Genomic DNA, 461,373 nt, shown 5'->3' with positions numbered 1-461,373 from the left:
GAGAAGAAAAAAAAGGCTATCTTTCAGTTAACGGGTACGGAATAATATATCTCCCTGGGCCACGTTATAGTAATTCATCGGCTCCGTTTTGCCAACTTTCTCACAACTGTAGTAAACACTCAAGTGCGTATGAAGTCTCTTACTCGTCTAACAGATCCGGTTTACGTAAAGCCTGACCATGAAACAAGATTCGACCGGCTTTTCAAAAGCTGGATACGGGATGAGCGGGATCTTCCGTTCGTATACCTGACCGTAAAAATCACGCTGGTCCTAATACCACTGGCCATCATTCTCTATATCCCCGGTATGAATAACTGGATATGGTGGACGGCCGCCATTGCCTACCAGTTTTTCAACAACGTTACTTTCAAAGGTCCATTCGGACTAATGCTGCATTGTACCAGCCACCGGGTGTTCTTTATAAAAAAATACCAGTTCTGGAATAATTACCTGCCATGGGTAATTGGCCCATTGTTCGGCCAAACCCCGGAAGCCTATTATTCCCACCATATAGGCATGCACCACCCGGAAAATAATATGCCCGACGACGATAGCTGTACAATGATGTACCAGCGCGACTCTCTCCGGGGCTTCCTTTTATACCTGTTTAACTTTATTACACAAGGCGTATGGGATACCGCCCGTTACCACCTGCGCAGAAAAAGAACGAAGCTTATGGTAAAGCTGGTCAGAGGAGAATTCTTATTCATTGCCGCCTGCGTGGGCCTGTCGTTCATTAATTTCCCGGCCACCTTTGTGGTATTTATATTACCCTTCGTCATTTCCCGCATCATTATGATGGTGGGCAACTGGGCACAGCATGCCTTTATAGACGCCACAGATCCGGAAAATTCTTACAAAAACAGTATTACCTGCATCAATACCAAGTATAACCATAAATGCTGGAATGATGGCTATCATATCAGCCATCACATCAAGCCCAGCATGCACTGGACAGAACATCCGGTATATTTTACCAAAACACTGGACGAGTATATCAGCAACGATGCCATCGTATTTGAACACATTCACTTTCTCCATGTATGGGCCTACCTGATGGGAAAACGCTACGACCTGCTGGCAAAACATTTTGTCAACATCGGCGAACGCTTCCAGACAGACGCGGAAATTATCTCCTTCTTAAAACAACGTACCCGTAAAATAACCACTTTACCGGAACAGGTAGCCGTGGTTGCTGCCTGATAATATAATATAGCTATAGGTAGATGAATAACGATTTGTTCATCTGCCTATACGCTCATTTCCCTTCCTTTTTTCTTACAATTTCCTTGCATAACTACATTTTAATGAAATAAATACGCAAAAAATCGTAAGGAAACTGTCAGATCCATTCTGTCAATCCTCACAAATCCTCTACCACACTATATTTCAACGCAAATTCATAAAAGTTATATTATATTATCTTAATGAATATGCTTATTCATAACAATAAGTAACTAAATTTGCGCTCTAACTTTTTTTATTAAAGTAAAAAATATGCGTACTGTTACACTGAAAAGGGTTGTGGTTACCGGCTTGGGAGCATTAACACCTATCGGGAATGATGTAAATACTTTTTGGAACAATATGAAGGCTGGCGTTAGTGGCGCTGGTCCCATTACCAAATTCGACACCACAGAGTTTAAAACAAAATTCGCCTGTGAAGTGAAAGGATTTGATGTGGAAAAATATATGGAAAAAAAGGAAGCCCGCAAAATGGATTGTTTCACGCAGTATGCGATGGCTGCTGCTCAGGAAGCTGTACTGGATGCTGGTCTTGACAAAGAAGGAATTGACAAAACCAAAATAGGTGTCATCTGGGCTTCCGGCAATGGCGGAATGCTCACGTTCGAAGAACAGATCGTTGAATTTACGCAGGGTGGCTTTATTCCTAAGTTCAACCCTTTCTTTATACCTAAATTAATATGTGACATTGCAGCAGGTCAGATAGCCATGAAGTACGGCTTTATGGGTATTAACTTCTGTACCGTGTCTGCCTGCGCTTCTTCTACCAGCGCACTGGTGGATGCTTTCAACTACATCCGTTTAGGTAAAGCCAATGTAATTGTAACCGGCGGTTCTGAAGCTCCTGTTACCCGTGCCGGTATTGCTGGCTTCAATGCCCTCAAAGCACTGTCTACCCGCAATGAAGATGCAGAACATGCTTCCCGTCCGTTTGATACCGAGCGTGATGGTTTCGTAATGGGCGAAGGCGCTGGTGCCATCATCCTGGAAGAATATGAACACGCCATCGCCAGAGGTGCTACCATCTACGGTGAAATGATCGGCGGCGCTATGACCTGCGATGCTTACCACCTCACTGCTACCCATCCTGAAGGTTTGGGCGCACGCTTAGGTATGGAACAAGCCCTGGAAGATGCAGGTATCACTACTGCTGATGTAGATTACGTAAACTCCCACACTACTTCCACTCCAGTAGGAGACCTCAGCGAGCTGAAAGCTATCGTGGCTGCTTTTGGTGATCATGCACCAAAACTCAATATCAGTGCTACCAAATCCATGACAGGTCACCTGTTGGGAGCTGCCGGCGCTATTGAAGCCATTGCATGTATCAAGGCTACCCAGGAAGATATCGTTCCGCCTACCATCAACACTACCGTGCTGGGCGAAGGTATCCCTACCAATCTGAACCTGACACTGGGTACTGCACAAAAACGCGAAGTAAACGTTGCTATGAGCAATACCTTCGGTTTTGGTGGTCACAATGCCATCGTAGTATTCAAAAAATATATTGGTTAAGCATAAAGCTTAAAGCAGAAAGCAAAAAGCTATTAGCGCGAATGATAGAAGCGATTGATTATTAAATCTTCGCTAATATCATTCGCGCTAATAGCTTTTTGCTTTCTGCTTTAAGCTTTATGCTTTCACAATAATGGTGTAGCTTAGTAGTTTAATATTATGGCAAAGAAAAAAGAGAATGTACCCGCTACTTCCGTTGCGCAAGCCCCGGCAGATGAACAAATAGCCATCTTTGGCGCCCGGGAGCATAACCTGAAAAACCTGGACCTGGAGTTGCCCAAAAATAAACTGGTTGTCATCACTGGCATCAGTGGCAGCGGTAAATCATCACTCGCATTTGATACCGTTTATGCTGAAGGACAACGCCGCTACATGGAGAGCTTTTCCGCTTATGCCCGCCAGTTTATCGGTGACATGGAAAGACCCGATGTGGATAAAATCACCGGCCTTTCTCCCGTTATTTCTATAGAACAAAAAACCACTAATAAGAACCCTCGTTCTACCGTTGGTACTATTACGGAGATATACGACTTCCTGCGCTTGCTATATGCACGCGCCGGCACCGCTTACTCCTATAACACCAATAAACCGATGACACGCTTCTCGGAAGAGGAAATCCTGGCGCACCTTTTCAAACATTACAATAATAAAAAGCTGGCCATCCTCGCCCCATTGGTGCGCGGACGCAAAGGCCACTACCGGGAACTGTTTGAACAGGTACGCAAACAAGGCTACCTCAAAGTGCGCGTGGACGGAGAAATACAGGACCTGAAAGAAAGAATGCAGGTGGATCGTTACAAAATCCACGACATCGAACTGGTGATAGACCGCATACAGGTACAGGAAAACGCCCGTACCCGCATCAGCCAGAGTGTGCAAAAAGCGCTCACCATGGGCAAAGGACTGCTGTTTATCATGGACCATGATACCAATAAGGTGAGCCAGTACAGTAAACAACTGATGTGTGAAGATACCGGCCTTTCCTACGAAGAGCCCAGTCCCAACACCTTCTCCTTTAACTCTCCCTATGGTGCCTGTCCCCGCTGTAAAGGTCTTGGTAGCATTTACCAGATCAATATGGACGAAATCATTCCGGATTACAGCATATCCATCACCGATGGCGGTCTCAAACCACTGGGTGAAGCCCGCGATACCTTTACCTTCAAACAGGTACAGCAACTCGCGAAGAAATATAAGTTCTCCTTAACCGGCCCTATTTCCGCCATCCCGCAAAAAGCCCTCAACGTATTGTTGTTCGGCGATGAAAACGGGAAGCTGGAAGTAGACATGAACTACGACGAAGGCAGCGGCAACACTGAATACGCCACCGAATACGAAGGTGTTGTAAACATGGTCCGTCGCTATTTCAATGACACCTCTTCCGATCACGTGCGTAGCTGGGCCGAAGGCTTTATGCAACTCAGCACCTGCCCGGAATGTAATGGCGCCCGTCTCAAAAAAGAAAGCCTGTTCTTTAAGATCGATGAGAAAAATATCTCCGAACTGGGAAACATGGACCTGGATAAGCTCCTGGCCTGGTTTGGTAATATCGAAGACCGTCTTGAGAAAAAACAAAATGCCATCGCTAAAGATATCCTCAAAGAAATCCGCGAGCGACTCGGCTTCCTGCTCAATGTAGGCCTGAACTACCTGACACTGAACCGCCCTACCCGCACCCTGAGTGGTGGCGAATCACAGCGTATCCGACTGGCCACCCAGATCGGATCACAACTGATGGGGATCACCTATATCCTCGATGAACCGAGTATAGGCCTGCACCAGCGCGATAATATGCAACTGATTGATGCCCTCCGTAACCTGAAAGACATGGGGAATACCGTGATTGTGGTAGAACATGATAAAGACATCATGCTCCACGCCGATCACCTGGTAGATATTGGTCCCGGTGCCGGCAAACACGGCGGACAAATCATTGCACAAGGCACACCCGCTGCCATACTCAAACTCAATACGCCTACCGCCGGCTACCTCAATGGTAAAACAGCTGCAGAAATACCTGCCCGCCGCAAAGGCAACGGAAACTTCCTGGAGCTGAAAGGCGCGTCCGGCAACAACCTGAAGAATGTAAACCTGAAACTGCCCCTCGGCACTTTCATCTGCGTGACCGGCGTTTCCGGCAGTGGTAAATCTACCCTGATCAACGAAACCCTGTATCCCATTCTCTCTAAACATGCGTACGACTCCAAAACAGTACCCATGCCCTACAAAAGCATCAAGGGACTGGAGTTTATAGATAAGGTGATTGAAATTGATCAATCGCCTATTGGTCGTACCCCACGTAGCAACCCTGCCACCTATTGTGGCTTCTTCACCGATATCAGGACCTTATTCGCCTCCGTACCGGAAGCCAAGATCAGGGGATACAATGCAGGCCGTTTTTCATTCAACGTGAAAACCGGTCGCTGTGATGTTTGTGAAGGCGGTGGTATGCGCGTCATAGAAATGAACTTCCTCCCCGATGTATATGTACATTGCGAGAAGTGTAATGGTCGCCGTTACAACCGCGAAACACTGGAGATACGCTATAAGGGCAAGTCCATCTCCGATGTACTGGATATGACGGTAGATGAAGCCGTGGAATTTTTCCAGCCGGTACCCTGGATTTACCGCAAAATAAAAACCCTGCAGGATGTAGGACTGGGCTATATTACACTCGGACAATCCGCAGTAACCCTCTCCGGAGGAGAAGCCCAACGAGTGAAACTGGCTACCGAACTTTCCAAGAAAGATACCGGCAAGACCATTTATATCCTCGATGAACCTACTACAGGGCTGCATTTCCAGGATATACAACTGCTCCAGAAAGTATTAAATAAACTGGTAGATCGTGGCAACACCGTACTGGTCATAGAACACAACCTGGACGTCATCAAAATGGCGGATTATATTGTAGACCTGGGGCCGGAAGGCGGCGGTGGCGGCGGTACCATTTTATGTACCGGTACACCGGAACAGGTAAGCACCTGTAAGGACAGCCATACCGCCCGATTCCTCAAAAAGGAGCTGGGAATTTAATATCTTGCCAACTTGTAAGCAATCAATGAAAAGGATTTACCAGATATTACTCACAGGTTTCATTTTCGCCGGCATCATTGCCTGCGAAAATGAAACCAAAGTATGCGATCAAACATTGCGCAATGATCTGCATATCCACTTTAAGCGCGATAGCGCCAATGGCGCATTTATCAGGGATACCGTTATGCCTAAGGTAACGGCATATGCCCTGACAAAGGATTCGCTTTACAGGAAACAACCGGCGTCTGATATATTCTTTCCTCTTTCTCCTGTATCAGATAGCAGCAAGTTTTACCTGAAGGTAGATTCTACTGCAGTAGCGGATACCCTCACTTTCAAGTATTCGCGTGTAAAACATTTCATCTCTCCGGGTTGTGGATTTGGTACCTACTTCAACCTGGATACCGTTCTTACAACCAAACATACCATCGGGTATATTCAGATTAATAATAAGTCCGTAACCAGCAGCAATGACACGCATCTTCTATTATATTTCCTTGTCAGTCAGTAGTATTCTCTTTACTGTTGCTGCTGTTGCTCAAAATAAGCCGGCAGCCGTTAAAACGGATACCCTGCACAAAAGCATAAAAGCAGATACCACCCATAAAATGGTGGTGGACTCTGCACATAAAGTAATTACTCCCATTAAAGACAGCTCCTGGTACATTCCGGGTGGTTTACGTATAGGCGTGGATTTGAGCCGTATCGTTTCTGCCATCTACTATCCATACCGTAAAGAAGTAACCATCGTTGCAGATGCCCGCATCAACAGTAATTTATATGCTGCCGTTGAATTAGGATACACCAACACTCCTTATAAAGACAGCAACTACACTTACAAAGGCAATGGTATGTTTATAACAGCAGGAGTAGACTATAACTTCCTGAAAAGACAATATCCAACAGAGAAAAATATGTTCTATGGCGGGATCCGTTACGGATTCTCTCACTTCTCCTACGAAGTGCCTACCTACAAAATGAAAAGCTCCTATTGGGGCGATCAGCTGACCGGCAGCGTTCCTAAAACAAATGTAAACGCACACTGGGTGGAGCTGGTAGTAGGGATGAAAGCAGAAGTACTGAAGAACTTCTTCATGGGCTGGAATATCCGCGAACGTATTCTCATCAACAATGTAAAAACAACCGACTTCACCCCACTCGTGATTCCTGGCTTTGGAAATGGTTCCAAGCGATCCGTATTTGATGTGCAATACACCGTTTCTTACGTGATTCCTTTCTATCGCCTGAAAGAACATGCTCCCCGGGTGGAGGTTAAACAGAAAAAAATACCGAAAAGATAAGCTGAAAGCATAAAGCGGAAAGCATAAAGCTATTATAGCGAATGATTAAAGCGAATATCCGCTCTCATCATTCGCTATAATAGCTTTATGCTTTCCGCTTTATGCTTTCAGCTCCTCAACATCTCAATATGCGGAATCCCATCTTCCAGGTAAGTATCACTGGTTTGCTCAAAGCCCAGGGATGTATAAAACCGCTGTAAATATTGCTGCGCACCTATTTTTATAGGCACCTTGCCATAATGCTCCTGCAACGCCAGTATAGAACGCTCCATCAGCTCCCGGCCTGCACCTTTGCCACGTGCCAGCGGGGAAGTCACCACACGACCAATAGAAGCCTCTGTGTACTTGATACCCGGCGCAAAAAGACGGGTATAAGCCAGCAACTGTCCCTGCTCATCTGTTCCCATGAAATGCAGCGCTTTCTGATCAGTATTATCCAAATCCTGGTAAGCGCAATTTTGCTCTATAATAAATACTTCGCTTCTCAAACGCAAAATGGCATAGAGCTCTGCTACGGTTAGTTCCTCAAAGGTTTTTATCTTCCAAATCATACCCTCAATTTGCATATAAATTTACTGGATGCTTTCAATAATACTATTATTTTTATGCCGACAGACGAATATTTAGCCCAATCGTGCAAACCATGACAGACAAGCAAACGCCGTTCCTCTCCATGGAACATATCACCGTAAGGTACCTCGACAAAACATTATTCGATACCCTTAGCTGGCAGATCAACAAAGGAGAGCAATGGGCCATTACCGGCCCCAGTGGCGCTGGTAAAACCGCCCTGCTAAATACGATACTTGGTAAATTCAATATCATTAATGGTAGCATTCATTACCATTTTTATGACGATTATTGCAGCCACCACACCATCACGGATCCCTGGTTCAACTACCGCAACCTGATCAGCATGGTAGGGCACCACCATACTTTCCGGAACCTTTCCAATACTACCACCGACTTCTATTATCAGCAACGCTTCAATAGCATGGATGCCGATAATTCACCTACAGTGATGGAATACCTGGAAATCAATACCGTGCCCTCGTTGGTAAAGGCGTTGCGCATTGAGCCCCTGCTCGAAAAGCGGCTCATTAAATTATCCAACGGCGAAACCCGACGCGTAATGATCGCCCGCGCGCTCCTGCAACAACCACAACTGCTGATGCTGGATAATCCTTACATCGGCCTGGATGTGCAAGCCCGCAAAGATTTCAGCCACATGATCAATGAAATTATTGCCGCCGGTACCACCGTTTTGCTGGCAACTACCCCCACTGAAATCCCCGATCATATTACCCATGTACTCACGCTGGATAATGGCACTATTACCGGGAAATATACCCGCGAAGCATTTCTTGAGTTGCCGTTACCGGCGCCGGTAACCGCCTCCTTGCCAGCCATGGCAACAGACAAGATCGCCGCCCTGGTACAAAACAGTACCGGCAATACCTTTGAAACGATTGTCCGCATGGAAGATATCCATATTAAATATGGCGAAAATACTATCCTCCATGGCATCAACTGGACCGTAAAACCCAACGACAAATGGGCGCTACTGGGGCCCAATGGTGCCGGTAAATCTACCTTACTGAGCCTGATCAACGGCGATAACCCACAGGCCTATGCCAATAAGCTATGGCTGTTCGATCGCAAACGGGGCAGCGGGGAAAGCATCTGGGATATTAAAAAGAAGATTGGCTTTGTATCGCCGGAACTGCATCAATACTTTACTTCCCGCGATAACTGCCTCAAAGTAGTATGCTCCGGGTTTTCTGATGTGATAGGTAGCACCAGGCCCGCTACACCGGAACAATTGCAAATTGCCAACGACTGGATGAGTGTACTCGATATATCCGAACATGCCAACGCACCTTTTAAACTGGTGTCTGAAAGCGCCCAGCGTCTTACCTTGCTGGCACGCGCCCTGGTGAAAAATCCTCCACTGTTAATCTTTGATGAACCTTGCCAGGGATTGGATGCACAACAAAAAATACACTTCAAACAAGTTATAGAACAACTGTGCGCTCACATGCCCGTTACGCTGATCTTTGTTACGCACTACGAAGAAGAGCTGCCTGATTGTGTAGATAAGTTTATCCGCCTGCAAAAAGGCGAAATGGTTTAACAGTTACTAGCTTCCAGCCTTTAGCTTTTAGCAAAATGCAGCGAAGATCATCATATGTTGGTCTTCGCTGCATTTTGCTAAAAGCTAACCGCTAATGGCCAAAAGCTGCCCCAACGCCCCATGTCAATAAATTTCCCGACATTCGCACCTAATAGTTAATCACCCTAACATCCTTACTGATGCACCCATTAAAACGGCTAACTGTTGTAGCAGCCTTATTTCTTTTCATGGCCTCCCTGTTGATTGTCAGTGGTTGCCGTACCACCCGAAAAGAAATGAATCCGGAATTTGCCCGGTATATTGAAGCATACACCGCTGGTATCATTTCCAAACAAAGTGCTATCCGGATTCACCTGACCGGACAAACAAATGTTACACACACTCAGAACGAAACCCTGGACAAAGAAGTATTTGAGTTCTCTCCCGCTATCAAGGGTAAATCGTACTGGATTGATGCAACCACTATTGAATTCCGACCAGACGAAAACCTGCAACCTGGCAAAACCTACCAGGCCAACTTTAAGCTGGGGAAAATCATCGATGTTCCTAAGGAACTGAAGTCTTTTGATTTTGAATTCAAGATTATCAAGCCCTCTTTTTCCATTGAGAATTTTGGGCTGAAAGCCAGCAGCAACAATACCCTGGACCGCATGACCTGCACCGGCGCCATATATACTGCCGACGTAGAAGATCCGCAGGCCATTGAAAAAGTACTTACTGCCCAATATGGCGGTAAAAGCCTGCCCGTCACCTGGCAACACAACGCTACCGAACGCACGTCCCGCTTCACGATTGCCAATATAGCCCGCGCTAATATTGGCCGCAACCTGGAACTCAACTGGAATGGCACCCCGCTGAAAGTAGACAATAACGGCAAAACCACCATCGAAGTGCCTGCCGTCGGCGACTTCAAAGTATTAGATGTAAAAGCCATGGCAGATCCGGAACAACACCTGCTGGTACAGTTCTCCGATCCGGTAAGCATGGCTCAAACCCTGGAAGGACTCATTGGCATCAGCGGCCAAAGCGATCTGCGCTACACTATTGATGGTAGCGAAGTAAGTGTGTATACACCCACCAGGATGGAAGGAAACTATAATGTACTGATCAACGAAGCTGTTATAAACATCACAGATAAACGCCTGGGTAAATCTTTCAGCGCCAACGTGAACTTTGAAAATACACTTCCTTCTGTCAGCATTCCCGGCAAAGGCGTGATCCTGCCGGAAAGCAATAAACTGGTGATGCCGTTTGAAGCCGTGAACCTCAACGCGGTAGACGTGACCATCATCAAAATTTATGAAAACAATGTACCACAATACCTGCAACGCAATAACCTCGACGGCAGTGAAGAATTACGTCGTGTAGGCAAGCCCGTAGTCGAGAAAACTATTCGCCTCGATGTAGATAAATCGGTGAACCTTCATAAGAAAAACCGTTTCTTCCTCGACCTCGACAAAATGCTCCGTACGGAACCAGGTGCTATTTACCGCATCACCATTGGCTTCCGGAAAGCGTATGCCCTGGTCGGCTGCGCTGCAGACATCACCGGCGACAAATCTTCATCCGGTTATGAAGATGAAGTGGATGAAAGTGAATATTACGGCAACGATAAAATTGATGAAGATGATTCCTTCTGGCAACGGTACGACAACTACTATGTTTATGGCTATAACTGGGACCGCCGTAACGACGTTTGCTCTAACTCTTACTATAGCAAAGACAAATGGGCTTCCCGTAATATCATTGCTTCCAATATTGGCCTGATTGCCAAAAGAGGAAACGATAACAGCATGATAGTAGCGGTAACAGATATACGCGATACCAAACCCATGATAGGCGTGGAACTGGAACTGCTCGACTATCAGAACCAGGTGATCTATAAAACCAAAAGTGATGGAGAAGGCATGGCTTCCTTTGACCTGAAGCGCAAACCTTACCTGCTCATCGCCAAAAAAGAAAATGAAAGGGGCTACCTCAAACTGGACGACGGAAGCTCCCTGCCATTAAGCCGCTTCGACGTAAAAGGAGAAGAAGTACAAAACGGTATCAAAGGCTTCCTCTATGGAGAACGTGGCGTATGGCGCCCCGGCGACTCTGTTTATCTCACCTTTATACTGGAAGACAAAGGAGCCAAACTCCCTGCCGATCACCCGGTAACCATGGAGTTATACAATCCTAAAGGACAACTATATAAACGCATTAATCAACATGAAGGACTCAATGGCTTCTACAGCTTTGCTACTGCCACGCAACCGGATGATCCTACCGGTAGCTGGGTGGCAAAAGTAAAAGTAGGCGGCGCCACCTTCCAGAAAAATGTGCGCATAGAAACCGTGAAGCCTAACCGTCTTAAAATAAAAATGGATTTTGGCAATAACGTTTCCCTGTCAAAAGGCGGCTCTACCGGTACCCTCTCTGCTATGTGGCTGTTTGGCGCTACCGCCCAACACCTCAAAGCCAAGGTAGATGTATCATTGGTACAAAGCACTACCAGCTTCAAAAACTTTACGGACTTCTCATTTGATGATCCGGTAACACATTTTGATGCAGAAAATAAAACCATTTTCGAAGGACCACTCAATGAAAATGGTACCGCACCGGTGAATGCCGAGCTCCAACTGGGTAAGATAGCACCAGGGCAACTCAAAGCCAATTTCGAAGTAAAAGTATTTGAACCTGGCGGCGATTTCAGTATCGACCACTTCTCCATGCCTTATAATCCATTTACTTCCTATGCCGGCCTACGCATACCGAAAGGTGACCGTACCACCGGTATGCTACTCACCGATCAGGCGCATACCGTTGACCTGGTAGATGTAGACGGCAACGGTAACCTGACCAGGGGCAGCAAAGAAGTTCAGGTAGAACTCTATAAAGTAAAATGGAGATGGTGGTGGGATGAAGGTTCCGACGATGACTACTCCAACTTTACACAAGACAGCTACAACCAGCTGTTGAGCAAAGAAACCGTGACCCTGCAGGACGGTAAAGGCAAATGGAATTTGCGGATAAACTCTCCGGACTGGGGTAGATACCTGGTAAGAGTGAAAGACCTGCAAAGCGGCCATACCGCTGGTAAATCAGTGTATATCGACTGGCCGGGATGGGCAGAAAGAATGCAGAAAGAAAATCCTGCAGAAGCCTCCATGCTGGTATTCACATCAGATAAACAACAATACAAAACCGGCGATGACATTACCCTCACTATCCCGAGCAGTGAAGGCGGACGCGGACTGGTAAGCATCGAATCCGGCAGCAAAGTACTGAAGACTTACTGGATCACCACCAAACAAGGACAGACCACCTTCAAATTCAAGGCGGAGAAAAACATGACGCCTAATATATACGTGAACGTTAGTTTGCTGCAAAAACATGCGCAAACCCTCAACGACTTACCAATCCGTATGTATGGGACCATTCCTGTTTCCGTAGAAGATCCTGGTACTATTCTTAAACCGGTGATCACTATGGCCGATAAGCTGAAGCCGGAAACTGAAGCCAGCATTGCCGTGAGCGAAAGCAACGGTAAACCGATGACGTATACCATCGCCATCGTGGATGAAGGTTTGTTGGATCTTACCCGCTTTAAAACTCCGGATCCGCATAGCTCCTTCTATGCAAGAGAAGCGTTGGGTGTAAAAACATGGGATCTTTATGATTTCGTGATTGGCGCCTGGGGTGCTGATATGGATCGTATCCTCAGCATTGGTGGTGACGAAGGACTGGATAAAAACGCCGGTAGCGCTAAGGCCAATCGCTTTAAGCCCGTGGTAAAATACATGGGACCTTTCTACCTGAAATCAGGACAAAAACAAACCCATAAATTCAAACTGCCTCCTTATATCGGTTCTATAAAAGCCATGGTAGTAGCGGGCCAGGATGGCGCTTACGGCTTTGCGGAAAAAGCAGTAGCCGTGAAGAAACCACTGATGCTGCTAACCACCGCACCGCGTGTACTTGGACCATCAGAAACCATCCAGGTACCGGTAACCGTATTTGGTCTGGAACCCAATATCCGCAGCGCTAACGTAACGATCAGCACCAGCCCGCTGCTGGAAATAGTAGGAGAACGAACTAAAACCGTGACCTTCTCTCAACCGGGAGAACAACTGGTATACTTCGATGTAAAAGTAAGACCACAAACAGGCGTTGCTAAAATAAAGGTAGTGGCCACCAGTGGCGCTGAAAAAGCAGAAGAAGACATAGAACTCAATGTGCGCAACCCGAACCCGGTAATTACCAACATCATTGAAAATACACTGGAGGCTAATAGAAGCTGGGAATCCGCTTACAGCCCCGTGGGCATGGCAGGTACCAACAGCGGTACGCTGGAAGTATCTACCATTCCATCATTGAACCTGGGCAAACGCTTACGCTTCCTCATTGAATATCCGCATGGATGTATAGAGCAAACTACTTCCGGTGTATTCCCGCAATTGGTGCTGAATCAACTGATGGATGTGAAACAGAGCCAACTGGCAGAAATTGACCGCAATGTAAAAGCTGGTATCAATCGCCTCAAGAGCTTCCAGACTTCCGACGGTGGCTTCAGCTACTGGCCGGGCGGCGGTAACTCCGATGAGTGGGGTACCAACTATGGCGGGCATTTCCTCATAGAAGCACAGGCACAGGGTTATACACTGCCACCGGGATTACTGGATCAGTGGAAGAAATTCCAGCGTAATAAAGCAGGAACCTGGGCACCAAACACCCTCAACTTCTATGGCGGCGATCTTACCCAGGCCTATCGCCTGTACCTGCTGGCATTGGCCAAATCGCCGGAATTAGGCGCTATGAACCGGTTGAAAGAATTCAAGTATTTGTCGGTCCCCGCCAAATGGCGACTGGCAGCGGCTTATAAACTTTCCGGTCAACCGGAAGTAGCGAATTCACTGGTGCAAAACCTGGCTACTGAAGTGAAACCATACACGCAGTTAGGCGGTACCTTTGGTTCCGATCTGCGCGATAAGGCCATGATACTGGAAACTATTACCATCCTCGGACAACGCAATCGCGCCAACGAACTGGTGAAACAAATTGCCGCGCAGTTATCACAAAACGACCAGTGGTACAGTACACAAACTACTGCGTATGCTTTGATTGCCATCGCCAAATACTGTGGCAACAATAAAGGTGGCAGCAAAATGAACTTTAGCTATACACTGAATGGCGTTAAAGGCAACGTAAATGGCCAATCGTTTGTTACGCAGATTCCTGTTAGCTTTAACAGTAATGCAGGCAACGTCAGCATCCAGAACAACGGACAAAACGTGTTGTATGTGCGCCTCATCCTGCAAGGACAACCCGATGCAGGCCAGGAACCGGTAGCTACCAATAATCCGGAAATATTAGGTATGCAGGTGAATTACAGCACCCGCGATGGTAAACCGCTCGATCCAGCCACCCTCAAACAGGGCAGCGACTTCATGGCCACCGTTACCATTACTAATCCGGGTAAACGCGGCTACTATGAGCAAATGGCATTGTCGCAGATCTTCCCGTCAGGCTGGGAAATACTCAATACCCGCTTAATGGAAAACGACAGCGCCTTCCATTCTTCGCCATCTACGTATATGGATATCCGTGATGACAGGGTATATACTTACTTCAACATTGAAGAAAACAAAAAACGTACGTACAATGTATTGCTGAATGCGGCCTACCTAGGTAGATACTACCTGCCGGCTACTGCCTGCGAAGCGATGTATGATAATACCATACATGCCTTCCTGCCAGGTAAGTGGGTGGAAGTAGTGAAATAGCTTTTAGCCATTAGCCATTAGCTTTTAGCAAAAATGCAGCGGAGATAAACATTAATCTCCGCTGCATTTTTGCTAAAAGCTAAAAGCTAATGGCTAAAAGCTAAAAAGCCTCTCCAAAATATTTAACAGTTCTTACCAATTGTGACACATAACTCATTTCATTATCATACCAGCTAACTGCTTTCACAATTTGCTGATCGCCGGCCGTTAACACTTTTGTTTGCGTGGCATCAAAGAGCGATCCGTAGTGCATGCCAATTACATCGCTGCTCACTATTTCATCGGTGTTGTAACCAAAGCTTTCGTTAGCAGCTGCTTTCATGGCGGCATTGATTTCGTCTACCGTTACTTTACGTCGTAGCGTTACCGTTAGTTCCGTTAATGATCCGGCGATAACGGGAACACGTTGTGAGGTACCATCCAGTTTACCTTTTAACTTCGGCAGTACCAGTCCTATGGCTTTGGCGGCGCCGGTGCTGGTAGGAATAATATTCTGTGCGGCAGCTCTGGCGCGTCTCAGATCGCCTTTGCCATGAGGGGCATCATGGGTATTCTGATCGTTCGTATAGGCGTGTATGGTAGTCATCAATCCATTCACGATGCCGAATGAATCATCTAATACCTGTGCCATGGGCGCCAGGCAGTTGGTGGTACACGATGCACAGCTGATAATGGTTTCAGAGCCATCCAGTATATCATGATTCACATTGTATACAATGGTTTTGATGTCGCCGGTGGCTGGTGCAGAAATGACTACTTTTTTGGCGCCGGCGGTAATATGTGCAGCCGCCGTGTTTTTATCAGTGAAGAAACCGGTACTTTCCAGCACCACATCTACGGAATGTAATCCCCAGGGGATCTCCGCAGGATTCTTTTTGGCATATACTTTTATCTCTTTACCGTTTACCAGGATAGCGTCTTCAGTGGCAGTAACGGCTGCATCAAAGCGTCCCTGGGCAGTATCGTATTTCAGCAGGTGAGCCAACACGGCCGGGCTGGTTAAATCGTTGATGGCTACTATTGTTGTGCCTTGCTGATTAAATACTTCGCGGAAAAACAATCTTCCAATTCTTCCAAATCCATTGATAGCAATTTTCTTGTCAGACATAGATAAATATTTTAGGTGGTTATAATTTTTTCAAAAAGTCACGTATTAAGGCAGCTACTTCTTCATGATATTCTTCCAGCACAAAATGGCTGCCATCCAGCAAATGCACAGCGGCGTCGGGTACATCACGCTGATAAGCCACGGCACCGGGCCAGGCAAAGATCTGATCATTTTTTCCCCATACCACTAATACAGGTGGCTGCTGTGTACGCAGGTATTGCTGCCATTCGGGATACTTAGGAAAATTGGTGCTGTAATCCAGGAACAGCGCAATTTGCACTTCTGCTACGCCGGGTCTGTTCATGTAGAAATGCGCCAACTGGTAACTATCAGGGCTTACGCGTTCAGGCTGTGCTGCGCCTGAAAGGTGTTCTCCCTTTATGCTTTCCAACGATAATTTCTCAACGATGGCTGCGATTAAAGCATCTCCCTGCAATGAGCCCATCCGCTGTACATCCGGGCCAAGTCCATCTTCATAAACATTGGCATTTTGTACCACCAATGCCTTTACCAGGTCTGGTCTTTTAGTAATAATGCGGAAGCCAACAGGGCCGCCATAATCCTGTAAATACCAGGTAAATTTTTTCAGACCCAGGGTATCAATAAACTGTTCCATGATCCTCGCCAGGTTGTCGAAGGTATAGTCGAAAGTAGTGAGCGGCGGGATGCTACTACCACCAAAGCCCGGGTAATCCGGTGCAATGACGTGGTATTTATCTGCCAGATCATTTATCAAATCCCGGTACATATGTGAACTGGAGGGGAAACCGTGTAACAAGAGTATCGTTGGGGCATCGGGTGATCCCGCTTCGCGGTAAAATATGTTAACTTGATTTACGGTAACGGTCTTATATAATACGTGGGTAGTTTTCATGTGATCTTATTTTGTACCATTCAGTACAATTATGATAAAAAAAAGAGTGATGGCAAGTTTAATAGGAAGTAGGCTATGTCGGATTATTTGGTTTGTGTAGCATGTGGAATAATTTAATGAGATAAAGATATATATATTTTACCAAATGGTACAAATATTTTTAAAAAAATTTAAAAACTATTAACCATATTGATTTTCAATAAATTAGTTCTGATTCTCCAGTAATTTAGCCCGTTTCCTGTATTCCAACGGACTCTCCCCGCTATGCTTCCTGAACTGTCGCCCTAAATGACTTTCATCCGTAAAGCCCAGCTCGCCGGCAATCTGGCTGATGGTTAAATTGCTGAATGCCAGCCGCTGTTGTACCATCTTCACTTTATACTGCGTGATATAATGCTGCAAACTTTCACCGGTAAGCTTGCGGAAATATTCTCCCACATAATTGGCAGAGAGATTAAAATGCGTAGCAAGGTAATCTACTCTCAACTTATCTGCATCGCTGATATGTTGCCGGATATGGATCAGCATACGATTAATCAATGGCTCAGCTTCACATTCAGCCGAACCTGCCATAGGAGCTGTACTGTCTGTTACATTACGTGACAGAATATTCAGCAACAACGTCACCAGGTGCTGCAGGTTCTCTTCATGATAAGCCGCTTTGTTTTCATATTCCTGTACCACCAGGTTCATCAACGTAATAATCTGCTGGCAGTCACCAGGATCTTTTACCAACAGTTGCTGAAAACGATTATGATGAGAGAAGATATGTTCCAGCTGTTTTAACCATTGTACAATCCTTTCCCGATCCTGCGCATTTTTATATTGCCCCAGGAATACCTCGGAAAAACGAATAGAACAAAAGCGGGTAGGAGTAGTGGCATTAAATCCCCGGCAATCCAGTGGCGTAAACAAAAAGATACTTCCTTTTTCATATGGAAAATCGTTCCAGTTGGTTCTGCGCACGCCTGTTCCCTCCATGATCTGAACAATTTCGAAGAAATGATAAATCAATGCCCTCTCCTTCCAGCACTCCAGGTCTGACACGTATAATTCAAATGGCTGATGTAATACTTTATGCTCCATAGCTGACTGTCTTTATAGGATAACCCAGTTTTCTAACCTCTAAAGTTACAAAAGAAACCCTTCTTTATCACTGTTCCGCCGTAACTGCGGCCGGTAATTTTGTATTCATAAAACAATCCATCATGCACACACATCAAAAATTATTATCGCCACTGGTTACACCTTCCATTACATTTAAAAACCGGGTGGTGATGGCCCCAATGAGCAGACGACGTGCTGAACAGGCCATTCCCAGCGCCTCTGCGCCACTTTATTATGGCCAGAGAGCCAGCGCCGGTTTAATCATTGCTGAAAACAGCGCAGTGGCTCCTAACGGTGTCGGCTATCTGAATGCACCCGGCATTTATAATGCCCCTCAAAAAGCAGCCTGGAAAAAAGTAGTAGATGAGGTACATGCAAGAGATGGGAAAATCTTTGTGCAGTTAGTACATACCGGTCGTATTGGCCATGCACTCAACCACGAAGGCCACCTCCCATTAGTAGGCGCTTCTTCGCTGAAAGCGGCCGACATCATACGTACGCCCAACAATGAGCACCATCCTATGCCGGAACCGGAAGTACTGACTACGGAAGGCGCCGCCGCACTGGTAGATGCGCACATACAGGCATCCATCGCCGCCATGGATCTTGGCTTCGACGGGGTGGAAATACATGGCGCCCACGGATTTTTACCTGCGCAGTTCCTACACCCCGCCACCAACCAACGAACCGACCGCTATGGTGGCAGCATCGCTAACCGCAGCCGCTTCCTGCTGGACATCATGGAAGGCGTTACTGCCGCCATTGGTAAGGAACATACCGGCGTTCGCCTGTCGCCCTTCGTTGGCATCAACGATCTACCCACCTACCCGGAAGAAACCGCCACGCACCTGTATCTCACAACAGCATTACAACAACTGGGCATCTTTTATATCCACTTATCCGGTATGCCGGTAAACGGTGTTTCTACCATATCTGCCGACTACCTGCGGGAAGTACGCCAGCGCTTTAAACAACTGCTGATAGTAGCAGGCGGCTACACTGCTGATTCCGGCGAAGCATTGCTGCAAGCCGGCCTGGCAGATATGATTGCTTATGGCAAACCATTCATTGCCAACCCTGACCTGGTAGAAAAATTCCGGCACCACACACCTTTGGCCGTAGCCGATCCTGGCATTTTTTATGAAGGCGGAGATACCGGGTATATTGATTTTCCCATTATACATCCGCAGCCGGAAATAAATACAGTGGCGATCAATAGTTGATACGCGTTAATGTGCAGAAGATTCCTGCAACGCTGCTACAGCCTTCTGCAGCGTTTTCCGGGTAGAAGCAGACCGGGAGAGAGAGATGGCCTTATGGTAGTAGTCAATGGCTTTGTTTACGTCGGTATCCGCCCATAAATAAGCCAACAGGGCATAGTAGTAATCATGTTCCATCAACTGCAACTTCTCTGTTTCCCTGATACCTGCCTGCTGACCATGTACTTTGGCGAAAGCAAAAGCGCGGTTTAGCGCGGTAACAGGGGTGTAGGCTACCTGTATCAGTTGATTATAGAGTTGTAAAATATACTCCCATTTGTGTTGGTCCGCAGGAGTGGTATGCCAATAGGCGATACCCGCTTCCAGGTGATATTGCGAAATAGCCTCTCCTGAGCAGGCATTCACTAGGTAGTAATTGCCTTTTTCAATCAATGGCCTGCTCCATAAGCTGCTATCCTGCTGCTCATACAGGATAGCTTCTCCCATATCATTTTCACGGGCATCCAGCCGGGAGCTTTGATAACACATCAACGCCAGCAGCGCATTGGCGGCAGTAGTTCCTGCCAGGGTACTTTCAGTTAAAATAAGCGTGAGCCGCATCGCTTCTGAACAAAGGTCTTTACGGATGGCGTGATTATGAGAGGTAGAAAAATAACCTTCGTTAAACAAGAGATACAACGTTTTTAAAACGGTATCCAGTCGCGCTGCTATAGTTTCTTTATCCAGAACTTTAATCTCAAAATGATCTTCCCGCAACTGCTTCCTGGCTCTCAATAATCTTTTTTTAATCGTTTCTTTTTTAGTGAGAAAGGCAGCCGCTATTTCTTCCACACTAAATCCACAGAGGATTTGCAGGGCCAAACATATTTGCGCTTCTTTGGAATTGGCAGGATTGCAAACCGCAAAGATCATTGCCAGCTGACTGTCTGTAATGGTTTGCGGAGAAAAATCAAAGTCGGGGTCCATGGCGGCCTCACTTTTATCCATCGCTGGTTTCACCCGTGTTTCAAAAACTGCCAGGTGTTTGAGATAGTCTTTGGTTTTATTTTTCGCCACCGCATACAACCAGGCGGCCGGATTCTCCGGAATACCCTTTACACCCCAGGTTTCTGCTGCCCGTAAAAAAGTTTCGCTGGCAATATCTTCCGCGATGGCGATATGCTGCAAGCCAAAATGACGGCATAATACAGCCGTCATTTTAGTGTATTCCAAACGGAATAAATGAGGTAAAAGATCGGAATGTGTGGCGGCCTGTTCTGCCATGGATCACTATTTTTTTCCAGGTATTGCTAATACCTCCCTGATTTCTATATTTCCGCCCATTTTAATCATGGGGTTCTCCTGCGCAATAGCTACCGCATCTTCAATGCTGGCTGCTTTCAGCAGCATGTAGCCCGTGATAAATTCCTCTATTTCCGTGTAAGGACCATCTGTTACCAGGTTGTTGGGCTTCACCGTTTTGGCGCCGGTAACAGACAGCCGGTTGCCTTTGTCTACCAACAGATTGCGGGCAGCCACGCCAGCCATCCAGTTCATCCTTTCCTGTAATTGTGCAGGCGATGGATGGTCGTGCGCATCCTTACTGTTTCTGAAAATTAATACGAATTCTTTCATGATCATCAGTTTTGTTGATTCATCCTTATAACGACTCAAATAGCCGCATGGGGACAAATAACTTTTCTCAACCGGGCATCACTTATAAAGTTAGCCCTATCTTTGGACACATAAAATTATTACCCGGATTCCCCGATGAAGCTAGATCGTCTTAAACAATGGTGCCTTAAAAGGAAATGGTGGCTTGGTGCTGCAGGTGTATTACTCATCGCCTACTATTTTTGTTTGCCCAAACAACTCTTTACCACGGCCACTTCTTATGTGATAGAAGACAGCAACGGCGATCTGCTGAATGCCAGCATCGCACCAGACGGACAATGGCGCTTTCCTTACAATGCCCATGTACCGGAAAAGTTTGAGAAATGTATTGTAGCCTATGAAGATAAACGCTTTTATTACCATTGGGGGCTGGATCCACTGGCTATTGCACGGGCGGTGAATCAAAACATCCGTGGCAAAAAAGTAGTGAGCGGCGGCAGTACACTCACCATGCAGGTAATACGGCTATCCCGCAATCAGCCCCGTAATATCTGGCAAAAAGTAGTAGAAGCCGTACTGGCTACACGACTGGAATTTGCCGCATCTAAAAAGAAGATCATCGCCTTATACGCTGCCAATGCCCCCTTCGGCGGCAACGTAGTAGGCCTGGAAGCTGCCGCCTGGCGGTATTACGGCCGTAAAGCAGATTTGTTATCCTGGGGAGAAATGGCTGCACTGGCTGTTTTACCGAACAGCCCTGCGCTCGTACACCCCGGGCGCAACAGGGTAACGTTATTGAATAAACGTAATCAATTACTCACCAAACTATACCGGCAACATACCATCGATAGCATTACCTGTCAGCTGGCTAAGCTGGAGCCCTTACCTGATCAGCCTTTGCCGCTTCCACAGGAAGCACCGCATCTGCTCGATCTTTTCCGCAAAGAATACCTGCAGCAAAAGTCAGATGCACCAACCCGCATTAAAACCACTGTACTGGCCGATCTCCAACGCAACACCACTGCTATTGCGGAACGGTATCACAACGCCTACAAAGCAAATGGCATCAACAATGCCGCTGTATTAGTATTGGATGTAGAAACCGGTAACACCCTTTCCTATGTAGGTAACATCTATAATCCTTCCGACCCGGAGCTGGAAAGCCATGTAGATATTATCCAGGCAAGAAGGAGTCCGGGCAGCACGCTTAAACCCGTGTTATACGCCGCCATGCTCAACGATGGCCTTATATTGCCCAATACACTCATTCCGGATATCCCCACACAAATTGCCGGCTATTCGCCGCAAAACTTCGACCTTGGCTATGATGGTGCAGTACCCGCTTCCCGTGCACTTGCACGGTCGCTGAACATACCTGCTGTGCGTATGTTGCAACAATACCGTTATGAACGGTTCCATGCTTTATTACAAAAACTGGGCATCACCACGCTCAACAAACCGGCAGATCACTATGGTTTATCGCTGATACTCGGCGGAGGAGAAACCACCCTCTGGGAAATGTGCGGCATGTATGCCAGCATGGCCCGTACCCTGCTGCACATGGAACAATATAAAGGGAAATACAACATGGATGATATCCATCCACCTAACTACCGGCAGGATATTCAACGCCCCTCTAAATATGGATTAAGCAGAGATGGACTTCTCGACGCCGGCTCCATCTGGTATGCCTTCCAGGCCATGACAGAAGTGATGCGCCCCGGAGAAGAACTCCTCTGGCAGCAATTCTCGTCCTCTCAGCGCGTAGCCTGGAAAACCGGCACCAGCTTCGGCTTCCGCGATGGATGGGCCATTGGCGTAACACCACAATATGTAGTAGGCGTATGGGTGGGCAATGCCGACGGAGAAGGACGTCCCGGGCTGATTGGCGTATCTACCGCTGCGCCCATCCTGTTTGATGTATTCCGCCTGTTACGCACCAGCGGCTGGTTTAACACGCCTTATGCACAATTGCGTAAGATAGAAGTATGCCGCAAAAGCGGCTTCCGCGCCAGCGACCTATGCGATGAAAAGGATTCTATCTATGTACCTGTTGCAGGTATGCGGGCCGGCATCTGCCCATATCACCAGCTCATTCATCTCGACAGAACCGGGCAGTGGCGCGTAACAGAAAGTTGCGAATCGCCGCAATTTATGCAGCATAAATCGTGGTTTGTATTACCACCATCACAGGAATTTTATTATCGCAGTAAAAATTATTACCAGCAGCTACCACCTTACAAACCGGAATGCCTCGCCTCTCTTGGGCAGGATAAAGCGCCAATGGAGCTGATTTACCCACGGCCCGATGCACGCATATTTGTACCCATAGAAATTGACGGGAAACCGGGTCAGACGATCTTTACGGCGACTCATCGCAATACCGCAGCTAAAATATTCTGGCACCTGGATAATAACTTTATTGGTAGTACCACAGAGTTTCACCAGATGGCATTACATCCTGCAGCAGGGAAGCATACGATTACGTTGGTAGATGAGAATGGGGAAAGAGTAGAGCAGCGGTTTGAGATTTTGGCGAAGGAGAGGGAGTAATGATTAGCTTTTAGCCATTAGCTTTCAGCTTTTAGTAAAATGCAGCGAAGACTATATAATGTTCTTCGCTGCATTTTACTAAAAGCTGGAAGCTAATGGCTAAAAGCTAGTAATTATATTTCTCTTTCCACAAATTCTTCAAATACTTCCTCAGTTCCTCTTCCCGTGGGTTATTCCCGGGTTCATAAAATTTCATGCCCTTAATCGCATCCGGCAAAAACTCCTGTACCACAAAATTATTTTCATAACTATGTGCATAAGCATAGCCTTCACCATATCCCATATTCTTCATCATTTTCGTAGGGGCGTTCCTGATATGCATCGGCACTGGCAAATCGCCGGTTTGTGCCACTACCGATTGCGCCGCACTAATAGACGCTACTGCCGCATTACTTTTAGCAGAAGCCGCCAGGTAGGTAACACACTGCGATAAAATAATTCTCGACTCCGGGAAACCGATGAGGTTTACGGCCTGGAAACAGCTGGTAGCCAGCAATAGCGCATTCGGATTGGCATTACCAATATCTTCCGACGCCAGGATCACTAACCGGCGGGCGATGAATTTTACATCTTCTCCGCCATCAATCATCCTGGCGAGATAATATAATGCAGCGTTAGGATCACTGCCACGAATAGATTTAATAAATGCGGAAATGATATCATAGTGTTGTTCTCCGCTTTTATCGTAAATGGCTACACGCTGTTGCGCAATATCCATTACTTTCCGATCGGTTATCACGATGGGATCTTCTTGTAAGGTGGTAACTACCAGTTCAAAGAGGTTCAGCAATTTGCGGGCGTCTCCCCCGGAAATATTAAACAGGGCGCTGGTTTCTTTTAATTCAATGTGCTTGCTGCGCAGCCATTCATCGCGCTCCATGGCTTGCTGCAGCAGAGTCATTAACTGTTCTTGTCCCAACGGCTTCAGCACATATACCTGGCTGCGGGAAAGTACCGCCGCATTCACTTCAAAAGAAGGATTCTCCGTGGTGGCGCCAATAAGGGTGATAATTCCTTTTTCCACGGCGCCTAACAATGCATCCTGCTGGGCTTTATTGAAACGGTGAATTTCATCGATGAACAGTACTGCATGCCGCTGTTTTTTCGCCATTTCAATTACTTCCCTGACTTCTTTCACACCGGCAGAAATGGCGCTCAGGGTGTAAAATGGCACCTGCAGCGTGTGGGCAATAATATTGGCGATGGTAGTTTTACCAACGCCGGGAGGCCCCCACAGGATCATGGAGGGAATCATCCCTTGTGTAATGGCTTTCCTTAAAATACTATCCTTGCCGGTAAGGTGTTCCTGCCCCACCAGTTCATCTAATGTTACTGGCCGTAACCGCTCTGCTAATGGCTGCATACTACACTGTTTGTTTAATGGTTAACTGCCTGGGTTAATAAGCGGAATTTTTTTGTTATCGTCGGGATGATTAATCTGCTTCATTTTATAGGCCATAATATCCTTAATGGACCTGGCGCGGGTGATGGCCAGACCTGCCTTTTCGCCCTTAAACAACTCGTTCACGGTAGCTTCAAACAAGGCCACCCAACGGTCGAAGTGAGCGGATTCCAACGGGATCAGTTTATTGATCCTGAAATGAGGCGCCATGGTATGGCCGCGGTAATTGTTACCATCCAGCAGCAGGCTTTCCCAGAAATCATACATGGTAGGCAGATGCTTACCCCAGTCTACTTTGGCAATGTCGTTAAAAATATATCCAATGCGGTCGTCCGCTTTTACTTTATCATAAAAGGTATCAACCAGCAATATGATGTCTTGTCTGTTGGTTATTTCCTTCTTTTCCATAACCGTTGTTTTTATTATTCTCCCAGGTGATCATCGTGTTGTTGCCGTTCCTGCCATTTACGCAGTATACCGAACGACAACACCGCATTGATGATCAGGATAAGACCTGGTATCAGGCAAAACACACCGGCCACCTGTATGGCCATTGGTGTGATGGCCTTTTGTTCTTCCGGTGTTGGCAACATTGCCCGTACATCGTTGATAATATTACCGGGTAAGCTGATCAATGTTATTCCAACAACGATCATCAGGGAAGAAAAGAGCACTTCAATAACTCCCATAATGCGAATACCTCCAGGGGTATTCTCCTTCAGTGGTACTTCCGGTAGTAACATGCTACGCTGCAGATATAAGGATAAAACGCTATGAATAAAGCAAGCACCCCAAAATAAAAGGCTCATTAAAAACATAGTACTGATACCCTGGAACAAAATAACAGAAAGGCCTGTGAACACAAAAAAACCAGAAATCATCAACGATAGCGACGTAGTGATCCTGTACAATTTAAACCTGAAATCCATCTATCTCCTAATTTTCGTAATACAAACCTACCTAATTATTTAGAGATTATCTGATTTGATCCTGCCAGCCACGACTGTAACGATTGCCGTTTATAAAAAACCTTTATAGCAACTTCCGCCCTTTTCCATAACTTTAAATACTAAACCTGTTTTATATATGAAGAAAACCAATGCGGTAAAACTACCGTTGCTGGCTGCCATGGTTACTTTTGCAGCCTGCAATTCCGGCAGCTCCTCACACCAGGGAGAAACAGCAGACACGGTAAAGGTGCCGGCATTCAACCTTGCCGACCTCGACACCACCCACAAAGCCTGCGATGATTTCGACAATTATGCAAATGGCAACTGGAAGAAAAACAACCCTATTCCATCCACAGAAAGTCGCTGGGGAGCATTCAACATCCTCGATAAAGAAAACAAAGAAGTTCGCCTGAAAGGTATTATTGCGGATATTACCAGCAAAAAAGACCTAAAAAAAGGTACCGAAGAGCAACAAATCGCAGATTACTACACCTCTTTCCTGGATACCGCTACTATCGAACAACGCGGCATCACACCATTACAACCTTATCTCGATAAAATTAATGCCATCAAAACCCTGGCTGACTGGGCCAGTGTAACCGGTGAGCTGCAAAAAATCGGCGTATCCAGCTTCACTGGATTTGGTGCAGATGCAGATGCGAAAAATAGTAAAATGAACATCCTGTACCAGGGACAAGGTGGCTTGAGCCTCGGTGAAAAAAGCTACTACGAAAGACAGGATTCCGCTACCAAAAATGTACGCGATGAATTTGTTGCACACGTAGACAAAATGTTTAAGCTGGCCGGCTTTACGGAAGCTACTCCTGGTAAAACCATCCTGGAATTCGAAACCAAACTGGCTAACATGCAGCTCTCTAATGTAGAACTGCGCGACCCGGTTAAAACCTACAACAGAGCAGCATTCGCTGAACTGAAAAAACTGGCGCCGGATTTCGACTGGGATAATTTTGCCGCTAAACAGGATATCAAAGCAGATACGATTGTACTGCAAAACAAAGAATACCTGACCAAAGCAGGCAACCAACTGAGAATTACACCCATTGAAACACTGAAAACGTATACCAAATGGCAATTGCTGACCCAGTTTGCCGGGTATTTACCTGCTGCTATTGATGCAGAAAATTTCCATTTCTATGGTACGGTAATGACAGGCAAAAAAGCACAGAAAACCCGTGCGGAACGCGCTATCCGCTCTACCGACGGCAAAATGGGCATGCCACTGGGTAAACTGTTTGCCAAGAAATATTTCCCAGAAAGCAGCAAACAGAAAGTATCTGAAATGATTGAAAACGTGCGCAAAGTTTATGGCGAAAGAATCGATAAACTCACCTGGATGGGCGATTCTACCAAAGTGATGGCACGTAAAAAATTAGCTTCCTTTACTTACAAGATCGGGTATCCTGATAAATGGAAAGATTATTCTTCTATCAATATCGACAAAGGCAAACTGCTGGAGAACGTAATAGCAGCCAGCTTATATGAGCACAAAGAAAATATTGATAAAATAGGTAAGCCGGTAGATAAAAGCGAGTGGGGTATGACACCTCAAACTGTGAATGCTTACTACAACCCGTTAAACAACGAAGTAGTATTCCCTGCTGGTATCCTCCAGCCTCCTTTCTACAATCCTAATGCAGACGATGCTATCAACTATGGCGGTATCATCGCGGTAATTGGCCACGAATTTACCCATGGCTTCGATGATCAGGGCTCTCAGTTTGATGCAGAAGGCAACCTGAAAAACTGGTGGACTGCTGCAGACCGCGCTAATTTCGATAAGCTCACTAAAAGTTATATTGACTACTTCAGCTCCCTGGAAGCCTTACCTGGCTTCAAAGTAAATGGTGCACTGACCATTGGCGAAAACGTAGCCGACCTTGGTGGTTTAACCCTGGCTTATCATGCACTGGTGAAATCTTTCGAAGGTAAAGGAGAACCTAAGCCTATTGATGGATTTACCTGGCAGCAACGCTTCTTCCTGGGCTGGGCACAGGTATGGCATGGTAATATTACAGATGCAGCTCTCCGCAACCAGATTCAAACAGATCCACACTCTCCGGCAAGATTCCGCATCAACGGACCATTACCCCACCTGGCTGAATTCCAGGCTGCATGGGGCTGTGGAGCCGATAGCAAAATGGTATTGCCAGCAGATAAACGCGTAGTGATCTGGTAATAACGTTTTCTCACGATATCATTACGGATTTGTAAGAAGAGCTTCTTCCTGCAAATCCGTAATTTTTTTTATCAATACCTTCGTAAAAAAAATAGCATGAAATATATATTCGTAATTGGTAGCGCATTATTCCTGTTTGCCTGTGCACAACAAAATAAACCCGCTGAAAATACTACCATGCCGGCTACGCCCGCCGCTGCTACAGAAAAACTGACCGCAGATGCCAATGGTAAATTACCGGATCCGGTATGCGAAATGCCTTATGATACCAGCTATAAAGAGTGGACAGTATATAAAGGAGATACCCTTCATTTCTGTTCTCCTACCTGCAAAGGGGTATTTGAAAAAGCGCCGGAAAAATATATGGCCAAACTGGGCAAATAAATGCATGCCTAAAAAAACCGTCCGGGTAAAAACCCGGACGGTATTGGGTTCAGTTTATGAATCTATTGATAAAAAATACTGGAATTATTAACAGAGGTGAAAGTTACCGGGTGAAGAAGAGCCATGCGCATGGTATTGTGTTTCCGCTGCAGGTGATAATGGGTTCCGTGTAGTAAAAATAGCCACCATATATTACCTCATGGTTAAGGAAATATTACCGGGATGTTAATTGATAAAACATTGGCGGAGGGGCTAACAATAATAAGGTTTCGGAGAACAGGATATCGGTACAGGGCTGAAAAGCAAGCCGGAAGTATATATCTCCCGAAAAACAGGAAAAAAAATTACCACATATTTTGAGAAGGCGATTGCCGGTTATTATTCATCAGCATATCCAGGGAAATGTCCAGCTGATAATTACGCTCTTCTTTTTTATCAGGAGTAGCGCAGGCCAACTGAAACAAATGCTGACTCTTGTTCATAAAAGGCTTATTATCTTTGTTACATAACTCCAGCGAAAAATTAAACCTTTCTTCTACTTCTTCCTCAAACTCACGCAGGCTCAGTGTTTCATCGATAGGAAATTCTACCAGCACTTCTTCTTCAAAACCCGCTTCTTTCAAGGTATCAAAAGTATTAGCCAGAGAGTTACGCACATATACTGCCACATTGCAAAAGAGCAAACGCTGTATTTGCATTTGCAATAGGGAGATCGTCATTAAAGGATGCAACTTCAATACTTTCATCTAGCTTTTTTTCTGCTTTTTAAATGCTCACTATAGACACACTTAATTATTTCTCTGGCAAACTTAGTAGTCTACTTTTAATTTAATATTAAGCGGTTGTTATGATTTTGTGAAAATAATATTTGAATATAAATATATAATAAATATATAAATATAAAGACAATTACCGGTGTATGGTACCGTTATTACGGAAAAATGCCGCATTGCCACTGCAAAGTAACAGGCGCTGGAAGTAATCCGACAGCATCAGGATCCGGGGAAAGTAATAATGCGGGTAGGATCCCAGTCGTTAGCGGTATCCTCCTCATCTTCTGCCAGTACAATTTTGGATTTGGTAACCGGGTGTTGGTACAGGGTCCATTGTTGGTTGGTATATTCAAGAGAAGTGAGACTTTCTACCCAGTCTCCGGAATTCAGATAGGTCACGGTTTTATCGCCTACCTGCATGTCTTTAATCAGGGGTTGGTGAATATGCCCGCAGCAAACTACATCAAAGCCTTTATCTACGGCTATTTCAGCTACTGTTTGTTCAAAATCGGAAATAAATTTAACGGCAGATTTTACGCCCTGTTTCACTTTTTTGGAAAACGACATCTTTTCCCGGCCCATACTTTCCAGGGCATGATTAACTAACCGATTCAGGATAATCAGCAGGTCGTACCCCTTCCCTCCCAGTTTAGCCAGCCATTTGGAGTTTTTCATGGTCACATCGTACACATCGCCATGAAAGAACCAGTGCTTTTTTCCATTTACTTCCAATACCAGCTTGTTATCAATGGTAAAGTTGCCCAACTCGAAGCCGGCATACTTGCGGAGGGCTTCATCGTGGTTACCGGTCAGATAGTATACGTCGGTACCTTTTCCGATCATCTTCAGGATTTTCCGGATTACTTTGGTATGGGCTTTAGGGAAATAGCGTTTGCTGAACTGCCAGATATCGATAATATCCCCATTCAGTACCAGTATGCGCGGATCAATGCTATCAAGGTACTGGATCAGTTCTTTAGCGTGACAACCGTATATCCCAAGGTGTACATCTGAGATTACGGCTATATCTAATGGGCGTTTGTCTGACATCTATAGGTGGTATGTGCAGGTTGTAGGCAGCCTGTTTATGAGTATAATTTTCAATACAAAGGAAAAATCACTATATTACTTTTATATTAATCCAGTGTTAAGGAATTATTAATTCGCGTTTTTTGCTGGTAGGAACAGGTCGAGAAAGCTATTTTTGCGGCAAATTATAAACTCAAACGTATGGGAGGCTTCAATTCTTTTGTAAAACTATTCATGCCGAAAGACCGGGTATTTTATTCTTTGTTTGAAGATGTGGCTTCCAATCTGGTAGAAATGGCAACCGTGCTCAATGAGCTGGTAGCGACTACTGATCTGGCTGTGAGAAAAGATAAAGTGCATCTGATAGAACGCCTGGAGCACAAAAATGACGATTACACCCACCGCATATTTGTAGAACTCGGACAAAACTTCATCACCCCATTTGACCGGGAAGATATCCACTACCTGGCTGCTACGCTGGACGATGTAGCTGACTACATCCACGGTTCCGCCAAAAGAATGGACCTGTACAAAGTACATTACATCAATGAAAGCGTTCGCAAGCTGGCCGAATTAATCCACCTTGGCGTGCTGGAACTGGCAAAAGCCATCCCCGAATTGCGCAATATGCAGAATATGCGCATCATTACTGATGCCTGCGTAAAAATCAACAGCCTGGAAAACCATGCTGATGATATTTATGATATGGCCATCGCCGATTTGTTCGACACAGAACAAAATGCGGCAGAACTGATTAAAATGCGTGAAATCTACCAGGCCCTGGAAATCGCTACTGACAAGTGCGAGGACTGCGCCAATGTAATAGAAACCATTATTATCAAGTACTCCTGATAAGGGAAATACAGTTCTGAACGCATAATTCTCCCTAAGTCATGACATTATTAGTAATAATTATCATACTGGCATTCATATTTGACTATATCAATGGTTTTCATGATGCCGCCAATTCTATCGCCACAATTGTGTCGACCAAGGTGCTGACACCTTTCCAGGCAGTACTTTGGGCCGCAGTATTCAACTTTGCGGCTTTTTTTATTGCCAAATACATTATTGGTGAGTTCAAGGTAGCCAACTCCGTAGCCAACTCTGTGTTTGAACAATTTATTACACTGAAAGTAATTTTTAGTGGCCTCGTGGCTGCTATTACCTGGAACCTGTTCACCTGGTGGCTGGGTATTCCTTCCAGTTCGTCGCATACACTGATTGGTGGCTTCATTGGCGCCGCAGTTACAGCTTCTGGTGGCAGCATCGACGTGATCAACTTCCACAAAGTATTGCCTACCGTATATTTCATTGTACTGGCACCGCTGATAGGTATGTTTGTGGCGTTTGTCATTACACTCATCATCGTTAATGTTTGCCGCAAAGCCAATCCCTATCGGGCAGAAAGCTGGTTCAAGCGCCTGCAGCTGGCATCTTCCGCTGCATTGAGCCTTGGACATGGTAGTAACGATGCCCAGAAAGTAATGGGTATCATCTCTGCTGCCATGGTATCTGCCGGGTATATCCAGAATATTAAGGCCATGCCAGACTGGGTACCATTGGCCTGCTTTACCTGTATCGCCCTAGGTACCATGAGTGGTGGCTGGAAAATTGTTAAAACCATGGGTACCCGTATCACCAAAGTAACCCCACTGGAAGGGGTAGCTGCGGAAACATCCGGTGCCATTACGCTTTTCATCACTGAACATATGGGAATCCCTGCCAGTACCACACACGTGATCACCGGCGCTATTATGGGGGTAGGTGCTACTAAAAGATTATCCGCTGTTCGTTGGGGGGTGACCGTTTCCCTCCTCTGGGCATGGGTATTAACCATCCCGATCAGTGGATTGCTGGCCGCTTTCACTTATTTTATCGTGAATCTGTTTATATAATAAGCATACGGCATAAAGCTAAAAGCAAAAAGCTATTAAAGCGAATGACCAGAGCGGATGAGTAATTTATACCCGCCCTGGTCATTCGCTTTAATAGCTTTTTGCTTTTAGCTTTATGCTTTATGCTTTTACAAAAAAAGCCGCTATTTTTGTGCGGCCATATTGGAGTAACCATCAAAAATTGATCTTGCAAATGAAAGGAATTATCCTGGCCGGTGGATCCGGCACCCGATTACACCCCATTACTTATGCTATCAGCAAACAAATAATGCCGGTGTATGATAAACCAATGATCTATTACCCACTGTCTACATTGATGCTGGCGGGAATAAAGGATATTCTGATCATTTCCACACCACATGACCTTCCCGCTTTTCAACGCCTTTTTGGTAACGGAGCACAATTCGGTCTGAATCTCAGCTACGCAGAACAACCTAATCCTAACGGACTGGCACAGGCATTTGTTATCGGAGAAGAATTTATTGGCAAGGATAGCGTGGCCCTGGTACTGGGCGACAACATCTTCTACGGCGCAGGTCTGGGAACCCAACTCTCCCACAATGCTAACCCGGAAGGCGGTATCGTATATGCTTACCAGGTATCTGATCCCGAAAGATATGGTGTGGTAGAATTCGGAGATGATATGAAAGTACTATCTATCGAAGAAAAACCGCAGCAGCCAAAATCCAACTATGCGGTACCTGGTCTCTATTTCTACGATAACTCGGTAGTGGAAATTGCAAAAAATCTGCAACCCAGTCCCCGCGGCGAATATGAAATTACAGACGTCAATAAAGAATATTTAAAGCGCGGGAAATTAAAAGTTTCTATCTTACCCCGCGGTACAGCGTGGCTCGATACCGGTACCTTTGATTCACTGATGCAGGCATCACACTTTGTACAAGTGATTGAACAACGGCAAGGAATAAAAATCGCCTGCATCGAGGAAATTGCCTACCGTAAAGGATTTATTAATGCCGACCAGCTGAAAGAACTGGCCAAACCGTTGATCAAAAGTGGCTATGGAACTTATCTCCAATCGCTGCTCATTCAAAAAATACTTTAAAATAACTAATAAAGTAAATCTGAAATATCATGAAGGTTCTTGTTACGGGTGGATGTGGCTATATTGGCTCACATACTATAGTAGATCTGATCAATAATGGATTTGATGTAGTGTCTGTTGACAGTAACATCAGGAGCACCACCCAATTATTAGATGGTATAGAAAAAATTACCGGGAAAAAGGTACGCAATTACAAAGTAGATCTTTGTAACCTGGAAGATACCAATGCCGTATTTCATGAAAACAGGGATATCATAGGTGTTATCCACTTTGCGGCACTGAAAGCAGTGGGAGAATCTGTTTCAGAACCCCTGATGTATTTTCAGAATAACCTGACTTCCCTTATCAACGTACTGAAATGTGTAAAGGAGTATAATATCCCCAACCTGGTATTCTCCTCCTCCTGCTCCGTATACGGCAATACCAAAGAATTACCCGTGGTGGAAACAACACCTATCGGAGAAGCACAATCACCTTATGCACGTACCAAACAGATGGGGGAACAAATCATTGAAGATTATAGCCGGGTAAACGATACACAGTCTATCCTTCTGCGCTACTTCAACCCGGTTGGTGCTCACCCTTCTGCTCTCATCGGCGAACTGCCACTGGGCAAACCAGATAACCTGGTGCCCGTGATTACGCAAACGGCTATCGGAAAAATTCCTAAACTGACCGTTTTTGGCACTGATTACGACACCCGTGATGGCTCCTGTGTACGCGACTATATTCACGTTATGGATATCGCCAATGCACATACGAAAGCCTTACAATACCTGTTGGAACACCGTAATGAAAGCAACTGCGAGATCTTCAACCTGGGTACCGGCAACGGCGTTACAGTATTGGAAGCCATTAAAGCATTTGAGAAAATATCCGGCATTAAGCTGAACTATACCACCGGCCCACGCCGCGAAGGTGATGTGATTTCTATTTATGCCAATAATACCAAAGCCAAAGAAAAACTCCAGTGGTTACCTGAAATTGGTATAGAAGATAGTATGCGTACTGCCTGGCAGTGGGAGGTAAGTCTCCGTAATAAAGTGCTGAGTAACTAGGATCCTCTCTTTTTAATGTTTACTTTTATACTTCAATTTTAAAAAGACCATAATGGTAAAAGATATTCAACCGCTAAATGAAAAAGAAACCCGTGGAGGGTTTGGTGAAGGAATATTGGAGGTAGGTCGCAAGAACCCCAATGTAGTGGCACTAACAGCCGACCTGCTCGGCTCCATGAAACTGAACGCATTCATTAAGGAATTCCCGGACCGTTTTGTACAGGTAGGTATTGCTGAAGCAAATATGATCGGCATTGCTGCCGGTTTAACCATTGGTGGTAAAATCCCATATACCACTACATTCGCCAACTTCTCTACCGGTAGGGTATACGACCAGATCCGTCAGTCAGTAGCGTATTCCAATAAAAACGTAAAAATATGTGCTTCCCACGCAGGTCTTACCCTGGGTGAAGATGGTGCTACCCACCAGATCCTGGAAGATATTGGCATGATGAAAATGTTGCCTGGCATGACTGTAATCGTACCTTGCGATTTCAATCAAACCAAAGCAGCTACCATCGCTATTGCAGATTATGAAGGCCCGGTATATCTCCGTTTCGGTCGCCCGAAATGGCCTAATTTCACACCGGAAGATCAAAAGTTTGAAATAGGTAAAGCACAAATCCTGCACGAAGGAACAGATATTACCCTCTTTGCCTGCGGCCACCTCGTATGGATCGCCGTAGAAGCAGGTAAAATACTGGAAGAGAAAGGCTATAGCGTGGAAATTATCAACATCCACACCATTAAGCCACTGGATGAAGCCGCCGTAATTGCCTCCCTCACAAAAACAGGTTGCGCAGTAACTGCCGAAGAACACAACGTACTCGGTGGCCTGGGCGACAGCATTGCCCAGGTAGCTTCCCGTCACATTCCCGTTCCTATTGAATATGTAGGTACTAACGATACTTTCGGCGAAAGCGGTAAACCATTAGACCTGCTGAAAAAATATGGCCTGGATGCAGACCATATCGTAGCGGCAGCCGAAAAGGCAATGGCCAGAAAGCAAAAAGCATAAAGCGGAAAGCATAAAGCTATTAAAGCGAATGACCAGAGCGGGTATTTGAAATTACTCATTCGCTCTGGTCATTCGCTTTAATAGCTTTATGCTTTCCGCTTTATGCTTTCTGCTCCTTCCATTAAACTTTAGAACCATCCCTCCGTCTTATGAACAGGTTTTTATTTAAATTCATCTAATTAAAACCTGTCAAGAACCATTTAACCTATGGCCGTTTCACAGGACGATAAAACATTATTGGCATTATACCGCGCAGCTGATACCAAAGAGAAAGGGTTTACCCTTATTATCGAAAAGTATCAGGAAAGACTCTACTGGCACATCCGCAGAATGGTCATGGATCATGACGATGCCAACGATGTGCTGCAGAATGTATTCATTAAAGTGTGGAAAAACCTGGAAAATTTCCGGGAGGATGCGCAATTGTATACCTGGCTATATAAGATAGCCACCAATGAAAGTCTTACTTTCCTGGAACAACAAAAACGTAAAACATCCATTTCCCTATCTGAAGTGGAAACCGGTTTAAGCAATAAGCTCAGGGCAGATCCCCAGTTTGACGCCAATAAGCTGGAATGGAAACTCCAACGAGCCATCCTTAGTTTACCCGATAAACAAAGGATTGTCTTTAACCTCCGCTACTATGATGAAATGCCCTATGAGGAAATGAGCAAAGTGCTGGAAACCTCTGAAGGTGCCTTAAAAGCCTCTTACCATCATGCGGTAAAAAAGATAGAAGAATTCATCCGTAAAGGATCTGATATTTAACCTACAAATATATATTTTAAGCGATTTTTAAAGAATCTTAGGAAAAGATTAAAATCGCATTAAACTATTAAATCCCTTCACTGTCTAAAAAACAGTATATGAACAAGCAGACCGACATAGCGAGTGAATTAATGCAAATAGCGCCAGATGCCAACTGGCCTGCTGACGTACCTTTTACGGTACCGGCCGGCTACTTTGATCAACTGCCAGCTGCTATCCTGCTGCAAATTCAGCTGGAGACCCTACGTGACACCCCTCTTGTTCAACAAAGCCCAACCATTCCTTCCGGCTATTTTAACGAATTGCCATCAGCCATTATGCAACGAATCAAGGCGGAAGAAGCACCTGGCGTTCAATCAGAACTGGAAGTACTTTCTCCTTTCCTCGCTGCAATGCCCAGACAGTTTCCCTTGACCGTGCCCGAAGGTTATTTTGAATCCCTTCAAGTCAACCACCAACTGCCAGCCGCACCAATGCGGGTAGCACACCGGAACAAGGTAAGTACCTGGATAAAATGGACAGTAGCCGCGTGCCTCACTACCCTAATAGGCAGCAGCGCCATCCTCTTTATTACCAGTAACCATACCGACAGGGGAAGGATAGTAGAGAAAAAACTGGAAGCCTTCGACGACCAGGATATTGTTGAATACCTGCAAACCCACACTGATCCTTTTGATAATGATGCTATTTTTGCATCCTCCGTTTCTGTGGAAGCGGCCCCTGTGCAAAATCAGCTAGATGAAGCTGTCCCAGTGGAAGCCATTGAGAAATACCTGCAACAAACAGATTTATCAAAGGAAGTGTTACCTGAAAAGAAATGATGAAACGTTTTAGCTTTATATGGATTGTAATGTTTGTCCTGCTCTATCCTTACGGTGTGAGTAGTGCACAACAGCTCCCATCCGAGGACCCCGCCGAAAAAATTAAAGCCATACAGATAGAATATCTGTCTAAAAAATTAGACCTCACACCGGAAGAAGCACAAAAATTCTTACCCGTATATCATAATTATACACATGAAGTAGAACAACTCATCGCTGAACGTCATCAGAAAAAAGATCTCGATAAGTTGTCTACCGATAACGCCGACGATGCCGCCCGTAGAAATATGGACAAGGAATTGAGTTACGAAAAAAGAATGCTGGACATTCGATCCCGCTATAGTACAGAGTTTCAGCGGGTATTACCTGGAAGAAAGGCAGGCATGGTGTTTAAAACAGAAAGAGAATTCCGGAATATCATGATCAATCATGTGAATAGACAACGAATGAACAGGATGGGGCAAGGTGGCGCCCCCCGGAGAAGACCATTTTAGCTTTTAGCAGTTAGCTATTAGTACTCGCTAATGACTAACAGCTAACTGCTAAAAGCTAACTGCTACTTATAGTGCGCCCTTACTTCACTTACTAACCCTTTTTCATTTAATACCATCATCTCCGCACTCAGCAAATTATTTACACTCTTATAGTACAGCACTACTGAATTTACCCCTTCCAGTATATGATACAACTCGAAATGTAATTCAGGATATGCTACCAATGCTCTACTGAAATAGGCCCGCAGATTCTCCTTTCCCCGGATACATCCATTAGGATCGTTATTGATCTTCTTAATAAAAGGAGAATAAAAAACGATGTGCTCATCATAATGAGATAATACAGCTTCGAGATCGTGTGCATTCCACGCCCGCACCCAGGCTTCACCAAAGTTGGTCAGATTTTCCATGACTTTTTTTCTGCAATGTAGCGTATTACCACATGCAGCTATTTGCTGAAAAGATCACTTTCCATTTTACGCCATTGCAAGGGCGTTAATTTGAAACACCGCCTGAACTGCCGGTAAAAGTGGGGAATATCTTCAAATCCAACGCTGTAGGCAATCTCAGGGATAGATTGCCCGGTGGTTCTCAAGAGGAAACCTGCCATTTGTAATCGCTTCGTCCATATCCATTCCATCGGACTGCAATGATAAAGATGGCGGAAACGACGCTTCAAGGTAGCCGTACTCATATGTCCCATGACCGCCATTTCCTCCAACAGCCGCACTTCCGGCAAATGAATACTCAGCTTTTCCATCACGTCCGGCAAAGGATACTTCACCGCCCTGGCCAGCATAGCGCTAACACCGGCATCCTTATTAATCAAATGAAGTGTATGGGAAATTATTTCATGATAATCCGGCCCTGTATATCCCTCCGCAAAATGAGGTAACAACCATTGGGCAAAATTCTGCCATTGGCCATCAGCCCGCAAGGTGGTGAGCGCCTTGGAACAGGCCGCCGGCTGCCGCCCCCTGGACTTCAACTCTGACAGGATCATTTCATCCCGTATCACCAGGTTAATGCTCCTATACTGCTGTTGTGGCCGCAGTATCTCCGAACAAAGCAGCGTTCCTGCCGGAATCAGCAAGGCATCTCCTGCACGCAGGAAATGTACCTGTTTGCCATCATACATTCTTTTTTCTCCCTGTAATACCAGGTTTAGTATGGTATGCGGTACATATAACTCATGTGCGGCCTGTTCACGGTAAAGGCTATACGAAGCCCAGTGATGGCCTTCCTGTTGCCATGTTTTAATGGCATACTGCCCCGTAAGCGTCAGATTATCAAACAGGGTATACATGGTGGTTAGTTAGTGAACTTGGTAAAAGGTTCTTTGGTATCGTGGTAGAAAAGGAATGTCCATCCTTCCTGTTTGCCACGCTCCAGGAACTCCTGCCGTAACTCCATACTGCGCTTGCCATCATAGTCATATTTGGCAGCAAAACGACTTTTCATCTGGGATATCTGCGGTGCCACATCTCCTCCAAAAAATACCTTATCTTCTCCATCATCTACCAAAAACACCTGGTGGTAAGGACAGTGGCCTCCTGTTACTTCATAATGAATATAGTCATCAATAGCACCATTGCCGCTGGTAAACACTACGTTATCACGCTGCTGCAATAAAATAATATCTTCGGCGAGATATGATTTACCGGAATGCTCCAGTGCATACAACATCTCCTCATTATTTACATAATACGTAGCTCCGGGAAACGTAAGCGTACGCTCCTTTGTAATAGGATCCTCCGCAGATACACCGCCGGAGTGATCTTTATGTAAATGACTCATCAACACCTTGGTAATCTCCATAGGATTAATTCCATGATCAATCAAATGCTGATGGATCTGCAATACTCCATCCGGATTGCGGAAACCCAAACCAGTGTCAAATAAAATATAATCGCGGTCTGTAATCACCAGGAATGGTTGTATTTCAACCAGCAGGGAACCGTGCGGGCGATCCTGCATGCTATCTGTTTCCCGGTTGAAAGGAAGAAACTTCTTGGTCCCGTCTACGGTAAATGACCCTTCGGATAATGGAATAATTCTCGCCATAATGCAAAGATAGCGGAAAGCAGAAAGCGGAAAGCAAAAAGCTATTGAGGCGATTGATTAAAGCGGATATTATACTCGCTTAGATCAATCGCCTCAATAGCTTTTTGCTTTCCGCTTTCCGCTTTCCGCTATCTCAACACCATCTGCCGGTCGGCATCCAGGCGAAGCAGGATAAATATCATCATTGTGAAGGTCATGAGAGAGGATCCTCCATAACTCACCAGTGGCAATGGAATCCCAATAACAGGCGCCAAACCAATGGTCATCGCAATATTAATGGCAAGGTGGAAAAAGATGATACTGGCCACCCCATAGGCATAGACTCGCGTAAAGGTCGATCGCTGTCGCTCAGCCACAAAAATGATCCGGAAGAGCAGCGCCACATAAATCGCCAGGAAAATCACGCTGCCGAAGAACCCAAAGTCTTCTCCTATGGTACAAAAGATAAAGTCAGTACTTTGTTCAGGTACGAAGTCGTAACGGGTTTGTGTCCCTTTAAGATACCCCTTTCCCCAGAAACCGCCGGATCCAATGGCAATCATACTCTGCCGGGTATTGTAAGTGGCCTTCGGGTCATTTTCCTTGCCCAGCATTACTTCAATACGACGCACCTGGTAATCTTTCAATACTTTGGTAAACACAAACGGCACCACAAACATGACGAAGAGTCCGCAGAAAGCATATACGCCTAAAATCAGCACTAGTCTCGCTCGCTTTCGTTTTATTTCGCGCCGGCTGAAATAGATGACCAGCGCTGTGATGACCGTAAATATGCCAAATAGTATATTTCGTTCTACCAGCAATGCCGATAATACCAACACAATACCGGAAAAAGCAATCACCAGTAATACGCCAGGTAAGCCTTCGCGATACATCACCAGGAAGAAAGAGAAATATACCAGTGCCAACCCTGTTTCATCCTGTAAGATGATAATACCTGCCGGGATGAGAGCGATGGCAGCAGCAATTAACCGCGATCGCAGCTTGTTAAAATCAGTTTCCTGTGATGACAAATATTTGGCTAAAGCAAGATTCGTACATAGCTTGGTGAGTTCCGCCGGCTGAAACTGGAATCCCCCAATCACCAGCCAGGAATGCGACCCCTTTACATCTTTACCGATGCCCAGCACCAACAGCAACAGCAGCAACCCTCCCGCATACGCCAGGTTTGCCGTGGCCGTAAAAAACTTACTGTCGGTAAGCCAGATAATCGCCGCCAGGACCAACGATATTCCCAACCATATTAACTGGCGTGAATAGTTCTTTCCGGGATGCAGAATATCCTGCCATATATTATCGTCCCCCCGGTATTCCGCAGCAAAAATGGACATAATGCCGATGATCACCAATGCGAGGTACAGGCCAACTATTGGCCAGTCTATCCCTTGTGTCAGTTTGGCTTGCGAGCGGTTCATTATAAATTTTTCGGTTTATTCGATGATTGGGTTAAGGTTTTTTCTTTTTGATGACAGCATTACTATTCAATGAGTCCAGGTGTGATTTGGCCAGCATCGCCGCATCTATCGTTACTGTTTCCATTACACTCTTCAGCAACGGCTGACGCTTGGTAGAAATACTATCTTTCAGGTATTTCTCCATCATCAAACTGGCAATAGGCGCCGCATACTTGGCACCGAAACCGGAGTTTTCCACTACCACGGCAATGGCTATACGCGCATGCTCTGCTGGTGCAAAGGCCACGAACATCGCATGGTTCTTCAGTTTGGTTCTCACCCCATTTACAATACCATAGTTTTCTGCAGTACCGGTTTTACCACCAATGGTAATCCCTTCAATCTGCGCAATACGGCCGGTACCGCTTTCCACCACGTCTGTCATACCATGGATTACCGCACTATACGCCGTATCGGAGATCTGGGCTCCCTGGTGCTTTTGTTTGTATTTATCCAGCAAATGAGTATTATCATTATCAATACTGGCCACGAAGTGCGGAATATAGTAGGAGCCCCTGTTAGCCACAATACACATGGCGTTGGCCATCTGGAGCGGTGTTAACAGCAGCTCACCTTGTCCGATACCCAGGAACACGGAAGTACAGGAGTTCCAGCTCCCTTTGTAACGGGCATCGTAATATTTTTTGTCGGGTACCAGTCCACGTCCTTCACTGGGGATATCCACACCTGTTTTATGTCCGAAGCCAAAGTTGTTCATATAATCGGCCCACTTCTGCATACCACCCACTTTGATGCCGCCAAATTTGCCGGCATCCACACTCAGGCGATATACATGCGAGAAGTACGAGTTACAGGAGTGGGAGAGTGCCAGTCGCAGGTTGGCAGCGTGCCCGGCATCATGGTGCTCACACTTGATAGGGCGCGAACAGCCATAATAGGCACCTCCGCAAGGATAACCAAAACTCGGCGTAATTACTCCTTCATCCAGTCCTACCAGTGCGATCATCGGTTTAAACGTAGAGCCTGGCGGGTAAGTTGCCTGGATAGCACGGTTAAAGAGCGGTTTAGTGGTATCAGTATAAAGCTTGCTGAAGTTGGCGCTTCTGTAAGGTCCTGTAAGCAGGTTAGGGTCAAAGCTTGGACCACTCACCATGGCCAGGATACCGCCTGTTTGCGGATCTATGGCCACAATACTACCTGATTTACCCTTCATGAGCTTTTCTCCGAGTACCTGTAATTCAATGTCCAGCGACAGGCGCAGGTTTTTACCTGCAATTGCGGCGCTATCGAATTCCCCGTTTTCATAAGAGCCCTGGGGCCTGTTAAGGTTATCTTTGATCAGGTATTGAATACCGCGTTGCCCCATCAACACGGACTCATAGGTTTTCTCCAGTCCTGTAAAGCCCAGGTAATCGCCGGAGTTATAAGAGCCGTAGTTGGCGGTATCTTTCAACATCGCCGGAGAAATTTCAGCGATATATCCAAGGATGTTGGCAGCTGCTGCGTAAGGATAGGAGCGGATTTGCCGGGGTACCAGTTCAAAGCCGGGTGAAAACAGGTACATACTCTCCTGCAGTTGACCGAATACTTCAGGTGCCAGCAGGGGAGCAAAAACGGATTGTCTTACCCGGCCATTTTTGATGATGGCAGTAAGAATACGTTTTCTGAATTCTTCCTTATCTATATTTAAGATATTACAGAGATAGGCGGTGTCAATATTTTTTACGCTGGCAGGAGTGACCACAAGGTCATATAGCACATCATTACCGAGGATGCTACGGTTCTGCCGGTCATAGATAATCCCTCTGCTGGGATATATTACCTTACGCAGTACAGCGTTGGCATCCGCCAGCTTGGCGTACTTCTTCTCCACAATTTGCAGAAAGAATAACCGGGTGATGATCAGAACTACCATCCCCAGTATAATCATCTGTATTACTCTCTTCCTGGGCTGATTAAATACTGACAAGGACGGACATATTTTAGTTCAAAAATAAATCGGGCTGCTGCTTTGAGCTGAAAGCATAAAGCTAAAAGCACAAAGTTATTGTGTTTTATTGTTAGCAGATAGCTTTAGACTAATACTCAATGATCTTCTTTCTATTCTCCGCTTATATCTACGCGAAAATAGCTTTTTGCTTTCTGCTTTTTGCTTTCTGCTATCCTGGCTAATGTTACTTCCTCGAAAAGAACAGCAGTTCATACAGTACAATCAGGAAAAGACTGGCTAATGTTGAAAAAACAATCTTCATTAAGAGGTACAATATATTGCCTGCTCCGAACACTTCCAGAGAAAAAAACAAGGCGTGATGCAACAACACCAGGATGGCGGCGTAGATAAGAAATTGAGACACGCCCATGCTGGTCATGGACGGTGTTTTCTGGGTGGTTTCAAATCCGCCCTGTGGCGATAGGATATTTATAATAAACGGGCGTAGATAAGCAATGAATACGCAGGCTGCAGCATGCATACCGGGTGTATTCATAAACATATCCAGGGAAAGCCCCATCAACAGTCCCATGAGCATAAGCATGGGGCGTGGCAGGTTAAAGGGCAGTGCCAGAATAAAAAGCATGTAAAGATATGGACTCACCAGCTGGTGCAGCAATATTTCATTGAGCACAAACACCTGTATCAACAGCAGGAGTATGAAGCGGATTATATTTCTTAACAGTATACTCATTTAATCAACTTATACGTTGAGTCTTCCAATCGTTGTTGTTCGTCTTTCAGCAGGTTTTCTATCACGTACACATATTGCAGGTTAAAGAAATTGGTAGCCAATTTCAAACGGATAGTAAACGAGGTGCTGGCTTTATCGCCTATGGCAATGCTTTCTACATAACCGATAGGAATATTTTCGGGAAACAGGGCAGAGAAGCCACTGGTCACTACGGTATCGCCTTTATGGATTTTTGCACTTTTCGGTACATCTTTCAACAGGGCATAGCCGGCATCTTCACCGTCCCAGTGTACAGAACCCATTTCTTTTCCTTGTCCCAGGCGGGCGCTGATGGATACAGAGTTGGATTTAGACAGCATGGATAGTACCACGGCGTAGTTATCGCTTACACTTCTTACCACACCCACCACGCCACTGCTGCTGATGACACCCATATTAGGCCGGATTCCCTGCAGGCTGCCGCGGTGAATAGTAATGTAGTTAACAGGCTTATTAATAGAGTTGTTGATCACTTTGGCGGAGAAGTACTCGTAGCGGCGGATTTGTGTACCGATTACCTTGTGTGCAGTGTCATCGCTATATTGACGCACGGTATCCACTTTTATTCCGTTGGTGGTAATCATGCTGTCGTAACTGGATCTGAGGGCATTATGCAGTCGCATGTTTTCGTTCACCAGGCTATCGTTGGTCGATTTCAGGTGAAAGTAATACTGCACATTATTATACTTGTCATATAATTTGCCACTGATGTCGTTGGCGGAGCTGAGGTAGGCAGTGCGCTGAAAATTGTTATGCTGGAACACCAGTACCAGACAAATCACTTCCAGCAGCACAAATAAGAAGAAGTTAAAGTATCGCCTAAAGAAAATGATTAAATTTCGCACAAGCGCGCACTGGTTTTGAGATTTAGACGTTTACGGATTTTTCAATGGTGTTAACGGCATCTTCCAATCCGTAAACGTCAAAATAGTTTTATTGCATCAGGAACGGATACTTACCAACATGCTTTAACGCAATACCAGTACCTCTTACCACGGCGCGTAACGGATCGTCTGCTACATGCACCGGCAGTTTGATTTTTTGGGTAAGACGTTTATCCAGTCCGCGCAGTAAGGCACCGCCGCCGGTCAGGTATAAACCTCTGCGGTAAATATCTGATGCCAGCTCCGGAGGCGTTGTTTCCAGCGCTTTCAGGATGGCTTCTTCGATCTTAAAGATAGATTTATCAAGGGCTTCCGCAATTTCCTGGTAAGATACCATGATTTGCTTGGGGATACCGGTTACCAGATCTCGTCCGTTAACAGGAATATCATCTGGTGGGTTATCCAGTTCTTTCAGGGCAGATCCGATATGTATTTTAATCTGTTCTGCGGTTCTTTCACCGATCAGCAAGCTATGATAGCGGCGCAGTGCTTCCATGATATCGGCGGTGAATTCATCACCCGCGATACGGATACTCTGGTCACAAACAATACCTGCCAGGGCAATCACTGAAATACCGGTGGTACCACCGCCTATGTCAATGATCATGTTTCCTACCGGTTCTTCCACATCGATACCAATACCCAGGGCAGCTGCCATTGGTTCGTGGATCAGATATACCTCTTTGGCGCCTGCCTGCTCTGCAGAGTCACGTACCGCTCTCTTTTCCACTTCCGTAATACTGGAAGGAATGCAGATTACCATACGCCAGCTGGGTGCAAACAGTGGTTTTTTGGGGTAAATCATTTTTATGAGTTCCCTGATCATTCCCTCAGCGGCATTAAAATCCGCTATCACGCCATCTTTCAGGGGACGTATAGTACGAAGATATTCGTGTGTTTTTTCGTGCATCATCATGGCCTTTTTTCCAACAGCCACAATTTTGCCACTAGCCCGTTCTATCGCTACAATGGAAGGCTCGTCCACTACCACCTGGTCATTATGAATTATCAGCGTGTTCGCTGTACCAAGATCAATCGCGATTTCCTGCGTTAAAAAATTAAAAAATCCCATTGTTGATACGGTCAAAAATTAGAATGCAAAAATGAATAATTCCAACGAATATACGATGCAAAAAATGGATATTCTTGCAATAATACAGCTAAATATTAAAAAAAGTTATTTGTTGTGCAAACGGCATAGTAACAGCTCTCTTTATGCTCCGACCAGATGAACGGGATTAACCCGTTTTAATTGTTCCTACTGCCTAAAATTACGCCTTTACAAGTCCCGCTTTTCAAATGTCCTGTACCAGTCCTCCCTACTGTAGCTTAGCAACAGCTTTTAGCTTTTAGTGGTTAGCTATTAGGACACTGGCGGTTAATTACTCGCCTAAATCCCTAATAGCTAACAGCTAATAGCTAAAAGCTACACAAATTCGTACCCTATATCCCGGCGATATCCTTTCCCATCAAATGCAATCTGCTCCGCTGTTTGTACAGAATGAGCCAGTGCCATGGACAGGTTGGCGGCCAGTGAAGTAATGGCCAGTACCCGGCCTCCGTTGGTCAGCACCTCGTTGCCTTCCTGCCGGGTACCGGCATGAAACACAATCTGGTCGCGGCCCGGAGCCGGAATACCTTTAATTACTTTATTCTTTTCATACGCTTCCGGATAACCAGCCGACACCAGCATAACGGTAGCGGCCGCACGCTCATCGGCGTAAATTGTTTGTTCATTCAGTTTTCCAGCTGATACAGCATTGAACAACTCCAGTAAATCATTCTTTAAACGCGGCATCACTACCTCCGTTTCCGGATCCCCCATGCGACAGTTATACTCAATTACAAACGGCTCCCCTCCTACATTAATCAGGCCAAAAAAGACGAAACCATGGTATACAATTCCTTCTTTGGACAAGCCTTCAATAGTAGGCCGGATCACCTTATCTTCCACCTTCTTCATGAAAGCAGCATCCGCAAATGGTACCGGAGATACGGCTCCCATACCACCTGTATTCAGGCCTTTGTCGCCCTCACCAATACGTTTGTAGTCTTTTGCTTCCGGTAATATTTTATAAGAATGCCCGTCAGTAATGGCAAACACTGATAATTCGATTCCTGTGAGGAATTCCTCGATCACCACTGTTTTGCTCGCCTCTCCGAATTTGGCAGACTTAATCATCTGCTGAAACTCTTCTGCTGCCTCTTCATAAGAAGTGGTGATCACTACGCCTTTACCAGCAGCCAGGCCATCAGCCTTCAGTACAATTGGTAAGGAGTGCTGTTGAATATAAGCCAGCCCTTCTTCATAATTCTGGGCATTAAACTCGCGATAGCCGGCAGTAGGGATCTTATGCCGCTCCATGAAAAGTTTCGCATACGCCTTACTACCCTCCAACTGGGCACCTTCCTGTGAAGGTCCCATTACCGGGATATGCTGCAGGGCAGGGTCTTTCTTGAAAAAATCGTAGATCCCGTTTACCAGGGCTTCTTCAGATCCCGGCATCACCAAATCAATAGCGTTGTCCAGGCAAAAGGACTTTATCTTCTCAAATTCACTCACGCCCATGTTTACGTTCTGACCACATTGAGCAGTTCCGGCGTTACCCGGCGCAATAAACAGTTGACCGCAAAGCGGGCTTTGTGACATTTTAAGGGCCAGTGCGTGTTCCCGACCACCACTTCCAAGTAATAGTATGTTCATATGAGTTGCCTAATAAATGCAGATGCGAAAGAAAATGCAAAGAAAGATCAAAAAAGCGCAAAAAATGAGCATTTATACCATTTTTTTACGCGAATAACTGATTTTATTTAACTTGCCATATTTAAAGGTTCTCGAAATCTAAACAACTATTGCTAAAACTAACCAATTTATGATGCAAACTGCTGTTGCACAAGAGTCCCCTATTGCCTCGGAAAAAGGTCACCCTAAAGGGCTCTCAGTATTATTTGCCACGGAGATGTGGGAACGGTTTAATTTTTATGGTATGCGGGCGTTATTAACGCTCTTCCTGGTAAATGCATTGGCTTTCTCTGAAAAACAATCTTCCATTATGTATGGAGGATTCCTCGGTTTATGTTACCTGACCCCAATGCTCGGCGGGTATATCTCCGATAGGTACCTTGGAAACAGGAACTGTATTATATTAGGAGGTTTTACAATGGGTGTGGGTCAATTGCTGATGGTATTAAGCGGCGTGCTGTATGCTACCAACGTTGACACCGCTAAATTAATCGTGTGGCTGGCCCTTTTTGTGATTATCATCGGTAACGGCTTTTTCAAACCCAACATTTCTTCTATGGTGGGTCAGCTGTATCCTAAAAATGATAGCCGCCTCGATTCTGCCTTTACTATCTTTTATATGGGTATCAACATGGGCGCCTTCCTGGGTATGTCCATTTGCCCTATCCTGGGCGACGTGAAAATTGAAGCTACCGGCGTAAGAATTGTAAGCGCCTTCAAATGGGGCTTCCTCGCCGCCAGTATCGCTATGTTCCTGGGTACCATCCTCTTTTACTTCCTGAAAGACAAATACGTAGTAACGCCCAGCGGCCAGGCAATTGGTGGTAAACCAAACTTCTCCAAAACCGCCGGCACTACCGCTACGGGTGAAGCAGACAAAGCTAAATTCACCAGCGGCGCTATTGCCAGCGTAGTGGTTTTACTGTTCGCCCTTTTCGCAGGTATCCACTACTTGTCGCTCTCCGACGACCACGATGTGATCAAAGAATGGGTTTACCCTTTTATCTACGCATCCGGTATCAGCCTCGCAGTATTAATCCTGACCGATAAATCTATTACCAAAGTAGAAAGACAAAGAATTACGGTGATCTATTTCGTAGCCTTCTTTGTGATCTTCTTCTGGGCTTGTTTTGAACAGGCTGGTTCTTCCCTCACCTTCATCGCAGACTATCAGACAGATCGCCGCCTCTTTGGATGGGATATGCCACCAAGCCTCGTACAAAACGCCAACTCTATCTTTATCATCGTATTTGCACTGCCTTTCAGCTGGTTATGGGTGAAACTGCAAAAGCGCAATATGGAACCTATTTCCCCGGTTAAACAGTCATTAGGACTTGCTTTACTGGCCTTTGGTTTCTTAATTATCGCCTGGCAAATGAAGAGCCTGGGTGCCAACGAAAAACTGGGTGTAAGCTGGTTAATCCTGATGTACCTGTTCCATACCCTGGGTGAATTGTGCTTGTCGCCTATTGGGTTATCACTCGTAGCTAAACTGGCGCCTCATCGTTTCTCTTCGCTGCTGATGGGAGTTTGGTTCCTGGCTAATGCCGCTGGTTACGCGCTGGCCGGTACACTCGGTGCTTTGCTGCCGCCTACTATGGACAAATACGAACTGGCTACCAAAAACGGTATTGACCTGAAAGGCATCCTGGATGGTACTATTACCGCTACCGCTCAACAACTGGATAAATTAAAAGACCTTAAACTGGATCCGCATTACCCTACCTTTGCAGGCTTTACTATTCACAACCTCTATGAGTTCTTCATGGTATTTGTGATCCTGCCAGGAGCGGCTGCCGTATTGCTTTTCCTGTCTTCCGGCTTCCTGAAAAAATGGATGAATGGTGTTCGGTAAGCAGAAGGCATAAAGTATAAAGCAAAAAGCTATTGAGGCGAATGATCTGAGCGAGTATAATATCCGCTTTAATCATTCGCCTCAATAGCTTTTTGCTTTCTGCTTTATGCTTTCTGCTATATTCGTGTATTATCCTTAACAACAACTTCTCAACATGTCTGACATTAACTTTAAGCCGTTCGTACCACCGGGCGCACAAATGAAGGAGTTCACCCTCAAATCCATTTTACTGGGTTGTATCTTCGGTATTATATTCGGCGCCGCCACTGTATACCTGGCGCTGAAAGCAGGTTTGACGGTTTCCGCTTCTATCCCTATTGCCGTTATTGCCATTACTTTAGGAAGAAAATTTTTCAACACCACCATCCTTGAAAACAATATCATCCAGACTACCGGCTCTGCGGGTGAGTCTATCGCAGCAGGTGTGGTGTTTACTTTACCTGGCTTCCTGTTCCTGAGCGACGGGGGCGGTGCACAGTTTTTCAACTACTTCACTATCCTGATTCTCGCCATCTTCGGTGGTATCCTGGGTACATTAATGATGATTCCCCTGAGAAAATCACTGATTGTAAAAGAACATAAAACCCTGCCTTACCCGGAAGGTACCGCCTGTGGCGATGTACTTATTGCCGGAGAGAAAGGAGGGGACTTCGCCAAAACAGCTTTCTACGGACTGGGCTTCGCTTTTGCCTACGCTGCTTTTCAAAAGATCTTTCATGTGATTGCGGAAACGCCGGAATACATGACCAAACAGGCCAGCAAATTTTTCCCTTCTGCCAAAATCAGTGCGGATGTTACACCAGAATATATGGGTGTAGGTTATATCATTGGTCCCCGCATTGCGGGCGTACTGGTGGCTGGTGGCGTACTTTCCTGGCTGGCACTCATTCCTTTGCTGGCATCCCTTTTACCGGCAGATGTAATTGCTACCCAACTGGTTAAAATAGGCTACCTCGCTAACCTGCAAACACCCGGCGGACAAGGGAACTGGGATCCAGTCACCCATACCTTCGCAGATTACTCGGCTGCTATATATTATGCCTATGTACGACAGATCGGCGCCGGCGCCGTAGCAGCAGGCGGTTTCATCACGTTACTGAAAACCATCCCTACTATTATCTCTTCTTTCAAAGGCAGCATCGGTGCAGTAAAAGGTAGTGCAGACAGCACCGGCGCCAAAGGAGAGGTACCAAGAACTGAAAAAGACCTTAGCCTGAAAGTGGTGTTATTTGGTAGTATTGCCCTTATCCTGTTGATGGCATTTCTGCCACAACTACCAGGCGATTCTATCGGTAAAAAATTACTGGTAGGCTTACTGGTGGTAGTATTCGGCGCATTCTTCGTTACCGTATCCAGCCGCATTGTAGGCCTGATCGGCTCTTCCAATAATCCTATTTCCGGTATGACCATCGCTACATTGATGGGTACCTGCCTCGTGTTTATTGCTGTAGGCTGGACCGGCAAAGTATATGAACCCATGGCACTCGTAGTAGGTGGTATGATCTGTATTGCTGCTGCCAATGCGGGAGGTACTTCACAGGATCTTAAATCCGGTTATATTGTAGGTGCTACACCCATGTACCAGCAGTTGGCATTGTTTATTGGCGCCATTGTATCTTCTATTGTGATTGGCTTAACCGTGAAGTTTCTGGACAAGCCTACGGCAGATATGATTGCACATGGGGTAAAAGATCATGCGATCGGCACCTCGTACTATCCGGCACCTCAGGGCACGCTCATGGCTACACTGGCAAAAGGTATTCTGTCGTTTAACCTCGACTGGCAATTTGTATTGGTAGGTGTATTCCTGTCTGTTGTGATGGAGCTGTGTGGCGTAAATTCATTGTCTTTTGCCGTAGGTGCATACCTGCCGCTGTCTACTACCTTACCCATCTTTGTAGGTGGCGCTATTCGTGGCGTGGTGGATCACAAACAAAAGAAAGCGAATAAAACAGTTTCTCCGGAAGAAGAAGAACTGGGCAAAGGCAACCTCTTTGCTACAGGACTGGTGGCCGGTGGCGCCGTGGCAGGCGTTATCATTGCCATTCTCGCCGGATTCGATTCTACTTCGGAAATACTGGCCAAATTGAATATGCAGGGATTCCTGAGCAATATATTGGGACAGGGAGGATATTACATAATAGGTTGCGCCTTTTTTGCGTTTATGGGCTGGTATTTATACCGTACCGCACGTAAAGCATAATTAGCCAACTTTTCAAGATACAGGCGATGCCGGTAAGTGGGTGTAACAATCCGTTACCGGCATTCGTTTTTGTATTTAAATGATTAATTTAGTCGCGGAATAATTAAAACTGTTTATAATATAACCTATGCGTATATTAGTCACGGCTCTGCTCAGCGCCATTGTATTGCTGACCGTTTCCTGCTCAAAAGATAAAAAAGATGATAGCCGCCAACGTAAATATGTGTCAATGAAACTGGATAACCGGATTTACCTGGCTGAAACCCCTAAAGGTATTATCTACGTTCCGGATCTGACAGACAGCGATCCCAATAATGACTTTCCCCGTATGGTAATTACCGCACAAACTTATGGAGGTGATCAGCTCTCTTTTACACTGGCTGCACCTACGCTGCCATTTACCCCCGGTACTTATCCGGCTACCAAAAAAGGGAACGGTCTCCTTATCATGCTGAATAGCAGCTACACTACCCTCACCTCCGAAGGTAGCGCCGACTTCTACATCACCATTACCCGCATTGATAATATGATGGTAGAAGGTACTTTTAGCGGTACACTGAAAGAAACCACCGGCGCAGGCGGGCCACGCGGCCTAAGAGATGGTTCTTTCAGAACAACGATTACACAGGTGAGTCAATAAGCAGAAAGCAGAAGGCATAAAGCATAAAGCTATTGAGGCGAATGATTAAAGCGAATGTATTTCACATATCCGCTTTAATCATTCGCCTCAATAGCTTTATGCTTTATGCCTTCTGCTTTCCGCTACACAAAATCCATATGGGAATACTCCTGCCGGAGAATGGCCCTGTCATCAGCACCCAGCCACTTATTTAACAGGGTCGCATATACGCTCTTAAAATCAACTTTATACTGCAAATCCCCTTCTCTCAAATTCATCAAATCTGGTCCATCGTTAATAATACCAGGCTGCTTTAAACCACCACCTACCAGGAACATGTTGTTAGCAGTGCCATGATCGGTACCACCGCTGGCATTCTGACTCACCCTGCGTCCAAATTCTGAGAAAGTCATTACCACTACATCCTGGAAGCGGTTATTTTTTTTGAGATCACCGGTAAATACCGTCAACGCATCACTCAATTGCCCAAAGAGACGCGCCTGCTGGTCTTGTTGATTCACGTGGGTATCAAAGCTGCCATGCGATACGTAATATACTTTTGTATTGATGTCGGACATAATGAGGTTCGCAATAGTTCGCATGTTCCTTCCCAACTCAGTATTGGGATATGCCTCAGTGGATTTATACGTCTTAAACTGCTGTTGAATATAAGCAGCCGAAGAAATGGTTTCTCCCATTGTTTTATACAGGTAATCAACATTACTGTGATGATCATCTGCCGGCTTGCGCTGTCGCATCAAATCCTTGAAATACATATCGTTGCTGGTACCGAAAAGCCGCGCCGGATCTGTTACTGCAAGACCTTTATCACTATGCCCTTTCAAGGCAAGACTCAACGTATCATCTATTTCCAGCGCCTGTGTAGGTCTGTCGCAGCCTTTACACTGCGCATCCAGGTAACGTCCTATCCAGCCATCAGACCAGTATTCGTTGGACTGGCTGGCAGAATGCCAGATATCCATGGAACGAAAATGCGACCGGTCCGGGTTGGGATATCCTACGTTATTAAGAATGCCCAGGCAACCATCATCGTACAACCCTTTCAATCCTTTTAGGGCAGGATGTATACCCAGGTTATCGTCCAGCCGCAACGCCACGTCTTTCTTGATTCCCAATTGCGGACGCATCATATAGTAAATATCATTCCGGTAAGGAATAATCGTATTTAGTCCATCGTTGCCACCGGATAATTGGATCACTACCAATACCTTATTGCCCGGAGGCACCAGGGCGCCGCGTTCCAGCGCTTTCAGAAATTTAGGCATCATCATGGCTGCAGAAGCCAATGACCCTACCTGTAAAAAACGACGCCTGTTGAGAATCAGCATAGCTATTAGCTTTTAGGGATTAGCTTCCAGCTACCCGCTCCGCTTATTAAAGGCTAAAAGCTGATAGCTAAAAGCTAACGGTTAACACAATTGATATTCCGGTGTGCTCATTACATCAATGGTCACGGTTTTAATATAGTTTTCGCGGCTGCTGCTATCAGCATACTTCTCCAGCATGGGCCGGTTAATCTGGTTGGTTTGTTGTAGCAGTATACCCGCAATTTCGTTGGCCAGGTTTTCACGGGGCACATCGTTGAAGCCCTGTATATAAGGGTTCCAGTCGATGGTAGCTTTCACTTTCTTCGAAAATTGATTCTTGAGAAAATCATTGATTTGCAGTGTCATCTTATAATTATTGCCTTCTCCCATTTCCGGTGTCAGTTCTTTCGGCATCACATTAAATGCCTGGGAATATAAAATAACCTGTGGTACCCGCAGCCGGAACATCAGGCTGGAACTATCTATCCAGCTACGCCCGCCAGGCCAGCCGGCTACATTAGGTGGATAAAAAAGCAGTTGTCCCAACACACGTTGAAACAATAACATGGTTTCTTCTTTTTCGAAAGTCATGGGAATGGTGCGACGAATGCCCACCAGCAGCTCTATCGGCGATTTAATACGGTTCCCTACAATGCTGCTGTCATAAAACCAGTCGGCCATAAATATCTCCTGCATCAATGATTTGATCTTATAGCCGGAGTTGTAAAATTTATCCGCCAATGCCTGTATACGGCCCTGGTCGGGTATTTCACTAACAAAATATTGATAAACTTTTGCTGTAATAAACCTGGCTGTCTGCTTTTGCTCCAATAGTATTTTCAGTACATCATCTCCATTAAAATTTCCCTGTTTACCAAGGAATGTTTTGATGCCGTCATCATGTTGCTTTTCGCGGAATACGAAATTGTTATTCTCGTCAAATCCCCATCCGGTGAAGGCCCTGGCGCCTTCCTTCACATCTTTTTCTGAATAATTACCTCTGCCCAACGTGAATAACTCCATTACTTCGCGGGCGAAGTTTTCGTTAGGATGTTGCTTACGGTTCTGCTGATTATTCAGGAACTGCAGCATAGCAGGACTTTTAGACACAGCACTTAACAGCTCTCCGAAATCGCCGAGGGCATTATCCCTGATAACACTCAGCAGTTGTTGATTGTATAATACATTTTCTGTACGGCAGGCAAAATGTCCATGCCAGAAAAGGCTCATTTTTTCCCGCAGCGGATGTTCAGTCCTGATCATGGAGTTTACCCAGGCCACGTTGAGGTCTTTGATACCCTGGGTATTCATCTGTTGCACTTTCTTGCGTTCTTCCGGCGTCATATCTTTACGCTTCTTAGCATCCGGAAAATCATCTGCATCCATTACGTCCACAGAAGCCATTGGCTTCCTGGTGTGTCCGATGAGCACTTTATTCACGAGTCCTTTTCGGCTACGACTATCCCAATCTGTGATAACGGGCAGGGTTTCTCCAAAGCCAGCGCGCCAGGCAAGGTGTTGCAGCTGAATTTTGTGGGCAACTTCGGCCATAAGCATTAATTTATAATAAGACTATTAAATGGAGTATGGGTTTAACGGGTGAGCGCATGTGCACGGAAACCGGCTACTGCGGAATATTTGCGGTGTTAACGTATATGCCTGACTGTTGGAGATGAAAAACCGCTTAGCGAAATTTCCACACTTGATAACTATTCCCTTTTTCAAAAACATTGTCTTCCAGTGGCAGGGTTAAAAAGGCATCCGCTTTTAACAAACTGGCCAGATCGCCGGAACCCTGGTAAGGCTGCGGAATAGCGATCATCCTGCCATCCGACAATGACTGCAGCTTTACCGGTAAATAATATTCCAATGCCGCATCAAAAACCACTTTTTCTGATAACTGTGCATAGGCGGGTGCCGGCAAAGCGGCGCCCATAGCGGCGTTTATCCAGGATTGTACATACCGGTAAAAACACATAAATCCCGATACGGGATTACCGGGTAAGGCAAACACTACCGGACCATTGCTAAAGCGCCCGAACAGGAAAGGCTTTCCGGGCCGCTGTTGTACTTTATGAAATACCTGTTGCATGCCCAATTGTTGCAATACAGTTGGGAGATAATCATATTTACCGGCACTCACTGCTCCGGAGCTGATCCAGATATCTGTTTCTGCCAGCAGTGCCTGCAGTTGGTCTTTCATAGCGGCTTCTTCATCCGGCAGATGTATATAACGGGCTTTAATGCCCATCTGTTCCAGTGAAGCCAGCATACTGTACACGTTAGACATCCTCACCTGGTGCAATGCGGGCGTAGCGTGTACCGGCACCAACTCATTGCCGGTGGCTATGAGTACCACCCTGGGTAGCTTACTTACCTTCACCCTCGTTTTCCCTACAGTGGCCAGCACTCCCGCTTCAGCAGGGCCAATGAGCGTACCCGTGGGAATGAGTACCGCACCGGTAGCGATGTCTGATCCTATTCTATGAATGTTCTGTCCTTTTTTTACCGCTTTATGTACAGTGAACCGCCGGAATCCTTCATGCTCGGAAGCTGTGAGGTGTTCGTAAGGAATGACGGTATCCGTCATATCCGGCAAAATGGCGCCGGTCATCACTTCTATGCAGTTAGCGGTATTGGAAAGCTGCAACTGCGGTGTACCCGCTGCCTGTACATCTTCCACGCCAAAAATATGTTGCCCCCGTGCAAAACTTTCGTAATTCACAGCAATGCCATCCATCGTAATCCGGTCGAATGGCGGGAAAGGCCTGTCGGCCAGTATTGGCTCCCGCAAAATACGGCCGGTAGCGGATTCGAAAGGTACGGTTTCCGTACCCAGGTCCCGCACAGTTTGCATCACGGCGTTAAATGCAGCAGCAACAGTCAACATCATTTTGAATTACTTTTGTAAAAGGTGAATTGCTTTAAATTTATGCTTTTATGTCCAATGAATCAAGTGGTGGTTTTTCCCACCTGAACGAAACCGGTCAACCCGCAATGGTAGATATCAGTGGCAAACTGGATACTTATCGTATAGCCATTGCCGAGAGTCGCGTTTTTTTACCGCAGGTAGTGCGTGATCAATTCCAGGGACACGATATACAAACCCGCAAGGGTGGCGTATTTCAAACCGCCATCATTGCAGGCATCATGGCGGCTAAAAAAACTCCGGAGCTCATCCCGCTTTGTCATACCTTACTGCTGGATGGCTGCGATGTAAACATACAACTGGAAGATAGCGAAGCTGTGATCCGTTGTACCGTAAAAACCACCGGCAAAACAGGTGTGGAAATGGAAGCCCTCACCGGCGCTAGTATAGCCGCACTCACGATTTATGATATGTGCAAGGCTTTGACACAGGAGATGGTAATACGGGAAACCAAACTGATCAGCAAAACAGGCGGCAAACATGACTATACAAGATAATGCTCCCTTAAAAGGACTGGTACTCTGCGGTGGGTTTAGCACCCGCATGCAGGAAGATAAAAGCAGCATTGCCTATCACGGCATGCCGCAATGGCAATATTTGGTCCACCTGCTACAATCATTACTACCTGAAGTATATATTTCCTGCAGAGAAGAACAACGAACGAATTTTAACGCTTATGCTCATCTCATACCCGATAGTGTATCCTATGGCGGTCCTTCTGCCGGGTTACTCAGCGCACATGCGTTACAGCCCAACACTGCCTGGCTGGTAATTGCCTGCGACCTGCCACTGATCAGCCGGCAAAGCCTGGAATTATTGCTACAGTCGAGGGATACCGGTAAGGCGGCCACTACTTTTGTAAGCCCGTTTAACCAGCTACCGGAGCCATTAATAGCCATATGGGAACCTGCCGGGTTAGCACTCCTGGAGCAGAATGTAGCCGCCGGCAAAAACTGTCCGCGCAAAACCATGCTGAACACGGATATTGCCCTGCTGGAAAATCCTTATGCCACCGAGCAATTCAATGCCAATACCCCGGAGGAAAAAGCCACTGTATTTTTAAATTTGGGATTGTAGGGAGACAGGATCCTTTTTATGCAGGAACGTATTTAGTCGAAACATCGCGTCCGGCGCGTATTTCCGCTTATACGCCGATTTCTCCGTCTGCAAAAAACTCTTTTTTCCAGATAGGTACTGTTTCTTTCAAGGTATCTATTACATATTCACAGGCATCAAAGGCAATACCACGATGCGCAGACGCTACGGCTATCACCACTGCAATGTCCCCAGGGTATTTGTCTCCCACCGCATGCAGCATAGCCAGTTTCTGTATAGGCCACTTTTCTTTGACCTGCGCGGCAATTTTTTCCATTTCGGAAATGGCCATTGCTTCATAACATTCATAAAACAGTTTCAGCACCGCTCTTTGCTGTGTGTGATTCCGTACTGTACCGCTAAAGATAACCTGGCCGCCACATTCCGGCGACTGTATAAAATCCAGTGCTTCCTGCACGGTAATCACTTCTTTGATATTAACTAATACTTCCATTTTTTCGCTGCTAAAACTACAAACTATTTTTACCCGTCATCATCGCCTCAACCGCCGCTTACCGGCGGAATCACGGCTATTTCATCCTGGTCGCTGAGGGCCTGCATATCAACGGCATAACTGCGATTGACTGCTATCATCATAGATTTCAACTGTTGCAGGGAAGGGTATACTTCATAGAGCCAGGCCTTCAACGCCCCTACGTTATTGACATGTGCGGGTTTTTCCAATACCGGTACCCCGGCAATATCCTTTGCTGCTCCAAACAATAATATCCCCATAGTCGTTAAATTGTTGGTTAAAACTACAATATAGCCCCGATAAAGTAGTAATTTTAATACCGGGGCTTAAATCATTTTTTATGAAAATACGGTTAAGAGGCAATAGCATCAGGTATCGCCTGGATAAGACAGATGTAGAACTACTGGAAACAACCGGTAAAGTGGAATCTATCACCCACATAGGTGCTGGTACCCTGCATTTTTGTGTTCGCGGAAAAGATATCACGGATCCGGTGATTAAGCTGGAACATGATGGCGTGCACCTGTTATTGCCCAACACCCGTCTTACTGAATGGTATGCCCCGGAGCAGGTAGGATTTGAGCTGATACTGCCCAACACCGACGGATCAGAACTGAAAATACTGGTAGAAAAAGATTTCAAATGCCTCACTGAAAGAGACGAAGACGAAAGTCAGTCGTTCGATAACCCAATGGCTGGCCAAAATTGCTGATAGAAATGCTCACAGATGCCCATCATCGCACTATTGATTACGTCAGGCTATCGGTAACAGACCGGTGCAACCTCCGCTGCACTTACTGTATGCCGGAGAACATGCGTTTTGTGCAGCGGGCATCCCTGTTAACAGACCAGGAGATCATTTCCCTGTTGCAAATACTTGCCGCAGCGGGCATTTCCAAAGTAAGAATTACCGGCGGCGAACCTTTCCTTCGACCAGGTTTGATGACGCTGCTGGAAAAAATAAAGTCCATACCAGGCATCCGGGAAATTGCCATTACTACCAATGGCGTGCTCACGCAACCCTTTATTCCGGCATTGCAGCAACTGGGCATTACCAATATCAACCTGAGCCTGGATACCTTGCAGGCAGCGCGTTTCACACAAATTACCCGGCGCAACCGCTTTACTACGGTCATGGATACACTCCATAGTTTACTGCTGCACCATATGCATGTAAAAATAAATGCCGTGGTAATGGAGAACGTAAATACCGATGAACTAACCGCGTTCACGGCGCTCACCCGCGACAATGCACTGTCTGTCAGGTTTATAGAAGAAATGCCCTTCAATGGCCAGGGACATAGCTTTTCCGGCATCACGTGGAACTATCATAAAATATTGGATACTATCAGTGACGTATATACGCTACAGAAAATTAATGACGCCCCACACGCCACTTCACTCAACTACAGCATCCCCGGGCACAAAGGCACCATTGGCGTGATTCCCGCTTATAGTCGTACGTTTTGCGGCACCTGCAACCGACTTCGTATATCCGCTACCGGTAGTGTAAAAACCTGCCTCTATGGCAACGACGTATTGCATGTAAAGGAGCTGCTGCAGCACGATATCTCACAAGTACTACCCGCGATACAAAATGCCATCCATGGCCGGTTTGCAGATGGATTCGAAGCAGCACGGCATCATACCGAAAAAAATATGGAGAGTATGTCTGTAATAGGAGGTTAACTTATTTAATCAACATTCTCACGCCTGCATATAAAATTAAAATCGCCGTAGCACCCGCCACCCATCTTGGTTTCAATATTTTCGCACTAAGCAGCGCGCCTATTTGTCCGCCGGCAATTACCGCCAGCAGCAAAGGTCCTGTGAATTTCCAGTCAAACACAATCGCATGTTTGGCGGCTTGTCCGGCTAAACCGGCAACAGAGTTCACCAGGATAAAAAAGCTGCTTAACCCGGCAATATTTTTAGCGGTATCATACTTGCCCAAACGCAGTACAGGCGATAAGTAAATACCGCCGCCAATACCTGTCATACCGGATAACAAACCAATGACACCACCAATAATCCCATAGGCCATGCCTTTGTCTTTATCAGCAGGAATAATCGGTTCCTCTTTTTCAAAAAACAACCGGTAACACATCACCAGTGCAGCCAGCGTGAGTGCAATGCCCAGCACCAGGAAGAAAGTGGCCTGCTTCATAGGCAAATAACTACCCAGGAAAGCCAGCGGGACACTCACCAACGACAACTGCCACGCTTTCTTCAGCGGCAGATGTCCGCTTCTGTAAAAATGATACACCCCGCCAATCACTACTGCCACATTACATAGCAGTGCTGTGGATTTCATCAGTTGAAAATCCACGCTCCACAACGCCAGGATAGCCAGGTAGCTGGAACCACCACCAAAGCCGGCTGCCGAATAGGCCAGCGCCACCAGGAAAAAAAGTAAACAGAGTTCTGTGATCACAGTTAATAGGTTTGCATCTGGTCATCAATGGCACAAGCCCAGGCATGGATACCGCCTTCTACATTGTATACCTGGTTGAAGCCCAGGTCTGTTAAACGTTGCGCTACGGCGCGGCTACGCATGCCGTGGTGACAAAGCACCGCAATCGGCGCATCGGCCGGCAAAGCGGCCGTTTGCTGTAATACACGCCCCATCGGGATATGCACGGATTGTGAAATATGACAGATTTCCCATTCATCATCTTCCCGCACATCCAGCAACATAAAGCGGGTATCTTTCTGCAGCCATTCCGCTAATTGCTCTACTGATAAGGACTGTACACTATTCATTTCGCAAACCGTTTGTTGATAATTGTGTTGCAGCGTAGTCAGTTGACGATTGGCCGCTATCGGTGTAATATTAAACACCATTTGGGTATTATGCAAGGTATCTATTGTCAGCAGTTGATTACGCAGCGGCGTACCGATGCCGGTAATCACTTTCACAGTTTCGTTGGCCTGGTAACAGCCAATGAGCCCGGGTAGCACACCCAGCACACCGATGTCATTACAATTCAGCATTTCCCCGCTTTCCGGCGCTTCCGGGAAAATGCAGCGATAGGTAGCGCCCTCCTGGTAGTTAAACACGCTCACCTGTCCTTCGTACTTGTAGATAGCACCATACACCAGCGGTTTGCCGGTAATTACGCAGGCATCATTCACAAGATAGCGGGTACCAAAGTTATCGGAGCAATCCACTATTACATCATAGGCGCGGAACAAGTCCAACGCATTATCCGTTGTGAGCCAGGTATCATGTACAATATGTTTTACTTCGGGATTCAGTTGCTGCAGGCGGGTAGCGGCTGTCTGTACTTTAGATGCACCCTGGTCGGCGGTAGTATACAGTACCTGCCGCTGCAGGTTGGTTACATTCACCGTATCGTGCTCCACTATTCCGATAGTTCCCACACCCATGGCGGTGAGGTATTGCAATACCGGTACGCCGAGGCCACCGGCGCCGATTACGAGTACTTTCGCCTGTTGCAGTAATGCCTGTTTCTGTGGTCCAAATCCTTCCAAACGGGTCTGACGGTCATATCGGTCCATGCTGAATCATTTAGACGTTAAAATTAATCGTATTCGGGGGAAATTACGGTAATGGTTTTATTTGGAGGAACATCGTCACCAGGTCGGCATAGGCCCCATTCTTCAGCAAAATTGCCGCTGGCTGACGTCCGCACTCCTGGAAACCAAAGTTGCGGTACAATTGCATGGCTTTTTCATTCGGTGAAAAAACATGGAGATAAATCATGGCCAGTCCGGGGCGTCCTTCGGCCCAACGTAACATAGCCGTGATCAACCGGCGACCGATGCCCATATTTTGCCAGGGGCGCTCCACAGCAATGCCCATTTCGGCCGTATGAGCTTTCTTATGCAAACCACTGTGATTCACATTAATAGAGCCTATAATGCGACCTTTAACGGTAGCTACCAGCAGTAACTGGTGCGGATTATCAAGATAGGAATGAATGTAATCTTCTTCAGAGCGGATATCCAGCTCCAACGATTCGGAGTGGGTAAAAAGCAGGTTATCCGTTTCCGCCGTCAGGCGCTGAAAGCTGGCTAGCAAAGCGGCGGCATCATTGATTTCGGGAGGACGAATGATGAGTTCATCGCCGTTGGGCAGGAAATGTTTCATAAAACGGGTGCTTTGAGCAAGCATTACTAATAATGAATTACGGATTTGCAAGGAGATAGTAAACGCGTGATCCGCTATTATCTTCACACAAATCCGTAATTCGTAATTTGTAATTCGTAATTCCTTATATCATATGGCTACCATAATAGCTCTGCAGCGCAGTGGGTACCTGTATGCCTTCTGCAGTCTGGTTATTTTCCAGCAGGCAGGCCAGGATGCGCGGCAATGCCAGGGAGCTGCCGTTCAGGGAATGTACCAACTGTGGTTTGCCATTATTTTCTTTGAAACGTATTTTCATGCGGTTCGTCTGGTAGGCTTCGAAGTTGCTCACAGAGCTTACTTCCAGCCATTTCTGCTGCGCCGCGCTGTATACTTCAAAATCGTAGGTGATGGCAGACGTAAAGCTCATATCACCTGCGCATAAACGCAGTATACGATAAGGCAGTTCCAGCTGATTCAGCAGGTTTTCAACATGTGCAATCATTTCATCCAACGCCTCGAAAGACTTATCCGGATGCACCAACTGTACAATTTCTACTTTATCAAACTGGTGTACCCGGTTTAATCCACGTACATCTTTACCATAAGATCCTGCCTCACGGCGGAAACAAGGCGTATAGGCCGTCATCTTGATAGGCAGATCCGTATCCTTTACAATTTCATCACGGTAGATATTTGTTACCGGTACTTCTGCTGTAGGAATGAGGTAGTAGTTATCTTCTGTGGCATGATACATCTGGCCTTCTTTATCCGGCAACTGACCGGTACCATAGGCAGATGCTTCATTTACCAGGTAAGGCGGTGCATACTCGGTATACCCATTAGTAGTGTTGTAATCCAGGAAATATTGGATCAGTGCACGCTGCAAACGGGCACCCTTGTTTTTGAACACCGGGAAACCACTGCCGGTAATTTTATTACCCAGCTCAAAGTCAATCAGGTCGTACTGTTTAGCCAGGTCCCAGTGAGGAACAGCACCATCGTACAAGTCGGGGATTTTACCACCACTGCGCACTTCCTCGTTTTCCTCCGGAGTTTTGCCGGCAGGTACCATCGCAGCCGGCAGGTTCGGGAGTTTTACCAGTGCATCATGCAATGCTTTCTCAGTAGCATTCAGTTCATCATTCACCGGTCCGAGACGTTCTTTCAAAGCGGCTACTGCTGCGCGTTGTGCTTCTCCTTCTTCCTTTTTCCCCTGGCTCATCAGCTTACCTATTTCTTTGGATAAGCTATTTACCTGCGCCTGTGTATCATCGTATTCAAGGGTTAATTTCTTGCGTTTGTCGTCCAGTGCCAGCACTTCTTCTACTACATCGAGGTCTTTAAAGTTTTTAAAGGCCAGACGCTCTAAGACAAACTCTTTATTTTGACGTATAAACGGTACTTGTAACATGTGGTTTTGTTCAAATTTTAGCAAAGATAGAAAAATAGCTTTTAGCTTTTAGCCATTAGCTTTTAGCAAATGCAGCAAATAAATAATGTAATCTCCGCTGTATTTGCTAAAAGCTAAAAGCTAATGCCTGGCAGCTTGTTCAGCTCAGATATTTACCCACTATCGGCATTCTTCTTCCTACACCAAAGGCTTTGGAAGATACCCGGATAATGGGGCAGAATTGATTCCGCTTGTATTCATTGGTATTTACCATTTTTAAGGCCCGCGAAACCAATGCCGAGTCAAAGCCCTTTGCTACTATTTCTTTAGGTCCCTGACGGCGCTCTATGTACTGATAGAGGATTTTATCGAGTATGGCGTAATCCGGTAAGCTGTCGCTGTCTTTCTGATCAGGACGCAACTCTGCGGATGGTGCTTTGTCAATAATATTCACCGGTATAATTTCCTTATGCCGGTTAATATACCGGGCCAGTGAATACACCTGCATCTTGTACACATCTCCTAAAACAGATAACCCTCCGGCCATATCTCCATATAAGGTACCATAACCGGTAGACAGCTCACTTTTATTAGAAGTATTCAGCAGGATATACCCAAATTTATTCGATAATCCCATCAGCAGGTTACCACGGATACGGGATTGCGTATTTTCTTCTGCCACGTTAAATGGTAAACCCTTGAAATACGGTTCCAGTGTGGTCAGGAAGCTTTCGTAAATATTATTGATACGAATGATATCATAAGGGTTGCCCAGGTTCTTTGACAAGGCTACGGCATCATCTACAGAATGTTCCGTAGAGTAGGGCGATGGCATCAGCACAGCCCTAACGTTATCTTTACCCAGTGCATCGCAGGCAATAGCCAGGGTAACTGCGCTGTCGATCCCGCCTGAAGATCCGAGGATCGCCCTGGTAAAACCCATCTTCCCAAAATAATCCCGGATACCCATCACAAGGGCATCATAAATGCGATCAATATTATGGTCAAACAACAATTCAGTTAAAGGAGCCTCTTCTCCGGGCTTCACAGGCGGCAACGGGCTGTTTGTCAGCTCTTCCAGCGTAATAGCACCCATAGCTTCCTCAAAGTAAGGCAACTGCTTTACAATATTGCCTTTCCCATCATAGATAAGGGACCCACCGTCAAATACTATTTCCGTCTGAGAACCAACGGTATTACAGTATAGCATTGGTAACTTATACTTTAATACATTGGCAAGAATGATGGCCTTCCTATCTTCGTCGTGCTCATAATCAAAGGGAGAAGCAGAGAGGTTAATCATCACATCCGGTTCCTGTGCAATCAGCTGATCCATCGGACAGATGCGGTATAGCGGGTTATCACCCAGGTTCCAGATATCTTCACAAATTGTTACTGCCAGCTTTTTGCCTTTGAAAGGAATGATGTTCCATTCGTAGGCGGGCTCAAAGTAGCGATATTCGTCAAATACATCGTAAGTAGGCAACAGTGTTTTGTGAACTACCTGCTTAATCTCTCCTTCATATAAAAACCAGGCAGCATTAAACAGGTCCTTGCCTTCCCGCTGCGGGTTGTGGGCAGGTGCACCTACTAATACGGCGATATCTTTTGTATGTGTTTTAATTACATCAATAGCATGGTGACATTGTGCAATAAAATCTTCAAATTCCAGGAAATCACGTGGAGGGTATCCACAAACACATAATTCGGAAAACACTACCAGATCAGCACCTTGCCCTTTGGCAGCATTAATACCTTCGATGATTTTGGCTGTATTTTTCTCAAAATTGCCGATATGATAATTCTGTTGTGCCAGTATAATTTTCATAAATATTTTTTTAAACAGAAAGCTGAAAGCATTAAGCTAAAAGCTTTTGAAGCGAATACCATAGCTAAAAGCTCATGGCTGGCCGCTAAAAGAACACCCCTAACCTGAGTGCAAAGCTATTCATATTTACCCTTCCGTCGTTCCATTTTGCATTACGGGTCACATCTACAAACCCGTTCTGGTAAGTAATACCAGCCATGCCTTTCAGGTTGTTACCCAGCGGATATTCTATCCCCGCACCCAATAACATTCCTACATTGATCCGGTTCATTTCCGGTAATATATTTACGCGGTCGTAGGTATTGCCCATAGAAACCACGTTAGCCCGGCCACTTACCGGAAAATCAAAGTAGGTACCAAATTCACCCCAGAAGTCAACCCCTTCCTGTTCTGTATTGGATTTCAACTTCAGGGCTACCGGAACCTCAATGTAGGTGAGCTTCATATTATATTCCGCCGGGTTGGCTTTATAATCGTTAAGTCCTTTTCCTGCATCATATTTGAGTTTGCTGCCGGCCAGCAATACCTGGAAGCCCGACGACAGTGCATAGGTGCCTTTTTCATTCAGGTTGAAATCTGCCATCAGCCCGAAATTCAGTCCTGCCTTGGCCGCAGTGCGATTTACACCGGATTCCTGCGGTTTCAGGATCGATACCAGCGGACTTACTGTAAAGCCCAGCTTTACTTTACTCCTGAAAGTACCATAGCCATCCTGTGCCATACCTGCCTTTGCTATACCCATAATAGTCAGCAAAATGATGATCTTCTTCATAGTCTGATGCTAGTTCGTAATTTTTTATAATACAAGGTAAATAATAATTTTACCTTAGATGAGTTTTAAAAGCGATGCAAAGTTACATTAATAAATATACCCTGCTGATAAGTTGCTTCGTGGCCCTGTTAGGCACTGCAGCCTGTAATTCCGGCAAAAAAGCGCCAGACGTAAGTCATATACCCATGACCGTTAGTTGGTCGCGCTTCGATTCCGCGTTATTTACCATTGATACCAACCAGATGCAGCCCGGACTGGCAAAGCTACATGCCGCTTACCCGGTGTTCCTGCCGCTGTATGTAACGGATATCATGAATCTGGGCGCTTATTCCGACAGCAGCGCGGCGGTGCAACAGCAATTACATCTTTTCCTGACCACACCGGATTTCCGTCAGCTGGAAAAAGCGGTAGCTGCTAAATATGGTAACGGCGACAAGCTGAAAGCCGAGCTGGAACAATGTTTCCGGTATACCAAATACTATATTCCATCGTTTCGTACCCCTAAAGTAGTCACCTTCATTTCCGGGATAGCCAATTATGGTGCCATTACAGTAGATTCTATACTAGGTATCGGACTGGATATGTATATGGGAGAAGACTTCCCACCTTACGCAATGATCCCCGACTACCCGGATTATATGATTCATCGCTTTACGCCACAATATGTGGCGGTGAACTGTATGCAGGTGATCCAGCAACAAATGTATCCGCCTGCCCGGAAAAACGGTAACCTCATCGAACAGATCGTGGAAGCTGGTAAACAACAGTATTTCCTGGATAAAGTATTACCGGAAACACCGGATACTATCAAGCTTGGATATACGAAAAGTCAGCTGGACTGGTGCCGCGACAACGAGCAGATGATCTGGCAGTTTTTTGTACAAAATAACCTGGTATACTCCACTGATTGGCAACAGATCACTCATTTTACGGGTGACGGCCCTTCTACGCAGGGGATGCCCGAAGGATCACCTGGTAAAATTGCCAATTTTGTGGGATGGCAGATTGTCAAAAAATACATGGAAGATCACAAGGAAGTTACCTTGCAGCAATTGATGGAAACCAAAGATGTAATGGAATTATTCAAAGCCTCAAAATACAGGCCCAGATAGATTTACAGGCTAAACGAAGACAGGAACTAGTTTAATTTGAATGGAACTACCATCTGGAACTCCGGAATTTTAACTTCCAGTATCTTCTTATCCAGTTGGTTTTCCATTTGATAAGTACCGTACATCTTACCGATCTCCGTGCGAAGATTGGATCCCGAGACGTATTGGTATGTTTCACCGGGGGCCAGCAATGGTTGTACACCCACCACACCTTCGCCCTCCACCTCACGGTGTGTTCCGTTGGAATCGATGATATACCAATGCCGGCGGAGCAGTTTAATAGGGAAAGTGTTATTGTTTTCGATGGTAATACGGTAAGCAAACATGAATTCGCTTCCAATAGGATTAGAATAATCCGGCTGGTAGAATGTTTCCACGCTGATGGTGATGCCCTCTGTTACCTTCTTAACCATAAAATCAACCTTTAACGTAAAAATAAGAAAAATAAAACCAGTGGCTGGAAAAAATATACCAGAACCCCTACTTTAACGATTCTTTAAACTATTTCAATATCGTTGAGTATGTCGGGATCTCCTTCCGAAGCCCTTGCCGCCACTTCCAACTCGTTGTTATAATAGCCGTTACGCAGGTATTGTGCCAGATATTTCCACAAAAAACCATAAAAGCCTAATTGCTGGTACTGCTTCACATGACAAGCTTCGTGTCTCATCCACGAAACATCTGACAAAAAGCGTTCCCGGGACGCTCCATATAGATGGATGGTGCGTCCCAGGACCATGGCTACAGACTGCACCCGCATAGAGCGGGCTGCAATTTTGGCTAACCAGGAATTTTCATGTATACGACATCTTATTTTTTCCAATCTTTCTTCCCGAATAACGTAAATCTACGGGAAATATTGAATCCCCAGCGGAATTGTCCCTGTAGCCAGGAAGTGGTAGTAGCGGGAATAAACTGGTTTTCCAGGATAGCAGTGGAGTTGGTAAAGGTAACACTGAATACGTGGCCACCGGTTTCAATTTCCAGGCCCAGCCCCAGCGGGTTGTAAAAGGTGGTGCCTTTGGATTTAAAGTAGTCTTTGCTTTCAGCGGTCCGGAACGGATAATAATACTCTGCCAGCAAACCCAGTCGCTTGCTGAGCTTCAGGCGGCCTGCAGCTCCCAGCGCAAACATATTATTCATATCCAGGTAGCTCACATGGTTGCGATGTACGTAAGTAGGCATCAGCGTAAGCGATAACCGGTCGGCAAACTTCCGGGATACCAGCGCCTGCGCTACATACATCAAACGGTCTGACCCATCTGAGAAGTGTGCAGCAGACGTAATGTCTGTATTAGATGGCATTCCACTGATGACCATATTACCAAATACCGCCAGTGACACCGGTATATGATTATCTGTTGTTTGTTGCAAAAACCGGTACTTCACCAGCCCTTCATATAATTGCTGTAAGTCCCCGCTGCCTTTGCTTCTGCTGATACCTACCATGAGGTTATCGCTGATGCCATATTCAAAAGCGATGCGGATATCCGTAGAATTATCGGTACCGAAAAACGTTTTGGTGCCACCGAATTCACCACCAGCATCGCCGAAACGGTGTGCCACGCGGAAGTCCAGCTCATGCTTGCGGAGCATTTCGGTAGATTGTCCCTGTACAATGCGGGTAGATTTGTACGTGTCCCGTACTTTGGTATGGGTAACGCCGGTAGAGTCGAAGAGCTTGTCGAGGCTACCCTGAGCGGATGCCTGCCAACTGATGATGCAGCCTAAAAATATGATGGAGATTATTTTCATAGAAAAAACTTATTTACTGTAAGGAGTGTAAATGGCATTCACCGTTACGGCTACTACTTCTGCCACATTTTGTACAACTAAAGATGGAATCTTAATACCGTGATCAGCTACACGTACATTGAAGTTAGAGGTAACGGTAATGGTGCTACCTTTAGTAACCATTGTACCTTTTGCCGTATATGTTTTCTCCACTCCATGAATATTTAGTGTGCCCGTTACCGTAACCGGATAAGTACCGTCTTTATTGAATTCCGGCGATTCATTGATTTTGCCTTTGAATTCCGCAAAGGGATATTTATCACTTTCCATATAGTTTTCATTGAAGTGATCCTGCATCAGCTTTTTTTTGAACTGAAAGCTGCTGATAGGCACTTTAAAGAAAATATCTTTTGTTTTCAGGTTGATGGCAGCCGCCCCTTTATCTGTTTTTGCTTCAATGTCTTCCAGGGGGGAGGAGGAAAAAAAAGATAGCCGTGCATTTTTACAGGTATACACATCCTGGGCAACGGCGCCAGATGCCCACAGCCACGCGCATATAAAAAGCAACCAATGTTTCATGCGATTCTTTTTAAAGTTATTGATCCGGAAGTCCGTGTGCAATCCAGCAGGCTATGGAGTCTTTCATCCCCTGCGATAGTGCCGGGAATCCCATCGACTGTGGCATATCGGCCTGAGGGCCGGTCACACGCAGGTCGAACGTTGAGCGGTGCGTGTTGATATATCCTTTTAGTTTGTCGGCGGTGGAGAAATCGGCCACCACCGGGGAGCTGCCACCCGGATGACAATTCCGGCTGGTGCAATTAGCCTGTACCACGCCTAATACGTAGGAGGTGGTGATTTTAGCGGCATCACAATTAATACCACCGCTTACGGGTGGAGGTGCCTGCTCATTTTTACAAGCAGCAAACACCAGGCAAATCAATAAGAAAGGTGCTATACGTGTCATAGGTTTTTCTATCATTTAACTCGGTATACGGGATAGTATTTAAATTGGTTGCTTTATGCGGCAGATAAAATTCTGCTATATTACATGATTAACCACTTATTTTTGCACTAAATAAGACTTGACCGTGAATATTGAACAACTATACAGCATCTATGAGCAGCACCGCTCGGTACAAACGGATACCCGTAAACTGAAAGCCAACGATATTTTCTTTGCGCTGAAAGGAGGTAACTTCAATGGTAACGAATTTGCAGCCCAAGCCCTTGAAATGGGAGCTGCCTTTGCCGTGGTAGATGAAGCTGCTTATTTCACGGTTCCCGAAAAAATGATGCTGGTAGAAGATGCCCTCACTGCCCTGCAGCAGCTGGCCTTACGGCATCGCCAACAGTTGAATATTCCGTTCCTCGCCATTACCGGTACTAACGGTAAAACCACTACGAAAGAACTGGTTAATGCCGCTTTATCTGCCGGAAAGAAAACTTATGCCACCGTTGGCAATCTCAATAATCATATTGGCGTACCCCTTACTATTTTAAGTATACAGCCGGATGTGGAAATCGCCGTAATTGAAATGGGAGCTAACCACCAGCTGGAAATTGCCGGTTACTGTAAAATAGCATTGCCTACACACGGTATCATTACCAACATTGGGAAAGCCCACCTGGAAGGCTTTGGCAGCGAAGAAGGGGTAAAGAAAGCCAAGGGAGAACTCTACGACTTTTTACGTGCCAATAACGGCACCGTGTTCGTATGTAACGACTACGGCTACCTGGTGGAAATGGCTACGGGTATTCCTCATATCATTACCTATGGCAGCAAAGAAGCCGATTTTGTAGGTGAAGCCATCGCGGACAGTGCTTTCCTGGCCGTGGAAGTAAGAGGCGATAGCCAGGTAGGATTTATACAAACCCAGCTGGTAGGCGCTTATAACTTCCCGAATGTGATGGCAGCAGTAGCCGTAGCCACTCATTTCGGCGTACCGGAAAAAGATATTGCCCCCGCCATTGCCCACTATACCCCGTCCAATAACCGTTCCCAGGTGATACAGCAAGGTACCAATACCATCATCATGGATGCTTACAATGCTAACCCATCGAGCATGAAAGCCGCCATCGAAAACTTTGCCGGCATACAAGCCGATAAAAAAGTGTTGTTGCTGGGCGCTATGATGGAATTAGGAACAGACAGTGTAAAAGAACATACCGATCTCGTTCAGTTACTGGAACGCACACACTGGGACGCCGTGGTATTGGTAGGCGGAGATTTTAAGAAAGTAAATCACCCTTATATCTTCCTGGAAAATTCCACAGAAGCCGGGAAGTGGCTGCAGCAGCAACAATTTCAACATACGCATATATTGATCAAAGGTTCCAGGAGTACGGGTATGGAAAAGGTGCTGGCATAGCCCGGCCTTCCTGTCATGCGACACTAGACACGAATAGTTCAAAAAATTTGTTAACGATTTTATAATTGTATTAATTTTAATACTTAAATCTGTCATTTGAACTTTGCCCAAAATCTGAATCGCATGCACAAAAAAATCTGGTGTTACCTCATTTGTATGCTCTGTTGCGTACTGGTATTGCCTAACGCCCTGTTTGCCCAGGAAACTACCGCCGATATTGCGGGAACAATTGGTAGTAAAGAGGGCCCCGTACCTGGAGCCAGCATTGTGGCCACCCATCTTCCTACCGGCACGAAATACAACACAGTGTCTCGTAAAGATGGTCGTTTTAATTTACCCAACCTCCGTGTGGGTGGTCCCTACACCCTGACCGTTTCTTACATCGGTTTTAAAGATGAAAAACGGGAAAACATCACCTTGTCGCTGGGTCAGGAATACAAAGCAGATGTAACGCTGCAACCCAGTACCAGCACCTTAACAGAAATAGTGGTGACTTCTGTTGCACAAAACAAAGTAATCAACAAAGCCCGTACTGGTAGCCAGGAAGTAATTACCCGTGCACAAATGGACAGGCTGCCTACTGTGAGCCGGTCTATGCAGGACTTCACCAGGCTGACACCTTCTGCCAATGGTTTGAATATTGGAGGTAGAAGTAACCAGTTAAACAACATCACGGTGGATGGTGCCAATTTCAACAACTCTTTCGGCTTACAGGCTACACTGGGCTCCCAGACTTCGTCTCAGCCTATCAGCCTCGAAGCGCTGGAGCAAATCCAGGTGAACGTATCCCCTTATGACGTAAGACAAGGCGGCTTTTCCGGCGCCGGTATCAACAGCGTTACCAAGAGTGGAACCAATACCTTTAAAGGATCTGCCTATACCTACATCCAGACACCTGGTTTGCAGGGCCGGAAAGTAGGTACCGTTACCGTTCCTAAACCGAACTTCAACTACAACATGCGCGGCTTTTCTGTTGGTGGCGCTTTCATTCCCAACAAACTGTTCTTCTTCGTAAGTGCTGAACAGGAAAGAATTAAAGCCCCGGCTACCAGCCTTGTTGCCAACAAACCTGGTGGTGTATCCGGTGGTAACGTGTCTGCCGCAGTTGCAGATACCCTGGATGCCCTGAAACAATTCCTGATCAGTAAATTCGGCTACAACCCGGGCGACTACCAGGACTATACCTATCGTACACAAAGCGACAAGGTTACCTTTAAAGTAGACTGGAACGTAAATGATCGTAACACGTTTACCTTCAAATACAGCTACCTGAAATCACTCAGGGATATTGCCGCCAGCAACAGTGGTGCTCCCGGCCCTTCCAGTGTTGGCCGTCAGCCCAGTGCTACTGGTCTGCCTTTCAGCGGTAGCGGTTACACCATTCATAACGATTTCAACATCTTTATTGCGGAATTAAATACCCGTATCGGTAACCGTGCCTCCAATAAATTCCAGGTAGGATTCTCTGCAATGCGTGATTACAGAGCTGCGCTTTCCCAGGGTAATTTCCCGCTGGTGGATATCATGAACGGACAAGGCGGCAGTTATACTGCCTTCGGTTATGAACCATTTACCTACAATAATAAGCTCAATACCAATGTATACCAGTTGTCCGATATCTATACCATGTATAAGGGCAAACATGAAATTACCATTGGTACTCAAAACTATTATAAAACATTCCTGAACGGTTTTGCGCCTAACTACAATGGTAACTACCGTTTCAATACCCTGCAGGATTTCTATGCGAGCGTTAATAATAACAGCTCTACTGCGATCCGTTATGCTTTATCCTATGCTACCACCAAAGACAAATCCTTCCCATATGCAAAAATCAATATGCTGGAGTTGGGTGCATTTATACAGGATAAATGGAGTGCAAGCAACTACTTCACCCTTACTTACGGTGTTCGTATAGACTTACCAGTTATAGGCAGCACATTTGACAAAAATGACTCCCTGACTACTTTAACCAATTTCAGAGATGGAGTAAGACTGGATGTGGGTCAGGCGCCTAAAACTACGCCGCTGATTTCACCTAGAATTGGATTCAACTGGGATATCACGCATGATGGTAAAACACAGTTACGTGGTGGTGCCGGCTTATTTGCAGGTCCTCCTCCGGCGGTGTGGATCAGCAACCAGGCGGCTAACAATGGAGTACAGTTTGGATCATTTGTGGTAGCCAACAGTGATAACTCTCCTATCAGTAATTTTCCGTTCAATCCTAATCCAGATACTTACAGGGATAATTCCGGGAACCTGTCTAAACAATATAATATAGCCGTTACCGATAGGAACTTTAAATATCCACAGGTAATGAAAGTAACCCTGGCCATTGACCGTCAGTTGCCATGGGGCATCATTGGTACCTTGGAAGCCAACTACTCCAAAGATATCAACGCGGTATACTTCCAGAACGTAAACCTGCCAACAACAGGATTCCAGCTGGATAGCACCCCTGACAACCGTACCCGCTACAGCAGCAGTAAAATATATGGCGCTGGTACCAGCCTCGGCAACCCAAATATCAGCGACGCTATCCTGATGCGTAACACCAACAAAGGCTACTCTTATTTTGCCACTATACAGTTCCAGAGAAACGTGAATAACCTTTACCTGAGCGCTGCCTATACTTATAGCAAATCACGCAGCGTAAATGATGGTGGTACTATTGCACAGAGTAACTGGCGCGATCGTCCGGTACAAGGAGACCCTAACGCCAATGTATTGGGTTATTCCAACTACTATATGCCGCACCGTGTAATAGCAGCAGCTTCTTACCGCTTTACCTGGGCTAAACATTTTGCTACCTCCGTTGGTATGATTTACGAAGCAGCACCTAGCGTAAACGGTTTGTACAGCAATACTTCCTATACTTATAGCGGAGATGTAAACAATGATGGTTCCGGTGGTAACAACGACCTGATCTACATTCCAAGAAACGCCAGTGAAATCAAGCTGGTGCCTGTAGGCTATGGCGATAAAACCTATAATCCTGCCACCAATGCAGATAAACGCACTGCGGCTATTATCTGGAACCAGGTAGACAACTACATCAAACAAGATGCTTACCTGAGCAGCCATCGTGGCGAATATGCAGAGCGTAATGCCGTAGTATTACCTTTCGCTAAAAGAATGGACGTGAATATTACACAGGATATTTTTGTGTATAGCGGTAAAGAAAGAAACAAACACACTATCCGTATCAGCTTTGATATTATCAACTTTGGTAACTTCCTGAACAAGAACTGGGGTATTTCCAAAATGCCTAATTCACCTTCTTTCCTGAAGTACGAAGGGTTGTACAGAGATCCAAGCGGCGCTGCAACACATGCTGCTGCATACTCTTTCCCTTACCTGGATGCTAATAACCAGATTCCGGTTACTAATTCCTGGAAAGATAATACCAACACCATTTCCCGTTGGCAAGGTCAGATCGGTATTAAATACCTGTTCAACTAATAAAAGAGCATACATAAAAAAGAAAAGTCCGGATCATGATCCGGACTTTTCTTTTTTATGCAAATAAACATGACATTTTCCTTTACAACAAGCGAGACATCGGATCAACAAGCAAGAACATTCACGTGACATATCTTCTACCTGACTCCCGAAATAAAAATATACTTCTTACAATTTGTTCGATACCCTGAGCGTTTATAGCATTGACCAATAAGCATAGCATCTGTACTATCCCTCTCTCTTATGAAGCAATAATTGGAATCAAATCACAATTCTGTGTAGAGCTCGCTTTAAAAAAAAGACCTGCAAGCTAAAAAACCCGCAGGTGTTCATAACCTATGCCAACTTTAGAGTAATCGTTAAAACTTAAACTGTTAAAATCTATAAAGCTTAAGTCTTGTAATATTTTGAGTATTGTTCTTTTTTGTATTTGAGTGTTTGTAGATATAACGCTATGGAAAATCTATTTGTTCAGTTTTTTATAAAATTATTTTGGTTTTAACTTTTTTGTGCCCTTTTGGGGGGTGTTTCATAATTACTTACGAATACATAATTCCCTTGGATTGCTAAAATGGAAAAAAAATTAAAAAATTTATTATTATTTAATTTTGATATATATAAGTAAATGCTTACTTGATCTCCTGACAAATTTCTATTAAAACTCCGTTACTATGCTTAGGATGAAGGAAACAGATCAGTTTATTATCTGCCCCCCTTTTTGGTGTTTCCTGTAATAAAACAAATCCTTCTTCCTGTAATCTTTTCATTTCTGCATAGATATCTGCAACCTCGAAAGCGATGTGATGCATTCCTTCTCCCTTTTTATCCAGGAATTTGGCGATGGCACTACCCGGACCAGTAGCTTCCAGCAATTCTATTTTACTTTCTCCCTGCTGAAAAAAAGCCGTAATCACCTGCTCACTGGTCACTTCCTCCTGTTTGTAACAGTTGGTATTTAAAAGTTTTTCAAATAATGGAATGGAATCTGCCAGTGAATTTACCGCAATGCCAATATGTTCTACCCTAAGCATGTTGATGAGTTTAATAATGTACCCGAAATGCCGCATCCGTGAGGCATTTTCGGGACATGCCTCACCCGGTAAAAATAGAACTTATGTTGTAAATTTGTTAGGTCAGCTATTAGATATCGGAAACAAAGACACATATGCTACAATTACCTGTTTACCTTGACAATAATGCTACTACTCCTTGCGACCCAAGAGTGGTGGCCGCCATGTTACCTTATTTCACTGAGGTATATGGAAATGCGGCCAGTCGCAGCCATCCGTTCGGATGGGCAGCCCAGGAAGCAGTAGATTATGCCCGGGAACAGGTAGCCAGGCTGATTGGCGCCGATACCAAAGAAATTATATTTACCTCCGGCGCAACGGAAGCTGTTAACCTTGCCATCAAAGGCGTATCCGAGATGTATGCCACCAAAGGCCGTCATATTATTACTGCCGCTACTGAACATAAAGCGGTACTGGATACCTGCAAACACCTCGAAAAACAGGGCGCACAAATCACCGTGCTACCCGTTGACAAAGAAGGACTGGTTGACCTGGCAGCGCTGGAAGCAGCCATTACGCCGCAAACCATCCTGATCAGCATTATGTATGCGAACAATGAAACCGGCACCATACAGCCTGTACAAGCTATCAGCGCCATCGCCAGGAAACACGGTGTACTGTTCATGTCTGACGCTACACAGGCGGTAGGGAAAATTCCGGTGAACGTAAACACTGATGGCATAGATCTGCTGACACTTAGCGCCCACAAATTATACGGTCCCAAGGGAGTAGGCGCCCTATATGTGCGCAGACGCTCGCCCCGCGTAATGCTTACGGCCCAGATAGATGGAGGCGGACATGAACGTGCCATGCGCTCCGGTACCCTGAACGTACCCGGCATAGTGGGCCTGGGCAAAGCCTGTGAACTCTGTGAAACAGAAATGACCTCTGACAGTGCCCGGATCAGCGTGCTGAGAGATCGACTGGAAAACGCATTACTACAACTGGAGCAGTCATACGTAAATGGCTCCCGCACCCATCGCCTGCCCCATACTACCAACCTTTCTTTTAAATATATAGAAAGTGAAACCCTGATGATGGGGTTCAATAAAAACATCGCCCTCTCTACCGGTTCCGCCTGTACGTCGGCCTCCCTGGAACCCAGCTATGTGCTGAAGGCACTGGGGCTGAGCGACGACCTGGCCCGCGCGTCCCTTCGTTTTGGGCTGGGACGTTTCACCACAGAAGAACAAATCGATTATACCATCCGTACCATTACAGATGCAGTAAATAAGACGAGAAGTGAAAGCCCGGTATGGGAAATGTATAAAGATGGGGTAGACCTTGATACAATAGCCTAAAAGGTAATGGCGTTTAGCTATATTTGTATCTTTACTAATATCCTAATCCTTAGAAACTGTTCATGCTAGCCATCTTTAAGAAAGAGATAAACCAGTTTTTCAGCAGTGTTACAGGCTATGTGGCCATTATCCTGTTTTTGCTGGCAAACGGATTATTACTCTTCGTTTTTCCGGAAACCAGTTTGCTTGATACAGGTTATGCTAACCTGGATCCACTGTTCAACCTGGCCCCCTTCATTTACCTGCTGCTGATACCAGCTATTACCATGCGCTGCTTTGCCGATGAGTTCAAAAGCGGTACCATGGAGCTTCTCAGCACCAAACCTGTTACCGGCTGGCAAATAGTAATGGGGAAGTTCTGGGGGAGTATGGTGATTGTGCTCATTTCACTATTACCTACCATCGTATATTATTTTGCCATTCAACAATTAAGTGTAGATACCCAGCAGCCAGACACCGGTGGCATCATCGGGTCCTATATAGGGCTGTTGCTGTTGGGAGCCTCTTTTACGGCTACCGGCATCTGGTCATCTTCCCTAACCAACAATGCCATGATTGCTTTTCTCATTGCCATTTTTACCTCTTTCATACTGTATAACGGTTTTGACGCCATCAGCAAAGTACCTGCCTTCACCGGCGGCGCCGATTATTACCTGCAGATGGCGGGCATCAAATTTCACTACGCATCTGTGAGCCGTGGTGTGATCGATAGCCGGGACATCATTTATTTCATCAGTATCATCGGCCTGATGCTCTATCTTACTAAATTATCCCTCCAAAGAAAACTCTGGCAAAACGGGTAAAGATCTCCCTTACTAAATGTTATGGCTACACGAAAAAAATACATACAACGTGCAATAGCGGTCGTACTGCTACTCACGGGCATAAATATAGCTGCTGCTTATTTCCATGGCAGGTGGGATCTGACAAAAGAAAAAAGATATACACTCACCAGCCACACGCGGCAAATGCTGCGCCAACTGGATAGCCCGGTAGATATTGAAGTATTCCTGAAAGGCGATTATCCTGCCAGCTTCCGCCAACTGGCACAAGCTACCTCGGAACTACTGGAAGAATTCCGGGAATACGGCAAACAAAATGTCCGGTTTACGTTTGTCAACCCCGGGCAGGGTATGACCGACACCGCCCGCATGAAATTCCTCGGCGAGCTGACAGCCCAGGGTATCATGCCTTTTAACATGCAGGTGCAGCAGGAATCCAACGATGGCTTTGCGCAAAAGCTTATTTTTCCCGGAGCACTGGTGCATTACAAAGGGAAAACCATGGGCGTAAACCTCCTGAAAAACCAGGGCGGGCAAGATCCCATGCAAACCATGAATAACTCCGAAGCCCTGCTGGAATACCAGTTTGCCAATGCCATCAGCAAATTGCAACAAAAAGAAAAACCGCTCATCGGCTATATGATGGGCCATGGGGAATCGTTAGGCGCAGAAGTATACGACGCGCTGAGTACCCTCCAAAGCAATTATGCATTGGATACTCTCACTTTACAGTCGGCCTCCTTTATTTCCCCGGAATTTAACGTGATCCTCTTTGCCAAGCCTGCCGGCGCTTTCAGCGAGGCTGACAAACTAAAAATAGATCAATACGTGATGAACGGTGGTAAAGTGCTGTGGTTTATTGATGAATCCAGCGCTTCCATGGACAGTCTTCATCAACAAAATGCCTTTGTGGCGGTAGACCGTGGACTCAACCTGGAAGACCTCCTGTTCCGCTATGGTGTGCGCATTAACCAGGACCTGGTAATGGATCTGCAAAGTGATGTAGTGCCGCTGGTAGTAGGCAACGTGGGCAACCGGCCACAGATACAGCCCGTACCTTTTCCCTACTTTCCTATGCTCATGCCTACCAAAGCACATCCTATTGTAAAAAACCTGGATATGGTATTGAGCAGGTTCGTTAGTTCTATGGATACTATAAAAAATGACGCCGTCCGTAAAACCGTGCTGCTGACTACTTCCCGTACCAGTCGCGCTACGCGCCTGCCCACAGAGGTTAGCTGGGATGTTGTAAAAACACAACCCAATCCACGCGAATACCGCCAACAATATATCCCAACAGCTATTTTACTGGAAGGACACTTTACCTCTTTGTTTCATAACCGCCAGGATCCGGCAGTAGTAGAAGCGCTGCAACGCGCTTCCGGCAAGCCTTTCCGGGATGCTACAGATACTATCAATAAAATGATTGTGGTGAGTGATGGCGACCTGATTGCCAACGCGGTTTCCCGTAAAGAAGGCCCGCTGCAAATGGGCATCAACGAATTTAATCCGGGCTTTGCCTTTGCCAATAAGGAATTTTTCCTCAACTGCCTGGAATACCTTAGCGGTAACAGTGGTATTATGGAAGCACGTAACAAAGAACTGACGTTGCGCCTGCTTGATAACGGAAAAATCCGCCAGGAAAAAACCAAGTGGCAGGTAATCTGTTTTCTTGTGCCTATTGGGCTGATCCTGTTATTCGCTATGATTTTCCAATTTGTACGCCAACGGAAAGCAACCAGCTACTAGCTTTTAGCTGTTAGCAAAATGCAGCGAAGAACATATTATATTAATCTTCGCTACATTTTGCTAACAGCTAAAAGCTAACTGCTAACTGCTGTTTCACTATCTTTGCTCCTTCATAAAAAAAATCAACTACATGACCTCCATACAATGGACCTATCTCATATTCTTTATTGTGGTAGTCATTGCATTAATTTTTGACCTGGGTTTATTCAGTAAAAAAAACGAAAAAACAACGATCAAAACTGCTTTATGGCAAAGCATTTTCTGGGTAGGATTGTCCATATTATTTTTCGGATTCATGTGGTTTGAAGATGGCCCGGAAACTGCGGTTAGCTTTATGAGTGCCTATCTGATGGAGAAGTCATTATCCATGGATAATATTTTTGTGTTCATCCTCATATTTAGTTTTTTTAAAATAAAAGAAGAAAATTATGCCAGGGTATTGCTGATTGGTATTGTGCTGGCTATTATTTTCAGGGCTATCTTTATTAGTGTGGGCGTTGTATTGATCCGTCAATTTGAATGGATCTTATATATCTTTGGCGCCTTTTTGCTGTACACCGGCTTCAAAATGTTTACGGCTAACAGCGATGATGAATTTAAACCGGAAGAAAATTTTGCTTACCGGTTTATGAATAAATATATGCGGGTAACAACAGAAGAGCCGAAGGGCCGTTTTGTTATTCACAAACATAATAAGACGTATCTCACCACGTTATCCCTGGTAGTGGTAATGCTGGCAGTAACAGATATCATATTTGCACTGGATTCTATTCCGGCGGTATTTGCGATATCCCAACAACCGGTAGTGGTGTATACTTCCAATATATTTGCGGTACTTGGACTCAGGTCCTTGTTCTTTTTACTGAGAGGAGCGGTGGATAAGTTTGATTATTTACCTCAGGGTATTGCTATTGTGCTTATTTTCATAGGACTGAAAATGCTGGCAGAGTATTTTATTCATATACCGGTATATGTATCGTTGATAGTGATCGTACTATGCCTTGGAGGTTCCATCCTCTATTCCCTCTATCATCAGAAGAAAGAATTACCGGAAGCAGAAGAGAAGTAAAAAGCAGCTGTAGACAAAGTTTTTGCGGCCGCTAAGTGATTATTCAAACCTGATAAACGTGTATAACGCAGCAAGCATCAACAAGACTTTGAAAGGGGAATTGTTGCAAGAGACTGGATTTTCTGAAATTGACCATCTTTTATTGGATAGCCGGAAGCTAAGCTTCCCGGAATCATCGCTGTTCATTTCTTTGGTTAGCCCACGGCGCAACGCGCACCAATACATTGAAGAATTGTACCGCAAGGGAGTCAGCAATTTTGTGATCAGTGAACCTGTGCCCTTAGAAAAATATCCTAAGGCCAATTTCATTTTAGTAAAAGATACCCTGCAGGCCTTGCATACATTGGTGGCTTTTCACCGCCACCATTTTAATATTCCTGTAATTGGCATTACCGGCAGCAATGGAAAAACCATTGTGAAAGAATGGCTGTACCAATTACTGGAAAAGGATTACAACATTGTACGCAGTCCTAAAAGTTATAATTCACAAATAGGCGTACCCTTGTCGGTATGGCAAATGAAGCCGGAACACCAGCTCGCCATTTTTGAAGCGGGTATTTCACAACCCGGGGAAATGGTGAACCTGGAAAAGATTATCCGTCCTACCATTGGCATTTTTACCAACATTGGAGAAGCCCACAGTGAAGGCTTTTTAAATATCCGGCAGAAGATCAATGAGAAGCTGGTATTATTTGCTAAAAGTGATATCCTCATTTACTGCAAAGACTACCTTGCGCTCAATGAATGCGTGCTGGCCTTTCACAACCAGGTAGGTAAAAAAGAAAACCAGGAAGGCGGTGGACCGGAATTATTTTCCTGGTCCCGGAAAACAGATGCTGATCTGCGGATTATCAGTGTAGACAAAAATGATAATCATACCCGCATAGACGCCCTGTACAAACAGGAGCCGCTGCATTTCACCATTCCTTTTGTAGATGAAGGTTCCATTGAAAATGCTATCCACTGCGCTGCCCTCATGCTATACCTGGGCAAGGATGAAGCCGTGATACAGCAACGGATGGACCAGTTGAGCAATATTGCCATGCGCCTGGAACTGAAGCAGGGCATCAATAACAGCTCTGTGATCAATGACGCATATAACCTGGACCTGGGCTCTTTAACCATTGCCCTTGACTTCCTGCAACAGCAGCAACAGCATGCCACCCGCACCGTGATCCTCAGTGATATCCTGCAAAGCGGTAAAAGCGACGCTACCCTTTACGAAGAAGTTGCTGACCTGTTACAGAAAAAAGGCATTAATAAATTAATTGCCATCGGGAAAAATATTGGCCGCGAAAAGAAAAGTTTTCAACAGGTAGAAGGACTGAAAACACAGTTCTTTACCACTACCGACGAATACATACAACAATTCAACGCAGACGATTTCCAGAATGAAACCATACTGGTAAAGGGCTCCCGCGTATTCCAGTTTGAGCGTATCGGCAAATTGCTGGAACAGAAAGCCCACCAAACCATCCTGGAAATTAACCTGAGCGCTATTTCACATAATGTAAAGCTGTATCAGTCACTCCTGAAGCCGGATACCAAATTAATGGCCATGGTGAAAGCATTCTCCTATGGTAGCGGTAGTTTCGAAATAGCCAACCTGTTACAGTTCCACGGGGTCGACTACCTTGCGGTGGCCTATGCCGATGAGGGCGTGGAGTTGAGAAGGGCCGGTATCACCATGCCAATTATGGTGATGAACCCGGAACCTGCCAGCTTTGATGCTATTTTGCACTGGAACCTGGAGCCGGAAATTTATTCCATGCAGATATTACTGCAGTTTATGGAAGAAATCACCGCGGCGGGTAAAACTGAATTCCCTGTTCACATCAAGCTGGATACGGGTATGCACCGCCTGGGCTTTGTGAAAAGCGACATTGCGGAACTGGCACAACTGCTGACTGCCAGCCCGTTGATGAAAGTACAATCCATCTTCAGCCACCTGGCTGCCAGCGAGGATCCTGAAAAAGACGCCTTTACACAGCAACAGGGACGCTTATTTTACGATATGAGTCATGAGCTGCAGAAAGCACTGGGCTACACGGTGATCCGTCATATTGCCAATAGCGCGGCCATTACACGCCATCCGGATTTACAACTGGATATGGTGCGGTTGGGTATTGGCATGTATGGCATCGACAGCAGCAATGGTATTCAGGACCAGCTCCGCAATGTGAGCACCCTTAAAACCACGGTAGCACAATTGAAGCACCTCGAGGCCGGCGATTCAGTGGGCTACGGTGCCAAATGGGTAGCGAATGGCCCGGCAGTTACGGCCACCGTGCGTATCGGCTATGCAGATGGCTACCCGAGAAGATTGGGTATGGGTGTAGGTAAAATGCTGGTTCGTGGCAAATTGGCCCCGGTAGCGGGCGTAGTGGCCATGGATATGTTGATGCTGGATGTAAGCCATATCCCGGATGTACAGGAAGGAGATGAAGTCATTGTTTTTGGCCAGGACTTGTCTGTACAGGACTTGTCGGCCTGGGCAGGCACTATTCCATATGAAATATTAACAGGAATTTCACAGCGGGTAAAAAGGGTATATTTCCAGGAATAATGATATTGCAGGCTTCGACTTTGAAATAAACTATTATTTTTGATAAAATTCTAATATCAGTTGAAATATCGTCACGTAGTATTTATCGTTATCCTGATCCTGATCATTGATCAGACCCTGAAGTTTTGGATCAAAACGCATATGTTTATGCAACAGGAGTTTGTGATCTTCCCTAACTGGTTCCGTATCCACTTTATTGAGAATGAAGGAATGGCCTATGGGCTTAAGTTTGGAGGCGACTTCGGTAAAATTTTGCTTACCATGTTCCGCCTGGTAGCGGTAGTAGTAGGATTTGTGTACATGAAGAAGCTGATCAGGGAAAAATACAGTACTGGTTTGCTCATCTGTGGTTCACTGATCCTGGCGGGTGCTGCCGGTAACCTGATAGACAGTATGTTTTATGGCCTGATCTTCAATGATAGCGTAGGTTACGACGTAGCGAAATTCCTTCCTGCAGGCGGCGGCTACGGCAGCTTCTTACACGGTAGGGTAGTAGATATGCTGTATTTCCCGATCTATGAAGGCTACCTGCCTAGCTGGGTACCATTCAAAGGAGGTGATTACTTCGTGTTTTTCCGCCCGGTATTCAACGTAGCGGATGCAGCTATTTCAACAGGTGTGGTAGCTATCCTGCTGTTCCAGAAACGATTTTTCGGCAAGCATATGCAGCCTAAAGAAGTAGAACAGCCTATAGCGAAAGATCATGTAGCCTGATTACATTTTAAAATATTTATAGGGAGAAGCGTTCGCCAGTGGCGGACGCTTTCTTTTTTCGGTCAGGCGATCGGGCTTGTCAGCGCCCCGATATCTGCCCGAAGCCCCAGGGGTAAACGCAGCGGAACCTATCTCCGGAAAAAACAAAAAAAACTACACTCCGCCTATTCCTTCATTACCAACGACTTAAAGCGCCGCCTGCGGCTTGTTTGCCAGGGGTGCTACTGCAATTTTCGAACAAATACGGCCATTTGCTTTGAAATAAAAAATATCCGGACTACATTTGTCTACTAATTCTATAGACTATATGATAATGACTTTTACAAAACAGCCTGGTAATAACCGATGTTGAGGCACGACAACGGTTTTCACGTCCCCTTACAATTTTATCATTCCAGAATCAATAATGTTAACAACACTATGCAAAAGTTCTTACCTATACTGGCCAAATACCTCTTTGCAATATTGGTATTCAGTCCGGTACTAGTCCAGGCTCAACTCAATGGCTCCTATGTAATCCAGGGAACCATTACAGATGACCACGGCAATGCCCTTCCCGGCGCCTCTGTACAAATTAAAGGCACTTCCTTTGGCTCACAAACAGATGCACAAGGCCATTTCGAAGTGACTACCAACGCCAAATTCCCCCTGAAACTGGTATTCCGGCTAATCGGTTATCAACCACAGGAATTTGAAGTAAAAAGCAGTACCAGCAAACTGGCCATACAGTTATTCACCCAATCACTGCTCGTAAATGAAGTAGTGGTATCCGCTTCCCGGCAACAGGAAAAAATACTCCGCTCACCGGTAGCCATTGAAAAACTGGATATCCGCGCCCTGAAAGAAACCCCGTCCTCTACTTTCTATGATGCATTGGGTAATCTTAAAGGCGTGCAAATGACCACTGCCGGTCTTACTTTCAAAGTATTCAATACCCGCGGTTTCAACGTTCCCAACAACTTCCGCTTTATGCAGCTGGTAGATGGTGTGGACAACCAGGCCGCTACCTTAGGTGTACCACTGGGTAACGCTATCGGCCCTACGGAGTTGGATATCTCTACCGTAGAAGTAACGCCCGGCGCCTCTTCCGCACTGTATGGTATGAATGCCATCAACGGGATGTCGAACCTCATCACTAAAAACCCTTTCCAGTACCAGGGTGTAAGTGTATACCAGAAAGTAGCCGTGAACCACGTAGGTGACGACGGCGGTGCCAAATTACTCACTGAAACGGCTGTACGTTATGCACAGGCCTACTCGCCCTGGTTTGCATGGAAAATTAATCTCAGCTATATGCAAGGCACCGACTGGTATGCCGACAGCCACAACGATTTTTCTCCTCAAACCAAAGCGAACCCCGACTTTCCACAGTTAAGCGGCCCTAACAACATTGCCAACGACGCCTGGAATAAATATGGGGATAACTCCAACCTGCAGGTAATTGATAAAGACGGCCGCGCCTACAACGTGCACCGTACCGGCTACTGGGAAAAAGATATTGTGGGTGACTTCACCGTAAAAAATAAAAAAGCCGATATCTCCCTCAACTTCCGCCTGCCGCGTAAACTGGAATTATCGGCCTCCTACCGCTATGGCGAAATGGATGGTTTCTTCCAACGTGGCAACCGTATTGGCTTACGCGGTGTTACCGTACAAAATGCCAAACTGGAACTGACACACCCTGATTTCACCGTAAGATCTTATATCTCCATCGAAAACACGGGTAACTCTTATAACATGAACCCGCTGGCGGATAACCTGGAAAAGTCGTTTAAACCAGATAAAAAATGGCTGTCTGATTATACCACCGGTCTGAATAACGCACTCACCGCAGGTTCTGACCTGGTAGCCGCCCATCAGGCTGCCCGCTCATTTGCCGATGCCGGCAGATGGACACCTGGCACACCTGCATTTGATGCACAGGTAGCTAAAATTAAAAGTATCAACGACTGGGATATTTACCCTACTTCCAAAAACCCGGAAAACACCAGCGGTGGTGCTGCACTCCTGCAAAAAAGCCGTTTCTATCATACAGAAGGTACCTGGAACCTGCGTAAATACATCCATTTCGCAGATGTATTGGTAGGTGCCGATTACCGCACCTACGAAATTATTCCTGATGGCAACAACTTCGTAGATTTCTCCCGCCCTGCAGATAAACGTAATAGTCCGGGTGGAAAACACATCTGGTACGGCAAATACGGCGGCTTTGCACAAATCAGCAAAACATTCTTCAACGATGCGCTGAAACTTACCGGCTCCCTGCGTTACGACAAAAACGAGCAATTCGATGGTAAAGTAAACCCACGTATTGCTGCCGTGTACAGCATCAAAGACAAGCATAACTTCCGCATTTCCTGGCAGAATGGATTCCGTTTCCCTTCCCTGTTTGAAGCTTACTCCTTCGTAAATAACGGCCAGGTAAGACGTGTAGGCGGTCTCGCCTTCATTGAACAAGGACTGGGGTACTTTAAAAACTCCTTCCTCACCAGTTCAGTAGATGCTTTTGGCGTAGCAGTAAATAAAACCATCAACGCAGAACATATCTCTAAAGATGCCGCTGCTGCTAAAAACGCAGGCATATTGAAAGTAGCTAACCTGGATCCTATTGTTCCGGAACAGATCACTTCCTTTGAAGCCGGCTATAAGGCAGTATTACTCGATAACAAATTGTTCATCGACCTGGATGCCTACTATAGCTCCTACAAACATTTCATCGGACAAATAGAAGCGGTAGTTCCTAAAACCGGTAACGTAAACAACCCAGATCAAACTGTGTTAAACCAGATGCTGGATAAGTCGCAGCAAGACCGCTACCGCGTGTGGACCAACAGTAAATCCACGGTTAACAACTACGGCCTGGCACTGGCGGTTACCTATGATATCTACAAAGGATATACCGTGAGCGGTAACGCCAACTACAACAAACTGGCGCAGGACAAAACAAAAGACGACGCCCTGATTCCCGGCTTCAATACACCGGACTGGTTCACCAACGTGAGCGTGGGTAACCGCAACGTGTTCAAGAATGTAGGTTTTAACGTGGTATGGCACTGGCAGAATACTTTCTACTGGCAGAACCTTTTTGGCAACGGCGACGTGCCTTCTTACAATACCGTAGATGCACAAATCACCTATCGTGTACCGAAAATCAATACCTCCTTTAAACTGGGCGCTTCCAATATCCTGAACAGTAAATACTTCCAGTATGTTGGTGGTCCCACTATCGGTGGATTGTACTACTTAACGGTAACGTATGACAATGTGTTTAAGAAAATTAAATAACCATAAAACAGGCGATGCAGACATAATCCGCATCGCCTGTTTTTTTTATGCTAATAGCATATCATTTCACTTCATTTAACAGCACTTCCCCCTTTTCGAAACTTTCTATATTACGTAGTGTTACCTCCGCTATTTGTGTAAGCGCTTCTTTTGTAAAAAAGCCCTGGTGTGCAGTTACCAGTACATTGGGAAAGGTTGTCAGCCTCGACAACACATCATCCTGAATAATACTACCTGAAAAATTCTGGAAAAACAGGTGCTCTTCCTGTTCGTACACATCTATTCCTAATGCGCCGATATGTCCGTTCTTAAGGGCTTCCACCACAGCTTTGGTATCCACTAGTCCTCCACGGCTTGTATTGATTAACACAACACCCCGTTTCATGGAAGCGATAGTGTGTGCATTTACAATATGGCGGGTACTTTCCATCAAAGGACAATGCAGTGATATTACATCTGCCTTTTCAAAAACAGTAGTAAGAGAAGTGTACTCCACACCAGCTTTCACCAGTTCGGGCTGATCATAAATATCATGGGCATATACTTTACACCCGAAGCCCAACATAATACGGCAAAATACAGCACCGATATTCCCCGTTCCTACCACACCAATAGTTTTACCGAATAAATCAAACCCTTCGAGTCCGTTAAGCGTAAAGTTGCCGTCACGTACACGGTTATATGATTTATATATTTTACGGTTCAACCCCAGTAATAATGCTACGGCATGTTCTGCTACCGCATGGGGAGAATAGGCAGGCACCCTTACCACTTTAATACCGGCGGCGGCTGCAGCTTTGAGATCTACATTATTAAATCCGGCGCAACGCAGCGCTATTAACCGGATGCCCTTTTCTTTCAGTAAACGGATAACACCGGCATCAGCCTTATCATTTACAAATATGCAGATAGCTGTTTCTTCTTTTATGAGTGCCGTACTATCTTCATTCAAGGGTGTATCCAGGAAACGGCAACGATGTCTCCGATCTCCGGTAGCCTGGTTAAAATAGCTGACGTCATATGTTTGTGCACTATAAAAAAGGATATCCATGGGATTAGCGGTTAATTGTTAGCTTCCAGTTTTTAGCGCTCAGAAAAAATGCAGCGGAGATAAACATATAACATATTCTCCGCTGCATTTTTCTAAACGCTAAAAGCTAATGGCTATAAGCTATTTTATTTCACCTACCATGTTGGCAGGTACTACCCATTCATCAAATTCAGCGGGAGTTACATAACCCAGTTTCACGGCCATTTCTTTGAGAGTGGTACCTTCTTTATGGGCCTTCTGTGCAATTTCAGCCGCTTTGTAATAACCAATTTTGGTATTCAGTGCAGTGACCAGCATCAGGGAATTTTCCACGTGTTTCTGTATATTGGCTTCGATAGGCTCAATACCTTCCGCACATTTATCGTTGAAACTTACGCAGCCATCACCGATCAGGCGGGCAGAGTGCAGGAAGTTGAAGATCATCACCGGTTTGAACACGTTCAGTTCAAAGTGGCCGTTAGCACCGCCAACGCTGATCGCCACATCGTTACCCATTACCTGCGCAGCAATCATGGTGAGTGCTTCACATTGTGTAGGGTTTACTTTACCTGGCATGATTGAAGATCCCGGCTCATTGTCAGGGATATGAATTTCGCCGATACCTGCGCGTGGACCGGAGCTCAGCATGCGGATATCGTTGGCTATCTTCATTAAACTTACGGCTACTGTTTTCAGTGCACCATGAGCTTCAACGATGGCATCATGTGCTGCCAGTGCTTCAAATTTATTTTCTGCAGTAACAAAAGGAATACCGGTTAACTGTGCGATATTTTTTGCCACATTTTCAGAGTATCCTTTAGGTGTGTTGATACCAGTACCTACAGCAGTACCGCCCAGTGCCAGTTCGCTCAGGTGTGGCAGGGAGTTGTTGATGGCTTTCAGACCATGGTTCAGTTGCGCTACATAGCCACTGATTTCCTGACCGAGGGTGAGCGGGGTAGCATCCATAAAGTGGGTACGACCAATTTTCACCACGTGTTTAAAAGCTTCTGCTTTTTTAGCGAGCGTATCGCGCAGCTTCTGGATACCGGGAATCGTTACTTCCAGCAGCATTTTATAAGCAGCGATGTGCATCGCAGTAGGAAAGGTATCGTTAGAAGATTGGGATTTGTTCACATCGTCGTTAGGGTGAACAAATTTATCCTTGTCGGTGAGTTGACCGCCGTGGAGCACGTGTGCGCGGTAAGCAACCACTTCGTTTACGTTCATGTTGGACTGGGTACCGGAACCGGTTTGCCAAACTACCAGTGGAAACTGGTCATCCAGTTTACCTTCCAGGATTTCATCGCATACCTGACCAATCAGATCACTTTTTTCTTTCGGCAGCACACCAGCTTCCACGTTGGTGATAGCGGCAGCTTTCTTCAGGTAAGCAAAAGCCTTAATGATTTCTTTCGGCATTTTGTTGATATCCTGCGCAATCTTGAAATTTTCAATGGAGCGCTGTGTTTGAGCGCCATAGTAGGCATTTACAGGCACTTTCACCTCGCCCATTGTGTCTTTCTCTATTCTGAATTCCATGACTTAAACTTTTAAGGGTACAAAAGTACGGCTTTACGGATAGGGCAGCAAGCTATTCCCCCTTAAAATTCGGTTGTCTTTTCTGTATGAAGGCAGCCGCGCCTTCTTCCAGGTCTTTGGTAGCGAAGCAGGCGCCGAATTCTTTCAGTTCCAGCTCAAAGCCATCCTGGTCTTTATCCAGTGCAGCATTGGCGCATTTAATCACACGTGCAATGGCCAGTGGGGCTTTTGTTTGTATTTTTCGTAAGATGGATACCGCTTTGGGGAGCAATTCTTCAAATTTCACCACATGGTTTACGAGGCCCCAGGCCTGTGCTTCCACAGCAGTAATCATGTCGCCGGTCATCATCAGCTCCATGGCTTTGCCTTTGCCTATCAACTGGGTAAGGCGCTGTGTGCCACCATATCCCGGAATAAGACCCAGGTTCACTTCCGGCTGACCGAATTTGGCGTTTTCGCTGGCAATACGGAAATGACAGGCCATGGCCAGTTCACAACCGCCGCCAAGAGCAAATCCGTTAACCGCCGCAATAATGGGCTTAGGACAGCTTTCGATGCGTTGAAATATAACATGTCCTCTTTTGGCCAGTTCTTCGCCCTGCTTATCTGATAAAGTTAGAAACTCACTGATATCTGCACCCGCCACAAAAGCTTTTTCTCCGGAGCCGGTAATTACAGCGCCTTTAATTTCCCGGTTGCCATAAATCTCATCTACCACCAGTGCCAGTTCCGCCAGCACCTGCTGGTTGAGCGCATTCATTTTTTCCGGGCGGTTGATCGTAATCGTCAGAATATTATTATCCAGTTGTGTGCTTAACGTCTGATACATGAGCTGTATTTTTAGTTTACCAATATTAAGCAATATTCAATAACCTAACGAATCAGGCCGGCAATACCAGCTTCTAACCACGCTGGTGGAGCATTACACACAAAAAAGCCGGTACTTCCTAAAGTGAGTACCGGCCGGATTATACTAAAGTCGCGCTATCTCAATAATTCACTTCAAACTCTGTCTTCCCGCTTTTCATCTTCATATAATGTCTTTTCTTTTTCACTTTAAAATAGTTGATACCGTTGAAATTATAGCTCAACGTCACAAACATCAGGTTGGCTTCCAGGTTTTTGTAGGGATGTACCACGTTTCCTTTAATGGTGGTTTTGAAGTCCTGGTTAAAGAAATTTTGTGGATAATATTGCACCTTTAGCCCAAATCCGGGATGGACACGGAATCCGGCAAACAGCGAAGGCATTAGCAATGGGGTCCGATCGCTGAACCATTCATTGAATTTGTGCTCTTTTTTTCCGTTTATGAACTGTTTTTCCTTATAATTAATGGCCAGGTCTATTTCACCGCCGGCAAAGAAGAAGAAGCTGCCACCGGAAAGATCCCCGATTTTGAAGCCCAGTGGAATACCGATCGTATATACCCGTTGCTTCAGTTTAAGTGAATCGTATGGTTTGGAAATCAGCCCTATATTCTTGAGATTCAAGCCTGTAAAGAATCCCAGGTGCCGGGTAACATCTTTGTTGAAGTTGGTACCGATATTGAAAAACAGGGTAAAGCGTGGAATATTCCGCAGATGTTCGCCGTTATCCTTCATGTTGGCAAAAGACAACAAGGCGCCTTCACCGCCGCGGGTTACGTATATCCCTTCCCGGTGTTTGGGGTATTTGCCAAAAATAATGGAGAACGAAGTGGTTTTCTCCGTGGAATGGTTTACAGTAGTATCAATGGCAGCAACGCTGGCCGAATCTTTCTTATCCTGTGCAAAAACACTACAACTTATCAGCGACAGTACCAGGAATAGCGGACGTAACGTACATTTCATAATAACGGGTGTTGTGGTTTTTTAGACTTGGTGGACTATTTCACCTAAAGACGACCCAGTTAAAGAAATGTTACGACGATTTGAGAAAAATTTTAAAAATTTCTGTGAGCCGCCACCCAGTGCGTGATATACTCGGAAATATCTTTAGTATTGGTGCCTGGAGGAAACAGTTTACCTACCCCCATTTCCTGGAGGGCCTCCATGTCGGCATCAGGGATAATACCACCGCCGGTTAGCAGTACATCATTCATCCCTTTTTCCTTCATCTGGGCAATTATTTTAGGGAATACAGTCATATGAGCTCCGGAGAGGATACTTACGCCAATAGCGTCCACATCTTCCTGCAGTGCGGCATTTACCACCATTTCGGGCGTTTGACGGAGACCGGTATATATTACTTCCATACCGGCATCCCGCAGCGCGGCCGCAATTACTTTAGCCCCACGATCATGGCCATCAAGGCCCACTTTAGCTACCAACACACGAACAGGACGATTTAACGGGTTGACCATACCAATTATCATATTAAGGAAGTAAATGTACGAAAAAGCCGAAAGCATAAAGCATAAAGCAAAAAGCCATCGAAGCGGTTGACCAGAGCGGATTTTGTCTTAGGACAGGATTAGACCGATTAGATTGATCACACTGACTGTTTTATAAGATTTTGGAAAGATATCGGAAGATATAAGCGAATTTATCTACTTATATCTATCCCAATCCCTAGATCAAAAATAAAAATCAGTGTAATCAGTATAATCCTGTCCTAAGACAAAATCCGCTCTGGTCAACCGCTTCGATGGCTTTTTGCTTTATGCTTTATGCTTTATGCTTTTTCGTACATTTGTCCTCCTAGATAAAAAGCATTATGAGCGAAGAAAGATCCCTCAACTTTATAGAACAAATTGTTGAAGAAGACATAGCGAACGGCGTTAATGATGGTCGTGTACTGACGCGTTTCCCGCCGGAACCGAATGGCTACCTGCATATCGGGCATGCCAAATCCATCGTCCTGAACTTTGGCCTGGCCCAGAAATATAATGGAAAAACCAACCTTCGCTTCGATGATACCAACCCGGTAACAGAAGACACAGAATATGTGGAATCTATTAAAGAAGACATCCGTTGGCTGGGATTTGAATGGGAAAAAGAACTGTATGCCTCCGACTATTTTGAGCAGCTCTACGCTTTTGCCGTAAAACTGATTGAAAAAGGACTGGCTTATGTAGAAGATGCCACTGCAGAGCAAATTGCTGCTGCAAAAGGTACGCCTACCGTGCCTGGCACTCCTACACCCGCCAGAAGCCGCTCTGTAGCGGAAAACCTGGACCTGTTTGCCCGTATGCGTGCGGGTGAGTTCAAAGACGGAGAAAAAACACTCCGTGCCAAAGGCGACCTGGCCGCTCCCAACATGCATATGCGCGACCCGCTGATGTACCGCATTAAACATGCCCATCACCACCGCACCGGCGATAAATGGTGTATTTACCCCATGTATGACTTTGCCCACGGACAAAGTGATAGCATTGAAAATATTACCCATTCCATTTGTACACTGGAATTTATTCCTCACCGTCCGCTGTACGACTGGTTTATCAAAGAACTGGATATATTCCCCAGCCGCCAATACGAATTCGCCCGTTTAAACCTCACTTACACGGTGATGAGTAAACGTAAACTGAAGCAACTGGTGGAAGAAGGACATGTACGCGGCTGGGATGATCCCCGCATGCCTACTATCAGCGGCTTGCGCCGCCGTGGCTATACTGCTGCCAGCATCCGTATGCTCTGCGAACGTGTAGGTGTTCAGAAACGCGATAACATGATCGAACTGGGCCTGCTGGAATTCTGCATCCGTGAAGAGCTGAACAAAACCGCTAACCGCGTAATGGCCGTGCTGGACCCGGTGAAACTGGTGATCACCAACTACCCGGAAGGACAAGTTGAAGAACTGACCGCTGAAAATAACCCGGAAGACGAAAACGGTGGCACCCGTACCCTGCACTTCAGCAATACCCTGTATATTGAGCGGGAAGACTTCATGGAAAATCCTCCTAAGAAATTTTTCCGTTTAGGCCCCGGTAATATGGTGCGCCTGAAAAACGCTTATATCATCAAAGGAGAAAGCTTCGATAAAGATGCTGATGGTAACATCACTACCATCTATGCTAGCTACCTGCCAGAAAGCAAGAGTGGTGGCGATCAAAGCGGCTTAACCGTTAAAGGTACCATTCACTGGGTAAGCGCAGCACATGCCGCTACCGCCGAAGTACGTATCTACGACCGCTTATTCACTGCAGAAAATCCTGCTGCGGAAGAAGGAGATTTCAAATCACTGATTAATCCGGACTCCTTACAAGTAATTGAAAAAGCATTCGTAGAACCTGGTCTGCTACAAGCTAAGCCAGGTGAACGTTTCCAATTCCTGCGTAAAGGATACTTCTCTGTTGATCCGGATAGCACACCGGAGAAAGTAGTATTCAACAGAACCGTGACGTTGAAAGATGCGTGGGCGAAAGAAAGCGCAAAAGGGAAATAAGTCTTTATTGAGATAAGTGAAAGCCGGGCAGTTACTGTCCGGCTTTTTTTATGTGTATAAGAATAGTGTTTAAAAATATTTTTCATGGCGAAAACAACTATTGATTTAGACGACAAACTTATAAAAGAGGCAATGCGCCTTTGCAAAGGGATGACCAAGAAAGAAGTGGTAAATACGGCATTACAAAAACTTATTATGGGCATTAGCCAACAAAAGTTCCTACAGCTACGAGGAAAAATAACATTCTGGGATGACCATTTAGATGAATCAAGCAACAGCTTATGATTCAGCACATTTAATTTTGTAAAAACGAAAGTGATTTTGCTCAAAATTAGATCATGAGTGGGCAGTATTGTTAAGCGTTTGGTGTGTATAATATTTGTAATTTTATTAGTAATAAAAAAACATTCTTTATGGCAAAAGTAAGACCTAATATCCCTCAGGCAACTATTGCGAATTTAGATCCTGAGTTGATCAAAGAAGCAATGAAACTTAATAAGGGGAAAACTTATGAGGAAGTACTCAACAAAGCTTTAAGAGAATATATTGTCGGAGTTAAAAACAGACAACTATTGAACCTCAAAGGAAAAATTCATTGGGATGGTGACTTAAATGAAATGAGAGGAGCATGAACCCACCACTTATCTTTGACACGTCAATTTGGGTTGATTTTATCCACAAAAAGAGTACCCCACAAACAACCCTCTTAAAGTATTATCTTGAACATAAGTGTGAGATTCCGCTTATTCCTGTTATTCTCCAGGAATTTCTACAAGGTATAAGAGAAGATAACCAACATAAAAAGATAGTAGAGGTTCTGCGGTGGCATACCAGATTAGAACTACCACACATGACAGGGGCAATTGGAGCAAGCTCATTATTTCGAAGACTCCGCCAAAAAGGCGTCACCATTCGTAAAAGTAATGATTGTCTAATTGCTTATTATGCTATACGTTTTGACCTGGAACTGGTACACAATGACCGCGATTTTGATTTAATCAGCGCCAATACCAACCTAAAAACCTGGAAACACAACAAAGGCTAAACGATTCTCACCGCCTAGCCTTTATCTATATTAACAACTAACAATTCTACTTAAAAGCGTCCACCCCTTTTGCTATTCTATTGCGAGTTTCCGCCACACCTAATGTAGCCACAATATCAAATACAGGAGGCCCGAATTTACCACCGGTCAGCATGATACGGAAAGGTAATTGTACATCACCCATTTTCAGGTTCTTTTCCGTAGCCAGCGCTTTGAAAGCCACTTCCAGATCCGCAGCAGTAGCGGATGTTAAGGATTCCAGCAGTGAAGACCAGGCAGTGAAGAACGCTTCTTTATCTGCATTCCACTTTGGTTTTACCGCTGCTTCATCATAGCTTTCAGGGCTTTGGAAGAAGAAGAAACCGTGATCCCATATTTCGTTTACAAAGTAGCAACGTTCTTTTACCAAGCCTGCTACGGTAGCTACGTAAGCAGGATCGGCGCTGAGTCCTTTTTCTGCCAGCACAGGCAGGAAGAGGGCAGCAAGGGTTTCATTGTCTTTGTGATGAATATACTGGTGGTTAAACCACTTGGCTTTTTCGTAATCGAATTTGGCGCCTGCTTTATGTACACGCTCCATAGAGAACTTCTGAATCAGCTCTTCCAGGGAGAATATTTCCTGTTCGGTACCGTCGTTCCAGCCCAGCATGGCCAGCATGTTGATGAAAGCTTCCGGCAGAAATCCTCTTTCACGGAAACCTTTGGTGAGTTCGCCGCTTTTAGGATCTGTCCAGTTCATGGCATATACGGGGAAGCCTAAACGATCTCCATCGCGTTTGCTCAGTTTACCATTACCGTCTGGTTTCAGGATCAGTGGCAAGTGCGCCCATTGCGGCATATCTGCTTCCCAGCCCAGGTATTTCCAGAGCAGGAGGTGAACGGGTGCTGATGGCAACCACTCTTCTCCACGGAAGGCGTGCGTGATCTTCATCAGGTAATCGTCTACTACCACGGCGAGGTGGTAGGTAGGCATACCGTCTGCTTTCAGTAATACTTTATCGTCTACCTGTGAGGTGTTGAAGGTTACTTCACCACGTACCATATCGGTAAAGGTGAGCTCTTCATTCGCAGGCATATTAATACGGATCACATGCGGGGTGTTCCTGGTGAGCAGCTCCTGTACTTCTGCATCGGGCAGGGTGAGGGAGTTACGCATTTTTTCCCTTACCACATGATTGTATTGTGGAGAAGGATTTTCCGGAGTTTTCAGCGTCTGGCGCATATTTTCCAGTTCCTCGGGAGTATCAAATGCATAATACGCATGACCGGAAGCTACCAGTTGCTCAGCATACTGGCGGTATAACGGTTTACGCTCGCTCTGGCGATAAGGACCATACGGACCACCCATCGCAGGACTTTCATCCGGCTTCAGGCCACACCAGCTTAAACATTCGCTGATATATTCTTCCGCGCCGGGTACATAGCGGGTTTGATCGGTATCTTCAATACGCAGCACAAAATCGCCTTTGTGCTGTTTGGCAAATAAATAGTTGAACAATACAGTACGTACACCTCCAAGATGTAGGCCACCAGTAGGACTGGGCGCAAAACGCACTCTTACTTTTTTGTGTTCCATAGGCGGCAAAGATAAGGATTTAGTGTTTAGCTATCAGCAGGGAATACCGGGGGAGATGTAGTAAATTAAAATTTTTTAATACTTCTGATGGCTTTCGCACATTGATTATATTGCATTATCAAGCATCATATACGCTATGTTCTATCTTACTAAAACTCCCGGCATCCTGAAAGCCCTGTATAGCAGTTGCGTCTGGAATATGTCGCCTGCAGGCAACAAGGTATATCTTACTTTTGATGATGGTCCTCATCCCAAGGCCACGCCTTTTGTGTTGGAACAACTAGCTAAATATGATGCGAAGGCTACTTTTTTCTGTATTGGTAAAAACGTACTGGAGTATCCGGCTATTTATCAACAGATACTGGAAGCGGGCCATACTACCGGAAATCACACCCACAATCATCTTAATGGATGGAAAACCGGTACCGAAAAATATATAGAAAATGTACTCGAAGCCTCCCAATATATTGCGTCTCCCTTGTTCAGGCCTCCATATGGCAGGATTACTCCTTTCCAGATCCGGCAGATAAAGAATAAAATACCAGGGGCTAAAATCATTATGTGGGATCTGCTGAGCGGTGATTTTGATACTGATCTGAATGGAGAAGCCTGTGTACAGAATGTGGTATTCAAATTACAGCCAGGATCCATTGTGGTATTTCACGACAGCACCAAAGCCTGGGACCGGCTGGAATATGCACTGCCGCGTGTGTTAGAGTATTGCAAAAAGCAAAAATACGAGCTGGCAGCCATCGTATAAAAGAGAAGGGCCGATACGGTTGGTATCGGCCCTTCTCTTTTTATATAAAATGATTAGAGTTTAATTTCTTTGGCTTTATCACCTACCGTAATGGTAGCTACATTATCACATATTCCATCTCCATAATTAATTACACCGGTAACATTATTAAATTCCACTTTCAGTTTACCCTTTGAAATATACTGGCAGTTCCATGCTTTAATCAATGACTCCACCGTAGTAAAAGTAGCAGTAGCGCCGGTAACAGGTCCTTTTTCGTAGCTGAGACTAGCATTTCCATCCACGCTGTACACATCATCAGATGGGTTCAGGAAGGGTTGTGTGAGGTCAAAACCTGCAATTTGCTTAACCGTCTTTTTGTAAGCATAGTTTACTATTACGCTGTCGTTCAGTGTTACTTTACCATTGGTTAATTCGGTAGTATACTGGATACCGGTAGTAGCGCTATAGCTGGCGTTGCTGATCACAAAACGGCCGGCTACGGATTTACCATTGATTTTATAGTTAGATGGTTCAATAACGATAGTAGAGCCCTGCTTGAAGAGCGGACCACTGAAAATCACGTTCAGGATACCACTACGGTAAGTACCGTATCTGCTAAGGCAGGATTCTCCAAAGTTGATCACTACCCGTTTAGGCCAGGTGTTGCCGGTAGCATCCTGCAGCTCTGCAGATGGGCAGGAGGGAGCGGGAACATCGGCGGTAGTAGTACCCGGGGTAGCCTGACGGGCTGTGTACATACCCTGGGAGATGCCCACACTGGCGGCTGTTTCAAACCAATCATTGTACATGGCGTTAGCCGCTGCCTCATGTTGTACGGCACCCATTGTCTTGTTGTCGGATTCGTTGTTGGGGGCAGTGTCAGTGGTTACCTCTTTCTTGCATGCAAAGAAAATAGTGGCGACGGCCACACCGGTGATGGTCCACGCCAGCACACGATTTGTACTGAAATAGCTTTTCATAGTTTAGGTTTTATTAGCAATTAGATTTTTCGGTCTTTACCTTTGCGGTATAAAGATATCTTTTAAATATTAAAGAAATTACAAATTTAACAAATAAATTATTATGCACTGGATAGACACCCATACCCACCTGTATTCAGAAGAATTTGAGGCCGACCGGGAAGAAATGGTAGCGCGTGCTATCGCCGCAGGGGTAACCCAGTTGTTTTTGCCCAATATTGATGAAGACTCCATAGAAGGCATGCTGGCGCTGGAAGCCCGGCATCCGGGACATATTTATGCCATGATGGGGATACATCCCTGTTATGTAAAAGAGGACGTAGACACCCAGTTGAACCTGGTGAAAGCCTGGCTGCAGCAACGCCCCTTCAAAGCGATCGGGGAAATAGGACTGGATTTTTACTGGGACAAATCACTGTTAACCCAGCAATATCAGGCCTTCCAGGAGCAATTACTGTTGGCACGGGAGTACCAGCTACCGGTATCCATCCATAGCCGGGAAGCCACACGGGAATGTATCAACGAAGTAAAAGCACTACAGGATGGCCGCTTGAGTGGCGTATTTCACTGTTTTTCCGGCACACTGGAAGAGGCAAAAGAAATCATTGACCTCGGCTTTTACCTGGGCATCGGGGGGGTAGTCACCTTTAAGAAGTCAGGTTTGGACAAGCTTTTGGAAGAAATAGACCTGGCGCACATCGTGCTGGAAACGGATGCGCCTTACCTGGCGCCGGTACCTTACCGGGGTAAACGCAATGAAAGCGCCTATCTTCCACTAGCCGGAGAAAAGGTGGCAGATATAAAAAATCTAAAAATAGCAGACGTAGCAGCTATAACAAGCAGCAATGCCCGGAAATTATTCAAAACGCTCTAACTGTTTAGGTAATACCTTTGCAGGCAATGGCTAATAGCACAATGAGCAAAATATTGATTATTTACACGGGCGGTACTGTGGGTATGATCTATGATGATAAGACCAAAGCACTACGCCCAATCGGATTTAACGAGATACGGAATAATTTACCGGAACTGTACCGGATGGGGATCGATTTCTATGTGTACGCATTTAATCCACCCATAGATTCATCGGATATGCAGCCGGAGATATGGGTAGAACTGGCCAGTATCATTGAAGACCGTTACGACCGGTACGATGGATTTGTGATTTTACATGGTTCCGACACTATGGCTTTTACTGCGTCCGCACTCAGTTTCATGCTGGAAAATTTGTCGAAACCAGTGATCTTAACCGGTTCCCAGTTGCCCATCGGCAAGATACGTACAGATGCCAAGGAGAACATTATTACAGCCATGGAAATAGCCTGCAGCAGGCATAATGGCACCACGGTATCAATGGTACCAGAGGTATGTATTTATTTCGACTTCTCCCTGTTCAGAGGTAATCGTTCTAAAAAGTACAATGCAGAAAAATTCGAGGCTTTCTATACCATGAATTATCCGCAACTGGCGGAAGCCGGCATTGACATTAAGTTTAAGAACCAGTTCATTTTGCAGCCACCCGTAAAGCCACTGAAGGTGCATAAAGAACTGGAAACAAATATTACGGTGCTGAAGTTATTCCCAGGCATCACCAGAAGGGCCGTGGAAGCAACATTGAGCGTATCTGGTCTGAAAGGAGTGATCATGGAGACCTTCGGTAGTGGCAATACCAGCACACAACCCTGGTTTATTGAAAGCATTAAAAAAGTAATTGACAGTGGCGCCGTAGTAGTGGATATAACACAATGTGACGGTGGTTCTGTAGAGCTGGGAAAATATGAAACCAGTCAGCAACTCATGGAAATGGGCGTTGTAAGCGGCCATGACATGACCTTTGAGGCAGCAGTAACCAAACTGATGTTTGTATTGGGACAGGGGTTATCGCTGGCAGAAACGAAGAAGATGATTGAGACATCGTTGCGTGGCGAGTTAACACCGATTGAAGTTTACTAACCTTTTGATAGCGTTATACAAGCGGGAAGCACTTTAGTTGTGCTTCCCGCTTTTTTTTATCTTGAATATTTAAGGTAAATTTAGTTATCACCAATTTCACATTCCCCGATTTCTATTCACCACAAAATTTGTCTCTCTATGGCGGTTTCATTATCACAAAAATGTATTGCAGAATTTTTTGGCACTTTTGTTTTAGTATTTATGGGTTGTGGCAGTGCGGTGTTAGCCGGCACACATGTGGGATTCCTGGGTATTGCTTTTGCATTTGGGTTATCGGTAGTAGTGATGGCTTATGCTGTAGGTCATATCTCCGGCTGCCATCTTAATCCGGCCATTACCATTTCTCTGGCGGCTACCGGCAAGATATCCGGTAAAGATGCAGGGGCATACATTGTAGCCCAGATCCTGGGTGCTATTGTGGCTTCGGCGCTGCTTTACTTTGTAGCCCAGGGCAAGGCCGATTATTCCCTTGCTGCCAATGGGTTGGGCGCAAATGGGGTAGAACAGGGATCGCCGGATCATTACTCGCTCATAAGCGGCCTGGTAGCTGAAATTATCTTAACCACCATCTTCCTGGTAGTAGTACATGGCAGTACCAGCAAAAACAATGGTAATACGGCTTTTGCCGGGTTAGCCATTGGTTTGTGCCTGACAATGATCCACATTGTAGGTATTCCGGTAACCGGCGTATCCGTAAACCCGGCCCGTAGCATTGGACCCGCTATCTTTGTAGGTGGTGAGGCGCTCAGCAACCTCTGGGTATTTATTGTAGGACCTATTGTGGGTGGGCTTCTTGGGGCAGGAATCTGGAAGCTCTACGATAAACATTAAAAAAGTTTTGAAATATAAACTAAAGGATTATCTTTGCAACCCTGAATTGGAAAAACAACCGTTCCATTAATTCAGAAAAGATAATCACGGAGAAGTGCAGGAGTGGTTGAACTGGCACGCCTGGAAAGTGTGTATAGGTGAAAGCCTATCAAGGGTTCGAATCCCTTCTTCTCCGCAAGCTTTAAAGCTCTGGTAACGCAAGTTATCAGGGCTTTTTTGTTTGGAGGTATGCACCCCGCTCCTTCTTTTGAAAAAAATGATCTTATTTACATTACCCATAACCAACCATATTCTGTTTTTATTCTTAAAAAATTAAAAATAATGAACAAACTATATGGAGAAATTAATATTTCAAACAAGTCTTAGTGCGGCTCTATCCACAATGATAAGCACTCTTATATAAAACTGATCCCTACACTTTCTCTCTTTAGTTATAGAAAAAACGCTTATTCCATTTATGAAAAAAGAAGCCCTTATTAAGGAACCACTATCAAGTGACATATTTGAACGCTACTATAGGCTGATTGAAAATATTAGATTGAAGATCTGGGAAACCCCGTCTCAACATGGCCCAGGTGCTTCAAAGGACCTGTTACTGTTGGAAACGATTGTTCATTCCCTCGATCGGGTAACGCAGGATATAGAGACCAATAGCGAAAATGAAACAAATAGTTCGCATCTGATTGTTAGTGCGACTATCTCCATGTTAAAAAGCACCATACTTGTACTTGCATCCTGGGAAATAGATGACAAAATCATACCTTCTCTAGTATTAAATTTTTTTGTGGCTTTATCGTCATTGATACGCTCCAATGAATTTAGTTATGAGGACTATATCAGACATATAAATAAATTGAGCATTAGAATTATTCGGGTTGACTCAAGGCAATCAGGGCTTGATGCTATTACTTCTGTCCGGCATTTACTGATGGCTGATGTGTCAGACAATGAAAAATTTTATGCAATCAGAGAGCTTATATATAGTTATAATAAGAATAAAGAATCAACAGAAATAGAACAAGCCTTTTCCTCGGAAGGTTATAATGATACAGATTTACCTCATGCACTTCTCTGGGCTTATGCGCAGAAAGCGGAAGAAATGATCAACCGCTTACAAGATGATTATTTTAAGGTGAGCAGTATACTCTTCAATTGCGGCGTAGATGACCCTTCTGACATGATAGAATTAGCGAAAGAGCAAGATTTCTTTGCACTGCTTGAAGCGTTATATGACTTCGATGAAGAACAAGAAACAGCTATTTGGGAAATGGACATAAAAATCAGTAATGAGCAGGACGTTTATGACGCAGCAGAAGTAAGCTATTTGATATGGACAATAGCCAAGGCTCTGTCGACCATCGAAGGCATAGATGTAGAGCTAACTTCCTGGGGGGATGGAAGCAAATGGGCAAAATTGAAAATCAGGATCCGTCAGCTAGCTTCCAAAGTTGATCTACTGCAGATATTGAAGAAAGTAGGACAGATAACAGAAGCAGCCTATCTAAAGAAGCCGGTAGAGGATCTTCAGAATACGGAAGCATCTACCAGAAAAATAGATCAGGAGAGCAAAAAAATTGAAAGGGAAACCCGGAGACTTGAAAGAGAAACAGAAAATATGATGGATTCAGATAAAGCATCCTTCATGCATGATTTAGAAATTCATCAGAAAGTGCTTGATCTAAGAGACAGAGAGTTAAACCTTGAGGAAAAGGCACTCGGCATTGAGGAAAAAGCACTAGATCTCGAAGAAAAAGCACTGAACGTTAAAATGAAACAACTGGATTATATAATGAAGGTATCTGAGTTATTCAAAAGCGGTCTGCAAAATGATTCTGATATCCAGATTAAAATCAACGAACAATTGTTTCTGAAAAGAGAAAATGGCAAATTAAGTATTGGTAATACTGCCTTGCTGGATATCAATCAGCAGATAGAGCCTAAAGTAGACTAACATGCTCGCAAAGCGCCATGCTGAACTTTTTCTATCAACATTAAATGAGAAACTAATGCAAATCCGGACTCACCGGGGCCCCTGGGTAACGCAGATTACCGGGCCTTCTCCTGATAATCACCTTATACAATCAATGATAAATATTGCAGAAAATAATGAACCTCCATATATCCAATTAAATATTTCTACCTTCACAAAAACAATATCATCATCCTTATACCAAAAACATTTTAATGAAACGCGTTTACCTATTTCTATGCCTAGCCGTTGTTGGTATTGCCGCCACAGCTCAAAACCCTTCAATCCAATGGGGCGACGATTTTAGACTGCGCAAAGGCAGTACCGATCTGAAAGTAATATTTGCAGACAACACCGGCGCCTATCTTCAGGAAAGCCACCTGGTCATGAAAAGCTACTATGTAGTGGGTGCCAGCCTTAAGGAATCCGGCACACTCGTAAAAGTAGATAATAATCTAGCAGAGATTTACCGCAATGATTTTAATAAAGAATTGAAGGGTAAAGAATTTGAACAACTCTTTGCGTTCCGGGATAAACTATTTCTATTTGCCTCTGATTACAGAAAAAAAGATAAAGCACTTACCATTTTCGCATCTACAGTGGATAAAAATTCCGGAGAATTAAACGGAGAATGGAAGGAAGTAACCACCTTTCAACTCAATGAAAGAAATGATGATGTTGACTTCAAACTTGATTACAATGTGGATAGTACAAAAATGCTGATTGTAAGCAGTATAGAAGGAAAGGAAAAAAATGAATACCAGATACTGGAGCTGGATGAGCAACTTAAATCTACAACTAAGCCTCTCAGCATCCAGAACGAGTTTGAACGCAAAAAATATCAACTGGAAGATGTACTATATACGAGCAACCGCAATGTAATACTGGTAGGTCGCATCTATGAATATGAAGAAGGTAAAAAGAAAAAAGATAAGTTCCTTGACTTCACCAACTATAATATTCGCATCTACGACGAGAAAGGTAAACAGAAAGCGGAGATCAATACAGGCATCAATGGGAAATGGCTCACCAACACCAAAATAGTACAGGAAAAAAATAAAGACCTGATCCTGGCGGCTTTTTACAGCAATGCAAAAAAGGGTAAAACAATTGATGGATTGTTAGTGCAAAGAATTAATTCATCCGATGGTAAAGTAGTATCAACCAGCGACAAGAAAATTAATAATTCGTTGTTGTCAGGAGATCAGGATAACGACGATAATGATGACGATAAAGATGAAAGTAAAGAAGATAGAAAAAAGAGAGAGGAACTGAAGAAACTGCAAGAAGAAGGAGAAGGTTTTTCAAAGTACATGCAATTCCGGAAAATCTTTTACACTGCCGACAACGGACTTGTTATTATTGCTGAACGATACGACCATTATATAACCAGTACTCAAAGCTATACTGAGGGCCATAATAATATGCCTGGTCAATGGAGAACAACTACCTATTCCGTTTTTCTTTCGGGCGACCTCATGATGTGTAAGATAGATGCCTCGGGCAACATTGGATGGCTACAGATTGTACCAAAAAAGCAACGTGAGGAAATGCCCGGCGCAACCGCATCAAGTATTGTAAGCCCGAGTCTTTCAACAGGTGCGTACTATTTCCAGAATCTGGGCAGGCCCTACTATTCGGGATTTGCGGCGCTTCAGACGAAGGGAAATATTCAAATGCTGTTTAATGATAACCCAAAAAACATTGCAGTCACCCAGGCTGGCCAGAAGGCAAAGTCAATTCATACCTTCACTAAAAGTGATTGCTTCCTGGTAAACATCGACGAACTTTCCGGGAAAGTTACCCGAAAGGTATTTTTTTCCAATACAGAGATTCCCACAGCTATGCCACGATTAGGGGCTATTGTTGGAAATGATATGTATTTGGTAGGAAAAGCAATCAAAGCATTTAGTAAATCAAGAGTTGCAGTAGGAAAAATTACCATAAAGTAGGATATCTGAATAAAAAGCGCGCGCAGGTAATCTCCAGTACCTGCGCGCGTTTTATTTAAGTAAAGTATACAATCTAACTATCCCTTGCCTACGTACATATCAACATAGGAAACATGTACCCAAAAACCATATCTCCCATGAAAAAAATTTTCGGATTCCTGATGCTGATTACTACCTGCTCCGCCTGCATGAAGGAGGACCAACAAATCAGTTCCAATAAAATCATCATCATATACGAAGTGGAATCCAATACAGACATTCCTTTCACCGAAATAAAATATGGTAGCGGGACTGCCGGTGCCAACCAAAGCTGGAGCGTTTCCGGGATAGGCACTTTTCAAAAAACCGATACACTCAAAAAGGGGATAGGTGTGTTTATGGAAGCCCGTCATCCCAGTAGCAACAAATGGAAAATCCGGATAAAAACAACAGATGAATCCCTACTGATCGAAGGTCCTGTGAAGTTCTCCGGTGGTACACCCGGCTATTACTATTCTACCATAGGCGCCACCGTTAATTAGCGTCATACATCAACTGCTGCGCCGCTTTCGTCAAATAAGGATAAAACATGCTGGCAAAAATCCCGCTGTAATAGGCTATTGCCTTACTTCCCTTTAGCTTACCAGTTAATTCATTATTGGAAAGCCAGAAGTCTCCCATAATAAATATCTGCGTGACCAGCGCTTCTAGCACGGAGGCAGGAATATCTTGTTTAAAGATCCCATCTGCCTTAAACTTATCAAAAATGGCCAGGAACTCCTTTTCCCTCCGTTGGGTTAAAGCATGATAATCCTTTCTGATAGCGGGAATCCGCAGGCCTATTTCCACAAAATGTAAAAAGATAAAGCGATACTTATACGTTAATTCCAGCGACCTGCTCACAAATTCTTTCATGATATCCAGGTTAATATCCGAGGCAGCGCCCACCGCTGCCATGATAGCATCAAAACCCACCGCAAGGCGGTTATATAGCGTTTGAATGATTTCGTCCGTATGCTTAAAATGATAATGCAAATTGCCGGCACTGATACCCATTTCAGCGGCAATATGCCTGCTGGTAATAGTGTGTACTCCTTGCTCGTTATATAAGTCCAGCGCCGTTTTCAGGATGCGTTCTTTCGTTTCCATACTCAAAATTAGAACAAATGTTCTAATTTTGAAAATAATTAGTACATTTGTTCTAAATCCAAAGAAATGAACAACGAAACAACTGATCCGACAGGTGATCAAATGTCTCTGTTTCAGCGGCTGAGAAATACCATGTTTCCCATCAAACCAACAGATGGCATGCCGGTAAAAATATTAAAGGAAAGCGGGTTTTATTTATTCGCAGTGATGATTGCGCTGGTTACGCTCACACTAGGCGGAGCCATTATGTTTGTTTTATAACATGAAAAAGCTATTTGATCCGCTGTTTATTACTTACTGCCTGCTATGGATAGTGATTCACCTCTTCCGGCACCTACAGCAACCTATTCCGGTATTGAACAGCTACCTGACAGACTTTATCGCTGTACCGGCTATGGCCCACGTAACGCTAACAATTACGCGCCAATATATTATTCGAAATAACGTATATACCTACCCGTTATCATACCTCCTTTTTATCGCAGGCTATACTGCATTCATTTTTGAATGGCTATTACCACATTATTCTCCGAAGTATACCAGCGATGTGTGGGACGTGGTAGCCTATTTCGGGGGTAGTTTATTCTATTATTATGTTCATGGCAACCGCCTGGCTAAAAGCACGGGAGACATTCTTTGAAAATCACTGTGTTATTGGCATCATTTACTTTTCTTCCAGGGTCATGAAAAGAATAGGAAACGGTTTGCCCATCCCATCTGTAGCGGAACGACCGGCAATGCGAAATCCCATGTGCCGATAAAAACCTACTGCCTGTGGGTTCTGTTCATTTACATCCACCGCATTAATGTTTTCATGTTCAATCACATACTTAATTAAATCATGCCCAATGCCTTTTCCCCTGGCCGCAGGGTTAATGAATAACATTTCTACCTTGCGTTCTGCCACCCCTATAAAGCCCTGTATTTTAGCCGTTTCATCTTTCACACAAAACAGGTTTACTGCCTGCAGGTATTCATGCAGGATGAGGGGTTTATAAAACTGAATATCTGCTTCGGTTAAAAAATCGTGGGTAGCCCTTACGGACGCTTCCCATACAGCCACTACTTCAGGGTAATCCGTAGTTTCGACGGCTGAAACAAGGTATCTCATAAGCTCAAAAAGTTCAATAATCAAATGTAGTGTTTTATCAGTATTACTACTTAGATCTATAATTCAGCACTACTCCTCATATTTCAGTATTGCCGGCAAAATACCTTTGTAAGGTTAAAACTGCCTGTATGAAAAAGATAAAATCCAACATATGCGATGATGTATGCTGTTTGTACTATTATTTATAGTAATAGGCACGCCTGCAGCTAAAAAATTTTTACCGGAATCATTTATCTTAGCCATCATGTATTTTATTAAAATCGCTTGTATCCTTGTACTGGTATTACTGCTGTCACCTCGTTCGCAGGCGCAAAGCAATGCTCCCGATACCTTACTCATACACAAATGGCTCCTCAGCATCCGGGAAAAGTTAGATAATAATGAACCTGATTCGGCCGACTGGTATCTTAAAAAAACCAGTGAAAAATTAAACACGGCGCTCCCCGGGCAAAAACTAAAATACCTGGAATATAAAGGAACCTGGCTCTATTCCCGCTCACAATACCGGGAAGCACTGGAAACTTATCAACAGGCACTCCCGTTAAGCCTGCAATTAAAAAACAATACCACCTCGGCTAATATATACAACAACATGTCTATCCAGTACCGCTGCCTGGGCCAGTTGGAACTTGCGACTGAATACATGATCAAAGCCCTGAAGATATTGGAAACACAGAAAGACTCTGCTGGCCTACGTAGATCCTACAATAACCTTTCTTCCGTTTTCCTGGATTTGCTCGATAAAAAAAACAGCCTCTTTTACGCAGAAAAAAGTTATGCCATTGCCGTTATACTAAAAGACTCCCTACAATTGGCTAAAAGCCTTGTTAACCTCGCTAACGCAGAAGTACTTTATGAACGATACGATACCGCTGCTAAACACCTGCTACAGGTAGCCGCCATCGCCAGCCAACTGAAAAACAATTCTCTGCTACTGCACGCGTACGTCAACCTGGGTGACATCTACAACCGGTCCAGGCAGGACCAAATGGGTTTGAGCTATTATAAAAAAGCCGCGGCCATCCTGCAAGCCAACCCGGATCCTGATTTCGATATATATACCAACTATGGTCTTGCCAATTCCTATAGCAACCTGGGCGATCCCCGTACCGCCAAAAAATATTATGATCTGGCCATAGCCAGCGCCAAAGACCTGATGCCTAAAAATGACCTGAAAGAAGTATATATGCTGGGCGCCTCCATTGAGGAAAAGCTCCACCACCCGGAAGCAGCACTGGCACTATGGAAAAAATACAGCCAACTGAACGACTCCATCGTGAACGGCAGTACGCAAAAAATTATCCACGAAGCAGAAATCAAATACCAAACTTCCCTGAAAGAAAAAGCACTGGTAGAACAACAACTCCAGATCAGCAATAACAAAGTACAACTGCAAAAAAAAGATAGATTTATTTTGCTCGCATCCGTTATCATCATAGCGTTGATCAGCGTATGTCTCATCATCTACCTCATCTACCGGAATAAAAACAAACTCATTGCACTCAACCTGCTGAAAGCACAAATCCATCCGCATTTCCTCTTTAATACGCTCAATAACCTGTATGCGCTCAGTCTTCGGAAATCAGATAAATCTTCTGAAGTAGTACTGGAGCTGTCGCATATCCTGCGATATATTCTTTATGAATGTAATACGCCCACGGTGAACCTGGAAAAGGAAATACAAATGATCCAACGCTACATTTCACTGGAGAAAATACGATACCAGAATCAACTGGAAATCAATATGGACATCGATGGCGACCTTTCTGCGTTCAATGTGGCACCGCTACTTATACTCCCGCTGGTGGAAAACTCCTTCAAGCATGGTATTAGCAAACTTATGGAAGATGGCTGGATCAATATTTCCGCCAAAGCGAAGAACAATGAATTCACGTTTAAAATATCCAATAATAAACTGCCGGACAATGATAGTAAAGCCATTTCTTCGGCATTCGGAAATATTGGGCTGTTGAATATCCGGAAGCGGCTACATTTCCTGTATCCCAACCGGCACCAGTTGAAAATCATCAGCGAAGACGAAGTTTTCATGGTAATTATGAAAATTAAGCTGCAGTAAGCAGCTAAACCTGCTGTTAATCGATAAAACCATACGGTATATCTTCAGTAACTTATACGAGCCTCCGAAGGACTTATCTTTGTAACAGTAGTCTGTCGCACACATGAATAAAAGAGTTTTAATACATATAGCCTTCTGGCTGCTTGTAGTTACTGTTCTTACCATCTTCTATGGTACGGGCTTACCTGACTATGGCATCGGCTTTAACATTATCATGATGCTAATACCGGTACATATCGGGTATTTCTACACCGTAGCCTATGGGATACTCCCCCGGTTTCTTTACCGGGGAAAATACATAAAATTGCTGCTGTCGGTACTCGGCTGTACCCTATTCTTTGCCGCGGCATACCGAATCATTGAAATATGCTTTGCCGACCCTTATCTCTATCACATCCTTATAAAGGAAAACCCGGCCTTTAAATGGAAGAAATTAAACGGTACTTTCTGGCAACAATTCACCAATCCTATCTATATCGTTAACGCCCTGGAGCAAAGTAACTTTGTATTCCTTGTGGCAATATCCCTCAAGTTTATAAAGATGTGGATTGAAAAGCGGCAACTAACGGTACAGGCAGAGCTCAGTGCGCTGAAAAGCCAGATACATCCGCATTTCCTGTTCAATACCCTCAACAACCTATATGCGCTTACGTTACAGCAATCGCCCCAATCGCCTGCTATTGTATTAGGGCTGTCAGACATACTCCGATATATGCTCTATGAATGTAGTACCGATAACGTTTTACTGAGGCGCGATATTGAAATCATGCAACACTATGTGGCACTGGAAAGACTGCGTTATGAAGACCGGCTGGACCTCAATTTCAGCATTGCCGGCGATGTTAACATGCAAAGAATTCCACCTTTGCTAATGCTGCCCCTGATAGAAAACGCGTTTAAACACGGCACCAGTGAAGCTATTGATGAAGTGTGGATTAACATAGACCTTTTCCTTAAAAAGAATAAACTGAAGTTTAAAATATCCAATAGTAAGCCTCCCGAAGAAACAGGCAAACTTAAAAAGTCAGCCGGGCAAATCGGATTGAATAATGTAAAAAAGCGACTGGAACTGCTTTTCCCATCTGCACATCAGTTGCAGGTATTTAATACGGAAGATATGTTTGTCGTAATTCTTGATATAGACCTAAAACAAAACCTGGTACCCCATGAAAATAAAAACCTTGATCGTGGATGACGAACCACATGCGATTGAGATCATTGAAAAGTATGTAGAAAACTTCCCGGAAATAGACCTGGTATCCAAATGCAATAACGCTATCCAGGCTTTCCAGGTACTGCAGCAGCATAAAATTGACCTTATTTTCCTGGACATCAAAATGCCTGGATTGCTGGGCACCGACTTTATCCGGAGCCTGAAAAATCCGCCTAAAATTATTTTCACTACCGCTTACCAGGACTATGCACTGGAAGGGTTTGACCTCAACGCCGTAGATTACCTGTTGAAGCCAATTCCTTTCGATCGCTTCCTCAAGGCCATCGATAAGGTGTTTGCGTTATATAAAGTCAGTAGTCAGAAAATCAGTATTGCAGAGCGCCCCGCCGAACAGGCCAGTGATGTATTTCTATACCTGAGAGTAGAAAGAAAGATGGTGAAAGTAAATGTAAACGACATCTACTGGATAGAAAGTCTGAAGGATTACATCAAAGTAGTGCTTAAAGACAAGGTATTAATCTCTAAACAAAAAATCAGTTTACTGGAAGAATTATTACCGGAAGAGAAATTCATGCGCATACACCGGTCCTTTATAGTAGCTACACACAAAATAGAAAGCTACCATGCCTATTCTGTGGAAGTGTTAGGCATTGAGCTTCCTATTGGCAGAAATTACAAAACAGAATGTCACAAGCGGTTAAAGAGTAACTGATCAAACACAATATTTTCCGAGCAGTGCTTTGTCCACACCTTTTCTGCAGCCAATACCGGAGAGAATATTAAACAATGGCGTCAGCAATTTAAAGATGCCGGGAAGGTACATTCCACTCATGTCAGCAATAACAGCCATACTGATCAGATTATTGGGTATACCTTTTTCATTGGTAAGTCCATCACCCGCAAGGCCATAGAGAATGCGCAGCGAATTCTCAAAACCAACAGATCCTGGTTCAATAATGGCTTTAAAGGTTACATTTTGATCGCTGGCATTAAAAAAACGATGTACTTCTTTTTTCTGTACGGTGTAGCTCATTCCACCTGTCAGATGTTTCATTTGTTTTCGTCCCAGTTGAATACTCAGTACACCATCCAGCACCACAAACTTTTCCGTGAAATCTTTATGAAAGTGCAGCGGGGTACCACCGCCGGGGCTAAGTACCACTTCTATTTCCGTAATACGGCCATTTGATTGACGGCTGGTTTGGATAAATGTTACCTGGTCTTTGATGAGCGGGTTGGTAATAGTTTCTTTCATAACATTGGTATCAAACAATTAAAAAATTCCGGCGCCCAAAAGAGCGCCGGTGTATCATCTGTCAAAAGGTATACTTCACGCCAACTCCACCGTATTCTGCGGTGAAGCCATTATCATAATAACCGCTGGTAAACTGGAATGCTGGTTGCCAGTCGGCGCTAACCGCCAGGGGTATTCCTTTAAATTTGTACTCCGCACCTGCCACAGCAGACACACCGAAATAAGTAGTGGAAGCCTTTCCATAATAGCCGTCCCATTCATCAACGTAGCGATTTTTTATTTTAAAACGTCCCACCATAGGTCCTCCACCTGCGTACCAACGCAGGCCTTCTACCGGGATATCCCCGTGGTACTCGTACAGGAGTGTAAGGTTGATATCATTACCGATGGCATGATAACCTCTGAATTTTAAAATAGCTTCTCCAGCATGATGATCTTTGAAAAAATGTTTTCCGGTTACTGCGAACCCCCACATGGCTTTGAGGCCCACGGCCGTGGAATACAATGCTTTGGTGTTCACTGGCTTTACAGCCTTTACGGGTGCAGGCGACGGTTTACTTTCCGCTGCGGAGGTAGTAGTCGTGGTGGTGGTAGTAGCCGGTGCGGCACTGGCTGTTTCCTTTTTTTCCACTACCGGTGTAGCGGTGGTGGTAGTAGTAGCTGTTTTCTTCTTTGGCGCAGCAGCAGGTTTTGCCGTCGCTTTCATTGCCTTCTTTGGCACTGGTTTACCAGTTGACGTTCTAAGTTGTGCAACAGTTGCCAACGAACAGAAAAGGGATAATCCGCAAATCGTTAAAATTGTTTTCATGTTTACTTGTGCTTACTTTTTAAAATGTGGGGTTATTAAATTTTCGATGATAGTCAAATAGAAAAAAATGTGGCAGGAAGAGGACATACAGCAAACGGATCAGCAAAAATGGGGGGCGTTCCAACCTGAATACATCCTGGTATTTCATCAATAAAAAAATAGCATTAGGCAGTTTCGGCACCCCGCTTTTATTGGTGGCGCCAACATTAGCCAGCCAGGTGATGGTACGCAGAAAATTCTCCGTATTCATGGAGGGTGTTACCTTCCAGCTCACTATTGTTTCCTTAAATCCGGAATTCCATATGCTATGTTTCTCTCCCCTCTTAATATGTATTGTAGCACCTTCCCGGTAGATTTTTACTTCTCCGTTCAGTCGAATCGTCAATTCTCCAGCCAGCACCTGGAAGTGTTCGTCCTGGTATGGATGATAGTGAACAGGGGGTTCTTCAGAAAACGGCATATACCGTGTTTCCATCTCCAGCAAGCCTTTTGTATCTGAGCCTGCCGGTAAAAATTTCACCATCTGCCCTGTTGCTTTATTAGTAATCTGATAATTATCAGAGATAAAAACTTCATTCATTTTCCAGAGGGAATTTTAATACGATTTTTTTAGTGCCCGATGTAATGGACAGCAATATTGCACTATAAAAAAATGTGGTACAAGCAACAGGGATACAAGGAGTACTAATGATTCCGGGTGGACCAAAATCGTGGGCTAACAGCATTGATAATACAATACCTGCAGAATAGGCTAATAAATGTGTAGTTCGTCTACTAAACGGGGACGTATATCCGCACAGGACTGTGTCCTATAGCAAGTTTGGGTGTTATTTCGGAACATTGTATCATCAATTTGTTCATCCCCAAAAAACAGGACAAACTCTCTTTGTGCTGATACTAAAACAACCTGAAAATGAAAACAGCTTTTTTATGTTTAGCGATATTAACGCTGACATCCTGTTCTAAACCGGCGAGAGATCCCGGTGACCCGGGTGGTGATGGCCCTATCACCTGGGGGCCGCAGCCTGCACTACCGGTTGTAAATGGAACAGCTACCTTTAATCTTTCTGCTACCGATGACCACGTAAATGTGATGGGCAACACTATACCCGGAATGCCGGTTTTTCCCACTATAAAAGTTCAACCAAAGAAGTTGCGGGGCTTTGTAGCAGACCTGAGTGGAAAGCCGCTTAAAGGGGCTTATATTGGCATTAGGGCTACCATTGACGGAGGATTCTACTCAGGTGCTTCCGCAGAAACTGATGAAAAAGGTTACTATGAAATTGCATTGCCATCCGGCGCTATTCATTTCTATGCCGCAGGATTTACTATTAACTACAGTAATACCATGACGGCAGTAGGGCTATACGCCGCTGACGGTAAAGCAGATGATTTTGCCTATCAGAATGGTGCGGTGGAAAACTTTGTGTTGTTATCCTATGGTGTTGCCAGCGCTCAACAAGCCCAGCAGATGCCGAGAGATGAAGCCAACTATTTCGGTGGTTCTCTATCACTCAGCTATGCCATATTTGATCCTACTGATATTCTTCATAGCCCCGGAGAATTGCCACAAAACGCAGAAATTGCCGTTACTCTTGTTCCTGATGGAATGATGTTGTACGGAGAAGCCAAAACATTTTCCATCAACAAAAAAGTAGGTAATACCAGTTTTTCAGTGAACAATATTCCTGTTGGCCGTTATAAGATGACTGCCAGGCTGAAAGATGGACGGCAGTTGCGATTGAAGGCCATTGGACCACAGGCTAACCTGTTTCCATTCCTGGGGCTTCAGCCCAGGGAAGTCGCCGGCAATGCAACAGTTTTGTTTACACCACTGTTTCATTCACAACAATCCACTGTACTGGCGCATACCGGTAACTGGCGAAATGTGGAAATTAAATTTGAACTACCGTAATAATGGGAAAGCTATTGCCGGCTTATTACAAACGGGAAAGCCGGTATTGCTTAGCTAATAACCGACATACAACCTACAACTAAACACAGCTAAAAACGGCAGCTTGCATCACCGCAACTGCCGTTATTTATTAGGAACGGGTTAGTAAATAACACGAAAATCCCGTCATTGGCTCACCTGCTGCTTCCAGCCGCTGACGCAGTGCTTCATCCACCATAAAATGGTGACGCTCCAATAATTTAACGGAGCGTTCATTACTTTCAAGAGGCAATGCAATGATACGACTCAATTGTATCACTTCAAATCCAAAACGGATCACTGCGGGCAAGACTTCCTGCATGATGCCTTTTCCAAAAAATTCCGATTGCAGTTCATACCCTATCTCTGCTTCCTCCAGCTCAGGTAGCAGGTTCCATAAACAAATAGTGCCGAATATTTTATCACTGTTGCTTTCCGTGATCACCCAATACAAGGACTTACCGGAACGTAGATTATCCAGAATTTTTTGCAGGAATGCCTGGGCCGCTTCAACAGTAGTAGTGGCGGGGCGATCCAGGTATTGATTAACACGCGGATCAGAGCGTAAACGTGCTATTTCCGGGGCATCAGATAATAGTGGCGGTCTTAACAAAAACCGGGAGGTAGTTAATTCAGTGTACGGGTTAAAATCAAATGTCAGCATATACTAAAAATACAGATTTTAGGAAGATAAAAAAAGACCGGCGACAACTATATTTGCACCACAAAATTTAAATTGTTTGCTTATGGAAAAATTATTAAAAGAAGTAAGAATCCTGAAAATCTATGCCCTTACGTTAACCGTTATTTTCGCCTTATTTCTGTTCATGTCTTTCAGGTCGGATATCACCCGTCAAAAGTTCCAGGAAATTGATGTAGAGCGTATTAATGTAGTAGAAAAAGATGGTACACTGAAAATGGTCATTTCTAATAAAGAACGGCAACACCCTGGTATGTCAGAGGGAAAGGAGCTTGGCAAACGTGAAAGATCCCAGGGCATTATCTTTTTCAATGGTGCCGGAGATGAATGTGGCGGCCTCGTATATGAAGCGGACAAATCTTCTGCGGGCATGGTATACTCTGTAGATCAATACAGAAATGACCAGATCATGCAACTGCAATATTCTCAGGATATCGGCGGTGATAACAAGAGACGTTCTTACGGGTTGAAATTATGGGATCGACCAGACAACTTCACGTTGGCAGATCAGACAAAATTCTTTGATTCCCTTGCGGCGCTTAAAAATGATGCCATCTATGAAAAAGAGGGGCAACGGTTGGCAGACGCCGGTATGTTGGGTACAGAACGCTTATTTGTAGGTAAAACAAGTAAAGGGGATGTTGGTTTATTTATCCGTGACGGGAAAGGAAAAGTAAGAATAAAACTCTACATAGATAAGGATAACAAAACGGTAGTAGAAACGCTCGACGAAAACGGGCAGCCGGTATCCCGTTAAGCGATATCTGCACTAAGACAGCATAACCTGCATAGTGCGCCCTTACGGCGATCTATGCAGGTTATTTTTTTATATCTTATGAAGACTAAACCGGCCAGGGGTTTTGATAAGTAGAGTTGTTCAGCTTCACTTCCCTGGATGACAGTGTTAACTGAATTTGCAGGGGTTGCTCATTGTTGGCATTAAACAGTTCTGAATACGCCACACAATAGGCATCTGTAAATTTCAGCTCTTTCAGCCGGGACATAGAATCGCGCCGGAAAAAAGTAATGCTGCCATTTTTTGTTTGGGTATTGGAGATCATCCAGTCAAATAAACTGGTTTCTCCGGCAGACTCTATCAGCAAATCAATGGAGCCTCCTTTAGGGCGGGCGGCAGGTTTTCCATTATGGTCTGTGTTCTGGGAAAATGAAAACCTGCATTCCAGGACGTTCATTTCTTCCCCATCAATGTTGAGAACGGCTTTAAAAGACATAATTAATTTGGTTAACAAGCCCGTTGCAAGGCGCAACAGGCAGGCAAAAAAATATGGTATACAGAATGAAAATACACATTTCTGTTTACATCCGGAAAAATGAAGGGTTATTTTTTCGCATACTTACGCAACGCCTGACCAGTGTGGTTTTCAGCACCGCTGTGATATAACATTAAACGACTATATAAGGTCAAATGCCTGGGCAAAGCTGGTCAGATCATAGCTGGACTGCGCCCCGATTTTTGCTTTAATATTGCGTCGGTGCGTAACCGCCGTTTTTTCAGAGATGCCGGTACTATCTGCAATTTCCGCAGCGCTGAAACCCAATGCCAGCAAACGCAGGATCTCCTTTTCCCGCCGCGTAAGCGATGCAAAAACATGCTGGTTACGACGCAGAAAATTATTCTCTTCCAACAGGCGGTTTACCTTACTGGTTACGTGATGCAATGGATCAACGGGGGTAGCGCAGGTAATGACATGTGTAGGCATCCCCTGGGCATCCCGCCAGAATACCCGGGTAGAACCCAGGTGCCAGGCCCAATCGCGCGAATTAGCCCTTCTTACCTGCTGAAAAAAGGTAACCGTCATATTAGCCGCTGCCGGTGCGTCCAACATCGCCACAATCTTTGGCACATAGTCGGCCACATCATGCGGATTAAAGAAGTTATCAAAGTATTGAGGGCCCATTTCCCGCAGTTCCTCCAGCGTAACACCTAATTCCCTGCAGCCCCTGGGGGACATATACTCCACATAATTCTTCAACACATTCATCACTATTACTACTACCGGAAGCTCTGTATCGATAGCTTTCAAAGCCGTCAGCTTATCGTCCAGCCCGGATTCAACATTTTTAATTGCAGCATGCTCCATCATGTACCTGATATAAATCGTGTATAGGAATTTCTCTAAGATGTTGGTTGATTACTGTGCTCCTGCAACAAATGTAGTAAAAATAAGAAAGGGTCCCTCATGAAAAAGAGACCCTTTTTTGGGGATAGAAAAAAAGCTTGCCCGATTTACTCAGGTGGATGATTTTATAATAAGGTTAAGTGAGATCAATTCGTTAGGACAAAGGTATATTAAAGTTCAAGGCCAGCAAATACCTAATTGTGAGTATTTTTACAAAAACAAACACTGCTTCGCTGCATGAAATCCATCCCCGCACATTTACCCGAAACCCTTTACCATATTGCATCTATGAGCAATGAAGCGATGTCTTTGTTTTTAAATAGCGCCCAACACCAAATAGTAAAAAAAGGTGACTATCTGCTATCTGAAGGACAACGCTGCCACGCTATCTGGTTTATTGAAACTGGTGCCTGCCGTGCTTTCTACAATAATCCGCCTAAAGAAACCAATACCAGTTTTTACTTCGAAAATACTTTCTTCACCAACCTAAACAGCCTACGGAACAACGTTTCCTCCGATTATAACATCCAGGCAATGGAAGCAGCTGTTTTATGGAGATGGCATAAAGAGGAACTGTCACGCCTCTACGAACTATCGCCCGAAATTGTGGCTTTTGGCCGCCAGTGGCTGGAACACCTGGTAATTGCACAGGAAAAACATACCAGTTGGCTGAAAAAAAATACCCCGGAAGAAAGATACCAGTCTATTCTCACCCATCATCCTGAACTGGTACAACGTGTATCTATTACACACCTTAGCTCCTACCTGGGTATCTCCAGGGAAACCCTCAGCCGCATCCGCCGCCGGATACAATAGGAGGTATTACGGGGTAATGAGAAGGATTGTGACGTTTGACACAAAGGGGCCATTTCCTGCTATCTACCTTTGTATAGTAAAACTAACGGTTATGACTATACAGCAACAAAAAAGCCTTATCAACAACTACATCCGCATCATCTGGAACGAGGGCGACACCTCCCGGCTGCATGAATTCCTGCACCCTGATTTTATCGATCATGGTTTGCCGCCTTCTCTTCCGGCAAATGCCCATGGCCTGCAACAGTGGGTTGCATTAACGCATAGCTCCTTTATACCTGAAACCGTAATAGAAAGCCAGGTAGCGGAAGATCAGCAATGCATCATTAAAATCTCCATGCGCATGAAACATATTGGTATGTGGCGGGGTATACTTCCCACCGGGAAAACTGTTACCGTTAATGGCTACCGCACCTTCCGGTTCCAGGACGACCGGATCATTGAACACTGGGCATTGATAGATGGCGCCGCACTGGAACAAGCCCTGCAAGGCAAAACGCATGTATGTGCGAGATAACTGCTTCGAATACCACGCCCCTCTATACAAAGCGGGGCGTGTTCTTACAAATTATTGTCAGTAACGCGGCTTATTTAACAAAAATGTAATTTTTATTGAACGACGTTGTAGTAGGGTTGATTATATTTTGATAATCACACAAATCACGTAGTATCGTTCCCGTTAGTATACAAAACGCGTTGCTATGAAAAGTAAGTTTCTCTCCCGGGAAGAAAATATAGACGTTTTCTTACAACAGTTGCCGCATAAAAAATCATGACTTACCTGGATGCGGATGTTGATAAAAATATTTCACTGGCTGAAGCGAAGGAGTTCCGGTTAGCTTATACGTCTTCCGGTATGCGAAAGCTCATACAATAAATATACATTATTTTTAATATGTAATATCGCCGCTGTATGCCTTGTTTATGATACAATTATTAAATAGACAAAAAAAACAATACATCCACCGTATCATTTTTGATGAATAAAACAAGCCGGTTTGCTACTGGCTAACTGCTAAAAAAATCGTACCTTTGCGCCTTCATGCAAACTTCGACATTACTTAAGCCCGGGAACTACGTAAACGATGCCGCTTTTGACTGGTTGTATCCTGAGAAGATACAGCAACTATCAAGACGCCACTGGACGCCGATTAGCATAGCTAAAACAGCAGCCCGTTTTCTGGCTAATGAGCCCGGTAAAAAAATACTGGATATTGGAAGTGGAGTAGGGAAATTTTGCCTCGTAGGCGCCAGGTTTTACCCGGAATCTACTTTTTTTGGGGTAGAACAAAGAGAATCATTGTATCAGCAGGCGATGGAAGCCAGGGAGGTAATGCAGTTACGCAATACTCACTTTATCCATGGCAACTTTACGGAGTTAGACTTATCCGCTTACGATGGTTTTTACTTCTACAATTCTTTCTTTGAAAACCTGGTAGACCAGGACCAGATAGATAATACCGTAGAACAATCAACAAGTTTATATAATTATTACAGCCGCTACTTATTCAAGCAATTGGAGAAGTGTGCCAGCGGCACAAGACTGGTAACCTTTCACAGTCTTGAAGATGAGGTACCGCCCTGTTATCAGCTGGTGGATACTTCTATGGATTTAATGCTCAAAATGTGGATCAGAAGATAGGCTTCTTGCTATCGAAAAATTAATACCATGACAACAGACGAACAGGCATTACTGATAATCGCACAACTCAGCGCGGCGAAGGATTACATGCAGGCAGACGAAATACTTGCAGCTGTTGAAAAAGAACACGCATCTCTACCTAAAGATCTCCTCACTTCCCTTCAGGAAAAAATAGAAAATTTATCACCACTGGAGTGCAACAGTTTACAATGGAGCAATTACCGCTATACGCTAATGTGCATCCGTAAACGCACCATGATGGAACCAGCCTGATTTTCAGGCACTGATGGCCAGCTTTTTATCAATGGCAGCTATCAGCGTTTCCGGTGAAAATGATTCCTGTAAATACAGATCCACAAATGCATAACTGATTTCCAGTGAAGGCGTCACCAAATATACGCCAGGCACAGGTACATCTGCATTTACACCAGATACACGGCCCCAGATAGGGTCTGATTCTCTGTATATACCAGCTTTCCTGGCAATACGGTGTTGTGCGTCATGCACTACATCAAACGGAATATTACCGGGATTCACGGTGGTAAAAAGCTTTTTGTCTTCACTGGACACTACCAGCAAACGTGCGCCAGCCGCTTCAATGGCAGCATAACTTTCCTGCAGTTGCGCTATTAAGCGGTCGCCATAACCATTCCAATGCCAGGAATAAAATACCACTACCAAGGGCTGCGCTGTCAACTGATGCAATGATATCAACTGGTCAGCATCCGCCAGTAAAGGACCTTTGTTGATAATGCGGGATTCTTCCAACAAAAACTCAGGGAAATACTGGCCCTTATTTAAAGGATTAATTTTCTCCCGTACTTTGATTGGGCTGGGGAAATTTTCCGGAACCGGGGCTGGCAGGTAATCTGCATATCTGTATAGTGTAGACATAATAAAGCTTTTTTAATGGCTGATAAAATGGCCGGTTATAGGTTTGGTGTTGGTGTTTTTACTATTGTGAAACAAATATAGGGAGAATATTTCAATTACCCTACTATTCCTATAGACTATTAGGTAATTAAAATATAAATAATTGATTTTTAGGGAGATAATATTCCCACTTTTTTTATTTAATTTCAAAAACAGGACCATTACCCGAAAAAAAGTACGCCCTAAAATATCCGGATATATGCTGCTGAAACATCGTCTTTCGTTTAGCCAGATCTTCTCCTACACGTGGAAAGTAGATCTTATGCTGCTGGCATGTTGTACCATTGTATATTTTTTAGATAAATACTGGCTGGCATCACATGTATCTATACCTGTTGCCGTATCTGCAGTATTGGGTACTGCCATCGCCTTCTTCGTGGGTTTTAATAACAACCAGGCCTACGACCGTTGGTGGGAGGCCCGCAAAATATGGGGGGCACTGGTAAACGATTCCCGCTCCTGGGGCAGAGGTCTGCTCTACTATGCCGCCGCTCCCGGCGATCCTGTTACGCAGGCCATTGTACGTCATCTTATTTACCGGCACCTGGCATTCATTTGTGCCCTGAAAGCTAACCTCCGCAAGCGTCCGGATGATTACTACACCCGCTACCTTACCCAGGAAGAAATTACGGAGGTACAAAAACAAAGCAATATTCCCAACGCGCTCCTCAACATGCAAACCCGCGACCTCCAACACCTGCGGGACACCGGCGTAATAGACGGATTCAAATTCATTGAGCTCAACCAGCTCCTCATCCGGCATTGCGATTCCATGGGGCAATCAGAAAGAATAAAAAATACCGTATTCCCTCCCAGCTACTTATACTTCACACAGGTGTTCATCTGGTTTTATGTGATCATGAATACCCTGATGATGACCGAATCCATTGGCGTATGGGCCATTCCCTTCGGATGGATGTTTGGATTTGTATTCCATATCACCCACCTGAATGGAACCACCCTCATGAATCCTTTTGAACTACAGCCCCTGGCCATTCCCCTCGATAATATTTCCCGCACTATAGAAATCAATCTTATAGAGCTCTTAGGCGATGAACCTGTACCTACACCGGTACTACCACGGCTGGACGGGCTTTATATCATGTAAAGCCTGCAACTTTTTGCCTGGGTACAGGATAAGACTGATTATATTTTTGATGATAAATGATGAATCAACCTTGTCTCTTTTAAATTCTAAAAAAAAATCAATAAAATCAGTTTAATCAGTCTACTCCTGTACCCAGACAAAATCCGCTGTAATTCCTTATTTTTACGTTTATGACGTATGACCAATTATGTAATCTATATGCCCAGTCAGTAACACTCAAGATACTTCGGGCACGTAGCGCGCCAATGATGCTGTCATTTTTTCATTACACATTCAAGGAAAAAAACCATACCACCATTTCCAATGTGGAACTGGTAACGCGTTTGTCCGATTATCTCGGCGTAACCGGCTACCGGGCCACTGATGATGAAATAGACGCTGGCAGCCTGCTGGAAAATGACGATGAAAAAGCCAGGAAGTATATTGAACAATGGAGCAATAAAGGCTTCCTCCGCAAATACCCCGATGACGACGGCCAGGATATCCATGAACTGAGCAGCGACATGGAAAAAGTAATGCATTGGGTATCCACCCTGCAAAAGCGGGAATTTGTAGGCACGGAAAGCCGCTTCAAGGATATTTTCTCCAAGCTGAAAGAATTGATTGATCAGAGTAACAAAGATCCTGAGCAACGTATACAGGAACTGGAGAAAAAGAAATACGAAATAGAACAGGAAATAAAAGCCATTACCATCACCGGCAAAGTACAGGTGTTTGATGACACGCAGATAAAAGAAAGATTTTACGACGTAAACCGCATGTCTCGCGAACTCCTCAGCGATTTCAAAGAAGTAGAACAAAACTTCGAACAAATCACACAGGAAATATACCGCAAGCAAAGCGAAAGAGACGTTGCCAAAGGCTCACTGCTGGCTTATACCCTCGATTCCTTCGAAGCCCTGCGCCAAAAAGATCAGGGTAAAAGCTTCTATTCCTTCTGGCAATTCCTCATGGATGAAAACAAGCAGGAAGAAATGCGCGAGCTGATAGAAAAGCTCTACACCCTGCTGGAAGACCGGAACATCGAATATAAAAATGATCGCTTCCTTAAAAAGCTGAAACAATTCCTCCATGCTTCCGGGAAAAAAGTAATCGATGCCAATAAAAAACTGAGCGATAAACTCAGCCGCGTACTCAGTGAAAACAATCTCACCGACCGTAGAAAAGCCCTGGAACTCATCAACGATATCCGTCAACTGGCTTTCCAGGCACTCGATAATCCCCCCGGAGAAGAATTTTTTATTGATATTGAGAGCGATCCCGAAATAGATCTACTCGACCGCTGGGAAATGGCGGAAGAAAAGAAACCTAACCTGGAAGTAGAATTCCCGGATGGCGTAGGCGGCACAGATTTTGACCCCGACGACCTCAATGCATTATTTAACCATTTTAATATAGACCGCGCCCTGCTGGAAGACCGCATCTCTACACAGTTGCAGCAAAAAAAGCAGGTTAGCCTGAAAGAACTGATAGACATCTATGGCGCCGAAAAAGGACTCACAGAACTGATTACCTATTTTTCCATCGCCAGCCAGTCGGCACACCACATTATCCTGGAAACACCAGACCCGGTAATGTTAGGTAGCCGCACCATCAATATGCCCATGGTGCTGTTCACAAATTCACAAAACTAAAAACATGGCCGAGAAAAATATATCTCCCTTTGCACACGTGTTTCTAAAACTCATGCAGGGACCTGTATACGAAGAAGATAAATCATACTGGAAAGACCTGCTGGGATGGCAAACAGAATTAAGTAAATACCTCCAGCAAACAGGCCTCCAACTCGTGATCAATGAAGGCGACGGCTTTGCACGTATCGTACAGCCAGAGGCAGAAGAAACGAATGAGAAACCGCTGCCCCGCCTCATGCGCAAAACCCGGCTTACCTACGAAGCTACCCTGCTTTGTATTGTGCTCCGGGAAGCCCTCGATGAATTCGATTTGCAGGGTAACGGTACCCGTCTTTTTATGACCCAGAAAGAAATCAAAGAAAGACTCGCACTCTTCTTCAAAGAGCGGCACAACAAATCCAAATTGCTGAAAGATCTCAATAAACCTATCAACAGCCTGCTAAATGTAGGCGTGCTGAAAGTAACCCGCGAAGATGCCGCTAATAAAGAACTGCATCAATACGAGGTGAAAAGAATTATCAAAGCACTGGTGAATAATGAGAAACTGGAAGAAATAAAATCAAAACTAAAACTGCATGTCCACCCTGTTCAATAGCGATTCGAAAGAAAGTGGATTCCGGCTGCAATATCTCGAAATATACAACTGGGGTACCTTTCACAATAAAATATACCGGCTCAATACCAATGGTAATACCTCCCTGCTCACAGGTGCCAATGGTAGCGGCAAAACCACCCTCATCGATGCCTTGCTGACACTACTCGTGCCAGCCGGCAAGCGCTTCTATAACCAATCGTCCGGTACAGAACAACGCAAAGACCGTGGCGAAGAATCTTACTTCTGGGGGTACTACGGAAAAACGTTCTCAGAAGATTCTCTTCAGTCGAAAACAGAACAACTCCGGCACAAAGAAAACAATCCTTACTCCGTACTGCTGGCCTACTTCTATAATGCCGCCACCATGCACCAGATTACCCTTGCACAGGTAAGATGGCATTCCGGCGAACTGAAAAGACAATTCATCGTTTCTCCCCATAAACTCAATATCAACGACCACTTCGGCGCAGGTAAATTTGATGTGAAAGGAGACTGGAAAAAAAGATTGCGCCTCGAATTTCCGAAAACAGAAATCACCGACAGCTTTAAAGAATACGCAGCCCTGTTTAGCAACATCTTCGGACTGAGAAGCGAAAAAGCCCTGTCTCTCTTTAACCAAACCGTTGGTATCAAAGTACTCGGCGATCTCAATACCTTCATCCGTAGCCAGATGCTGGAAGAAACAGACGCCGAAGCAGAGTTTATCAAACTCCGCGAAAACTACGACAGCCTGCTAACCAGTCACCGCGCTATTCAGAAAGATGAAACCCAGCTTAAAATGCTGGGCCCTATCATCGAAAATAAAACCGCCTGGCAGGAACTACAGGACCGCAACCGCGAACTGCAGATGCTACAGGATATCCTCCCTGCCTGGTTCAACAAACAGGAAAAAGATATCCTCGAAAGAGACCTGGAAGTATTGCAGAAAGAACAACAGGTGACCGCCAGCACACTCGCCAGCATCAACGAACACCTGCAATCACTGAACCTGCGAAAAGATGAACTGATTGCTCAGAAAGCCAATAACAGCGTAGACGAGCAACTCCGCTCTATAGAAAAATCCATCCACTACGAACAAAAGGCCCTCGAAGCCAAACGTAATAAGATGGAAGAATACAACATGCTCGCCGACCGGCTGGAACTGGCTCCCAACCCCGACGAACAACAATTCCATGAAAATATTACCGGCGCAGAACAACTGAAAGCTGGCCACGATAAACAACTAGAAACCTTACAGGAAGAAATTTTTCACCACAAAGGCAGCCTCAGTGCCGAAAGAGCACAGGCCTCCCGCCTGGAAGAAGAAATTGACTCCTTCCTGAACCGGAAAAATAATATCCCGTATGAACTGATCCGCATCCGCCAACAGTTGGCAGATATGCTGGAGGTACAGGAAGATGACCTGCCTTTTGCCGGTGAACTGATCAAAGTAAAAGAATCAGAACTGCATTGGGAAAATGCCATCGAAAAAGTACTGCACAACTTCGGCCTGCGCCTCCTGGTACCGGAAGAATATATCATGGATATCAACCGGTATATCAACTCCAACAACCTGCAAACCCGCCTCGTATACCACAAAGTAGAAGACGAGAGCTATACCATGCTGCGCATGCCTTCTGAAAAGGAAAGCCTGCTGCAGAAAATAGATATCAAGCCAGGTACCGTATTCAAAGAATGGCTGCAAAACCAGCTACTCGACCAGTTCGACTATACCTGTACCGATGACATGGCGGTATTCAACCGCTCCCGTAAAGCCGTTACTTCCAACGGACTAACGCGGCAGGCTACACGCCACGAAAAAGATGACCGCCCGAATCGCTCCCAGCAAAACAATTATGTACTGGGATGGAATAATAAAAACAAACTTCGCCTCTTAAAAGAAGAACAGGACGAATGCAATAACAATATCGCCACGCTGCAACACAGCATTGAGCAACTGGAAAACAGCCGCAAAGCTGTTGCCTCTATCAATACGCTGCTAAATGCATTCCTGTCGCTCCGTAACTATAGTGAAATCAGCTGGCAATCCCATGCCGGCGTGATCGAATCCTTTGCGCGCGAAAAATCACAACTGCTGCAAACCAGCGATAAATACCAGGTAATCTGTGATCAGCTCGACGACATCACCGCACAACTGCACGCCAAAGAAAAAGAGAAGGAGAGAACCCTGCAGGAGAAAGGACGCCTCGATGATAAAGCTGCTGAAAAACTACGGCACTTCAACCAGTTGAAGGTGAATAAACTCGATGATATCTCCCTCCAATACGTGATGGAATACCTGACAGACCTCTCGCTTACTGAACCAGCAGAAACAGCCGCCGAACTGGCTTCTTACCGCAAACGCGCCGACGATAATATGAAGGCCACCATGCAGGATGCCATGCGTCAATCGGCCGAAAAAGAAGCGGAAATTACCCGTCAGCTATCTGCTTTCGTAATGCCGCCCAAAGCCATTCACGATGCTTATCCCGACTGGCTCGGCGATGTAACCGACCTGCAGCCACACGTAAAATACCTGGATGAATTTACCTCCCTGTATGAACGCATTAAATTCCAACGCCTCATTGAGCACAAAGAACGGTTCCGCAAATACATGGACACCAGCATGCTCAATGCCATCACTAACTACCGGGCATGGATATACGGACAGGAAGATCTTATCCGTGAAGTAATGGATGATCTCAATGAACCACTGCGTAATATTACCTTCAATAAAAATCCGGATACTTACCTGCAGCTGGAATGCCGCCATGTAAAGGATGTAGAGATACGTAACTTCAAAGAAAAGCTCAGCAGTGCCGTGCCTGACTCCTACAAATACCACATGGAAAAAGATGAAGCCTACGGAGATCAGCTGTTCGAAAATATTAAAGTACTCATCGATGAATTACAGCAAAACGAAGCATGGCGCCGCAAGGTAACTGATGTACGTAACTGGCTCGATTTCGGTGCAAAAGAATTTTATATCTCAGATAACAAAGCCTTCAAATATTACGAAGATACAGCCAGTCTTTCCGGTGGTGAAAAAGCGCAATTCACTTACACCATTCTCGGTGCGGCCATTGCTTACCAGTTTGGTATCAATGAAGCCAACAGGCAACACCGCAGCCTGCGCTTTATCACCGTGGATGAGGCCTTCAGCAAACTGGACCCTGAAAAGAGCCACTACCTGATGGAGTATTGCGGACAGCTGAATTTACAGTTGCTGGTAGTAACGCCGCTCGATAAATTGAACATCGCAGAACCGTATATTCATGCATGTCACTTTGTGGCAAATAAAAACAAACGTGATTCCGTAGTGTATAATTTCACAATGGAAGAATACAGAGATAGAAAGAAAGAATTTGAAGCAATGGCAACGATGTAATATACATTTCAGGAAGTATCAGAAGCAACTAGATAGGTTAACTAACATGGTAAACAAACCTCATCAAAAAAACAATTGCTTCTGATACTTCATCTCATAAAAATCTCCCCTTTTTTTTAAAAAAATATTACCGGTAAATAAAAAGAAATATTACCTTGTTTGTGCACAATTTATTTGATGCCCTGTGTTGTAGTAATCCTATTTATTGTTAATCATTTAAAACTTTTTGTTAGCCATTAATTAAAATACCGGATATCCTTAATCTATTTATTTAAAATCCATTTTTAACCTTAACCAAATATTCTATTTTACTATGAAGACAAAACTCCTATTGATGGGAATCATGGGCGGTGCATCCCTTTTTATGTATTCCTGTAAGAAGAACGATGCCCCTAAACAAAATCAAACCAAAGAAATACCCCAGGAAGTACTTACTGCGATTAAGAACCAAGGGTTTAGCACTAATGGCGTGGTGCGATTCAAGGACGGATATGTAGTGGAAGGAGATATTTTTTTAACAGATTCAAGTCTGGCAAAAAAAGCAACCTTCACCACTTTGAAACGTGGAGAAACAGAGCAATACAGAACTACGCAATTGGTAACAAACCTGCCGCGGACTATTAAAGTTTACGTAAGCGGACTTGGTACTGATTATGTAAATGCCACTAATGATGCTATCCAGCGTTACAATGATTTACGCCTGGGCGGGCTGACATTTACACGTGTGACCAACAGTACCGATGCAGATATCACAATATCTGGTTTTTATGACCCGTACACCCCGGTAAACGCCTCATCTGGATTTCCAACTGCTAACGGAAATCCTTATTCAAGTATTTCTGTGAATACCGCACGTTTCTTTCAGTCAAACACTCCGGGATACTGGGCCGCATCAGTTATCCAGCATGAGTTGGGACATTGCATTGGTATGCGACACACTGACTACATGAACAGAGCTTTCAGCTGTGGCTTTGGTGGTGCAGAAAGTGATCCTAACAATGTAGGTGCTATCTACATCCCCAATACATTAACCGGCGTTGAATCAGAATCATGGATGCTGGCTTGTATGCCCGATGGAATTAGCAGATCATTTACAGTTTATGACATTTTTGCCTTAAGCTATTTGTACACGCCGGGACAAGTGCCCACTCCTCAATTATTCCATGAGTGGTACAATGGTGGAAAAAAAGATCATACGCTTTCTGCCAACACCAATATTCAGAACCTGTTTCCTGGATTTAACTATATCGGTGCCTCGCATAGAGTTTATTTAACCAATGTATCCGGTACTGTGCCTTTATACCAGTTCTATAACGGTTCCAGTGGTGATCACCTGCTTTCTACTGACATTAATGCCACTGCAGGTTATAGTGGCTGGCAGTTTGATGGAACAGTGGCCTATGTATACAATACGCAGGTAGCTGGTACTATTCCGATTTATTGCTATTATGATCTGGCGGCAACGGACCGAGTATTTACAACCGATCCTAACTTCCGTAATCAATGGCCGTCTTACGCCTACTATGGTATTGCCTATTATGCATTCCCTAAATAAACGGGTATAATGCAATAGAGGCGGAGCTATTAAATAGCTTCGCCTCTATCACTTTATGCAGGATATACCTAACAGTTAATTTTCTATATGCTCCGTCACCTCCAATTCATAAAATGGCTTCATTCCCATCTGCCTGCGGCCCCAGTTACTCAGCAATTTAATGAACGGCAATAACTCTTTGCCGGTATCTGTTAATTGATATTCTACCCTTGGCGGCACCTCCAGGTATACGTGACGGCTCACCAGGTCATCTTCTTCCAATTCCCTTAATACCTGCGTCAGCATCTTTGCGGTAACACCGGTGATCAACCTACGTAATTCTCCATATCGCTTTAAGCCAGTTCCCAGGTGATAAATAACACGCCCTTTGTGCTTACCACCAATTCGTTGAAAGGCATAATCTACTGCACAAATGGTTTCCGGATCATTATTTTTTTCCGATTTCTTCATTTTTTTAGCATTGATTATCAGCTATAGTACCCAAATGGTAACTACATTACCATTTGGTGCATACTTGTCTGATATGAAGTTAGCGCGCAATTTTGTGTCAGAAAAATTATTCTTATGAAAGCAGTACAGCAAATAGCCTTCGGACTGGAAAGTTTACAAATCACAGAACTCCCTACACCTACTCCCGCACCGCATGAAGTGTTGGTTAAAATAGAGGCCGCTGGCCTCAACTATCTCGATGTAGCATTAGCTACCGGCGTTTATAGCAAAACGCTGCCTTTACCACGTATCCCTACTTCTGATGGCGCCGGCGTAGTAGCGGCTATCGGCGATAAAGTAAGCAAATGGAAAGTAGGCGACCGGGTAACGGTGCAGTATAACCAACTTTGGCAAAATGGGAAAGCCACTCCTGAAACGAATCATATAAGAACAGGCGTGAGTACGCCCGGTATGCTGGCTGAATATGCAGTTGTTCCGGAATATGCATTAGTACGTACCCCTGCTAATCTCAGCAGCGTAGAGGCGGCCACGTTACCCGTTGCCGGCGTTACTGCATGGACCGGCCTCATGGGCTATGCGGGCATTCAACCCGGGCAAACTGTGCTCACGCAAGGTACTGGCGGCGTATCTCTGTTTGCCCTGCAATTGGCGCTGGCAGCTGGCGCAAAGGTAATTGCCACCAGCAGCAGCCCTGAAAAATTAAAAAAACTACAGGCCCTGGGTGCGCATGAAGTCATCGATTATAAGCAATACCCCGACTGGCACGAAGAAGTAAAACGCCTCACCAATGGCGCAGGCGTAAACGCTACATTGGATATTGCCGGTTCCGCCACTATTGTTAATTCTGTAAAGTCTGTTGGTATGAACGGCTTTGTGGGATTGGTAGGATTCATTGCGGGCGCACAGTTACCGCTGGACCTGTTTACAATTGTAGGCAATTATATCCGCTTACAGGGATATTCCGTGGGTAGCCTGGAGAGCTTTCAGCAATTGGTGACCGCCATAGAAGTAAACAATATTCATCCGGTTATCGACAGCGTATTCCCTGTAGATAAGGTACAGGAGGCGTTTCGCCATATGGGTAGCAGTGGTTACTTTGGAAAGATTGTGGTAGAAATGAACTAAACAACTATACATATAAACGTCCTGCGCTACGGCAGGACGTTATATCAAGTAAACCATTACACTAAAATTATTGTTTCAAGATAGTGAAAACAAAGGGATAAAACAGGTTAATTTCCTTGTTTGGGTGATGATAACATTATATTTTTATTAATACATGACAAACATCAGGTTCGCGGATATCTTCACCAGCTACCTTTGTATCAATAATTTTAGATTATGCCATCCGTAGAAATTCTATCCAGGATACAGTTCGCCTTCACCATTGCCTTTCACTATATCTATCCTCCGCTGAGTATAGGGCTTGGACTCTGTCTCGTTATTATGGAAGGGCTGTACCTCAGAACAGGTCTCGCGCTATATAAGGATATCACGAGGTATTGGATCAAAATATTTGCATTAATCTTCGGGATTGGTGTAGCCACGGGTATTGTTATGGAGTTTGAGTTTGGCACCAACTGGGCTACCTATTCTCATTATGTAGGAGATATTTTCGGCAGCGCCCTGGCGGCGGAAGGGATCTTCGCTTTTGCCATGGAGTCTGCATTTCTTGGGGTATTACTATTTGGCTGGAACCGTGTGAACAAAGGCGTTCACTTTTTTTCTACCTGTATGGTGGCATTGGGCTCCATTTTTTCTGCCCTATGGATTGTTATTGCCAACTCCTGGCAGCAAACACCGGCAGGGTTCCGCATTGAGGGCCATGATTTACATGCCCGTGCGGTAGTAACTGATTTCTGGGAAATGGTGTTAAACCCCTCTTCTGTTGATCGCTTCTCTCATGTTATTATAGGTTCCTTTCTCGCCGGCTCCTTCCTGGTGATGAGTGTAGGTGCCTGGTACATATTAAAACAACGCTTTGTAAAGCATGCGCAGGCCATGTTTAAAGTAGGCCTGAGTGTGGCTGTAATCGCCGCTTTAATGCAACTCTTTACCGGACACCGCTCTGCACATTATGTCAGCAAATACCAGCCGGCTAAATTAGCGGCTATGGAAGGCCACTACGACAGCTCCGCAGTGGCACCCATGTACCTGGTTGGATGGGTTGATAATAAAAATGAAAAGACAACAGGGATAAAAATTCCCGGTGGACTTTCTTTCCTGGCACATGGTAGCTTTTCAGCCCCTGTAGAAGGCTTACGGGCTACACCTAAAGAAGACAGGCCCGGCGCCGTCAACTTTGTTTTCCAGATGTATCATATCATGATCTCCATTGGCATGATATTGATTGGGTTGACCTTATTAGCCGTATTTCTTTTATGGAGAAAGAAATTGTTTCACCAACGCTGGCTGATGATCATCTTCGCCTGGGCGGTGGTGTTGCCTCAAATCGCTAACCAGGTGGGCTGGTACGCCGCAGAGGTAGGGCGGCAACCCTGGGTAGTGTATAAGCTGCTGCGTACTTCAGATGCATTATCGCGAAAAGTGACGGGCGACCAGGTGATGTTCTCCCTGATATTATTTACGCTGGTATATCTCTTATTATTCACGCTGTTCATGTACCTGCTGACCCGGAAAATACAGCATGGGCCTGACATTTCAGAGCACGCGGAAACGGAATATGACGGATACTATCACGACAACCTTACTTACCATCCTAAATCATAGCGATATATGGAAACAATACTTGGACTGGATTTGCCTACCTGGTGGTTTTTAGTGATTGGAGGATTGATCACAGGATATGGCGTACTTGATGGTTTTGACCTGGGAGCAGGTGCCCTGCATTTATTTTTTAAGAAAGAAGAAAGCCGGCGCCTGGTGCTGAATGCTATTGGACCTGTATGGGATGGAAATGAAGTATGGCTGGTAATTGCAGGAGGGGCGCTGTTTGCAGGCTTCCCGCTGGTATATGGTGTGGTATTATCTACCTTTTATATCCCTTTCATGTTATTCCTGGTAGCACTGATTTTCCGGGCTATTTCCATAGAATTCAGGAGTAAGGAACCCTGGCTTTGGTGGAGAAAAATGTGGGATATCAGTTACACCGTATCCAGCACTGGTATTACGCTGTTGCTGGGATTGGTATTAGGTAACCTGATACATGGACTTCCTATTAATAAAGAGCACGAGTTTACCGGCAACCTGCTTACCTTCTTTAACCCTTACGCCATCCTGATTGCATTTACCACTTTATCACTGTTCATGTTGCATGGGGCTATTTACCTGGTGATGAAAACGGAAAACCGGCTGTATACAAGGCTGACAGTCATTGTAAACAACTGCAGTAAATTCTTCATCCTGTGCTTTATACTAACGTCAATGGCTACGCTGATTTATGTACCACATATGACGCACCAGTTTAAAACACATCCGGAGTTATTTGTACTGCCTATGCTGGCGGTACTCATTCTCCTGAACATCAAAAGGAATATAGATGCCCGTAAATACTACACCGCTTTTCTTTATTCCAGCATTATTACAGCCTGTTTACTGATCCTGTTTGCAGTTGGATTATATCCCAACATTGTCATCTCTACTACAGACCCAACCTATAGCATCAGCATTTATGCAGCGGCTTCGTCTGTGAAGTCATTAAAAATTATGCTGTTGATTGCGGCTATTGGCACCCCTATGGTCATTGGATATACGGTATTCCTGTTCTGGACATTCAGGGGTAAAGTGAAATTAAACGAAATGAGTTATTAGGGGGAGCGGAAAGCAGAAAGCAAAAAGCTATTGAAGCGGATAAAAAAAGCGGAAAGACCCGCTCTGGTCATCCGCTTCAATAGCTTTTTGCTTTTTGCTTTCTGCTTTATGCTTTCTGCTATAAAAAACAGGTCCCCGCAAGAAATTGCAGGGACTTACCATTTAACCTATATTCTGTACTGTAGCATTGTGTTGATGATCTTCTGATAGTCGTCGTTGTCTTTTTCACTATCCTTTTCTGTTATCAGAAGATTGTTATGTATTTAAGACGCTGTACGTTCAAGAAAGTTTAATCGATTAAAAAAAATTTCTAAAAATAATTTTGGGACCCCGAAATTCGTACCCTGAATTACTGCCTTCATGAATCGCATAGACCGCCTAACAGCCATTCTCATTCAATTACAGGGTAAAAAAATTGTAAAGGCGGCGGAAATCGCCGACCGTTTTAATATTAGCCTGAGAACCGTATACCGGGATGTAAAAGCCTTACAGGAGGCCGGTGTACCTATTGGAGCAGAAGCTGGAACCGGCTATTATATCGTGGAAGGCTACCACCTGCCACCGGTCATGTTCTCTAAAGAAGAGGCTGCCGCCCTGCTAACCGGGGAGAAACTGATGGAGCATTTCAGCGACCACAGCAACAAGAAGCAATTTAGCCTGGCCATGGAAAAGATCCGGTCGGTACTCCGGGGAGCAGAAAAAGACTACCTGGAGTCCCTGGAAGAAAACATCGCTGTATTCCGGTTTCAGCCCCAAAATACCGAGGTAAGCCAGTTCCCTAACCGCTTTCTTTCTGATATTCAACAGGCACTCGGCATGAGCCAGGTGGTCAGCATGGAATATTTGGCCCTGCAGGACAGCAACGGTACCAAAAGGGAAGTGGAACCAATCGGCGTCTTCCACCTTAGCAATAACTGGCACCTGATCGCCTTTTGTCGCCTCAGGCAGGGGTATCGCGACTTCCGCCTGGACCGGATCCGTAAATTAAGTGTACTATCTGCCCATTTTCAGAAAAGTAAACACCCCTCTTTACAGGACTACCTGGAACAACAGCGGCAACAGAATAAAGAAGATACCTTCCTGATCAAAATCAAAGTAGATAACGATGTGATGCGATATATCCGCGATCAGAAATATTACTACGGCCTCATGGAAGAAAAGGTAAACGGCGACAAAACAGAGCTGACCTTCCTGCAGTCTTACCTGGGATACTTTGCCCGTTGGCTCATCATGTTTGGTAAGAGTGTGGAAATCCTTGAACCCCTGGAACTTAAACTACGGATGCAGGAACTGGTAACGGACCTCAAAGAACATTATTTATAATTTTCTGATTACTGCTGACATAAGGTTGTCACTGCCCCCTCGTTGCTTTGTATTGTGATTAAAAACAACACAATATGAAGACGCTGAACAATTGTTATGTATTCCTTTTCGATGGCTATTCAGACTGGGAACCAGCCCTTGCTATGTACGGCCTTGGTAGCTTTACTGCCGTTAATATCGTTACTTTCTCCCTGGATGGTCAGCCCGTTAGATCCGGAGGCAAACTATTGGTACAGCCACAGGCCAGCCTGGCACAGGTAATGACCGCCGATATTGACTTGCTCATCCTGCCGGGAGGCGCTCCTATGGAAGCAGGTGCTAATACGGAAGTATTACCCCTTGTTCGCCTGTTGCTCGAAAAAGAGAAAACTGTTGCTGCTATCTGTGGCGCCACTGCATTATTAGCGCAACATGGCTTCCTGGATAACATACCCCATACCAGCAACCATCCAGCAGTATTGAAACAACTGGCCCCTGCTTACAAAGGCGGCGATTTCTATGAAAACAGCCCCGCCGTAGCAGCTCCTCATATTATTACCGCCAGTGGCACAGCAATGGTACCCTTCACCAAAGCCATTCTGAACCATTTCAACCTGCTGCAAAATGAGCAACTTAAATTCTGGTTTGGCTTCTTTGATGCTGGCAATGATGGAACAGACTTGGGTGAATCGGCCTCTTTTCACTTCTTCTATCGCCGTTATCAAACCAACTATGCAGGTATGCTGGAACTAGTGCGTACAGCTATTAAAGAAGTGTACGAGCAAGCCATAGCAGCCGGACTGGAAATATGCGGCGGCGCGCAATGGCACTACTACGGCTTCGATGGACAACCAGATACCGTATTCACCCTCGATATTGGCTTGCCGGTAACTGCTGTAAAAGCGGTAACAGCGCCATGGCAATGTGAAACCCTGCCTCCATTCAAATGTGTAAGCATGCAGCACCGTGGCTCCTGGGAACTGTTGGCCAATACTTACGGTAAACTGTTTACAGGTATGGAAATGCTGGGTTTACAAATGAATGGCTACACCCGCGAACAGTATCTCCAATACAATTTTGAACATCCGGAACATAATATTACCAACGTGCAGATTGGAATTATATAGTCTGATAATGGGTGCGGGAACGGGCGCCTGCACCCATTATTTGTTAATTCACAATATGCCCAAACCTATTATATGAAAACGTATATCTACCTGGGATGGTTGCTCCTGATCTCATTTGCTTTTGATATACAGCTAACACTCAAACACATGGATAAACTGGATTTAACGAAAGTGTACAAATCATACTATACTGCCGGCAAAGCACCGGAGTTAGTGACCATTTCAAAAGGGTTGTTTTTGACAATTACCGGTAAAGGTGATCCCGATGGTGCTGCTTATGCTGAAGCTGTTGCTGCTTTATACGGCGTGGCTTACGGGATTAAATTTGCCAGCAAACAAAAAGGGCTTGATTTCACTGTCAGCAAGCTGGAAGGCTTCTGGTGGGTAGATGGCCACTATGTAGATCCACTGAAAGTTCCACGGGATGAATGGAACTACGAATTAGCTATCCGCCTGCCGGATGAAATCACCCGGCAACAATTTTCCGAGTCGGTATTGGCTACAGAAAAAAAGAAGCATTCGCCTTACATCAGAATGGTAGATTTTAAGCACATAGAAGAAGGCTTATGTGTACAAATGTTGCATACCGGTCCTTTCAGTGAAGAACCAGCATCACTGAAAAAAATGGACGACTTCATGGAACAACAGGGTTGGAAGATGAATGGGCGGCATCATGAAATCTACTTATCTGATTATCGTAAAACTGCGCCGGAGAAATTAAAAACGATATTAAGGCATCCGGTAAGGAAATAATACGGGGAGATGTAAAAGCAGGTGAGGGGCTGCGCGCCATTGCCAATGAAAGCCGGAAGCTTATTGCTGACGGCTTTTTTTAGTCGCCTAACCCGAGTTGTATAATGGCTTGCTGAGCAGCGATCTGGCTGGCATCTTTTTTATTGAATGCTTTACCGCTACAAATCAGTTCTCCATCTACTACGGCACCCACTGTAAAGATGCGCCGGCCGTTATCCATTTGTTCTTCGAGTAATTCGAATTCCAATGTTTTGCCATTTTTATTGGCCCAGCCGTATAATTTGTTTTTGTGGTTCATTTCCACGGTTTCCAGCAGTTCCATATCAATATATGGCATAATGATACGTTTATGAACGAACTGTTGGGTTTTATTATAACCGCGGTCCAGGTAAACGGCGCCAACAAGAGCTTCGAGGGTATTACCGAATATCTGGCTGATTTTGAGAAAGCTGTTGTACTTATCGTAGATGGTGAGCTTACGCAGTCCCATCTTGATAGCGATATCATTTAACTGCTGCCGGTTTACAATTTTGGAGCGCATCTCTGTTAAGTATCCTTCTGTTTTATAGGGATATTTTTTAAAGAGATAGTCCCCCACGATGGCGCCGAGAATGGCGTCTCCGAGGTATTCCAGCCTTTCGTTGCTTTCCAGGAATTTTTCTTTACTGGAACGATGGCTCAGGGCCACTTCATAAAGAGCAAAGTTACCTGGAGGAAATCCCAGCAGGTTGTGCAACTCCTTATATAAGTGCCGTTTTTTGGAAACTAGTCGATATAAAAAACCTGGCAGTAAATTCACACAATCAAGATCAAGGAACGAATTTTTTGAAAATCACGGAGGCGTTATGTCCTCCAAAACCAAAGGTATTGGATAAGCCTGCACGTACTTCTCTCTTTTGTGCGATATTAAAAGTAAAATTCAGCTTCGGGTCTAACTGCGGGTCGTCAGTAAAGTGGTTGATCGTAGGAGGAACTATGCCATCAAGGATCGACATAATTACGGCTATAGATTCAACGGCGCCGGCAGCCCCGAGTAAGTGCCCGGTCATGGATTTTGTAGAGCTGATGTTCATATTATAAGCATGCTCTCCAAAAACTCCCTGAATGGCTTTTACTTCGGCAATATCTCCCAATGGAGTGGAAGTACCGTGAACGTTGATATAATCGATTTCGTTTGCCTGCATTCCGGCGTCTGCCAAGGCATTCCGCATTACGTTTAGTGCGCCCAGTCCTTCCGGATGGGGAGCGGTAATGTGATATGCGTCTGCGGTAGCGCCACCACCGGCTAACTCTGCATATATCCTGGCTCCTCTTGCCTGTGCATGTTCTAATGACTCCAGTATAAGAGCGCCAGCTCCTTCTCCCATCACAAAACCATCGCGGTCAAGGTCAAAGGGTCTGGAAGCAGTTTTGGGATCATCATTCCTTTCTGACAGGGCCTTCATAGCGTTAAATCCGCCAACACAAGGCTCGTTAATTACATTTTCTGATCCGCCGGTAACTACCATATCGGTTTTACCATAACGGATACTGTACATCGCTTCAATGATAGCATTGGTAGCAGAAGCACAGGCTGATACAACAGAAAAATTCGGCCCCCTGAAACCATGGCGGATAGAAATATACCCTGCCGCGATGTCAAGAATAAGCCTTGGAATTAAGAAAGGACTGAATCGGGGCGTACCATCCCCAGTGTGGAATTCTTTCAGCTCGTTACTGAAATTGATCATACCACCAACACCGGTACCCCATATCACACCAACCCGATCAGCATTGATCTTGTCTTTATTGATATTGGCGTCCAGTATCGCCTGATCTGCGGCAATTACAGCCGTTTGTGTAAAGGGGTCCATTTTACGGGCCTCCTTCTTGTCCAGGTAGTTAGCAGGATCAAAATTTTTCAGTTCACAAGCAAAACGAGTTTTAAACTTGGAAGCATCAAATTGCTTGATAAAATCCGCGCCGGATACACCGTTCGTCAATCCGTGCCAAAAGTCAGCTACGGAATTGCCGAGCGGTGTAAGAGCGCCTAAACCTGTAACGACAACTCGTCTTGGTTGCATTAAAACAATTCTGATTAGTAGGATTATTTTACATGTTCTTCCAGGTAAGCAACTGCCTGGCCAACAGTAGTAATAGTTTCAGCTTGTTCGTCAGGAATGGAGATGTTGAATTCTTTTTCGAATTCCATAATCAGTTCTACCGTATCCAAAGAGTCAGCGCCTAAGTCGTTGGTGAAGCTGGCTTCAGGAGTTACCTCGGCTTCGTCAACGCCCAATTTGTCAATGATGATCTTTTTAACTCTTGATGCAATGTCTGACATAATTTTAAGTGTTTTTGGTTTAAAACTTGACTGCAAAAATATAATTTTTATTGAATTGCCAACAGATAGCCCGAATTTTAAAGGCGCTCCAATAGGACCAATCTCGCCAAACCCACTACAGTAAACATATTCATTGCTTTGTTAATAAAAGAATTTATATAATTTTGATACTGGCAGGTTTATAGATTTGCATATTTTAGCACAAAAGTCGCCTTTTTCGGGACAAATAAGCCAATCTCCCAAATCCAAAATCTATAAATCTTAAAATATCTCCATTCAACCTCCTATATCACCACTTATCTAAAGCCTTAACGCTAATTAACAGTTACCGATAACTTTCGCCCTCCTCAATGCGTAAATTTGTCCGGCTTGTGAGATTATGGCACTACGTCGCCATCTTCCAATTGTTGTATTCGCATATTTTCCTGCTGAAAACCAGCAGTCAAAGACCAGAAAAGCTATAAAAACACTTAGAAAAAGATATGGCCATCACCAAAAAGACCGTTCGCTCAATCGTATTATTGGCCGCTGCCGGTATTGTAATCTTTCTTATTTATAAGAAGACAACCAGCAACAAGTCTGCCGGAGAACCAGCAGCCGCTGCCAAAGGAGCCGGCCCCAAAGCACTCCTTACCGACGCCTGGATCGTAAAATCATCCCGGCTCGACCAATCTATTGAAGCAAGCGGTACCCTCCAAAGCAACGAAGAAGTAGAAGTAAAGCCGGAAATCAATGGCCGTATCATACACCTCTATTTTAAAGAAGGCACTTCCGTTAAAAAAGGTGACCTCCTCGTAAAGCTCTATGATGAAGACCTTAAAGCGCAACTGCAAAAACTTAAGTTACAACAGCAACTGGCCAAAACCACACTGGAACGCCAGGAAAACCTGCTTAAAATAAATGGTATCAGCCAACAAGACGTAGATGTTACCCGCAACCAGGTAAGCGCTTACGCCGCAGATATGGAATATACCCAAACCCAGTTGCAAAAAACAGAACTTCGCGCCCCCTTTAGCGGAAAGCTCGGCTTACGGAACGTTAGCGAAGGCGCTATTGTGTCTTCCGCCACTGTTATCACCACCCTCCAACAAATAGATCCATTGAAAATGGACTTCTCCGTGGCTGAGAAATACCGTAACGCCATCAAAAACGGGGACCAGGTGAATTTTTATGTGTCTGGAGATAATAAGGAATATAAAGGTAGCATCTATGCCATCGATCCGAAAATAGATCTCACCACCCGCACCGTAAAACTCCGGGCCATTGTACCTAATAATAATGGTATACTGTTCCCCGGATCTTTTGCCAAAGTGAAAATCATCTTAAAAGATCTCCCGGACGCCCTGATGATTCCTTCTCAGGCCGTGATTCCCGGTACCCGCGATAAAAAAGTAATTGTAGCAGACAGCGGCAAAGTAAAATTTGTAGTAGTGGAAACAGGTCTGCGTACAGAAAGCAGCGTGCAAATCACCTCGGGATTACAGGCCGGCGATACCGTGATTACCACCGGTATCCTCCAGCTGAAACAAGGCATGCCGCTCAAGTATAATAAGATACAGTAACAGTTTTCTTCTTTAACGACGGAACCCGGAGGTAGCCATCTCCCGGAAAAACCAATACGCTAAAAGAGAAAATCAGAAAATATTTACTATGAGTTTACCTTCATTATCACTCAAACGCCCCGTATTTGCTATCGTGATGAATATCATTATCGTGATATTCGGTCTGGTGGGCTTTACATTTCTGGGGGTAAGAGATTTCCCGGCCATCGATCCGCCTATCGTAAATGTGCGCACCTCCTATGCCGGCGCCAACTCCGATATCATTGAAACACAGATCACCGAACCACTCGAAAAACAAATCAACGGTATCGCCGGGATCAAAAATATTTCTTCCAGCAGTAGCCAGGGAAGCAGCAATATCACCGTGGAATTTGAACTGGGGCAAGACCTGGAAGGCGCTACCAACGACGTACGCGACAAAGTTTCCCAGGCCCTGCGCAGCTTACCACCCGATATCGACGCACCACCCGTAGTTTCCAAGCAGGACGCCAACTCAGACGCCATCATTTCTATGACCGTTCAGAGTAATACCCGCAACCAGCTGGAAGTAACAGAATATGGTACCAACGTACTCCTGGAAAAACTGCAAACCATTCCCGGCGTCAGCGCTATCCAGATATGGGGAGAAAAAAGATATGCCATGCGTATCTGGATGGATCCCGCCAAACTATCTTCCTATAGTCTTACCCCCGGCGACGTACAAGCCGCGCTGGCAAGGGAAAACGTGGAATTACCCTCCGGGAAAATTGCCGGTAATGCTACGGACTTCACCGTACGTACCTTCGGCCGCCTCGTTTCTGAAGATGATTTCAACAACCTCATTATCAAAAATATCAACGGCAGCGAAATCCGTATCCGCGACATCGGCCAGGCCGTACTCGGACCGGAAAATGAAGAAACCGTACTCAAAGAATCCGGTAGCCCCATGATTGCACTGGCCCTGATTCCTCAACCCGGTTCCAACTATGTGGCCATTGCCGACGAATTCTATAAAAGATACAACCAGCTTAAAAAAGATATCCCGGACGATTACTCCGTGAATATCGCCATGGATAATACCAAGTTCATCAAACAATCTATTGATGAAGTGGAAGAAACCCTCATTGTGGCATTAGTACTGGTAATTATTATTGTATACCTGTTCTTCCGCGACTGGCTGATGGCCCTGCGCCCGCTGATAGATATCCCGGTATCCTTAATAGGCGCCTTCTTTATTATGTATGCCTGCGGATTTACCATTAATATCCTCACCCTCCTGGCCATCGTACTCGCTACAGGACTGGTAGTGGATGATGGTATTGTGGTAACAGAAAATATTTATAAGAAGATAGAAGCAGGTATCCCCAGGATGCGGGCTGCCCGGGAAGGATCAGAAGAAATATTTTTCGCGGTTATCGCGACGTCTATCACCCTCGCCTTTGTATTTTTACCTATCATCTTCCTGCAGGGTTTCGTAGGACAACTGTTCCGGGAATTCGGGATCGTGGTAGCCGGTGCGGTAATTATTTCCGCGTTCGTATCCCTCACGTTAACGCCGGTACTGAACGTGAAGCTGGGTCGTAAAACACATACCCACTCCTGGTTCTATACCAAAACAGAACCTTTCTTCCGCTGGATGGAAGATGGCTATAAAAATTCGCTGGAAGCGTTTATGCGTTTCCGTTGGGTAGCGGGATTAATCATCGCCGGATGCCTGGTGTTGATTTATTTCCTCTTCAAAACATTGCAATCGGAGCTGGCGCCGCTAGAAGATCGCAGCACTTTCCGTTTGTCTATCACCACGCCGGAAGGTACTGCCTACGATTACATGGACGCCTATGTAGACAAGCTCACCAAATTCATGGTAGATTCCATACCGGAAAAAAAGATTGTACTCAGCGTTACTTCTCCCGGATTCAGTGGCTCTGGTGCAGTAAACACCGCTTTCGCCAACGTGATGCTCACCGAACCACATGATCGTAAACGTTCGCAGAAAGATATCGTGAATATGGTGAACCGGAATATGAACCGGTTCCCCGAGGGTAAAGTATTTGCCATTGAAGCACAAACTATCCAGGTAGGGCGTCGTAGTGGATTGCCGGTATCATTTGTACTGGAACATATTAACTTCGATACCTTAACCTCTGTGTTACCTAAGTTCATGGAAGAAGTGAGCAGCAGCCCAGTTTTCCAGGGGACTGACGTGGACCTGAAATTTAATAAACCCGAACTGCGTATACATATTAATCGCGATAAAGCCACACAACTGGGCGTATCTGTACAGGATATCTCTCAAACATTACAATTGGCGTTAAGTAACCTGCGCTATGGTTACTTTATCAGAAATGGTAAACAATACCAGGTAATGGGGCAGGTATTCCGCGCTGATCGTGATGACCCGATGGACCTGCAAAACCTGTATGTACGCAACTCCCGTGGCGAAGCCATACAACTGGACAACGTGGTAAGCATTGAAGAAGAAACCAGCCCGCCGATCATTTATCACTTTAACCGTTATAAATCTGCCACCATTTCCGCTGGTCTTGCCCCGGGTAAAACCATTGGTGATGGTTTGAAAGAGATGTACCGGATTTATGATAAGCTACAAAAGGAACAAGTCCTCAACGACTCGTTTAACACCGCGCTCTCCGGCTCTTCACGTGACTATGCCGAAAGTGGCTCCAATACTATGTTTGCGTTGGCATTGGCCCTGGTACTCATTTACCTGGTGCTCGCAGCGCAGTTTGAAAGCTGGGTGGATCCGTTGATCATTATGCTCACCGTACCACTGGCCTTTGCGGGCGCGCTGCTGTCACTCTGGTTATTTAATCAAACCTGGAATATCTTCTCCCAGATTGGGGTAATTATGCTGATAGGGCTGGTAACTAAAAATGGCATCCTGATCGTGGAATTCGCCAACCATCAGCGCGATAGCGGGATGCAAAAGGCAGATGCAGTTATCAACGCATCTTCTATGCGGCTTCGTCCTATCCTGATGACCAGTTTGGCGATGGCATTGGGTGCATTGCCAATTGCGATGTCTCTCGGTGCTGCTGCTACCAGCCGTATTCCGTTGGGGATTGTGATTGTAGGAGGTATTGTGTTCTCCCTGGTATTAACCCTCTACGTAATTCCGGCTATGTATACCTTCCTTTCCCGCAGAGGTAATTTATCTCACGATGACGAGGAAACAGAAGACGATGCTGCAAAAGAAATTACGTCTGCACATGCATGAAGAGAATTGAATGATTAAGTTTAAGTTTTTTATGAAGACATATATCCATAAGCGTTACTTATTATTGACCCTGTTACTGGCCGGGACCAGCGCATTACACGCGCAGCAAAAGGTACTCACCCTGGAACAGGCCATAGACGTGGCGCTTAAAAATAACTATGATATTCGTTTGGCGAGGAATACCGCAGAATTGTCTGCTAACGATTACGCCTATGCGAACTTTGCTTTTATTCCAAGGCTAAATGCTACTGCAGGTACTACCTGGAATAATACAGCCACCAAACAGGAATTTGTAAACGGCACCAAGCGCGATACCAGCGGTATTAAAGGGAATAATGTCAATGGTAGTGTAAACCTTAGCTGGACATTATTTGATGGCCTTAAAATGTTTGCGACACGCAATAAACTGGAATCTATCCGTAATCTCGGAGAGCTGGCCATCAAAGATCAGGTACAAAATTCCATTGCTACCATCATCAGCGGATATTATAATGTAGTGCAGCAGAAACAACAACTGAAGGCCTTATCAGAACAGATGTCTATTTCTGAGGAGCGGGTAAAATTATCTGATGCTAAGTTCACTACCGGCCTGGCACCTAAAACAGATCTGCTGCAATCCAAAGTAGATCTGAACGCGCAAAAAGCACTGTATATCCGTCAGCAAACATTGATAGAGCAAAGTAAAGGCTTGTTGAATCAATTGATGGCTGTACCTGCAGGTGCTATCGGCTATGATGTAATAGATTCTATTCCGCTGGAAAACAGTCTTTCTTTTACAGCCTTGCAGGAAAATATTGCCAATAATAATACAGCGATCAAAGTACAACAACAAAACGTAAACATCTCTGCACTTACTATTAAAGAACGCCGCGCGGATTATTTCCCGGTGATCTCTTTTAATTCCGGGTACAACTATAACCGGAATACCTCCAATGCTGCCTCCAACGCCTTCAGTCCGAAATTTAGCAGAAACGGTGTAATTAACTATGGTTTGACTGCGTCCATTCCTATCTTTAATGGCTTCAATGTAAAAAGACAGGTACAGGATGCACGGATAAATTTTGACTTTCAAAACATCACCCTGGATAATTTAAAATCACAGGTAGATTTGTCGCTCAATAATGCATTCAAAGATTACGAATATTATAAGAAGCAGGTATCATTAGAAGAAGAAACCAATGATCTTGCAAGGGAAAATGCGATGGTTGCATTAGAGCGATTTAAACAAGGGGTATCTACTATTCTTGAAGTAAAAATCGCGCAACAAAGCCTGGAAGATTCTTTCTACCGGCTGATACAGGCACGGTATAATGCCAAACTGGCGGAAACAGAATTAGGAAGGTTAAATGGTGCGCTGGTGAAATAAATAGTCTACCTGATTGACAATAGCCAAAAGCAAAAAGCTATTAAAGGCGAATGACCTGAGCGGTATTTTAAATTACTCATCCGCCCAGGTCATTCGCCTTTAATAGCTTTTCGTTTTTCAGTTTTGTCCTTTCGGCTATAATTATGTACGCCCATGGACGAACATTTGTATTATTATCGAACACATATAAAATAAAAAAATTTAATAGCCGTTATTTATCAGTACAAAATCCTCCGGCATGGTTTTATAAATACCGTTGTTCATAAACATTATCACTATGTTACGCCACATTTTAACTATGTTCGTTTGCCTGTTATTATTGGTGGGAGCGGCGGCCGGCCAGCAATTACGGGTTGTAAACCGCGGAATAGTTGCAGACGCTACTACGATACACCTGGATGAGGCTCCTGGCGCGGGAATAGCCTGGATCACGCAACAGCAATTTGACAATGGTACTATAGAATTTGACGCGAAAGGAAAAAATGTGTTACAGCAAAGCTTTATTGGCATTGCTTTTCATGGCGTAAATGACTCTACTTATGATGCGGTTTACTTTCGTCCTTTTAACTTCCAGGTGCCGGAAGGCAATAGGAGGAAGCATTCCGTCCAATATATTTCATTACCGGCATATGATTGGTCACTCCTGCGTCAGAATTATCCCGGCAAGTACGAAAATGAAATAGATACCAGGGTAGATCCAAATAAATGGTTTCATGTAAAAATTATCGTATCTTATCCGGAGGTATCCGTGTATGTAAATGAACAAATGTGCCTGGCCGTATCACAATTGAGTAAGCAAAAAAGCGGAATGATAGGATATTGGGTAGGTAACGGCTCTTCCGGCGACTGGAAGAATTTAAAGATTAAATAAAGTTTGTTGATTGATACAGTTAGAAGTCGGGCTTTAGGAACGCGGGTTCTTAAAGCCTTTTTTTATGCCCATTTTTTCGTCGTTATTTAAAGCTGAATACTTTCTTCTGGAACTAAGTTTTAGCCAACTCACAGGCTTGATGACAGTTACCCCGCCGGACCAATATAATTTCATCTGGTACACGGCGAGGGCAACTTGTCATCGTTGGGCTAACAAATTGAGAGTGATGTTGGGCTACTTTATCTCCTAAATACTAATATCATTTCAACATAATTAAGTGATGACTATTGCCTTGCCGCGCCAACACAATGTCTATACAGTGCACAACGAAGGCAACTCATCATCGTTGGGTTAACAAACAGAGAATAATATCAGGTTGCTTTATTTCCTAAAGCACTAATAATGCTAACCTATCATTTCTGCACAGTTAAGTGATGATTATTGCCTTGCCGTGCCAACACAATGTCCATACAGTGCACAGCGAAGACAACTCATCATCGTTGGGTTAACAAACAGAGAATGACATCTGGTTGCTTTATTTTCTAAAGCACTAATAATGCTAACCTATCATTTCTGCACAGTTAAGTGATGATTATTGCCTTGCCGTGCCAACACAATGTCCATACAGTACACAGCGAAGGCAACTCATCATCGTTGGGTTAACAAACAGAGAATGATATCGGGCTGCTTTATTCTCTAAAAACACTAATAATGCTAATCTTTCATTTCAACATAATTAAGTGATGACTATTGCCCTGCCGCGCCAACACAATATCCATACAGTGCACAGCACAGGCAACTCATCATCGTTGGGTTAACAAACAGAGAATGATAACGGGGCTGCTTTATTCTCTAAATGCTAATAACGTCAACTTCTCATTTCAACATAATTAAGTGATGACTATTGCCTTGCCGTGCCAACACAATGTCCACACAGTGCACAGCGAAGGCAACTCATCATCGTTGGGTTAACAAACAGAGAATGATAACGGGCTGCTTTATTCTCTAAATGCTAATAACGTCAACTTCTCATTTCAACGTAATTAAGTGATGACTGTTGCCCTGCCGCACCGACACAATTCCATATAATGCACGGCGGAGGCAACGCGTCATCGTTGGGTTAACAAATCTTTTATAAAAACAATCCCAGTGCACTCACGCGACAAACTAAATACATTTCACTCCGATAAGAAAACATTTGATGACAGCCACCTCGCCGGACCGATGTCCACTTCATGCGGTACACGGCAGAGGTAACACGTCATCGTTGGGTTAACACTAGCTACAGGATTATCTGGTACTTGAATATCTAAGCGGTATAAGATCATAATCATAAGTAAATAATTTTATCAGCAATCTTTATAAGAGTATTTTTAGCTTCCCTATCCCTAAATTACCTGAGACAAATATTTGCATACGTGTATTTGCATACATGCCGTCATTCCTGGTTTGATGACAACCGCCTTACTGGCACCCTCACAATAATCTACTATCCACAGTAAGGCGATATATCACCAACGGGCTAACGAAAGAGTATAACAATAAAGACTACACGTAGTAGGTATATACAGATATAGTACTCCCTTGTTCCTGATTTACTCAGCGAACAAACTACCACAATCATGAATGATTTACTCAACTGAACAACAGGTACTATAACAAGTCTATATACAAAGTAATCTGGTAACCAACTATGAAATGTTAACCTGATGACAGCAGCCCTGGCTACTTCTATACACCCATCCTATCACACGCAGCACAGGGCTACATATCATCGTTGGGTTAACGAGGCTAAATAGTTTAGGTTTGATAATTTAAATACCGTGACAGTATTAATAAAGCGTGCTTCTTTATAACTATTTTCATAACAATATATACATAGCATTCACTCAGCCAAACCTACTGGCTTCGCTAAATGCCGGTTTTTCAAATATTCGGCTATCCCTGTTAATTTATTCTGTGCAGGCTCAATCCGGCACTAAAAGATGCTTAATAACTGGTAGTTCAGTATGCCTACATTCCACTTCATAACTTGATTTTGGTCGCATTAACTGCATTTTCAACGACTTGCTCATTTAAAATTGATTGGTTTTTGGGTTACCAAAGCGCCAGAGTATTTATTCCTCCGAAGCTATGTATTATATCAAATCATGTCAGATCATTTACCTGACAATAATTCCAGGGATAATCTATTTTCATCAGGGTTAACAAATGCCCTACAACAACTGCCCTGCCTTTCATGTCGGTAATATCAGCTAAAGACATTACGCTATTTACATCATCAAATAACTTCTGCAGCACGCCCGACTATTTTATGCGGTTCCTGATGCAGCCTTAGCACCAACACTACTTATATTATTTCTTTGATGCCACACTTTCTATCAGCTAAAAACATATGCACTCTTCATCAGTTTCGTTATTCCATAGCTCATTTCCTATGAGCGGTAAAACTATACAAGCTACGTCCAGGTTGCCCTATAGCTTGCCTGATGCACATACATTTACTAGCGGATGGAATACTCGTTGCGATAAAAGACTCGTCTTAAAAGCTTGCAGAATATAGGAGAATAAAAGATTTACTCTCGAATTTTAAGACGAGCGAAATTATATTTTTTTTCAACAAAAAAACAACTTACAAAAAAATATTTTTCATTCTATACTAACTAAAACCTATAAACGCAATACAGCAAAGGATTAAAAAGAATAAAAAAATATTTAAATTTTCAATGAAAGAATATCATTTAAAAAATTTAGGTAGGATTCTTAATTATTTTTTTGGAATTAAAATTATTTACCTAATTTCGATCACATGTTTGTTCCCAACAATCATATCCTCTCCCAAAGAAATCCTTAAGCCTTTAATCACCAAAACATGACCATATTCACTAAAACAACCGTATCTGTAGGAAAACAACAATTTGAACAATTTCAATTCCTGCACTTAAAACAATCCATGACAGCGCATCATGAATTTGAACTGGGCATCGGATATGACTGGATATCCCGGCAAGGCGCAAATCCAATAATGGCGGGAAAAAACCTGCTTGGTAAAGAAATCAATATCTGTATTCAACCGATTGAATCCACCTTACATTACAAGCCGCTTTCATTCAATGGCATCATTACTAATGTAAGTGCCGGAAAAGAGAGAGATGGCATTACTGGCAGCTGTATCCTTCGGGGTAACAGTCCAACTATCCTGCTGGCGGGGAATCCACATACACAATCCTTTGAAGAGCAAACGCTATCAACGATTGTTCACACCGTTTTTAAAAACAGCTATCCCATGCCGGTTACTCCATATATCAATCCTGTTATCATTCATCCACTAAAATATATTGTCCAGTACAAAGAAACCGGGTTCGACTTCCTGCATCGGCTCTCAGAACGCTATGGAGAGCCCTTCTTCTACAACGGGCAGCAAATCATCTTCGGGCAATACACCCCACAACGAACGCCTCTTATACACCAGGAAGACCTCACTGATTTCCGGTTGGAATGCAAAATATTACCCGGTAAGCAACTATTAAATGCTTATGAGTACAGGCTACAACAGTTCCTGGAAGAAGAATCAGGTAAACATAGCTTCGACACTTGCAATACACACTCACAACAGGCCTATGATCTAAGCAACAAATTCTTTTCGCAACCTGGCTATTATAAAATTCCATTTGCCATTTCAGGTAATGCCAGCGCAGAACTGGCAGTACTTGCCAGACAATATCAACAATCACGCTTGTCGCAGATGATTTTCATGAAAGGCCGTAGTTGCAATACCAGTTTACAACCAGGGAACATTATCAACATACGCGAAAAGTGGACCTCCCATGAAGATCATGGAGAGTTTGTGCTGACTACCCTGGAACATCATTGCAATGGAAATGGAAATTACTACAACACCTTCGAAGGCGTCCCTGCAGATGTAGTCACGCCTTCCATGCACCTGCATAATACACCCTATTGCGAAGCGCAGAGCGCGATAGTAACAGATAATTGTGACCCCAAAGGCCTGGGGCGAATCCGGGTAAGATTCCAATGGCAAACCGGCAGCACTCCATGGATCAGGCTACACCAACCGCACGGAGGACCGGACAAAGGCTTTTATTTTATTCCTGAAATAAATGAAGAAGTATGGGTACACTTCGAAGGAGGAAACCCTGAAGCGCCTTATGCCACTGGTTGCGCCAGCAATGGAAACGAACGGACCAATTATGGAGACGATATGAATAATGTAAAGGTAATTAAAACCCGCAGTGGCCATACCATTCGCCTTGACGATACCAGTCAGGAGGAACATATCATTATTTCTGATAAAGGAGGTAATACTATCCTGATGGATACCCATGGTCAAAATATTTCCCTCTCAGCGCCGGAAAATATTAAAATAACTGCACGCAATATCAGCATTTACGCCCTTGAAAACATAGATGTACAAGCGGGTTTTCATATGACACATACCGCCGGGCAGAATATGACGCAAACCGCAGGCGATTGTTTGAGCCAATATACTGTAAATGATTATCGGCTAACCGCCACTAATATCACCAAAACAGCACTGGAAAACATTAATATACAGGCCAGGGAGATAGAGAAAAATGCGGCAGCCATAACGGTAACAAGTACCAAAGAAGATATGTTGCTCCAGGCTGAAAAAACTATCAATATTCAAAGTAGTGAGAAATCTAAAATATTCTAATCCTCAACATCATGCATCACAACCCTACTGGCAACATGCTCATTATCTGTAAAAACTATACTGAAACCAGCAGAAACATCCGCTGGCATAGCAGCGGAGAACTTTGTATTCATTCCGGAAAATCAGTCATAGTGATTGGCAGAAAGAATGGAATACGATTCCGGAGAAAACACCAATAACCTCTTCTGTAAACTAACCATATCCTAATACAAACAACCATTAAAATGGCTGATAAACATTTTGTAGTACAGGGAGCCATCTGTAAATGTAGTTTTGGTAACACCAGCAGCCAGCTACAGGTAGCCGCTGCCACAGAATACATCAACGATTATAGCAGTACCTGCAAAGCCGTTGCCAGCACCAAAGAAACCGGGCTCCCGTTTTTGCCTCCTACATTTGGCATGTGTAAGCTTTCGCACAACACCTGCGTCCCTGCTATTACAAAATGGCTCGGCTACTCCTCCAATATTACACTTTCCAATAACGGGCAAATTCTTACGGAAGACAGCAAAGCAATTTGTGCCATCTCTGGAAGCCCCTGCATCAGTATCAGCCATCATGGTCAAACAACTACTGTATCATCTGCCTCCTTGCAGGAAGCAGTTGATGAAAACACATCCGCCCTTAATCCATTAGTGCCAGTAAAAGTGCCGCTACAGGAACTACCTGAAGTACGTAGTATTACGCTGAAACTGAAAGATCGCACCTTGGCAAATACATATAACAGTTACCCTATAAAAGACAACACTCCTCCGGAAGTCATCGTACGAATGAACGAGTCATTGTCCTTTTATATAAGCCAATATAATAATCCAGGCAAAGCGGATGAATCGCTGGTAAGCTGGAAAGTGTATGATGATCATAGTAATCATACCGCCATTCTTTCCTTTGAAAAGCATGGTCCCTCATTAGATCTTAAACTCGACAAAGCGGGTAAGTATCGCGTTGTGGCTTATGGAGCTGAGCAAACAGGCAATACCGCTTACCTGGATATCACGGCCACCTGCAATCGTCTGAAAGAAGCATTTATTATAACTGGCGGCGTAACAGATAAAACTGAAGGTAAAATACATCCGGTGAAAATAGCGGCAGCTTATATAATAACTCCTCCTACGCAACCGGAGCGACAAAGTGTTTCGTTCCAAATCGCAGATACCTGCAACAATATCATCGCTATTTCTGCTACTGATAGCATCCACTTTACACCTCCCAATACCACGGCAACCTATTTGGTGAGTGCTATGATGTGTAGTGATCACTACACCCAAACAGTAACTCGTCCTTTAGCTCCCGAAAAACAAACTACCATATCAAAAACCAACCATTTGATCAGACCCAGGACATCCCTTCAGTTGCATGTCGATGCAGTTATACCTGGTCCCCTTGAATGTTTGGGTAACACGGCATCCACTCAATGGACGCTGAACGGAAAAAAACTAGGTACCGGTTCATCTATCACAATGGATGGCGATACTTATTTCACTCTCCCAGGCAAATATCTTGTCGAAGCCCGTTTAAGTTACCCAACATCAGGGGCTTGCTCTACCGAAATGGTAAGGCAAGGTTCCTGGAAGCTGGAAGTCAAAAACAATGAAATTCTACACATCAAAGTCGTCAATGGCACTACCAATTGGATCATTGGCAAATTTTATCAAGTCTCTGTCAAAACCCTCATGCCTTATGACGCTTCATTGGATGGTCATATTATGTGGGCCCCATACGGCGCAGGTGGCCCCACACTTCGAAATGCAGTAGCCACGCAGCCCGGACATTTCACGATAACTGCCAGCCTCGGCACATCAAAACAAACACTGGAGATCAATGCATGCTATGCCTCCATCACCCGATGGTGCTTTGCCGATCAGGAAGGGATCTACAAAGCAATCGCCGGATGGCAGGAAAATATTAATATTATTATTAGCGCCCCCATGGCCGCTAATGAAACGGTACGTATACACCTGTTGCAAGCTAATCTTGCCAACAGGATATACCACATCAAAGACCTAGGATTGGTTTCCTTTGATGGAACTGGCGAATTGAAACTGAATATCAGCACCTACAGCCTGAAACCATTACTAACTGCACTGAGTTTTGAATGGGACACTTTCAACTTACTGTTTGCTATCGAACAGGTAGCAAACAGTATCCAGTTTTCTGAGATGAAAACCATCCAATGTGGAAACAAAAAGTACTGGTTTCCCCGAATACAAAACAGTAAACGAAATGAGGAGACAGGAAAATTACTTCGCATAAAAGCAATGAAGGAGGTCACAGGTGTAACATTGTATGATAGTCATAACCACCCCGCCTATAAAGTATACAAATATGGGGAAAAGATAAAAATACATATACAAACAAGTAACCTGGCAAAGGAAAAACTATTACTGCAAATCTGGGAAAATAAGTTCCTGGATGAGGACCAGTGCCGCTATAGTAATAGTCTCACGATAAACGAAGACGAGTTATGCAATATCGTATTAGACACACGTATCCTGAAAACCGGCAACCAGTTGGAAGATAGTTTCTATCGCTGTTTCTATGTAGTGATAAAAACAGCAGGAAACAAATTCCTTTATCCTGCGGAAATAGCGGATGCCAATATGTTAAACCCCAATAGCATTAGCTTTTATCAGCATATTAAGCTATCCGACAGGCTGGATCGTCTGTTGAATCAGTTGAGTCATAAGAATGCCCCGGCTGTACTTGGAGAACCTCTGGCCCAAGATACCTTCGTCAAAGAATGTCCGAGATGTAATGAAGATATCAGGCTGGCACAGCTGAAAAGCATGTTTCCACAAGCCAGCAATACAGACCTGCAGATAGTGGCAGATACTTATAATCGCTATATGGCAGCTATTGGGATGAACACCTGCTGGAATAAAGCGCACTTCTTTGCCCAGGTAGGCGTAGAAAGTGGCCGGTCCCTTCATATCAGGCATGGAGAAAGTTTCAACTGGTACTGGGAGGACCTGTGTAAACACTTTTCTGCATTCAACACCGTTGAAGGAAAAAAGAAAGCCAAAGAGTGGGGCAGAAGTGTAAGAAAGCCAGCCAGCCCCGGTGTAAGTGATGAAAACCAGGAAAACATCGCCAACTATGCATATGGTCCGGATACGGCTACCGGTAAAATGCTGGGCAATACTGGCAAAGGAGATGGATGGCATTTCAGAGGCCGCGGACTCATACAGATTACAGGACGTGATGCTTATGCTTTTGCAAATACCTACACAAGTAAAGAAAAAGCAGATATCATTAATCACCCGGATCTCGTATCTACCGACATGAAAATAGCAGTCCTTTCCGCAATGACATTCTGGAAATGGAAAGGCATACAGCATATGGCAAACCGCCAAAGAGAAATAACAACGAGAATCAGCCAGGCAGTTGGAAAGAGAATTATATCGGGAGGGAAAAGTAACTATGAAGAAAAAAACCGGTTCTTCAAGAACAATACTGCTATTGTATTCCAGGTAAGCTCATGCGAGTTTTCAGAAGCTGCTGCCGGGAATATTAACCGGTATGTTATTCATGCTGACACATTCTTTTATAAATGTGTTGAAGCCAATCCTGACAACAACAAATATCAATACGACGTATATCTATCCAATCGCCTGGTAAAATCATTTCATCTGGAAAAGAATAAGCATGGCCTTCTCCCGTTTCCGGAAACCGGCCCTAACTGGGGGCGATACGGCGACAGAGATCGTGGTGGTGATAATTATATTGCTCCCCACATAGCAGCACCACTATTCGGCTTTTTTTATTCCTTACCCCTAAACGGATTTAAGGAAATGCTATATTACAATGATATTTCCGCAAGTGATAAACGGAATATTGGGCACCGGGGACATATTGATGGTAATGACATTGACATCAGGTACCCCGGTAGTACAAACAGGGGAGGAGAAGTATTGTGGAGCGAAGCTAAGAAAGCGTATAAATCAGAGAAAGAGTTTATAGGTGTTTTGGAAAATATACTTTCCGTTGCCCAAAAATGGAATTTTAAGATTAATTATGCCTTCAAGAAAAAAATAAGACATACAATCGGTAAGTCAATGAATGCTCATCAAAACCATTTTCATATAGGATTAAGAGAAAACAAAACAGCATGAAAGCACCCAATACATCAATTCTTCTCATCATGACATTTGTTTTAACAAGTTGCTATCCAAAAAACAAAAAATATTCAACTGTTATTGAGAAAAAAAATGCTCCAGCACCTGAAATAGTTTATAGCATGAACATAGATACTATTAAGGCACATATAGAATTGCAGTTGCACATTGAAGCAACAGAAGATGGACATCCTCCAACCTACATTTATACAGACAGAGATGTCGACATTGCATTTCCCATCATTTCTCAAGGCCTGAAAGACAATGGATTTATGGAACTAGATGATTCTAGCTTTAGAAATAAAGTAGTTAGCATCTTTGGCGACATCTTCCAATATAAAAACCCGGCAATTAAACTACATACCAATTTTATTACTGTACTTGATACTACTGAAAAAAGTATTGAAGACGAATTTGACTACACAGTCGAAAACATCTTTATTTCTCCGAAACATAAATGCTTAACTTGGGTTCCGCTTTTGGGCGACTTTGTAGAATTCACGGACAGTAATCACTATAAAATTGATCTTCATCCTAATATTATAGCCCGCAACAAATACCTCTTCAACAACAATCAACCTGCTCTTGCCCAGCTCTTACATGAAGATACTTTCTTCCTCAAAATGCTCGTCAAATCATTCGGTTACACTAAAGAACCTAAAATCAACGATCTAGTAATGAAAGATTACCTTGACCTCGACGACGATCGCAGGGGCTCTGTAGGAGAAATCATCTTTGTAAAAAATGCGGCTGGCGTACTCGAAATAAAGGAAGAGCTCCTCCAATGGATTACAGATCATACCAGCATTAATGACAATAAGATGGCAGACGCATTGAGTTCATATGCACTTGCGCTATACGATAAGTCCTATAATACTTTCCTTAAAGTCAACGCCTACTATTTTTCCCGGGACGAAAAAAGAAAAATTGCTGCTTACATTGCTAATACATATGATCCGCTCTATCGTCGCTTTGTGGTCCAAAATCCAAGGATATGGCCCGCAGATGGTGTATTAAATGGGTTCCTGATCGACGATACCGGAATGGCCGAATACTTCAAACAGCACGATTACTTCTCATTACCCGCACTGAAAATGGAGATGGAGCTATTGAATAATACTACGGCTGATGTTTCGCAATGATATACCAGTTCCCCGCAACTGCCTGAACTGTAACGCCCAGGTAGACAACGGTTGCGCCAATCGAAGTATTCCTATCTAACTTCTGTCCCTCGATAGCGGATTTAATCGTGATACTTCCTGCTATCCCTGTCCTCAACAACTTGATATCACGGGTACTATAAATGCGAACACTGTCGGCACGGATCTGGTAGATACTTTGCGTATGGGACATCCCGCCTAATAAGTAAAAAGCAGAATGCTGGATAAAAGTTTCTTAGGATAGTTTAACTAGTTTACTTGGAAGAATGTTCATTATTAATTTTCTTTTCCAGTTTATCTAATCTGGCATTTGTCTCTTCAATGCTTCTATCTACTTTGGCATTCAGTTCCTGTATACTTTTCAGTAATAAGCCTATCGCATTCATCATGTCCAGGTGATCATGTTTCTCTCCCGAGATAATGGAAGGTTCATCATCTGCAATGATGCCAATTACTTTTCTACCTGGCGCCTTCTTATATTCAAACTCTCTTACTTTAATGCTATCAATGATCCGTAGTGCATTTAGTTCAAAATCTTTGATGTTCATTTTTAATGCCCGTAGAGAAGGTGGGTTAAACCCGGTAGCTGTCACCGTTCCTGTTACCACCACATTACCACCTATTGTTAAATTACCGCCCAATGCGCCGGTACCATTCAGGTTAAAACTTCCTGCCTGTGCACTGGCTGATTGGTTTTGAATATAACTTGTTGAACCTGTGGCTGGAGCCGCAGCGATATCGGCAGCCTTCAACGCCCTTGTTTTTACCTGTGTTACGTGACCCGCAGAATTGGTGAAGAAAGAGTCCAGTACGGTGGCTCCCGGAAAGCCAACAGTTACTGCGCCTCCCGCAGGGTGGTTGGACTGATACCAAAGCGACTCCCTATTCTGACCCACTGTTACTTTAGGACCAGTGGAAAAGATCACATCCCCATTTACTCTGGCAATTTGAAATGGATTATCCTGGAACACACCGTTATCATTATATCTGGATATCACAAAGTTGCTACCCGCATTTCCACCAGTTTCTGCACCGGATTTATAAAACACCCATCTTTTGTTGGTAGCGAGAGAATCCGGATGTGAAGATTTGTAAATTACAAAATCTTCGTTTCCTATATTAGCTCCGGTGGCAATGCTTTTCGCAACACCAGAACCTGATATATTAAAGCTGATGGCTTGTGGAACTGCTCCCAGCGCTTGTACAAAATTGGCAGAACTATTAATCAAATATCCACTGGCATCAGTCCCTAAAATTCCTACATTAAAGAATTTCGGAGTACCACCTTCCAATTTAATATTTCTGGCTTTTATCCTGAGTGTGCCGAGAAAATTACTTCCATTGCGTGGGCCCAATACAATATCTCCATTATCCGGAGAATCAAACCAAATACGGGCACCATTCACGCCATCCACCGATGTAAGATTATCACTATACACACCAAAACCCTGCTGCCAGTCCATCAATTGATTTGCGGCTGATAAGGTTCTATTAAAAACAATAGGATTGTTTCCTGTTTGATTACCGGCGGCCAGAATATTTGACAACGAAGCTACTTTACTTATCAAATATCCATTCGCATCTGTTCCCAACATCCCCGCATTAGTCAGCATATTAAATCTATATCCTGTTCCATCTATTGCAAACGATTTAGGATCATTAGCAGTACTCCCTCCGGTAACACTAATAGTAGTGTACATATTGGTCGTTCTGTTATATCCCCTTAACTGCGCCTGACCTGAAGAAAACCCTACTTCTGTTGCAGGTCCGGCACCACTCGAATAATCGCCTTTAAACCTGCTCATCCCTTCCCAGTCAGCACCTCCTTTTCCATCAATTCTACCAATTTGTGAAGTCCCTCCGTAAAACTTCCACCCTACATTCGGTAAATTCTGTGATACACTGTTCCAGACATTAGACCCCTCCATACCAATACCAAAATCAGTGGTTCCCGCTGATCCGGCAGCTAAAATTATTTTGGTCCCTGTAGTCCTCGTACCTACTGTTGGTGCACCCAAACCAGCCCCTGTAAAATAGAGCATATTGGAAGTCGCATTATTCAATATTACAGTCCCTCCACTATACAATAAGTTGGTAGGCTCTATGCTCATATAGCCTGTCAAAGCACTGTTATTAGGATATAGATTCACTTTTCCCTTCTCACTTATCAAGTAAGCATCTTTACTGGTTTTACTGGCCATTCCTACAAGCCCTGTTCTGGTAGTTCCATCAGACTCCACAAACTGCAGGAAAGCCTGACTGGTATCAACAATACCAGTTCCTCTGATTTTGGAACCATTACCCCCAATAAATCCATACGGCATATCCACCACACCTGTCCCGGAATTAATTTCCATTCTTTTCACCCATGCGCTACCATTGTGTATCCACGTAGACATACCCGGGTTCACATCTCCATTTAACTGCATTATAACACCTCTCGTCTGAATAGCATTGAACAATGCCAACCCTCCGGAAACCGTATCAGCTCCGTTTCTTTTTACCTGGAACTGCCCTGTACTAAACCCACTTCCTCCAATTGAAAATCCTCCCGGTTGTACTACGGCAGTCTGCAGTTTCACAAATCCATTGCCCAACAAAACAGTATCCTGTCCAGGAATAACGAGTGAATTATCAGCCAGCATTTTCATGCGCAGCTTTCTAAACTCTGTCCTACCTTTTCCTTTGTTAAAAAGAAAACCCAATGTATCCTGCGTATGGTTTTCAATAATCAATTCCGCGGTATCGCAACCACTATAAATGCGAACACTATCGGCGCGGATCTGGTAAACATTTTGCGCATAGGAAACGCTGCTTATTAAGCAAAGCAGCAACAAGCGAAATAAGAATTTCATAGGGTAAATGGATTCAAATATTTATTTTGATGATTGTTCCTGGTTAACTTTTTGTTCCAGTTTATCTAGTCTGGCATTTAATTCCTGTACACTCTTTAATAATAAACCTACGGCATTCATCATATCCAGGTGATCATGTTTTTCTCCTGAAATAATAGCGGGTTCGTCATCTGCAATAATGCCGATAACCTTTCTGCCAGGTTCCTTTTTATACTCAAACTCTCTTACTTTAATGCTATCAATAATCCGTAAAGCATTTAGCTCACAATCTCTGATATTCATTTTTAATGCACGTAAAGAAGATTGATTAAACCCGGTAGCAGTCACTGTTCCTGTCACTATTTCATTGCCTCCTACAGTTAGATTACCACCTAATACCCCAGAACCGGATACATTAAAATTAGCAGTCTGGGTAGTAGTCCCGTTTTTGACAAAGTTCGCCGAGCCGTCAACGATATATCCATTGGCGTCTGTTCCTAATGCACCATAACTAACATACTTGCCGTTACTACCTTCCAATTTTATCTCTCTCATTCTTATTCGCAACACGCCACCCAAGTAAGCAAATGCACGGGGGCCCAGTACTATATCACCGCTATCAGGTGTGTTAATCCATAACCTTTTTCCCGGACGACTATCCATACTAGCCAGGTTATCACTATATAAAGCATATCCCTGCTGTAAATCAAACAACATGTTATCTGCCGCGAGCGTTTTGTTAAAAACAATTGTGTTATTGCCGGTCAGACTCCCTGAACTTAAAACATCGGATAACACAGGCATCTTACTTACTAAATACCCATTTGCATCAGTCCCCAAAACTTTGACATTAGGAAACTCTATAAATCTGTACCCTACGCTATCTATACCGAAGCCTTTTGAATTAACATCTGTAGTACCGCCTCTTAATACCACCGGGATATATTTAGCAGGAGAAGCACTCCGATCAACTCCGGTGAACGCAGCGGTACCATTCACTACGCCTATTTCTGCGGCTATTCCTATTGCACTTGCATCTGCCCAACCTTTAAATCTACCAACTCCTGCCCATTCCGTAACGCCTGTTCCGCTAATCTTTCCTATTGCAGTAGTACCTCCGTAAAATTTCCATCCCGTACTGGTTGTGCTCTGTGGCACAGAAAACCACGTATACCCTGACTCCAACCCTATACCATGATCAACATTCGTTGAATTAATATTAGGAGACAATACCAACTTGGTACCCTTACTCCGTATATTAAAAGAAGGAATACCGGTACCATAACCGGCATAAACGATGGTATTTGCAGTCGTATCAGAAAGACTTAATGTACCTGTTTTCAGGATCAAATTTCTTGTTCCCATGTTAAACTGAGGATCCTGGGCGCTATAGGCGGAAAGTGCAACATTCCCTCTGGCACTTTGAAAAGTAAGATCATCATTATTGAACGACCTTTTACCAATATATCCCACCTCATTGACCGCACCCGACTCCATAAACATCAGATAAGATTGATTGGTAGGCCCCGTGCCCGTTCCCCGTATTCTCGAATATGGCCCCGCTATCAATCCGGATGGCATATCCACCATACCCGTCTGCCTTTTTATAGTCAGGGCGGGAGCTATCAGAGTTCCCGCATCGTTGTACCTCCATAAGGCAAAGTCAGAACCATCAATGGCCGAACCTGGTTCCGGATTAATTAAACCAATGCTCCACCTGCTATTGTTATTTACTTTTAAGCTATAATGTGGTATCTGCTGGCCGGCATTCGACACAAATCCTTTCCCAGACTTTCCTAGACCATCAATACTAAAATTGGCAACCTGAACAGAATCGTTTTGGTTTTGTATGTAAGCCGATCCTCCTGCTCCAGTGCCTAACTGAATAGTGTCCTGCCCAACTATCGCCAGCGAATTTCCCAACATCTTCATTCGTATCCTCCTAAACTCAGTCCTCCCTTTTCCTTTGTTAAACAGAAATCCCAACGTATCCTTTGTGTGATTTTCAATAATCAACTCCGCAGTGTCACAACCACTATAGATCCGAACACTGTCGGCGCGGATTTGATAAACGGTTTGTGCATAAGAAACGGTGCTTATGAGGCAAAGCAATGCTAGGCGGAATAACAATTTCATAGAATAAACTAATTGGTATAGGATTTCACATAATAAACTTGCTGTTGGGCTACAGTTCAAACAGCCTGATTATACACAAATATATAACTAATTAAATGTATTGGGTAAGATATAAACGGCCTTATAACAGTTACGCCACGTTGGAGCGGCGTGGCGTAACTAATATCTTTAAGGTTCCTTCCTGGCAACTTTTTCTTTCTGATACGCTTCAAATGATTGTTTGATGTACAACATCAGATCATATTCCGAAGCGCTGTTAAGAAATTGATAGCCCGGCCGGTATTTATACATAAAAGAATCCAACTCCGGACTTTGCAATTTGGTCATTTTTTCTACTAATTCAGGAGAATAGCGATAATCAATATATTTTTCCTTCTCCCAATAAAGTAATTGCTCATGAAATTGCTCCTTCCGCTTGCGGACCTTACTGGGCACAAGGTAAGTTAAGGCGGTGATAGGATTAGCCGGTAGGGTTTTCAAGACATCCACTGCCCCAGGCTTTTTATAGTTGAAATAACGTCCGTACTCATCCCGTAACGCCATAGAGTCATTGCGATAGTTCCTCCCCCTTACATTTACTCCCTGCAATTCAAATAACCGCTTCTCCATGTATACATTCAGGGAAGAAGACAAACCCGGTGTGATGAGTACTTTTGTAGCATAACTTAACATGGAAAACTCCAATGTGTCCCCGGGGTAGGCTTCTATGTAATAACGACCACTTTCATTACTAAGTGTTCCCGTCATAGTCCTTTTGTTTACTACGGAAACAAAAGGCAATCCCGTTTTAGTCTCCTGATCCGCCACCATACCAGACAACCGCACCTGTGCGACAGTAACCTGCATGCCAATGAAAAAGAAAAAAAACAGTGCTCCGATATATACTGTAAAACGAATCATGAATATAGTAATCCTTCAAATTTAATGTTCCACCCGCTAATGAAAAGTTAAAAACGAGGGAAATGACAGTGCTCGCGGGCAAAAATATTAATTATCAACGTTATAAATATCCCCTCAATCACTTATTTTTACCATTATCAGAGATATATCTGTAAAAGTCATGCCACAGAAGATCATTTTTGCTACACAGCATTACCAGTATCTGAAAAACAGGATCCTGGCCATTACAGGAAATACCTGGGAAAACGGAGAATTAGAGATACGTGATTTCCCTGATGGGGAACATTATCATCGTATACTGAGTAACGTCAGCAACAAAGAAGTGATCTTAATTGGTGGCACTATAGACGATCAGGCCACCCTCGAATTATATGATCTCGCCAGCGGATGTGTACAACTGGGCGCCTATTCTCTCACAATCATTATTCCTTTCTTCGGATATTCTACCATGGAAAGGGCCGTGAAATACGGAGAAATTGTAAAGGCAAAAACACGCGCAGTACTCTTTTCTTCTCTTCCTAATACTTCGCGCGGTAACAGGATTGTGATGATCGATCTTCATGTAGATGGCATCACCTGGTATTTCGAAAACGATATACGCCCGGTTCATTTATACGCAAAAGAATTTGTGATGGATGCAGCCCTGGAACTGGCTGGAGGAAAGCCTTTCGTTCTCGCCAGCACAGATGCTGGCAGGGCAAAATGGGTAGAATCACTCGCTAATGATATGCATGTTCCAGCCGCTTTTGCATTTAAGCGCCGCCTCTCTGGTGATGAAACCGCCATTACCGCTATCAGCGCCGATGTGAAAGATAAAACTGTCATCATTTACGACGACATGATCCGCACCGGCGGCTCGCTCATCCATGCCGCACAATCTTATCATGATGCAGGAGCAGCCGATATCTGTGTAATTACCACCCATGGCATATTTGCCGGCAACGGGTTTGAAAAAATAAAGCAAAGTGGCCTCATTAAAAAGGTCGTTTGCACCGACACACATCCCAATGCAATCCGGATAAACGATGATATGCTACAGGTGAAATCAGTAGATCAACTCATTGTCAGCTACTTTAATTCCCAACATCCCTGATTCCCTGTTGGCAAGCTATTTGTCTTTCCGACAGTTGTAAGTGAAGTATTGTAGCCAATCAACTGCTCACCTTGCAATTGATTAAATTGCAATACATAAACATAACAAACAAATATGCTTGATTTTCGTATACTCGAGTACGGTAGTTGTGACTATCATACCATGTTGGAACTTCGCAGTGAAGTACTCCGAAGGCCCCTTGGACTTAGCTTTACAGCAGAACAACTGCAACAGGAAATAAATGATGTTTTCATCGCCGGATTCACTACCATCAATAATAAAGAAATACTGGCAGGTTGTTGTATACTTACGCCGGTGAATGAAAACACCGTACAATTGAGGCAGATGGCCGTTTCACCAAGCCTTCAGGGAAAAGGAACCGGCAGAGAAATTATCTTGTTCGCAGAAGCATATGCACGTGAAAACAACTTCGACATACTCACCATGCATGCCCGCAAAGAAGCCACAGGATTCTATCAGAAACTGGGCTACGCTTTTTGTGGAGAAGAATTTACAGAGGTGGGCATTCCGCACTACGAAATGAGGAAAAACCTGAAATAATTTTTTTTTGCTTTTGCAACCCATTGTAGAAGCCAGTTTGATTGTATTGTTATATTGATGACGAAGCTATATAACAATAGACAGCATAGGATTCCTGTCAAAAAATTTTGTAACCAAATCTTTAATTATACAATGAGAAGCCATGTACTAGCCTGGTCGGGGCTGTGCTATGCCTTTTTCTGCTATACCTCCAGCAGTGCATACACAAAACCCGAAGGGTATCTATCCGCCAAACAGCCAGCTGATACCACCGTTCCGGTAGTGATTAAGCCTGCTGCAGACACCAGTGCAAAACCCAGGCAAGATACCGCTGCTAAAGCGGTTCCTGCGCAGGACACCACTAAACCTAAACAGGACACTTCCAGCAAATCTGTTCCTGATACAACTAAAACTACTACTGCTAAACCTAAAGAGGATACCGCTCTCATCCTTCCTCCAGACCCGGCTACTGCGAAAAGTGAAGTGGGAAAATTCACACTCAGTGGCACAGTGAAGGATGATAAAGGCACACCGATTCCAGGCGCTGTTATCCGCAATAAAACAACTAAGCTCAACGCACAATCGGATCCTACAGGCAACTACACCATCAAGGCCGGTATCAAAGATACTATCCTGGTTACAGCTCCTACTTTCGGCGAACAAACAATTCCTATTGAAAAAAGAGGTGAACTGAATATTACCATGGTACCGTCCAATGCTACTAAAAAAGTATTGGGAGAAGTAGTAGTCACCGCCCTCGGCATCAAAAAGAATCCCCGCTCAGTAGGCTATGCTATTCAGGAAGTAAGCGGCAACGCAGTGCAGGAAGCAAAAGAAGTCAATTTCGTAAACGCCCTTACCGGTAAGGTTCCCGGCGTACAAATCAGTAGCAACACCGGATCTATGGGCGGTGCCAGCAAAATCACTATCCGTGGTGTAAAATCCATCCTGGGCGACAACAACGCCTTCTTCGTTCTCGACGGCGTTCCCATGATGAATAACGTTACCAATGATCCCGGTCAGCAAAACGGTGGCGGTGGCTACGACTACGGTAGCCCAATGCAAGACATCAATCCGGAAGACATTGAAAATATTTCCGTTCTCAAAGGAGCCGCTGCAACAGCGCTCTACGGAAGCCGCGGCGCCAACGGTGTTTTACAAATCACCACTAAAAAACGCCCGGATACTGAAAAAGGAATTGGTGTTACCTATAGCATCAATGCACAGGTTGACCAGGTAGCTGTGCTGCCAAAGTACCAGAATATGTACGGCGGCGGTAATGCCGGAAAATTCGATACTCTGTATTATAACCAACACCCGGAAGGATTCCTCAATGAACAAAGCGCTACATACGACGATAACAATGGCAAAGGACGTTATGACCTGATGCCACAATATGCAGTAGATGAATCATGGGGACCAAAACTAAATGGACAAATCATCCGTCCTTATTGGTCCTGGGATAAAAATAAAAACAATCCCAACTTCGGTAAAACCGATACGTGGTCAGCACATCCAAATAATGTAAAAGACTTTTACAAAACAGGTTTTACTCTTACCAATAATATCTCTATGGCAGGTAGCAACGATAAAGGAAGCTTCCGCCTGTCGTACGGTAATATGGATCAAACCTTTGTTTTGCCGAACGCTACCAACAAAAGAAATAATCTTTCCTTCAATGGTAGCTACGAATTAACAAAAGGAGTGAAGGCTGTCGCCTCTATGAATTATACCTCCTTAAAAGTGAAGGGCCGCCCCGGTACCGGCTTTACCGGACCCAACCCAACTTTACAATTTACGATGTATGGCCAACGCCAATTGGATATAGCAAAAGAAAAGGACTTCCAATACAGTGATGGTTCCCAGATTACCTGGAACCGCCGCGCATGGGATGATCCAAGTATCTCTTCCAGCAACGGCCCATACTGGAATCGTTATATGGATTATGAAACAGATAGCCGCAACAGGCTGTTTGGATATGCCGGCCTGGATGTAGATGCTACCAAATGGCTCTCCTTCTCCGGCCGCGTATTTATGGACGACTATAATACCCTCGAAGAAGAAAGAACCGCAAAAGATTATGCCATTGGTGGATATATCAAACGCGTAAGAAGTAACCGCGAAATGAACTACCAGTTAACAGCAGATATCAAAAAAGATTTTGGCAAAGATTTCCAACTGAACGCTACCGTCGGTGGAAATATTATGCATCGTCAGTGGACAGTTACCGGAGGAAGCACTGTACAGGGCCTGATCACCAAAGGAGTATATAACCTGCTCAACTCTGTACAACCAGCTCAGGCTATCGATCAATACTACGAGAAACAAATCAATTCCGTTTTCGCTACTGCCAACCTGGGATATAAAAATCTCCTGTTCCTTGACCTGACAGGACGTAGCGACTGGTCATCAACACTGGTGAAAGGTAATAACCAATATTTCTATCCTTCTGCTTCCCTCTCTTTCGTTTTCTCTGACCTGTTGAAAGAGTGGAAGTGGCTGTCATACGGTAAATTAAGAGGTAGCGTGGCCGCAGTTGGTAATGATGCAGACCCTTATCGTATCTATAACACCTACGATTTCATTCCTCCTTTCGGTAGTAATCCTATTTCTCAGTTCTCTTACACTTTATACAATCAGGATCTGAAACCAGAGCGTACTACGGAAGTGGAAACCGGTGTAGAACTGAAATTCCTCGACAACCGCATCGGGCTTGATTTAACCTACTACAGGCGTGTCACTAAAGACCAGATTATTACATTGGCATTACCCACCGCTACCGGATTTACGGGTGCTTATGTAAATGGTGGCAGTGTGGAAAACAAAGGAATTGAAATAGGTTTAAACCTGAATCCCATCCGCCTGAAAAATGGCTTCCGCTGGGATATCAATGCCAATATTGCCCGCAACAGGAATAAGGTACTGGACCTGAATATCGCACAATACAATACGTCTCTCGCCTTCCTGACCATTGGTACCGACCGTCGTACACAAAAGGTATCAGTAGTAGGGCAGGTTGGGGAGCCGCTGGGAACTATTCGCGGTACGGATTATACCTATCTCAATGGGCAAAAAGTAGTGGACGCGCGCGGTCGTTATGTGCCCAGTGAAATCAAACCTATCGGTAACGCCTATCCGGACTATGTAGGGGGTGTTACAAATACCTTCTCTTATAAAGGTATTTATCTGTCTGCCCTGGTTGACTTCCAACATGGTGGCGACTTTTTCTCCTACACTAACCTGTACGGAAACAAGTCTGGTCTGCTGGAATCTACTGTTGAAAACGGAATTCGTGAAAATGGCATTATCGTTCCGGGTGTAACCGCCGATGGTCACGCTAATACCACAAAGATTACGGCACAGGAGCATTTCAATTATAACGGAGGAAATGTGATTAGCAGAGCTAATTTATATGATGCCAGCTATATCTACCTGAGAGAAGCAAAAATTGGTTATAACCTGCCGGAATCCTGGTATAAGAAAGTGGGTGCTCAGGCTGCACGCATTTCTGTATATGGCCGTAACCTCTGGTTAATTAAATCCAATGCGCCTAATGTGGACCCCTCCAACATCCTCAACTCTGCATCCAATGTGCAGGGTATTGAAGGAGGAGCGTTGCCTTCACTCCGGTCTTATGGATTAAACCTGAACGTATCATTCTAAATTTTGTGACGATGACTAAAACGATTTTAAAATATAGCAGCTTAGGAATCCTGATGGTTTCACTGTTAGTCACCGGTTGTAAAAAACTGGATGATATGAACCATGATCCTACCAAACCAACTACTGCTGAACCACAATATTTGCTCACAGGTGCACAGAAAAGCACCATGGATATGCTTTACAGCGGATTGCAAAATGGCTTCATCGCAATGAACTACGCCCAATACTGGACGGGCAACTCCAGGACCAATGACAGCCAGTTTAATCTCGATGAAGGTAACAACGCCGCTTTCTGGAATACCTTGTACCGCGTATCATTACATAATCTGGATGACCTGGTAAAACAAAATAATGCGAAAGCAGACCAAACTGGTGTGCCTAATCAGAACGCGATCGCCAAAATTACCAGTGCCTGGATTTACCAGATCCTGGCAGACACCTATGGTAATATTCCATATTCGCAGAGCTTCCAGAGTACTACGAACATTACTCCTAAATATGACGACGCCCAAACCGTTTATAATGCCCTGATCGACACGTTACAGGCACAGATAAATGTATTGGATACAGCGCAGATCAGCTTCAATTCCGGAGATGTTATCTACAATGGAGACGTGGAAAAATGGAAAAAACTGGCTCATTCACTGTTGCTCAGAATGGCTATTCGCATGGTAGATGCCAGCCCTGATAAAGCCAAACAGATCATTGAAGCACATTATAAGGATGCTATCAGCAGCAATGATGACAATGCACAATTCCAATACCTGGATGCCATGCCCAATCAATTTCCTTATAATGAATTGGCACGTCCCATTATTGATTTCTCTGTAAGTGCTACCCTGGTGGATTATATGAAAAGTGTGAATGACCCGCGTCTCAGCATTTACGCGCGTCCCTCTAAAGACGACAAAGTTTATAATGGAATGCCATACGGCTGGGCCGCATCAGATACCAACCGGCTTTCACAAGACCGTTATTCTTTTCCGGGTACCCAGATCTATAGCGCTACCATGCCAGGCATCCTGATGGCTTATTCAGAAGTAGAATTTATTCTGGCGGAGGCCGCAGCCAGAGGCATGAAAGTAGGAGATGATGCCGCTACCCATTACGCAAATGGTATCCGGTCTTCCATCAATTACTGGCGCCAGCTCACCCGCAACAAAGACATTACCGACGCGGCGGTTGATGCATATATTGCCAAAGTGCCTTATGTAGCAGCCGACTGGAGAAATGTAATCGGTACACAGAAATGGCTGGCACTTTACCCGCAGGGCTTTCAGGCATGGTTTGAAAGAACCAGGCTCCATTTCAGCAAACCCGGCGGTCAACCTTTATTCATTGCACCAGTGTCTGGTTCGCTGGACCCAAGTGTCACCATGGTGCCTTATCGCTTAACCTACCTGCAGTCGGAGCAAACACAAAATAAAACCAGTTACGACCAGGCTGCTGCTGCTATCGGAGGCGACAAAAAAGGAACAAAACTGTGGTACAATAAATTCTGATACAACAATCAACTATAGCTAAACAACAATCTATCGGCGCCTGCATCTGCAGGTGCCTTCTTTTTTTAGCCCCGGTTTACTTATCTTTAATGCCAACCTATATTCAGCGATTATGAGGAAAGTACTGCTCACAATGGCTCTGATAGCCATTGCCCGCTTTGTATCCGCACAGGATATCACACACGCCTACCAAAATTGGTACACTTATTTTGGTACTGCAAAAATTAATAGTAAATGGGCTGTTCCGTTTGATATACAACTTCGTATCAGGGACGGTATCAGCAACAAAGGTCAATTACTGATGCGGGGTGGATTACAATATTCCCTCACCAAACAGGATCATATTTTATTAGGCTACGCTTACGTTCCCACTTATAATGGGGTCAGCAATACCTGGCTTCCGGAACAACGGATCTTCGAACAGTATATTCATAAGGCCAGGCATCTCGATATGACCCACCGGGTACGATTGGAGCAACGCTGGGTATCTCAACCATCCGGGCCAGGTGCCCACAGCGCTATCGGCGATTGGAAATATGGTAACCGCGCCCGCTATTTTAACCGGACACAGTTCGCTGTTAAACATAAAAAGGAGACAACGCCTTTTTATGTAGCCCTGCAAGATGAAATTTTTCTAAACCTGTGGGGAAATGATATCAGCAACCTGTTATTCGACCAAAACCGCTTCCTGGCGGCATTTGGATACCAGTTTAACACCAGGCTAAAAGCAGATATTGGGTATATGAATCAATTGATACAAGTTACTTCAGGCGCCAAAACAATGAATCATATCCTGCATTTCAGCGTATTTCAAACTATTGATCTATAACTTTATTTTAAAAATTTAGAGAGATGGATAACTGCTTGTAGCGATTCTTTCGCTTCAATCCATTATCCATCTCTCTAAATCAAAAATATAAAATCAGTATAATCAGCCTTATCCTGTTCGCAACAAGCCCGCACTGATTATCTACTCATTTATAATTGCTGAATTTTTCCTTTAGCATACCAGTGAAGTGCCGATAAGCCTCTTCTGTTGGAAAGGCACTGATGGGAATTAAAAAGAAAGTTTTTTTATCCCGGTATAAGAAGAAGAATTTCCGGGTTTCCACTACCTGGGAAAAATTGCTCCAGCTAATGGCCCGCTGGTGTTCGCTCGCTCGCGTAGATATTAATAATCCTTCCTCAGAGTAATTAAGTTGTATGCTGTCTTTGAAAGTAGCGGCCTTATTATAGATAGAAACAGGCAGGAGATACCAGAATACCCATCCCAGTATCAAAATCATGAGTACAATACCTGTAAGGGCGCTGGGAGTTACTACTCGATAGAAATAACCGGTTAATGTAGCTAGCAGAAGTATAATGAGCGTATTGCGGAAGACTTTTATCTCTCCTCTCCGCATAAAATGATAGCGCAATGCATGCAATACCTCCCCCTTATCGTAATTAAACTCTAAATGCATTATCGCCTGGCAAAACGATTTTATCTGTTAACTGAAATCGACATAGGATTATCCATTTCATCACGCACAGTAACAGGTGCTTCTTTCTTCCGGCCGCGTTTTACATTAGACAAGTCGTCTTCGCCGAAACCCGGGAAGTTTTTCTTGATGAACAGGAAATATTGTTGCAAGGTTTTGGGATCTACCTTAAAAGGGAACGCCAATTCCTTACCACTTCCTTTCAGGAAGTCGTTAGTATTTAATTTGGTTTCGTTTTGTAAATACCATTTGTATAAATCCACAATAGCTTTTTCCAACTCGCCCTCATCAACTTTCTCCGCTGTTTCAACCCGTGGAAACATTAACACAAATTCTTCTACCCGTACAGGTTTTGAATTACCAGTGTTCTTAGAGTTATTCCGGTTATCGTTGTTATCCCCGTTTTTATCTCCGTTCTTATCCCCGTTATTGAAACCAGTGTTGGCATTTGCTGATGTGGCTGCGGCCAAAACTACCAACAGCATTAACAACAGCTTTTTCATAAGGTGTCAAATTTTCGAGTCTAAAAATACAATTATATTTTGAGATTTTCAGGCAGATAAAAAAATATGCGTAAAAACACGTTAAACCCCTGAAAAAAACAAAAGCAATGGGCGAACCATTGCTTTCGAGAGTCATTTACAGTGCATGAGGAGTCATGCGGTGTAGGAATATTTGGTTTTTCATAGGACAGTAACCATAATAAAAATTAATACAATAACAAATATAATAAAATTATATCGCGACTCGGCGAAAAGTATAAATATTAGAAAAAATCAAATATTTCACAGCGTAATTATAAAAGCTGCAATAAAATCGATTTTAACAGAAAAATATCAAATGTGAAATATGGGCTCAAAAAATAAGAAGAGATTCTTATGCCTGGAAAGAGAAGTAAAAACAGGTGTTTTCTAAAAAAAGTAAGGGCGCCTAGAAAAGCGCCCTCAATTTGTTACTATCCTATGAAAACCCTATTTGAATACAAAGGTAAGGGCATGTTATTTTTCTTTGAAATTTTAAAGGCACAATAACATATCATTAACAAGAAGTTGCAACATCAATCAGCTACAACCCATGCTGGTACCGCAATTCAAACATTTATAACAAGTTCCGGATCGTACCGTAATATGCCCGCAAGTATGGCATGCAGGTGCATCACTTTGCATACTTTTCATATAATCCTGCGTAGTATTCTCCTGCTGAAATCCACTAACAGCCTGAGCTTTAACTACCCGCGGCCCCACTTTGCCGGTACTGTTCGCCGGCGGCGGTGCAGGCTCCTCTTCCTCGTCATTTTCCCCCGTATTACCTGGCGCATCTAACACATGCACCAGATCCGTACGTCCCAGGTATTCATAACCCAGTACACGGAAAATATAATCGATCAAAGAAGTAGCCGATTTAATATTGGGATGATCTACCATACCGGCAGGCTCAAACCGGGTAAATATAAACTTATCAACAAACTCTTCCAGGGGAACCCCATACTGTAGTCCTATGGAAACTGCTATGGCAAAGCAATTCATTAAGCTGCGCAGGGTAGACCCCTCCTTCGCAAGGTCAATGAAAATCTCTCCCAACGTACCATCGTTATATTCTCCGGTACGCACAAAAATGACCTGTCCACCTACATTCGCCTTCTGCGTAAAGCCCCCGCGCTTGGATGGTAAAGCCTGCCGCTCTACAATCCTCGACAACTGGCGCTTCAGGGTAGTATCTCTGCTGGCCAGCATCCGCTTATTAACTTCTTCCAGTAATTCATCTATGCTCAAATCGTTCAAATCAGGCACGGCAGCCGATGCCACTGCCTCTGTTTTCTTCTTCTTATCACTTTTATTGCTAAGCGGCTGACTTAATTTGCTACCATCCCGATATAGGGCACAGGCCTTTAACCCCAGCTCCCAGCTCAACCGGTATGCATCTGCGATTTCTTCCACCAATGCTTCATTAGGCAAATTGATGGTTTTGGAAATAGCACCGGAAATAAAAGGCTGTACTGCCGCCATCATCCGGATATGCCCGTGTGGGTGGATATAACGCACTCCATGCTTACCGCATTTGTTGGCACAATCAAATACCGGCAAATGCGCTTCTTTTAAATAAGGTGCACCCTCTACGGTCATAGTGCCGCATACAAAGTCATTGGCGGCATCAATCTGGGCATCCGTAAAACCAAGCTCATGCAACAAACTGAATTCAAGGTTATAATACTCTTCCGCCTTGAAACCCAACCGCTGCAGGCATTCCTCTCCCAAAGTATATACATTGAACACAAAGGCGATATCAAAAGAAGAAGTAACGGCCGCGTCCAGCTTCTTCAGCTCTTCTCCCATAAATCCTTTCTCACTCAGCGACTGATGATTAATATAGGGCGCCCCGGCAAAACTACCCGTGCCCTTGGCGTAATCCACAATCGCCTTAATTTCATGCCCGGTATAGCCCAGGTTTTGTAATGCAGTAGGAATGGATTGATTAATAATTTTAAAATATCCGCCACCGGAAAGCTTTTTGAACTTTACCAGGGCAAAGTCCGGCTCTACACCAGTGGTGTCGCAGTCCATCACCAGCCCGATAGTACCAGTAGGGGCTATAACGGTTGTCTGCGCATTACGGTAACCGTACTGTTCTCCCAGTTTTACCGCTTCATCCCAGGCTTTAGTGGCCGCTTTTAACAGGTAATCTGCACAATAGCGCGCATCAATTCCCCTGGGCTTTATTTCCAGTCCGTCGTAAGCCTCTATGGCATCATAGGCCGCCGCTCGATGATTACGCATTACCCGCAACATATCTGTCCGATTTGCGGCATATTCCGAAAATGCTCCCAGGTGAGCAGCCATCTCCGCAGAAGTAGTATAAGCCACACCGGTCATAATAGCCGAAATAGCGCCGGCAACGCCCCGTGCCTCCTCGCTGTCGTAAGCAATACCGCTCACCATCAGCATGGAACCCAGGTTAGCATAGCCTAAACCCAACGTACGGTAATCATAACTGAGCTGCGCTACCTCTTTAGAGGGGAATTGCGCCATCAATACGGAAATTTCCAGTACTACTGTCCATAACCTCACCGTGTACTCAAATCCCGGAACATCAAACAGGTTGCGCTTGTCGTCAAAGAATCGCCGCAGGTTCACAGATGCCAGATTACAGGCAGTATTATCCAGGAACATGTACTCTGAGCAGGGATTAGAGGCATTAATACGCCCTCCCTGCGGACAGGTATGCCATTCATTGATAGTAGTATCATATTGTATACCCGGGTCTGCACAACGCCAGGCCGCATAGGTAATCTGATCCCATAAATCCTTTGCCTTCACTGTTTTCACTGTTTTCCCGTTGGTACGGGCCTTCAGATCCCAGTCGCTGTCCGTTTCCAGTGCCCGGAAAAAGGAATTAGGAACACGAACAGAATTATTGGAATTCTGCCCCGAAACTGTTTTATAAGCTTCTCCCTCATAATCTGAGGAATAACCGGCCGCAATCAATGCGGCTACTTTCTTCTCTTCTTCAACTTTCCAGTTCACAAAATCCATGATCTCCGGGTGATCCAGGTCCAGGCACACCATTTTAGCAGCACGCCGGGTGGTACCACCTGATTTAATAGCACCAGCTGCCCGGTCACCTATCTTCAGAAAACTCATTAACCCGCTGGAAGTACCACCTCCACTCAATTTCTCTCCATCAGCACGGATTTGTGAGTAATTAGTACCTACCCCAGAACCATATTTAAAAATGCGTGCTTCCCGCATCCACAGATCCATAATACCACCATCATTGACCAGGTCATCATTCACACTAAGAATAAAACAGGCATGTGGCTGAGGACGCTCATAAGCAGAAGTAGACTTTTCCAGCTTCCCGGTTCGTTGTTCTACATAATAATGCCCCTGGGGCTTGCCTTTAATACCATAGCTCTCAAATAATCCCGTATTGAACCATTGTGGGGAATTCGGCACACAAGATTGGTTCAGCATACTATAACTTAACTCTTCATAAAATATCAGGGCATCTTTTTCTGTGGCAAAATAGCCGTATTTCTCGCCCCAGGCACGCCAGCAATTGGCCATCCGGTGTACCACCTGCTTTACCGAAGTTTCCCTGCCAGGTGTACCATCGGCCTGCGGTACGCCCGCCTTCCGGAAATACTTTTGCGCCAGGATATCTGTGGCTATCTGCGACCATCCTGCGGGTACTTCCACGTTGTTCATCTCAAATACAATGTCACCACCCGGGTTGCGTATAACAGAAGAGCGAAGCTCATACTCAAATTGATCGTAAGGACTCACACCTTCTTTAGTAAAATGACGGGAGAACGCGAGACCACTAGTACTATTGACTGGATTTTTCATGCCCATGACTTTTTCTTAAGTGATACAAATGAGTTAGTAATGCGGAGTACTCTAAAATTAATTTTTAAATGCGGGGCTCATTCCATTTATTTTGCACAGATTGTGGATAATTGCTCAAACAGTTTGCCAACACGTTTGTTATACCCTCTGAAAAGAAATCCGGCTTAAAATTTGCCCTAAACAAAAAATTTGCAGTTGTATAACATATATGAAGTTCATGAATAGATAATGAATTGAATGCTTATTTACATAGCACTGTGTGTTATTAATAAAAATATTATACATTTGCGACAACCGGAACAATGCGCTATTGATGTACAATAACATATACACTTCGTTCATCGAAAGAAAGGCTAAAAAGGAAAAGGCATTCGCGGTTTTAATTGATCCGGATAAGGTTACACCTGCCGATATCATAGAAATTGCTGCCAAATGCACTGCCGCCAAAGTCGATTATATCTTCCTTGGAGGCAGTTTGGTGATTTCCGATCATCTGGATGAATGCGTACAGCAGCTGAAAGCCAGCTGCGATATACCCGTTGTATTATTTCCCGGTAGCCCCTCCCAGGTATCAAAATATGCTGATGCCCTGCTTTACCTGTCTGTTATTTCCGGCAGGAACCCCGAATTATTGATTGGTCAGCATGTGGTATCCGCAGCTGCAGTTAAGAAAAGTGGACTGGAAGTAATTTCCACCGGGTATATGGTGATCGACGGAGGCGCACCTACTACGGTGTCTTATATCAGCAATACAACTCCCATTCCGGCAGACAAGGCCGATATTGCCATGTGTACTGCCATCGCCGGCGAAATGCTGGGAATGAAGGTAATTTATATGGATGCCGGCAGCGGTGCCCGCATCCCCATCACCGAAAGCATGATTAGCCGGGTGGCTAGCCAGGTACAAGCCCCCATCATTGTTGGTGGTGGTATCAGAGACGCTGAAAAAGCCTACCTGAACTGCAAAGCCGGCGCCGATGTCATTGTTGTGGGTAACGCCATCGAAAAAGATCTCTCTCTGATAAAGGAACTTGCTGACGCGGTACATACTGTGAGCAGAAAGCAGAAGGCATAAAGCAAAAAGCTATTAAAGCGAATGACCAGAGCGGAAAGTATTTTAAATACCTGCTCTGGTCATTCGCTTTAATAGCTTTTTGCTTTATGCCTTCTGCTTTCTGCTCTTTTAGAGACTCATCATCTCTTTGAACTTCACCGCCTGTCTGCGGCTCACTTCAATTTTTTCGCCTCCACGCATTTCCAACAGCAAGCCCCCATTGAAATAAGTATCAATTTTTTCGATCATCCGCAGATTCACGATATGCTTACGATTGGCCCGGAAAAATGTACGCTCATCCAGCCTTTCTTCCAGCGCATTCAGTGACTTCAGGATCAAAGGCTTGTTAGTTTCGAAATATACCCGGGCATAGTTACCCACGCTCTCAAACAAACGTATCTCCTGTAATTTCACAAACCAGCAGCGGTCCCCGTCTTTCACAAAAACCTGGTCATTTTCAGACAGTAAATTGCGAATCCCACCGGTAGCGGCCAGGCGGTCTTTTTCATCCTGCTGATGCAGCTTGTGAATAGCATCCGCCAAACGCTTGGGCTCTACCGGCTTTAACAGGTAGTCCAGCGCATTGTACTCAAATGCTTTCAATGCATACTCATCATATGCAGTAGTGAAAATCACCTGCGGTGTTTTCTCTAATTCTGCTAACAGGTCAAAACCAGTTTTGTCAGGCATCTGGATATCCAGAAACAGTAAGTCAGGATGAAGCGTTTCTATCTTTTCTATACCATCCTTCGCATTCACAGCTTCTCCCACCACCACTATTTCCGGGTGATCTGCCAGCAATTTCTTAAGTTCACTCCTGGCCAGGCGTTCATCGTCTATTATCAATGCTTTTTTCATTGGCAATATGAAGTTTGGTTGATGATTTAATTAGTTAAACAATAATAGCCATATCCGCTATGCAGCAGCTATGGCAGTTTATAACAAGTGACTTAGAGCAAAGGCATTACTACTGTAGCTTCTACCGTCCGCTCGTCTTTATTCCTGATTTCAAAAGAGGCCCTGTTGCCAAACAAAATACTTAACCTTTGTCTGGTGCTCTGTAACCCAAAGCCATGGCCATTAATACTATCTTCTACTATTTGTCCGGTGTTTTCTATGGTAATGATATGATGCATGCCCTTCAGAGAAGAGTTAATGTACACCGATCCTCCCATAATAACACGGGAAATCCCATGTTTAATGGCATTTTCCACCAACGTTTGTAACATCATCGGTGGTACCTGCAATTCCAGCGTATCCGGGTCAATCTCATACTTTACATTCAGGCGCTCTTCAAAACGGATATGCTCCAATGCAAGGTAATCCTTTACAATGTTTAATTCGTTTTCCAGGCTCACCGTCTCCGCTTTCTCCGTTTGCATAGAACTCCGCAATATGTTGGAAAGCTCTGTAATAGCTGTTCTTGCGCGTTGTGGATTCTCATCTACCAATGCCCGGATACTATTTAACGCATTGAAAATGAAATGCGGATTCATCTGCGCCTTGATCGTTTTGAGCTCCAGCTCCTTCACCGTTGTTTCCAGCTTCAACTGGTCTACCTGCGCACTACGGTTCCGTTCTATATAATGCCATATGTAGTAAATCAACCACCAGATGAAGGCTATAGCAAAAACAGATACTCCCTTGATAATACCGGTAAACAGATCTTCCTGCTGATACCTGAACACGAAGTACATCAATGCGTTATTAGAAATATATAACGTCACCGTAGTGCCCGCCACCACCATAAAAAATAAAAAAATCTGTTGCTCAGAACTATAGGTCACCCAATTACGCCTGTTAATCAATGTGCGAAAAAGATGTGTGATTAAAACACCTAACGTAGTGAAAATTAACAAGTTAACAAAGTCGATCGGCTTAACTATCGACTTATCCTGGGTGTAGTAGATGAAACAGTTTAATACGAAATAGGTCGCCCACCCCAAAATCTGACACCACCAGTATTTGTTTATTTGCTTAAACATTAAATCAAATTAGTAAACTTCACCTATATTCCAAAAATACCCTACGGCGCCCCCCGTAGAAACCTAAATGTTATAAATGGTGAATCAAAACCGGTAAATGGCAGATGCCTGCATCTGAATGGTGAGATATCACTTATCTGTACCACTTTCCTGTGGCCAGATCACTATTTACCACATATTTTTATGTATTTTTGTTACTTCATATAAACCCTGAGCCCAATTATGAATATAAAGGCAGGTCAACTGTTGAGCCAGATAGAATATCCCGCTGATTTGCGAAAGCTGAATAAAGAACAGCTTCACCAGGTATGTGAGGAGCTGCGTCAATATATTATTGACGTGGTAAGTGTGCATGGTGGCCACTTTGCGGCCAGTCTTGGTGTAGTTGAGCTTACAGTGGCTTTGCATTATGTTTTTAACACCCCATACGACCAACTGGTATGGGATGTAGGCCATCAGGCATATGGCCACAAAATCCTGACCGGCCGCCGGGAAGCATTTCCTACCAACCGGAAATACAAAGGACTTAGCGGATTCCCGAAAAGAGATGAGAGCCGGTACGACACCTTCGGTGTAGGACACTCCTCTACCTCCATTTCCGCTGCACTCGGTATGGCCATGGCCTCCCATTACAAAGGCGAATTTGACCGTCAGCATATTGCTGTCATCGGCGATGGTGCTATGACCGCCGGTATGGCCTTTGAAGCACTGAACCACGCCGGCGTGGCCAATGCCAACGTACTGATTATCCTGAACGATAACTGCATGTCCATAGATCCCAATGTGGGCGCGCTGAAAGAATACCTGACAGATATCACCACTTCTCCCACCTACAACAAAGTAAGGGACGATGTGTGGAACCTGCTTGGCAAACTGCCGGTAGGTAAGAAATTCACCCGCGACATGGCCTCCAAGCTGGAAGCCAGCCTCAAAGGAGTAGTATCCAAATCCAGTAACCTCTTCGAAGCATTGAAGATGCGCTATTTTGGCCCCATCGATGGCCACAATATCACCAAACTGGCCGATACCCTCCAGGATCTGAAAGATATCCCCGGTCCAAAATTGCTGCATATCGTTACCACCAAAGGTAAAGGCTATGCCCTCGCAGAAAAAGACCAAACCACCTGGCACGCACCAGGCCTGTTTGATAAAATCACCGGCGAAATATTCAAAAAACCAGTTACCAGCCCTCAACCTCCTAAATACCAGGATGTTTTTGGACATACCATCATTGAACTGGCTGAACAAAACGATAAAATTATTGGTATCACACCCGCCATGCCTTCTGGCTCCTCCCTCAAATTCATGATGGAGAAAATGCCACACAGAGCCTTCGATGTAGGTATCTGTGAACAACACGCTGTTACCTTATCTGCAGGGATGGCTACTCAGGGCATGCGCGTATTCTGTACCATCTATTCCTCTTTCTTCCAGCGTGCCTTTGATCAGGCCGTACACGACGTACTGATTCAGAAACTCCCCGTAATATTCTGCCTCGACAGAGCCGGACTGGTGGGAGAAGACGGACCAACGCACCATGGCGCCTACGATATCGCCTATATGCGCGGTATTCCAAACGTGATCATCAGCGCACCTATGAACGAGGAAGAACTGCGGAACCTGATGTACAGCGCGCAGTTAGCGGAAAATGATATGCCTTACGTAATCCGCTACCCACGCGGACAAGGCGTAATGCCCGAATGGCGTACGCCATTTAAAGCAATCAAACCAGGTACCGGCCGCAAAATCCGCGATGGTAAGGATGTAGCCATCCTCTCGCTCGGACATACCGGCAACTTCGTAACCGAAGCCTGCAAAGAATTAATAGGAGATGGGCTCCAACCCGCTCACTATGATATGCGCTTTGTAAAACCACTGGACGAAGCCCTGCTCCACGAAATATTCCAATCTTTCGATAAAATAATTACAGTGGAAGATGGTACCATCGTAGGTGGCTTCGGTAGCGCCGTGATAGAATTCATGGCCACCAACAACTATAGCGCACAAATAAAAAGATTAGGCATTCCCGATAAATTAATTGAACATGGTAAACCGGAAGAACTCTACCGTGAATGTGGCTACGATGCTGCCGGTATTGCCCGCACTACCCGGGAAATGCTGAAAGAAAAAATTACGGTAACCATTTAAAATAGAATTACGAATTACAAATTACGAATTACGGATTTGTGCGGAGATAACAGCAAATGATCAATATTTACCTATCTCTACACAAATCCGTAATTCGTAATTTGTAATTCGTAATTTTTTTATACAATGTACTTTCAGCTCAGGATTACGGATATCATACGCGAAACACCAGGCACCTTCACCTATAAACTGGAAAACACTACGCCAGCACCGGTAGAATATCTCGCAGGCCAGTTCCTCACCTTTCTCATCACCCTCCACAACAAAGAATACAGACGATCTTATTCCTTTAGCTCTACTCCGGGCATAGATCCATTTATGTCCGTTACTATCCGTGAAAAAGAAAATGGCGAAATATCCCGCCACCTGATCCACACCTGGAAAAAAGGAGACATCGTAACAGCACTGGAACCCTCCGGGCGCTTTACTTACGGGGACCCGGTCGCAGCAAAGCGGGATATCTTTCTGCTGGCTGCCGGCAGCGGCATTACCCCTGTATTTTCCTTACTCAAACATATCCTGACAAACGAACCAGGTGCACATGTTAAACTGATTTACAGCAACCAAACACCGGAAACTACCATCTTCTATCAACAGTTACAACAATGGCAGACACAATTCCCGGAACAACTACAAATCCTCTTTCTTTTCAGCAATGATCCGGATAGTGATCATACCTACAGGAGACTGAATAACATGTTGCTGGAACAACTGGTAACAACTCACCTGCATTACGCACGTACCGATGCTGCATTCTTCCTTTGCGGCCCTCCGGACTATATGCGCATGATTCTGCTTACCCTTACATTTATGGGTTTCCAGGAAACACAACTGCACAAAGAAAACTTCGTGGTCAATACAGACGCGCGCATCGCGAAAACGCCACCACCACCTGATCGCCAGCCTAAAAAGGTATTGATACGTTACCGCAATGAAGAGCACCATCTCGAAATTCCCGGGAATCAAACCATCCTGAGCTATGCCCTGGAAAATGAAATATTACTGCCTTATAGTTGTAAGGGAGGCGTGTGTGGTTCCTGTACGGCGCAGTGTGTTAGCGGTAAAATATCTATGCCCGTTAATGAAGTACTCACAGATAAAGAACTGGCAGAAGGCCTGGTGCTAACCTGTGTAGGATATCCCGCCAGCGATGACATTATTCTCGAATTATGATCACTTATAATACAAAAAATACTACCAATCATATACCCCTGAGATAATTTTTTCTGTTGCTCAAAATTTAGGTAAATTATCTGAAAATCAGGTCATGCGGAATGCCCCTTTAAAGATGGCTTGTTTAGTTTTATTATTTATTGTCATTGCGATTAACAGCTATCTCCTCATAAAAACCGATCCAGCACAGCATACATTATTGCTTGCCGCAAGTATCCTATTATCTGTTGGTATCTTTATATTATTCTTCTTCACAACCAGCTGGCGCAATCATCGTTCCCTTCAATTCGAGCATCTGTTCAATGAATATCCGATCCCCATGTGGATTTACGAGAAAGCCTCTATGCGCTTTCTGTCTGTAAACGATGCGGCGTTGAAAAAATATGGTTATTCCAGGAAGGAATTCATGCAACTAACCCTGTTGGATATACGCAATAAGGAAGATATACCACTGCTCTTGGAAAATGCCAATGAACGTTGCAGTAGCGGTGAATACAGAGGTATATGGCTACACCGCAAAAAAGACGGCAGCAACTTTTACGTGGAAATATATTCGTTGCCGGCAGTTTACTACGGGAAAAACGCCCGCTTCATTATGTCGAAAGATGTAGATGCGGATGTGAGAGCCAGCAAAAACGCCGAGGAGATGGGCATGCGCTATGAACTACTGGCACAGGCCACCAACGATGCAGTGTATGATAAAAACATGATAACCAATAAAGTTACCTGGAATCACGGACTTGCCAATCTCTTCCAGTATAACAATATCCACGAAACTGATCTTGTACACTGGTGGCAAACAAATATACATGCCAATGATCATGCACGCGTAACAACATCCCTTGCGGCCTGCATAACCGCCGGCTTTAATTACTGGTCCGAAGAATATCGCTTTCAATGCGCCAATGGCGATTACAAATATGTGGTTGACCGCGCTTATATCATCTACGAAAATGGTCAACCCATCCGTATGATAGGCACCATACAGGATATAGACAAACACGTGAAGCAAGCCATGCTGCTGGAAGCACAAAACAGAACGCTGAGAGAAATAGCCTGGATCAATTCACATGAAATACGTCGTCCGGTAGTATCTATACTAAGCATTGCCGGATTATTCGATAAGAGTAACCAGGACAAACGTCTCAACACGCAGCTCATGGAATGGCTGCATGAATCCACACAACAGCTTGACAGCATTATTCATAAAATAGAGCACAAAGTCAAGACCTACGAGTAATCATTTACGGCTCTCAAGGCATAAAATGATTGAAATCTTCTTTTAATGCTACATATAATTTCTGAAATATTTCCATACGCGTTTGTATGGTGTCGAAGTCATCAACCGGACGGTCGTCATGCACTACAGTGACAGGAGTGTCTGCTAGTTTTTTGGCACATTGCTTAATGTCGTGATGCATTTCATCTGCTACTTCCCGTTGGCGTAGTAAACGGTTTTCAAAATGCTCTACTTGAGTCATTACTTCCCTGGAGGCTTTACTAAGATTAATTTGTTCTAATCTTTCCCGCATCATCTTCACTTCATTTCTTACCTCATTTACTTCTTCTTTCCAGGAATTAAGCTGCTGGTGCAGCTCTTCAGTGGGAGTTGTCATTTCCATGGTGTATTGATTTATCAATTTAAATGATGATTAAAAAGCTATTCATCATACCAAACGCTGTTGTCAATATCCATATCAAATTACTTGCAAAGACCTATTCTAAGGTACAATCTTTTTCTCTTCTCCCCATCATTTTTCATCCCTCTTTTTGCAGATAAATACCGAATTCCGGGAAATATTCCATGGCCTCCAGGATGCCGCCTGCTCCCGCACGCTGTGCCTGTAATACATGCGCCATAGCAGCAGTTTGCTTCACTAATTCGGGTTCCGAATCACCTACTACCACCCCTTTAAATCCGGTAGCATACATAGAATAATCATTCATGGAGTCGCCAGCTACCAGTACCTGTTGATGAGGCAACGCCAAAACTTCCAGCAACTGCTGTAATGTATAGCCTTTGTTTACTCCGGCGGGCAATATATCAAGGTATTTGCCGGCAGACAATACCAGGTCACATCGCAGGGAAGTAGCCAGCAACCGGGCACCGTCAATATCTGTTCCCTCATCATAATAGTAAGAACAACGATACTGCTGATGTGCTTCCTGATGCAATAAGCCCTTCACTGTTTTCAGGGTTTCTCTTACCTGGTCACCAGGCCATTTTGCGGCAATATTGCCCTGTACAGGTTCTACAGCAGAAAGAGTAGGAAGGTGGGTAACCGTGGCGCCTACATCGCAAATGATATATTCGGGACGCGGCAGTGTTGTATCTTCCAATAACTGTAATACACTTCGTATACCCCTCCCAGTTACAAATACCAGCTGTATCTGCTTATTATGATGTAATAGCGTATATAATCGGTTCTTATCTTCCGGCGTACCTCCTAAAAAAGTACCATCCAGATCGGTGGCTAAAAGCATGATGATTCCTCTATAGTGACTGTTTAATAATGATGGTAATAAAAATATAAAAAAAGACCAGCCTTACCAGCTGATCTTTTAAATAACGGGTTAGTATATAATGATGTGTATGATTAGCCCAACATCGCTACATCTATCAGCAAAAACTCTGCCGGTTTAATCACTTCAATGGTGGCTTTATCATAGTCCGACAAGCCAATGGCATCACGGGTTTGCAATACCTCATCAGCGATCTTTATTTCGCCGCTCAATAAGAACAAATAACTGCCGATGCCTACCGCTTTGGGAATAATGTCCAGCGTTTTACCGGCATCAAATTTACCCAATGAAAACCAGGCATCCTGGTGCAACCACAGCGCATCACTGGACTTATCCGGCGATATTATTACCTGCAGCGCATTTTCACGGGAAGCAGGATCAAATGTTTTCTGGTCATACCTCGGTGTTACATTGCGTTCTGCCGGTATTACCCATATCTGCAGGAAGCTGACATCTTCCGTTTTTGACGCGTTAAATTCCGAGTGTATCACACCTGTTCCGGCGCTCATAATCTGTACGTCGTGCTTACGGATAACTTCCTGTTTGCCGGTGTTATCACGATGCTCCAGGGCTCCATCCAATACAATAGACACAATCTCCATATTATCATGCGGATGCGCTCCGAAGCCCATTCCACCCTTTACCACATCATCATTCAATACACGCAGCGCCCCGAAGTGAATCCGGTTAGGATCATAATAATTAGCAAAACTAAATGTATGATGACTATTCAACCAACCATGGTTAGCGTACCCCCGGGTATCAGCACGATGAATCACTTTTTTCATAACTACTTCTCCTTTTTTAATACATCACAAATATCGCTATAAACCCGCCGCCAGAGAATGGATCAACTGTTGAAAAGGATGGACAAAAAGCAGAGCGCCTGTTGTAGTGATACAACAGGCGCTCCGTAATATGCTATAAACTTCAATTACACCAACTTCGCGTCAGTAGTAATAGTAGCATTCAATACTTTGCTCACAGGGCAGTTAGCTTCTGCATCTGCTACAAATTCAGCAAATTTTGCGGCATCCAGTCCTGCTACGCTGGCAGTTACTTCCAGGTGGCTGGTAGTGATAGCGCCATTCTCCAGGGTGATGGTGCATTTGGTATCAATGTTACCTGGCGTAAAACCGGCACCAGTGATCACAAAGCTCAGTTTCATAGTAAAGCAACCAGCATGTGCAGCGGCAATCAGTTCCTCAGGGTTAGTACCAATACCGTCTTCAAAACGGCTGCTGTAGGAGTACTGAGTTTTGTTCAATACAGTTGACTGAGAAGTTAAAGTACCTTTACCTTCTTTGCCGGTACCTTGCCAATTGGCAGATGCAAATCTTTTCATGTTAAATTTTTATTTTTTCTTGTTAGAAAAATCAGTGTGGAGGCCCAAATTACAAATTAATCGGCAATAAAAAACGCCGGAGCCCCCCGGCAGCCAAAACCAACCCACAGCACAAAAAAAACCGCGCAATTTGCTGCGCGGCTCTATACCTGTTTTCCTGTCAATTGATCCTTATATCGTTTCTACTAATTCTTTTATTGGCTTACGTACTTTCTTCGCATGCTGCATCACATCATCCGCCGCTCTGAATCCCACCGCAGCAAGAACTACGGTAGCAAGTCCTTTATCTTTCAATCCTAAAATTTCATCATATTTAGCTGCATCAAAGCCTTCCATCGGACAAGCATCCACATTTTCAACGGCTGCGGCAATGAGCAGGGTGCCTAATGCCAGGTACGCCTGTTTAGCGCTCCATATGGCAGTTCCTGTTGCTCCCAGGCGATTCACAGTACCTTTCATCACACCGGAAAAACCTGCCAGTTGTTCCGGGTCTATTTGGCGCGTAGTGGCTATATTGCTCGTATAATCATCTACGTGAGAGTCATTCAGGTCGGTATATCTCGCAAAAATAATCAGGTGCGATGCATCTGTTATCTGCGACTGATTATTCGATGCTGATTTCAATTGCTCACGTACAGCGGGATTTTCCACAATCAGGATCTTATAAGGCTGTAAACCATAAGAAGATGCCGACAATCTCGTGGCGGCAATCAGTTTCTCCAGTTGGGCTTCACTCAATTGTTTAGCCGGATCAAATTTTTTAACGGCATAACGCCATTCCAGTTTGCTCAGAATATCCATTCTCCTCAAATTATAATTCAGATATGCTGTTCAGGATACAGGGCTGTAATTAAACAGCATATCTGAATATTGATATAAAATACTTATTGTTGTTTAACCATTTGCACACTTGCCAGTAACTTCACTTCATCACTCAACAATATACCGCCGGTTTCAGTAGTGGCGTTGAAAGTAAGACCGAAATCTTTACGGTTAATTTTACCGGATAATTCAAATCCTGCTTTAGTTTGACCCCATGGATCTACTACTTCACCACCAAATTCTACATTCAGTTCTACCGGACGGGTGTTGTCGCGGATAGTTAAATCGCCTATCAGTTTATAGTTCTCTGCGTCTATTTTCTTTACTTCTTTTGACACGAATGTGAGCTTAGGATATTTCTCTGATTCAAAGAAATCTGCTGCCTGCAGGTGTGCATCACGCTGCGCATTCTGTGTGGAAATACTGTTGATGTCTGCTTCGAAAGAGATGTTTGCAGTACTGAAATCATTGTCAGTGGTTTGCATAGTACCATCAAATTTTGCAAACTGACCGGTAACAGTCGTAATCATCAGGTGTTTCACTTTAAATTGTACATCACTGTGTGAAGGATCAATTTTCCAGGTTGTCATATAAATTTTAGTTTTAGTATAATTAATAAAAATGTTAGTGTGATTAGTTTAATTCGCCCCATTTACCGGCGTTGTAGTCGTTGATAGCCTGTCTGATATCGTCTTCTGTGTTCATCACAAAAGGACCATAAGCGAAAATCGGTTCATCTATCGGCTCTCCGCTCAATACTACCATACTGGTATCTTTCAGCGCAGTAATGGTAATTTCAGTGCCTTTGCGTTCGAATAAGGCCGTTTCTACAGCTTTCACCGGCTGACCATTAATATCCACTTCGCCTTGAAATACCACGGCTGCGGTGTTGAAATTCTCCGGTACAGCGAACGTGATGCTGTCATCTTTCTTCAGGCGTATATCCAGTACATTTACCGGCGAAAATGTGGTAGCAGCGCCTTTGGTATCATTATACGTTCCGGCAATTACTCTCACATAGCCTTCTTCACTCACCTTTACTACCGGGATATCTGCTTTTGCCAGATTCTGATAAGACGGTGGATTATTTTTAAAGGCTTTAGGAAGATTTACCCACAACTGGGCAAATTCTGCCTTACCACCTGTTTTGGTAAATGCTTCACTGTATTTCTCTTCGTGTAAAATTCCGCCTGCCGCAGTCATCCATTGTACATCTCCAGGATACAGGAATCCATGGCTACCGGTAGAATCCCGGTGTTCCAGTTCGCCCTGGTATACAATGGTTACTGTTTCAAAGCCTTTGTGCGGGTGTTCACCTACACCACGTGGCCTTGGGCTGGGTGGAATGTAGTTGGGTGCCGCGTAGTCCATCATAATGAATGGGCTGATCACGTTATTTTCAGAACGGGTACCACCAGGTAAGGTGCTTTGTACCCTGAAGCCATCGCCTACCATATGAGGAGCAGCGGCTATAACTATCTGATTTACATGTTTTTTTGTGTTCATATTGTTTGCCTCCTTAAGACAACACAAAATTACATGTTACAACACCCGTCAGGAATGGATAAAACGCTGCTAGTGATGGACTTTTTTAAAATTCCGGGAAAACTAGGCAGAAGGGCTCATAGAAGAGCGGGAAGCATCCTTAAATTCAGATGGGCTCTGGTTGGTATACTTCTTAAAAAAGCGGCTAAAATAATGGGGATCATCAAATCCCAGTTTATAGGCTATTTCTTTCGCCGTGAGATCGGTATTATACAAATAACGCTGGGCTTCCAGGATCACCCGGTTACGGATATGTTCTCCGGCAGTAATACCGGACAATTGCTTGCTGATTTCATTCAGCAACACGGGTTTAATATGCAGTAGTCCGGCATAATCGGATACTGTTTTAAGTGACTGGTATTTCTCCTCTATCAGATTTTTAAATTTCAGGAAGATGGAACTATTATGCATCGCATGCTGTTCGGGGGAAATGGCTACATTTTCTCCTTTAATGCGGGATGCCAACACCAGGAAATAGCGTAGTAGTCCATGGATGGCCATCTCGTATTCTGGTTCCTGTGTTGTAAGCTCTTTCATCATCAGGCGCACCACGGCGTCAATATCTTTCTCCTGCTCATCATTGAGATGTATTACGCTGCTGAACTGGCTGTTAAAGAACAAGCCGGAGTTAATGCCTGATACCTGGGTTTGATCTTTCAAACACATAAAGGCATCCCTGAAGGCAATCATATAGCCTTCAATTTTCTCCGTAGCCTGTATATTATGCACCTGGCCAGGCGCAACAAAGAAGAGGGTATTCTTGGTTACTTCATAAGTAGTGGCATCAATGGTATGCAACAGCTTACCCGCTTTGATCCAGTAAATGGTGTAGAAATCATGTCGGTGCGGCACACCAATCTGATCGAAAAAGGAGTTTCCTAATTCACAAAGACCAGATACTACAAAACCTGCATCTACCTGTGCGTATTCCGGTAAGGATACAATGCCTATATTTTCACGTTTCTCAGCCATCTATTAAAGTTCCTGCGGGTTCTTCCTCCCTGTCGGAAGGATCAATATATTCAATAATAAAGTTGTTTCTGCCTTCTCCCACCATAATACCCATATGCTTCATTTGTACCAGTTCCAGCATGCTCAGGAACAGGAAAATAGCATGTACTCTGTCTTTACAGTGGTCAAATATTTTTTCGAAAGATAGGGTTCGCTCGGCTCTTGCTAATTCTTCCATATACATCCTGGAGCCTTCCATAGTGTAATCATATTTATACACCACGTGCTGGGGTTTATTATCGCGCTCTTTCATGCGCTGCATCACCTTTTCAAAGGTTTTGGTCAGCTTAAAAAGAGTAAGGGTTTGTACCTCTGTCCCTTCACTCGTTACTTCACCGATTTCTGCCAGTTCTTTCGCGATATTTCCCCGTTTAATCTGCAACATCCTGTCTGCCTCCATTTCGGCAAGTTCTGCTGCAGCCAGTTTGTAACGCTTATATTCCAGGATTTTATCGATCAGCTCCATACGCGGATCGATCTCATTGCCCTGTTCATCCAGCTCCTTACGTGGCAACAGCATCTTAGCTTTGATACGCATAAGGGTAGATACAAAGAGAATGAATTCACTGGCTAATTCTATATTCAGTGATTCAATATGATGAATATAATCCAGGAAATCCTGTGTTAGCTTATTAATAGGGATATTATAGATATCCAGCTCATCACGCTCAATGAAGAACAGCAGCAGGTCGAAAGGACCTTCAAACTGCGGTAACTTGATCTTATAGACAGGTGCTTGCTCGCTCACGTATTGCGTTTATAGTTGTTAAAAAAAGAATTCGCACAGCGGCACTTCGGAAAATGAATCACCAGTACTTAATGGCTGGCTTCTTTTACACAAGGTGCCGCTGTGCGATATCAAAAATAACAAAAATCCGGCGAATCAGAACTTCGCTGCAAAACCCACCCCGATGATCTGCTTAATCTGCAAACGGGGCCCCATTACGCCAGTCTTCTTATTCTCAAATACTTTTACATCATCATCATAAATCATATCTACAGTCAACATGGCTGAAATCCACTTATTTACCTTCAGCTCCAGCGCGTTATTAAACATCACATCAATATTTTGTGGATTATGCCTGTAATCAGAGAACAGATCTAACCGGCCTTTATAGGTCATATTTTTTGCGAAAGTTTTCACATAATTCGCAGATAAATATGCACCTATTTCATACTTAAAGTGGCTGCCGGTATCTACGCCATAAGCGCCCTGTTTGGAGAGAAAATCATCCATCACAAACACGAACCGGGAAGTGATAGGAGAGAGGAATAAAGAAAATGAGGCATTGGGTTTATAGTCAAAACCCGGTGATACCAGCACGTATGCAGGGGAGAAAAATTTGGACGACAGTTGCTTGGTTGTATCGGAAGGATACAGGAAACCATTTGCAAACTGTGTACGCAGGTTTAATAATCCGCTTAAATACCAATGTTTGCCAATGTCATAGCCATATTTGGTAGTGAGGTCAATCCGGTCGTCACTTTTGCGGCCACCTAAACTGGTAGTATTGAGGTAACCATAGGCCAGGTCAGCTACGTTGTCCCAGGAATTTCTTCCTTTTTTATAAAAAGCCCAGGCATAAAGATTAGAACCAATAGAGAAAGAAAAATTATCTCCACCGGCAGCCCAATTGCTCAATGATCCCTGGTTAATATTCACATTGATGTTCATCCCTTTCCGCCATAGTTTCGGGATAGTGTCGCTATCGTCTTTTTTAATTTTACCAGCAACTTCATCTCTCGACTTCTTCATCCAGTCATTTTGCGCGTGTACAGCTGTAAACAGTAGCATACAGCAGGCAATGGATAAAGTAAATTTTTTCATCAATTTATTATTTAAGGTGAGTATACATATATGCCATTCACCTATTACTTCCGGGTAGGAAGAAATAGGTGAATGGGGACTTTAGAAAGATTTGTTATCTGGATTTTTTCAACTCGTCACGGATTTCCGTGAGTAATTTTTCCTGTGTAGTTAACTCAGCTGGGGCAGGGGCTTCTTCTTTCTTCTTGGTCAGTTTGTTCATGAATTTCACCAGCACAAAAATACAGAGCGCAATAATCAGGAAGTCGATGATGCTTTGAATAAAGGCACCATAAGCAAATACCGCGATCCCCTTTGCTTTCGCATCAGCCAGTGTAGTCACCACTCCCTTACTATCGTCCAGTTGATAAAAGATGTCGTTAAAGTTTTTTCCCCTGGTAAATATGCCAACAATCGGCATCAGAATATTATCAACCAAAGATGTAACAATCTTTCCAAATGCACCTCCAATAATCACACCCACAGCAAGATCCATTACATTGCCTTTCATGGCAAACTCTTTAAACTCTTTGATGAACGACATAATGCAAGGTTTTAGTAGTTAGAATTAAGTGAACAAAATTAAAACATAATCCCCGAAGGCGTTAATTATTAATTGATTATTTCTTCAAACGGGGATATTTCATATCCAGCGATTTCAGTGTATCCCTTAACGTTAACGCTATCAGGTATTCTTTGTACCAGTTTTGATCAGCCGGTACAATGAGCCATGGTACATAGTTACAATTGTTGATTGCATCTTCGTAGGCTTCCATGTATTTATCCCATAGTTTCGCTTCTTTCAGATCATTCTCATTATACTTCCACATCTTGCGTGGATCTTCTGTTCGTTCTACCAGGCGCTGTTGTTGTGCTTCTCTCGACACATGCAGATAACATTTAATGATGTGGGTATTATTATGCACGGTCAACAATTTTTCAAAATCATTGATGGCATCCATTCTTTTACGCACCATCTTGTCATCAATCCATTTATGTACGCGCTGTATCAGGATATCCTCATAGTGAGAACGGTTAAACACCTGGATCATTCCTTTACCGGGTGCATTCTGATGTACCCTCCATAAAAAATCATGCTCAGACTCTTCGGTACTGGGGGCTTTAAAAGAATGTACCGTACACCCTTGTGGGTTCAGTGTACCGGTTACGTTTTTGATCACCCCATCTTTACCGCTGGCATCCATTCCTTGCACTACCAATAGTATGCTGTGTTTGTGCTGTGCGTATAGCAGGTTTTGCAGTTCGTCCAGTTCCTGCAATATTTCCTGGGTTTGGGCTTTGGTCTTTTCTTTATCCAGCTTCTTAGGCGCTGTGGTGCTGATCGCGGACAACTTGATTTTACTCATGAAAATTGCATTCTTATAAATAAATTTAACAAAAACAGATCAGAAGTGTTGCAATAACACGATTTATATTTTGCTGAATGCCCCTGATATCTGCACCTTTGTAGTCGAAATTTGAAACTATGCATCAACGTTTTGCCCATTGGGGAGTTTTTATTTTACTCTCACTTACCTGGGGCAGTTCTTTTATATTAATGAAGATCGGACTGGAAGCATTCACCTCCTACCAGGTAGCCAGCCTGAGATTGGTGGCTGCGGGCATTGCCTTATTGCCTTTTTTGCCTAAAGCATTACAACAAACACCGCGTAACAAAATACCCATCATATTGCTCTCCGGTATCCTGGGTAATGGGATTCCTGCATTTCTTTTTTGCCTCGCGGAAACGGAAATAGACAGTTCCCTGGCGGGTATTTTAAATGCGCTTACCCCGCTGATGGCACTATTATCTGGCATTATTATCTTTAAAAGTCCGTTTAAAAAGGCGCAGCTCACGGGTATCTTCGTAGGGTTGTTAGGGGTAGTATTACTATTTACAGCTAAAGGTATTAATACCAATGGTCATTGGTATTATGCGCTGCTGGTTATCCTGGCAACCATTAGTTATGGAGTTAATATCAGCCTGGTACATCACCAACTGAAAGGATTTTCCTCTTTGCAACTGGGATCTATTGCCATGTTCTTTTGTGGCATTTGCACTTTCCCGATTCTGTGGTGCAGCAATTTCTTCCCACAATTTACCCAACCAAATGCACCATGGCGGTCTCTTTCAGCAGGCTTAATATTAGGTGTAATGGGTACTGGTATAGCAGCAGTATTATTTTTCCTGTTAATAAAACGTGCGGGATCTATGCTGGCTTCCATGGTAGCATATGCGTTGCCGTTAGTAGCAGTAGGCTGGGGTTTACTCGCTCATGAGTCTATTACCTGGGTACAGGTATTATGTATGGGAATTATTTTACTGGGGGTATACCTGGTAAATCGCGCCAGCCGGCCACCGGTAGAGAAAACGGAACAAACTCGCTAAAAACATACAAAAAAAGCGGAGATATCAACAGGAAAAGCATCCGGTGATATCTCCGCTTTAATTTTTTAATGGCAATAGTCTCAGGCAGCGCCCGATACTGGTTAAATAGCCATAATTTCCTTCTCTTTCACTTCACAGTGCTTATCGATCAGGGCAATATGTTTGTCGGTCATAGCTTGCACATCTGCTTCGGCATCCTTGGCAGTATCTTCACTTAAACCTTCTTTTTGTAATTTTTTTACAGATTCAATAGCATCGCGGCGAATACTTCTCACGGCTACTTTCGCCTGTTCACCTTCATTATTTACTTTCTTCACAAATTCCTTTCTGCGTTCTTCAGTTAACGGAGGGAGGAATAAACGGATAATAACACCGTCGTTTTGTGGGTTAAGTCCAATATTAGATGCAATAATAGCCCTTTCAATAGGCTGCAGCATGTTCTTTTCCCATGGCTGAATAGTGAGAGTACGTGCATCTGCAATGCTCACGTTAGCTACCTGGTTAAGTGCAGTTGGCGCACCATAATAGTCAACGAAAATACCATCCAGTATTTGCGGATTAGCTTTCCCCGCTCTGATTTTTGTAAGCTCCAATTCCAGGTGCCCGATAGCTTTTTTCATTGAGTCCGCTGCGTCATCAATGATAAGCGTTAGATCATCTTGCATAACATAAATAGTTAAGTGCGTGCAAACCTACAGGTTTTCTTTTAATCGTCAAAGTAACGTCCTGATAATAGCAGGAGAAAAGCCTGTAATACGCCTTAGCAGGAAATTATCGGGTGATAATTACTTGTCCTGTAACACACCATCTGTTGTAACACGCAATATTTTGGTGGATTCTTTTCCAGGAACAGTTGCTGCAGCTGGCTGAACCACCGGCTCAGGATTAACCTGGATAGCCAGTTTCCTTCTGCGGGCCAGGTATAACATCCCGGTAAAGAAGGTAGCAGAGCCAATCACCACCATCAACAATAAGGTAGCGCCCATTCCCTGTAAAACAAATGCTCCCAGGATGTAAGAGGCGTTAATACCTACAGATACAAGCGTAGTTTGTCTGTGGTTCAGCTTCAGGTCAAGCAGGTAGTGATGGATATGATTTCTGTCAGCAGAGAAAGGAGATCTTCCTTGTAACATGCGTACAGCAAATACGCGCAGGGTATCGAACAATGGAACTATCAGGATGGCAAATGCTACTGCGGGGGTAGCTGCCACAGGCATCTTACCCACAGGGTTTCCTGCTACATCAATAAACTTGAGTATTAATACCGCATTTACAAGTCCTATCAGTAAGGATCCCGTATCGCCCATAAAAATACGGGCAGGAGAAATATTATAAATCAGGAAGCTGGCCAAACCGCCTGCCAGTGCAAAACCTATAACAGCATAAGTAATTTCACCTACATGCAGGAAATAAGCACCTAATACCGCACTCACCAGCAAACCAATGCTGCCGGCATGTCCATCTACCCCATCAATCAGGTTAAAGGCGTTAATAACAACAATAAAGGTGAAGTAAGTCAGCATCAGGCTGATATTGGGAGGCAATGTATAAATTCCCATGAATCCATACATACTGGTAATCTGCAAATTGCCAAGATAGATAATAGCAAAAGAAGCAGCCAGTTGTCCGATTAATTTTTTGAGTGGAGACAAACCAACAATATCATCTTTCATACCCACCATGAAAATGATGAAGAATGCCGCCATCATATACTGAAATGGCGAATTGGCCATTGCGGGTACACAAATAGCTGATGCGATGATAAATCCAGAGAAAAATCCAATTCCTCCGAGCGTTGGTATACGCGTCTTATGTGCTTTTCGCTCGTCCGGTTCGTCGTAAAGATGCTTTAATTCCGCCACTCTGATCAGTATTGGAATTGAAAAATAGGTAACCACAAAACTTAGGACGGTAGCAATTAATACATTCTCCATTAGTGGGGCTTAATTGTGCAAAGATATTAATTTCAACGAAATGTGAAAAGAAACGTTAAAAAAATGAACTTTTTTAATACATTGGAAGCGCAAAAAAAACATTCAACGACCACAAATTCTACGAAATTCGATTAGTTTTGCGGTACAAAAATTAACAACTATCATGCCACAGCTCAAAGATATTGCTACTCAGGTCAGAAGAGATATTGTACGGATGGTACATGGTGTTCAAAGTGGACACCCCGGCGGCTCGTTAGGTTGCGCAGACTTTCTGACTGCGCTGTATTTCAAAGTAATGGATCACAAGCCGGTACCTTTTGATATGGATGGTAAAAACCAGGACCTGTTTTTCCTTTCCAATGGCCACATATCTCCTGTTTTCTATAGTGCACTGGCCCGTTCCGGCTACTTCCCGGTACAGGAACTGAGTACTTTCCGTAAACTGAACTCCCGTCTGCAGGGTCACCCCACTACACACGAACACTTACCAGGTGTACGTATTGCATCCGGATCTCTCGGCCAGGGAATGAGCGTGGCTATCGGTGCAGCACTCGCAAAAAAATTAAACAACGATAAAAACCTGGTATTCTCTCTCCATGGAGACGGTGAACTGGAAGAAGGCCAAATCTGGGAATCTGTGATGTTTGCTCCACACCACAAAGTGGATAACCTGATCATCACTGTGGACCTCAATGGTCAACAAATTGACGGGACTACTGATGATGTGGCCGGACTGGGTGATGTAGGTGCAAAATTCGAAGTATTCGGATGGCACGTACTCCACATGAATGGTAACGATATGGACGATGTAGTGGCTACACTTGAAAAAGCCAAAGGCCTCACCGGTCAGGGTAAACCAATCGCCATCATCATGAAAACCGTAATGGGACAGGGTGTTGACTTCATGGAAGGTCATCACGAATGGCATGGTATCGCTCCCAGCGATGAACAATTAGCCAAAGCATTGGCGCAATTACCAGAAACTTTAGGTGACTACTAATATTGTCAGTCTTTAAAAAAACTTAAAAAGGGAATGCTTAATAATTAAGCATTCCCTTTTTAAGTTTTTTTAAAGACTGACACCTCATATCAATATCCTAGGTGGCCTTCAATGTAATTGCTTCTGTAGCCGCTCTCCTGGCAGGATACCAGCTGGCTGCCACACCAATAATCATAATCGTAATAAACACCAGCAAAAAATCTTCCACATGCATACTCACTGGATAAGTATCTACCAGGAAAGAAGTTCCTTCCAGTTTAATAATTCCAAAATGCTGCTGTAATAAGCAAAAAGAAATACCTAATCCCAATCCGATCAATGTACCAATACCTGCTATAATTAATCCCTCTGCCAGGAAAATCCGCATGATCAACGATCGCCGCGCGCCCATGGCTTTGAGAATGGTAATGTCTTTCTGCTTCTCCATCACCAACATATACAAAGACCCAATCATATTGAAGGCGGCAATGATCATAATGAAACTTAGAATAATATATACCGCCCATTTCTCCGTTTGCATAATGGCATACAACGACTGGTTCTGCTCATAACGGGTCTGCACTTTATAATCCTTTCCCAACAGTTGTGTCAGTTTTTCTTTTAGCAGCTTTTCGTTTACGCCTGCCCGTGCGCCTACCTCCAATGCCGACATTTCATGATCCCCCAGCTCCAGCAGCTTACGCATGAATTCAATATTGGTAATTACATACTTGCTGTTAAACTCCTGCTGGATCGCAAAAGTACCTGCCGGATACAATACGCCGTTATTCAGGGCATCTTCCGGTGTTACAAAGGCATTGGCATTTCTACGTGGCAGATATACTGTTACCGGCGCCAGGCTGTGTACAACATCCACCCCTAGTGCGCCTTCCAGCTCCAAACCGAGTACTGCCCGGTAAGCCACGCTGTCGCCGGTATCAAAACGTCCTCTTACAATGTTACTTTTAACATCCGTTACTTCGTTATAGTGATTATCTACACCTTTCAATATGGCAATCGTAGGTTCGTCACCGTAGCGCAACACCGCTTTTTCTTCTATAACTTCCGAAAAATGGGCTACTCCCGGCATTTTTGATATCTGTTCTAACTGGGCTGGAGTGAGGAGAATGGTTTTCCCACTGGCCGGTGCAATTTTTATAGCAGGATAAAAAGAAGAGTAGAGGGATTTTACCAGGTCTTCAAAACCATTGAATACACTTAATATCACAATCAGGGCACCTGCCCCAACCGCAATAGCCACCACACTTACCCAGGCAATGATATTAATAGCATTGGTAGATTTTTTAGCCCGGAAGTAACGGGAAGCAAATTGCCAAACCATGTTTCTTTAATTACGGATTTTCAGATTTTTTGATGTTGGAATATAGTTTTCGGGAGATATTAAACTACCGGGAACTACTGCCAACATCAAAAAATTCGCGGGTCCGGCATAATTTATTTATTGCCATCCTTAATGTTTGCATCATCTTCCTTGATCTTTTTAAACAACTCCTCCATCTTGAAAACATAGTCCAGTGTGTCGTCTAAAAAGAAACTCAACTCGGGGATTCTGCGCAATTGCTTGCCCAGTCCTATACCCAGGGCTTTCTTGATTTCGCCCATTCTTTCCTTGATACGCTCCAGCATCTCCGCAGGCGCTTTTATCTGAAACATGCTCAGGTATACCTTCGCTTCCAACAGATCCGGCGTCATTTTTACGGCAGCAACAGATATCATTCCTCCCTCTACCACATTAAACCCCATCCGCTGAAGAATACCACTTAGTTCCTGTTGCACTAATTGTCCTATTTGCTTCTGCCTTTTAGTTTCCTGCATCTCATTCAATTTTAATCGTTAGTAAAACGGGGCATATGTACGATAATAACATTTTTACTGCACAGCGCCAAACCGTAACAGGCTGCCCGGCAGCCTGCCAAATGCGAAATTAACCTTTTCCTGCAAAGAATCGTGGCAATTAGCCCCCGACATATGGTATTTATACTATTTTTGCAGGCAGTTTAAAAGCAAGAAGAATGAAGACATTCAAGCGATTATTGAAATTTGCCACCCCATTACATCATTATTTACCTGAATATGTTATATATACGTTGATCGGTATTATCTTCGGTATGGTCAATTTTGCCATGCTGATTCCACTGCTAACGGTTATTTTTAACCAGGTAGACGAAGTACCCAAGGTAGTAGCACAGCCGCACTTCACCTTTTCCATTAATTACTTTATAGACCTGTTTTATTACTATTTCTACGACTTTATCAAGGCCAGCGGTTCTAAACTGAGTGCTTTGTACTTCGTTTGCGCGGTGATTGGCGTATGTGTGGTCATTGCCAACTTCGGCCGGTATATGAGCGCCCGGATAATGGTACGCCTGAAAATGGTGGTACTCTCCCGGCTACGTGTGCGCTTATACGAAAGATTTACAGAGCAATCTCTTTCCTTTTACAGCGAACAACAAAAAGGAGACCTGCTATCTTCCATGACCAACGATGTACAGGAAATTGAAAACAGCGTGATCAACGCCATTCAAACACTCCTGCGCGATCCATTCATTATCATTGGATACTTTGCTGCATTATTTTATATCTCTGTAAAACTCACATTGTTTACCATCGTTTTCTTTCCTATTTCGGGTTTACTGATTTCTTATGTTTCAAAGAAGTTGAAATTAAAAGGTAAGTTCAGCCAGGACCTGTTGGGAAAAATTCTTTCCGTAACAGAAGAAACCCTCAGCGGAATAAGGATTGTACAGTCTTTCACGGCAGAACGATTTATGAAAAATAAATTCGGCGATGTAAATAACCGGTTCGTAAAAGTCAGCAAATCCATGTACAATCAACGGGAACTGGCTTCTCCTATCTCCGAAATACTCGGGGTAGTGGTGATTATCATCCTGGTGATCTATGGCGGATCACTGGTGCTTTCCGGCAGCGAATTGCTTACTGGCGCTACTTTCATGACTTACCTGGTTTTCTATTCCCAGATTATGACACCCGCCAAAAACGTATCTACGTCTATTACCACCATACAAAGAGGTATGGTATCCAGTGAGCGGATCTTCAAAATACTGGATGCCCCAATAAATATTGAAGAAAGGCCACAGGCACAGCCCATTAAAGAATTTGACAACAGTGTAGAGTTCGACAATGTATCCTTTAAATACGAACAGCAATATGTGCTGAAAGACATTCAGCTCCGGATTAATAAAGGACAAATGATTGCACTGGTAGGACGTAGCGGCGCCGGAAAGTCCACAATGGCCGACCTTTTACCGCGCTTTTATGATGTAAATAAAGGTGCTATCCGGATAGATGGTAAGGACGTACGTGATCTGAAGATACAGGATCTCCGTAGCCTTATTGGCGTAGTATCCCAGGAAGCAATCCTGTTTAATGATACGGTGATCAATAATATCGCATTTGGCCAGCCAAATGCCGACAGGAACGCTATTATAGCCGCTGCTAAAATTGCCAATGCCCACGAATTTATTGAACAACTCGAGCAAGGTTACGATACTTCTATTGGTGATCGCGGGCTGAAACTCAGTGGTGGTCAACGTCAGCGCCTCACCATTGCAAGAGCGATCTTCAAAAATCCGCCTATCCTGATCTTGGATGAAGCTACTTCAGCACTGGATACTGAATCAGAAAAACTGGTGCAGGCAGCATTGGATAAATTAATGCAAAACCGTACCACTATTGTGATTGCGCACCGTTTAAGTACCATACAACATGCCAGCGAAATCATTGTGATGGATCATGGGGAAATCAAAGAACGTGGTACACATGAACAATTACTGCAACAACAGGGTATCTATCATAAACTGGTGGAAATGCAGGAATTCAAATAGAGGAATCCTAACCTTAACGTATATACGTAAACGAAGAAGGTCCCGCACAAGTGCGGGACCTTCTTCGTTTCAGGCAGTCTCCGCGGGCATTTCCAAACTATTATCTTTCCAAACGCGCCGGTATCGGGTATGGTTTTTGTTATTATTGCGCCCTTACATGCCAATACCAGCTCTTTGCAGCACTATTTCTTAACCTTTTAACATAGCGAACTCCTATGATATCTATCGTAATTCCTGTATTAAACGAAGGTGCTACCATACGCCAGGTTATTAAAACCGTTAAAAAAACATCCCGCAAAATTGAGATCATTGTAGTGGACGATAATTCTATTGACAATACGGTAGAAGAAGCCATGAAAGAGCAGGTAAGAGTGATTACCAGCAGCCAGCGCGGCAAAGGGATTTCTATGCGCGAAGGAATGATGGCGGCTAAACATGATATTATCGCTTACGTTGATGGCGACATCCTTACATACCCCGACAACATTGTAGACCTCTTAACCGGTCCTATTGAAAAAGATGAAGCTGACTTCGTCAAATCCTACTTTGAACGGCAGGCAGGCAGGGTCACCCAATTGGTGGCCAAGCCGCTGCTAAGTATTTTATATCCTGAGCTGTCGCATTTTCAGCAGCCTCTCAGCGGTATGATTGCAGCGCGGAAATCATTTCTGTCGCGTGTACAATTTGAAAATGATTATGGCGTAGACATCGGCCTGTTGATAGATATGCATCACTTAGGTGCACGCATTACAGAAGCGAATATTGGCAAAGTAGAAAATGCGATGCAAACCTGGGAACAACTGAGCAAGATGTCGAGGGAGGTATCCCGCACTATTCTTCGCAAAGCAGAAAATTTTCCGCAGGAAAACCTGGAAACACTGGGTAATATTAACCTGATACGGGAACAGATGGAATACTCCATCCTGGAATCTATTGATAAGTTACAAAAAATGGTCATCTTTAATCTGGACCACGCAGTATTTACGCAGAGCTATCTGCAATGGGCTGCTGTTGCATTTGACCAGGAAGAAGCCCTGCAGCAGATATTAGCTGGCCGGCATGATGATGTTACCCGTATGCAATTAACCGCTACCTTATTTGAAGGCCGCAATATTGCTGAAATGTTGGAGGTAGCAGATGCTATTCCACTGGTGCCAGGCATCCGTGAAATTGTGCAGGAGCTAAAGAAGCGGGGATATGCCTGTGGCCTTATTACTGAAGGTTATGGAACAGTAGCACGTCACATAAAAAATAAGCTGGGAATGGACTTCGTATTCGCGAATAAATTACACCTGGTTAACAGCGTAGCTACCGGTGAATTTTCGATTGCTGATTATTTTCTGAAAGAAGGAGCATACAACAAAAGCCATATGTTTCCGCATATTGCGCAGCAATACCAGATTAACCGGCAAAACATCATTTATGTGGGTGATGGAAAACACGACAGCGATCTGTTAACTGAAGCAGGCATAGGCGTTGCGTTTTGTCCACAGTACCGTGGTGAAATTGTAGAAAAGGTTGCCGATAAGATTATTAGCGGCTTATCCCTGGCGCCATTGCTGGATATTGCACAGGCGGGGCCCGGGAAATTTAAATTACCGGCTATCAGTAAAAAACAAGCCCGGAAAATTGGTGTGGGTAGTTTAGTTGGCCTGGCAGGAGCGGGGTTGATTTACCTGGCAGTTCGCCGGCTACGAAGCCAAAAGGAGGCAGCCTGCTGAGATTGGATTGCAGTGAAATAACTAAAAAAGGCGCCTCGCGATTCGCGGGGGCGCCTTTTTTCTTAGGTCTTAATCAGACTATTTACTTTTAGCCAGTTTGGCTTCGATGCTCAAAGTAGCGTGAGGAACAGCTCTAAGACGCGCTTTGTCTATTAGTTTACCGGTTACACGGCAAATACCATAGGTTTTGTTTTCAATGCGCATCATCGCTTTTTCCAGGTGATCGATGAACTGAATCTGACGGCTGGCCATTTGGTTCAGCTGCTCTCTTTCCTGGGAGCCGCTACCATCTTCCATACTCATGTATTTGTTTTCAGTATCATCGGTACCAGCTTCATCTTTACGGGTGATTAAGCCTTGCAGGTAGATGAGCTCCTTTTTAGCTGATTCCAGCTTTTTTTGGATCAGTTCTCTAAACTCCTGAAGATCAGCATCACTGTATCTGTATACCGGACCGGCGGGGGTAGCTGGTTGATCCAGTACCGACTTGGTAAACTCAGGTTGATAAGTTACCAAAGTAGCTTTTCCGCCTTTTCTCTCAGTTTTTTCCGTTTTTTCGGGCTTTTCTGCTTTTTCGGGCTTCTCGGATTTTTCCGCTTTGGCTGATTTCTCAGCCTTAACAACTGGCTTTTCGGCTGCCTTTTTTGAGGATTCCTTTTCCTTAGCAACTTCTACCTTAGTATCTGCTTTCTTTACTGCCATCGTTTTAAGTTCTTTTTCTTCTGACTTAGAAATAAATGGTTTCTTTTTTTCAGCGGAAACACTTTTCGTAACCACTTGCTGCTTTACAGCAGGCTCTTTTTTAACGGTCGATTTTGCAGGTACAGCAACGCTCTTGACGGATGTTAATTTACTGTTTTGTAAGGCAGAAGCCTTTTTTACAGCTGCTTTAGGCGCCACCGGGGCGACTTTTTTAGCGGTACTTTTGGCTACCACGGCTTTTCCGGCTGCTGGTTTTGCTGCTGTTTTAGGAGCCGCCTTTACAGGGGCTGCCTTTTTCGCAGCGGCTTTCTTAGGCGCTGGCGCGGCTTTTTTTGCGGGAGCAGGTTTAGCAGCTTTTTTCGCTGCCGGAGCCTTTGCCGCCGTTTTTTTCACCGGAGCTGCCTTTTGGGTCGTTTTACTAGCAACCTTCTTTTTTGTTGCCATGGGGGATTAGCTTTTTTTGTTAACTAATACATTAAATTTAAGGTCATTCACCTCTATTTCTGTACCATCGTGCAATCTCTCCACTAATTCCAGGCTATCTGCCAAAATTTCCGTGCAAATATAGTCATTATAGTTCACAATGGCCGATTTGAGCGCATTCACGCTTTCAACCGTTACATTGATCCTATCTGTTAAAGCAAAGTCACTATCCTTACGGATTTTCTGTATCCGGTTTACCAGTTCACGGGCATTTCCTTCATCCTGTAACTGGGGAGTAATAGTAATATCGAGCGCTACCGTTAAAGCGCCTTTATTTGCTACTGTCCATCCCGGAATATCTTCGGAAATGATCTCAACGTCAGAGAGTTGAATTTGCACTTGCTCGCCTTCCACAACCAGGTTAAAATGGCCGTCGCGTTCTATGGTGGCAATATCTGCTTCTGTGAACCCACCGATAACAGCAGCTACAGATTTCATCTTTGCACCCATTTTACCACCCAGCGACTTGAAGTTCGGCTTAATCTTTTTCTTGATAAAACCTTCCGTTTCCGTAAGATAATCAATCCCTTTGACATTCACCTCACTTTTTATCAAGTCTGCTACCTTTTCTATTTGCGCCTGTATCCTAACATTGGTTATCGGAATCAAAATTTTCTGTAATGGCTGACGAACCTTGATATTCACCTTCTTACGCAAGGATAATACCAGTGATGAAATATCCTGTGCTAACTGCATCCTTTCTTCCAGATCCGCATCAATGGCTTTCTCATCTGCAACAGGGAAATCAGTATGGTGGATAGAAGCCGCCTTATTACGTCCACTTACACTGTTCAGGTTATTAAATAGCCAATCGGTGAAAAATGGGGAAACCGGGGCCATCAATTGTGTAATTTTTTCCAAACATTCGTATAAAGTCTGGTAGGCACTGATTTTATCGTGCTCGTATTCTCCTTTCCAGAACCGGCGACGGCAAAGACGTACATACCAGTTGCTCAACTGCTCATCCACAAAACGCTCGATAGCTCTTCCCGCCTGGGTTGGCTCATAATCATCAAAGCTGGCAGTCACATCTTTCACCAGGGTATTTAAAACAGAAATGATCCAACGGTCAATCTCCGGACGTTCTTCTAACGGAATGTATGCCTCCTTGAAAGTAAAGTTATCAAGATTGGAATACATAGCGAAGAAGTTATATGTATTGTACAGGGTACCAAACAACTTACGTTGCGCTTCACCAATACCTTTTACATCAAACTTCAGGCTGTCCCATGGAGAAGCATTGGTGATCAGGTACCAACGCGTGGCATCTGCACCATACTGCTCAATAGTTTCAAATGGATTCACCACGTTACCGAGGCGCTTACTCATTTTATTACCATTGCTATCCAATACTAAACCATTGGATACCACAGTTTTATAAGCCACCTTATCAAAAAGCATTACACCCAGCACATGGAGCGTATAGAACCATCCACGGGTCTGATCTACTCCTTCTGCAATGAAATCCGCAGGGAAAGATTCTCCTGTTTCTATTAAGGCTTTATTCTCAAACGGATAATGCCACTGCGCGTAAGGCATCGCACCACTGTCAAACCAAACATCCACCAGATCCGGCTCGCGATGCATTGGCTTTCCTGAGTCGCTCACTAATATGATCTCATCCACATAAGGTTTATGCAGATCAAGGATACCTTCATGTAAATACGACTTATTCACATCTCCTCCTAACACTTCACTGGCCTTCCGGATTTCGGCGTTCAGCTCATCAATTCCTCCTATACATTTTTCTTCACTGCCATCTTCCGTACGCCAGATGGGCAAAGGTGTTCCCCAGTACCGGCTGCGGCTCAGGTTCCAGTCTACCATGTTCTCCAGCCAGTTCCCAAAACGACCGGTTCCGGTAAACGCCGGTTTCCAGTTAATGGTCTTGTTTAATTCAACCATCCTGTCTTTCATGGCAGTGGTCTTAATAAACCAGGCATCCAGCGGATAATATAAAACCGGTTTATCTGTACGCCAGCAGTGTGGATAAGTGTGTTCGTATTTTTCTACTTTGAAGGCACGGTTCTCTTTCTTCAGTTTCACCGCGATATCTACGTCCACATCTTTATACTCAGGATCGTCCTTGTAGTTCTTCACGAATCTACCGGAAAACTCGCCCACGTTATCTGTGAACTTACCTTCCCGGTCTACCAGCGTTAAAATACCGATGTTATTCTTTTTACCTACACGGTTATCGTCTGCACCAAATGCAGGCGCGGTGTGTACGATACCGGTACCATCTTCAGTAGTGACGAAATCGCCCAGGATAACGCGGAAAGGATCTCCTTCTTCAGGCTGAGCAAATGGCAACAGTTGTTCGTAGCGGATATTCTCCAGCTGGCTGCCTTTAAAGCTGCTCAGTACTTTCCACGGAATTACCTTGTCTCCTTCTTTATAAGCATCAAAGTCAGCATTTTCGCCTTCCGGTTTGAAATACTTACCCAGTAACACTTTGGCCATTACCACATTCACCGGGAGGTGAGTGTATTGGTTGAAAGTACTTACCAGTACATATTCTATGTTAGCACCAACCGTTAAACCCAGGTTGGAAGGTAAAGTCCATGGAGTAGTGGTCCAGGCAAGGAAAAAGACTTCGCTGTTACCTGCCGCATCAAAAAGGAATTGGGAATTATCCGCGGGTAACGCTTTAAACATGGCCACTATAGTAGTGTCTTTCACGTTCTTATACGTACCTGGCTGATTTAACTCCGCGGAGCTTAAACCTGTACCTGCAGCAGGAGAATAAGGTTGAATGCTCACACTTTTATACAGCAAGCCCTTTTTATAAAGGGTTTGCAACGCCCACCATAAGGTTTCTATATATTTATTCTCAAAGGTGATATAGGGATCTTTCAAATCAACCCAGTAGCCCATCTTACGGGTCAGGTCATCCCATTTATCTTTATATTTCAGTACTTCTTTACGGCAGGTATCATTATATTCTGCAATAGAGATCTTGGTACCAATATCTTTTTTGGTAATTCCCAGCATCTTTTCCACGCCCAGTTCTACCGGCAACCCGTGGGTATCCCAGCCACCTTTACGTTTTACCTGGAAACCACGCATGGTTTTATAACGACAAACGAGGTCTTTTAAAGTACGTGAAATAACATGGTGGATACCCGGCAAACCGTTGGCGCTTGGGGGACCTTCATAAAACACAAACGGAGTGGCGCCTTCGCGCACTTCCACACTTTTCTCAAAAGTCTGGTACTGCTCCCAGTGCTGGAGTATATCTTTCTCGATCTGAGGTAAATTCAACTGGCTATATTCCTGATATTTGCTGGACATAAAACAATTCCCCGTCCTTTGATGTTATTTAGACAATAATTGATTAAAATTGTGCAAAGTTAAGAAAATACACTGGCTCCTAAAGGGGGTAGTTTACTAAAAACAGGCCTTTTTGAATATTTTTTATCGTTTTTTTTGTAATTTGCAATAAAGAGCATATAAATTACGTTTTTGGCATTGTTTTAGCTTATTTGCCAGGAAGATTAGAAAAACCTAGTAGTTAAATTTAACCCAACGGAAAAAACCATATCGAATATGAAAAAGTTGACGTTAATTTTTTGCGCGGTTCTATTCACTTCCGGCATAACTTTTGCACAGCAAAAAAAATCAGTTAAAAAAACAAAAGTAGTTGCTAAAACGGTGCAGGCACCTGAAGCAGTTAAAAGTTCTTTTGATCAGAATTTTGCGGGAACAACAGCGGCCAAGTGGACAAAGACAAGTGCAGGACATTGGACAGCAAGTTTCCAAAAAGACAATATAAACACCATTGCAGAGTATGATGCGGATGGCAAATGGATTGCCACAAGAAGCGCTTATGATGCTCAAACTCTTCCGGAATCAGTGTCTGGTACATTGAAAACAAAATATCCGGCAGCAACCATAAAAGATGGCTGGAAAATTGAGAGATCAGATGTAGCTTCATACTACAAAATAAATATTCAGGATAACGGTACAGAGAAAGCAGTGTTATTGAACGAAGCAGGTACCATCACTGAATAACACAAACACGTATTTCATAGGTATAGGGATAAATAGGACAGACCCTGCTCTTTTGGGCGGGGTTTTTTATTTTAGCTTTTAGCAGTCAGCTATTAGTTTTCAGTTTAAAAGTATTCCCCAACGTTTTTAGTTTTAAAAAAACATTATCACACCTAAAAGCTGATAGCTAACTGCTAAAAGCTAAAAAGTCGTCCGCAAAAGCGAACGACTTTATAAAAATCTGGTAGAAACTTTTCTGGCAAAATGCACTTAACTTCAATGGTGTTTGATATTTCATGCAAGTACATTTATGGCTTTACTTACTTTGCCAGCCAAGCTTCTCCCATGGTCAAATCTGATAAGGAAGCTTATAGGAAGTGCAAATGAATATTTGCTTATCGTGCTACAAAGAAACACCTATATTTTATCTTCCACTTTTCAAATCGGGAAAACAAATGATCGAAAAAGGAAAATACACAAAGCGTCTTTATAGCAGCGGATTTACCGATACTATCTCTCTATAAATCATTAAAAAATAAACGAACAGAGGCGTATTAACGCAGCAGCAGTTCACAGGGTTTCAACCCGGTGTGCTTTTTAAAAGCGGTGGAGAAGTGAGAAATGCAGGAATAACCCATCAACATGGCTACCTCTGAAACTGACATGCCTTTTTCATATAGTAACCCTTTAGCTTTTTCCATTCTTTCCTTCTGGAAATAGTCATATATGGTAGTACCATACATGGCCTTAAAGCCTTTTTTCAGGTAACATTCATTCATGGCCACCCGGCGCGCCAGATCCCGGATGGTGATAGGCGAATCCAGCTGTTCCAGCAGGATGCTGCGGGCATTTTCTATTTTTTCCCGGTCTTCCAGGTGAGTCAGGAAGCGGCAACCGTAGCGTTCATCGGTATCATTTTGCATAAACTGGTCGGAACTGTATAACAACAGGTCCAGGGCCCGGCTTTGCAGGAATATATTTTTCAGAATGCCTTCATAGTCGTGGTGCACCATGGTTTCCAGTACAGACTTGGATTTTGTACATGGCTGAATGGTTTTCACAAAAGGCTTTTGCGACTGGTTTTCGAACAGAGAGAAGGTAGTAGTGCCTTTCTGTAATGACTGTATAAAAGCTGGCTGGAAACGTACACTGATCACATCCACAGATGGTACCCGGTCTACACAGGCCTCCTTATTGCCATCTACACAAAGCTGATCCGTACAGGACGGATTTTTACAATATTTGCTGCCGGCCACACAGTAGCGCAGTTCGATAGCAGCAGACTGGCCTCTTTTAGCGGGTTGATACACCACCATCGCCACATCCTCTACCGGCAACGGTTTATCGTAGGTAAAACGCTGTAAAGTAAAGTCCAGGCAATCAGGGACCAACACACTATCCTGCTCCGCCAGTTGTAGCTGGTCGCTCATCGCTGGCTGCGGAATGGCTAATGACAATATTTCCTGTATTCCTTTCACTTTAGCTGTTTTTTAATGCCGTGCTGTTATCGAAGTCACAAATTTAGGGATTCATTTTTTAAGCAAACACGTTTTGACAATACAGTTACAAAGCCGTTGAACCATTTCATGCCTGCCAAAGGCCGCAGTGCGCCATAGCAGAACTTATTGGTATAAATTTCGTTTATGCTTTACAGATATGGCCCTAAAAGGATTTAACATACGCAGACTCCTAAAGATCGTGTTGATCACGTTCGGTATACTTACTTTATTGGTGATGGCCACCGGCTGGTACCTTAACCAGCATTGGAACAAGCTGTTGAAACAGGAACTACAGGGCTATGTTACCGATTTATCCGATAGCCTTTATACCATCAAATTCCAGGACCTGCACCTGGATGTACTTTCGGGCAGCCTTGTATTGGAAAAGGCTGTCATGACACCCGATACCATTATTTACCAACGGCTATTAAACCAGCAACGGGCCCCTTCAGCGCTGTATACCATCAGTGTGGATAAATTAGCCCTAAAGTACTTCAAACCGTGGCGCTATTTCATCGGGAAAGAGTTGAATGCCGCCTCCCTTACCGTGACTGGCCCCAATATTATTATGGAGCAAAATGCTACTGTCAGAGACACCAGCATGCCTAAAACGGCCTATCAGCATATATCGGCAAAGATGAAATCTATCTTCATCGGTAAGCTAACGCTGGATAGTACCAATTTTAAATACATTTTTACGCGGAAAGACTCCTCCAGGGTGATTCACCAGTTTCACAATCTCCGGGTGCGCGTAAATGATTTTCTGATAGATTCCCTGGCCCTGGATGATCCCACCCGCTTTCTATATGCCCATAATTACGAAATCGGGATGAAAGATTATATGAATCGTACCCGGGATAGCCTTTACTGGCTAAATGTACGTGGGATCCGCTATGATGCGGCGTCACGCACACTGCATATTGGCAGGTTTGAAATTCAGCCCCGATATGAAAAAGCCCGCTTTCAACAAAAAAATGGCGTGCAACAGGACCGCTTTGAGGTGGTATTAAATGATATCAGTCTTCACAACCTCAATCCGCGGCTGTTATTACAGGAACAGCAAATATGGGCACAGCGGGCCAATATAAAAGGAGGTAGTGTGGAAGTATACCGGGATCGTACCTTGCCAATGCCGCCTGGCAATAAATTAGGGCGATTTCCGAATCAGCTGCTGCACAAGTTGAACGTTCCGGTAAGTATCGATACCCTGTTGGCCGACAACATTAATTTGCAATACCTGGAAATGAGTCCTGTTACCGGTCAATCCGGCCGCATTAATTTCAGCCATATACATGGACTGTTCAGCAACATTACCAATATCGACAGCCTGGTGGCCAAGAACAGGCATATGGTGGCCAACTTTGACGCCGTTTTTATGCAAAGTGGTAAGCTGACTGCCAGGTTTGATTTTGCGTTGAATGACAATGCCGGGCACTTTGCTGTATCCGGAGCACTGAAAAACATGGATGGGAAAGACCTGAATGTGGCGACCCAGCCATTGGGGAAAATTGAAATCCGCTCCTGCGATATACAGGAATTGCTGTTTCATATTCAGGGAGATGAACGGAAAGCAACCGGGCAGGTAAAACTTCGTTACCAGCACCTGAAAATAGCGGTGCTTAAACAGGACAAAGGGGAGCAGCAGTTTAAACGCAAGGGCCTGGCCAGCTTCCTGGCTAATACCCTGATAATCAAAGACGCCAACCCGTTGGAAGGCGAAAAAGAACGTACAGCGGCCGTGGTCTTCCAACGTGACATCCAGCGGTCCTACTTTCACCTGGTGTGGAAAACTTTATTTACCGGCGTAAAAGACATAGCCGGCGCAGGAAATCTATGAGGATAAAATCGGCCTATCCATACAGCTTAAAAACAGGCATTCTTTTGTGGAAATAAGGCTTATTTTTCGTATTTTTGCATGATTGTCTACCGATTTTATTTCTAATAGATTTTACACCAACATATGAGCGAAGAATTAGTGCAAGCACCCAGCCCCAGCAGCAATGGATATGATGCAGGGAGTATTCAGGTATTGGAAGGCCTGGAAGCCGTACGTAAGCGTCCAGCCATGTATATCGGCGATATCGGCATTAAGGGACTTCACCACCTGGTTTACGAGGTGGTAGATAACTCTATTGACGAAGCCCTTGCCGGATACTGCAAAAATATTGACGTTACCATCCTGGAAGACAATTCCATCCGGGTAAAGGATGATGGTCGTGGTATCCCTACCGGTATCATTCCCAAAGAAGGTCGTTCTGCACTGGAAGTTGTTATGACTGTACTCCACGCCGGTGGTAAATTTGACAAGAATACTTATAAGGTATCCGGAGGTTTGCACGGTGTGGGTGTAAGCTGCGTGAACGCCCTGAGTGACAGATTATATGTAACAGTAGAACGTGAAGGCAAGTTATTTGAACAGGAATACCACCGTGGTATACCACAATATGCTGTCCGGGAAGTAGGCACCAGTGAAATCACCGGTACCACTGTACTTTTCAAGCCCGATGGCGAAATATTCAAAGAAACCACCTACAACCGGGAAATCCTGGCAGGTCGTTTACGTGAATTATCCTACCTGAACCGCAAAATCAAGATCACGTTAACAGATGAACGTGAAAAAGATGAAGAAGGTAACTTCTTCTCTGAAACCTTCTACAGCGAAGGTGGTATCAGGGAGTTTATTCAGATGCTCGACAAAAATGGCCGTCGTAATCCACTGTTACCTACACCTATTTACGTAGAAACACATGATGCGGCTTCCAACGTAGCAGTAGAAGTGGCGCTGGTGTACAATGATGCGTTCAGCGAAAACATCTTCTCTTATGTAAATAATATCAACACCATTGAAGGAGGTACGCACGTAGCCGGTTTCCGCCGTGCTATTACCCGCGTATTCAAATCTTATGGTGATAAAAATAAGATGTTTGAAAAATCGAAGGTAGAAGTTACCGGAGATGACTTCCGCGAAGGATTGAGTGCGATTATCAGCGTAAAAGTACCTGAGCCTCAGTTTGAAGGACAAACCAAAACCAAACTCGGTAACTCCGATGTAATGGGGGTAGTAGATAGTTCTGTAGCGGCTGTATTGGATGCGTTCCTGGAAGAAAATCCGCGTGAAGCTAAAACAGTTATCAATAAGGTAGTACTGGCAGCGCAGGCACGTGAAGCAGCCCGTAAAGCACGGCAGCTGGTACAACGTAAAAGCGTGATGACCGGTAGCGGTTTACCTGGTAAACTGGCCGACTGCTCCGATAACGATCCTACCAAATGTGAACTGTACCTTGTCGAAGGAGACTCCGCGGGTGGTACTGCCAAACAAGGCCGTAACCGTAACTACCAGGCTATTTTGCCATTACGTGGTAAGATCCTGAACGTAGAAAAAGCTATGGAGCACAAAATCTACGAAGACAATGAAATCAAAAATATCTTTACTGCACTGGGTGTAACGATAGGTACAGAAGAAGATGATAAAGCATTGAACCTTTCCAAACTGCGCTATCACAAGCTTATCATCATGACGGATGCCGACGTGGATGGTAGTCACATTGCTACATTGATCCTGACCTTCGTTTTCCGTTATATGAAAGCAATGGTAGAACAGGGTTATGTATACATTGCACAACCACCGCTGTATCTCGTGAAAAAAGGGAAGGAGCAAATCTACGCCTGGACAGAAGAGCAGCGTAAGGAAGCTACTGCTAAACTGGCTGCCGGTGGTAAAGAAGACAGCGTGAACGTACAGCGCTATAAAGGTTTGGGTGAGATGAACGCAGAACAACTGTGGGATACTACCATGAACCCTGAACACCGTACCCTGAAACAGGTAACAATTGAAAGCGCTGCAGAAGCAGACCGCGTATTCAGTATGCTGATGGGTGACGAAGTTCCGCCACGCAGAGCATTCATCGAATCTCACGCGAAATATGCAAAGATTGATGCTTAATTACGTATATACGTTTATGTTATAAACAGAAAAGGCTTCCATAACCGGAAGCCTTTTCTGTTTATAACAGCTTTTTATTTTTCTTTCGTCAGTATAAAATTCGCTAAAATCTGGTATCCGAAAACACCTATCAGCATAACAGTAACGAATATATTAAACGGTTCTTTGGTGATGAAAGCAAAACTGGTTCCCAGTATACCCAATGCTGCGAGTCCGAGAACATACCACTTTGTGAAATTGCGATACTTTTTTCCTTCGGCTACATATAGCCCGGCAGCAGGCAATAACATAACGCCACTGCAAATGCACAATGCCAGCAACCCACTTATACCAGTGAGCAGGTATGCTGCACCTGTGAGCAACGTAGCTCCCAGCAGGATACCTACAATGTTGGATACCTTGGTTTGTTCCGGGCTCAAAGCATATCTGCCGTAAGGATTGAGGCGGAGAAACAGGTTACTCACCGGCGTAATCAGCCACGTAGAAATAGCGATCAGCGCCAGTATCACGTATAGTGGGAAATAGTACTGATTAGCCACCTGTGTAAGCACAAAAATCGCAATAATGATACCCCATTGCGTACGTGCTTTCTGGCGACTCATAAAAAAAGAGTAATTCAGGAACTGCCGGTATAACCAGTATTTTGCTTTCATGGCCTGTACCATGCCGTTGCGAGCTAGTTCATTATTGGGATCTATTTTCAAAGACTCCCTGAAATGCTCTAACGCCTTACGATGATCACGTACTTCCAGCCATTTCCAGCCGAGATTGGCGTGGGTATAGGCATTTTCCGGATTATGCTCCAGGGCTTCATGCAAATTGGAAAAAGCTTCTTCTTTTCTGCCCAAACTAAATAGTGCATGGGAACGCAGATTCAAACAAACCTCGTCTTCCGGGTTCAGTGCCAGCCCTTCTTCTGCTTTTTGGAGTGCGGCTTCATACTCCTTCTTATTCAACAGTATCTGGCTCCACATGGCAAAGTAATGCGCATAGCCAGGGTTGATAGCTACCGCACTGCTAATAGCCCTGATAGCCTCTTTATATTGATTTTTAATGAAGGCAATTCTTGATTGCAGGTACAGGAAACGGTCGTCGTAAGGAGCGAAGCTAAGCGTGTTGGCCGCTACCTGTTCCGCTTCCGCAATGTTGCCTGTTTCCAGGTAGCAGATGGTAAGCAGGTAAAGACCTTCGGTATCATGTGCATTGGTGCTCAGGTGCTGACGCAGGGCAGTAAACGCATCATCGAAGCGACCTTGTTGCAATAAAATATGAGCGCGCTGAATTAATACAGCCATAAACGTTATTTCTTAATATCCAGGTATTTCAGAACATCATCATAAAGACCGGTTTCATTGGAATACAACGCATAGTTACGGGCGGTATTAAACCATTCCCTGGTGGTAGGCTTATGTATTTTAGCGGCTTTTAATAATTCTTTCTGGGTGATCGGTTGTGGTGCTCCTTTTTGTAATGCTTCGAGTAGTTTTTCCTCTATGGCAATGTCTACAATGGCTTTGAGATCAGCACCGGAATAGCCGGCGGTGGCTTTAGCCAGCGCGTTGTAGTTGATATCACTAACGGGTTTATCGCGCAGTTGTAGTTTCAGTATTTCTTCGCGGCCATCTGCTTCCGGAGGTGCCACAAAAATGATTCTGTCGAAACGGCCGGGGCGGCGGAACGCCGGATCCAGGCTCCAGGGAGCATTGGTAGCGCCAATGATCAGGATGTTTTCATTATTGGCAGCGATGCCATCCATTTCAGCGAGGAACTGGTTTATAATATGCGTTGCGCCAGACTGCCGGAGAGCTGAACGATTAGCTCCCAGAGCGTCTACCTCATCAAAAAACAGCACACAAGGCTTACTTTGCCGGGCCAGTTCAAACAGGCTGTGAAGATTTTTTTCACTGGTGCCTACCCACATATCCAGTACATCATGGATGCCAACGTTAATAAACTCCGCCTGTATTTGCCCGGCGGTAGCTTTGGCCAGATAGGTTTTACCACAGCCGGGAGGGCCATATAATAAGATACCACCACCTGCTTTTTTACCGTAGGCTTTATAAAGATCCGGAAACTGCAGTGGCTTAATAATCTTCAGATCAATTTCCTGCTTTTCCCTTTCCATACCGCCTACATCGGAAAAGTTGATTTCCGGTTTTTCCAGCATAAAGAGATTTTCGCTTTCTTCATCTTCCTCGTCATCATCATTAAAGGAAGCGGGTGCGGACAGGGCAACGCGGAAAAGGTTGTCCAGTGCTTCGTCACGGAAACCGGGATTTATTTGTAGTAAATGCTGATAAATTTCCTTTGCCTGTGGCATGGACTGTTCTTTCACCAGGATGCGGCAGTGCAATAGTAATGCATCAAAATGGTCCGGTTCCCGGTGTTCTAATTGTTCCAGTACAACGATGGCGGCAGAATATTTCTGCTGATGGTAAAAGGTGCGCGCCAGGCCAAGCTGGGCGGCTGTATTGGTGGAAGAAAGTTCCAGTACTTTCCTGTATTGCTCTTCCGCTGCTATATATTCATAGTCTTGCAGTAATACCTGCGCCAGATGCATACGTAAGGGCACATTCTCCGGTGAAAACTGCACCGCCTCCTGTAATTGCTTGATTACTTCCGATGACATAATGTGCTTTTAATTATTCAGTAACGCCGTAATAATACGTAATTCGGACTCAAAAAAATTGTTAATTATAGTCTGCAGTTGGTGTATATATCTCCCAGAGATCATAATATATTAAAGGTATTGGTTCATGATGTGTTGATAAAAAACTATTTCCCGGTTTGTCTCTCTGGGAAATGGACTGCATGGTTGTAAAGACGATTTGAGGGACATCTCACCATATATATATTTTTTTAATTCGTATTTTTTTATATATATTGCACCCACATTATCCCTATGCCAACAGTCTTGACCAGTATCCTATGTTAATTTAAATTATCGCTGGCCGCCACCATAGCGGCCGGCACTGGTTTTCCTGATAAAAAACGGCATACCAAACAAAAACAATTACGTGATGCGTATTACATTATTATTGGTAGCCATGATTACCGTGCTGGGTTTTAGTGCCTGCAATTCCAAAAAAGAGGAAGTAAAACCTGAAAGCAGTTTCTACTTTAAACTGGACAAGGATACTTATCAGTCTAACGCCACAGAAGCCTATGTTACTGACACCGTGTATACAGGAAAGAAGACCCTGGTAGTAGACGGCGTTACCAACAACTTCGGCTATCATATGGAGCTGATGATCACCTTTACGAAGGATAGTCTTGCCACCGGCACATTTAACGGCGCGGAAATGTCGCTCATGCAGATCCAGCAAAAAGAACTGGGATACACCAGTCAAAATATCAAAGTAAATATAACGAGCATTAATAGTAAACATGCAGAGGGTACATTCTCTGGTGTATTATCAAATGGTGATATTGAAAAACCTTTAACGGACGGGACTTTCAAAGTCGAAATTAATTAACATCATTTTCTGATGACTTTTTACAGCAGCCCTGCCTTTACAGGCGGGGCATTTCGTATATACGTTAAGGTTATATTATGTTGTTTATTGTTTACCGTCAGTTAACAATTAATTTGTACCCCCTTTTTTCGGCTCTGTTAACATTAAGGTTAAATTGGCCCGCCAAAATGATGTTATTTTAACCCAAAAAACAATAAAATTCATTTTTTTAGTCCACTTTATGCACTCCTTAACAATTCCGTAATAATCTGTTAACATTCTGGTTGTTTTAGACTGTTTCCTTTGCACCTGTAAATACTTACAAAACAGTTTATGAAATCATTCTTTACGCTATTAGCTAGCTTTCTTGTAATTCTTTTTTACAACAACGTGCAGGCACAGGTAACTACTTCCGTTATATCGGGTAAAGTATCCGATCCGGGTGGTCAGGCTATCCCTGGCGTTACAGTAGTAATAGTAAACAACAGTACCGGCGCAAAATCCGGTGTTCAGACTAACACAGACGGCCGTTATATCCTGCCGAATCTGAACCCTGGTGGTCCGTATACCATCACTGTTTCATTCATTGGATATAAAAAAGAAATTAAATCAGACGTTAACCTCGGATTGGGTACCACCAATTTCAACTTTAAATTAGCCGAAGAATCTACTGCACTGAGTGAAGTAGTAGTAACCGGAACTCCTGGCCCTGGTAAAGCTGGTGGTACAAGAGTAGGGCAAGAGCAGATCAAAACGCTCCCTACTATGAGCCGTAGCCTGCAGGACCTGACTAAAGTAACTCCACAGAGCAACAACAACTCTTTCCTGGGTACTAACTACCGTTATAACAACGTAACCCTGGATGGTGCTATCAACAACGATGCGATTGGTTTCAGCCCTTCCTTAGGTGGACAAAGCAGCACCAGCGGTCAGCCAGGTAGCTCTACCCGCACTAACCCTGTATCTCTGGATGCCATCCAGGATGTACAGGTATTACTGGCTCCATTCGATGTGAAAGTAGGTAACTTCCTCGGTGGTAGCGTAAACGCTGTAACCCGCAGCGGTACCAACGAAGTACACGGTTCCGTTTATGGTTTTGGTCGTAACGCTTCTATGATCGGTAAAAACAACGCCGGTGATGGTTCTAAATTACCGAGCGACTTCCATGAATACCAAACAGGTGTACGTGTTGGTTTCCCTATCGTTAAAAACAAATTATTCTTCTTCACCAACGAAGAAATCACCCGTCGTGTAGATCCGGTGATCCTCGGTGCAGGTTCTGCCGATAACGGTGGTATCTTAACTGAAAAAGATGCAGCTGATATCACTGCTTTAATGAAAAGCTACGGTGTAGACGCAGGTACTGCCGGCAACACCAGCATCTATTCTAATTCCAACAAATTCTTCAACAGATTAGACTGGCACATCAACGCGAAACACCAGTTATCTGTTCGTAACAATACTATTACTTCTGAAGCTACCAACCTGGAACGCGATCAACAAAACTTCCGTTTCAAAGGTATCGACTTCAAACAGACCAATAACCAGACTTCTACTGTTGCAGAACTGAAAAGCAACTTTTCCAACACCCTGTCTAACAGCCTGATCCTGGGTTATTCTTCTGTACACGACTTTAGAGATCCATTGTCTGACCCAGCAACACCACAAATTCAGATTAAAGGAAGAACTCCTGGTTCTACCATCTTCCTCGGTACTGACCGTGAAGCAAGTATCTTTAATATGAAACAAAAGACGTTTGAAATCACCGATAACGTCACCATATTTAAAGGTAACCACACTATCACTGTAGGTACACACAACGAGTTCTACAACATCACTTACGGTTTCGTTAACTCCTGGAACGGTCGTCTGGATTATGACAGCATCGGCGCTTTCCTGGCCAACAATCCTGCACGTGTACGTGGTAACTTCAACTACGCGAACAACTCACGCGACAACATCATGGCGAATCCGCCAGCACAGTTTAAAGTAAACCTGCTGAGCTTATATGGCCAGGATGAAATTCAACTGACTGATCGTTTCCGTATCACTCCAGGTTTGCGTTTAGACTACACCGGTATTCCTAACAAACAACCGCTGAGCGATAAAACTACCAAAGCTCCGGAAGATCCTAACTATGGAACTACCTACACCTACACTAAACCAAAGGATATCAAAAACGATTTCCTGAATAACGTACAGTTCTCTCCACGCTTAGGTTTCAACTACGATATCAAAGGTGATAACAGCCTGGTATTACGTGGTGGTAGCGGCTTGTTCACCGGTCGTATTCCTTTCGCATGGATTGGTTATGCTTACTATAACAATGGTGTTACTTACGGTGCATATGATAACAAAGCATCCAGCAAACCATTCGTTAATGGTCCGTTACCGGCAGCTAAACCGTCTCCAAATGGTATCGCTGATTTCGCCAAACAAAATGGTGTAGATGTTAATAACGCATCCAGCCCTACCCAGGTAGACATGATCGACAACAACTTCAAAATGCCGCAAGTATGGAGAAGCAGCCTCGCCCTGGATTACACTACACATGATCAGTGGAAATTCAGCATCGAAGGTATCTATACCAAAGTAGTAAAGGATCTGCAATTCCAACAGGTAAACCTGGTAGATAACCCTACTTACTATGCTTACGACGTAAACAAACAACAGCCGATCTACTCTGGTAAAAAAATCAACCCTTCTTATACTAACGCTTACCTGCTGTCTAACACCGATAAAGGTTACCGTTACAGCATCACCGGCCAGATCTCCAAAGTGTTCCCCTTCGGTCTGAACTTCATGACTGCTTACACTTATGGTCAAGCTAAAGATATCACCAACGGTATCCGTAACTCTATGGAGTCTAACTGGCAGCTGAACCAGGCCCTGAATCCTAACAACCCAGGTCTGGCTTACTCTAACTTTGATGTTCGCCACCGTATCGTAGCTACTGTTAGCTACAAACAGGATTGGGGTACTAAAGGTAAATGGGTATCTACTTTCTCTGCTTTCTTTAACACTTCTTCCGGTCTGCCATTCACTTACGGTTTCGTAAATGCTACAGTACAAGGTACTCCTCAACAGGTGAGCCTGGCTTACATTCCGAAAGATGTAGCTGAAGCCACTAACTTCTTCACTGATAAAGTAGGTGGTGCTACTGCTGCTCAACAAGCTGCTGCTTTCATGGATCATGTGAACAGCGATAAATACCTGAGCAGCCGTAAAGGTGATTTCACTGAACGTAACGGTGGCCGTACTCCATGGAATACACAGGCTGACTTCCGTTTCGCACAGGAATTCAACGTAAAAACTGCTAAGAGAGTACACACTATCACGCTGACTTATGACATCGTGAATGTTACTAACCTGTTGAACAAAAACTGGGGTATTCAATACTTCTCACCAAACACTTTCAACTCTTCTGCGAGTGTTGGTCTGACACCTACCGGTAAAGTGGTTAACAACTATCCAACTTACAATTATACCAACCCAGGTACTCCTTACTCAAAAGACTTCTTTGCATCCCGTCATCAGATGCAGCTGGGTCTGAGATACAGCTTCTAATTTAACTGGATCTTTATAAACGAAAAGAGCCCCCCGCTATAAAGCGGGGGGCTCTTTTTTGTTATTACATCTCCAGTGTAATTATTTAATAGCAAATACTGCTCTTACTTCTGCGCGGATCTTAATTGTTTTAAACTCGATATCTGAAGTGGCGTCTTCAGCTACACCAGCAGATTTGAAGTTAGCCATCATCATCGGACGAACATCGGAATAGTTATCTGTATTCATTTCCTGGATTTCGATCACACCATCTATTTTGTTACCAATAGCAGTCAGCATATATTCTGCTTTTTCTTTTGCTGCGAGCAATGCTTTAATCTTTGCTTCTTTGCGGTATGCTTCCATTTTGCTGGAAGAGTAAGAAGAGATCCGGGTGTTTTCAATACCTTCTGCATCTACTGCACCCAGGATTTGATTGATTTTATCCAGCTTGGTTAATTTCAGGCGATATTGTTTGCGCGCCATAAACTCCTGCGGATCTTTCTTTTTACGCAATATTTCAAAGTTGTTACCATACACGTTTTCAACGGTTAAATCATTTTTGGAGATGCCTGCTTCCGCTACTGCTTTTTCCAATTGTTTTTCCAGTGTGCTGATGTCTACTTTGGTTTTACCTTTCAGGTATTCACGTAAAGAGATGTCGAAATAAATTTCATCCGGTGTTATTTCTATTTCTGCAGAACCATTTACTTCAATCTTTTTTACAGGTTGTTTATCGGCCTGTTGTGCAAAAGTGCTCAGGGCAAAAAATAAACTTGCTGCTAATAACATTACCTTTTTCATGTGTCGATGTTTTTCTATTGTTTAAAAAATTTTGTTTTCGTTGTTGTTTACGCCCTCATGATGCGTGGTTAGAAAGTGATTCCACAAATGGGATTTTATAAAATTTTGTTAACGCTCAGTTACAGAAATAGCATTATGCATTTCATGTTATAAATGAAACGATTACAAAGGAATTATGTTACAGGGAAACTATTTCCGGCTATCGGTCATAGCCTTCAGGAAGTCGTAGAGATCATTCATATGGCGGATGCGGGAGGCCACCAGCATGAAGTTTTTGCCCACCTGTTTCAGTTTGGCGTTATTAGTACGGGTTTGTATATACGTTAATATATGATTGAACGTAGGGGATTCAAAATAAGGGGAGTCGGGGTTATTGATAAAGTAGCAACGCAGGTTTTCTTCTTTCAGCATCATTTTCTCGAAGCCCAGTTGTATAGCCATCCAGCGGCAACGGATCATCGTAAGCAGGTCTTTTACCGGCTCTGGCAGTGGGCCAAAACGATCGGCCATATCCACCTCAAAAGCCTTTAGCTTGCCTTCTTCCATGATATTATCCAACTCCTGGTACAGGTTTAAACGTTCCTGGATGCTTTCTATATAAGTATCCGGGATGAGTATTTCCAGGTCAGTATCAATGGTACAGTCGCTGACGAAATCCTTCTTCTCTTCCAGTTGATCTTTAAACAGGTCACGGAATTCATTTTGTTTCAGTTCACGGATCGCTTCGTCCAGGATTTTCTGGTACATATCGAATCCTATTTCCGCCATGAAACCGCTTTGTTCACCACCCAACAGGTTACCGGCACCACGAATATCCAGGTCACGCATGGCAATCTGGAAGCCGCTTCCCAGCTCACTGTGCTGTTCGAGTGTTTGCAGGCGTTTACGGCTATCAGCAGGCAGTGTGCTCATAGGTGGCGCCAGCAGGTAACAGAAAGCCTTTTTATTACTGCGTCCTACACGGCCACGCAGCTGGTGCAGGTCGCTCAGTCCGAAGTGATGTGCGTTATTGATGATGATGGTATTGGCATTGGGAATATCCACGCCGCTTTCCACGATGTTGGTACATACCAGTACATCGTATTTGCGGTCAATGAAGTCGAGAATCACTTCTTCCAGCTGATGTCCTTCCAGCTGCCCATGTGCGGTGGCAATAGACAAGTCGGGGCATAATCCCTGAATCAGTCCGGCCATTTCTTTCAGTCCTTTTACCCTGTTGTGGATAAAGTATACCTGTCCGCCCCGTTCTGCCTCAAAGTAAATAGCATCGCGGATCTGGTCCTGGTTAAATACCTGTACTTCAGTTTCAATGGCCTGCCTGTTAGGAGGAGGCGTGTTGATCACAGAAAGGTCACGTGCACCCATCAACGAAAACTGCAGCGTACGCGGTATAGGCGTTGCCGTTAGTGTGAGGGTATCTACGTTATGTTTTATTTGTTTCAGTTTTTCTTTGGCAGAAACACCGAATTTTTGTTCTTCATCTACCACCAGTACACCCAGGTCTTTGAACTTCACTTCCTTACCCAGCAAGGCATGGGTGCCGATAATGATGTCAATTTTTCCTTCTTCGAGACGTTTGAGTGTTTCTTTTTTCTCTTTGGAAGATTTGAACCTGTTCAGGTAATCCACCGTGCAGGGGAAATCTTTCAGCCGTTCTGCAAAAGTTTTATAGTGCTGGAAGGCCAGGATGGTAGTAGGTACCAGTACAGCAGCCTGTTTACCATCTACTATAGATTTAAAAGCCGCGCGGATGGCTACTTCTGTTTTACCGAAGCCTACATCGCCACATACCAGCCGATCCATAGGAGCGGGTGATTCCATATCGCGTTTTACGTCGGCAGTAGCTTTACTTTGATCCGGGGTATCTTCATAAATGAAGGAAGCTTCCAGTTCTGTTTGCAGGTAGGTATCCGGTGTATGAGCAAAGCCTTGCTGGGCTTTACGTACCGCATACAGCTGTATCAGGTCTTTCGCAATATCCTTTACCTGTGTTTTGGCTTTCTCCTTCAGCTTATCCCAGGCATCGCTGCCCAGTTTATTTACTTTGGGTTCTACGCCTTCTTTGCCGGTGTATTTACTGATTTTGTGCAGGGAGTTGATATTTACATACAACAGGTCGTTGTTTTTGTAAATAATGCGGATGGCTTCCTGCATTTTTCCTCCCACCTCAATTTTCTGCAAACCGCTGTACATACCCACACCATGATCAATATGCGTTACAAAATCACCGGATTGCAGCTCCCGCAACGTTTTCATGGTAATTGCCTTATTCTTGTTGTAGGCTTGTTTTACCTTATACTTGTGGAAGCGCTGGAAGATCTGGTGATCGGTATAACATACCAGTTTCAGCGAGTGATCAATGAACCCATTGCTGATGGCTACGGGAATCGGGAAGAATACAAAATCTGCTTTGAGGTCTTCGAAAATACTCCGCAAGCGTTCCAACTGACGGGGATTATCGGAGAATATAAAGAGGGAATATTTACTGCTGTTATGTTTGCCCAGGTCTTTGATCAGTAAATCGAACTGCCTGTTAAACACGGGCTGTTCCTGGGTATCGAATACAATATCGGTGGGGGAGTAGCCTTTATCACTTAACCAGTCTTTGTTACCAAAAACGATGGTAGGCTTTTCCAGCAACTGTTGCAGCAATGGAGCGGCTTTCACGAAGTCGTCTTCTTTCAGCACCATCTCCTCATCTTCATCTACTTTTACTTTCTGGCCTGTGAGCAGGAAATCGTCCAGGCGCTGTTCCAGCTGTTCTATTACGCCTTGTACGTAGCCGGGATCTTTCATCCACACTACGGTGTTGGCGGGGAGGAAGCTGGTGAGCGGTGTTTTACCGTGATCTGTGGCGGCGCCATGGGTATCCATGTTAGCGATGAGCGTCACCTGGGTGAGCTTGCGTTCACTGAGCTGCGACTCCGGATCAAACAGGCGGATAGAATCTATATCTTCCCCAAATAATTCAATACGGTAAGGCTTTTCATTACCAAAGGAGTAGATATCCAGGATACCGCCTCTTACGGCGTACTGGCCGGGCTCATACACAAAATCAGTAGCATGAAAGCCCCAGGATACCAATTGTTCCAGCAGGGGATCTACTTTCAGTACATCGCCCACCTTCAACTGCACCATATTGGCGCTGAAAGCCTGGTTGCCGGCCACTTTTTCCCAGAGTGCTTCCGGATAGGTGACCAGTATTTTTTTATGGACTTTATCGCCGGAAAACTTCATGAGGGCTTCTGTCCGCAGCATATTATGACTGCTGTTGATTTCATGAAACTGCCCTGCTTTTTTGAAGGAATCCGGGAAATAGAAAATGTCCAATGCCTGGCTGAGTTGTTCCAGGTCGTTATGGAAATAGGCTGCCTCCTCTTTATCGTTTAAGATGAAGAGATGGTTCGCATCTGCATGTGCCCAGGTGCTAACTGCCACAAAGTTTATTGCACTCCCACTAATGGAGGAAAGCTGAAAGTATTGTGGGGTGGGTGATTGTATCCCCTTCACCAGCGACTGCAGGCGAGCATCACGTTGAAATAATTGTAATACAGCCTGTAAATTCATGAAGAATGCAAAGGTAAAGAAGATTTACCGATTTTAATATTGCATGATCAAGATATTTAGAGAAGGAGGGGCTGGCATGACCAAATAATGAAATATCCAAATCATAAAAATGCCAGATTTTCACTATATTCAGTAAGACCAAAATTCAACTTCCATGCTGGACCTATGGCATACAGGCATCGTTACAAAATTGGTGGACGAAACCCACAATACCCGCCGCTTTTGGATCCAGGTACCAGACATGGATCGATTCGACTTCAAACCCGGACAGTTCGTTACGCTGGACCTGCCCATTCACGAGAAAAAAAACAAGCGCTGGCGTAGTTATTCTATTGCTTCTCATCCCAATGGCAGCAATGAATTTGAGTTGGTGATTGTATTACTGGAAGGCGGCCTTGGCAGCACTTACCTGTTCAATGAAATAAAAGTAGGCAGCGAGTTATTGTTACGCGGACCACAGGGTATTTTCGTACTCCCGGAACCGTTAGACAAAGAATTATTTTTGATCTGTACCGGCACGGGCATTGCGCCTTTCCGTTCTATGGCCCATTACATACATGAACACCAGATTCCGCATGCGCCCATACACCTGATTTTCGGCGTACGGTATCAGCATGATTTGCTGTATGCACAGGAGCTGCAGCAACTGGCGGCAACGCTCCCCAACTTCAATTACATCCCTACCTTATCGCGCGAAGAAAACTGGAGCGGCAGAAAAGGATACGTACACAGTGTGTACGAAGAAATATTGCAAAATGAAAAGCGACCCGCCAACTTCTTTCTGTGTGGCTGGAAAGCCATGATAGATGAAGCCAAGCAGCGTATACAGGCGATGGGCTACGACCGGCACGCTATTCACCAGGAGTTGTATGGATAACTAGAATCGATATCCGAGGCTCCATTCTGGCGTGGGGAAGTCTGCCACTTGACTTTTAGAAGCGACTGCAGATAATCCTACCCGCATCAATAAATGTTTTCCAACGGCGCGACGATAATTCATGGAGATCCAGCCCAGCCAGGCGTAACTGGTAGTAATATCATCATACCACAAAGAATCACCACAAACGTAAGTTACACCCACACCAAACTCGATCATATGTTTGACCGATGGCGCCAGTACATAGTTTAGTCCAACGGGAATAGTGGCTTTGGGCTTATAGATATTTTCATAGGAAGGGCGGCCTTTCCATTCTTCATGTCCCTCAATATATTTTGGCACATATCCAATACCTGCCCTGGCACCCAATCCGGTACTGGTACCATTGAAGCGGATATCGTATTGCAGAGACATGCCACAGGCAGGGCCGGCGAAAACGACAGAGATGACCTGCTTATAAGTGTCGGATGTTTTCTTTGAAAAGTTAGCAGTAGAATCTGTGGACGACGGGGTTTGCGCGGTGGCATACAAACCGGACATAGTAAGGGCTAGGACAGTTATAAAAGTACGTATAGGCATAACAGTGGTTGCTTTTTGTACTTATTTAACGGCCATAGCCCTTAAAAGTTACTAGAGTATTTTACTTAATACCAGCGCTTTCACTTCAGACAGCGGGATACGCTCCTGTTCCATGCTGTCGCGGTGACGGATGGTAACGGTGCCATCTTCTTTGGTCTGGTGATCAATGGTTACGCAGAAAGGCGTACCAATGGCATCCTGGCGACGGTAGCGTCTTCCAATCGCATCTTTTTCTTCATAGAAGCAATGGAATGCTGGTTTACAGTCATTCATCAGTTCTTTCGCCAGTTCCGGCAAACCATCTTTTTTGGTAAGTGGGAAGATCGCCAGTTTAATTGGTGCCAGTTTAGCAGGTAAACGTAATACCACGCGGCTATCCTGTTTATCAGCAGTGCTCAGATCTTCTTCTGCATAAGCATTACAGATAGTCAGCAGGAACATACGATCCAGACCGATAGAGGTTTCTATCACGTAAGGCACGTAGTTCTGATTGATTTCTGTATCGAAGTACTGAATTTTCTTCTTGCTATATTCCTGGTGTTGTTTCAGGTCAAAATCACCACGGGAGTGAATACCTTCTACTTCTTTGAAACCGAATGGGAATTCGTATTCAATATCCACTGCGGCATCTGCGTAGTGCGCTAATTTTATGTGGTCTTTGAAATGGTACTTAGCAGGATCTGTGCCCAGGCTCAGGTGCCATTGCATACGCTCTTCTTTCCATTTCTCGTACCATTCCTGTTGGGTGCCAGGGCGTACAAAGAATTGCATTTCCATCTGCTCAAATTCACGCATACGGAAAATAAACTGGCGGGCAACAATTTCATTTCTGAAAGCCTTACCAATTTGCGCAATACCGAACGGTACTTTCATCCTGCCGGTTTTCTGTACGTTCAGGAAGTTTACGAAGATACCCTGTGCTGTTTCAGGACGGAGGTATATTTCGCTGGCTTCATCAGTAACGCTACCCAGCTGGGTGGAGAACATCAGGTTAAACTGACGTACTTCAGTCCAGTTAACAGTTCCGCTGATGGAACATTTTATTTTGTTGGATTCTATTAATGTTTTGAGTCCTGCGAAGTCGTTTTCCTTCAGCAGTTCGTCCATCTGTGCCAGGAGGGCATCACCGGCTTCTTTGGATAAGGTTTCTGCGTGGCCTTCTATGAGGTGATCTACCCGGTAGCGTTTTTTGCTATCCTTGTTATCAATCATGGGGTCACTGAAATTATCCACGTGTCCGGATGCCTTCCAGGTAGTAGGATGCATAAAGATGGCGGCGTCAATCCCCACGATATCCTCGTGTAATTGCGTCATGCTCTTCCACCAATAATCCTTGATGTTTTTCTTCAGTTCTGCCCCGTACTGACCGTAGTCATATACAGCACTGAGTCCATCGTAAATTTCGCTGGACTGAAAAACAAAACCATATTCTTTACAATGCGATATGATCGCCTGGAATTTATTCTGATCTGTAGACATAGTGGCGCAAAGATAAAGGCCAATTTTGAAAATACGTATGCGATTATTAAATTATATTTAAGAAGATGGATAACAAATTATTTATCCTTCTTCTACGGTTTTGGGCTCATGTGGCACCTCTATTTGCTTGATCCAAACAGCATATTCGTTGGGATAAATCTGTGCCCCGCAATGTTGTACATATACCCGTGTAAACACTGCCCCAAAATAGAGGATGGCCGCGGAATAGTATACCCACAGTAATATGATCACGATAGATCCGGCAGCACCATAGGTAGAACTTACTTTGCTGGCTCCCAGGTAATACCCGATAGCAAATTTACCCAGCATAAAAAGAATGGCCGTGGCAATAGCGCCTACCCGTACATCTTTCCACCGGATACGTGCATCTGGCAACACTTTGAAAATGATGGCAAACAAACAGGCGATCACCAGGAAAGGAACCACAAAATCGGCCAGCGAAAATAAGATACCGGACGTAATCTTCCCCGGCAGCAGCCGTACCACCAATGATGAAAATAATTCCACCAGGCCGTTTACAGCCAGCGATACCAGCAGGATGAAGCCCAGGCTCACTACCAGCGAGAAGGAGAGGAGCCGGTTCAGGATCATGCGTAAAAGACCATTCTTTTTAGGTTTGGATTTCAATCGCCAGATATGATTAATTGAATCCTGTATTTCGGCGAAAACCCCGGTGGCACCAATGATTAAAGTGCCAAAGCCAACGATGGTAGCCCAACTCATATCGCCGGAAAGAGAGGCATTTTTAATCATATCCTGTATCTGCAAGGCGGCACTGCTACCCACCAGGCCACTGATCTGACCATAAATATTTCCTTCTATTGCATCTTTCCCTAAAAACAGGTCGCAGAAGAAAATTATAATGATGAGCATAGGAGCCACGGAGAAGATGGTGTAATAAGCCAGTGCGGCACTCAGCTTCAATACCTTGTCATCTATAAATTCGCTACCGGACTGCTTCAGTATCTGCCATAAGGTTTTTATTTTTCCCGGTTTTCGCATAACTGTATTTTAAGAGCTGTACACAAAAAGCGTGCGTACTGCCTCAGGGTTTTAGTTTGGGATTATTATGATGCCGCTGGGCATCACGGATATTTTTCTTTTCGAAGTTTTTCTCCAGGGCTACTGTCATATCAATACCAGTTTGGTTGGCAATACAGAGCAGCACCCACATTACATCTGCCAGCTCGTCTGCCAGCAGCTTTTTGTTATCACTTTCTTTTGATGACTGATCGCCATACTTACGGGCCATTATACGGGCTACTTCGCCTACTTCTTCTGTAAGAATGGCCATATTGGTCAACTCACTGAAATAACGCACGCCGGTGGTGTTAATCCAGTTGTCTATTTTTTCCTGGGCTTCCTGAATAGTCATGGGTGCTTGTTTATTTTATTAAAGATAATAGATTGACGGCATTGCCACGGGGATTATTCCCGCTGCTGAGAATCAATGATAATAGTAACAGGGCCATCATTTACCAGCGCCACTTTCATATCTGCCCCAAAAATACCTCTTTGAATAGTAGTGCCTAAATCTTCTTCCAGTTGCCCGATCATTTTTTCATACATCGGGATCGCAATATCCGGCTTACTGGCACGGATATACGAAGGACGATTTCCTTTTTTTGTGGATGCGTGTAAAGTAAACTGGCTCACCAGCAAGATATCGCCATGGATATCTTTTACAGAAACATTCATGATGCCCGCATCATCATTGAAAATGCGGAGGTTCACTATCTTACTGCTTAACCACTGTATGTCTTCCATGGTATCTGCGTCTTCTATACCCAGCAGCACCAGCAGGCCCTGCTGAATTTGCCCGGTTACTGCGCCGTCTACTGTTACAGATGCTGAACTGACACGTTGTATAACTACTCTCATGGCTCCTTTTTTAGTGCCGGGAAATTAACGCAAATCAGTTGAATCTGTAACATTTCCCCGTTACAGCCCGTTTAACAGTCACCAAAATCATTATTTATGCCCCAAAACATTTACCTGTTTTTAACAGGCCTGACGCTATTTGCCTCCTGTTGTCCAGTACCGAAAAAAGAAGACTGTAAGGACGCAGTTTGTCCAATGGTTTACAGTCCGCCTACTTATGCATTTAAACTGATAGATCCCGCTACCGGCCATGATCTTGTATATGGGCCCTATGCACAGATCCCGCTGGATAGTATCAAGATCCAGATGACCAACGCCATCAAGCAGGTAGGCCAAATCATTGATACGCCTCACCAAACGGCGGTGCTGACCTTCTACGTAGAAGGGCCGGAGATCTTACGGGTGGGCAGACCAGGCCTGGTCAAATTGGATAAATTGAATTTCACTACCAGGCCTAAAAACTGTTGTTTTAAAGAAGTAGCCAGCTTGTCAATGAACGACAGCCCGGTTCCTGTAAAACAAGATGGTGCTGGTGTATTCCTGATTCCTTATCATTTGTAAGCGCTGCTTTAACGCATATGACTATCCGGCGCCTCACGGTGGCCGGATAGCTTTTGTTGCCCTCCCTATATTGTTAAAAAGTATCGCCTGCTCCGCATATTCGCTACAGTTTTAATAAATTGCCCTTCCTAAGTACTTTTTTATATTAAAAATTAAATTAAAATGAATATTAATGTGACCGCCGAAATCACGTTCCGTACGGCGCGCAGCGGCGGCAGTGGCGGACAAAACGTGAATAAGGTGGAAACCATGGTAGAAGGTTACTTTGCCGTAATGACTTCCGCCCTGTTAACCCCTGAACAAAAAGCAGTGCTGATGGAGAAGTTAGCCAATCGTATTAATGCCGACGGCCTGCTCCAGGTGAAATCCCAAACAGCGCGTACCCAATTGGGGAACAAGCAGGAGGTGATTGTGAAAATGAACGATTTGATCAACAAAGCGTTGATACCGCGCAAAAAGCGGGTACCTACCCGGCCATCCAAGGCTGCCAGGGAGAAAAGGATGGAATCCAAAAAAAGGCTGTCTGACAAGAAACAACAACGCAGAGGAGGATTTGAGTAGCATTACAAATCCGTAATTCGTAATTTCACCAAAAATATCTGGGAATTGAGTATCAAGAAACTGGCAGGACAAACGATGTATTATGGGTTAAGTAATATTGTGAGCAAGTTGCTCAACTATTTCCTGACCCCTTTTTATCTGACCATTTTAACCCGTGCCTCTTTCGGGGAAATGTCTAACGTTTATGCCTATATACCTTTTGCCAATATTGTATTGACTTATGGCATGGAAACGGCGTTTTTCCGTTTTGCCAAAAAGGAAAACAAAACGCATGTACTGGGAACTACCACTATATCCCTGCTGTTATCTACCATCAGTATCACTGTTTTATTACTACTGTTAAGGTCTCCGGTCATTAATTCCTATGCGGGAGAACTGGCTGGGCTGAGCGGGCATCCTACCTTTTATACCTACGTAGTGTTGCTCATGGCCTTTGATGCGCTCACAGCCATTCCTTTTGCGCAACTGCGATTGGAAGACAGACCCATAAAATATGCCGCCATTCGTATAGCCGGAATCGTTACCACTATCTTTTTTAATATTTTTTTCCTGGTGATTTGTCCGAAACTATATGCGTCGGGCCATCACTGGTTGCCGGATATTCAAAACAGCGGCGATCAAACGGGATATATTTACCTGAGTAATATGCTGGGCAGCGGTATTACGCTGTTATTGTTTCTCCCTCAAATCCGCAAAATTGAATGGAAATTTGATATGGGGCTATGGAAGCAAATGTTGCACTACGCCCTGCCGCTGATTATAGTGGGCATGGCCGGCATGGTAAATGAAACCTTCGACAGGGCCTGGTTTTTACCCCAGTTTTTGCCTGGGAATGATATGGAATCCAAAAAAGAGATCATTGCCTTATATAGTGCCAATTACAAACTGGCCATCCTGATCACCATGTTCATACAGGCATTCCGGTTAGGCGCCGAGCCTTTCTTCTTTAAACAGGCGGAAAGCGGGGATCCCCGGAAAATGTATGCCCGTATCATGAAGCTGTTTGTGATCATGCTCTGCTTTATGTTCTTGTTTGTGAGCCTGTACCTGAATATCTGGAAAGCTTTCCTCCGCGTACCTTTTTATTACCAGGGGATGCGTATTGTGCCTGTATTGCTGTTGGCCAATATGTTCCTGGGGATTTATTATAACCTCACGATCTGGTTCAAACTAACGGACCGCACCAAAACAGGCGCGGTAATTACTATTATAACTGCTGTTTTGGCATTCCTGCTTAATTACTGGTGGATTCCGGTGATGGGGTACTATGGGGCGGCATTGGCTACTATGGTGTGTTACTTTATCCAGATGGTAGTGTGTTATGTTTTGGGGCAGAAGTATTACCCAATTCCTTACCATCTCCCCAAACTTATTACCTATGTAGGACTGGCCATAGGTATCTACTATGTGTTCAACTGGCTGAATGCGCTGGTATTATCTCCTAAAGACATATACGCCCTCAAACCCCTTCCCCTCGCAGTAGCAACCGCGTTCTTTGCAGCTTATGCCTGGTTTATTTTCCGGATGGAGAAGAAGGAGTTTGCCCGGTTGCCGGTGATCGGGAAGTATATCGCGAAATAGCTGCCAGCCTTTAGCTATTAGCCGTTAGATTAAGAAAGGATTGTGTTTCTTTTCGAAGCCAATAGTAGTAGCCGGACCATGGCCGGGGAATACCCTTACCTCGTCTGGCAGCACAAACAGCTTTTCCCGGATGCTTTTCAGCAAGGTGCTGTGATTCCCCCCGGGAAGGTCGGTACGGCCAATGCTCTGGTAAAATAGTACATCTCCACCTATCACAAATTGCTGGTCGGCGCAATAGAAAGATACGCTGCCGGGGGAATGACCTGGTGTAAGCAATACCGTTAGTTCATTGGTGCCGAAGGGAATGACTTCGCCTTCCTGCAGGTAGCGGCCAGGCATGGGAGAGGGTTCAAAAGGAATGTTGTAGAGGGCTGCCGCATTCTGGGAATTGTCCAGCACAGGCTGTTCCAGCTCATGGAACTCCGGGCGCACTTTGTACGTATCTGCTACTAGCTTATTGCCAAATATATGATCAAAGTGACAGTGCGTATTCAATAATCTTATAACATTTAACCCATGCGTTTGTATATATTGTAATAATTCTTTTCTTTCGTCCTGAAAATAACATCCTGGGTCTATAATTATACAATCCTTTTTACCGTTAATAAGCAGAAAGGTGTTTTCTTGTAATGGACCAAAAGTGAATTGTTGTATTTCAATCATTGTTACCCGGTTTTTTTAGGCTAATTTTAAAACAGATCACAATATTATCAATACTTTCTGTATGAACAGATTTATTACCAGGTTATTATTCCACGGTACCCTATTACTTGGAACGATAGTATCGCAAGCCCAGACTAATACAGTAGAATTCGGCCAAAATCGTGTGCAGTTCAAGAACTTTAAGTGGAGATACTATCAAAGCCGGCATTTCAATACCTATTTTAGTCAGAATGGACTTGAACTTGGTAAGTATGCGGCCCAGGTAGCAGAAAAGGAGTTACCACAGCTGGAACAGTTCATGGAAAGTAATCCCAGACAACGCATCAATATTGTGGTTTACAATTCGTTTGGGGAAATGAAGCAGTCCAATATCGGGATTGGCGTAGAATGGCAGAACACAGGAGGAGTAACGAAGTTGGTAGGCAACAAAATGATCGTTTATTTCGATGGCAACCATGAGCACCTGCGCCGGCAAATAAGACAGGGTATTGCCCGTATTATGCTGGAAACATTGCTTTTTGGGGAAGATATCGGCGAATTTGCCGGTAATGCCGCCCTCATAGATTTTCCAAAATGGTTTACAGACGGCTTTATAGGCTATGCTGCCGAAAACTGGACCGCTGAACAGGATGAAGAGCTGAAACTGATCATCATGTCGGGCAAATACAGCAACTTCAATGCCCTGGCCTATGACCATCCTTTCCTGGCGGGTCAGGCCTTCTGGTATTATGTGGAGAGCAAATATGGAAAAGATGCCGTGCCTTACCTGATGTATATCACCCGTATTAACCGGGGACTGAAAAAAGGATTTGAGCAGGTGCTGAACAAAACTCCTAAAAAAGCGACACAGGACTTCTTTGTTTTTTACCAGAAACGCTTCCAGGAAGATAACCGCAGAAGAAAAACATCTGCCAAAGGTCGCACCATTGTAGCACAGGAAATAACACCTAAGTCAGAATACTATCGTTTCAACCCTAACCCTAAAAACAACTCCTACGCGGTAGTAGAGTTTAAAAAGGGCGTTTACCGGGTACAGATACAACTTGGCTGGAACAAGCCGAAAGTATTGCTGCGCAGCGGTGTGATGCAACTGGCCAACCAGGTAGATCCCAACTATCCACAGATGGCATGGAACACCAAAGGCAACCGCCTGGCCGTGATCTATGAACATGAAGGTAAAACCAAACTAATGATCTATGACCTGGTAACGCGTATCACCATACGGCAGGACCTGCCTCAGTTTGACCGGGTTATTGACTTCAAATACATGCCAGTACAGGAAAATACCCTGTTACTGTCTGCCGTAAAAAATGGCCACACCGATATTTTCACTTATAATATCAGCAATTCCAAAACAGACCAGATCACTAACGATGTATACGATGACCTGGACCCGTCTTTTGCTGCTTTCCCCGGCAAAAGCGGTATCCTCTACTCTTCCAACAGACCATCACCTAAAGGAAGAGGTACAGATACTTCGCTGATGAATCGTCCATTCAATATTTTCATGGTAGATAACTGGAACAAAAGCTCGGAAAAGCAAATCACCCAGTTAACGGACCTTCCATATGGTAATGCCAAACTGCCAATGCAGTACAATACTACCCACTTCACCTTTGTGTCTGATGCAAACGGTATCCGTAATCGTTATGCCGGCTTCTTTAAATCACAGGCAGATGGTGTAGATTCCCTGTTCTATGTAGGATCAGAAATTCTGCATAACCCCGAACCGGAAGAACTGGATTCCGCCCTTGCAGCTTACGGTGCCACGGCGCCGGATTCTGTAGAAGCAGTAATGCTGACAAAAGATTCTACTTATACTTTCCCTATTTCCAACTACCCTTATGGTATACAGGAATCCCGTATTACCGGTGAAAAAGGAGAAGTATCTGAAGTAGTACAATATGCCGATATCAAACGCCTGATGAAACTGAAGGTAGATACCATGGTACTGAAGAAAAGAAACATCAATGCCCGTGTTACCAACTTCAGACGCGCCCAGATGCACGCCGACAGCCTGCGTTTAGGTTTACCTACCTACATGGCACCTGCAAAAGATACTACCACACATAGCAATTTCTTCCAGAACGAATTTGGAAATGAGCCTGTCGATACCAGCAGTGCGATGGCTATAAAGGAACCCTCCTTGTTTGAAAAACGGAAAGAAGATGAACCCATACTGAAGAAAATGAAGCTCTTCCCGTATAAATTCAAATTTGCCTCTGACTACCTGATCGTGCAATTGGACAACTCCATATTGATCAACAAGTATCAGACATTTACAGGACCGCCAACAGCACCTATCCGCCTTACTAATCCAGTGAACGGATTAATCAAGATTGGGGTGAGCGATTTATTCGAAGACCTGAAATTCAATGGAGGCTTCCGTATTCCATCTTCCCTGCAGGGATCTGAATACTTCTTTACGGCCAACTACCTGAAGAAACGGTTTGACTATAAATTCACGTACTACCGTAAAGTAGATAAGAACGCTGAGATGTACTTCCCGGATTCAACCGGAGGAACAACAGCACCCACTAAACTGATCACCAACATTTACCAGGGTGAAATGCGCTATCCATTTGACCAGGTAAGAAGTATCCGCTTATCTGCCGGTATACGTACAGACAAACTGGTAGTGCAGGCCAACACCAAACCCTCTTTACAATACCAGGACAAGCAGGATGCCTATGTGTTAATGCGCCTGGAATATGTATATGATAATACCATCAACCCGGCTATTAATATCTGGAATGGCACACGGTATAAAGTATATGGAGAAACAAATGCCCAAATCACCAATGGTGGTTTGAATGAGGCCATGTATCCACCCAATACGACGTTTGCACAGGGACGGTTTACTTATAACATGGGCGTAGATATTCGTCACTATGAAAAAATTTACCGCAACTTCATCTGGGCTACACGCTTTGCGATGGATATGTCGTGGGGAACACGTAAACTGTTGTATTACCTGGGTGGTGTTGATAACTGGTTAAATCCGCAAATCAATACCAGGACACCGGTAAACATGAGTGAGAATTATGCGTTCCAGACATTGGCAGAAAACCTGCGTGGATATAAGCAAAATGCGAGAAATGGTAACAATGTGATGGTGTTGAATACGGAGCTTCGTTTGCCGGTATTTGCCACCTTTATTGACAAGCCTATCAACTCCGCATTCCTGCGTAATTTCCAGGTAACTTCCTTCATTGATATTGGTACCGCCTGGAATAAAAAGCTGACCTTCAAGGATGCCAACTATGGCTACTACGACGATGGAACGGGCGTTGTTACCCGTATCAAGGAAGGTATCCTGGGACCGTTTGTGGGAGGTTATGGCTTTGGTGCCCGCACCACTATTGCAGGTTATTTCCTCCGTGCAGATGCAGGATGGCCGGCGATTGCATTTTTCAGGGGCAGCCCTATCTGGTACTTCGGTATGGGAGTAGACTTCTAACAGTAGCATAAAGCGAAAAGCATAAAGCAAAAAGCTATTGAGGCGAATGATAAGAGCGAGTATTTTAATTACTCATCCGCTCTTATCATTCGCCTCAATAGCTTTATGCTTTTCGCTTTATGCTTTTCGCTTTATGCTGATCTAACTATGTTGTTTCTTCACCAAAGGATACATCAAACTGAGGAAAACTCCCATACAGATGGTAAATGCCCAGGCGTGGCGATTATCCCAGGGATGCAGGAAGATATCTCGCATATCGCCCAACAGCATCAGCGGATCCTTCACCACATCCCAGCTGTTATATCTCAGGAAACGGCCAATGTATACGCCTAATCCGCAGAGGAACATTACCGGGAAAGTAAACAGCCAGGCAGGCCAGCTGGAATAGCGTTGACTCCACATATTTTCCATACTGCGAATAGAAATATATCCCAGTATCATACCATTCCAGGCAAAGGAAAAAATCAGGAACAGATCGAACCACAAGGGCACGCCTCCATCAAAAAGATGGAAGAGATCTGTGAGTATGTAAGGTGCATTAGGAATGAACAGCAACCAGCAAACAAAGCAGCCGTACCAGCTATAGCGGTTCTTTATTTGTTCCGGGTGCTTTTGCATCCAACGGGTAATGGCAAATGGAACATACGCCAGGAAGAGGTTCCATATCAGGGTAACCCGGAGATAGGTGCCACTATGTATAACGCGACATAAAAGCAACGCCAGGCTAAACAGCACAGAGGCATACAGCGTGTATTGCGGCCGGGAACGGCTGATACGATGTTGTGCTAAACGCAGGATTCTTTTCAATTGCATATGATATGGTTAAATGGTTTTTAAAATATAAGGGATAAATACAACAGCCCCTATGATGGCGGCAGCAATAGCTGCTATGAGTACTGCACCGGAAGCTACATCTTTAATGAATTTTACAGCAGGATGTACTTGCGGGGAAAGATGATCCATTATTTTTTCAATGGCCGTGTTTAGCATTTCTGTGGCCCAAACCAATGCGATAGACAGAATAATTACTATCCATTCTGGCGTTGCTATTTTATACCAGCAACCGGCTGCTACTACCACAACCGTAGCAATAGCGTGAATACGTGCATGCGGTTCACTGCGCAGGAAAGCGCCAATACCGTTAAATGCATATCCAAAGCTAGCCAACCGTTTGCTGATATAAGAATTTCCCATGTTCGTTTTTATTGTGTAATCGTGTTGTTGTTTTTATGTCCTAATTTATCCCATTTAATGGTGGTACTAAAGTACATGATCAGGGCCAGGATAATAAAGAGTCCTAAGCTTCCCATCAACAGCGCCTGGTCTTCCGCACTGATGATCACATAAATAAATCCGTATACGATGGCGAGCGTAGCGCCAATGCCTGCAGCAATACGGATGCTTTTAAAGGCAGCAGCCGTATATGCAATAATAAGGCCTATCGTTAAGATACTGGCAATAAGGTAAGCCATAATAAAGTTAATTTGTTCTGAAATAGAAATGAGCAGGGTATAAAAAATACAAAGGGCTAAGCCGATAAGGGCATACTGTATTGGATGAAGGGCGCGGCGCTGTGACAATTCAATGAAATAAAATATAAAGAAAGTAAGTCCTATGATGAGAATAGCATATTTCACGGCTCTCATCGACATCTGGTAACTTTCTGTGGGCATAAATAATTTAATACCGAAATCGGCAGAATGGATATTATACTTTTTGCCTTCCCAGCTTTGGGGGAAACTACGATTCAGGTGTTGCACCTGCCAGGTAGCGGCAAATCCTTTATCATCTACCCGTCTTGTTTTAGGAGGGAAGGCTTCATCAAAGCTGGGGTTCGGCCAGCTGGAATTAATAGCCACGGTTGTGGATTTACCAATAGGGGAGAAGGAGATCCTGCCGGAGCCTTTTATGCTCAGTTCCAGTGAGAAGTTGCCTGACAGGGCGCCGGTGTCGCCTGGCGTAATGGCGATGGGCGCCTGAATGCCATTATCAAACAAGTCGTTGCTGACTACTCCGGCATTGAATACGTAGCTTTTGCTGTTCCACGCCATCTGCACCTGGTTGTCGATACCGTGTAAGTCGCTGACACCAATGAGTAAAGCGGCGTGTTCCCAATCTAAGGCGGAAGAAGAGGTGTTGAGCGCAGCGATGTCAGCGCCGTTAAAGGCGCCACTCAATTGCAGTTTGGCGTTGTATACGGCTACGTTGAAAATACCGCGTTGTAATTTTTCCGGAAGCAATTCTCCATTTATTCTGAGGTTTTCCGGCAGTACATATAGGTAACTGGCTTCACTTGCGGTCTTGCTTTTATAAGGAATAGCCAGCACGGGACCTGTAATATTTTGCTCGCTTCCCCAGCGGCTGGTCACTTCTTTAACAGCTTCCTCCTGTCGTTCGCGACGCTCCCGGATAAGGTTCTGTATCATGTTGGTGGGAATCAGCAATATCATGATAGTGACTACAATAATGCCTGCTTTAAAGGCGTAGGCGTACCGGTCAAAAAAAGACAGTGGTTCTTGTGTTGAAGGTTCCATATTTTTTATTTTTAAAAAGCACTTTGTATTTCAAAGTAAAAAGGCAAAAAAAATTTATTTAGTGAATTTTATCATGTGCTCCAGGGCCGCCAGATGCCCTTTAAAGGCCTTTTCTCCGGCTGCGGTAATGGCATAAGTAGTATTGGTTTTTCGCCCAATAAAACCCTTATGGACTTTCAAATAACCGTTTTCTTCGAGTGTATTGAGATGCGAGGCCAGGTTACCATCTGTTACCTCCAGCATTTGCTTAAGGTCGTTGAAATTAACTTCTTCATTCACCATCAATACACTCATAACGCCCAGGCGTATACGGCTCTCGAATACTTTATTTAAATTACCAATTGGATTCATGCTATTGATTAAATAGTCTTTTTCCGTTCATATTTCCACCACATCAATGCTCCATAAATAATGTGAAGCAAGCCAAAGCCAATAGCCCAAAAATAAAGGCCTTTACGCAAATAGAAAAGATTAACTATACCGAGGATGGTTTCACAAATACCCAGGTACCTCACATCCGGCAATGTATACTTACTGGCGTTAATAATGGCCAACCCGTAAAACACCAAACAGGTAGGTGCTACCAGTGTTTCCAGGTGATTAAATAACAACCCGGCAATAAAGGCGCCACCTGCCGCCAGTGGAATAGCCGTATTAATCAGCACTTTCCTCGCAGTTAAATCCCAGATAGGCAAATTATTCTGCCTTGCCTTACGCCAGGTAAAAAAGGTACCCGCCGCCAGGGCTGCTGCCAACACCGCCAGGGCCAATGCTATTAAACGATATTTTAAGGTCCGGAAATCGGTATCACTGTATGCGCCGGAAGTTTCCCACCGGGTATAATATTCCACCAGCCACATACGCGCTATATAAGCGCCAATCAGCCCGCTGATACCGGCAGATATTCCACTCAATCCACTTAGCGAGATGAAACGGCTGCTCCGCTCCATCAGGCGCTTTATATCTGTTATTGCTTGCAGATGTTGTTGGTCTGTCATACAGAAAAGTACTTTGCAATACAAAGCTAAGAGAAATATTTGAATCTTAAAATATAATTTTTTGTTATAACTGCGTTACCTACAAGAAAGCAGGCGTGTAGAATAGCGATAAATGATATAATATTGTTGTCAGATATGGTTGGCTGGAAAAGAATATTAGCAATAATCATCGGCGTAAGCGTTTGGTGTTCAGGTTTGATGGCGCAGCAGTACAAGGTTAGTGGAGTGGTCAGGGACGCGCACTCACAGGAAATCATCCCCTTCGCTACTCTTCAATTTGCTCATACCCAAACCGGTATGGTAAGCAACGCGGAAGGTAAATACCTCTTCGAACTAAATGTTATCCCATCAGATTCATTACTGGTAAGGGTAATGGGGTATACTATTCTCCAACTCCCCGTAAACAGAACCCTGAAAGAACAAACCATCAACTTCGAGGTAACCCGCTCCGATGTTTCACTGAAAACATATGAAATAAAAGCCAACGTAAACTGGGCCCTCATCCTGCTCAAACAAATTATTAAACACAAACCGGAAAATAACTACAATCGCCTCGATAACTACAAATACGAGGTATATAATAAGCTGGAACTGGATATGAAGAACCTCAACAAAGAGAAACTTGGCCGGAACCGCTTCACCAAACCGTTTGCGTTTATCCTGGATAACATCGACAGCACCTCGGAAGACAAACCCTTTCTGCCTATCTTCCTCACGGAAACGCTCTCTGATTATTATTTCCAGTCGAGCCCACGCAGAACAAAAGAAATTATCAAAGCCGCCCGTACCTCCGGAATCGACAACGAAAGCGTGACCAAATTCCTGGGAAGCATGTATCAAAACATCAACATATACAATAACTTCATCCCGGTATTTGATAAACAATTTGTAAGCCCGATACATCACAACGGCGCCTTCTATTACGACTACTCGATTGCCGATACCCAATATATCAGCGGACAACGATTCATCAAGCTAAACTTCACGCCTAAACGAAAGGGAGAAAACACCTTTATTGGCGATCTCTGGGTACACGATACTACGTACGCCGTACAGAAAACCACCTTGTCCGTTCCAAAAGATGCTAATATCAATTTCGTACATAAAGTGAGCATGGTACAGGAATTCCGGCAACTACAAGATAGCTCCTGGTTCCTGTATAAAGATAAATTCATCGCCGACTTCTGGGCGCCCAGCCCCAGACCGGGAAAAACGTTTGACTTCATTGGCCGGAAAACAACGACCTACGATAACGTATTAACAAATGATACTGCTGCCACCAACATCTTCAGCGACAAAAGATATCCTGAACCTGTAGTAGTACTGGATAGCGCACGTATACGGAAAGACTCTTTCTGGATGGACAATCGCCCGGAAAATCTCAGCAAAAATGAAGAAGGCATTTACAAAATGGTAGATACGCTTCAGAAAATGCCATTATTCCGTACCTATTCCAATACCATCCGCTTCCTCGCCACCGGTTATAAACCGGTAGGCCCCATTGAATTTGGCCCCTATTACTACCTGTTTTCCCAAAACAGGCTGGAAGGATTCCGCCTGAGACTGGACCTCGGTACCACCCCCAAGTTCAATAAAGATCTTTACCTGTACGGCTACCTGGCCTATGGCTTCAAAGACCAGGTATATAAAGGAAAAATATCTGCACTCTGGCTGCTGAAAAGGCATCCACGCACTTATATTTATGCCGCCTACACCAAAGACCTGGACAATGGTACCCACTACTATGACGAAGTTGGTACAGATAATATCTTTACACTGGCCATCCGCAAGGGCGGTGTGCCACAGAAATTTTTAATGGTAGATGAAAAACGCGTGGAATTCTTTAAAGAATATTACAGTGGATTTTCACACCAGCTGAACCTGATCTACAAACAGGTAAGACCTTACGAACCCTTGCCCACAGCGGCGTTTTACCCAAAGCTGGGTAACAACAGGGATCCACTCACCAGCATGGAAGTGGAAGTGAAATTACGCTATGCTTTCCACGAGCAATTCCTGGAAGGTAACTACTATCGCATCAGTTTAGGAAGTAAATATCCTATTGCAGAATTGAAGCTGGCAGCAGGTATCCCTGGCATTGGCAACAGTGGCCAGCAATACCAGCGCGCCACGCTGAGTGTTTCTGACTATGTGAAACTGCCTCCTTTTGGCTCCTTCTATTACAATGTATTTGGCGGTAAAATTTTTGGTACCGTACCTTATACCTCCCTCGAAGTACATCCGGGTAATGAAATTTATTACTACAACAAATACGCCTTTAACATGATGAATCGCTTTGAATTCCTCAGCGATCAATATGTAGGATTCAATGTGGAACACACGATTGGTAATGGCGTATTTGGCTACATTCCCCTGATTAAAAAATTAAAATGGCGCCAGTTCTGGACCGCCAAAGGCGTTATTGGTTCGCTTTCTACCTCTAATCAACAACTGAACCTGAACAACGGGTATGCTTTCAAAACGCTGGAAGGTAATCCCTACCTGGAATTAGGCACCGGTATAGAAAACATTTTCAAATTCCTGCGGGTAGACTTTATCTGGAGGGTAACTCCGGATGTAACACCAGGAGAACCGGCCAATAAACGTTTTGGCGTATTTGGTAGCTTCAAACTACAGTTTTAATTGCCGGCTCATGAAAGATGTAACGCATACACCACTGCAGGAAAGCATCACCAGGGGTGAGATAGATGGCCATCCTTACGATTTGCAGCACGACTACCAATGCATCAAAATACAGTTAGATGCTGCCGAAAAAAAATTGCAATTAAGATTTACCAACGACGACTTTAAAGTGATTGTTGACTTTCACCAGGTGACGATGACCAACTTTTCCATTCATCCGGAAAAAACCGGCAACAGTGGCATCCTGGAGCATTTTTACCGCGGAAAGTTCAAGTACAATAATAACTTTCATGAAATGACTTCCCAGGGTAAATATTATTACTACCTGGCAATAGGAGAGCAGGATACGATAGAATTATTTGCGAAGAGCGTCACATTGTCTTTAAGCCGGTTGAATTCCTAGAAGCATAAAGCGATTGGAGCGATTGACCATTGCGGATATTATACGCTTTGATCAATCGCTCCAATCGCTTTTTGCTTTATGCTTTTTGCTTTTTGCTCTAAATAGCTTCTGCTGCTTCACAAATCAGCTTACAGGCCCATACAATTTCTTCCGGTGTAATAATGAGTGGCGGCACAATGCGCATACATTCAGCGGCAAAGAGGAACCAGTCCGTTACCATACCTTTGGCAATGCAATAATCAATTACTTTTTTATTGACAGGGAAATTTTCAAACTCTACAGCAATCATCAATCCAAGTGCGCGCACTGATTTAATAGCAGGATGTTGCAGATGCTGTAGAAACAGTTGCTCCTTTGCTTTCACATCTTTCAATAAATCCTGATCCAGCAAAGCTTTAAAGCCGGCAAGACCTGCTGCGCAATTCACCGGATGGCCACCAAATGTGGTGATATGCCCCAGCACCGGGTTATTAGTGAGCGACCACATGATATCGCGGGAAGCAATAAAGGCACCTAACGGCATACCACCGCCTAATGCTTTCCCCAGCAACAGTACATCGGGCACAATACCGAATTGTTCAAATGCCCAGAGCGTACCATTTCTCCCAAAACCACATTGAATTTCATCCAGTATCAATAACGCACCGGTAGCTGTACACTTATTGCGAAGTGCGTGTAGCCATTCCCGTTGTGGAACGTTCACACCACCTTCGGCCTGGACCGTTTCTGCTATCACAGCGGCTGTACGCTCCGTAATTAACTCCAGTGATTCAAAATTATTATACTCCAGGTGTTGTATGCCCGGTAATAAGGGCCGGTAAGCATTGCGCCAGTACTCATCGCCCAGGATGCTGAGTGCACCCTGTGTAGAGCCATGATAGCTGCGGTTAAACGCAGCTATTTCTGTTCTGCCGGTATATCGTTTTGCCAGCTTCATGGCCCCTTCTACCGCTTCTGCACCAGAGTTAGTGAAATATACACAGTTCAGTTGCTCCGGAAGATGTTCTGTGAGCAGCGTAGCAAAAGCAACCTGCGGCGACTGCACAAATTCTCCATACACCAACAGGTGCATATATTGCTGCGCCTGTTCCTGTATCGCTTTTACCACAGCGGGATGGCAATGCCCCACATTACATACACTGATGCCGGCAATAAGATCCAGGTATCGCTTGCCATTTACATCCCACATATACATGCCTTCTGCTTTCACTATCTCCAACGCCAGCGGTGCATCGGAAGTTTGCGCTACGTGCTGCAAAAAAAGTTGCCTGTTGTTCATATCACTAACTGCTCTGTTCTTTGCGAAGTTAGAAAACAACTGCTAATTAGTAATTGTTATATTTGTAACATAAGCATTAAAACACATTATTATGGCGTACATTATACCACTCAGAGGCATCACTCCTCAGTTTCCTGAAGACAGTTTCATTGCTCCCAATGCTACCATTGTAGGGGACGTAGTGATGGGTAAAGGTTGCACAGTATGGTTCAATGCAGTTATTCGCGGCGATGTAAACAGCATCCGTCTCGGTGAAAACGTGAATGTGCAGGACGGTGCAGTAATTCACTGTACTTATCAGAAATCCAAAACTATTGTTGGTAATAATGTGTCTATTGGCCATAATGCTATCCTTCACGGTTGTACAATAGATAATGATGTATTAATTGGTATGGGCGCTATTGTAATGGATAATGCACATATCAGCAGTAATAGCATTATTGCGGCCGGCGCTGTGGTGTTGAGTGGCACTAACGTAGAACCGGGTACTATATATGCCGGCGTACCTGCCGTAAAAGTAAAGGATATCGATATGGCGCTGATAAACGGAGAAATTAACCGCATCTCCAAAAACTATAGCATGTATGCCTCCTGGTACGAAGACGCCCTCGGCGTAAAACAACCATAACCTTCATATGTTATAGAAAATTATTATATTGCAGGCAAATACCCTCCCTATGAAACCTATTTTGTGCCTGCTTTTATTAGGCAGCATCCTGTTTACCAGCTGTTCATCGCAGAAAACAGGATGCCCCGCTTCCAACTACTACACGAAAGATATCAAGCAAAGCAACCGCAAGGCCGGTAAACAAATGAGTCGTTTATTCTAAAAAATTCCTCATGCGTAAAGCCGTTCCTATTGCCTTATTGCTGGCTACAATCCTGTTAGGAGCCTGTCGTACCCAAAAGAAAGGTTGTCCGCAGCCCAGGCGTAACTGGGGTGCAGAAAAAGTACTGGACGAATTAGGTAAGCCGGGGAGAGGATAATCAGTATTGCGTTTCTTCGATGGTTTCCAGGATGGTAGCATAGCTAACGTACCTGTCTGCATCAATATCGCCTTCTTCTACAGCCGCTTTCACCGCACAGCCGGGCTCATTGATATGCAAACAGTTGTTGAACTGACACTGGCTAAGATAAGGTTGCATTTCCAGGAAATAGTGAGATAACTCCGCCCTGGTGATATCTACAATACCAAATTCCCGCACACCGGGTGTATCTATTAAACAGCCGCCAAAAGGCAGGTCGTACATTTCAGCAGATGTAGTGGTATGTAATCCTTTACCACTCCAGCCACTCACCGCCTTGGTACGGAGATCCAGACCCGGCATCAGCACATTGATCAGGGAAGATTTTCCCACCCCGGAATGCCCTGACATCAGCGTGGTTTTATCTTTCAGCAATTCCCTTACCTCATCTACTCCTTCCTCTTTAGCCGCAGATATTAACAGCACCCGGTAACCAATACTTTCGTATAGGGCTGCCAGTTCCTCATATTTCTCTATTTCTTTGGCTTTGTAAATATCTTTCTTGTTGAATACCAGTATTACCGGGATGTGATAAGCCGCTGCAGTAACCAGGAAACGATCTATAAAGCCCTGTGAAGTACGAGGCTCCTTTACAGTACAGATCAGCATAGCCTGGTCCATATTAGCCGCTACAATATGCTTTTTGTTTTTCCCATGAGGAGAGCTGCGCACAATATAGTTCTTACGGTCGCCAATAGCTGTAATCATGGCGTTTTTAGCATTGGCATCACTATCATCCGGCTCTATGGTAACCCTATCGCCTACGGCAATAGGATTGGTAGAAGTGATATCTTCATCTTTTTTGAAGATCCCCTTCATCCTTGCCTGAAATGTTTCGCCTGTGGCAGTTTTTACCACATACCAGCTTCCCGTTGATTTATATACTGTAGCTTCTTGCATAAGAAGCCCAAAGGTAAGCATAAAGGATAAAGTAAAAAGCCATTGAGGTGAATGAGAAGGCCGATTGCCTTTATCATTCACCTCAATGGCTTTTTACTTTTTATTTTCTATTTATGGTAAGCTCTTGAATACACTGTACCGTAATACTACTTCCAGCAAAATACATCCCAGGGCAATCATCGCCAGGAGGAAGAAATGTTCTGCAAAGCGTTTATAGGAAGTAATTTCAACTTTGGTTTTCTCCAACTGATCAATTTCATTGTAAACACTTTTCAGATCAGAGGTATTGGTGGCACGGAAATATTTCCCGCCGGTTTCTTTAGATATTTTCTTCATCAGCGGCTCGTCGATCTGCACATCCTGCATCACCATTTGCACGCTGCCATCCGCCATAGGCATGGGGAAAGGCGCTTTACCGATGGTACCTACACCGATAGTGTATACCCTGATTTTAAAGGCTTTGGCAATATCCAGTGCGGTCAATGGGTCTATGAGACCGGTATTGTTAACTCCATCTGTGAGCAGAATGATGACTTTACTTTTGGCATGGCTGTTACGTAAGCGATCTACAGAAGTGGCCAGTCCCATACCGATAGCGGTACCATCCTGCAGCATACCGCTTTTCACCTGCATGATCTGGTTTTTCAATACCGCATGATCTGTGGTGATCGGGCATTGCGTAAAACTTTCCCCGGAGAAAACTACCAGGCCTATGCGGTCGCTGATACGTTTATCCACGAAGTCCATAGCCACTTTTTTTGCGGCCTCCATACGATTGGGTTGCAGGTCTTCTGCCAGCATACTGCCGGAGATATCTATCGCCATTACGATATCAATTCCTTCGCTATCGATGCTTTCAGAAGTATTGGATGTTTGCGGCCGGGCCAGCGCTACAATCAGCGCAATGATGGCCAGCAGTCGTAACACCAGCAACAACGGTCTGAAACGCACCTTCCATGATACCGGTAATCCCTTCAACCCTTCCAGGGAAGAAATCATCATCACACTTTGCCGGCCTTTGCTCCGGGCAAAGTACCAGTATATCAGTACCGGTACCAGCAGCAACAGCCACAGGAAAACCGGGTAGGCAAATTCAATATTTTTCCACGTTGAAAAATCCATCAATTTTCTAATTAAGATCCCTTCTGGCTTTATGCTTGTTGTTTTTCTCCTGCTACGTTTTCCGCGGGACCATCTTTCGGTTTGGTCCACTCCAGGATTTCTTCTGCCTTACGCATACAATCTTCATGCTCATCGGCAGTAGGCTGCAGCTTGGCAAATTTTGCCAGGTCAGCAATAGTCAGCAGGCTACGTAGTTTGTCCCGTTGCTGGTTCAGTTTTGTTACCGGCTTAATATTCTGTAATAACTCTTCACTGGTTTGCTCCAGCGCAGCGATATTGAACTGATGCTCAAAGTAAGTACGCAGGATATCTGTTAACCGCGTATAGTATTGTTTGATATCTCCCTGCTGCCACAATTTCTCTTCTTTCAGTACTTTCAGCTCCTGTGTCGCAATTTCATATGGAGAAACCGTTGGTACATGCACTACTTTTTCTGTCTTAGGTCTTGTCCGGAGATACCACCAGATACCAATACCCACCAATGCGATCGTAATCCCAATGGCAATGTACAGCCAGTAATCCCAGATACTCCAGGGTACCGATTGTACAGCTTTAATAGGTTTAAATGCTTTGGTAGTATCTACTGCTACGGTATTTACATCTATTCCAATAGGCAGGGTCACTGCTGAGTCGGAAGTAGCATTTGCACCGGTAATGACTTCAAACCGCATAGGAGGAATCTCCCAGTGGCCGGAATCAAAGCTGGTGAGCGTAAATGTTTGGTGAAGAATATGTTGATCCTGGTTTACCGAGGTATCTATAGCAGTACGGGTAACCACATCGAAGTGATCCAGGGAATCCGGCAATACAGGGAACAGTATTTTAAAATTAGCGTCCTTAAACTGTGCCGGCGTAAGCGTGGCGGTAAGCTGTAGCTTTATCTGCTCACCAATTCTGATACTGTTGGTATCTGCTTTAGCCGTTACATCTACCGCCTGCTGCGCCAGCAGGCTGAAAGGATACAACAACCCCAGTAAGCAACATAAAAATATACGTCTTATAACTTGTGGTTTATACATGTTTAATTTGCGCTCCATTTATAACTTAGGCCCTCCTGAGGAAAAATGTTTGTAATGCTTTCACATAATCTTCATCCGTGCGTACGCTTACCAGTTCAGCGCCACTTTTCAGGAACGCATTTTTGCAATACTGTGAATGCTGCAGGAACTGCTGTTCATAATACTGTCGTACCCTGCGGTCGGTGGTATCTATCCATTGGGTAGCGCCTGTTTCCGCATCGGCCACCTGTATTAATCCAACGGGTGGTAAATCTTTATCACGCTGATCATATACCTGTATGCCTACCACATCGTGCCGTTTGGCTGCGATATTTAATGCATCCTGGTAGTTGCCGGAAAGAAAGTCACTCAGCATAAAAACGATGCTGCGTTTTTTTGTGGCATTATTAAAGAAACGCAGTGTTTCGTTAATATTGGTTCCTTTACGTTTAGGCGTAAACGATAGTAGTTCACGAATAATAAAGAGAATATGTGATTTCCCTTTTTTAGGTGGAATATATTTCTCCATTCCATCGCTGAAAAAGATAACGCCTACCTTATCATTATTTTTGATAGCAGAGAAAGCCAATACCGCGCAGAGTTCTGTGATCAGGTCACGCTTATCCTGCTTCTTGGTACCGAAGGAAGAGCTTTCGCTCATATCCACCAGTAACATCACGGTCAGCTCTCTTTCTTCTTCAAAAACTTTAACAAAAGGGTGATTGAATCGTGCTGTTACATTCCAGTCGATAGACCTGACATCATCCCCAAAATGATAATCTCTCACTTCGCTGAATGACATACCACGTCCTTTGAAGGCGCTGTGATATTCACCTGCAAAAATGTGGTTGGTAAGCCCTTTTGTTTTTATTTCTATCTGTCTTACCTTTTTTAATATTTCAGCCGTATCCAACATGAGAAATTACGAATTACAAATTAGGAATAGCTTTTAGCTGTTAGCTATCAGCTTTTAGATTAACTGCAATCGGCTAACAACTAAAAGCTAATGGCTAATAGCTGCTATGGTACTTCCACAGCGTTCAGGATTTCGCTCAGGATATTTTCGCTGGTCACATTTTCGGCTTCTGCTTCATATGTTAAACCAACACGGTGACGCATTACATCGAAGCATACATTACGTACGTCTTCAGGAATCACATAACCGCGGCGTTTCATGAACGCATATGCTTTCGCCGCCCAGGCCAGGTTAATACTGGCTCTCGGAGAGCCACCATAAGCGATTAACGGTTTCAGTTTATTCAGTTTGTAATCTTCCGGATTACGTGTGGCAAACACGATATCGAGAATATACTTCTCAATTTTTTCATCCATATACACTTCTCTCACCAGCTTACGCGCTTCAATGATATCTGAAGGCTGTATAATAGGACGGATAGGCGTTGCGGCTTCCGGGTTGAGATTTTGACGGATAATCAATTTTTCCTCTTCTTTGGTAGGATAACCGATCACTACTTTAAGCATGAAACGGTCTACCTGGGCCTCGGGGAGGGTATAGGTACCTTCCTGTTCAATGGGGTTCTGTGTAGCCAGTACCAGGAAAGGTTCGTCCAGCTTGAAAGTGGTGTCACCAATGGTGATTTGTCTTTCCTGCATGGCTTCCAGCAGGGCACTTTGCACTTTTGCCGGGGCACGGTTGATTTCATCCGCCAGGATAAAGTTGGCGAAGATGGGACCTCTGCGTACTACAAACTCGTTCTTCTGTTGGTTATAGATCATAGTACCTACCACATCCGCTGGTAAGAGGTCAGGCGTAAACTGGATACGGCTGAATTTAGCGTTGATAGCGGATGACAGGGACTTGATAGACAAGGTTTTTGCCAGACCGGGTACGCCTTCCAGCAGCACGTGGCCCTGGGCCAGCAAACCGATGAGCAGTCTTTCCACCATATAACGCTGGCCAACAATTACTTTACCTAACTCCATTGTGAGCAGGTCCACGAAAGCACTTGCCTGGTGGATCTTCTCATTCAGTTGCCGGATGTCGGACGATGTATTTTCCATGCTAATAATTTTTCAGGTGTGCTAAAATAAACATTCTCTGGTCAAATAAAACTTATCACTATGTGAACAGGCCGTTAAAATGCTGTTAAACTTGCCACTGTGGCCATTTTAGATCATTTATCCCTTTTTTTTGGTTGAGTAGAAAGCTTAAAGCAGAAAGCAAAAAGCTATCTTAGCGGATGATTTTGGCGAAAAAAGATGAAAAATGGTCATTCGCTAAGATAGCTTTTTGCTTTCTGCTTTAAGCTTTCTGCTCAACCTATAAAATGAACAAAATATGGAAGATTTCGAACAGCGCTGGCAGCCGATAGAAAATATGCTTACGGAAAGATTTGGTAAAAAACCCAATATGGAGGCCATTCTTTTCATGATCGGCGTCAATGAATTAAACAACTTCACAAAGAAAAAATATACGAAAGAACAGAAGCAGGACCTGATGCACGTAGCAGTATGTACGCTGCTGAGCCAAAGTGGCTATTTTGAACTGGAAGGCCTGGATAAAGATGGATGGCCACATTTCAAAGAATTACAACCAGTCCCTAAAATGGAAATGGAAGAACAGGAAGTGTTCCTGAAAGAGCATATTATTGCTTACTTTACTGATCACGAAGAAGCGTAAAAATATTTTATGAAGAAACTATTACCCCTGAGCATACTTTTGTTGTTCTTTGTTTACGCAGGTACTGCCAAAGACAGAAAAGTGAAAATGATCACCCCCTATGGTACCATGATCATCAAGCTGTATGACCAAACCCCGAAACACCGCAATAACTTCATAAAGCTGGCTAAAAAGCATTTTTATGATAGCACCCTGTTTCACCGCGTGATCAACAATTTTATGATACAGGGGGGAGACCCGGATTCAAAACATGCTCATCCCGGCGACACACTAGGTAACGGAGATGTTGGCTATACCATTCCTCCGGAGTTTCAACTGGACTTATTTCATCGCAAAGGAGCATTAGCTGCAGCCCGGGAAGACCGGCCCGACAAGGCTTCTTCCGGTTGCCAGTTTTACATTGTGCAAGGCAAAGTATTTACAGATGATCAATTGGATAAACTGGAGAAAACAAGGCTGGGGGGCCGCAAAATACCGGTAGATCAGCGCAGGATATACAAAACAGAAGGAGGTACTCCTCACCTGGATCAAAACTATACGGTGTTTGGACAAGTGATTAAAGGCATGGACGTAATCGATAAAATTGCAGCTCTGAAAACAGATAGCCACGACAGACCCCTTGAGGATGTGAGGATAAAAGTGAAGGTGCTGAAAAAATGGTGGCTATTTTAAAATAGCTTCAAATTGTCAAATTCATAATAGTTTCTGTATTTTTACGACTCAAAATCAAACTTGATATGAATTTTCCGTCAAACCTGCGCTACACAAAGGACCACGAATGGGTTTTATTAGAAGGTAACATTGCTACCATCGGTATAACTGAATTTGCACAGCGTGAATTAGGCGATATCGTTTTTGTTGATATCCCTACTGCCGGCAAAGTTATTAATGCCGAAGAAGTGTTTGGTACAGTAGAAGCAGTAAAAACAGTATCTGATCTGTTTATGCCTGTTACCGGTACCGTTAATGAAGTGAATGCAGAACTGGAAAGTTCTCCTGAGCTGGTAAACTCAGATCCATATGGCGAAGGCTGGATGGTGAAAGTAACCGTTAAAAATCCTGCTGATGTAGCTGGCCTGTTAGACGCAGCAGCATACAAAGCGCTGGTTGGCGAATAATTGCACGCATAACTTATTTACATAGCAAAGGACAACAGGCCACGTTAATTTGCGATAGGCCTGTTGTCCTTTTTCATTAATGGCCAACGAGCGCGTATAAGATGATATAAGATGAAACACCTTAGATATTATATTCCTGCCATACTTTGGATATTACTGATCCTTTATTTGTGTACCCTACCGGGAAAAGATATTCCTACCAGCTCATTTTTAGATAAAATTCATTTCGATAAGTTTGTTCACTTCGGCCTGTTTGGGGGCATCGTATTATTGCTGAGCCTCGCCATCTATTGGCCAAAGAAATTCATTTCCGCTACCATCCTGGTTCTACTGGTAATAATAGCAGCAGCTTACGGCCTGGCTATTGAGTATATCCAGAAATATTGGGTGACAGGACGCAGCTTTGATATGTATGATGTAGTAGCAGATACGCTCGGAGCTATTGCGGGTGTTTGGGCATTCCATATAGTACGGCGCAGGTTCCTGGCCGATAAAAAATAAAAAAATCCCCTCCCGCTGAAGTGGGAGGGGAATGTATATTTGCTTATGAGAAATAAGTGTTCTTAATATTATTGCTGACCAGCTTCTTTCTTCGCGTCTGCCTTCATCTTATCATTTGCAAAGATGGAGAACTCGCAACGGCGGTTAATAGCACGGTTAGCATCTGAATCGTTTGGTACTTTAGGCTGAGATTTACCATACCAGAAGCCTTGAATACGGCTGGCAGCAATACCCTGCGCCTGCAAGAACGCCATCACCGTTTTAGTTCTTCTTTCAGATAATCCCATATTGTATTCATCTGTACCCTTATCGTCTGTATGGCCTTCCACACGTACATATGTATCAGGGTATTTGTTCAGAATAACAGCCAGTTGTTTGATGTTGTCCTGTGCAACCGGAGACAGATTTGATTTATCAAAACCAAATAATACGCCTGCATCAAAGGTTACGTTGATACCTTCCCCTACACGTTCTACGGTAGCATTAGGCACTTCTGTTTTAATTTCCTGCGCCTGCTTATCCATTTTCTTTCCAATCAAAGCTCCACCAGCACCACCAACTACGGCACCGATGATAGCACCCAATGCAGTATTACCTGCTGCTTTACCGATGATAGCACCAGCGGCAGCGCCACCACCTACACCAATAACAGCACCTTTTTTAGTATTGTCCGCGCTCTGCCAGGTTTTACAACTGAACAACATGGTTACAGATAAGACTAAAGCTACCAGAACATTGAAATTTTTCATCATAATAATTTTAAACATGAAGGTTTTTAAGCATTAGTTCCGTTGACAAAACTAATTGAAAAACTTGTAATCAAATATGCTGCCAACTTGATTTAACATTCGCAACTTGTTGACTAATATCACTAAACAAGCAATGAAATTTTTGCAAGTTTTTAACACATGACGAATGGATTATATATAATCAACATGACTGTTAACTAATAAACAACGCAAGCAGCGAAAAAGATTAACCTAACAGATTTTTTAATAATCCGCCTATGCCACCGCCCGTATTAGCCTGTTGCTGTTGTTGGGCGCCGTTGGATAACAAACTTTTTAAATCTTCCAGGTCTACATGTCCATCACCGTTTTTATCTAATCCGCCGGATAACTGTCCCAGTATACCCTGCAAATTGATACCCTGTGCAGAGCCGCCAGTCAGTGAATTCAGAATGCCATCCAGGCTGAAGCTACCATTGGAAGGATCCTGTGTTTTGCTGGCCAGAGAGCCTAACACCGCCGGGATTAATGAAGAAGCCAGTTGTGTAGCCGCGCCTTTATCCAGGTGGAATTTTTCCAATAAGGTACCTATCAGGTTATTGGAAATGTTTCCTACCACCGGATTGCTGGCATCAGCAGTACTGTTGCCACCCAGTAAAGACAGTACGCCTTCGGTATTACCGTTAGCCAGTTCCTGCTGTAAACCGGATGCAATAGATTCAGTAGCGGCGCCAATTACGGCTTCATTGTTTTCATTAGGAACGGCAGGGTTGTTCACCACAGCGCCTTGTGCATGTTCCCGAACGAGATCCATTAATTGCTCTAACATTTGAAGATGATTTAGGGGAAGAAAAGGTTTTCTATTTCTTAGTGCAGCCCCGTAAATATGAGACCGCTAACTAAATGTAGGATATTTTGAGAAATTAGTGGGCTATTGCAGAAAGATAACACAGCATTCATCTTGCCGGCATCTTTCTGCAATAACATCACTGGTATCGTATTAATTTCCCTGCTTTAACTTCTCTGCGTTTTCAGCGAAGGAAAGGGCATCAATCATATCTTTGATTTCACCGTTCATAAAGGCATCCATATTATATACCGTCATACCTATGCGGTGATCGGTAACCCGTCCCTGGGGATAGTTATAGGTACGGATTTTAGCAGAACGGTCGCCGGTAGACACCAAACTTTTACGTTGGGAGGCAATGGCATCTTCATGTTTACGCACCGCTGCCTCGTAGATACGGGTACGCAACATTTTCATGGCGATTTCCCGGTTGGAGTGCTGGCTACGTCCTTCCTGGCATTCTACTACCACACCGGTAGGAATGTGCGTTAACCTTACCGCCGATTCGGTTTTATTTACGTGCTGACCACCCGCACCAGAAGAGCGGAAGGTATCCATCTTAATATCTGCTTCGCGTACGTCTACGTCTACTTCTTCTGCTTCCGGCAATACCGCTACCGTAGCCGCAGAGGTATGTACACGGCCGGAGGCCTCCGTAGCGGGTACACGTTGTACGCGGTGAACACCTGATTCAAACTTCAGGGTACCGTATACGTCGTCGCCACTTACTTCCATCACAATTTCCTTGTAACCACCTGCAGAACCTGGGTTTTCACTCAGCAAACTGGTGGTCCAGCCTCTCAGCTCACAAAAACGCAGGTACATCCGGAACAGGTCACCCGCAAAGAGGCTGGCCTCATCACCGCCGGTACCGGCGCGGATTTCAAGAATCGCGTTCTTTTCGTCCTGGGGATCTTTCGGAATCAGGAGGTTGCGGATATCTGCTTCCAGTTGCGTTTTCTGTTCCTGCAGCTCTTCTGTTTCTGCTTTCGCCAGTTCGCGCATTTCTTCATCGCCACTGTCCAGCACTTCCTTGTTGAATGCAATATTGTCCAGTAGTTTCAGGTAGGCGTCGTATGCCTTCACGATCTTTTCCAGCTGGCGGTATTCTTTGCTCAGCTGACCAAATTTCTTGTTATCACTAACAACTTCAGGGTTGGTGAGCGCCATTGATACCTGCTCGAAACGACCTTTTATAGCTTCCAGTTTGTCTATCATAATTATATTTGACTTTTGAGTATCCCTTCCCAACCGGAAAAAGATACTGCCAATCGGGTTGCAAAATTAACACCATTAACTTAATTAAACAGCAGGTAATTGAAACAGATCAAATTAAAGGGAAAAGATATATTTAACGGCGCTCAATTATTAGGGCCGGACAAAGTACTCATCCTGCAGGAAAATGGCGTAGTAGCAGGCATTGTAGCCGATTCCGAAGCAGGAGAAGACGTACAGGAACTGGATGGGATTTTATGTCCCGGCTTCATAAATACCCATTGTCACCTGGAATTATCGCATATGAAAGGGGCTATCCCGGAAAAAACCGGCCTGCCCACCTTCCTCACCCAGGTGATGCAATCCCGGAATAATTACGCCGGTGATCTCAATGCAGCCATCGACGCCGCCGAACAAGCCATGTGGGAAAGCGGCATCTCCGCGGTAGGTGATATCTGTAATGGCACTGCCACACTGGTTAAAAAGCAGCAGGGCAGAATGTATTACCACTCCTTTATAGAATGTATGGGCGTTGCGGCTGCCGGCGCCAATGGCCGCTACCAATACAGCATGGACGTACTGGCCGCTTTCCGCGAAATCAATAGTTCCCGGCACCAATGCTCCATTGTTCCGCACGCGCCTTACTCCGTGAGTACCTCACTCTTTGAGCTGCTGGCCAATACCCCCGCCAATACCCCTGTATCTATCCATAACCAGGAAACAGCCGCAGAAAATGAATTGTTCCAACAAAAAACCGGCGACTTCCTCGCCTTTTATCAACAATTCGGGATGGACGTCAGCGGCTTCCAACCCAGCGGAACTAACAGCCTGGAGGCCTATCTGCCTTACTTCTCCCAAAACAAAATCCTACTCGTACACAATACCTTTACTACGGAACAGGATATACGCTTTGCACAGCAACAACCCGTGGAAACCTGGTGGTGCCTTTGTCCGCAGGCCAACCTTTATATAGAAAACCGCCTGCCCGATATTCCATTGCTACGGCGCCTGCAATGCCCCATTACCCTGGGTACCGATAGCCTGGCATCCAACCACTCTTTATCTATTTGGGAAGAAATAAAAACCATCCGACGCCATTTTCCGGAAATTCCGTTGGCAGAAATCCTCCAATGGGCTACTTTTAATGGCGCAAAGGCCCTGGGTATATCCGATACCTATGGTAATTTTAACATCGGTAGTCAGCCTGGCGTTATATTGATTAACCAGGAAAGTAGCAGAATTATTTAGCCATCATTTTATGAATGAATTTTTGAATCAGGTTTTTTTAGACAACTCCGTGCGGGATTACATGGTCCTGGTGGGGGTATTATTGTTTGTGTGGATTGTAAAGCGGTATATTTCCAAAGGAGTAGCAGCCATCCTGTTCCGGCTGGTGAAGCACTGGTCGCCCCAGATTGACGAAAAAGATTTTGTGAACCTGCTGCTGCGGCCACTGGAGTACTTCCTGTTGCTCATCACCTTCATGCTTACCATTGACCGGTTTACTTTTCCGCGACTGCTCAATGTGCATGTATATGGTAAAGCGACCCTGCAAAATGTAACAGACACCTTGCTGGAGCTGTCGTTGAGCATGAGTATTATCTGGATTGTATTGCGGCTGATTGATTTTATAGCGCTGGTACTGGAAAAGAAAGCGGATCTGACAGAGGATAAAACTGATAATCAGTTCATCATTTTCTTCCGCGACTTCTTCAAGGCCATTGTATTCATCATGGGTGCCATTGCGTTTATCCGCATCTTGTTTGGGGTGGGCCTGGTGAATAAAATCATTGCGGGTCTTGGTATCGGTGCTGCCGCCCTTGCACTCGCTGCCAAAGAAAGTATTGAAAACCTGATCGGCTCCTTCATTATCTTTTTTGATAAACCATTCCGTGTAGGCGATAACGTTAAGGTAGATGCCTACCAGGGATCTGTAGAAAAAATTGGTTTGCGCAGCACCCGCATACGTACGCTGGAAAAGACCTTCGTAACGGTACCTAACAAAAAAATGGTGGATAGTATCCTGGACAACCTTTCTCTGCGCACGCAACAACGGGTAGCTTTGAAGCTGGAACTGGGCACAGATACTCCGGCAGAGGCCCTGCTGGCATTTTTACAGGACGTAAGACAGTCACTGAAAAGCAATAACAATGTACTGGATGGCTTCACGGTGAACCTGAACGATTTTACGAAAGACACCTACGTTATTCAAATCGTTTTCAATACTTATATCATTGATGGTACGCAGTATGCGGCATTAAGGGAAAGTGTGAACCTCACGGTGATCAAGCTGATGGAGGCGAGAGGTATTAAATGCCCTACTACAACTACTAATGTAACGATTACGGACCAACGGCATTAGCAGTTGATGTTATTATAAAGAGATGAGCGAAGAAAGAAGCACTTACGGCTTCGATCTTCGCTCATCTTTTATAAATATCTTTTTCCGTCCTGAGAAAAACTATATCCGGGTTACTCTTTATCTTTCTTTTCTTTTTGGCTGCTTGCCAGCAGGATGCGTGACAGATCAGCTTCTACAGACTCTTTAGGAGTGCCTACAATACGGCCTTCTTCTTTACCATCTTTAAATACAATGATAGTAGGCAGCTTCTTTACTTTATAGTCCACCGGAGCGTCTGTCTGTAATTTCTCATCGGCTGCAAACATCACAATTTGCTCTTCCGGGCTACCACCAGTGATCATCACTTTGTAGAGGGCAGGTACTACTTCACGGCTGGTTTCGTCCCAGGTACCCATTACCACAACCATGTTGAAGTTGGAGCGATTTGTTTTAATATAGTTCAACATGTTGTCATTTGGCTGGTAGCTGTTTACACCTTTGTAAAACCACGTGGTAGCGGTATCATTCATCAGTGTTTTCATATCTATCTTGCCCTTCAATACCTTTCCACTCTGAGCCCAGGCCAGGGAGGAGAATAATAAGCCGCCGCCCAATAGTAATGTTTTCAATCGCATAATGATGTTTTTATAATTGATCTTTCAGTTCCGTTAAGAAACCCCGTACCTTCAGCAAAGCCTGTACCATTTCGAAATTGCGGGCAGCCAGTTTATGATCTTCTTTCAATTTTTGCTTGGCTCCTTCAATGGTATATTTTCTTTCGCGCAGCAGATGGTAAATTAATTTGAGGTGTTGAATATCTTCCTGCCGGAAAAGCCGGTCGCCTTTTCGGTTCTTTTTGGGTTGCAGTATATCAAATTCATTCTCCCAATAGCGTATCAGCGAGGTGTTTACCTTAAACATGGCTGCTACCTCACTAATTGAATAATACTGCTTATCTAGTACCAATTTATCCAACTCCATAATCAGGTCCGGGTCCTCCGATAACTCTTTCAATGATTTACGTCCCCGTTTTTTCCCAGGTGTGATGGGTGCTACGGCAGCTTTTGGGCTGCTGGCCTTTACTTTTACTTTAGCTGGTTTCGTTACCGCAACTTCAGCAGGATGCGGTATTCCAGGTGTCGAAAAAAGGTCTAGCTGGTGCATCGTAGTAAAAAACGAGGTGACAAATATCTTTTACGAAGATGAAGTTAAGCTTTTAGCCTTTAGATTTCCGCTTTTTAGTACTGGATTTTTTAGTTTGATATGATTAGTAAGGACATATAACTTACTAAAAACTAATGATTAATAGTGAATGGTTAGTCGAACGACTGATTTCCGGATCTCGCCATTTTCAACATCCGGTCAAATTGTTCGGGCGTAAGGTCATTAAAGAAGAAGTAAACCGGATCAACCTTTTCTCCGTTTTTCATCACTTCATAGTGGCAGTGAGGCCCGGTTGATTTACCGGTGCTGCCTACCCATCCCAATACATCGCCACGTTTCACTACCTGGCCGGCTTTCACTTTCATGCGCAACATGTGGCCATACAAAGTTTTATAGCCGTATCCATGGCGGATTACCACGTGGTTACCGTAGCCTACATCGCTCAAACTGGCTTCTTCCACGGTACCATCGCCGGTGGAATAGATGGGCGTACCGCTGGGAGCTGCAAAGTCGAGGCCCGCGTGGTACTTCATGGTTTTATAGATGGGGTCAATACGATATCCGAAACCGGAGGCTATATGCTTAAGATCTTTATTGGATACGGGTTGTATAGCGGGAATAGACGCCAGCATCTGCTGTTTATTCTTCACCATCTTATCAATTTCATCATAAGAGGTTTCCTGTGCTTTTACCCGGTTAGTAAGTTCTTTTAACAAAACGGCAGTGGAAGCAATGATTTCGCTGCTGGCAAAAGATTGCAGCTGGGCGGCTTCCTCATCCCGTTTTATTTTACCCATACGGGTACTGTCCGGAATGGGGGAGGCTTCAAAGATAACGCGGTAAATTTCGTTGTCGCGGTCTTCCAACTCGGCCAGCTTGCCTTTCACTTCCTTCATACGGCCCTGTAAGGCGTCATATTTTTCCTTCATGCCTTCCAGGTCGCGACGGAGCGATTTTTCCTTGGGAGAGTCTACCAGGCGGTAAGCCACAGACAGGAAAATGGCACCAGTAACGATAGCCGCAGACACAAACCCCAGTATTCGCAGGACTTTCACCCGCAGTGATACTACGAGCTTTTCGTATTTTAATGTTTGGGTGTTGTAAAAATATTTAACCTTCTTCATGCACCAGGGTGTACTTTATGCGCCATAGTGCAGTGAACGCTATGACAGCAGATTTATTTCACATGGGTACAAACTTCTGGATGGTTTCGTTGGCATTTCTTTTCCCATAAAACTATTTTTGCCGGGTTATACAACCTGTTTTGCATAATCATACCAGTTTCGATATTTTTGCACTCCCCTTAACACGGCGGGAAAATAAGGCGCACAAACCTAATGTAATTAGATTAAAACATCAACCTTTTGAATGTCAATTTTCTAACTACTTTGTAAGGGCTTGAAACACAAGTATAAGCCCAAAGCTGGTTGAAACGCCTTTATAAGATATAAAATACATATTAATTCGTATCAATATTTATGACAGCATCTGAAATAAGACAGCAATTCCTGGACTTTTTTGCGTCAAAAGGGCACCAGATAGTTCCATCTGCCCCCATCGTTATTAAAAACGACCCCACCCTGATGTTCACTAACGCGGGTATGAACCAGTTTAAGGATTATTTCCTTGGAAACCGGGTTCCACCTCACAAAAGAGTGGTAGATACGCAAAAGTGCCTGCGGGTAAGTGGCAAGCACAACGACCTGGAAGAAGTAGGTATTGATACTTACCACCATACCATGTTTGAAATGCTTGGTAACTGGAGCTTTGGCGACTATTTTAAGAAAGAAGCCATTGCCTGGAGCTGGGAATTACTGACAGAAGTGTATAAAATTCCGAAAGACAAACTCTATGTAACTGTTTTTCAGGGAGATGCAAGCGAAAACCTGCCAAAAGACGAGGAAGCATATAATTTCTGGAAAGAACATATTGCAGAAGATCGTATCCTGCTGGGTAACAAAAAGGATAACTTTTGGGAGATGGGAGATACCGGCCCCTGCGGCCCTTGCTCCGAAATTCATGTCGACTGCCGCCCGGAGGAAGAAAGGAAGCAGGTAGACGGTAAAACATTGGTGAATGCAGACCATCCCCAGGTAATTGAAATATGGAACAACGTATTCATGCAGTTCAATCGCCTGAAGGATAAATCCCTGGAGCCGCTGCCGGCGCAACACGTAGATACCGGTATGGGACTGGAGCGTTTGGTGAGAGTATTACAGGGTAAAACCTCCAATTACGATACAGACCTGTTTATGGGTACCATCCATACTACGGAAGGACTCAGCGGGAAAAAATATGCAGGTACTGATGAGAAAAAAGATGTGGCTTTCCGCGTAATAGCTGATCATATCCGCGCGATCTCCTTTACTATAGCAGATGGACAATTACCATCCAACACCGGCGCCGGTTACGTTATTCGCCGTATTCTGCGCAGGGCCGTTCGTTACTACTATTCCTTCCTGGATGTGAAAAAGCCGCTGTTACACGACCTGGTACCAGTACTCGCTGCCCAGTTTTCACACGTGTTCCCTGAACTCCAACAACAGGTGGACTTTGTAAGGAAGGTAGTTTTCGAAGAAGAAAACAACTTCCTGCGTACCCTGGAAAGCGGCATCCGCCGGATTGAAGATTTTATCCAACATGCCGCTGTTAAAGCTGTTGATGGTAAAACCGCTTTTGAATTATATGATACCTACGGATTCCCATATGACCTTACCAGTCTGATTGCTGCAGAAAATGGATTTACTGTAGATGAAAAAGGATTTGAGGCGGCCATGAAAGAACAGAAAGACCGTTCCCGCGCCGCTACAGAGCTGGATATGGGCGATTGGGTAGTACTGGACGAAACGCCTAATTCTGTTTTCATCGGCTACGAACAACTAGAAAGCACTACCAAACTGCTGAAATACCGTACCGTAAAAGCTAAAGGAAAGGAACAATTCCAGCTGGTACTGGGCCAAACACCGTTCTACGCTGAAAGCGGCGGACAGGTAGGCGATACAGGTACCCTCCATTTTGGAGACGAAGTAATTCACGTTACCGATACCAAGAAAGAAAATAATCTTACTATCCATTTTGCGGATAAGTTGCCAACACAACCTACTGCGGTTGTAAAAGCAGCCGTGGCAAAGGATAAGCGTCATAATACGGAGCGTCACCACTCCGCTACTCACTTGTTGCACGCCGCCCTGCGCCAGGTATTAGGTACCCACGTAGCGCAGAAAGGATCACTGGTGAATGCAGAGGCGCTTCGCTTCGACTTCTCGCATTTTGCGAAAGTAACCGATGAAGAAATGGCACAGATAGAAGCCATCGTAAATGAAAAAATCCGGGAAAACATCCCCGTAGTGATCCGTGAATTGCCGAAGGAAGAAGCCCTGAAACTGGGTGCCATGGCATTATTCGGTGAAAAATACGGTGATGTGGTACGCGTGGTAATTATCGACCCTGCTTACAGTGTTGAATTGTGCGGTGGTACCCACATCAGTTCTACCGGCGAACTGGGTCAGTTTAAATTCGTTTCTGAAAGTGCCGTAGCTGCCGGCGTACGTCGTGTGGAGGCTGTTACCGGCGCCAAAGCGGAAGCTTTTGTGAATGAGCAATTGGCGCAGCTGAAAGAAATCAAGGCCGCATTAAAAAATCCAAAAGAAATCGTTAAAACGGTAGAAACGTTACTGCAGGATAAAGCCGCCCTGGAAAAACAACTGGAAGCGCTGGAACTTGAAAAAGTACGCGCATTGGCTACCAGCCTGCGTCAACAGGCCGAACCAATCAACGGGGTTAACTTCCTCGGACAAATCGTATCTGTCAGCAATGCAGAAGGATTGAAACAGTTGTCGTTCCAACTGAAAAACGATATCCCGGATCATGTGCTGTTATTTGTAGCCAATATTGGCGGCAAAGCCAGCGTAGCATTGACGATCGACGAATCTATAGTCAATGCCAAAGGATTGGAAGCTACCAAATTAATCAAAGAACATATTGCACCTTTGATCAAAGGTGGCGGCGGTGGCCAGAAAACCTTTGCCACAGCCGGCGGACAAGATACCGATAAATTAGATCAGGCTATTGCTGCAGTGAAAAAAGTATTACAGCAGGCATAAAAGCGGAAGCTGAAAGCTGAAAGCATAAAGCAAAAAGCTATTAAAGCGAATAACCAGAGCGGGTAATAATATTTCACCCATACGCTCTGGTTATTCGCTTTAATAGCTTTTTGCTTTATGCTTTATGCTTTCAGCTTTATGCGCTCTTTTTTTAACTTTTTCTTTCCTTCCTCACCCTTTAATTTTGCCTCATTAGCTTACATTTAGTAAACAAAAACTATGAAGTGATATGACCAGGTTACTGCAAATCCTCACACTGGCAGGCTTTTCCTGCTTTATTACGGGCGCGGTATCTGCGCAAACAGCTAAGACGCCCAAAGATCAAATGGGAGAGTTTGATGAAATTGTGATCAAGCACAAAAATGACAAAGACAGTAAGGTGACCGTGGAAATTAAAAATGGCGACATCTTGCTGGATGGCAAAAAACTGGATGAATACAACGATCCCAACCTTTCTGTTTTCCGCAGGAAAATTATCCCGCGTGATGGTAACTCCTTCAGCTTCGACAGCGATAATCTGCCCGACAACTTTGATTTGTTTAATGGTGACGATGATGACGCGATGGCTGCCCCCACCAACAAGGCTATGCTGGGTGTTATCACGGAAAAGAAAGGGGCTACCGGTGTTACTGTAAAAACAGTAGCCAAAGGCACAGCTGCAGATAAAGCAGGCATCAAAGTGGGTGATATAATTACCGCTATTGACCAGGAAAAAGTGAATGAACCGGCAGAACTATTTGAAATTATCGGTAAACATCAGCCGGCGGATAAAATAACGGTATCGTATATACGTAATTCAAAAACAAATAAAGTAATCGTTACGCTGGACGAAAGAAAGGATTCCGGTATCAATAGCTGGAATGACCGGTCACCTTTCGGTCAGCCCAAGAACGGCCCCCGCATGTTTACCTTCCCTGCTCCGCCACGTGGTGGCCAGGGCTTCGGAAATGGCTGGTACAACCGGCCGGAAGAAGGTGTAAAACTTGGACTGCAGGTACAGGATACTGAGAATGATGAAGGTGCCCAGGTAATTGATATTGCTACAGCCTCCCCTGCGGAAAAAGCCGGTTTCCAAAAAGATGATATTGTAACGGAACTGGCTGGCACACCTGTTAAATCCGCCTCGGATTTATCTAAAGCATACCGGGAAAACCGTAGTAAAGGAACCATAACAGCTACGGTTAAACGAAACGGACAAACACAATCCATATCCATAAAAATACCGAAGCTATTAAATAAGGCTGATTTGTAGGAAGAGCAGAAAGCCAAAAGCTATTGAAGCGAATGATAAACGCGAATGGGATGCTATAACACCCGCGCCTGTTATTCGCTTCAATAGCTTTTGGCTTTATACTTTCCGCTTATTTCATGATCATCCTCATCAGTTTCAGCTTATTCTTAAACGGAGGATATTTCGTAGGTACATCCAGCCAGGTGCCTGTTTTGAGCATTCCTTTCTGGTGTGTAAACGTATCGAAACTGTATTTACCGTGATACTTGCCCATACCGCTGTAACCCGCACCACCAAAGGGCAATTCAGGATTGGTAAGATGCACTAATGCATTGTTCACGCAGCCTCCGCCAAAACGCACTTGCTCTATCAGCATTTTTTCTGTTTTCTTACTGTTCGTAAATACATACAACGCCAGCGGATAAGGGAGTTGTTTAATGGCCTGTATAGCCTGGGATAAATCCGTGTAAGTAAGAATAGGTAATACTGGGCCGAATATTTCATCCTGCATCACCGGATCGGTCCATTCCACATCATCCAGCAGGGTAGGGGCAATATATAGTTGATCGCGGTTGGTTTGGCCACCGTGCAGGATATGTCCTTCTTTTAAGTAGGTAGCTACCGTATCAAAACGTTTGCTATTAATCATGCGGGCATAATCGCCACTGGCCGCGGGATCATCTCCAAAAAATTCTGTAATAGCGGCTTTTAATGCTGTCACCAGTGCTTCCTTAACATTTTGATGCACCAGCAAATAATCGGGCGCCACACAGGTTTGGCCGGCATTCCAGAATTTGCCCCAAACAATACGTTTAGCTGCTACATTTACATTCACTTTTTCATCAACCACACAGGGCGATTTACCTCCCAACTCCAGCGTTACCGGCGTCAGATGTGGAACGGCCATCTCCATAATTTTTTTACCCACCGGAATACTGCCGGTAAAAAACACATGATCGAAGCGGAAGCTCATCAACATGGGAATCACTTCCATGCCATCACCAGGAACAACCGTAACATAAGCCGGATCAAAAGTATCGGCAATTAAATCGGCCACTACGGCGGCTGTATGTGGAGCCATCTCCGAAGGCTTAATAATAGCACAATTACCTCCCGCAATAGCACCCAGTAATGGGCTGATCAGCAACATAAACGGATAATTCCAGGGCCCAATGATCAGGGTGAGGCCGAGGGGCTGTTTATATACCCGGCTGCTACTGGGATAGGTGACAAAGGGAGAGGTAACCACTTCCGGTTCCATCCACTGTTTGAGCCCATCTAATATATAGCTGATTTCCTCATATAAAAATCCTACCTCGCTGCCATAGGCCTCCATCGGATGCTTGTGCAGATCGGCATGCAAGGCCGCAATGATTTTTTCTTCGTATTTCTGAATGGCTTTTTTCAACTTTTTCAACTGGGTTTTCCGGAAAGAATACGGAAGTGTGGCGCCAGAGTCGAAATACACCTGCTGCGCCTGATAAAGCTGACTTACCTGGGCCTTACTGATCATAGGGAAGCTGTTTTAGTTGTTCCTGACTCAATTTAGGATTTTATTGGCACCAAATAGCCTGAAATCACGGCATTATTTGAATATATTTGTGGGAATCAGCATGGAATATGAGCGACATATACAGCAAATATGAAACAGTAATTGGGTTGGAAGTACATGCCCAGTTGCTTACTGAAAGTAAACTATTTTGCAGCGATAGCGCAGCCTTTGGCGGCGCGCCTAATACGCATATCAGTCCTATTACGATGGCACATCCGGGCACTTTACCCCGCATGAACCGTAAAGCGGCAGAATATGCCATCAAACTTGGCCTGGCCTGTCATTGCGAAATTGAGAAGGATAACTATTTCGCCAGAAAAAACTATTTCTACCCGGATTTGCCCAAAGGCTACCAGGTATCCCAACATACGGCGCCCATTTGTAAAGGCGGCTATATTGCCATTGTTACAGATGCGGGTGCCCGCCACGTGCAGTTAAACCGCATTCACCTTGAGGAAGATGCCGGTAAATTGCTGCATGACCAGGATCCTTACAACAGCTATGTAGACTATAACCGTGCGGGCGTGCCACTGGTGGAAATAGTGACCGAACCGGACATGCATAGCAGCGATGAAGCCTATGCCTATCTGACTGAAATGCGCCGGCTGGTACGTTACCTGGGCGTATGTGACGGGAATATGGAAGAAGGGAGTATGCGCTGTGACGCCAATATCTCCGTTCGGCTGAAAGGCAGTACCACACTGGGTACTAAGGTGGAAGTGAAAAATATGAACTCTATCCGCAACGTAAAGCGGGCCATAGATAATGAAGTAAAGCGGCAGATTGACCTGATTGAAGGCGGCGGCACACTGATACAGGAAACCCGCAGCTTTGACGCCTCCAACGGCAGCTCCTTTTCCCTGCGCTCTAAAGAAGAAGCTAATGATTACCGCTACTTCCCTGAGCCTGATCTGGCACCATTCCGCCTCACCGATGCTTTCATTGACGGTATCCGGGCTACGCTGCCAGCGCTGCCGGAAGAGTTGATCCGCAAGTATACTACGGAATTTGGCTTGCCGGAATACGATGCCCGCGTGATCTGCGATGATAAATCTACGGCAGATTATTATGAAAGCCTGATTGCAGTAACTGCACAATATAAGGCAGCCGCCAACTGGATGCTGGGTCCGGTGAAATCCTGGCTGAATGAAAATTCGGCGGATATCAGCACATTCCCGGTAACACCAGCAGCACTGGCCGCCCTGATCAGCCTGACAGATGCCGGCAAAGTAAGCTTCTCTATCGCCTCTTCCCGCATATTGCCGGAAATGATACAGTCGCCCGCCGACCCGATGGAAATAGCTACCAGGCTCAATTTATTACAAGACAATAACGCAGATAATATTGCTCCCATCATAGATGAAGTGCTGGCTAAATATCCAGACAAAGTAGCCGCTTTCAAAGGGGGTAAAAAAGGCCTGATGTCCTTGTTTGTAGGAGAAGTAATGAAGCTCTCCAAAGGCAAGGCTGATCCGCGTCTTACTAACGAATTACTGGCCGAAAAGCTGAAGGGCTGAAAAACCATTATTTATAATTAACCTATATTGAGTAGCATTGGTCAGATGAATGTTCAAAAAAACAACAGCATGAAAAAACACTTATTATGGATTTCCGCCGGGGCTTTCCTGGCAGGATGTGCCGGGCAAACGGAAAAAGGAGCTTTTAAGATAGACGGGCATTTTAGCAATCTTCCATTAGGTCCGGTGGTACTGGAAGAGCTCACCCTGGATAACGTGAAAGTGGTAGATTCTGCCAATGTGAAAGATGCCAGTGGAAAATTTTCACTGAAAGGGATGGTCGCAGAACAAGGCCTGTACCGCATCCGCTTCGACAATGGCAAGTTTGTATTGCTGGCGCTCGATGCTGGTGATATGAAACTGGATGGTGATATAGATAAACTGGAAGAGGTAAAAGTAACTGGTTCCGAGCCTACCGCCGAACTGCAACAGTTTTTAGGCGATATCAGCAAACAATCTATTTCACTCACGGAAGAAATGCGTCAGCTGGACAGCCTGCACGGGGCCTTGCCAGATAGCGTATTCCAACCTAAGCTGGCGGCTTTCCAGAAAAAAGAAAAAGATTTCGAGAACAGTTTCTTCCTGATGGCCGATAAAACAAAAAATCCCGCCAATGCGGTATTTGCGATTAGCCAGGTAAGAAACCCGGAAGAAATCATAGCACACAAACAAGTGTTCACCAACCTCACCACCCGCTTTCCTAAGAATACGCTGGTGAAAAGCATGACCGATAAAATTGCAGAACTGGAAAAATCACACCAGGATGGCGGCAGCGATGCAGCCGGTGGCGAAGAGCCAACCGCTGTTAAAGTAGGCCAGGTAGCACCTGACTTTACCTTGCCTGATCCTACCGGTAAAATGATTAGTCTCAGTTCCTTCCGTGGTAAATATGTACTGGTAGATTTCTGGGCCAGCTGGTGCGGTCCATGCCGCCAGGAAAACCCGAACGTAGTGAAAGCTTATCAGCAATATAAAGGCAAAAATTTCACCATACTGGGCGTATCACTGGATAAAACAAAAGATAAATGGCAACAGGCAATTAAAGAAGACGGCCTGGCCTGGAACCATGTAAGTGATCTTAAATTCTGGGATTCTGCTGTAGTGCCACTATATGGCATCAATGCAATTCCTACTAATTTCCTGCTGGATCCCCAGGGCAAAGTAATTGCTGCTAACCTGAGAGGCCCTGCGCTGGAAGCGAAGTTACAAGAGGTACTGAAATAAGGTATTCATCTTCATAAACAAAAAACCTCACTGGAAATATCCAGTGAGGTTTTTTTATACAGGTGTTAATCACAATTATTATGGGTTCTGTACAATCTTAGGATTCGCATTTAACTCATCCTGAGGGAACAGCCATTGCCATCTTGCATCGCCTGCTGGCAGCTTCAATACCAATGCCAGGGCAGCGTCATGGTTAGAACCACTCCTGTCAACTGATTCGTTTTTACGTTTCAGGTCAAAGAAGCGGAAGCCTTCACCCCACAGTTCAAGGCGACGTTGGATAGATATTTCATCTTTCAGTGCCTGACCTGTATTGGTTGATTTTACATAGCTATTATCACGCGCACTTACCAGTGTGAATAACGCATCCGCCGCTTCAGCATCTTTTGATTGCTGTGCTTTTGCTTCTGCATCAATCAGGTACATTTCAGCCAAACGCATGTAAGTAACATCACCCACACTGCTGCTAGGTCCTTTAGCCAGGAACTTCTGGTTCATGTAAGGATATTTCTTGAATGCCTCAGTAGGCACAGTAAATTTCTTACCTGTAGAATCCCACAGTTGAGCACGAACATCTGTTGCCTTTAAATTAGCATACAGCGTTTTGCTGATTGCTTTTGGATTACTACGGATATTGGAAGAACTGAAGTTCAAAGACATGTAAGCGAAGAATCCATTGAACGCAGTAGTCTGATCATCAGTTGGACGGCTGGCCCAGATCCATTCTGCGTTGTCAGCATTGTTAAATCCTCTTACATATTCTGTGGTACCCATCAGCTTATAACCACCTTTGTTAATCACTACTTCTGCATTGGTAGCAGCACCAGCCCAATCCTGCATCGCTAAAGCAACGCGTGCTTTAATACCATATACAACAATTGTATCAAAGTGAGATTTAGAAACACGGGAATAACCGGTCATATTGGTTAACGCATCGTTCAGGTCTTTATTTACCTGGGTGTATACGTCTGCTACAGTAGCTCTTGGTTGTGGCTCGATGGTGAACTTAGTCATCAGCGGTACACCTGCCTGTGTGTTAGATTTAGTGGCGTCATAACGCTCTCCAAATAACTGTACCAGTTGAAAATGTGCCCATGCTCTATAAGCCAGCGCTTCACCTTTGATAGCTTTCTTATCGGTGTCACTGCCTGGTATGCCGTCAATTCTGTCGAGGATATTATTGGCATTTGCAATGATCCTGTAATAGAAGTAGTAAACAAATTTCAGGTGTGTTGCACTGGTGTTACGATGCATGGTCCATTGGTAGGAAGCATTCCACCAACCGTTACCCGCACTGGTCATCACCAGGTCTTCTCCCATCATATCTGCGTCGATCATAATGGTAGTCTGACCAGTTTGATCCTGGCTATCATAATCTTTGTACATCGCTCTGTGAATACCATTCAAGGCAGCCCATGCGCCCTTCATGTCAACAAACACATCGCCTACTTCCACCGCCTCGGTAGGGCTGGTGTTAAGATAATCTTTTTTGCAGGACGTCAGCGACACGCCGGATACTGCAAAAGCAATGAATATATAAAGTATCCTTTTCATTCTTTCAAATTTTAGAGTGTAATGTTCAAACCTGCACTGATGATACGAGCTGGCATGTATACGTTCGAAGTAACACCGGTAAAGGCTTGTGCTACGTTCATTCCTTTACGTGCACTGAAGAGTGCCAGGTTTTCACCACTCAGGAACACGTTGGCTGCGCTCACGTGTGCTTTGTTAGCAAAAGCTGTGGGAACGGTATAACCCAGTTTTACTGACCTGATGTTCAGGAAAGAGGCATCAGTCAACCAACGATCTGAAGTGGCAGCATTGAAGTTGGTAGTCTGGCTCTGGTCCATACGTGGTACGTCTGTAACATCACCAGGTTTCTGCCAGCGTTTCAGAATGTCTGTATGTAAAGCCTGTCCATAGCTACCCGCATTCATCAGAGATGCATAGGTTGCGTCATATATTTTACCACCCACCTGGAAGGATACCAGGAATGACAACTGGAATTGTTTGTAGTTGAATGTATTGGTGATGCTACCATAGAATTTAGGGATAGCGCTACCAGCATAGTGATACTTAGCGTTATTAATGTTGGTAGTTACAGTATCCCCATTTTTCATTACACGAACACCAGCACCGGTACCGCTAGCGGCAACATATAATGCAGCACCATCAGTAGGATCCACTCCATACCAGTCACGTAACCAGTAATCATAGATAGAGTGACCAACAGACAGTTTCTTGGTGCTATTGATGATTTCTTTCTGTGGCAATTTGGTGATTTCGTTTTTAACGGTGCTCAGGTTCAGATCTACTGTCCAGCCAAAGTTTTTCTTACGGAAAACTTCACCTGTTAACTGCAGTTCCACGCCTCTGTTCACCATGGTACCAACGTTCACAGTTTTAACATTAATACCGCTGGAAAGTGGTAATGGTAAATCGAATAACAGGTTATCTGACTGACGGCTGAAATATTCGATGCTACCGGATAATCTGTTATCCAGGATAGCAAAGTCAACACCTACGTCGAAGCTTTTATTAGATTCCCACTGAATATCTTTGTTACCTAATTTGGTAAAGAATACTCCTGGTTCCAGTGCGTTGTTATAACCCAGTTTATAGAGTGTTTGCCATCCAAAATATATTGGCGTTACTACACCGTTGGCATCTACTTCCTGTACGGCATCATTACCTGCAGTACCGTAAGAAGATCTCAGTTTCAACATATTAACCCAACCGGCATTATGCATGAACTCTTCTTTATCCAGACGCCAGCCAGCACCAACGGAGTAGAAGTTACCCCAGCGGTTGTCTGTATAAAACCGGGAAGTACCGTCACGACGAATAGAGGCAGATACGAAATACTTCTCATTGTAATCGTAATTCACACGGGAGAAATATCCTTCTGTTCTATACAGTCTTTTGTAAGAATACAGGTTATTAGTAGTCGTAAAATTATAGAGTTCGGAATTACCCAGAATGATCTGTGACTGACGTTCACCATAGAGTTGATAAACAGTTTGGTCATAGTTCTCGTGACCTACTAACACACCCAGTGTATGAGCACCAAAGCTTTTGTTATAGTTTAATAACTGGTTCAGTGTGTAGCTGCTGGTTTGAGTATTAGTACGGGCACCCAAACCACCTGGAGCACCATCACCTATCAATGTGTTCCAATAAGTATTACCCCTGTAGTTAGCGATATCCACGCTCAGGTTGGTAGTAAACTTGAAGTCCTTGAGGAAGGTGATTTCGCCAAATGTTCTACCACTGAGAACATTGCGGGTGAAAGAATTATCATTCAGCAGGTTTTCAGCAACTGTATTACGGCCCTGGGACGCACCAGCGCCACGTGACCCACCCGCATCAAAAATTCTGTTACCATCTTTGTCCAATATGTAAGCACCGGTTGCATCATGTTGATATACCGGATAAATTGGTCCGATGTTACGGGCAAAGAAAATGGGATTTACATAAGCAGTACTGCTGGTAACATCTGTCTGGTTTGATTTTACAAAGGTACCTGCGATGTTAACACCGGTTTTGAACCAGCTGGTAGCCTGTGTATTTACGTTCAAACGGGCGCTGATACGTTGGAAATCAGAATTGATCACATAACCCTTATCGCTCAGGTAGTTCAATGAAGCAAAGTAATCTGTTTTCTCTGTTCCACCGCTGTAGTTGATACCATATTCGCCACGGGCACCAGTACGGGTAACCGCTTTTTCCCAGTCCAGATCATCCGGATAGAGCAATTTCGCATTAGGATTTAATACACCATTAGTATCAACAATTGCATTGTCAGCTACATTGAATGGATTGTATCCCAACATATCTTTGATGCTTTTTGCACCAGCTACGAGGCCGGAAGCACGTTTGTTAGCTACATCACGTGCGACGCCACTAGTTACTAAAGCATTGCGCTGTGCTTCCCACATAATGGGATAGTATTGTTGTGCATTCAGCCTGCTGTATTCAGGAATACCACGGCTGTTGAAGCCTTGTACAGCGGTTACCTGCAGTTGATTACGTCCGCTTTTTCCTTTCTTGGTAGTTACAATCACCACACCGTTAGCTGCACGGGAACCGTAGAGGGAAGAAGAAGATGCATCTTTCAGCACAGAAATGCTTTCGATGTCAGCTACGTTCAAGCTGCTCAGGCTACCAGAGTAAGGTACTCCATCCACTACATACAAAGGATCGCTGGAAGCATTTACAGATCCAAAACCACGGATACGGATAGCTGGGCCATCACCTGGCTGACCACTTCCCGCGTTGGTTTGGATACCAGGAGCAGCTCCATCCAATGCAGAAGCAACGTTTGAAATTGACCTGGTAGCAAATTTCTTGCTATCGATTTGAGTAGAAGCACTGGTATTGGAGCCTTTCTTAGTAGTACCATAAGCTACTACCACCACTTCACTCAGTGCTTTCTCATCAGCACCCATCTTTACGTCAATGCTGTTTTTCCCGGAAGTAGCTACTTCTTTAGAGGCAAAGCCTACAAACGTAAATTCCAATACAGGATTACCAGATACATTCAGGGTGAATTTACCATCCCCGTTAGTAGTGGTACCAGTATTGGTATTTTTGATTTTAACGGTTACACCCGGCAAAGGTGCACCATCTTTGGCATCAGTCACCCTACCGGTGATTGGCCGCGTTTGGGCCAGCGCCTGAACAACGCTGATGGCCGCAATAAGCAAGAACAATACTGCTTTCTTCATAAGCGATTTAGATTTGAAATAATTGTTACTACAGCTAAAGATCCATTACAGGCATAGCAATTCCATTAGGCATCCTACCTTTATTTTACGCCGATATATTTATGTGAAATAACAAACGCCACGTGTATAACCAACGTAGCGACCTACTTTACAGTACAGCAAATGTTATCTCATAAGCAATTCAAAAAATAAACAAGTTAGCCAGAGTATTATGGCGACAGGTACGCCTTAATAGCCCGTTAATTTTAATTAATCATGGTAATACAGAGAGATCGCAATACCTCCGGAGAAATAAATTTCCCGCCGGAATGCTATCCCAGGCTTACAAGTGATCACCTCAATAAATTCTAAAATGGAAAAAGTTTGTTGTAACTAGTTCCCCTAAGCAAAAATGTCCTACAAAAAAAACGCGTACGTTAACACCAATTAGTTCATTCAGTTGTAACACAGAAGAAAACATCGTGGTTGTCGATGGCGAAATTTCCATGTTTAACGCAAATTTAACGAAACCATAACGCCACAAAATAACATGTTCGTGTTACTATGCAAAATAAAAAATAAAAAAGCCGCCTCAATATGAGGCAGCTTTACAACATTAATAACCAGTTTCAATTATCTGTCAATCTTATATGTCACCTTTAAACTGGAGCCGGTATAGCTACTCGCATCCGGACCATAGGAGGAACCATATGGATTAAATATCGGTACCATCAGCCCATTACTCATGAACACATTAGCGCCTATTTCAAACGTGGTACCATTGGGCAGCGTATCTGCCTTAGCGCCAAACAAGTCGGCCAGTTGCTGTGCAGTTACGGTAAAAGAAGTAGGGTAGGTAGTTACATCTGCCTTCAACACTTTTACATTTGTATATACTTTATTCAATGCTACTACCACATCCATTTTCTTCGGCTGCTCCTTATCAGCGAAATAAAGTCCTACACTGAATTTGCCCTGAAAAGTAGCAATATCACTAATCGTAGTACTGGATCCTTTATCTGCTTTAACCAAAGGAAGGGCCGCGCTTTTTGTATCATCAGGCAGCCGCGGATTCTGATCTTTCTTGCATCCGGTCATTATTATTCCGGTAAGCAACGTTGTTATAATAAAAGCTGTTACTTTATTCATAGCATAATTTTTTTCGACAACAATCAATTCTTATCCCAGAACACCGGGTAATTAGATGGTATTTTCTGTTTCGGTGCATTTTTATTTACGTTCAGATCCAAACTACTCCATGGCAACGACAGCGGGTAATTAACACTCAACGTTACCGGTACTGCCGGCTGATTTCCGGAAATAGTAGGATCACCTTTTAAAGGCGGCTGGAAGAATCCTCCAGGCGCCATTTGCGGATTTCTGGGATCGAAAAGAACAGGATAACCGGTTCTTCTATAATCCGTATACTGATCAACACTGCTGCCAAAACTTTGAATCCATTTCTGAGTCATAATGATTTCCAGTTTTTTTGCCGCCGTACCTGCATCATATTCAGCCAGCACCTTTGCTGTATAAGCCGCTTCATCAGCGCTTCCTGCAATCACCGGTACTCCCTGTTGTTTGGATGCCAGCGTTACTACATAATCCACTTGCTTAAATGACTCTGCCATCGCTTCTACCAGTCTCGCTCTTGCATCGCCGGCCAACACACCTGCCGACATCAACTCCGCTTCAATGTAAAGCCGGTCTGCATAAGTCAGCATTCTGAATGGAGCCGCACCGGTTGCCATAGAGGCATCAATACTGGCGGTATCGTCTACTGCCTGATATCTTCCCCCTACCGGATAAATCCCAAATATAGTCAGGGATCCATCCTGTCCGAAATTTCGATTTACACCCACAGATCCAAAAGCAATGGCTACAAATCCACTATCCCGATAATCTGTAGCATTTTCTGCTGCATCGTTATAATGTAACTGCTCATAGAAATAATATGGAATTCTCGGGTCCCTGTTGTTGGTAAAAATATTCTTATTATACCCTCTTAATATTTCATAAAACCAGGGACTCATGTAGTGAGAACGCTGGGTGGCAAAGTAATCGTTATAGCCGGGATTACGGTCATCCGGAGTAGTACTTCTGCCGTAGTAAAACATAAAACCTTCTGCTGTTTTACTGATCATTTTATTTTCTGCTTCCAATGCAGCCACCTGCGTAGAAACATTCTGTACTAACCTTACCTGGTTATACAATTTGAGCTTGATAGTACGGGCCAGATTAGCCCACTTATCTACATCTCCACCATAGAAAAGATCATCACCGGCAGGCGTAAGCAGGTTGGGAGCACTCACCTTTAAATTAGCGATACCCTCATCCAGTAATGCAAATAATTTAGGATAGATATCTGCTCCTTTATCATATTTAGGATACCGGATACCATTAGGCACACCATTTACCAAAAATTGATTCGCTTCTGAAAAAGGTACATCTGCAAAAGCATCTACAAACTGACTGATCGCATATGCCTTCATAATTTTTGCGATCCCTACGTACACCATATTTCCATTGGCTGTTCCCTGGGAAATAATGGTTTCCACATTCTGCAAAGTACCCAATACATCAGACCCAACCTGTGCCTGTGAGCTGCTGTACATATCGGTCCAGGAGCCCGTAAGGTTAATATCATTTCCATCAGAACCATATTGATCAGGATCTTCTCTTACTACCACCTGGTGCATGTATACCGACAGTACCTCTGTTAATCCTCTTGCGCCTCTGTTGTCATTGGTAAATCCCAATGCGTAGGAGAGTCCCTGCTCTGCTGCTGTTAGCAAACGATTTTCCGATGTTTTGGCAGCGTAGTTGGGATCTTTGTTTATATCCAGGAAGTTTTTAGTGCACGCCGTCAATAATATCAACGTCCCTAAAAACACATATATCGATCTTTTCATAAATTCCGGTTTTGACTTGTTGATAATTAGAAATTCACTTTCAGGTTAATACCATACCTACGGGTGGTAGGTGCACTGGATAATTCAATTCCCTGGGTGGTGGTATTACCAAAGCTGTTGGTTTCCGGATTGAAGTTGGTGTACTTTGGAAAATTAGGCGCTACGTACCATAAATTCCTTCCTGTTAAAGTAACCGTTATACCACCAATCGGTGTTTTGTTAAACCAGTTTTTCGGAAGATCATAACCTACTGTCAATTCACGGAAAGTATATACGGTAGCATCAAATACATTCCACTCGGTAGCTGCGTTAATCGCAAATGATTCTCCAAAATACATTTCACGCAAACTGATGCTGGTGGTATTGGGTATTTTCTCTCCTTTACTATCCAGGATAGGCTTACCCGTATTCGCATCTCCATAGAAACCTGGTATTACATAACCTGCTTCGCGGTCTTTCGTATCCTTGGTTACACCGCGGCCCATCAAGCTAGTGGTGGTTACAGAATACATATCACCTCCTTTGGTCAGATCAAACAAGGCGTTCAGGAAAATACCTTTATAGTTGAAACCCATATTAACCCCTGTTTTGAAGTCCGGGTTAGGATCTCCAATCATAGCTTGTTCAGGATTCCTGATCAATAAACCTGTTTTTGGGTTGATCAGCAGGTTTCCCTGATCATCGCGGTAATCCACCGTTCCTCTCAGGTAGCCGAAAGGCTTTCCTGGCTCCAGGTAGGGAGATATGGTATTGAGTACATTAAACAACGGGATTCTTTCTACACCTGGTAAAAGCGATACCACTTCACTTTTGTTTTTAGTGAATACCCAGTGTATGGTCCAGGTGAAATCTTTCGTTCTTACAGGTACTACATTCAAATCCACTTCTATACCCTTATTGGATATTTCCCCGAAGTTTTCATAGAACTGTGTAAATCCGGAAGAACCTGGCAGGGTGATAGGAGCAATCTGGTTAGAAGATTTCCTGCTATACCAGGCGAAATCCAACGCGATTCTTCTTTCAAAAAATTCGAGTGTTGTTCCTACTTCCACGTCTCTTGTGAACTCAGGTTTGAGGTTAGGGTTATTGGCAGTAGGTGATTGAATTACCCCCGAAACGCCCGTGATAGGGCTGTTCAACCGGAAAATATTCTGTAGTGAATACGGATCAGCGTCTCTACCTACTTTTGCCCAACTGGCGCGGATTTTACCAAAGGTGAGCACATTGCTTTTTAAGTCAAACGCCTGTGTAAATACAAACGATCCTGATACACTTGGGTAGAAATAACTTCTGTTATTAGATGGGAGTGTGGAAGACCAGTCATTTCTCCCTGTAACAGAAAGGAACGCCCAGTTTTTGTACGCAAATTCAAGGTCTGCAAAGATACCCCATAGTCTTCTTTGAGAATACAGCCCTCCGTTAGGTAACACCGTTTTGGTATTATCCAGTGTATAAACACCTGGTGATACAATTTCATTTCCCAGGAATAATCTATCACGAGAAGTACGTTGGTTTACGTTATGGCCAACAATGGCTTTGAAATCGAAGTCCTGGTTTCTGAACTTAGGTGTGATGGTACCAATGAGGTTGGATTCTATTTCCTGGTACTGGTAATTATCTTCTATTATTCTACCCAACCCTTCCGCAGCACGTGATCCGATGTCGGTTATTTCGCGTCTGAAAAGGTTGTTGGTATTGGTTCCTATCTGGTAGGAAAGTGCTAACCAATCGGCTACCGTATAACCAAACTTAATACCTGCTACATACCGGTCGGTATTAGTAGTGATGGTATTGTGCCGGAATGACCATAGCGGGTTATCGAATTGGGTGCCGATAGGAGTGATAGAACGGTCATTGGCATCATGGTCGGGTAGTCCGGCAATATTCCAGTTCCTGGCCAGGAAGAGGTTTCTGGCAAAAGAGGAGGCAGCGCCATCCACCTGGTTTTCACCAAACGGGCTACCTACCTGGTTACTGCGGGAATAAGAAAATTGTGCACTGATTGTTAAACCCATATCAAGTTTGGTTTGTCCACCCAAACTCAAACTACCCCTGTTGAAGCTGGAGCGGGGAACATATCCATCCTGGCTCAGGTAAGAAGCAGTTATACTCAGGGAACTTTTTTCTGTGCCTCCATTAGCAGAAACAGAATTTTCAAACATCGTTCCTGTTCTGAACAAATCTTTTACGTTATTAGGATAGGCTCTATAAGGTGTTTGTCCGGTAGAAGAAAATAATTCCGGATAGGCGCCCAGGTAGTCAGGCCACGCAGGGATAGAATCCCGTGTACCAAACTTTGGTCCCCAGGAGCCATTGGCATTGGAATATTTAAAAGAAGATCCGGCGCCATAATCATTTTGATAATCGGGTAAGCCCGCCACTTTTTCAAATGCCAGCGAAGAGCTGTAAGAAACTTCCAATCCTTTTTTGGTTCTGCCGGCACTACCGGATTTAGTAGTAATTACAATAGCGCCATTGGAGGCTCTTGATCCGTACAAAGCAGCCGCAGCAGCTCCTTTCAGCACGTTCATAGAGGCAATGTCGTTAGGATCAAGAGAAGACAATCCACTGGAATAAGCACCACCGCCGGAAGTTTGTGCGGAGGTTGTTACCTGGTCGTTGTTATATGGAATACCATCCACCACTATCAGCGGCTCATTTTTTCCAAAGAAAGAAGTATTACCGCGGATGTTGATGCGGGTGGCAGCGCCTGGTGTACCCTGAGAGCTCCGGATATCCACCCCAGCCACTTTACCCTGCAAGCCCTTTAACATATCTGGCTCCGACTTTTGTAGAATCTGATCTGGCTTTACCTGCGTGAGAGAATACCCTAATGCCTTTTCATCTCTCTTAATACCTACGGCAGTGACTACAATTTCACCCAGTTGCTTTTTGTCGGCTTCCAATGTGATATCAATCACATTGTTCGATCCAACCAGCGATTCTTTAGTTAGGTATCCTACGAATGAAAAAACCAATGCAGCCCCATTATCAGCAGCAATTTTATAAGTACCGTCACCGGCGGTAAAAACACCTTTGGTGGTGCCTTTTACCACAACTGTTACCCCAGGCAGCGCGGAGCCGTCTTTTGCGTCAGTAACCCTTCCAGTGATCGATCGCGTTTGTGCAAATACGTTGAGAACGCCAGTACACAAAAGCAGCCATAGAAGTAGCTCTTTTTTCATAAGCGGTTTATTTTGATTGACAAGAAAGCAGTTAACGATTTTTAGTTATAAAGAATATAGTAGTACATGAAGTCAACACATAAAATACAATCAGCTATTAAAACAATAGCTGCATATAACAGTATATAGATACTTACTAAGTAAAGGTGATAACACGTGATTATTTGGAAAAGTTGAATGAGATGATAAGAATGATTACATATATTTCACACACATATTTTATTTACAATATGTAAATTTAACCTATAAAAAAAGGAGGATACCTAACGGCATCCTCCTTTCATTTGCAAAAACATCAATTATTTATTGGCCATAACCAGGATTCTGTTCAATTGGATTAGTATTCAATTCCACCTGGGGAATAGGACAGATAGCAATCGGAGAAGTAGCTCCAATAGTACAAGGCGCTGCTATTTCCAATGTGCTGTGACAGAAATTACGCACCACATCTTTACCATTTCTCAGGAGATCGAAATAACGATGACCTTCAAACATGAATTCTTTTCTGCTTTCAGTCAGCACGTTATCCAACACATCACCATCTGCAACACCGGCTAATGGAGTCAGACCTCTTTGTGCTCTCAGGGTGTTCAGATCGCTGATGGCATTAGCGGATTGATGCAGGTGTGCATATGCTTCTGCACGAATCAGGTACATTTCAGCCAGGCGCAACAGCTTAGGGCTGTGCATACCGGCAATACTTTCCTGCCCCGCAAATTTCAGGTTAGTTCTTTCGCCAGTGCTACCGTCTGAAAAAATACCGATCAGCTTTTCCCGTACATCGGTAGCGGTAAAGGTATTGTACAGGTCTGGAGATACACGTACATCGCCATAACCAGGTTTCAGATACATCATACCAATGTTATCGGATCCCAGGTCTTCCGCTGTTCCCACAAATCTGAGTGTAAAAATTTCTTCGGAACTGCCAGGTGCATTATAAAATGTAGGGATGGCATTTGCCGGTACTAATGAGAAGCCTCCGTTGATTACTTTTGTAGCTTCATCAATAGCCGCCTGATCATCTCCTTTAGCTAAATATACTCTTGCCAACAATGCAGATGCTGCATACTGGCTGGCGTGGTACTTAGTGTCTGCACCTACATTTACCAGCAATTTTTTAGCTTCTGTCAGGTCAGTAATAATCCTGGTGTATACATCAGCTACAGAACTACGTGGTGTTTTTACGAGCTCAAATTTCAAGTTAACCGGTACACCAGGCTGGCTGCCATTAGTGTTGCGATAAGGTTTCGCAAACATATTTACCAGGTCTGAATAAGCCAGTGCACGGATGAATAATGCTTCCCCTTTTGCCACGTTTTTCTTTTCCTGGTCACCCTCAACAGCATCTACACTATTGATGATGTTATTAGCCCCCAGGATAGATTTATAGGCCGTTTTCCAGAAGTCTGCTACATCTGCATCCTGTACGTTGTATTCGCGCTTAAAACTGGATATAAAACGGTTACTGTTTTTAGCTGCCAGGTATACGTTATCACCGCTCAATTCGGTCATCAACCAATAGTTACGACCGTAGTATTCTTTCTGCTGCAATGCATCGTAAGTACCAGCCAAAGCAGATTGTATTGCCGGCAAATCTCCCAATGCGTCTTCTATTGGCAGCGAGTTACTTGGCTTCAGATCCAATTTACCGGAACATGCCTGTAACAGGGTAGCTGCCGCAAATATGCCTATGATATATTTTTTCATGCTGATTATCCTTTTAAAATTACAATGTGATATCTACTCCAAAGCTCACGCTCTTGTTAACCGGGTATTTGAAGAACTCAAATCCATCATAACCGATTTCCGGATCTACACCAGAGTAGTTAGTAATTGTCCACAGGTTAGCGCCCTGAACATACACGCGCACACCCTGTATTTTAGCTGCTTTTAACATATTGGCAGGCAGGTTGTAGCCTAATGTTACGTTACGGAGCCTGATGTAAGAACCATCTTCTAGGTAGCGGGTAGAAGAGCCATTGGAAGATTTATTACCACCAATCACCGGTTTAGGACGGTCTGCTTTCTGACCGGCTGTAGTCCAGTAGTTCTGGCCGGCTTCTACGTTGTAGTTCCAGCCAAAGCGGCTACCATCTGCGTCTCCATATCTTTTGGTACCATTGAAGATTTCGTTACCCTGGTTTACATAGAAGAATGCAGACAGGGAGAATCCTTTATAGTTAACGGTATTGTTGAAGCCCATGGTAAACTTAGGCATAGTGTTACCAAAAGTTCTGTAGTTAGCCTTGTTGATATTGTTGGTGGTTTTACCATCAGCAGTATACCACAGCGGATCACCGGTTGCAGGATCTACACCCGCCCATTCTCTCAGGTACCAGGTATATGCTGGCAACCCTTCTTTCAAAATAGTATTGGTATATACGGTACCTTCAAAATCTTCAAAGTTGTTGATAGGCTCGTGGTTGTTCAGTTGCAGCACCTTGTTACGGTTCAGTGCAAAGGTAACATCGGTAGTCCAGGTTACTTCTTTAGATTGAATGTTCACAGAAGATACAGTGGCTTCAATACCACGGTTCCGGATAGTACCTACGTTAGCTGGTCTGGAATCCTTACCAATGGAAGGAGGAACGGGAACATTCATCAACAGGCCGGTGCTTTTCTTATTGTAAAGATCAACAGAAACGGTGAGCCTGTCTTTCAGGAAGCCCATATCAACACCAACGTTGGTATTGGTACTCTTTTCCCAGGTCAGGTCCGGATTACCGAGGTTATCCAGGTAGCCACCCGGCGCGCCGTTGTAGCCTACATTGTATTTGTACAATTGCATCCAGGTGTAGTTACCGAAGTTGGCGTTACCGGAAGTACCATAGCTGGCTCTCATTTTCAGGTTGGAGAAAATATGCTGCGACTTCATGAACTCCTCATCAATTACGCGCCAGGAAGCTCCCAGTGCATAGAAGGTACCATACCTGTTGTTTGGACCAAAGCGGCTGCTGCCATCTCTTCTGATGGAACCTGTCAGGTAATACTTATTGTTGTAAGTATAGTTCAACTGACCGAGGTAAGACACAAAACGGTAATCATAAGAATTTCCGGCTACAGACTGTGGAGTGGAAGTAGCATCCAGCACACGCAGTTTACCATTTGCCAAACCAATACCAGATGCGTTGAAGCCATCAAAGTGAGTAGGCACATATTCCATTAATGCCAGGTAATCAAACTGGTTTTTTTCACCAATATTGAAGTTACCGGATAAGGAAGTTTGTGAAGTAATGGTTCTGTTGGTTTGACTGCCTTCGAGTATACTTCCGCTCTTGGAATTATCCACTGCGTTGAACGCGTCGGCGGTAGTTGGATCCTGGAAGGATTTCTGACGGGCCATGATCATATCAGCAGAAATATTCTGCGTGAATTTCAGCCAGTCGAATATGCGATAGTTCAGGAACATTTTGCCTAAACCACGGAAGTTATAGTTATTGTTGGTGTTCAGTGGAACGGAGTACAGGAAGTTATCTCCGGTAGGGGAGTTAGCCCATGCATCTTCCAGGCCGGTGTATAGCTTACCGTTAGGCTGATAAGGATTCAGCATCGGAGAGTTGGCAAAGCTTGCCAGCAACGGGCTGCTGTAACGGTTACCTGCGCCTGCGTTGTTAGCATCGCTGTAAGACAGGTTCAGGTTCATACCGATATCCAGGCGATCGTTTACTTTGTGTTGAATGTTAGACACTACAGAGTAACGTTTCAGGCCTGAGTAAATCAATGCACCATCCTGGCTGAAGTAAGCACCGGAAATGTAGTACTTGGTTTTATCGTTTCCTCCGCTGGAAGAAATCTGGTAATTCTGAGTGCGGCCGTTCTGGAAGGCAGCATCTCTCCAGTCGAACATATGATTCAGTAAAGAATCCGGATACTGTGCTTTGATATCTGCTTCTGACACGCCATTTAAGCGTAGTATGTCTTTCTCGTAGTTGAAAGCCTGCTGACCGTTCATCTGTTTCCATTTGCCGAAGCTGGGAGAGTTGAAGCCATATTGTGCTTTGAAGTTGACATTGGAGGTACCCGCTTTACCTTTTTTAGTGGTGATAACGATTACACCGTTACTACCTCTGGAACCATACAACCCTGTAGCAGATGCATCTTTCAACACATTCACGCTTTCGATGTCGTTAGGGTTCAGGTTAGCCATGATGTCGCTGCTCTGTGTTTGGTTATCGTAGTTGAACTGGCCATTGTTAACAATGATTCCATCAATTACGTACAGCGGACCAGCGCCGGCGCTCAATGAACCTACTCCACGAATGGTTACTTTCTGTACGGAACCTGGTTGTCCGGAGGAGGAAGCAGATACTACGCCTGGTGCGCGTCCCTGCAGGATCTGGTTAACATCCGGCATAGGTACGTTCTCAATTTGTTTGGAACTTACTTCTGCGATGGAGCTCACCATCTTTTTACGGTCAACCTGGGTGTAACCGGTTACTACTACTTCGCTGAGTTGCTTGTTGTCGGCTTCCAGGCTGGCGTTTACTACTTCTTTGTTGGCAGGCAGTTCTTTCACCATGTATCCTACAAAGGAGAAGGTGAGTACGGCGTTGCTGTTGTCTACGGTAATTTTGTAAGAACCATCCGGAGTGGACACAGTGCCCTTGTTGGTTCCTTTGATCTGAATGGTTACTCCTGGTATAGGCGAACCGTCTTTACCATCGGTAACTCTCCCCGTTACAGTGCGGCTTTGCGCAAAGACCTGTCCGCCCAGCAATAGCACGGACAAGAGGAGAAATAACACTTTCCTCATAAGCATGATTTTGTTGTTTCCTTAACCTTAAAAAATAAAAATCCATATCAAGGCTATAAAGCCCTAATTCAATAAGTTTCCGTCAAATAAGAGAGTTGAACTAAAATGTAAGCTGGAATAACTTTTAATAGCGGAGAGCTGGCAAAGTACTGTATAATACTTTTAAAATAATTAACCATTGAGCTACTCTATTGCGATTTCATCAATAAAATTGCATTAGAAGTAATCAACTTCTTCCTCATAAGCAGTTTCCTTAGCAAATTTTCAACCGGCATCAAATATAACTAATCTTAACAAAAAATTAAGCTTGGAAAGTTGGTGATAACATACGGATAACAACTTTTTAACACTTTGTTAACTTATAAAAACAAAATGTAATACGTATAGAAATGAGAATAAACAAGCGGCAAGATTACCGCCTGTACTCATCAACCAAAATCTAAATCGAGATTAATGTTGCCCCACATAAAGTGGGGCACAATACCTTATCAGGAAAGGGTAAGTGGATATGTTTTTAACAACTCCAGCAATACCATAAACAGATCTTCATTACGGTGATTAAACCGGTATTCACACTCTTTCAGGTGCAAATACGCTGTATTACGGTTTAACCCCTTAAACTTAGCCAACCGGTGTTTGGTTAAGCCCCAGAAAGCATCTACATCATCCATCTGATGGGTATCAGAGGTTTGCCCCAATCTATACAGGCGGTACTGACCTAAATCCACCAAACCATTAAACCGGCGCAAACGTTCTGATGCACCCTGGGTTTCCAATACGGAACGACCGCGGGTAGCAGCATGAATCATGGAACGGCTTACATCTGGGAGAATTTCGGTGTGCAACCTGTCTGAGGATCTACAGATGCCAAAAATTACTGGCTTAACAATCCGGTCAACTTCCGGTTTTACGGCCACCAGCGTGTCGCTGTCGTGGTCCGGGGTTAGGTCACTGGGCCTGCTGTCATAGGTTAAAACAGGAACAGGCGCAGGATGCTGCGTTTCACAGTAGCGGGCTATCTGGTGTCGAAGCTTTTTCAGATAACTGTTTATCGTTACCCTGCTTACACCGCTGATATTGGCTATCTGGGTCGCAGTCAGATCATCGGCAAACAGCCGCAAGATCTCCTTAAATTTGCGCTCAGATAAATGAGCGCCCTTTAAGTACTTATTTTTCATGAACTATGTGGTTAGAATGGCATTATAAACCTCATACTTTTTCATTATAATCCACCCCCCTTTTTTACAAGCGGTGAAAAGGGCTTTTGAATGCTGTCTACTAGATTATTTCAGGGCCATTTTTTGTCCATTTTAGCTAAATATTTAGCAGCCCACTGCGGATTACAGCCAATAACAAAGCCATCGGGGTAAACAACTGCAGTAAAACTGCGGCGGCTTACCCCGATGGCTATAATTTTTATGTAGGAAACCTATTCTTTATCGCTGATACCCAACTGCCCAATGTCAATATCCTCTTCTTCATCCAGCGTTTTCCATAACTCCTTCTTTTTCGCTTTCTTCAACAACGCTTTCTCCATCCACAACAACAACGCCGGTAATATCGTCAGATTCGTAATCATGGCCACCACCAACGTCAAAGATGTTAACCATCCCAACGCCTTGGTACCACCAAATTCTGAAAAACTGAAAATCATAAACCCTGCAAACAAAATAGCAGAGGTATAAATAATACTCAAACCCGTTTCATGAATGGTTTGTTTTACCGTAGCACTGATATCAAAATCATGACGCGGCAACTCCTGCTTGAAGTTCACCAGGAAACGAATAGTAACGTCAATGGCTATCCCTAATGCCACACTGAACACCAGTACAGTAGATGGCTTCAGTGGCACACCTACCCAACCCATTACACCGGCTGTTACTATCAATGGAATAATATTGGGAATAAGGGAGATAATCAACATCCTCCAGGAACGGAACAAATACAACATACACAGCATAATCAGCACAAATGCCAATACAATACTTTCCATTAACCCATTAATAATAAACCGGGTTCCCTCCTGGAAAATAACACTGGTACCGGTAAATGTAACCTTGTAATGTGCCGTATCAAATATCGCGGCCACCTTAGGTTGCAATGAATCCAGCAATAACGGCAACTTCTGGGATCCCACATCTTTCATATTTACACTCAGTCGCGCTACCTGCTTGGTGCTGTCCATAAAAGACGACACCAGCTTCGAAAACGTAGACGCCGGCCCCGCCGCTGTACTTGCCCCTTTCATCCGCAGATAAGGCGCCAGGAAGCCCAGGTCAAATGTGTTAGGCACCGCATAGTTGGAACTATCCCCATTATAATACGCCTGTTTAGCAAACTTGATACCTTCCACTACCGACAATGGACGACCGAAATCAGGCTGGGAAGCAATCAATTGTGTTAACTCATCCAGCTTATTCAGGGTCTGTAAATTCACCACCCCATTTTTCTTTTTGGTATCCACCGATATTTCCAAAGGCATAACACCCTTGAAGTTGGTTTCCAGGAACTTCAGATCTGTATACAGCTTATCAGTATGCGGAATATCATCCAGCATATAACCTACCGACTGCAGGCGTCCCATACCCAATATAGACAGGATTACCAACACCGTACTAACTCCGTATACCCATGGCCGGTACTTAAACACCAGCGTATTTAGAAAATCCAGGATAGCACCAAAGAAACGATTATCCAAGTAGGTGGTATGTTTGCTCTTAGGCGCTGGTAAATAACTTAGCACAGAAGGGAGGAAAATAAAAGAGATCAGGAAGATGAACATAATATTCAATCCCGCTACTACCCCAAACTCTTTCAGGATGGCACTGTTGGTAAAACAAAATACACCAAAACCAATAGCAGCCGTGAGGTTGGTGAACAACGTTACAATACCCATCCGTTGTATCATGTGCACCAGCGCCCTTGTTTTATTGGCATCCCTGGCATACGCTGTATGATACTTACTCAGAAAATACACGCAATTCGGAATTCCGATCACTACTATCAATGAAGGAATCAACCCTGTCAGCAAAGTAATTTTATAGCCCATCAGTACAATAGTACCTACCGACCAGATCACCCCAATAGCCACCACAATCATCGACATCAGTACAGCCCCAAACGAACGGAAAAACAGGAATAAGATCAAGCCTGTTAACAGAAACGATATTTTAAGAAACAACTTTAACTCATCTGCCACCTTAACAGCCATGGCTGTACGAATAAGCGGCAATCCGCTCAAACGTACTTCTGTATGCTGCTTCTCCTGGAAGGCATTGGCCAGCTTTGTAATTTCTTTCACCACTGCTGTACGCTTCGGTGAATTAAATACATCCTTGTTTACATAAATAGCCATGAGATAAGCATGGGTATCCGGATTGTACAACAGGCCTTTATAAAACAGCAGGGTATTAAATGTTTTTGCTAAACTATCAATCACTACCTGGTTAGTCAGATCTCCCTTGAACAGCAAGTTCGCTTCCAGCTTTTGTGTGCTGTCGTTCTTCACGAGGTTGATCGCCATAGGCACACTCATGATGTTTTCTACTGCAAAAACATTTTTCATGTCCTTGTTCAACTGAACATAGTCCTTGAAAAAATCTGCCTGGAAAAACTTATCGGTTTGCACAGCGAGCATAAGCACATTCCCATCTCCCCCAAACTTTTTCTTAAACTCCTGGTATTCAAGAAATTTCGGATTATCATGCGGGATGGTAGCCACATAATCATAAGACATTTGAACCTTACTGGCATGATACCCCATAAAGCCGGTACCGGCAAGCAGTAAAAGAAGAAGCAGTAATCTATATTTTAGCACAAAGCCTGCTAAACGTTGCCACATAAGGATTTCCTTTTTTAATGGGCGTAAAGGTAATTAAAATAGCTATTAGCTGTTAACCAACAGCGATGAGCCGGCTGGTTTTAGCTACCAGTTGCAGGCTTTTCACTTTCAGCCGGAATACGGCCTATCTTGCTTTGGCCAGATATGTCCCACTTCACTAACGCAGTTTGTATTAACTTGCACTCCTGTTTCCATCATCATATAAAGCGCCCATCGTTCAATGCTTCATAAAACACGCGGCATCGTATTACGCACGGTCAGGTATGGAGATACCAGCCTGATTGTGACTATGTTTACCGAACTTTTTGGAGTTCAGTCATACATGGTAAATGGCGCGCGCTCGTCCAAACCCAAAGCAGCCAAAGGAAACCTGCTGCAGCCAGGTAACATCCTGGAACTGGTGGTATATCACAATGAAATCAGGAATCTGCAACGGATATCAGAATTTAAGCTGGCATATATCTATCAGTCTATACACCTGAACGTGGTGAAAAATACGGTAGCCTTATATATGATAGAGCTGCTACAGAAGTGTTTGAAACAACCCGAACAACAACTGGATCTTTACTACTTCACAGAGCATACCCTGCAACTGCTGGACGTATCAGCATTACCGGTAGTAGCTAATCTTCCTTTATATTACACGCTAAAAGTAGGGGAGCAGCTGGGTTTCCGGCTCAATGGACGCTTTTCTGAATACACGCCATATCTCGACTTACAGGAAGGCACTTTCACCGACTTACCTCCGCATCACAGCGATCACCTGGACGCACAGAACAGCGAATTAACCGACCAACTGTTCCAATGCACGGAAGTACAGCACCTGGCGGCAATTACGATGAATAAAGACAAAAGAAGAAAATTGCTGTATGCTTACCTGGATTTTTTCAGGTTGCACTTACCTGATTTTACAGAAATGCACTCACCGCCTATCCTGCACGAGATCCTGGACGCCTGATCCGGCAGCTCTGGCAGCTTGTTCGCCCGCATCCGTAAAGAACTTCAGAGCCACGTCGTTCCCGTCGTAAACAGCATAGGAGAAGTAATTCAGCCAATCGCCCAGGTTGATATAGCGACTGTTATCAGACAGGGTAATATCAAGGGGTAAATGTCTGTGTCCGTATATGAAATAATCGAAATGCTCTTTTTGTAATACTTCTTTACTGTAAATAGCCAGCCATTCATTTTCTGCGCCGAGGAAGTGTTCCAGTTCCTGCCCCGTAGCTGCGCGGCTTTTACGGCTGAAGTAATTAGCCAGGGAAATGCCCCATGCCGGATGCAGGGAAGAAAACAGCCAGCGGCAAAATGGATTCCTGAATACTTTTTTAAGCATTTTATAGCCATGATCGCCGGGACCTAATCCGTCGCCATGACCAATATAAAACCGTTTCCCACCAATGGTATAAGTTTGCGGCTCATAGTACACCGGGATATTCAGCTCATCTTCAAAATATCCATTCATCCACATATCATGGTTCCCGATAAATACCGAAATACCAATTCCTTTATCACTTAAAGCGGCCAGGCGGCCCAGGATGCGGGTATAGCCTTTGGGGATGACATGTTTGTATTCAAACCAGAAATCGAAGATATCACCTACCAGGAAAATATGTTGCGCATCCGGTTCTATCTCGTCGAGCCATTGCAGGAGCACTTTTTCACGCTCTCTGCTGGCCACAGCATTGGGTGCACCGAGATGAAAATCAGAGGCAAAATATACTTTCTTATTGGCTGGTAAGAGGATGTCCATTGCTTTAAAAACTTTTAGCCTTTAGCGGGTAGCTTTTAGTAGCAAAGCGATGGTTCGTTTTTCTGCTAAAGGCTAAAAGCTAAAGGCTAAATACTATTTTTTATCTATTCGTCTACTAAAAATACGTATACTTCTTTTGGGCCGTGAATGCCCACTACCAGTGTCTTTTCGATATCTGCCGTTCTGCTGGGTCCTGTTGCAAAGGAAATTGCAGACGGGAGGTCATTACCATACTTATCTTTTAGCTTATTCAGCGCATCTTTCAGGTCAAATACCAATTGATGCGTGTAGGCCACCATGATATGTACGGGGGCATATACCGGCAATGCTCTGCCACTGGGTTGTGCTGCACTAAGCACCACTGTTCCTGTACGCGCCACCAGGTATTCACAATCGGTGATGGCGGCATCTGCTTCATGCATGGAACCCTGGTTAAGGGCGGGTAATTCTTCCGTGTGCATCATTTTCAGCAGGGCAGGCGTTTGACAGAATACGTTGTGCCATTCTTTATTTTCACAAAGGGCACGCAGACTTTCTATCAGTTCACCTTTTCCCGTACAGAAAACAAATTTCCCCTGTAATCTGGTAAATTCTTCTGCAAACTTTAATTCCAGGCTCTCATTCTCAGTTCTGAAAACAGACGAGTTGCCCTCCGAATTTGGGAAGGGCAACTGTACTGACTGACTTAACGCATTCCGTACTCTCTTCAGAATATTTTCCTTAGCAGGAGAAATCTTCATATCACTATTTACGCATTAGCTGGTGATGGAGAAGGGTTGATGATATCTGACGGATGAACACCATCAGTAGTCATACCTTCTTTATTCAGTAAATGTTCTCTGTGAACGTCAAAAGGACGTTTACCGATCAGTCTTTCCAGGTCGGCCTGGTATAAAACTTCTTTCTTCAGCAGTTCTTCTGCCAATACTTTCACCTGGTCCATTTTTTCTGTCAGCAGATCTTTGGTTCTGGTGTAAGCGGCGGCAATCAATTTCCTCACCTCGTCGTCAATCAACCTGGAAGTTTCTTCAGAGTAAGGTTTGGTAAAGGATTGTTCGCTGTTAGGATCGTAGAACGAAACATTACCTACTTTATCATTCATACCGTATACCGTTACCATTGCATACGCCATGCGGGTGATTACCTGCAGGTCGTTTTGTGCGCCGGTAGATATTTTACCGAATACGAGCTCCTCTACCGCACGGCCACCGAGGGTCATACAGATATCGTCCAGCAATTGCTCGGTATTGTATAAATATTGTTCTTTCGGGAGATATTGTGCGTAACCAAGTGCCGCAACACCACGGGGAACGATCGTTACTTTCACCAACGGATTGGCGTGTTCGAGGTGCCAGCCGCAGATAGCGTGGCCCGCTTCGTGGTAAGCAATCACTTCTTTCTCTTCCGGAGAGATGATTTTATTCTTCTTTTCCAGACCACCAATCACACGATCAATGGCATCGTTGAAGTCATCCATTTCAACCTGGTTTTTGCCTTTACGCGCTGCAATCAGGGCCGCTTCGTTACATACGTTGGCGATATCAGCGCCAGCAAAACCTGGTGTCATAGACGCCAGTTTCTTCACATCGAGGTTGGGAGAAGTTTTGATAGGCTTTAAATGCACTTCAAAAATAGTTTCTCTACCGGCCAGATCTGGCTTATCGATGGAAATCTGACGGTCAAAACGACCTGGACGTAACAATGCGCTATCCAGTACATCCGGGCGGTTGGTAGCAGCCAGGATAATAATACCACTGTCTGTTCCGAAACCATCCATTTCTACCAGCAACTGGTTGAGCGTGTTTTCACGTTCGTCGTTGCTCATCATTACGTTCTTACCTCTGGCACGACCGATAGCGTCAATTTCATCGATGAAAATGATACATGGCGCTTTTTCACGGGCCTGTTTAAACAGGTCACGTACACGGCTGGCACCTACCCCTACAAACAGCTCCACAAAGTCGGAACCGGACATAGAGAAGAATGGCACCTGTGCTTCCCCTGCCATTGCTTTCGCTAACAAGGTTTTACCAGTTCCCGGAGGACCTACCAGCAACGCGCCTTTAGGAATTTTACCTCCCAGGGAAGTATATTTTTTAGGATTCTTCAGGAAATCCACGATCTCCATTACTTCTACCTTGGCTTCGTCCAAACCGGCAACATCATTGAAGGTGATGTTTACACGGGTTCCTTTATCGAACAGGGTAGCCTTGGATTTACCGATATTGAAAATGCCACCCGGGCCACCGCTACCACCGGCAGGGCCACCCATTTTGCGCATCAGCAAGATCCATAAACCAATGATGAGAATGATCGGTAACAACAACTGGAAGATAGGTTCAAACCAGCTTTGACGCTCATCGTAAGAGATCTTTACCTGGTTTTCCACCGGAATACCTTCCTGTGCCTTATCAATATCTTTCTTAAAACTTTCTTCGCTACCTATGGTAAAGCGGTAATGAGGGCCGGGATTATCGCCGCCTAACCTGCTTTTGTTAACACCATTAAACTTAGCCTCTTTTAAAGAGTCAGGTTTTATGTAGACTTCTACATATTTTTTGTTTACTACCACCAGTTTATCAACGTCACCTGGTTTCAGATAGTTGATCTGAAATTCCTGGAAACTGATTTCTTTGGTAGGGGCTCTAAAATTATCACCCCAAATGTTCATTGCCAAAAGGGCTACACCAATAAAGGCATATACCCAGTATATATTGAACTTCGGTCCTTTCTTAGGTGATTTCTCTGAACCCTTGTTGAAGTTATTGCCTCCTTTTTCCATAATCTTACGCTCCTTTACGGATGTTTATTGCAATCAGAATAATATGAATAATTAAATTCTAAAACAACTGTTTTGTTTAGTCTTCGGTGTGGTCCATCCTATCAGCATCGCTCCACATTTCTTCAAGATTATAGAACTTCCGGTTCTCAGGTTGGAAGATATGCACAACAACATTCACATAATCCACCAGAACCCAGTTTTGTGAACTAAATCCTTCATGCTTATACGGTTCCTCTGATGTATGCTTCTCTACCTCGTCTGACACATAATCAGCAATGGCTTTCACCTGGGTACCTGAATTGGCTTCACATATAATAAAGAAATCGGCCACGGCTTCAGGAATCTGGCGTAGATCCAGGGATACGATATTTTCCCCCTTCTTATCCTGTATGGCCTTTATGATGGTGGTAAAAATTTCACTTTCTCTGGTCAGGCGTAACTGCGCCTTCTTTCTCGTGCTCAGAACGGTTAAGGGTGCCAATAAATCTCGTTTTTGTTAAAAATAATCTTTAATTGTCAAAGTTACTAAACAAGCAGTAATATAAGATGTTTAATCTCACCTGCGGGCTTCCTGAAATGTTAATTAAATAATAAAATGATTTACTTTTCGGGCCAGATATACAGACTAAAAAAGTTTCATGTGATAGGATACCCGTTTCATGTATTAGACGAAATAGACAGCACCAATAACTATGCCATGGCGCAGGTAAATTCGGGGCAGGTGACATCCGGAACGGCCTGGTTTACCAGCAACCAAACCGCCGGGAAAGGTACCCGTGGTAAGCAATGGTTAGCCCAACCGGGTGATATCAGCGCCCTCAGCATTGCCTTCCAACCGGCTATGCTGCCACTTTCCCGCCAATTTATGCTTAGCATTTCCGTGGCATTGGCCACCGCTGATTTTTATACTTCTTATGCCGGCGATGAAACCGTTATCAAGTGGCCAAACGACATTTATTGGCGTGACAGAAAGGCAGGAGGTATCCTTATTGAGAACGTATTACGCGGAAATATGTGGCAATATGCCATTATAGGTATCGGGCTCAACATTAACCAGGCAGCCTTCCCCCCGGAGCTTCCCAACGCTGTTTCCCTCAGGCAAATTACCGGCAAAGTCCGGGAAGCAGCCGACCTGGCCAAAGAACTGTGCACCTTCCTGGATAAAAAGCTCCGGCAACTGCAACCCACTAATTACGATTCCCTGCTACAGGAATATACCCGCCGGCTTTTCCGCTGGCAACAACCTGGCTTATACCGGAAAGACGGGGAGGTTTTTGAAGGCATTATCCGGAATGTCCTTCCTGATGGACACCTTCAACTGGAAAAAAATGGCGAAATGCTGGTATTGGGGTTTGGAGAAGTAGAATTTATACTGAACCGGTAAGCCAGCTATCTGCTGCCACGCTTTTAACGTGGCAGCAATGCTATTTAGCCCTCCCTTCATATTCACCCTGTTTCTCCAGCAACACCTCCTTCAGTCTCGCTGGCAACGCCGGAGACAAATCAGATAACAGGTAAACATCCGCCCCATACCCATATTCCCGGGAAAGCGTATCCTGCAATACACCCGTTTGCACAATTTTTCCGGCCAGCTTCAGTGTTTCTCCCTGCGGGCGCTTCCCAACCTTCAGCAGGTAGCGGATACTATCCATTTTAGGAAACCAGTAAACATAATCGGCATCAAACGACACCGCCAAAGGCATCTTTCCTTTGTTATAATAATTTAAAGCGCCGGCTTCTCCATAATTACTGGTGATGACCAGGGTATAGGGCTTATCTGTTGCCGGTACCTGCTCCCAGGCCTGCAATGCCATGCCGGCCAATTGATGCCAGCCCAGCATATCTGCAAAATCCTGCGGTAAAGCATGATCCTCACCATCTTCCCAACGCAGAAGTCCCAATGCCCTAAACTTAGCCGCCTTTTCGCTGATCTCCGTTGGGCCTAATACAGGAAAAACTACATTCACCAGCAATGCAAACGGTACCACAATAATGGCTACCCATAACCATCGCAGATGCCGGGTCCAATCGTGCGTAAAAATCCGCTCCCAGTATACACTTCCAAACGCCAGCAATACCGGATACAGTCCCAGAGAATAATAGCTCTTTGCCCGCAGGTAGGTAAATAATAACATCGTCAGCACATATATCAACAACACAATACGGTAAGGACGGAACGGACGATAAAACAATAAGCCAATAAATGCAGCTACTACAATAAAAGCCCCACCAATAAAGAAAATAAACTGATCAGTGATAAATGTCATGCGGTTTACATGCACCAACTGCGTTTCCGTCAACTCTTGCATGTGATGCAATACCGGCCATCCGTGCTGCAACTGCCATATCATATTGGGTGATATCATCAATAAGGCAATAGCGGCTCCCACATACAAATATTTATTCTTAAATACCTGCCGGTGAGATGATAACAACAGGCTACCCAGCAAGCCCACTATCAGAAATAAAATATTGTATTTATTAAGAATCCCTATGCCTGTTATTACGCCCATCCATAACAACCATTTGTTGCTTCCGCTATGCAACCATTTCAAAAAACACCAGAATAATAAAGTCCAGGCAAGTATATCAAAAGAATTAGGCTGATATAATATGTTCACGCGACTCATCCCGGAGCAAATAAATACCAGTGCTGCCAGCACCTGGGCAAACCATCGCCCTCCCAGCATTTCCACCATCTTCCATACCAATACCATCGTCAATGCTCCATACAAAGCCGGGAAAAATCTTATCCAGAAAAAACCGTTGCCTAACCATTGTATCACCAGGGAAGTAATTGCCGTAAAAGGAGGTACAGACAAAAACCCCGCTGCCAGGTGATTTGCCAGATCGAGATGCAGGTATTCATCTCTTTGCAGATCGTAATCGGGCGATAAAATTCCAAATTGAAAAGCCATTTTCACCAACACAATCAACAATAATAACCAAATGGGTGATCGATGTAACGGTGAAGTAAGAGGAGGTGTACTCATAAAAGCAGGGACAAATTTTTTATATTATCTCATAAAAAAACGGAAATACCTGCTGTCAAAGCAATGTATTTCCGTTGATAATTTATAGAATTCTTGTTCAGTGGCATATGTGGCAGGCCGCTCTACATAGCAATCATCAGGGCTCGATGATAACAAGATTTTGGTTGATAAAGGCGTTAACAAATTGTGAAATTTTTTCTGTTCCAACAAAAATGAAATTGCAACATCGTTTCATTTTTAAAATTCAACCAGATACAGCAAGGATTTGCCAGTCATCTTCTCCAACAAAACTTAACATTGACGGATATGCATGATCTCTATTTATTCCGGAAATGATTAAATTTGGAGTATGTCTAAAACTAAAAATGCATCCATTGGGCTACAAACGATTTCAGATTTTAGTGATGACCTGCTCTTATATTCGCCCAAAGCACTAGTGCCCAAAGCCCCGCTGCGCGGGAGCTTTACCGTACAGCCAAGAAACGCATTTCCCTGCGTGGATGAAGTCACCGCCAGCAGAAGAGACTATTACAAAATAAGTTTCTTCAGTAAAGGCAGTGGTATTTTCACCATGGGTGGGGAGCGCTATGAGATAGATGGCCCTACTTTACTTTTTCTCAATCCATACGAAATAAAGACCTGGCGGCCTTCTTCAGAAGAACATGAAGGATATTTCTGCCTGTTTACCGATCTGTTGTTTGAGTCGCAAACATCGCCGCAGGAAAACCTGTTGCAACACCCGCTTTTACAACTGGGAGCCCAGGCGGTATTCAAGTTGAACAACGAACAATGCGAATACATCCAATCTATTTTTCGGCAACTGGTAAGAGAATATAACGAAAATGCAGCTTTCAAACAGGAAGCCATTCTCATTTACCTGAAGTTACTGTTACTGGAAGGCAAACGCTTATCTTCTCAAACGGAACAAGTTCACCGACAACTTTCTGCTGCCCAGATGCTGGCACATCGTTTTACAGACAAACTGGAAAAGCAGTTTCCCATTGAATTCAACCATAACCAGGTGAAACTGAAAACAGCCAAAGAATTTGCACAGATATTAAATACACATCCTAATCACCTGAATGCCTCTGTAAAGCAGGCTACTGGCCGTACAGTGAGTGAACATATACGTCAGCGTATTTTGCTGGAAGCCCGTTTACTACTTATTCATACCGATTGGCAAATTGCTGAAATTGCCTGGTGTCTTGGCTTTGAAGACCCTGGTAACTTTACCCACTTCTTTAAAAATCATAGCGGCGTATCTCCACACGTTTACAGGGCGCAATAACGCTTTGGACTTATGAAGCTGGTAAGCAGACTGTATAAAAAAACAGGATTTGTGAGATGATAGTAAACACGAAATTTATTCGCTACAATCATCTCACAAATCCATCATTGTAATCTTTAATACTACTTCGTTCTTTTGTAGCCCCAATCCAGGAGCCACTTAATTACTTTCTCTTTATAATCGCCCTGTATCAGTATTTCACCATCTTTCACGCTACCGCCGGTACCGCATTTGGTTTTAAGTTCCTTTCCCAATTTTTCCAAATCATCCTCTTTTCCAACGAACCCGGTAATTAACGTCACCACTTTTCCGGCGCGCTGTTTTTTATCGAGTACTACTCTCAGGATCTGTTCTGCCGGTGCCAGCGTTTCGGTTACTTCTTCCGGTGCTGATTCGAAGGAGAAGTTAGGATCAGTAGAATATACAATTCCACTGCCTGGTGTATTTTTCTTTTTCGACATCTCTCTAAAATATTTAAAGGTTATTCGTTTACCACTACATTAAGTGCCTGTGATTGTATACGTATACGTACCACACCTTTTTCGGTGAGCGGCACCGCATCTCCATCTACCTGCAGATACTGCAGGGCATTACTGCGAATGGTGATATCCTTTCCTGTATAATGTTTGATATAACGTGTTTGGTCAATGTTGCCCATCAGTGAAAAAACGCTCACAGGCAGCAAGCTAAGAATGCCTACCGGCGGCATAATACAAAGATCAAGCTGACCATCAAACACACTCGCTTTAGGCGCAAGCTTAAATTCATAACCAAACTGGTTGCCATTAGCCACGGTAAGCAGAAATGCTTTGGTACTAAAGGTTTGCCCGTCGATATCAATGCTGTATTCTGCAGGGTTGTAGCTATTAAAACTTTTCAATACCAGTTTGGCATAACCTGATAATCCACGTTTGGTATTATGCCTGAACTGTTCAGAAATCAGTGCATCGAAGCCTACGCCGGTATTACTCAGGAAAAGATGTTCATTTGCATAGCCTACGTCAATAGGGCGTTGTTTATTGTTAACAATCAGCTGCAATGCTTTATCGATGTTCAAGGGAATTTTCAGGGCACGGGCCAGTCCATTTCCGCTACCCAACGGCAATATAGCCATCGCGGTATTGCTGCCAATCAGTCCTTGTGAAATTTCATTGATAGAGCCATCGCCGCCAACGGCTACCACGGTATGTACACCATTTTTTACGGCCTCTCTTGCGAGGTCTGCTCCATGGCCGAGGTAAGCCAGGTATGCAGTGCTCACTTCATACTGGCCGGTCGGAAAGTGCTTGCTGATGGCATGTTCCAATCGTTTCTCCCGATCAGTTCCCGCCTTGCGGTTGATGATAAATAATATCTTCTTCAAAAAAACTGTTTTAAAGGATAATGGCCTTCAGGCTCAAATCCAGGCTCACGGCATGGTGTATAATGGCGCCAACAGAAATATAATCTATACCTGTTTTCGCATATGCTTCCAGGGTTTCCAGGGTAATACCTCCCGATGCTTCTGTTTCAAAGCGCCCATTGATCAACTCCAGTGCCTTAACAATATCAGCAGGAGCAAAGTTGTCGAGCATAATGCGATCTACCTGTCCTACTGCCAACACTTCTTTCACATCTTCCAGGTTGCGCGTTTCCACTTCAATTTTCAGGGACAGGTTACGTTCTTTCAGATAAGTCACGGTATTAGTGATAGCAGCGGTAATACCACCGGAAAAATCAATGTGATTATCTTTCAGCATGACCATATCATACAGTCCCATCCGGTGATTAACGCCACCGCCTATACGAACAGCTTCTTTCTCCAGCATGCGGAAGTTAGGCGTTGTTTTACGGGTATCGAGTATCCTGGTATGGTATCCTTTCAGTTTTTCAACATACTGGTGTGTTAAGGTAGCAATACCGCTCATCCGTTGCATACAATTCAATACCAGTCTTTCGCCCATGAGCAGCGTATGTACGGCGGCTTCTACTTCAAATGCTATCTCACCGGCTTTCATGGCATCGCCATCTTTCTTATGTGGTGTGAATACGGTGTACATATCGAGCCATTTAAAAATGGCTTCGGCTACTTCCATACCTGCCAGGATACCATCTTCTTTAATCTTGAGTACGGCCTTTCCTTTGGCGGTAGGTGGAATGCACGCCATGGTGGAGTGGTCTCCGTTTCCTATATCTTCTGCCAATGCACTTCTGATAAATGCATTCAGTGCTGCTTCGTCTAACATAATTCGTAATTATCACATGAAAGATAGGTCAAAAATAAAAAGTGCCCCGCAATAAATTGCGGGGCACCGGGGTTTTTCAACTAATTTATACTGGTATTTTTATTTGCTTTCAAACCTTAATTCGTTTAACACCATACTACCACCTTTCTTCTGCAGGAAGAAAGACACCCTGTAAGTACCGTTTCCTGTAACCATATTACCAATACCAAAGCGGGAATTGTCGCCCCCCTGGTGTACCAGTTCAAAAGACTTCACCTGATTTTTTGATAAGAAGTCCTTCAAAATTATTTCTGCCTGTGCTTTGCTATAGGAATTTGATTTTCCCGAAATATTGATCTCTACAGTATTGTCGAGGTAACGGGATAAGCCATTCACATCGCCTTGCTTTAATGCTGCCACTACATCGTCAAATGGGCCGGCAACGGTTATATTAATTGACCTGGCCGACAGTGTAAGCGTAGTAAAAACACCTCCCAACAACATAATCCCCAGCACAATCAATAGCTTCTTCATTGTCAGTTATTTTATTAAAAATGTGATTTTTCTAACTCAAATTAAAAGCGAAAACTATGCCAAACAGGCTGCAAATCAACAAAATCACATTATAGTGGTAGCTATGAAGCGCTAAGTAATAACAGTAAGATAATATGTATTTAATTTCAAATAAATAAAGACTGAAATTTGATAAACCGGTGTCTTCCCCATTAATTTTTTGATAAGCGTTATTTTTGCAAAATATTTAAACCCTTTATAAGTACTTTCACCGCCTGAGTGAATTTACATTAAACTATAACCAGATAGGATATGGAAAAGAAAAGAGCCATTCTCGTAATTATGGACGGATGGGGCGAAGGTAAAGTTCCTGACGCCGATGCCATTGCACACGCAAAAACGCCTTTTGTAAGCAGTTTATATAAGCAATACCCGCACAGTCACCTCGTTACCTGCGGAGAAGCCGTAGGCTTACCTGATGGACAAATGGGTAACTCTGAAGTAGGTCACCTGAACATTGGCGCCGGCAGAATCGTTTACCAGGAACTGCAACGCATCAACGTAGCCATCAGAGACGGCGAACTGGCCGCCAATCCTATTTTACTGGATACCCTGGCACACGCTAAAAACAATGGTAAAGCCCTGCACCTGATTGGACTGGTGAGCGATGGTGGTGTACACTCCCACATCCAACACCTGAAAGCACTGACAGATATCGCCAAAGCACAAGGCCTGGAAAAAGTATATATCCACGCATTTACTGATGGACGCGATACAGATCCCAAAAGCGGATTAGGCTTCCTGGAAAGCCTCTCAGCCCATCTCGCCACCTCTACCGGCAAAATAGCTTCTGTAACCGGTCGCTACTACGCCATGGACCGCGATAAACGCTGGGAACGTGTGAAGCTGGCTTACGACGCCATGGTACATGGCACCGGCACTCCTACGCAGGATGTACTGACCGCCGTAAAAGCATCTTATGCAGAAGGCGTAACGGACGAATTCATTAAACCAATAGTAGTAACCGATGCACAGCAACAGCCCATCGCTACTATCCAGGACGGAGATGCCGTACTTTGTTTCAACTTCCGTACTGACCGTTGCCGCGAAATATCACAGGTACTCACACAGGAGGCATTCCCGGATTTCGGCATGCAACCACTGAATATCTACTATACTACCATGACAGAGTACGACCGTACCTACAAAAACGTACATGTCATTTTTGAAAACGATAATCTCAACATGACCCTGGGCGAAGTGTTGGCAAAAGATGGCTGCACCCAGATCCGTATCGCGGAAACAGAAAAATACCCACACGTATCTTTCTTCTTTTCCGGTGGCCGTGAAACAGAATTCGAAGGCGAACGCAGGCTGATGGCTGCATCTCCCAAAGTAGCTACCTACGACCTGAAACCGGAAATGAGTGCCAATGAACTGGCCGACCTGATTGTACCTGAGCTGCAACAAAAATCAGCCGACTTCGTAGTACTCAACTTCGCCAATGCTGACATGGTAGGCCATACCGGCGTATTTGAAGCCGTAGTGAAAGCAGTGGAAACCGTAGACCATTGCGTAGAACGCGTAGTTACTGCCGCACTGGCCAGCGATTATACCGTTTTCCTCACTGCAGATCACGGCAATGCCGACTTCATGATCAATGCAGATGGCTCTCCCAATACCGCGCACTCCCTGAACCTGGTGCCTTTCTTTATTATCAATAAAGATTTCAAAGGCCCCGTTAAAGATGGTAAACTGGGCGATATTGCCCCTACCATCCTGCATTTCATGGGACTGCCCATTCCAAAAGAAATGACTGGAAATCTGCTGGTGTAACCGGAGCCGAAAGCGAAAAGCCGAAAGCAAAAAGCTATTAACGAGATTAAAAAGAGCGGATATTAATCCTACGCTTTAATCAATCTCGTTAATAGCTTTTTGCTTTCGGCTTTTTCAAATTTATTTGGAAGTCCCTGTAACATTTCGCAACTGGCCCTCGTTTAATAGACGTTACCCACGAAAAACATCAGCCCAATCGGCTGATTTACATATTTTTAGTGCTCTCGACAGATTTGCTCATGCATCGATGCGCCGTTTTTACGGCGCATTTTTTATGGCCCACATTTAAGTATTAATTTTGCAGCATGAGAATATACCCGCAAGCAATGGCGTTGTTTACCATCATTGGCTCCATCGCCTGTAACCAGGCAAATCAAACATCTAAGAGACCAGATCAGGATAAGTTCGCTCCACTGCCAGTCTACTTCAGCCAGGAAAATGCACATATCCGAAACAGTGACTTCACATTATTTAAAACTGTGATACTCAACGGTAAAAAAGATACTGCCAGCATATCCGGCAGCGATAGCGCGGCCATACAAAACCTGCTGAAGCCATTTGCAGACATCGACCTGAATAAACCCTCCCTCAGGGATGAATACGATACCTCCAGCTTATACGATCCGTTTTCCGGCCGGAAATCTGTGATCTATAAATCAAAAGGGAGGCAAACCAACCCTTCCGAGGTAACCATGGAACTGGATAAACAAGGCAACATACAACAGGTAAGCATTCACTCCTACACCAGTAACCTGGTATACGATTTCCGGCAGGATCTGGTATATCTGCAAAACAGGCAAGTTCGGATGACTACCTATCAAAAAATAGCCTTCCTGACACCCAAGGAACTGGAGATAAACGTAATGATAGCACCTAAAAAAGGGATGTAAACATGACCGCAGCGGAGTTTCAGAAAATATCACATACCATACCTGTAGACGCAGGTATCTATAAATACTACGACGAATCAGGCACCCTGCTATACGTAGGTAAAGCCAAAAGCTTGCGTAAGCGGGTCAGCTCTTATTTTGTAAAAAATCATGACAGCTACAAAACCCGTAAGCTGGTAGAACACATCCACCATATTGAGTTTACCATTGTTAACTCAGAACAGGATGCTTTTCTGCTGGAAAATTCCCTTATCAAGCAATTCAGGCCCAAATACAATATTAACCTGAAAGACGATAAGACCTATCCATATATCGTTATTAAACACGAATCTTTTCCCCGCGTATTTTTTACCAGGAATGTAATTAAAGATGGCTCAGATTACCTTGGCCCTTTCACTTCTGTTGGCCGTGTAAGAGAAATCCTGGATGTAATCAAATACAATATCCCCTTACGGACCTGTAATCTTAATTTAACGGAAGAGAATATACGAAAAGGGAAATTCAAGGTTTGTCTCGAATATCACCTGGGCAATTGCAAAGGTCCTTGTGAAGGACTGCAAACACAGGAAGACTACCGGGAAGGACTACAACAGGTAAAAAACGTACTGAAAGGAAACCTTACGCCGGTGGTAAACCTGTTTAAAGAACAGATGCTGGAGCATGTATCCAAAATGGAATTCGAGAAAGCAGAAATTATGCGTAAAAAAATTGCCAGCCTTGAAGATTATTCTGCCAAATCAACCATCGTCAATAACCGCATGGGTAATGTGGATGTGTTTTCCATCATCAGTGAGGGCAACCATGCATATGTCAATTACCTGCGGATCCAGAATGGCACCATCGCAGATACCAAAACGGTGACGCTGGAAAAACAACTGGAAGAAAGCGATGAAGAAGTGCTGGCCTATGCCATTGCTTATCTGCGCGAAGTATTCAAAAGTATTACCAACGAAATAGTAGTTCCATTCCCGATAGAATATCCTGAAAGCAGCGTTACTGTAACAGTTCCGAAAGGCGGCGATAAAAAGAAGCTGCTGGAGCTTTCCGAGAAAAATGTGAACTACTTTAAAGACGATTTATACCGCAAAAAGATATTGCACCTGGAAGGCAAAAGCGACATGGAGCGGAAACAGGTACTGTACCAGTTGCAGGCAGATCTTGAATTACCGGTACTCCCTGAGCACATTGAGTGTTTTGATAACTCCAACTTCCAGGGAAGCTATCCCGTAGCTGCCTGTGTGGTATTCAAGAATGGCGTAGCGTCCAACAAAGATTACCGGCATTTCAACATTAAAACCGTGGAAGGGATCAACGACTTCGCCTCCATGAAAGAGGTGGTTTTCAGACGATATAACCGCCTGTTGGCAGAGCAGCAACCATTACCTCAGCTGGTAATCATTGATGGCGGTAAAGGTCAGCTCGGTTCTGCTATGGAAAGCATTCGCGAGCTGAACTTAATTGGTAGTATGACCGTTGTGGGGCTAGCTAAGAATGAAGAAGAAATATTTTTTCCGGGAGATTCTCAAAGTATCAAATTACCCTACAATAGTGAAAGCCTGAAACTCATCCGCCGCGTGCGGGATGAAGTACACCGCTTTGGCATTACTTTTCACCGGCAAAAAAGGAGCAAGGGTACTTTCAAAAACGAATTGGAAAGTATTAAAGGTATTGGTGAAAATACGGCAACTCAATTATTGAAAACCTTTCGCTCCGTGGCCAAAATAAAGTTATTGCCACTGGAAGACCTGGAAAAAGAAATAGGTACAGCCAAAGCCAAACTGATCTGGAATCACTTTCATAACAGCTAACACTATACGAGTTTTTTAACCAGCGGCGCACTTACCGCTATGGCCCGTTCTGCCTGCAGTACATGACGATTGATATGTGCAGTAAGAAAGCCAAATGTATCACCTACAGACATCTTAATAAAACGGGACAACGAAGTTGCTACCTTCGCCTGCTGAATATTTATTTCAGTTGCGCGGAGGAGTAGTGCTTCCATTTTTAGCTGTTGCGCCTCAAATTCTTCCAATACTTTTGTCACATTGAGCTGTACTGACGGTAAATGATCTTTGGGGGTTTTCATCCGGGAACGCAATTGTCCGTCGGCTGTGGGCTGCATCAGGCGAGTGAACCAGGCTCCGAGCCAACTGCTTTTGAATAATGTTGCCGGCCGGCTGTTTTTTTGTGCGGCTGTTGTAATTGCATTTTCAAGTGCCGGAAGATAGAATCTGCCATAGCTGTTCAGGTGCTCCAGGCATTGCACAGCGCTCCATTTGCCGGGCGCGGGTGCCTGTTGCAGTATATTATCAGTTTGCTCTCCAAAGCGATGTACCGCTTTATCATAAACAGCTACTATTTGTTCACGTAAATGGTGTAGCAGTTCATTACTTTTTACCGGCTCCATGTCATTCCTGTTTCGTACAAAGCTAGGCCAATGGCTATTGGAAAATCTTTGTGCAGATCAACATTTTATAATTTCACAGTACTCAGTAATTTACTGAAGGTGGCTGGGTCCAGTCCCAGGTAGGAGGCGAGGTATTTATGGGGAATCAATTGTAGTACCTGGGGGCTGCGGGTAAGCAGTTTCCTGAATTTTTGTTCTGCAGTGAAAGACAGCAACTCCCGGTGGCGTTCAAGTACTCCGGATAAGGCGCCTACCGTTCCTATTCTCACTAATCTTTCTATCAGGGGAAATTCGAGTGTCAGGCGGTTAAAGTCGGCGTAATTCATCCGGAGCAATTCACTTTGAGTGAGCGTTTCCAGGTACCAGGGGGACGGACGTTGTAACTGAAAGGAGTCCATTACGCCGGAAAAGGAGCCGGTATAGGAGAAGAGGAGAGTGGCTTCTTTATCGTCGTCCAGGCTAAAAATTCTTTGTACGCCTGTGATAACGAAGTAGAGATATTTTTCCACTTCGCCGGCAACAGTTAATACTTCCTTGCGTTTATACTGCACCGGTGTCCATACTTCAGCAAATGCTTCCCATTCCCGCTCGGGGAGGGGCATCATCTGAAAAACGGTTTTACGAAGTGACTCGAGGTACTGCATACGGAAAGAAAGATAAGAAAAAGAGCAGAAAGCAGAAAGCTTAAAGCATAAAGCAATTATAGCGAATGATTAAAGCGAGTATTAAATTACTCATACGCTTTGATCATTCGCTATAATTGCTTTATGCTTTAAGCTTTACGCTTTCTGCTAATTAGTATTGCCAGAGGTCCTGCTCTTTATTAAAGATACGATCGTGAATAGCTTGTCCTTCGAGGAGGCGCATTACACCATCTTTAATATAATCCTTGATCTCGCGGTTGTAGGTATTATTTTCCTTCACTATGTAGCTACCGAAGAAGCGCATTTCGAAAAGGTCTTCCCAGCTGATAGTAGATGCGTCGTTGTTCTGGTTATACACATCGTGTTTGGCCAGGATACCGCGGCAATCAGGATAATACACCCAGAATAAAGGAATAGAGGCGCGGATAGAGCCATCTTCGTTTATACGGGAAACCATAGGAGCTATACCCAGTATGCGAACTTTCAGGGCAGAAGCTTCTTTGTCGAATACCCATACTTCTTTGATTTTGTACTGTTTGATGGTACGTGGATCGAAGTCATCGCGGGTAGTCACCATTTTTTCTTCGCCGGTTACCGGATCTATACTGCGTACGGTTCTTTCTTCACCGCTGAGTTTATTCTGGATTTCGGAGTAGGGCATGATGGTGGTGAAACGGTCGTCGATAGGGCTGAAAGCTTCTATCTCTTTATTCTTGATAGCGTCCAGCAGAATATTTATGAACAACTGGTTGGTACCGGTTTCATCTTCCACGTTGTATTGAAAAGGAAGATTGATTTTCTCCCTGATATCAATTACCTGCCAGATACGCTTTTCCCAGAATCTGTCATCCTCGCGGATGTAGTCGTAGGCGATGGGCGTACGTTCTCTTGCCAGGTTTCTTTCCACCACACCATCAATACGCAATGATTTGCGGGGGGTATCCACCACCGGAGCGGTGATACCGTCCGGGCGTTGAGAAGCAGGGGGAGCAGATGGAGGTGTAACAGCATTCCCTGTTGCCGGGTTTACTACTGAAGCATCCTGTGTAGAAGTAGCTGTGTTAGCGGTTCTACGACGGGTTGTACCTCCGCGTCTTTGCGCATCGGCAGCTGATGCCAGCATTACCAGCAAAAGAGTGCACCAACCTATTCTGTTAAATATTACTGCTCGCATAATTCAGTAATTAATTGACCGTTAGTTTAATTTAAATATAGTGCTCGGCATAGAACGAACGATGTTGTCCGGGCCTTTCACTTTCACGTTTTCAAAAAACACTTCATCACCTGGGCGCAGAGAACGGATAGATCCTGCTACGCTACCTGGGAAATAAGCGGAAGTAGCATCACCTTCCTGGTATTCTTTGCCTTTGGCAGAGATACCAACGCGGTAACCAACCACTTCATATTTTACGCCTTCAAATTCGAAGTCTTCCAGGTCAGCGCGTAAACCGCCCTGTACTTTAAAGTCAGCTGCTTTCATGCTACCGCCTTTGTTAACACCTACTTTCAATACCGGATCAGGAACACGTTTTACACGGAATTCTTTCTGACCGAGTGATTTGGTTTTACCATCGATGTTAGCAACTACGTTGATGACTGCCTTACCAGGCTGGCTTACTGTAACGATATATTCACCTGAACCGCGTTTAGTCATGTTACCACCGCTAATGGAGGCAGATACTTGTTCAGCAGGTACACCAGCAGCAGAAATTGAAATTGGGTTCTGCAGGCCGATATACAGTACGTTCATTTTGTCGGCAGAGATGGAGGTGGTTGAAGCACCTACATTATAAGTTTCTGTAAAGGGATAGGATTCAGGAGCGCCACCAGAAGGGCTAGGTAAGGTAATTGTACCGGAAATGGTTTTTTCACCAATGCCGGAAGCAGGAATATTCAATGTTCCTAAACCTTCGTGTGCTTCAATGGTTTGACCATTTACAACGATGGTTGGATTCACCGTAGTGCTGTAGGCACCCACTGCGATATTAGCAGTTAAGGTTTGTCCTTCCATAAGGTTTTTGGAATTCAGTGAAATGAAAGGTCTTACTTTATCAAATTTGAAAGTATTGGCTTCAATACGACTGAACAGGTAATCAATCACTGCAGATTCTGAGTTTTTGATATCATTCTGGAATTTACCCAGGATGGTTACAGCAGCAATGGTAGGTACCATGTTGAAGTGGTAGGTTGTCCATGATTTAGGACCACCAGCGTGATCATCCACGGATTTGCCCACTTCTATTTTCAGTGGTAAAGTTTTTTCAATTTGTGCTTTAGATTTAGGATCGTCAACATAAGAGAGGAATTTTTCGCGCAGCTCTTTCAGCTTACTTTCTAATTCTGGTCCTTTTTTGTTGTTTTCCATTACCCGGGTAGGGGCATCCAGACCAGCTTTATCTTTGATTTCACCGTGTTCATCTTTACCACCGCTTTCAGTGATAATGGTTTCTTTCAGAGATTGTACATAATCGTACATGCTGGCAGACAATTTCTTTACTTCCTCAGCTTTGGCTTTGTAAGGAGCTGTTTTTCCAGCGTTGTCCTTCATTTGTGCCTCAAACTGTTTGTAAATGAAATCGTTTTTATCTGTTACCGTTTTATTGGAGGTATTGATTGAATTATTTACGATACTAAATGCGTTCAATATTTCAGCAGAGACGTTCAACGCGAGCATGGCCGTCAAGACCAGGTACATGATGTTGATCATCTTCTGCCTAGGATCTTTAGGTAGTGCCATAGTTTGTTTTCAGATTTAATAATAAGTGTTAATTCAAAAACTATTAGCTATACCTTATCTTCCACCGTGCATAGCGCTCAGCATGTTACCGTAAATAGAATTCAGGTTGCTGAGGTTTTTAGCGAGCAGGGAAATTTGTTCCTGTGTTTTCTTAGCATCTTCAATGCTGCCACTCATTGCAGAAGAAGCATTCTGCAGGTTGCTGTAGAATGAGTTCATTGCTTTCAGGTGGTTGTTAGTGTCCTGGAGTTCCAGTTCGTAGATAGCATTGAGAGAAGCCAGGTTTTTGGTCATACCCTGCATCTGTACATGGAATTCTTTGGTAGATTCTGATGCACTGTTGAAAGAAGATACAGCAGCAGCAGCAGTGGTATAAGCGTTAGCTACATTACCAATAGCGCTGGCAGCTTCTCTTGTTTTCTGGGTGTAATCTCCGGTGGCTGCAACTACATCGCTGATGTCTCTCATTTTGTCAACAGTAGTACCCAGTTTCTGGAAGTTTTCGCTCAAACGTTGCAGGTTAGCAGGAGTGATGTCTGCTTCCTGGAGCATTTTGTCCAGGCCAGCTACTGCAGGACTGCCGGCAACTGCCACCACTTGTCCTTCAGCATGAGAAGCACCGGAATCAGGCACGAAAGCGTATACGAAGAAGATCAGCGCTTCTGTGCTCAAACCTAAGATCAAAGCAATATCAGCTCCCCGCCAGTGTTGCAGTTTAAATAACGCCCCGATAATTACTACGGAAGCCGCAATACATACGAAAAAGTTCAGCCATTTAGCTTTGTTAGGATTCATAGCCATAGGTTAAAATTTACTGGTTAAAGTGTTAATAGTTAAAGTCTGTATGGAATAGTTAATTCTCACTGATTTGCTAATAATAGTGTACATAATACAAAGGTTATCTTTGGTAGTTATTAATACAGGCTATTACGAATTTGGTTCTGCTATCTGTGCTTGGCTCTTCTGCTCAGGGCAATGGTACATCTGAAACCTACGTACGATTTGGCACTGTCCTGATATTCATATGTTCGGGTACCGGTTTGCAGGAAATAACCTACATCTTTCCAGGATCCGCCTCTGATAGCTTTACGCTTCATTTTCAGTGGTGCATCATCTGGTACATCCATTCTCAGATACGGGTTCATATCGGAAGTGAATGAGTAGGCATTTTCGTAGAAGATATCGGCAGTCCACTCAGCTACGTTACCAGACATATTATATAATCCGTAATCGTTAGGCCAGTAAGCATCTGCACGAACGGTGTAGAATCCACCATCTTCCGGATAGTTACCACGCCCGGGTTTAAAGTTGGCGAGTAAGCATCCTTTTCTGTTACGGATATAGTAACCACCCCATGGATAAGGTGTTTGCTCTCTTCCGCCACGGGCTGCATATTCCCACTGTGCTTCTGAAGGCAGCTGGAATTTATCTTCCGTAAACAGCTTTTTGCTGAGGCGATAATCTTCCCAGAATTTACTTCTCCATTCGCAGAAAGCGGTGGCCTGGTGCCAGTTCACACCAACTACCGGATAGTTATCAAATGCCGGGTGCCAGAAGTACATACGCGTCATTGGCTCATTGTAGGCATAAGAGAAATCCCTGATCCAGCAAAGTGTATCCGGATAAATGGGTACATCTTTCTTTACGATGAAGGTAGAACGGGGTTTACCGATATTTTCTCTCAGCTTGGCTTTATCCCAGTTGAAAGTTTCCTGGTGGTAAATCAGTTTACCCACGTCAATATCTTTACGGCCATATAACCTGTCTGCTTCGGAATACACCATCGCATCCAGTTTCTCCCAGGTGGCCTTATCTTTCCAGACAATCTTCTGTTTCCAGTCAATGATATCATGACCATCATCAGATTTTACATGGCCCAGCAGAATATGCGCGATGGAGTCTTGCACCCACTGCACAAACTGGCGATACTCGTTATTGGTAATTTCCGTGGCATCCATATAGAAGCCTGAAATGGAAATAGCCTTGTTACGCGCCGTAAATGCATAGTTTACGTCTTCATCACTGGGACCCATGTGAAAAGTTCCGGCTGGGATATATACCATGCCGTAAGGTACAGGGGGAGTGTACTTTGGTCTCGGACTTACGCCGATCAATTGCCCTTGTGCATTTTTAGGGGTTTTACTACCGCCACAGCTGGCCAGCAGGGAAACCAGCAAAACTGCCAACAGACCTTTTACATAGTTAAGCTTCATAAGGGTAGCTTTCATCAGAATATGTTTTTTCTATTAACCAGCCTGGTGCGATTTGCCTGTATACAAGGGAACACATTTCTCATATTTCACCCGCTTTGTTTATATGAAAGATAGCAAATGTAATAATTAATTTTAATCCGTAGTGACTTTTTATACAACTTTTTCAATCCCGCTCAAGACCGTTCTGTAACTAGTTTAAACGTTACTTTTAACATTTTATTATATAGTCGTAATAACATTTATTGAATCCGCAGCCACCCTTATAGGAGGCAAGTTACATAATTATTATATTAAATTAATAATTTCTTCCATATAATATACCGGCTTAATGCAATGATAATCTTTACATAAGTAGATTAAAGTCTCATTTTCCCGCGCCCGATCCGCCAGGAGCGGAATATCAGAAATATTTTTTTCTGCGCCCAATAATATTTTATACGGAATAAACCATTTTTGGGTTTCCTGCATCTTCTCCTTAAAATTTTTTCCTACCACTGCCAGCTCCGGGGTACCTTTCACAAATTGTAATAACTGGCTCGCCCAAACGCCAAAGGAAGTTGGATAACGTACTACCGTTTGCGCGAGACCGGAAACGGCACCTGTACACCTGTTAGCCCATGGCTTATGATCAAAAACAACCGAAAGGTACCAAAGGTTTTGCATCATCACCGCATTACCACTGGGCACTGCCCCGTCATAGATCTCCTTCTTACGTACAATCACATCTTCCTGGCCCTCAATGGTATAGTAAAAGAAAAGTTGGTTTTCATCGCTAAAGTGCGTGGTCACGAACGTAGCAATGTCGCGGGCCTGGTATAAATAGGTGGTATCACCGGTAACTTCCTGCAGGGCAATCAGCGCCTGAATCAAACAGGCATAGTCGTCGAGGAAAGCCGGATATTTAGCCTCCTGCTGTTTCCAGGTATGATAAAAAGCCCAACTACCGGCATCCTGGCGGAAGTTTGTCAGGCAAAAATCCATATTGCGGATGGCCATCTCCCTATATGCTTCTATTCCCAATGCGCCATAAGCTTTACAGCAGGCGTGTACCATCATGGCATTCCACCCCAGCAAAATTTTATCATCCAATCCCGGGCGGATCCTGTTTGCACGCACGGCCAGCAATTTTTCACGGCAGCCCTGCAACATGGCTCCCAATACGGCCGCATCATATCCTTTCTCAGCGGCAAACTGCAACAGTGGCTGTTTTACCCAGAGTATATTTGTTTCTTCCCAGTTGCCGTGATCACTTACATCATAATATTCACAGAAAGGTTTGGCCTGTTCTCCCAATATATGATGTATTTCGGCCTTACTCCAGGTATAGAACTTACCTTCCACGCCTTCCGAATCGGCATCCAGTGCAGCATAGAAGCCCCCCTCCGGTGAAGTCATCTCCCGGTTGATATAAGTCAGTGCATCCTTTATCGTTTGCGCATATACTTCGTTACGCGTTAACTGATACGCATCACAAAGCACATCTATTAACAGGGCATTGTCGTATAACATCTTCTCAAAATGCGGCGCTAACCATTTTTCATCGGTGGAGTAGCGGGCAAATCCACCGCCAAGCTGGTCATAAAGACCTCCCTGGAGCATTTTATCCAGTGATAATAACGCTTGTTTCAATGCTGCGGGATGCTCCCAGGCATGATGATAACGCAGCAAATAAGCGATGGTAAACGTTTGGGGGAATTTAGGTGCGCGACCAAAACCGCCCCAGGTAGTATCTGCCTGTTTGAGTATATTTTCACAGATGCTGTCGCATTGTGCTTTGGTAAATAATTCTTCGTGGGGAATGTTCAGCGCAAAACCAGGCTGCAGGCCAATTTGGCCCGACTGGCTAATATGCTGCACCAGGTTGTCTGCCTGCGATTCAATTTCCTCGCGCTTCTGCTGAAATGCATCAGAAATGGAAAGCAGTACATCTGTCCAGGAAGGCCGGTTATAGGCCTGTGTTGGCGGGAAATAAGTACCACCGTAAAACGGCTTCTTTTCCGGTGTGAGAAAAACATTCAATGGCCAGCCGCCTGCACCTGTCATGGCTTGTACCGCATCCATATAAATATGATCCAGGTCCGGCCTTTCTTCCCGGTCTATTTTGATGTTAATGAAGTGTTCATTCATGATGGCGGCGGTGGCTTCATTCTCAAAGCTCTCCCGCTCCATTACATGGCACCAGTGACAAGCTGCATAACCAATACTTACCAGGATGGGTTTATCTTCCTGCAAAGCACGTTGCAAGGCTTCTTCTCCCCATGGATACCAATTAACAGGATTATGTGCATGCTGCAACAAATACGGACTGGTTTCACTGATAAGCTTGTTCATGGATTCCGATACGCGATAACTGATTGATAAAATATTCTCTTACAAAGAAATTTATTTTTTCAGGATTACAAAGAAATATTTTTTCAGCTGTTAGCTGTTAGCCATTAGCTGTTAGTAAAATGCTGCGAAGACCAGCATAATATAATCTTTGCTGCTGTTTGCTAACAGCTAAAAGCTAATGGCTAACCGCTAAAATAAAGCAGGGACGACCACATGGCCATCCCTGTTCAATTTTATTGCAGAAAAAACTGCTACTTCTTAGTTAATGTAGTAAGGTACTGTTCCAATGCAGCAGCCATGGAAGGCGCTTGTGGCAGTGGTGCTTTCACATCCAGTCTCAATCCGGCTTCTTCAACAGCAGCGGAGGTAGTTGGTCCGAAGGCACCAATATGGGTACCATTCTGCTCAAACTCCGGCATGTTTTCAAACAAAGATTTCACACCTGAAGGACTGAAAAATACGATCATGTCGTAAGCTGTGGCCGCCAATACTTCCTTTACATCCGTAGATACCGTTTTATAAAGGGTAGCAGTAGCATATTCACACTTGTTGGCTTTTAACCATTCTTCAATGTCTTTCTTCTGGCTATCAGAACTTGGGAACAGGAACTTTTCATTATCCCTGTGTTTGTTCATTACTTCCAACACACCTTTGGTAGAACCGTCTGCTCCATAGAATACCTTCCGCTTACGATACAGAATGAATTTTTGCAGATACAATGCTACTGCTTCTGTAATGCAAAAATACTTACAGTCCTGCGACACTTTGATCTTCATTTCTTCGCAAATACGGAAAAAGTGATCTACCGAATTACGACTGGTGAAAATCACTGCTGTAAAGCTAAGAATGTCGATTTTCTGTTTTCTGAACTCCTTCGCTGGCAAACCTTCTACCCTAATGAACGGGAAAAAATCCAACTTAATATTGAACTTCTTGGCCAGATCGAAATAGGGTGACTTTTCAGTTTCAGGCTTAGGTTGAGAAATTAGGATTGACTGAATTTGTTTACCTTGCAAATCTTTTTTTGGCCCGCCTTTTATCATACGTTTTTTGCTCTTGTGTTAACAATAGGCGATAATCAGGGATTACCAGTTAACCAGATATTCTGCAGCACCTTGGTTAATATTAAAACAGGCGCTACTTCGAATGCGCAAAGGTAAAGAAAAAAATGCAATTTACTGAAGGATAGGTACTGCTTAACTAGTGAATAAGATCTAATATACCGGTATATAATGAGTAATACAATAAAAAATAACGATATATAGAGGAAAGTACGGGCAATTTCAGGGCTACAGAAAGCAATTATTACCAAAAACGGCACTAACAATACCCCCAAAATTTTGTTGATCAGGTACAAGATGAAAATGTAAGCATCAGCCAGCTCGCTATTACCAAATAACCAGCCACAGAAACGCAACATGATATACTTAAATCCATAAACCACTGCTACCAGCATAATTAAGCCTGGAATCAGCAACCATGGCTCAGCTTGCGGAAACACCTGCTGCCGGTATAATACCAGGTAAAAATACAGACCCAACGCAATCGCGAAAAAAGCATTCAGCAGCATATTGGGGAATGGCGACTGCGATAACTGATCCTTTAACTGTCGCTGACTCAATGTAGGATTCAGGAAAGCCCGGAACAGATCTGAAAAATACTTTTGGTAAACCAGGCGAATTACGCTCAAAACCAGCAATACACCCGCCATTAAATAAATCAGCCAGTCCATGCTGCGGTAAGGACGCACGGGGTTAGTATCTACAAATGTTGGCCTGCCGGGCTTCAGGAAGATGTTTTCCGCCGCCAGCTTCTTCATAAACAGATCATATGCCGATGGCACTTTTACCTTGGGAACAGCTGCCACGGCGGTGCTGTCCGTTTTATGCAGTGTGGTATCTGCCGCCAGTGTAGTAGAATCTTTTTTAACGGATGCGGCTAATGGCGCCACAGGTTTATGGTTTACCCGGGTAGAGTCTTTTTTTACCAGCGTGGTGGTATGTACTTTCGGGCGTGTGGAATCACCAGCCGTATGGGCGGTAACCGGCTTTTTCTTTATTACCGGCGCCTTTACAGCAGCGGAATCTGTTGTTTGCGCCAGTATCGGCAAATAACTGAAAATGAATAACAGCAATAACCAGTTTCGCACCAGGAAAATATTTTGCAATGACTTTAAAATCGGTTTTTCAACACTAACGCCCCTTTCTTGCTCTCAGGAAACAGTAGCAATTAACGTAGTCCTGTTCACATAACAAAACTGAAACGTAATTTTGACGTTGCAAAGATATTAAAATAGTCCATAGTTGTCCCGTAAAACGGCAATGGGAGACCACTATAAAACGCGCATGTCCGGAATTTATATACATATCCCTTTTTGTAAACAGGCTTGTTACTACTGCAATTTTCACTTTTCCACTTCTGTTGCAAAGCAGGGGGCCATGGTAGAAAGTTTGTTGCAGGAAATCACCCTGCAAAAAGATTACCTGGCCAGGGCGCCGGTACACACCATCTATTTTGGTGGTGGCACTCCCAGTCTCCTCCAGGCAGAGGAGTTACAGGCTTTATTATCACAATTGCGCGCCACCTTCCCGGTAGACGTGGACGCCGAAATAACACTGGAAGCCAATCCGGATGATCTGAACATAGAAAAACTCAGTATGCTCAAAGCTGCCGGCATCAACCGGCTGAGTATCGGGATACAATCCTTTCATGAGGAAGACCTTACCTGGATGAACCGCGCCCACAACAGCAGACAGGCACTGGAATGTATCCAACAGGCACAGGAACTGGGCTTCCATAACATCACCATAGATCTCATTTATGGCGGTCCTACGCTCACTGATGAAGGCTGGCAACAAAATGTACAACAGGCAATCGCACTGGGAATTCCGCACTTGTCCTGTTATGCCCTTACTGTAGAACCGGGTACTGCCCTGGATCATTTTATTAAGAAAAAGAAGATGGCCGCTACGGATCCCGATAAAGCAGCCCATCATTTTGAAATGCTCATGGAGATGCTGGGTGCTGCCGGGTATGAACATTATGAAATATCCAATTTTGCTTTACCGGGATGGCATTCAAGGCATAACAGCAGCTACTGGCAGGGGAAAACTTACCTGGGTTTAGGCCCGTCGGCACACTCTTTCAACGGGCATTCGAGGCAATGGAATATTGCCAACAACGCCCAATACATGCAAAGTATTAAAGCTGGTAAAGTTCCTTTTGAGATAGAGTCGCTGACAACGGCCATGCAATTCAACGAGTATATTATGACGGCGCTGCGAACCTCCGCTGGTGCCAACCTGGAATGGGTGGCAGAAAAATTTGGAGCCCCCCTGGCTACACAACTGGTAGCACATAGCCAGCCGTTTATTACAGCACAACATATGGAGCGGGTAGGCGATACCCTTCGGCTTACCAGGGCCGGGCGCCTGTTTGCCGATGGGATAGCGGCAGAACTGTTTATTTAACAACCAGCTGCTGACTAAAAAAAATGCAGCGGAGAACATGTTCTCCGCTGCATTTTTTTTTAAAAGCTAATAGCTGAAAGCTAAGGGCTTACTACCATCCAAGGATATACGCAAACATCAGTGGTGCTACGATAGTAGCATCTGATTCTACGATAAACTTAGGCGTATGAATATCGAGTTTACCCCAGGTGATTTTTTCGTTAGGAACCGCTCCGGAGTAAGAACCATAAGAGGTAGTAGAATCTGATATCTGGCAGAAGTAACCCCAGAAAGGAACATCAGTCCATTCCAGATCCTGGTACATCATAGGCACAACGCAGATCGGGAAGTCACCGGCAATACCGCCACCAATCTGGAAGAAGCCAACGCCTTTACCAGCGGAGTTTGCACGATACCATTCTGACAGGTAGATCATGTACTCAATACCGCTCTTCATGGTAGATGTTTTCAGATCACCTTTGATGCAGTACGAAGCGAAGATGTTACCCATGGTGCTATCTTCCCATCCCGGAACAATGATAGGAATATTTCTTTCTGCAGCAGCAATCATCCAGCTATTTTTTGGATCGATTTCGTAATGTTCTTTCATTACGCCGCTGAGCAGCAGTTTATACATGAATTCGTGTGGGAAATAACGCTCACCTTTTTCTTCTGCATCTTTCCAGATTTTGTAGATATGTTTCTGGATACGGCGAAACGCTTCTTCTTCCGGTATACAGGTATCAGTAACACGGTTAAAGCCCTGCTCCAGCAGATCCCATTCTTCCTGTGGGCTCAGATCGCGATAGTTAGGCACTCTCTTGTAGTGTGTATGTGCAACCAGGTTCATGATATCTTCTTCCAGGTTTGCACCGGTGCAGGAAATGATATCTACTTTACCCTGACGGATCATTTCTGCGAAAGAAATGCCCAGTTCAGCCGTACTCATCGCACCGGCCAATGTCACCATCATTTTACCGCCTTCCAGCAAATGTGTTTCATATCCTTTGGCAGCATCCACCAATGCAGCTGCATTAAAGTGGCGGTAATGGTGCTGGATAAATTGAGAAACGGGTCCCTTGTTCATGTCATTTAATCGTTTATACATTAACAGTCTGGCTAATAAAGCCTTAACAGGTGGCAAAGTTAAGATAATTTTTGGGAGGGGCGTGAGGCTGTAACATAAAACAAAAAGGCCCATCGCAAAAGCGACGGGCCTATGAATTTTTAACACTACTAAAACTAAGCTTTTTTAAGACGGCTCTGTACTTTCATATACCCGTCTGCATCGGTTTTGATAACCGTCCAGGTATCTGTGCTTTCCAGTGTTACAAAATATACCACGTTTTCACCAACAGTATATTCCACTACACAGTAAATGCTGCTGTCAGCGTATTTCTTGTTCAGCTTACCGGCTACTTTCAGCGGCAGTTGATCTGCCTGCAGATAGCGGGAAGTGGCCATCAGGGTACCATCTTCTTTGAAGAAGGCAGTTACCTTGGTATTGCTCATGGTGAATTTCGCGGTAAACGTTTTGTTGTCGTCGGTATACCATTTTACCTCGGTAGCTCCTGCAAAAGATTCATTGAAGGTGCTGCTAATTTTAGTGTTGGCAGTCGTTTCATATGGACTTGCAAACAATACATTGGCACTCAGTAAAAGTGCGGTACTAACTAATAAGATAATTTTTTTCATGGCGGAAAAAATTTATGTTTTTAAATTTTTTTTGGTTTTGTTTGTTTCGATAAGTCAAAGCTACGGCGGGAAAGGGCCAGTGGTCAAGGCATACTTTACTGATGGGAGCACATGATAATTTCAGGTATCCATTAATGAACGTCCGCCTGACCGGTGGCGGACATACGGGCATATAGAGCCGCCATGGCCTGTTTGTTGGTGCCAGCTTGCCAATGTTGCATGGACCAACGTTAAGAAATTGTTAAAATGGATGAGGATTTAAAAGAAACAGGATAACTGGCATGCCAAACCGGAGTGACCGCAGATAATATATAACTGCTTCATCCCCAAGACTTCCATTCCTGCAGCCATCAGCACCCAAGAGCCATTGTGTATAAATGCGTACCTTGCCGCCATGAACCACCTGGCCCATGCTTATTTATCTTTCCGGCAACCTGAACTGATCACCGGTAACCTGATTGCCGATTTCGTAAAAGGTAAAAAAGATCTGGCCGCCTATAGCGAAGGGATACAGCAGGGAATTCGTATTCACCGCGCTATTGATACTTTCACTGACCAGCACCCGGTAACCGCCAAGGCGAAACTTTTCTTCCGGCCTTCCTGCGGACATTATAGCGGCGTATTCACAGACCTGGTATATGATCACTTCTTAGCCAATGACACCGAACGCTTTACAAACGATTCATTGTATTCGTTTGCCCGTTACGTTTATAGTGAGATCGGGATACGGTCGGCGCAGTTACCAGCAACATTTCTGCAGATGTTTGAATACATGCAAACCTATAATTGGCTGTACAACTACCACACTACAGAAGGTATTGCCCGCTCTATCCGCGGTGTAGCCCGGCGTGCCCGGTACCTCGAAACCGATGGGAATGTGGTATTTGCCGTTTTTATGGAACACTACGCTGCACTAAAAGACTGTTATCAGGATTTTTTTCCTGAGCTTCAGGCACATGTGGAAAATCTGCTCCGGATGGAAAACCGCTAACAGCTTGTTAAAAGCAGTGGTCCTGCTTTTCTGATTCCCTAAAAAAAAGTAGGTTTGCCGCCAAATACCTTTAAAAGAAATAAAGCTTCCCAGGATGATGAAAAAAGTTCTCCTTTTTGCCTTTATAGCAGGCATGCTCGGTTTAAACGCCGGTGCACAGGATAAAAAACTGCCGCCTTTAGATGCCAGTCCTATGGACATGGCCTATTACCCTGTAATGTACCCTTACGTAGTAAAAGTAAAAGGGGAACCCGGTGCCCTGGTGGCCCGCGTGATTTACAGTCGCCCGCAAACCAAAGGCAGAGATATTTTTGGCAACCTGGAAGAATATGGTAAAATATGGCGTTTAGGCGCCAACGAAGCCACTGAAATTGAGTTTTTCCGCCCGGTGATCATTGCCGGCAAAAACATTCCCAAAGGCCGCTATACCTTGTATGCTATTCCAACAGAAAAAACCTGGACCATCATCCTGAATAAAGAAACAGATGTATGGGGCGCTTTCAAATACGATCAGAAAAAAGATGTGGTAAGAACAGCCCTGCCAGTAGTAACACTGGATACTGCAGTAGAAGCATTCACCATGGTATTTGAAAAAGGTGATCCTGGTGCTAACCTGATCATCGCCTGGGATAAAGTAAGCGTAAGCCTGCCCATCAAATGGTCTGAAGCAGTTACGTCTTCTAAAAGAAAATAATCACCCTCATTTTTATAAAGCCAGAGAGGCAAAGTAGCCAGCAGTATAACTGTTGACGACTTTGCCTCTCTGGCTTTTATGTAGATGCTGTTTACAGCATTGCTTTAGAAAAGAAAAGCGGTAAGAATACCGCCTTAAGAATTTTAACCATATCCTATGAAAAACCTAAAGCAAATCTAGTCCGATTATGCATAACCGTTAGGAGTGAATTGGTGAACGATATAAAAATGTTCGTAACCGCTGTGTTTTTTACGATCATATTTTCCTACCAGCTAAAATGGACAATAACTACTCATCATTTGGTCATGTTCAATCGCAAAAACTGGAGTATATTTGGAAACCGCCAGAAATTACTCATTTTTAAATCTTTAAGACATGAAGCTGGGAACAAAACTCATACACGCAGGTGTAGCCCCCGATCCATCTACCGGTGCTATTATGACACCTATTTTTCAAACATCTACCTATGTGCAAAGCGCGCCGGGGGTACATAAAGGCTATGAATATGCCAGGACACAAAACCCTACCCGCGATGCGCTGCAAAATGCACTGGCAGCCATTGAAAACGGTACACATGGCATTTCCTTCGGGAGCGGGCTGGCAGCTACCGATGGCGTAATGAAGCTACTGAATCCCGGCGATGAAGTCATTGCCACCAACGACCTCTATGGGGGTACCTATCGCATATTTACCAAGGTATTTGAGCGCTACGGTATCCGGTTTAAGTTCATAGATATGTCTGATGCCAAAAACATAGAGGCGCACATTACGCCTCAAACAAAGATGATCTGGCTGGAAACACCGACCAATCCTCTCCTGAGAATCATCGACATAGCTGCCTGTGCACAAATAGCCCGTAAGAGTGAAATCATGCTTTGTGTAGATAACACCTTTGCTTCACCTTACCTGCAAAATCCGCTCGACCTCGGCGCCGATATTGTGCTGCATTCCGCCACCAAATACCTGGGCGGCCACAGCGACGTTGTACATGGCGCGGTGATTGTAAAAAATGAAGACCTGGCCCAACGCCTGTATTTTATACAAAATAGTTGCGGTGCCGTACCAGGCCCACAGGATTGCTTCCTGGTGCTCCGCGGAATCAAAACTTTACATGTGCGCATGCAGCGCCATTGTGAAAACGGTGTTGTAGTGGCTAATTTCCTCCGCAACCACCCCAAAGTAGACAAAGTATACTGGCCAGGATTTGCCGACCACCCTAATCATGATATTGCCAAACAACAGATGCGTGGCTTCGGAGGCATGATGTCTTTTACCCTGAAAGACGACAGTATTGAAGCCGCTAATCGCATCCTTAGTACTACTCATCTCTTTTCACTTGCCGAGTCGCTGGGTGGGGTAGAATCACTGATAGGACATCCTGCCAGCATGACCCACGCTTCCATTCCCCGGGAGGAAAGAATGAAAAATGGCCTGGTGGATTCCCTGATCCGGTTAAGTGTAGGGATTGAAGATGCAGATGATCTTACCGCTGATCTGGCCAACGCCATCGGTTAAGTAATAGATTTTAATTCTTATCCGGTAAAAATTATCTTTACCAGAACGTAAATATTTACCCTAACCATATCCAGCGCCTTTTTATGTCAAAAAAGCGATTGTTGATATAAAACGGTTGACGGTGATACACGTGATTTAACTTATGAAAATCGAGAAACTAAGGGAGTTTTTGGATGCAAAGGCCGCGTATTACAACCACACGGACTTTATAGCAAATGACCCCGTTTGCATACCGCACCGTTTCAGTGTATTGCAGGATATTGAAATATCCGGTCTTTTTGCGGCCATACTGGCCTGGGGAAACCGGACCAGTATTATCAACAAATGCACGGAACTGATGAACATGATGGATAATTCACCGTATGATTATATCCGTCATCATCAGCCAAAAGACCGGATGAAATTATTTTCATTTTGTCACCGTACGTTCAACGGCCTGGATTTGCTATACTTTGTAGAGTTTCTCCAGCATTATTATACCAATGTAACATCGCTGGAATTTGCTTTCAGTGCACATCTCAGCCCACAGGATGATAATGTGGAAAAAGCACTGACGGGATTCCGGAAAGTATTTTTTTCGCTGGAACATCCGCAGAGAACAGAAAAACATATTGCCACACCGGCTAAGAACTCTGCCTGCAAACGATTGAACATGTATTTGCGCTGGATGGTAAGGCAAGATGAAAATGGCGTGGATTTTGGGCTTTGGCAACACATATCACCGGCACAACTGGTTTGCCCGATGGATGTACACGTAAGTAGGGTAGCAGCCAGACTGGGCCTGATAACAGAAGCAAAAGCTGATTGGAAAACAGCCGCCGCCCTCACTCACCAACTAAGAAAACTCGACCCTGACGATCCTGCCAGGTACGATTTTGCCTTATTTGGATTGGGCGTAATTGAAAAATATGTTTGATCAAATAAAAAATGGTAATGAAAAGAATTTCGGGACTGATTGTAATGGTAGTAACACTGGCCTTTTCCGCCAATGCACAGGAGTATGTAGCCCTCAACTATACCTTCCATAAAGGAGAACTGTTTGAGCTGGAACAGAAAAGCAGGAGTGAAACCTATATGACAGTCAACGACATTGTACAACGCACTACCCGCGACTACAACAATATCATTACCATAGATGTAACGGATGTACAACCCGGCAAAACCACCCTCACCTTCCGATACAAAGATTTGAAATTCAATTTCAACGCTAAAAATCAAAACATCTTCGTAGATGCCAAAGTAGCCAAAGCCGACGAACCTTTCCAGGCCGGGCTTGCGAAAGTATTGAATCAACCCTTTACTGTTGAAATACAAACTACCGGCATCATTAATAAAGTAGAAGGACTGGATAATATCCTCGATAACGCCAGCAACGTTTTCAATGATCTGAAAAAAGATGAACAGGAAGCTTATAAAAAACTGATGAAAGACCAGTTTGGTACTTCCGCGTTCCAAAGCTGGCTGGAACAACTACTCATCATGTATCCTGCTCACGGCATTAAAACAGGAACGCAATGGGAAGAAAATGTGCCTTTACGGGGAGGCCTGGTAGGCAGTGTTGATCTTTACTGGAACCTGCAAACCTGGGACGCTCAAACCGCTAAAGTGGGTGGTACCAATAAAATCAAAACAGACAAAGTACAACTGCTCACCCTCGATGATGGTATTAAAGCTACTGCAGAAATTTCAGGTACCACATCTTCTAACTACCTGATTATGCGTAGCAGCGGGCTTCCCAGCATCTGCGTCCAAAACACGGATATGTCCGGCGACTACACCTACAAAGCCAACAAAGCCAAACGTATTAAGCACGACCTGAAAGTGCCGGTGAAAGTAGTGACCAACGCTTCTTACAAAATCAAACAAATGAAATAATGACAGCATTGCCAGTATTATACCTGCAGGAAGCGGCTACATGGGCGCAGGATAACTTCGAAATAAGTGTGCCCGTTAATGTTAGTTACGAATTACTGGAAGAGATACTCGCTAAAAGGCTGGAAATACTGATCAGTGAAAACTTTCAACAGTTTATCTTTTTGCTGTACCGCACAGATGTATCTGAAAAACGTGTAAAACAAATACTGGAAAACGCGGCGGCTAATGCTACAGATCCGTATAAGTCAATTGCAGCACTGATTATTGAACGACAACTACAAAAAATTGCCTCGAGGGCTACGTATAAACAGGATAATTTACCTGATGACGAAGAAAGATGGTAAATCCGCGTTTAGCAGTTAGCTATTAGCTTTTAGCAAAAATGCAGCGAAGATTAATCTCCGCTGCATTTTTGCTAAAAGCTAATAACTAATGGCTAAAAGCTAAAAAGTTAACTCCTTTACTTTTTCTTTGTCTTCCTTCTCTTTGTCCAAATCGAAGAAAGTACCAAATACCCGATCCCATATGGAAGAACTCACCCCAAAACCTTTGTCTTCACTTTTATAGTGATGCAGGTGATGGTTGCGCCACAGCGGTTTCATAAACCGGAATGGTGGATTCCACGCATGAATAGCGTAGTGCATGCTACCATAAATCAGGTATCCCAGGATAAACCCGGGGAAAAACATAAAAGTGATTTGCCGCAGGAAGATATATTGCGCGCCAAAAATGACGGAAGCGAGTATCAGGCTGGGTACGGGAGGCATAAACAACCGTTGCTTGTCTCTCGGATACTCATGGTGATTACCATGCATCACGTAAATAAAACGTTGCACTTTAGGATTATCGCTGGCAAAGTGAAACATAAACCGATGCATGATATACTCAAAAAATGACCAAAAAGCCATGGCCCCAATGAATATTCCGAATACGGTGCCCGGTGTAAAACCTAACGTATTGTGGCTATAGTAAAGCATATAACCAATAATGGGCAAATACAGCCCCCAGATCACCAATGGATGCGTTTTGGTCAGCATCTCCAGATACTGGCTTTCAAATAATCTTGCCTGTCCTTTGTTCTTAATCTTTTCAAACTTCATAACCGAATTTTAGAGAGTAGTTACGGGATATGAATAAAAACCTTCCTGATAAACCCCGGCAGTAGTCTCAAAAATGGTACACATTTCAGATATGGCTGTCGGTAAAAAGCAAAAGTACAACGTTCATGTATTATTTCCCGCATTATACAATACCAAAAGATTATAAATATTATCTATCCCCTTACTCCTCTTCCTTATAATTGATCTTAAATCGCTGCAGATTAGGTAAATACTTTTTTTTACGCTGCAATTCGTATTTGTAAATAATTTCGCCTATCTCTCTGAAAAATGGATAGCCATCTCCATCATATTCATATTTATTATCATTCAAAATACCATCCCGGTTCACATAAATATTGCCTGTCAGCATAAACTCTACTTTGTGCCTGAAGTCCACCACATAGGCCGCATCCGTCAAGAACCCGTAAGACCAGCCAGCCTTATTAAATACACGTATATAAGATGGAATGTTTTGTTTCCCGTCTTTAAAGAAAAAAAACTTGGTAAAGCTGTTGTAATACTCGGTGGTATCATACTTAGGCCATAACGTTTCCGATGGATATTGCGACATATAACGGTATAAAAACCGCTGGTCTTCTTTTGTGAGATGGAACCGCGCAGAGGCAGCCACAGATGTGGGAAACAACACAGACTGCAGCATGCGCTGTAAATCCCCTAACGCAAAATTGTTGTGCTTCGTAAAATCCATCGGTGCAAATACAAGCCGGTCGTTTTTGTCCAGGTAGCCCTGACCGATGGTTACCTGGTGGCTGTAATCGAACGTCAGCGTGTCATAAGCGGCCGGCTGCGCATAAATGAGCCGCCCGTTTTCCACAAAACGCAGGGGATTGGTATGCCTGTTTTCTTCTTCTGTAAGCGGCATAAAACGACGCACGATACGCACATTTTTGTACCCCATGGCCCATAATCTTTCATGAATCCGTTGTTGCCCCACAAACTCATACAAGCGGTTATAGGCATCGTTATCGCTGATCAGGAACACCTTTTTGATGTAGTGGTAGATAGATGGCAACAAATTCTTCGCCGAGCTGTCTGTATACACTTTTTCCTGCCCCTGCCAGGCGCTGTCTGTCAGCATAGGCGTATTCCCGGTCAGTCCCGGAATATTCAGCTCATGGAGCTTTTCCAACGCCAGCAAAGCAATTGGCAACTTCACTGTACTGGCCGGATTGTAATACTTACCGGCGTCTACGTCCAGGTAGTAATTTTTAAAATGAGGGGTATTATCCGCATCCCGGTCAATCTGCGTATAAATAAGCTGGTAGCGGAATGAATCAGGATATTGCAAGATATGCTTCAGGACCGGGGAGCCTTCCCGCTGCAACAAATTTTGCAGCATCGTATCTGTACGGGATTGCCCCTGTACAATAAAGAGATGGCTATAGCATAACAAGATCAGCAAACAGGAACGCATATACGTGGTGTTCTGTTTATAAATATAAAGCAATTAGCTGGCTGTAACACCCTTTTTATGATCTTTTGGGAAAGACAGGGCCGAACGAAAAAAAATAGCTAAACCATTTAAAGCCCATTCTTATATTTGGCCCATCATACAACCAGAACAATTACCAACACATGAAACTAGTAAGCTATTTAAGAGAGGAAACAGACCAGTTAGCCATCCTGGTAAATGGCCTGTTATACAATACCCAGGAACTTTTCCCGGATCTTCCAAATAACATGGGCATGTTCCTGATGATGTGGGAAGACGTAATTGACATTGCCAAACAAGCAGATGCCCTGCTGAAAGCAGGTAAGAACCCCAGTGGTGCTACCGGTATTCCGGTGGAAAGTGTGCAGTTGCTGTCTCCTGTACCATTTCCTACTTCCTGCCGCGATGGATACGCTTTTCGTCAGCATGTGGCGGCCGCACGCCGTAACCGCAAGGTGCCTATGATCCCGGAATTTGATCAGTACCCGATTTTCTATTTCACCAATCATAACGCCATACAGGGCCCCGGCGATATCCACTGTATGCCGGATCACTTCCAGAAACTGGATTTTGAACTGGAAGTAGCAGTGGTTATCTGCAAAGCTGGCCGCAATGTTACTGCTGCAGAAGCAGACGATTATATTGGTGGCTACATGATCATGAACGATATGAGCGCACGTACCCTCCAAATGGAAGAAATGCTACTCAACCTCGGACCTGCCAAGGGTAAAGACTTCAGCACCGTAGTAGGCCCAATGCTGGTTACTCCTGATGAACTGGAATCGCTGAAAATACCCGCCAAACCTAATCATACCGGCAATAACTACGACCTGAAAATGACCTGTAAGGTAAACGGTGTCACCGTTAGTGAAGGTAACATGGGCGATATGGACTGGACCTTTGCTGAAATCATTGAACGTTGCGCTTATGGCGTAAATATCCTCCCCGGCGATATCATTGGTAGCGGTACCGTAGGCACCGGCTGTTTCCTGGAGCTGAACGGCACCGGCAAACTGAATGACCCGGATTACACTGAACAATGGCTGCAACCCGGCGACGTGGTAGAAATGGAAATCACCGGTTTAGGCGTACTTACCAATACCATTGTAAAAGAAGACACCGACTTTTCCCTGCTGGCACTCAAGAAAAAAGCATAAACATGCAAATAGATCCGTCTCAGTTAAAAACCGTTGAGTTGCAGGCCTATTTGCAGGGCGCCATTGCTCCGCGTCCAATCTGCTTTGCCAGTACCATCGATGCAGATGGACGACCTAATTTGTCGCCCTTCAGCTTCTTTAATGTATTTGGCTCCAATCCGCCTACCCTGATATTTTCACCGTCACGCCGGGTGCGCGATAATACGGTAAAGCATACACTGGAAAATGTATATGCTACCAAAGAAGTGGTGATCAATGTAGTAAACTATGCGATGGTACAGCAAACCTCGCTCAGCAGTTGCGAGTACCCGACGGGCACCAACGAATTTGAGAAAGCAGGCTTCACGCCACTGCCATCTGAAAAAGTAAAACCATTCCGCGTAAAGGAAAGCCCTGTGCAATTTGAGTGTATCGTAAAACAAATCATTGAAACAGGACAGGAGGGGGGAGCCGGCAACCTGGTTATCTGTGAGCCGGTAATGATACACCTCAACGAAAACATACTTGATGCCGCAGGTAAAATAGATCCACATAAAATAGACCTGGTAGCACGCATGGGCGGCGATTATTACTGCCGTGCCTCCGGCAATGCTGTATTTGAAGTAGCAAAGCCGAATACCCAGCTAGGTATCGGCGTAGATGCGCTGCCTGCTACCATCCGCAACAGTACCATTCTTACCGGCAACCACCTCGGACAATTGGGCAATGTACATGAAATGCCAACCATAGATGCCGCCTTTTATGACGACCATCTCAAAAATATTATCCAGTACTACAGTGTTACACCGGAAGAAATGGATAAAGAGTTACATCGCTATGCCCGGAAATTACTCGATGAAGGGAAAGTAAGCGCCGCCTGGCAGGTGCTTTTGACGGCGGCGGGGCAATAGTAAGAAATTGAGCAGAAAGCATAAAGCGAAAAGCATAAAGCTATTATAGCGAATGAACAGAGCGGGTAAGTACTTTCAATACTCGCGCTAATCATTCGCTATAATAGCTTTATGCTTTTCGCTTTATGCTTTCTGCTTTATACTACTTCGCTCCAAACACCTTCTTCAACAAATCAGTAGTTCTGGCGGCAGGATTAGCACGAATCGCTAATTCTTCTTTCGCAATCTGGTCAAACAGGGCATTTACGGCCATGGTAGTTACGTAGTCCTGCAGATCCGGATTTACTTTGTTGAAAGTAGTAGGCAGCTTGTTGTAGTTATTAACGATATCTGAATAATAACGGGTAGCAGCAGTGCTATCCAGCGTTTTCTTAATAACAGGCATGAAAGCTGTTTTCAGCGAGTCTGTTGTTTTGCTTTTGAAGAAGTCAGTAGCAGAAGTTTGACCACCTTTTACCAGGTTCAATGCATCTGTCAATGTCATTTGCTTAATGGCAGATACAAAGATGGGCGCTGCGTATCCTACTGCTTTTTCTGCAGAACGGTTGATTTGCAGAATTGCTTTATCTACTTGTGGCCCCAGCCCGATTTGACGCAGGGTGTTCCCAATTTTCACCGCGTCTGGTGGCAGCAATAATTTATATACATCACTACCAAAAAATCCGTCTTTTTTATTGAGTTTGGCAATACCTGCTGCCACTCCTTTAGCCAGGGCTTCTTTGATAGCACCACCAGCATCAGACTCTGTTAAGCCGGCAAGAGAGGGGCCGGAAGAATTAGTGTTGGTGCTGTTATTTTGATTGGCAGCAGTTTCCAACTGTTTGCCCAATTTTTTCAGGAACTGTGCCTGGCTGGCCTGCAGGCAAAAAAAGCCCAGCAGGACTAATAATGAACGTTTAAGCATAGTGTTATTATAAATATTAATATCTTTCAAAAGTATATATTATTCGTGTAATGTCAACAGTGGTATATGTGTTTTGTAGGCCAGTTTCAGTGTACGGCTGCGCCTGAAAATGCTTTCAAATAATCCATGCTTTTTAGGGATGGTGAGCACGATGTCTGCGTTATTTTCTTCCGCAAATTCTACAATTCCTTCTACCACATCCGGGTTATCGATAAAATGATATACCGGGTGGAAATCTTCCAGCAGCGTGTCCAGCATTAATGTTTCAAAAGGCGTATCTGTGCTGAAATGCCGGCTTTCATGATCGATATTGATCACGTGCAATTCTGCGTTAAAGATATGCAGTAACTTTTTCAGCGGCTCTACTGGCGTAGTTTCGGCTACTTTACGAAGATCTGCTGCAAACACTATTTTTTCAATTGGCTTATACTTCGCATTACCAGGGATAATCAGCACCGGGTAACTGGTATGTTTTACCACGTCTATGGTATTAGAGCCAATCAGCACTTCTTCCATCTTACTACCACCGGTAATTCCCATCACAATCAGGTCTACTTCTTCGTTCTTACACACCTCTTCAATAGTAGCAGCCAGCAGGGTATTGTCTGCCCGTGTTACCAATGAAGCATCTGCAGGTACCAGGTCTTGTAATTCTTTCTTCATCTTCTCCAGTCCTTCCTGGCTGGCGGCCTGCAGGTCATCCGGGTTTACCATGGGTATCATGGTGGGTATATCCGGAACAGGAACAATCAGCTCATATGCGTGATACAATACAATACGGGTGCTGCCAAGGTTTTTGGCGAGTGACAGCGCATAAATAGCTGCATTGTAGGCGGTATCCGAAAAATCAGTGGGTACTAAGATTGTTTTCATATGGCTAATTTTAAGATACAGTGAAGTGCTACTTAAAGTTAACGATGTGCATTGGTATATGAACGCCTACTGAAAATTTGATGCCACTTTTTTAATGAGCTAAAAGCAGAAAGCATAAAGCATAAAGCTATTGTAGCGAATGATGAGAGCAATTGGGTAATTTATTACTCGCTCTCATCATTCGCTACAATAGCTTTATGCTTTCTGCTTTCTGCTTTATGCTTTCTGCTGCTCCGGTTTCATCTGTGGGAAGAAGAGCACATCCTGGATAGATGGCTGGTTCGTCATCAGCATCGTTAAGCGGTCAATACCGATACCGATACCAGAGGTAGGCGGCATACCGTATTCCAGGGCGCGTAAGAAGTCGTAGTCAATGTACATGGCTTCATCATCGCCACGTTCCATGAGTTGCACCTGTTCTTCGAAACGTTCACGCTGGTCAATCGGGTCATTCAGCTCACTATAGGCGTTGGCTATTTCTTTACCATTCACCATTAATTCAAAACGCTCTACCAGTCCGGCTTTGCTGCGATGTTTCTTTGTCAGCGGGCTCATTTCCACAGGGTAGTCGGTAATGAAAGTAGGCTGAATATAGTTGCCTTCGCATTTCTCACCGAAAATTTCATCTATCAGTTTCGCCTTTCCTAATTTAGGATCTACGTGTATGCCTAATTGTTTGCATACATCGCGGAGTTGGGCTTCGTCCATATTGGCGATATCGATGCCGGTATGTTCCAGGATAGCTTCATACATGGATACACGACGGAACGGCGCTTTGAAGTCGATGGTTTTATCGCCTACCTGAACAGCAGTAGTGCCGTGTAAGGTAATGGCTATTTTTTCCAATAACGACTCGGTAGTACGCATCATCCATTCATAATCTTTGTAGGCGGCATACATTTCCATTACGGTAAATTCCGGGTTATGGGTACGGTCCATTCCTTCATTACGGAAGTCTTTTGCGAACTCATATACTCCTTCAAAGCCGCCTACGATCAGGCGTTTCAGGTATAATTCGTTGGCTATACGCAGGTAGAGTGGCATGTCCAGTGCATTGTGATGCGTTACAAACGGACGTGCGGTAGCACCACCAGGAATTGGCTGAAGAATTGGCGTTTCTACTTCCAGGTAGCCCAGGTTATTGTAGAAATCGCGGATGGTTTGCATGATTTTGGTGCGTTTGATAAACACCTCTTTCACTTCCGGGTTGATCACCAGGTCTACGTAACGCTGACGGTATTTGAATTCCGGATCGGTTACTTCATCAAATACTTCTCCTTCCTTCTCTTTTACCATTGGTAATGGACGCAGCGATTTGGCCAGGATGGTAATTTCCTTGGCATGGATAGAGGTTTCGCCGGTTTTAGTAATAAAACCGTAACCTTTTACACCTATAAAGTCGCCGTGATCGAGTAGTTTCTTAAATACAACATCATACAAAGATTTGTCTTCGCCGGGGCAGATATCATCCCTGCGGATGTATACCTGTATACGTCCTACGCTATCCTGGATCTTGACAAATGCTGCCTTACCCATATCACGTACGGCCATAACGCGACCTGCCAGACATACCTGCTGGAATTGCTCTTTCGTTTCTTCCGAATACTTGGAAACTATATTAACGGAAGTATCATTAACCGGGTACTCCGCTGCAGGGTAGGGATCTATACCTAAATTATGCAGCTCCTGTAATTTTTCCCGGCGTATAATCTCTTGCTCAGATAATTGTGTCATGTAGTAAGTTGTAATTCCTATTGGAGTGCAAAAATAGTAAAAAGGGCTGTAAGACTACAGCCCTCTTATTTTTTGACCATATCCTATGAAAACCGTTTTAAAGGTAACCGCTTCCACTGCTATTTATAGCCACATTTGCCAGGCGACAGGAAATCTTTCATAATTGGTGGCATTTGGCTAATAGCCGGTTTTTCAGGGCACCCCGTTTGTGTAAATTGTCAAGAGTATTTTATAGTTATGCTTATTTTCGCCCGCTAACGACAAGATAAAACCACCTGATTTTACAAATTATGAGAAGCGAACAATGGTTTAAGCCAACCACCATCAGCAGTATTGCCTTATTGCTGCTGTCAGCCCCCTGTTTGCATGCGCAACAAAAGCAGGATATTACTTTCGAACAGGCCTTTAAAGGCAAAAACACCGGTATTACCAAACCATTGCCCGCCATCCGGGAATGGACCGATGCGGAACATTACCTGGAAATGCGTCCTGATGCGGCTAACGGCCGTATGCAGGCCTGGGCAATAGACGCCCGTACCGGCAAAGCCACCATATATACTGCACCGGTAGACGGCCCCAGTGTAGAAGTACGTGAAAAAGATGTGTTTTACAAAGCCGCCGATGGCAACTCCGTACGTTTAACCAATGATGCCGCAGAAGAAAAAAATCCTACCCTTTCTCCGGATGGAAAATATGTAGCATTCACCCGTAACAATGACCTCTATAGCGTAGAAGTAGCCACCAAAAAGGAAACCCGTTATACCAATGATGGTTCCGATGTTATCTACAATGGTTGGGCATCCTGGGTATATTATGAAGAAATCCTGGGAAGACCTACCCGTTACCGCGCTTTCTGGTGGAGCCCCGACAGTCGCAAGATTGCTTATATGCACTTCAACGACAGCAAAGTGCCGGTATTCCCTATCTACAGTGAAAAAGGCCAGCACGGCTACCTGGAAAACACCCGTTATCCTAAAGCCGGTGATCCTAACCCCACTGTGAAAGTAGGCGTAGTACCCGTTTCTGGTGGCGCTACCACCTGGGCCGATTTTAACGAAAATGACGACCAGTACTTCGGTATGCCTTTCTGGACAGACGACAGCCAGCAATTGTGGATGCAGTGGATGAACCGCGGACAGGATAATCTGAAAATATACAGCATCAACCCACAAACCGGCGCTAAGAAAGAAATCTACGATGAAAAGCAAAAAACCTGGATCGATTGGTTCGATGCGGTGCCTTTTGTACAAAATAACCAGGGCTTCCTGCTACAGAGCGATAAAACAGGCTGGTCGCACCTGTACCTCTATAACATGAACGGCTCTCTGAAAAAGCAGCTGACTTCCGGCAACTGGACCGTGAAAGAGGTATTACAGATAGATGATAAAAACCAATTGGTGTACTTCACCGCGCGGAAAGAGGCTTCTACCCGTTTTGACCTGTATAAAGTAAGCATGAAAACGGGAGTGATTACCCGTTTAACCAAAGGCGATTATACCAACGCTATCAAAATAGCGCCTGGTGGCAAGTACTTCATTACCACTTATTCCAATTTACAAACGCCGGCTAAAATGGCCCTGATGGACAATAACGGCAAAGTGATCCGGGAACTGGGCGACAGCAAAGGGGAGCATTTTGATGATTACAACCTGGCCAAAACGGAACTCAAAACATACAAAACCCGCGACGGTCTTACGTTACCATATACCATCACGATGCCCCTGCATATGGAGCCAGGTAAAAAATACCCTATCCTGATCAGCATTTACGGTGGCCCTAATGCAGGTACGGTATATGACACCTGGAAATACAACAACACCCAACAATGGTGGGCACAGGAAGGCGTAATCCAGGTGGCGATAGACAACCGTAGCAGCGGTCAATTAGGTAAAATGGGAATGAATTATATCCATCGCCAGTTGGGCAAGCATGAAATTGAGGATTATATGGATGCTGCTATGATGCTACGGGCAGAACCCTGGGCGGATAGCAACAAAATATGTATGACTGGCGGCAGCTTTGGCGGCTACATGACTTGTATGGCCCTCACTTATGGCGCGGATGTGTTTACCCATGGTATGGCCAATTTCGCCGTAACTGACTGGCAGTTATATGATAGCCACTATACCGAACGATATATGGATACGCCGGCTGAAAATCCGGATGGCTATAAAGCTACTTCTGTGATGACCTACGCTGATAAATACAAAGGTTTGATCCGTATTGTACATGGCACTATGGATGATAACGTACACATGCAGAACTGTATTCAGCTAATTGACAAGCTGGAGAACCTGAATAAACATTTTGAATTTATGCTATATCCCGGAGAGCGTCATGGCTGGGGAGGTTTAAAAAATGTGCATTCATCTGCCGAATCCTACCGGTTTATTTATAATAACCTGCTGAGTAAGCCCTTTCCTGCTCAACTCCAGCAATAGCGTTCACAACGTTTAAATGATTATTACGGCCCGCCTGCAGCACATGCTGTATGTTGGGCCGTAAGTCGTTTAATACCAACAACAAAAATAAGTTTGCGGAGATAATTACTGATGTGTGTACAAAGGGAGAAGATATGATTCGGGAGGTGTAGAAAAAGAAACAGGGCTGCAAGACTACAGCCCCGAAAAATTTTAACCATATCTTTATTGAAAAACCTATACCAAAGGTGACCGTTTTTTACGATACTGCAGTGAGCATTCTAGTGAATGATATATTTTATCCGGTAAACGTAGGGAAAAAGAAGGTGAACGTATGAAGGCAAAAAACGCTTCAAGATAACTTCAAATACGACTATTCTGACACAATTTATTGATTATCAATTGTAATAGATGTTCAAACACCTATTTAGCTATTTTTGGACGGTGAAGCTGGAAGAGTAATAAAAAAGGGTGGTAAGAATACCGCCCTTGTAATAATTTTAACCATATCCTATGAAAAACCTAGAACAAAGATATATCGCCGGATTTAGTCTTATGTTTCATTTCCGTGAACGATGTATTATTGTTCGTGAACTGGTGATAATGGTTAATGTGTTATTATATTATTTTAATAATAATATTATTAAAAAATAGAATTAGATAAAATAACAACTTTTATTTAATTGATAATCAATATTAAAATAATATCCCTTTATTTTTACTACGCTATACGCTGCCCATTTACCACTGGCTTATCGGGCTGAAGCAATACCACCGCCTTATTATCGCCTACTACACCCAGCACAAGGCACTCAGACATAAAATTTGCAATTTGTTTTGGCGGGAAGTTCACAACTGCCACAATTTGCTTTCCGATGAGCTCTTCTTTCTGATATAAGCTGGTAATTTGAGCAGAAGATTTTTTAATTCCCAGCTCCGTCCCGAAATCTATTACGAGTTGATAAGAAGGATTACGGGCTTTGGGAAAGTCATTAGCTTCCAGTATAGTACCCACTCTGATTTCTACTTTTTCAAAATCCAGCCAATTGATAGTTTCCATTTGCGCTAATTTATTTGACGAAATATAGCAAATAATGAGAAAACAGGCTGGCTAACATTCACGGCTGTACGTTATAGTTTTTCGGGAGCCTGCCAATAATAAAGGAAGCCACCTGGATTGTTATCAAGAGTGGTTTTCTTGCCAAGACACCTCAAACTGGCATAATTATTGGCAATGTTCACCCAAATTTTAGGTTAAAAAATAGGTTAAAGCGAAAGAACCCCACCTGCAGAGGTGGGGTTCTTTCGTATATATCTTTCCGTTAGCTAGTTTAAATTGGTAGTACTATCCTGCACCGTAATAGGGCCACTCACTTTCAGAATTTTTTTGACGCTGAAATCTTCGTTTGCCTCAAGTCCCCATCCATGGAGGGAATCGGTAGGTGTTTTTATAAAAACTTCCTGTGTGGAGTAGAAGATCTTCCGTTTGGGATCCCAGTTTAATTCTTTGGTATCCAGTCGTTCCCCTTTCTTATTGATCACCACCACGCTATCTGATAAATAAACATTGCCTTCTTCTTCGAGGTACTTGCCTTTCTTGGCGGAAAGGGTACTTTCCAGTCCGAGGGTATCGTTGTACATGAAAACGCGTAGCCCTTTATTGAAAGCAACATAGGAAGGACGATCCAGGCTGCGCTCCATAGCCGGGGCCAGCAGCTTTGCATTTACCTTGCCATTCTGACTGAAAATAGTGACAATATCCACCCCATTTTCTGTGGCGGCTTTTTTAGAATCAAATTCCATCACCGTTTGTATATCATTCTCACAACTACTAACGGCAATGGCTATTATAAAAAACAAGATGGTTCTCTTAATCATTTTGAGCAATAATAGGCCAAAGATAGCTATTAGCAATTAGCTTTCAGCTTTTAGCAAAAATGCAGCGGAGAACATTGTATAAATGTTTATCTCCGCTGCATTTTTGCTAAAAGCTAATAGCCAGAAGCTAACTGCTTACTCGTATTTACGTTTTATAAACCACTTATCGCTTAGGGTGAAACCTAATGATACGCGGTAGATATTTTCTTTCAGCACTGTTTGGTTATTACCACGACGGGCTATTTCAAACGCCAGGTTTACCATGCTATACTGATTGGAGTAAGCCATACGACGTACAGGTAAGCCCGCGCCTACAGTAAAGCCTGTCATAGGCATTGTTACCCCATTTAATTTCAGATAATCATTCCCGTAGTAAGCTCCCAAACGGTAAGCAACCCTGTTCCAGTAACCGCTGAGGGCCATTGCGTTTGGTACAAACTGACCACCCACGGATAATTTCCAGGCGCTCTGCAGGGAGGAGTCTTTTGCGCCAAAGCTTTGAAAGTTCTGCCACTGGCTGCTATTGAAATCCACTCCAATGCTCCACTTATCGAACTTACGAAGCATGATACCCACTGCAAATTCTTCCGGATAAACCACTGTTCCTCTTTCTCCTTTTACATATTTTACGGTATCCTGGTTGGAATAGTTTCCTGCGTTATCCAATTGCAATGTTTCACTCAGCATTTCCTGGCGGGCGTGCATATTTTGCTTGAGGCTACCGGATGCACCAAAGGTGAGGTCCATTTCTTTAGCCACTTTAGCTCTGTATTGTACACCCAGCTTGTAGAAGAAGCTGCTGTAGCTGGTACGAAACATTTTATGGGAAGGATAAATGCTGGCATCCGGGAAAATTAACCGGGTATTGTTTTCAATATTCCCGAACAGGTAGCCCAGGTTTGCTCCAATACTAAAGTGGCCAATGCGTACACCGGTACCGGCATACAACTGATAAAGACCGCCACTGCCCTCATATTTGTTGGTCAGCGGATACTTCAGGGTATCAAAATAGGCACCGTTAAATCCTTGTTGGATATTATAGGAAGACCTTGTTACCGGACGAAGTCCCAGGTTCAGGCCCCATTTATTAATGATTAATGGTATTCCCAATTGCAGATAGGAGAGTGTACCGAAACCGGAGCTGAATTTATTTCCCTGGTCGGTAATAGATCTGCCTCCTCCTTCCACTCCTACGTCGAAGGTTGTTAACACCAAACTGGAATAACTGGCCGGATTAACAAAGTTAACCGACTGTGGATCGCTATAACCCTGAGAAACTCCACCCATACCACGGTTTACCGTGTTTTGGTTGTTATTCAGATCTCCTAATCCGTAGCGGGAATATGGTGAGTTGTCCTGTGCGATAGCCTTATTTGCGATCAGGAAGAAGCTTCCCAGCAAGCAAAGAATACTGACTTTTGTCCAATACATTGAGTTACAGAATTGAGTTTAAGCCCTTATTCCTGTTAAAATATGGGTCTGCAAATATCTACTTTTTAAGGCGTGAAGCAAAAAAAACAAAAAAGCTACCTGTTAAATACACGTTAAAGTTCCCTTTCAGGGCTCATGAAACGCATACCAGGCGGGCATCTTACTAAAAATTATAAATTATCGGCAGATAAGTTCCGGAAGTGGCCGTTCAGCATAACTCTCTCTTTCAGCCTTTCCATTTCCGCCATCATGGGAATTACCTTGTGCAGATGACGTTTCAGGTATTCCAGTCGCTGTGTTTCATAAAAGAGATGTAGCAGTTCATACTCCTCATCCAGCGACAACCCGGCATGATGCGCCAGGTCGTAGGAGCAGAGCTGGTCATCTTCTTTCCGGAATGTTTTATGAATTTGCAGGATGGCGTGTAGTTCCCGCACCCCGTGTAATACCTCCTGTAAAAGCCGGGAATTGCCTTCCTCACTATTTTCCGGATAATTTACAATGGCCCCGGTATATAGTTTATCGGGAATTTCCCCTACCTGCTCCAACATCCGGAAAACGCTGTCACCAGTGGTTACAATGTCCATTTCCCCGGTTTCATATATTTTTTCTACCTTTTTTATTTGCACCAGTGTTCCATATTCCATAATTTTTTTATTTATTACAGTTGGAATTCCAAAAGGCTTATGTTCAGTGATGCAGGCAGCCACTAATTGCTTGTACCGGGGCTCAAAAACGTGAAGGTTTAATTGCTCTCCCGGATACACTACAATTCCAAGCGGAAATATGGAAATAAAATTTGTCATTAGTATAATAGTACGCAATTGGACTGACAACCAATATACGTTAGTAAGATAATTTATCCGGCAAAGGGTAAAAGATAATTATCTTTTTTTCGTAAAAAGTTGTAATATCTTCGCTTAAGCATTTAGTTATATATAAATATATACCAGACAATTATTCAAACTGATTAATATATGCCAAGATTTGTGATAGACTGTGAAAGGTTGAAATATCCGAACAACGGTCTATATACTTATTGCAGCGAACTTGGCCAATCTTTGCTCAAGCTGGTGGCGCCTCCGGAAGAACTTTACTTCTATTTGCCATCCTATCGGCAAACCATTTTTTCGGAACAAGCTCACTATAATCAAAAGGCCTGGCACAAGCTATGGATGCCCTATTCCAAGGACATCCAGGTGTGGCATACCACCTATCAACTTTCCGACTATTCTCCTGAATCTTCCAACATTAAGCGGGTTTTAACTATTCACGACCTGAATTTTTTATATAAACCCAATTATAAACACAGAATATCCGGTCAATTAGCCAAGGTACAACGGATGATCAATAGGGCAGATCATCTTATTGCCATCTCTAATTATGTTAAACAAGATGTGCTTCAGCACCTTAACATAGGAGATACCCCTTTAAGTGTTATTTATAATGGGTGCAACATCAAATCGTTCCCCGATTTTGATAACCCGGTGTATCGCCCCAACAGGCCATTTTTATTCACCATCGGTACCATATTGCCTAAAAAGAACTTCCACGTGATTCCCTGTCTGCTTAAAGATACAGATTACGAGCTGATCATTGCGGGCAATGCCAATACTTCCTATCAAAAACAGATATTACAGGAAGCAGCGTATTATGGCGTACAGGACCGCGTGAAAATTCTGGGACCTATTGACGAAGAAAGCAAATACTGGTACTTCAGTCATTGTGCTGCATTTGTATTTCCTTCCATCGCAGAAGGCTTTGGCATCCCTGTAATAGAAGCCATGCATCATGGCAAACCGGTTTTCCTGTCTAATAAAACCAGCCTTCCGGAAATAGGCGGCGACCTGGCTTACTACTTCGACAACTTTGATCCGCTATATATGCGGGAAGTATTTGCCAAAGGCATGGCACATTATGCAGCCACCCAGCCGATGGCCGCCATTAAAAAACATGCGGATAGCTTTAGCTGGGATGAAATAGGAGAACAATACCTGAATGTTTATCGCTCTTTACTGGTGTAACCGGCAGACCCCTTATTTTTGTTCCTGAATATTTACAAAATGTACCAACAGTATATACCCGGATTATTAAGCGGTGATATAAAATCATTGGCCCGTTGCATTTCCCTCGTAGAAAATGAAGCAGCAGGGTACGAGCAACTGTTGGAACAACTCCCCGTGAGCCATCATACCATTGTAGCCGGCATAACCGGACCTCCCGGCGCCGGAAAAAGCACACTGGTCAATGGCTTGATTACATCGCTGCTGGAACAAAATAAAAGCGTTGCTATCATTGCTGTAGATCCATCTTCTCCTTTCAACTTCGGTGCACTCCTGGGCGACCGGATCCGGATGAGTCAACATTTTAATCATCCGAACGTATTTATCCGCTCCATGGCCAGCAGAGGCGCTCTTGGCGGCTTAAGCCCCAAGATTATAGAAGTAAGCGACCTGATTAAAGCTGCGAAGTTTGACTACCTTTTTATTGAAACAGTAGGCGTAGGACAAAGCGAAGTTGAAATAGCCGGTGTGGCAGATACCACCGTAGTAGTAGTAGTGCCGGAAGCCGGCGATGAAATACAAACCATGAAAGCCGGGCTGATGGAAATTGCCGACATCTTTGTGGTTAACAAAGCAGATCGCGATAACGCGGATATTTTTGTAAAAAATCTCCGCCTGCTGGCTCATAGCAAACAAACAGGCGGATGGGAAATTCCCGTGATCAAATCCATCGCCACCCAACATGCAGGCATACACGAAATTATTAACGCTATCAGCCGGCATCATGAAGCCGTTTCTCATCAGCAACCCAAACAGGTGCTGTTGCTGGCTGAAAAAGCTTACCAGCTTATACAGCACCGCCGCATGAAAGACGTGGCTAAACAAACGTTGCAACAAGAAATACAAGCCCTGCTGACGCAAAAAACGTTTAACCTTTATCGTTATATCCATACTAAAACACAGGGGTAATACATGCGTTATCATACCTTGCTTACTACTGCATTTACACCTGCCGCCAATCCAGTGAATGCTGCAGCCATGAAGCAATACCTGCGGGATCAATTCGAATTCCTGGGCATTAAAACACCAGAACGCCGCAACATTATTAAGGCATTGAAAGCGGCACATGGCTTGCCCGATTTTGCTGAAATGCCCGCACTGATAAGAGTATTGTGGGAAAAACCAGAACGGGAATATCAATACGCTGCTATTGACCTGATGCAATACTTTCACAAACAATGGACGCCCGCAGATATTCATGTGCTTGAGTACATGATCACGCATAAATCCTGGTGGGATAGTGTAGATGGTGTCATCGCTTTTGTAGCAGGTCCATGGCTGAAGAAATTCCAGGGCACCGATGCTGCGATCACCAACCGTTGGTGCAACAGTGATAACATGTGGCTACAACGCGCAGCCCTCACTTTTCAAAATGGCTATAAGCAACATACCAATGAGGCGCTTTTATATCAATACATTTTGCAACATGCACACGTCAAAGAATTTTTTATTCAGAAGGCCATTGGCTGGGCATTACGGGAGTATTCCAAAACTAATCCTGAAGGGGTGAAAGCTTTTGTGAACCGTCATCCTCTTGCACCACTCAGTAAACGGGAAGCCCTCAAAAGGATAGATTAAAAAAATTGTGCTACCTTCGCCGCATGCGTTTTACTTCATTCGGCATATCTATCGCTTACGCAGTTTTTAACTACGGTCTCTGATCCACAGAGAACGGGCATTTCGTGCCTTTTACTATTCAATATATTTTTTCTTACTTTCTAAATTCAGTATTATGCCTTGGTTATTCCTTGTCATTGGTGGACTGTTTGAAATAGGCTTTACTATTTCATTAAAGTATTCTGAGAACTTCTCAAAGCTGTGGCCTTCGATTAGTTTCATTGTATGTATCAGCTTAAGCTTTTTCTTTCTAAACAAAGCAATCAACGGTGGATTACCAATAGGTACTTCTTATGCAGTATGGACAGGTATTGGTGCTGCAGGTACTGTAATAGCTGGTATGTTATTTTTTAAAGAGCCGGCTGCATTATGGCGGATATTCTTCCTGGTATTGTTAATAGGTTCTATTATAGGATTGAAATTTGTGTCGCCGCACGATTAAGTGTAAAAAGCATTTTTGCGAAGATAAAAGCGGAAAACATTTATATGGTTTCCGCTTTTGTCTTAAATACAGTGACCAGTGATATACAAAAGGAAACACAACAGGCTGCTACAACCGGTAATATCGTATTCACATCATGTGTTAACTCTACCGCAAGTACCATGGCAGTAAACAGGGCCCTTGAAGTTCCTGCCAGCATAGCTGCCATACCCGCCAGCACAAGGGTACCGGAATGTATTACTACTGCGGGAAATAATAATTGTATGACTACACCTACCAACAATGCTGCAGCGCCACCTGTTACCAATACCGGTATAATGCCACTACCCGTTTTATAAGCGCTGGAAAAGAACAACCATGCGACCAATTTTACAACAGCCAATGCAACCAGGATAGACAAGGTAACATGCGCCTGTAACAGATCATTCATATAATTGTTACCTGTTCCTAATGCCCTTGGAGAAATATAGCCTGCTACACCTGTTACCAATGCTGCCAGCAATAAAATCCAACGGCTATATGTAGTTAGCTTTCCAAACAATTTATCTATCAAACCGGATAAATTCATACTCATCTTAGCCCATAACCCTACCAGCACCCCTACGCCAAGATAAGCCAGCAAGGCCTGCATGGTTACATTTGGTGCCGCAGGAATGTTGAACACCGGCGTGGCTCCCCTAAGCAGATAACTGCCGATACCGGCAGTTATAGCCGCCAGGATTACAGGAATCATGGTGTTAATAGTAACCACCACAAAAAAACATTCTGTTACCAGCAATATAGCTGCTATAGGCGCACCAAAGAGACCAGCTAACGTGCTACATGTGCCAGCAACAAAAAGTACATAGCATTCGCCGGGGCTGCAGCGAAGTAATTTACCGATCCAGTTTCCAATTGCTCCGTTAAATATCATGACAGGACTTTCTATCCCCATTGGAGCACCGTTGCCTATGGCAACCGTGAGGCCGATAGCATTGAGAAAACCTTTGTTGTATTTACTTAGCCAGGTTAACAGTAGGGCACCTGCAACGGGAATAACAATGATCCATATACCTAGGTCTTCATTTTCAGGTGTGCCGACCTCCTTGCTAATGTCCCCAAAAAAAGATAACGCCATGAGCCATTGAACAAGCAGGGTTAGCAGCTTCCCAACTGCTACTCCCATAGCCGCCACTAACATAGCTGCTATCGAGAGGTACAACACCCGCGATGTTTTCTTTATTCGTGTGTATTCCTGCCCATCTGGTATGGGTACTATACGAAAAGCCCTGCTGGTGATATAATGTACCATAATGCAATTGGTTATAAACAATCACATCAAAGCTATAGTGTTCGTTTTACAATCACAAATAAAATTATATTAATATATCAATTACCTAACGTGAAATACCCTACGATTACGATATAATTTTTTTAGTTAGGCAACCTTATTATATTTGTAATAACCAATCCGTGAAGGACATATAAATCTACATGTATGAATAACGCTATGCAGTATGGCACAGCGGGCTCAGGTAACCCTAAATCCCCACTGGATGCGCAAGTATTAGTCAAGCTAAAACGAATGCTGTTGTTCACGCATGATGATGAACAATATCTGCTGATGGCAGGAGATATTTTGCTGGCGCATACAGAAGATATCCTGGACAACTGGTATGATTACATTTTAAAGAATAACTACCTCGCTTATTATTTTACGCGGGGAGGTGCGCCTGATTTAGATTATCTGCAAACCCTGCGGCCTCAGTTCCGGCAATGGCTGATTGATCTATGTACGAGGCAGGAGGGGAACACCTGGTGGCAATTTGAAGAACGTATTGCGGCGCAGCTGCAATTAAAGCCGGTGGCGGATATGGATCTCGCCGCGTTGCCACTTGAATATCTGCGGTATATGTCCACTTTTATTTATCCCGTGGCGGAAGCTGGCAGACCTTATCTCAGCCAGCATGGGCATCCGGTGGCCGAGGTAGAGCGCATGCAACAGGCGTGGTTTAAAGCAATTAGTTTTAGTGTGCTGTTATGGGTTTATCCGGATGGGTCATCTCCCTCTTTTTAATATAACCGTTTACGTTAGTAATAAAAGTTCCGGGACATGGAAGTAGCTGTTTATGATACCTACGTTAAGAGAAAAGATGGGAGTCATCTGCATTTCAATATTATAGTCAACAAGGATACCCGGTTTGAGGAAGTATTGGTATTTGGTAAGAAATACCTGCAGGGCAGAAGGGGGGAGGAGCTGTTCATTTTGCGTAAAGACTGCAGATTTTCACATATTACTGAGGTAATACCGCGGTGGGAAGTGCAAATTTTGCGGAAAGGCTACTATATTTATGAACTGGAGGGTTGTCGAGGCAAAAAGCGGGATTTGAACAAGGAATGTCACTAATATGCTATTTCCCGCGATATATTTATATTGTACCTTGCCCCACTAAACTATTAAGGACAGCAAGACAATATGGGGAAAGTTTCCACATTCAGCCCTGCACAGCAGGCAGAAAACACATCTAGTAAAGTAGTGGCCTCCCTGGAGCGATTATCAGAAGCCTTCCGCGTACTATTATGGCAAGAGGCCACCCAGTATGGACTTAGTCCGATACAAATTCAGGTACTTACCTTTTTACTGCATTACCCGGAGGAAAAACGTACTGTAACCACTTTGGCATCGTATTTTAACATGACCAAAGCGACCATCAGTGATGCCGTAAAATCGCTGGAACAAAAGCAATACCTGACCCGTAAAGCAAGTGCTACAGACACACGTAGCCACACTTTACATCTCGTAAAAGAAGGACGGGCTATTGCCAAAAAAGTAGAACAGTTTGCCAATCCTTTGCAGGAAACAGTAGATCACTTATCTGCCAAAGAGCAGAACGGGTTGCTGGAGCAATTGATGCAGCTTATTTACCAGCTTAACCAGCAGGAAGTTATTTCCACACAACCTATGTGCTTTAATTGCCAGGCACTCTCCGAAAAGAAAGGATACTACTGTAACAAGTTGAAGATGTCCTTAAACAACGGTGGATTGCGGGTAGATTGTCAGGTATTTGAACTTCGGGAAGAAGTGTAGCCAACTATTGTACACGGGGTAGCTGGCAGGTCATCTCATTATCGCCGGCTACAAAACCAAACTGCTCGTATAATAAACGTCCATCATCGCTGGTATGTAGGCTTACCTTACCGGTATTACGTGTTTTTGCTTCATCAATCAACTTTTGCAGCAAAATCTTTGCAATGCCTTTACGCCGGAAAGCGGGAAGGGTATACACGTTCAGGATATAGGCTACTTTGCCTTCCAGGTTGTGGTACAGCGGTGGCTGGTTATAAAAAACTATGCCGGCGCTGGCTACTACCTTGCCTTCACTATCGGCAAACCAGTTTACGAAGCTATTTTTGGAAAGGTGTTCTGTTAAATACTCCCGGAGATGCGTTTTCAATATTTCATCCTGGGAAACATCCGCTTTAGGGTAAATTTCTTTCAGAAATTGCAGCCGCAAATGCACTAACTGCGGGATATCTGTTATATCCGCCTTTCTGTAGGTAATCATAGTTTTGGGTTATTCGTCGTTATTTTGATCAGGCTTCCTTGTTGCTCCTCCACCACCTGAAGGCGAGGAAACCTATGATAGCCAATGGCGTTAAAGCCAGCATCAGGATGCCGTTATTCAGCCCCTTTGCAGGTCCTTCTCCCAATTGTTGCGCTGTTTTAGTACACAGGGAACACTGTGCCATTACTGACCCACTCATCACCATTAAAACACCTGTTAGCAAAAACAAAGCTGCTTTCTTCATAGTATTATTCGTTTGATCCCACAAAATTAGGCCATCTCACCCAAAAAAATGGATTAAATGTATCAGTGGTAGTAAGGGGAAATCATGATGTATACAATCACACCTGTTACTGCTACATAAAACCAGATGGGCCAGGTAATACGGGCAATTTTGCGGTGACGGGAAATATCATTCTGGAAGCCACGCAACAAGGTAAACAATACCAGGGGAACAATAATACCTGCCAGCACAATATGCGTCAGCAGCAGGAAATAATACACATAGCGTATACCTCCCAGCACTGCTTTCTCTGCAGCATCTACCACACCATTATGATCCAGGTCGCCAAAACGTGTTTCCGGCGCCAGTGCATGGTAGGTAACATAAGACAACAGGAAAATGGCAGATAGCCCCACGGCTACCAGGTTGGTAGTTTTGTGGGCTTTTACATGGCCATTTTTAATAAAGTAGAGGCTGGCTAATAACAGCACTGCTGTAGCAGTATTTAAAATAGCATGGAACAAGGGCAATATCCTGATATCAAAGCCAGGGTGCATTTCCGGCTTTGGAAGAAAGAACAATAATGCCACTAACGCCGGGATTGCAATAGATACAATGGTAATAGGCGTGTTGAGATTTTTATTTTTAAGTTCCATGTCTGCTAAAATATAAAGGTGAATAAGGTAAGGTGAACACCCTTTCCTTATTCACCCTTTAAATAAATGATGTATTATTTTTCTCCGGAGAACAGTTTCTTGAGGAAGGCTCCAAAGCCCGGCCGATGTCTTTCCTTTGCCAGATGCAGTATGGAGATATCCCCTGCGCATTTTTTTACAGCATTGGAATCAAGACCGTTATAATATCCCCTGATGTTTCCGTTTTTATCAATCAGCACTAGTTTCTCTGTATGTATAAAGTCATCCGGGCCACCATCTCCTTTTGTAACAGAAACGAAAAAGTCGTTTCGGGCGAGGTCATAGATTTCCTTTTTACTACCGGTGAGTAACCACCAGTTATCTGGATTGATTTGGTAGTCGTATGCGTATTTGCGCAATTTTTCTACGGTATCTCTTTCCGGATCTACAGAAAAGGAGAGCATCTGCAATAAAGAATCATTCTTTACGTAGGCACTCTGTATCTTTTTCAGATTCTTTGTGAGTGTAGGACAGATACTTGGGCAGGAGGTAAAAAAGAAATCGACGAGTATTACTTTTCCTTCCATGTCTTTCAAACTTACCTGTTGACCAAGTTGATTGGTAAGCTTAAAGTCCCTGATTTTATGAAAAACGGTATCGTAGGAAACTTTACCATTCTCCGTCACCGTATCTACTCTTTCGGGAATGAAGTAACCGGGTACTGGTATCACATTTTTCCCATAGTGATCTACAATGAGATAACCCAAAAGTGGCACCAATATAGCCAATGAAACCCCTAATAAAGCCCTGCGAGTAATGATCCTGACAATTTATTAATGAAATTAATGATGCTTTTCAGCTGGCGCTACCTTTTGTACTTCTACAGGAGTACCTGGTCTGAGGTCTTTCCGCATGTTTTTCCAGGAATCACCTTCATAAAGGAAAGCGATAATAAACCAAACGAATAACAGTAAAGGTACCAAGACAGTCATGATCAGGTTTTTGATTTCATGACCTAAGTGCATGAATTCAGCTACGATATAGAATGCTTTCACCAGTGTAAGACCAATAAATATTGCGTTCAGTAACACTCTTGGCAGGAAACCGTATTCCAGGTGTAAGAATGCCAGACCTACTTCTACCAATGTGATACACAACAGGATCCAGAACGTTCTCCAGATTGATTTGGTAGATGAATCAGTATGTGCACTTTCATGCCCTGCCGCAGTATGTGTATGCTCCATTATTCTTTAAATTAAAAATTCGTAAAATTCAGATTCAATAATTGTGACAAACCTTGTATAAAGCTACCTGTCTAAGATCAGAGCAGGTAGAAGCAGGTGAATACGAATACCCAAACCAGGTCTACAAAGTGCCAGTATAATCCTACTTTTTCCACCATTTCGTAGTGACCTCTCTGATCATAAGTACCTTTCAGCACGTTAGCGAGGATAACGATATTCAACACAACGCCGGAAGTTACGTGCAAGCCGTGGAAACCGGTGATGGTAAAGAAGAAGTTGGTGAAGTTGGTAGATGCTGCTGTACCATCCACATTATGGAACGGATTGCGGCCCCACCATGCGCCTTCGTGGAACAGGTGTGTCCACTCCCATGCCTGACAGCTCAGGAAGGCGATACCGCCTACGATGGTCCACATCAGCCATTTGGCCACTGCTTTTCTATCTCTCATGTGACCGGCATGTACAGCCAGTACCATGGTTACAGAGCTCATGATGAGAATGAAGGTCATTAAGCTCACGAACATTAACGGCAATTCGGCGTGGCCCATGCCAGGAAATGATTTGAACACTTCATTCGGATCAGGCCAGGATGTGCTGGAAAACCGGATGGTACCATATGCTATCAGTAATGCGCCGAAAGTGAACGCATCTGACATCAGGAAATACCACATCATCAACTTGCCATAGCTCACATTAAAGGGAGAATATCCTCCTGCCCACCATTTTTTCTTCGCTGTAACTGCTGTATCCATTGTTAGTTTTATAAAATTTTACAAAGTTTATCTGGCGATACTTAAAAAAATTAACAGGTAAATCCACAATACGTCTACGAAATGCCAGTAAGTAGCGGCCACTTCGATGGGTACCGGGCTATAGGTGCGTACACGGGTTCTGTAGGCCCTGCCGAACATAATGAGCAGTGCAGTTACACCACCCAGCACGTGCAGCATGTGCACTCCTACGATTACATAAATAAAAGAAGCGGAAACCGGCCCATTAAGCGGCAGGCCCATATTTTTCATCTGAGAAAAACCAATCCATTGGCAAACGGCAAACACTACACCCAGTATTGCAGTCAGGGTAATGAGTTGTTTGTAACGTTGCATATTCCTTTCTTTAAATTGCTTCAAAGCCAGGTGAATCGTTAAGCTACTTGTTAAAATTACGGCAGTGGATAACCAGAAAATGTGCGGCAATTCAAATGCCAGCCAATTTGCCTGTGATCTTTTAACAATGTAAGCACTGGTAAACCCGATAAACATCATGGTAATGCTACCCATAGCAATCCATAGGGAATATTTATGCGGATGTATTTTCTTACGTTGTTCTAATGTCATAATATCCATCACTCCTCTTTTCATTTTTATGCTTTGTCCAGTAGCTGAGCCAACTGAACGATAGTCAGATAAATATAAGATCCGAACATCAACTTGCGTGCTGCGGGTACATCATTCTTTCTGTACAGGTTAATAGCCCTGTAGAGGAAGAAAACACCTGCCAGGATAGCCACTATAGCAGAGATACTGCCAGTGATTTTCAGGAGGTATGGTGCAACACCAGCAGGAATCAGCAACAGGGTGTACATAGCAGCCTGAAGGGCGGTGTACTTGTTGGGTTCTCCACTGCCAGGCAGCAGTTTGAAGCCTGCATTCGCATAATCTTTATACGCAATCCAGGCAATAGCCCAGAAGTGCGGAAATTGCCACAGAAACTGGATTGCAAATAAAGACCAGCCACCTTCTGCCAGGTTATTGGCGCCGGCTGCCCAACCGATCAACGGAGGCATTGCGCCAGGAATCGCACCTACCAATACGGCCAGTGAATTCCATTTTTTCCAGGGTGTATATACGAAACCGTACAATACCAAAGAAAGCAGGCTTAAGGAAGCAGCTAACCAGTTAAAGCAAAATCCCATAATCAGGGTACCTGCCACACCGGTAATTACTGCCAGCGCTATTGCTTCACCATTTTGCATCCGCCCGGAGGGCAGAGGACGAACGGCGGTACGCGCCATTAGCTTATCTGTATTTTTCTCCCATATCTGGTTGATGGTATTCGCTGCTCCGGAGACCAGCAAACCACCGGCAAATAATAAAAGAACTTTTATTAAGTTAAACTCCACACCAGGTACCAGCAGATAACCCACTACAGACGAAAATACCACCATAAAGGTGAGATTAAACTTCATCAGTTGAGAGTAATCTTTCGCTTTACTGGCTACTGCATACGATGACGACAATTTTATGGAGTTTTCTTGCAACATTTTATTTCTAGCCACATTCCGGGTTTAAGTCCGGAACAAATTTACAAACATCACAGTGAACAAAATTCCGGGAGGAAGATTTTCCTTGGGGGAGTTTCTTCCTGCCGGAATTCCGAACTATATTTTAGTGCGCTGATTCATTAGGACCAATAGGCTCTGTTTGTGGAATGAAATCTCTTCCATCCTTGCTATAGTCATAAGCCCAACGATATACCTCAGGAATTTCACCAGGCCAGTTACCGTGACCAGCATGGATTGGAGTGGTCCATTCCAGGGTGGTAGCATTCCATGGGTTCTGTGTAGTCATCTTTCTACCTTTGAAAATGCTGTAGAAGAAGTTGAATACGAACAACAGTTGAACTGCAAACACCAGGATTACTACAATAGTGATGAACTCGTTCAGACCACCGAATTGTTTGAAAGAAGCCCAACCAGATACATCATAATATCTTCTTGGCATACCCGCCATACCTTCGTAGTGCATAGGCCAGAAGATCAGGTAAGCACCAATCATAGTTACCCAGAAGTGGATATAACCGATAGTAGAGTTCATGAAGCGGCCATACATCTTAGGGAACCAGTGGTAGATACCGGCAAACATACCGAAGAACGCAGATACACCCATTACAATGTGGAAGTGAGCGATCACGAACATGGTATCATGCAGGTGAATATCAATAGAAGAGTTACCTAACCAGATACCTGTTAAACCACCGGAGATGAAAGTGCTCACGAAACCGATAGAGAACAGGGAAGCAGGTGTAAAGTTGATATTACCCTTCCAGATAGTAGTGATCCAGTTAAATACCTTGATCGCAGATGGTACCGCAATCAGTAAGGTTAAGAGTACGAAGAACGCACCGAGGAATGGATTCAGACCTGTTACGAACATGTGGTGTGCCCAAACCAGGAAGGCCAGGATACAGATAGCGAACAGGGAACCGATCATTGCCAGGTAACCGAAGATAGGTTTGCGGGAACTTACCGCTAATACTTCAGATACCATACCCATTGCAGGGAGGATGATGATATATACCTCAGGGTGACCCAGGAACCAGAATAAGTGTTGGTAGAGAATAGCGCTACCGCCTTCATTTGCCAAAGCTTTACCAGCGATAAAGATATCAGACAGGTAGAAGCTGGTACCAGCGTGACGATCCATCAGCAGCAGGATGAAACCTGACAGCAATACAGGGAAAGACAATACGCCCAATACAGCAGTAAAGAAGAAAGACCAGATAGTCAAAGGCATTTTAGTCATTGCCATGCCTTTGGTACGCATATTCAACAGTGTAGAGATGTAGTTCAAACCACCCAGCAGCTGAGAAACAACAAACAGCGCCATACTGGTTAACCATAAATCCACACCTATTTTTGAACCGATAGAAGCATCACCTAAAGCACTCAGTGGCGGATACATTGTCCATCCTCCGGAGGCAGGACCTGTTTGAACAAACAGGGAAGCCATCATTACCAGGCTGGCCAGGAAGAAGAACCAATAGCTCAGACAGTTCATGAAAGGAGAGGCCATGTCACGCGCACCTACCTGTAGAGGAATTAACAGGTTAGAGAAGGTACCGCTCAAACCGGCAGTTAATACAAAGAATACCAGGATGGTACCGTGCATAGTTACCAATGCATAGTAAGCTTCCGCAGAAATACGGCCACCTTTAGCCCAATGACCCAGGATGCTTTCCAGCCATGGGAAAGTAGCATCGGGAAAACCAAGTTGCAAACGGAACAGAACAGAGAAGAAGGCACCAATGATAGCCCAAACGATACCAGTAATCAGGAATTGTTTGGCGATCATTTTATGATCCATGCTGAACACATATTTCGAAATGAAACTGTCTTCATGATGGTGCTCATGATCATGATGATCATGCGCTCCGTGCATTACCTCCTGTTGACTGTGCAATGTTGCTTCGTTACTCATAATCGGTTCGGTTTATTATAAACTAACGCCCGGGAAGTATCGTCGTTTGTCAGTTTGTCTTTATTGTTTTTAATTGTACTCCGTCAAAAATTCTTCTACACAAATTCACAGCTTACTTAGCAGCTATTACTTTTTGTGTGCTGTCTGCCGCAGGGGCTGCTGGTGCAGCTGCTGCGTGTGTTAAGTCGTAGGTAGATTTTTGTTTGGCTACCCAGGCATCATATTCTGCCTGTGTTTCCACTACAATCACACCTCTCATGGAGTAGTGACCGCTACCACACATCTGATCGCAGGAAATTTCGTAAGTGAAATCGGGGTTACCTGTTTTCTCCTGCATTTGTTTGGTAGTAAATTTAGGTGTAAACCAGAGAGTAGTAGGAATACCAGGTACCGCATCCATTTTCATACGGAAGTGAGGTAAACCTACGTCATGGATTACGTCGCGGGAACCGATGATAAATTTAACTGGCTTACCAACTACCAGGTGCAGTTCAGTAGGCATGAAATCATCTTTGTTCAGTGGATCGTTCCAGTCCAGACCTAATTCGTTACCGTTAGCGGGATCGATAGCTTTGAAGTCACGACGACCGAGTTGACCATCTTTACCTGGGTAACGGAAGATCCAGTTAAACTGTTTTCCGGTTACTTCTACAACTGCTGCATCTTTTGGTGCATCAGAAGTCAGTTGGAACCAATGTTTCAAACCGAAAGCTACCAATATGGTTAAAGCGATAGCTGGAATAACGGTCCAGATCACTTCCAGTTTATTGTTATGCGGGAAGTAAAATGCTTTACGACCTTCTTTTTCCTGGTATTTAAATGCGAACCAGAATAATGCGATTTGAGTAAGAACGAATACAACACCAGTAATGGCCAGTGTTACATAAATGAGGGCATCCACCCCTTCGCCCTGTGTTGAAGCTGATTCACCCAGGATTTTGCCTTTCAGCAAATCGTTACACCAGTACACGCCTATAAGCCCCAGCACCAGGAATGCAATCAGCAGGAAACCATTTATACGGTTGCTTTGCTCGCGCGCTTTCTTTTCTCCCTTCAATATGGACACATATTCGCTCGCCTTCGCAATTTGGAAGATGACTATGAATATGAGAACAACAACTAAGACTGCTAAAAATCCTGACATTGCTATATGAAATAATTAAGTTATCTAATGCTTTTCTATTGCCTATTCTCCTTGATCACCGATTAGGTGTGGTGAATGATACTTTCTTTCAGGTAAGGATGATTTTTAGGAACTAATGCTGCTTTAGTCAGCTGATTAGATACCAGGAAAATAATCAGTCCCACGAAACCAAGTCCGAGTCCGAATTCATACCAGGGGAATACCAGGTTTTTAACAGTGCCTGGGTAAACCATTTGCCAGAAGTCCAGCCAGTGACCGAAGATGATCACGATAGCGATGAATACTACGGCAGTATAATTGCGTTTGGTGTCCCGTTTCATCAGGAACAACAATGGTGTTACGAAGTTGATCAGGAGGTTCAGGAAGAAAATTGGTCTCCACTGGCCCCAAACACGTGGCTGGAAGTATTCAGTTTCTTCCGGCATGTTGGCGTACCAGATCAGCATATACTGGGAGAACCAGAGGTAAGTCCAGAAGATACTGAATGCAAACATGAATTTACCTAAGTCATGCAGGTGTTCTTCTGTTACATAAGAAAGATAACCGTGTTTCTTGAGATATACTACGAAGAGTGCGATCAGAGACAGACCAGAAACCCAGGTGCTGGCGAAAGTATACCAGCTGTACATGGTAGAGAACCAGTGTGCATCGATGCTCATTAACCAGATCCATGGGGTGGTAGAACCAACGCTGAGGGTGAAAACTACCAGGAAGCCACCACAAACAACGGTATTTCTCCAAAGTAATTTACGACCAGTTTCAGGGCGCAGATCCCATCCATCTTCTTCGATAGACATTTTACGGAGTTTCAGGGTAAAGAATACCCAGAGACCGAGTGTCAGGATGGTAGCTACTGTGAAGAATCCTTTATTCAGGAAAGCAGATTTCCAGGTAAGGATTTTGTCTTCTGCCACGTGGTGACCATTCACCCAGTGGTAGATATCGTCTCTGCCTCCGAAAACGAGGATCATTACGACTACAAATAAGATGGCAGCCAAAACAGGTACTGCCATTGAAATAGCTTCAGGTACACGGCGGAAAGCGATCTGCCAGCCACCATGTGCCAGGGTAGTAGCAGCTATAAAGAAGGTGCTCGCCAATGTAATCAGCAAAAAGAAGCTGCTGTTTTGCAACAGACCGGCCCAAAACCGTGTCTCACCATGAAACGCAATTAATCCGATCAATAACGTCAGCAAGCCTACGCCCATTAACACGAAGCTGGTCTTTCTTAATCTTGCCGGTACTACAAATTGGTCTTTCATTACTGTATATTAAAATACTTGATTGAAATTCAGTTTACTTATTTATTTAGCTGCAGCAGTGCTATCTGTAGCAGGAGCGGCGGCCGGGGCGGCAGCACCTGGCTGTTTGCTCTTGATATAAGCTGCGATCTTCCAGCGTTGTTCTCTGTCGAGCTGGCTGGCGTAGCTACCCATCATGTTATAACCATAAGTCATTACATGGAACAGGCGCCCTTCGGAGTAACCAGATTTTGCACCCGCTACCAGGTTGGCAGGAGCTGCAGAATAAGGACCTTCACCACCTTTGTACAGTGGGCCATTACCATCTAAAGCCGTACCATGGCAGATACCGCAGTAGATATTAAATAAACGTTCGCCTTCTTTCAGATCAGTAGGCGTAATAGTTAATGGATTTTTTACCAGATTAGCCAGTGCCGTATCTGATTCTTTCAGATGGTATGGCAAAAGTTCACCTCTTTTTACTGTTCCTTCCACTGGCTTCAGGCCTGACAAACGAGCACTATAAAATTCATACGCACGGGATTCGTACATGTCTGGCATATAAATCCTGCCGGGCTTTCTGTTATGCTCCCCTCTGTTACAGGCTGCCAGGAAAGCTCCAGTTGCCAATGCGGCTACAATCAATATGTTGGAAGTCCTTTTCATCAGAAATTATTTATCTAGCTTTCATTAGTTCTTGCTTGCTCAAATCCTAATGTCGCAACGGTATATTTTAGCTGTTATTATAATTAAGCGTTTGCGGTCTGAATCTTACGCAGATAAGGTTCGTCGTCCTTATCATACCTTCCGAACCACCATCCTGCTTCAGCTTTTTGCTCATTGATATCGTGTGCACCAGCGGCGGTAAGGAAGCTTTTCACTTCTTCTGCATTGGTTTTCTCTGTCAGCTCTATTACCATTACAAACTTATCGTCTGTCTGACGGGGATGGAAGATATGCTTCTTCACACCAGGCATTAACTGGCAGAGATAGCAGAAAGTCATCACCATACCTACTGCCGCAAATAATACGGTCAGCTCAAAAGTAATAGGAATGAACGCAGGTAATGGAAAATGCGGCTTACCACCAATGTTCAGCGGCCAGTCTACATTAAATACCCAGCTCATGAAGGATAATGCTGTAGTTGTACCGGTGATACCATATATGAAACCGGCTGTGTGCAAACTGGTTTCCCTTAAACCCATTGCATGATCGAGGCCGTGAACAGGAAAAGGTGTGTATACATCGTGCAATTTGTAACCTGCGGTACGTACTTTCTTTACTGCCGGAAACAATACTGCCTCATCGTCAAACAAGCCTACAACAAATTTTTTAACAGCCATATATTTAAAAATTCAAATTCCAGGTAATAAATTCTCTTGATTCGTCTATTAGTGAGCATGAGCTACATCGTGTGCAAATTTCTCAGCGCTTTCTTCTTCGTATACTTCCATTTTTTCCTTGAAGTTTTCACCGGAAGTTTTCAGGATAGACTTGATCTCAGCCACCGCAATTACCGGGAAGTATTTAGCAAACAGGAAGTAGCAGGTGAAGAACAGACCAAATGTACCCATGTAGAAACCTACTTCAGGCCAGGATGGACGATAGTAAGACCAGCTGGATGGCAGGTAATCACGATACAGAGAAGTACAGATGATTACGAAACGCTCAAACCACATACCGATGTTTACTACGATAGACATAGCGAAAGTTACGGCGATGTTTCTTCTCATTTTACGGAACCAGAACACCTGTGGAGTGATTACGTTACAGGTCATCATGATCCAGTAAGACCAACCCAGCGGACCAGCAGCACGGTATTTGAAGAAAGTAGCAAACTCGTAAGGGTTAGCACCGTACCATGCCATGAATAACTCAGTCAGGTAAGCACAACCTACTACAGAACCGGTTAATACAATTACCTTGTTCATAGCCTCCATGTGGCCCAGGGTAATGTATTCTTCCAGGTGTAATATTTTACGTGTAATGATCAGCAGTGTTTGTACCATCGCAAATCCGGAGAAGATCGCACCCGCTACGAAGTAAGGAGGGAAGATGGTAGTATGCCAACCAGGAATTACAGAGGTAGCAAAGTCAAATGATACGATAGTGTGTACAGACAGTACCAGTGGAGTAGACAAACCTGCCAGTACCAATGACAGCGCTTCATGACGTTGCCAGTGTTTGGTAGAACCTGTCCAACCGAATGCAGCTACACCATATAACAGCTTACGCAGTTTGGTTTTAGCTCTGTCACGAACGGTAGCAAAATCCGGTAATAAACCAGAGTACCAGAACAACAGTGATACGGTAAAGTAAGTAGAGATCGCAAATACGTCCCAAAGGAGCGGAGAGTTAAAGTTAACCCATACCGGACCACGGGTATTTGGATAAGGCAGGATGAAGAACGCCATCCATACACGACCCATGTGAATAATCGGGAACTGACCGGCGCACATTACCGCGAAGATGGTCATCGCTTCTGCCGCACGGTTTACCCCTGTACGCCAACCCTGGCGGAACAGGAGGAGGATGGCGGAAATCAGGGTACCGGCGTGACCAATACCTACCCACCATACGAAGTTGGTGATATCCCAACCCCAACCGATGGTTTTATTCAGATTCCATACTCCGACACCGAAATAGATCTGCCAAAACACTGAAAATGCGCCGAAGCCCAACAGTGTCAGGGATATAAAAAAGCCTACATACCACAGTTTTCCAGGCTTCCCTTCAATGGGACTAATGATATCTTCCGTTACCTGGTGATAATCCTTAACCCCGTCTACCAAAGGTTCTCTCAGTGTGGATTCGTATTTTAAATGCATATTCTATAAGCTTTTAGCTGCTAGCTTCTAGCTACTAGCCCTTGTCTTTTGTTATGATCTCAGATTCTGTAACTTCTTGTCTTTATTTCCTAACGATTTCCGTTAAGATCTTACGCATGATGCGCTTCTTCCTTATGAGCAGCTTCTTTACCTTCTGCTTTCTTAGGTTCGGCATCTTTGTTTCTGATCTTAGCCAGGTAGCTGATAGAAGGCAGTACGTGTGTTTCTTCCAACACATAGTATAACCTGTCTGTCTGCATCTCGTTGCGGATCTTATAGATTTCGCTGTTTTTATCGTTGATGTTACCGAATACGATCGCATCAGCACCACATGCTTGCTGGCAGGCAGTTTTAGCAGCACCATCTTTCAATGGATGACCAGCTTTCTTCGCATCCAGTTTCGCTTCCTGCAGACGTTGTACGCAGAAGGAACATTTTTCCATCACACCACGGCTACGAACCACTACATCAGGGTTCAACACCATGCGGGTGAGGTTGTCGTTCATATCAGCCACATCGTAGAGGTTATTTTCGAAGCTGTCCGCACCGTTCCAGTCTCTCCAGTTGAGGCGACGTACTTTGTAAGGACAGTTGTTAGCGCAGTAACGGGTACCGATACAACGGTTGTAAGCCATCTGGTTGATACCTTCAGAGCTGTGGTTAGTAGCACCTACCGGGCAAACGTTTTCGCAAGGCGCGTTATCGCAGTGCTGGCAGAGCATTGGCTGGAACACTACTTCCGGATTTTCCTCATCGCCGCTGAAGTAACGGTCGATACGGATCCAGTGCATTTCGTGTGCTTTCGCCACTTCTTCACGACCTACAACAGATACGTTGTTTTCCGCCTGGCAGGCAATGGTACAAGCACCACAACCAAAGCAGGTGTTCAGGTCGATAGACATACCCCATTTAATACCAGGGTAGCTATAGTTAGGATACAGGGTAGCATCTTTACGGAAGTCAGGACCAAATTTCTTCAGTTCCTGCCTGTCTTCGTTTACCTCTTTAGGATTGTGGATAAACTCTTCCAGGGTAGTTTCCTTCACGATAGGACGACCTTCGTAGCTATTATGTGTTTGTGTTAAAGCAACAATTTCTTTCTTACCGGTAGCTTCTACAGTTGCTTCAGTAGTGAAGTAGTCGAAAGTTTGACCGTTGAAGCTTACAAAAGGATAAGCATTCACACCAATACCACCTGCTGCTTTACCTACTTTTTCACCGCGGCCATAACCTACTGCGATCGCGATTACTTCTGGGTGTATACCCGGAACAATCAGCAATGGCAATTCGATTTCTTTATTGTTGGCTTTAATTTTCAGTACTTTCTTTTCCGCGTTGATTTCGTAATCGTCACCTAACTGAGTAGAGAAAGTTTTAGCGAGCTTGTTGGAGATACAAGCGTAGTTACCCCAGGTTGCGCGGGTGATTGGATCCGGCATTTCCTGTAACCATGGGTTGTTAGCGAGTTTACCGCTACCGATAGCTACTTTTTCGTAGAGTACTAATTCATATTGACCGCCTTTCTTCGCGCTGCTGATTTTAGCTGCAGCACCAGCGATATCGCCGGAGAAAGTGGCACCACCTAAAGCCGGAGCAGTAGCTGGTTCAACAACACCGTCCTGCAGTGCTTTGTCCCAACCTTCCTGGCCACCCAGTTTAGCGATCCATTCATTTTTCAGGTAATCTGCCCATGGGGTAGTGTTACCAGTCCAGGTCAGCAGGCTATCCTGTACCGCGCGTGTTTTAAACAGCGGCAGAATAGTAGGCTGTCCGAAGCTGTAGTGACCTGCTCTTCCTTCTGCATCATTCCATGCTTCCAGGAAGTGATGATCAGGAGCCTGGTATTTACACAGTTCAGTAGTTTCGTCGTTTCTTTCGTTGAAGGAAACAGTCAGATTCACTTTAGCCAAACCGTCTGTAAATTTCTTCGCATCGAAGTAGTCGTAAGCAGGGTTAGCGCCATAAACCAGTACAGCACCGATGCTGCCTGCGTTCATATCGCTTACCAGTTTCGCCATCTCCGCATCGTTACCCTGACGGTAGTTAGATGGAGAAGCGAAATCGATAGTGTTACCATTAGCGCCGATGATGTTGTTGATAGCGTTTACGATGATCTGTACATTCACATCGTTGGAACCGCTTACCACCAGGGCTTTACCGTTACTTTCTTTCAGTGCTTTCGCTGCTTTCTGAATACCTGCTTTTACGCGGTCGTTAGCAATAGCAGGAGTGGTAACGCTACCACCAACTGCTGCTAACAGTGCCAGTGCAATAGCACCGGTTTCAGAAGGCTTGTGAGTATATCTTTCATCCGCGTTTGCACCGGTGAGGCTCATGGTGCTTTCGAACTGGAAGTGTTTGGACATTTCCGGTTTCTGAGCATTGATCTTACGTGTTTGTGCAAACTGGCGGGCGTATTCAACCGGGTTTAACCAGGTTCCGAGGAAGTCAGCACCCAGACCTACTACTACTTTTGCATTTTCGAAGTGGTAAGAAGGGATGATTCTTTTTCCGTAGGAAGCTTCGTTTGCCTGCAGCATACCAGCGTAAGAAACCGCATCGTATACTACATGGCGGGAATTTGGATATTTAGCCAGGAACTCGCCGATTACTTTTTTAGTAGTAGGGCTGAGTACAGTGGCACTTAATAAAACAACAGGAGCACCGCCTAATCCGGCCAGTGCTGCACCTACTTGTTTATCCAGTTCTGCCCACGTAGTTTCCGTACCTTTAATAGAAGGGAAACGGAGACGGGCGGTATCATACAGGCTGAGTACAGCACCCTGTACTTTAGCGGAAGTAGCACCCTGGGTTACAGATGATAAAGTATTTCCTTCCAGTTTGATAGGACGACCTTCGCGGGTTTTCACCACTACTGGTACATATTCACCATCAATAGAATAAGAAGAAGCATAATAGTTGGCTACGCCGGGGGTGATTTCTTCCGGTTTATTTACATACGGAATAGCTTTCTTAACCGGTGTTTCACAGCTGGCAGCAATAGCGGCAGCAGCAGTGGTAAAACCGAGATATTTAAGAAAATCCCTGCGGGGGGTAGTAGCATTCAACAGGCCTTCACTCTCGAACGGCAGTTCTTCACTGAATTCGTTCTTCACAATTTCCTGATGCGCATCGGTATTGTGCAACTCCTCCAAGCCTTTCCAATACTTTTTTTGCTCCATGTTATATTAACGAGTTACGTTTATAAATTTGATATCTTCTGATTTGAGAGCAATCTCTCTAAATCCATCCTAGTAGTGACATTTTTGACATTCAGTACCACCTACCATTTCAACTGTTACGCTATCGATCTTCTTATCTTTAATATCCTGATGAAGCTTTTCGAAGATGCTGTAATAGTTGTTGTCAGCGAACTGCACTTTCGTAGTACGGTGACAGTTAATGCACCATCCCATAGAGAGATCAGCAAACTGGTGTACTTCGTCCATTTCAGTGATGGCACCGTGGCAGGTTTGACATTGTTGCTGACCAGCTACCACGTGTTGAGAGTGGTTAAAGTAAACGTGGTCAGGCAGGTTGTGGATCTTGGTCCATTCGATAGGACGGCCTGGTTTGGTATATTTACCAGCTTCAGGATCCCAGCCTACGTAATCGTATAATTTTGCGATTTCGGCAGTACCGTTGATTTTCTTTCCTTCTGCGTTAGTCAGTTCAGGGCCGGAGTATTCCTTAATGGCCTTGTGACAGTTCATACAGATATTTTCGGAAGGAATCATTGCATGCTTACTCTTCTCAGCACCAGCGTGGCAGTATAAGCAGTTGATCTGGTTAATACCTGCGTGTACCTTGTGGCTGTAGAAGATCGGTTGTTCAGGCATGTAGTCTTTCTGACGGCCTAAACCAATAGCTCCCTGGATGGTCAGGTAACCACCTACCATGAACAGCACGAGGATAATCAGTGCCAGGTAAGCTTTGTTTTTGTAGAAAGGAACAGGTTCCGGAGTAGGTACGCCTTCTTTATCACCAGCCAGCTTATTCAGGTTGCTGTTGATTTGCATCAGGATCAGCGCTACTACGGCGAGAATCAGGGTAATGATACCGAACAGTAAACTGTTGTCATTGCCTTTTTCTGAAGCAGCTTCCGGACCAGGAGTAGTATCTCCTCCGGTGGTTTTTGGACCTGCAGTCTCTGCAACCTTTATGTAAGCCAGGATGTCGTCAATGTCCTCGTTTGATAACTGAGGAAATGGCGTCATCGCTGTCTTGTTGAACTCAAGGAAGAGATCATTTGCGTATTTGTCCCCGGTAGCCAGTACTGAAGCAGAGTTATGGATCCACTGGTGCAATAATTTCTTATCAGCCCAGCGACCCTCTACACCCGCTAATGCAGGACCTGTCAGCTTTTTGTGGACATTGTGGCAGGACGCGCAATTGGTTTGGAATATTGCTTTACCCTTCGCTGGATCCGCAGCAGCCTTAACGGAAGAAAACGGAATTACTATACTAGCGCATAGAATAAGCACACTCACAAAATGCTTGCGCAAAAGAATGGAAACACGACGATACACAGCCTATATAGTTTAGATTTGACCTAAAGTTTCTTAAAAGTGCCAGCAAAAATAAGACAGAATGTTGACAATTTACCAACAATTAAAAAAATTTATTGTCTTATAGAATGGCTATTTCAACCCGTTTTTCGCACGACAATTGAGCTGTAAGTCTTGCTGCTGGCCTATTCGAACAAATCACCCTTTATATCTTTCAAAACTTATTATTTTGATTGAAAGTTCATTTCCTCTGTGGAGGCTCGTCTACATCATAACGTGGGGCAAGGTTTGCGGGGATATAATTATAATAGATGTAGATGAAAAACAAAATAACAGTCCCCTATATCCTTCCTTACACAATATAATATATTATCTGTCAGCACAGTTATTTTCTAAGAGAGTTGTTATTTTTACCTTAATAACCTGCCAGCGATCCAGAATGTTCAATCTGTACCAAAAAAACGTTCCCATGAAAAAAAGCGTTATCCTCGCTGCTTTACTCACTACCATGGCGGCCTGTAATAATAATCATCCCGCTCATCAGACAGACAGTACTATACAAAATGCCACCACGCTACCCGCAGTTGCGACACCTATCACCGGCACCTACCAGGGTACCCTTCCTTGTGCCGACTGCCCCGGAACGGACTATCAAATCAGCCTGTTCAATGACCATACTTATAGCGAACTAATCGCTTACCAGGGGAGGGGACAGGGAATAGCCACCGTGGAAACCGGCACCTGGCGTCAAACGTCCGACTCTACTGTTATCATCCGGAGAAAAACAGATAGTAGCTCCTTCCTCGCCGCCGAAGGCAACCTCCTCCAGCTCGACACGAAAGGAAAACGTATTGAAGGCGTACTGGCCAGCAATTATATATTAAAGCCCGTAGAGGGAGGCGACCGCAGAGACATCCTGGCCACCAAACATAAAGCCGGCATCCGGTTCACCGCCAATGGCAACGAACCCGGATGGACCCTGGACCTTGATAACAAAAAAATCAGTTTCCATACCATGAACGGCGACAGTGTAGTCACCACACTACCTCCCGCGCGTCCCAATACCGATACCCTGAAAGTATATACTACGCCGGGCATCACCGTCAGCATACGCAATACCATGTGTACAGATGATATGAGCGGGTTAATGCGCCCTAACACAGTACAGGTACAAATAAAAGATAAAACCTACCAGGGCTGTGGCGAGTATCTGAAATAACCAGAGGAGCAACACCATATATATTATGAAGAAGAAAAGCGACAGGGTGTATCTATTTACCCACAAATCCGGAATCGTAATTCCGAATTCGTAATTTTACACCTTTAAAACAGATTTAGTTGAAAAATATCGCCATATTCGCTTCGGGTGCAGGTAGCAACGCGCAGAAAATTATAGATCATTTCAGAGGTTCAGACAAAGGCAGGGTTTCCCTCATTGTATGCAACAAAGCAGGAGCAGGCGTTTTACAGATTGCCGAACATGAAGGCATTCCCAGTATCCTGATTGAAAAAGAACCTTTCTTCCATTCAGATAAATATGTATTACTATTAAAGGACCAACAGATCGACCTCGTGGTATTGGCCGGCTTCTTATGGAAAATTCCCGCCAACCTGGTCCAGGCTTTTCCTGACAGAATCATTAATATACACCCGGCACTGTTGCCAAAGTTTGGTGGTAAAGGCATGTACGGACACTTTGTACATGAAGCCGTTATTGCCGCAGGTGAAAAAGAAAGTGGCATTACTATCCACTTCGTGAACGAAAAGTATGATGATGGTGAAACGATCCTGCAGGAACGCTGCATTATCACGCCGGAAGATACACCGATCACCGTAGCGCAAAAGGTGCAAGCCTTGGAGCATCAATGGTTTCCGGTAATTGTGGAACGATTATTGTCCGCTCTTTAAGCCTGACTTACCAGATCTAAAAGCCAGTCTAACCCTTACAACTGTATGAAAAAGACACTGCTATTACTATGGTTATCCTGTTCGCTCGCCCTCGCATCTTTTGCACAGGAGGCACCGAAAAAAGTGAGCAGAAATACTTACCTGAAGGTAAACCCAGCCACATTGATTAATGAGCTGGACATTTACCTCGAACAGGAATTGTCTGATAAGTTTAGCCTGGAACTCGGTATCAGTGGCATTTATACAGACTACCCCGACTACGTACTGGCTAAAAAAATTGACTTCGGACAGAAAAAACCTGACATCAGTACAGAACAATTTGTTGAAGGTCGTGGACTAGGCTTCCGCGTTGGTGCACGCCTCTATCTTATTTCCAGGGAAATGTCTGGCAACAGCGCAGCCGGTACTTATTTTGAACCGGTGGTCTTCTTTAAAAAAGTATTCTATCCCAACATCGATAATACCTTCCAAAACGTTACCTATACTGACTCCGGCGATAAAAGCGTAGTTGGATTACAATTACTGATAGGCCGGCAGTTCACAAAAGACCGCTTCATCCTGGATCCTTTTATTGGCGTAGGTATTCGTAGTAAAATCTATCATTATAAAACCTATCATTTCGATGACAACACCTTAAGCCTCAACGATGGCAGAATGGTCAGCGTATTGCCCAGCCTGCAAATCGGTATAAAAATGGGGCTCAAGCTCTGGTAATAAAAGCTGAAAGCATAAAGCGAAAAGCATAAAGCTATTGATGCGAATAAGGTAGGCCCTGGTCAATCGCATCAATAGCTTTATGCTTTTCGCTTTATGCTTTCAGCTTTAAAATGGTACGATCACTTTTGCGCTGAAGTTTCTTCCCATATTATAAATCCCCAGGTGCCCGTTAGGAGAGGAGTTGTAGTACTCAAAGTATTTCAACCGGTTCATATTAGCCTGATAAGCTACATTCCATATATTATCCAGTTGCAGAAATACTTCACAGATAGTATTCCCCTTCTTATTTAAAATACCTGTACCGGCGCCCACATTCAACAGCGTATATCCGGGGGTAAATGTTTCCGTATTATCCACACCGTAAAAATGAGGCTGGTCGGCTATCACATCTGCTTCCAGGCGTACGTAAGATTTGGAAAAACAAGCATGGGTCTTTTGCGCGGTAGCCTTCAGCTCGCTACGTATATGCGTAGGCGGTATAAACGGGAGATAACGTGCATCATCCCCATGTTTCTCCACCAGTTCTTTATTCTGATTACGTCCCTGCGTATAGGCGATACTGTTATTCATTGTCAACCATTTCAGCACACGTGGATGAAGATTCACACTTACCTCCGCACCGTATAACCGCGCAGCAGATTGTTGATAACGATAGGTAGCGTTGCCTGGTACTATCACTACGGGGTTGCCGTTATTGTCGTATAGCTTTGCCTGATAGATATAGTTATCAATATTATTGTTAAACAATTCTGCACTGATATCCATATCCGGTAACCAGGCCTGTATCCCGATATCTTCCTGTAAACTAAACTCCGGCTTAAAACTACGGTTACCGAGATATACAATATGTGCTCCCGGATCAAGCCCGTTGGAACCAATTTCTGTAATATTCGGCGCCCGGTATCCGCGGGCAATATTGGCTTTCACCAATATACGTTCGCTGATATTCCAGGTAGCGCCCACGCTACCGGATATACCTGTATAGCTATGCTTAAACCGGGGAAACTGCAAACGGGCCCCTGCAGTATCCGGGGGTAATACATGTTGCTCAAAATTGTTTTGTTTATCAGGCCCCACATAAAAATCATTCCAGCGAATACTACGGTTATCATAGCGTATACCACCCGATACATCTACCTTCCCGAATGATTTTTTTGCAAAGAAAAATCCACCTATATCAAATAACTGGTAATCAGGAATAGGAAAATCAGTTCCATTCCTGCTTTTATTGGACTGGTACATGCCGTTAACGCCCACCGTTGTTTCCACACCACTCATCTCCGGTAAATTATAGCGGACATCATAATTCAAAGTATTGAGTACTACGTACAATCCAGGCTGTGCCGGCATTTCCGGGTGATTAAACTCGCGGCGTATACTCTGCTGTACACCCAACATAGTATTGATATCACCGTTACCAATATTCCATTTGGTACGGTTATACATCCGGTAATGCTGTATATGCTGATGCAATGGATTAATGGAGTAAGAACGTAATGCACGATCTGGTACCATCGGACGATCCTTGATATCATCATCTTCCCTTACCTGTTTCGTAAATCGGCGTGTAAGCGAATCCCTGCTACCATCCGGTATTTCCTGCGTATTATCATATAGGGTGGCGCCAAACTGCGAGTATCCCCAGGATTTATCCACGCGTGCCAGTGCGGTTAAATTATATTCTTTAAAAGCCGTGCCATACACGTATCCATCTATTTTATTCTGATAATTATGTGCTGTTTTTGCAGTAGCCCGAAACACATATTTCCAGTCGTTGCTGCCGTAGGCTAATCCAATGGAAGTGCCTATCATGCCGTTGTTACTGTGATAATCCGTGAGGAAGCTGCCGTGTAATTTCCGGGGGGCTATTTCAGGGATATCCGGCATCATGTTAATTACACCTGCCAGCGCATCAGAGCCATAGGTAAGGCTGGCAGGGCCTTTCACCACTTCTGCCCGGGATACACCGTACTGATCAATCTCAATACCATGTTCATCCCCCCACTGCTGGCCTTCCTGTCGTACGCCATCAAATAAGGTGAGTACGCGATTGTAGCCCAGGCCGCGAATAAATGGTTTGGAGATATTAGGGCCGGTAGTCACAGCGCTCACACCAGGTATACCTTTTACGATAGCGTCGATGAGGTTATTATTCACATTCATATTCATCTCTCTCTTCCCTATAACGGCAACGGGTATAGGATTTTTCCGGGCGGCAGTGGCGCGGGAAACGCCCGTTACTACTACTTCATTGAGTTTTGATAGATCTTCTTCCAGGGAGATGCGAATGTTGGTGGTTTGCCCCGCTACAATTGTTTCCCGTTGTACTACTGATTGATAACCTATCATAGAAATGATAACATCGTAGCTGCCGGGAGGAATATTCCGGATACTGAAAGCACCCTGTTGATCCGTTGTGGCACCGGAGTGCAGTGTTTTTATAGCAATGGTGGCAAATTGCACCGGCTTGCGATTCTTATTCGTAACAACTCCTTTCAGGGCGCCTTGTTGGGCGTAAGTAAGTATGGTGATAAATAGTAAAAATAGTAATGTAGATAAATATTTCATGTGTGTAATAAATGTAGGTTAGTACAGTACGGGCTTCCTGGATAGTAACAATAAGCACACTTCCGAGCTGTTAATTCTCAACAAAACTATATTTTATTTTAACACTTGTCTAAATTATTTTTTAGTCTAGCCTAAATATCAGGAAAAGGATCTTTAAAAACATGGCCATTATTCATACCGGTAATTTCCGCGGCGGTGCATAAGCAGCTATCGAGGTGGCGGATAATATCTCTTTCGGAAAGGTCCTGGCCAATGATGACTAATTCATTGTAACGATCAGCAAATTGCGGATCCCACCTGCTGGCGATGAGTGCAGATGTTTCGGGGTCCAGCCTCCACTGCTCCCTGGGAATAGCACACCACCAATAGCCTGCTTTCTCCGCGCGGAGTGATCCACCAGCCTGGCTCCAGTTGACAGCAATATCCGGGCGGGAGGCCAACCAGAATAATCCTTTGCTTCGGATGATATTTCCAGGCCAGTGCTCATTGATATACATCCAGAATCGTTCAGGATGAAAGGGTTTACGGCTGCGATATACAAAAGAAGAGATGCCATATTCCAGTGTTTCAGGTGTATGCTCCTGTTCCAGTTCCGCTTGCCAGCCGGCACTTTGCGAAGTGGTATCAAAGTCAAACAAACCGGTGTGGAGGATTTCTTTCAAAGGTACCTGTCCTTCTATAGCCTCAATAATCTTTGCCTGCGCATTGAGTTTCCGTAGCACGGCTTTCAGGCTCCCCAGTTGTTGTTGACTTACCAGGTCACATTTATTCAGCACTATCACGTTGGCAAATTCCACCTGGTCTGTAAGCAGGTTCACAATAGTGCGCTGATCTGCGGCGTCATCAGTAAGTGCTCTTTCCTGCAGGCGCTCAACACTGCTATAATCATTAATAAAATTAAAGGCGTCCACTACCGTCACCATTGTATCCAACCGGCTAACGGTGGTAAGGTCAATATTATTAGCGGCATCCTGGTAGCAAAAGGTTTGTGCCACTGGTATTGGTTCAGATATCCCGGTAGATTCTATTAACAAATAATCGAAGCGTTTTTCAGCTGCCAGCAGGGCTACTTCTTTCAACAGGTCTTCCCGTAAGGTGCAACAAATACAGCCATTGCTCATCTCCACCAGTCGCTCTTCCGTTTTGTGCAGGGTGTTTTCATTTCTGACCAGTTGTGCATCTATGTTCACTTCACTCATGTCGTTCACGATAACGGCTACCCGCAAATTTTCGCGGTTATGCAGCACGTGATTGAGCAAAGTAGTCTTGCCCGCGCCGAGGAAGCCACTCAGCACCGTAACAGGTAATTTTTCCATATGTGAGATATTCTTGTGTTGGGAGATGTTGACGAAGAAAACTGTTTTAATGTAAAAACGTATATCCGTTATTGTTACCAGGTGAATACTTAATGAAGATGATTATTAGCGGCCCCTTTCGGTATGTATGTGTTTAGGAACGGTGCATTCCCTACAGCGACGCAGGTTTAACAAATGTGCACCGGTAACACCGGCCGCTCCCAGGAAAATAATGGTTGGCTCCCAATAACCACCTGCTATACCGAAATGTCCGGCCAGCAGCAACGCAAAACCGCCGGTGAAGATGAGCAGGGGAGCCATACGGCGATGATGCCTGATATAACCACGTCCCAATGCCAGGCAACCTATTCCAAAGGAAAATGCCAGCAACCCGTATTCTAAATTTTCGTTCTCTAAAATATGCGTCCCTAACAAAGGAAGCACGGTGATCAGCAAGGGTAATAATGCACAATGTATTGCACAAGCCAGAGAGGCACCAATACCTACCGTGTCCAGGCTCATCCGTTTCAAAATGTTACTTTCCATGTCCCCGTTTTTCTATGCCAACAAAACTACATAAATTTGCAACAATGTTGCAAATTAAATTTGCCGATTTAAACAGATAATTAATTTTAATAATTATAAAATGTTGCATTCGTGTTAAAAAAGGCAGACAAGAAGTCCATCGCTGGGCATCTGTCAACTATGTACTACCTTTGTATATCGAATAAAACTGGGATTATACCTATGTCGAAGAAAGCAATTATACTTACCGCATTTTTTATAGTACTGAGCGTGGGATTCCTCGCCTACTCGGCTTATGTGATCAAGGACCAGACAGGTTCCTTTATCGGAAAAGAGAAACTGCCGATCCTGGGAGCACCAGGCCACACCGTACCTGGGTTTTCTTTTACAGATCAGAATGGCAACACCAAAGCAAAAGCGGATGTAGCTGGTAAGATTTATGTATCTGAATTCTTTTTCACTACCTGCACCGGTATTTGTCCGAAGATGAATGCCAATATGGATAAGGTGTACGCGAAATATAAAGATAAACCTAACTTCCTGATCCTGTCGCACACCGTAGATCCGGACCACGACAGCGTACCCGTTTTAAAAGCGTATGCTGCCAAACATGGTGCAGATGAAAAAAACTGGTGGTTTCTTACCGGCGATAAAAAGCAACTATACCGGTTAGCCAGACAAGGCTACCTCGTAGATGACGGCGTATACACAGGAGAAGAAGACTTTGTGCATACACAATGGTTTGCACTGGTAGATAAAACCGGCCAGGTACGCGGCCTCTATGAAGGCACCAAACAAAAAGATGTAGAAAAACTGATTGCAGACATAGACCGTTTAATGGAAGAATAAACTTTTTTTTCATCATGGGGACTAAACAACAAATTACAGAACGAATCGGCAGTCTTCTACGTGATAGTAAGCTGAGCGTAACAGAAACCAGGACTAAAATCCTGGAGCTGTTCATGAAAAGTAATGGTGCGCTGGAACACAGCGATTTCGAAAAACTCGCGGGCAAATCATTTGACCGCGTAACCGTATATCGTACCCTGCAAACATTCCTCGATAAAGGCATCATTCATAAAATACCGACTACAGATACTTCCGTACGCTACGCCGTGTGCAAGTCGGAATGCTCTGAGCACCACCACCACGATCATCATATACATTTCAAATGTGAAGAGTGCGGGAACACCATCTGTTTAGATGATACTGACATTCCGCAAATACATCTCCCTAAAGGCTATGCGGCACACAATGTAGAAGTAGTAGTAAGTGGGGTATGTAAAACATGTAAGTAGAGCAGAAAGCGAAAAGCATAAAGCAAAAAGCTACTAAAGCGAATGATCAGAGCGGATAAGTAATTTTCAATACTCGCTTTGATCATTCGCTTTAGTAGCTTTTTGCTTTATGCTTTTCGCTTTCTGCTTCTCCAGTTATATTTTCTCTATTTCTGCTTTAACAAAATCAGCCAGTTCTTTTACGTATGCAGGGGAGAAGTCAAACTTAATACCTGCTGCTTTGTACAATTCAGGAAGCGTTTTAGTATTACCTAAACTCAACGCCTGTACGTAGTTATTCAGGGCTTGTGTTTTATTCTCTTTATATTGTTTCCACATTGCAATAGCCCCTAGCTGTGCAATACCGTATTCAATGTAATAAAACGGTACTTCAAACAGGTGCAGTTGTTTCTGCCATGTGATAGCACGATAATCCTCGTTACCGCTCCAATCAACCACTGCAGGCGAGAATTCGTTCAAAATTTCAAGCCATTTAGCAGTACGTTCTTCTGTAGTATGTTGCGGATGTTCGTATACCCAGTGCTGGAATTTGTCGATGGTAGCAATCCACGGGAAGATAGTGATAGCGCGTTCCAATTGTTGCAAACGTGCACGACGCAGTTGGGTGGCATCATCGAAGAAAATGTTCCAATGATCCATGGTAAACAGTTCCATGCTCATGCTGGCCACTTCTGCGATTTCCATCGGGTACTCTTTGAAAGCGCTGAGCGACAAATGATGGCTCAGGAAAGAGTGTACGGCATGGCCACCTTCATGTACCATGGTAGTAAGGTCTTTCATTTGACCAGCAGCATTCATGAAGATGAAGGGCACACCGGTTTCCGCCAGCGGGCAGTTGTAACCACCGGGTGCTTTACCCTTACGGCTTTCAAGGTCCAGGCGGCCCATTTGTTTCATCACGCGGAGGCAGTTACCAAAGAAAGGACCCAGCTCATCAAAGGTAGTAATGGCTTTATTTACCAGCTCATCACCCGTTTGGAAAGGTTCCAGTGGTTTCACGCCTACCGGCTCTGCTTCTGTATCCCAGGGCTTCAGGGTATCAAGTTGTAATTTCTCTTTTTGTTTTTCCAGGATTTGCTGCACCAGTGGTACAATATGCGCTTTGATAGCAGCGTGGAACTGAAATGCATCTTCTTTGGTATAGTCGAAGCGACCCAGTTCTTCAAATTTATAATCGCGGTAATTGGCGAAGCCTGCATTTTTGGCTACCTGGTCGCGTTTCACCACCAGTCCGGTATACAGGTCGTCTAATGCTTTTCTGTCTTCCAAACGACGTGCAGCCGTTTTCGTGAATACCTCTTCCCTCAGCGCGCGGTCGCTATTTTCCAGGAACTTGGCTGCCTGCTGCAGGGTATATTCCTGGTCTTTTACAATAATGCTCATTTTACCGGATATAACACCGTACTGCTGCGCCATTACACTCAGTTCTGCCTGCAGGGGAATATTCTCTTCCCGGAAAAGTTTCACCTGTTTTTCCACATTGCGGAGGTAGGTTTTATAAAGATCCTGGTCCAGTTCTTTGCGGAAGGGGCTGTCGAGCAATTTTTTATTGAGTGCATCTGTATAGGGCTGCAACTTCGGCTGAATTTCCATGCAGAAGTAAGTAAATGCTTCTTCCAGTTCTTTGTTGTTGGTATCGCAGGTCATGCGAATTTGGCGCCAGCAGGCATCTTCGCTGATTACTGCTTCCAGTTCACTCATATCTTTCAACCACTTCTCCAGGTCAGCAACGTTGTTGATGGGTCTTTGCTGCAGGGTTTCAAAATAGGGCTGTAGCGCATCCCAGGTAGTTACCGTGAAAGTTTCGGGGAGAAATTGACGGGGGAGCTTTTTTATATCTGCACTTAAATTATCCATGCTATCAATATTTTAAAATTTTTCGAATGTAGAAATTTAGGAATTTTTGTGCGAATGCCGGGCGAATCTGCTTAAAAGAATCGTTAAAAAACCGGAATGCTAAAACGATTCAGGCTTCTATTCACAGAATTATAATTCTGTAAATAGAAGCCTGAACTATAATGTTATTCATGAATATTAAACTGTTGGAAACAATCCGTTATTCATCAATAACTGGTTCTTACTATTCTTCTGTTTTCTTCTTGCGTGGCTTTGCAACTTTTTTAGGTTCTTCACCTTCTGCTGCCGGCGCGTCATCTTTCTTTGCTTTGGCTTTCTTAGGCGCTTTTTCTTCAGCACCTTCTTCACCTTCTACCGCCTTTTTAGCACGTGTCTTTTTAGGCTTTTCTTCTGTGGCTACTTCTGCAGCTTCAGCAGCAGGAGCGGCTTTTTTCTTTTTCTCAGGAGCAGCGGTTTCTTCTACAGCCACTTCTTCTACTTCACCTTCACCATTGGCCAGAATTTCTTCAAATTTCAACAGGTCGTTTGATTTGAGGATACCGAACCATTTCACCATCTTCTTCATATCACTCACATACACTCTGTCTTCATCAAATTCAGGGAATACGTTTTTGAAATAAGCTTTGATAGCATTGTTATCTGCTTTACCTGCTACAGGCGGGAATGCCGCTGCTTTTTCATCCATGGCTTTAAATACTTCAGCCAGGTTTACGTTTTCGCCGGTAGTGAATACTTCAATACTTTCCAGTGGAGTAAAATTATGCACGCGGGAAGATACAAACCTTGTACTTTTATCTTCCAGTGACCTTACGATGGCGCCATCTTGTTTGCTGGCTACTAACTGAAACAAACCGCCCAACCCGGTTACTGCAACAATTTCTCTGTACTGCATGTTCAAATTTTTAGGAAGCGCAAATATAAATAATTATAATAGATTGACCGCTGCTATTTTTAACAGCTAAAAAGCCTGCAACGGGGAAGCCGGTCAGGTCAACTTTCGTGCCATGACCACTGTGCGTTTCCAGTGTTTGACGACTCCTTTGATATTAAATATTTCTATAAAAAATATATAAATCCCTGATGGTAAAACTACTGCATTTTCTCCAATTCCATTCCACTGCAAATATCCGTTGTTTCCCAATAATAAATTACGCGCCAGCAAACGTACGGGCCGGCCTCGTATATCAAAGATGGTAATATTTCCAAGGTAGCCGGGGCCGGGCAGTTGCCAGGAAATTTTCATCACATCATCTATTCCGTCATTGTCAGGAGTAAACGCAGCCGGATCGATTACAATATTGAGGGAATCCGCTGCTTCCACCCGGCGCTGGGAATTAAGGGTGCCGGGTGTTGCATATCCCACGGTGGCAGCGGCGGAATGCCAGTTATCGCCCTGACTGGCGGGAACATCATATTGCAAACGCTCCAGGGAAATCCCTTGTAAAGTACTGGCGAGGGGAAAGTGTTGGCCGTCCTGGTATGGTAATTCATCTATAATGGTACTATCTGCCCTCAACAGCAAAATATCTCCGGCAGCCATCGGCATCCCGGGCAAACTACTTACTTCCTGTATATTTTCAGGGGCTTTGCAAAGGTAATGGCGGCATAGTAAAGCCGCATCTGTAGTGATAGCCAGGAATTGCCCTGGCATCAATAACCTGCCGGCAGTGCCTAATGGCTTTAGGGACGCGGGCTTCCCGTCTTTTCTCACCCCAAAATATAATTGCTTCAGCGCAACCGCTTTCTGGCTACGATTATAGATCTCTATAAATTCCGGTACCCCGGGAGGTGGATAAAAGAGAATTTCATTGATCACGATATCCTGCGCCAGGGGCAGTTGGGGCACCCCTATGGTAACACTGGTATGGATATTACTTTCTTCCTGGTAACAGCCGGTAACGCCGGCCGTGTTCAACAAATAACTTTGTTCCGGTTGAATCGGCGCAGAGAGTCGCAGTACAACGCTGGTAAACAAAGGAGGCAATACCTCGCAGCCGGTTATTTTTATATCGCCGCTCAGTTGGTAATGCGTGGGATCTGCCGCTATGGCGCTGTCCACCGTTTTACTATACTGCAGTAGTAAGTGCAGGCTATCTGTTATAGCGGCAAAGAGCAAATCGGGGCGGGTATCATCTATTGTATTGGCCGCTACTGCATTGACCTTTCCGGGAGTGCCTCCCGCAGGGGCGATGCTGGGCTGCCAGTTCATCTTTCCGCTGCAGGGCAGGGCGGTGTTAATCATTTCCAGGCTGATACCTCCTTTCGGCCTGGCAGGTCCATACCAGCCCTGGTGATAGTTCACCGCATGTATAACGCTCCTGGAGGGATTGTACAGCACTATCAGGGCCGTATCATCCGCAATAGAAGGAAAGCGCTCCAATCCTTTCACATTGGCCGTGTGATAGCTATCTACGGCAGCAGATGGACATAGCAGCAACAAGCTATCTGCAGGCAACAGATATTCCGGCAATAATACTTCGCGCTTATTCACCGCCAGGCGCCAGTTTTTCAGTTGTACCGGCTGCTGGCTTACATTTCGGAGTTCTATATATTCATAAGGCGGCAAACCATTAACAGGAGTGGGTTTGGGCATTATTTCGTGTATGACTACGTCATAACGGTGAGCCGATTGGGTAAAACCGGCGAGGGCCTGCAACAATATGCAGCCACAAACAATGGGCATTCTCATATTCGGGGTTTTATGGGTTCCAAACTTACTATTCAAAATAGTACACCTTGTTAATGCCGTGTAAACAGTAAAAAAAAATCTTAGTGCTATGAAAAGCGCTTGCTATACATTAATTTTGGGCTTCCAAAATTTAAAATGTAAAAACAAATGAAAGTTGCCGTAGTAGGAGCGACCGGATTGGTAGGCTCAAAAATGTTACAGGTGTTAACGGAAAGAAATTTTCCCGTTACTGAATTGATTCCAGTGGCTTCTGAGAAGTCCGTAGGTAAGGAAGTAACATTTAAGGGCAAGACCTGGAAGGTGGTAAATGCTGAAACGGCTATTTCCATGCAGCCAAATGTGGCTATTTTTTCTGCAGGCGGTAGTACTTCCCTGGAATGGGCACCTAAATTTGCGGCAGCAGGTATTACGGTGATCGACAACTCCAGCGCATGGAGAATGGACCCTACCAAAAAGCTGGTAGTACCGGAAGTTAATGGCGATGCTATTACCCAGGAAGATAAAATCATTGCCAATCCTAACTGTTCAACTATTCAGATGGTGCTGGTACTGAAACCATTGCACGAAAAATATAAAATTAAGAGAGTGGTGGTATCTACTTATCAGTCAGTAACTGGTACCGGTGTAAAAGCGGTGACCCAGTTAATGAATGAAAGACAAGGTATTACCGGTGAAATGGCATATGCTTATCCAATAGATCTGAATGTTATTCCGCAGATAGACGTGTTTCTCGACAACGGCTATACGAAAGAAGAGATGAAGATGGTAAATGAAACAAAGAAGATTATGAGAGATGACAGCATCCTGGTAACGGCTACGACTGTACGTATTCCGGTAATGGGTGGTCATAGTGAATCTGTGAACATTGAATTTGAAAATGAATACGAAGTAGCGGATATACGTGCTTTACTGGCACAAACACCAGGCGTGATTGTAGTGGACGATCCGTCTAAAGCACAGTATCCAATGCCTAAAGATGCACACGATAAAGATGAAGTGTTTGTAGGCCGTATCCGCAGGGATGAAACACAGCCTAAAACAGTGAATATGTGGATTGTAGCGGATAATCTCCGTAAAGGTGCGGCTACTAACGCGGTACAGATTGCAGAATACCTCAGTGGTAAGCACTGGCTGTAATCATACTGTTGTGCTATGTAATTAAGGGGTTAAATTGCCCTTAAATGCATCTCCCGCAGATGACTATACGAAAATAGATCTATAACTCATTAAGAGCAAGCGCTTTACCGCTTGCTCTTTTTTATGAGATTCATAAAACGATAACACAAAAAGCTTAAAAATTACACGGAAGTAGTATTGATTTGTGCAGGATAAAATCCAATTTTGGAATTAATAATCCTATGCCAACTAAAACTCTTTGAAAAAGAAGAGTAGTCCAATTTTAGAGATGCCGGTATTTTTCGTTATTTTCTAATCAGAAAACACCCTTAAGTCCTATGAAAACCAACACCAATCGCGAGCTTCTGTTAATGCACAAGTTCACCGAAGAGTGGAGCACCAATTTCTCCTCACAGGTATCACGGATCATGAATATTGTTGATCAGCAGGATACTTTGGATGGGATTATACCTATTATCGAGGTGGCGAATGTTTATAATCAACGTTTTGCCCACGCGCGTACGGACAAGGAAAATCTTTTAAAGAATCGTAAGGCTCGTCCGTTCGAATTCCTGATTCACAAGAATTAATGCTGGAAAATCCAGGAGGTAATTATTAGTTTATCAGATAACCTGTTAAGATGAAGTTGCCGGGAAAAGACAAAGAGCCACTTGCTTATTTATTAATTTGGATATCAGGCATCGTTGGCGGTTTGCTCTTTTTGCTACTGTTTGGCGTTGCCATTTCAAAACTAATAAGCGGCGACTATTAAATCCTGTTACTTATCTGATAAACTAATAACCTACTTTTAAGCTAATCCATTGCCCGGTTGAGAAACCGGATCAAGGGCTGCATGATCGCAAATGTTTTCAGTATGTCTCTTACAAGAGAAGGCTGTGTGCAGGCTTCATCAGTAACAGGGCGCGACACCAGCACGCTTTTAAGCTTCAGGTATGCAATAGCAGGATTATCCGGCTGATATCCCTGCGGAGCCGTTTTCAATGCATCTCCATCCACCTTTCCAAAGTGTTTGATAAATTCCTTGTTGGAAATGATTTGCTCAAACTCATGGAAGTTATAATCTATCTCCTGTCTGATTTTTTTCAGATCCGGCGCAGCCGGCATCCAGATACCACCTCCGGCAAAACTGTTGCCACCCGGCTCCAGTTGAAAATAATATCCCGCCAGCGTTGATTTTTTACCACCTGGTTGAAAGGCAGCACCCAGGTTAGTTTTATAAGGGGTTTTATCTTTTGAAAACCGAACATCCTTATAAATACGATATACACAATCTTTTACCTGTAATCCCTGCACCGAGGCATCTTGTTTGGCCAACCCATCTATGAGTTGCTGTACCATGCTTTCAAAATCATCTTTTGCCGCTAAATATTCGGTTCTGTGTTCGTCAAACCAAACTTTATTATTATTCAGTTTAAGCGATTTTAAAAATTTTAACGTGGAAGGCTGCAGCATTATTATTCTATTTTACCCTCAAGATAATACAAAAGAGCAAAAGCTAAAAGCAGAAGTGCCAAAGCACCTGTAAACAAAGCCAAAAGCTTGCAGCGACTGACGGAAGCGAGTATTAATGTTACTCATCCGATTCCATTATTCGCTGCAAGCTTTTGGCTTTGTTTACAGGTGCTTTAGCACTTCTGTTTTAAACTTTTTGCTAAAAATGATAAGTAGCGGCTAACAATACATTAGATGTCATATCATAGGGCTTCCCATCAGACTTACTGAATATATCAGCAGATGCTTTATCCAGTCTGAATTCCGGCATAATAGTCAGGTTTCCTACCTTATAATTTAAGGTGAGTGTACCGGCTACTACATTTCCGCCGTCCGGCACAGCTCCAAATACTTTCAGTCCATCTTTATCACTAAAGTATTCACCACGTAAAGTGAGTCCTACTTTATCTGTAAAGTCAAGATTTACATAAAGCGCATTTCCCCACCACTTTGCATTATCACGGGTACTTTTCGGTACACGCGTATCTGAATAAGTACTATAAGTAGCATTATAACCAAGGCCAAACACTTTATTAATCTGATAAGTAGCTACCAGGTCTACCTGATGATTCTGGATACCGCTTGTATCCTTTCCTTCGAGGTAATTCAGGTATAATTTGATGGGCGTTTCAGCAGGAGCGAAGCCCAATTGCGCCCCAATATACTTATGATTGTTTTGGGATACTGATTTCAGATCGGTAGGGTTGAATACTCCTACCATAGCGCTTAAGGAAGATGTGATAGCAATGTCCGCTTTAACACCTGTATTGAAAAAAGGACCATAACTAAACATATAGCTCATGCTATAATTCCTGTTGGCATAAGCATCTACCAATTCATATCCAATGTGCGTGGCAAAACTACCCAGGCTTACTTTTATTTTATCTGTTAACTGATAAGCCACATATAATTGTTTGATAGCCATAGATAGACCATTTGAAGATCCGGGAGCGTCATTATACGAAAATTCTCCCGCTCTTTTACCGAATCCCAGGTCGGCCACAATACTTCCTTTTTTAAATCCATGTTCTACCTTCAGCGACACCATCCCTAACTCAAAAGAATTGTGTGAATTGGTAAAACTGGTTTTATTATCTGTATTGTTTCCATTTAGATTGTACTTATAGTATACATCAGCGGATCCGGATAATTTGAAAGCAGGTGCTACAGTAGTATCCGTTGTGGATTGAGACATAGCAGCGAGACTGCTGCCCATAACAAATAAGGTCGTTAACATTCTTTTCATACTTATAAATTTGGTTGATAAAATGTATGTACTAATACGGCCTTGCCTTGCTCGTGGATTGTTTCGGGGAGGGTGTACGCGTGCTTTCTGATGATGCTACAATCAGAATAGACAGGAATGGATAATTGGTTGCCATGATTGGTGCGAGTTTCACTTATTTACAGCGAGGTAGCTACCAATTATCCATTCCAGGTTCTTACAACATAAAGTATATGTTTAATAAAGTTGATACAAATCAAATTCAGGGAACGTGAACTCCTGTCTGATCCTGATTCCTTTTCAGGAATGTATCAGTTCATCTTCTTCTTTCAGCGAGCCATTATCAGACACACTGATCAGAGAAGGATGGTAGTTCTCGTTGTGTTGAGTAACATCCAGTCCCAGTTCTTCTTCTTCTTCTGTTACACGGAGTGGGTGGATAAAGTTGATGAGTTTGAAGATACCATAAGAGACAGTAAAGCTGTAGCCTACTACCAGCAGCAGACCGAGCACCTGGTTTTTGAACAACTCAAAGTTTCCGTAAAACCAGCCGTTGTTGCCTGCATCATTAACTGCTTTAGTAGCAAAAATACCGGTGAGCAACATACCTACCATACCACCTAAACCGTGGCAAGGGAATACATCAAGGGTATCATCAATACTTGTTTTTGATTTCCAGTGTACAGCTACGTTAGAGATAATGGCAGCGATGAATCCGATAAATATACTTTGCGGGATAGCAACAAAACCAGCAGCCGGCGTAATGGCCACCAGACCAACTACAGCACCGATGCAGAAGCCAAGTGCAGATGGTTTTCTACCACGGATTACATCAAAAAATACCCAGGATAAACCAGCAGCAGCAGTAGCGGTATTAGTAGTAGCAAAAGCAGTTGCAGCCAGCGCGTTAGCTGATAATGCAGATCCTGCATTAAATCCAAACCAGCCAAACCAGAGCAAACCGGTACCCAGTAAAACAAACGGGATGTTTGCTGGTTGCAATTCTTTTTTCTCAATATGATCTTTTCTTCTTTTCAGTACCAGTGCACCAGCCAGTGCCGCACAACCAGCTGAAATGTGTACCACTGTACCACCAGCAAAATCCAACACTCCTAATTTAAACAGGATACCGTCCGGATGCCAGGTCCAGTGTGCAATAGGAGCATATACTAATAAACTGAACAACACCATGAATAATACATAGGAAGTAAAGCGAATTCTTTCTGCTACTGCACCTACTACCAGCGCTGGCGTGATGATGGCAAACTTCATCTGGAAGAGAGCAAACAACAACAGTGGAATAGTAGGGGCCAGGCTCCATGGTCCACTTGAACCAACGTTCTGGAACATGAAAAATGTGCGGGGATCTCCAATAATACCTCCATGAGATTTACCAAACGCCAAACTGAAACCAACTACCAGCCATACTAGGCTTATCAGGCCTGTTGCAATGAAGCTTTGCATCATGGTAGAAATCACATTCTTTTTGTTTACCATGCCTCCGTAGAAGAAGGACAAACCAGGGGTCATTAAAAATACCAGGGAAGACGCTACCAGAATCCAGGCAATATCAGCGGAATTATACTTACTGGCATCTGCAAAATTCGGTAGGGAAGGGATAAAAATTCCAACAATTGCAACAATCGCAAGGAAAATGAAGGGCAGGTAGTCCTGTAGTGATATTCTCTTCATAGCGTTTGATTTTTAAATTTCTTAAATAAAAGTAGATCCGAAATTTAAAACATCAAATAGAAGGCGCTAAAAATAGAAATATTTGAATGAACGGTGCAATATTTAGGATTAAGTCAATTATATAATAATAAATAATAATATTAATTATACTTTTTCAGAATTTCAGCTTAAAGAAGAGTCGGAATATTGGATATAATTAGTTGAATACCAACTCATTAAACAAGTATTATGAGAAGGTTAACAATTTTAAAATTTGCCAGGTGTATGTGTGACAGTATTACCGAAAACAATCACATAAACACCTGACAAACAATATAATATAAATTACAATAAAATCATTTCAATATAAAAAAACAGCCAATTATATTATAATTAATTCTATATAATATTATTTCCAGACAAACTCATTTATTGTTTCATTTCTAATAATTCTCGCTCCATCGCAAACATCTGATCCCTTAAACGAGCTGCTTCCATAAAATCAAGATCGCGGGCTGCCTTTTCCATATCCTTCTTCACCTTCGCAATAGATTTCTCCATCTGCGGAATCGTTTTCACCGCTGCAGCAGAAGATTTCGCATATTCCATAGCATCCTCCGCCACTAACTGCACCTCATCATGTATCGCCATCGGAGAATTTTCATCGAAATGCTTAATTTCCAATACAGACGTTTGTCCAAGGATCTGTTCCTTGCTTTTGCGAACCGTTTTCGGGGTAATATTATGCGCCAGGTTAAAAGCTACCTGCTTTTCCCGGCGACGATCTGTTTCATCTATGGTGCGCTGCATACTCTCTGTGATAGTATCTGCATAAAAAATTACCAACCCATCCACATTACGTGCCGCACGACCAGCTGTTTGCGTCAGCGAACGCTCATCACGCAGGAAACCCTCCTTATCGGCATCCAGGATAGCTACCAGTGATACTTCCGGTAAATCCAATCCCTCTCTCAGCAGGTTTACCCCTACTAATACATCTATATTACCCAACCGCAGGTCACGTAATATTTCTATACGCTCCAGGGTGTCTACTTCCGAGTGAATGTAGCGCGACTTAATATTAATACGTCCCAGGTATTTGTCCATTTCCTCCGCCATACGCTTGGTGAGCGTAGTCACCAGCACACGGTCCCCTTTCTGTACCCGTTTATCTATTTCTTCCAGCAGATCGTCCACCTGGTTTACACTAGGTCTTACTTCAATAGGAGGCTCCAGCAGGCCGGTAGGACGTACCACCTGCTCTACTACCACCCCTTCCGTTTTCTTCAGTTCATAATCACCTGGTGTAGCGCTCACAAAAATGGCCTGGTTCACCAGGTTTTCGAACTCATAGAAATTGAGCGGGCGGTTATCCATTGCCGATGGTAAACGGAAACCAAATTCCACCAGGTTTAGTTTACGGGAACGGTCGCCACCATACATGGCGCCAATTTGCGGAATCGTTACGTGGCTCTCATCTACCACCAGCAGGAAGTCGTCCGGAAAATAATCCAACAGGCAGAATGGCCTGGCGCCAGGTTTACGACGGTCCAGGAACCGGGAATAGTTCTCAATACCGCTGCAGTAGCCCAGCTCACGGATCATTTCCACATCATAATTTACCCTCTCAGATAAACGCTGGGCTTCTATTAGTTTACCATTGGCTTTAAAATAGTCTACCTGTGCTTTCAGCTCATCCTGTATTTCAAAGATGATTTGCTGCATCATCTCTTTAGGTGCCAGGTACATATTAGCCGGGAAAATGGCGGCATTTTCCACTACAGTAATACGTTTGCTGTTCTGCACATCAATGGTTTCTATCTCTTCAATCTCATCTCCAAAAAAAGTAATCCGGTAGCCATAATCCACGTAAGGCAGGTTAATATCTACTGTATCTCCTTTAACCCGGAAGTTGCCCCTGTTAAAGTCAGCGGTGGTACGGCTATACAAGGAATTTACCAATCCGTGTAACAACGTATTACGGCTCAGGGTTTGTCCTTTCCGGATGCGGATAATCCCATTTTCGTAATCGGTAGGGTTACCGATACCATAAATACAGGACACACTGGCTACCACGATAATATCGCGACGACCGGAAAGCAGGTTAGCAGTGGTTTTCAACCGGAGTTTATCCAACTCCTCGTTGATAGCCAGATCTTTCTCTATATAGGTATCACTTACCGGCATATAAGCTTCCGGCTGGTAATAGTCGTAGTAGGATACATAATATTCTACCGCATTATCCGGGAAAAACTGCCGGAATTCGCCGTACAACTGGGCTACCAGGGTTTTATTATGTGTTAAAACAAGGGTAGGACGTTGTACCTGCTGTATTACATTGGCTACAGTGTAGGTTTTTCCGGAACCGGTTACCCCCAGCAGGGTCTGAAATGGTTCTCCTGCGTTGAGGCCCTGGGTTAACTGTTTAATAGCTTCCGGCTGATCACCAGCAGGAGCATATGGTGCATGGATACTAAAAGGCATATTGAAATAATATTTGAGCAGTACCTGTAAAAATACTAAAGAATAAGGAAGTTAAAGTGTTAAAAAAGAAGCTTTAATTTTACGGTTTATACCAAGGACAGACTTATGAGAAAAAAAATTGTAATGGGCCTGATAGTGGCCTTCCTGCTTCCGCTTGCCACCTTTGCCTGGGGTCCTAATGGACACCGCATTACTGCTGAAATTGCCTGGCTTCACCTGACACCTAAAGCGCGCAAAGCGATTACGCGGATCCTGGGATCACAAAGCATGGCCATGATTGCCAACTGGCCTGACTTTATTAAGTCGGACACCACTCACCAATATGATCATACCAACACCTGGCATTATCTCGATTTTCCGGCCGGTATTGAACGTGAGCAATTCAACCAGTTACTGGCTGCAGCTACCGGCGAAAACCTGTATACCGAAACCCAGGCGATGATTAAAGACCTGAAAAACCGTACGCTGACTAAGGAAAAGCATTTATTTGCCCTTACTTTCCTGGTACATATGATGGGGGATATGCATCAACCCCTGCATGTGGGCCGTGATGAAGACATGGGCGGCAACAAAATCAATGTAATGTGGTTCGACAAAGCCTCTAACCTTCACCGGGTTTGGGATGAACAACTGATCGATTTCCAGCAGCTGAGCTACACCGAATATACCAAAGCGCTAAATATAGCTCCTACTGCTGAAATTAAGCGTTTACAGCAAGGTTCTATCGCCGACTGGATGTTTGAGTCGCATTTGCTGGCCGACAAGGTTTATGGTTATACCAAACCCGACTCCAAACTCAGCTATCGCTATAACTATGTTTTTGTAGCTGATTTGAACCAACAGTTATTGAAAGGAGGGTTAAGACTGGCCGCTGTATTAAATAGTATTTATAAATAGCTGAAAGCATAAAGCTAAAAGTAAAAAGCTATTGAGGCGAAGACAGGAGCGAAAGAGTAATTTAAATACCCGCTCTTATCATTCACCTCAATAGCTTTTTACTTTTAGCTTTATGCTTTCGGCTATACCAGATCTATATCAAAATTAACCAACTGCACGAACTGTTCCAGGCGGGCAGAGATGTCTTCTTGTGTAATTTCGCGGATACGCTCTGTACCGAATTTCTCCACACAGAAAGATGCCATGGCAGAACCTACGATGATAGCGGTCTTCATATTTTCGAACGAAATATCTTTTGTCTTAGCCAGGTGACCTATAAAACCACCGGCAAAAGTATCACCGGCGCCGGTTGGATCGTATACATCATCCAATGGCATAGCAGGTGCAAAGAATACATGATTTTCGTAGAATAACAGTGCGCCGTGTTCCCCCTTCTTAATGATCAGGTAACGGGGCCCCATAGACATAATCTTACGGGCAGCTTTTACCAATGAATATTCACCACTCAGCTGGCGGGCTTCTCCGTCGTTCACCATCAGCACGTCTACTCTTTTTAATACTTTCAGCAGATCATCCAATGCTACTTCCATCCAGAAGTTCATGGTATCCATTACGATCAGCTTAGGACGTACTTTCAACTGATCCAGTACGCTCATTTGTACCTGTGGAGTGAGGTTACCCAAAATCAGGAATTCGCTTCCCTGGTAGCTTTCAGGAATAACCGGTTTAAAGTCAGCCAGTACATTCAGTTCTGTAGCCAGGGAGTCACGGGTATTCATATCCATATGGTACTTGCCAGACCAATAGAAAGTTTTTTCTCCCGGTTTGTGTTGCACGCCATCCAGCGCTACACCTTTTGCAGCCAGGGCATCCAGTTCTGATTGAGGGAAATCTTCCCCGATTACAGATACCTGGTTAATTGGCTGAACAAAGTTAGACGCAGCCCATGCGATGTAAGTGGCGGAACCACCAATGATTTTACCTGATTTGCCAAAGGGGGTTTCGATTTCATCGAACGCCATAGTGCCTACAACCGTAAGTGACATGCTATTTAGTTAATTTTTATTATTTTAAAATTTAATACAAAACCTGGCAAAGGTAACTACTTCTATAGAAAGCGGAAAGCTAAATCTTTACCGCCTTCCAGGCCCCACGGCGAAACAACAGGATGGCCGCTATAGCGGCCGCAGATTCTGCCAGCACGATAGACCAGAACACACCTTCAGGCCCCATCTTTAGCCATACGGAAAGGGTATAGGCCAACGGCATCTGAAACATCCACATCGCGAAAAGATTGATCATCATGGGCGTACGGGTATCACCGGCACCATTAAAGGATTGGGTTAACACCATACCGAAAGCATAAAAGATGTAGCCGGCGCTTACCAGCCGGAGACATTGTACCGCGATAGCTTTTACCTCCGCATCGTTTGTAAAAAAACTAATTATACCAGGTGATCCTACCATAAATACGATGGCTACCAGTCCCAGGAAAATCATATTAAAGAATGCGGCACGCCATGCTGAGGTAGCAGCACGTTCTGGTTGCTGCGCTCCCAGGTTTTGCCCCACCAGCGCAGCAGCAGCATTGGCCATTCCCCATGCCGGTAAAATGGTGAAAATCATTACCCGTATCGCGATGGTGTAACCCGCCACGGCATCCTTCCCAAAGTAAGAAATGATGCGTACCAGGAAGATCCAGCTAGCAGAGGCAATCAGCATTTGAGCAGTTGCTCCCATGGCTATTTTCAATACCGAAATAATCAGTGACCACACGGGCGCCAGATGCTTTTTTGTTATTCTTATTAATCCCTTTCCTCTTACCAGGTGATATAACTGGTAAGTTACACCGGCACCCCTGCCTATCAATGTAGCAATAGCCGCACCTTCCAGTCCCAAAGCCGGAACGGGGCCCCAGCCGGAAATCAATAACGGACAAAGTAAAATATTCAAGCCGTTGGCCAGCCACAATGTTCTCATCGCTAATGCGGCATCGCCTGCCCCGCGAAAAATACCATTGATCAAAAACAATAAGATAACAACTACATTGCCACCGAGTACTATCTTCGTATAGGCAACACCGTAATCTGCCACTTCTTTGGCAGCACCCATTAACAGTAATATATCTTTCGAGAAAAATATCCCAACAACGCCTACCAGTAAAGAAACCATCAGGCCGGGGTATAGCGCCTGTACTGCCGCATGTGCGGCTCCATCAGGGTCTTTCTCACCAGTTCGTCTTGCGATCATAGCGGTAGCAGCCATACTTAGCCCCATAGCACCGGTATATACCAATGACAGTACTGATTCTGTTAATCCAACTGTTGTAATCGCATTCACACCCAGGTGGCCAACAAAATAAATATCTACCACTGCAAAAAGCGACTCCATTGCCATCTCCAGGATCATTGGAATGGAGAGTAAGAAAATAGCACGGTTAATACTACCGGTTGTAAATTCTTTTTCACTACCAGTAACGGCTATCTTAAATAATTGAAAGAAACGAGCTATGCCAGATAGCATCTTCTTAAAAATATGCATACAATAAATTTGAAAATAAGGGGGAACACTACGCCGTGACGGCGTAGCAAACAAGAAAAAAGAAGTGGGAGGGCGACAAACGGAAGTACCGTGTCTAATTAATTTTTCATATTTCGATCAGTTGGCGCATTGTGATGCTTTACAAATGTAATTTAATTTTTGAATCACCAAAATGATCTTGTAAGAAAATTTATCTTACAAAAAGATAAATGGTTAAACATGCAGTTATACTTACCATGCTTTAAAAAAATAATTTTCCACTGTTCTGTAATTCTTTACCAGCAAGGATTACATAAGATTAAAATAAACATTCAAAAAAATTTCTACTTATAGCTGTAACTTTTTATTTCATACCTCGTTTAACATTCACTAGTAAGCGCTGAAAACCTATATAGAAAGAATTATCACAAACAAAAAACCAAAAAGATCAATATCAGTTGTAAGACCACAACTGTTAAAATCGCAATCTTAAAACTCTTATAAAACGGAAATCATGCTTATGTTCAACAAAAACACGCTCCTGACAGGAGTAGTGCTCGCTACTGCATTGGGTATTACTTTCACATCCTGCAAAAAAGATGATGATGAACCAACTCCTCCAACCCCACGCTCAAAAACCTTTGATCTGAAAGGCACTGGCGCTGATAAGGATAACAAAGTAGGTAGCCTGGTATTGACTGAAAATACTGACAGCTCTGTTAACGTAGTATTGAAACTCACTAAAAATACTAAAGACGCAGTATACAATACTTACGTGATTGCAGGTACACCTGTTGCACCTGTTACTGACACCCTGTTCAAAGGTGGATTCACTGGAACCGGCGCTGCACAGGATGTAAAGATTTTCGATAAAGTAAAATCTATCAAGGTGAACAAAGCTGGTGGTATATTGAAAGACACTGCTTTCAAATATGATAACGCACTGGCTATCGCTTCTCACATTAAAGTGCTGAAAGGTGCAGACACGCTGGCTATCGGCCTGTTTGGAAAATCCAACTAATACTCTTTAGCGTTTACATTAAAACTATCAAAAGCATATCCTTGAAAAGGGATATGCTTTTCCTATTGATATATTTAAGCAGGAAACCTTACTAATAAAATAGCCGCGCAACATATGCGCGGCTATGGTAAAGATAGGATATGGAAGCAGTCGGGATACGACTGCACGTAAAAAATTCTACTGACTACTACTATTATCGTATTCTTCTTTTACCTGTACTTGTCTTTTCAACACCTTGAATTCTGTTCTACGATTCATCTGACGTCCTTCCGGATTATCTTTATGATTAGGCAGTGAATTTGGTGCAATTGGTCTTGATTTACCATAACCTTTTGCAATGAGCCTATCAGGTGAAATACCTTTACTAATCAGGTAATCAACGCAAGACTGTGCACGTGCCTGGGACAATTTCTCGTTGTACTTCACAGAACCTACACTATCTGTGTGCGCACTCATTTCAATTGTCAGTTTCGGATTATCTTTCAACATGTCGACCACTGTATCCAACACCACTTTAGATTCTTCTCTAAGCGTGGCTTTGTTGAAGTCGTAGTAAATATTATTGAGTACAATTGGCTTCTCAACTTCATAATGTTTGAGGCACAGTGTTGGGTTATCCATTGAATCCACCCGCTGTAATTCGTCTGTATTGAAATAGAGCGCTTTGGTAAAATAGTTCTCTTTTTCAGCAACTATCTTGTAGTAGCGTTGTGGATCTACTTCAAAGGTATATCTGCCATCGGTACCCAGGGTCATCTTTTTAATCGTTTTCCTTCTCACGGTATCCAGCAGGGTAACAGTGGCGCCTTGTAATGGCTGATGGGTATCACAATCTACGATAAGTCCACTGGCTATTTTGCGGATACGTTGAATACCGAATACTTCCAGGCAACAGATAGACTCCCTGTCGGAGCTAATGAAACCTGCTGCAAAAGGATGGCTATTATCGAGGGCAGTATAGTAGATATCATCTTTCGGAGAGTTCAATGGTTTTCCCATATTCACAGGAGTAGACCAGGTACCGAAATCGCCTTCACTCTGGAAGAAATCAAGGCCTCCCAAGCCTACACGGCCATCAGAGCTGAATACCAGCAGGTTCTTTTCTGCATCATAGAACGGTGCCTGTTCTTCATCTTTGGTATTGATAGCTGTACCCATGTTACGCGCTCCACCTGGCACCCCGTTGGTCATGATACAGTACCAAAGATCATTTTTACCCATACCACCAGGTCTGTTAGAAGCAAACAACAGATATTTTCCATCGGCCGTGATAGATGGTTGCATGGAATTGTATCCTGGTACATTTACATTATCTCCCAGTATTTTAGGTTCAGACCATACTCCATTTTGGCGGGTGCTGAGGTAAATAGCAGATTGTTTTACCCCATCCTTCATTTGCCAGCGGGTAAGATAGAGGGAGTTGCCATCTGGTGTAACAGCAGATACGCCCTGATCATAACCTTTTGCTACAGGTATTTTTACTTTCTGACTGTTGTCATAGTTATTATTACTGCCGGTGGCAGTATATAAAGCGTTTACATAGGGGGTACCCTTAGGCTGTTTTTTATTGGCTGTCGTGGATTTAGTAGCAGGAGTAGGTAAAGGCGGATTGTCGGAACGGGAAGACGTATACATTAAGGTACCAGCATCCAGTACAACCGGGGCGTAGTTGGCGCCTCCTTCGTTCACGTTACCGGATGTTTTTACGATCGTAAATCTTGGTTCTTTATTCGCTTCTGACAAAGCGAACTGGCAGCAGGCAATTTCCAGAGGCGTTCTTACAGACAACTCGTCTGCAGCAGTATAGCTTTGTTTGAACTTGGTAAATTCATCCAATGCCTGCTGATATTTCCCATTAAAACGCAAACATACTGCATACCAGTAGCGTGCCTGGGGATATGCGGGATTGTTGAACCCTACGAGCTGGGCGTACCAGGTTTCTGCGTTACCATAGTCATAGAACAGGCGATAAGATTCAGCCAATCTGGCTACTACCTGTTGATAATCTTTCAATTTCCCACTGGGAGGAGCGGAACCGGCAAGGGTATAGGGTAATACCTGTTCTGGTTTGATCTTGAAAGTACCAAGCGCCTTATTGTAGTATTGCGCTGCGGAATAATAATCTCTCGAATTGTAAAAAACATCTGCAGTATGTTTATAATCGTAAACATATTGCGCCTGCGTCGCATTCATTATTCCTAAAAAAACTACCAGCCAACAGAGTGTAATTTTTTTCATGAGGGTTCCATTTCTTTTTTCAGTATAAGTTTTTTCCTCCATTCTGATCCGGTTGCTTGCTGATTATAACCTGGGACAAATAAAGTATTCTTCGTTCAACACTCGTCTTTTGCGGCTGATAAAGGAAAGAGATACTTCAAAGCTTTGGCTGCCATTTACCAGGCGGCGCATGTTAGAAGTATTGGCATCATAGCTCAACCCCAGTGTAAAGCTTTTAAAATGGAATCCTGCAAAAGGTATTACCGCATCATTAAAGCGATAGTTGCCTCCTACCAGGAAATCGAATTCGGGGTTTACCATTAATTGAGCATACATGCCGGCCACAATTTCCTCTGCATTACCTTGTCTCATATAAAGACCTGTGGGAGTAAGATGTATCCTTTCATTCAGTTTAATCTTTGTACCGCCATGTACCAGGTAGCGTACCGGCAATCTTCTATCTGTAGCATCGGAGTTAAAAGGATCTTTAGGTCGGGTAAGGTGAGCTGCTGCAAATCCGGCAAATGGATTGAACATGTGATTCGGATTACCGTCAAAGAAAACCGCACCGGCGCCGGCGTCAAATTGGGTAGAAGACGTTTTGCTTACGTTCTCACCATTAAAAATGCTGGGATCAAAACCTGTTACCGGTTGATACTGGCTACCGGTTTGAAACTTAGCAGGATCCAGGCGCCTGTTGATCAACCCGGCATTGATACCAAACACGATCTGGCTGGTTTGGGTAGGACCAAACTTCACACCACTGTAGGAAACACTGGCCATAGCATTAAAGTAATTATAGCCGGCATCACCCGCCGACATATTCATTACATTCAACCCTACCCCTACATTTTTATCAGTGGCTGCATCAATGGACACTCCGGCAGTAGAAAATGGCTTACCATAGTTCGCCCACTGATTACGATAATCACCGCTAATGCGATAATCACCATCTATTACCCCCGTTAATGCTGGATTCAGCCACAACGGGTAAGCATAGTATTGCGAGAAGTGAGGATCTACCTGGGCAGCACATATTCTGGGCAACAAACTGCTCCATAAAATTATTGCGACTATAAAAATCCTTTTCATAGGAACATTTTTTAGCATTTTCTGGATAAACCGGGATGCAGATTGCATCCCGGTTTTATGATTGACTTTGTATTACGCTGATGAAGCATCATTATCTCATGAGTGTTACGTTACCTTTCTTGGTGATTACGGTGCCATCCTGCATAGTAGCTCTCAGGATGTATACGTATACGCCTACAGGTTGTTTCTGACCACTCATGGTACCATCCCATCCCTGACGCTGGTCTTTGGATGTGAATACCAACTGACCCCACTGGTTGTAGATTCTGAATTCCATTTGTGCAATAGCTGTTGAGTACACATACTCGATATCATTTATACCGTCACCATTCGGGCTGAAGAGGTTCGGTACAAAGATGTTATTGCCTTGCGGATTAGTGGTTTTACCTGTTACGGCTGTAGACAATGCACTGGTTTCACAGTCGGAAGCACCGATCGCTCTTACCCGTATGGTTGCGCTCTGGTTAGGTTGTAAGCCTGTCACCGTATGCGTTGTACCGTTTGGTCCTGAGCTTGGCGGGATGAAGGTCACACCGTTATCGAGTGTTACTTCATAGCGTTGTGCTCCGGTAACCGGTGCCCAGCGGAAGGTAATGGTAGTAGCAGTGGTGTTATCCACGGTAACTACCGGTGCCGGCAGCGGTTGTGCAATGTTTACTTCTACCACTGTTCTCTGGCCTGCACTGATACAACCACCTGTGGTAAATGCTTCCACATAGTAAGTAGTGTTGTTATTCAGCGCTGGTGTTACAAATGTGGCGCCGGTATATATTGGCGTTCCACCTGTAGCAAGGGTGTACCAGCGGAAGTCTACACCTGCAGTTGTTGAAGTAGCGATGAGTGTAGCTGTTTTACCTGGGCATACACCATTATCGTTACCCGTTACAGTTGGTTTACCTGGTGCCGGAGTAGCGATTACGCTTACTGCGGTGCGTGTTGGGCTTGAACAGCCGTTGCTGTTGGTTGCCTGCAGGTAGTACATCTGGTTTGCATTTACCGGAGGTGTAACATATGTTGCTCCGTTAGCTACCGCTGTACCACCTGTTGCGCTGGTGAACCATTGGTAAGTGAGCGCAGGATCAGGATTCAGTGCATTGAGTGTCACCGTTTGACCAGGGCAAGCCTGCAGGGTTGCATTCGCAACTGCTGGTGCTGTTGGTGACGGATTCACGGATACATTCACCTGTGTTCTGCTGGCACTTACACAACCACCGCTTGTTGAAGATTCCAGGTAGTATATGGTATTTGATGTAGGCTTGATGGTAAAGTCGCCACCGGTGAATACTGCTGTACCTCCTGTGAGTGAAGTGTACCATTTATAGATGACACCAGCTTGTTTGTTCTTCACTGTCAGCACACCGGTTTGACCGCTACATACGGTGATCGGATCTGCCAACGGTGCATCTATGGTGCTTACTACTGTTGCGGTTAATCCTTTACGTGCACTGCTGCATCCTGCGCCATTCAATGCTTCCAGGTAGAAGACAGTTGTTTGTGCGAGTGGTGCGGTAGTATATGCGTTACCGGTAGCCAGCAGCGTTCCGTTAGACGGTGCATCGAACCAGCGGTAAGTCATAGCAGGATCAGGATTAGTGATAGTAAATGTAGCTGTACCGCCTATGCAGGTAACTACATTATCCAGGTCTACTGTTGGAATTGGCGGAGCCGGATCAACAGATACGCTCACCGCTGTTCTGGTAGAGCTGGAGCAACCGCTGCCCAGGTTAGCCTGTACATAATAAGTAGTATTCTGTGTTACTACAGGTACACTGTATACAGGACCGGTAAAGAGCAATGAGCCATTTGTAGCCGCATCATACCATTGGTAGGTAATATTAGGCTGTACTGTTTTCACTGCTACAGTAACACCTGTACCTGCACATGTTTTGAGAGAAGATGCAACCACATCCGGTGCATTTGGTGCCACTACCACTGTTACGGTAGCTTTCACTCTTGCAGATGGATTACCACATTGACCAGTGGTACCGGTAGCTTCTACCCAGAAGTCCATGCTGGTGTTCAGCGGATTTGTTGTAAATACTGGTCCTGTGAATATAGCTGCACCACCGGCTGCCTGAGTATACCATTTATAGGTGATACCGTTGGTAGCTGAAGTTACACGCAGTGTAGCTGAAGTACCCTGACAAGTGGTTACTGCATTAGATTCCAGGATTGGTGTTGGTGCCTGACCTACGCCAATGGATATCTTAGTTCTCTGAGTGCTGCTACAGTTACCATTGCTGGCTTCTGCGTAGAAATCAGTGTTCGCATTCAATGCTCCGGTAGTGAAGCTGGTGCCTGTGAACAACAGGTTACCCGCAGCCGCTGCATCAAACCAACGGTAAGTAGTTCCTGCAACAGGATTTTGGATGGTCAGTGTTACATTTCCGCCCTGACAAACGAAGAGGGAAGAAGATGTTACCACCGGTGCAGTTGGTATACTGTTCACCTTAATAGTAGCGCTGGTTCTGGTGGCGCTTGGGCAGCCTCCATTCACCAATGCCTGTACATAGTAGGTGATGGTGCTATCCAGTGCAGTGATATTAAATACTGGTCCCTGGAATACCATGGTGCCTCCGGTAGCTGCATCGAACCATTGGTAGGTAGTACCTGCAGCTGGATTCTGGATAGCCAGTGAAGCCGGCTGACCAATACAACCCTGTACATTATTACTTACCAGGGTTGGAGCTGCCGGCACTGGTACCACAGATACCTTCGCGGCGGCGCGTGCAGATGGTTTACCACATTTCGAAGTATCACCGATCGCTTCTACATAGAAGGTAGTATTAGCGTTGATAGTTCCGGTGGTATAAATCGGGCCGGTGAATATTGCGGTACCGCCTGTAGCTGTAGTGTACCATTTGTAAGTGATGTTATTTACGGAAGAAGTCACCTTCAGTACCGCAGTACCACCCTGACAAACTGTTACATTATTGGATTCCAGGATTGGAGTTGGTGCCACACCTACGCCTATGGATACCTTGGTTCTGGTAGCACTGGTACATGTACCGGCGGATGCTTCTGCATAGAAGTCCGCTGATGCAGTAAGGCCTGTTACCTTATACACCGGTCCGGTGAATAATAATGTGCCACCTGTTGCCGCGTTGTACCAGCGATAAGTGAGGGTATTATCTGCATTTTGAACAGTTAAAGTAGCAGTGTCGCCTACGCAGATACTGATAGCTGAAGCGGATATGATTGGTACCGGTACATCGCGTACAGTAACAGTTACCACTTTCGCATTTGCTGCTGTGTTAGCGCACTTGTTAGCACCTTCTACTGTCACATAGTAAGAAGTAGTAGCGGTGATCTGTCCGGTGGTATATGATGGACCAGTAAACAGCAATGTAGTGAGTGCTGCGTCTTTATACCACTTGAATACAGGGTTGGTTACAGTAGTGCTGGTAGCGGTCAGTTTCACGGTACTGTTTGCGCAGATAGTTGAATCTGCCAGTACGATGTCTGCTGCTGTTGCGTTTGCATTTACTGTTACTTTCACTGCTTTCAATGCACCGGCAGCATTTTCACACTTGCCTGCATTGCTTACACTTACATAGTAGGTGTATGTTCCGGTAGTTAAACCTGAGATGGTCAATACACCGGCAGCGTTTACGCCCTGCGTGATTGGACCTGTTTTATCAGGGTTTGCATACCATTTGAATACTGGGTTCTGAACAGTTGTGCTGGTTGGCGTTAATACCGCCACGCCACCTGCGCAGACTACCTGGTCAGCCGCCTGGATGTCAGCCGCTGTGGATGCGCTATCTACTCTCAGAGTAATCTTCACGCGTCCGCTGTCATTGGTACAGTTACCCGCATTCACAGCATCCACGTAGAAGTTATAAGTACCTGCCGGCAGATTGGCTGGTGTAGTGTAAGTGTTACTATTTGCTGACAGTATTGCACCACCGGTTGCTGCATCATACCAGTTGAACTGAACACCAGCCACAGCTTTCACGCTGAGGGTTACAGGTGTATTCAGACAAGTAGATACATTGTTATTCACCGGCACTGGCACTGATGGTATTCCTTTCACCGTTACAATTACTGGTGCAGAAGCTGCGCCTGTACAACCATTCCTGGTAGCTCTTACATAGTAAGTATAAGTACCGGAATCGAGGGTAGTTGGTGTTACGAATGCGATGCTGTCGAGCAAGCGGTTACCTGCACTGTTGTACCAGCTGTATACTACACCCTGAGCAGGGTTCACAACGTTGAGTGTAGCTTGTTTTCCTTTACAGATAGTAGCGTTGGTAGCCTGTACAGTTGGTTGTACGATGGCACGTTGTGCGTAGTGGAAGTCTACCGCAGTCAGCGCACCTACGATGCCTGATTTCAGTTTCACTTCTACCGCATCAAATGCTTTCGTTGGAACAAATGACAGTACCACACCTCTGCTACCACTGAGCAGATCGAGATGGATCAGCGGATTAGATGCCACTACGGAGTCGCCCGCAGCATTACCGTTGTATGTTGTCAGTTGTACGCTGGCAAGTACCGCAGCAGAGAGTATCTGACCCGGATTAGACAGCATCACTCTTACTGTATCACCTGGTGTAGACAAGCCATTGAATGTCGCTTTTTCAAACACGCTGGCGTTGACTGCTCCGAGGTTAATAACCAGAGAAGATGCAGTATTCTTATTATTATCTACTGCGAGCGCAGGGTTGTAAACATTACCCAGTATGAGCAGACCAGATCCACCGATCGTTTGGCCTGTTGCGCCTTCGCAAGGCACCTGATCAACGCTGCCGCTTACGGTGAGTGCGTTCACAGCCACTCTCGCTGACTTACAGGTAGCTGCTCCTGGCAGGGCGGCTTCTACCCAGTAAGTAATCGTTCCTAATACATTAGAGGCAGGCGGTGCAAATGTAGATCCCTTGAACAAGGTATCGGTACTTGTTTGCGTAGCGAACCAGTAGAATTGGGCATTTGCAGTAGCTGCACTTGCTCTGAATACTGGTTGCTGACCTACTACCACTGTATCCGTTGTTGGTGTTACTGTTGGTGGCATCAATGCAGCAGCAGTGTTTACAGTTACGGCTGTTCTTGTAGCAGATACTGTATTACAGCTATCATTGATTGCTTCCACATAGTAAATGGTTTTGGTAGTAACGTTCACTACTTTGTAAGTGAAGCCACTGTCTGTATTCAGTTTAGCACCACCTTGTGCCACATTGTACCATCCATAAGTGTATCCTTTAACCGGGTTCACTACTGCGAGTACCGCATCGGAGCCAGCACATACATCTACGTTAGCAGCTTGTACCTGTGGCGCTGCCGGTGCCGCGGTTACTTTCACATCCACTCTTGCACGTCCTTTGCTTGCGCAACCATTTCTGAATGCTTCCACAAAGAAGGTAGTGTCTTTAGTGAGTGCACCGGTAGTGAAGGATACGCCATCTTTACCGGTGAGGTAAATACCGTTGCTGTTGTACCAGCGATAGGTAACTCCTGTTACCGGATTCTGTACATTCAGTGTAGCGGTATTTCCTGCACAAACGGTCACCTGTGCGGCCTGTACTGTTGGCGCTACCAGGGCACGCTGTGCATAGTTGAAGTCTATTGTAGTTAATGCTCCCGCAATACCTGATTTCAGTTTCACTTCTACGGCATCAAATGCTTTCGTTGGTACGAATTCAACGATCGCTTGTTTACCACCGCTCAGGAGTGTCAGTTTAATCAGCGGGTTATTGATGGCGACAGAATCACCTGGTGTGTTGCCATTATAAGTGGTCAGCTGCACACCACCCAGCAATGCTGCAGACAATATCTGACTTGGGTTAGACAGCAGCACTCTCACGGTGTCACCTGTTCCGGAGATACCATTGAATTTAGCCCTCTGCCATACCTGTGCATTCAGTGCACCCAGGTTGATCACCAGAGAGGATGCCGTGTTTGCATCATTGTCTACCGCCAGCGCAGGATTGTATACATTACCCAGGATCAGCAATCCGCTACCACCAATGGTCTGCGTAGAGGCTCCTTCGCAAGGTACCGGTTGATTTGGACCTGTTGGCCCGTATACTACCACTGCAGGCACCCTGATAGATTTACAAGTAGTACCACCGGTGAGGGAGGCTTCTACCCAGTAAGTAACAGTGCCTAATGTATTCTGCGTTGGAGGTGCGAACATCTGGCCGGTAAACAGGCTATCATTTCCTGTTTGACTACCATACCATTTGAATACCACGTTAGCAGCATTGGAAGTAGCTGTAAGTACTGCCTGTGTTCCAATAACCACTGTATCTGGATTTGGTGATACAACTGGTGCACTCAGTGCAGAAGAGAGTACAATACTGATGGATTGTCTTGGAGACGCTGCACCACAACTGCTTACTGCTTCTACATAGAATGTTGTATCTCTCATCACTGCAGGCACCTTGAATACAAAGCCACTGTCTGTATTCAGTTTAGTACCACCTGTGGCTACATTGTACCAGTTGTAAGTAAGCTGATGATCCGGATTAGTTACCTGCAACAGCGCGTCAGCACCTGGACAGATATTAACTGTAGCCGGAGCACCTGGTACAGCAGGAGCAGGAGATACAGTAACGCTTACCGGTATACGTTCAGGGTTTGGACAGTTGTTTGGTCCACCCAGTACGGCTACATAGTAAGTTATTTTTCCTGCTGTTTTCAGCGTATCCGTAGTATAAGTAGCCTGTGTACTTAATACGGTGGTGCTGGTAGAATCAGCATACCAGCGTACAGAAGTACCTGCTGCCGGAGTCACGGAAAGAGTTGCTTTATTATTTATGCAAACACTTGCATTAGTTGTATTTACTGTTGGTTTAGGATAGAAGATCCTTGCACCATAGATATCTATTGAGCTCAACAGGTTTGCCACACCGGTTAATCTTACTTCTACGCGATCGTAAGCAGCAGGTGCTACGATAGTTGCAGCAAACTGTTGCCCGTTGAGTAAGCGTAAAGTAAGCAGGCGTGATAAAGTATCTGCTTTCACCAGGGTATTGTTGTTGTACAGTGAAATCAATGTACCACCCAACAGGCTTACATCAGCCAGTCCGACAGATGTGGCCAGACGGATCCGGATACTATCTGTTGCTTTACCAGGATTCGGGAATATCAGCTGTTGATAAACTGATCCACCCAGTAAACCTACAGGGATAGACAACCTGGTGAAGTTAGTTTGAACACTATCGATATCGTTAGTAGGTCCATTTACACTACACAGTATACAGCCGAGGGTAGTACCGGAGTTCTGGCTGGTTGGCACATTACAATCCGGAGATGGAATTACTGGTCCTGTTACCACCACATGTACTGGTACGCGGGCAGAAGAGCAAGCGCCTGTAATTTGTACCGCTGCGAAGTAGGTATATGTACCTGGATTATTGAAAGGTCCTACCTGGATAGAAGCTCCTGTGCCTACTGGTGTAGTAGAAGTAGAATCACTATACCACACGATAGTAGCATTGGCACCCGCTACCGGTGTAGCATTCAGGGTAGCTTTCACACCAGTTTGTACTACTACGTCTCCGGTCACTACTGGAGCCGCTGGTGCGGTTACCACCTGTACAGTTGCTGCTTTCAGTGCGCCCGCAGGGTTTTCGCACTGGCCGGTACCTGCTACGCTTACATAGTAAGTATAGTTGCCGGCAGCGAGACCTGTAATGGTGAGTTTACCGGTAGCACTGTCTATTGCATATTTCACGGCGCCATTTACCAGGCCGTCGGTAATTGGTGCAGTTTTGTTTGCATCCTTGTACCATTTGAACACCGGTGCAGTAACGCCCGCTGCAGTTGGTGTAATCACTGCAGGGTTGCTGGTGCAGGCAGTAGTAGTATCTGCCACTGTAATATCACCAGCTTTGCTTACCGGGTTCACAGTAACGGTAACCGGTATGCGGTTAGGATTAGCACAACCATTTGCACCTACCGCCTGAACGTAGTATACAAAGGTACCTGCTGTTTTAAGGGTATCTGTTGTAAAGCTGTTTTGTGTGCTGAGTATAGCCAGGGTAGTAGAATCTGCATACCAGCGTACAGTAGTACCGGCTGCAGGAGTAGCAGCTAATACAGCAGGCTGACCAGCGCAAACAGTCACATTGTTAGTGGTGATTGTTGGTTCAGCTACTACAGCGCGTACACCATAGATATCCAGAGAATTCAACAGATTAGCCACACCGGTGAGTTTCACCTCTACTTTATTATAGGCGCCACCTGCTGCTATGGTTGCTGTATAGCGTGTACCGTTCAGTAATCTTAAGGTAAGCAACTGAGATAAAGTATGTGTGCTAACTACAGTATTGTTGTTATAAACGGTTACCACTGAACCTCCCAGCAATGATACATCCGCCAGGCCGCCTGGAGAAGACAGATCCAGTCTGATACTGTCAGATGATGCACCGGTAGCAGGGAAGATTAATTGCTGGAATACGGAACCACCCAATAAACCTACTGGTATATTGAGGCGGGTGAAGTTAGTGTTAACAGAGTCGATGTCATTAGTTGGATTAACTACGCTACACAGCACGCAACCCAAAGTAGTTCCGGTTACCTGGCTGGTAGGCACATTACAACTGGTTGGAATTACCGGACCAGTTACGGTAATGGTAATTGGCAGACGGCTGGATAAACAGCCACCTGCCAAGCTATCGCCTGCATAATAAGTATATACACCTGGATTTGTAAATGGAGGCAGGGTAATAGAATTACCGGTACCAATAGCTGCCTTGGTAGTGTCGCTATACCATACTACAGTAGCACCAGGAGCAGGAGATGCCACAATCGTAAGCGGCAATCCTGTAGTAACAGTGTAGTTCTGTACAACAGTAGGCGGAGCAGGTGCACCAGTTACATTAATAGTAGCTGATTTCAGATTACCCGCTGCATTTTCACAACGATTGCTACCAGATACACTTACATAATAAGTATGTGCACCTTGTGTTAAGCCAGTAACCGTGAGTTTACCAGCAGCGTCGATGGTGAAGGTTGCGCCACCTATTACAGTACCATTTATAATCGGACTTGTTCTGTTTGCATTTGCATACCATTTGAATACTGGTGCAGTTACACCCGGAGCAGTTGGAACCAGTGTAGCTGCACTTCCACCACAGGTAGCAGTAGTATCTGTTACTGTAATATCAGCTGGTGAACCAAGTGCATTCACTGTAACGGTTACCGGTATACGTTCCGGATTCGGACAGGTGCCATCTACTACTTGTACGTAGTAAGTAAAGGTACCTGCTGTTTTCAGACTGTCGGTAGTATAAGTAGGCTGGTTGCTCAGTGAAACGCCACCTGTAGAATCTTTATACCATTGTACAGTAGTGCCGGCTGCAGGAGTAGCAGTTAGTGTGGCTGGTTCGCCTGCACAAACAGTTACGTTGTTAGCTGCAATTGTTGGATTAGGTCCTACTGCACGTACATTATAAATATCCAGTGAGTTCAGCAGATTGGCTACACCGGTGAGTTTTACTTCTACTTTATTGTAGGCACCACCTGCTGCTACGGTAGCAACGTAGGTGTTTCCGCTGAGTAATCTTAAAGTAAGTAANTGAGATAAGGTATGTGTGCTGACAACCGTGTTATTATTATATACGGTAACTACTGCACCGCCCAGCAGGGATACATCGGCCAAACCGCCTGGTGATGCCAGTTGGAAGCGGATGCTATCAGTACCTGCCCCTGTGGTTGGGAATACCAATTGTTGATATACAGAACCTCCTAATAAACCTACCGGTATATTCAGACGGGTGAAGTTGGCCGGATCTGTATCGATATCGTTAGTTGGATTAGTTACGCTACACAGTACGCAACCCAAAGTAGTTCCGGTTACCTGGCTGGTAGGTACATTACAACTGGTTGGAACTACCGGACCTGTTACAGTGACAGTTACCAGTAAACGGTTAGAAAGACATCCACCACTTACACTGTCGCCAGCAAAATAGTTGTATACGCCTGGTGTAGTGAACGGAGGCAGTGTGATAGAGCTACCCCGACCAATAGGTGCTTGAGTTGTATCGCTGTACCAAACTACGGTGGCACCGGCAGCAGGAGAAGCCACTAATGTAAGTGGCAAGCCGGTAGTAACGCTATAAGATTGTACTAATGTTGGAGGTGCTGGTGAGCTTACTACTTTAATGGTAGCTGCTTTCAGGCTACCTGCTGCGTTTTCGCAACGGTTGGTTCCGGAAACGCTGGCATAATAAGTATAGTTACCTGGTGCTAATCCAACAACACTAAGTTTACCAGTGCTGTCTATTGTAAAGGTAGCTGCGCCAATTACTGTTCCGTTAACGATCGGAGAAGTTTTGTTGGCGTTAGCATACCATTTAAATACAGGAGAAGTTACACCTGCAGCAGTTGGTGTAAGCACTGCAGCGGCGCTACCACAGGTAGTGGTAGTATCTGGCAGTGTAATATCTGCAGCAGTACCCAGTGCATTCACGGTAACAACTACCGGAATTCTTTCAGGATTGTTACAAGTACCATCTACCACTTGTACATAGTAAGTTACCTTACCAGGTGTATTCAATGTAGTAGTGGTATAAGTAGCCTGATTGCTGAGGGAGGTAGCGGTGGTAGAATCTGCAAACCACAATACGCTTGTTCCCGGAGCAGGAGTAACAGATAATGTTGCAGTGGATCCTACGCAGGTAGAGAATCCAGCCGGATTAATAGTTGGATTGGCTCCCACGGCGCGTGCGCCATATATCTGCAAGGCATTCAGCAAATTCACGGTACCTGTCATCAGGATCTGTACGCGATCATAAGGACCTGTTGCCGGAATGCTTACTGTATAGCGGTTGCTGCTCAGCAGGCGCAGGGTAAGAATCTGCGAAAGGGTATCCCTTCTTACAACAGTAGTACCATTTGCGATGGTAATAATGGTACCACCCAGCAGGCTTACGTTTGCGAGCGGAGCGGATGTACCCAGTTCTAACCGGATACTGTCTGTTGCAGCACCAACGGCGGGGAATATCAATTGCTGATAAACCGATCCACCCAACAGTCCTACCGGAAGATTTAGCTGAGTATAGTTGGCTGGATTTGCATCAATATCATTGGTAGGATTATCTACACTACATAAAACGCAACCCAGTGTTGTACCGGTTACCTGGCTGGTGGGCACATTACAGTCAGTGGTTGTTACCGGACCTGTAACAGTTACTACTACGGGTACACGATATGATTCACATCCGCTGGCAGTTCTTACACCTGCATAGAAGGTATAAGTGCCTGGTGTGCTGAATGGACCTACCTGGAAGGATGTACCTGTTCCGATTGAAGCCAGCGTGGTATCACTATACCAAACTATAGTGGAGCCGGCAACGGGAGCCGCAGTAAGCGTTACCGTTTGGCCGGTTGGTACAGAGAATGCCGGGGCCACTGAAGCCGGAGCAGGGCCGGCACCTACTGTTACCGTTGCCTGTGCAAGGGTATTGGCCGCATTTTCACAATGATTACTGTCGGAAACACTTACAAAATAATTATAGGTACCTACAGCCAGACCGGTAATAGATAATTTACCGGTAGTATCAATACTATATTTCACGGAGCCTTCTACCAGGCCATTGGTAATGGCAGTAGTTTTAGCAGCATCTTTATACCATTTGAATACTGGTTTTACATTCGCGGTAGTAGAAGTAGGGGTCAATTTGACTGTATCACTGGTACAGGAGGTGGTATTAGCTGGTATAGTGATATCAGTTGCTATAGCAAAATTATTCACTTTTACCGTTACCAGCGTCTTAGCCGATTCTGTAGAACAGTTCAATCTTTTAGCAGATACATAATAACGGAAAGTTCCTGCAACATTCACTGCAGGATTAAAGCTGGTACCACTGCCAACTACGGTAGTTTGCGTAGAGTCGTACCAGGTATAAGTAAGTCCCGCATCGGGGCTACTTATATTTAATGTAATGGGATTATTTAAACAGGTAGTTCGCAACGCGCCTCCACCTGTTACGGGTCCGGCCGGGAATCGTTGTATTTCATGGACTCGTATCGACGAGAGGGCGCCGGCGACGACTGCTCCCAGCATTACTTCCACACGATCGAAAGGTGCAGAAGGCTGGAAGGTGAGTGCTTGTAATCCACTACCGTCATCTAATAAAGTGAGGTGTAAAAGTCCGTTGGAGCCAGTAATATTATCTACGACGTTCGGGCCGTTATAAGTAATCACTTTAACCGAGCCGAGTACCTGTAATGAGATCAAAGAACCGGAAATAGAGCTAATAACGCGTACAGAGTCGCCCAGTTTGGAGAGGCCGGGGAATACGGCAGTTACTTGTGCACTGCTATTCAGCAGGCCAACGGCGCTGCTCAATGTAGCATAGTTAGTAGGAGAAACGATACCGTCGCCTGCCTGCGCCGGATTAGTAACACTTCCTAATGCACCAATAGAGCCGGTTATACCATATAATACGTCGATAGGTTTATCACATGCAATAGTGCTGGATGCCGGCACATTATAATAGGCAGCATATACATCAATACTGCCTGCAACGCCGGCCAATCCGCCATCTACGGTAACCCTTACACGATCATATGTTACGCCGGGAGGAGCCAGGAATATTTCTGCCTGGTTGCCACTGGCGAGTAGGCTTAGTGTAGCCTGGCTGGCAAATGCGGTATCACCTACCGGGGTAGATCCGTTGAAGGCTTGTACATATACACCTCCCAACAGTTGCAACGACACTATGTTACCAAGGGTACCGGAAGCGCCTATCTTTACTATTGCGGGTGTATTATTGGTAATCGGTGCCGGAAAAATCAGATCCTGAGATTCCGTAGCACCGAGTAAGGTGACCAGTGTATTAATTGTTGATGCGGTATTCAGGGAGCCATCCACTGCCTGTGCGGCGCTGGCAACATTACAACCTACGCAAAGCCCGGTGGCTCTGTTGACCTGTGTGGTCGCATAAGTCCGTGTAGTATATGTCTGCGCCCAGCCCTCTTTAGCGCTTATACCAAATAGTAGGAGCAATACCAGCAGACTTTTCCAGGCCAGTGAACCGGCGCTGAAACAGATATAGGCAAAGCTGGTTTTAGCAGTAGCCGTTCCCTTTGGGTGAGGGAGAGAACAGAGAGCAGTAAAAGGGCTATTAGGAGTAGCTTTTGAATGCATAGCATCAAATATTTGAATAAAAATTGTTCAGTTTCATTGCATTACAACAAAACTCTATTGGAGGCAGGCAGGTTAGGAATTTCTTGGGGAAGGGATACTGGTTGATAAAAAAAGTATACTTCCTTGCGTATTTTGTTAAAAGAATGTTACAAAACGGTACGAATGTATACTGAAGGGGTGGTTTATTGAAGGCTCTTTTTGTTCATTCCATTTTCACAGTTCACTTTGTTCAATCTTAATATTTCCTGTTCATTTCGTTCATTCCACATTTCCGATTGGCCGACTTTGGGGAACTGAGCAGTTTAGGGCGCCTGATCCCGCTACGATTGATTATTTTTTTTTGACCAACCGAGAAATATTTAAGAACCTTTGCCGGACGGTCAAAAAACAAAAAAATAATATATAATAATATTTCATACAATAATAGTATATTGTAATACTCATATTTATATATGGTATTCAGATTATAATTAAAGTGCGCGCAAATCTTATTTATTATTTTTATATATATAATTCAATCTAATATTTTCTGTTCATTTTGTTCATTCGTCGATTGTTAAATCTAAACGCAGATACCATACGTAATTAAAAAAGTACCGACAATTCGAAAATCCATTTTATTGTCCCCTATGATTGATCTATCCTATGACTTTATCGTCACCCTGCAGAACGAAGTTTTGCGTAGGTTCGGTGTTGAAGTCATACTACCAGGAGATTGCAAACATCTCTCTCAGTCCATATTGGATGACACCACGAAACTGGTGAGCGAAACTACGCTCAAACGGGTGTTTGGTTTTGCTGTGGCGCAACACAGCTTCTCCAGATATACGTTGAACACACTTTCGCAATACTGTCAGTATAAAGACTGGGACGATTTTCAGCAACATCATTACAGGATACTCAACAGTGAACCCATGTTCACCGGCGAAAACCCGAATGTTCCTGTATTTGATCCAACCAAGTGGCTGGACCTCAAAAGTAAAGCGGATGCGGTTTCCCACTACACCATCCTTACCCTCAAAAACCGCTCAGGTATTGCCTTCCCGTACACCGTACACCGGCCGTATTGTAATGCACATATTGAGAAGTTCCTGGAAAGCGATTATGCAGCCACTGCGTTAATTGCTCCCTCCGGATGGGGTAAATCACTCGCCCTCGTTCACATGGCAGAACACTGCTGGTTTGGAAGAGAAGCCCGGTATAAAAGAGATATCTGCTGGTTTATTCACGCACATGCGGCCGGTAGCCTGCTGCTGAAAGGCTTTTCCCTTTCTACCTGGCTGGATAATCAAATGAACCTGGGCAACGGCGAGAACTTCCGCGAATACTTCGCCAGTCATTTCGATAAGAAAGGAGGACGCCTTATATTAATAATAGACGGGTTCGATGAAATTGCAGTAGCCGGCGAAAAACTCCGGGTACTTTATTCCAAACTGGAAGACTTTGTATATTCCAACGACCTGTATCCATGGGTGAAAGTGATTCTTTCTATCCGGAGCAGCACCTGGGCAGAAATATTTCAGCACTCCCAACAATATCCTGCCTTCCGGCGCTATTGGTACCTGGGCGCCGAAATGGATGAAGAAACCAATATTAATATGCCTCAGCTGACAGAGCAGGAGGTGAAGTCCATATTATATAATCATCAATTTGATCCTGCCACTGTACGCCTGTTTTCTGAAACCTTTCTTCAGAAATTAAGGTATCCATATTATCTGCAGTTGTTCTGCCAGTTAAATACAGGCCCGGATCAAACATTTGTAGATGAACACCTCAGTTTATTTGAGATTGTTTCGCGATTTATTCAAAACAGGGTATTCAACTCGCAAAGCAATTCTTTCAAAATAAAAATTATTGAAAAACTACTGACCCTGCTGGATCTCGGCAGAACCGGTATTTATACAGATAAAAACCTGTTACTCACCCAGAATGCCGAATTATTCCCCGCTTACAAGGAATTACTGGCAGATAATATCCTGGTAGAAGAAAACCTGAGCCAGGAAATTATGTTCAACGTAAAGGTGCGTTTCGCCCATACCATGCTGCTGGAATATTTTGTGGCGATGCATTACCTGAAACAAAACGGCCAGGAAATTAATGAATCCCTGCTGATGGCCATACTGGCGCATCTGCCGCAATCTCCTTACCGGATCGGTGTTTTCAGATGGCTGTTACGCTATGCTATCAATCATGCCCAGATAGATGGCATCATCAAAATGTTGCATTTACCATTATCCAATATAGAAAAATCCCATCTGCTGGAATACCTCGTACTACATTACCAACATGATGGCAACAACCAGGGAGAACTTAAATCTATCTTCCCGGCAGGGTTCTTTAAAAAGAACATGATAGGCCCCTTTATCAGCGATGAATTTATTCATTTCAGAAAAAGGAAAGTTCTAACAGCGCTGCTGGGATTGGCGGAAGCCCGGGAAGATAAGCTTAAAATCAGGAGCAAACTCTTCACCATGGCCCTGCTTCAACTGGATGCAGAACAATGTGAAGTAGAGCTTAACAATATTAAAAAGATATACAATGCAGATGAATTCGAAGATGAACTGTGGGTAACTCCTTATGAAATACAGTTGTTCATTTATGAATTCCTCAAATTTGGTATCGTTAATGAAGATATCCGGGAGAAGATCTACAACTATTTCCGGTACTGGACAGGCGCTAAAGGCGGAAAAAAACCAATCACCGAACCACAGGAAATTGTATTCCGGAATATGGGCATTGTATTTACCCTGCTGGAAGATCATGAACACCTGCTTAATTTCACCACCAGTATTTTTGAAACATACCCTTCCTTACAACACCGCAAAACAGATTCTCTCCGTTTGACACTCCTCTGCTGGCAGGCACAAGCCTACCTTGGCTTAGGGCAAACGGCGTCGGCTGCACGCATTTGCAGACATACTGACCAGGTAATTAAGAAATATTCCTCCGACTATTTCGGCGGCAAATACCTTGAATCTGTACAGAAGTTGTTATACGCCGGTGTTTATTTTAATGAACACGAATTCAACAAGGCTATCCGCACTGCTGAAACAGCTGTAGAGAATGCACAAAAGCTGGATTTCAAAGTACTGGCGCTGATGAACTTCGGTTTGCTGAATAAAATCTATCAGCAATTGCACATGGATAAACAAAAAAATGATACCGTGCAGCAAATAGAACTCATCAGAAAAAGTACTTCCTTTAAACAGGCCGTTTCAAATTTTGCACGATAATTATGGCATAATTTTGCTTTATTGCGTAGCATAATGGCCATTGACGAAAGTAAATACACGAGGGTACAGTTACTACTGCTCAATTTATTGAGCCTGTTAACGTTAGCATTACTAGCACCTTACATCAACCGTTTTATTCCGCCACTGGTTGCCAATGGATGGCATGTAGACCTGTTGGTAGCTGTGGCTGTGAGTTTCTGCGTGGTTTACCTGCTCCGCTGGATATTCCGGCCACTTATTATCCCGATATTTTTACTGGCTTGCAGCGTAATGGTATTTAATAAATATACCGGACGCTATACCTTCAGCAATGTACTCAACGATTATAAAGGCATGGTGCAGGGTAACCTCGGCGCCAAAGACAGCAAACAGCTGGATATCCTTAGCTTTTATCCCAGAAGGGTAGAGAGCTACCGCGATAAAACGGTTAGGGGTATACGGGAAAAAGTTAATTTCCAGGATTCCGTTGTCCGTAACTTCTCTGTACAACATTCCCTCGATTATTACGACCAATATTTCTATAAATACGGAAAAATCACCCGTTTTCTCTCGCTATTCCGCTACATCAATAATCATTTTAAGTATGTACTGGATTCCCGGCGCGATGAATATTTTGCCACACCACAGGAAACTATTAAAAATGGACTAGGCGGCGACTGTGACGATCACTCCATTTTAATGACTTCCTGCCTGCAATCTATTGGCGCCCGCTGCCGTATTGTACTGATCAAAGGGCATGCATATCCGGAATTGTATTGCGGCGACCGTGAAGATTTTGAAATTATGAAGCAGGCTATTGTTACCCTTTTCCCGAAGCCTGTGGTAACGGAAATATATTACCACGAATTAAAAGGTGAATACTGGATTAACCTGGATTACACCGCCCGGCATCCTGGCGGCCCTTACATGAATGATAAAGTTTATGCACTGATTGAGCTCTGATCCTTAAATTTGCTGCATGAGTAAATTTAGCCGCCTTAGGAAGTACCATCACTTTTTTCGATTTAAAAAGGATTTCGAACAGAATAGTTTAAGGCGCGCTAAAAGCTATGAATTGGTGCTACACTGGCTTCACGGGAAAATGAACCGGCAGCAGTTCCTGTTGCTGTCTGGTATATTAGTAGGCTGTAGCGCAGGATTAGCCGGCGTTGTCTTAAAAAGCCTTGTTCATTATATTCATTATGTTATCACCTACAAAGTACATTTCCAGACACAGGTAATTTTTTACCTCGTGTTTCCATTCCTGGGAATTGTGCTCACCACTTTAGTAGTGATCTGGTTTTTTAAAGGTCAGTCGAGAAAAGGTATTCCCGCCATATTACATGAAATAGCACTAAACTCCAGCCTGATCCCACCAGTGAAAATGTATTCCCAGATTCTGCAAAGTGCCATCACTGTAGGATTGGGAGGTTCCGCCGGCCTGGAAAGTCCGATTGCCGTGACCGGTGCCGCGCTGGGTTCCAATTTCGCACGCACCTACCATCTTGGCTATAAAGAACGAACGCTGCTATTGGCCGCGGGCGCTACCGCAGGTATTGCTGCGGCTTTTAATGCCCCAATAGCCGGGATGATGTTTGCTTTCGAGATATTATTGACCGGCGTAGTGTTTTCCGATTTCATGCCTTTGATTGTGGCTGCAGTATGTGGTAGTTTGTTATCGAAAATAATTTTACAGGAAGAAGCCCTCTTTCATTTCGAATCACGTGTAGCCTTCAATTATCACAATGTTCCCTACTATATAGCCCTGGGAATTATCAGTGGATTTTATGCGAGGTACTATGTAGTCATCTCCAAAAAAATAGAACAATTTTTCCATCACCTTAAATGGACAGCCTTACAGCGGGCTATACTCGGAGGAATCCTGGTATCGGCACTTTGCGTGGCCTTACCACCTTTATTCGGGGAAGGATATACCAGTGTAAAATCGCTGGCCTCCGGCAATGGAGAAGCTATTTTACAGAACAGTTTTTTCAGGTATCTCCCGATGCAAAGCTGGATGCTGTTAGCATTTACCGGTTGTGTATGCTTACTGAAAGCACTGGCTGCGTCCGTAACTATCCAAAGTGGCGGCAATGGCGGTAACTTCGCCCCATCGCTGTTTGCCGGCGGGTTCCTGGGCTTCTTTTATGCCATGGTATGTCAGCAAATGGGGCTGACCAATATTCCGGTGACGAACTTCGTTATTGTAGGAATGGCAGGAGTAATGGCCGGTGTGATGTATGCGCCACTTACCGCCATCTTCCTGATTGCTGAATCCAGCTCTGGATATGACCTTTTTATTCCGTTGATGATTGTTTCCACCATTTCTTTTTTAATGGCAAAATGGTTTTCCCCCATTTCACCGGAACTCCAGGAACTGGCCAAAGAAGGGAAAGTATTTACCCGGGCGCACGACAAAAACATCCTTCTCCTCCTGAAAATGGAAGATGTAATCGAAAAAGATGTGCAAATAATTACTATTGATGCTACGCTACGGCAGCTTATTGAGCTGGTAAAAGAGGGACATAGAAATATTATTGCCGTGATTAACCACCAGCAACTATTTGCCGGCATTATCACATTAGATGATATCCGCCCGATTATGTTCAACCCGGAACTTTATGACATTGTAACGGTTAAAAAGCTGATGCAGGCGCCACCAGCCGTTGTATCTTTGAAAGATAATATTGACACGGTCATCAAAAAATTTGATGACGTACAAGCCTGGAACCTGCCCGTAGTACAGGATAAACGGCTGATAGGTTTTATCTCCAAGTCTAGTATTCTCAATAAATACCGGTTATTATTACAGGAATATTCTGAAGGATAACATTGCTTTTTCATCAAACATCTGCTTTACAAATGGCCAAGGTTCTGATCAATTTTGCACACCCTGCACTGGAGAAGTCCAGGGTACACCTGCAGTTAGTACATGCCATCAAAAATATACCAGGCATTACTTTCAATGACCTTTATGAACAATACCCTGACCTGGATATCAATGTAGCGCGTGAACAAAAGCTGATGGAGCAACATGATATTATATTCCTGCAGCATCCTTTTTACTGGTATAGCGCACCCGCTATTATCAAACAATGGCTGGACCTGGTGCTGGAGCATGGCTGGGCCTATGGTCATACAGGGAAAGCATTGCAGGGAAAATACTTCGGGAATGTTATCAGTGCTGGTGGTCCTGAACAATCTTATCACCCCGAAGGCCACCATGGGCATACCATACATGAGTTCCTGTTACCTTTTTCGCAAACGGCAAAATTATGTAACATGCATTACGTGGCCCCCTATGTAATTTATGGGGTGCACCGGCAGGATATTTCTGATATCAGGGAAGATGCTGCGGCATTAGCACAAGTATTGGAAATATTAAGCGACAAAAATTTTGATCCGGCACCATTACCTCGCCTGAATTATCTGAATCAAATTCTTCAACTACCCGCACAAACCCGTTAACATGGATCAACATTCACTCTTATTTCAGGCAATGGTATACCTGGCTGCGGCCATTGTATTTGTACCGCTGGCCAAGAAAATGGGACTGGGAGCTGTTTTAGGCTACCTGATAGCGGGTATCATTATAGGTCCGTCGTTGCTGGGTTTTATAGGAACGGAGGGAGAAGACATCATGCATTTCGCGGAATTTGGCGTGGTAATGATGTTATTTTTAATTGGGATAGAGCTGGAACCTGCGCTATTATGGCGATTGCGGGCATCTATTCTTGGCTTGGGAGGATTGCAGGTAATACTGAGTGCTGCCGCCATAGCCGGTATTGCTTTCCTGGTGGGGCAGCCAATGAATACTTCGCTGGCGTTGGGAATGATTTTGTCGCTTTCCTCTACGGCTATCGTATTACAAACGCTGAATGAAAAAGGGTGGATGGGCACCGCAGCAGGACAAAGTGCCTTTTCTGTATTACTGTTCCAGGATATTGCCGTGATTCCAATGCTGGCTATTTTTCCTTTACTGGCGGGCAATGCAGCAGCAGAGGCATCTCATACTCATTCCCTGCGTGATAACCTGCCAGGCTGGGGACAAACACTGGTAGTATTAGGTGCAGTAGCCGTTATTATTATTGCAGGCAGATACCTGGTAAGGCCTATCATGCGGATTATAGCCCGCACGCGGGTACGTGAATTATTTACAGCTACTGCTTTGCTGATGGTAGTCGCTATTGCAGTGCTGATGAATCTTGTAGGGCTCAGTTCTGCACTGGGGGCATTTTTAGGAGGCGTAGTGCTGGCCAACAGTGAATATCGTCATGAGCTGGAAAGTGATATTGAACCTTTTAAAGGGTTGTTGCTCGGCTTATTTTTCATTGCAGTAGGGGCGTCCATCGACTTTAAACTGATCATGGCGCAGCCCTGGCTGATCATGGGTTTGGTAATTGGCATTATGGTATTAAAAGGTATTGTGCTGCTGATACTGGGCAAAATATTTAAGCTGAATTTAGATCAGAACCTATTGTTTGCCTTTGCGTTGGCGGATATCGGCGAATTTGCCTTTGTGTTGTTATCGTTTACCAGTCAAACGCATTTGATGAGTGCAGAGATGAGTGCTATGATGACCGCTGTGGTGGCCATTAGTATGGCGCTTACGCCGCTGATCATGTTACTATATGAAAAAGTAATACAACCGTATTCTACCCGTTCCGAAGTAACCGCAGAGCGGGAAGCAGATACTATTCATGAAAAGAACCCGGTGATTATAGCCGGCTTCGGCCGTTTTGGGAGTATGACCGGGCGTTTCCTTCGTGCCAATGGCATTAATGCTACCATCCTTGACCTGGATTCCGACCGGGTAGATGCGTTGCATAACCTGGGGATTAAGGTATATTACGGAGATGCCTCCCGCTATGACCTCCTCGTTGCTGCGGGCGCCGCCGATGCTAAAATGCTGATCATTGCTACCGACCATCCGGAGCAAACCCGGGACATTGTGAAGATGGCGCAACGCTATTTCCCTCACCTGCAATTGCTGGTAAGAGCTGAAAACAATGAAGACACCTTTGAACTGATGGACCTCGGGGTACTGCACATTTATCGTGAAACAGTAGATACCTCACTGCGTGTAGGCGTTGACGCTTTGCGCATGCTGGGACAACGGGCTTATCATAGTGAACGCGCTGCCCGCACTTTCTTCCGGCAGGATGAACGCACCCTGAAAGGCCTGTCGGCTTTACGCGATGATAAGAAACAATATATCAACTCCATGAAAGAGCGCATTGAAGAAATGGAAAAACTCATTTCCTCTGATCGCATAAAAACCTGGCTGGATGAAGGGCAGGGCTGGGATCCGGAAACATTACGGGATGAAATCAGGGGAGAAAGCGAGGAAGCAGCCCCCTGATCACTATCGGATATGTTCAACTATCAGCTCCGCTACCCGGTGTAACAACCCGATGTCTACAGTATTTAAATGATCATGTAATGGTTTGCTGGAAACAGCACGCACAAAGCCTTCTTCATCTGGCTCAAAAACTATTTCATGTTCGGCAATCGTTACCTTATACACCGTTTTAAATTGCTGATGCGCTGTTTGTACTTCCACGATATGCGGATGACCTTTGTATTCAAACTTGAGCGTGAAAATATCTGACATAAACTGTTACTATTGCGCAGTATTGGCTTCTTCACCGCTATGACGGTGCTGATAGCGCTTCATCCTGTTCCTTTCATCGCGTGAAAACTGATGAATTAACCACAGGGAAAAATAAGCAAGACCGCTGATGATAAATATGTAACCTATAAATCCTAACGTGTGGAATACTTTAAACCATATCCAGTCGTTGATATAGGCATACTGCGCTAAGATAGCTAAAATCACTCCTGCGATGACCAAGATCACGGCAATTTTTTTCATGGGGGAACTTCTTTATGGGATAAAACAATTTTGTACCCGTAATGATGGAGACAAACCAAATGCCATCTCATTATCACACTGGTACTCAGTGTACTTTTGTGTTTTCACGTAGATATATTTCTACATTACGCGTATTATAACGGAAGCTGATACCCGAATGTTACAGTTGCAAACGGATTCCCAGCTTATTTAAACCTCTAACGACAAATAACATGGCCACAGCAAAAAAGGCACACCAAAGTACACCTGGAATACCCTGACCCAAGACAGCAGGCAAGCCTACTCCGGCCAGCAGCATGACATAGAAAACAATGTCGGGCAGGATATACGTGAGCAACGGGTTACTGCCTGCAGGACGGAAAAATGTGGTCCACTTGCTGATATGTTTTACATCTATCAAAAAATATAAAAGAGAAAATACAGCGATACAAATAGCTGCGCTATACAGGCACCAACTAGGCGTTGCACGAATTTTTGATATCTGGTATCCCGGCCGCAGCAATAAGGCTGCCACTACTATAATGATTAAAAATCCACTCACCCTGGCCACTAACTTGCTGCCTTTTAATCCCAGGTCTTCATCAAAATAAAACAGTGATACCACCATTCCACACAACACAATAGACGTATGCGCCATGTTCCTGCTTTGTGAAGTAAATATGCTCAAATCATTGTGATGATGCTGCAGAAATATATAACCTCCAATACAAACAGCAATCATCAACATGATACCACCTGCATTTCCTTTGAATAACTGGTAAATAATACAGGCATACAGATAAGCCCAGCCAATTAACCCCAGAATGCCCCACCACTGTGGGCTTAGGCGAACCGTTCCATCACCACCGCGATAAATAATTCCCAGCACCAGTAATCCCAACAGCCCGGTACCTTTCAATATCCAGCCAATCCAGCGTTGCTGGAACGTGTATACATTCCATACCAATATAGCACATGCATAAAACAACAATGCCCATAATGGGGTACTCATTCCCGTTGCTGCAGCATTTAATTCTTCAGCATTGACCATAAAAATACCTAACACCCATAAACCTAATGTGCGCCATGCAATATGCTGCTGTAGTTTCCAGAAGCTATCTCCCTTTGCTAAACGACTGTTGATCGCAAATGGAATAGACATTCCCACAATGAAGAGAAAGGAAGGGAACACCACATCTACAAACGTCATCCGGTCTTCCTGTGCCAGTGCATGTTGCATCCAGGAAGGGATACCGCTTACACCAGATACGCTGTTCACGAAAATCATGACAAGAATAGTGATACCGCGAAATGCATCGATGGATAAAATACGGCCGGATGTGAGTCTGTTGATCATAGCGTAGTGGGTTAGGAGTTGACTTCCTAACAAAATACAACATAAAATGAATATTCACTTTAAATTATCCTGCTACCATTAAGCCCTTTTTAATTAATGGAGTCACAAAAAAATAATTACCTTTCTCCCGACAACAAAATTCTCTACAGCTTATGATGAAATACATCCTTACCGGAGCAGGTATAGCCAGTATGGCTTGCTTTGTAGCCTGCAACCAGGGACAAAAAAGCACAGACACCCAACAAGCTACACCAGATGCCGTAGCTGCCAATGTAGACAGTACGGTTAACCCCGCACAAGATTTTTTTGATTACGCCAACGGTGGCTGGATAAAACGCAATCCTATTCCCGCGGAATATAGCTCCTGGGGAATTGGTAACCTGGTACAGGAAGAGTTATATAAACGTCTTCGTACCATCAATGAGAAAGCGGTGGAAAACCCCACTGATGCTACTTCCAAAAAAATTGCTGCTTTCTGGAAAAGTGGTATGGACTCGGTGAAAATCAATGCCGATGGCATCAAGCCCATTGAAGAAGAGCTGAAAGCAATTGATGCCGCTGCCAATATATCCCAATTGGTACAACTAACCGCCAAATCGCACAACGTTTCCCTGTGTAGTTTCTACATAGGTCAGGATGCCAAAAACAGCGAATTAATGCTGGTACAATTTGGACAAGGCGGTATAGGCTTACCTAACCGGGATTATTACTTCAATACGGATGATCGCACTGCTAAAATAAGAAATGCTTATCCGGCGCATGTGGCGAAAATGCTGCAATTCACCGGCATGGATAGCACCACTGCTAAAAAAGCAGCAGCGGAAGTGGTAGCGCTGGAAACCATCCTGGCTAAGTCCAGCCGCAAACTGGAGGCCCTCCGTGACCCGGAAGCCAACTATCACAAGATGGCTGTAACACAATTAAATAAAATTGCCGGTAACGTTGACTGGGTGGATTTCATCAAACAACAGGGTATTACGAAATTCGCTGACACCGTGATTGTGGGTCAGCCGGAATTCTTTACCACCTTAAGTAATACGCTGAAATCGCAATCACTGGCTACCTGGAAAAATTACGCCAAATGGCACCTCATCAATAGCGCTGCCAGCACGCTGAGCGATACCATTGCCAACACCGACTTTGCTTTTTATGGTACCCTGATGAGAGGACAGGATAAACAGAAGCCTCGTTGGAAACGCGTACTGGATGCTGAAGAAGGCGCTATCGGTGAAGCACTGGGACAACTCTTTGCGAAAGAATTCTTTAATGCTGCTGCTAAAAAAAGATATGAAAACCTGGTAGAAGAAATACGCGGCGAACTGAAAACCCGTATCGAACACCTGGATTGGATGAGCGATAGTACCAAGCAAAAAGCATTGTATAAACTATCGAAAATCACCAAGAAAGTAGGATACCCTGATAAGTGGAAAGACTTTTCTGCCATGGATATCAAGGATCAATCCTACTATGAAAATGTACGTGCTGCTGAACGTTGGTGGCTAAACTACCAGATTGCCAAACTAGGCAAACCGGTAGATCGTACCGAATGGGATATGACCCCACAAACGTACAATGCTTATTATAACCCCAGCAACAACGAAATTGTATTGCCTGCCGGTATCTTCACCGTTCCCGGTAAACGCGACGAAGAACTGGATGATGCCGTTGTATATGGCTATGCCGGCGCTTCCACCATTGGTCACGAAATCACTCACGGCTTTGATGATGAAGGCAGACAATTTGATGCCGCCGGTAACCTGAAAAGCTGGTGGACCAAAGAAGATGAAAAGAAATTCAACGATCGTGCTGCTGTAATGGTGAAACAGTTCGACGGCTATGTTGTGGTAGATAGCTTACACATCAATGGTAAAGCCACGCTCGGCGAAAACATCGCTGACCTCGGTGGTATATTATTAGGATGGGAAGCATTTAAGAAAACCGAACAGTATAAGAAAAACGAAAAAATTGCCGGCTACACGCCCGCACAGCGCTACTTTATGGGCTATGCACTGGGATGGTTAAGTCATACTAAAAAAGAAGCACTGGCCAAACAACTGTTGACCGATGTGCATTCACCTGCTAAATACCGTGTTAATGGACCATTTAGCGATGTAGATGCTTTCTATGAAGTGTATGGTCTTAAACCTGGAGATGGCATGTACAGAGCGGATAGTACGAGAGTGCGGATCTGGTAATGAGCTGTACTTATTAATTTTTTGAAGATATCTTTTAAGAGCCGGATATAATCCGGCTCTTTTTTTATGTAGTCATATTATATTTTTTGTTTTACCTCCACTTCTCGCAGAAAGCCTTTAATAAACAGGATTACTTATTAACTTTGGCGCGCCATTCAATAGGAAACCATTCAGACACATCTCAATGAGAACAACACCTTCTTTTATGAAAAAGATGATCGGCATCTTTATTATAATCAGTACAATCCTGGGAAAGACAACCTTCGCCCAAACTTTCTCTAATGCCTTTAAACCTTTTACCAGCACGCCTAAGCACTATATATGCTATCGGGCCAAAGGCGGCTTACTGATTGATGGTAAAATCAATGAAGATTCCTGGAAACAAGTAGCATGGAGTGAAGATTTTGAAGACATTGAAGGCAAAGCCAAACCAGTGCCCCGCCTGCGCACCCGGGTAAAAATGATGTGGGATGACCAATACCTTTATATCGCTGCTGAACTGCAGGAACCGCATGTATGGGCCACGCTGCGCAATCATGATGCCATCATTTTTCATGACAACGATTTTGAAGTATTCATTGATCCTGATGGCGATACCCATCAATACTATGAAATAGAGATTAATGCGCTCAATACCGTGATGGACCTGTTTATGGGCAAGCCTTATCGGAATGGTAGCGAAGCCCTCCTAAACTGGGACACTAAGGGCATTCGCACTGCGGTGCACGTAAACGGTACACTTAATAATTCGAAAGACACAGATAAAGAATGGACCGTGGAAATGGCCATTCCTTTTACTGCGCTCAGCTTTTTCAATAACAGCGCGCGTCCTTCTGATAATACATTATGGCGGATTAATTTTTCCAGGGTTGAATGGGACACCGATATTAAAAACGGTGAATATGTGAAGCAACAAAAGCCGGAAAACAACTGGGTATGGTCGCCGCAGGATATTATCAACATGCATGCACCGGAAAGATGGGGCTACCTGTTGTTTACCACTCAGCCTAAAGCAGTATTTCAGCTACCGGCAGCAGAGGATGCCAAAGCTTACTTATGGAAAATCTATTATGCCCAAATGGCTTACAAATACAGTAATGGCAAGTATGCAGCTACCCTGGAAGCGCTGAAAATACCCGCTAAGGAAACCGGTGCTAACGGACAGGTATATTATTTGTCGATGGAAGGCATCTCAGCGCAATTTACTGCCAGCATTACCGGCAGCAACTTCCATGGAACAGTGAGTATTAACCAGGAAGGGAAAGTGACCAGCAACAGCAAGTAAATTGTAACCTGGTCAATTGCCCGAACGTTTAAAAAAACAGAAAATAACGGATATGGACAAACGTCTTTTTATTAAATCATTAGGTATCGGAGGGTTGGCATTAGTGAAGCCTTCCTTGCCGATAAGTGCTGCCACCACTGATAATAAGGCGCCGCGTCTGGAGAAAACGGCGGTACAACACCGTGTGTGGATTAATCCTGATCATAAAGATACCGCCGCTGTATTACAGTCGCGGTATGCTACTTACAGAAAAGCAGGCATCACAGATATCATGTTTGAAGCCGACAGCGAACTGCATTTCAAAACCGCTAAAGCCAATGGCATCAAAGCGCATCGCTGGATGTGGACCATGAACCGTGGCGAAAAAGATTTGCTGGCCAGTCACCCGGAATGGTATGCGAAAAACCGTAAAGGCGAATCCTGTGCGGATCATCCACCTTATGTGGACTACTACAGATGGCTTTGCCCCAGCAAACCCGAAGTGGTAAACTACCTGAAAAGCCAGGTGAAGAAAATTCTTTCACTTGATTATGTAGATGGTATTCACCTGGATTATGTACGCTTCTGCGATGTAATATTACCTGTAAACCTGTGGAGCCATTATGGTATTGATCAGTCGAAAGAATTACCGGAATATGATTTCTGCTACTGCGAACAATGCCGCAATGCGTATAAAGAAAAGAACGGCATTGATCCGTTGCAAATTGAGCATCCCGATCAAAGCCCATCCTGGCGCAAGTTCCGCTATGACCGTATTACCAACGTAGTGAACAACCTGGCCCAGGTAGCACGCCAACATAAGAAACCTATTTCAGCAGCTGTATTCCCCACACCGGAAATTGCCAAACGTATTGTGCGGCAAGACTGGACTAACTGGCCATTGAATGCGGTATGTCCTATGATTTATCATGGCTTTTACCGTGAAAATGTAAGTTGGATAGGAGATGCGGTAGCAGAAGGTGTGAAAGGATTACATGGCGCATTTCCGCTGTATGCAGGCCTTTATTTGCCTGACTTTCACGGCAATTATTCAGAGTTGGCTGAAGCAGTGAGATTGGCTATTCAAAATGGAGCCGCAGGGGTTTCTATTTTTGGTGATGTAACGCCGGAAGTACTACGGGTATTGGGAGAGTCTAGCCTTTAGCTGTTAGCTTTTAGCTTTTAGCTTTTAGCAAAATGCAGCGAAGATATAAGCATAAGTATATTTATTACTTGCTTATATCTTCGCTGCATTTTGCTAAAAGCTAACAGCTAATGGCTAAAAGCTATTACAGCCTATTTGCAGGTCTGTCTGCTGCTGCTTTACCGAAATCGTAGTTAGGTTTGTTGCCCATTTTCACTACCATAGTACCGCCTTTTATCACATCCTGGTGGGTGATAAAGCTTTTGCTATAAGGCTTTCCGTTCAGGGTAACGCTTTGAATATAGATATTCTCTGCGCTATTACCGATGGCCTGTACCGTGAATGTTTTGCCGCCGCCTACATTGATAGTGGCTTTATCAAACAGTGGACTGCCTAATACATACACACCGCTGGCGGGATTTTCAGGATAGAAGCCCAGGGAAGAAAACACATACCAGGATGACATGGCGCCGCAATCTTCGTTACCGGCCAGCCCTTCTGGTTTATCGAAATAGAATTCTTTCATTACCTGTCTTACCTTCTCTGCAGTTTTCCATTGATAACCGGCAAATGGGTACATATAGGTAACGTGATGACTAGGCTCATTACCGTGTGCATACATTCCAATCAGGCCGGAGATATCGCTGGAAGCTTCTGCTCCCATATCGCCTTTAGCTGTAAAGAGGCTGTCGAGCTTACGTGTGAAGGCATCGTCGCCGCCCATGAGGTGGATCAACCCTTCTACGTCCTGTGGCACCAGCCAGGTATATTGCCAGCCGTTACCTTCTGTGAAGTCGCCTTTCTCATGGATAGAGTTAAACGGATCGTAAGGTGTTTTGAAGCTGCCATCGCTCATACGTGGACGTACAAAGCGGATGCTGCTATCAAAGTAGTTTTTATAATAGGCTGCACGTTTTTTATAGTATTCGTAGTCAGCTGTTTTACCCATTTTCTTAGCCATGGCCGCGATGCACCAGTCGTCGATCGCATATTCCAATGCTTTTGACACAGATTCATATTCCTTATCAGCAGGGATATAGCCTAATTCTTTCACGTATTTCACGCCGAGGTCGTCGCGGGTGGAAGAGGCTTTCATAGCAGCAAACGCATCTTCAGCGTTGAAGCCTTTAAAGCCTTTCAGGTAAGCGTCTACAATGGGTGGCACTGCGTGATAGCCTACCATGCAATTGGTTTCGTTACCATTCAGGTGCCATATCGGTAATTTACCCTGCTGTTTGTAGATGGCTAGCATAGAGTTTACAAAGCTGTTCACCTTATCAGGGTGCAGAATGGTACTCAATGGTGCACAGGAGCGATAGATATCCCACAGGGAGAAAACAGAATAGTTATCGAAGCCTGGATTAGCATATACTTTTTTGTCGGTACCGCGATAGCTACCATCATGATCATTGAACAAAGCAGGATCAATCATGGTATGATACAGTGCAGTATAGAATACGCGGCGAGCTGCTTCATCTTTTGTTTCAATTTTTACCTTAGACAGCTCTTTATCCCATTTGGCATTGGCGGTATTCACCACTTTGGCAAAGTCCCATCCTGGAATTTCTGCTTTGATATTAGCCAATGCGTTTTCGCTGCTTACCGGGGAGATGCCTACTTTTAGCAGTACCTGTCCGGGTGATTTATCGAATACGATCACCCCTTTGGCAGTTTTTGACTTTACGGAGTTACCGGTTTGTTGGGTATCTCCATCAAATACCAGGAATTGTTTTACCGGCACGGAGGATTTGATGGCAAACCACAGGCGCTGGTCTTCCGCCCATCCTTTGGAGTAGCGGTACCCTTCGAGTGTGTATTCATCTACCTGACGAATAAATGTTTCTACTGGCGCATCCCAGCCGATACCTTCTTTCAGGTCAATGATAATATTAGCTTGTTGATTTTTCGGGAAAGTATAACGATGTAAGGCGACCCTTTCTGAAGCGGTGAGTTCTGCTTTAATCTTATAGTCGTCCAACTGCACAGCGTAGTAGCCAGGGCGAACGGTTTCGCCTTTGTGCGAGTAATGGGAACCGTATCCGGAGGTAGGATCTTCCTGTGTGCCCCTGTTGGTTCTTACTTTACCGGTGTAGGGCATTACCAGTACATCGCCGAGGTCACCGATACCGGTACCGCTCAGGTGCATCTGGGAGAAGCCTATCAGCACACTGTCTGAGTAGTGGTAGCCAGAGCACCAATCCCAGCCCTTTACAATATTGGTAGGTCCGGTTTGTACCGCACCGTAAGGAACGCTGGCACCCACGAATACGTGTCCATGACCACCAGAGCCAATGTATGGATCTACTGAAGCAACTGATTTACTTTCAACAAATGTTTCCTTCTTCTGAGCATCTGCCTGAATGCTGTGAGTCAGCAATGCAGATAACGCCAATGCGCCACCTATCTTGAATCCCGTGTTCATAATGAAAAACCTTTAATAATCCGGCAATTTACGGCCTGATGATTAACTTTTTTAGTTAATTTTTTCAGAAATGGGCAATGGGCTCCAGTTGCCGTACCGGCGGAGTAACGTCTTCTTTTTTTACTAAAAACTTGTCAGTAAAGATTTCATAAGCAACCATCAGCCACAACACCAGGCAGGGTAAGGCTTTCAGCGCATAAGGCACTGCCAGGTTTTTCCTCACCCACGGCGTTACCACATCTGAATGTGAGAAACTCACCAACAAAATGGCAAAAAAGATAAATATGTTATTCCACTTTGTGGCCGGCTGCATCACATACCAGATACAGATAGCGGGGATCGCAATAATGTAGGTAGGCGACTCTGAGCTGCTGCTAAACAGTACAGGGAACATGATGGTGGAGCATAAAATGTATAAGCGATAGCGGGAATTGTAACGATACTTCAGCCGGGTATACTGCAACAGGAATATTACTACTGCCGGAATCAATACCACAAGGCTGTTCAGCTCCGGCATATGAAATACCCGTTTGATAAAACCACCTGCAGAAATGTCCTGGAAGCTGCGTATATCACCCAGGTTCAGCTGATTTTTATGAACCAGTGCCGCATACCATTCGTAATAGCAATTAACGATGTAATGGGGAGAAGAAATAATCATGGGCAGGGCAAACAATACGCCGCCCCACAGGAACAGCCCACTAATAAAGCGTCTCGGATTGGGGCTGAAAAAGAAAAATGCCAGTCCTACGATACCATAAAACTTGGTAAGCGTACCTAATACAATGAAAAAGGTGGCCCAGAGCTCTTTTCCTTTGATGGTATATGTAAAAGTTAATATGATAAAAGCGCCTATAAACTGGTTGAGCTGAAACCATCCGCTGGCGCCCATGAGTTCCTGGGTACATAGCAGCAGGATAATATTTTGCTGCATGCGGTTGAGCGGCAACTGACGAATGGCGTAAAAAAGCACAGCAGCACCAGACATTGCCCACACCAGGGCGCCTATATGTGTGTCCAGTGCAGCAAATGGTGCAATCACCATACTAAACACGGGGCCGTATAGGTTTACATCGTAATATTCTGTGGGATAGGGGATATAGAGCGGTTGCTGATGAAGAACGTGGAAGAATACATTCTTAAATATCAGAAAATTATTAATATTTCCCCTGGATATTTCCATAACGGCGCCCAGGAAAGCCAGTCCAAACCACAAAGTGAGGATTAGCCATTCCCGCTCAGCCAGGTAAGTCAGCACATTCCTTTTTTCGCGCATAGCAACAGTTACTAGATAAAATAAAAAGCTACAGTACGCAGGTATGACGCACCTGCTGTGCGCATCCCCCTACTGAAACTTAATTATCCGGCAAATATCCAGGTATTGAAGCGATCCACAAAGGATATATGATCCTACTTTTCGGACTCCGCCCACTGTTTGGACTGCGTATTAATAGCGTATACTACTGCTGCCATTACAACTGCGCAGCCAATTACAAAGGAACTTATCAATAAAATCATAGCAAACCCGATTTTTTCACATGAACCCAAATGTAATAAAAAAGTAGCAGGTGTATTCCGCCCGGTTGGAAGCGGCAATTTTTGTAAATTACCTTCATGAGTGCAAAAGGAAGACGTTCAGGCAAGGACGAAAAATTAACCTTTAAAGAGCGACTGGCGGCATTACGGAACTTACCGGCATTTTTCCGCATGGTATGGCAAACCAGCCCGGGTTTGACAATCGCCAATAGTATATTACGGGTGGCCCAATCGGCCATGCCTTTATCTTTACTTTATGTAGGTAAACTGATCATAGACCAGGTAGTACAGCTGAATAAAGACCCACATCATTCCACCACCTGGTTGTGGCAATTGGTAGCCATAGAATTTGGACTGGCGATCATATCTGATGGGCTGGGCCGCGTTATTTCCCTGCTGGATGGGCTATTGGGGGATCTCTTCGCCAACCACACCTCCGTAAAAATCATGGAACATGCTGCCACTCTGGATTTAGATCAATTTGAAGACGCCGATTTTTATGATAAACTGGAACGTGCGCGGCAACAAACTACGGGGCGGACTATACTGTTGGCGCAGGTTTTAAGCCAGGTACAGGATATTATCACCATCATATTCCTGGCGGCGGGCCTTGTGCTATTCAATCCCTGGCTGATTTTATTACTATTGCTGGCTGTTATTCCTGCATTCTTAAATGAATCGCATTTCAACGACCTATCCTATAAGCTGGCCTGGGGGCAAACTTCCGATCGGCGGGAGCTGGACTATATCCGCTACCTCGGCGCCAGCGATGAAACGGCGAAAGAGGTGAAAGTATTTGATCTTTCTAATTTCCTGATTAGCCGCTTCCGGACTATCTCCGATAAATTTTATGCTGATAAAAAAGACTTGCAGGTACGGGATGCCACGTGGGGTACGGTGTTCGCTATATTGGGCGCTGCCGGCTATTATGCCGCTTATGTGATCATCATATTGCGAACTATCAGCGGGCATCTCAGCATTGGTGACCTGGCTTTCCTGGCAGGATCATTCCGGCAACTGCGCACTACCTTCCAGGGTATCCTCATTCGTTTTTCCAGTGTTACACAGGGTGCTTTATACCTGCGTGATTTGTTTGAATATTTTGAGATGCAGCCTAAAATGGTGCCGCCAGTGCGTCCACGGCCATTTCCCAATCCTATTCAACAGGGATTTACATTTGAAGATGTAGGGTTTAAATATATTAATTCCGACAAATGGGCCATCCGGCATTTAAATTTCACCCTGCACGCCGGAGAAAAACTGGCGTTGGTAGGAGAGAATGGCGCCGGGAAAACTACGCTGGTAAAGTTATTATCCCGGCTTTACGATCCTGTGGAAGGGCGGATTTTACTGGATGGTATTGACCTGAGGGAATATGACCTGAAAGAATTACGTGTACATGTTGGCGTTATATTCCAGGATTTCCAGCGCTACCAGATGACGGTATCGCAAAATATTGCCGTGGGCAATATTGCGCAAAGCGATAACCAGCATATGATTGAGGATGCCGCGCAACAAAGCCTTGCCTACCCGCTCATTGAAAAGATGCCGCAGGGATATAATCAGATGCTGGGACGTCGCTTTCACCAGGGAATAGAATTGTCTGGTGGTGAATGGCAGAAGATTGCACTGGCGCGGGCTTACATGAAAGATGCACAACTGCTGATACTGGATGAACCTACTTCTGCGCTGGATGCCAGGGCGGAATACAATGTATTTCTCCGGTTTGCAGACCTCACCCGTCATAAAACAGCGGTATTAATTTCTCACCGGTTTTCTACTGTTCGTATGGCCAACCGCATACTGGTACTGGAAAGAGGTGCTTTAGTTGAGATTGGAAGTCATGAAGAACTGCTGGCTAAAAAGGGGAGATATGCGGAGCTGTTTGAATTACAGGCCGCGGGATATAAATAAAAAAGGGGAACGCCTTTGGCATCCCCCTTTTTAAAGAAAAACTATGGCGGAAGAAGAGCTAATACCTCTTGTAAAGAGGACGCACCTGCGCGGGGAGTACCCCTATTGGTTCCTATAAAAGTTTATTGATAGCTTCCCTGATAATGCTTTCTGCGCTTGGCCGCGGAGCATCTGCACTTACTACCTTTCCGTCTTTATCGAACAGCAGGAAGGTAGGATAGCCAGGCACCTGGTAATACTGCATGAAAGCTGTTTTTTCTCCGGAATACAACTGTAATGTTTGCTTGTGGCCAGCCATTTCTATCCAGGTAGCCTTGTCTTTAGGTCTATCTGCCGAAATACCTAAAAACACGACATCCTTACCAGCATAATCAGCGGCCATTTTTTCGAATAGCGGCGCTTCAGCGCGGCAGGGGCCACACCAGGTGGTCCATACATCTATATACACTACTTTTCCTTTGAGGTCGCTGAAGTGCCAGATTTTGCCTTTGTGATCTTCCAGGGCGAAATTGAGTCCCGGTGAGCCTGGCAGTACATTTCCCATGGTGGCAATCAGTTGTTGCAAACGGTTTTGAAAGGCGGTATCCTTTATAGGCGCAGCCGCCGCCATGGCTAGCTTACGGGCAACAGGCAACTGGTTTGTTGTGTAGTGTTTATTGAGATAAGAAAAATAAGTATTCTTCACATATACAAACCTGGCCACTTCCTTAAAAGGCGCATACTTGTTTATCTGCAATATCTTCTGTCCCAGGAAAGCCATTTTTGTACTGTCGTTCATGCCGGTCATAGCGCTTTTATAGCGCTGATTCAGCATCCAGTCGTAAGTAAAAAAGAAGCCTCTTCTAGCCTCTTCCGGAAGAATATACTTTACAAAAACCGGGTTGTTCATCAGCGCAAAGGCTTTGTCGTCATAGGCTGGCGCGAGTAAAGCAGTGGGCAGGCCTGGTGTTATTTTATTATCGTCATAATACCAACCATAGGCGTAACGGATGGTGAGGAGGTTGAATCCATACATCGTTTCCAGGTAAGTGTTCTTACCGGCCAATTGCTTTGCGGTAGCGTATACTTTGTTCATGCGTTGCAACAGGCCTTCCATTGAGGTAACTGTGGCTTTGTTTTCGTCTAAACCCGTCCACAGATCATTCATCACTTCAGAAGTGTGATAGTCGTACCACGCCAGTACATTATTCAATGTGCCTGCGTTGGAATGAAGCGTATCCATCAGGAGGCCTTGACTTTTCCCGTTGAACGTAAGACTCAGCGAGTCGCCAGGCTTCAGGTATATCTTCTGTGATGAGCTGACTTCTTTGCCATGTACGGCCAGTGTTACGATTACCGGTTCAGTGATATCAGTACTCCAGGTGATATTTTTCGCACTATCTGCCGGGAAACGTTCCCCTGCCGGTTTCATTTTGCGTACTAATACTTCGTTTATGGGTGGCAGTTGCTCCACGTAAAAGTATCCGTCTATACCCTTAGCAGTGAGGGTAATCGCACTGCGCTGTGGCTTGCTTTCCCTGATTTGCGCCTTTACTACCGATACAGCAGTGAGGGCAAAAAGTAAAAAGATGGTAGCTCTCATAGTTATCTTGGATTTTGTTCCAGGTGGCTGGAGGTAATTTCCTTATCGGGAATAGGAAACACGTAGCGGTTGCTGCCTGGGGTTAGCGTCAGGGTTTGGCCGCCGAGTGTACGCGTTAACGTTACCTGTTGCTCCGGATCCATATTTAATCTTTTGAGATCCATGAGGCGGAGGTTTCTAAACACTAGCTCCTTGCGACGCTCCAGCAGTACTGTTTCCAGTGCCTCTTTAGCCGATGCGGCAGTTAAAGGCTGGAAAGTATTTTCTTCGAAACGGTTTACCAGCAAGGTATTCAGATCGCCCATTGCTTTGGATGGCTCATTTTTACGTGCATAACATTCTGCCCGGACCAGGTAAAGTTCTGCTACTGTAAAACCTGAAAATGGAGAAGGCACATTTGTACGGCCACCATCGTTATAAGTACCGATGTATTGATAGTTCCCGTCATCCGGCATCTCTCTAAATAATAATGATGCGCGCAGATCATGTTCCTTATACAACTGGTACACCTCCGGAGAAATAAAATGATTTTTAGCATATATCCCTGTGGTAGAGGAGATAAAAATCACTTCCGGATTATTCACAATATTTACCGGGAATACGGCGTCAAACGTGGAGTTGGCCGGATCTACCGTTTTATAGTCTACCAGGGTATTTTGGAGAGACAACGCACTATTTGCCTGTTCCATGGCCTGATCATATTTACCCATCTGCAGGTTAATACGTGCCGACAAAGCATAAGCAGCAGCCCGGCACGGCCTGGTTTTAAAAGATGATTTTGCCGGCAACAAGCGGATAGCATTATTGACATCACTGAGTACCTGGTCATATACTTCTTTCACACTATTTCGTGTAATCGACGCCGTTATATCAGATGATAATCTCAGCGGCACACCCGGATCTTTATCGGCAGTAGCAACATTGTATTGTTTCGCGAAGGTGTTCACCAGGTTAAAATAGGCATAAGCGCGGTAGAACATCGCTTCTCCCTCAACCTGGTTGCGTGTTTCCGGGAGCCCGGCGGGATTAGCCGCCAGTCCTTCCAGGATGGTGTTAACATAAAAAATTATTTTATAAGGGGCGCCCCAGTCGCGGATATCTTCATCTGCTGCGAACACATCTTTGCTCCAGGTATAGAGACGCTGCTGATATTCCTGCGACAGATCGCCATATTGGCTTTCTGATAGCGACAGGTCGTCGGTCATGATATCTCCCAGGCCTGGTGTCAGCGTCATTGTCCACTGGTCATCGAGCAGTAAGCGAAAGTCTTCTACGGTGCCGGGAATGAGTTTGTCTTTCGGCTGTATGTCCAGGTAGTCTTTACAACCTGCCAAAGCCGCCGCTATAAAAGCAAATATGATATATATACTCCTTTTCATTGCTTAGTCGTTTGATATGATTAGAAACCTACTTTAGCGCCAATAGCCAGTGTACGCACCGGTGGCATCACCGATGAAAACGTTTGTGGCGCATAATCAGGATCTATTCCATTTTTATTAGCTCTCCAGATAATGCCCAGGTTGCTGGCCTGCGCATACAGCGTGATACGGTTCACTGGCAGGCGAGCCACCGTTTGCCGGGTGATGTCGTAGCTTAACAGCACATCCTGCAAGCGGATATGATCTGCTTTATCCACGTTTACATCTGAATATTGATAGAAATCATTGTTCACCCTGTCCTGTGTTCTTACTGCTGTGAAAGCAGGAATATTGGTTTTCTTCTCATCACCGGGTTGTTTCCAACGGTCTTTGAAGCTATCAGGGCCACGTTGGTACATCACCGCCATGGTGTAGTAGCCCAGGTCGCTGCGGCGATAGTAGTGCCCCAGTTTATACAGGAGATTCACCGTCAGGCTTAATTGCTTGTAGGAGAATGTATTTGCCAGGCTACCGAATACGGGTGGGTTCACTGCGCCAATATATTTCATCTTGTAGATGTTATCGTAGAGGCGTCCGGCTTCAAAACGGTCGGTAACGGTTTTGCCGTCAGGGCCCAGAATGGTGGCATTTCCTTTTGCATCCAGTCCACCCCAGGGGTAGGCCCAGATACCGAATAACGGATATCCTTCTACCGGCAGGTAAGTAGACTTATCGTCATCATCGCGGCCACCATAGAGCAGGAACAGCGAAGGGTTCATGTCGCCGCCGGTATTGTAAAATTTAGTCACCTTATCTTTTGCAATGCTCAACATAAACGTCGTATTCCAGCGGAAGTTGTTGGTGCTGATGTTACGTGAGTCCAGCTTCAGTTCCCAGCCATTGGTGCGCATAGCTGCAATATTGCTGCTAACACTGTTAAACCCGGTAGACGGCGCCAGGAAGTCGCTTCCAAACAGATCCTGTGCACGCTTGTTGAAATACTCCAATGATCCGCTCAATGTTTCATGGAACAGCGCGAAGTCCACGCCGAGGTTCACTTGTCCTACTTTTTCCCAGCGGAGGTTAGGGTTGGCCGGGTTGATAATGTTGGCATAAGGAATGAACGAAGTAGAGTTTTCCCCCGAAGGCATGAGGCTGGCAGTGGTATAGGCCGTAGCCGTTTTGTTGATATTACCGTTAAAGCCATAGGTAGCACGCAGCTTCAGCATATCTACCCAGTTCACATGGAAGAAGCGCTCACGTTGTATCTGCCAGGCTGCACCTACTGACCACAGTGGATTCAGGCGACGGTTACGTTGTACGCCGAAGAGATTGGATCCGTCTACACGTCCGCTGGCGGATAACGTATAGCGGTTCAGGTAAGTATAAGAGGCATTGGTAAAATAAGAAACGAAACGATCTTTGATGTAGGTAATCGGGGTACCTACGCCCAACACGCTACCAATAGAATTGGTGAATCCATATAAATCGGGGAATTGCGTTACCATATCCACATCTGCATATTGCAGCGTACGATCGTTGTAACCGAAGAGGCGTTGCTTATTTCCTTCTCTCAAAATCTCCCGGGCTTCTGCGCCAGCAATAGCTGCTATGGTGTGTTTCTTGCCCCAGATGTGGTTGAAATTCAGTTGGCTGCGGAAGGTTTGCGCAGTCAACTCAGTTTTACCCAGGGTTAAGATATCTCCCAAAGGCAAATGTCTTACCTGTTCACCATCGATAGTTTCAGAGAAGAGATTGACATTGTCTCTTACCCAGAACCGGCGCTGATCCGCCAGGTCCCTGTCTGATCCGGTATTTTTCTCCAGGTTATATTTCAGGTCGAGGTTTAGGCCCTTAGCGATTTCATAGTTGGCACCCAGTCTAACGTTAACGGCCATACTTTTTATGTGGCGGTTCATCATTTGATATTCCGTGAGCGGGTAGTAGTCCATGTTGAGAAGCCCCTGGTTGTAGCCATTTTGCTTGAAGGCATCATTGTACATCCAGGGAATTTTCAGGGCATTGCCTTTGTCGTCTACGAGGCGGGTGTAAGGGGAGGGGATCTGCGCTGATACATTGGTAGCGCTGCGCGAGCCACTGATCATATCGAAAGGCGAGCCACTGTTGACATCAAAAGGGTTGGTAGTATTGCCCTGAGAGAGTTGCCCGGCGATACTCAGTTCTAATTTCTTTGTTACACGTACGGTGTTGTTGGTATTCAGGGTGAACCGCTCATAGTCGTTGCCCACCATGTAGTTAGCATTCTTATCATATCCTGCGGAGAGATAATATTGCATGTTTTCACTACCGCCACTTACATTTACCTGGTACTGCTGGGTAAGTGTATTGCGGGTGAATAAACGGCTATAGTCGTCCAGGATTTCGATATTACGCAGTGCGTCTACTTTTTGCGTGGCCACCTCATTGGTGATTTTTCCATCTTTGGCATCTTTCCAGATCTGTACCGCTTCCGGAATAGGTTGGCGGCTGCCGGGAGAAAACAGCGAATTAAATCTACCTGCTTTAAACAATATCTGTTGGGCATCTATATAATCACTGCTACTCATTAAGTGTAGCTGGCTATAATCTGGTTTCTTTCCGAAAATGATGTTGGATCTTGCTTCTACCGTAGGGCGCTGGTTTAGTTTACCCTGGCGGGTAGTGATCACAATAACGCCGTTGGCTGCACGAACACCCCAGATAGAGGCCGCGGCAGCATCTTTCAGGATGGTAATGCTTTCTACATCATCGGGGTCGATGCTATTCAGATCACCTTCTATCGGGAAACCATTTACCACAATCAGGGGCTGATCTTCTGAGAACAGTGTACTGCGGCCACGGAGGCTCAGCTTGGGCTTATCGGAAGTCACGCTCCTGGAGAAAGACAACCCCGTGCTTAATCCTTCCAGTTTATCGAGGATATTGGTAGACACGCGCTTATCCAATTGCGATTTGTCTACCTGCGAAAATGAGCCGGTAGCACGCTCCTTCGGCAGGGTGATATATCCTGTAGTCACCACTACTTCATTGAGCTTCTTTTTATCTTCCTCCAAATAAATCACCCCGTTATCCTCCGCTCTCAGTTCTTTGGTGATATATCCCAGGAAAGATACCTGCAACACGGGATGCTGTATACCGGTGGTAATTGTAAACGCACCACTGCTGTTGGTAGTTGCACCTTTATCTGTGCCCCGTACGCGGACAGTAGCGCCTATCAGCGGCTGCTTACCTTCATACGACAATACCCGGCCACTAATCGTATATTCTGCCGCAGCGGTCGTCCCCTTCGGCGTTACTACAATCGTTTTATCTACTACCTTCCAGGTAAAGGGAATCTGGCTAAAGCATTGCTGCAACGCAGCTTCCAGCGATGCCTGCTTCACCGACAAGCTCACTGTTCCCGCCTTTTTTATAGACTCGTTGTTATATAAAAACTCATACCCTGTTTGTTGCTGAATAACAGCAAATGCTTTTTCAACGGGCACCTGCTGCAGGCTGGTCGTGACTGACTGCGCGCATAGCGACCCTATATACTGCATACAAAGCAGTAATATCGACAATCGTTTCATTGACTACAAGAGATTTTGGCTCAGCGCGCATGACAAGTGTGCCCGTAACGTTCCGGGCACGCATCTGACATTACACTGGTTGGTTGTTGATTAAAATGCTACGTTTATTTGTTTACCACTTAATTTAAAATTGGCTCCCCCTGTTTGATTTAGCATCTCCAGTACCTGTTCTATGTTATCATACTTTTTAATAGCGCCAGTAAAATGCTGGCTACCAACTTTCTCTTTTGGATATACCGCTGTTACATCGTACCAGCGCTCCAGCTGGTGCAGTACTGTAGTAATATCAGCGTTCCTGAATACAAACAACCCACGCTTCCAACCTGTGAGAGCGGCAATGTCCATTTGCTTCGCCGTTGTATTTCCATTCTCCGTAACACCTACCCAACCCGGCTGCAGCAGTGTTTCGCCATGTGCTGTCTTAACTTTTACACTGCCACTGACCAAGGCGGTTTGCATTGCCGGCTCATTCTCATAAGCCATAATATTGAACTCCGTTCCCAATACAGCTACTTCTGCTTGCCCCGCTACTACGCTAAAGGGTTTGCGGGCATCGGCGGCCACCATGAAGTAAGCTTCTCCCGTAAGATATACCTTGCGGTCCGCCTCCGTAAAGTGTACCGGGAAACGTAACGAAGATTCCGCGTTTAGCCATACCTGTGTGCCATCACTCAGTGTAAGGCTGTAATCCATGCCCCTCGGTATTTTCAGCGTATTATATACCTGTGGTCCGCTTGTATTGCTATACGCCAGCTTATTGCCCTGCTGCCGGATGCTGGTCCCATCCCGGTTGGTGAGCAGCGTATCTTTCGCGGCTCCCAACACCATTTCCTCTCCATTGCTCATCACCAACACTGGCTTGCCTTTTATTGGCGTGGCTTTAGCTATCACCGGTTGCTGTTTCTCTACTTCTGTACCTGTATACCACCACCTGGCGCCAATGGCCAGCAGCAGCAGCGCCATCGCGGCCGCTATCCGCCCCCAGGGAATCATGCGCTTTACCATCACCTCCCCCTGGATACGATCCCAGGCCTGCTCCGGATGATATTTTCCCATCTGCAGCATCTCTTCTTTCAGCACTTCTTCTTTACTCAACTCCTCAAATAACGCCCTGTTGGCATCACTTTCGGCTATCCACGCCTCCAACGCTACGCGCTCTTCTTCAGATAACGTATTATCCCAATACTTCACAATTAACCGGGACGTGTGATACAGGTGGTAATATGATTCCATGTGCTACTATATCTATAAACAACTTACTAACCTCAAATGGGTGAAAGACTTAAAAATATTTTTCTGAAACGAGGATACACAGTGCCATAAAGGATTCTGGCGTTAATCGTAATTTCAACAACGCCAATGCGCGGGCTTTTTGCGTTTTTACCGTATTAACGGAAATTTTCAATTCATCCGCTACCTCCTGGTTTTTTAATCCCTCCAGGTAGCTAAGCTTGAAAACATTACGGCAGCCTTCCGGCAAAGAAGCAATGGCCCGATGTACTTCTCCCCATACCTCTGCTTTCAATACCGCTGCTTCCTCTGTTTCTGCAACTTGTGTTTCCGCAAATTTTTTGGCCACCTTCTGGTGCTTAAGGTGGTTAAGGCAAGCATTTCTTACCATTACATACAAAAATGTTTTAATGGCTGGAAGGTCCGGGATTTCGGTGTTGCGTTGCCAGTATTTTATGAATGCTTCCTGAACGATATCTTCTGCAGTAGCGGAATCAGAGATAATTTGGTCAGCAAATCGGCATAGGCGCAGGTATAGCAGGTCAAATAATGACTTTAGTTGGTGATGGGAGAGGTGTGACTGGCCGGTATGCATGTGGGGTAAATTTAGGGAGAATAGGGGGGATTTGCAATTGTGGGGGGATGGAGCCCCCGAAATGAAGCGATAAAAAAATTATGCTTGAGGTATTGGGGTACTAATTCCTTATCCTACACAACCTAGAACATCTATATATTTTCGTTATATTGCTATTACACCCTTAAACTGTATGCACAATTCCATCTAATGTCAATACCTAAAAACCTTACAAAAGAGCATTTACTGCTAGCCATTAAAAAAATAGACGATGAAGGAATACCCAATGGGGCTCAATCTAAATTTTATGATGTTGAGTATAACAATAAAAAATATCCTCCAAAACTGATCGTTTCTTACGCAAATATTTTTGCTAATGGCAGTGCGCTAGAAAGAGATAATTTCCCTGGAGGTAAAGATACTGCGTGTTTTCGATTACTTGAAGAAAATGGGTTTACAATAGTACCTAAAGAAGATATTTATCAAATATTGTTTAATTTCTTATTCCGTGTTCATAACGATCCTGACAACTTAAAAAGTAGTGACTTTTCAGGTGAGTTTCGCAATCTAAAGGTACAGGCAGGATTTGGGAAAGGAAACAAAGCTAACATCCCCTGGATTGCATTGCTAGCAGAAGATCAAAAAGTATCAAGAGGGATATACCCTGTATATCTCTATTACAAAGAAGAACATGTACTAATTCTTGCGTTTGGTATAAGTGAAACAAATCCTCCAGATTTAAATTGGCGAGAACGAGACACATCGATAGAGAATTTCTTTAAAAGAGGATTTAATACCAAGCCGATGCGATATGGCGGTTCTTACTACTTTACATCCTATAAAATAGATCCTAATAAAAACAACTATGGCCTTGACAGAAAAAAAATAAATATGGACATAGATGAAATGCTTACTGAATATGAGGATGTATTGAAATATCAATCAATTAAGAGTATGAAAGAGGGAGGATTAATTTTTGATTATAAAACCTTTGGTGCTCACTTAACCGAGACCGGTCTATATTTTGAAGATCACATCGTTTTGAGATTTGTAACTGCATTGGTCACAAAACCCTTTGTAATACTGACGGGATTATCAGGTTCCGGTAAAACTAAATTAGCGCTGGCATTTGCTAAGTGGATAGCTGTTAATAGCCAACAAATCTGTATTGTTCCGGTAGGGGCGGACTGGACTAATCGAGAGCCTCTCCTTGGATACCCAAATATGATACAGAAAGATACTTATGTTCTTCCTGAGAATGGAACACTTAATTTACTATTGTCTGCTATTCGCGATCCTGAAAATCCGTATTTTCTTATTCTTGATGAGATGAACCTTAGCCATGTCGAGAGATATTTCGCTGATTTTCTAAGTTGTTTAGAATCGGGAGAAAAAATAAGCCTACACCCAGGACCAGAAAATTGGAATCAGAAGAGTATACCAACATCTTTTAATTTGCCACCTAACGTATTTATTATTGGCACAGTTAATATAGACGAAACAACTTATATGTTCAGTCCTAAAGTACTAGATAGAGCATCTGTGATCGAGTTTCGAATTTCAGAGAAAGGAATGGAAGAATTTTTACTTAAGAACAAAGTCTCAAAGCTAAATCTATTAGAAGCCAAAGGGGCGGACATGGCTAAGAGTTTTGTACAGTTAGCAACTGAGAAGTTGAGTGATCCTATAATTAATGATAGCCTTTCTAGAGAGTTAATGAACTTCTTCATCGCACTAAAAAGAGCAGGCGCCGAATTTGGGTTCCGAACAGCATCCGAAATAAAACGTTTTTTCAACATTGCATTGAAAATTGGAAATTGGAGCAACGATCAATTAATGGATGCCATAATAATGCAAAAGCTTCTTCCTCGACTACATGGCTCTAGACGAAAGCTGGAACCAATTTTAATGATACTAGCTAGATATTGCTTAAAAAATGTAGAAAAATTGGACCTCTATTTAAAAATAGAAACAGACATTCACAACGATGTTGCGATGGACGACATTAAGTATTTTCTTTCTTTTGAAAAAATCAGGCGTATGCAGCAAGGATTAATTGATCATAGTTATACCAGTTATGCAGAAGCTTAAAATGGTAGAAATAAATGTTCAATTATCTAATCAAGATAATTTGTCCGTAGAAATTACTGCTATTTCCGAAGCAGATTGCCTTTGGGAAATAAACCCAGCGGAGGCCATAGAATGGGGTGAAGCCATTATACAAATAAAGGAAGGGTTTTCCTATGACTACAAACTTCCCGAAGGTTTTGAGTTGATGGGAAGTAAAAAAATAATTCGACGCCATCAGTACAAACAATCTACAACAGGAACGCTTAGCCCTGGAAATTTTGTTGGAACACTAACAATTGAAGTTGTTAGTACACGGGATGAAAGTATAGTTGGAGCTTTCGATCTTGAAGTTCGTTCTGTAAAAGCAGACTATCGAACTGACTACAGATTAATGCTGGAGGAAATTACGGAGAAGTGCACGGAACTTATAATGCGGCATACTTCTCCCGCTTCTCAATATTTTACAGCAGTCCCACATACATCAAGCAAAATAATCTACCAACGTTTCAGCTTTATTAAGTCCATATTAGATTCAGAAGAGTTTGATCGTGCATTAAACAAGATATTACAATCTCCAGTAACGGTATGGAAGGAAAAAGAAATTGAGAAAGAGGCGCACAAAATAAAACGGTTAAATAGCAAACAACTTCGGAAATTAAGTATAAGCTCTACTAATCCGTTTATTAAATTAGCTGCATTTCATAAAATCGAAACTGTTGATGCACCAGAAAATCGATTTGTTAAATATGCACTTACTGAGTTTCTAGATATTTGTACCCTCTTTTATTCCAAACTTGATGATGCTCGCAACCATCAAAAGGAAGTATTACGGTTAATGGAAAAGTTACAACATTACTTAAGCCATCATATTCTAAAAAGTATTGGGCCATTACACACCTTAATACTAAATAGTCCCGTTTTGCAACGAAAGGAAGGTTATAGAGAATTATTAAGGAGCTGGTTGATGTGTGACTTAGCAGCGCAATTGACGTGGCGGGGAGGAGAAGATGTATATGATGCAGGAAAGAAGGATGTCGCTACTTTATATGAATATTGGATATTCTTTAAACTGATAGATTCTACTATAAATATATTTCAACTAGAGACACCTAATATTGAAACATTAATAGCATCAACAGCTAATGGGCTTGAATTGAAGCTTAAACAAGGCAGTTTTATTGCAGTTAAAGGTATATTTAACAGTCCAACGCGTAAGTTTAATGTTCAACTTAGTTATAATAGAACCTTTAAAAAAGAACAACCATACCCTAAGAGTGGCAGTTGGACAACAAGTTTAAGGCCTGATTTCACGCTTAGTTTATGGCCGTACCATCTTGAAAATGAAGCCGCAGAGCGTGAGGAGTTAATCGTACATATCCACTTTGACGCTAAATACAGAATTGAGCATCTCCAAGACAATCCCAATTCGCACCCTGATTTAAATGAAGAAAAGGATGATCCTGATATCAAGAAATATAAAAAAGTAGATCTATTAAAGATGCATACCTATCGGGATGCTATTCGACGTACGGCAGGGGCCTATGTATTATATCCTGGAGGTAAAATAGAATCTTTTCGGGGTTTTCATGAAATACTCCCAGGTCTTGGAGCTTTTTCTATCTTTCCCTCTAAGAGCAATAACGGCATTCAACAGTTGGAACAATTCTTAAAGGATGTGGTAACCATTCTGTTAAACAGAACTTCGCAACGAGAGCGGATGGCATCAAAAACATTTGAAATCTATAAGGAAGCCCCCTCTTTTGCACTTAATATGTCTCTCCCTGAACCCACTGGTATCAATAGAGCCCTTATCCCAGAAGATACCTATGTTTTAGTAGGATACTATAAGAATGAAGAACATCTCAAATGGATTTTGTCCTCTAACTTATACAATACAAGGATTAATAGCAAGAAAGGACCAATGTATTTGAATCCGTTTATAACAAGTGCTAAATATTTGCTGCTACACAATAAAGAAGAGAAAATTAGCACTAAATTTTTTAAGCTTAAAACAAAAGGACCTAAAGTTTTTTCTAAACAGGACCTTCAGAAGAAAAAATACCCGACACCTCCCTCTCAAGATCTCTATTTAGTTTTTGAAATTGATCCAAACATAGAGACAGATTTTAAAGAGTATTCATGGAATGTAACACGATTAAAAGGTTTTAAGAGTGGAAAGGGATACGCCCTCCCTTTTGCAATAAGCTTAGCAGAAGTCATGAGTATTATATGTCCCACAAATGATGCAAACAAATGAATATAGTAGCATTGTGAATAGAAAATCTATGTTAGTAGTCAATAAAACACCGCAATATTATTTGTTGCTATCTCATAAAGTCGGTCTATTATCAACATTCTATTCTCTTTAAAAATACTCATTGTCCGTACAAATTTCTTGTCCTTATTTATTACGTTACCAACATGAAACTGCTTTTTTCCTGGTGATGGCTTATTCTTATAACGCTCCATTAGCGCATCACTACGGTTCCTTCCTAACCTGATAGACGCTGCTACATCCGGTAACAGTAACATTGTTTCATGTTGCGTAACCACAATATCCACGTAAAAATATATCCCGTGATCAAACCCCTCATAATCTTCATACTCCAGCCATTCCATTACTACCAGCAAACATCGTTGCACCGGTGATAAATGTTGCAACTGATCAAGTGGCAGCCAATAATTACGCTTTATACCTTTCGCATCTGCCAGGTTCCGCGCCAATAGAGACAATGCTTCTTCTCTATTCTTCGCATTACGCAATATGCGTTCTGGCAAAGAGAAACGTTCTTCATCAATGCTAACAAGCGTTTTGGGCATATCGTAGTTAGCAGCTTGCAAATGTTTTTGAGCTGTTTCCTGTGAAACGGAGGTTTTGCTGATAATAATTGCTATGAGTTCTTCTTCAAACAGAGTACGGGCGGCAACAATGTCCCCATTAGTTTTGCGAAGTAGCTCAAGTCCATGGCGAATGCCAATGGGCATTTGTTGGCGTAGGGTATCGAGTTGTTCTTTGTATTCCATTCTACAATTTATTGGCCTTTTCGAAGGACTAACAATTCCCTCGCTTCTACATCCAATGCCTCCGCTATCTCAAATAGTGTCTCTACAGACGGCTGTATTTTATTTGTACACCATTTCGATACTGTGTTAATATTTACTCCTATCGCTTCGGCCAACCACTTATTTGCCTTAGACTTCTCTGCCAATACTGCTTTTATTCTATTTAATACTTTATCGCTCATAAAAACGCTTCTAAAGCATATTTTTCTACAATTTAGGCATAATAGAAATTTATAAAAACAAGGAAAATATCCCTAATAAATATATTTATATAAATATTAAGGCACTAATTATCCCTTATATGAATATTTATATGCAAATTAGGGATACATTAAAAACCTATTGTTATGCAAACCTCACATCCTTTCTTCTACCACACACATCTTTCGGAAGAAGAATCTAACGACCCAACACTTGTCCTGGCTCACTTCTCCGAACTATTCCCGCCCACCGAAGCGCGGCAAACGTTGTGGCTCTGGCTTTCGGAAACCCTCGCAGCCGCAGATACACAATACGAAGACGCTCAATCCCGGGCGGAACTACTGCTGTTCTACCACGAAGTATTAAGATTAATAGACGCCAGTTACTTATTAAGCCTGGCAAAAGAAACCATATAACCCATCACGTCCGATCCTTCTCTCCACAAAAAAGCCCGGCAACCGTATGCCAGGCCCCTATTTATAAACCCGTGTGAAATAGAAATACTATACAATCTTATACCACGCTAATCCGTCCACGCCTTTGGGATGATGAATAGATGGCGTTATACTGGTCCCGTTAATTTCAAACCAGGGAAATGAGCTTCTTCCATTAGGATGATGCATGGTGGGGTATAATTTATTTTCTCTGACCTCATACCAGGGGAGGGAGCTGGATCCCTTCGGATGGTGTATGGTAGTGAAAACATTATTATCTCTGATTTCATATTCAGCTAATGAACGCCCACCATCTGGATGATGTAATGTTCTGTGGAGTTTCATGGTCATTGGTTTTGAGTTTTTTAAAATATGGTTAACACTCTCTTTTGGGTTTACTAAACAGGTATCGAATATAAGAAAATATTTGATGAGGAAAACGAACTAAGCATTAAAAATATCGGATGCTTTCTTTCGGTATAGACAGTAAGTATCCAGAGCGTTGTACAGTAAGAATTTCTACAATGCTGCTATATTTGAAATGCGTTCGAAGCATCGCGATCGTAGCATACAATGCCCGCTGTTTATCGGTGCCGGAAACCAGCTGCCTTAGGGAATCATTATCTACGGTTTTATTATTATTGGATACGAGACATTTCAGCACTCTTACTTCATTGGCACTCAGTGAAACGGACATGCCATCAAAAGTAAGCGTGGCAAGATGGGGATTAAAAATATAAGTATCCAGCACAATGGTTTCACACGCATCCTGTTGCCCTTTTGCTCTGCGAATAAGAGCTTCCATCTGGAAGGTCAGTAAGGATATATCAATAGGTTTGGTACAATAGTCATCAGCACCTCCAATCTGAAAGCCCTTCAGTTGAGTTTCCAGATGAACATCACCGGAAATAAACAAAATAGGTATAACGGCATCAACGGTACGTATTTTTGCACCTAATTCCACACCGTCTAGTTTAGGCATATGAACATCCAGTAAACAAGCATCAAAAGATCTGTTATTAAAGTAATCCCAGGCTTCCATACCGTTTTCAGCAACTATCACTTCATAGTTTCCATCCTTCTCCAAAGCGTATTTCATGATCCGGGCATTAATGGGATTGTCCTCTGCGTACAGAACAGTTTTAGCATCACTGCGCTTTCCTTGAATTTTCATATATGTATACTTTGATTGAAAAATCGGTTTTTCATTTTGGGATAGAGAATAGGATTTATTTAGTAAGGTAGCATCATAAGTGCCTATGGGAAACGTAGCTTTATTATAATTTCACTTTCAACACATAGCCTTTATTATGCTTGTTTTCTATTTCCACCAACGATTCCATTAATCTAAAGTTTTCTCTTAGGTGTGATATATATACCCGCAATTTATTGTTATCTCCTGCTACAGCCTTTAACAAGTTCTCCATAGGAACAACTTTATTAGGTGTAGCAAGGAAGCACATCATAAGATTATGATAGTCGGTAGACAATGGAATTCTCATCTTCGGACTTACTAACTCATAATTGATTTCATCGTATTCAAATGCTGATTCAGGGAATTTCATACGTTTTTATTGTGACCGGCGATGTAAAGTAATATTGTAGAATATCCGACAACTGCCTGATATTAAATGTTTTATTAAAATACCCATTGCCACCCCCGCGACCAAATACCTCTCTTTCTACCAACGAGGGGTCTTCTCCTGATAAATAAAAAATCGGCATTTGCTTATCCACTTCCCGGATTCTTTCTCCCAGGTCTATCCCATTTAACCTGGGCATCATAATATCCAATAAGCAATAATGGAAGCTTTGCTTATTAAACAGTTGCCACGCTTCCTCTCCATCATAAGCGTTGTACACCTCAAAGCTACTTTGATGTAATATTCTCTTTACAATGCCGGAGAAAATGGTATCGTCATCTGCATGAAGGATGCGAATGTTCATAAATATTCAAAATTGATTAACAATAGTTGATGGAACAGATAATATTATTACACCAGGTTTATTTATAAATGCTACGGCTATACGATGCAGTTGAATGTTGTGACAACTATAAATAAAATCAGTTACCCTCATGAATAATTTTTTATGCTTACAAAGGAAAAAAAAATTCATGATCCAACCCGAAGCATTAACATAATTTAATTATCAAAGTGAGCGAGTAAATATTATTCATGAAACATACTATGAAAGGGTATTTATCATAAAATCGCACAAGTTGTTAATGAGTCGTTAATCTGATCATATTTAGTTTCTATTTACGCTTTGTTTTTGAGTATAAATCTTTTAACTATTACCGAAAAGAAGGTAAACACTATCAACATAATTATTTATATTTATCATTTACTCTCAGACCACAATTCGCGGTCCTTACGGTCATTATTCCCCTCCAAAAAATCACTCTCCACTTATCTAGCTAAAAAATATTTTTCAAAAAAATTTGGAGATATTAAAAAATTATATCCATCTTTGCACTGTTAAAAAAATCACAAAACATGTACCGCTCAACAATTCACATACAAATAAAAAACTGGTTTAGTCTGCGGGAAGACTATACAAGTTGCGGGGCATGTTATGCTACAGAATAGTTGAAAAAACGAATTCAATATAACACAAGCCCCGCAAGAGATTGCGGGGCTTTTTATTTGTATTTATAACGAAAAAAACCAAGCATGCAAACGCAGATTCATAGCATACGATTTACCAATAATCATAACGGGCAACTGTTATCGAAATGGTATAGCTATGAGAAAAAATATCAACGACCCTGGTGTCAACGAACATAAGTAATGGCTTATGTAAAACGTAAAAACCGGTCGTCAAAAACGCCCGGTTTTTTTTGTGCTTAAAAGTGGCCCGTAGCTCAACGGTGAGAGCGTCTGCCTTATATGCAGCGGGTTACCGGTTCGAGTCCGGTCGGGTCAACTTTGTAAAATGGTGCATGTAGTTCAACGGTTAGAATATCCGGCTGTGAACCGGAAGACCAGGGTTCGATCCCCGCCTGCACCCCGAGAACCAGGTTTGTTAGCCCTGTTTGTTAACCCAATTTTTGTTCATCCAAACAGGTGTAAACCCCTAAAAACGTTAACCGAAAAGCGCGTTAACCCCTACAGCAGGAAAAAGTTAACCCAAAAAGTGAATTAACCCCAACGTAGAAACGAAAACGTTAACCCGGCAATGCGTTAACCCAAAAGAAAAGCAAAAATCGTTAACCCGGAAAGCGTGTTAACCCCAACGATGACCTAAGGAAAATGTTAACCCCCAAAAAACATTCTCCCTGACAAAGTTGATTGAAATGTTTGTTAACCCATCACGTGAGTACGGCGAAACTGGAGTGTCGCAATGGTCTGTAAAACCATCGCCTTAACGGGCTTAGCAGGTTCGAATCCTGCTACTCACACTACAATGGATGAATAGCTCCAATGGTAGAGCAGCGGTTTGAAGCACCGCCAGTGCAGGTTCGAGTCCCGCTTCATCCACCAGGTAAATGGAAAGCATTTACTAAAAAGCTTCCCTCACGGGAAGAAGAGATTTGATGCTGTTGAACGCAAACCAGGCAAGGGCTTCTAAATAGCTCTGCAGTGCAGCTGTAGTAACACGCTGTATGCTGTTGCCCAAGGCACAAGTCTCTCCAAATAATCTATGGGTCTTAGGTTCGAATCCTATCCGTCTTGAAAACGGTAGCTCAGCGGTAGAGCAATAGAAAACTCCCTTTCAGGAGTCAGTCTGAAAAACTGAAAAACAACAACACAAAAAAAGTCAGGGCTGTAGGCCCTGCTGCTGCCTCAAAAGGAGGTGGCAACAGTTGCGACAACACCAGCAAACAGGTATATACACCGCGCTATTACCATCACTTAGCACTTCCGCCCTAACTGATGACTAACCGCCGGTTGACAACTGTTTCCGTATTGCCGGAACGGGCAACATCACTGACTTTTTTAATTTAATGAACCCCAAAAAATGAACATAAAATGAAAAGAGTAACTATCAACGCCTACGAAAGAGGTTTGGTTTTTAAGAACGGTGCTTACCAGCGAATGTTGCTGGAAGGAAGACACTGGCTGATCAATGAAGACATACAAATCTTTGATATCACCAAACCATTTGTAGCCCCCGTTGAATTAAACATATTGCTGCAGGATGCCGCTATCACCGCTGCTTTGCACGTGGTGGAAGTAGGCGAAACAGAGATCGTTTTACATTACGAAAATGGATTGCTGAAGCAGGTATTAACCGCCGGAAGATATACTTTCTGGAAAAACATGATCGACTATAAGTTCGTTCGTGCAGATATTTCCGGTATCGCTATCCCTGATAACATTGACCGGTCCACACTTTGCCACCGACTGGTAGCGCCATTTGTGAGAAGCTTCAATGTAGACAGCCACGAGCAGGCCATCCTGCTCGTTGATGGAAAATATTCCATGACCCTGTATCCCGGCATTTATTTCTGGTGGAAGAATAACATCTCCATCGTGGTATCTAAAATTGATACCAGGCAATTGCAGGCCGAACTCAACGGACAGGAAATCCTGACCAAAGACAAGGCTGCCCTGAGAATAAATGCCTGGGCGCAGTATCGCATCGCTGATATCAACAAAGCTGTGCTCCAAAATAAGGACCACGAACGTCAGCTCTACGTCCTTTTCCAGCTGGCTTTGCGGGAATATATTGCGGCACTGACCTTTGATGAATTGTTGGAAAAGAAGGATGCATTGGCTCCTCACATCATACAAGCTGTTAGCGCCAAGGCCGAAAGCCTGGGCATTACCATCGCCGGATTTGGTATCAGAGATATCATCCTGCCAGGTGATGTGAAGGAAATCATGAACCAGGTACTGGTGGCCGAAAAGAAGGCTCAGGCCAACATTATCATGCGAAGAGAAGAAACTGCCAGCACCAGGAGCTTGCTGAATACCGCCAAGCTGATGGAAGATAACCCGATGCTGTTTAAGCTGAAGGAAATGGAATATGTGGAAAAGATCGCAGAAAAAATCAATAACATCAGCGTAAGCGGAAACGGTGTGCTCATTGATCAGTTAAAGCAAATATTTATCCCTAAATAAGCGAAAAGGCACTGCCGTAACGGTAGTGCCTTTAGCCATTTATAGCAGATTTTTTTTAGCTTTGCACCATGGACGGACAATACAGAAAAGACATATACCCTGGCCTGGAAGTGGCTATCATCCTGAAAAAAGACCAGCGCAGTGGCAAAAAAACCTACGGCATCGTGAAAGATTTACTGACCTCTGCTGCCTATCATTCCCGTGGTATTAAAGTACGTTTGGAAGATGGACAAATCGGCAGGGTAGTAGAAACAGACGTAGTAGGCGACGAGGACTAAAGTAATTTCAAATCCTTTGTGATACGGTCTATTTCTTCATTTAGATTGGGGCCTATTGCGCAACAGGTTTTAGTAGGCACACCACCGAATTCCGTTAACCCCGAATCCGTTATCAGCGTGGCATTCAGCCCATCTTCCACCGCCTGTTGATATACCCGCTCCAGGTCCTCTTCCGAATCTACCGACAAACAAATTTTGGTGAACCCTTTTGTCATCCACTCTGATACCTCTTCCGGATTTCTCAGGTTAGTTTGTAAAGTGTGGCCATCAATGGTAGCATGCCGCGTCAGAAACGCGATAGAAGCATGCGCTCCCTGTGCAATCATTTTACCTTTGCGCATATTCAGATCTTTGCGCATCACTATTACCTGCTTAACTATCCGCGATGACATATAACTCCGTTTAGATAACGAAGGTACGACATTAAAAAATCACGTACCCTACCTTTAAACGTGCATCCAGTGCGTTAATAGCGCCATCGCTGTATTCTACCGGGCTAAACCTGATACCAAACTGGGCTTCAAAACTAAAGTGTTTACCCCAGCTGCGTTGCATGCCCCAGGCAGGTACAAAGTAAGCATAGCCTCCTTCCGTATAATACTCGTTGCTGGCAATAGGGCTGGTTATGTAACCACCCCGCAAGGTAAAAAAGCTGCCGGCGTTATTGTCTATCCGCTTTCCCTTCCTTTCACGACGGGCAATATTATAATATTGCCTTACCCCTGCAGAAAAATCCGGTACTAGCGCATATCCCCAATGTGATCCCGTATACATACCACTGGAATAACTTAGTCCCATTCCAAGTTCTGCGTCCAGGTTAAGCGTAGTAAATTTTGCCAGTCGCAATTCGTAATTTGCACCTAATCCAAGAAGGGAAATATTTGCTCTCAGTTGGCTCGGCTTTCTTTCTAAATTTTGTTGGGCATTCACATGTAAAAAAGTTCCTAACAAAAAAGCAACCAGGAGGCGCCATTTTTTTGATGTCATATACAGTATATAGGTTATAGATTAACAACAATATACTGAAATACTGCAGACCTCCAAACGATGCGGAAAAAGTCGTACTTTAATCTTTTCAAGTGTCCGGATAAAGAATGCGAAACATACCCACGCTGAACGATGTACATCAACAATTTGCCGAGTATTTTGATATACCGGCGCTAAAACCGTATGCTTATCTGTTATCAAAAAAAGGAAGCGAAGGACATATCTGTCTGCATCTCGATAAAATAAAAGAAGAGCAAATAAATTTGCCGGAATCTTACCAAAAAATAGATACCAACAACAGCATCCTGGAAAGCCTGCCGTTAGTAGGCCTCCACGGCAACGATAAACAACCCTTTGTGATTTATCAGAACCGGCTGTACCTGCAACGCTATTTCCGGTATGAAACGGAATTTCTTCAGCGGATCAAACAATTCCTGGTAACAGAACAGGCGGTGCTGCCAGAAAGAATGCAGTTGTTGCAAAGTCAGCAAACGCTGATCAGCCAACTATTTGCCGCTACCACAACAACTGACGATAACGATCCTGCCGACTGGCAGCTAGCCGCTGCCGTTACCGGCGTACTCAATAATTTCACTATCATCACCGGCGGACCAGGTACAGGTAAAACCACTACCGTGGCCAAAATCCTGGCGATCCTGTTTGCTACAGATCCGGCGCTGAAAGTAGCGCTGGCTGCACCTACCGGGAAAGCCGCCGCCCGTATGGCCGAGAGCTTACGCAATACTACTATTGCAGTTGATGCCAATATCACCGAAAAATTCCGGGCCCTGCAACCCGCCACTATCCACCGGTTGCTGAAACCAGTCAGCGGCACTCCCTACTTCAGACACAACCGCGAGAACCCGTTGAATTATGATGTAGTAATTGTGGATGAGTGCTCCATGATAGACGTGGCCTTGTTTGCGAAGCTGATGCAGGCCATCCATCCGCAAACACGGCTTATTTTACTGGGCGACAAAGACCAGCTCGCCTCCGTGGAAGCCGGTAGTTTGTTTGGAGATCTCTGCCAGGCCCAGGAACAGTTAAATCTTTTTACACCGGCCCGCCGGCAGTTCATCAATAGTTTTATTACGGACACCAACAGCCAGGTGCCCGCTGCTCATGAGGCCAACAGCCAGCACCCATTATTTCAACACCTGGTGGAACTGAGGCGCAGTCATCGTTTTACCGGTAATACCGGCATTGGTAAATTCAGTAAGGCTATCATTGCCAATAATGTACCGGTGATCCAAAGTTTTTTTCCGCCTTCGGCAGATGAACAGGTTGTCATTGACCCAACCATCTCTTCAAAACTATTCGACAACTTCATCGCCGGCTATGAAACGTTTATAGCAGAACAGGATATTACCAAAGCGCTGAAGCTGCTGAATGCACAACGTGTACTCACCGCCGTGAGAGAAGGACCACAGGGATTATATACCGTTAACAAGCAAATCGAAAAATATTTACACGACAAACGGCTGATTCAGGCCAACACAGAATTTTATCAAAACCGCCCGGTAATACTTACCCGTAACTATTATGAACATGGTTTGTTTAATGGAGATACGGGTATTATCAGGAAAGATGAAAATGGCGTGTTGATGGCCTGGTTTGAAGATAGCACCGGCGCACTGAAAGCTGTATTACCCGGCTATCTGACCCAGGCAGAAACAGCTTTTGCCATGACCATCCACAAAAGCCAGGGTTCCGAATTCGGAGAAGTACTGGTACTTTTGCCGGATACTACAGATGTACCGATTCTTACACGCGAACTGCTATATACCGCGGTGAGCCGTGCCAAACAAAAAGTGTATGTTCAGGGAACACCGGAAGTAATCCTTATGGCGGCAGAACGCTTTGTAGAAAGAGCTTCCGGTATCGCCTCCAGGTTCAGAGAAGTAGACGCGCATGCGAATTAATAACATGCTTCGGGAAGGGCGGAGTGTAAACAAAGGAGTTATCAATGGCATTGTTTTTAAAAGTCTCGAACTCACTCAATAGCTTATCATCCGGGTTGGCAAAAGACCTCCAGGATGCAGGCAACAGCGTGTTCCAGCCTCACTATATTATCACACAAACAGAAGGTATGAACAACTGGCTGAAGCTCCAGTTGGCAGACCGTTTGGGCATTGCGGCCAACTGCCGCTTCCTGAAGCCCAACGACCTGCTATACCAACTGTATGTACTGCTGGGAGGGCCCTTCTCAGAAGTACTCTCTCCGCAAAACCTCTCCTGGCTGGTATTTAAGCTGCTCGGGCAGGAAGAGTTCATGGCCAAATTTCCTAAAGTAGCCGCCTACTACGCCGACCATCATGCCGAAAGTGACCTGAAACGTATGGCACTCGCGGAAAAAGTGGCCGACTTATTCGACCAATACCAGGTATACCGCCCGGAAATGATTCAGGCTTGGACTAATACCTATATGCCTGACCTGGTCAGCGCAGGCTGGCAGCACTGGCTGTGGGTAAAAGTTAAACAACTGTCTGGCGGCGCCCTCCCGGATAAAACAATCGTAGGTAACTTTATCCTCGACGCCCTGCGCAATACCAGCACCAATAAAGCCGGCCTTACTTCCCGTATGCCGGTTGTTCACCTGTTCGGCTTATCCATCATCACCGCGTACCACGTGAAAATTCTGCATGAGCTGTCCAGCTTCATAGATGTACATTTTCATATTATCAATCCATCGCCGGTAGTATTTTGGTTTGACGACCGCAACGAAAAACAATTGGCCCGCTGGCGACAAAAAGGCCTCAAAGAACTGGAGAACCCCAAAGCCGGCAACGCCCTGCTAACCGGCTGGGGAAGGGTGATTCAAGACTCCTTCAGCCTCTTCTTCGCCTATGATAAATTCATCAATGCATACGAAGAAATTGACACCGTAGAACCCAACACCGATACCCTGCTGCATAAAATACAGCACGACATCTTTATCGCAGCCACCACAGCAGACCGCGAACCTGTCTCCCAAAAAGATATTAAAGATGGCTCTATTACCATCAACGCCTGCTATACTCCTGCCAGGGAAGTAGAAGTACTCTACAACTACCTCGTACACCTGGTGGCGGAACGCAAGGAACAACTATCTCCCCGGGACATTGTGGTAATGGTAAGCGATATTGATGCCTACGCACCCTACATCAAAGCTGTATTCAACAATGCGCCATATCCTTTCCGGTACACCATTGCCGATGAAAGCTATACTGATAACGACAACCTCTTCAATGCCCTGCACGCCATTCTCACCATGAACGAAGAGAATTTCAAGGCAGAGGCAGTGATGCAGCTACTCGACTTTTCGTATATCCGTAAACGGTTCAACCTGCTGGACCCGGTACTCATCCGTCGCATTATAGAAGCGGCTAATATCCGCTTCGGCATCAACGGCCAGAAAAAGGATGAAACCCACTTTGTTAGCTGGCAATACGGGATTCAACGGATTATGTACGGCATCTGTATGAGCGGGGAAGAGGAATATGGTAACGGGGAAGACAGCTTCTTCCCACTCGATATCACCGAAGGCAGCGATGCACATGATGTGATCCGGTTCTGCCATTTTGCGGAAGTGCTGATGTCGTCAATTATGGACCGGCGCCGGCCCCGCACCATTGTAGAGTGGGTAGCCTATACAGAAAGGATACTGCACAACATGGTGTTTGAACCCGTGGAAGATATCGATGAAGATTATAATACCCTGGTAAAACAACTCACCGCCTATAACGCACTCAACGAATTCATGAGTGAAAAGGTAACGTTTGAAGTATTTAGCCACAGCTTCCTCGATACCCTCACCGGTAGCACCCGCGCGGGATTGTTTGTAAACGGAGGCATTACCTTCTGCTCACTCATTCCTATGCGTAGTATTCCCTTTAAGGTAGTAGCCCTCATGGGACTGAATTACGACAAATTTCCCCGCCGGGAAAATAAATCCAGCTTTAATATCATGGAAGAAAACCGGCAGAAAGGGGATCGTAATGTAAAAGAGAATGATAAACACTTGTTCCTGGAAACTTTACTTTCTGCCAGGGAATATTTATACATCAGCTATCTCGGCAAAAACGCCAAAGACAACGCCGACCTGCCTCCATCGGCACTCGTAGACGAGCTGATAGACTATATAGAAGCCGGTACCATCCAGCCGGAGAAAATCCGTAATGAATTGGTAACCTTACAACCCCTGCAAAGTTTTAGCAGGAAATACGCCGGTACCGACGAACGACTTTTTTCTTACCTAAGTACCAAAGAAGCCGCTACCAGCTCGTTTCTCAATGAAAATAAAGTCACGACACCACTCACTTTTGAAGAAATTACTTTAGAAGAGTTAATCAGCTTCTTCAAAAATCCGTTCCGGTCGTACTACAATAAAGTATTAGGCATTCGTTACAACGACAGCCAACTGCTACTCAGCGAAACAGAAATCTTTGATCTGAATAAGCTGCAGCAATGGTCCGTTAAAAATGAATTACTGCCCGTTGCTCCTGCCGCCCAGCAAACGCTGCAAACCACCATGGTAAAGAAAGGACGACTCCCTCTCCGCAACATGGCGGCAGTAGCCATTCATCGGCTGGAAGACCAGGTAGTGCCCGTACGTAATTTATACGAAGCCTGTACACAGGGAACCACGGAAAAAAGATTGCCGGTTGAAATCACTATCGACAACAGCATCTTAAAAGGATATATCAGAACCTTTGACCACACCCTGTTACAGGTATCCTGGTCAAAGAAAGAAAGCAAATACCTGGTGGAAGCTTATCTCCGCTATCTCGCGGGCAGAGCTGCCGGTGTAGTCACACATCTCTGCTTTATTTCCGGTACTAAAAAAGAAGACGCTTTCCAGGCCCTGGCATTGACGCAGGAAGAAGCAGCACGGCGCCTGACGGAAATTATTAAAGTATATAAAACAGGGTTCACCCATATCATTTCTTTTTATCCGGACCTGGAAATATCTGCCAAAGATATACTCACAATGGATCTGAAGAAATTCAAAAGTAAAATTACCGGGTTAATTGACCGGCAGGAATCGCCGGACCCTTATATCGTGCAGGTATATGAACAGGGATTTTTTGACAGAGAAGAAGCGCTGACCAGTTTCCTTGATATCTATGACCTGCTGATAACGCCGCTGACAACACTATTGCCGGCGTATTTTGAAAAACCAGACAAAGAGAAATGATCGATAGCATTATATATAAAAAGTTTGATGCCGTTACGGTACCACTGGAGGGCAGCAACCTGATTGAGGCCAGCGCCGGAACAGGGAAAACCTATTCCATCGCTATCCTCGTGCTGCGGCTTATCCTGGAGCAAAAGCTATCTATCAAAGAAATATTGATGGTCACCTTTACCCGGGCAGCGGTAGCTGAACTGGAAGAAAGAATCAGGCTCTTTATCCGCCAGGCATACAAGGCCAGCATGGGTAAAGATATTCCTGATGAAAAGATTCTTGACCTGGTACTGGAAGTGATTGATCCGGAAAATCCACAGCCGGTACAACAGTTACTGCGCGATGCCATCCTGCTGCTGGATGAAACTTCTGTACTCACCATACATGGCTTCTGCCAGCAAACACTGAATGAATACGCATTTGAAACCAACCAGCTGTTTGGCGCGCAAATGGTACCAGACCTCACGCCGGTAGTAGAAAATGAACTGAATAAATTCTGGCGCAGAAATATTACCACCCTCCACACCAATTTACTGGAAAGTATCTGGGAGGAAAAGATGAAAACCGACCTGCAAAAGGTGATACAGGAACATCTCAGTGGGAAAAAATATATCGGGTATCACGATGATGTTCCGGAAACCATCTCTGAAGCACAGCAACAGCAATGGATCCAGGAAACAGACCGGCAGCATGCCAACATACAAACGGCCATAGAAGCGCTTTACGAAGGCATTACCGCCAACGCCACCAACATTGTCGCCGCCTGTGAAGCTAACCGGTATACCAAAAAAGAATGGCCGGAATTAGTGAAACAGCCGGAGCTACTGGTTAAAAGGATCCTGGCTAAAAGAAAAGACGCAAAATATATTGAAACTGTTTTTGCTGATATCCTGGAGGAACTGGACAAGGTAGAAGAACTCCGCCAACAGCTGGCCGACTATCAACAACAAATACGGCGGGAAATCTTTTATACCGCCATCCGGGAAGTAGGGGAGCAGGTGCGCCTCTTCAAGGAACGCAGCAATATGATGGGTTATGACGATCTTATCAACAACCTGCATACTGCATTGGTAAAAAATGAAAATCCGGAGCTCATCGCCAACTTACAAAATAAGTACAAGGCTGTTTTTGTGGATGAGTTCCAGGACACGGACCGCGAGCAGTTTGAAATATTTGATAAAGCTTTCGGTCAAAACACCACGCTGTTCTACATTGGCGACCCTAAACAAAGTATTTACGCGTGGCGTAAAGCAGATATCTTCACCTATTTCAATGCCCGCAATATTGTACAACACGTGTATGATATGAATCAGAATTTCCGCTCTGCCGAAAACCTGATCCGGGCGATGAACATCTTCTTTCAACCCACCCCCGGGTTCGACACCTTCGATTTCGGCGGGCAAAACGATAGCATTGACTATATCCCGGTGAACAGCCCGGATAACAATACCAAAGGATACCTGTTCAAAGGAAGTCGCAAAGAAGTGCCGATTGAAGTAATTCCCTGCGACAAAAAAGAAACCATCTGCGAAGCCGTAGCCGCGCAAATAGCGCAGCTTTTACTGGATAAAGACTACCGGATTGAAAATGAAAAAGGATCGCGCAACATCACGCCTTCAGACATTGGTATCCTGGTGCGCACCGGTCAGGAAGGAAAAGATATTAAACACGCCCTCGCCAAACTGGGCATACCTGCGGTAACCATTGATGAGGCCAGGGTATTAAGATCGGGAGAAGCACAACAGCTGCTTCATCTCCTGGAGGCCATGGAAACGCCGGATAGATCCTCTATTAACCGGGCATTGCTTGGATCTTTCACCGGCTACAACACCAGCACTATTTTAAAGCTGGATGATGAAACCATGCTGGACCTCTTCGGTAAATACCGTAACCTCTGGCAACGTGACGGCGCTTACACCGCACTCATGGAATTCATTACGGATTTCAATGTGCGCCATACTTTGCTGGATGGACATACCGAAAATGGCGAGCGTATTATCACCAACCTATACCAACTTTCAGAGCTGGTACACCAGGTGCAGAGCCGCAAGAACCTGTCTATGCGCGATCTTATTTCCTGGCTGAAACGCGGCATCGACGGTATGACCACCGATGGCGACGAGTTTGCCCAACGCGTGGAAAGCGATGAAGAGGCGGTGAATATTGTGACCATCCATAAAAGCAAAGGGCTGGAATATAAAATTGTGATGGCGCCTTTCCTGGACTTCGTGGAATCACAGCACATTGACCTGATCAGCTTCCGCGACCAGGTAAGCGGAGATTACCTGAGTTCCCAGCGTTCCCGTCTCTCAGAAGATCAACTAACGGCCTACCAGCAACAACAAGAGCAGGAAAACCGCCGCTTAATTTATGTGGCGATCACCCGGGCAGTATACAAATGTTACCTGTTCAGAAATAACTACACCCGGTTTAAGGACTCGTCGCTGGCCTTTTTCCTGAAAGCTCTGGCAATAGCCAACCCTGATCCTTCGCTGATACAATTACAAGGCAGCGTTCCTCCTGAAACGGAACAAACCTACCGCCAACAAACCCTGAAAGGACAACTGGCGGTAAACCGGCCTCCTGTAAAATTCCAGTTGCTGGAACAAAACTGGCGCAAGATGAGCTATACCATGCTGGCTGCCAAAGCAGAGCACCGGCCACGGGTGCGCTCCTTCCAGCAAACAGACCCTTACGACAACTTCGTTTTTAACACGTTGCGTCGTGGCGCAAAAACAGGTAACCTGCTGCATTTCATTTTTGAAAGCATCAACTTTTCTGATAACAGCAAATGGGAACATTGGATCGAAGAAGCCATCCGCCGCTTCGTACCGGGACAGCGTGAAGTATACCTGGAACGGCTACACGAAATGTTGCAACAGGTCATGTATACCACTATTCACATTGCCGGGAACAGCTTCCAACTGGCCTCTGTAGGGCGTCACCAACGGCTGGCAGAATTTGAATTTGATTTCCCGGTACCCGTGTTTCAATCTAACCTGCTCAATAATCTTTCTGATGAGGAAGTAAGCGTGAGCGTAAAACGTTTCTCTGAATACAGCAGCCAGGAGCTGGAAGGGATTATGAATGGGAAAATTGACCTATTCTTCGAATACCAGGGGAAATACTATATCCTGGACTGGAAATCGAACTACCTGGGCAACAGTGTAGCCGACTACGATAAAGAAGGACTGGCAGCAGCCATGAATGAAAACAACTACCACCTGCAATATTTCATATATACGGTAGCTGTAAAAAAATATCTCGAAACCCGCATCCCGGGCTTCAATTATGAAAAGCAATTTGGTGGAGTGATTTATTGTTTTGTTCGCGGGGTAAGAAGCACCAGTGGCCAGGGGATTTTTACAGCAAAACCTTCTCTCAGAAAAATACAATTACTGGAATCTTTACTCACCAAAGCTATTAACAGTTAGTGACTAACTGCTAACAGCTTTGGTGCGAACCACTAGAAGAGCCAAACCCCATTCATCATAGCGATGCCGCATGTGGTTTCAAAGGAGTTCACATAGTTATCTGGTGTTCTGTGCCACCATTGGCCCCACATCAGGCCGTTGGAGTTCCTGTAATTCCAGGCTTCGGCAGCATTGTAATTGAGCCAGGCAGCGTAGGTGCTTTGATAACTTTGATCATGCACAAACTTACAGGCCCAGCGGGCGAATATGGCCTTAAAGCCCTGGCAGTCGTCATTATCATATTCATCAGGCAACAATCCCTGTGCATTACACATGCTATTTTTCGTATAGTCCATCGCTTTAGCTCCCATGGCTTTGTAGCCACCGGAAGGGTAGGCATTGTGCAGCATACTGCAGGCGCCAATAAATGTACCCTGCGTATAGGTGCGCGCGCCTTCTGTAATGGTGCCTGCGGCATTTATAGCTCCCTTCACCTCACCGGTGCCGGAGGTATATAGCTTAGTGACCATCCAGTCGATGATTTGTTTGGCTTTGGTTTGGTAACTGATATCGCCGGTGGCCTGGTAGAGGTACATGGCGCAGATGGCTGCCGGTGCGTTTACACAGGCATTCTTGGTATTGTTGGCGGTGGTCCACCACAGCCCTCCTCCGAGGTTAGTGTCCCAGGCGCGGGCCCATACCATGTCAAAATTATTTTTAGCCATATCTTTCATGCCACCGTCATTAGTGATCTGGAAAGCACGGATACACATCAGCGCGCCCCATATCACATCATCATTATAAATGTTGGATGACCATAGCAACCCGTAAGCATCTCTCATACCATTGTACAGGTATACCATCTTGTTTTTCAGGTCAGCATCGTTGTTGATGTTATAGGCATCTATTAATGTTTCAATGGCTTCTGCCTGGCGCCAGAAATCCATCCGGCCTGATTGGGTAACGTCGGAATAATAGTACGCTTTAAAAGAAGGACCATAAGTACCGTACTGATGGTAGAACGCGTTATTATAGCATTGCATGGCCAGCAATGCTTCCGACTTCACCGGCTGTACAGAATTGATGGTCACCATCTTTGTTTTTGTTTCTGCAGACGCAGCATTGTTACTGGCTACCATTTCTTTTTTCTGGCATCCTGCCATGAGCAGTACCAGCAACAGGGTTACCATAGCATTGATGGGAGAAAGCGCTTTTGCGCACGAAGGAGTTTTCATGTTTTTCAATTTTGTGGAATAAAGAATAGTGTTTCGTGGAATAATGTCAGTGCCAGTCTTCAGATAAAGCCATTGATTAACTAGTAGCCACCATGGCGTGTTGGTTGTGCAGGCCATGCGGGCATATAACAGTGGAACCGGGTTTACACGGATATCCTATACCCGGAGGACAGGTATATAAAGCTGAATTCCCTACAAACAAAGAAAATATTTTTGGGGAGAAAGCTCTGCTACTCCTTTTGCAGGAGTAGCAGGTGTATATGCTTAGAACTTGTAACTGTAGTTAATATTAATGCGGGTGCCGGAGCCTTTAATAAAATTCTCATTTCTTGCATTCCACTGGGACGCAACGGTGTAATAGTCTTTATTAAATAAATTATCTACTCCCACCTGGACGCTACTATGGCCATCAATATTAAAATCAGAAAATAAACTAAACAAGGTAAACTGCTGCACCGGGCCTTTCCCGTAGGTATATAAGCCGGTAGCTGCATCCGGAGCAAAGCGGTCACGTGCGCCTGCCTGTAACATCTGAATACGCAGGTTCCATTGTTTTATTGGCTGGTAGCGGATGTACGCCGTTAACTTCGGTGGTGCAATTTTATCACCCAGGATATAGGCATCTTCTTTATCGTTATACTTCCCATTTTTGTTAGCATCTATTTTCCCTTCGATATAAGCATAAGAAGCGCCTGCACTTACATTTTCCAGGATACGTACGTCCGCTGCCAGTTCAAAACCATGAATTTTGATAGGCTCCCGTGCTATTTCAAAGCGCCCTTCTACCACTGTGTAGTTAGCGCCTAGCTTTGAGGTGCTGATATAATAGCTACCTTCTAATGCTACAGGCCCTATAGCACTGTTAAACCCGGCTTCGTAATTATTGGCAATAATAGCTTTTGTTTTCAACAGGGAAACAGTGCTTTCACTGGCGGTACGTAAAGTGCGCCCCAGTTCATTCACAGAAAAGCTTTGGGAGTAGCTAATAAACGGTTTGAAATATTTCAGTTCATTGTACCGCAACCCTGCATTAAACACCAGCGCACTATAACTAATGGCTCCTCCTTTTACACTTTTACCTCCTTCTGAGTATTGACCTGTTTTGGTGTTCAAAGAAATGATGGTAGTGTAATCAGGTACATCGATATTGATATTTTCATATCGTGCACCTGCTTTCAATACCAGGTGTTGCAGGAAAGTGGTTTTTAACTGTGTATAAGGCGCCAGGTTGCGCATGCTCATCTCAGGTACCCAAACTCTGCCATCTGTAAGTCTTTGCGCTGTTTTATCATTCAGTACATCTAACCCATATACCAGGTCGCCGGTAATATGTTTACCCGCCTGGAAGGGGGAAGACAAATTGATGCGTACTCCTTTTTTATCAGAAGAGATGGTTGACTGTCCTCCATCTTTAAAGGAATCTCCCCAGGAAAAAACGGTATAAAATTTCTGATAATATACATTGATATCGAGGTCGGTGTTTCCGATTATTTGCTGACTGCCGTAATGAACATTTACGTTATGATTATAGGGAGTGCCTTCAGGACTACCAGGGCGTGTACCTAAAATCCCGGTAGCAGCGGTATCGCGGTAGTGGCCTTTCTTCAGAATATAATCACTCCGTTGCTGGCTACCGAAAAAGTTATACATCACATCTAAGCGGTTAAGCTGGTTGATGGTATAACCTATTTTGGCATAGGCATTCCACAGTTGTGTTTCCCCTAAGCCATAGTCGGGAGAAAGCACTACGCCCCGGGCATCCTTATATACACCTGTTTGCTCATAATGACCGGATACTACGTAGTCCAGCTTTTTATAAGATCCTGACAGCAGTTGACCTGCCTGCCAGCCGGCAGTATGTTGTGCATTCTTCAACTGGGTATTAGCTCCAATAGTGGTTTGTCCGCTTAAAGACTGGCCAGGACTGGCTTTCTTTGTAATATAATTGATCAATCCTCCGTCGGCGCCGTTACCATAAATAGCGGTAGCGCCTTTTATTACTTCTACTCTTTCAATAGCAGAAGGATCTATACTGCGTATATCGCGTCCTCCATTTCTCAAAGGAGTAGATTGAGGAATGCCATCAATCATCACTAATATTTCCCGTCCCCTGAGTGTTTGCCCGGAGTTGCCGGTAGTATTACTACTGAATCCGAGCCCTGGTACCGAGTTTGCCAGGATGTCTGAGATATTATTGCTGATTCCTTTCTGAATAGATAAGTCTTTAGCGCCTATAATGGTGATGGAAGAGGGCACCTCATCCAGTGTTTCCTGCTTGCGGCTTGCAGATACTACAAACTCCTGCAGGTCGCCATTGGATGACAACGTGATTTCCTGACGGGTAGTATCATTAGGGAGAAGGGTAATGCTTTGTTCAACGCCTTTATATCCTACGCTGGTAACTTTAATTTTATAGGTTCCGGCTTGGGTCAGGGTGAGCATAAATGCCCCGGTTTTATCGGCTACCACACCCATTTTCGAGCCGGGGATACTGATATTTGCAAATGCCAGCTGGTCACCTGTTTCAGTTTTCACGGTTCCTTTTAAAACAGCGTGCTGTGCACTGGCCGGGAAGGTAATTCCTATCAAAACAGGAATTAGCAAAAATATATTGCGCATATAGGTTGATAAATTGAGCTGCAAAACTAGCAGTCATACGCTATCTCTATATTACGCAAAAGGGAAATAGATTGATCGAAAGCGGAATTTCGTGCAATTATAATTGCAGGCGGCTATTCACCAGCTGCACAATTTCTGAGTGGATGTCTGCAATAGAGCGCATTCCCTGTGCTTCATCTGCACAAACAATCCGGCTAATGCTGTCATCAGCCAGCAACATGGCTTCATACTCTTTCTTTACTGCTTGTTGCAGGGAAGTATCTTTTTCGTGGATATCATCTTTTCCCTGGAGGTATTCCCGGTTTTCATTAGCGCGTCTTTTTTCCAGCGCAGCAGAAACAAAAGAAAACGGTACATCGAGGTAGATAGAAAACTGAGGTTTGGGTATCTGGTTGTATTGATATTCAAAATCGTTGATCCAGTTACGCAGGTATGCTTTTTCCGCCTCACTGTGTAGTTTGGCGCATTGGAATGCGATGTTGGAAAGTACGTAACGGTCTACCAGCACAAAATAGCCATCACGAAGCCATTCATTGATGGTAGCCGCAAATGCTTTCCTGTCTTCTGCAAATAACAGGGCAACCAGTTGTGGATGCACATTCTTCACGTCACCGAATTCACCACGGAGAAATTTGGCAATCAGTTCTCCAAAAACGCCCTCATTACTGCGGGGGAAATGCACGAATTTGGTTTTCTCATTTTTAGATGCCAGGTATTGAGTCAGCAGTTCAATCTGTGTAGATTTTCCTGCACCATCCAAACCTTCTACCGCTATAAATTTGTTGCTTGCTATCATTGTAATCTGGCTGTTAAAAACGGGAAATTAATAAAAATCTCCTGTGCTTTTGATTTTCCGGATATGTACCGGGTATTAAACGGGGAAAGTCCGCATTACGGCGGACTTTCAGGCACGAAGGTAACAAAGTTTTGCTAAATTCAAATCCGGTCGGCGGTAATGGCATCGCCCAGGTGGATAGCGATATCGGAGAAATTCCGGTAAACTGTTCCTTGTCCGAAGCCATCTTCATTCATCACTCCGCCTTTGATTTTATTATTATAGAAGATTTTCTTTCCTACATAAATCGCTCTTTTCAGCAGGAAGTTTTCCCGCAGCAGATCAGAGCTGATGCGATTAAATGTTTCGCCATCATTTCCCAACAGGTGGTTATTATTTTTATAAGTCAATGTCTGAAACAGGCTACCATTTTCTTTATACAGGTGAAGTTCCTGGCTATCCTGTTTATAAATGCCTGTAAATCTTTTTTTCGGATGAAGTACACAATCGGTTAGTTTTCCGCTTACAAGTGTTTCCCCGGGAACATAAAAAATTTCAAAGGCATTATTTTCTTCCAGGTAAATAATAGCTGTTAACTCATCTGTTGTGGCCGAAACAAGTACTTCCTTTGTTTTCTTCGTGGAAAATCCATCTGCCATTCTCATGGTGTCGGTATGCGTGATTGCTTGTAAAAACGCAGGATCTTTAATGGTCACCCCTTTTCGTCCGTAGGCCTCCAGCCTGCATTTGAAGTCCTTATCTTCATAGCCGTAATCTTTTACTTTTTCATCATATCCGCGCAAGGCGTAGAAATCGGTTTGTTTTACGCATATCCTTCCCTGCACATCCCACCATTTTTTGTTGGCACCAATACGGGGTGGCAGCAGATAGATATCCGGATCCTGGTTGAACATGTCATTTACATATGCGGCAAACCCGGGACCGGTATAATTATCAGCGTCTATGCCGCACAGGATATCGCCGGTTGCCAGTCTGAAAGCCATATTCTTGGAATGGCTCATGTGGAAAAACTGTGGGTCTTTGGTGGCGAAATACACTACTCGCCCGGTATTGATTTCATGCTGTAATTCGGTGTGTATCCAGTCGTGTAAATCGTCTTTGGAGCCATAATCAAGCACTACAAACTCAAGGTCAGGATACCCCTCATTATCGGAGATATTACGTTTCAGTGTTTGTTTCAGATGCATGGTCCGGTTCATACATACTGTACAAAAAGAAATGCGGTGTTTCATGGGATGGTTACTTTAATGGTACGATGAGTGCCGGCTAATATAACAATGGAAGAGCAGGATTGTTTGCTGAAAAAAAGAGAGGCTGTGAAGATATGCTGTTCCTTACTGCTGCTAACGTTTTGTCTTTGAATCACTAGTAGAAAGGGGAAAATAATATGCGTAAAATACTAATTAAATTAGTATAATTGCTAAATAAATTAGCTTTAAATTTTATACCGATGCCCGAAAAAAAAGCAGATATCATTGCACAGTTGCAAAAAGATATCCTTCTTTTACAAGGGCTCAAACCAACATTAAACAGTGCTGCCGTAGATGTGGGGCTTGGGCCTATAAAGAATGCATTTCCCAATCATTCTTTTCCTACCGGCGCTGTGCATGAATTTATAAGTACGGCTGCAGAAGATGCAGCTGCCACTACAGGTTTTATCAGTGGATTAACCGGTTGTTTGATGGCAGGAGGCGGCATTTGTTTATGGGTCAGTACTTCCCGGACTATTTTCCCACCGGCTTTAATGAGTTTTGGTATTACTCCTGACCAGGTCATTTTCGTGGACCTGCAGCGGGATAAAGACGCCTTGTGGGCGATAGAAGAAGCGTTGAAATGTGAAGGGCTGGCTGCTGTTATCGGCGAAATAAGGGAACTTAGTTTCACCAACTCGAGGCGACTGCAATTAGCAGTAGAACAAAGCAGGGTAACCGGCTTTATTCACCGGCATCAGCCGCGTAGTGTTGGTACCACTACCTGCGTATCGCGGTGGAAAATTACCCCTCTCCAAAGCGAAGCAATAGACCATATGCCGGGAGTTGGCTTTCCCCGCTGGAATGTTGAATTGCAGAAAATCCGTCATGGCCAGCCAGGCAGATGGCAAGTAGAATGGTCGGCAGGCAGATTCCAGCCGGTACGGAAAGTTGCACCGGTATTGCCACAGCAACCTATCCGCAAAATTGGTTGATATGTCGCGGCGCTTTGTCACCATATGGTTTCGTCATTTGCTGACGGATTGGTTCACCCGCCGGCAACCTCACCTGCGCAATACACCCTTTGTATTGGCAGCCCCCGATCATGGCCGTATGAAAGTAACTGCAGCCAATGCCTCCGCACAGTTACATGGTATCCATGCAGAGATGTCTGTAGCCGATGCCAGGGCATTATTTCCGTCGCTCCTGGTATTGGACGACATCCCGGAATTACCGGTTAAACTATTGACGGCATTAGGGCATTGGTGCATCCGTTTTACTCCCATCACCGCCATAGACCCGCCTGATGGCCTTATCCTTGATGTCAGCGGATGTGCACATCTATGGGGTGGAGAAGCGCCCTACCTGGAAGATATCCTTTCCCGCCTTACCAGTTTCGGTTATCAGGTACGCGCCGGCATGGCCGATACCATTGGCGCAGCATGGGCCATTGCACGATATAGCACTACATCTCCTATTATCCCCCCCGGCGAACAAATGGCCTGCCTGCTGCCACTTCCACCCGCCGCATTGCGCCTGGAAAGCGCTGTGGTAGAACGCCTGCTGAAGCTCGGGCTATACCAGGTCCACAACTTCATTGCGATGCCCCGGTCCGCCCTCCGCCGGCGCTTTGGCCAGCAAATGCTCTATCGGCTTGACCAGGCGCTTGGACATGAAGAGGAAGCCATTATGCCCTTACAGCCTCCCGAGCCTTTCCAGGAAAGACTCCCTTGCCTGGAACCAATTCTTACCGCCACCGGCATTGAAATAGCCCTGCATCAATTGCTGGCAGCACTTTGTCAGCGACTCACCAGGGAAGGGAAAGGGCTACGTACCTGTGTTTTGAAATGTTATCGCATAGATGGAAACATCCAGCAGATAGCCATAGGCACCAACAGGGCCTCACATAATCCGGCTCATCTTTTCAAATTATTCGATAACAAAATTGCCACTATAGAACCGGCATTAGGGATAGAACTATTTATACTGGAAGCTACCCAAACAGAGGATATAACACCCGCCCAGGAAGCGCTGTGGACCAGCCACAGCGGCCTCGAAAGCATAATTGTAGCAGAACTGCTGGACAGGTTGACTGGCAAAATTGGTCCTGGCATTATACAACGTTATTTACCCGATCAGCACCACTGGCCGGAGCGTTCTATCAAACCGGCTGCCAGCCTGGAAGAGAAGCCAGATATCCACTGGAGAACAGACCGCCCCAGGCCCGTTCGCCTGCTGGCTACACCGGAAATAGTGGAAGTATCTGCTCCTATACCCGATTATCCACCGATGTTATTTCGCTATCGGGGAGAAATACACCGGGTTAAAAAAGCAGATGGACCGGAAAGGATAGAACGTGAATGGTGGCTGGAAACAGGTGAGCATCGCGACTATTACACCGTAGAAGACGAAGAAGGAAGACGCTATTGGATTTTTAGATTAGGACATTATGATGCGGATAAACCCCATCGATGGTTTATCCATGGCTTTTTTGCGTGATGAATGAAAAAGAAGAGATATGCATTACACCGAACTACAAATTACCACCAACTTTAGCTTCCTGCGTGGCGCCTCCCATCCGGAAGAACTGGTAGAACATGCCGCCAGCTTAGGTCATACTGCCATTGCCATCACCGATCATAATACCCTGGCAGGCATTGTTCGAGCACATGTAGCGGCAAAAAAGTTTGGTATCCGCATGATTCCCGCCTGTTGCCTGAATCTCCTGGATGGCCCTTCGTTACTGGCTTATCCTACTAACAAAGCTGCTTATAGTCGCTTATCCGGCTTATTAACCATCGGAAATTTACGGGCAGAAAAAGGCCAATGTCATCTATACAAAGCAGATGTATATCAACATGCACAGGATATTACATTCATTGTGCTGCCGCCGCCTGCCTTAAATACGCAATTCGATTATAACGCCGACTTCAAACAGGATCTCGCGGAATACCGTAAGGCTTTAAAGCATAACCTGTATCTCGCAGCCACACGCTCTTACCAGGGCGATGATACAAAAAAGTTATATCGTCTTTCCCAATTATCGGAAGCGCTGAACATTCCGCTGGTGGCCACCAACGACGTGCATTTTCATCATCCTGAACGCCGGCAGCTACAGGATGTATTAACCTGCATCCGGGAGAAATGCACCATTTACACAGCCGGCTACCGGCTACACGAAAATGCAGAAAGATACCTGAAATCACAGGCAGAGATGCAACGCCTATTCCGACAATATCCTGATGCTATTAAGCGTACACAGGAAATTGCCGCAGCATGCCAGTTTTCGCTGGATGAGCTAAAATACATTTACCCGGAAGAGTTGACCACAGAAGGACGAACCCCGCAGCAAGAACTGAGAATGTTAGCCTGGAAAGGCGCCAACAAAATTTATGGTAAAAAAATTCCACGAAAGATCATTAAGAATATCAAATATGAATTAAAATTTATTAATGAGATGGACTACGCACCGTACTTTCTGACGGTGTATGACATTGTAAGATATGCCCGGGAACAACATATCCTTTGCCAGGGACGTGGCTCTGCTGCTAATTCTACCATCTGCTTCTGCCTGGGCATAACTTCTGTGGATCCAACAAAATTTGACCTGCTGTTTGAACGATTTATTTCTTCAGCCCGTAATGAGCCCCCAGATATTGATGTAGACTTTGAACATGAGAGGAGAGAAGAAGTAATGCAATACATCTACAACAAATACGGGCGCGATAGAGCCGCTATTGTAGCTACTGTTACCCAACAACGCCATAAAGGCGCGATCCGTGATGTAGGCAAAGCTATGGGACTTTCAGTAGATATGATCAACCGCCTCTCCGGCGTTATTCAGCAAGACTACCGCGATACCTTCAGCAATGACCGTATCACCGAACAAGGGCTGAATCCCAATGATCCACATCTCAGCAAAGTACTGGAGCTCACTGACCAAATGATCGGTTTCCCCCGTCAGCTTGGTCAACATACGGGCGGTTTTGTGATTACGCAAGGAAAGCTATCAGAACTATGTCCTATACTGAATGCACGTATGGAAGACAGAACCAACATTGAGTGGAATAAAGATGATATCGATGCGCTGGGGTTTCTTAAAATTGATGTACTGGCCCTCGGTATGCTCACCTGTATCCGAAAAGCATTCGACCTTGCTAAAGCGCATTATAACAAGGAATACACGCTGGCAAACATTCCGCAAGATGATCCCGCTGTGTATGAAATGGTGAGCCATGCAGATACGATTGGTGTGTTTCAGATTGAGAGCAGGGCGCAGCAGTCGATGCTGCCTCGGTTACGGCCTAAAGAATTTTATGACCTGGTAATAGAAGTAGCTATTGTTAGGCCTGGGCCCATTCAGGGAGATATGGTGCATCCTTATTTACGGCGGAGGAATGGGGAAGAAGATGTCACTTACCCTGATAAACTAGAGCATATTTTAAAGAAAACCAAGGGTGTTCCATTATTCCAGGAACAAGCTATGCAAATTGCTATTGTTGCTGGCGGTTTTACTCCTACAGAAGCAGATGAACTCCGACGCAGCATGGCCACCTTCAAATCAGTAGGTACCATTACCAACCTTCGGGAAAAGCTGGTATCCGGTATGATAAAAAACGGATATGGAGAAGATTTCTCCAACCGCATTTTCAAACAACTGGAAGGCTTTGGTAGTTATGGCTTTCCGGAAAGTCATGCAGTAAGTTTCGCCTTGTTGGTATATGTTTCTTCCTACCTTAAATGTTACTATCCGGATGTTTTCGCCTGCGCATTACTCAACAGCATGCCGATGGGTTTCTATCATCCTCCGCAAATCGTAATTGATGCCCGCAACCACGGCGTAGAAGTAAGACCTGTAGATGTGAATCTATCTTTCTGGGATAATACACTGGAAAAAATCACGGACAAAAAACATGCGTTACGACTGGGCTTCCGGCAGGTAAAAAGCCTTCGTGAAGATGATATGCAAACATTCCTATCTGACAGAACCCAACATTACAGCAGCATTCCAGCCCTACGGGATGCTGGTCTTTCCTTAACTACTTTAGAGAAACTAGCCGATGCAGATGCCTTCAGATCTATGGGATTAGACCGCCGCCGCGCACTTTGGGAAGTATCTGCACTCCACGACCGCCCCACCGGCATGTTTACCGGGCAACCCTCCGACAGCGTAGCCGAAGCCAATATACAGCTGCCGGAAATGACCGACTCAGAACATGTAGTACATGATTACCACGCCACTACACTTTCTTTAAAAGCTCACCCTGTGAGCTTTATACGGGAGAAGCTGCAGCAACTTCATATCACTGCTAATAAAGACCTGGACAGTATCCTGGATGGTCAACCGGTAAAAGTAGCCGGTCTTGTATTGGTACGACAAAGCCCCGGCACTGCCAGCGGCGTTTGTTTTATTACCATTGAAGATGAAACCGGGTGTAGTAACCTGGTTGTTTTTAGAAAACCATTCGACAAATTCAGGAAAGAAATTGTGCAATCACGTTTACTCATGGTGGAAGGGAAGCTTCAACGCGAAGGAGAAGTAGTGCATATTGTGGTACAGCGATGTTATAATATATCGCGCTTATTACAACAGCTACTGCCCACCCATGTTGGCAATAAAACAACCGGAGAGCAGCAGCAGGAACAGAAAAAAGAGGTAACGCAGGGTAATATTTTTGCAGAGTCCAGGAACTTCAGATAAGTTCTCTTTCTATTATGAAAAAAACTATTTCCGGAACAGTGGCGCCAGGTTATAGCTCAGTCCCAGCTGCAGTTGCAGGGCCTTACTTTTATCATACAACGGCTGATAAGTGTTCTCTTTTTTATAAAGAGAACTAAAGAAATACTGGCCACCTAACATTACTTCCAGGTTAGGAACTATTTCATACCGGGCATTGAGGTGGCCGCCCAAAAGGAATTGCTTAGGTTCTCCTTTCTCTTCAAAAAAGGCTCCAGCTGCATGTCCGTTATTATTATACACCACCACAGTATTGGTATATTTTTTACCTACAAGATAATTTAAAATAGCTCCACCTTGGAT

Annotated in this window: 373 protein-coding genes, 5 tRNA genes and 1 pseudogene (1 of these 379 cut by a window edge); 172 read left to right on the top strand and 207 right to left on the bottom strand. The window is 44.3% G+C overall.

The annotated features are described in order from the left end of the window. The first annotated feature begins 129 nt into the window (after positions 1-129). From J7623_RS11890 to J7623_RS11870, 5 genes are all read left to right on the top strand, one after another. Positions 130-1,203 carry a fatty acid desaturase gene (locus tag J7623_RS11890; protein ID WP_291920477.1) on the top strand — a complete coding sequence of 358 codons (1,074 nt, stop codon included), beginning with the start codon at positions 130-132 and terminating at the stop codon, positions 1,201-1,203. Positions 1,204-1,497: 294 nt separating this feature from the next. Beyond that, the gene (fabF, locus tag J7623_RS11885; RefSeq protein ID WP_291920475.1) at positions 1,498-2,760 is read left to right on the top strand and encodes a beta-ketoacyl-ACP synthase II; all 1,263 of its coding nucleotides are present in this window, start codon (positions 1,498-1,500) and stop codon (positions 2,758-2,760) included. Between the two features lie 159 nt (positions 2,761-2,919). After that, a complete protein-coding gene (uvrA, locus tag J7623_RS11880; RefSeq protein ID WP_291920473.1) occupies positions 2,920-5,796 on the top strand; it encodes an excinuclease ABC subunit UvrA in 2,877 nt (958 codons plus the stop codon). Positions 5,797-5,821: 25 nt separating this feature from the next. Next, positions 5,822-6,307 carry a DUF6452 family protein gene (locus tag J7623_RS11875; RefSeq protein ID WP_291920471.1) on the top strand — a complete coding sequence of 162 codons (486 nt, stop codon included), beginning with the start codon at positions 5,822-5,824 and terminating at the stop codon, positions 6,305-6,307. After that, positions 6,267-7,097, top strand: a complete 831-nt coding sequence (locus J7623_RS11870; RefSeq protein ID WP_291920469.1) for a DUF6048 family protein — start codon at positions 6,267-6,269, stop codon at positions 7,095-7,097. The genes J7623_RS11875 and J7623_RS11870 overlap by 41 nt, the downstream gene beginning before the upstream one ends. 107 nt (positions 7,098-7,204) lie before the next feature. Here the strand turns inward: J7623_RS11870 and J7623_RS11865 are convergent, their stop codons facing one another. Beyond that, positions 7,205-7,648, bottom strand: coding sequence for a GNAT family N-acetyltransferase (locus J7623_RS11865; RefSeq protein ID WP_291920467.1), 444 nt, complete (start codon positions 7,646-7,648; stop codon positions 7,205-7,207). A gap of 92 nt (positions 7,649-7,740) precedes the next feature. Between J7623_RS11865 and J7623_RS11860 the strand changes: the two genes are divergently transcribed. Together J7623_RS11860 and J7623_RS11855 are read left to right on the top strand one after the other, a co-directional pair. Beyond that, positions 7,741-9,231 (top strand): ATP-binding cassette domain-containing protein, encoded by a 1,491-nt coding sequence (locus J7623_RS11860; RefSeq protein ID WP_291920465.1) that lies wholly within the window; start codon positions 7,741-7,743, stop codon positions 9,229-9,231. Positions 9,232-9,410: 179 nt separating this feature from the next. Next, entirely contained in the window at positions 9,411-14,996 is a 5,586-nt protein-coding gene (locus tag J7623_RS11855; protein ID WP_291920463.1) for an MG2 domain-containing protein, read from the top strand. 100 nt (positions 14,997-15,096) lie between these two features. Here J7623_RS11855 and gap read toward each other — a convergent pair whose 3' ends face one another. The 3 genes from gap to J7623_RS11840 form a co-directional block, all read right to left on the bottom strand. Further along, entirely contained in the window at positions 15,097-16,104 is a 1,008-nt protein-coding gene (gene gap / locus J7623_RS11850; RefSeq protein WP_291920461.1) for a type I glyceraldehyde-3-phosphate dehydrogenase, read from the bottom strand. Between the two features lie 19 nt (positions 16,105-16,123). Then, positions 16,124-16,978, bottom strand: a complete 855-nt coding sequence (locus tag J7623_RS11845) for an alpha/beta hydrolase (RefSeq protein ID WP_291920459.1) — start codon at positions 16,976-16,978, stop codon at positions 16,124-16,126. A gap of 204 nt (positions 16,979-17,182) precedes the next feature. Next, positions 17,183-18,064 carry a helix-turn-helix domain-containing protein gene (locus J7623_RS11840; RefSeq protein ID WP_291920456.1) on the bottom strand — a complete coding sequence of 294 codons (882 nt, stop codon included), beginning with the start codon at positions 18,062-18,064 and terminating at the stop codon, positions 17,183-17,185. A gap of 122 nt (positions 18,065-18,186) precedes the next feature. On the opposite strand from J7623_RS11840, the gene J7623_RS11835 reads away from it, so the two are divergent. Further along, positions 18,187-19,308 carry an alkene reductase gene (locus J7623_RS11835; protein ID WP_291920454.1) on the top strand — a complete coding sequence of 374 codons (1,122 nt, stop codon included), beginning with the start codon at positions 18,187-18,189 and terminating at the stop codon, positions 19,306-19,308. A gap of 6 nt (positions 19,309-19,314) precedes the next feature. On the opposite strand, the gene J7623_RS11830 is transcribed toward J7623_RS11835, so the two are convergent. Together J7623_RS11830 and J7623_RS11825 are read right to left on the bottom strand one after the other, a co-directional pair. Next, on the bottom strand, positions 19,315-20,568 hold the full coding sequence (locus J7623_RS11830) for a DUF6596 domain-containing protein (protein ID WP_291920452.1): 1,254 nt from the start codon (positions 20,566-20,568) through the stop codon (positions 19,315-19,317). A 6-nt stretch (positions 20,569-20,574) separates the two neighbouring features. Then, a complete protein-coding gene (locus J7623_RS11825; RefSeq protein WP_291920450.1) occupies positions 20,575-20,919 on the bottom strand; it encodes a YciI family protein in 345 nt (114 codons plus the stop codon). A gap of 135 nt (positions 20,920-21,054) precedes the next feature. Here J7623_RS11825 and pbpC point away from each other — a divergent pair, with 135 nt between their 5' ends. Further along, positions 21,055-23,451, top strand: a complete 2,397-nt coding sequence (gene pbpC / locus J7623_RS11820) for a penicillin-binding protein 1C (protein WP_291920449.1) — start codon at positions 21,055-21,057, stop codon at positions 23,449-23,451. Positions 23,452-23,557: 106 nt separating this feature from the next. Here pbpC and J7623_RS11815 read toward each other — a convergent pair whose 3' ends face one another. Genes J7623_RS11815 through J7623_RS11805 form a run of 3 tightly spaced genes read right to left on the bottom strand, consistent with a single transcriptional unit; the run spans position 23,558 to position 25,596 of the window. Next, positions 23,558-24,814 carry a replication-associated recombination protein A gene (locus J7623_RS11815; protein WP_291920447.1) on the bottom strand — a complete coding sequence of 419 codons (1,257 nt, stop codon included), beginning with the start codon at positions 24,812-24,814 and terminating at the stop codon, positions 23,558-23,560. A gap of 21 nt (positions 24,815-24,835) precedes the next feature. After that, the gene (locus J7623_RS11810; RefSeq protein ID WP_291920445.1) at positions 24,836-25,261 is read right to left on the bottom strand and encodes a group III truncated hemoglobin; all 426 of its coding nucleotides are present in this window, start codon (positions 25,259-25,261) and stop codon (positions 24,836-24,838) included. A 14-nt stretch (positions 25,262-25,275) separates the two neighbouring features. Further along, positions 25,276-25,596: a hypothetical protein gene (locus J7623_RS11805; protein WP_291920443.1), complete on the bottom strand. Its 321-nt coding sequence runs from the start codon at positions 25,594-25,596 to the stop codon at positions 25,276-25,278. 343 nt (positions 25,597-25,939) lie between these two features. Between J7623_RS11805 and J7623_RS11800 the strand changes: the two genes are divergently transcribed. Together J7623_RS11800 and J7623_RS11795 are read left to right on the top strand one after the other, a co-directional pair. Next, on the top strand, positions 25,940-28,000 hold the full coding sequence (locus J7623_RS11800) for a M13 family metallopeptidase (RefSeq protein WP_291920441.1): 2,061 nt from the start codon (positions 25,940-25,942) through the stop codon (positions 27,998-28,000). A gap of 96 nt (positions 28,001-28,096) precedes the next feature. Further along, a complete protein-coding gene (locus tag J7623_RS11795) occupies positions 28,097-28,384 on the top strand; it encodes a YHS domain-containing protein (protein ID WP_291920439.1) in 288 nt (95 codons plus the stop codon). A gap of 344 nt (positions 28,385-28,728) precedes the next feature. Here the strand turns inward: J7623_RS11795 and J7623_RS11790 are convergent, their stop codons facing one another. After that, positions 28,729-29,130 (bottom strand): hypothetical protein, encoded by a 402-nt coding sequence (locus tag J7623_RS11790; RefSeq protein ID WP_291920437.1) that lies wholly within the window; start codon positions 29,128-29,130, stop codon positions 28,729-28,731. Between the two features lie 246 nt (positions 29,131-29,376). Continuing rightward, entirely contained in the window at positions 29,377-30,207 is an 831-nt protein-coding gene (locus J7623_RS11785) for a UDP-2,3-diacylglucosamine diphosphatase (RefSeq protein WP_291920435.1), read from the bottom strand. Positions 30,208-30,387: 180 nt separating this feature from the next. Here J7623_RS11785 and J7623_RS11780 point away from each other — a divergent pair, with 180 nt between their 5' ends. From J7623_RS11780 to J7623_RS11745, 8 genes are all read left to right on the top strand, one after another. Then, positions 30,388-31,038 (top strand): DUF47 family protein, encoded by a 651-nt coding sequence (locus J7623_RS11780; RefSeq protein WP_291920433.1) that lies wholly within the window; start codon positions 30,388-30,390, stop codon positions 31,036-31,038. Between the two features lie 41 nt (positions 31,039-31,079). After that, on the top strand, positions 31,080-32,084 hold the full coding sequence (locus J7623_RS11775; RefSeq protein WP_291920431.1) for an inorganic phosphate transporter: 1,005 nt from the start codon (positions 31,080-31,082) through the stop codon (positions 32,082-32,084). A 193-nt stretch (positions 32,085-32,277) separates the two neighbouring features. After that, positions 32,278-33,150, top strand: coding sequence for a glucose-1-phosphate thymidylyltransferase RfbA (rfbA, locus tag J7623_RS11770; RefSeq protein ID WP_291920429.1), 873 nt, complete (start codon positions 32,278-32,280; stop codon positions 33,148-33,150). 29 nt (positions 33,151-33,179) lie between these two features. Then, positions 33,180-34,208, top strand: coding sequence for a UDP-glucose 4-epimerase GalE (gene galE, locus J7623_RS11765; RefSeq protein WP_291920427.1), 1,029 nt, complete (start codon positions 33,180-33,182; stop codon positions 34,206-34,208). 52 nt (positions 34,209-34,260) lie between these two features. Beyond that, positions 34,261-35,226, top strand: coding sequence for a transketolase family protein (locus tag J7623_RS11760; RefSeq protein WP_291920425.1), 966 nt, complete (start codon positions 34,261-34,263; stop codon positions 35,224-35,226). A 207-nt stretch (positions 35,227-35,433) separates the two neighbouring features. Beyond that, positions 35,434-35,994 carry a sigma-70 family RNA polymerase sigma factor gene (locus J7623_RS11755; RefSeq protein ID WP_291920423.1) on the top strand — a complete coding sequence of 187 codons (561 nt, stop codon included), beginning with the start codon at positions 35,434-35,436 and terminating at the stop codon, positions 35,992-35,994. A 98-nt stretch (positions 35,995-36,092) separates the two neighbouring features. Further along, entirely contained in the window at positions 36,093-36,815 is a 723-nt protein-coding gene (locus J7623_RS11750; protein ID WP_291920421.1) for a hypothetical protein, read from the top strand. Further along, the gene (locus tag J7623_RS11745; RefSeq protein WP_291920420.1) at positions 36,812-37,309 is read left to right on the top strand and encodes a hypothetical protein; all 498 of its coding nucleotides are present in this window, start codon (positions 36,812-36,814) and stop codon (positions 37,307-37,309) included. Before J7623_RS11750 ends, J7623_RS11745 begins: the two co-directional genes overlap by 4 nt. Before the next feature lie 62 nt (positions 37,310-37,371). Here the strand turns inward: J7623_RS11745 and J7623_RS11740 are convergent, their stop codons facing one another. The 9 genes from J7623_RS11740 to purD form a co-directional block, all read right to left on the bottom strand. Beyond that, positions 37,372-37,719 carry a nuclear transport factor 2 family protein gene (locus J7623_RS11740; RefSeq protein ID WP_291920418.1) on the bottom strand — a complete coding sequence of 116 codons (348 nt, stop codon included), beginning with the start codon at positions 37,717-37,719 and terminating at the stop codon, positions 37,372-37,374. A 38-nt stretch (positions 37,720-37,757) separates the two neighbouring features. After that, positions 37,758-38,615 carry an AraC family transcriptional regulator gene (locus J7623_RS11735; protein WP_291920416.1) on the bottom strand — a complete coding sequence of 286 codons (858 nt, stop codon included), beginning with the start codon at positions 38,613-38,615 and terminating at the stop codon, positions 37,758-37,760. A 5-nt stretch (positions 38,616-38,620) separates the two neighbouring features. Then, positions 38,621-39,373, bottom strand: a complete 753-nt coding sequence (locus J7623_RS11730; protein ID WP_291920415.1) for an MBL fold metallo-hydrolase — start codon at positions 39,371-39,373, stop codon at positions 38,621-38,623. A gap of 128 nt (positions 39,374-39,501) precedes the next feature. Further along, the gene (gene rodA, locus J7623_RS11725) at positions 39,502-40,788 is read right to left on the bottom strand and encodes a rod shape-determining protein RodA (protein WP_291920413.1); all 1,287 of its coding nucleotides are present in this window, start codon (positions 40,786-40,788) and stop codon (positions 39,502-39,504) included. Positions 40,789-40,819: 31 nt separating this feature from the next. Next, entirely contained in the window at positions 40,820-42,757 is a 1,938-nt protein-coding gene (gene mrdA, locus J7623_RS11720; protein ID WP_291920411.1) for a penicillin-binding protein 2, read from the bottom strand. Positions 42,758-42,962: 205 nt separating this feature from the next. Next, a complete protein-coding gene (gene mreD / locus J7623_RS11715) occupies positions 42,963-43,472 on the bottom strand; it encodes a rod shape-determining protein MreD (RefSeq protein ID WP_291920410.1) in 510 nt (169 codons plus the stop codon). Further along, on the bottom strand, positions 43,469-44,356 hold the full coding sequence (gene mreC / locus J7623_RS11710; RefSeq protein ID WP_291920408.1) for a rod shape-determining protein MreC: 888 nt from the start codon (positions 44,354-44,356) through the stop codon (positions 43,469-43,471). The genes mreD and mreC overlap by 4 nt, the downstream gene beginning before the upstream one ends. Positions 44,357-44,444: 88 nt before the next feature. After that, positions 44,445-45,467, bottom strand: coding sequence for a rod shape-determining protein (locus tag J7623_RS11705; protein ID WP_106527013.1), 1,023 nt, complete (start codon positions 45,465-45,467; stop codon positions 44,445-44,447). Positions 45,468-45,821: 354 nt separating this feature from the next. Then, complete coding sequence (purD, locus tag J7623_RS11700) at positions 45,822-47,099, bottom strand: phosphoribosylamine--glycine ligase (protein WP_291920404.1); 1,278 nt, start codon at positions 47,097-47,099, stop codon at positions 45,822-45,824. A 169-nt stretch (positions 47,100-47,268) separates the two neighbouring features. Here purD and J7623_RS11695 point away from each other — a divergent pair, with 169 nt between their 5' ends. From J7623_RS11695 to J7623_RS11685, 3 genes are all read left to right on the top strand, one after another. Further along, entirely contained in the window at positions 47,269-48,993 is a 1,725-nt protein-coding gene (locus tag J7623_RS11695) for a peptide MFS transporter (RefSeq protein WP_291920402.1), read from the top strand. 154 nt (positions 48,994-49,147) lie between these two features. Next, positions 49,148-51,196 carry an oligopeptide transporter, OPT family gene (locus tag J7623_RS11690; RefSeq protein ID WP_291920401.1) on the top strand — a complete coding sequence of 683 codons (2,049 nt, stop codon included), beginning with the start codon at positions 49,148-49,150 and terminating at the stop codon, positions 51,194-51,196. Positions 51,197-51,323: 127 nt separating this feature from the next. Continuing rightward, on the top strand, positions 51,324-51,836 hold the full coding sequence (locus tag J7623_RS11685; RefSeq protein ID WP_291920399.1) for a hypothetical protein: 513 nt from the start codon (positions 51,324-51,326) through the stop codon (positions 51,834-51,836). A gap of 122 nt (positions 51,837-51,958) precedes the next feature. Here J7623_RS11685 and J7623_RS11680 read toward each other — a convergent pair whose 3' ends face one another. From J7623_RS11680 to J7623_RS11670, 3 genes are all read right to left on the bottom strand, one after another. Beyond that, positions 51,959-53,164, bottom strand: a complete 1,206-nt coding sequence (locus tag J7623_RS11680; RefSeq protein WP_291920397.1) for a DUF1501 domain-containing protein — start codon at positions 53,162-53,164, stop codon at positions 51,959-51,961. 81 nt (positions 53,165-53,245) lie between these two features. Next, positions 53,246-54,694, bottom strand: coding sequence for a DUF1800 domain-containing protein (locus J7623_RS11675; RefSeq protein ID WP_291920395.1), 1,449 nt, complete (start codon positions 54,692-54,694; stop codon positions 53,246-53,248). 133 nt (positions 54,695-54,827) lie between these two features. Further along, positions 54,828-56,036 (bottom strand): molybdopterin molybdotransferase MoeA, encoded by a 1,209-nt coding sequence (locus J7623_RS11670; RefSeq protein ID WP_291920394.1) that lies wholly within the window; start codon positions 56,034-56,036, stop codon positions 54,828-54,830. Positions 56,037-56,083: 47 nt separating this feature from the next. Between J7623_RS11670 and moaC the strand changes: the two genes are divergently transcribed. After that, positions 56,084-56,569 carry a cyclic pyranopterin monophosphate synthase MoaC gene (gene moaC, locus J7623_RS11665; protein ID WP_291920392.1) on the top strand — a complete coding sequence of 162 codons (486 nt, stop codon included), beginning with the start codon at positions 56,084-56,086 and terminating at the stop codon, positions 56,567-56,569. Further along, on the top strand, positions 56,553-57,149 hold the full coding sequence (locus J7623_RS11660) for an NTP transferase domain-containing protein (protein WP_291920390.1): 597 nt from the start codon (positions 56,553-56,555) through the stop codon (positions 57,147-57,149). Before moaC ends, J7623_RS11660 begins: the two co-directional genes overlap by 17 nt. Positions 57,150-57,216: 67 nt before the next feature. Here J7623_RS11660 and J7623_RS11655 read toward each other — a convergent pair whose 3' ends face one another. Continuing rightward, entirely contained in the window at positions 57,217-57,621 is a 405-nt protein-coding gene (locus tag J7623_RS11655) for a molybdenum cofactor biosynthesis protein MoaE (RefSeq protein WP_291920388.1), read from the bottom strand. A 47-nt stretch (positions 57,622-57,668) separates the two neighbouring features. Beyond that, positions 57,669-57,902 (bottom strand): MoaD/ThiS family protein, encoded by a 234-nt coding sequence (locus tag J7623_RS11650; protein ID WP_291920386.1) that lies wholly within the window; start codon positions 57,900-57,902, stop codon positions 57,669-57,671. A gap of 80 nt (positions 57,903-57,982) precedes the next feature. Between J7623_RS11650 and J7623_RS11645 the strand changes: the two genes are divergently transcribed. Then, positions 57,983-58,354 carry a hypothetical protein gene (locus tag J7623_RS11645; RefSeq protein WP_291920384.1) on the top strand — a complete coding sequence of 124 codons (372 nt, stop codon included), beginning with the start codon at positions 57,983-57,985 and terminating at the stop codon, positions 58,352-58,354. Positions 58,355-58,359: 5 nt separating this feature from the next. Beyond that, the gene (moaA, locus tag J7623_RS11640; RefSeq protein ID WP_291920382.1) at positions 58,360-59,331 is read left to right on the top strand and encodes a GTP 3',8-cyclase MoaA; all 972 of its coding nucleotides are present in this window, start codon (positions 58,360-58,362) and stop codon (positions 59,329-59,331) included. A gap of 1 nt (position 59,332) precedes the next feature. Here the strand turns inward: moaA and J7623_RS11635 are convergent, their stop codons facing one another. The 6 genes from J7623_RS11635 to J7623_RS11610 form a co-directional block, all read right to left on the bottom strand. After that, on the bottom strand, positions 59,333-60,076 hold the full coding sequence (locus J7623_RS11635; protein WP_291920380.1) for a sulfite exporter TauE/SafE family protein: 744 nt from the start codon (positions 60,074-60,076) through the stop codon (positions 59,333-59,335). A 2-nt stretch (positions 60,077-60,078) separates the two neighbouring features. After that, the gene (locus tag J7623_RS11630; protein WP_291920378.1) at positions 60,079-61,164 is read right to left on the bottom strand and encodes a HesA/MoeB/ThiF family protein; all 1,086 of its coding nucleotides are present in this window, start codon (positions 61,162-61,164) and stop codon (positions 60,079-60,081) included. A 43-nt stretch (positions 61,165-61,207) separates the two neighbouring features. Further along, the gene (locus J7623_RS11625) at positions 61,208-61,756 is read right to left on the bottom strand and encodes a GNAT family protein (RefSeq protein WP_291920377.1); all 549 of its coding nucleotides are present in this window, start codon (positions 61,754-61,756) and stop codon (positions 61,208-61,210) included. 124 nt (positions 61,757-61,880) lie between these two features. Continuing rightward, positions 61,881-63,149, bottom strand: coding sequence for a serine--tRNA ligase (gene serS, locus J7623_RS11620; RefSeq protein ID WP_291920375.1), 1,269 nt, complete (start codon positions 63,147-63,149; stop codon positions 61,881-61,883). A 139-nt stretch (positions 63,150-63,288) separates the two neighbouring features. Then, positions 63,289-64,956 (bottom strand): NAD+ synthase, encoded by a 1,668-nt coding sequence (locus tag J7623_RS11615; RefSeq protein WP_291920373.1) that lies wholly within the window; start codon positions 64,954-64,956, stop codon positions 63,289-63,291. 85 nt (positions 64,957-65,041) lie between these two features. Further along, entirely contained in the window at positions 65,042-65,728 is a 687-nt protein-coding gene (locus J7623_RS11610; protein WP_291920371.1) for a porin family protein, read from the bottom strand. Positions 65,729-65,802: 74 nt separating this feature from the next. Between J7623_RS11610 and J7623_RS11605 the strand changes: the two genes are divergently transcribed. Continuing rightward, complete coding sequence (locus J7623_RS11605) at positions 65,803-66,840, top strand: hypothetical protein (RefSeq protein WP_291920370.1); 1,038 nt, start codon at positions 65,803-65,805, stop codon at positions 66,838-66,840. A gap of 26 nt (positions 66,841-66,866) precedes the next feature. Here the strand turns inward: J7623_RS11605 and apaG are convergent, their stop codons facing one another. The 5 genes from apaG to J7623_RS11580 form a co-directional block, all read right to left on the bottom strand. Then, on the bottom strand, positions 66,867-67,253 hold the full coding sequence (gene apaG, locus J7623_RS11600) for a Co2+/Mg2+ efflux protein ApaG (protein WP_106526994.1): 387 nt from the start codon (positions 67,251-67,253) through the stop codon (positions 66,867-66,869). Between the two features lie 83 nt (positions 67,254-67,336). Further along, complete coding sequence (locus tag J7623_RS11595) at positions 67,337-67,663, bottom strand: DUF4157 domain-containing protein (RefSeq protein ID WP_291920364.1); 327 nt, start codon at positions 67,661-67,663, stop codon at positions 67,337-67,339. After that, on the bottom strand, positions 67,651-68,595 hold the full coding sequence (locus J7623_RS11590; RefSeq protein ID WP_291920362.1) for a DUF5777 family beta-barrel protein: 945 nt from the start codon (positions 68,593-68,595) through the stop codon (positions 67,651-67,653). Before J7623_RS11590 ends, J7623_RS11595 begins: the two co-directional genes overlap by 13 nt. A 9-nt stretch (positions 68,596-68,604) precedes the next feature. Further along, positions 68,605-69,153: a YceI family protein gene (locus J7623_RS11585; RefSeq protein WP_291920360.1), complete on the bottom strand. Its 549-nt coding sequence runs from the start codon at positions 69,151-69,153 to the stop codon at positions 68,605-68,607. Positions 69,154-69,169: 16 nt separating this feature from the next. After that, complete coding sequence (locus J7623_RS11580; protein ID WP_291920358.1) at positions 69,170-69,541, bottom strand: hypothetical protein; 372 nt, start codon at positions 69,539-69,541, stop codon at positions 69,170-69,172. 124 nt (positions 69,542-69,665) lie between these two features. Between J7623_RS11580 and murF the strand changes: the two genes are divergently transcribed. Together murF and J7623_RS11570 are read left to right on the top strand one after the other, a co-directional pair. Further along, the gene (murF, locus tag J7623_RS11575) at positions 69,666-70,946 is read left to right on the top strand and encodes a UDP-N-acetylmuramoyl-tripeptide--D-alanyl-D-alanine ligase (protein WP_291920356.1); all 1,281 of its coding nucleotides are present in this window, start codon (positions 69,666-69,668) and stop codon (positions 70,944-70,946) included. Between the two features lie 123 nt (positions 70,947-71,069). Continuing rightward, positions 71,070-74,411, top strand: a complete 3,342-nt coding sequence (locus J7623_RS11570) for a carboxypeptidase regulatory-like domain-containing protein (protein WP_291920354.1) — start codon at positions 71,070-71,072, stop codon at positions 74,409-74,411. Positions 74,412-75,040: 629 nt separating this feature from the next. Here J7623_RS11570 and mce read toward each other — a convergent pair. Further along, entirely contained in the window at positions 75,041-75,442 is a 402-nt protein-coding gene (gene mce, locus J7623_RS11565; RefSeq protein WP_291920352.1) for a methylmalonyl-CoA epimerase, read from the bottom strand. A 134-nt stretch (positions 75,443-75,576) separates the two neighbouring features. Between mce and J7623_RS11560 the strand changes: the two genes are divergently transcribed. From J7623_RS11560 to J7623_RS11530, 7 genes are all read left to right on the top strand, one after another. Beyond that, complete coding sequence (locus tag J7623_RS11560) at positions 75,577-76,782, top strand: IscS subfamily cysteine desulfurase (RefSeq protein WP_291920351.1); 1,206 nt, start codon at positions 75,577-75,579, stop codon at positions 76,780-76,782. Positions 76,783-76,844: 62 nt separating this feature from the next. After that, positions 76,845-77,585 (top strand): gliding motility-associated ABC transporter permease subunit GldF, encoded by a 741-nt coding sequence (gene gldF, locus J7623_RS11555; protein WP_291920349.1) that lies wholly within the window; start codon positions 76,845-76,847, stop codon positions 77,583-77,585. A gap of 21 nt (positions 77,586-77,606) precedes the next feature. Next, positions 77,607-79,313 (top strand): gliding motility-associated ABC transporter substrate-binding protein GldG, encoded by a 1,707-nt coding sequence (gene gldG / locus J7623_RS11550; RefSeq protein ID WP_291920348.1) that lies wholly within the window; start codon positions 77,607-77,609, stop codon positions 79,311-79,313. A 130-nt stretch (positions 79,314-79,443) separates the two neighbouring features. Continuing rightward, the gene (locus J7623_RS11545) at positions 79,444-80,382 is read left to right on the top strand and encodes a TerC/Alx family metal homeostasis membrane protein (RefSeq protein ID WP_291920346.1); all 939 of its coding nucleotides are present in this window, start codon (positions 79,444-79,446) and stop codon (positions 80,380-80,382) included. A 58-nt stretch (positions 80,383-80,440) separates the two neighbouring features. After that, positions 80,441-82,948, top strand: coding sequence for a bifunctional UDP-N-acetylmuramoyl-tripeptide:D-alanyl-D-alanine ligase/alanine racemase (locus J7623_RS11540; RefSeq protein WP_291920345.1), 2,508 nt, complete (start codon positions 80,441-80,443; stop codon positions 82,946-82,948). A 60-nt stretch (positions 82,949-83,008) separates the two neighbouring features. Then, positions 83,009-83,662: a lipoprotein signal peptidase gene (locus tag J7623_RS11535; RefSeq protein WP_291920343.1), complete on the top strand. Its 654-nt coding sequence runs from the start codon at positions 83,009-83,011 to the stop codon at positions 83,660-83,662. A gap of 420 nt (positions 83,663-84,082) precedes the next feature. Further along, positions 84,083-86,947: a TonB-dependent receptor gene (locus J7623_RS11530; RefSeq protein ID WP_291920341.1), complete on the top strand. Its 2,865-nt coding sequence runs from the start codon at positions 84,083-84,085 to the stop codon at positions 86,945-86,947. 61 nt (positions 86,948-87,008) lie between these two features. Here J7623_RS11530 and J7623_RS11525 read toward each other — a convergent pair whose 3' ends face one another. From J7623_RS11525 to J7623_RS11505, 5 genes are all read right to left on the bottom strand, one after another. Further along, complete coding sequence (locus J7623_RS11525; protein ID WP_291920339.1) at positions 87,009-87,998, bottom strand: 2-hydroxyacid dehydrogenase; 990 nt, start codon at positions 87,996-87,998, stop codon at positions 87,009-87,011. A gap of 120 nt (positions 87,999-88,118) precedes the next feature. Beyond that, positions 88,119-89,519: a class II fumarate hydratase gene (gene fumC, locus J7623_RS11520; RefSeq protein ID WP_291920337.1), complete on the bottom strand. Its 1,401-nt coding sequence runs from the start codon at positions 89,517-89,519 to the stop codon at positions 88,119-88,121. 52 nt (positions 89,520-89,571) lie between these two features. Continuing rightward, positions 89,572-90,348, bottom strand: coding sequence for an enoyl-CoA hydratase-related protein (locus J7623_RS11515; protein ID WP_291920335.1), 777 nt, complete (start codon positions 90,346-90,348; stop codon positions 89,572-89,574). A 160-nt stretch (positions 90,349-90,508) separates the two neighbouring features. Next, positions 90,509-91,348 (bottom strand): hypothetical protein, encoded by an 840-nt coding sequence (locus tag J7623_RS11510; protein WP_291920333.1) that lies wholly within the window; start codon positions 91,346-91,348, stop codon positions 90,509-90,511. A 92-nt stretch (positions 91,349-91,440) separates the two neighbouring features. After that, positions 91,441-91,860, bottom strand: coding sequence for a cobalamin B12-binding domain-containing protein (locus J7623_RS11505; RefSeq protein WP_291920331.1), 420 nt, complete (start codon positions 91,858-91,860; stop codon positions 91,441-91,443). A 353-nt stretch (positions 91,861-92,213) separates the two neighbouring features. On the opposite strand from J7623_RS11505, the gene J7623_RS11500 reads away from it, so the two are divergent. The 4 genes from J7623_RS11500 (at position 92,214) to J7623_RS11485 (ending at position 94,929) form a co-directional block, all read left to right on the top strand. Then, on the top strand, positions 92,214-93,884 hold the full coding sequence (locus J7623_RS11500) for a glutamine--tRNA ligase/YqeY domain fusion protein (RefSeq protein WP_291920329.1): 1,671 nt from the start codon (positions 92,214-92,216) through the stop codon (positions 93,882-93,884). Positions 93,885-93,968: 84 nt separating this feature from the next. Then, positions 93,969-94,169 carry a type II toxin-antitoxin system VapB family antitoxin gene (locus tag J7623_RS11495; protein WP_291920327.1) on the top strand — a complete coding sequence of 67 codons (201 nt, stop codon included), beginning with the start codon at positions 93,969-93,971 and terminating at the stop codon, positions 94,167-94,169. Between the two features lie 128 nt (positions 94,170-94,297). Next, complete coding sequence (locus J7623_RS11490; RefSeq protein WP_291920325.1) at positions 94,298-94,516, top strand: type II toxin-antitoxin system VapB family antitoxin; 219 nt, start codon at positions 94,298-94,300, stop codon at positions 94,514-94,516. After that, positions 94,513-94,929 carry a PIN domain nuclease gene (locus tag J7623_RS11485; protein ID WP_291920323.1) on the top strand — a complete coding sequence of 139 codons (417 nt, stop codon included), beginning with the start codon at positions 94,513-94,515 and terminating at the stop codon, positions 94,927-94,929. The genes J7623_RS11490 and J7623_RS11485 overlap by 4 nt, the downstream gene beginning before the upstream one ends. Positions 94,930-94,975: 46 nt before the next feature. On the opposite strand, the gene gltX is transcribed toward J7623_RS11485, so the two are convergent. After that, on the bottom strand, positions 94,976-96,505 hold the full coding sequence (gene gltX, locus J7623_RS11480; protein WP_291920321.1) for a glutamate--tRNA ligase: 1,530 nt from the start codon (positions 96,503-96,505) through the stop codon (positions 94,976-94,978). A gap of 136 nt (positions 96,506-96,641) precedes the next feature. Between gltX and J7623_RS11475 the strand changes: the two genes are divergently transcribed. Continuing rightward, on the top strand, positions 96,642-97,265 hold the full coding sequence (locus J7623_RS11475) for a polysaccharide deacetylase family protein (RefSeq protein WP_291920319.1): 624 nt from the start codon (positions 96,642-96,644) through the stop codon (positions 97,263-97,265). Between the two features lie 53 nt (positions 97,266-97,318). Here J7623_RS11475 and J7623_RS11470 read toward each other — a convergent pair whose 3' ends face one another. Next, entirely contained in the window at positions 97,319-98,227 is a 909-nt protein-coding gene (locus tag J7623_RS11470) for a hypothetical protein (protein WP_291920317.1), read from the bottom strand. A gap of 103 nt (positions 98,228-98,330) precedes the next feature. Here J7623_RS11470 and J7623_RS11465 point away from each other — a divergent pair, with 103 nt between their 5' ends. From J7623_RS11465 to J7623_RS11435, 7 genes are all read left to right on the top strand, one after another. Beyond that, on the top strand, positions 98,331-99,101 hold the full coding sequence (locus J7623_RS11465) for a TatD family hydrolase (protein WP_291920315.1): 771 nt from the start codon (positions 98,331-98,333) through the stop codon (positions 99,099-99,101). A gap of 26 nt (positions 99,102-99,127) precedes the next feature. After that, complete coding sequence (locus J7623_RS11460) at positions 99,128-100,180, top strand: asparaginase (RefSeq protein ID WP_291920313.1); 1,053 nt, start codon at positions 99,128-99,130, stop codon at positions 100,178-100,180. A 138-nt stretch (positions 100,181-100,318) separates the two neighbouring features. Then, positions 100,319-101,011 (top strand): aquaporin Z, encoded by a 693-nt coding sequence (aqpZ, locus tag J7623_RS11455; protein ID WP_291920311.1) that lies wholly within the window; start codon positions 100,319-100,321, stop codon positions 101,009-101,011. An 88-nt stretch (positions 101,012-101,099) separates the two neighbouring features. Next, positions 101,100-101,186, top strand: a tRNA-Ser gene (locus J7623_RS11450). A 282-nt stretch (positions 101,187-101,468) separates the two neighbouring features. Continuing rightward, positions 101,469-102,962, top strand: a complete 1,494-nt coding sequence (locus tag J7623_RS11445; RefSeq protein WP_291920309.1) for a hypothetical protein — start codon at positions 101,469-101,471, stop codon at positions 102,960-102,962. 233 nt (positions 102,963-103,195) lie between these two features. Beyond that, the gene (locus J7623_RS11440) at positions 103,196-104,932 is read left to right on the top strand and encodes a hypothetical protein (protein ID WP_291920307.1); all 1,737 of its coding nucleotides are present in this window, start codon (positions 103,196-103,198) and stop codon (positions 104,930-104,932) included. Positions 104,933-105,069: 137 nt separating this feature from the next. After that, on the top strand, positions 105,070-105,453 hold the full coding sequence (locus tag J7623_RS11435) for a hypothetical protein (protein ID WP_291920305.1): 384 nt from the start codon (positions 105,070-105,072) through the stop codon (positions 105,451-105,453). Here the strand turns inward: J7623_RS11435 and J7623_RS11430 are convergent. Next, complete coding sequence (locus tag J7623_RS11430) at positions 105,446-106,060, bottom strand: TetR/AcrR family transcriptional regulator (RefSeq protein WP_291920303.1); 615 nt, start codon at positions 106,058-106,060, stop codon at positions 105,446-105,448. The genes J7623_RS11435 and J7623_RS11430 overlap by 8 nt on opposite strands. A 66-nt stretch (positions 106,061-106,126) precedes the next feature. Here J7623_RS11430 and J7623_RS11425 point away from each other — a divergent pair, with 66 nt between their 5' ends. Together J7623_RS11425 and J7623_RS11420 are read left to right on the top strand one after the other, a co-directional pair. After that, positions 106,127-106,321 (top strand): hypothetical protein, encoded by a 195-nt coding sequence (locus J7623_RS11425; RefSeq protein ID WP_291920301.1) that lies wholly within the window; start codon positions 106,127-106,129, stop codon positions 106,319-106,321. A 1-nt stretch (position 106,322) separates the two neighbouring features. After that, positions 106,323-106,700 carry a hypothetical protein gene (locus J7623_RS11420; RefSeq protein WP_291920299.1) on the top strand — a complete coding sequence of 126 codons (378 nt, stop codon included), beginning with the start codon at positions 106,323-106,325 and terminating at the stop codon, positions 106,698-106,700. A gap of 24 nt (positions 106,701-106,724) precedes the next feature. Here the strand turns inward: J7623_RS11420 and J7623_RS11415 are convergent, their stop codons facing one another. After that, positions 106,725-107,171: a GNAT family N-acetyltransferase gene (locus J7623_RS11415; protein WP_291920297.1), complete on the bottom strand. Its 447-nt coding sequence runs from the start codon at positions 107,169-107,171 to the stop codon at positions 106,725-106,727. 244 nt (positions 107,172-107,415) lie between these two features. Between J7623_RS11415 and J7623_RS11410 the strand changes: the two genes are divergently transcribed. The 3 genes from J7623_RS11410 (at position 107,416) to J7623_RS11400 (ending at position 111,134) form a co-directional block, all read left to right on the top strand. Next, positions 107,416-109,248 carry a histidine kinase gene (locus tag J7623_RS11410; protein ID WP_291920295.1) on the top strand — a complete coding sequence of 611 codons (1,833 nt, stop codon included), beginning with the start codon at positions 107,416-107,418 and terminating at the stop codon, positions 109,246-109,248. A 103-nt stretch (positions 109,249-109,351) separates the two neighbouring features. Then, entirely contained in the window at positions 109,352-110,443 is a 1,092-nt protein-coding gene (locus J7623_RS11405) for a histidine kinase (RefSeq protein WP_291920293.1), read from the top strand. Continuing rightward, positions 110,415-111,134: a LytTR family DNA-binding domain-containing protein gene (locus tag J7623_RS11400; RefSeq protein WP_291920291.1), complete on the top strand. Its 720-nt coding sequence runs from the start codon at positions 110,415-110,417 to the stop codon at positions 111,132-111,134. Before J7623_RS11405 ends, J7623_RS11400 begins: the two co-directional genes overlap by 29 nt. Here the strand turns inward: J7623_RS11400 and J7623_RS11395 are convergent, their stop codons facing one another. From J7623_RS11395 to J7623_RS11385, 3 genes are all read right to left on the bottom strand, one after another. Continuing rightward, positions 111,135-111,677 carry a cupin domain-containing protein gene (locus J7623_RS11395; protein ID WP_291920289.1) on the bottom strand — a complete coding sequence of 181 codons (543 nt, stop codon included), beginning with the start codon at positions 111,675-111,677 and terminating at the stop codon, positions 111,135-111,137. Positions 111,678-111,738: 61 nt separating this feature from the next. Then, a complete protein-coding gene (locus J7623_RS11390) occupies positions 111,739-112,485 on the bottom strand; it encodes a hypothetical protein (RefSeq protein ID WP_291920287.1) in 747 nt (248 codons plus the stop codon). 19 nt (positions 112,486-112,504) lie between these two features. Beyond that, a complete protein-coding gene (locus J7623_RS11385; RefSeq protein ID WP_291920285.1) occupies positions 112,505-113,065 on the bottom strand; it encodes a cupin domain-containing protein in 561 nt (186 codons plus the stop codon). A gap of 333 nt (positions 113,066-113,398) precedes the next feature. Between J7623_RS11385 and J7623_RS11380 the strand changes: the two genes are divergently transcribed. After that, complete coding sequence (locus tag J7623_RS11380; RefSeq protein WP_291920282.1) at positions 113,399-114,400, top strand: carboxypeptidase-like regulatory domain-containing protein; 1,002 nt, start codon at positions 113,399-113,401, stop codon at positions 114,398-114,400. Positions 114,401-114,530: 130 nt separating this feature from the next. Here the strand turns inward: J7623_RS11380 and J7623_RS11375 are convergent, their stop codons facing one another. After that, positions 114,531-115,082: a GNAT family N-acetyltransferase gene (locus tag J7623_RS11375; protein ID WP_291920280.1), complete on the bottom strand. Its 552-nt coding sequence runs from the start codon at positions 115,080-115,082 to the stop codon at positions 114,531-114,533. A gap of 82 nt (positions 115,083-115,164) precedes the next feature. Between J7623_RS11375 and J7623_RS11370 the strand changes: the two genes are divergently transcribed. Beyond that, the gene (locus J7623_RS11370; RefSeq protein WP_291920278.1) at positions 115,165-115,875 is read left to right on the top strand and encodes a hypothetical protein; all 711 of its coding nucleotides are present in this window, start codon (positions 115,165-115,167) and stop codon (positions 115,873-115,875) included. An 85-nt stretch (positions 115,876-115,960) separates the two neighbouring features. Here the strand turns inward: J7623_RS11370 and tssD are convergent, their stop codons facing one another. Then, the gene (tssD, locus tag J7623_RS11365) at positions 115,961-116,350 is read right to left on the bottom strand and encodes a type VI secretion system tube protein TssD (protein ID WP_291920276.1); all 390 of its coding nucleotides are present in this window, start codon (positions 116,348-116,350) and stop codon (positions 115,961-115,963) included. Between the two features lie 180 nt (positions 116,351-116,530). After that, positions 116,531-117,223: a helix-turn-helix transcriptional regulator gene (locus J7623_RS11360; protein ID WP_291920274.1), complete on the bottom strand. Its 693-nt coding sequence runs from the start codon at positions 117,221-117,223 to the stop codon at positions 116,531-116,533. 273 nt (positions 117,224-117,496) lie between these two features. Here J7623_RS11360 and J7623_RS11355 point away from each other — a divergent pair, with 273 nt between their 5' ends. From J7623_RS11355 to J7623_RS11340, 4 genes are all read left to right on the top strand, one after another. Next, complete coding sequence (locus J7623_RS11355) at positions 117,497-118,075, top strand: Crp/Fnr family transcriptional regulator (RefSeq protein WP_291920272.1); 579 nt, start codon at positions 117,497-117,499, stop codon at positions 118,073-118,075. 91 nt (positions 118,076-118,166) lie between these two features. Continuing rightward, positions 118,167-118,592, top strand: a complete 426-nt coding sequence (locus J7623_RS11350) for an ester cyclase (RefSeq protein ID WP_291920270.1) — start codon at positions 118,167-118,169, stop codon at positions 118,590-118,592. A gap of 525 nt (positions 118,593-119,117) precedes the next feature. Beyond that, positions 119,118-119,717 carry a methyltransferase domain-containing protein gene (locus J7623_RS11345; protein WP_291920268.1) on the top strand — a complete coding sequence of 200 codons (600 nt, stop codon included), beginning with the start codon at positions 119,118-119,120 and terminating at the stop codon, positions 119,715-119,717. A 27-nt stretch (positions 119,718-119,744) separates the two neighbouring features. Next, complete coding sequence (locus tag J7623_RS11340) at positions 119,745-119,990, top strand: hypothetical protein (protein ID WP_291920266.1); 246 nt, start codon at positions 119,745-119,747, stop codon at positions 119,988-119,990. A 3-nt stretch (positions 119,991-119,993) separates the two neighbouring features. Here J7623_RS11340 and J7623_RS11335 read toward each other — a convergent pair whose 3' ends face one another. Beyond that, a complete protein-coding gene (locus J7623_RS11335) occupies positions 119,994-120,611 on the bottom strand; it encodes a redoxin domain-containing protein (RefSeq protein WP_291920264.1) in 618 nt (205 codons plus the stop codon). Between the two features lie 238 nt (positions 120,612-120,849). Between J7623_RS11335 and J7623_RS11330 the strand changes: the two genes are divergently transcribed. The 5 genes from J7623_RS11330 to J7623_RS11310 all read left to right on the top strand — a co-directional run bounded on the left by J7623_RS11330 (position 120,850) and on the right by J7623_RS11310 (position 128,909). After that, complete coding sequence (locus J7623_RS11330) at positions 120,850-121,758, top strand: bestrophin family ion channel (protein WP_291920261.1); 909 nt, start codon at positions 120,850-120,852, stop codon at positions 121,756-121,758. 170 nt (positions 121,759-121,928) lie between these two features. Further along, positions 121,929-123,392 (top strand): DUF3375 domain-containing protein, encoded by a 1,464-nt coding sequence (locus J7623_RS11325; RefSeq protein WP_291920259.1) that lies wholly within the window; start codon positions 121,929-121,931, stop codon positions 123,390-123,392. A gap of 4 nt (positions 123,393-123,396) precedes the next feature. After that, positions 123,397-123,987, top strand: a complete 591-nt coding sequence (locus J7623_RS11320; RefSeq protein ID WP_291920258.1) for a DUF4194 domain-containing protein — start codon at positions 123,397-123,399, stop codon at positions 123,985-123,987. Further along, the gene (locus tag J7623_RS11315) at positions 123,968-127,354 is read left to right on the top strand and encodes an SbcC/MukB-like Walker B domain-containing protein (RefSeq protein WP_291920257.1); all 3,387 of its coding nucleotides are present in this window, start codon (positions 123,968-123,970) and stop codon (positions 127,352-127,354) included. The genes J7623_RS11320 and J7623_RS11315 overlap by 20 nt, the downstream gene beginning before the upstream one ends. Before the next feature lie 313 nt (positions 127,355-127,667). After that, entirely contained in the window at positions 127,668-128,909 is a 1,242-nt protein-coding gene (locus tag J7623_RS11310) for a M57 family metalloprotease (RefSeq protein WP_291920255.1), read from the top strand. A gap of 75 nt (positions 128,910-128,984) precedes the next feature. Here J7623_RS11310 and J7623_RS11305 read toward each other — a convergent pair whose 3' ends face one another. Beyond that, entirely contained in the window at positions 128,985-129,359 is a 375-nt protein-coding gene (locus tag J7623_RS11305) for a helix-turn-helix domain-containing protein (protein ID WP_291920252.1), read from the bottom strand. A 114-nt stretch (positions 129,360-129,473) separates the two neighbouring features. On the opposite strand from J7623_RS11305, the gene J7623_RS11300 reads away from it, so the two are divergent. The 6 genes from J7623_RS11300 to J7623_RS11275 all read left to right on the top strand — a co-directional run bounded on the left by J7623_RS11300 (position 129,474) and on the right by J7623_RS11275 (position 136,312). Then, positions 129,474-130,484 (top strand): NAD(P)-dependent alcohol dehydrogenase, encoded by a 1,011-nt coding sequence (locus tag J7623_RS11300; protein ID WP_291920250.1) that lies wholly within the window; start codon positions 129,474-129,476, stop codon positions 130,482-130,484. A 216-nt stretch (positions 130,485-130,700) separates the two neighbouring features. Beyond that, a complete protein-coding gene (locus J7623_RS11295) occupies positions 130,701-132,089 on the top strand; it encodes a cytochrome ubiquinol oxidase subunit I (RefSeq protein WP_291920248.1) in 1,389 nt (462 codons plus the stop codon). Positions 132,090-132,095: 6 nt separating this feature from the next. Further along, positions 132,096-133,130, top strand: a complete 1,035-nt coding sequence (gene cydB, locus J7623_RS11290) for a cytochrome d ubiquinol oxidase subunit II (RefSeq protein ID WP_291920246.1) — start codon at positions 132,096-132,098, stop codon at positions 133,128-133,130. Positions 133,131-133,490: 360 nt separating this feature from the next. After that, positions 133,491-134,453 carry a YafY family protein gene (locus tag J7623_RS11285; RefSeq protein WP_291920244.1) on the top strand — a complete coding sequence of 321 codons (963 nt, stop codon included), beginning with the start codon at positions 133,491-133,493 and terminating at the stop codon, positions 134,451-134,453. 74 nt (positions 134,454-134,527) lie between these two features. After that, positions 134,528-135,559: a DJ-1/PfpI family protein gene (locus J7623_RS11280; RefSeq protein ID WP_291920242.1), complete on the top strand. Its 1,032-nt coding sequence runs from the start codon at positions 134,528-134,530 to the stop codon at positions 135,557-135,559. Between the two features lie 72 nt (positions 135,560-135,631). Continuing rightward, complete coding sequence (locus J7623_RS11275) at positions 135,632-136,312, top strand: GyrI-like domain-containing protein (protein ID WP_291920240.1); 681 nt, start codon at positions 135,632-135,634, stop codon at positions 136,310-136,312. Positions 136,313-136,391: 79 nt separating this feature from the next. Here the strand turns inward: J7623_RS11275 and rnc are convergent, their stop codons facing one another. From rnc to J7623_RS11260, 3 genes are all read right to left on the bottom strand, one after another. After that, positions 136,392-137,048, bottom strand: coding sequence for a ribonuclease III (gene rnc, locus J7623_RS11270; protein WP_291920238.1), 657 nt, complete (start codon positions 137,046-137,048; stop codon positions 136,392-136,394). 73 nt (positions 137,049-137,121) lie between these two features. Further along, positions 137,122-138,375: a beta-ketoacyl-ACP synthase II gene (gene fabF, locus J7623_RS11265; RefSeq protein ID WP_291920236.1), complete on the bottom strand. Its 1,254-nt coding sequence runs from the start codon at positions 138,373-138,375 to the stop codon at positions 137,122-137,124. Between the two features lie 23 nt (positions 138,376-138,398). Further along, the gene (locus tag J7623_RS11260) at positions 138,399-138,635 is read right to left on the bottom strand and encodes an acyl carrier protein (RefSeq protein ID WP_012788038.1); all 237 of its coding nucleotides are present in this window, start codon (positions 138,633-138,635) and stop codon (positions 138,399-138,401) included. A gap of 482 nt (positions 138,636-139,117) precedes the next feature. Between J7623_RS11260 and J7623_RS11255 the strand changes: the two genes are divergently transcribed. The 4 genes from J7623_RS11255 (at position 139,118) to J7623_RS11240 (ending at position 145,648) form a co-directional block, all read left to right on the top strand. Then, positions 139,118-140,197, top strand: a complete 1,080-nt coding sequence (locus J7623_RS11255) for an efflux RND transporter periplasmic adaptor subunit (protein WP_291920234.1) — start codon at positions 139,118-139,120, stop codon at positions 140,195-140,197. Between the two features lie 88 nt (positions 140,198-140,285). Continuing rightward, positions 140,286-143,411 carry an efflux RND transporter permease subunit gene (locus J7623_RS11250; RefSeq protein ID WP_291920232.1) on the top strand — a complete coding sequence of 1,042 codons (3,126 nt, stop codon included), beginning with the start codon at positions 140,286-140,288 and terminating at the stop codon, positions 143,409-143,411. A 31-nt stretch (positions 143,412-143,442) separates the two neighbouring features. Next, the gene (locus J7623_RS11245) at positions 143,443-144,777 is read left to right on the top strand and encodes a TolC family protein (protein ID WP_291920230.1); all 1,335 of its coding nucleotides are present in this window, start codon (positions 143,443-143,445) and stop codon (positions 144,775-144,777) included. 277 nt (positions 144,778-145,054) lie between these two features. Beyond that, positions 145,055-145,648: a family 16 glycoside hydrolase gene (locus J7623_RS11240; RefSeq protein WP_291920228.1), complete on the top strand. Its 594-nt coding sequence runs from the start codon at positions 145,055-145,057 to the stop codon at positions 145,646-145,648. A 2,148-nt stretch (positions 145,649-147,796) separates the two neighbouring features. On the opposite strand, the gene J7623_RS11235 is transcribed toward J7623_RS11240, so the two are convergent. Beyond that, on the bottom strand, positions 147,797-147,949 hold the full coding sequence (locus J7623_RS11235) for a hypothetical protein (RefSeq protein WP_291920227.1): 153 nt from the start codon (positions 147,947-147,949) through the stop codon (positions 147,797-147,799). A gap of 571 nt (positions 147,950-148,520) precedes the next feature. On the opposite strand from J7623_RS11235, the gene J7623_RS11230 reads away from it, so the two are divergent. From J7623_RS11230 to J7623_RS11220, 3 genes are all read left to right on the top strand, one after another. Beyond that, entirely contained in the window at positions 148,521-150,344 is a 1,824-nt protein-coding gene (locus J7623_RS11230) for a phage baseplate assembly protein V (protein ID WP_291920225.1), read from the top strand. A gap of 224 nt (positions 150,345-150,568) precedes the next feature. Further along, a complete protein-coding gene (locus J7623_RS11225) occupies positions 150,569-154,456 on the top strand; it encodes a PAAR-like protein (protein WP_291920223.1) in 3,888 nt (1,295 codons plus the stop codon). Further along, positions 154,453-155,601 carry a hypothetical protein gene (locus J7623_RS11220; RefSeq protein ID WP_291920221.1) on the top strand — a complete coding sequence of 383 codons (1,149 nt, stop codon included), beginning with the start codon at positions 154,453-154,455 and terminating at the stop codon, positions 155,599-155,601. Before J7623_RS11225 ends, J7623_RS11220 begins: the two co-directional genes overlap by 4 nt. Here J7623_RS11220 and J7623_RS11215 read toward each other — a convergent pair. The 4 genes from J7623_RS11215 to J7623_RS11200 form a co-directional block, all read right to left on the bottom strand. Further along, positions 155,579-155,812 (bottom strand): hypothetical protein, encoded by a 234-nt coding sequence (locus J7623_RS11215; protein ID WP_291920219.1) that lies wholly within the window; start codon positions 155,810-155,812, stop codon positions 155,579-155,581. The two genes, J7623_RS11220 and J7623_RS11215, sit on opposite strands and share 23 nt — an antisense overlap. A gap of 61 nt (positions 155,813-155,873) precedes the next feature. Further along, complete coding sequence (locus J7623_RS11210; RefSeq protein ID WP_291920217.1) at positions 155,874-158,474, bottom strand: tail fiber domain-containing protein; 2,601 nt, start codon at positions 158,472-158,474, stop codon at positions 155,874-155,876. A 21-nt stretch (positions 158,475-158,495) separates the two neighbouring features. After that, positions 158,496-160,589: a tail fiber domain-containing protein gene (locus tag J7623_RS11205; RefSeq protein WP_291920214.1), complete on the bottom strand. Its 2,094-nt coding sequence runs from the start codon at positions 160,587-160,589 to the stop codon at positions 158,496-158,498. Positions 160,590-160,757: 168 nt separating this feature from the next. Next, positions 160,758-161,399, bottom strand: a complete 642-nt coding sequence (locus tag J7623_RS11200) for a carboxypeptidase-like regulatory domain-containing protein (RefSeq protein WP_291920710.1) — start codon at positions 161,397-161,399, stop codon at positions 160,758-160,760. Between the two features lie 250 nt (positions 161,400-161,649). Between J7623_RS11200 and prs the strand changes: the two genes are divergently transcribed. From prs to J7623_RS11175, 5 genes are all read left to right on the top strand, one after another. Next, positions 161,650-162,582 carry a ribose-phosphate diphosphokinase gene (gene prs, locus J7623_RS11195; protein WP_291920212.1) on the top strand — a complete coding sequence of 311 codons (933 nt, stop codon included), beginning with the start codon at positions 161,650-161,652 and terminating at the stop codon, positions 162,580-162,582. 114 nt (positions 162,583-162,696) lie between these two features. Continuing rightward, the gene (locus J7623_RS11190) at positions 162,697-163,143 is read left to right on the top strand and encodes a GNAT family N-acetyltransferase (protein WP_291920210.1); all 447 of its coding nucleotides are present in this window, start codon (positions 162,697-162,699) and stop codon (positions 163,141-163,143) included. Positions 163,144-163,275: 132 nt separating this feature from the next. After that, positions 163,276-166,785: a SusC/RagA family TonB-linked outer membrane protein gene (locus J7623_RS11185; RefSeq protein WP_291920207.1), complete on the top strand. Its 3,510-nt coding sequence runs from the start codon at positions 163,276-163,278 to the stop codon at positions 166,783-166,785. An 11-nt stretch (positions 166,786-166,796) separates the two neighbouring features. Further along, positions 166,797-168,287: a SusD/RagB family nutrient-binding outer membrane lipoprotein gene (locus tag J7623_RS11180; RefSeq protein ID WP_291920205.1), complete on the top strand. Its 1,491-nt coding sequence runs from the start codon at positions 166,797-166,799 to the stop codon at positions 168,285-168,287. Positions 168,288-168,399: 112 nt separating this feature from the next. Next, positions 168,400-169,116 carry a DUF2490 domain-containing protein gene (locus J7623_RS11175; RefSeq protein WP_291920203.1) on the top strand — a complete coding sequence of 239 codons (717 nt, stop codon included), beginning with the start codon at positions 168,400-168,402 and terminating at the stop codon, positions 169,114-169,116. A gap of 145 nt (positions 169,117-169,261) precedes the next feature. Here the strand turns inward: J7623_RS11175 and J7623_RS11170 are convergent, their stop codons facing one another. From J7623_RS11170 to J7623_RS11160, 3 genes are all read right to left on the bottom strand, one after another. Next, positions 169,262-169,750, bottom strand: coding sequence for a YcxB family protein (locus tag J7623_RS11170; protein ID WP_291920200.1), 489 nt, complete (start codon positions 169,748-169,750; stop codon positions 169,262-169,264). Between the two features lie 20 nt (positions 169,751-169,770). Next, the gene (locus J7623_RS11165) at positions 169,771-170,271 is read right to left on the bottom strand and encodes a hypothetical protein (RefSeq protein ID WP_291920199.1); all 501 of its coding nucleotides are present in this window, start codon (positions 170,269-170,271) and stop codon (positions 169,771-169,773) included. Positions 170,272-170,829: 558 nt separating this feature from the next. Further along, complete coding sequence (locus J7623_RS11160; protein ID WP_291920197.1) at positions 170,830-174,114, bottom strand: vitamin B12-dependent ribonucleotide reductase; 3,285 nt, start codon at positions 174,112-174,114, stop codon at positions 170,830-170,832. 313 nt (positions 174,115-174,427) lie between these two features. Between J7623_RS11160 and J7623_RS11155 the strand changes: the two genes are divergently transcribed. Beyond that, positions 174,428-175,189, top strand: a complete 762-nt coding sequence (locus tag J7623_RS11155) for a geranylgeranylglyceryl/heptaprenylglyceryl phosphate synthase (protein WP_291920195.1) — start codon at positions 174,428-174,430, stop codon at positions 175,187-175,189. A gap of 108 nt (positions 175,190-175,297) precedes the next feature. Here J7623_RS11155 and J7623_RS11150 read toward each other — a convergent pair whose 3' ends face one another. Next, positions 175,298-176,026 carry a response regulator gene (locus J7623_RS11150; RefSeq protein ID WP_291920193.1) on the bottom strand — a complete coding sequence of 243 codons (729 nt, stop codon included), beginning with the start codon at positions 176,024-176,026 and terminating at the stop codon, positions 175,298-175,300. A 92-nt stretch (positions 176,027-176,118) separates the two neighbouring features. Beyond that, a complete protein-coding gene (locus tag J7623_RS11145; protein ID WP_291920192.1) occupies positions 176,119-176,955 on the bottom strand; it encodes a histidine kinase in 837 nt (278 codons plus the stop codon). A 420-nt stretch (positions 176,956-177,375) separates the two neighbouring features. On the opposite strand from J7623_RS11145, the gene dxs reads away from it, so the two are divergent. From dxs to J7623_RS11130, 3 genes are all read left to right on the top strand, one after another. Continuing rightward, the gene (gene dxs, locus J7623_RS11140; RefSeq protein WP_291920190.1) at positions 177,376-179,301 is read left to right on the top strand and encodes a 1-deoxy-D-xylulose-5-phosphate synthase; all 1,926 of its coding nucleotides are present in this window, start codon (positions 177,376-177,378) and stop codon (positions 179,299-179,301) included. A 126-nt stretch (positions 179,302-179,427) separates the two neighbouring features. Beyond that, positions 179,428-180,474, top strand: coding sequence for an iron-sulfur cluster-binding domain-containing protein (locus J7623_RS11135; protein ID WP_291920189.1), 1,047 nt, complete (start codon positions 179,428-179,430; stop codon positions 180,472-180,474). Positions 180,475-180,568: 94 nt separating this feature from the next. After that, positions 180,569-181,714 (top strand): PAS domain-containing protein, encoded by a 1,146-nt coding sequence (locus J7623_RS11130; RefSeq protein ID WP_366838787.1) that lies wholly within the window; start codon positions 180,569-180,571, stop codon positions 181,712-181,714. 13 nt (positions 181,715-181,727) lie between these two features. On the opposite strand, the gene J7623_RS11125 is transcribed toward J7623_RS11130, so the two are convergent. From J7623_RS11125 to J7623_RS11070, 12 genes are all read right to left on the bottom strand, one after another. Further along, positions 181,728-182,090 carry a hypothetical protein gene (locus J7623_RS11125; RefSeq protein WP_291920185.1) on the bottom strand — a complete coding sequence of 121 codons (363 nt, stop codon included), beginning with the start codon at positions 182,088-182,090 and terminating at the stop codon, positions 181,728-181,730. A gap of 142 nt (positions 182,091-182,232) precedes the next feature. Next, on the bottom strand, positions 182,233-182,958 hold the full coding sequence (locus tag J7623_RS11120; protein WP_291920184.1) for an HAD family hydrolase: 726 nt from the start codon (positions 182,956-182,958) through the stop codon (positions 182,233-182,235). 113 nt (positions 182,959-183,071) lie between these two features. Further along, the gene (locus J7623_RS11115; RefSeq protein ID WP_291920182.1) at positions 183,072-183,785 is read right to left on the bottom strand and encodes a pirin family protein; all 714 of its coding nucleotides are present in this window, start codon (positions 183,783-183,785) and stop codon (positions 183,072-183,074) included. Between the two features lie 146 nt (positions 183,786-183,931). Next, positions 183,932-184,342 (bottom strand): OsmC family protein, encoded by a 411-nt coding sequence (locus J7623_RS11110; RefSeq protein WP_291920180.1) that lies wholly within the window; start codon positions 184,340-184,342, stop codon positions 183,932-183,934. 171 nt (positions 184,343-184,513) lie between these two features. Then, complete coding sequence (locus J7623_RS11105) at positions 184,514-185,143, bottom strand: NAD(P)H-dependent oxidoreductase (protein ID WP_291920177.1); 630 nt, start codon at positions 185,141-185,143, stop codon at positions 184,514-184,516. Positions 185,144-185,226: 83 nt separating this feature from the next. Next, positions 185,227-185,754, bottom strand: a complete 528-nt coding sequence (locus tag J7623_RS11100; protein ID WP_291920175.1) for a YceI family protein — start codon at positions 185,752-185,754, stop codon at positions 185,227-185,229. 43 nt (positions 185,755-185,797) lie between these two features. Beyond that, positions 185,798-186,670: a pirin family protein gene (locus tag J7623_RS11095; RefSeq protein ID WP_291920173.1), complete on the bottom strand. Its 873-nt coding sequence runs from the start codon at positions 186,668-186,670 to the stop codon at positions 185,798-185,800. Positions 186,671-186,772: 102 nt separating this feature from the next. Further along, positions 186,773-187,681, bottom strand: a complete 909-nt coding sequence (locus tag J7623_RS11090; RefSeq protein ID WP_291920170.1) for a helix-turn-helix domain-containing protein — start codon at positions 187,679-187,681, stop codon at positions 186,773-186,775. Beyond that, on the bottom strand, positions 187,674-188,468 hold the full coding sequence (locus tag J7623_RS11085; protein WP_291920168.1) for a segregation/condensation protein A: 795 nt from the start codon (positions 188,466-188,468) through the stop codon (positions 187,674-187,676). The genes J7623_RS11090 and J7623_RS11085 overlap by 8 nt, the downstream gene beginning before the upstream one ends. 135 nt (positions 188,469-188,603) lie before the next feature. Next, positions 188,604-189,548: a DUF3078 domain-containing protein gene (locus J7623_RS11080; protein ID WP_291920166.1), complete on the bottom strand. Its 945-nt coding sequence runs from the start codon at positions 189,546-189,548 to the stop codon at positions 188,604-188,606. Between the two features lie 94 nt (positions 189,549-189,642). After that, positions 189,643-190,071 carry a large conductance mechanosensitive channel protein MscL gene (mscL, locus tag J7623_RS11075; protein WP_291920164.1) on the bottom strand — a complete coding sequence of 143 codons (429 nt, stop codon included), beginning with the start codon at positions 190,069-190,071 and terminating at the stop codon, positions 189,643-189,645. A gap of 76 nt (positions 190,072-190,147) precedes the next feature. Then, on the bottom strand, positions 190,148-190,894 hold the full coding sequence (locus J7623_RS11070) for a PPK2 family polyphosphate kinase (protein ID WP_291920162.1): 747 nt from the start codon (positions 190,892-190,894) through the stop codon (positions 190,148-190,150). 119 nt (positions 190,895-191,013) lie between these two features. Between J7623_RS11070 and J7623_RS11065 the strand changes: the two genes are divergently transcribed. Beyond that, entirely contained in the window at positions 191,014-191,916 is a 903-nt protein-coding gene (locus tag J7623_RS11065) for a DMT family transporter (protein WP_291920160.1), read from the top strand. 101 nt (positions 191,917-192,017) lie between these two features. On the opposite strand, the gene frr is transcribed toward J7623_RS11065, so the two are convergent. Continuing rightward, entirely contained in the window at positions 192,018-192,581 is a 564-nt protein-coding gene (gene frr, locus J7623_RS11060; protein WP_291920158.1) for a ribosome recycling factor, read from the bottom strand. A 120-nt stretch (positions 192,582-192,701) separates the two neighbouring features. After that, positions 192,702-193,850, bottom strand: a complete 1,149-nt coding sequence (locus tag J7623_RS11055; protein WP_291920156.1) for a glycosyltransferase family 4 protein — start codon at positions 193,848-193,850, stop codon at positions 192,702-192,704. 163 nt (positions 193,851-194,013) lie between these two features. On the opposite strand from J7623_RS11055, the gene J7623_RS11050 reads away from it, so the two are divergent. Further along, positions 194,014-194,850 (top strand): transketolase, encoded by an 837-nt coding sequence (locus J7623_RS11050; RefSeq protein ID WP_291920155.1) that lies wholly within the window; start codon positions 194,014-194,016, stop codon positions 194,848-194,850. 97 nt (positions 194,851-194,947) lie between these two features. Here the strand turns inward: J7623_RS11050 and J7623_RS11045 are convergent, their stop codons facing one another. Next, positions 194,948-196,171, bottom strand: a complete 1,224-nt coding sequence (locus J7623_RS11045; RefSeq protein ID WP_291920153.1) for an FtsX-like permease family protein — start codon at positions 196,169-196,171, stop codon at positions 194,948-194,950. Between the two features lie 113 nt (positions 196,172-196,284). Further along, a complete protein-coding gene (rbfA, locus tag J7623_RS11040; protein WP_291920151.1) occupies positions 196,285-196,665 on the bottom strand; it encodes a 30S ribosome-binding factor RbfA in 381 nt (126 codons plus the stop codon). Between the two features lie 197 nt (positions 196,666-196,862). On the opposite strand from rbfA, the gene J7623_RS11035 reads away from it, so the two are divergent. After that, a complete protein-coding gene (locus tag J7623_RS11035) occupies positions 196,863-198,695 on the top strand; it encodes an ABC transporter ATP-binding protein (RefSeq protein ID WP_291920149.1) in 1,833 nt (610 codons plus the stop codon). Positions 198,696-198,910: 215 nt separating this feature from the next. Further along, positions 198,911-200,416, top strand: a complete 1,506-nt coding sequence (locus J7623_RS11030) for a glycosyltransferase (protein ID WP_291920148.1) — start codon at positions 198,911-198,913, stop codon at positions 200,414-200,416. A gap of 78 nt (positions 200,417-200,494) precedes the next feature. Here the strand turns inward: J7623_RS11030 and J7623_RS11025 are convergent, their stop codons facing one another. After that, positions 200,495-201,562, bottom strand: a complete 1,068-nt coding sequence (locus J7623_RS11025) for a TraR/DksA C4-type zinc finger protein (protein ID WP_291920145.1) — start codon at positions 201,560-201,562, stop codon at positions 200,495-200,497. Positions 201,563-201,568: 6 nt separating this feature from the next. Continuing rightward, positions 201,569-204,895 (bottom strand): isoleucine--tRNA ligase, encoded by a 3,327-nt coding sequence (gene ileS, locus J7623_RS11020; protein ID WP_291920144.1) that lies wholly within the window; start codon positions 204,893-204,895, stop codon positions 201,569-201,571. A 255-nt stretch (positions 204,896-205,150) separates the two neighbouring features. On the opposite strand from ileS, the gene J7623_RS11015 reads away from it, so the two are divergent. Next, positions 205,151-205,615 (top strand): PepSY-like domain-containing protein, encoded by a 465-nt coding sequence (locus J7623_RS11015; protein WP_291920143.1) that lies wholly within the window; start codon positions 205,151-205,153, stop codon positions 205,613-205,615. A 533-nt stretch (positions 205,616-206,148) separates the two neighbouring features. Here the strand turns inward: J7623_RS11015 and J7623_RS11010 are convergent. Continuing rightward, positions 206,149-207,072, bottom strand: a complete 924-nt coding sequence (locus J7623_RS11010) for an AraC family transcriptional regulator (RefSeq protein ID WP_291920141.1) — start codon at positions 207,070-207,072, stop codon at positions 206,149-206,151. 220 nt (positions 207,073-207,292) lie between these two features. On the opposite strand from J7623_RS11010, the gene J7623_RS11005 reads away from it, so the two are divergent. Together J7623_RS11005 and gyrB are read left to right on the top strand one after the other, a co-directional pair. Further along, positions 207,293-208,930, top strand: coding sequence for a hypothetical protein (locus J7623_RS11005; RefSeq protein ID WP_291920139.1), 1,638 nt, complete (start codon positions 207,293-207,295; stop codon positions 208,928-208,930). A 123-nt stretch (positions 208,931-209,053) separates the two neighbouring features. After that, positions 209,054-211,036 (top strand): DNA topoisomerase (ATP-hydrolyzing) subunit B, encoded by a 1,983-nt coding sequence (gene gyrB, locus J7623_RS11000; protein WP_291920138.1) that lies wholly within the window; start codon positions 209,054-209,056, stop codon positions 211,034-211,036. A 74-nt stretch (positions 211,037-211,110) separates the two neighbouring features. Here gyrB and J7623_RS10995 read toward each other — a convergent pair whose 3' ends face one another. Further along, a complete protein-coding gene (locus tag J7623_RS10995; RefSeq protein ID WP_291920135.1) occupies positions 211,111-212,331 on the bottom strand; it encodes a tetratricopeptide repeat protein in 1,221 nt (406 codons plus the stop codon). Positions 212,332-212,336: 5 nt separating this feature from the next. Next, positions 212,337-213,665, bottom strand: coding sequence for an AAA family ATPase (locus tag J7623_RS10990; protein ID WP_291920134.1), 1,329 nt, complete (start codon positions 213,663-213,665; stop codon positions 212,337-212,339). A 391-nt stretch (positions 213,666-214,056) separates the two neighbouring features. Between J7623_RS10990 and J7623_RS10985 the strand changes: the two genes are divergently transcribed. Both J7623_RS10985 and J7623_RS10980 read left to right on the top strand, forming a co-directional pair. Then, complete coding sequence (locus J7623_RS10985; protein WP_291920132.1) at positions 214,057-214,512, top strand: hypothetical protein; 456 nt, start codon at positions 214,057-214,059, stop codon at positions 214,510-214,512. Positions 214,513-214,824: 312 nt separating this feature from the next. Further along, on the top strand, positions 214,825-218,058 hold the full coding sequence (locus J7623_RS10980) for a carboxypeptidase regulatory-like domain-containing protein (protein ID WP_291920130.1): 3,234 nt from the start codon (positions 214,825-214,827) through the stop codon (positions 218,056-218,058). A gap of 81 nt (positions 218,059-218,139) precedes the next feature. Here J7623_RS10980 and J7623_RS10975 read toward each other — a convergent pair whose 3' ends face one another. Then, entirely contained in the window at positions 218,140-218,841 is a 702-nt protein-coding gene (locus J7623_RS10975; RefSeq protein ID WP_291920128.1) for an SIMPL domain-containing protein, read from the bottom strand. Between the two features lie 189 nt (positions 218,842-219,030). After that, entirely contained in the window at positions 219,031-222,408 is a 3,378-nt protein-coding gene (mfd, locus tag J7623_RS10970) for a transcription-repair coupling factor (protein ID WP_291920126.1), read from the bottom strand. Between the two features lie 154 nt (positions 222,409-222,562). On the opposite strand from mfd, the gene J7623_RS10965 reads away from it, so the two are divergent. Further along, a complete protein-coding gene (locus J7623_RS10965; RefSeq protein WP_291920125.1) occupies positions 222,563-223,285 on the top strand; it encodes an FAD-binding oxidoreductase in 723 nt (240 codons plus the stop codon). Here the strand turns inward: J7623_RS10965 and J7623_RS10960 are convergent, their stop codons facing one another. The 5 genes from J7623_RS10960 to dtd form a co-directional block, all read right to left on the bottom strand. Beyond that, a complete protein-coding gene (locus tag J7623_RS10960; RefSeq protein ID WP_291920124.1) occupies positions 223,286-223,825 on the bottom strand; it encodes a hypothetical protein in 540 nt (179 codons plus the stop codon). A gap of 90 nt (positions 223,826-223,915) precedes the next feature. Beyond that, positions 223,916-225,343 carry a glycine--tRNA ligase gene (locus J7623_RS10955; RefSeq protein ID WP_291920122.1) on the bottom strand — a complete coding sequence of 476 codons (1,428 nt, stop codon included), beginning with the start codon at positions 225,341-225,343 and terminating at the stop codon, positions 223,916-223,918. Between the two features lie 81 nt (positions 225,344-225,424). Continuing rightward, positions 225,425-226,366: a YihY/virulence factor BrkB family protein gene (locus J7623_RS10950; protein ID WP_291920120.1), complete on the bottom strand. Its 942-nt coding sequence runs from the start codon at positions 226,364-226,366 to the stop codon at positions 225,425-225,427. Between the two features lie 43 nt (positions 226,367-226,409). Then, complete coding sequence (locus tag J7623_RS10945; protein ID WP_291920119.1) at positions 226,410-226,739, bottom strand: nucleotide pyrophosphohydrolase; 330 nt, start codon at positions 226,737-226,739, stop codon at positions 226,410-226,412. Between the two features lie 53 nt (positions 226,740-226,792). Next, positions 226,793-227,245 carry a D-aminoacyl-tRNA deacylase gene (dtd, locus tag J7623_RS10940; RefSeq protein WP_291920118.1) on the bottom strand — a complete coding sequence of 151 codons (453 nt, stop codon included), beginning with the start codon at positions 227,243-227,245 and terminating at the stop codon, positions 226,793-226,795. A 96-nt stretch (positions 227,246-227,341) separates the two neighbouring features. Here dtd and J7623_RS10935 point away from each other — a divergent pair, with 96 nt between their 5' ends. The 3 genes and pseudogenes from J7623_RS10935 (at position 227,342) to J7623_RS10925 (ending at position 229,948) form a co-directional block, all read left to right on the top strand. Continuing rightward, positions 227,342-227,806 carry a hypothetical protein gene (locus J7623_RS10935; RefSeq protein ID WP_291920116.1) on the top strand — a complete coding sequence of 155 codons (465 nt, stop codon included), beginning with the start codon at positions 227,342-227,344 and terminating at the stop codon, positions 227,804-227,806. 144 nt (positions 227,807-227,950) lie between these two features. Further along, a pseudogene (gene arfB, locus J7623_RS10930) lies at positions 227,951-228,367 on the top strand (alternative ribosome rescue aminoacyl-tRNA hydrolase ArfB); the annotation flags it as partial. Between the two features lie 45 nt (positions 228,368-228,412). Next, on the top strand, positions 228,413-229,948 hold the full coding sequence (locus tag J7623_RS10925) for a polysaccharide biosynthesis C-terminal domain-containing protein (protein WP_291920113.1): 1,536 nt from the start codon (positions 228,413-228,415) through the stop codon (positions 229,946-229,948). 24 nt (positions 229,949-229,972) lie between these two features. Here the strand turns inward: J7623_RS10925 and J7623_RS10920 are convergent, their stop codons facing one another. After that, on the bottom strand, positions 229,973-230,611 hold the full coding sequence (locus J7623_RS10920; protein WP_291920111.1) for an MBL fold metallo-hydrolase: 639 nt from the start codon (positions 230,609-230,611) through the stop codon (positions 229,973-229,975). A 61-nt stretch (positions 230,612-230,672) separates the two neighbouring features. Here J7623_RS10920 and J7623_RS10915 point away from each other — a divergent pair, with 61 nt between their 5' ends. Next, the gene (locus tag J7623_RS10915; RefSeq protein ID WP_291920109.1) at positions 230,673-234,071 is read left to right on the top strand and encodes a hypothetical protein; all 3,399 of its coding nucleotides are present in this window, start codon (positions 230,673-230,675) and stop codon (positions 234,069-234,071) included. A 141-nt stretch (positions 234,072-234,212) separates the two neighbouring features. Here J7623_RS10915 and J7623_RS10910 read toward each other — a convergent pair whose 3' ends face one another. Genes J7623_RS10910 through J7623_RS10890 form a run of 5 tightly spaced genes read right to left on the bottom strand, consistent with a single transcriptional unit; the run spans position 234,213 to position 237,603 of the window. Then, positions 234,213-234,884 (bottom strand): DUF1361 domain-containing protein, encoded by a 672-nt coding sequence (locus tag J7623_RS10910; protein ID WP_291920108.1) that lies wholly within the window; start codon positions 234,882-234,884, stop codon positions 234,213-234,215. 9 nt (positions 234,885-234,893) lie between these two features. Continuing rightward, positions 234,894-235,265 (bottom strand): diacylglycerol kinase family protein, encoded by a 372-nt coding sequence (locus tag J7623_RS10905; protein ID WP_291920106.1) that lies wholly within the window; start codon positions 235,263-235,265, stop codon positions 234,894-234,896. A gap of 8 nt (positions 235,266-235,273) precedes the next feature. Beyond that, a complete protein-coding gene (creD, locus tag J7623_RS10900; RefSeq protein ID WP_291920105.1) occupies positions 235,274-236,605 on the bottom strand; it encodes a cell envelope integrity protein CreD in 1,332 nt (443 codons plus the stop codon). Positions 236,606-236,659: 54 nt separating this feature from the next. Beyond that, complete coding sequence (locus J7623_RS10895) at positions 236,660-236,956, bottom strand: transcriptional regulator (RefSeq protein WP_291920103.1); 297 nt, start codon at positions 236,954-236,956, stop codon at positions 236,660-236,662. 8 nt (positions 236,957-236,964) lie between these two features. Further along, positions 236,965-237,603, bottom strand: a complete 639-nt coding sequence (locus J7623_RS10890; protein ID WP_291920102.1) for a hypothetical protein — start codon at positions 237,601-237,603, stop codon at positions 236,965-236,967. Positions 237,604-237,726: 123 nt separating this feature from the next. Between J7623_RS10890 and J7623_RS10885 the strand changes: the two genes are divergently transcribed. Together J7623_RS10885 and J7623_RS10880 are read left to right on the top strand one after the other, a co-directional pair. Continuing rightward, a complete protein-coding gene (locus J7623_RS10885; RefSeq protein ID WP_291920100.1) occupies positions 237,727-240,246 on the top strand; it encodes a DUF5686 family protein in 2,520 nt (839 codons plus the stop codon). Between the two features lie 10 nt (positions 240,247-240,256). Beyond that, on the top strand, positions 240,257-240,649 hold the full coding sequence (locus J7623_RS10880) for a hypothetical protein (protein WP_291920097.1): 393 nt from the start codon (positions 240,257-240,259) through the stop codon (positions 240,647-240,649). A 97-nt stretch (positions 240,650-240,746) separates the two neighbouring features. Here J7623_RS10880 and J7623_RS10875 read toward each other — a convergent pair whose 3' ends face one another. Continuing rightward, positions 240,747-241,928 (bottom strand): aminotransferase class III-fold pyridoxal phosphate-dependent enzyme, encoded by a 1,182-nt coding sequence (locus J7623_RS10875; RefSeq protein WP_291920094.1) that lies wholly within the window; start codon positions 241,926-241,928, stop codon positions 240,747-240,749. 91 nt (positions 241,929-242,019) lie between these two features. On the opposite strand from J7623_RS10875, the gene J7623_RS10870 reads away from it, so the two are divergent. The 3 genes from J7623_RS10870 to J7623_RS10860 are packed head-to-tail and all read left to right on the top strand — an operon-like array spanning position 242,020 to position 242,915. Further along, positions 242,020-242,556 (top strand): gamma carbonic anhydrase family protein, encoded by a 537-nt coding sequence (locus J7623_RS10870; RefSeq protein ID WP_291920091.1) that lies wholly within the window; start codon positions 242,020-242,022, stop codon positions 242,554-242,556. Between the two features lie 49 nt (positions 242,557-242,605). After that, entirely contained in the window at positions 242,606-242,758 is a 153-nt protein-coding gene (locus J7623_RS10865; RefSeq protein WP_291920089.1) for a hypothetical protein, read from the top strand. A gap of 10 nt (positions 242,759-242,768) precedes the next feature. Beyond that, positions 242,769-242,915, top strand: coding sequence for a hypothetical protein (locus tag J7623_RS10860; protein ID WP_291920087.1), 147 nt, complete (start codon positions 242,769-242,771; stop codon positions 242,913-242,915). Here the strand turns inward: J7623_RS10860 and rsgA are convergent, their stop codons facing one another. From rsgA to J7623_RS10835, 5 genes are all read right to left on the bottom strand, one after another. Next, positions 242,916-243,854, bottom strand: a complete 939-nt coding sequence (gene rsgA / locus J7623_RS10855) for a ribosome small subunit-dependent GTPase A (RefSeq protein ID WP_291920084.1) — start codon at positions 243,852-243,854, stop codon at positions 242,916-242,918. Between the two features lie 111 nt (positions 243,855-243,965). Next, a complete protein-coding gene (locus tag J7623_RS10850) occupies positions 243,966-244,976 on the bottom strand; it encodes a VWA domain-containing protein (RefSeq protein WP_291920082.1) in 1,011 nt (336 codons plus the stop codon). A 29-nt stretch (positions 244,977-245,005) separates the two neighbouring features. Beyond that, complete coding sequence (locus J7623_RS10845; RefSeq protein WP_291920080.1) at positions 245,006-245,995, bottom strand: hypothetical protein; 990 nt, start codon at positions 245,993-245,995, stop codon at positions 245,006-245,008. 25 nt (positions 245,996-246,020) lie between these two features. Then, the gene (locus J7623_RS10840) at positions 246,021-246,890 is read right to left on the bottom strand and encodes a DUF58 domain-containing protein (protein WP_291920077.1); all 870 of its coding nucleotides are present in this window, start codon (positions 246,888-246,890) and stop codon (positions 246,021-246,023) included. A gap of 104 nt (positions 246,891-246,994) precedes the next feature. Then, on the bottom strand, positions 246,995-247,996 hold the full coding sequence (locus J7623_RS10835) for a MoxR family ATPase (protein WP_291920075.1): 1,002 nt from the start codon (positions 247,994-247,996) through the stop codon (positions 246,995-246,997). Between the two features lie 277 nt (positions 247,997-248,273). On the opposite strand from J7623_RS10835, the gene J7623_RS10830 reads away from it, so the two are divergent. The 4 genes from J7623_RS10830 (at position 248,274) to J7623_RS10815 (ending at position 250,234) form a co-directional block, all read left to right on the top strand. Continuing rightward, positions 248,274-248,615, top strand: a complete 342-nt coding sequence (locus J7623_RS10830; RefSeq protein WP_291920072.1) for a hypothetical protein — start codon at positions 248,274-248,276, stop codon at positions 248,613-248,615. Between the two features lie 9 nt (positions 248,616-248,624). After that, positions 248,625-249,287, top strand: coding sequence for a peptidylprolyl isomerase (locus tag J7623_RS10825; RefSeq protein ID WP_291920070.1), 663 nt, complete (start codon positions 248,625-248,627; stop codon positions 249,285-249,287). Positions 249,288-249,352: 65 nt separating this feature from the next. Beyond that, complete coding sequence (gene gcvH / locus J7623_RS10820; RefSeq protein ID WP_291920067.1) at positions 249,353-249,733, top strand: glycine cleavage system protein GcvH; 381 nt, start codon at positions 249,353-249,355, stop codon at positions 249,731-249,733. A 111-nt stretch (positions 249,734-249,844) separates the two neighbouring features. Further along, complete coding sequence (locus J7623_RS10815) at positions 249,845-250,234, top strand: VanZ family protein (protein WP_291920065.1); 390 nt, start codon at positions 249,845-249,847, stop codon at positions 250,232-250,234. Positions 250,235-250,302: 68 nt separating this feature from the next. Here J7623_RS10815 and J7623_RS10810 read toward each other — a convergent pair whose 3' ends face one another. The 3 genes from J7623_RS10810 to prfA form a co-directional block, all read right to left on the bottom strand. After that, a complete protein-coding gene (locus J7623_RS10810) occupies positions 250,303-250,983 on the bottom strand; it encodes an OmpA family protein (RefSeq protein WP_291920063.1) in 681 nt (226 codons plus the stop codon). Between the two features lie 226 nt (positions 250,984-251,209). Continuing rightward, complete coding sequence (locus J7623_RS10805; protein WP_291920061.1) at positions 251,210-251,791, bottom strand: hypothetical protein; 582 nt, start codon at positions 251,789-251,791, stop codon at positions 251,210-251,212. A gap of 171 nt (positions 251,792-251,962) precedes the next feature. Next, positions 251,963-253,027, bottom strand: coding sequence for a peptide chain release factor 1 (gene prfA / locus J7623_RS10800; protein WP_291920059.1), 1,065 nt, complete (start codon positions 253,025-253,027; stop codon positions 251,963-251,965). 99 nt (positions 253,028-253,126) lie between these two features. Between prfA and J7623_RS10795 the strand changes: the two genes are divergently transcribed. Next, positions 253,127-254,272: an amidohydrolase family protein gene (locus J7623_RS10795; protein ID WP_291920058.1), complete on the top strand. Its 1,146-nt coding sequence runs from the start codon at positions 253,127-253,129 to the stop codon at positions 254,270-254,272. 22 nt (positions 254,273-254,294) lie between these two features. Then, positions 254,295-255,386: a mechanosensitive ion channel domain-containing protein gene (locus tag J7623_RS10790; protein WP_291920055.1), complete on the top strand. Its 1,092-nt coding sequence runs from the start codon at positions 254,295-254,297 to the stop codon at positions 255,384-255,386. Positions 255,387-255,496: 110 nt separating this feature from the next. Here the strand turns inward: J7623_RS10790 and J7623_RS10785 are convergent, their stop codons facing one another. The 3 genes from J7623_RS10785 to J7623_RS10775 all read right to left on the bottom strand — a co-directional run bounded on the left by J7623_RS10785 (position 255,497) and on the right by J7623_RS10775 (position 257,653). Beyond that, on the bottom strand, positions 255,497-256,000 hold the full coding sequence (locus J7623_RS10785; protein ID WP_291920052.1) for a thioredoxin domain-containing protein: 504 nt from the start codon (positions 255,998-256,000) through the stop codon (positions 255,497-255,499). Between the two features lie 10 nt (positions 256,001-256,010). Then, a complete protein-coding gene (locus J7623_RS10780) occupies positions 256,011-256,529 on the bottom strand; it encodes a MerR family transcriptional regulator (protein WP_291920049.1) in 519 nt (172 codons plus the stop codon). A gap of 152 nt (positions 256,530-256,681) precedes the next feature. Further along, entirely contained in the window at positions 256,682-257,653 is a 972-nt protein-coding gene (locus J7623_RS10775; RefSeq protein WP_291920047.1) for a peptidoglycan DD-metalloendopeptidase family protein, read from the bottom strand. Between the two features lie 354 nt (positions 257,654-258,007). Between J7623_RS10775 and alaS the strand changes: the two genes are divergently transcribed. Together alaS and J7623_RS10765 are read left to right on the top strand one after the other, a co-directional pair. After that, positions 258,008-260,632 (top strand): alanine--tRNA ligase, encoded by a 2,625-nt coding sequence (gene alaS, locus J7623_RS10770; protein ID WP_291920044.1) that lies wholly within the window; start codon positions 258,008-258,010, stop codon positions 260,630-260,632. A 229-nt stretch (positions 260,633-260,861) separates the two neighbouring features. Then, positions 260,862-261,884: a PDZ domain-containing protein gene (locus J7623_RS10765; RefSeq protein WP_291920042.1), complete on the top strand. Its 1,023-nt coding sequence runs from the start codon at positions 260,862-260,864 to the stop codon at positions 261,882-261,884. A 109-nt stretch (positions 261,885-261,993) separates the two neighbouring features. Here the strand turns inward: J7623_RS10765 and J7623_RS10760 are convergent, their stop codons facing one another. Next, positions 261,994-263,376, bottom strand: a complete 1,383-nt coding sequence (locus J7623_RS10760) for an aldehyde dehydrogenase (RefSeq protein WP_291920039.1) — start codon at positions 263,374-263,376, stop codon at positions 261,994-261,996. A 107-nt stretch (positions 263,377-263,483) separates the two neighbouring features. Between J7623_RS10760 and gatB the strand changes: the two genes are divergently transcribed. Together gatB and J7623_RS10750 are read left to right on the top strand one after the other, a co-directional pair. After that, positions 263,484-264,932, top strand: coding sequence for an Asp-tRNA(Asn)/Glu-tRNA(Gln) amidotransferase subunit GatB (gene gatB / locus J7623_RS10755; RefSeq protein WP_291920036.1), 1,449 nt, complete (start codon positions 263,484-263,486; stop codon positions 264,930-264,932). A 69-nt stretch (positions 264,933-265,001) separates the two neighbouring features. Then, the gene (locus tag J7623_RS10750) at positions 265,002-266,156 is read left to right on the top strand and encodes a TlpA disulfide reductase family protein (RefSeq protein ID WP_291920033.1); all 1,155 of its coding nucleotides are present in this window, start codon (positions 265,002-265,004) and stop codon (positions 266,154-266,156) included. A gap of 78 nt (positions 266,157-266,234) precedes the next feature. On the opposite strand, the gene J7623_RS10745 is transcribed toward J7623_RS10750, so the two are convergent. From J7623_RS10745 to J7623_RS10705, 9 genes are all read right to left on the bottom strand, one after another. After that, positions 266,235-267,710: a RagB/SusD family nutrient uptake outer membrane protein gene (locus J7623_RS10745; protein ID WP_291920029.1), complete on the bottom strand. Its 1,476-nt coding sequence runs from the start codon at positions 267,708-267,710 to the stop codon at positions 266,235-266,237. 11 nt (positions 267,711-267,721) lie between these two features. Beyond that, entirely contained in the window at positions 267,722-270,883 is a 3,162-nt protein-coding gene (locus J7623_RS10740) for a TonB-dependent receptor (RefSeq protein WP_291920025.1), read from the bottom strand. Positions 270,884-271,495: 612 nt separating this feature from the next. Beyond that, a complete protein-coding gene (locus J7623_RS10735) occupies positions 271,496-272,011 on the bottom strand; it encodes a hypothetical protein (RefSeq protein ID WP_291920023.1) in 516 nt (171 codons plus the stop codon). A gap of 23 nt (positions 272,012-272,034) precedes the next feature. Beyond that, positions 272,035-273,774, bottom strand: a complete 1,740-nt coding sequence (locus J7623_RS10730) for a SusD/RagB family nutrient-binding outer membrane lipoprotein (RefSeq protein ID WP_291920021.1) — start codon at positions 273,772-273,774, stop codon at positions 272,035-272,037. 26 nt (positions 273,775-273,800) lie between these two features. Next, on the bottom strand, positions 273,801-276,959 hold the full coding sequence (locus tag J7623_RS10725; protein WP_291920020.1) for a SusC/RagA family TonB-linked outer membrane protein: 3,159 nt from the start codon (positions 276,957-276,959) through the stop codon (positions 273,801-273,803). Between the two features lie 303 nt (positions 276,960-277,262). Next, positions 277,263-278,666: a RagB/SusD family nutrient uptake outer membrane protein gene (locus J7623_RS10720; RefSeq protein WP_291920017.1), complete on the bottom strand. Its 1,404-nt coding sequence runs from the start codon at positions 278,664-278,666 to the stop codon at positions 277,263-277,265. A gap of 19 nt (positions 278,667-278,685) precedes the next feature. Beyond that, positions 278,686-281,712 carry a TonB-dependent receptor gene (locus J7623_RS10715; protein WP_291920015.1) on the bottom strand — a complete coding sequence of 1,009 codons (3,027 nt, stop codon included), beginning with the start codon at positions 281,710-281,712 and terminating at the stop codon, positions 278,686-278,688. A gap of 488 nt (positions 281,713-282,200) precedes the next feature. Continuing rightward, positions 282,201-282,890, bottom strand: coding sequence for an IS1595 family transposase (locus J7623_RS10710; RefSeq protein WP_291920014.1), 690 nt, complete (start codon positions 282,888-282,890; stop codon positions 282,201-282,203). Positions 282,891-283,141: 251 nt separating this feature from the next. After that, on the bottom strand, positions 283,142-285,553 hold the full coding sequence (locus tag J7623_RS10705; RefSeq protein WP_291920012.1) for an MMPL family transporter: 2,412 nt from the start codon (positions 285,551-285,553) through the stop codon (positions 283,142-283,144). Positions 285,554-285,773: 220 nt separating this feature from the next. On the opposite strand from J7623_RS10705, the gene recO reads away from it, so the two are divergent. Further along, the gene (recO, locus tag J7623_RS10700; protein WP_291920009.1) at positions 285,774-286,511 is read left to right on the top strand and encodes a DNA repair protein RecO; all 738 of its coding nucleotides are present in this window, start codon (positions 285,774-285,776) and stop codon (positions 286,509-286,511) included. Here recO and J7623_RS10695 read toward each other — a convergent pair. The 4 genes from J7623_RS10695 to rsfS form a co-directional block, all read right to left on the bottom strand. Beyond that, complete coding sequence (locus J7623_RS10695) at positions 286,476-287,303, bottom strand: UDP-2,3-diacylglucosamine diphosphatase (protein WP_291920006.1); 828 nt, start codon at positions 287,301-287,303, stop codon at positions 286,476-286,478. The genes recO and J7623_RS10695 overlap by 36 nt on opposite strands. Positions 287,304-287,407: 104 nt before the next feature. Beyond that, on the bottom strand, positions 287,408-288,043 hold the full coding sequence (locus tag J7623_RS10690) for a lactate utilization protein (RefSeq protein WP_291920004.1): 636 nt from the start codon (positions 288,041-288,043) through the stop codon (positions 287,408-287,410). A gap of 8 nt (positions 288,044-288,051) precedes the next feature. Continuing rightward, positions 288,052-290,085, bottom strand: coding sequence for an ATP-dependent zinc metalloprotease FtsH (gene ftsH / locus J7623_RS10685; protein WP_291920002.1), 2,034 nt, complete (start codon positions 290,083-290,085; stop codon positions 288,052-288,054). A 76-nt stretch (positions 290,086-290,161) separates the two neighbouring features. Continuing rightward, positions 290,162-290,566 (bottom strand): ribosome silencing factor, encoded by a 405-nt coding sequence (gene rsfS / locus J7623_RS10680; RefSeq protein WP_291920001.1) that lies wholly within the window; start codon positions 290,564-290,566, stop codon positions 290,162-290,164. Between the two features lie 159 nt (positions 290,567-290,725). Here rsfS and J7623_RS10675 point away from each other — a divergent pair, with 159 nt between their 5' ends. Further along, on the top strand, positions 290,726-291,469 hold the full coding sequence (locus J7623_RS10675; RefSeq protein WP_291919999.1) for a biotin--[acetyl-CoA-carboxylase] ligase: 744 nt from the start codon (positions 290,726-290,728) through the stop codon (positions 291,467-291,469). A 40-nt stretch (positions 291,470-291,509) separates the two neighbouring features. Here J7623_RS10675 and J7623_RS10670 read toward each other — a convergent pair whose 3' ends face one another. Then, complete coding sequence (locus J7623_RS10670) at positions 291,510-293,078, bottom strand: glycosyltransferase family 39 protein (RefSeq protein WP_291919997.1); 1,569 nt, start codon at positions 293,076-293,078, stop codon at positions 291,510-291,512. A gap of 349 nt (positions 293,079-293,427) precedes the next feature. On the opposite strand from J7623_RS10670, the gene J7623_RS10665 reads away from it, so the two are divergent. Beyond that, a complete protein-coding gene (locus J7623_RS10665) occupies positions 293,428-294,366 on the top strand; it encodes an AraC family transcriptional regulator (RefSeq protein WP_291919994.1) in 939 nt (312 codons plus the stop codon). Positions 294,367-294,488: 122 nt separating this feature from the next. Here the strand turns inward: J7623_RS10665 and J7623_RS10660 are convergent, their stop codons facing one another. The 4 genes from J7623_RS10660 to J7623_RS10645 all read right to left on the bottom strand — a co-directional run bounded on the left by J7623_RS10660 (position 294,489) and on the right by J7623_RS10645 (position 297,104). After that, positions 294,489-294,827 carry a translation initiation factor gene (locus J7623_RS10660; protein ID WP_291919992.1) on the bottom strand — a complete coding sequence of 113 codons (339 nt, stop codon included), beginning with the start codon at positions 294,825-294,827 and terminating at the stop codon, positions 294,489-294,491. A 20-nt stretch (positions 294,828-294,847) separates the two neighbouring features. Further along, entirely contained in the window at positions 294,848-295,729 is an 882-nt protein-coding gene (locus J7623_RS10655; protein WP_291919989.1) for a diacylglycerol kinase family protein, read from the bottom strand. A 10-nt stretch (positions 295,730-295,739) separates the two neighbouring features. Then, positions 295,740-296,591, bottom strand: coding sequence for a carboxylating nicotinate-nucleotide diphosphorylase (nadC, locus tag J7623_RS10650; protein WP_291919987.1), 852 nt, complete (start codon positions 296,589-296,591; stop codon positions 295,740-295,742). A 99-nt stretch (positions 296,592-296,690) separates the two neighbouring features. Then, positions 296,691-297,104, bottom strand: a complete 414-nt coding sequence (locus J7623_RS10645) for a DUF4783 domain-containing protein (protein ID WP_291919984.1) — start codon at positions 297,102-297,104, stop codon at positions 296,691-296,693. 291 nt (positions 297,105-297,395) lie between these two features. Between J7623_RS10645 and gpmI the strand changes: the two genes are divergently transcribed. The 3 genes from gpmI (at position 297,396) to uvrC (ending at position 301,617) form a co-directional block, all read left to right on the top strand. Next, positions 297,396-298,919, top strand: a complete 1,524-nt coding sequence (gene gpmI, locus J7623_RS10640; RefSeq protein ID WP_291919981.1) for a 2,3-bisphosphoglycerate-independent phosphoglycerate mutase — start codon at positions 297,396-297,398, stop codon at positions 298,917-298,919. A gap of 305 nt (positions 298,920-299,224) precedes the next feature. Then, the gene (locus tag J7623_RS10635) at positions 299,225-299,809 is read left to right on the top strand and encodes a hypothetical protein (RefSeq protein WP_291919979.1); all 585 of its coding nucleotides are present in this window, start codon (positions 299,225-299,227) and stop codon (positions 299,807-299,809) included. A gap of 2 nt (positions 299,810-299,811) precedes the next feature. Further along, positions 299,812-301,617 (top strand): excinuclease ABC subunit UvrC, encoded by a 1,806-nt coding sequence (uvrC, locus tag J7623_RS10630; RefSeq protein ID WP_291919976.1) that lies wholly within the window; start codon positions 299,812-299,814, stop codon positions 301,615-301,617. Positions 301,618-301,619: 2 nt separating this feature from the next. Here uvrC and J7623_RS10625 read toward each other — a convergent pair whose 3' ends face one another. The 9 genes from J7623_RS10625 to J7623_RS10585 form a co-directional block, all read right to left on the bottom strand. Then, positions 301,620-302,216, bottom strand: a complete 597-nt coding sequence (locus tag J7623_RS10625; protein WP_291919974.1) for a DinB family protein — start codon at positions 302,214-302,216, stop codon at positions 301,620-301,622. A gap of 65 nt (positions 302,217-302,281) precedes the next feature. Continuing rightward, positions 302,282-302,821 carry a Crp/Fnr family transcriptional regulator gene (locus J7623_RS10620; protein WP_291919972.1) on the bottom strand — a complete coding sequence of 180 codons (540 nt, stop codon included), beginning with the start codon at positions 302,819-302,821 and terminating at the stop codon, positions 302,282-302,284. Positions 302,822-303,011: 190 nt separating this feature from the next. Then, positions 303,012-304,034, bottom strand: a complete 1,023-nt coding sequence (gene gldN, locus J7623_RS10615) for a gliding motility protein GldN (protein ID WP_291919971.1) — start codon at positions 304,032-304,034, stop codon at positions 303,012-303,014. A 21-nt stretch (positions 304,035-304,055) separates the two neighbouring features. After that, positions 304,056-305,597, bottom strand: coding sequence for a gliding motility protein GldM (gene gldM / locus J7623_RS10610; protein WP_291919969.1), 1,542 nt, complete (start codon positions 305,595-305,597; stop codon positions 304,056-304,058). Between the two features lie 54 nt (positions 305,598-305,651). Then, the gene (gldL, locus tag J7623_RS10605; RefSeq protein WP_291919967.1) at positions 305,652-306,392 is read right to left on the bottom strand and encodes a gliding motility protein GldL; all 741 of its coding nucleotides are present in this window, start codon (positions 306,390-306,392) and stop codon (positions 305,652-305,654) included. A gap of 149 nt (positions 306,393-306,541) precedes the next feature. Beyond that, the gene (locus tag J7623_RS10600) at positions 306,542-307,825 is read right to left on the bottom strand and encodes an SUMF1/EgtB/PvdO family nonheme iron enzyme (RefSeq protein WP_291919966.1); all 1,284 of its coding nucleotides are present in this window, start codon (positions 307,823-307,825) and stop codon (positions 306,542-306,544) included. Between the two features lie 270 nt (positions 307,826-308,095). Next, positions 308,096-310,141: a thioredoxin domain-containing protein gene (locus J7623_RS10595; RefSeq protein WP_291919964.1), complete on the bottom strand. Its 2,046-nt coding sequence runs from the start codon at positions 310,139-310,141 to the stop codon at positions 308,096-308,098. Between the two features lie 251 nt (positions 310,142-310,392). Then, positions 310,393-311,184 (bottom strand): uroporphyrinogen-III synthase, encoded by a 792-nt coding sequence (locus tag J7623_RS10590; protein ID WP_291919963.1) that lies wholly within the window; start codon positions 311,182-311,184, stop codon positions 310,393-310,395. Between the two features lie 35 nt (positions 311,185-311,219). Next, positions 311,220-312,290: a DUF4271 domain-containing protein gene (locus J7623_RS10585; protein WP_291919962.1), complete on the bottom strand. Its 1,071-nt coding sequence runs from the start codon at positions 312,288-312,290 to the stop codon at positions 311,220-311,222. Positions 312,291-312,462: 172 nt separating this feature from the next. Between J7623_RS10585 and hemW the strand changes: the two genes are divergently transcribed. Then, positions 312,463-313,611: a radical SAM family heme chaperone HemW gene (gene hemW / locus J7623_RS10580; RefSeq protein WP_366838912.1), complete on the top strand. Its 1,149-nt coding sequence runs from the start codon at positions 312,463-312,465 to the stop codon at positions 313,609-313,611. Positions 313,612-313,702: 91 nt separating this feature from the next. Here hemW and J7623_RS10575 read toward each other — a convergent pair whose 3' ends face one another. Together J7623_RS10575 and J7623_RS10570 are read right to left on the bottom strand one after the other, a co-directional pair. Further along, positions 313,703-314,677 carry a deoxyhypusine synthase family protein gene (locus tag J7623_RS10575; RefSeq protein WP_291919960.1) on the bottom strand — a complete coding sequence of 325 codons (975 nt, stop codon included), beginning with the start codon at positions 314,675-314,677 and terminating at the stop codon, positions 313,703-313,705. A gap of 155 nt (positions 314,678-314,832) precedes the next feature. Next, positions 314,833-315,285, bottom strand: coding sequence for a hypothetical protein (locus J7623_RS10570; protein ID WP_291919959.1), 453 nt, complete (start codon positions 315,283-315,285; stop codon positions 314,833-314,835). A 394-nt stretch (positions 315,286-315,679) separates the two neighbouring features. On the opposite strand from J7623_RS10570, the gene J7623_RS10565 reads away from it, so the two are divergent. The 6 genes from J7623_RS10565 to J7623_RS10540 all read left to right on the top strand — a co-directional run bounded on the left by J7623_RS10565 (position 315,680) and on the right by J7623_RS10540 (position 320,704). Further along, on the top strand, positions 315,680-316,276 hold the full coding sequence (locus J7623_RS10565; RefSeq protein ID WP_291919957.1) for an ACP phosphodiesterase: 597 nt from the start codon (positions 315,680-315,682) through the stop codon (positions 316,274-316,276). 94 nt (positions 316,277-316,370) lie between these two features. Next, positions 316,371-316,970 (top strand): DUF2911 domain-containing protein, encoded by a 600-nt coding sequence (locus J7623_RS10560; RefSeq protein WP_291919955.1) that lies wholly within the window; start codon positions 316,371-316,373, stop codon positions 316,968-316,970. Between the two features lie 375 nt (positions 316,971-317,345). Further along, a complete protein-coding gene (locus tag J7623_RS10555; RefSeq protein WP_291919954.1) occupies positions 317,346-318,485 on the top strand; it encodes a cystathionine gamma-synthase in 1,140 nt (379 codons plus the stop codon). Positions 318,486-318,627: 142 nt separating this feature from the next. Next, positions 318,628-319,401, top strand: coding sequence for a TIGR02757 family protein (locus tag J7623_RS10550; RefSeq protein ID WP_291919952.1), 774 nt, complete (start codon positions 318,628-318,630; stop codon positions 319,399-319,401). Positions 319,402-319,418: 17 nt separating this feature from the next. Continuing rightward, positions 319,419-320,360 (top strand): DUF6263 family protein, encoded by a 942-nt coding sequence (locus tag J7623_RS10545; RefSeq protein WP_291919950.1) that lies wholly within the window; start codon positions 319,419-319,421, stop codon positions 320,358-320,360. Then, positions 320,360-320,704, top strand: coding sequence for a hypothetical protein (locus tag J7623_RS10540; protein ID WP_291919949.1), 345 nt, complete (start codon positions 320,360-320,362; stop codon positions 320,702-320,704). The genes J7623_RS10545 and J7623_RS10540 overlap by 1 nt, the downstream gene beginning before the upstream one ends. A 99-nt stretch (positions 320,705-320,803) precedes the next feature. Here the strand turns inward: J7623_RS10540 and J7623_RS10535 are convergent, their stop codons facing one another. Continuing rightward, positions 320,804-321,460, bottom strand: a complete 657-nt coding sequence (locus tag J7623_RS10535) for a sterol desaturase family protein (RefSeq protein WP_291919947.1) — start codon at positions 321,458-321,460, stop codon at positions 320,804-320,806. Between the two features lie 181 nt (positions 321,461-321,641). Next, positions 321,642-322,895, bottom strand: coding sequence for a serine hydrolase (locus J7623_RS10530; RefSeq protein WP_291919946.1), 1,254 nt, complete (start codon positions 322,893-322,895; stop codon positions 321,642-321,644). Positions 322,896-323,056: 161 nt separating this feature from the next. Between J7623_RS10530 and J7623_RS10525 the strand changes: the two genes are divergently transcribed. After that, the gene (locus J7623_RS10525) at positions 323,057-324,070 is read left to right on the top strand and encodes a fumarylacetoacetate hydrolase family protein (protein WP_291919945.1); all 1,014 of its coding nucleotides are present in this window, start codon (positions 323,057-323,059) and stop codon (positions 324,068-324,070) included. Positions 324,071-324,072: 2 nt separating this feature from the next. Next, on the top strand, positions 324,073-324,960 hold the full coding sequence (locus J7623_RS10520; RefSeq protein ID WP_291919943.1) for a flavin reductase family protein: 888 nt from the start codon (positions 324,073-324,075) through the stop codon (positions 324,958-324,960). Between the two features lie 142 nt (positions 324,961-325,102). On the opposite strand, the gene J7623_RS10515 is transcribed toward J7623_RS10520, so the two are convergent. The 3 genes from J7623_RS10515 to lysS form a co-directional block, all read right to left on the bottom strand. Further along, positions 325,103-325,864, bottom strand: a complete 762-nt coding sequence (locus J7623_RS10515) for a DUF4197 domain-containing protein (RefSeq protein WP_291919941.1) — start codon at positions 325,862-325,864, stop codon at positions 325,103-325,105. 39 nt (positions 325,865-325,903) lie between these two features. After that, positions 325,904-326,737: a universal stress protein gene (locus tag J7623_RS10510; protein WP_291919939.1), complete on the bottom strand. Its 834-nt coding sequence runs from the start codon at positions 326,735-326,737 to the stop codon at positions 325,904-325,906. A 216-nt stretch (positions 326,738-326,953) separates the two neighbouring features. Then, complete coding sequence (lysS, locus tag J7623_RS10505; RefSeq protein WP_291919937.1) at positions 326,954-328,471, bottom strand: lysine--tRNA ligase; 1,518 nt, start codon at positions 328,469-328,471, stop codon at positions 326,954-326,956. Between the two features lie 290 nt (positions 328,472-328,761). Here lysS and J7623_RS10500 point away from each other — a divergent pair, with 290 nt between their 5' ends. Further along, entirely contained in the window at positions 328,762-330,912 is a 2,151-nt protein-coding gene (locus J7623_RS10500) for a S9 family peptidase (protein WP_291919935.1), read from the top strand. Between the two features lie 700 nt (positions 330,913-331,612). Here the strand turns inward: J7623_RS10500 and J7623_RS10495 are convergent. The 4 genes from J7623_RS10495 to J7623_RS10480 form a co-directional block, all read right to left on the bottom strand. Further along, complete coding sequence (locus J7623_RS10495; protein WP_291919933.1) at positions 331,613-331,951, bottom strand: tRNA-binding protein; 339 nt, start codon at positions 331,949-331,951, stop codon at positions 331,613-331,615. A gap of 266 nt (positions 331,952-332,217) precedes the next feature. Next, positions 332,218-332,769: an LPS export ABC transporter periplasmic protein LptC gene (gene lptC, locus J7623_RS10490; protein WP_291919931.1), complete on the bottom strand. Its 552-nt coding sequence runs from the start codon at positions 332,767-332,769 to the stop codon at positions 332,218-332,220. Positions 332,770-332,904: 135 nt separating this feature from the next. Continuing rightward, positions 332,905-334,200 (bottom strand): hypothetical protein, encoded by a 1,296-nt coding sequence (locus J7623_RS10485; protein ID WP_291919929.1) that lies wholly within the window; start codon positions 334,198-334,200, stop codon positions 332,905-332,907. A 170-nt stretch (positions 334,201-334,370) separates the two neighbouring features. Beyond that, positions 334,371-335,006 (bottom strand): LON peptidase substrate-binding domain-containing protein, encoded by a 636-nt coding sequence (locus J7623_RS10480; RefSeq protein ID WP_291919928.1) that lies wholly within the window; start codon positions 335,004-335,006, stop codon positions 334,371-334,373. A gap of 171 nt (positions 335,007-335,177) precedes the next feature. Between J7623_RS10480 and J7623_RS10475 the strand changes: the two genes are divergently transcribed. From J7623_RS10475 to J7623_RS10460, 4 genes are all read left to right on the top strand, one after another. Further along, on the top strand, positions 335,178-336,224 hold the full coding sequence (locus J7623_RS10475) for a glycosyltransferase family 1 protein (RefSeq protein WP_291919926.1): 1,047 nt from the start codon (positions 335,178-335,180) through the stop codon (positions 336,222-336,224). A gap of 39 nt (positions 336,225-336,263) precedes the next feature. Further along, positions 336,264-337,172 carry a methylmalonyl Co-A mutase-associated GTPase MeaB gene (gene meaB, locus J7623_RS10470; RefSeq protein WP_291919924.1) on the top strand — a complete coding sequence of 303 codons (909 nt, stop codon included), beginning with the start codon at positions 336,264-336,266 and terminating at the stop codon, positions 337,170-337,172. 3 nt (positions 337,173-337,175) lie between these two features. Continuing rightward, positions 337,176-337,841 carry a DNA alkylation repair protein gene (locus J7623_RS10465; RefSeq protein WP_291919923.1) on the top strand — a complete coding sequence of 222 codons (666 nt, stop codon included), beginning with the start codon at positions 337,176-337,178 and terminating at the stop codon, positions 337,839-337,841. Positions 337,842-337,995: 154 nt separating this feature from the next. After that, positions 337,996-338,322, top strand: coding sequence for a multidrug efflux SMR transporter (locus J7623_RS10460; protein WP_291919921.1), 327 nt, complete (start codon positions 337,996-337,998; stop codon positions 338,320-338,322). Positions 338,323-338,362: 40 nt separating this feature from the next. Here the strand turns inward: J7623_RS10460 and J7623_RS10455 are convergent, their stop codons facing one another. Next, positions 338,363-339,613, bottom strand: coding sequence for a chloride channel protein (locus J7623_RS10455; RefSeq protein ID WP_291919919.1), 1,251 nt, complete (start codon positions 339,611-339,613; stop codon positions 338,363-338,365). 186 nt (positions 339,614-339,799) lie between these two features. On the opposite strand from J7623_RS10455, the gene J7623_RS10450 reads away from it, so the two are divergent. The 3 genes from J7623_RS10450 (at position 339,800) to J7623_RS10440 (ending at position 341,389) form a co-directional block, all read left to right on the top strand. After that, positions 339,800-340,378, top strand: a complete 579-nt coding sequence (locus J7623_RS10450) for a protoglobin domain-containing protein (RefSeq protein WP_291919917.1) — start codon at positions 339,800-339,802, stop codon at positions 340,376-340,378. 36 nt (positions 340,379-340,414) lie between these two features. Beyond that, positions 340,415-340,708 (top strand): DUF2024 family protein, encoded by a 294-nt coding sequence (locus J7623_RS10445; protein WP_291919915.1) that lies wholly within the window; start codon positions 340,415-340,417, stop codon positions 340,706-340,708. Positions 340,709-340,777: 69 nt separating this feature from the next. Continuing rightward, the gene (locus J7623_RS10440; protein ID WP_291919913.1) at positions 340,778-341,389 is read left to right on the top strand and encodes a MarR family winged helix-turn-helix transcriptional regulator; all 612 of its coding nucleotides are present in this window, start codon (positions 340,778-340,780) and stop codon (positions 341,387-341,389) included. 4 nt (positions 341,390-341,393) lie between these two features. Here J7623_RS10440 and J7623_RS10435 read toward each other — a convergent pair whose 3' ends face one another. The 16 genes from J7623_RS10435 to J7623_RS10360 all read right to left on the bottom strand — a co-directional run bounded on the left by J7623_RS10435 (position 341,394) and on the right by J7623_RS10360 (position 357,865). Continuing rightward, positions 341,394-341,867: a GNAT family N-acetyltransferase gene (locus J7623_RS10435; protein ID WP_291919911.1), complete on the bottom strand. Its 474-nt coding sequence runs from the start codon at positions 341,865-341,867 to the stop codon at positions 341,394-341,396. A gap of 28 nt (positions 341,868-341,895) precedes the next feature. Continuing rightward, positions 341,896-342,111 carry a hypothetical protein gene (locus J7623_RS10430; RefSeq protein ID WP_291919909.1) on the bottom strand — a complete coding sequence of 72 codons (216 nt, stop codon included), beginning with the start codon at positions 342,109-342,111 and terminating at the stop codon, positions 341,896-341,898. Between the two features lie 62 nt (positions 342,112-342,173). Then, entirely contained in the window at positions 342,174-342,746 is a 573-nt protein-coding gene (locus tag J7623_RS10425; RefSeq protein ID WP_291919906.1) for a DUF420 domain-containing protein, read from the bottom strand. Between the two features lie 74 nt (positions 342,747-342,820). Next, positions 342,821-343,492 (bottom strand): SCO family protein, encoded by a 672-nt coding sequence (locus tag J7623_RS10420; protein ID WP_291919904.1) that lies wholly within the window; start codon positions 343,490-343,492, stop codon positions 342,821-342,823. 75 nt (positions 343,493-343,567) lie between these two features. Further along, positions 343,568-343,969, bottom strand: coding sequence for a cytochrome C oxidase subunit IV family protein (locus J7623_RS10415; protein ID WP_291919902.1), 402 nt, complete (start codon positions 343,967-343,969; stop codon positions 343,568-343,570). 77 nt (positions 343,970-344,046) lie between these two features. Next, complete coding sequence (locus J7623_RS10410) at positions 344,047-344,721, bottom strand: cytochrome c oxidase subunit 3 (protein ID WP_291919899.1); 675 nt, start codon at positions 344,719-344,721, stop codon at positions 344,047-344,049. A gap of 27 nt (positions 344,722-344,748) precedes the next feature. After that, positions 344,749-345,330 (bottom strand): heme-copper oxidase subunit III, encoded by a 582-nt coding sequence (locus J7623_RS10405; RefSeq protein WP_291919897.1) that lies wholly within the window; start codon positions 345,328-345,330, stop codon positions 344,749-344,751. A gap of 2 nt (positions 345,331-345,332) precedes the next feature. Continuing rightward, positions 345,333-346,208, bottom strand: coding sequence for a heme o synthase (gene cyoE, locus J7623_RS10400; protein ID WP_291919895.1), 876 nt, complete (start codon positions 346,206-346,208; stop codon positions 345,333-345,335). A 148-nt stretch (positions 346,209-346,356) separates the two neighbouring features. After that, a complete protein-coding gene (locus tag J7623_RS10395) occupies positions 346,357-348,168 on the bottom strand; it encodes a cbb3-type cytochrome c oxidase subunit I (RefSeq protein ID WP_291919893.1) in 1,812 nt (603 codons plus the stop codon). A 112-nt stretch (positions 348,169-348,280) separates the two neighbouring features. After that, entirely contained in the window at positions 348,281-349,234 is a 954-nt protein-coding gene (locus tag J7623_RS10390) for a cytochrome c oxidase subunit II (RefSeq protein ID WP_291919891.1), read from the bottom strand. A gap of 140 nt (positions 349,235-349,374) precedes the next feature. Then, complete coding sequence (locus J7623_RS10385) at positions 349,375-350,574, bottom strand: quinol:cytochrome C oxidoreductase (protein ID WP_291919889.1); 1,200 nt, start codon at positions 350,572-350,574, stop codon at positions 349,375-349,377. Positions 350,575-350,616: 42 nt separating this feature from the next. Next, a complete protein-coding gene (locus tag J7623_RS10380) occupies positions 350,617-351,219 on the bottom strand; it encodes a cytochrome c (RefSeq protein ID WP_291919887.1) in 603 nt (200 codons plus the stop codon). An 83-nt stretch (positions 351,220-351,302) separates the two neighbouring features. Further along, on the bottom strand, positions 351,303-351,896 hold the full coding sequence (locus J7623_RS10375; RefSeq protein ID WP_291919885.1) for a DUF3341 domain-containing protein: 594 nt from the start codon (positions 351,894-351,896) through the stop codon (positions 351,303-351,305). 48 nt (positions 351,897-351,944) lie between these two features. Continuing rightward, positions 351,945-353,381, bottom strand: a complete 1,437-nt coding sequence (gene nrfD, locus J7623_RS10370) for an NrfD/PsrC family molybdoenzyme membrane anchor subunit (protein WP_291919883.1) — start codon at positions 353,379-353,381, stop codon at positions 351,945-351,947. Between the two features lie 110 nt (positions 353,382-353,491). Further along, entirely contained in the window at positions 353,492-356,563 is a 3,072-nt protein-coding gene (locus J7623_RS10365; protein WP_291919882.1) for a TAT-variant-translocated molybdopterin oxidoreductase, read from the bottom strand. A 69-nt stretch (positions 356,564-356,632) separates the two neighbouring features. Next, the gene (locus J7623_RS10360; RefSeq protein WP_291920709.1) at positions 356,633-357,865 is read right to left on the bottom strand and encodes a c-type cytochrome; all 1,233 of its coding nucleotides are present in this window, start codon (positions 357,863-357,865) and stop codon (positions 356,633-356,635) included. Between the two features lie 493 nt (positions 357,866-358,358). Between J7623_RS10360 and J7623_RS10355 the strand changes: the two genes are divergently transcribed. The 3 genes from J7623_RS10355 to J7623_RS10345 all read left to right on the top strand — a co-directional run bounded on the left by J7623_RS10355 (position 358,359) and on the right by J7623_RS10345 (position 360,511). After that, positions 358,359-359,108, top strand: a complete 750-nt coding sequence (locus tag J7623_RS10355) for a copper resistance protein NlpE N-terminal domain-containing protein (RefSeq protein WP_291919880.1) — start codon at positions 358,359-358,361, stop codon at positions 359,106-359,108. A 119-nt stretch (positions 359,109-359,227) separates the two neighbouring features. Then, positions 359,228-359,797, top strand: a complete 570-nt coding sequence (gene purN / locus J7623_RS10350; protein WP_291919878.1) for a phosphoribosylglycinamide formyltransferase — start codon at positions 359,228-359,230, stop codon at positions 359,795-359,797. Between the two features lie 45 nt (positions 359,798-359,842). Continuing rightward, the gene (locus tag J7623_RS10345) at positions 359,843-360,511 is read left to right on the top strand and encodes a hypothetical protein (RefSeq protein ID WP_291919876.1); all 669 of its coding nucleotides are present in this window, start codon (positions 359,843-359,845) and stop codon (positions 360,509-360,511) included. Positions 360,512-360,619: 108 nt separating this feature from the next. Here the strand turns inward: J7623_RS10345 and J7623_RS10340 are convergent, their stop codons facing one another. From J7623_RS10340 to J7623_RS10330, 3 genes are all read right to left on the bottom strand, one after another. Further along, positions 360,620-363,082, bottom strand: a complete 2,463-nt coding sequence (locus tag J7623_RS10340; RefSeq protein ID WP_291919874.1) for a TonB-dependent receptor — start codon at positions 363,080-363,082, stop codon at positions 360,620-360,622. A 131-nt stretch (positions 363,083-363,213) separates the two neighbouring features. Further along, a complete protein-coding gene (locus tag J7623_RS10335) occupies positions 363,214-364,398 on the bottom strand; it encodes a GTP-binding protein (protein ID WP_291919872.1) in 1,185 nt (394 codons plus the stop codon). Positions 364,399-364,503: 105 nt separating this feature from the next. Then, positions 364,504-364,923 carry a MerC domain-containing protein gene (locus J7623_RS10330; RefSeq protein WP_291919870.1) on the bottom strand — a complete coding sequence of 140 codons (420 nt, stop codon included), beginning with the start codon at positions 364,921-364,923 and terminating at the stop codon, positions 364,504-364,506. Positions 364,924-365,124: 201 nt separating this feature from the next. Between J7623_RS10330 and J7623_RS10325 the strand changes: the two genes are divergently transcribed. Both J7623_RS10325 and J7623_RS10320 read left to right on the top strand, forming a co-directional pair. Next, positions 365,125-365,751: an SCO family protein gene (locus J7623_RS10325; RefSeq protein ID WP_291919868.1), complete on the top strand. Its 627-nt coding sequence runs from the start codon at positions 365,125-365,127 to the stop codon at positions 365,749-365,751. 14 nt (positions 365,752-365,765) lie between these two features. Then, positions 365,766-366,200 carry a transcriptional repressor gene (locus J7623_RS10320; protein ID WP_291919867.1) on the top strand — a complete coding sequence of 145 codons (435 nt, stop codon included), beginning with the start codon at positions 365,766-365,768 and terminating at the stop codon, positions 366,198-366,200. Between the two features lie 135 nt (positions 366,201-366,335). Here J7623_RS10320 and J7623_RS10315 read toward each other — a convergent pair whose 3' ends face one another. The 3 genes from J7623_RS10315 to J7623_RS10305 form a co-directional block, all read right to left on the bottom strand. Further along, positions 366,336-368,057 (bottom strand): M3 family oligoendopeptidase, encoded by a 1,722-nt coding sequence (locus J7623_RS10315; protein ID WP_291919865.1) that lies wholly within the window; start codon positions 368,055-368,057, stop codon positions 366,336-366,338. Positions 368,058-368,280: 223 nt separating this feature from the next. Then, on the bottom strand, positions 368,281-368,949 hold the full coding sequence (locus tag J7623_RS10310) for a DUF5606 domain-containing protein (RefSeq protein WP_291919863.1): 669 nt from the start codon (positions 368,947-368,949) through the stop codon (positions 368,281-368,283). Positions 368,950-369,042: 93 nt separating this feature from the next. Further along, a complete protein-coding gene (locus J7623_RS10305) occupies positions 369,043-370,746 on the bottom strand; it encodes a lamin tail domain-containing protein (protein WP_291919861.1) in 1,704 nt (567 codons plus the stop codon). 147 nt (positions 370,747-370,893) lie between these two features. On the opposite strand from J7623_RS10305, the gene J7623_RS10300 reads away from it, so the two are divergent. The 3 genes from J7623_RS10300 to J7623_RS10290 all read left to right on the top strand — a co-directional run bounded on the left by J7623_RS10300 (position 370,894) and on the right by J7623_RS10290 (position 372,634). Next, entirely contained in the window at positions 370,894-371,883 is a 990-nt protein-coding gene (locus tag J7623_RS10300) for an aspartate-semialdehyde dehydrogenase (RefSeq protein ID WP_291919860.1), read from the top strand. 350 nt (positions 371,884-372,233) lie between these two features. Then, positions 372,234-372,452: a hypothetical protein gene (locus J7623_RS10295; protein ID WP_127042883.1), complete on the top strand. Its 219-nt coding sequence runs from the start codon at positions 372,234-372,236 to the stop codon at positions 372,450-372,452. 50 nt (positions 372,453-372,502) lie between these two features. Beyond that, positions 372,503-372,634 carry a hypothetical protein gene (locus J7623_RS10290; protein ID WP_291919856.1) on the top strand — a complete coding sequence of 44 codons (132 nt, stop codon included), beginning with the start codon at positions 372,503-372,505 and terminating at the stop codon, positions 372,632-372,634. 41 nt (positions 372,635-372,675) lie between these two features. Here the strand turns inward: J7623_RS10290 and J7623_RS10285 are convergent, their stop codons facing one another. The 4 genes from J7623_RS10285 to uvrB form a co-directional block, all read right to left on the bottom strand. Further along, positions 372,676-373,335: a DUF2461 domain-containing protein gene (locus J7623_RS10285; RefSeq protein WP_291919854.1), complete on the bottom strand. Its 660-nt coding sequence runs from the start codon at positions 373,333-373,335 to the stop codon at positions 372,676-372,678. Between the two features lie 199 nt (positions 373,336-373,534). After that, positions 373,535-374,620, bottom strand: a complete 1,086-nt coding sequence (locus J7623_RS10280; protein ID WP_291919853.1) for a porin — start codon at positions 374,618-374,620, stop codon at positions 373,535-373,537. A gap of 279 nt (positions 374,621-374,899) precedes the next feature. Then, complete coding sequence (locus tag J7623_RS10275) at positions 374,900-376,291, bottom strand: ammonium transporter (RefSeq protein WP_291919851.1); 1,392 nt, start codon at positions 376,289-376,291, stop codon at positions 374,900-374,902. 408 nt (positions 376,292-376,699) lie between these two features. Further along, the gene (gene uvrB, locus J7623_RS10270; RefSeq protein ID WP_291919849.1) at positions 376,700-378,754 is read right to left on the bottom strand and encodes an excinuclease ABC subunit UvrB; all 2,055 of its coding nucleotides are present in this window, start codon (positions 378,752-378,754) and stop codon (positions 376,700-376,702) included. A gap of 105 nt (positions 378,755-378,859) precedes the next feature. Here uvrB and J7623_RS10265 point away from each other — a divergent pair, with 105 nt between their 5' ends. Next, a complete protein-coding gene (locus J7623_RS10265; RefSeq protein ID WP_291919847.1) occupies positions 378,860-379,651 on the top strand; it encodes a S1/P1 nuclease in 792 nt (263 codons plus the stop codon). Between the two features lie 122 nt (positions 379,652-379,773). Here J7623_RS10265 and J7623_RS10260 read toward each other — a convergent pair whose 3' ends face one another. Both J7623_RS10260 and J7623_RS10255 read right to left on the bottom strand, forming a co-directional pair. After that, positions 379,774-380,697: a PfkB family carbohydrate kinase gene (locus J7623_RS10260; RefSeq protein ID WP_291919845.1), complete on the bottom strand. Its 924-nt coding sequence runs from the start codon at positions 380,695-380,697 to the stop codon at positions 379,774-379,776. 79 nt (positions 380,698-380,776) lie between these two features. Beyond that, positions 380,777-382,192: an MATE family efflux transporter gene (locus tag J7623_RS10255; protein ID WP_291919844.1), complete on the bottom strand. Its 1,416-nt coding sequence runs from the start codon at positions 382,190-382,192 to the stop codon at positions 380,777-380,779. 493 nt (positions 382,193-382,685) lie between these two features. Here J7623_RS10255 and J7623_RS10250 point away from each other — a divergent pair, with 493 nt between their 5' ends. Next, a complete protein-coding gene (locus J7623_RS10250) occupies positions 382,686-383,192 on the top strand; it encodes a hypothetical protein (protein WP_291919842.1) in 507 nt (168 codons plus the stop codon). A gap of 177 nt (positions 383,193-383,369) precedes the next feature. Here the strand turns inward: J7623_RS10250 and J7623_RS10245 are convergent, their stop codons facing one another. The 3 genes from J7623_RS10245 to J7623_RS10235 all read right to left on the bottom strand — a co-directional run bounded on the left by J7623_RS10245 (position 383,370) and on the right by J7623_RS10235 (position 399,600). Further along, positions 383,370-385,430 (bottom strand): OmpA family protein, encoded by a 2,061-nt coding sequence (locus J7623_RS10245; protein ID WP_291919840.1) that lies wholly within the window; start codon positions 385,428-385,430, stop codon positions 383,370-383,372. Positions 385,431-385,493: 63 nt separating this feature from the next. Continuing rightward, entirely contained in the window at positions 385,494-386,501 is a 1,008-nt protein-coding gene (locus J7623_RS10240; protein WP_291919838.1) for a PorP/SprF family type IX secretion system membrane protein, read from the bottom strand. Between the two features lie 91 nt (positions 386,502-386,592). Beyond that, positions 386,593-399,600 (bottom strand): gliding motility-associated C-terminal domain-containing protein, encoded by a 13,008-nt coding sequence (locus J7623_RS10235; protein WP_291919836.1) that lies wholly within the window; start codon positions 399,598-399,600, stop codon positions 386,593-386,595. A 629-nt stretch (positions 399,601-400,229) separates the two neighbouring features. On the opposite strand from J7623_RS10235, the gene J7623_RS10230 reads away from it, so the two are divergent. The 5 genes from J7623_RS10230 (at position 400,230) to J7623_RS10210 (ending at position 408,174) form a co-directional block, all read left to right on the top strand. Continuing rightward, complete coding sequence (locus J7623_RS10230) at positions 400,230-402,833, top strand: hypothetical protein (protein WP_291919834.1); 2,604 nt, start codon at positions 400,230-400,232, stop codon at positions 402,831-402,833. Positions 402,834-402,866: 33 nt separating this feature from the next. Next, a complete protein-coding gene (locus J7623_RS10225; protein WP_291919832.1) occupies positions 402,867-403,775 on the top strand; it encodes a transglutaminase domain-containing protein in 909 nt (302 codons plus the stop codon). Positions 403,776-403,890: 115 nt separating this feature from the next. Then, positions 403,891-405,642, top strand: coding sequence for a chloride channel protein (locus J7623_RS10220; protein WP_291919829.1), 1,752 nt, complete (start codon positions 403,891-403,893; stop codon positions 405,640-405,642). Positions 405,643-405,674: 32 nt separating this feature from the next. Further along, positions 405,675-406,280 carry an NAD(P)H-dependent oxidoreductase gene (locus J7623_RS10215; RefSeq protein ID WP_291919828.1) on the top strand — a complete coding sequence of 202 codons (606 nt, stop codon included), beginning with the start codon at positions 405,675-405,677 and terminating at the stop codon, positions 406,278-406,280. Between the two features lies 1 nt (position 406,281). Further along, positions 406,282-408,174: a monovalent cation:proton antiporter-2 (CPA2) family protein gene (locus J7623_RS10210; RefSeq protein WP_291919827.1), complete on the top strand. Its 1,893-nt coding sequence runs from the start codon at positions 406,282-406,284 to the stop codon at positions 408,172-408,174. Positions 408,175-408,177: 3 nt separating this feature from the next. On the opposite strand, the gene J7623_RS10205 is transcribed toward J7623_RS10210, so the two are convergent. The 3 genes from J7623_RS10205 to J7623_RS10195 form a co-directional block, all read right to left on the bottom strand. Then, positions 408,178-408,426 (bottom strand): hypothetical protein, encoded by a 249-nt coding sequence (locus tag J7623_RS10205; RefSeq protein WP_291919825.1) that lies wholly within the window; start codon positions 408,424-408,426, stop codon positions 408,178-408,180. Between the two features lie 9 nt (positions 408,427-408,435). After that, the gene (locus tag J7623_RS10200; protein ID WP_291919824.1) at positions 408,436-408,687 is read right to left on the bottom strand and encodes a hypothetical protein; all 252 of its coding nucleotides are present in this window, start codon (positions 408,685-408,687) and stop codon (positions 408,436-408,438) included. Between the two features lie 160 nt (positions 408,688-408,847). Continuing rightward, the gene (locus J7623_RS10195; protein ID WP_291919822.1) at positions 408,848-410,023 is read right to left on the bottom strand and encodes a DUF5009 domain-containing protein; all 1,176 of its coding nucleotides are present in this window, start codon (positions 410,021-410,023) and stop codon (positions 408,848-408,850) included. Between the two features lie 152 nt (positions 410,024-410,175). Here J7623_RS10195 and J7623_RS10190 point away from each other — a divergent pair, with 152 nt between their 5' ends. The 3 genes from J7623_RS10190 to J7623_RS10180 all read left to right on the top strand — a co-directional run bounded on the left by J7623_RS10190 (position 410,176) and on the right by J7623_RS10180 (position 414,647). Continuing rightward, complete coding sequence (locus J7623_RS10190; protein ID WP_291919820.1) at positions 410,176-412,218, top strand: M13 family metallopeptidase; 2,043 nt, start codon at positions 410,176-410,178, stop codon at positions 412,216-412,218. A gap of 205 nt (positions 412,219-412,423) precedes the next feature. Next, complete coding sequence (locus tag J7623_RS10185) at positions 412,424-413,503, top strand: carbohydrate-binding family 9-like protein (RefSeq protein WP_291919818.1); 1,080 nt, start codon at positions 412,424-412,426, stop codon at positions 413,501-413,503. A 52-nt stretch (positions 413,504-413,555) separates the two neighbouring features. Next, complete coding sequence (locus tag J7623_RS10180) at positions 413,556-414,647, top strand: family 10 glycosylhydrolase (protein ID WP_291919816.1); 1,092 nt, start codon at positions 413,556-413,558, stop codon at positions 414,645-414,647. Positions 414,648-414,771: 124 nt separating this feature from the next. Here the strand turns inward: J7623_RS10180 and J7623_RS10175 are convergent, their stop codons facing one another. Further along, positions 414,772-417,048: a GH92 family glycosyl hydrolase gene (locus tag J7623_RS10175; protein ID WP_291919813.1), complete on the bottom strand. Its 2,277-nt coding sequence runs from the start codon at positions 417,046-417,048 to the stop codon at positions 414,772-414,774. A gap of 64 nt (positions 417,049-417,112) precedes the next feature. Continuing rightward, positions 417,113-418,324, bottom strand: coding sequence for a glycosyltransferase family 87 protein (locus J7623_RS10170; RefSeq protein ID WP_291919811.1), 1,212 nt, complete (start codon positions 418,322-418,324; stop codon positions 417,113-417,115). Between the two features lie 338 nt (positions 418,325-418,662). Here J7623_RS10170 and J7623_RS10165 point away from each other — a divergent pair, with 338 nt between their 5' ends. Then, a complete protein-coding gene (locus J7623_RS10165; protein WP_291919809.1) occupies positions 418,663-420,498 on the top strand; it encodes an ABC transporter ATP-binding protein in 1,836 nt (611 codons plus the stop codon). 112 nt (positions 420,499-420,610) lie between these two features. On the opposite strand, the gene J7623_RS10160 is transcribed toward J7623_RS10165, so the two are convergent. The 5 genes from J7623_RS10160 to J7623_RS10140 form a co-directional block, all read right to left on the bottom strand. Next, a complete protein-coding gene (locus tag J7623_RS10160) occupies positions 420,611-422,080 on the bottom strand; it encodes a TlpA disulfide reductase family protein (protein ID WP_291919807.1) in 1,470 nt (489 codons plus the stop codon). Between the two features lie 2 nt (positions 422,081-422,082). Further along, positions 422,083-423,459 (bottom strand): RagB/SusD family nutrient uptake outer membrane protein, encoded by a 1,377-nt coding sequence (locus J7623_RS10155; RefSeq protein WP_291919805.1) that lies wholly within the window; start codon positions 423,457-423,459, stop codon positions 422,083-422,085. Positions 423,460-423,479: 20 nt separating this feature from the next. Continuing rightward, positions 423,480-427,007, bottom strand: a complete 3,528-nt coding sequence (locus tag J7623_RS10150; protein WP_291919803.1) for a SusC/RagA family TonB-linked outer membrane protein — start codon at positions 427,005-427,007, stop codon at positions 423,480-423,482. Between the two features lie 90 nt (positions 427,008-427,097). Further along, entirely contained in the window at positions 427,098-428,240 is a 1,143-nt protein-coding gene (locus tag J7623_RS10145) for a FecR domain-containing protein (protein WP_291919802.1), read from the bottom strand. Positions 428,241-428,289: 49 nt separating this feature from the next. Next, a complete protein-coding gene (locus tag J7623_RS10140; RefSeq protein ID WP_291919800.1) occupies positions 428,290-428,832 on the bottom strand; it encodes an RNA polymerase sigma-70 factor in 543 nt (180 codons plus the stop codon). A gap of 189 nt (positions 428,833-429,021) precedes the next feature. Between J7623_RS10140 and J7623_RS10135 the strand changes: the two genes are divergently transcribed. Together J7623_RS10135 and J7623_RS10130 are read left to right on the top strand one after the other, a co-directional pair. Continuing rightward, positions 429,022-430,902: a DUF3578 domain-containing protein gene (locus J7623_RS10135; RefSeq protein WP_291919798.1), complete on the top strand. Its 1,881-nt coding sequence runs from the start codon at positions 429,022-429,024 to the stop codon at positions 430,900-430,902. Next, positions 430,889-433,138 (top strand): DUF2357 domain-containing protein, encoded by a 2,250-nt coding sequence (locus J7623_RS10130; protein ID WP_291919796.1) that lies wholly within the window; start codon positions 430,889-430,891, stop codon positions 433,136-433,138. The genes J7623_RS10135 and J7623_RS10130 overlap by 14 nt, the downstream gene beginning before the upstream one ends. 38 nt (positions 433,139-433,176) lie before the next feature. Here J7623_RS10130 and J7623_RS10125 read toward each other — a convergent pair whose 3' ends face one another. Both J7623_RS10125 and J7623_RS10120 read right to left on the bottom strand, forming a co-directional pair. Further along, positions 433,177-433,905: a hypothetical protein gene (locus tag J7623_RS10125; RefSeq protein ID WP_291919794.1), complete on the bottom strand. Its 729-nt coding sequence runs from the start codon at positions 433,903-433,905 to the stop codon at positions 433,177-433,179. Between the two features lie 8 nt (positions 433,906-433,913). Beyond that, positions 433,914-434,126, bottom strand: coding sequence for a helix-turn-helix transcriptional regulator (locus J7623_RS10120; RefSeq protein ID WP_291919792.1), 213 nt, complete (start codon positions 434,124-434,126; stop codon positions 433,914-433,916). Between the two features lie 165 nt (positions 434,127-434,291). Between J7623_RS10120 and J7623_RS10115 the strand changes: the two genes are divergently transcribed. Continuing rightward, on the top strand, positions 434,292-434,561 hold the full coding sequence (locus tag J7623_RS10115) for a hypothetical protein (RefSeq protein WP_291919790.1): 270 nt from the start codon (positions 434,292-434,294) through the stop codon (positions 434,559-434,561). 87 nt (positions 434,562-434,648) lie between these two features. On the opposite strand, the gene J7623_RS10110 is transcribed toward J7623_RS10115, so the two are convergent. The 4 genes from J7623_RS10110 to J7623_RS10095 all read right to left on the bottom strand — a co-directional run bounded on the left by J7623_RS10110 (position 434,649) and on the right by J7623_RS10095 (position 436,526). Continuing rightward, the gene (locus tag J7623_RS10110) at positions 434,649-434,924 is read right to left on the bottom strand and encodes a hypothetical protein (protein WP_291919789.1); all 276 of its coding nucleotides are present in this window, start codon (positions 434,922-434,924) and stop codon (positions 434,649-434,651) included. 106 nt (positions 434,925-435,030) lie between these two features. Continuing rightward, entirely contained in the window at positions 435,031-435,753 is a 723-nt protein-coding gene (locus J7623_RS10105; RefSeq protein ID WP_291919787.1) for a response regulator transcription factor, read from the bottom strand. 103 nt (positions 435,754-435,856) lie between these two features. Then, the gene (locus tag J7623_RS10100) at positions 435,857-436,144 is read right to left on the bottom strand and encodes a winged helix-turn-helix domain-containing protein (RefSeq protein ID WP_291919786.1); all 288 of its coding nucleotides are present in this window, start codon (positions 436,142-436,144) and stop codon (positions 435,857-435,859) included. Continuing rightward, positions 436,131-436,526, bottom strand: coding sequence for a response regulator (locus J7623_RS10095; protein ID WP_291919785.1), 396 nt, complete (start codon positions 436,524-436,526; stop codon positions 436,131-436,133). Before J7623_RS10095 ends, J7623_RS10100 begins: the two co-directional genes overlap by 14 nt. 908 nt (positions 436,527-437,434) lie before the next feature. Here J7623_RS10095 and J7623_RS10090 point away from each other — a divergent pair. The 6 genes from J7623_RS10090 (at position 437,435) to J7623_RS10065 (ending at position 439,926) form a co-directional block, all read left to right on the top strand. Beyond that, positions 437,435-437,507, top strand: a tRNA-Ile gene (locus tag J7623_RS10090). Between the two features lie 11 nt (positions 437,508-437,518). After that, positions 437,519-437,591 (top strand) — tRNA-His (locus J7623_RS10085). Positions 437,592-437,896: 305 nt separating this feature from the next. Further along, a tRNA-Tyr gene (locus tag J7623_RS10080) sits at positions 437,897-437,982 on the top strand. A gap of 7 nt (positions 437,983-437,989) precedes the next feature. Further along, positions 437,990-438,064: transfer RNA gene (locus J7623_RS10075), tRNA-Phe, on the top strand. A 489-nt stretch (positions 438,065-438,553) separates the two neighbouring features. Further along, positions 438,554-439,648: a slipin family protein gene (locus J7623_RS10070; protein ID WP_291919783.1), complete on the top strand. Its 1,095-nt coding sequence runs from the start codon at positions 438,554-438,556 to the stop codon at positions 439,646-439,648. Between the two features lie 68 nt (positions 439,649-439,716). Beyond that, complete coding sequence (locus J7623_RS10065; RefSeq protein ID WP_145662520.1) at positions 439,717-439,926, top strand: YwbE family protein; 210 nt, start codon at positions 439,717-439,719, stop codon at positions 439,924-439,926. Here J7623_RS10065 and pth2 read toward each other — a convergent pair. Both pth2 and J7623_RS10055 read right to left on the bottom strand, forming a co-directional pair. Next, entirely contained in the window at positions 439,923-440,318 is a 396-nt protein-coding gene (pth2, locus tag J7623_RS10060) for an aminoacyl-tRNA hydrolase (protein ID WP_291919780.1), read from the bottom strand. The two genes, J7623_RS10065 and pth2, sit on opposite strands and share 4 nt — an antisense overlap. 31 nt (positions 440,319-440,349) lie before the next feature. Then, on the bottom strand, positions 440,350-440,913 hold the full coding sequence (locus J7623_RS10055) for a hypothetical protein (protein ID WP_291919778.1): 564 nt from the start codon (positions 440,911-440,913) through the stop codon (positions 440,350-440,352). A 107-nt stretch (positions 440,914-441,020) separates the two neighbouring features. Here J7623_RS10055 and recD point away from each other — a divergent pair, with 107 nt between their 5' ends. Genes recD through recB form a run of 3 tightly spaced genes read left to right on the top strand, consistent with a single transcriptional unit; the run spans position 441,021 to position 449,514 of the window. Beyond that, the gene (gene recD, locus J7623_RS10050) at positions 441,021-442,835 is read left to right on the top strand and encodes an exodeoxyribonuclease V subunit alpha (RefSeq protein ID WP_291919777.1); all 1,815 of its coding nucleotides are present in this window, start codon (positions 441,021-441,023) and stop codon (positions 442,833-442,835) included. A 44-nt stretch (positions 442,836-442,879) separates the two neighbouring features. Continuing rightward, positions 442,880-446,089, top strand: a complete 3,210-nt coding sequence (gene recC / locus J7623_RS10045; RefSeq protein ID WP_291919776.1) for an exodeoxyribonuclease V subunit gamma — start codon at positions 442,880-442,882, stop codon at positions 446,087-446,089. Continuing rightward, complete coding sequence (recB, locus tag J7623_RS10040; protein ID WP_291919774.1) at positions 446,086-449,514, top strand: exodeoxyribonuclease V subunit beta; 3,429 nt, start codon at positions 446,086-446,088, stop codon at positions 449,512-449,514. The genes recC and recB overlap by 4 nt, the downstream gene beginning before the upstream one ends. Positions 449,515-449,546: 32 nt before the next feature. Here recB and J7623_RS10035 read toward each other — a convergent pair whose 3' ends face one another. The 4 genes from J7623_RS10035 to J7623_RS10020 all read right to left on the bottom strand — a co-directional run bounded on the left by J7623_RS10035 (position 449,547) and on the right by J7623_RS10020 (position 455,375). Next, complete coding sequence (locus tag J7623_RS10035) at positions 449,547-450,728, bottom strand: glycoside hydrolase family 76 protein (RefSeq protein WP_291919773.1); 1,182 nt, start codon at positions 450,726-450,728, stop codon at positions 449,547-449,549. 264 nt (positions 450,729-450,992) lie between these two features. Further along, a complete protein-coding gene (locus J7623_RS10030) occupies positions 450,993-453,347 on the bottom strand; it encodes a TonB-dependent receptor (RefSeq protein ID WP_291919771.1) in 2,355 nt (784 codons plus the stop codon). 97 nt (positions 453,348-453,444) lie between these two features. Continuing rightward, a complete protein-coding gene (gene tmk / locus J7623_RS10025; RefSeq protein WP_291919769.1) occupies positions 453,445-454,143 on the bottom strand; it encodes a dTMP kinase in 699 nt (232 codons plus the stop codon). A gap of 140 nt (positions 454,144-454,283) precedes the next feature. Next, on the bottom strand, positions 454,284-455,375 hold the full coding sequence (locus tag J7623_RS10020; RefSeq protein WP_291919767.1) for a glycosyltransferase: 1,092 nt from the start codon (positions 455,373-455,375) through the stop codon (positions 454,284-454,286). Positions 455,376-455,593: 218 nt separating this feature from the next. Between J7623_RS10020 and J7623_RS10015 the strand changes: the two genes are divergently transcribed. The 3 genes from J7623_RS10015 to J7623_RS10005 are packed head-to-tail and all read left to right on the top strand — an operon-like array spanning position 455,594 to position 461,034. Continuing rightward, positions 455,594-456,328, top strand: coding sequence for an Error-prone repair protein ImuA (locus J7623_RS10015; RefSeq protein WP_291919766.1), 735 nt, complete (start codon positions 455,594-455,596; stop codon positions 456,326-456,328). Position 456,329: 1 nt separating this feature from the next. Further along, entirely contained in the window at positions 456,330-457,832 is a 1,503-nt protein-coding gene (locus J7623_RS10010) for a DNA polymerase Y family protein (RefSeq protein WP_291919764.1), read from the top strand. A gap of 19 nt (positions 457,833-457,851) precedes the next feature. After that, positions 457,852-461,034 carry an error-prone DNA polymerase gene (locus J7623_RS10005; protein WP_291919762.1) on the top strand — a complete coding sequence of 1,061 codons (3,183 nt, stop codon included), beginning with the start codon at positions 457,852-457,854 and terminating at the stop codon, positions 461,032-461,034. Between the two features lie 24 nt (positions 461,035-461,058). Here the strand turns inward: J7623_RS10005 and J7623_RS10000 are convergent, their stop codons facing one another. After that, a protein-coding gene (locus J7623_RS10000; RefSeq protein ID WP_291919760.1) for a hypothetical protein crosses the window boundary here: on the bottom strand, positions 461,059-461,373 show its end. 456 nt of this gene lie beyond the right edge of the window; the window shows 315 of its 771 coding nt (coding positions 457-771); its start codon lies off the right edge, out of view — the gene reads right to left on this strand; the stop codon is at positions 461,059-461,061.

Source organism: Chitinophaga sp. (genome assembly GCF_017745275.1).
In the GTDB taxonomy this organism is placed as follows: Bacteria; Bacteroidota; Bacteroidia; order Chitinophagales; family Chitinophagaceae; genus Chitinophaga.
The sequence above is the reverse complement of the archived record's forward strand: the minus strand, read 5'-3'. Positions and strand labels throughout refer to the sequence as shown.

What these genes read in the sequence shown, in the direction of transcription:
- J7623_RS11890 (WP_291920477.1), top strand. Translation starts at nt 130, where the DNA reads ATGAAGTCTCTTACTCGTCTAACAGATCCGGTTTACGTAAAGCCTGAC.
- fabF (WP_291920475.1), top strand. Translation starts at nt 1,498, where the DNA reads ATGCGTACTGTTACACTGAAAAGGGTTGTGGTTACCGGCTTGGGAGCA.
- uvrA (WP_291920473.1), top strand. Translation starts at nt 2,920, where the DNA reads ATGGCAAAGAAAAAAGAGAATGTACCCGCTACTTCCGTTGCGCAAGCC.
- J7623_RS11875 (WP_291920471.1), top strand. Translation starts at nt 5,822, where the DNA reads ATGAAAAGGATTTACCAGATATTACTCACAGGTTTCATTTTCGCCGGC.
- J7623_RS11870 (WP_291920469.1), top strand. Translation starts at nt 6,267, where the DNA reads ATGACACGCATCTTCTATTATATTTCCTTGTCAGTCAGTAGTATTCTC.
- J7623_RS11865 (WP_291920467.1), bottom strand. Translation starts at nt 7,648, where the DNA reads ATGATTTGGAAGATAAAAACCTTTGAGGAACTAACCGTAGCAGAGCTC.
- J7623_RS11860 (WP_291920465.1), top strand. Translation starts at nt 7,741, where the DNA reads ATGACAGACAAGCAAACGCCGTTCCTCTCCATGGAACATATCACCGTA.
- J7623_RS11855 (WP_291920463.1), top strand. Translation starts at nt 9,411, where the DNA reads ATGCACCCATTAAAACGGCTAACTGTTGTAGCAGCCTTATTTCTTTTC.
- gap (WP_291920461.1), bottom strand. Translation starts at nt 16,104, where the DNA reads ATGTCTGACAAGAAAATTGCTATCAATGGATTTGGAAGAATTGGAAGA.
- J7623_RS11845 (WP_291920459.1), bottom strand. Translation starts at nt 16,978, where the DNA reads ATGAAAACTACCCACGTATTATATAAGACCGTTACCGTAAATCAAGTT.
- J7623_RS11840 (WP_291920456.1), bottom strand. Translation starts at nt 18,064, where the DNA reads ATGGAGCATAAAGTATTACATCAGCCATTTGAATTATACGTGTCAGAC.
- J7623_RS11835 (WP_291920454.1), top strand. Translation starts at nt 18,187, where the DNA reads ATGCACACACATCAAAAATTATTATCGCCACTGGTTACACCTTCCATT.
- J7623_RS11830 (WP_291920452.1), bottom strand. Translation starts at nt 20,568, where the DNA reads ATGGCAGAACAGGCCGCCACACATTCCGATCTTTTACCTCATTTATTC.
- J7623_RS11825 (WP_291920450.1), bottom strand. Translation starts at nt 20,919, where the DNA reads ATGAAAGAATTCGTATTAATTTTCAGAAACAGTAAGGATGCGCACGAC.
- pbpC (WP_291920449.1), top strand. Translation starts at nt 21,055, where the DNA reads ATGAAGCTAGATCGTCTTAAACAATGGTGCCTTAAAAGGAAATGGTGG.
- J7623_RS11815 (WP_291920447.1), bottom strand. Translation starts at nt 24,814, where the DNA reads ATGCAGCCATTAGCAGAGCGGTTACGGCCAGTAACATTAGATGAACTG.
- J7623_RS11810 (WP_291920445.1), bottom strand. Translation starts at nt 25,261, where the DNA reads ATGGAAAAGAAGGAAATAACCAACAGACAAGACATCATATTGCTGGTT.
- J7623_RS11805 (WP_291920443.1), bottom strand. Translation starts at nt 25,596, where the DNA reads ATGTTACTACCGGAAGTACCACTGAAGGAGAATACCCCTGGAGGTATT.
- J7623_RS11800 (WP_291920441.1), top strand. Translation starts at nt 25,940, where the DNA reads ATGAAGAAAACCAATGCGGTAAAACTACCGTTGCTGGCTGCCATGGTT.
- J7623_RS11795 (WP_291920439.1), top strand. Translation starts at nt 28,097, where the DNA reads ATGAAATATATATTCGTAATTGGTAGCGCATTATTCCTGTTTGCCTGT.
- J7623_RS11790 (WP_291920437.1), bottom strand. Translation starts at nt 29,130, where the DNA reads ATGAAAGTATTGAAGTTGCATCCTTTAATGACGATCTCCCTATTGCAA.
- J7623_RS11785 (WP_291920435.1), bottom strand. Translation starts at nt 30,207, where the DNA reads ATGTCAGACAAACGCCCATTAGATATAGCCGTAATCTCAGATGTACAC.
- J7623_RS11780 (WP_291920433.1), top strand. Translation starts at nt 30,388, where the DNA reads ATGGGAGGCTTCAATTCTTTTGTAAAACTATTCATGCCGAAAGACCGG.
- J7623_RS11775 (WP_291920431.1), top strand. Translation starts at nt 31,080, where the DNA reads ATGACATTATTAGTAATAATTATCATACTGGCATTCATATTTGACTAT.
- rfbA (WP_291920429.1), top strand. Translation starts at nt 32,278, where the DNA reads ATGAAAGGAATTATCCTGGCCGGTGGATCCGGCACCCGATTACACCCC.
- galE (WP_291920427.1), top strand. Translation starts at nt 33,180, where the DNA reads ATGAAGGTTCTTGTTACGGGTGGATGTGGCTATATTGGCTCACATACT.
- J7623_RS11760 (WP_291920425.1), top strand. Translation starts at nt 34,261, where the DNA reads ATGGTAAAAGATATTCAACCGCTAAATGAAAAAGAAACCCGTGGAGGG.
- J7623_RS11755 (WP_291920423.1), top strand. Translation starts at nt 35,434, where the DNA reads ATGGCCGTTTCACAGGACGATAAAACATTATTGGCATTATACCGCGCA.
- J7623_RS11750 (WP_291920421.1), top strand. Translation starts at nt 36,093, where the DNA reads ATGAACAAGCAGACCGACATAGCGAGTGAATTAATGCAAATAGCGCCA.
- J7623_RS11745 (WP_291920420.1), top strand. Translation starts at nt 36,812, where the DNA reads ATGATGAAACGTTTTAGCTTTATATGGATTGTAATGTTTGTCCTGCTC.
- J7623_RS11740 (WP_291920418.1), bottom strand. Translation starts at nt 37,719, where the DNA reads ATGGAAAATCTGACCAACTTTGGTGAAGCCTGGGTGCGGGCGTGGAAT.
- J7623_RS11735 (WP_291920416.1), bottom strand. Translation starts at nt 38,615, where the DNA reads ATGTATACCCTGTTTGATAATCTGACGCTTACGGGGCAGTATGCCATT.
- J7623_RS11730 (WP_291920415.1), bottom strand. Translation starts at nt 39,373, where the DNA reads ATGGCGAGAATTATTCCATTATCCGAAGGGTCATTTACCGTAGACGGG.
- rodA (WP_291920413.1), bottom strand. Translation starts at nt 40,788, where the DNA reads ATGAACCGCTCGCAAGCCAAACTGACACAAGGGATAGACTGGCCAATA.
- mreD (WP_291920410.1), bottom strand. Translation starts at nt 43,472, where the DNA reads ATGAGTATACTGTTAAGAAATATAATCCGCTTCATACTCCTGCTGTTG.
- J7623_RS11705 (WP_106527013.1), bottom strand. Translation starts at nt 45,467, where the DNA reads ATGGGATTTTTTAATTTTTTAACGCAGGAAATCGCGATTGATCTTGGT.
- purD (WP_291920404.1), bottom strand. Translation starts at nt 47,099, where the DNA reads ATGAACATACTATTACTTGGAAGTGGTGGTCGGGAACACGCACTGGCC.
- J7623_RS11695 (WP_291920402.1), top strand. Translation starts at nt 47,269, where the DNA reads ATGATGCAAACTGCTGTTGCACAAGAGTCCCCTATTGCCTCGGAAAAA.
- J7623_RS11690 (WP_291920401.1), top strand. Translation starts at nt 49,148, where the DNA reads ATGTCTGACATTAACTTTAAGCCGTTCGTACCACCGGGCGCACAAATG.
- J7623_RS11685 (WP_291920399.1), top strand. Translation starts at nt 51,324, where the DNA reads ATGCGTATATTAGTCACGGCTCTGCTCAGCGCCATTGTATTGCTGACC.
- J7623_RS11680 (WP_291920397.1), bottom strand. Translation starts at nt 53,164, where the DNA reads ATGCTGATTCTCAACAGGCGTCGTTTTTTACAGGTAGGGTCATTGGCT.
- J7623_RS11675 (WP_291920395.1), bottom strand. Translation starts at nt 54,694, where the DNA reads ATGGCCGAAGTTGCCCACAAAATTCAGCTGCAACACCTTGCCTGGCGC.
- J7623_RS11670 (WP_291920394.1), bottom strand. Translation starts at nt 56,036, where the DNA reads ATGATGTTGACTGTTGCTGCTGCATTTAACGCCGTGATGCAAACTGTG.
- moaC (WP_291920392.1), top strand. Translation starts at nt 56,084, where the DNA reads ATGTCCAATGAATCAAGTGGTGGTTTTTCCCACCTGAACGAAACCGGT.
- J7623_RS11660 (WP_291920390.1), top strand. Translation starts at nt 56,553, where the DNA reads ATGACTATACAAGATAATGCTCCCTTAAAAGGACTGGTACTCTGCGGT.
- J7623_RS11655 (WP_291920388.1), bottom strand. Translation starts at nt 57,621, where the DNA reads ATGGAAGTATTAGTTAATATCAAAGAAGTGATTACCGTGCAGGAAGCA.
- J7623_RS11650 (WP_291920386.1), bottom strand. Translation starts at nt 57,902, where the DNA reads ATGGGGATATTATTGTTTGGAGCAGCAAAGGATATTGCCGGGGTACCG.
- J7623_RS11645 (WP_291920384.1), top strand. Translation starts at nt 57,983, where the DNA reads ATGAAAATACGGTTAAGAGGCAATAGCATCAGGTATCGCCTGGATAAG.
- moaA (WP_291920382.1), top strand. Translation starts at nt 58,360, where the DNA reads ATGCTCACAGATGCCCATCATCGCACTATTGATTACGTCAGGCTATCG.
- J7623_RS11630 (WP_291920378.1), bottom strand. Translation starts at nt 61,164, where the DNA reads ATGGACCGATATGACCGTCAGACCCGTTTGGAAGGATTTGGACCACAG.
- J7623_RS11625 (WP_291920377.1), bottom strand. Translation starts at nt 61,756, where the DNA reads ATGAAACATTTCCTGCCCAACGGCGATGAACTCATCATTCGTCCTCCC.
- serS (WP_291920375.1), bottom strand. Translation starts at nt 63,149, where the DNA reads ATGTTACAAGTACCGTTTATACGTCAAAATAAAGAGTTTGTCTTAGAG.
- J7623_RS11615 (WP_291920373.1), bottom strand. Translation starts at nt 64,956, where the DNA reads ATGAAAATTATACTGGCACAACAGAATTATCATATCGGCAATTTTGAG.
- J7623_RS11610 (WP_291920371.1), bottom strand. Translation starts at nt 65,728, where the DNA reads ATGAAGAAGATCATCATTTTGCTGACTATTATGGGTATAGCAAAGGCA.
- J7623_RS11605 (WP_291920370.1), top strand. Translation starts at nt 65,803, where the DNA reads ATGCAAAGTTACATTAATAAATATACCCTGCTGATAAGTTGCTTCGTG.
- apaG (WP_106526994.1), bottom strand. Translation starts at nt 67,253, where the DNA reads ATGGTTAAGAAGGTAACAGAGGGCATCACCATCAGCGTGGAAACATTC.
- J7623_RS11590 (WP_291920362.1), bottom strand. Translation starts at nt 68,595, where the DNA reads ATGAAAATAATCTCCATCATATTTTTAGGCTGCATCATCAGTTGGCAG.
- J7623_RS11585 (WP_291920360.1), bottom strand. Translation starts at nt 69,153, where the DNA reads ATGAAACATTGGTTGCTTTTTATATGCGCGTGGCTGTGGGCATCTGGC.
- J7623_RS11580 (WP_291920358.1), bottom strand. Translation starts at nt 69,541, where the DNA reads ATGACACGTATAGCACCTTTCTTATTGATTTGCCTGGTGTTTGCTGCT.
- J7623_RS11570 (WP_291920354.1), top strand. Translation starts at nt 71,070, where the DNA reads ATGCACAAAAAAATCTGGTGTTACCTCATTTGTATGCTCTGTTGCGTA.
- mce (WP_291920352.1), bottom strand. Translation starts at nt 75,442, where the DNA reads ATGCTTAGGGTAGAACATATTGGCATTGCGGTAAATTCACTGGCAGAT.
- J7623_RS11560 (WP_291920351.1), top strand. Translation starts at nt 75,577, where the DNA reads ATGCTACAATTACCTGTTTACCTTGACAATAATGCTACTACTCCTTGC.
- gldF (WP_291920349.1), top strand. Translation starts at nt 76,845, where the DNA reads ATGCTAGCCATCTTTAAGAAAGAGATAAACCAGTTTTTCAGCAGTGTT.
- gldG (WP_291920348.1), top strand. Translation starts at nt 77,607, where the DNA reads ATGGCTACACGAAAAAAATACATACAACGTGCAATAGCGGTCGTACTG.
- J7623_RS11545 (WP_291920346.1), top strand. Translation starts at nt 79,444, where the DNA reads ATGACCTCCATACAATGGACCTATCTCATATTCTTTATTGTGGTAGTC.
- J7623_RS11530 (WP_291920341.1), top strand. Translation starts at nt 84,083, where the DNA reads ATGCAAAAGTTCTTACCTATACTGGCCAAATACCTCTTTGCAATATTG.
- J7623_RS11525 (WP_291920339.1), bottom strand. Translation starts at nt 87,998, where the DNA reads ATGGATATCCTTTTTTATAGTGCACAAACATATGACGTCAGCTATTTT.
- fumC (WP_291920337.1), bottom strand. Translation starts at nt 89,519, where the DNA reads ATGGAATTCAGAATAGAGAAAGACACAATGGGCGAGGTGAAAGTGCCT.
- J7623_RS11515 (WP_291920335.1), bottom strand. Translation starts at nt 90,348, where the DNA reads ATGTATCAGACGTTAAGCACACAACTGGATAATAATATTCTGACGATT.
- J7623_RS11510 (WP_291920333.1), bottom strand. Translation starts at nt 91,348, where the DNA reads ATGAAATGTACGTTACGTCCGCTATTCCTGGTACTGTCGCTGATAAGT.
- J7623_RS11505 (WP_291920331.1), bottom strand. Translation starts at nt 91,860, where the DNA reads ATGGTCAACCCGTTAAATCGTCCTGTTCGTGTGTTGGTAGCTAAAGTG.
- J7623_RS11500 (WP_291920329.1), top strand. Translation starts at nt 92,214, where the DNA reads ATGAGCGAAGAAAGATCCCTCAACTTTATAGAACAAATTGTTGAAGAA.
- J7623_RS11495 (WP_291920327.1), top strand. Translation starts at nt 93,969, where the DNA reads ATGGCGAAAACAACTATTGATTTAGACGACAAACTTATAAAAGAGGCA.
- J7623_RS11490 (WP_291920325.1), top strand. Translation starts at nt 94,298, where the DNA reads ATGGCAAAAGTAAGACCTAATATCCCTCAGGCAACTATTGCGAATTTA.
- J7623_RS11485 (WP_291920323.1), top strand. Translation starts at nt 94,513, where the DNA reads ATGAACCCACCACTTATCTTTGACACGTCAATTTGGGTTGATTTTATC.
- gltX (WP_291920321.1), bottom strand. Translation starts at nt 96,505, where the DNA reads ATGGAACACAAAAAAGTAAGAGTGCGTTTTGCGCCCAGTCCTACTGGT.
- J7623_RS11475 (WP_291920319.1), top strand. Translation starts at nt 96,642, where the DNA reads ATGTTCTATCTTACTAAAACTCCCGGCATCCTGAAAGCCCTGTATAGC.
- J7623_RS11470 (WP_291920317.1), bottom strand. Translation starts at nt 98,227, where the DNA reads ATGAAAAGCTATTTCAGTACAAATCGTGTGCTGGCGTGGACCATCACC.
- J7623_RS11465 (WP_291920315.1), top strand. Translation starts at nt 98,331, where the DNA reads ATGCACTGGATAGACACCCATACCCACCTGTATTCAGAAGAATTTGAG.
- J7623_RS11460 (WP_291920313.1), top strand. Translation starts at nt 99,128, where the DNA reads ATGGCTAATAGCACAATGAGCAAAATATTGATTATTTACACGGGCGGT.
- aqpZ (WP_291920311.1), top strand. Translation starts at nt 100,319, where the DNA reads ATGGCGGTTTCATTATCACAAAAATGTATTGCAGAATTTTTTGGCACT.
- J7623_RS11445 (WP_291920309.1), top strand. Translation starts at nt 101,469, where the DNA reads ATGAAAAAAGAAGCCCTTATTAAGGAACCACTATCAAGTGACATATTT.
- J7623_RS11440 (WP_291920307.1), top strand. Translation starts at nt 103,196, where the DNA reads ATGAAACGCGTTTACCTATTTCTATGCCTAGCCGTTGTTGGTATTGCC.
- J7623_RS11435 (WP_291920305.1), top strand. Translation starts at nt 105,070, where the DNA reads ATGAAAAAAATTTTCGGATTCCTGATGCTGATTACTACCTGCTCCGCC.
- J7623_RS11430 (WP_291920303.1), bottom strand. Translation starts at nt 106,060, where the DNA reads ATGGAAACGAAAGAACGCATCCTGAAAACGGCGCTGGACTTATATAAC.
- J7623_RS11425 (WP_291920301.1), top strand. Translation starts at nt 106,127, where the DNA reads ATGAACAACGAAACAACTGATCCGACAGGTGATCAAATGTCTCTGTTT.
- J7623_RS11420 (WP_291920299.1), top strand. Translation starts at nt 106,323, where the DNA reads ATGAAAAAGCTATTTGATCCGCTGTTTATTACTTACTGCCTGCTATGG.
- J7623_RS11415 (WP_291920297.1), bottom strand. Translation starts at nt 107,171, where the DNA reads ATGAGATACCTTGTTTCAGCCGTCGAAACTACGGATTACCCTGAAGTA.
- J7623_RS11410 (WP_291920295.1), top strand. Translation starts at nt 107,416, where the DNA reads ATGTATTTTATTAAAATCGCTTGTATCCTTGTACTGGTATTACTGCTG.
- J7623_RS11405 (WP_291920293.1), top strand. Translation starts at nt 109,352, where the DNA reads ATGAATAAAAGAGTTTTAATACATATAGCCTTCTGGCTGCTTGTAGTT.
- J7623_RS11400 (WP_291920291.1), top strand. Translation starts at nt 110,415, where the DNA reads ATGAAAATAAAAACCTTGATCGTGGATGACGAACCACATGCGATTGAG.
- J7623_RS11395 (WP_291920289.1), bottom strand. Translation starts at nt 111,677, where the DNA reads ATGAAAGAAACTATTACCAACCCGCTCATCAAAGACCAGGTAACATTT.
- J7623_RS11390 (WP_291920287.1), bottom strand. Translation starts at nt 112,485, where the DNA reads ATGAAAACAATTTTAACGATTTGCGGATTATCCCTTTTCTGTTCGTTG.
- J7623_RS11385 (WP_291920285.1), bottom strand. Translation starts at nt 113,065, where the DNA reads ATGAATGAAGTTTTTATCTCTGATAATTATCAGATTACTAATAAAGCA.
- J7623_RS11380 (WP_291920282.1), top strand. Translation starts at nt 113,399, where the DNA reads ATGAAAACAGCTTTTTTATGTTTAGCGATATTAACGCTGACATCCTGT.
- J7623_RS11375 (WP_291920280.1), bottom strand. Translation starts at nt 115,082, where the DNA reads ATGCTGACATTTGATTTTAACCCGTACACTGAATTAACTACCTCCCGG.
- J7623_RS11370 (WP_291920278.1), top strand. Translation starts at nt 115,165, where the DNA reads ATGGAAAAATTATTAAAAGAAGTAAGAATCCTGAAAATCTATGCCCTT.
- tssD (WP_291920276.1), bottom strand. Translation starts at nt 116,350, where the DNA reads ATGTCTTTTAAAGCCGTTCTCAACATTGATGGGGAAGAAATGAACGTC.
- J7623_RS11360 (WP_291920274.1), bottom strand. Translation starts at nt 117,223, where the DNA reads ATGATGGAGCATGCTGCAATTAAAAATGTTGAATCCGGGCTGGACGAT.
- J7623_RS11355 (WP_291920272.1), top strand. Translation starts at nt 117,497, where the DNA reads ATGAAATCCATCCCCGCACATTTACCCGAAACCCTTTACCATATTGCA.
- J7623_RS11350 (WP_291920270.1), top strand. Translation starts at nt 118,167, where the DNA reads ATGACTATACAGCAACAAAAAAGCCTTATCAACAACTACATCCGCATC.
- J7623_RS11345 (WP_291920268.1), top strand. Translation starts at nt 119,118, where the DNA reads ATGCAAACTTCGACATTACTTAAGCCCGGGAACTACGTAAACGATGCC.
- J7623_RS11340 (WP_291920266.1), top strand. Translation starts at nt 119,745, where the DNA reads ATGACAACAGACGAACAGGCATTACTGATAATCGCACAACTCAGCGCG.
- J7623_RS11335 (WP_291920264.1), bottom strand. Translation starts at nt 120,611, where the DNA reads ATGTCTACACTATACAGATATGCAGATTACCTGCCAGCCCCGGTTCCG.
- J7623_RS11330 (WP_291920261.1), top strand. Translation starts at nt 120,850, where the DNA reads ATGCTGCTGAAACATCGTCTTTCGTTTAGCCAGATCTTCTCCTACACG.
- J7623_RS11325 (WP_291920259.1), top strand. Translation starts at nt 121,929, where the DNA reads ATGACGTATGACCAATTATGTAATCTATATGCCCAGTCAGTAACACTC.
- J7623_RS11320 (WP_291920258.1), top strand. Translation starts at nt 123,397, where the DNA reads ATGGCCGAGAAAAATATATCTCCCTTTGCACACGTGTTTCTAAAACTC.
- J7623_RS11315 (WP_291920257.1), top strand. Translation starts at nt 123,968, where the DNA reads ATGTCCACCCTGTTCAATAGCGATTCGAAAGAAAGTGGATTCCGGCTG.
- J7623_RS11310 (WP_291920255.1), top strand. Translation starts at nt 127,668, where the DNA reads ATGAAGACAAAACTCCTATTGATGGGAATCATGGGCGGTGCATCCCTT.
- J7623_RS11305 (WP_291920252.1), bottom strand. Translation starts at nt 129,359, where the DNA reads ATGAAGAAATCGGAAAAAAATAATGATCCGGAAACCATTTGTGCAGTA.
- J7623_RS11300 (WP_291920250.1), top strand. Translation starts at nt 129,474, where the DNA reads ATGAAAGCAGTACAGCAAATAGCCTTCGGACTGGAAAGTTTACAAATC.
- J7623_RS11295 (WP_291920248.1), top strand. Translation starts at nt 130,701, where the DNA reads ATGCCATCCGTAGAAATTCTATCCAGGATACAGTTCGCCTTCACCATT.
- cydB (WP_291920246.1), top strand. Translation starts at nt 132,096, where the DNA reads ATGGAAACAATACTTGGACTGGATTTGCCTACCTGGTGGTTTTTAGTG.
- J7623_RS11285 (WP_291920244.1), top strand. Translation starts at nt 133,491, where the DNA reads ATGAATCGCATAGACCGCCTAACAGCCATTCTCATTCAATTACAGGGT.
- J7623_RS11280 (WP_291920242.1), top strand. Translation starts at nt 134,528, where the DNA reads ATGAAGACGCTGAACAATTGTTATGTATTCCTTTTCGATGGCTATTCA.
- J7623_RS11275 (WP_291920240.1), top strand. Translation starts at nt 135,632, where the DNA reads ATGAAAACGTATATCTACCTGGGATGGTTGCTCCTGATCTCATTTGCT.
- fabF (WP_291920236.1), bottom strand. Translation starts at nt 138,375, where the DNA reads ATGCAACCAAGACGAGTTGTCGTTACAGGTTTAGGCGCTCTTACACCG.
- J7623_RS11260 (WP_012788038.1), bottom strand. Translation starts at nt 138,635, where the DNA reads ATGTCAGACATTGCATCAAGAGTTAAAAAGATCATCATTGACAAATTG.
- J7623_RS11255 (WP_291920234.1), top strand. Translation starts at nt 139,118, where the DNA reads ATGGCCATCACCAAAAAGACCGTTCGCTCAATCGTATTATTGGCCGCT.
- J7623_RS11250 (WP_291920232.1), top strand. Translation starts at nt 140,286, where the DNA reads ATGAGTTTACCTTCATTATCACTCAAACGCCCCGTATTTGCTATCGTG.
- J7623_RS11245 (WP_291920230.1), top strand. Translation starts at nt 143,443, where the DNA reads ATGAAGACATATATCCATAAGCGTTACTTATTATTGACCCTGTTACTG.
- J7623_RS11240 (WP_291920228.1), top strand. Translation starts at nt 145,055, where the DNA reads ATGTTACGCCACATTTTAACTATGTTCGTTTGCCTGTTATTATTGGTG.
- J7623_RS11230 (WP_291920225.1), top strand. Translation starts at nt 148,521, where the DNA reads ATGACCATATTCACTAAAACAACCGTATCTGTAGGAAAACAACAATTT.
- J7623_RS11225 (WP_291920223.1), top strand. Translation starts at nt 150,569, where the DNA reads ATGGCTGATAAACATTTTGTAGTACAGGGAGCCATCTGTAAATGTAGT.
- J7623_RS11220 (WP_291920221.1), top strand. Translation starts at nt 154,453, where the DNA reads ATGAAAGCACCCAATACATCAATTCTTCTCATCATGACATTTGTTTTA.
- J7623_RS11215 (WP_291920219.1), bottom strand. Translation starts at nt 155,812, where the DNA reads ATGTCCCATACGCAAAGTATCTACCAGATCCGTGCCGACAGTGTTCGC.
- J7623_RS11210 (WP_291920217.1), bottom strand. Translation starts at nt 158,474, where the DNA reads ATGAAATTCTTATTTCGCTTGTTGCTGCTTTGCTTAATAAGCAGCGTT.
- J7623_RS11205 (WP_291920214.1), bottom strand. Translation starts at nt 160,589, where the DNA reads ATGAAATTGTTATTCCGCCTAGCATTGCTTTGCCTCATAAGCACCGTT.
- J7623_RS11200 (WP_291920710.1), bottom strand. Translation starts at nt 161,399, where the DNA reads ATGGTGGCGGATCAGGAGACTAAAACGGGATTGCCTTTTGTTTCCGTA.
- prs (WP_291920212.1), top strand. Translation starts at nt 161,650, where the DNA reads ATGCCACAGAAGATCATTTTTGCTACACAGCATTACCAGTATCTGAAA.
- J7623_RS11190 (WP_291920210.1), top strand. Translation starts at nt 162,697, where the DNA reads ATGCTTGATTTTCGTATACTCGAGTACGGTAGTTGTGACTATCATACC.
- J7623_RS11185 (WP_291920207.1), top strand. Translation starts at nt 163,276, where the DNA reads ATGAGAAGCCATGTACTAGCCTGGTCGGGGCTGTGCTATGCCTTTTTC.
- J7623_RS11180 (WP_291920205.1), top strand. Translation starts at nt 166,797, where the DNA reads ATGACTAAAACGATTTTAAAATATAGCAGCTTAGGAATCCTGATGGTT.
- J7623_RS11175 (WP_291920203.1), top strand. Translation starts at nt 168,400, where the DNA reads ATGAGGAAAGTACTGCTCACAATGGCTCTGATAGCCATTGCCCGCTTT.
- J7623_RS11170 (WP_291920200.1), bottom strand. Translation starts at nt 169,750, where the DNA reads ATGCATTTAGAGTTTAATTACGATAAGGGGGAGGTATTGCATGCATTG.
- J7623_RS11165 (WP_291920199.1), bottom strand. Translation starts at nt 170,271, where the DNA reads ATGAAAAAGCTGTTGTTAATGCTGTTGGTAGTTTTGGCCGCAGCCACA.
- J7623_RS11160 (WP_291920197.1), bottom strand. Translation starts at nt 174,114, where the DNA reads ATGAAAAATCCAGTCAATAGTACTAGTGGTCTCGCGTTCTCCCGTCAT.
- J7623_RS11155 (WP_291920195.1), top strand. Translation starts at nt 174,428, where the DNA reads ATGTACAATAACATATACACTTCGTTCATCGAAAGAAAGGCTAAAAAG.
- J7623_RS11150 (WP_291920193.1), bottom strand. Translation starts at nt 176,026, where the DNA reads ATGAAAAAAGCATTGATAATAGACGATGAACGCCTGGCCAGGAGTGAA.
- dxs (WP_291920190.1), top strand. Translation starts at nt 177,376, where the DNA reads ATGAATATAAAGGCAGGTCAACTGTTGAGCCAGATAGAATATCCCGCT.
- J7623_RS11135 (WP_291920189.1), top strand. Translation starts at nt 179,428, where the DNA reads ATGTACTTTCAGCTCAGGATTACGGATATCATACGCGAAACACCAGGC.
- J7623_RS11130 (WP_366838787.1), top strand. Translation starts at nt 180,569, where the DNA reads ATGCGGAATGCCCCTTTAAAGATGGCTTGTTTAGTTTTATTATTTATT.
- J7623_RS11125 (WP_291920185.1), bottom strand. Translation starts at nt 182,090, where the DNA reads ATGACAACTCCCACTGAAGAGCTGCACCAGCAGCTTAATTCCTGGAAA.
- J7623_RS11120 (WP_291920184.1), bottom strand. Translation starts at nt 182,958, where the DNA reads ATGCTTTTAGCCACCGATCTGGATGGTACTTTTTTAGGAGGTACGCCG.
- J7623_RS11115 (WP_291920182.1), bottom strand. Translation starts at nt 183,785, where the DNA reads ATGAAAAAAGTGATTCATCGTGCTGATACCCGGGGGTACGCTAACCAT.
- J7623_RS11110 (WP_291920180.1), bottom strand. Translation starts at nt 184,342, where the DNA reads ATGAAAAGATTTGCATCTGCCAATTGGCAAGGTACCGGCAAAGAAGGT.
- J7623_RS11105 (WP_291920177.1), bottom strand. Translation starts at nt 185,143, where the DNA reads ATGGATATTCTGAGCAAACTGGAATGGCGTTATGCCGTTAAAAAATTT.
- J7623_RS11100 (WP_291920175.1), bottom strand. Translation starts at nt 185,754, where the DNA reads ATGACAACCTGGAAAATTGATCCTTCACACAGTGATGTACAATTTAAA.
- J7623_RS11095 (WP_291920173.1), bottom strand. Translation starts at nt 186,670, where the DNA reads ATGAACACAAAAAAACATGTAAATCAGATAGTTATAGCCGCTGCTCCT.
- J7623_RS11090 (WP_291920170.1), bottom strand. Translation starts at nt 187,681, where the DNA reads ATGGCTGAGAAACGTGAAAATATAGGCATTGTATCCTTACCGGAATAC.
- J7623_RS11080 (WP_291920166.1), bottom strand. Translation starts at nt 189,548, where the DNA reads ATGAAAAAATTTACTTTATCCATTGCCTGCTGTATGCTACTGTTTACA.
- mscL (WP_291920164.1), bottom strand. Translation starts at nt 190,071, where the DNA reads ATGTCGTTCATCAAAGAGTTTAAAGAGTTTGCCATGAAAGGCAATGTA.
- J7623_RS11070 (WP_291920162.1), bottom strand. Translation starts at nt 190,894, where the DNA reads ATGAGTAAAATCAAGTTGTCCGCGATCAGCACCACAGCGCCTAAGAAG.
- J7623_RS11065 (WP_291920160.1), top strand. Translation starts at nt 191,014, where the DNA reads ATGCATCAACGTTTTGCCCATTGGGGAGTTTTTATTTTACTCTCACTT.
- frr (WP_291920158.1), bottom strand. Translation starts at nt 192,581, where the DNA reads ATGCAAGATGATCTAACGCTTATCATTGATGACGCAGCGGACTCAATG.
- J7623_RS11055 (WP_291920156.1), bottom strand. Translation starts at nt 193,850, where the DNA reads ATGGAGAATGTATTAATTGCTACCGTCCTAAGTTTTGTGGTTACCTAT.
- J7623_RS11050 (WP_291920155.1), top strand. Translation starts at nt 194,014, where the DNA reads ATGCCACAGCTCAAAGATATTGCTACTCAGGTCAGAAGAGATATTGTA.
- J7623_RS11045 (WP_291920153.1), bottom strand. Translation starts at nt 196,171, where the DNA reads ATGGTTTGGCAATTTGCTTCCCGTTACTTCCGGGCTAAAAAATCTACC.
- rbfA (WP_291920151.1), bottom strand. Translation starts at nt 196,665, where the DNA reads ATGCAGGAAACTAAAAGGCAGAAGCAAATAGGACAATTAGTGCAACAG.
- J7623_RS11035 (WP_291920149.1), top strand. Translation starts at nt 196,863, where the DNA reads ATGAAGACATTCAAGCGATTATTGAAATTTGCCACCCCATTACATCAT.
- J7623_RS11030 (WP_291920148.1), top strand. Translation starts at nt 198,911, where the DNA reads ATGATATCTATCGTAATTCCTGTATTAAACGAAGGTGCTACCATACGC.
- J7623_RS11025 (WP_291920145.1), bottom strand. Translation starts at nt 201,562, where the DNA reads ATGGCAACAAAAAAGAAGGTTGCTAGTAAAACGACCCAAAAGGCAGCT.
- ileS (WP_291920144.1), bottom strand. Translation starts at nt 204,895, where the DNA reads ATGTCCAGCAAATATCAGGAATATAGCCAGTTGAATTTACCTCAGATC.
- J7623_RS11015 (WP_291920143.1), top strand. Translation starts at nt 205,151, where the DNA reads ATGAAAAAGTTGACGTTAATTTTTTGCGCGGTTCTATTCACTTCCGGC.
- gyrB (WP_291920138.1), top strand. Translation starts at nt 209,054, where the DNA reads ATGAGCGAAGAATTAGTGCAAGCACCCAGCCCCAGCAGCAATGGATAT.
- J7623_RS10995 (WP_291920135.1), bottom strand. Translation starts at nt 212,331, where the DNA reads ATGGCTGTATTAATTCAGCGCGCTCATATTTTATTGCAACAAGGTCGC.
- J7623_RS10990 (WP_291920134.1), bottom strand. Translation starts at nt 213,665, where the DNA reads ATGTCATCGGAAGTAATCAAGCAATTACAGGAGGCGGTGCAGTTTTCA.
- J7623_RS10985 (WP_291920132.1), top strand. Translation starts at nt 214,057, where the DNA reads ATGCGTATTACATTATTATTGGTAGCCATGATTACCGTGCTGGGTTTT.
- J7623_RS10980 (WP_291920130.1), top strand. Translation starts at nt 214,825, where the DNA reads ATGAAATCATTCTTTACGCTATTAGCTAGCTTTCTTGTAATTCTTTTT.
- J7623_RS10975 (WP_291920128.1), bottom strand. Translation starts at nt 218,841, where the DNA reads ATGAAAAAGGTAATGTTATTAGCAGCAAGTTTATTTTTTGCCCTGAGC.
- mfd (WP_291920126.1), bottom strand. Translation starts at nt 222,408, where the DNA reads ATGAATTTACAGGCTGTATTACAATTATTTCAACGTGATGCTCGCCTG.
- J7623_RS10965 (WP_291920125.1), top strand. Translation starts at nt 222,563, where the DNA reads ATGCTGGACCTATGGCATACAGGCATCGTTACAAAATTGGTGGACGAA.
- J7623_RS10960 (WP_291920124.1), bottom strand. Translation starts at nt 223,825, where the DNA reads ATGTCCGGTTTGTATGCCACCGCGCAAACCCCGTCGTCCACAGATTCT.
- J7623_RS10955 (WP_291920122.1), bottom strand. Translation starts at nt 225,343, where the DNA reads ATGTCTACAGATCAGAATAAATTCCAGGCGATCATATCGCATTGTAAA.
- J7623_RS10950 (WP_291920120.1), bottom strand. Translation starts at nt 226,366, where the DNA reads ATGCGAAAACCGGGAAAAATAAAAACCTTATGGCAGATACTGAAGCAG.
- J7623_RS10945 (WP_291920119.1), bottom strand. Translation starts at nt 226,739, where the DNA reads ATGACTATTCAGGAAGCCCAGGAAAAAATAGACAACTGGATTAACACC.
- dtd (WP_291920118.1), bottom strand. Translation starts at nt 227,245, where the DNA reads ATGAGAGTAGTTATACAACGTGTCAGTTCAGCATCTGTAACAGTAGAC.
- J7623_RS10935 (WP_291920116.1), top strand. Translation starts at nt 227,342, where the DNA reads ATGCCCCAAAACATTTACCTGTTTTTAACAGGCCTGACGCTATTTGCC.
- J7623_RS10920 (WP_291920111.1), bottom strand. Translation starts at nt 230,611, where the DNA reads ATGATTGAAATACAACAATTCACTTTTGGTCCATTACAAGAAAACACC.
- J7623_RS10915 (WP_291920109.1), top strand. Translation starts at nt 230,673, where the DNA reads ATGAACAGATTTATTACCAGGTTATTATTCCACGGTACCCTATTACTT.
- J7623_RS10910 (WP_291920108.1), bottom strand. Translation starts at nt 234,884, where the DNA reads ATGCAATTGAAAAGAATCCTGCGTTTAGCACAACATCGTATCAGCCGT.
- J7623_RS10905 (WP_291920106.1), bottom strand. Translation starts at nt 235,265, where the DNA reads ATGGGAAATTCTTATATCAGCAAACGGTTGGCTAGCTTTGGATATGCA.
- creD (WP_291920105.1), bottom strand. Translation starts at nt 236,605, where the DNA reads ATGGAACCTTCAACACAAGAACCACTGTCTTTTTTTGACCGGTACGCC.
- J7623_RS10895 (WP_291920103.1), bottom strand. Translation starts at nt 236,956, where the DNA reads ATGAATCCAATTGGTAATTTAAATAAAGTATTCGAGAGCCGTATACGC.
- J7623_RS10890 (WP_291920102.1), bottom strand. Translation starts at nt 237,603, where the DNA reads ATGACAGACCAACAACATCTGCAAGCAATAACAGATATAAAGCGCCTG.
- J7623_RS10880 (WP_291920097.1), top strand. Translation starts at nt 240,257, where the DNA reads ATGAAAGATGTAACGCATACACCACTGCAGGAAAGCATCACCAGGGGT.
- J7623_RS10875 (WP_291920094.1), bottom strand. Translation starts at nt 241,928, where the DNA reads ATGAACAACAGGCAACTTTTTTTGCAGCACGTAGCGCAAACTTCCGAT.
- J7623_RS10870 (WP_291920091.1), top strand. Translation starts at nt 242,020, where the DNA reads ATGGCGTACATTATACCACTCAGAGGCATCACTCCTCAGTTTCCTGAA.
- J7623_RS10865 (WP_291920089.1), top strand. Translation starts at nt 242,606, where the DNA reads ATGAAACCTATTTTGTGCCTGCTTTTATTAGGCAGCATCCTGTTTACC.
- J7623_RS10860 (WP_291920087.1), top strand. Translation starts at nt 242,769, where the DNA reads ATGCGTAAAGCCGTTCCTATTGCCTTATTGCTGGCTACAATCCTGTTA.
- rsgA (WP_291920084.1), bottom strand. Translation starts at nt 243,854, where the DNA reads ATGCAAGAAGCTACAGTATATAAATCAACGGGAAGCTGGTATGTGGTA.
- J7623_RS10850 (WP_291920082.1), bottom strand. Translation starts at nt 244,976, where the DNA reads ATGGATTTTTCAACGTGGAAAAATATTGAATTTGCCTACCCGGTTTTC.
- J7623_RS10845 (WP_291920080.1), bottom strand. Translation starts at nt 245,995, where the DNA reads ATGTATAAACCACAAGTTATAAGACGTATATTTTTATGTTGCTTACTG.
- J7623_RS10840 (WP_291920077.1), bottom strand. Translation starts at nt 246,890, where the DNA reads ATGTTGGATACGGCTGAAATATTAAAAAAGGTAAGACAGATAGAAATA.
- J7623_RS10835 (WP_291920075.1), bottom strand. Translation starts at nt 247,996, where the DNA reads ATGGAAAATACATCGTCCGACATCCGGCAACTGAATGAGAAGATCCAC.
- J7623_RS10830 (WP_291920072.1), top strand. Translation starts at nt 248,274, where the DNA reads ATGGAAGATTTCGAACAGCGCTGGCAGCCGATAGAAAATATGCTTACG.
- J7623_RS10825 (WP_291920070.1), top strand. Translation starts at nt 248,625, where the DNA reads ATGAAGAAACTATTACCCCTGAGCATACTTTTGTTGTTCTTTGTTTAC.
- gcvH (WP_291920067.1), top strand. Translation starts at nt 249,353, where the DNA reads ATGAATTTTCCGTCAAACCTGCGCTACACAAAGGACCACGAATGGGTT.
- J7623_RS10815 (WP_291920065.1), top strand. Translation starts at nt 249,845, where the DNA reads ATGAAACACCTTAGATATTATATTCCTGCCATACTTTGGATATTACTG.
- J7623_RS10810 (WP_291920063.1), bottom strand. Translation starts at nt 250,983, where the DNA reads ATGAAAAATTTCAATGTTCTGGTAGCTTTAGTCTTATCTGTAACCATG.
- J7623_RS10805 (WP_291920061.1), bottom strand. Translation starts at nt 251,791, where the DNA reads ATGTTAGAGCAATTAATGGATCTCGTTCGGGAACATGCACAAGGCGCT.
- prfA (WP_291920059.1), bottom strand. Translation starts at nt 253,027, where the DNA reads ATGATAGACAAACTGGAAGCTATAAAAGGTCGTTTCGAGCAGGTATCA.
- J7623_RS10785 (WP_291920052.1), bottom strand. Translation starts at nt 256,000, where the DNA reads ATGCGATTGAAAACATTACTATTGGGCGGCGGCTTATTATTCTCCTCC.
- J7623_RS10780 (WP_291920049.1), bottom strand. Translation starts at nt 256,529, where the DNA reads ATGCACCAGCTAGACCTTTTTTCGACACCTGGAATACCGCATCCTGCT.
- J7623_RS10775 (WP_291920047.1), bottom strand. Translation starts at nt 257,653, where the DNA reads ATGAAGAAGGTTAAATATTTTTACAACACCCAAACATTAAAATACGAA.
- alaS (WP_291920044.1), top strand. Translation starts at nt 258,008, where the DNA reads ATGACAGCATCTGAAATAAGACAGCAATTCCTGGACTTTTTTGCGTCA.
- J7623_RS10765 (WP_291920042.1), top strand. Translation starts at nt 260,862, where the DNA reads ATGACCAGGTTACTGCAAATCCTCACACTGGCAGGCTTTTCCTGCTTT.
- J7623_RS10760 (WP_291920039.1), bottom strand. Translation starts at nt 263,376, where the DNA reads ATGATCAGTAAGGCCCAGGTAAGTCAGCTTTATCAGGCGCAGCAGGTG.
- gatB (WP_291920036.1), top strand. Translation starts at nt 263,484, where the DNA reads ATGAGCGACATATACAGCAAATATGAAACAGTAATTGGGTTGGAAGTA.
- J7623_RS10750 (WP_291920033.1), top strand. Translation starts at nt 265,002, where the DNA reads ATGAAAAAACACTTATTATGGATTTCCGCCGGGGCTTTCCTGGCAGGA.
- J7623_RS10745 (WP_291920029.1), bottom strand. Translation starts at nt 267,710, where the DNA reads ATGAAAAGGATACTTTATATATTCATTGCTTTTGCAGTATCCGGCGTG.
- J7623_RS10740 (WP_291920025.1), bottom strand. Translation starts at nt 270,883, where the DNA reads ATGAAGAAAGCAGTATTGTTCTTGCTTATTGCGGCCATCAGCGTTGTT.
- J7623_RS10735 (WP_291920023.1), bottom strand. Translation starts at nt 272,011, where the DNA reads ATGAATAAAGTAACAGCTTTTATTATAACAACGTTGCTTACCGGAATA.
- J7623_RS10730 (WP_291920021.1), bottom strand. Translation starts at nt 273,774, where the DNA reads ATGAAAAGATCGATATATGTGTTTTTAGGGACGTTGATATTATTGACG.
- J7623_RS10725 (WP_291920020.1), bottom strand. Translation starts at nt 276,959, where the DNA reads ATGAAAAAAGAGCTACTTCTATGGCTGCTTTTGTGTACTGGCGTTCTC.
- J7623_RS10720 (WP_291920017.1), bottom strand. Translation starts at nt 278,666, where the DNA reads ATGAAAAAATATATCATAGGCATATTTGCGGCAGCTACCCTGTTACAG.
- J7623_RS10715 (WP_291920015.1), bottom strand. Translation starts at nt 281,712, where the DNA reads ATGAGGAAAGTGTTATTTCTCCTCTTGTCCGTGCTATTGCTGGGCGGA.
- J7623_RS10710 (WP_291920014.1), bottom strand. Translation starts at nt 282,890, where the DNA reads ATGAAAAATAAGTACTTAAAGGGCGCTCATTTATCTGAGCGCAAATTT.
- J7623_RS10705 (WP_291920012.1), bottom strand. Translation starts at nt 285,553, where the DNA reads ATGTGGCAACGTTTAGCAGGCTTTGTGCTAAAATATAGATTACTGCTT.
- recO (WP_291920009.1), top strand. Translation starts at nt 285,774, where the DNA reads ATGCTTCATAAAACACGCGGCATCGTATTACGCACGGTCAGGTATGGA.
- J7623_RS10695 (WP_291920006.1), bottom strand. Translation starts at nt 287,303, where the DNA reads ATGGACATCCTCTTACCAGCCAATAAGAAAGTATATTTTGCCTCTGAT.
- J7623_RS10690 (WP_291920004.1), bottom strand. Translation starts at nt 288,043, where the DNA reads ATGAAGATTTCTCCTGCTAAGGAAAATATTCTGAAGAGAGTACGGAAT.
- ftsH (WP_291920002.1), bottom strand. Translation starts at nt 290,085, where the DNA reads ATGGAAAAAGGAGGCAATAACTTCAACAAGGGTTCAGAGAAATCACCT.
- J7623_RS10670 (WP_291919997.1), bottom strand. Translation starts at nt 293,078, where the DNA reads ATGAGTACACCTCCTCTTACTTCACCGTTACATCGATCACCCATTTGG.
- J7623_RS10665 (WP_291919994.1), top strand. Translation starts at nt 293,428, where the DNA reads ATGTCTAAAACTAAAAATGCATCCATTGGGCTACAAACGATTTCAGAT.
- J7623_RS10660 (WP_291919992.1), bottom strand. Translation starts at nt 294,827, where the DNA reads ATGTCGAAAAAGAAAAATACACCAGGCAGTGGAATTGTATATTCTACT.
- nadC (WP_291919987.1), bottom strand. Translation starts at nt 296,591, where the DNA reads ATGTTAGACGAAGCAGCACTGAATGCATTTATCAGAAGTGCATTGGCA.
- J7623_RS10645 (WP_291919984.1), bottom strand. Translation starts at nt 297,104, where the DNA reads ATGAAGAAGCTATTGATTGTGCTGGGGATTATGTTGTTGGGAGGTGTT.
- gpmI (WP_291919981.1), top strand. Translation starts at nt 297,396, where the DNA reads ATGGAAAAGAAAAGAGCCATTCTCGTAATTATGGACGGATGGGGCGAA.
- J7623_RS10635 (WP_291919979.1), top strand. Translation starts at nt 299,225, where the DNA reads ATGAGAATATACCCGCAAGCAATGGCGTTGTTTACCATCATTGGCTCC.
- uvrC (WP_291919976.1), top strand. Translation starts at nt 299,812, where the DNA reads ATGACCGCAGCGGAGTTTCAGAAAATATCACATACCATACCTGTAGAC.
- J7623_RS10625 (WP_291919974.1), bottom strand. Translation starts at nt 302,216, where the DNA reads ATGGAGCCGGTAAAAAGTAATGAACTGCTACACCATTTACGTGAACAA.
- J7623_RS10620 (WP_291919972.1), bottom strand. Translation starts at nt 302,821, where the DNA reads ATGATGCCCCTCCCCGAGCGGGAATGGGAAGCATTTGCTGAAGTATGG.
- gldN (WP_291919971.1), bottom strand. Translation starts at nt 304,034, where the DNA reads ATGCGAGCAGTAATATTTAACAGAATAGGTTGGTGCACTCTTTTGCTG.
- gldM (WP_291919969.1), bottom strand. Translation starts at nt 305,597, where the DNA reads ATGGCACTACCTAAAGATCCTAGGCAGAAGATGATCAACATCATGTAC.
- gldL (WP_291919967.1), bottom strand. Translation starts at nt 306,392, where the DNA reads ATGAATCCTAACAAAGCTAAATGGCTGAACTTTTTCGTATGTATTGCG.
- J7623_RS10600 (WP_291919966.1), bottom strand. Translation starts at nt 307,825, where the DNA reads ATGAAAGCTACCCTTATGAAGCTTAACTATGTAAAAGGTCTGTTGGCA.
- J7623_RS10595 (WP_291919964.1), bottom strand. Translation starts at nt 310,141, where the DNA reads ATGAACAAGCTTATCAGTGAAACCAGTCCGTATTTGTTGCAGCATGCA.
- J7623_RS10590 (WP_291919963.1), bottom strand. Translation starts at nt 311,184, where the DNA reads ATGATAAAAGGCGGGCCAAAAAAAGATTTGCAAGGTAAACAAATTCAG.
- hemW (WP_366838912.1), top strand. Translation starts at nt 312,463, where the DNA reads ATGGGAGACCACTATAAAACGCGCATGTCCGGAATTTATATACATATC.
- J7623_RS10575 (WP_291919960.1), bottom strand. Translation starts at nt 314,677, where the DNA reads ATGAACAAGGGACCCGTTTCTCAATTTATCCAGCACCATTACCGCCAC.
- J7623_RS10570 (WP_291919959.1), bottom strand. Translation starts at nt 315,285, where the DNA reads ATGAAAAAAATTATCTTATTAGTTAGTACCGCACTTTTACTGAGTGCC.
- J7623_RS10565 (WP_291919957.1), top strand. Translation starts at nt 315,680, where the DNA reads ATGAACCACCTGGCCCATGCTTATTTATCTTTCCGGCAACCTGAACTG.
- J7623_RS10560 (WP_291919955.1), top strand. Translation starts at nt 316,371, where the DNA reads ATGATGAAAAAAGTTCTCCTTTTTGCCTTTATAGCAGGCATGCTCGGT.
- J7623_RS10555 (WP_291919954.1), top strand. Translation starts at nt 317,346, where the DNA reads ATGAAGCTGGGAACAAAACTCATACACGCAGGTGTAGCCCCCGATCCA.
- J7623_RS10550 (WP_291919952.1), top strand. Translation starts at nt 318,628, where the DNA reads ATGAAAATCGAGAAACTAAGGGAGTTTTTGGATGCAAAGGCCGCGTAT.
- J7623_RS10545 (WP_291919950.1), top strand. Translation starts at nt 319,419, where the DNA reads ATGAAAAGAATTTCGGGACTGATTGTAATGGTAGTAACACTGGCCTTT.
- J7623_RS10540 (WP_291919949.1), top strand. Translation starts at nt 320,360, where the DNA reads ATGACAGCATTGCCAGTATTATACCTGCAGGAAGCGGCTACATGGGCG.
- J7623_RS10535 (WP_291919947.1), bottom strand. Translation starts at nt 321,460, where the DNA reads ATGAAGTTTGAAAAGATTAAGAACAAAGGACAGGCAAGATTATTTGAA.
- J7623_RS10530 (WP_291919946.1), bottom strand. Translation starts at nt 322,895, where the DNA reads ATGCGTTCCTGTTTGCTGATCTTGTTATGCTATAGCCATCTCTTTATT.
- J7623_RS10525 (WP_291919945.1), top strand. Translation starts at nt 323,057, where the DNA reads ATGAAACTAGTAAGCTATTTAAGAGAGGAAACAGACCAGTTAGCCATC.
- J7623_RS10520 (WP_291919943.1), top strand. Translation starts at nt 324,073, where the DNA reads ATGCAAATAGATCCGTCTCAGTTAAAAACCGTTGAGTTGCAGGCCTAT.
- J7623_RS10515 (WP_291919941.1), bottom strand. Translation starts at nt 325,864, where the DNA reads ATGCTTAAACGTTCATTATTAGTCCTGCTGGGCTTTTTTTGCCTGCAG.
- J7623_RS10510 (WP_291919939.1), bottom strand. Translation starts at nt 326,737, where the DNA reads ATGAAAACAATCTTAGTACCCACTGATTTTTCGGATACCGCCTACAAT.
- lysS (WP_291919937.1), bottom strand. Translation starts at nt 328,471, where the DNA reads ATGACACAATTATCTGAGCAAGAGATTATACGCCGGGAAAAATTACAG.
- J7623_RS10500 (WP_291919935.1), top strand. Translation starts at nt 328,762, where the DNA reads ATGAGAAGCGAACAATGGTTTAAGCCAACCACCATCAGCAGTATTGCC.
- J7623_RS10495 (WP_291919933.1), bottom strand. Translation starts at nt 331,951, where the DNA reads ATGGAAACTATCAATTGGCTGGATTTTGAAAAAGTAGAAATCAGAGTG.
- lptC (WP_291919931.1), bottom strand. Translation starts at nt 332,769, where the DNA reads ATGATTAAGAGAACCATCTTGTTTTTTATAATAGCCATTGCCGTTAGT.
- J7623_RS10485 (WP_291919929.1), bottom strand. Translation starts at nt 334,200, where the DNA reads ATGTATTGGACAAAAGTCAGTATTCTTTGCTTGCTGGGAAGCTTCTTC.
- J7623_RS10480 (WP_291919928.1), bottom strand. Translation starts at nt 335,006, where the DNA reads ATGACAAATTTTATTTCCATATTTCCGCTTGGAATTGTAGTGTATCCG.
- J7623_RS10475 (WP_291919926.1), top strand. Translation starts at nt 335,178, where the DNA reads ATGCCAAGATTTGTGATAGACTGTGAAAGGTTGAAATATCCGAACAAC.
- meaB (WP_291919924.1), top strand. Translation starts at nt 336,264, where the DNA reads ATGTACCAACAGTATATACCCGGATTATTAAGCGGTGATATAAAATCA.
- J7623_RS10465 (WP_291919923.1), top strand. Translation starts at nt 337,176, where the DNA reads ATGCGTTATCATACCTTGCTTACTACTGCATTTACACCTGCCGCCAAT.
- J7623_RS10460 (WP_291919921.1), top strand. Translation starts at nt 337,996, where the DNA reads ATGCCTTGGTTATTCCTTGTCATTGGTGGACTGTTTGAAATAGGCTTT.
- J7623_RS10455 (WP_291919919.1), bottom strand. Translation starts at nt 339,613, where the DNA reads ATGGTACATTATATCACCAGCAGGGCTTTTCGTATAGTACCCATACCA.
- J7623_RS10450 (WP_291919917.1), top strand. Translation starts at nt 339,800, where the DNA reads ATGAATAACGCTATGCAGTATGGCACAGCGGGCTCAGGTAACCCTAAA.
- J7623_RS10445 (WP_291919915.1), top strand. Translation starts at nt 340,415, where the DNA reads ATGGAAGTAGCTGTTTATGATACCTACGTTAAGAGAAAAGATGGGAGT.
- J7623_RS10440 (WP_291919913.1), top strand. Translation starts at nt 340,778, where the DNA reads ATGGGGAAAGTTTCCACATTCAGCCCTGCACAGCAGGCAGAAAACACA.
- J7623_RS10435 (WP_291919911.1), bottom strand. Translation starts at nt 341,867, where the DNA reads ATGATTACCTACAGAAAGGCGGATATAACAGATATCCCGCAGTTAGTG.
- J7623_RS10430 (WP_291919909.1), bottom strand. Translation starts at nt 342,111, where the DNA reads ATGAAGAAAGCAGCTTTGTTTTTGCTAACAGGTGTTTTAATGGTGATG.
- J7623_RS10425 (WP_291919906.1), bottom strand. Translation starts at nt 342,746, where the DNA reads ATGGAACTTAAAAATAAAAATCTCAACACGCCTATTACCATTGTATCT.
- J7623_RS10415 (WP_291919902.1), bottom strand. Translation starts at nt 343,969, where the DNA reads ATGGAGCATACACATACTGCGGCAGGGCATGAAAGTGCACATACTGAT.
- J7623_RS10410 (WP_291919899.1), bottom strand. Translation starts at nt 344,721, where the DNA reads ATGGATACAGCAGTTACAGCGAAGAAAAAATGGTGGGCAGGAGGATAT.
- J7623_RS10405 (WP_291919897.1), bottom strand. Translation starts at nt 345,330, where the DNA reads ATGAAAAGAGGAGTGATGGATATTATGACATTAGAACAACGTAAGAAA.
- J7623_RS10395 (WP_291919893.1), bottom strand. Translation starts at nt 348,168, where the DNA reads ATGAGTAACGAAGCAACATTGCACAGTCAACAGGAGGTAATGCACGGA.
- J7623_RS10385 (WP_291919889.1), bottom strand. Translation starts at nt 350,574, where the DNA reads ATGAAAGACCAATTTGTAGTACCGGCAAGATTAAGAAAGACCAGCTTC.
- J7623_RS10380 (WP_291919887.1), bottom strand. Translation starts at nt 351,219, where the DNA reads ATGAAAAGGACTTCCAACATATTGATTGTAGCCGCATTGGCAACTGGA.
- J7623_RS10375 (WP_291919885.1), bottom strand. Translation starts at nt 351,896, where the DNA reads ATGGCTGTTAAAAAATTTGTTGTAGGCTTGTTTGACGATGAGGCAGTA.
- nrfD (WP_291919883.1), bottom strand. Translation starts at nt 353,381, where the DNA reads ATGCATTTAAAATACGAATCCACACTGAGAGAACCTTTGGTAGACGGG.
- J7623_RS10365 (WP_291919882.1), bottom strand. Translation starts at nt 356,563, where the DNA reads ATGGAGCAAAAAAAGTATTGGAAAGGCTTGGAGGAGTTGCACAATACC.
- J7623_RS10355 (WP_291919880.1), top strand. Translation starts at nt 358,359, where the DNA reads ATGAAAAAAAGCGTTATCCTCGCTGCTTTACTCACTACCATGGCGGCC.
- J7623_RS10345 (WP_291919876.1), top strand. Translation starts at nt 359,843, where the DNA reads ATGAAAAAGACACTGCTATTACTATGGTTATCCTGTTCGCTCGCCCTC.
- J7623_RS10340 (WP_291919874.1), bottom strand. Translation starts at nt 363,082, where the DNA reads ATGAAATATTTATCTACATTACTATTTTTACTATTTATCACCATACTT.
- J7623_RS10335 (WP_291919872.1), bottom strand. Translation starts at nt 364,398, where the DNA reads ATGGAAAAATTACCTGTTACGGTGCTGAGTGGCTTCCTCGGCGCGGGC.
- J7623_RS10330 (WP_291919870.1), bottom strand. Translation starts at nt 364,923, where the DNA reads ATGGAAAGTAACATTTTGAAACGGATGAGCCTGGACACGGTAGGTATT.
- J7623_RS10325 (WP_291919868.1), top strand. Translation starts at nt 365,125, where the DNA reads ATGTCGAAGAAAGCAATTATACTTACCGCATTTTTTATAGTACTGAGC.
- J7623_RS10320 (WP_291919867.1), top strand. Translation starts at nt 365,766, where the DNA reads ATGGGGACTAAACAACAAATTACAGAACGAATCGGCAGTCTTCTACGT.
- J7623_RS10315 (WP_291919865.1), bottom strand. Translation starts at nt 368,057, where the DNA reads ATGGATAATTTAAGTGCAGATATAAAAAAGCTCCCCCGTCAATTTCTC.
- J7623_RS10310 (WP_291919863.1), bottom strand. Translation starts at nt 368,949, where the DNA reads ATGCAGTACAGAGAAATTGTTGCAGTAACCGGGTTGGGCGGTTTGTTT.
- J7623_RS10305 (WP_291919861.1), bottom strand. Translation starts at nt 370,746, where the DNA reads ATGAGAATGCCCATTGTTTGTGGCTGCATATTGTTGCAGGCCCTCGCC.
- J7623_RS10300 (WP_291919860.1), top strand. Translation starts at nt 370,894, where the DNA reads ATGAAAGTTGCCGTAGTAGGAGCGACCGGATTGGTAGGCTCAAAAATG.
- J7623_RS10295 (WP_127042883.1), top strand. Translation starts at nt 372,234, where the DNA reads ATGCACAAGTTCACCGAAGAGTGGAGCACCAATTTCTCCTCACAGGTA.
- J7623_RS10290 (WP_291919856.1), top strand. Translation starts at nt 372,503, where the DNA reads ATGAAGTTGCCGGGAAAAGACAAAGAGCCACTTGCTTATTTATTAATT.
- J7623_RS10285 (WP_291919854.1), bottom strand. Translation starts at nt 373,335, where the DNA reads ATGCTGCAGCCTTCCACGTTAAAATTTTTAAAATCGCTTAAACTGAAT.
- J7623_RS10280 (WP_291919853.1), bottom strand. Translation starts at nt 374,620, where the DNA reads ATGAAAAGAATGTTAACGACCTTATTTGTTATGGGCAGCAGTCTCGCT.
- J7623_RS10275 (WP_291919851.1), bottom strand. Translation starts at nt 376,291, where the DNA reads ATGAAGAGAATATCACTACAGGACTACCTGCCCTTCATTTTCCTTGCG.
- uvrB (WP_291919849.1), bottom strand. Translation starts at nt 378,754, where the DNA reads ATGCCTTTTAGTATCCATGCACCATATGCTCCTGCTGGTGATCAGCCG.
- J7623_RS10265 (WP_291919847.1), top strand. Translation starts at nt 378,860, where the DNA reads ATGAGAAAAAAAATTGTAATGGGCCTGATAGTGGCCTTCCTGCTTCCG.
- J7623_RS10260 (WP_291919845.1), bottom strand. Translation starts at nt 380,697, where the DNA reads ATGTCACTTACGGTTGTAGGCACTATGGCGTTCGATGAAATCGAAACC.
- J7623_RS10255 (WP_291919844.1), bottom strand. Translation starts at nt 382,192, where the DNA reads ATGCATATTTTTAAGAAGATGCTATCTGGCATAGCTCGTTTCTTTCAA.
- J7623_RS10250 (WP_291919842.1), top strand. Translation starts at nt 382,686, where the DNA reads ATGCTTATGTTCAACAAAAACACGCTCCTGACAGGAGTAGTGCTCGCT.
- J7623_RS10245 (WP_291919840.1), bottom strand. Translation starts at nt 385,430, where the DNA reads ATGAAAAAAATTACACTCTGTTGGCTGGTAGTTTTTTTAGGAATAATG.
- J7623_RS10240 (WP_291919838.1), bottom strand. Translation starts at nt 386,501, where the DNA reads ATGAAAAGGATTTTTATAGTCGCAATAATTTTATGGAGCAGTTTGTTG.
- J7623_RS10230 (WP_291919834.1), top strand. Translation starts at nt 400,230, where the DNA reads ATGATTGATCTATCCTATGACTTTATCGTCACCCTGCAGAACGAAGTT.
- J7623_RS10225 (WP_291919832.1), top strand. Translation starts at nt 402,867, where the DNA reads ATGGCCATTGACGAAAGTAAATACACGAGGGTACAGTTACTACTGCTC.
- J7623_RS10215 (WP_291919828.1), top strand. Translation starts at nt 405,675, where the DNA reads ATGGCCAAGGTTCTGATCAATTTTGCACACCCTGCACTGGAGAAGTCC.
- J7623_RS10210 (WP_291919827.1), top strand. Translation starts at nt 406,282, where the DNA reads ATGGATCAACATTCACTCTTATTTCAGGCAATGGTATACCTGGCTGCG.
- J7623_RS10205 (WP_291919825.1), bottom strand. Translation starts at nt 408,426, where the DNA reads ATGTCAGATATTTTCACGCTCAAGTTTGAATACAAAGGTCATCCGCAT.
- J7623_RS10200 (WP_291919824.1), bottom strand. Translation starts at nt 408,687, where the DNA reads ATGAAAAAAATTGCCGTGATCTTGGTCATCGCAGGAGTGATTTTAGCT.
- J7623_RS10195 (WP_291919822.1), bottom strand. Translation starts at nt 410,023, where the DNA reads ATGATCAACAGACTCACATCCGGCCGTATTTTATCCATCGATGCATTT.
- J7623_RS10190 (WP_291919820.1), top strand. Translation starts at nt 410,176, where the DNA reads ATGATGAAATACATCCTTACCGGAGCAGGTATAGCCAGTATGGCTTGC.
- J7623_RS10185 (WP_291919818.1), top strand. Translation starts at nt 412,424, where the DNA reads ATGAAAAAGATGATCGGCATCTTTATTATAATCAGTACAATCCTGGGA.
- J7623_RS10180 (WP_291919816.1), top strand. Translation starts at nt 413,556, where the DNA reads ATGGACAAACGTCTTTTTATTAAATCATTAGGTATCGGAGGGTTGGCA.
- J7623_RS10175 (WP_291919813.1), bottom strand. Translation starts at nt 417,048, where the DNA reads ATGAACACGGGATTCAAGATAGGTGGCGCATTGGCGTTATCTGCATTG.
- J7623_RS10170 (WP_291919811.1), bottom strand. Translation starts at nt 418,324, where the DNA reads ATGCGCGAAAAAAGGAATGTGCTGACTTACCTGGCTGAGCGGGAATGG.
- J7623_RS10165 (WP_291919809.1), top strand. Translation starts at nt 418,663, where the DNA reads ATGAGTGCAAAAGGAAGACGTTCAGGCAAGGACGAAAAATTAACCTTT.
- J7623_RS10160 (WP_291919807.1), bottom strand. Translation starts at nt 422,080, where the DNA reads ATGAGAGCTACCATCTTTTTACTTTTTGCCCTCACTGCTGTATCGGTA.
- J7623_RS10155 (WP_291919805.1), bottom strand. Translation starts at nt 423,459, where the DNA reads ATGAAAAGGAGTATATATATCATATTTGCTTTTATAGCGGCGGCTTTG.
- J7623_RS10150 (WP_291919803.1), bottom strand. Translation starts at nt 427,007, where the DNA reads ATGAAACGATTGTCGATATTACTGCTTTGTATGCAGTATATAGGGTCG.
- J7623_RS10145 (WP_291919802.1), bottom strand. Translation starts at nt 428,240, where the DNA reads ATGGAATCATATTACCACCTGTATCACACGTCCCGGTTAATTGTGAAG.
- J7623_RS10140 (WP_291919800.1), bottom strand. Translation starts at nt 428,832, where the DNA reads ATGCATACCGGCCAGTCACACCTCTCCCATCACCAACTAAAGTCATTA.
- J7623_RS10135 (WP_291919798.1), top strand. Translation starts at nt 429,022, where the DNA reads ATGTCAATACCTAAAAACCTTACAAAAGAGCATTTACTGCTAGCCATT.
- J7623_RS10130 (WP_291919796.1), top strand. Translation starts at nt 430,889, where the DNA reads ATGCAGAAGCTTAAAATGGTAGAAATAAATGTTCAATTATCTAATCAA.
- J7623_RS10125 (WP_291919794.1), bottom strand. Translation starts at nt 433,905, where the DNA reads ATGGAATACAAAGAACAACTCGATACCCTACGCCAACAAATGCCCATT.
- J7623_RS10120 (WP_291919792.1), bottom strand. Translation starts at nt 434,126, where the DNA reads ATGAGCGATAAAGTATTAAATAGAATAAAAGCAGTATTGGCAGAGAAG.
- J7623_RS10115 (WP_291919790.1), top strand. Translation starts at nt 434,292, where the DNA reads ATGCAAACCTCACATCCTTTCTTCTACCACACACATCTTTCGGAAGAA.
- J7623_RS10110 (WP_291919789.1), bottom strand. Translation starts at nt 434,924, where the DNA reads ATGAAACTCCACAGAACATTACATCATCCAGATGGTGGGCGTTCATTA.
- J7623_RS10105 (WP_291919787.1), bottom strand. Translation starts at nt 435,753, where the DNA reads ATGAAAATTCAAGGAAAGCGCAGTGATGCTAAAACTGTTCTGTACGCA.
- J7623_RS10100 (WP_291919786.1), bottom strand. Translation starts at nt 436,144, where the DNA reads ATGAAATTCCCTGAATCAGCATTTGAATACGATGAAATCAATTATGAG.
- J7623_RS10095 (WP_291919785.1), bottom strand. Translation starts at nt 436,526, where the DNA reads ATGAACATTCGCATCCTTCATGCAGATGACGATACCATTTTCTCCGGC.
- J7623_RS10070 (WP_291919783.1), top strand. Translation starts at nt 438,554, where the DNA reads ATGAAAAGAGTAACTATCAACGCCTACGAAAGAGGTTTGGTTTTTAAG.
- J7623_RS10065 (WP_145662520.1), top strand. Translation starts at nt 439,717, where the DNA reads ATGGACGGACAATACAGAAAAGACATATACCCTGGCCTGGAAGTGGCT.
- pth2 (WP_291919780.1), bottom strand. Translation starts at nt 440,318, where the DNA reads ATGTCATCGCGGATAGTTAAGCAGGTAATAGTGATGCGCAAAGATCTG.
- J7623_RS10055 (WP_291919778.1), bottom strand. Translation starts at nt 440,913, where the DNA reads ATGACATCAAAAAAATGGCGCCTCCTGGTTGCTTTTTTGTTAGGAACT.
- recD (WP_291919777.1), top strand. Translation starts at nt 441,021, where the DNA reads ATGCGAAACATACCCACGCTGAACGATGTACATCAACAATTTGCCGAG.
- recC (WP_291919776.1), top strand. Translation starts at nt 442,880, where the DNA reads ATGGCATTGTTTTTAAAAGTCTCGAACTCACTCAATAGCTTATCATCC.
- recB (WP_291919774.1), top strand. Translation starts at nt 446,086, where the DNA reads ATGATCGATAGCATTATATATAAAAAGTTTGATGCCGTTACGGTACCA.
- J7623_RS10035 (WP_291919773.1), bottom strand. Translation starts at nt 450,728, where the DNA reads ATGAAAACTCCTTCGTGCGCAAAAGCGCTTTCTCCCATCAATGCTATG.
- J7623_RS10030 (WP_291919771.1), bottom strand. Translation starts at nt 453,347, where the DNA reads ATGCGCAATATATTTTTGCTAATTCCTGTTTTGATAGGAATTACCTTC.
- tmk (WP_291919769.1), bottom strand. Translation starts at nt 454,143, where the DNA reads ATGATAGCAAGCAACAAATTTATAGCGGTAGAAGGTTTGGATGGTGCA.
- J7623_RS10020 (WP_291919767.1), bottom strand. Translation starts at nt 455,375, where the DNA reads ATGAAACACCGCATTTCTTTTTGTACAGTATGTATGAACCGGACCATG.
- J7623_RS10015 (WP_291919766.1), top strand. Translation starts at nt 455,594, where the DNA reads ATGCCCGAAAAAAAAGCAGATATCATTGCACAGTTGCAAAAAGATATC.
- J7623_RS10010 (WP_291919764.1), top strand. Translation starts at nt 456,330, where the DNA reads ATGTCGCGGCGCTTTGTCACCATATGGTTTCGTCATTTGCTGACGGAT.
- J7623_RS10005 (WP_291919762.1), top strand. Translation starts at nt 457,852, where the DNA reads ATGCATTACACCGAACTACAAATTACCACCAACTTTAGCTTCCTGCGT.